General features: G+C 69.5%; 423 protein-coding genes, 4 tRNA genes, 1 other RNA gene, 12 pseudogenes and 1 riboswitch (2 of these 441 cut by a window edge). Of the genes and pseudogenes, 187 read left to right on the top strand and 253 right to left on the bottom strand.

Features of this window, described 5'->3' with window-relative positions:
- Positions 1-177, top strand: partial view of a hypothetical protein gene (locus MMSR116_RS10110; RefSeq protein ID WP_158168662.1) — the 3' portion only. Its footprint begins 75 nt before the window's first position; the window shows 177 of its 252 coding nt (coding positions 76-252); its start codon lies off the left edge, out of view; the stop codon is at positions 175-177.
- Positions 178-280: 103 nt separating this feature from the next.
- Here MMSR116_RS10110 and MMSR116_RS10105 read toward each other — a convergent pair whose 3' ends face one another.
- The gene (locus MMSR116_RS10105; protein WP_158169397.1) at positions 281-1,435 is read right to left on the bottom strand and encodes a hypothetical protein; all 1,155 of its coding nucleotides are present in this window, start codon (positions 1,433-1,435) and stop codon (positions 281-283) included.
- A gap of 395 nt (positions 1,436-1,830) precedes the next feature.
- Here MMSR116_RS10105 and MMSR116_RS10100 point away from each other — a divergent pair, with 395 nt between their 5' ends.
- From MMSR116_RS10100 to der, 3 genes are all read left to right on the top strand, one after another.
- Positions 1,831-2,442, top strand: a complete 612-nt coding sequence (locus MMSR116_RS10100) for an NnrU family protein (protein ID WP_010685017.1) — start codon at positions 1,831-1,833, stop codon at positions 2,440-2,442.
- A gap of 107 nt (positions 2,443-2,549) precedes the next feature.
- Positions 2,550-3,260: a tetratricopeptide repeat protein gene (locus MMSR116_RS10095; RefSeq protein ID WP_010685016.1), complete on the top strand. Its 711-nt coding sequence runs from the start codon at positions 2,550-2,552 to the stop codon at positions 3,258-3,260.
- A 28-nt stretch (positions 3,261-3,288) separates the two neighbouring features.
- Complete coding sequence (gene der / locus MMSR116_RS10090) at positions 3,289-4,638, top strand: ribosome biogenesis GTPase Der (protein WP_010685015.1); 1,350 nt, start codon at positions 3,289-3,291, stop codon at positions 4,636-4,638.
- Positions 4,639-4,784: 146 nt separating this feature from the next.
- Here the strand turns inward: der and MMSR116_RS10085 are convergent, their stop codons facing one another.
- From MMSR116_RS10085 to MMSR116_RS10065, 5 genes are all read right to left on the bottom strand, one after another.
- Positions 4,785-5,903, bottom strand: a complete 1,119-nt coding sequence (locus MMSR116_RS10085; RefSeq protein WP_010685014.1) for a carboxylate-amine ligase — start codon at positions 5,901-5,903, stop codon at positions 4,785-4,787.
- A 60-nt stretch (positions 5,904-5,963) separates the two neighbouring features.
- The gene (locus MMSR116_RS10080; RefSeq protein WP_010685013.1) at positions 5,964-6,374 is read right to left on the bottom strand and encodes a dihydrofolate reductase; all 411 of its coding nucleotides are present in this window, start codon (positions 6,372-6,374) and stop codon (positions 5,964-5,966) included.
- 100 nt (positions 6,375-6,474) lie between these two features.
- Positions 6,475-7,224, bottom strand: coding sequence for an SDR family NAD(P)-dependent oxidoreductase (locus MMSR116_RS10075; RefSeq protein WP_010685012.1), 750 nt, complete (start codon positions 7,222-7,224; stop codon positions 6,475-6,477).
- A gap of 326 nt (positions 7,225-7,550) precedes the next feature.
- Positions 7,551-9,020 carry an amidophosphoribosyltransferase gene (gene purF, locus MMSR116_RS10070; protein ID WP_010685011.1) on the bottom strand — a complete coding sequence of 490 codons (1,470 nt, stop codon included), beginning with the start codon at positions 9,018-9,020 and terminating at the stop codon, positions 7,551-7,553.
- Between the two features lie 131 nt (positions 9,021-9,151).
- Entirely contained in the window at positions 9,152-9,760 is a 609-nt protein-coding gene (locus MMSR116_RS10065; protein ID WP_010685010.1) for a CvpA family protein, read from the bottom strand.
- 132 nt (positions 9,761-9,892) lie between these two features.
- Between MMSR116_RS10065 and MMSR116_RS10060 the strand changes: the two genes are divergently transcribed.
- From MMSR116_RS10060 to radA, 3 genes are all read left to right on the top strand, one after another.
- The gene (locus tag MMSR116_RS10060) at positions 9,893-10,603 is read left to right on the top strand and encodes a queuosine precursor transporter (protein ID WP_244625632.1); all 711 of its coding nucleotides are present in this window, start codon (positions 9,893-9,895) and stop codon (positions 10,601-10,603) included.
- Between the two features lie 110 nt (positions 10,604-10,713).
- Complete coding sequence (gene alr, locus MMSR116_RS10055; RefSeq protein WP_010685008.1) at positions 10,714-11,814, top strand: alanine racemase; 1,101 nt, start codon at positions 10,714-10,716, stop codon at positions 11,812-11,814.
- Positions 11,815-12,000: 186 nt separating this feature from the next.
- Positions 12,001-13,437, top strand: coding sequence for a DNA repair protein RadA (radA, locus tag MMSR116_RS10050; protein WP_039893734.1), 1,437 nt, complete (start codon positions 12,001-12,003; stop codon positions 13,435-13,437).
- 3 nt (positions 13,438-13,440) lie between these two features.
- Here radA and moaA read toward each other — a convergent pair whose 3' ends face one another.
- Positions 13,441-14,463, bottom strand: coding sequence for a GTP 3',8-cyclase MoaA (gene moaA / locus MMSR116_RS10045; protein WP_010685006.1), 1,023 nt, complete (start codon positions 14,461-14,463; stop codon positions 13,441-13,443).
- Between the two features lie 111 nt (positions 14,464-14,574).
- Here moaA and MMSR116_RS10040 point away from each other — a divergent pair, with 111 nt between their 5' ends.
- Positions 14,575-14,997 (top strand): gamma-butyrobetaine hydroxylase-like domain-containing protein, encoded by a 423-nt coding sequence (locus tag MMSR116_RS10040; RefSeq protein ID WP_010685005.1) that lies wholly within the window; start codon positions 14,575-14,577, stop codon positions 14,995-14,997.
- Positions 14,998-15,191: 194 nt separating this feature from the next.
- Positions 15,192-15,518 carry a cupin domain-containing protein gene (locus MMSR116_RS10035; RefSeq protein WP_039893809.1) on the top strand — a complete coding sequence of 109 codons (327 nt, stop codon included), beginning with the start codon at positions 15,192-15,194 and terminating at the stop codon, positions 15,516-15,518.
- Positions 15,519-15,570: 52 nt separating this feature from the next.
- Here MMSR116_RS10035 and MMSR116_RS10030 read toward each other — a convergent pair whose 3' ends face one another.
- Positions 15,571-16,236, bottom strand: coding sequence for a L,D-transpeptidase (locus tag MMSR116_RS10030; protein WP_010685003.1), 666 nt, complete (start codon positions 16,234-16,236; stop codon positions 15,571-15,573).
- Between the two features lie 247 nt (positions 16,237-16,483).
- On the bottom strand, positions 16,484-18,415 hold the full coding sequence (gene mdoH, locus MMSR116_RS10025; RefSeq protein WP_010685002.1) for a glucans biosynthesis glucosyltransferase MdoH: 1,932 nt from the start codon (positions 18,413-18,415) through the stop codon (positions 16,484-16,486).
- Positions 18,416-18,716: 301 nt separating this feature from the next.
- On the opposite strand from mdoH, the gene MMSR116_RS10020 reads away from it, so the two are divergent.
- Positions 18,717-20,243: a glucan biosynthesis protein gene (locus tag MMSR116_RS10020; protein ID WP_039893732.1), complete on the top strand. Its 1,527-nt coding sequence runs from the start codon at positions 18,717-18,719 to the stop codon at positions 20,241-20,243.
- Positions 20,244-20,342: 99 nt separating this feature from the next.
- Here the strand turns inward: MMSR116_RS10020 and MMSR116_RS10015 are convergent, their stop codons facing one another.
- Positions 20,343-20,543 (bottom strand): hypothetical protein, encoded by a 201-nt coding sequence (locus MMSR116_RS10015; protein WP_010685000.1) that lies wholly within the window; start codon positions 20,541-20,543, stop codon positions 20,343-20,345.
- Between the two features lie 122 nt (positions 20,544-20,665).
- Positions 20,666-22,138: a glucose-6-phosphate dehydrogenase gene (gene zwf, locus MMSR116_RS10010; RefSeq protein ID WP_010684999.1), complete on the bottom strand. Its 1,473-nt coding sequence runs from the start codon at positions 22,136-22,138 to the stop codon at positions 20,666-20,668.
- Positions 22,139-22,329: 191 nt separating this feature from the next.
- Here zwf and MMSR116_RS10005 point away from each other — a divergent pair, with 191 nt between their 5' ends.
- Positions 22,330-22,617 carry a GIY-YIG nuclease family protein gene (locus MMSR116_RS10005; RefSeq protein ID WP_010684998.1) on the top strand — a complete coding sequence of 96 codons (288 nt, stop codon included), beginning with the start codon at positions 22,330-22,332 and terminating at the stop codon, positions 22,615-22,617.
- Between the two features lie 68 nt (positions 22,618-22,685).
- Here MMSR116_RS10005 and MMSR116_RS10000 read toward each other — a convergent pair whose 3' ends face one another.
- Positions 22,686-23,528 (bottom strand): SDR family NAD(P)-dependent oxidoreductase, encoded by an 843-nt coding sequence (locus MMSR116_RS10000; RefSeq protein WP_010684997.1) that lies wholly within the window; start codon positions 23,526-23,528, stop codon positions 22,686-22,688.
- 181 nt (positions 23,529-23,709) lie between these two features.
- Between MMSR116_RS10000 and MMSR116_RS09995 the strand changes: the two genes are divergently transcribed.
- The gene (locus tag MMSR116_RS09995) at positions 23,710-24,888 is read left to right on the top strand and encodes an endo-1,4-beta-xylanase (RefSeq protein WP_010684996.1); all 1,179 of its coding nucleotides are present in this window, start codon (positions 23,710-23,712) and stop codon (positions 24,886-24,888) included.
- Here the strand turns inward: MMSR116_RS09995 and MMSR116_RS09990 are convergent.
- Positions 24,875-25,993 (bottom strand): acyltransferase family protein, encoded by a 1,119-nt coding sequence (locus tag MMSR116_RS09990; RefSeq protein WP_010684995.1) that lies wholly within the window; start codon positions 25,991-25,993, stop codon positions 24,875-24,877. The genes MMSR116_RS09995 and MMSR116_RS09990 overlap by 14 nt on opposite strands.
- Before the next feature lie 368 nt (positions 25,994-26,361).
- Between MMSR116_RS09990 and MMSR116_RS09985 the strand changes: the two genes are divergently transcribed.
- Positions 26,362-28,107: a L,D-transpeptidase family protein gene (locus tag MMSR116_RS09985; RefSeq protein ID WP_010684994.1), complete on the top strand. Its 1,746-nt coding sequence runs from the start codon at positions 26,362-26,364 to the stop codon at positions 28,105-28,107.
- A gap of 145 nt (positions 28,108-28,252) precedes the next feature.
- Entirely contained in the window at positions 28,253-28,786 is a 534-nt protein-coding gene (locus MMSR116_RS09980; protein WP_010684993.1) for a Dps family protein, read from the top strand.
- 208 nt (positions 28,787-28,994) lie between these two features.
- On the opposite strand, the gene MMSR116_RS09975 is transcribed toward MMSR116_RS09980, so the two are convergent.
- Positions 28,995-31,670 carry a bifunctional acetate--CoA ligase family protein/GNAT family N-acetyltransferase gene (locus tag MMSR116_RS09975; RefSeq protein ID WP_010684992.1) on the bottom strand — a complete coding sequence of 892 codons (2,676 nt, stop codon included), beginning with the start codon at positions 31,668-31,670 and terminating at the stop codon, positions 28,995-28,997.
- 423 nt (positions 31,671-32,093) lie between these two features.
- On the opposite strand from MMSR116_RS09975, the gene MMSR116_RS09970 reads away from it, so the two are divergent.
- On the top strand, positions 32,094-32,507 hold the full coding sequence (locus tag MMSR116_RS09970) for a MucR family transcriptional regulator (RefSeq protein ID WP_010684991.1): 414 nt from the start codon (positions 32,094-32,096) through the stop codon (positions 32,505-32,507).
- Between the two features lie 96 nt (positions 32,508-32,603).
- A complete protein-coding gene (locus tag MMSR116_RS09965) occupies positions 32,604-33,353 on the top strand; it encodes a restriction endonuclease (RefSeq protein ID WP_010684990.1) in 750 nt (249 codons plus the stop codon).
- Between the two features lie 6 nt (positions 33,354-33,359).
- Here the strand turns inward: MMSR116_RS09965 and MMSR116_RS09960 are convergent, their stop codons facing one another.
- Together MMSR116_RS09960 and MMSR116_RS09955 are read right to left on the bottom strand one after the other, a co-directional pair.
- Positions 33,360-34,001, bottom strand: coding sequence for a DedA family protein (locus tag MMSR116_RS09960; RefSeq protein ID WP_010684989.1), 642 nt, complete (start codon positions 33,999-34,001; stop codon positions 33,360-33,362).
- Between the two features lie 91 nt (positions 34,002-34,092).
- On the bottom strand, positions 34,093-34,572 hold the full coding sequence (locus MMSR116_RS09955; RefSeq protein WP_010684988.1) for a peroxiredoxin: 480 nt from the start codon (positions 34,570-34,572) through the stop codon (positions 34,093-34,095).
- A gap of 676 nt (positions 34,573-35,248) precedes the next feature.
- Between MMSR116_RS09955 and MMSR116_RS09950 the strand changes: the two genes are divergently transcribed.
- Positions 35,249-35,794 (top strand): YqgE/AlgH family protein, encoded by a 546-nt coding sequence (locus MMSR116_RS09950; protein ID WP_238287148.1) that lies wholly within the window; start codon positions 35,249-35,251, stop codon positions 35,792-35,794.
- Between the two features lie 100 nt (positions 35,795-35,894).
- On the opposite strand, the gene MMSR116_RS09945 is transcribed toward MMSR116_RS09950, so the two are convergent.
- The gene (locus MMSR116_RS09945) at positions 35,895-36,887 is read right to left on the bottom strand and encodes a hypothetical protein (RefSeq protein ID WP_010684986.1); all 993 of its coding nucleotides are present in this window, start codon (positions 36,885-36,887) and stop codon (positions 35,895-35,897) included.
- Between the two features lie 388 nt (positions 36,888-37,275).
- Here MMSR116_RS09945 and dnaK point away from each other — a divergent pair, with 388 nt between their 5' ends.
- The 4 genes from dnaK (at position 37,276) to MMSR116_RS09925 (ending at position 41,724) form a co-directional block, all read left to right on the top strand.
- A complete protein-coding gene (gene dnaK / locus MMSR116_RS09940) occupies positions 37,276-39,192 on the top strand; it encodes a molecular chaperone DnaK (protein ID WP_010684985.1) in 1,917 nt (638 codons plus the stop codon).
- A 181-nt stretch (positions 39,193-39,373) separates the two neighbouring features.
- Positions 39,374-40,522 (top strand): molecular chaperone DnaJ, encoded by a 1,149-nt coding sequence (gene dnaJ, locus MMSR116_RS09935; RefSeq protein WP_010684984.1) that lies wholly within the window; start codon positions 39,374-39,376, stop codon positions 40,520-40,522.
- A 139-nt stretch (positions 40,523-40,661) separates the two neighbouring features.
- Positions 40,662-41,300, top strand: a complete 639-nt coding sequence (locus tag MMSR116_RS09930; protein ID WP_010684983.1) for a class I SAM-dependent methyltransferase — start codon at positions 40,662-40,664, stop codon at positions 41,298-41,300.
- Positions 41,301-41,409: 109 nt separating this feature from the next.
- Complete coding sequence (locus MMSR116_RS09925) at positions 41,410-41,724, top strand: hypothetical protein (protein WP_010684982.1); 315 nt, start codon at positions 41,410-41,412, stop codon at positions 41,722-41,724.
- A 100-nt stretch (positions 41,725-41,824) separates the two neighbouring features.
- Here the strand turns inward: MMSR116_RS09925 and deoA are convergent, their stop codons facing one another.
- The 9 genes from deoA to MMSR116_RS09880 form a co-directional block, all read right to left on the bottom strand.
- Positions 41,825-43,123: a thymidine phosphorylase gene (deoA, locus tag MMSR116_RS09920; protein ID WP_010684981.1), complete on the bottom strand. Its 1,299-nt coding sequence runs from the start codon at positions 43,121-43,123 to the stop codon at positions 41,825-41,827.
- A gap of 2 nt (positions 43,124-43,125) precedes the next feature.
- On the bottom strand, positions 43,126-43,857 hold the full coding sequence (deoC, locus tag MMSR116_RS09915) for a deoxyribose-phosphate aldolase (protein WP_010684980.1): 732 nt from the start codon (positions 43,855-43,857) through the stop codon (positions 43,126-43,128).
- The gene (locus MMSR116_RS09910) at positions 43,850-44,674 is read right to left on the bottom strand and encodes a purine-nucleoside phosphorylase (protein ID WP_010684979.1); all 825 of its coding nucleotides are present in this window, start codon (positions 44,672-44,674) and stop codon (positions 43,850-43,852) included. Before MMSR116_RS09910 ends, deoC begins: the two co-directional genes overlap by 8 nt.
- Positions 44,667-45,095: a cytidine deaminase gene (locus MMSR116_RS09905; protein ID WP_010684978.1), complete on the bottom strand. Its 429-nt coding sequence runs from the start codon at positions 45,093-45,095 to the stop codon at positions 44,667-44,669. Before MMSR116_RS09905 ends, MMSR116_RS09910 begins: the two co-directional genes overlap by 8 nt.
- A gap of 64 nt (positions 45,096-45,159) precedes the next feature.
- A complete protein-coding gene (locus tag MMSR116_RS09900; RefSeq protein WP_010684977.1) occupies positions 45,160-45,924 on the bottom strand; it encodes an anti-sigma factor in 765 nt (254 codons plus the stop codon).
- A 92-nt stretch (positions 45,925-46,016) separates the two neighbouring features.
- Complete coding sequence (locus tag MMSR116_RS09895; protein ID WP_010684976.1) at positions 46,017-46,655, bottom strand: sigma-70 family RNA polymerase sigma factor; 639 nt, start codon at positions 46,653-46,655, stop codon at positions 46,017-46,019.
- Positions 46,656-46,711: 56 nt separating this feature from the next.
- The gene (locus tag MMSR116_RS09890; RefSeq protein ID WP_010684975.1) at positions 46,712-47,266 is read right to left on the bottom strand and encodes a glutathione peroxidase; all 555 of its coding nucleotides are present in this window, start codon (positions 47,264-47,266) and stop codon (positions 46,712-46,714) included.
- Positions 47,267-47,423: 157 nt separating this feature from the next.
- The gene (locus tag MMSR116_RS09885) at positions 47,424-49,115 is read right to left on the bottom strand and encodes a methyl-accepting chemotaxis protein (protein WP_010684974.1); all 1,692 of its coding nucleotides are present in this window, start codon (positions 49,113-49,115) and stop codon (positions 47,424-47,426) included.
- 404 nt (positions 49,116-49,519) lie between these two features.
- On the bottom strand, positions 49,520-50,647 hold the full coding sequence (locus MMSR116_RS09880) for a patatin-like phospholipase family protein (protein WP_010684973.1): 1,128 nt from the start codon (positions 50,645-50,647) through the stop codon (positions 49,520-49,522).
- Between the two features lie 375 nt (positions 50,648-51,022).
- Between MMSR116_RS09880 and ispG the strand changes: the two genes are divergently transcribed.
- From ispG to MMSR116_RS09840, 8 genes are all read left to right on the top strand, one after another.
- A complete protein-coding gene (gene ispG / locus MMSR116_RS09875; RefSeq protein ID WP_010684972.1) occupies positions 51,023-52,351 on the top strand; it encodes a flavodoxin-dependent (E)-4-hydroxy-3-methylbut-2-enyl-diphosphate synthase in 1,329 nt (442 codons plus the stop codon).
- 246 nt (positions 52,352-52,597) lie between these two features.
- The gene (locus tag MMSR116_RS09870) at positions 52,598-54,601 is read left to right on the top strand and encodes a potassium transporter Kup (RefSeq protein ID WP_010684971.1); all 2,004 of its coding nucleotides are present in this window, start codon (positions 52,598-52,600) and stop codon (positions 54,599-54,601) included.
- 13 nt (positions 54,602-54,614) lie between these two features.
- Positions 54,615-54,950, top strand: coding sequence for a DUF6968 family protein (locus MMSR116_RS09865; protein ID WP_010684970.1), 336 nt, complete (start codon positions 54,615-54,617; stop codon positions 54,948-54,950).
- A gap of 81 nt (positions 54,951-55,031) precedes the next feature.
- A complete protein-coding gene (locus MMSR116_RS09860) occupies positions 55,032-55,277 on the top strand; it encodes a type II toxin-antitoxin system VapB family antitoxin (protein WP_010684969.1) in 246 nt (81 codons plus the stop codon).
- Positions 55,277-55,681 (top strand): type II toxin-antitoxin system VapC family toxin, encoded by a 405-nt coding sequence (locus MMSR116_RS09855; protein ID WP_010684968.1) that lies wholly within the window; start codon positions 55,277-55,279, stop codon positions 55,679-55,681. The genes MMSR116_RS09860 and MMSR116_RS09855 overlap by 1 nt, the downstream gene beginning before the upstream one ends.
- Positions 55,682-56,016: 335 nt before the next feature.
- A complete protein-coding gene (locus MMSR116_RS09850) occupies positions 56,017-56,496 on the top strand; it encodes a (2Fe-2S)-binding protein (RefSeq protein WP_010684967.1) in 480 nt (159 codons plus the stop codon).
- Positions 56,493-58,820 carry a xanthine dehydrogenase family protein molybdopterin-binding subunit gene (locus MMSR116_RS09845; protein WP_010684966.1) on the top strand — a complete coding sequence of 776 codons (2,328 nt, stop codon included), beginning with the start codon at positions 56,493-56,495 and terminating at the stop codon, positions 58,818-58,820. The genes MMSR116_RS09850 and MMSR116_RS09845 overlap by 4 nt, the downstream gene beginning before the upstream one ends.
- Before the next feature lie 74 nt (positions 58,821-58,894).
- Positions 58,895-59,275, top strand: a complete 381-nt coding sequence (locus MMSR116_RS09840) for a hypothetical protein (RefSeq protein ID WP_010684965.1) — start codon at positions 58,895-58,897, stop codon at positions 59,273-59,275.
- Positions 59,276-59,593: 318 nt separating this feature from the next.
- On the opposite strand, the gene MMSR116_RS09835 is transcribed toward MMSR116_RS09840, so the two are convergent.
- The 3 genes from MMSR116_RS09835 to MMSR116_RS09825 all read right to left on the bottom strand — a co-directional run bounded on the left by MMSR116_RS09835 (position 59,594) and on the right by MMSR116_RS09825 (position 61,785).
- Entirely contained in the window at positions 59,594-60,373 is a 780-nt protein-coding gene (locus MMSR116_RS09835; RefSeq protein ID WP_010684964.1) for a DUF1194 domain-containing protein, read from the bottom strand.
- A gap of 255 nt (positions 60,374-60,628) precedes the next feature.
- Complete coding sequence (locus MMSR116_RS09830) at positions 60,629-60,853, bottom strand: hypothetical protein (protein WP_010684963.1); 225 nt, start codon at positions 60,851-60,853, stop codon at positions 60,629-60,631.
- A 218-nt stretch (positions 60,854-61,071) separates the two neighbouring features.
- Complete coding sequence (locus tag MMSR116_RS09825) at positions 61,072-61,785, bottom strand: SIR2 family NAD-dependent protein deacylase (RefSeq protein WP_010684962.1); 714 nt, start codon at positions 61,783-61,785, stop codon at positions 61,072-61,074.
- Positions 61,786-61,905: 120 nt separating this feature from the next.
- Here MMSR116_RS09825 and MMSR116_RS09820 point away from each other — a divergent pair, with 120 nt between their 5' ends.
- From MMSR116_RS09820 to MMSR116_RS09795, 6 genes are all read left to right on the top strand, one after another.
- Positions 61,906-62,466, top strand: a complete 561-nt coding sequence (locus MMSR116_RS09820; RefSeq protein ID WP_010684961.1) for an isochorismatase family protein — start codon at positions 61,906-61,908, stop codon at positions 62,464-62,466.
- Positions 62,463-63,605 carry a GlxA family transcriptional regulator gene (locus tag MMSR116_RS09815; RefSeq protein WP_010684960.1) on the top strand — a complete coding sequence of 381 codons (1,143 nt, stop codon included), beginning with the start codon at positions 62,463-62,465 and terminating at the stop codon, positions 63,603-63,605. Before MMSR116_RS09820 ends, MMSR116_RS09815 begins: the two co-directional genes overlap by 4 nt.
- A 90-nt stretch (positions 63,606-63,695) precedes the next feature.
- Complete coding sequence (locus MMSR116_RS09810; RefSeq protein ID WP_010684959.1) at positions 63,696-64,883, top strand: FAD-binding protein; 1,188 nt, start codon at positions 63,696-63,698, stop codon at positions 64,881-64,883.
- 129 nt (positions 64,884-65,012) lie between these two features.
- A complete protein-coding gene (gene glcF / locus MMSR116_RS09805) occupies positions 65,013-66,341 on the top strand; it encodes a glycolate oxidase subunit GlcF (protein ID WP_010684958.1) in 1,329 nt (442 codons plus the stop codon).
- Between the two features lie 889 nt (positions 66,342-67,230).
- Positions 67,231-70,332, top strand: coding sequence for an Rne/Rng family ribonuclease (locus MMSR116_RS09800; protein WP_010684957.1), 3,102 nt, complete (start codon positions 67,231-67,233; stop codon positions 70,330-70,332).
- A 170-nt stretch (positions 70,333-70,502) separates the two neighbouring features.
- Entirely contained in the window at positions 70,503-71,756 is a 1,254-nt protein-coding gene (locus MMSR116_RS09795) for a methyl-accepting chemotaxis protein (RefSeq protein WP_010684956.1), read from the top strand.
- 403 nt (positions 71,757-72,159) lie between these two features.
- Here the strand turns inward: MMSR116_RS09795 and MMSR116_RS09790 are convergent, their stop codons facing one another.
- The 3 genes from MMSR116_RS09790 to MMSR116_RS09780 all read right to left on the bottom strand — a co-directional run bounded on the left by MMSR116_RS09790 (position 72,160) and on the right by MMSR116_RS09780 (position 73,736).
- Complete coding sequence (locus tag MMSR116_RS09790; RefSeq protein WP_010684955.1) at positions 72,160-72,417, bottom strand: DUF2934 domain-containing protein; 258 nt, start codon at positions 72,415-72,417, stop codon at positions 72,160-72,162.
- 17 nt (positions 72,418-72,434) lie between these two features.
- The gene (locus tag MMSR116_RS09785) at positions 72,435-72,605 is read right to left on the bottom strand and encodes a DUF3606 domain-containing protein (protein ID WP_010684954.1); all 171 of its coding nucleotides are present in this window, start codon (positions 72,603-72,605) and stop codon (positions 72,435-72,437) included.
- Between the two features lie 120 nt (positions 72,606-72,725).
- Entirely contained in the window at positions 72,726-73,736 is a 1,011-nt protein-coding gene (locus MMSR116_RS09780) for a 2-keto-3-deoxygluconate permease (protein ID WP_010684953.1), read from the bottom strand.
- A gap of 275 nt (positions 73,737-74,011) precedes the next feature.
- Between MMSR116_RS09780 and MMSR116_RS09775 the strand changes: the two genes are divergently transcribed.
- Positions 74,012-75,115, top strand: a complete 1,104-nt coding sequence (locus MMSR116_RS09775) for a four-carbon acid sugar kinase family protein (protein WP_010684952.1) — start codon at positions 74,012-74,014, stop codon at positions 75,113-75,115.
- Positions 75,112-76,137 (top strand): 4-hydroxythreonine-4-phosphate dehydrogenase PdxA, encoded by a 1,026-nt coding sequence (pdxA, locus tag MMSR116_RS09770; RefSeq protein WP_010684951.1) that lies wholly within the window; start codon positions 75,112-75,114, stop codon positions 76,135-76,137. Before MMSR116_RS09775 ends, pdxA begins: the two co-directional genes overlap by 4 nt.
- 300 nt (positions 76,138-76,437) lie before the next feature.
- Here the strand turns inward: pdxA and yidD are convergent, their stop codons facing one another.
- A complete protein-coding gene (gene yidD / locus MMSR116_RS09765) occupies positions 76,438-76,770 on the bottom strand; it encodes a membrane protein insertion efficiency factor YidD (RefSeq protein WP_010684950.1) in 333 nt (110 codons plus the stop codon).
- 4 nt (positions 76,771-76,774) lie between these two features.
- Positions 76,775-77,218: an iron-sulfur cluster assembly scaffold protein gene (locus tag MMSR116_RS09760; protein WP_010684949.1), complete on the bottom strand. Its 444-nt coding sequence runs from the start codon at positions 77,216-77,218 to the stop codon at positions 76,775-76,777.
- A 260-nt stretch (positions 77,219-77,478) separates the two neighbouring features.
- Here MMSR116_RS09760 and folE point away from each other — a divergent pair, with 260 nt between their 5' ends.
- The 4 genes from folE to MMSR116_RS09740 all read left to right on the top strand — a co-directional run bounded on the left by folE (position 77,479) and on the right by MMSR116_RS09740 (position 81,373).
- On the top strand, positions 77,479-78,297 hold the full coding sequence (folE, locus tag MMSR116_RS09755; protein ID WP_039893719.1) for a GTP cyclohydrolase I FolE: 819 nt from the start codon (positions 77,479-77,481) through the stop codon (positions 78,295-78,297).
- A gap of 40 nt (positions 78,298-78,337) precedes the next feature.
- The gene (hisI, locus tag MMSR116_RS09750) at positions 78,338-78,760 is read left to right on the top strand and encodes a phosphoribosyl-AMP cyclohydrolase (protein ID WP_010684947.1); all 423 of its coding nucleotides are present in this window, start codon (positions 78,338-78,340) and stop codon (positions 78,758-78,760) included.
- A complete protein-coding gene (locus tag MMSR116_RS09745; protein WP_010684946.1) occupies positions 78,757-79,740 on the top strand; it encodes a patatin-like phospholipase family protein in 984 nt (327 codons plus the stop codon). Before hisI ends, MMSR116_RS09745 begins: the two co-directional genes overlap by 4 nt.
- A 61-nt stretch (positions 79,741-79,801) precedes the next feature.
- A complete protein-coding gene (locus MMSR116_RS09740) occupies positions 79,802-81,373 on the top strand; it encodes an alkaline phosphatase D family protein (protein ID WP_010684945.1) in 1,572 nt (523 codons plus the stop codon).
- A gap of 281 nt (positions 81,374-81,654) precedes the next feature.
- On the opposite strand, the gene MMSR116_RS09735 is transcribed toward MMSR116_RS09740, so the two are convergent.
- The gene (locus MMSR116_RS09735; RefSeq protein WP_010684944.1) at positions 81,655-82,086 is read right to left on the bottom strand and encodes a CBS domain-containing protein; all 432 of its coding nucleotides are present in this window, start codon (positions 82,084-82,086) and stop codon (positions 81,655-81,657) included.
- Between the two features lie 130 nt (positions 82,087-82,216).
- A complete protein-coding gene (locus tag MMSR116_RS09730) occupies positions 82,217-83,038 on the bottom strand; it encodes a rhomboid family intramembrane serine protease (protein WP_010684943.1) in 822 nt (273 codons plus the stop codon).
- Positions 83,039-83,403: 365 nt separating this feature from the next.
- Here MMSR116_RS09730 and MMSR116_RS09725 point away from each other — a divergent pair, with 365 nt between their 5' ends.
- Both MMSR116_RS09725 and MMSR116_RS09720 read left to right on the top strand, forming a co-directional pair.
- The gene (locus MMSR116_RS09725) at positions 83,404-84,003 is read left to right on the top strand and encodes a PAS domain-containing protein (RefSeq protein ID WP_010684942.1); all 600 of its coding nucleotides are present in this window, start codon (positions 83,404-83,406) and stop codon (positions 84,001-84,003) included.
- 218 nt (positions 84,004-84,221) lie between these two features.
- A complete protein-coding gene (locus MMSR116_RS09720) occupies positions 84,222-84,860 on the top strand; it encodes a PilZ domain-containing protein (RefSeq protein ID WP_010684941.1) in 639 nt (212 codons plus the stop codon).
- A gap of 36 nt (positions 84,861-84,896) precedes the next feature.
- Here MMSR116_RS09720 and MMSR116_RS09715 read toward each other — a convergent pair whose 3' ends face one another.
- Together MMSR116_RS09715 and MMSR116_RS09710 are read right to left on the bottom strand one after the other, a co-directional pair.
- A complete protein-coding gene (locus tag MMSR116_RS09715) occupies positions 84,897-85,478 on the bottom strand; it encodes an SCO family protein (protein WP_010684940.1) in 582 nt (193 codons plus the stop codon).
- A gap of 96 nt (positions 85,479-85,574) precedes the next feature.
- Positions 85,575-86,078, bottom strand: coding sequence for a PRC-barrel domain-containing protein (locus MMSR116_RS09710; protein ID WP_010684939.1), 504 nt, complete (start codon positions 86,076-86,078; stop codon positions 85,575-85,577).
- Positions 86,079-86,267: 189 nt separating this feature from the next.
- On the opposite strand from MMSR116_RS09710, the gene MMSR116_RS09705 reads away from it, so the two are divergent.
- Positions 86,268-86,738 (top strand): tRNA (cytidine(34)-2'-O)-methyltransferase, encoded by a 471-nt coding sequence (locus MMSR116_RS09705; RefSeq protein ID WP_010684938.1) that lies wholly within the window; start codon positions 86,268-86,270, stop codon positions 86,736-86,738.
- A 201-nt stretch (positions 86,739-86,939) separates the two neighbouring features.
- Here the strand turns inward: MMSR116_RS09705 and MMSR116_RS09700 are convergent, their stop codons facing one another.
- The 3 genes from MMSR116_RS09700 to MMSR116_RS32235 all read right to left on the bottom strand — a co-directional run bounded on the left by MMSR116_RS09700 (position 86,940) and on the right by MMSR116_RS32235 (position 91,478).
- Positions 86,940-88,136: a FecR family protein gene (locus MMSR116_RS09700; protein WP_158168660.1), complete on the bottom strand. Its 1,197-nt coding sequence runs from the start codon at positions 88,134-88,136 to the stop codon at positions 86,940-86,942.
- Positions 88,137-88,665: 529 nt separating this feature from the next.
- Positions 88,666-90,210 (bottom strand): aspartate ammonia-lyase, encoded by a 1,545-nt coding sequence (locus MMSR116_RS09695; protein ID WP_010684936.1) that lies wholly within the window; start codon positions 90,208-90,210, stop codon positions 88,666-88,668.
- Between the two features lie 590 nt (positions 90,211-90,800).
- Positions 90,801-91,478: a collagen-like protein gene (locus MMSR116_RS32235; protein WP_010684934.1), complete on the bottom strand. Its 678-nt coding sequence runs from the start codon at positions 91,476-91,478 to the stop codon at positions 90,801-90,803.
- Positions 91,479-91,782: 304 nt separating this feature from the next.
- Between MMSR116_RS32235 and MMSR116_RS09685 the strand changes: the two genes are divergently transcribed.
- Together MMSR116_RS09685 and MMSR116_RS09680 are read left to right on the top strand one after the other, a co-directional pair.
- Positions 91,783-93,210 (top strand): protein adenylyltransferase SelO, encoded by a 1,428-nt coding sequence (locus tag MMSR116_RS09685; protein ID WP_010684933.1) that lies wholly within the window; start codon positions 91,783-91,785, stop codon positions 93,208-93,210.
- Positions 93,211-93,693: 483 nt separating this feature from the next.
- Entirely contained in the window at positions 93,694-93,921 is a 228-nt protein-coding gene (locus MMSR116_RS09680; protein ID WP_010684932.1) for a hypothetical protein, read from the top strand.
- Positions 93,922-94,229: 308 nt separating this feature from the next.
- On the opposite strand, the gene MMSR116_RS09675 is transcribed toward MMSR116_RS09680, so the two are convergent.
- The 3 genes from MMSR116_RS09675 to gpmI form a co-directional block, all read right to left on the bottom strand.
- A complete protein-coding gene (locus MMSR116_RS09675) occupies positions 94,230-95,447 on the bottom strand; it encodes a GNAT family N-acetyltransferase (RefSeq protein WP_010684931.1) in 1,218 nt (405 codons plus the stop codon).
- 9 nt (positions 95,448-95,456) lie between these two features.
- Entirely contained in the window at positions 95,457-96,872 is a 1,416-nt protein-coding gene (locus MMSR116_RS09670; RefSeq protein ID WP_010684930.1) for a lipopolysaccharide biosynthesis protein, read from the bottom strand.
- 326 nt (positions 96,873-97,198) lie between these two features.
- The gene (gene gpmI, locus MMSR116_RS09665; protein WP_039893791.1) at positions 97,199-98,710 is read right to left on the bottom strand and encodes a 2,3-bisphosphoglycerate-independent phosphoglycerate mutase; all 1,512 of its coding nucleotides are present in this window, start codon (positions 98,708-98,710) and stop codon (positions 97,199-97,201) included.
- Between the two features lie 381 nt (positions 98,711-99,091).
- On the opposite strand from gpmI, the gene MMSR116_RS09660 reads away from it, so the two are divergent.
- Both MMSR116_RS09660 and MMSR116_RS09655 read left to right on the top strand, forming a co-directional pair.
- Positions 99,092-99,379, top strand: a complete 288-nt coding sequence (locus MMSR116_RS09660) for a hypothetical protein (RefSeq protein ID WP_039893788.1) — start codon at positions 99,092-99,094, stop codon at positions 99,377-99,379.
- Between the two features lie 160 nt (positions 99,380-99,539).
- Complete coding sequence (locus MMSR116_RS09655; protein WP_010684927.1) at positions 99,540-99,845, top strand: hypothetical protein; 306 nt, start codon at positions 99,540-99,542, stop codon at positions 99,843-99,845.
- A 27-nt stretch (positions 99,846-99,872) separates the two neighbouring features.
- On the opposite strand, the gene MMSR116_RS31345 is transcribed toward MMSR116_RS09655, so the two are convergent.
- The 4 genes from MMSR116_RS31345 to MMSR116_RS09640 form a co-directional block, all read right to left on the bottom strand.
- A complete protein-coding gene (locus MMSR116_RS31345; protein ID WP_010684926.1) occupies positions 99,873-100,031 on the bottom strand; it encodes a hypothetical protein in 159 nt (52 codons plus the stop codon).
- Positions 100,032-100,298: 267 nt separating this feature from the next.
- Complete coding sequence (locus tag MMSR116_RS09650; protein WP_039893715.1) at positions 100,299-101,057, bottom strand: helix-turn-helix domain-containing protein; 759 nt, start codon at positions 101,055-101,057, stop codon at positions 100,299-100,301.
- A gap of 386 nt (positions 101,058-101,443) precedes the next feature.
- On the bottom strand, positions 101,444-102,034 hold the full coding sequence (locus tag MMSR116_RS09645) for a class GN sortase (protein WP_010684924.1): 591 nt from the start codon (positions 102,032-102,034) through the stop codon (positions 101,444-101,446).
- The gene (locus MMSR116_RS09640) at positions 102,031-104,220 is read right to left on the bottom strand and encodes a marine proteobacterial sortase target protein (RefSeq protein ID WP_010684923.1); all 2,190 of its coding nucleotides are present in this window, start codon (positions 104,218-104,220) and stop codon (positions 102,031-102,033) included. The genes MMSR116_RS09645 and MMSR116_RS09640 overlap by 4 nt, the downstream gene beginning before the upstream one ends.
- Before the next feature lie 251 nt (positions 104,221-104,471).
- On the opposite strand from MMSR116_RS09640, the gene MMSR116_RS09635 reads away from it, so the two are divergent.
- The 4 genes from MMSR116_RS09635 to MMSR116_RS09620 all read left to right on the top strand — a co-directional run bounded on the left by MMSR116_RS09635 (position 104,472) and on the right by MMSR116_RS09620 (position 107,985).
- The gene (locus tag MMSR116_RS09635) at positions 104,472-105,203 is read left to right on the top strand and encodes an NUDIX hydrolase (protein WP_010684922.1); all 732 of its coding nucleotides are present in this window, start codon (positions 104,472-104,474) and stop codon (positions 105,201-105,203) included.
- Between the two features lie 10 nt (positions 105,204-105,213).
- On the top strand, positions 105,214-106,191 hold the full coding sequence (locus MMSR116_RS09630; protein WP_010684921.1) for an SPFH domain-containing protein: 978 nt from the start codon (positions 105,214-105,216) through the stop codon (positions 106,189-106,191).
- Between the two features lie 11 nt (positions 106,192-106,202).
- On the top strand, positions 106,203-107,096 hold the full coding sequence (locus tag MMSR116_RS09625; RefSeq protein ID WP_010684920.1) for an NAD(+)/NADH kinase: 894 nt from the start codon (positions 106,203-106,205) through the stop codon (positions 107,094-107,096).
- A gap of 214 nt (positions 107,097-107,310) precedes the next feature.
- A complete protein-coding gene (locus tag MMSR116_RS09620; protein ID WP_191991948.1) occupies positions 107,311-107,985 on the top strand; it encodes a L,D-transpeptidase family protein in 675 nt (224 codons plus the stop codon).
- A gap of 18 nt (positions 107,986-108,003) precedes the next feature.
- On the opposite strand, the gene MMSR116_RS09615 is transcribed toward MMSR116_RS09620, so the two are convergent.
- Entirely contained in the window at positions 108,004-108,681 is a 678-nt protein-coding gene (locus tag MMSR116_RS09615; protein WP_010684918.1) for an SDR family oxidoreductase, read from the bottom strand.
- A complete protein-coding gene (locus MMSR116_RS09610) occupies positions 108,678-109,745 on the bottom strand; it encodes a DHH family phosphoesterase (protein WP_010684917.1) in 1,068 nt (355 codons plus the stop codon). The genes MMSR116_RS09615 and MMSR116_RS09610 overlap by 4 nt, the downstream gene beginning before the upstream one ends.
- A gap of 311 nt (positions 109,746-110,056) precedes the next feature.
- On the opposite strand from MMSR116_RS09610, the gene MMSR116_RS09605 reads away from it, so the two are divergent.
- Together MMSR116_RS09605 and MMSR116_RS09600 are read left to right on the top strand one after the other, a co-directional pair.
- Complete coding sequence (locus tag MMSR116_RS09605; RefSeq protein ID WP_010684916.1) at positions 110,057-110,569, top strand: DUF892 family protein; 513 nt, start codon at positions 110,057-110,059, stop codon at positions 110,567-110,569.
- A gap of 6 nt (positions 110,570-110,575) precedes the next feature.
- The gene (locus MMSR116_RS09600; protein WP_010684915.1) at positions 110,576-110,815 is read left to right on the top strand and encodes a hypothetical protein; all 240 of its coding nucleotides are present in this window, start codon (positions 110,576-110,578) and stop codon (positions 110,813-110,815) included.
- Between the two features lie 111 nt (positions 110,816-110,926).
- Here MMSR116_RS09600 and MMSR116_RS09595 read toward each other — a convergent pair whose 3' ends face one another.
- The 5 genes from MMSR116_RS09595 to MMSR116_RS09575 form a co-directional block, all read right to left on the bottom strand.
- Positions 110,927-111,811, bottom strand: a complete 885-nt coding sequence (locus MMSR116_RS09595; protein WP_010684914.1) for an NAD(P)H-hydrate dehydratase — start codon at positions 111,809-111,811, stop codon at positions 110,927-110,929.
- Entirely contained in the window at positions 111,808-112,572 is a 765-nt protein-coding gene (locus MMSR116_RS09590; protein ID WP_010684913.1) for a histidine phosphatase family protein, read from the bottom strand. The genes MMSR116_RS09595 and MMSR116_RS09590 overlap by 4 nt, the downstream gene beginning before the upstream one ends.
- A gap of 411 nt (positions 112,573-112,983) precedes the next feature.
- A tRNA-Arg gene (locus tag MMSR116_RS09585) sits at positions 112,984-113,060 on the bottom strand.
- A 104-nt stretch (positions 113,061-113,164) separates the two neighbouring features.
- Entirely contained in the window at positions 113,165-113,917 is a 753-nt protein-coding gene (locus MMSR116_RS09580) for a nucleotidyltransferase family protein (RefSeq protein ID WP_010684912.1), read from the bottom strand.
- 18 nt (positions 113,918-113,935) lie between these two features.
- The gene (locus tag MMSR116_RS09575; RefSeq protein ID WP_010684911.1) at positions 113,936-115,525 is read right to left on the bottom strand and encodes a bifunctional tRNA (adenosine(37)-N6)-threonylcarbamoyltransferase complex ATPase subunit type 1 TsaE/phosphotransferase; all 1,590 of its coding nucleotides are present in this window, start codon (positions 115,523-115,525) and stop codon (positions 113,936-113,938) included.
- Positions 115,526-115,747: 222 nt separating this feature from the next.
- Here MMSR116_RS09575 and cynS point away from each other — a divergent pair, with 222 nt between their 5' ends.
- Positions 115,748-116,236: a cyanase gene (gene cynS, locus MMSR116_RS09570; protein ID WP_010684910.1), complete on the top strand. Its 489-nt coding sequence runs from the start codon at positions 115,748-115,750 to the stop codon at positions 116,234-116,236.
- A 235-nt stretch (positions 116,237-116,471) separates the two neighbouring features.
- Here the strand turns inward: cynS and MMSR116_RS09565 are convergent, their stop codons facing one another.
- The 5 genes from MMSR116_RS09565 to MMSR116_RS09545 all read right to left on the bottom strand — a co-directional run bounded on the left by MMSR116_RS09565 (position 116,472) and on the right by MMSR116_RS09545 (position 123,147).
- Positions 116,472-119,744 (bottom strand): efflux RND transporter permease subunit, encoded by a 3,273-nt coding sequence (locus tag MMSR116_RS09565; protein WP_010684909.1) that lies wholly within the window; start codon positions 119,742-119,744, stop codon positions 116,472-116,474.
- 321 nt (positions 119,745-120,065) lie between these two features.
- Entirely contained in the window at positions 120,066-120,500 is a 435-nt protein-coding gene (locus MMSR116_RS09560; RefSeq protein ID WP_010684908.1) for a tellurite resistance TerB family protein, read from the bottom strand.
- 84 nt (positions 120,501-120,584) lie between these two features.
- A complete protein-coding gene (locus MMSR116_RS09555; RefSeq protein WP_010684907.1) occupies positions 120,585-120,785 on the bottom strand; it encodes a DUF3606 domain-containing protein in 201 nt (66 codons plus the stop codon).
- A 74-nt stretch (positions 120,786-120,859) separates the two neighbouring features.
- Entirely contained in the window at positions 120,860-121,081 is a 222-nt protein-coding gene (locus tag MMSR116_RS09550; RefSeq protein ID WP_010684906.1) for a YbdD/YjiX family protein, read from the bottom strand.
- Between the two features lie 5 nt (positions 121,082-121,086).
- Complete coding sequence (locus tag MMSR116_RS09545) at positions 121,087-123,147, bottom strand: carbon starvation CstA family protein (protein WP_039893784.1); 2,061 nt, start codon at positions 123,145-123,147, stop codon at positions 121,087-121,089.
- A gap of 288 nt (positions 123,148-123,435) precedes the next feature.
- Between MMSR116_RS09545 and MMSR116_RS09540 the strand changes: the two genes are divergently transcribed.
- Positions 123,436-124,305, top strand: a complete 870-nt coding sequence (locus MMSR116_RS09540; protein WP_010684904.1) for an NAD(P)-dependent oxidoreductase — start codon at positions 123,436-123,438, stop codon at positions 124,303-124,305.
- Between the two features lie 262 nt (positions 124,306-124,567).
- On the opposite strand, the gene miaA is transcribed toward MMSR116_RS09540, so the two are convergent.
- Positions 124,568-125,482: a tRNA (adenosine(37)-N6)-dimethylallyltransferase MiaA gene (gene miaA / locus MMSR116_RS09535; RefSeq protein ID WP_010684903.1), complete on the bottom strand. Its 915-nt coding sequence runs from the start codon at positions 125,480-125,482 to the stop codon at positions 124,568-124,570.
- A 14-nt stretch (positions 125,483-125,496) separates the two neighbouring features.
- Here miaA and serB point away from each other — a divergent pair, with 14 nt between their 5' ends.
- Positions 125,497-126,390, top strand: a complete 894-nt coding sequence (gene serB / locus MMSR116_RS09530) for a phosphoserine phosphatase SerB (RefSeq protein ID WP_010684902.1) — start codon at positions 125,497-125,499, stop codon at positions 126,388-126,390.
- 4 nt (positions 126,391-126,394) lie between these two features.
- Here serB and MMSR116_RS09525 read toward each other — a convergent pair whose 3' ends face one another.
- From MMSR116_RS09525 to MMSR116_RS09495, 7 genes are all read right to left on the bottom strand, one after another.
- A complete protein-coding gene (locus tag MMSR116_RS09525) occupies positions 126,395-126,769 on the bottom strand; it encodes a hypothetical protein (RefSeq protein ID WP_010684901.1) in 375 nt (124 codons plus the stop codon).
- 141 nt (positions 126,770-126,910) lie between these two features.
- On the bottom strand, positions 126,911-128,464 hold the full coding sequence (locus MMSR116_RS09520; RefSeq protein WP_010684900.1) for a DegQ family serine endoprotease: 1,554 nt from the start codon (positions 128,462-128,464) through the stop codon (positions 126,911-126,913).
- Positions 128,465-128,579: 115 nt separating this feature from the next.
- A complete protein-coding gene (gene hflC / locus MMSR116_RS09515; RefSeq protein WP_010684899.1) occupies positions 128,580-129,548 on the bottom strand; it encodes a protease modulator HflC in 969 nt (322 codons plus the stop codon).
- Complete coding sequence (gene hflK, locus MMSR116_RS09510) at positions 129,545-130,729, bottom strand: FtsH protease activity modulator HflK (RefSeq protein WP_010684898.1); 1,185 nt, start codon at positions 130,727-130,729, stop codon at positions 129,545-129,547. The genes hflC and hflK overlap by 4 nt, the downstream gene beginning before the upstream one ends.
- Positions 130,730-131,029: 300 nt before the next feature.
- Positions 131,030-131,521: a dihydrofolate reductase gene (locus tag MMSR116_RS09505; protein WP_010684897.1), complete on the bottom strand. Its 492-nt coding sequence runs from the start codon at positions 131,519-131,521 to the stop codon at positions 131,030-131,032.
- The gene (locus MMSR116_RS09500) at positions 131,518-132,312 is read right to left on the bottom strand and encodes a thymidylate synthase (RefSeq protein ID WP_010684896.1); all 795 of its coding nucleotides are present in this window, start codon (positions 132,310-132,312) and stop codon (positions 131,518-131,520) included. Before MMSR116_RS09500 ends, MMSR116_RS09505 begins: the two co-directional genes overlap by 4 nt.
- 76 nt (positions 132,313-132,388) lie before the next feature.
- Positions 132,389-133,246, bottom strand: a complete 858-nt coding sequence (locus tag MMSR116_RS09495; RefSeq protein ID WP_010684895.1) for a CPBP family intramembrane glutamic endopeptidase — start codon at positions 133,244-133,246, stop codon at positions 132,389-132,391.
- Between MMSR116_RS09495 and ssrA the strand changes: the two genes are divergently transcribed.
- Together ssrA and MMSR116_RS09485 are read left to right on the top strand one after the other, a co-directional pair.
- Positions 133,238-133,619: a transfer-messenger RNA gene (ssrA, locus tag MMSR116_RS09490) on the top strand. The genes MMSR116_RS09495 and ssrA overlap by 9 nt on opposite strands.
- 66 nt (positions 133,620-133,685) lie before the next feature.
- Positions 133,686-134,294 (top strand): SspB family protein, encoded by a 609-nt coding sequence (locus MMSR116_RS09485; RefSeq protein WP_010684894.1) that lies wholly within the window; start codon positions 133,686-133,688, stop codon positions 134,292-134,294.
- Between the two features lie 483 nt (positions 134,295-134,777).
- On the opposite strand, the gene MMSR116_RS09480 is transcribed toward MMSR116_RS09485, so the two are convergent.
- Together MMSR116_RS09480 and MMSR116_RS09475 are read right to left on the bottom strand one after the other, a co-directional pair.
- Positions 134,778-135,056, bottom strand: a complete 279-nt coding sequence (locus tag MMSR116_RS09480; protein WP_010684893.1) for a hypothetical protein — start codon at positions 135,054-135,056, stop codon at positions 134,778-134,780.
- Positions 135,057-135,141: 85 nt separating this feature from the next.
- Positions 135,142-136,530, bottom strand: coding sequence for a cytochrome P450 (locus MMSR116_RS09475; protein ID WP_010684892.1), 1,389 nt, complete (start codon positions 136,528-136,530; stop codon positions 135,142-135,144).
- Positions 136,531-136,651: 121 nt separating this feature from the next.
- Between MMSR116_RS09475 and fumC the strand changes: the two genes are divergently transcribed.
- The 4 genes from fumC (at position 136,652) to MMSR116_RS09455 (ending at position 139,325) form a co-directional block, all read left to right on the top strand.
- Positions 136,652-138,061, top strand: a complete 1,410-nt coding sequence (gene fumC, locus MMSR116_RS09470; RefSeq protein ID WP_010684891.1) for a class II fumarate hydratase — start codon at positions 136,652-136,654, stop codon at positions 138,059-138,061.
- Positions 138,062-138,114: 53 nt separating this feature from the next.
- Complete coding sequence (locus MMSR116_RS09465) at positions 138,115-138,318, top strand: DUF4169 family protein (protein WP_010684890.1); 204 nt, start codon at positions 138,115-138,117, stop codon at positions 138,316-138,318.
- Positions 138,319-138,395: 77 nt separating this feature from the next.
- A complete protein-coding gene (locus MMSR116_RS09460) occupies positions 138,396-138,626 on the top strand; it encodes a ribbon-helix-helix domain-containing protein (RefSeq protein ID WP_010684889.1) in 231 nt (76 codons plus the stop codon).
- 81 nt (positions 138,627-138,707) lie between these two features.
- On the top strand, positions 138,708-139,325 hold the full coding sequence (locus MMSR116_RS09455; protein WP_010684888.1) for a ParB-like protein: 618 nt from the start codon (positions 138,708-138,710) through the stop codon (positions 139,323-139,325).
- Between the two features lie 13 nt (positions 139,326-139,338).
- Here MMSR116_RS09455 and MMSR116_RS09450 read toward each other — a convergent pair whose 3' ends face one another.
- Positions 139,339-139,767, bottom strand: a complete 429-nt coding sequence (locus MMSR116_RS09450) for a PRC-barrel domain-containing protein (protein ID WP_010684887.1) — start codon at positions 139,765-139,767, stop codon at positions 139,339-139,341.
- 128 nt (positions 139,768-139,895) lie between these two features.
- On the opposite strand from MMSR116_RS09450, the gene mepA reads away from it, so the two are divergent.
- Both mepA and MMSR116_RS31340 read left to right on the top strand, forming a co-directional pair.
- Positions 139,896-140,816, top strand: a complete 921-nt coding sequence (gene mepA, locus MMSR116_RS09445; protein ID WP_010684886.1) for a penicillin-insensitive murein endopeptidase — start codon at positions 139,896-139,898, stop codon at positions 140,814-140,816.
- A gap of 214 nt (positions 140,817-141,030) precedes the next feature.
- On the top strand, positions 141,031-141,186 hold the full coding sequence (locus MMSR116_RS31340; RefSeq protein WP_010684885.1) for a hypothetical protein: 156 nt from the start codon (positions 141,031-141,033) through the stop codon (positions 141,184-141,186).
- A 3-nt stretch (positions 141,187-141,189) separates the two neighbouring features.
- Here MMSR116_RS31340 and msrA (MMSR116_RS09440) read toward each other — a convergent pair whose 3' ends face one another.
- On the bottom strand, positions 141,190-141,846 hold the full coding sequence (gene msrA, locus MMSR116_RS09440; RefSeq protein ID WP_039893709.1) for a peptide-methionine (S)-S-oxide reductase MsrA: 657 nt from the start codon (positions 141,844-141,846) through the stop codon (positions 141,190-141,192).
- 200 nt (positions 141,847-142,046) lie between these two features.
- Between msrA (MMSR116_RS09440) and MMSR116_RS09435 the strand changes: the two genes are divergently transcribed.
- A complete protein-coding gene (locus MMSR116_RS09435; RefSeq protein WP_010684883.1) occupies positions 142,047-142,541 on the top strand; it encodes a PAS domain-containing protein in 495 nt (164 codons plus the stop codon).
- 21 nt (positions 142,542-142,562) lie between these two features.
- Here MMSR116_RS09435 and MMSR116_RS09430 read toward each other — a convergent pair whose 3' ends face one another.
- Positions 142,563-142,883, bottom strand: a complete 321-nt coding sequence (locus tag MMSR116_RS09430) for a hypothetical protein (protein ID WP_010684882.1) — start codon at positions 142,881-142,883, stop codon at positions 142,563-142,565.
- A gap of 202 nt (positions 142,884-143,085) precedes the next feature.
- On the opposite strand from MMSR116_RS09430, the gene MMSR116_RS09425 reads away from it, so the two are divergent.
- Positions 143,086-143,763 (top strand): HAD family hydrolase, encoded by a 678-nt coding sequence (locus MMSR116_RS09425; RefSeq protein WP_010684881.1) that lies wholly within the window; start codon positions 143,086-143,088, stop codon positions 143,761-143,763.
- A gap of 395 nt (positions 143,764-144,158) precedes the next feature.
- Entirely contained in the window at positions 144,159-144,428 is a 270-nt protein-coding gene (locus MMSR116_RS09420) for a hypothetical protein (protein WP_010684880.1), read from the top strand.
- A 30-nt stretch (positions 144,429-144,458) separates the two neighbouring features.
- Here MMSR116_RS09420 and MMSR116_RS09415 read toward each other — a convergent pair whose 3' ends face one another.
- From MMSR116_RS09415 to argH, 3 genes are all read right to left on the bottom strand, one after another.
- A complete protein-coding gene (locus MMSR116_RS09415; protein ID WP_010684879.1) occupies positions 144,459-145,178 on the bottom strand; it encodes a hypothetical protein in 720 nt (239 codons plus the stop codon).
- Positions 145,179-145,305: 127 nt separating this feature from the next.
- Positions 145,306-145,602 (bottom strand): hypothetical protein, encoded by a 297-nt coding sequence (locus tag MMSR116_RS09410; RefSeq protein ID WP_010684878.1) that lies wholly within the window; start codon positions 145,600-145,602, stop codon positions 145,306-145,308.
- A gap of 603 nt (positions 145,603-146,205) precedes the next feature.
- The gene (gene argH, locus MMSR116_RS09405; protein ID WP_158168658.1) at positions 146,206-147,585 is read right to left on the bottom strand and encodes an argininosuccinate lyase; all 1,380 of its coding nucleotides are present in this window, start codon (positions 147,583-147,585) and stop codon (positions 146,206-146,208) included.
- 42 nt (positions 147,586-147,627) lie between these two features.
- Between argH and tlpA the strand changes: the two genes are divergently transcribed.
- The 3 genes from tlpA (at position 147,628) to MMSR116_RS09390 (ending at position 151,396) form a co-directional block, all read left to right on the top strand.
- Positions 147,628-148,269: a thiol:disulfide interchange protein TlpA gene (gene tlpA, locus MMSR116_RS09400; protein ID WP_010684877.1), complete on the top strand. Its 642-nt coding sequence runs from the start codon at positions 147,628-147,630 to the stop codon at positions 148,267-148,269.
- 54 nt (positions 148,270-148,323) lie between these two features.
- Positions 148,324-149,526 carry a Na+/H+ antiporter NhaA gene (nhaA, locus tag MMSR116_RS09395; protein ID WP_010684876.1) on the top strand — a complete coding sequence of 401 codons (1,203 nt, stop codon included), beginning with the start codon at positions 148,324-148,326 and terminating at the stop codon, positions 149,524-149,526.
- 112 nt (positions 149,527-149,638) lie between these two features.
- Complete coding sequence (locus tag MMSR116_RS09390; protein ID WP_039893705.1) at positions 149,639-151,396, top strand: carbamoyltransferase family protein; 1,758 nt, start codon at positions 149,639-149,641, stop codon at positions 151,394-151,396.
- Between the two features lie 71 nt (positions 151,397-151,467).
- Here MMSR116_RS09390 and MMSR116_RS09385 read toward each other — a convergent pair whose 3' ends face one another.
- The 4 genes from MMSR116_RS09385 to MMSR116_RS09370 all read right to left on the bottom strand — a co-directional run bounded on the left by MMSR116_RS09385 (position 151,468) and on the right by MMSR116_RS09370 (position 155,184).
- Positions 151,468-151,827, bottom strand: coding sequence for a hypothetical protein (locus MMSR116_RS09385; RefSeq protein WP_051072230.1), 360 nt, complete (start codon positions 151,825-151,827; stop codon positions 151,468-151,470).
- A gap of 281 nt (positions 151,828-152,108) precedes the next feature.
- Complete coding sequence (locus MMSR116_RS09380) at positions 152,109-152,786, bottom strand: haloacid dehalogenase type II (RefSeq protein ID WP_010684873.1); 678 nt, start codon at positions 152,784-152,786, stop codon at positions 152,109-152,111.
- Between the two features lie 71 nt (positions 152,787-152,857).
- A complete protein-coding gene (gene murJ, locus MMSR116_RS09375; RefSeq protein WP_010684872.1) occupies positions 152,858-154,384 on the bottom strand; it encodes a murein biosynthesis integral membrane protein MurJ in 1,527 nt (508 codons plus the stop codon).
- Positions 154,385-154,584: 200 nt separating this feature from the next.
- Positions 154,585-155,184 (bottom strand): superoxide dismutase, encoded by a 600-nt coding sequence (locus MMSR116_RS09370; RefSeq protein WP_010684871.1) that lies wholly within the window; start codon positions 155,182-155,184, stop codon positions 154,585-154,587.
- 304 nt (positions 155,185-155,488) lie between these two features.
- Between MMSR116_RS09370 and MMSR116_RS09365 the strand changes: the two genes are divergently transcribed.
- Complete coding sequence (locus MMSR116_RS09365) at positions 155,489-156,337, top strand: hypothetical protein (RefSeq protein WP_010684870.1); 849 nt, start codon at positions 155,489-155,491, stop codon at positions 156,335-156,337.
- Between the two features lie 64 nt (positions 156,338-156,401).
- On the opposite strand, the gene MMSR116_RS09360 is transcribed toward MMSR116_RS09365, so the two are convergent.
- From MMSR116_RS09360 to MMSR116_RS09345, 4 genes are all read right to left on the bottom strand, one after another.
- Positions 156,402-158,117: a sensor histidine kinase gene (locus tag MMSR116_RS09360; protein WP_010684869.1), complete on the bottom strand. Its 1,716-nt coding sequence runs from the start codon at positions 158,115-158,117 to the stop codon at positions 156,402-156,404.
- A gap of 162 nt (positions 158,118-158,279) precedes the next feature.
- Positions 158,280-159,017 carry a tRNA (guanine(46)-N(7))-methyltransferase TrmB gene (gene trmB / locus MMSR116_RS09355; protein WP_010684868.1) on the bottom strand — a complete coding sequence of 246 codons (738 nt, stop codon included), beginning with the start codon at positions 159,015-159,017 and terminating at the stop codon, positions 158,280-158,282.
- 336 nt (positions 159,018-159,353) lie between these two features.
- Positions 159,354-160,532, bottom strand: coding sequence for a methionine adenosyltransferase (metK, locus tag MMSR116_RS09350; RefSeq protein ID WP_010684867.1), 1,179 nt, complete (start codon positions 160,530-160,532; stop codon positions 159,354-159,356).
- Between the two features lie 446 nt (positions 160,533-160,978).
- Complete coding sequence (locus MMSR116_RS09345) at positions 160,979-161,386, bottom strand: helix-turn-helix domain-containing protein (protein ID WP_010684866.1); 408 nt, start codon at positions 161,384-161,386, stop codon at positions 160,979-160,981.
- Positions 161,387-161,947: 561 nt separating this feature from the next.
- Between MMSR116_RS09345 and MMSR116_RS09340 the strand changes: the two genes are divergently transcribed.
- From MMSR116_RS09340 to MMSR116_RS09330, 3 genes are all read left to right on the top strand, one after another.
- The gene (locus tag MMSR116_RS09340; protein ID WP_010684865.1) at positions 161,948-162,787 is read left to right on the top strand and encodes a thermonuclease family protein; all 840 of its coding nucleotides are present in this window, start codon (positions 161,948-161,950) and stop codon (positions 162,785-162,787) included.
- 5 nt (positions 162,788-162,792) lie between these two features.
- Positions 162,793-164,262, top strand: a complete 1,470-nt coding sequence (locus MMSR116_RS09335; protein WP_010684864.1) for a M48 family metalloprotease — start codon at positions 162,793-162,795, stop codon at positions 164,260-164,262.
- 73 nt (positions 164,263-164,335) lie between these two features.
- A complete protein-coding gene (locus MMSR116_RS09330; protein ID WP_039893781.1) occupies positions 164,336-165,016 on the top strand; it encodes a glutathione S-transferase family protein in 681 nt (226 codons plus the stop codon).
- A 28-nt stretch (positions 165,017-165,044) separates the two neighbouring features.
- Here the strand turns inward: MMSR116_RS09330 and MMSR116_RS31335 are convergent, their stop codons facing one another.
- The 5 genes from MMSR116_RS31335 to MMSR116_RS09310 form a co-directional block, all read right to left on the bottom strand.
- Positions 165,045-165,200 (bottom strand): hypothetical protein, encoded by a 156-nt coding sequence (locus MMSR116_RS31335; protein WP_010684862.1) that lies wholly within the window; start codon positions 165,198-165,200, stop codon positions 165,045-165,047.
- Positions 165,201-165,274: 74 nt separating this feature from the next.
- Positions 165,275-165,712, bottom strand: a complete 438-nt coding sequence (locus MMSR116_RS09325; RefSeq protein WP_010684861.1) for an EamA family transporter — start codon at positions 165,710-165,712, stop codon at positions 165,275-165,277.
- 262 nt (positions 165,713-165,974) lie between these two features.
- The gene (locus MMSR116_RS09320; RefSeq protein WP_010684860.1) at positions 165,975-168,227 is read right to left on the bottom strand and encodes a xanthine dehydrogenase family protein molybdopterin-binding subunit; all 2,253 of its coding nucleotides are present in this window, start codon (positions 168,225-168,227) and stop codon (positions 165,975-165,977) included.
- An 8-nt stretch (positions 168,228-168,235) separates the two neighbouring features.
- Positions 168,236-169,243, bottom strand: coding sequence for an FAD binding domain-containing protein (locus tag MMSR116_RS09315; protein WP_010684859.1), 1,008 nt, complete (start codon positions 169,241-169,243; stop codon positions 168,236-168,238).
- Entirely contained in the window at positions 169,240-169,764 is a 525-nt protein-coding gene (locus tag MMSR116_RS09310) for a (2Fe-2S)-binding protein (protein ID WP_010684858.1), read from the bottom strand. The genes MMSR116_RS09315 and MMSR116_RS09310 overlap by 4 nt, the downstream gene beginning before the upstream one ends.
- A 449-nt stretch (positions 169,765-170,213) precedes the next feature.
- Here MMSR116_RS09310 and MMSR116_RS09305 point away from each other — a divergent pair, with 449 nt between their 5' ends.
- Complete coding sequence (locus MMSR116_RS09305) at positions 170,214-171,596, top strand: M20/M25/M40 family metallo-hydrolase (protein WP_010684857.1); 1,383 nt, start codon at positions 170,214-170,216, stop codon at positions 171,594-171,596.
- 2 nt (positions 171,597-171,598) lie between these two features.
- Here the strand turns inward: MMSR116_RS09305 and MMSR116_RS09300 are convergent, their stop codons facing one another.
- Positions 171,599-172,303, bottom strand: a complete 705-nt coding sequence (locus MMSR116_RS09300; protein WP_010684856.1) for an AAA family ATPase — start codon at positions 172,301-172,303, stop codon at positions 171,599-171,601.
- Positions 172,304-173,021: 718 nt separating this feature from the next.
- On the opposite strand from MMSR116_RS09300, the gene MMSR116_RS09295 reads away from it, so the two are divergent.
- The 5 genes from MMSR116_RS09295 to MMSR116_RS09275 all read left to right on the top strand — a co-directional run bounded on the left by MMSR116_RS09295 (position 173,022) and on the right by MMSR116_RS09275 (position 176,937).
- The gene (locus MMSR116_RS09295) at positions 173,022-174,197 is read left to right on the top strand and encodes an L-dopachrome tautomerase-related protein (RefSeq protein WP_010684855.1); all 1,176 of its coding nucleotides are present in this window, start codon (positions 173,022-173,024) and stop codon (positions 174,195-174,197) included.
- 70 nt (positions 174,198-174,267) lie between these two features.
- On the top strand, positions 174,268-174,711 hold the full coding sequence (locus MMSR116_RS09290; protein WP_010684854.1) for an MEKHLA domain-containing protein: 444 nt from the start codon (positions 174,268-174,270) through the stop codon (positions 174,709-174,711).
- Between the two features lie 242 nt (positions 174,712-174,953).
- On the top strand, positions 174,954-175,772 hold the full coding sequence (locus tag MMSR116_RS09285; protein WP_010684853.1) for a YfdX family protein: 819 nt from the start codon (positions 174,954-174,956) through the stop codon (positions 175,770-175,772).
- 130 nt (positions 175,773-175,902) lie between these two features.
- Positions 175,903-176,106, top strand: coding sequence for a hypothetical protein (locus tag MMSR116_RS09280; RefSeq protein WP_010684852.1), 204 nt, complete (start codon positions 175,903-175,905; stop codon positions 176,104-176,106).
- A gap of 417 nt (positions 176,107-176,523) precedes the next feature.
- Complete coding sequence (locus MMSR116_RS09275) at positions 176,524-176,937, top strand: hypothetical protein (protein WP_158168656.1); 414 nt, start codon at positions 176,524-176,526, stop codon at positions 176,935-176,937.
- Positions 176,938-177,070: 133 nt separating this feature from the next.
- Here MMSR116_RS09275 and MMSR116_RS09270 read toward each other — a convergent pair whose 3' ends face one another.
- The 8 genes from MMSR116_RS09270 to MMSR116_RS09235 all read right to left on the bottom strand — a co-directional run bounded on the left by MMSR116_RS09270 (position 177,071) and on the right by MMSR116_RS09235 (position 188,116).
- Positions 177,071-178,051, bottom strand: coding sequence for an ABC transporter ATP-binding protein (locus tag MMSR116_RS09270; RefSeq protein WP_010684850.1), 981 nt, complete (start codon positions 178,049-178,051; stop codon positions 177,071-177,073).
- The gene (locus MMSR116_RS09265) at positions 178,048-179,028 is read right to left on the bottom strand and encodes an ABC transporter ATP-binding protein (RefSeq protein WP_010684849.1); all 981 of its coding nucleotides are present in this window, start codon (positions 179,026-179,028) and stop codon (positions 178,048-178,050) included. The genes MMSR116_RS09270 and MMSR116_RS09265 overlap by 4 nt, the downstream gene beginning before the upstream one ends.
- Positions 179,025-179,996 (bottom strand): ABC transporter permease, encoded by a 972-nt coding sequence (locus tag MMSR116_RS09260; RefSeq protein WP_010684848.1) that lies wholly within the window; start codon positions 179,994-179,996, stop codon positions 179,025-179,027. The genes MMSR116_RS09265 and MMSR116_RS09260 overlap by 4 nt, the downstream gene beginning before the upstream one ends.
- A gap of 10 nt (positions 179,997-180,006) precedes the next feature.
- Complete coding sequence (locus MMSR116_RS09255; RefSeq protein ID WP_010684847.1) at positions 180,007-180,987, bottom strand: ABC transporter permease; 981 nt, start codon at positions 180,985-180,987, stop codon at positions 180,007-180,009.
- Between the two features lie 10 nt (positions 180,988-180,997).
- The gene (locus tag MMSR116_RS09250; protein WP_010684846.1) at positions 180,998-182,614 is read right to left on the bottom strand and encodes an ABC transporter substrate-binding protein; all 1,617 of its coding nucleotides are present in this window, start codon (positions 182,612-182,614) and stop codon (positions 180,998-181,000) included.
- Between the two features lie 424 nt (positions 182,615-183,038).
- Positions 183,039-186,197 (bottom strand): multidrug efflux RND transporter permease subunit, encoded by a 3,159-nt coding sequence (locus MMSR116_RS09245; protein ID WP_010684845.1) that lies wholly within the window; start codon positions 186,195-186,197, stop codon positions 183,039-183,041.
- A gap of 18 nt (positions 186,198-186,215) precedes the next feature.
- Positions 186,216-187,511 (bottom strand): efflux RND transporter periplasmic adaptor subunit, encoded by a 1,296-nt coding sequence (locus MMSR116_RS09240; protein ID WP_010684844.1) that lies wholly within the window; start codon positions 187,509-187,511, stop codon positions 186,216-186,218.
- Positions 187,512-187,663: 152 nt separating this feature from the next.
- The gene (locus MMSR116_RS09235) at positions 187,664-188,116 is read right to left on the bottom strand and encodes a hypothetical protein (protein WP_244625631.1); all 453 of its coding nucleotides are present in this window, start codon (positions 188,114-188,116) and stop codon (positions 187,664-187,666) included.
- A 170-nt stretch (positions 188,117-188,286) separates the two neighbouring features.
- Here MMSR116_RS09235 and MMSR116_RS09230 point away from each other — a divergent pair, with 170 nt between their 5' ends.
- Both MMSR116_RS09230 and MMSR116_RS09225 read left to right on the top strand, forming a co-directional pair.
- On the top strand, positions 188,287-188,847 hold the full coding sequence (locus tag MMSR116_RS09230; protein WP_010684842.1) for a L,D-transpeptidase: 561 nt from the start codon (positions 188,287-188,289) through the stop codon (positions 188,845-188,847).
- 231 nt (positions 188,848-189,078) lie between these two features.
- Positions 189,079-189,711, top strand: coding sequence for an outer membrane protein (locus MMSR116_RS09225; protein WP_010684841.1), 633 nt, complete (start codon positions 189,079-189,081; stop codon positions 189,709-189,711).
- Positions 189,712-189,727: 16 nt separating this feature from the next.
- Here the strand turns inward: MMSR116_RS09225 and MMSR116_RS09220 are convergent, their stop codons facing one another.
- From MMSR116_RS09220 to MMSR116_RS09210, 3 genes are read right to left on the bottom strand one after another with little or no spacing between them, the layout of a single operon-like run.
- Positions 189,728-190,360: a GNAT family N-acetyltransferase gene (locus MMSR116_RS09220; protein ID WP_010684840.1), complete on the bottom strand. Its 633-nt coding sequence runs from the start codon at positions 190,358-190,360 to the stop codon at positions 189,728-189,730.
- 38 nt (positions 190,361-190,398) lie between these two features.
- Positions 190,399-191,442, bottom strand: a complete 1,044-nt coding sequence (locus tag MMSR116_RS09215; RefSeq protein WP_010684839.1) for a MaoC family dehydratase — start codon at positions 191,440-191,442, stop codon at positions 190,399-190,401.
- Positions 191,443-191,454: 12 nt separating this feature from the next.
- Complete coding sequence (locus MMSR116_RS09210; protein WP_010684838.1) at positions 191,455-191,757, bottom strand: YggT family protein; 303 nt, start codon at positions 191,755-191,757, stop codon at positions 191,455-191,457.
- A gap of 122 nt (positions 191,758-191,879) precedes the next feature.
- Here MMSR116_RS09210 and MMSR116_RS09205 point away from each other — a divergent pair.
- A tRNA-Ala gene (locus MMSR116_RS09205) sits at positions 191,880-191,955 on the top strand.
- A gap of 311 nt (positions 191,956-192,266) precedes the next feature.
- On the opposite strand, the gene MMSR116_RS32230 is transcribed toward MMSR116_RS09205, so the two are convergent.
- Together MMSR116_RS32230 and MMSR116_RS09195 are read right to left on the bottom strand one after the other, a co-directional pair.
- Entirely contained in the window at positions 192,267-192,692 is a 426-nt protein-coding gene (locus MMSR116_RS32230) for an alpha/beta hydrolase domain-containing protein (protein ID WP_158168654.1), read from the bottom strand.
- Positions 192,692-193,849 (bottom strand): alpha/beta hydrolase domain-containing protein, encoded by a 1,158-nt coding sequence (locus MMSR116_RS09195; RefSeq protein WP_158168652.1) that lies wholly within the window; start codon positions 193,847-193,849, stop codon positions 192,692-192,694. The genes MMSR116_RS32230 and MMSR116_RS09195 overlap by 1 nt, the downstream gene beginning before the upstream one ends.
- Positions 193,850-194,339: 490 nt before the next feature.
- On the opposite strand from MMSR116_RS09195, the gene MMSR116_RS09190 reads away from it, so the two are divergent.
- Both MMSR116_RS09190 and MMSR116_RS32225 read left to right on the top strand, forming a co-directional pair.
- Positions 194,340-194,546 (top strand): hypothetical protein, encoded by a 207-nt coding sequence (locus MMSR116_RS09190; RefSeq protein ID WP_010684836.1) that lies wholly within the window; start codon positions 194,340-194,342, stop codon positions 194,544-194,546.
- A gap of 453 nt (positions 194,547-194,999) precedes the next feature.
- Positions 195,000-195,128 carry a hypothetical protein gene (locus MMSR116_RS32225; RefSeq protein WP_280178355.1) on the top strand — a complete coding sequence of 43 codons (129 nt, stop codon included), beginning with the start codon at positions 195,000-195,002 and terminating at the stop codon, positions 195,126-195,128.
- 142 nt (positions 195,129-195,270) lie between these two features.
- Here MMSR116_RS32225 and MMSR116_RS09185 read toward each other — a convergent pair whose 3' ends face one another.
- Positions 195,271-195,504 carry a hypothetical protein gene (locus tag MMSR116_RS09185; RefSeq protein ID WP_010684835.1) on the bottom strand — a complete coding sequence of 78 codons (234 nt, stop codon included), beginning with the start codon at positions 195,502-195,504 and terminating at the stop codon, positions 195,271-195,273.
- Between the two features lie 579 nt (positions 195,505-196,083).
- Between MMSR116_RS09185 and MMSR116_RS09175 the strand changes: the two genes are divergently transcribed.
- Both MMSR116_RS09175 and MMSR116_RS09170 read left to right on the top strand, forming a co-directional pair.
- A tRNA-Thr gene (locus MMSR116_RS09175) sits at positions 196,084-196,158 on the top strand.
- A 1,261-nt stretch (positions 196,159-197,419) separates the two neighbouring features.
- Positions 197,420-198,268, top strand: a complete 849-nt coding sequence (locus MMSR116_RS09170) for a Crp/Fnr family transcriptional regulator (RefSeq protein ID WP_432419903.1) — start codon at positions 197,420-197,422, stop codon at positions 198,266-198,268.
- A gap of 671 nt (positions 198,269-198,939) precedes the next feature.
- Here the strand turns inward: MMSR116_RS09170 and MMSR116_RS09165 are convergent.
- From MMSR116_RS09165 to MMSR116_RS31825, 6 genes and pseudogenes are all read right to left on the bottom strand, one after another.
- Positions 198,940-199,758, bottom strand: coding sequence for a universal stress protein (locus MMSR116_RS09165; protein ID WP_010684830.1), 819 nt, complete (start codon positions 199,756-199,758; stop codon positions 198,940-198,942).
- Positions 199,759-199,988: 230 nt separating this feature from the next.
- A pseudogene (locus MMSR116_RS31830) lies at positions 199,989-200,270 on the bottom strand (glucokinase); the annotation flags it as partial.
- Positions 200,271-200,410: 140 nt separating this feature from the next.
- Positions 200,411-200,614 carry a hypothetical protein gene (locus tag MMSR116_RS09155; RefSeq protein WP_010684829.1) on the bottom strand — a complete coding sequence of 68 codons (204 nt, stop codon included), beginning with the start codon at positions 200,612-200,614 and terminating at the stop codon, positions 200,411-200,413.
- Between the two features lie 19 nt (positions 200,615-200,633).
- A complete protein-coding gene (locus MMSR116_RS09150) occupies positions 200,634-200,987 on the bottom strand; it encodes a c-type cytochrome (protein ID WP_010684828.1) in 354 nt (117 codons plus the stop codon).
- The gene (locus tag MMSR116_RS09145; RefSeq protein ID WP_010684827.1) at positions 200,984-201,355 is read right to left on the bottom strand and encodes an SPW repeat protein; all 372 of its coding nucleotides are present in this window, start codon (positions 201,353-201,355) and stop codon (positions 200,984-200,986) included. Before MMSR116_RS09145 ends, MMSR116_RS09150 begins: the two co-directional genes overlap by 4 nt.
- 17 nt (positions 201,356-201,372) lie before the next feature.
- Positions 201,373-201,780, bottom strand: a complete 408-nt coding sequence (locus tag MMSR116_RS31825) for a hypothetical protein (protein ID WP_244625630.1) — start codon at positions 201,778-201,780, stop codon at positions 201,373-201,375.
- Between the two features lie 17 nt (positions 201,781-201,797).
- On the opposite strand from MMSR116_RS31825, the gene MMSR116_RS09135 reads away from it, so the two are divergent.
- The 7 genes from MMSR116_RS09135 (at position 201,798) to MMSR116_RS09105 (ending at position 206,307) form a co-directional block, all read left to right on the top strand.
- Positions 201,798-202,316, top strand: coding sequence for a potassium channel family protein (locus MMSR116_RS09135; protein ID WP_010684825.1), 519 nt, complete (start codon positions 201,798-201,800; stop codon positions 202,314-202,316).
- An 85-nt stretch (positions 202,317-202,401) separates the two neighbouring features.
- On the top strand, positions 202,402-202,617 hold the full coding sequence (locus MMSR116_RS09130) for a hypothetical protein (RefSeq protein WP_010684824.1): 216 nt from the start codon (positions 202,402-202,404) through the stop codon (positions 202,615-202,617).
- 10 nt (positions 202,618-202,627) lie between these two features.
- Complete coding sequence (locus tag MMSR116_RS09125) at positions 202,628-202,879, top strand: hypothetical protein (protein ID WP_010684823.1); 252 nt, start codon at positions 202,628-202,630, stop codon at positions 202,877-202,879.
- A complete protein-coding gene (locus MMSR116_RS09120; RefSeq protein ID WP_010684822.1) occupies positions 202,876-204,210 on the top strand; it encodes an NRAMP family divalent metal transporter in 1,335 nt (444 codons plus the stop codon). The genes MMSR116_RS09125 and MMSR116_RS09120 overlap by 4 nt, the downstream gene beginning before the upstream one ends.
- Before the next feature lie 65 nt (positions 204,211-204,275).
- Complete coding sequence (locus MMSR116_RS09115; protein ID WP_010684821.1) at positions 204,276-204,728, top strand: hypothetical protein; 453 nt, start codon at positions 204,276-204,278, stop codon at positions 204,726-204,728.
- A 49-nt stretch (positions 204,729-204,777) separates the two neighbouring features.
- Complete coding sequence (locus tag MMSR116_RS09110) at positions 204,778-205,425, top strand: BON domain-containing protein (protein WP_010684820.1); 648 nt, start codon at positions 204,778-204,780, stop codon at positions 205,423-205,425.
- 72 nt (positions 205,426-205,497) lie between these two features.
- Positions 205,498-206,307 (top strand): universal stress protein, encoded by an 810-nt coding sequence (locus MMSR116_RS09105; RefSeq protein ID WP_010684819.1) that lies wholly within the window; start codon positions 205,498-205,500, stop codon positions 206,305-206,307.
- 341 nt (positions 206,308-206,648) lie between these two features.
- Here the strand turns inward: MMSR116_RS09105 and MMSR116_RS09100 are convergent, their stop codons facing one another.
- The 7 genes from MMSR116_RS09100 to MMSR116_RS09070 form a co-directional block, all read right to left on the bottom strand.
- Positions 206,649-207,509: a universal stress protein gene (locus MMSR116_RS09100; protein WP_010684818.1), complete on the bottom strand. Its 861-nt coding sequence runs from the start codon at positions 207,507-207,509 to the stop codon at positions 206,649-206,651.
- Positions 207,510-207,521: 12 nt separating this feature from the next.
- Positions 207,522-207,863, bottom strand: coding sequence for a c-type cytochrome (locus MMSR116_RS09095; protein WP_010684817.1), 342 nt, complete (start codon positions 207,861-207,863; stop codon positions 207,522-207,524).
- Complete coding sequence (locus MMSR116_RS09090; protein WP_010684816.1) at positions 207,863-208,678, bottom strand: universal stress protein; 816 nt, start codon at positions 208,676-208,678, stop codon at positions 207,863-207,865. The genes MMSR116_RS09095 and MMSR116_RS09090 overlap by 1 nt, the downstream gene beginning before the upstream one ends.
- 87 nt (positions 208,679-208,765) lie before the next feature.
- Positions 208,766-209,164 carry a hypothetical protein gene (locus tag MMSR116_RS09085; protein ID WP_039893696.1) on the bottom strand — a complete coding sequence of 133 codons (399 nt, stop codon included), beginning with the start codon at positions 209,162-209,164 and terminating at the stop codon, positions 208,766-208,768.
- Positions 209,165-209,412: 248 nt separating this feature from the next.
- Positions 209,413-209,544 carry a cytochrome bd-I oxidase subunit CydX gene (gene cydX / locus MMSR116_RS09080; protein ID WP_010684815.1) on the bottom strand — a complete coding sequence of 44 codons (132 nt, stop codon included), beginning with the start codon at positions 209,542-209,544 and terminating at the stop codon, positions 209,413-209,415.
- 51 nt (positions 209,545-209,595) lie between these two features.
- Positions 209,596-210,750 (bottom strand): cytochrome d ubiquinol oxidase subunit II, encoded by a 1,155-nt coding sequence (gene cydB, locus MMSR116_RS09075; protein ID WP_010684814.1) that lies wholly within the window; start codon positions 210,748-210,750, stop codon positions 209,596-209,598.
- A gap of 61 nt (positions 210,751-210,811) precedes the next feature.
- On the bottom strand, positions 210,812-212,401 hold the full coding sequence (locus MMSR116_RS09070; RefSeq protein ID WP_010684813.1) for a cytochrome ubiquinol oxidase subunit I: 1,590 nt from the start codon (positions 212,399-212,401) through the stop codon (positions 210,812-210,814).
- 98 nt (positions 212,402-212,499) lie between these two features.
- Here MMSR116_RS09070 and MMSR116_RS09065 point away from each other — a divergent pair, with 98 nt between their 5' ends.
- Positions 212,500-214,149 carry an ATP-binding cassette domain-containing protein gene (locus MMSR116_RS09065; protein WP_010684812.1) on the top strand — a complete coding sequence of 550 codons (1,650 nt, stop codon included), beginning with the start codon at positions 212,500-212,502 and terminating at the stop codon, positions 214,147-214,149.
- On the top strand, positions 214,146-215,798 hold the full coding sequence (locus tag MMSR116_RS09060) for an ATP-binding cassette domain-containing protein (RefSeq protein WP_010684811.1): 1,653 nt from the start codon (positions 214,146-214,148) through the stop codon (positions 215,796-215,798). Before MMSR116_RS09065 ends, MMSR116_RS09060 begins: the two co-directional genes overlap by 4 nt.
- 88 nt (positions 215,799-215,886) lie before the next feature.
- On the opposite strand, the pseudogene MMSR116_RS09055 reads toward MMSR116_RS09060, so the two are convergent.
- The 3 genes and pseudogenes from MMSR116_RS09055 to MMSR116_RS09045 all read right to left on the bottom strand — a co-directional run bounded on the left by MMSR116_RS09055 (position 215,887) and on the right by MMSR116_RS09045 (position 217,751).
- Positions 215,887-216,869: pseudogene (locus MMSR116_RS09055) on the bottom strand (alcohol dehydrogenase catalytic domain-containing protein).
- A 10-nt stretch (positions 216,870-216,879) separates the two neighbouring features.
- Positions 216,880-217,524, bottom strand: coding sequence for a BON domain-containing protein (locus MMSR116_RS09050; RefSeq protein ID WP_010684810.1), 645 nt, complete (start codon positions 217,522-217,524; stop codon positions 216,880-216,882).
- A 26-nt stretch (positions 217,525-217,550) separates the two neighbouring features.
- Positions 217,551-217,751: a hypothetical protein gene (locus MMSR116_RS09045; protein ID WP_010684809.1), complete on the bottom strand. Its 201-nt coding sequence runs from the start codon at positions 217,749-217,751 to the stop codon at positions 217,551-217,553.
- 127 nt (positions 217,752-217,878) lie between these two features.
- Between MMSR116_RS09045 and MMSR116_RS09040 the strand changes: the two genes are divergently transcribed.
- Positions 217,879-220,434, top strand: a complete 2,556-nt coding sequence (locus MMSR116_RS09040) for a phosphoketolase family protein (RefSeq protein WP_010684808.1) — start codon at positions 217,879-217,881, stop codon at positions 220,432-220,434.
- Positions 220,435-220,605: 171 nt separating this feature from the next.
- Here the strand turns inward: MMSR116_RS09040 and MMSR116_RS09035 are convergent, their stop codons facing one another.
- From MMSR116_RS09035 to MMSR116_RS09005, 7 genes are all read right to left on the bottom strand, one after another.
- The gene (locus MMSR116_RS09035) at positions 220,606-220,809 is read right to left on the bottom strand and encodes a hypothetical protein (RefSeq protein ID WP_010684807.1); all 204 of its coding nucleotides are present in this window, start codon (positions 220,807-220,809) and stop codon (positions 220,606-220,608) included.
- On the bottom strand, positions 220,806-221,291 hold the full coding sequence (locus MMSR116_RS09030; protein ID WP_010684806.1) for a hypothetical protein: 486 nt from the start codon (positions 221,289-221,291) through the stop codon (positions 220,806-220,808). Before MMSR116_RS09030 ends, MMSR116_RS09035 begins: the two co-directional genes overlap by 4 nt.
- 10 nt (positions 221,292-221,301) lie before the next feature.
- Positions 221,302-221,952, bottom strand: a complete 651-nt coding sequence (locus tag MMSR116_RS09025; RefSeq protein WP_010684805.1) for a BON domain-containing protein — start codon at positions 221,950-221,952, stop codon at positions 221,302-221,304.
- A gap of 63 nt (positions 221,953-222,015) precedes the next feature.
- On the bottom strand, positions 222,016-222,363 hold the full coding sequence (locus MMSR116_RS09020; protein ID WP_010684804.1) for a DUF1476 domain-containing protein: 348 nt from the start codon (positions 222,361-222,363) through the stop codon (positions 222,016-222,018).
- A gap of 89 nt (positions 222,364-222,452) precedes the next feature.
- Positions 222,453-225,056, bottom strand: a complete 2,604-nt coding sequence (gene mgtA / locus MMSR116_RS09015) for a magnesium-translocating P-type ATPase (RefSeq protein WP_010684803.1) — start codon at positions 225,054-225,056, stop codon at positions 222,453-222,455.
- A 39-nt stretch (positions 225,057-225,095) separates the two neighbouring features.
- The gene (locus MMSR116_RS09010; protein ID WP_039893694.1) at positions 225,096-226,379 is read right to left on the bottom strand and encodes a S41 family peptidase; all 1,284 of its coding nucleotides are present in this window, start codon (positions 226,377-226,379) and stop codon (positions 225,096-225,098) included.
- 183 nt (positions 226,380-226,562) lie between these two features.
- The gene (locus MMSR116_RS09005) at positions 226,563-228,146 is read right to left on the bottom strand and encodes an AAA family ATPase (RefSeq protein ID WP_010684801.1); all 1,584 of its coding nucleotides are present in this window, start codon (positions 228,144-228,146) and stop codon (positions 226,563-226,565) included.
- 211 nt (positions 228,147-228,357) lie between these two features.
- On the opposite strand from MMSR116_RS09005, the gene MMSR116_RS09000 reads away from it, so the two are divergent.
- From MMSR116_RS09000 to MMSR116_RS08985, 4 genes are all read left to right on the top strand, one after another.
- Complete coding sequence (locus MMSR116_RS09000) at positions 228,358-228,759, top strand: DUF6455 family protein (protein WP_010684800.1); 402 nt, start codon at positions 228,358-228,360, stop codon at positions 228,757-228,759.
- A complete protein-coding gene (locus MMSR116_RS08995) occupies positions 228,752-231,460 on the top strand; it encodes a cation-translocating P-type ATPase (protein WP_010684799.1) in 2,709 nt (902 codons plus the stop codon). Before MMSR116_RS09000 ends, MMSR116_RS08995 begins: the two co-directional genes overlap by 8 nt.
- Positions 231,461-231,517: 57 nt before the next feature.
- Positions 231,518-231,814, top strand: coding sequence for a hypothetical protein (locus MMSR116_RS08990; RefSeq protein ID WP_010684798.1), 297 nt, complete (start codon positions 231,518-231,520; stop codon positions 231,812-231,814).
- Between the two features lie 112 nt (positions 231,815-231,926).
- Positions 231,927-232,787 carry a universal stress protein gene (locus tag MMSR116_RS08985; RefSeq protein WP_010684797.1) on the top strand — a complete coding sequence of 287 codons (861 nt, stop codon included), beginning with the start codon at positions 231,927-231,929 and terminating at the stop codon, positions 232,785-232,787.
- A 266-nt stretch (positions 232,788-233,053) separates the two neighbouring features.
- Here MMSR116_RS08985 and MMSR116_RS08980 read toward each other — a convergent pair whose 3' ends face one another.
- The 6 genes from MMSR116_RS08980 to MMSR116_RS08955 all read right to left on the bottom strand — a co-directional run bounded on the left by MMSR116_RS08980 (position 233,054) and on the right by MMSR116_RS08955 (position 237,655).
- Positions 233,054-233,740, bottom strand: a complete 687-nt coding sequence (locus MMSR116_RS08980) for a helix-turn-helix domain-containing protein (RefSeq protein WP_010684796.1) — start codon at positions 233,738-233,740, stop codon at positions 233,054-233,056.
- A 127-nt stretch (positions 233,741-233,867) separates the two neighbouring features.
- On the bottom strand, positions 233,868-234,092 hold the full coding sequence (locus MMSR116_RS08975; RefSeq protein ID WP_010684795.1) for a hypothetical protein: 225 nt from the start codon (positions 234,090-234,092) through the stop codon (positions 233,868-233,870).
- A gap of 89 nt (positions 234,093-234,181) precedes the next feature.
- A complete protein-coding gene (locus tag MMSR116_RS08970; protein ID WP_010684794.1) occupies positions 234,182-234,550 on the bottom strand; it encodes an SPW repeat protein in 369 nt (122 codons plus the stop codon).
- Between the two features lie 402 nt (positions 234,551-234,952).
- Complete coding sequence (locus MMSR116_RS08965; protein ID WP_348529354.1) at positions 234,953-235,462, bottom strand: response regulator transcription factor; 510 nt, start codon at positions 235,460-235,462, stop codon at positions 234,953-234,955.
- 44 nt (positions 235,463-235,506) lie between these two features.
- A complete protein-coding gene (gene fixJ / locus MMSR116_RS08960) occupies positions 235,507-236,115 on the bottom strand; it encodes a response regulator FixJ (RefSeq protein WP_010684791.1) in 609 nt (202 codons plus the stop codon).
- Complete coding sequence (locus MMSR116_RS08955; RefSeq protein ID WP_010684790.1) at positions 236,105-237,655, bottom strand: PAS domain S-box protein; 1,551 nt, start codon at positions 237,653-237,655, stop codon at positions 236,105-236,107. The genes fixJ and MMSR116_RS08955 overlap by 11 nt, the downstream gene beginning before the upstream one ends.
- Positions 237,656-237,891: 236 nt before the next feature.
- Here MMSR116_RS08955 and MMSR116_RS08950 point away from each other — a divergent pair, with 236 nt between their 5' ends.
- Complete coding sequence (locus MMSR116_RS08950; RefSeq protein WP_010684789.1) at positions 237,892-238,764, top strand: universal stress protein; 873 nt, start codon at positions 237,892-237,894, stop codon at positions 238,762-238,764.
- A gap of 270 nt (positions 238,765-239,034) precedes the next feature.
- Here the strand turns inward: MMSR116_RS08950 and MMSR116_RS08945 are convergent, their stop codons facing one another.
- The 4 genes from MMSR116_RS08945 to MMSR116_RS08930 all read right to left on the bottom strand — a co-directional run bounded on the left by MMSR116_RS08945 (position 239,035) and on the right by MMSR116_RS08930 (position 242,687).
- Complete coding sequence (locus tag MMSR116_RS08945; protein ID WP_039893692.1) at positions 239,035-239,439, bottom strand: BLUF domain-containing protein; 405 nt, start codon at positions 239,437-239,439, stop codon at positions 239,035-239,037.
- 78 nt (positions 239,440-239,517) lie between these two features.
- The gene (locus MMSR116_RS08940) at positions 239,518-239,844 is read right to left on the bottom strand and encodes a c-type cytochrome (protein WP_039893691.1); all 327 of its coding nucleotides are present in this window, start codon (positions 239,842-239,844) and stop codon (positions 239,518-239,520) included.
- Positions 239,844-240,656, bottom strand: a complete 813-nt coding sequence (locus MMSR116_RS08935; protein WP_010684786.1) for a universal stress protein — start codon at positions 240,654-240,656, stop codon at positions 239,844-239,846. The genes MMSR116_RS08940 and MMSR116_RS08935 overlap by 1 nt, the downstream gene beginning before the upstream one ends.
- Positions 240,657-240,782: 126 nt before the next feature.
- On the bottom strand, positions 240,783-242,687 hold the full coding sequence (locus tag MMSR116_RS08930; RefSeq protein ID WP_010684785.1) for a heavy metal translocating P-type ATPase: 1,905 nt from the start codon (positions 242,685-242,687) through the stop codon (positions 240,783-240,785).
- Between the two features lie 458 nt (positions 242,688-243,145).
- Here MMSR116_RS08930 and MMSR116_RS31330 point away from each other — a divergent pair, with 458 nt between their 5' ends.
- Together MMSR116_RS31330 and MMSR116_RS08925 are read left to right on the top strand one after the other, a co-directional pair.
- The gene (locus tag MMSR116_RS31330) at positions 243,146-243,316 is read left to right on the top strand and encodes a hypothetical protein (protein ID WP_191991884.1); all 171 of its coding nucleotides are present in this window, start codon (positions 243,146-243,148) and stop codon (positions 243,314-243,316) included.
- The gene (locus tag MMSR116_RS08925) at positions 243,313-243,630 is read left to right on the top strand and encodes a hypothetical protein (protein WP_010684783.1); all 318 of its coding nucleotides are present in this window, start codon (positions 243,313-243,315) and stop codon (positions 243,628-243,630) included. Before MMSR116_RS31330 ends, MMSR116_RS08925 begins: the two co-directional genes overlap by 4 nt.
- 39 nt (positions 243,631-243,669) lie before the next feature.
- Here MMSR116_RS08925 and MMSR116_RS08920 read toward each other — a convergent pair whose 3' ends face one another.
- On the bottom strand, positions 243,670-243,957 hold the full coding sequence (locus MMSR116_RS08920) for a hypothetical protein (RefSeq protein ID WP_010684782.1): 288 nt from the start codon (positions 243,955-243,957) through the stop codon (positions 243,670-243,672).
- Positions 243,958-244,355: 398 nt separating this feature from the next.
- Here MMSR116_RS08920 and MMSR116_RS08915 point away from each other — a divergent pair, with 398 nt between their 5' ends.
- The 3 genes from MMSR116_RS08915 (at position 244,356) to MMSR116_RS08905 (ending at position 245,892) form a co-directional block, all read left to right on the top strand.
- Entirely contained in the window at positions 244,356-244,619 is a 264-nt protein-coding gene (locus MMSR116_RS08915; RefSeq protein WP_010684781.1) for a hypothetical protein, read from the top strand.
- Between the two features lie 395 nt (positions 244,620-245,014).
- Positions 245,015-245,275 (top strand): NepR family anti-sigma factor, encoded by a 261-nt coding sequence (locus tag MMSR116_RS08910; RefSeq protein WP_010684780.1) that lies wholly within the window; start codon positions 245,015-245,017, stop codon positions 245,273-245,275.
- Between the two features lie 50 nt (positions 245,276-245,325).
- On the top strand, positions 245,326-245,892 hold the full coding sequence (locus MMSR116_RS08905) for a sigma-70 family RNA polymerase sigma factor (RefSeq protein ID WP_039893688.1): 567 nt from the start codon (positions 245,326-245,328) through the stop codon (positions 245,890-245,892).
- Between the two features lie 18 nt (positions 245,893-245,910).
- Here MMSR116_RS08905 and MMSR116_RS08900 read toward each other — a convergent pair whose 3' ends face one another.
- The 3 genes from MMSR116_RS08900 to MMSR116_RS08890 form a co-directional block, all read right to left on the bottom strand.
- Entirely contained in the window at positions 245,911-246,444 is a 534-nt protein-coding gene (locus tag MMSR116_RS08900; protein WP_010684778.1) for an isochorismatase family protein, read from the bottom strand.
- Positions 246,445-246,449: 5 nt separating this feature from the next.
- A complete protein-coding gene (locus MMSR116_RS08895; RefSeq protein WP_010684777.1) occupies positions 246,450-247,490 on the bottom strand; it encodes an asparaginase in 1,041 nt (346 codons plus the stop codon).
- A gap of 116 nt (positions 247,491-247,606) precedes the next feature.
- Entirely contained in the window at positions 247,607-248,089 is a 483-nt protein-coding gene (locus MMSR116_RS08890; protein ID WP_244625629.1) for a hypothetical protein, read from the bottom strand.
- Here MMSR116_RS08890 and MMSR116_RS32220 point away from each other — a divergent pair.
- Positions 248,079-248,207: a hypothetical protein gene (locus MMSR116_RS32220; protein ID WP_280178354.1), complete on the top strand. Its 129-nt coding sequence runs from the start codon at positions 248,079-248,081 to the stop codon at positions 248,205-248,207. The two genes, MMSR116_RS08890 and MMSR116_RS32220, sit on opposite strands and share 11 nt — an antisense overlap.
- 299 nt (positions 248,208-248,506) lie before the next feature.
- On the opposite strand, the gene MMSR116_RS08885 is transcribed toward MMSR116_RS32220, so the two are convergent.
- The 6 genes from MMSR116_RS08885 to chpT all read right to left on the bottom strand — a co-directional run bounded on the left by MMSR116_RS08885 (position 248,507) and on the right by chpT (position 255,172).
- Positions 248,507-249,373: a CheR family methyltransferase gene (locus MMSR116_RS08885; RefSeq protein ID WP_010684775.1), complete on the bottom strand. Its 867-nt coding sequence runs from the start codon at positions 249,371-249,373 to the stop codon at positions 248,507-248,509.
- A complete protein-coding gene (cheB, locus tag MMSR116_RS08880) occupies positions 249,370-250,593 on the bottom strand; it encodes a chemotaxis-specific protein-glutamate methyltransferase CheB (protein ID WP_010684774.1) in 1,224 nt (407 codons plus the stop codon). Before cheB ends, MMSR116_RS08885 begins: the two co-directional genes overlap by 4 nt.
- Before the next feature lie 52 nt (positions 250,594-250,645).
- Complete coding sequence (locus MMSR116_RS08875; protein ID WP_010684773.1) at positions 250,646-251,038, bottom strand: response regulator; 393 nt, start codon at positions 251,036-251,038, stop codon at positions 250,646-250,648.
- A 10-nt stretch (positions 251,039-251,048) separates the two neighbouring features.
- On the bottom strand, positions 251,049-251,552 hold the full coding sequence (locus MMSR116_RS08870; protein WP_010684772.1) for a chemotaxis protein CheW: 504 nt from the start codon (positions 251,550-251,552) through the stop codon (positions 251,049-251,051).
- 58 nt (positions 251,553-251,610) lie between these two features.
- The gene (locus MMSR116_RS08865) at positions 251,611-254,343 is read right to left on the bottom strand and encodes a hybrid sensor histidine kinase/response regulator (RefSeq protein WP_010684771.1); all 2,733 of its coding nucleotides are present in this window, start codon (positions 254,341-254,343) and stop codon (positions 251,611-251,613) included.
- Between the two features lie 103 nt (positions 254,344-254,446).
- A complete protein-coding gene (gene chpT / locus MMSR116_RS08860) occupies positions 254,447-255,172 on the bottom strand; it encodes a histidine phosphotransferase ChpT (protein WP_010684770.1) in 726 nt (241 codons plus the stop codon).
- A 411-nt stretch (positions 255,173-255,583) separates the two neighbouring features.
- On the opposite strand from chpT, the gene MMSR116_RS08855 reads away from it, so the two are divergent.
- Entirely contained in the window at positions 255,584-258,511 is a 2,928-nt protein-coding gene (locus MMSR116_RS08855) for a bifunctional [glutamine synthetase] adenylyltransferase/[glutamine synthetase]-adenylyl-L-tyrosine phosphorylase (RefSeq protein ID WP_010684769.1), read from the top strand.
- Positions 258,512-258,632: 121 nt separating this feature from the next.
- A complete protein-coding gene (locus MMSR116_RS08850) occupies positions 258,633-259,499 on the top strand; it encodes a 3'(2'),5'-bisphosphate nucleotidase CysQ family protein (RefSeq protein ID WP_010684768.1) in 867 nt (288 codons plus the stop codon).
- Here MMSR116_RS08850 and MMSR116_RS08845 read toward each other — a convergent pair.
- Complete coding sequence (locus MMSR116_RS08845; protein WP_106428279.1) at positions 259,480-259,956, bottom strand: YHS domain-containing (seleno)protein; 477 nt, start codon at positions 259,954-259,956, stop codon at positions 259,480-259,482. The two genes, MMSR116_RS08850 and MMSR116_RS08845, sit on opposite strands and share 20 nt — an antisense overlap.
- 242 nt (positions 259,957-260,198) lie before the next feature.
- On the opposite strand from MMSR116_RS08845, the gene MMSR116_RS08840 reads away from it, so the two are divergent.
- The 9 genes from MMSR116_RS08840 (at position 260,199) to MMSR116_RS08805 (ending at position 266,112) form a co-directional block, all read left to right on the top strand.
- Positions 260,199-260,819, top strand: coding sequence for a DUF1134 domain-containing protein (locus MMSR116_RS08840; protein ID WP_010684766.1), 621 nt, complete (start codon positions 260,199-260,201; stop codon positions 260,817-260,819).
- 109 nt (positions 260,820-260,928) lie between these two features.
- Complete coding sequence (locus MMSR116_RS08835) at positions 260,929-261,663, top strand: hypothetical protein (RefSeq protein WP_039893756.1); 735 nt, start codon at positions 260,929-260,931, stop codon at positions 261,661-261,663.
- 144 nt (positions 261,664-261,807) lie between these two features.
- On the top strand, positions 261,808-262,110 hold the full coding sequence (locus tag MMSR116_RS08830) for a hypothetical protein (protein ID WP_010684764.1): 303 nt from the start codon (positions 261,808-261,810) through the stop codon (positions 262,108-262,110).
- Positions 262,111-262,224: 114 nt separating this feature from the next.
- Positions 262,225-262,575, top strand: coding sequence for an LPS translocon maturation chaperone LptM (lptM, locus tag MMSR116_RS08825; RefSeq protein ID WP_010684763.1), 351 nt, complete (start codon positions 262,225-262,227; stop codon positions 262,573-262,575).
- 133 nt (positions 262,576-262,708) lie between these two features.
- The gene (gene lysA, locus MMSR116_RS08820) at positions 262,709-263,977 is read left to right on the top strand and encodes a diaminopimelate decarboxylase (RefSeq protein WP_010684762.1); all 1,269 of its coding nucleotides are present in this window, start codon (positions 262,709-262,711) and stop codon (positions 263,975-263,977) included.
- Positions 263,978-264,021: 44 nt separating this feature from the next.
- Positions 264,022-264,846, top strand: a complete 825-nt coding sequence (locus tag MMSR116_RS08815) for a glycosyltransferase family 2 protein (RefSeq protein ID WP_039893684.1) — start codon at positions 264,022-264,024, stop codon at positions 264,844-264,846.
- A 12-nt stretch (positions 264,847-264,858) separates the two neighbouring features.
- Positions 264,859-264,950 (top strand) — tRNA-Ser (locus MMSR116_RS08810).
- 86 nt (positions 264,951-265,036) lie between these two features.
- Complete coding sequence (locus tag MMSR116_RS32505) at positions 265,037-265,324, top strand: DUF6538 domain-containing protein (RefSeq protein WP_432419891.1); 288 nt, start codon at positions 265,037-265,039, stop codon at positions 265,322-265,324.
- A gap of 38 nt (positions 265,325-265,362) precedes the next feature.
- The gene (locus MMSR116_RS08805; protein ID WP_010684760.1) at positions 265,363-266,112 is read left to right on the top strand and encodes a hypothetical protein; all 750 of its coding nucleotides are present in this window, start codon (positions 265,363-265,365) and stop codon (positions 266,110-266,112) included.
- A 24-nt stretch (positions 266,113-266,136) separates the two neighbouring features.
- Here the strand turns inward: MMSR116_RS08805 and MMSR116_RS08800 are convergent, their stop codons facing one another.
- The 8 genes from MMSR116_RS08800 to tssD form a co-directional block, all read right to left on the bottom strand.
- On the bottom strand, positions 266,137-266,412 hold the full coding sequence (locus MMSR116_RS08800) for a hypothetical protein (RefSeq protein WP_158168648.1): 276 nt from the start codon (positions 266,410-266,412) through the stop codon (positions 266,137-266,139).
- A 272-nt stretch (positions 266,413-266,684) separates the two neighbouring features.
- On the bottom strand, positions 266,685-267,104 hold the full coding sequence (locus tag MMSR116_RS08795) for a hypothetical protein (protein ID WP_010684758.1): 420 nt from the start codon (positions 267,102-267,104) through the stop codon (positions 266,685-266,687).
- A gap of 18 nt (positions 267,105-267,122) precedes the next feature.
- On the bottom strand, positions 267,123-267,446 hold the full coding sequence (locus MMSR116_RS08790) for a hypothetical protein (RefSeq protein ID WP_010684757.1): 324 nt from the start codon (positions 267,444-267,446) through the stop codon (positions 267,123-267,125).
- 92 nt (positions 267,447-267,538) lie between these two features.
- On the bottom strand, positions 267,539-268,753 hold the full coding sequence (locus tag MMSR116_RS08785) for an RHS repeat protein (protein ID WP_010684756.1): 1,215 nt from the start codon (positions 268,751-268,753) through the stop codon (positions 267,539-267,541).
- A 195-nt stretch (positions 268,754-268,948) separates the two neighbouring features.
- Complete coding sequence (locus MMSR116_RS08780; protein WP_158168644.1) at positions 268,949-269,344, bottom strand: hypothetical protein; 396 nt, start codon at positions 269,342-269,344, stop codon at positions 268,949-268,951.
- Positions 269,345-269,432: 88 nt separating this feature from the next.
- On the bottom strand, positions 269,433-270,869 hold the full coding sequence (locus tag MMSR116_RS08775) for a DUF4150 domain-containing protein (RefSeq protein ID WP_010684754.1): 1,437 nt from the start codon (positions 270,867-270,869) through the stop codon (positions 269,433-269,435).
- Positions 270,866-271,924: a DUF2169 family type VI secretion system accessory protein gene (locus tag MMSR116_RS08770; RefSeq protein WP_051072228.1), complete on the bottom strand. Its 1,059-nt coding sequence runs from the start codon at positions 271,922-271,924 to the stop codon at positions 270,866-270,868. The genes MMSR116_RS08775 and MMSR116_RS08770 overlap by 4 nt, the downstream gene beginning before the upstream one ends.
- Positions 271,925-271,933: 9 nt before the next feature.
- Positions 271,934-272,809: a type VI secretion system tube protein TssD gene (gene tssD, locus MMSR116_RS32215; protein WP_010684752.1), complete on the bottom strand. Its 876-nt coding sequence runs from the start codon at positions 272,807-272,809 to the stop codon at positions 271,934-271,936.
- 1,819 nt (positions 272,810-274,628) lie between these two features.
- On the opposite strand from tssD, the gene MMSR116_RS08760 reads away from it, so the two are divergent.
- Positions 274,629-275,069, top strand: coding sequence for a hypothetical protein (locus tag MMSR116_RS08760; protein WP_158168642.1), 441 nt, complete (start codon positions 274,629-274,631; stop codon positions 275,067-275,069).
- A 19-nt stretch (positions 275,070-275,088) separates the two neighbouring features.
- On the opposite strand, the gene MMSR116_RS08755 is transcribed toward MMSR116_RS08760, so the two are convergent.
- Positions 275,089-275,406, bottom strand: a complete 318-nt coding sequence (locus MMSR116_RS08755) for a HEPN domain-containing protein (RefSeq protein WP_083920257.1) — start codon at positions 275,404-275,406, stop codon at positions 275,089-275,091.
- Positions 275,407-275,735: 329 nt separating this feature from the next.
- Here MMSR116_RS08755 and MMSR116_RS08750 point away from each other — a divergent pair.
- The 3 genes and pseudogenes from MMSR116_RS08750 to MMSR116_RS31815 all read left to right on the top strand — a co-directional run.
- A pseudogene (locus MMSR116_RS08750) lies at positions 275,736-276,935 on the top strand (IS256 family transposase).
- 653 nt (positions 276,936-277,588) lie between these two features.
- The gene (locus MMSR116_RS08745; RefSeq protein ID WP_158168641.1) at positions 277,589-278,473 is read left to right on the top strand and encodes a hypothetical protein; all 885 of its coding nucleotides are present in this window, start codon (positions 277,589-277,591) and stop codon (positions 278,471-278,473) included.
- Positions 278,474-278,834: 361 nt separating this feature from the next.
- Positions 278,835-279,085, top strand: a pseudogene (locus tag MMSR116_RS31815) (integrase); the annotation flags it as partial.
- Here the strand turns inward: MMSR116_RS31815 and MMSR116_RS08735 are convergent.
- The 6 genes and pseudogenes from MMSR116_RS08735 to MMSR116_RS08710 all read right to left on the bottom strand — a co-directional run.
- A pseudogene (locus MMSR116_RS08735) lies at positions 279,076-279,451 on the bottom strand (IS630 family transposase); the annotation flags it as partial. The pseudogenes MMSR116_RS31815 and MMSR116_RS08735 overlap by 10 nt on opposite strands.
- Positions 279,452-279,509: 58 nt before the next feature.
- Entirely contained in the window at positions 279,510-280,562 is a 1,053-nt protein-coding gene (locus tag MMSR116_RS08730; RefSeq protein WP_010684743.1) for an alpha/beta hydrolase, read from the bottom strand.
- Between the two features lie 19 nt (positions 280,563-280,581).
- A complete protein-coding gene (locus MMSR116_RS08725) occupies positions 280,582-281,697 on the bottom strand; it encodes an alpha/beta fold hydrolase (protein ID WP_010684742.1) in 1,116 nt (371 codons plus the stop codon).
- Between the two features lie 104 nt (positions 281,698-281,801).
- Positions 281,802-283,208, bottom strand: coding sequence for an MFS transporter (locus MMSR116_RS08720; RefSeq protein WP_010684741.1), 1,407 nt, complete (start codon positions 283,206-283,208; stop codon positions 281,802-281,804).
- A gap of 86 nt (positions 283,209-283,294) precedes the next feature.
- Positions 283,295-284,818, bottom strand: a complete 1,524-nt coding sequence (locus MMSR116_RS08715) for an aldehyde dehydrogenase (RefSeq protein ID WP_010684740.1) — start codon at positions 284,816-284,818, stop codon at positions 283,295-283,297.
- 61 nt (positions 284,819-284,879) lie between these two features.
- Entirely contained in the window at positions 284,880-285,512 is a 633-nt protein-coding gene (locus tag MMSR116_RS08710) for a GntR family transcriptional regulator (RefSeq protein ID WP_010684739.1), read from the bottom strand.
- A gap of 124 nt (positions 285,513-285,636) precedes the next feature.
- Here MMSR116_RS08710 and MMSR116_RS08705 point away from each other — a divergent pair, with 124 nt between their 5' ends.
- On the top strand, positions 285,637-286,425 hold the full coding sequence (locus MMSR116_RS08705) for an alpha/beta fold hydrolase (RefSeq protein ID WP_010684738.1): 789 nt from the start codon (positions 285,637-285,639) through the stop codon (positions 286,423-286,425).
- A gap of 21 nt (positions 286,426-286,446) precedes the next feature.
- Here MMSR116_RS08705 and MMSR116_RS08700 read toward each other — a convergent pair whose 3' ends face one another.
- The 7 genes from MMSR116_RS08700 to MMSR116_RS08670 form a co-directional block, all read right to left on the bottom strand.
- A complete protein-coding gene (locus tag MMSR116_RS08700; protein ID WP_010684737.1) occupies positions 286,447-287,118 on the bottom strand; it encodes a GDYXXLXY domain-containing protein in 672 nt (223 codons plus the stop codon).
- The gene (locus tag MMSR116_RS08695) at positions 287,115-288,452 is read right to left on the bottom strand and encodes a DUF2157 domain-containing protein (RefSeq protein WP_010684736.1); all 1,338 of its coding nucleotides are present in this window, start codon (positions 288,450-288,452) and stop codon (positions 287,115-287,117) included. Before MMSR116_RS08695 ends, MMSR116_RS08700 begins: the two co-directional genes overlap by 4 nt.
- Before the next feature lie 219 nt (positions 288,453-288,671).
- A complete protein-coding gene (locus MMSR116_RS08690) occupies positions 288,672-290,123 on the bottom strand; it encodes an NAD-dependent succinate-semialdehyde dehydrogenase (protein ID WP_010684735.1) in 1,452 nt (483 codons plus the stop codon).
- Positions 290,120-290,986 (bottom strand): alpha/beta fold hydrolase, encoded by an 867-nt coding sequence (locus tag MMSR116_RS08685; protein WP_010684734.1) that lies wholly within the window; start codon positions 290,984-290,986, stop codon positions 290,120-290,122. The genes MMSR116_RS08690 and MMSR116_RS08685 overlap by 4 nt, the downstream gene beginning before the upstream one ends.
- Entirely contained in the window at positions 290,983-291,342 is a 360-nt protein-coding gene (locus MMSR116_RS08680) for a hypothetical protein (RefSeq protein ID WP_010684733.1), read from the bottom strand. Before MMSR116_RS08680 ends, MMSR116_RS08685 begins: the two co-directional genes overlap by 4 nt.
- Positions 291,339-293,438 carry an acetate--CoA ligase family protein gene (locus MMSR116_RS08675; RefSeq protein WP_010684732.1) on the bottom strand — a complete coding sequence of 700 codons (2,100 nt, stop codon included), beginning with the start codon at positions 293,436-293,438 and terminating at the stop codon, positions 291,339-291,341. The genes MMSR116_RS08680 and MMSR116_RS08675 overlap by 4 nt, the downstream gene beginning before the upstream one ends.
- A gap of 3 nt (positions 293,439-293,441) precedes the next feature.
- Positions 293,442-294,617, bottom strand: coding sequence for an acyl-CoA dehydrogenase family protein (locus tag MMSR116_RS08670; protein ID WP_010684731.1), 1,176 nt, complete (start codon positions 294,615-294,617; stop codon positions 293,442-293,444).
- Between the two features lie 142 nt (positions 294,618-294,759).
- Here MMSR116_RS08670 and MMSR116_RS08665 point away from each other — a divergent pair, with 142 nt between their 5' ends.
- Positions 294,760-295,677 carry a LysR substrate-binding domain-containing protein gene (locus MMSR116_RS08665; RefSeq protein WP_039893674.1) on the top strand — a complete coding sequence of 306 codons (918 nt, stop codon included), beginning with the start codon at positions 294,760-294,762 and terminating at the stop codon, positions 295,675-295,677.
- On the opposite strand, the gene MMSR116_RS08660 is transcribed toward MMSR116_RS08665, so the two are convergent.
- From MMSR116_RS08660 to MMSR116_RS08640, 5 genes are all read right to left on the bottom strand, one after another.
- On the bottom strand, positions 295,667-296,869 hold the full coding sequence (locus MMSR116_RS08660) for an ABC transporter substrate-binding protein (RefSeq protein WP_010684729.1): 1,203 nt from the start codon (positions 296,867-296,869) through the stop codon (positions 295,667-295,669). The genes MMSR116_RS08665 and MMSR116_RS08660 overlap by 11 nt on opposite strands.
- A 330-nt stretch (positions 296,870-297,199) precedes the next feature.
- Entirely contained in the window at positions 297,200-297,643 is a 444-nt protein-coding gene (locus MMSR116_RS08655; RefSeq protein WP_010684728.1) for a DMT family transporter, read from the bottom strand.
- A gap of 88 nt (positions 297,644-297,731) precedes the next feature.
- A complete protein-coding gene (locus tag MMSR116_RS08650; protein WP_010684727.1) occupies positions 297,732-298,100 on the bottom strand; it encodes a response regulator in 369 nt (122 codons plus the stop codon).
- Positions 298,101-298,214: 114 nt separating this feature from the next.
- On the bottom strand, positions 298,215-298,457 hold the full coding sequence (locus tag MMSR116_RS08645) for a hypothetical protein (protein WP_010684726.1): 243 nt from the start codon (positions 298,455-298,457) through the stop codon (positions 298,215-298,217).
- Positions 298,458-298,627: 170 nt separating this feature from the next.
- A complete protein-coding gene (locus MMSR116_RS08640; protein ID WP_010684725.1) occupies positions 298,628-298,828 on the bottom strand; it encodes a hypothetical protein in 201 nt (66 codons plus the stop codon).
- A gap of 1,020 nt (positions 298,829-299,848) precedes the next feature.
- Here MMSR116_RS08640 and MMSR116_RS08635 point away from each other — a divergent pair.
- The gene (locus MMSR116_RS08635; RefSeq protein WP_010684724.1) at positions 299,849-300,481 is read left to right on the top strand and encodes a LysE family translocator; all 633 of its coding nucleotides are present in this window, start codon (positions 299,849-299,851) and stop codon (positions 300,479-300,481) included.
- Between the two features lie 151 nt (positions 300,482-300,632).
- Here the strand turns inward: MMSR116_RS08635 and MMSR116_RS08630 are convergent, their stop codons facing one another.
- Together MMSR116_RS08630 and gstA are read right to left on the bottom strand one after the other, a co-directional pair.
- Positions 300,633-301,649, bottom strand: a complete 1,017-nt coding sequence (locus MMSR116_RS08630; protein ID WP_010684723.1) for an LLM class flavin-dependent oxidoreductase — start codon at positions 301,647-301,649, stop codon at positions 300,633-300,635.
- Positions 301,650-301,732: 83 nt separating this feature from the next.
- Positions 301,733-302,350: a glutathione transferase GstA gene (gene gstA, locus MMSR116_RS08625; protein WP_010684722.1), complete on the bottom strand. Its 618-nt coding sequence runs from the start codon at positions 302,348-302,350 to the stop codon at positions 301,733-301,735.
- Between the two features lie 136 nt (positions 302,351-302,486).
- On the opposite strand from gstA, the gene MMSR116_RS08620 reads away from it, so the two are divergent.
- The gene (locus MMSR116_RS08620) at positions 302,487-302,852 is read left to right on the top strand and encodes a winged helix-turn-helix transcriptional regulator (RefSeq protein ID WP_039893672.1); all 366 of its coding nucleotides are present in this window, start codon (positions 302,487-302,489) and stop codon (positions 302,850-302,852) included.
- 192 nt (positions 302,853-303,044) lie between these two features.
- On the opposite strand, the gene MMSR116_RS08615 is transcribed toward MMSR116_RS08620, so the two are convergent.
- Positions 303,045-304,361 (bottom strand): carotenoid oxygenase family protein, encoded by a 1,317-nt coding sequence (locus tag MMSR116_RS08615; protein WP_010684720.1) that lies wholly within the window; start codon positions 304,359-304,361, stop codon positions 303,045-303,047.
- A gap of 438 nt (positions 304,362-304,799) precedes the next feature.
- Between MMSR116_RS08615 and MMSR116_RS08610 the strand changes: the two genes are divergently transcribed.
- Positions 304,800-305,612, top strand: coding sequence for a CDP-diacylglycerol diphosphatase (locus MMSR116_RS08610; RefSeq protein ID WP_010684719.1), 813 nt, complete (start codon positions 304,800-304,802; stop codon positions 305,610-305,612).
- Positions 305,613-305,739: 127 nt separating this feature from the next.
- On the opposite strand, the gene MMSR116_RS08605 is transcribed toward MMSR116_RS08610, so the two are convergent.
- The 13 genes from MMSR116_RS08605 to paoA all read right to left on the bottom strand — a co-directional run bounded on the left by MMSR116_RS08605 (position 305,740) and on the right by paoA (position 322,913).
- Complete coding sequence (locus MMSR116_RS08605; RefSeq protein ID WP_010684718.1) at positions 305,740-306,507, bottom strand: gamma-glutamylcyclotransferase family protein; 768 nt, start codon at positions 306,505-306,507, stop codon at positions 305,740-305,742.
- 156 nt (positions 306,508-306,663) lie between these two features.
- Positions 306,664-307,701 (bottom strand): hypothetical protein, encoded by a 1,038-nt coding sequence (locus tag MMSR116_RS08600; protein ID WP_051072227.1) that lies wholly within the window; start codon positions 307,699-307,701, stop codon positions 306,664-306,666.
- Positions 307,702-308,156: 455 nt separating this feature from the next.
- Entirely contained in the window at positions 308,157-308,864 is a 708-nt protein-coding gene (locus MMSR116_RS08595; protein WP_010684716.1) for a PIN domain-containing protein, read from the bottom strand.
- Positions 308,854-309,213 carry an STAS-like domain-containing protein gene (locus MMSR116_RS08590; RefSeq protein ID WP_039893743.1) on the bottom strand — a complete coding sequence of 120 codons (360 nt, stop codon included), beginning with the start codon at positions 309,211-309,213 and terminating at the stop codon, positions 308,854-308,856. The genes MMSR116_RS08595 and MMSR116_RS08590 overlap by 11 nt, the downstream gene beginning before the upstream one ends.
- Positions 309,214-309,218: 5 nt before the next feature.
- The gene (locus tag MMSR116_RS08585; protein WP_010684714.1) at positions 309,219-310,115 is read right to left on the bottom strand and encodes a hypothetical protein; all 897 of its coding nucleotides are present in this window, start codon (positions 310,113-310,115) and stop codon (positions 309,219-309,221) included.
- A gap of 557 nt (positions 310,116-310,672) precedes the next feature.
- The gene (locus MMSR116_RS08580) at positions 310,673-312,673 is read right to left on the bottom strand and encodes a hypothetical protein (protein ID WP_158168637.1); all 2,001 of its coding nucleotides are present in this window, start codon (positions 312,671-312,673) and stop codon (positions 310,673-310,675) included.
- A 498-nt stretch (positions 312,674-313,171) separates the two neighbouring features.
- Entirely contained in the window at positions 313,172-314,542 is a 1,371-nt protein-coding gene (locus MMSR116_RS08575) for an HlyD family type I secretion periplasmic adaptor subunit (protein WP_010684711.1), read from the bottom strand.
- Positions 314,543-314,555: 13 nt separating this feature from the next.
- Complete coding sequence (locus MMSR116_RS08570) at positions 314,556-316,208, bottom strand: type I secretion system permease/ATPase (protein WP_083920260.1); 1,653 nt, start codon at positions 316,206-316,208, stop codon at positions 314,556-314,558.
- A gap of 770 nt (positions 316,209-316,978) precedes the next feature.
- Positions 316,979-317,545 (bottom strand): SOUL family heme-binding protein, encoded by a 567-nt coding sequence (locus MMSR116_RS08565; protein ID WP_010684708.1) that lies wholly within the window; start codon positions 317,543-317,545, stop codon positions 316,979-316,981.
- A gap of 67 nt (positions 317,546-317,612) precedes the next feature.
- On the bottom strand, positions 317,613-318,743 hold the full coding sequence (locus tag MMSR116_RS08560; protein WP_010684707.1) for an FAD-binding domain-containing protein: 1,131 nt from the start codon (positions 318,741-318,743) through the stop codon (positions 317,613-317,615).
- A gap of 439 nt (positions 318,744-319,182) precedes the next feature.
- Positions 319,183-321,402 (bottom strand): aldehyde oxidoreductase molybdenum-binding subunit PaoC, encoded by a 2,220-nt coding sequence (gene paoC / locus MMSR116_RS08555; RefSeq protein ID WP_010684706.1) that lies wholly within the window; start codon positions 321,400-321,402, stop codon positions 319,183-319,185.
- A gap of 3 nt (positions 321,403-321,405) precedes the next feature.
- The gene (locus MMSR116_RS08550; RefSeq protein WP_010684705.1) at positions 321,406-322,356 is read right to left on the bottom strand and encodes an FAD binding domain-containing protein; all 951 of its coding nucleotides are present in this window, start codon (positions 322,354-322,356) and stop codon (positions 321,406-321,408) included.
- The gene (paoA, locus tag MMSR116_RS08545; protein WP_010684704.1) at positions 322,353-322,913 is read right to left on the bottom strand and encodes an aldehyde dehydrogenase iron-sulfur subunit PaoA; all 561 of its coding nucleotides are present in this window, start codon (positions 322,911-322,913) and stop codon (positions 322,353-322,355) included. Before paoA ends, MMSR116_RS08550 begins: the two co-directional genes overlap by 4 nt.
- A 292-nt stretch (positions 322,914-323,205) precedes the next feature.
- Between paoA and MMSR116_RS08540 the strand changes: the two genes are divergently transcribed.
- Positions 323,206-323,961 (top strand): CDP-diacylglycerol diphosphatase, encoded by a 756-nt coding sequence (locus MMSR116_RS08540; RefSeq protein WP_010684703.1) that lies wholly within the window; start codon positions 323,206-323,208, stop codon positions 323,959-323,961.
- Here the strand turns inward: MMSR116_RS08540 and MMSR116_RS08535 are convergent.
- On the bottom strand, positions 323,883-324,881 hold the full coding sequence (locus MMSR116_RS08535) for a LysR family transcriptional regulator (RefSeq protein ID WP_010684702.1): 999 nt from the start codon (positions 324,879-324,881) through the stop codon (positions 323,883-323,885). The genes MMSR116_RS08540 and MMSR116_RS08535 overlap by 79 nt on opposite strands.
- A 170-nt stretch (positions 324,882-325,051) precedes the next feature.
- On the opposite strand from MMSR116_RS08535, the gene MMSR116_RS08530 reads away from it, so the two are divergent.
- The 6 genes from MMSR116_RS08530 (at position 325,052) to MMSR116_RS08505 (ending at position 332,254) form a co-directional block, all read left to right on the top strand.
- Entirely contained in the window at positions 325,052-326,572 is a 1,521-nt protein-coding gene (locus tag MMSR116_RS08530) for an ABC transporter substrate-binding protein (protein ID WP_010684701.1), read from the top strand.
- 190 nt (positions 326,573-326,762) lie between these two features.
- Complete coding sequence (locus tag MMSR116_RS08525; protein ID WP_010684700.1) at positions 326,763-327,680, top strand: ABC transporter permease; 918 nt, start codon at positions 326,763-326,765, stop codon at positions 327,678-327,680.
- Positions 327,681-327,690: 10 nt separating this feature from the next.
- The gene (locus MMSR116_RS08520; protein WP_010684699.1) at positions 327,691-328,626 is read left to right on the top strand and encodes an ABC transporter permease; all 936 of its coding nucleotides are present in this window, start codon (positions 327,691-327,693) and stop codon (positions 328,624-328,626) included.
- Between the two features lie 60 nt (positions 328,627-328,686).
- A complete protein-coding gene (locus tag MMSR116_RS08515; protein ID WP_010684698.1) occupies positions 328,687-330,108 on the top strand; it encodes a M20 family metallopeptidase in 1,422 nt (473 codons plus the stop codon).
- Positions 330,109-330,112: 4 nt separating this feature from the next.
- Complete coding sequence (locus MMSR116_RS08510; protein WP_010684697.1) at positions 330,113-331,717, top strand: ABC transporter ATP-binding protein; 1,605 nt, start codon at positions 330,113-330,115, stop codon at positions 331,715-331,717.
- A 186-nt stretch (positions 331,718-331,903) separates the two neighbouring features.
- The gene (locus MMSR116_RS08505) at positions 331,904-332,254 is read left to right on the top strand and encodes a hypothetical protein (protein ID WP_010684696.1); all 351 of its coding nucleotides are present in this window, start codon (positions 331,904-331,906) and stop codon (positions 332,252-332,254) included.
- Here the strand turns inward: MMSR116_RS08505 and MMSR116_RS08500 are convergent.
- The 3 genes and pseudogenes from MMSR116_RS08500 to MMSR116_RS08490 all read right to left on the bottom strand — a co-directional run.
- The gene (locus MMSR116_RS08500; RefSeq protein WP_010684695.1) at positions 332,227-332,676 is read right to left on the bottom strand and encodes a MucR family transcriptional regulator; all 450 of its coding nucleotides are present in this window, start codon (positions 332,674-332,676) and stop codon (positions 332,227-332,229) included. The two genes, MMSR116_RS08505 and MMSR116_RS08500, sit on opposite strands and share 28 nt — an antisense overlap.
- Before the next feature lie 269 nt (positions 332,677-332,945).
- A complete protein-coding gene (locus MMSR116_RS08495; protein ID WP_010684694.1) occupies positions 332,946-334,034 on the bottom strand; it encodes a YeiH family protein in 1,089 nt (362 codons plus the stop codon).
- 300 nt (positions 334,035-334,334) lie between these two features.
- Positions 334,335-334,616, bottom strand: a pseudogene (locus MMSR116_RS08490) (ABC transporter permease); the annotation flags it as partial.
- A 2-nt stretch (positions 334,617-334,618) separates the two neighbouring features.
- On the opposite strand from MMSR116_RS08490, the pseudogene MMSR116_RS08485 reads away from it, so the two are divergent.
- Positions 334,619-334,729, top strand: a pseudogene (locus tag MMSR116_RS08485) (IS630 family transposase); the annotation flags it as partial.
- Positions 334,730-334,977: 248 nt separating this feature from the next.
- On the opposite strand, the gene MMSR116_RS08480 reads toward MMSR116_RS08485, so the two are convergent.
- Positions 334,978-336,465: an amidase gene (locus MMSR116_RS08480; protein ID WP_051072259.1), complete on the bottom strand. Its 1,488-nt coding sequence runs from the start codon at positions 336,463-336,465 to the stop codon at positions 334,978-334,980.
- A 402-nt stretch (positions 336,466-336,867) separates the two neighbouring features.
- Between MMSR116_RS08480 and MMSR116_RS08475 the strand changes: the two genes are divergently transcribed.
- Positions 336,868-338,130 carry an SPFH domain-containing protein gene (locus MMSR116_RS08475; RefSeq protein ID WP_010685605.1) on the top strand — a complete coding sequence of 421 codons (1,263 nt, stop codon included), beginning with the start codon at positions 336,868-336,870 and terminating at the stop codon, positions 338,128-338,130.
- A gap of 161 nt (positions 338,131-338,291) precedes the next feature.
- Here the strand turns inward: MMSR116_RS08475 and MMSR116_RS08470 are convergent, their stop codons facing one another.
- Positions 338,292-338,513 (bottom strand): hypothetical protein, encoded by a 222-nt coding sequence (locus tag MMSR116_RS08470; protein ID WP_010685606.1) that lies wholly within the window; start codon positions 338,511-338,513, stop codon positions 338,292-338,294.
- 124 nt (positions 338,514-338,637) lie between these two features.
- On the opposite strand from MMSR116_RS08470, the gene MMSR116_RS08465 reads away from it, so the two are divergent.
- Genes MMSR116_RS08465 through MMSR116_RS08455 form a run of 3 tightly spaced genes read left to right on the top strand, consistent with a single transcriptional unit; the run spans position 338,638 to position 340,561 of the window.
- Positions 338,638-339,828 carry a hypothetical protein gene (locus MMSR116_RS08465; RefSeq protein WP_010685607.1) on the top strand — a complete coding sequence of 397 codons (1,191 nt, stop codon included), beginning with the start codon at positions 338,638-338,640 and terminating at the stop codon, positions 339,826-339,828.
- 32 nt (positions 339,829-339,860) lie between these two features.
- On the top strand, positions 339,861-340,055 hold the full coding sequence (locus MMSR116_RS08460) for a hypothetical protein (RefSeq protein WP_244625627.1): 195 nt from the start codon (positions 339,861-339,863) through the stop codon (positions 340,053-340,055).
- On the top strand, positions 340,052-340,561 hold the full coding sequence (locus tag MMSR116_RS08455) for a hypothetical protein (protein ID WP_158168635.1): 510 nt from the start codon (positions 340,052-340,054) through the stop codon (positions 340,559-340,561). Before MMSR116_RS08460 ends, MMSR116_RS08455 begins: the two co-directional genes overlap by 4 nt.
- Before the next feature lie 679 nt (positions 340,562-341,240).
- On the opposite strand, the gene MMSR116_RS08450 is transcribed toward MMSR116_RS08455, so the two are convergent.
- From MMSR116_RS08450 to MMSR116_RS08405, 10 genes are all read right to left on the bottom strand, one after another.
- Positions 341,241-342,836, bottom strand: coding sequence for an ABC transporter ATP-binding protein (locus tag MMSR116_RS08450; protein WP_010685610.1), 1,596 nt, complete (start codon positions 342,834-342,836; stop codon positions 341,241-341,243).
- 72 nt (positions 342,837-342,908) lie between these two features.
- On the bottom strand, positions 342,909-344,594 hold the full coding sequence (locus MMSR116_RS08445; protein ID WP_010685611.1) for a rhodanese-like domain-containing protein: 1,686 nt from the start codon (positions 344,592-344,594) through the stop codon (positions 342,909-342,911).
- 52 nt (positions 344,595-344,646) lie between these two features.
- The gene (locus MMSR116_RS08440) at positions 344,647-345,843 is read right to left on the bottom strand and encodes an LLM class flavin-dependent oxidoreductase (protein WP_010685612.1); all 1,197 of its coding nucleotides are present in this window, start codon (positions 345,841-345,843) and stop codon (positions 344,647-344,649) included.
- A gap of 39 nt (positions 345,844-345,882) precedes the next feature.
- Positions 345,883-346,791: an ABC transporter permease gene (locus MMSR116_RS08435; RefSeq protein WP_010685613.1), complete on the bottom strand. Its 909-nt coding sequence runs from the start codon at positions 346,789-346,791 to the stop codon at positions 345,883-345,885.
- Positions 346,788-347,792, bottom strand: coding sequence for an ABC transporter permease (locus MMSR116_RS08430; RefSeq protein WP_010685614.1), 1,005 nt, complete (start codon positions 347,790-347,792; stop codon positions 346,788-346,790). The genes MMSR116_RS08435 and MMSR116_RS08430 overlap by 4 nt, the downstream gene beginning before the upstream one ends.
- 2 nt (positions 347,793-347,794) lie before the next feature.
- A complete protein-coding gene (locus tag MMSR116_RS08425) occupies positions 347,795-349,369 on the bottom strand; it encodes an ABC transporter substrate-binding protein (RefSeq protein ID WP_202882067.1) in 1,575 nt (524 codons plus the stop codon).
- A 52-nt stretch (positions 349,370-349,421) separates the two neighbouring features.
- Positions 349,422-350,657: an acyl-CoA dehydrogenase gene (locus MMSR116_RS08420; RefSeq protein ID WP_106428299.1), complete on the bottom strand. Its 1,236-nt coding sequence runs from the start codon at positions 350,655-350,657 to the stop codon at positions 349,422-349,424.
- A gap of 614 nt (positions 350,658-351,271) precedes the next feature.
- Positions 351,272-352,159: an ABC transporter permease gene (locus MMSR116_RS08415; protein WP_010685617.1), complete on the bottom strand. Its 888-nt coding sequence runs from the start codon at positions 352,157-352,159 to the stop codon at positions 351,272-351,274.
- A complete protein-coding gene (locus MMSR116_RS08410) occupies positions 352,156-353,016 on the bottom strand; it encodes an ABC transporter ATP-binding protein (RefSeq protein WP_083920279.1) in 861 nt (286 codons plus the stop codon). Before MMSR116_RS08410 ends, MMSR116_RS08415 begins: the two co-directional genes overlap by 4 nt.
- 8 nt (positions 353,017-353,024) lie before the next feature.
- Positions 353,025-354,059, bottom strand: coding sequence for an ABC transporter substrate-binding protein (locus MMSR116_RS08405; protein ID WP_039894077.1), 1,035 nt, complete (start codon positions 354,057-354,059; stop codon positions 353,025-353,027).
- Between the two features lie 558 nt (positions 354,060-354,617).
- On the opposite strand from MMSR116_RS08405, the gene MMSR116_RS08400 reads away from it, so the two are divergent.
- Together MMSR116_RS08400 and MMSR116_RS08395 are read left to right on the top strand one after the other, a co-directional pair.
- Positions 354,618-355,391, top strand: a complete 774-nt coding sequence (locus tag MMSR116_RS08400; protein ID WP_010685621.1) for a MetQ/NlpA family ABC transporter substrate-binding protein — start codon at positions 354,618-354,620, stop codon at positions 355,389-355,391.
- 151 nt (positions 355,392-355,542) lie between these two features.
- Positions 355,543-356,503, top strand: a pseudogene (locus MMSR116_RS08395) (sulfonate ABC transporter substrate-binding protein).
- 127 nt (positions 356,504-356,630) lie between these two features.
- On the opposite strand, the gene MMSR116_RS08390 reads toward MMSR116_RS08395, so the two are convergent.
- The 4 genes and pseudogenes from MMSR116_RS08390 to MMSR116_RS08375 all read right to left on the bottom strand — a co-directional run bounded on the left by MMSR116_RS08390 (position 356,631) and on the right by MMSR116_RS08375 (position 361,345).
- Entirely contained in the window at positions 356,631-357,968 is a 1,338-nt protein-coding gene (locus tag MMSR116_RS08390) for an LLM class flavin-dependent oxidoreductase (RefSeq protein WP_010685623.1), read from the bottom strand.
- A gap of 166 nt (positions 357,969-358,134) precedes the next feature.
- A pseudogene (locus MMSR116_RS08385) lies at positions 358,135-359,083 on the bottom strand (ABC transporter substrate-binding protein).
- A complete protein-coding gene (locus MMSR116_RS08380) occupies positions 359,083-360,180 on the bottom strand; it encodes an LLM class flavin-dependent oxidoreductase (RefSeq protein WP_010685625.1) in 1,098 nt (365 codons plus the stop codon). The pseudogene MMSR116_RS08385 and the gene MMSR116_RS08380 overlap by 1 nt, the downstream one beginning before the upstream one ends.
- 22 nt (positions 360,181-360,202) lie before the next feature.
- The gene (locus MMSR116_RS08375; RefSeq protein WP_010685626.1) at positions 360,203-361,345 is read right to left on the bottom strand and encodes an acyl-CoA dehydrogenase family protein; all 1,143 of its coding nucleotides are present in this window, start codon (positions 361,343-361,345) and stop codon (positions 360,203-360,205) included.
- 273 nt (positions 361,346-361,618) lie between these two features.
- On the opposite strand from MMSR116_RS08375, the gene MMSR116_RS08370 reads away from it, so the two are divergent.
- The 5 genes and pseudogenes from MMSR116_RS08370 to MMSR116_RS08350 all read left to right on the top strand — a co-directional run bounded on the left by MMSR116_RS08370 (position 361,619) and on the right by MMSR116_RS08350 (position 366,179).
- Positions 361,619-362,704, top strand: a complete 1,086-nt coding sequence (locus tag MMSR116_RS08370) for an ABC transporter substrate-binding protein (protein ID WP_010685627.1) — start codon at positions 361,619-361,621, stop codon at positions 362,702-362,704.
- Positions 362,705-362,715: 11 nt separating this feature from the next.
- Positions 362,716-363,723 (top strand): ABC transporter permease, encoded by a 1,008-nt coding sequence (locus MMSR116_RS08365; protein ID WP_010685628.1) that lies wholly within the window; start codon positions 362,716-362,718, stop codon positions 363,721-363,723.
- Positions 363,717-364,505: an ABC transporter ATP-binding protein gene (locus MMSR116_RS08360; RefSeq protein ID WP_010685629.1), complete on the top strand. Its 789-nt coding sequence runs from the start codon at positions 363,717-363,719 to the stop codon at positions 364,503-364,505. The genes MMSR116_RS08365 and MMSR116_RS08360 overlap by 7 nt, the downstream gene beginning before the upstream one ends.
- Before the next feature lie 64 nt (positions 364,506-364,569).
- Positions 364,570-365,130: pseudogene (locus MMSR116_RS08355) on the top strand (ABC transporter substrate-binding protein); the annotation flags it as partial.
- Between the two features lie 86 nt (positions 365,131-365,216).
- On the top strand, positions 365,217-366,179 hold the full coding sequence (locus MMSR116_RS08350; protein ID WP_010685631.1) for an aliphatic sulfonate ABC transporter substrate-binding protein: 963 nt from the start codon (positions 365,217-365,219) through the stop codon (positions 366,177-366,179).
- A gap of 535 nt (positions 366,180-366,714) precedes the next feature.
- Here MMSR116_RS08350 and MMSR116_RS08345 read toward each other — a convergent pair.
- Both MMSR116_RS08345 and MMSR116_RS08340 read right to left on the bottom strand, forming a co-directional pair.
- Positions 366,715-367,743: an IS110 family transposase gene (locus MMSR116_RS08345; protein WP_010685632.1), complete on the bottom strand. Its 1,029-nt coding sequence runs from the start codon at positions 367,741-367,743 to the stop codon at positions 366,715-366,717.
- Between the two features lie 229 nt (positions 367,744-367,972).
- Positions 367,973-368,656 (bottom strand): zinc metallopeptidase, encoded by a 684-nt coding sequence (locus tag MMSR116_RS08340; protein WP_039894106.1) that lies wholly within the window; start codon positions 368,654-368,656, stop codon positions 367,973-367,975.
- 161 nt (positions 368,657-368,817) lie between these two features.
- Here MMSR116_RS08340 and MMSR116_RS08335 point away from each other — a divergent pair, with 161 nt between their 5' ends.
- Positions 368,818-369,438, top strand: a complete 621-nt coding sequence (locus tag MMSR116_RS08335) for a tyrosine-type recombinase/integrase (protein ID WP_010685634.1) — start codon at positions 368,818-368,820, stop codon at positions 369,436-369,438.
- Between the two features lie 345 nt (positions 369,439-369,783).
- Entirely contained in the window at positions 369,784-371,076 is a 1,293-nt protein-coding gene (locus MMSR116_RS08330) for a flavin monoamine oxidase family protein (protein WP_010685635.1), read from the top strand.
- Between the two features lie 122 nt (positions 371,077-371,198).
- Here the strand turns inward: MMSR116_RS08330 and MMSR116_RS08325 are convergent, their stop codons facing one another.
- Positions 371,199-371,903: a 2OG-Fe(II) oxygenase gene (locus MMSR116_RS08325; protein ID WP_010685636.1), complete on the bottom strand. Its 705-nt coding sequence runs from the start codon at positions 371,901-371,903 to the stop codon at positions 371,199-371,201.
- Entirely contained in the window at positions 371,900-372,427 is a 528-nt protein-coding gene (locus MMSR116_RS08320) for a methylated-DNA--[protein]-cysteine S-methyltransferase (RefSeq protein ID WP_010685637.1), read from the bottom strand. Before MMSR116_RS08320 ends, MMSR116_RS08325 begins: the two co-directional genes overlap by 4 nt.
- A 324-nt stretch (positions 372,428-372,751) precedes the next feature.
- Here MMSR116_RS08320 and MMSR116_RS08315 point away from each other — a divergent pair, with 324 nt between their 5' ends.
- Positions 372,752-374,167, top strand: a complete 1,416-nt coding sequence (locus MMSR116_RS08315; RefSeq protein ID WP_010685638.1) for an adenylate/guanylate cyclase domain-containing protein — start codon at positions 372,752-372,754, stop codon at positions 374,165-374,167.
- A gap of 10 nt (positions 374,168-374,177) precedes the next feature.
- Here MMSR116_RS08315 and ada read toward each other — a convergent pair whose 3' ends face one another.
- The 4 genes from ada to MMSR116_RS08295 all read right to left on the bottom strand — a co-directional run bounded on the left by ada (position 374,178) and on the right by MMSR116_RS08295 (position 377,872).
- Positions 374,178-375,251: a bifunctional DNA-binding transcriptional regulator/O6-methylguanine-DNA methyltransferase Ada gene (gene ada / locus MMSR116_RS08310; protein ID WP_010685639.1), complete on the bottom strand. Its 1,074-nt coding sequence runs from the start codon at positions 375,249-375,251 to the stop codon at positions 374,178-374,180.
- A 134-nt stretch (positions 375,252-375,385) separates the two neighbouring features.
- On the bottom strand, positions 375,386-375,964 hold the full coding sequence (locus MMSR116_RS08305; RefSeq protein ID WP_158168633.1) for a flavin reductase family protein: 579 nt from the start codon (positions 375,962-375,964) through the stop codon (positions 375,386-375,388).
- Between the two features lie 111 nt (positions 375,965-376,075).
- Positions 376,076-376,768 (bottom strand): flavin reductase family protein, encoded by a 693-nt coding sequence (locus tag MMSR116_RS08300; protein ID WP_010685641.1) that lies wholly within the window; start codon positions 376,766-376,768, stop codon positions 376,076-376,078.
- A 210-nt stretch (positions 376,769-376,978) separates the two neighbouring features.
- Positions 376,979-377,872, bottom strand: coding sequence for a LysR family transcriptional regulator (locus MMSR116_RS08295; protein WP_010685642.1), 894 nt, complete (start codon positions 377,870-377,872; stop codon positions 376,979-376,981).
- A gap of 130 nt (positions 377,873-378,002) precedes the next feature.
- Between MMSR116_RS08295 and MMSR116_RS08290 the strand changes: the two genes are divergently transcribed.
- From MMSR116_RS08290 to MMSR116_RS08265, 6 genes are all read left to right on the top strand, one after another.
- Positions 378,003-378,425 carry a (R)-mandelonitrile lyase gene (locus MMSR116_RS08290; RefSeq protein WP_010685643.1) on the top strand — a complete coding sequence of 141 codons (423 nt, stop codon included), beginning with the start codon at positions 378,003-378,005 and terminating at the stop codon, positions 378,423-378,425.
- Positions 378,426-378,451: 26 nt separating this feature from the next.
- Positions 378,452-379,642: an arabinose transporter gene (locus MMSR116_RS08285; protein ID WP_039894109.1), complete on the top strand. Its 1,191-nt coding sequence runs from the start codon at positions 378,452-378,454 to the stop codon at positions 379,640-379,642.
- A gap of 184 nt (positions 379,643-379,826) precedes the next feature.
- Positions 379,827-381,050, top strand: a complete 1,224-nt coding sequence (locus MMSR116_RS08280; protein WP_010685645.1) for an MFS transporter — start codon at positions 379,827-379,829, stop codon at positions 381,048-381,050.
- Between the two features lie 33 nt (positions 381,051-381,083).
- The gene (locus MMSR116_RS08275) at positions 381,084-381,845 is read left to right on the top strand and encodes a glucose 1-dehydrogenase (RefSeq protein WP_010685646.1); all 762 of its coding nucleotides are present in this window, start codon (positions 381,084-381,086) and stop codon (positions 381,843-381,845) included.
- A gap of 53 nt (positions 381,846-381,898) precedes the next feature.
- The gene (locus MMSR116_RS08270) at positions 381,899-382,888 is read left to right on the top strand and encodes an aldo/keto reductase (protein ID WP_010685647.1); all 990 of its coding nucleotides are present in this window, start codon (positions 381,899-381,901) and stop codon (positions 382,886-382,888) included.
- A gap of 40 nt (positions 382,889-382,928) precedes the next feature.
- Positions 382,929-383,972 carry an SMP-30/gluconolactonase/LRE family protein gene (locus MMSR116_RS08265; RefSeq protein WP_010685648.1) on the top strand — a complete coding sequence of 348 codons (1,044 nt, stop codon included), beginning with the start codon at positions 382,929-382,931 and terminating at the stop codon, positions 383,970-383,972.
- A 181-nt stretch (positions 383,973-384,153) separates the two neighbouring features.
- Here the strand turns inward: MMSR116_RS08265 and MMSR116_RS08260 are convergent, their stop codons facing one another.
- Positions 384,154-385,110 (bottom strand): aldo/keto reductase, encoded by a 957-nt coding sequence (locus MMSR116_RS08260; protein WP_039894111.1) that lies wholly within the window; start codon positions 385,108-385,110, stop codon positions 384,154-384,156.
- A gap of 113 nt (positions 385,111-385,223) precedes the next feature.
- On the opposite strand from MMSR116_RS08260, the gene MMSR116_RS08255 reads away from it, so the two are divergent.
- Positions 385,224-386,111, top strand: a complete 888-nt coding sequence (locus tag MMSR116_RS08255; protein WP_010685650.1) for a LysR family transcriptional regulator — start codon at positions 385,224-385,226, stop codon at positions 386,109-386,111.
- Between the two features lie 208 nt (positions 386,112-386,319).
- Here MMSR116_RS08255 and MMSR116_RS08250 read toward each other — a convergent pair whose 3' ends face one another.
- Complete coding sequence (locus MMSR116_RS08250; RefSeq protein WP_010685651.1) at positions 386,320-387,210, bottom strand: LysR family transcriptional regulator; 891 nt, start codon at positions 387,208-387,210, stop codon at positions 386,320-386,322.
- A gap of 130 nt (positions 387,211-387,340) precedes the next feature.
- Between MMSR116_RS08250 and MMSR116_RS31325 the strand changes: the two genes are divergently transcribed.
- Both MMSR116_RS31325 and MMSR116_RS08245 read left to right on the top strand, forming a co-directional pair.
- Entirely contained in the window at positions 387,341-387,517 is a 177-nt protein-coding gene (locus MMSR116_RS31325; RefSeq protein ID WP_010685652.1) for a hypothetical protein, read from the top strand.
- A gap of 58 nt (positions 387,518-387,575) precedes the next feature.
- On the top strand, positions 387,576-388,286 hold the full coding sequence (locus MMSR116_RS08245; protein ID WP_010685653.1) for a RibD family protein: 711 nt from the start codon (positions 387,576-387,578) through the stop codon (positions 388,284-388,286).
- Positions 388,287-388,383: 97 nt separating this feature from the next.
- Here the strand turns inward: MMSR116_RS08245 and MMSR116_RS08240 are convergent, their stop codons facing one another.
- Positions 388,384-388,593 carry a hypothetical protein gene (locus MMSR116_RS08240; RefSeq protein ID WP_039894081.1) on the bottom strand — a complete coding sequence of 70 codons (210 nt, stop codon included), beginning with the start codon at positions 388,591-388,593 and terminating at the stop codon, positions 388,384-388,386.
- Between the two features lie 90 nt (positions 388,594-388,683).
- Complete coding sequence (locus tag MMSR116_RS08235; protein WP_010685655.1) at positions 388,684-389,577, bottom strand: LysR family transcriptional regulator; 894 nt, start codon at positions 389,575-389,577, stop codon at positions 388,684-388,686.
- 104 nt (positions 389,578-389,681) lie between these two features.
- Here MMSR116_RS08235 and MMSR116_RS08230 point away from each other — a divergent pair, with 104 nt between their 5' ends.
- The 5 genes from MMSR116_RS08230 (at position 389,682) to MMSR116_RS08210 (ending at position 393,411) form a co-directional block, all read left to right on the top strand.
- Entirely contained in the window at positions 389,682-390,359 is a 678-nt protein-coding gene (locus MMSR116_RS08230) for a peroxiredoxin-like family protein (protein WP_039894115.1), read from the top strand.
- A 51-nt stretch (positions 390,360-390,410) separates the two neighbouring features.
- Positions 390,411-391,079, top strand: a complete 669-nt coding sequence (locus MMSR116_RS08225; RefSeq protein WP_010685657.1) for a glutathione S-transferase family protein — start codon at positions 390,411-390,413, stop codon at positions 391,077-391,079.
- Positions 391,080-391,135: 56 nt separating this feature from the next.
- A complete protein-coding gene (locus tag MMSR116_RS08220) occupies positions 391,136-391,948 on the top strand; it encodes an SDR family NAD(P)-dependent oxidoreductase (RefSeq protein ID WP_010685658.1) in 813 nt (270 codons plus the stop codon).
- A gap of 102 nt (positions 391,949-392,050) precedes the next feature.
- Positions 392,051-392,686: an NADPH-dependent F420 reductase gene (locus MMSR116_RS08215; RefSeq protein ID WP_010685659.1), complete on the top strand. Its 636-nt coding sequence runs from the start codon at positions 392,051-392,053 to the stop codon at positions 392,684-392,686.
- A 149-nt stretch (positions 392,687-392,835) separates the two neighbouring features.
- The gene (locus MMSR116_RS08210; RefSeq protein ID WP_010685660.1) at positions 392,836-393,411 is read left to right on the top strand and encodes a YdeI/OmpD-associated family protein; all 576 of its coding nucleotides are present in this window, start codon (positions 392,836-392,838) and stop codon (positions 393,409-393,411) included.
- Positions 393,412-394,972: 1,561 nt separating this feature from the next.
- On the opposite strand, the gene MMSR116_RS08205 is transcribed toward MMSR116_RS08210, so the two are convergent.
- From MMSR116_RS08205 to MMSR116_RS08190, 4 genes are all read right to left on the bottom strand, one after another.
- A complete protein-coding gene (locus tag MMSR116_RS08205) occupies positions 394,973-396,280 on the bottom strand; it encodes an Nramp family divalent metal transporter (RefSeq protein ID WP_010685662.1) in 1,308 nt (435 codons plus the stop codon).
- Between the two features lie 220 nt (positions 396,281-396,500).
- Positions 396,501-396,680, bottom strand: a complete 180-nt coding sequence (locus MMSR116_RS08200; protein ID WP_010685664.1) for a hypothetical protein — start codon at positions 396,678-396,680, stop codon at positions 396,501-396,503.
- Positions 396,681-397,158: 478 nt separating this feature from the next.
- On the bottom strand, positions 397,159-398,139 hold the full coding sequence (locus MMSR116_RS08195) for an ABC transporter substrate-binding protein (protein ID WP_010685665.1): 981 nt from the start codon (positions 398,137-398,139) through the stop codon (positions 397,159-397,161).
- A gap of 401 nt (positions 398,140-398,540) precedes the next feature.
- Entirely contained in the window at positions 398,541-398,942 is a 402-nt protein-coding gene (locus tag MMSR116_RS08190; RefSeq protein WP_158168631.1) for a hypothetical protein, read from the bottom strand.
- A 239-nt stretch (positions 398,943-399,181) separates the two neighbouring features.
- Here MMSR116_RS08190 and MMSR116_RS08185 point away from each other — a divergent pair, with 239 nt between their 5' ends.
- The gene (locus MMSR116_RS08185) at positions 399,182-399,793 is read left to right on the top strand and encodes a hypothetical protein (protein WP_158168629.1); all 612 of its coding nucleotides are present in this window, start codon (positions 399,182-399,184) and stop codon (positions 399,791-399,793) included.
- Between the two features lie 125 nt (positions 399,794-399,918).
- Here the strand turns inward: MMSR116_RS08185 and MMSR116_RS08180 are convergent, their stop codons facing one another.
- The 5 genes from MMSR116_RS08180 to MMSR116_RS08160 all read right to left on the bottom strand — a co-directional run bounded on the left by MMSR116_RS08180 (position 399,919) and on the right by MMSR116_RS08160 (position 405,617).
- Positions 399,919-400,869, bottom strand: coding sequence for an ABC transporter substrate-binding protein (locus MMSR116_RS08180; protein ID WP_158168627.1), 951 nt, complete (start codon positions 400,867-400,869; stop codon positions 399,919-399,921).
- A 425-nt stretch (positions 400,870-401,294) separates the two neighbouring features.
- Positions 401,295-402,281 (bottom strand): ABC transporter substrate-binding protein, encoded by a 987-nt coding sequence (locus tag MMSR116_RS08175; RefSeq protein WP_010685669.1) that lies wholly within the window; start codon positions 402,279-402,281, stop codon positions 401,295-401,297.
- A 328-nt stretch (positions 402,282-402,609) separates the two neighbouring features.
- Positions 402,610-404,286: an SDR family oxidoreductase gene (locus tag MMSR116_RS08170; protein ID WP_039894086.1), complete on the bottom strand. Its 1,677-nt coding sequence runs from the start codon at positions 404,284-404,286 to the stop codon at positions 402,610-402,612.
- A complete protein-coding gene (locus MMSR116_RS08165) occupies positions 404,283-404,942 on the bottom strand; it encodes a DUF4166 domain-containing protein (protein WP_039894118.1) in 660 nt (219 codons plus the stop codon). Before MMSR116_RS08165 ends, MMSR116_RS08170 begins: the two co-directional genes overlap by 4 nt.
- A 117-nt stretch (positions 404,943-405,059) precedes the next feature.
- Positions 405,060-405,617, bottom strand: coding sequence for a GbsR/MarR family transcriptional regulator (locus tag MMSR116_RS08160; protein ID WP_010685672.1), 558 nt, complete (start codon positions 405,615-405,617; stop codon positions 405,060-405,062).
- Between the two features lie 317 nt (positions 405,618-405,934).
- On the opposite strand from MMSR116_RS08160, the gene MMSR116_RS08155 reads away from it, so the two are divergent.
- Positions 405,935-406,945 (top strand): dienelactone hydrolase family protein, encoded by a 1,011-nt coding sequence (locus MMSR116_RS08155; protein ID WP_244625625.1) that lies wholly within the window; start codon positions 405,935-405,937, stop codon positions 406,943-406,945.
- A 447-nt stretch (positions 406,946-407,392) separates the two neighbouring features.
- Here the strand turns inward: MMSR116_RS08155 and MMSR116_RS08150 are convergent, their stop codons facing one another.
- From MMSR116_RS08150 to MMSR116_RS08135, 4 genes are all read right to left on the bottom strand, one after another.
- Positions 407,393-408,184 carry an FTR1 family iron permease gene (locus MMSR116_RS08150; protein WP_010685674.1) on the bottom strand — a complete coding sequence of 264 codons (792 nt, stop codon included), beginning with the start codon at positions 408,182-408,184 and terminating at the stop codon, positions 407,393-407,395.
- A 99-nt stretch (positions 408,185-408,283) separates the two neighbouring features.
- The gene (locus MMSR116_RS08145; RefSeq protein WP_010685675.1) at positions 408,284-409,822 is read right to left on the bottom strand and encodes a PepSY-associated TM helix domain-containing protein; all 1,539 of its coding nucleotides are present in this window, start codon (positions 409,820-409,822) and stop codon (positions 408,284-408,286) included.
- A gap of 28 nt (positions 409,823-409,850) precedes the next feature.
- Positions 409,851-412,037: a TonB-dependent siderophore receptor gene (locus tag MMSR116_RS08140; RefSeq protein WP_158168625.1), complete on the bottom strand. Its 2,187-nt coding sequence runs from the start codon at positions 412,035-412,037 to the stop codon at positions 409,851-409,853.
- Positions 412,038-412,264: 227 nt separating this feature from the next.
- Positions 412,265-413,011: a helix-turn-helix transcriptional regulator gene (locus MMSR116_RS08135; protein WP_158168623.1), complete on the bottom strand. Its 747-nt coding sequence runs from the start codon at positions 413,009-413,011 to the stop codon at positions 412,265-412,267.
- 369 nt (positions 413,012-413,380) lie between these two features.
- Positions 413,381-413,589: riboswitch (cobalamin riboswitch) on the top strand.
- 152 nt (positions 413,590-413,741) lie between these two features.
- Between MMSR116_RS08135 and MMSR116_RS08130 the strand changes: the two genes are divergently transcribed.
- From MMSR116_RS08130 to msrA (MMSR116_RS08100), 7 genes are all read left to right on the top strand, one after another.
- Positions 413,742-415,679, top strand: a complete 1,938-nt coding sequence (locus tag MMSR116_RS08130; protein ID WP_010685678.1) for a TonB-dependent receptor domain-containing protein — start codon at positions 413,742-413,744, stop codon at positions 415,677-415,679.
- Between the two features lie 8 nt (positions 415,680-415,687).
- Positions 415,688-416,521, top strand: coding sequence for an ABC transporter substrate-binding protein (locus MMSR116_RS08125; protein ID WP_010685679.1), 834 nt, complete (start codon positions 415,688-415,690; stop codon positions 416,519-416,521).
- A complete protein-coding gene (locus tag MMSR116_RS08120) occupies positions 416,518-417,564 on the top strand; it encodes a FecCD family ABC transporter permease (RefSeq protein ID WP_010685680.1) in 1,047 nt (348 codons plus the stop codon). Before MMSR116_RS08125 ends, MMSR116_RS08120 begins: the two co-directional genes overlap by 4 nt.
- A complete protein-coding gene (locus MMSR116_RS08115; RefSeq protein WP_010685681.1) occupies positions 417,561-418,376 on the top strand; it encodes an ABC transporter ATP-binding protein in 816 nt (271 codons plus the stop codon). The genes MMSR116_RS08120 and MMSR116_RS08115 overlap by 4 nt, the downstream gene beginning before the upstream one ends.
- On the top strand, positions 418,354-419,319 hold the full coding sequence (locus MMSR116_RS08110) for a DUF6925 family protein (protein WP_010685682.1): 966 nt from the start codon (positions 418,354-418,356) through the stop codon (positions 419,317-419,319). Before MMSR116_RS08115 ends, MMSR116_RS08110 begins: the two co-directional genes overlap by 23 nt.
- Positions 419,320-419,330: 11 nt before the next feature.
- A complete protein-coding gene (locus tag MMSR116_RS08105; protein WP_010685683.1) occupies positions 419,331-419,861 on the top strand; it encodes an AAA family ATPase in 531 nt (176 codons plus the stop codon).
- A 567-nt stretch (positions 419,862-420,428) separates the two neighbouring features.
- Positions 420,429-420,947, top strand: a complete 519-nt coding sequence (gene msrA / locus MMSR116_RS08100; protein ID WP_010685684.1) for a peptide-methionine (S)-S-oxide reductase MsrA — start codon at positions 420,429-420,431, stop codon at positions 420,945-420,947.
- 36 nt (positions 420,948-420,983) lie between these two features.
- On the opposite strand, the gene MMSR116_RS32370 is transcribed toward msrA (MMSR116_RS08100), so the two are convergent.
- From MMSR116_RS32370 to MMSR116_RS08080, 5 genes are all read right to left on the bottom strand, one after another.
- Positions 420,984-421,454, bottom strand: coding sequence for an SDR family NAD(P)-dependent oxidoreductase (locus MMSR116_RS32370; RefSeq protein ID WP_348529365.1), 471 nt, complete (start codon positions 421,452-421,454; stop codon positions 420,984-420,986).
- Positions 421,455-421,477: 23 nt separating this feature from the next.
- Entirely contained in the window at positions 421,478-421,789 is a 312-nt protein-coding gene (locus MMSR116_RS32365) for an SDR family NAD(P)-dependent oxidoreductase (protein WP_348529348.1), read from the bottom strand.
- A 230-nt stretch (positions 421,790-422,019) separates the two neighbouring features.
- Positions 422,020-422,907: an alpha/beta fold hydrolase gene (locus MMSR116_RS08090; protein ID WP_010685685.1), complete on the bottom strand. Its 888-nt coding sequence runs from the start codon at positions 422,905-422,907 to the stop codon at positions 422,020-422,022.
- A gap of 83 nt (positions 422,908-422,990) precedes the next feature.
- On the bottom strand, positions 422,991-423,560 hold the full coding sequence (locus MMSR116_RS08085) for a type 1 glutamine amidotransferase domain-containing protein (RefSeq protein WP_010685686.1): 570 nt from the start codon (positions 423,558-423,560) through the stop codon (positions 422,991-422,993).
- A 39-nt stretch (positions 423,561-423,599) separates the two neighbouring features.
- On the bottom strand, positions 423,600-424,682 hold the full coding sequence (locus tag MMSR116_RS08080) for a catalase family protein (protein WP_010685687.1): 1,083 nt from the start codon (positions 424,680-424,682) through the stop codon (positions 423,600-423,602).
- Between the two features lie 225 nt (positions 424,683-424,907).
- On the opposite strand from MMSR116_RS08080, the gene MMSR116_RS08075 reads away from it, so the two are divergent.
- Positions 424,908-425,981 (top strand): catalase family protein, encoded by a 1,074-nt coding sequence (locus tag MMSR116_RS08075; protein WP_010685688.1) that lies wholly within the window; start codon positions 424,908-424,910, stop codon positions 425,979-425,981.
- A 584-nt stretch (positions 425,982-426,565) separates the two neighbouring features.
- Here the strand turns inward: MMSR116_RS08075 and MMSR116_RS08070 are convergent.
- Both MMSR116_RS08070 and MMSR116_RS08065 read right to left on the bottom strand, forming a co-directional pair.
- On the bottom strand, positions 426,566-427,795 hold the full coding sequence (locus tag MMSR116_RS08070) for a hypothetical protein (protein ID WP_158168621.1): 1,230 nt from the start codon (positions 427,793-427,795) through the stop codon (positions 426,566-426,568).
- Positions 427,796-427,944: 149 nt separating this feature from the next.
- A complete protein-coding gene (locus tag MMSR116_RS08065; protein ID WP_010685691.1) occupies positions 427,945-429,081 on the bottom strand; it encodes a hypothetical protein in 1,137 nt (378 codons plus the stop codon).
- A gap of 614 nt (positions 429,082-429,695) precedes the next feature.
- Here MMSR116_RS08065 and MMSR116_RS08060 point away from each other — a divergent pair.
- The 6 genes from MMSR116_RS08060 (at position 429,696) to MMSR116_RS32500 (ending at position 433,778) form a co-directional block, all read left to right on the top strand.
- Entirely contained in the window at positions 429,696-431,219 is a 1,524-nt protein-coding gene (locus tag MMSR116_RS08060; protein WP_010685692.1) for a hypothetical protein, read from the top strand.
- Between the two features lie 79 nt (positions 431,220-431,298).
- On the top strand, positions 431,299-431,571 hold the full coding sequence (locus MMSR116_RS08055) for a hypothetical protein (protein WP_039894094.1): 273 nt from the start codon (positions 431,299-431,301) through the stop codon (positions 431,569-431,571).
- 86 nt (positions 431,572-431,657) lie between these two features.
- Positions 431,658-431,942 carry a hypothetical protein gene (locus MMSR116_RS08050; protein WP_010685694.1) on the top strand — a complete coding sequence of 95 codons (285 nt, stop codon included), beginning with the start codon at positions 431,658-431,660 and terminating at the stop codon, positions 431,940-431,942.
- Between the two features lie 655 nt (positions 431,943-432,597).
- On the top strand, positions 432,598-432,984 hold the full coding sequence (gene tnpA, locus MMSR116_RS08045; RefSeq protein ID WP_010685695.1) for an IS66-like element accessory protein TnpA: 387 nt from the start codon (positions 432,598-432,600) through the stop codon (positions 432,982-432,984).
- Between the two features lie 25 nt (positions 432,985-433,009).
- Positions 433,010-433,414, top strand: a complete 405-nt coding sequence (gene tnpB / locus MMSR116_RS08040) for an IS66 family insertion sequence element accessory protein TnpB (RefSeq protein WP_348529364.1) — start codon at positions 433,010-433,012, stop codon at positions 433,412-433,414.
- A complete protein-coding gene (locus MMSR116_RS32500) occupies positions 433,383-433,778 on the top strand; it encodes a hypothetical protein (protein ID WP_010685696.1) in 396 nt (131 codons plus the stop codon). The genes tnpB and MMSR116_RS32500 overlap by 32 nt, the downstream gene beginning before the upstream one ends.
- On the opposite strand, the pseudogene MMSR116_RS31805 reads toward MMSR116_RS32500, so the two are convergent.
- A pseudogene (locus MMSR116_RS31805) lies at positions 433,776-433,991 on the bottom strand (DDE-type integrase/transposase/recombinase); the annotation flags it as partial. The gene MMSR116_RS32500 and the pseudogene MMSR116_RS31805 overlap by 3 nt on opposite strands.
- Positions 433,984-434,178 (bottom strand): annotated as a pseudogene (locus MMSR116_RS08025) (IS66 family transposase); the annotation flags it as partial. The pseudogenes MMSR116_RS08025 and MMSR116_RS31805, both read right to left, overlap by 8 nt.
- Before the next feature lie 120 nt (positions 434,179-434,298).
- Between MMSR116_RS08025 and MMSR116_RS08020 the strand changes: the two are divergent.
- Complete coding sequence (locus MMSR116_RS08020) at positions 434,299-434,445, top strand: transposase domain-containing protein (RefSeq protein ID WP_158168619.1); 147 nt, start codon at positions 434,299-434,301, stop codon at positions 434,443-434,445.
- A gap of 591 nt (positions 434,446-435,036) precedes the next feature.
- Here MMSR116_RS08020 and MMSR116_RS08015 read toward each other — a convergent pair.
- The 3 genes from MMSR116_RS08015 to MMSR116_RS32495 form a co-directional block, all read right to left on the bottom strand.
- The gene (locus MMSR116_RS08015) at positions 435,037-435,720 is read right to left on the bottom strand and encodes a hypothetical protein (protein WP_158168617.1); all 684 of its coding nucleotides are present in this window, start codon (positions 435,718-435,720) and stop codon (positions 435,037-435,039) included.
- A gap of 196 nt (positions 435,721-435,916) precedes the next feature.
- A protein-coding gene (locus MMSR116_RS08010) for an IS5 family transposase (RefSeq protein ID WP_085988008.1) occupies positions 435,917-436,722 on the bottom strand; the annotation gives its coding sequence in 2 pieces (ribosomal slippage) (positions 435,917-436,392 and positions 436,392-436,722; 807 coding nt in all).
- Between the two features lie 501 nt (positions 436,723-437,223).
- Positions 437,224-437,454, bottom strand: coding sequence for a helix-turn-helix domain-containing protein (locus MMSR116_RS32495; protein WP_432419890.1), 231 nt, complete (start codon positions 437,452-437,454; stop codon positions 437,224-437,226).
- Positions 437,455-437,671: 217 nt separating this feature from the next.
- On the opposite strand from MMSR116_RS32495, the gene MMSR116_RS32490 reads away from it, so the two are divergent.
- From MMSR116_RS32490 to MMSR116_RS07990, 4 genes are all read left to right on the top strand, one after another.
- On the top strand, positions 437,672-438,496 hold the full coding sequence (locus MMSR116_RS32490) for a helix-turn-helix domain-containing protein (protein ID WP_432419902.1): 825 nt from the start codon (positions 437,672-437,674) through the stop codon (positions 438,494-438,496).
- A gap of 955 nt (positions 438,497-439,451) precedes the next feature.
- Complete coding sequence (locus tag MMSR116_RS08000) at positions 439,452-439,859, top strand: IS630 family transposase (RefSeq protein WP_432419874.1); 408 nt, start codon at positions 439,452-439,454, stop codon at positions 439,857-439,859.
- 3 nt (positions 439,860-439,862) lie between these two features.
- Complete coding sequence (locus MMSR116_RS07995) at positions 439,863-440,144, top strand: hypothetical protein (protein WP_158168611.1); 282 nt, start codon at positions 439,863-439,865, stop codon at positions 440,142-440,144.
- A 153-nt stretch (positions 440,145-440,297) separates the two neighbouring features.
- Positions 440,298-441,548: an NAD(P)/FAD-dependent oxidoreductase gene (locus MMSR116_RS07990; protein ID WP_158168609.1), complete on the top strand. Its 1,251-nt coding sequence runs from the start codon at positions 440,298-440,300 to the stop codon at positions 441,546-441,548.
- A gap of 123 nt (positions 441,549-441,671) precedes the next feature.
- Here MMSR116_RS07990 and MMSR116_RS07985 read toward each other — a convergent pair whose 3' ends face one another.
- The 4 genes from MMSR116_RS07985 to MMSR116_RS07970 form a co-directional block, all read right to left on the bottom strand.
- A complete protein-coding gene (locus MMSR116_RS07985) occupies positions 441,672-442,727 on the bottom strand; it encodes an ABC transporter substrate-binding protein (protein WP_158168607.1) in 1,056 nt (351 codons plus the stop codon).
- A gap of 28 nt (positions 442,728-442,755) precedes the next feature.
- Positions 442,756-443,766, bottom strand: a complete 1,011-nt coding sequence (locus tag MMSR116_RS07980; protein WP_158168605.1) for a dipeptidase — start codon at positions 443,764-443,766, stop codon at positions 442,756-442,758.
- Between the two features lie 239 nt (positions 443,767-444,005).
- Positions 444,006-445,325, bottom strand: a complete 1,320-nt coding sequence (dctA, locus tag MMSR116_RS07975; RefSeq protein ID WP_158168603.1) for a C4-dicarboxylate transporter DctA — start codon at positions 445,323-445,325, stop codon at positions 444,006-444,008.
- Between the two features lie 75 nt (positions 445,326-445,400).
- The gene (locus MMSR116_RS07970) at positions 445,401-446,306 is read right to left on the bottom strand and encodes a TauD/TfdA dioxygenase family protein (protein ID WP_202882066.1); all 906 of its coding nucleotides are present in this window, start codon (positions 446,304-446,306) and stop codon (positions 445,401-445,403) included.
- Between the two features lie 123 nt (positions 446,307-446,429).
- On the opposite strand from MMSR116_RS07970, the gene MMSR116_RS07965 reads away from it, so the two are divergent.
- Positions 446,430-447,170, top strand: a complete 741-nt coding sequence (locus MMSR116_RS07965; protein ID WP_158168599.1) for a GntR family transcriptional regulator — start codon at positions 446,430-446,432, stop codon at positions 447,168-447,170.
- Positions 447,171-447,623: 453 nt separating this feature from the next.
- Here MMSR116_RS07965 and MMSR116_RS07960 read toward each other — a convergent pair whose 3' ends face one another.
- Positions 447,624-448,101, bottom strand: the final stretch of a protein-coding gene (locus MMSR116_RS07960; protein WP_158168597.1) for a PGN_0703 family putative restriction endonuclease. The gene runs 749 nt beyond the window's last position; the window shows 478 of its 1,227 coding nt (coding positions 750-1,227); its start codon lies beyond the right edge, outside the window; it ends in the stop codon at positions 447,624-447,626.

Raw genomic sequence — 448,101 nt, 5'->3', positions numbered from 1 at the left:
CGGGCGACCACGGTGCTGCTCTCGACCACCGCATTGATGCTGAGCCTGACCCTGGGCACCGTGCTCTGCCAGCGGATCGGTCTGCCCACGGGTTCTGCCGAGGCCGGCGCCCTGTTGTACGGGCCGCCGACCGGCCGGGCCGCTGAGCGGGCCGTTCAGGAGAGCCGCGTGCGGTAGGCCTCGGCGATCGTGGCCCCCGCCTCCGGGCGGGCTTCGTGCATGGGGATCCCGTGGCGGTCGCGCCTGACGGGTGCGGCGATCGCGGTCCCGTCAAGCCGGATCAGGGCCAGACGCGGATCGCCACGGGGCGGCGGACCAAGTCCCGGTCGGAGGTGATCGTGCAGCCCTCGACCCGCAGGCTCGCGTAGGTCAGGAGCGCCGTGTCGCCGACATCGTCGAAATTGCGCCCCTTGGCATCCGGATCGAGGAGCGACGGATAGGCGATCAGCGGGGCGGTCGCCGTGCAGGGATCGTCGTAGAGCGTGGCGCCCTCCACGAGCAGGCGCGGCGTGTCCCAGGCGAGGAGATCGCGGGAACTGGTCCAGTAGAACCCGGACCGCGCGAAGCCCTCGCCCGCCTTGGCCATGAACACGGCGATCCAGGCTCCCGAGCCGCGATGGCGGACCACGGCTCCGACCGGCCCCGGGAACGGCCCCACCGGCCGGCAGGTGGCCCGGTTGGGATGCGTGGCCCGATAGGGATCCGGGAAGGCTGCGGTGAAGCCGGTGCCGGTCCAGGCCCGCCAGCGCGTTGGGTCGGCGGGATCGTCGCTGCGGAACAGGCAGACGCCCGCCTCCTGATCGCTGCCGGGTCGGGTCCAGCCCGTGGTCGAGGCCAGGAAATACCGCTCTTTCCCGTCCGCGACGATGTTCGACGGGTTGAAGAAGCCCCGGTGATGCCCCTGGTCGATGTCCTGCCGGAACGGCGCGCCAGCGACCACCACGGGCGGGGTTTTCCGGAGGAAGCTCCGGCCGCCGTCCAGGGAGGCGGCGGCCGTGATCGTGTTGTACCAGCAGGCCATGTAGGTCCCCGCGGGACAGCGGCCGGGATGCTCGTTGGCCTGGTACTCGTGGTGGAGGAGCGCGGCCACGCGGCGGCCGTCTTCGGTCCAGGTGGCGGTGATCCAGGAGCGGTCATCGTAGGCCGCCGGATCGGACTTCTCGCCGGAATCGAGCACGACCGTGCAGTCGAGCCTGAGATGGCCGAGATCCGGGCCGCGGAGCGCCCGGTTGCGGTAATGCATGCCGTAGAGCGCCACGGCGCCGGAGGCGTCGCGGAAGGCGCGGGCCGGCGCGTCCGGGACGTCGGCGCCGTCGCAGGCGTCGCGACCGGCCTTGAAGACGATCGCGGGCGGGCCGACCAGGGTCAGGGCCGAGAGCGGCGGATCGGACGCGGCGGGGGCCGAGACAGGGAGAAGACCGGTCAGGATTAGCAGTGCCGCGCCTGCGACACGCGACGCCCTCCCTCCCCCCTCAGCGGGGGAGGGTGGCCCCCGAAGGGGGTCGGGAGAGGGGAGCGACGGTGCGGGATGTGGCTGTGTCCGTCTTGAAGGTCGCGCCTTCTCCTGAAACCGCGCTCCCCTCTCCCGACCCCCGCTGACGCAGCGGCCACCCTCCCCCGCAGAGGGGGGAGGGAGATCCCGCAGCACTGTTCCGCCAGATCTGATGAACGACGCGACAGCGCCTCTGCAGCTCCACGCAGCAATCCTGATCGTCCAGTTCATCGCCGCCATCCGGCTGCGTCCCGGCCGCGCCTGGACAAACAGGACGAGATTCGCTTGAGAACCATTACAGAGTGCTTGCCGCCCGGCGGCACGTCGGCGGGATCCCCATGCTGCTCCTGATCCTCGGTCTCGTGCTGTTCCTCGGCACGCACGCTTTCTCGATGGCCCGCACCCGGCGCGCCGCGATCGTCGGCCGGATCGGCGAGAACCGGTACAAGCTCGGCTACACCGCCCTGTCGCTGCTGGGCCTGGTCCTCATCGGGATCGGCTTCCACGATTACCGGCTCGCCGGCTACATCCCGGTCTGGGATCCGCCGGTCTGGACGCGCCACCTCGCGCTCCTCCTCGTGTGGCTGGCCTTCATCAGCCTCGCCGCCGCCTACCTGCCGGGCCATATCCGCGCCCGGGCCAAGCACCCGATGCTGCTCGCCGTGAAGATCTGGGCGACGGCCCATCTCCTGGCGAACGGCGACCTGGGCTCGATGCTGCTGTTCGGCGGTTTTCTCGCCTGGGCGGTGGCCGCCCGGATCAGCGCCAAGCGCCGGGCCCTCGCGCCCGGGGCGGTGGCGGCCCAGCACGCGGGCCCGGCGGTCGCGCCGCACGGATGGCGCAACGACATCCTGGCCGTAGCGATCGGCACGGTCGCGTGGTTCGTCTTCGCCCGCTACCTGCATTATCCGGTGATCGGCGTGCCCGTCTGGCCGGGCGCGATGGCCTGAGACGCCGTCTGAGACACGGCCTGTCGCCAACCCGGCGCCCGTGTGTTAGGCGCGGGGCCCCATCGCGGTACTGAGGCGGCCGGCCGACAGAGGCAGGCCTGGAGACAATGGCCGAGAACAACGAGTTCCTTCGCGAGGTCGACGAGGATTACCGCCGCGACCGGATCCTCCAGATCTGGAAGCGCTACAGCGGCGTGATCATCGCGCTCGCCGTGCTCGTGGTCGCGGGCGTCGCGGGTTGGCGATACTGGCAGGCCCAGCAGCGCGCGGCGGCCGAGACCGCCTCGGTGCAGTTCGACGACGCCAACCGCCTCGCCAAGGACGGCAAGGCCGCGGAGGCCGACAAGGCCTTCGACGCCCTCGAGGCGCAGGGCCCGGCGGGCTACCGGCTCCTCGCCCGGTTCCGTGCGGCGGCCGAGACGAGCAAGCGCGATCCCGCGGCGGGAGCAGCGGAGTTCGACAAGCTCGCCGACGACAGCAGCCTCGGCGACGGGATGCGCGACCTCGCGCGCCTGCGCGCCGCCCTGCTGCGCCTCGACGGCCAGAACCCGGACGCGGCGCTGACCAATCTCCAGGGCTTGGCTGCCGGCACGCCGTTCCGCCACACCGCCCGCGAGATGCTGGGACTGGCCGCCCTGAAGAAGGGCGACTACGAGGACGCCGGCCGCTGGTTCGACCAGATCGTCGCCGATCCCGACACCCCGCGGAACCTGCGCGAGCGCATCGAGGTCTACGCGGCGATCGTCGCGGGCGGTCCCGTCACGGTGACCGAGGCCAAGCCCGAGCCGGCCGCGCCGCCCCCGCCGATCACGCGCTGATTTCTAACCGAACTTTTCGAGACCTATCATGGACATGCCGACCGTCGCGATCGTCGGGAGGCCGAACGTCGGCAAGTCGACCCTGTTCAACCGCCTCGTGGGCAAGAAGCTCGCGCTGGTCGACGACCGTCCGGGCGTCACCCGAGACCGGCGCGAGGGCGACGTCGCCTTCGGCGGCCTCCACTTCCGGGTGATCGACACCGCGGGGCTTGAGGAGGCGGACGAGCGGACCCTCACCGGCCGGATGCGGATGCAGACCGAGGCGGCGATCCTCGCCGCCGACGTGGTGCTGTTCGTGATCGACGCCCGCGCCGGCGTGCTGCCGACCGACCAGCCCTTCGCCGAGCTGGTGCGTCGGGCCGGCTGCCCGGTCATCCTGATCGCCAACAAGGCCGAGGGCGGCACCGGCCTCGCCGGCGCCTACGAGGCCTTCACGCTGGGGCTCGGCGACCCGATCCCGTTCTCGGCCGAGCACGGCGAGGGCGTGGGCGAGTTGCACGAGGCGCTGAAGGGCGCCCTGCCCCAGCGCGAGGACGACGAGGACGCGGACGAGGATGCCCCCGGCGGCCGCGCCCTGAAGGTCGCGATTGTCGGGCGCCCGAATGCCGGCAAATCCACGCTGATCAACCGCATGCTCGGCGAGGAACGGCTGCTCGTCGGCCCCGAGGCCGGTATCACGCGCGATTCGATCTCCCTGGACTGGGAATGGCGCGGGCGCCGCATCAAGCTGCACGACACGGCCGGCATGCGCCGCCGTGCCCGGATCGACGACAAGCTCGAAAAGCTCGCGGTCTCGGATGGCTTGCGCGCCGTGCGCTTCGCCGAGGTGGTGGTGGTGCTCCTCGACGCCACGATCCCGTTCGAGAAGCAGGATCTCACCATCGTCGACCTCGTGGAGAGCGAGGGCCGCGCCCTGGTGATCGGCCTCAACAAGTGGGACCTCGTGGCCGACCAGCCCGGCCTCCTGAAGCAGCTCCGCGAGGATTGCACCCGCCTGCTGCCGCAGGTGCGCGGCGTCTCGGTGGTGCCGCTCTCCGGGCTCGCCGGCGACGGCGTCGACAAGCTGATGCAGGCGGTGGTGCAGGCCTCAGAGGTGTGGGACCGGCGCATTTCGACGTCGCGCATCAACGACTGGCTGAATGAGGCGACCTCGCGCAACCCGCCCCCGGCGGTGTCGGGCCGGCGGATCAAGATCCGCTACGCCACGCAGGTGAAAAGCCGGCCGCCGCATTTCGCGCTGTTCGGCAACCAGCTCAACGCCCTGCCGAAATCCTACACGCGCTACCTCGTGAACGGCCTGCGCGAGACCTTCGACCTGCCGGGCACGCCGATCCGGCTCTCGCTCCGGACCTCGCAGAACCCCTTCGACAAGGGCTGAGCCGGAATCCGGATCAGCCGCGCCGTCGTTGCGAGCGGAGCGAAGCAACCCAGGCAGCGCGCCATCAGCGGCCTCGCGCAAACCTGGGTCACGTCGCGGCGCTCGTGATGACGATGCGGGTCTTCCACCCGAGGGACCGCAGGACCTCAGCGGGACGCCTCGGCGATCCAGTCGACCGCCGCCGCGAGGGCCGCGCGCTCGTCCTTCCCTTCCCGGAGCGCCGCCTCGTAGGCCGAGACCTGCCGGTCCGCGCTGGTCCCCTCGCCGACGATCGCCCGGGCACGCATCACCTCGGCGGCGCAGCCGAGCGCATCCGCATCCTCGGCCACGAGGGCGAGCACGTCTTCCAACGCCTCGGCGAACGGCACGGCCTCGCCCCGGGCCTCGTCGATCAGCGTCGCCCGCACGCCGCTGTGCTGGGCGCGCCACAGGTTCTCCGAGGCCAGCGCCCGCGAGACGCCGTCGAGCCCGGCATGGAGATCCGGCCGGCGCACACACAGGCGCACGAGGCAGCGGAACAGGGAGGCGAGGCACAGGGAATCGTCGAGGCGCGTGCAGGCATCGGCGATGCGCAACTCCAGGGTCGGGAACTTGATCGAGGGGCGCAGCGACCACCACAGGAAGCTCGCGTCTGCGATGGCGCCCGAGCGGGTCATGATGTCGACGAACCGCGCGTGGGCGGCGGCATCGGAAAAGATCTCCGGCAGGCCGGTGCGGGGCAGTTCTCCGAAGACGCTGAGCCGGTAAGCCCTGAGACCCGTCGCCTCGCCCTGCCAGAACGGCGAGGAGGCCGAGAGCGCCAGCAGCAGCGGCTGGAACGGCAGCAGCCGGTTCATCAGATCGACGCGGGCCTCCGGGTCCGGCACCTCCACGTGGACGTGCATGCCGCAGATGAGCGCCCGCCGGGCCGCGATCCCGACATCGGAGAGGATGCCCTTGTAGCGCTCGCCGTCGGTGGCGGTCTGTCGGGCCCAGCGCGCGAGGGGATGGGTGCCGCAGGCCAGCAGGCTCAGGCCGTTCTCCGCCGCGATCCCGGCGAGCTGCGCCCGCTGGCCGCCGAGGTTGTTCCGGGCGACCCGCGCGTCGCTGAGCGGCGGCGTGCAGACCTCGACCTGCGCGGCGACGAGTTCGCGCCCGGTCTCGGGCAGCTCCGCCTTCACCCGCGCATGGAAGGCCGCGAGGTCGCCGCGCGGCGTCCCGCGGGTCTCGGCATCGGCGAGGAAATACTCCTCCTCGATGCCGAAGCGGTAGCTATGGGCGCTCATCGTGGTCTCCGGAAACGCGACGCGTGCGCGCCAACGCGCCGGCCCACAGGAAGGTGCCGCTCAGGCCGCGCGCAAGGGGCCGCCCACCAGCCAGGCCGGGTCGAACCACCGGTCCGCCTCGCCGTCATAGGGCAGGCGCGTGATGTCCCAGTTCTGGATGTACTTCGCGTAGACGTTCCACACCGCGATCCCGCCGCCCACGAAGATCCGCCGGCCCGGATAGCGCCTGAGCACCGCTTCCGGATCCTCGTGGCTGCGGATCACGTCGATGGTACGATCCTTGAAGGCGAAGTCCGGCACCGAAGCCACCGTCTTCGGGCCGGCGATCAGCACGTGGCCCATGGTCAGCGCGAAGAAGCGCGTCACATCCTCCACGAAGAGCGGGTCGGTGTTGCCCTCCCAGGGCAGGTGGCCGTTGAGGCCGAGCTGGCCGCGAAGGCCGATCGCACAGATGCAGCGGACGTCGATCATCGTGAACAACTCAGAAGAACAGACCGGTCGGATCTTTCACCCGCCACCTCAGGATGAGGGGGTTGGTTGGCAGAACCCGAACCGATAACGGCCGGTCGGCTCATTCGGGTGCGCGGAAACCCAGCACCCGGTCGGTGGGAAAGTCGTAGAGCTTGCCGGTCTCGGTCCAGTCCGGCGCGGCGAGGCGCACGAAATGGGGGGCCAGCTCTTCGGGCGTCCGAAGCGTCTCCGGATCCTCGCCGGGCATGGCCGAGCGGCGCATGCCGGTGCGGAGGGGGCCCGGGTTGAGCAGCATGGCCCGGATCGCGGTGCTCTCGGTCTCGGCCGCGTAGGTGCGCACCAGGGCCTCCAGCGCCGCCTTCGAGACCGAGTAGGGACCCCAGTAGGGACGGCACTTGGAGGCCGCGCCCGAGGAGACGAAGATCGCGCGTCCCGCATCCGACATCCGCAGCAGCGGGTCGAGGGACCGGATGAGGCGCCAGTTGGCGGTGACGTTCACGTCCATCACCTGCCCCCAGATCTTCGGGGTGATGTGGCCGATCGGCATGAGCGCGCCGAGGATGCCGGCATTGGCGACCAGGATGTCCAGGCGCTTCCAGCGCTCGTTGATCGCTGCGCCGAGCCGGTCGATCGCCTCGTAATCCGACAGGTCGAAGGGTACGAGGGTGGCGCTCGAACCGGCGGCTCGGATCGCGTCGTCCAGTTCCTCCAGGGCGCCGACCGTGCGCGCCACCGCGATCACGTGCGCGCCCGCGCCGGCAAGCGCCAGGGCGGCGGCCCGCCCGATGCCGCGGGATGCGCCGGTGACGACCGCGACGCGGCCTTCCAGGGGTCTCTGAGACTCAGCCATGCGCCGGACCTAGCGCATTTCCGCGCGACGGGTCGAGGAATCGGTTTCAAAAGGTCTGTGACCCAGCCCTTTTAAGGTGTTTAAGCTGGGCCTAGGGACCACCACCCGTTGCTCGACCCGAGTGACAGGAAAAGCACTTCCCCCCTCCCCTTGCGGGGAGGGTCAGGGGGTGGGGTGGTGCAGAAGGCACCGTTGCGCGCGATCCTGCACCACCCCCACCTCCAGCTCCTCCCCGCAAGGGGGAGGAGAGCGCGCTCCGCCAGTGTCCCAGCGCTTCCGCAAACAGCTAAAAGGGCTGGGCTGAAGCCGTTTGGGATCCCGAAACCTCAGTCCGCCTCGGCCAGCATGGCGAAGCGCTTCGGGCCGGCGATGGAGAGATCCGTCAGGCCGGTCGGGTAATCGCCCGTGAAGCAGTGGTCGGTGTATTGCGGGCAGGCGGTGTCCCGCGCCTCCTCGCCCATCGCCCGGTACAGGCCGGGGATCGACAGAAAGGCCAGCGAGTCCGCGCCGATGTACTTGCGCATCCCCTCGAGGTCGTGGGTCGCGGCGAGCAGCTTCTCCCGCTCGGGCGTGTCGATCCCGTAGAAGTCCGGATAGGTGATCGGCGGCGAGGCGATCCGGAAATGGACCTCCGCGGCGCCGGCCTCCCGCATCATCCGGACGATCTTCACCGAGGTCGTGCCGCGCACGAGGCTGTCGTCCACGAGGACGATGCTCTTGCCCTCGATCGCCGCCCGGTTGGCCGAATGCTTCATCCGCACGCCGAGCTCGCGCACCGACTGGGTCGGCTGGATGAAGGTCCGCCCGACGTAGTGGTTGCGAATGATCCCCATCTCGAACGGGATGCCGGTCTCCTGCGCGAAGCCGAGCGCCGCCGGCACGCCGGAATCCGGCACCGGCACGACGACGTCGGCGGCCACCGCGGCCTCGCGGGCCAGCTCCCGGCCGATCGCCTTGCGCACGCCGTAGACGCTCTTGCCGTTTACCACGGAGTCCGGCCGGGCGAAGTAGATGTACTCGAAGATGCAGGGCCGCATCGGCACGGCGTCGGCGAAGCGGATCGACTCGATCCCCTCCTCGGAGATCACCACGATCTCGCCGTTCTCGATGTCCCGCACGAAGCGGGCGCCGATGATGTCGAGGGCGCAGGTCTCGGAGGCCAGCATGTAACGGCCGTCGAGCTCCCCCAGCACCAGCGGGCGGATGCCCAGCGGGTCGCGGGCGCCGATCAGCTTCTTGTTGGTCAGCGCCACGATCGCGTAGGCGCCCTGGATCGCCTGCAGGGCGTCGATGAAGCGCTCGATGATCCGCGGCTTCCGGGACCGGGCCGCGAGGTGCAGGATCACCTCGGTGTCGGAGGTCGACTGGGTGATCGCGCCGTCGCGCACGAGGTCGCGGCGGATCGACAGGGCGTTGGTGAGGTTGCCGTTGTGGGCGACCGCCAGCCCGCCGCTGGCGAGCTCGGCGAAGAGCGGCTGGACGTTGCGCAGGATCGTCCCGCCCGTGGTCGAGTAGCGCACGTGGCCGATGGCGGCGCGGCCCTTGAGGCGGGCGATGGTCTCGCCGTCCGAGAAAGAATCGCCCACGAGGCCGGGGCGGCGCTCGGAGTGGAACACCGCGCCGTCGAAGGAGACGATGCCGGCCGCCTCCTGGCCGCGGTGCTGCAGGGCGTGCAGGCCGAGCGCCACGATGGCGGAGGCTTCCGGGTGCCCGAAGATGCCGAAGACGCCGCACTCCTCGCGGAGCGTGTCGCCGTCGAGATCGAAATCGGCGGTGGGATTGGCGGCGTGTGACATGAGGCGGTCGATCACTCACGGGTCCCGGCGGCGACGGGCCGGCGCGCCGGCTGTCGCGGATGCAATCCGTTCGTTACCGGACCCGCTATCTAGGCGTTCCTGGCGAGGCGACCTACGGCGAATACCGCAGATCAGCGTCGCGTCGGGGTCGGCGCGGTCTCGGTCCGGCGCTGGGGCGCCGGGTCGGTCTCGGCGGGGGCGTCGGCGGCCTCGTTGGGCGGCGCGACGGCCTTCGGCTTCTTGAACTGCTTCAGGAAGCCCTCGGGATTCTCAGGGAGCTGCGCCACCAGGGCGTCGCCGGACTTCTCCAGCATCGGACGCGTGCGCGCCTGCGCGGCCCAGTCAGGCACCTTGCCCTGAACCAGCCAGGACAGGAACACCCACCCGATCACGCAGATCAGGAAGCCGCGCGCCGCCCCGAACAGGAATCCGAGCGACCGGTCGACGGCGCCGATCCGCGAATCGAGGACCACGTCCGAGATCTTCACCGTGATGATCGACACGATGATCAGGGTGCCGAGGAAGATCGCCGCGATGGAGGCGACCAGCGCCACGGTGTCGCTGTTCACGTGCTGCTTCACGGTGGGAAGGAGCATCGGGTAGAGCGTCCAGGCGACCGCGGCGGCGGCCACCCAGGCGACGATCGCCAGCACCTCGCGGGTGACGCCACGCACGGCCGCGAGCAGCGCGGAGACCGCGACGATGCCGAGCACGACGAGATCCAGGACGGTAAACGGCATCGTTGAGCTTTTTGGTACCCGAGGGGATGGCGCGTCGGCCGTGCGGCTCCCCCGGACCGCGGTGGATTTATACCAAGCCGGACCTCGGCCGTCACCCTGGCGTACGCGCCTCGGCCCGGGCCTGTGCCGTCGATGCATCAGCCCCGCCCGGCCATGACGCCGGACCGACCCGCCGGGGGCTCTGTTTACCTCGTTCCGATCGCCGGCCTGTTCGGCGCGGTGCTGATGATCTCGCTGGTGCTGGCGGGCAAGATCGTCGCGGTCGGCGGCCTGACCTTCACGGCGGCGGTGATCGTGTTCCCCGCCTCCTACCTGTTCGGCGACGTGCTGACCGAGGTCTACGGCTATGCCAGCACCCGCGCCGTCGTCTGGACCGGGTTCCTCGCCCAGGCGCTCTGGATCCTGGCCTACTGGACGGCCGCGGCCTTGCCGCCGGCGCCGTTCTGGCCCCACCAGGAGGCGTTCGAGGCGGTGCTCGGCGCGACCCCGCGGCTCGCCCTCGCCGGCCTCACCGCCTATCTCGCCGGCGAGTTCCTGAACGCCTACGCTCTGGCCAAGCTCAAGCTGCGCCTCCGCGGCCGCTGGCTCGCGGTGCGTCTCGTCGCCTCGACGCTGATCGGTCAGGGGGTCGATTCGGTGCTATTCATCGGGCTCGCCTTCGGAGGCCTCTATCCGGCCGCCGACCTGCTGGCCCTGATCCTGTCGGTCTGGATGCTGAAGGTCGCCTGGGAGATCCTCGCCCTCCCGCTGAGTTTGCCATTGATCGGCTTCCTGAAACGGGCCGAGGGACGCGACGCCTTCGATGCGGATACGGACTTCAACCCCTTCCGCCTGCGCGGGTGAGCCGCCCGCGTGAGTCGGGACGGCCGGGCTCCACCCGGGCGCCGTCCCGGTGCTATGGGTCCGGCTTGTGCTTCCGGGAGTCCCGACGTGAGCGGAAGGAGGCGGCCTGCGTGACCGAGGCCGGAACCGTGATGGATATCGGCGCGCACGGCGCCCGGCTGACGATCGACCTCGGGGCGATCGTGGCCAACTGGCGGACCTTGGCGGCGCGGGGCGCGGGCGCCGCCTGCGCCGCCGTGGTGAAGGCCGATGCCTATGGCTGCGGGATCGGCCGGGTCGGGCCGGCCCTGTGGACCGCCGGCTGCCGGACCTTCTTCGTCGCGCACCTGTCCGAGGGCGTCGCCGCCCGGGCCGCCCTGCCGGAGGCCGCCATCTACGTGCTGAACGGTCTGCCTCCGGGCGCCGCCGCCGCCTTCGCGGCGCACGGATTGCGTCCCGTCCTCGGCAGCGTCGAGGAGCTGTCGGACTGGGCGGCGTTCTCGCCCGTCCGCCGGCCGGCGGCGCTCCACGTCGACACCGGCATGAACCGCCTGGGCCTGTCCGTGTCGGAGGCCCTGGACCTCGCGGGCGATCCGCTGATCGCGGCCTCCGGAATCGATCTGCTCCTCAGCCACTTCGTCAGCGCCGAGAAGCCGGACGACCCCGTCAACGGCCGGCAGATCGCCGATTTCGGCCGCGTCCGGGCGGCCTATCCCGACATGCCCGCTTCCCTGGCGAATTCGTCGGGCGTCTTCCTCGCGGGTGCGCAGCACGACCTGCTGCGGCCGGGCTACGCCCTGTTCGGCGGCAACCCCACGCCGGGCGCCGCGAACCCGATGCGGCCGGTGGTCCGGCTGGAGGCGATGATCGCGCAGGTGCGGGACGTCGAGCCCGGCGCCAGCGCGGGCTATAATGGCCGCTGGACCGCCCGCGCCCCGAGCCGGCTGGCGACCCTGTCGCTGGGCTACGCGGACGGCTTTCCCCGGGCGATCAGCGGACGCGGTCAGGCGCTCGTCGGCGGCGTTTCCTGCCCGGTCCTCGGGCTCATCTCGATGGACCTGATCATCCTCGACGTCACGGCAGCGCCCGCGGCGCGACGCGGCGCGACCGCGGTGCTGATCGGCGACGGCCTCGACATCGATACGGTCGGCCGCGCCGCCGGCACGATCGGGTACGAGATCCTGACGGGTCTGGGTTCTCGTTATGTTCGAACTTATGTAGAGTCGCGCTGAGCCTTCCGTCGCGCATGACGGCCGCCCGACGATCCGGGGCGCCGCAGGCGAGCCCGGAATGCAGAACCGCCGCCGGTACCAAGTCCTGGCAGGTCGGCGGCTCTGGATCCCGGGCTCCGCGCTGCGGCCCCGGGAGACGCGATCCTATCGACGGCGCGACGCACGCATCGCGGACCTGACCGAGCCATGGCCAAGATCCACCAGACCTTCGTCTGCCAGTCCTGCGGGGCAGTCTACAACCGCTGGCGCGGGCGCTGCGAGGCCTGCAACGGCTGGAACACGATCGTCGAGGAGGCACCGTCGGCACCCGGCCAGTCCGGGCCCGCCGCCACCCGGCCGTCGCGCAACCGCGGCCGCGTGTTTCCGCTGGAGGGTCTGACCGGCGAGGCCAAGGAGGCGCCGCGCATGCCGTCGGGGATCGGCGAGCTCGACCGGGTCACCGGCGGCGGCTTCGTGCGCGGCTCGGTGATCCTGCTCGGCGGCGATCCCGGCATCGGCAAGTCGACCCTGCTGATGCAGGCCTCCGCGGCCATGGCCGGGACGGGCGAGCGGGTCGCCTACATCTCGGGCGAAGAGGCGGTGGGGCAGGTTCGCCTGCGGGCCGAGCGGCTGGGCCTGAGCGACCGGCCGGTGCAGCTCGCCGCCGAGACCAACGTCGAGGACATCGTCGAGACCCTGAGCCAGGGCCGGCCGCCCGCGCTGGCGATCATCGACTCGATCCAGACCATGTGGACCGAGACGGTGGATTCGGCCCCCGGCACGGTCACGCAGGTGCGCTCCTCCGCGCAGGCGCTGATCCGCTTCGCCAAGACCACCGGCACGGCGGTGATCCTGGTCGGCCACGTCACCAAGGACGGGCAGATCGCCGGCCCCCGGGTGGTGGAGCACATGGTCGACGCGGTCGCCTCCTTCGAGGGCGACCAGGGCCACCATTTCCGCATCCTGCGCGCGGTGAAGAACCGGTTCGGGCCCACCGACGAGATCGGCGTGTTCGAGATGACCGACGCCGGCCTGAGCGAGGTGCCGAACCCCTCGGCGCTGTTCCTGGCGGGCCGCGACCATCAGGCCGCAGGCACCGCGGTCTTCGCCGGCATGGAGGGCACGCGGCCCCTGCTGGTCGAGATCCAGGCGCTCGTAGCCCCCTCCTCCCTCGGCATGCCGCGCCGCGCCGTGGTCGGCTGGGACCCGAACCGTCTGTCGATGGTGCTCGCCGTGCTGGAGGCCCATGGCGGCATCCGCCTCGGAAGCCACGACGTCTACCTCAACGTCGCGGGGGGCCTGCGCATCACCGAGCCGGCGGCGGATCTGGCGGTGGCCGCCGCCCTCGTCTCGTCGCTGTCGGGGGCGGTGCTGCCGCCCGAGACGGTCTATTTCGGCGAGATCGGGCTGTCGGGGGCGATCCGGCCCGTGGCGCAGGCCGGCTCCCGGCTGAAGGAAGCGCAAAAACTCGGCTTCGCCAAGGCGCTGATCCCGCAGGGGCGCGGCGAAGGCGAGAAGGCGCTCGCGGTGGAGACGCTGCGCCACATCGCCGATCTGGTGGCGGGGATCAGTGCCGGGGCGCCGCGAAAGGGATCCGGCCAGCGCGGCCGGCAACAATCGCGCTACGCCGACGAGGAGATGTGAGCGCTACCCCCCGGTCACGCTCATGTGCCGCGGCACGGCCGCCGGGCGCTGGCGCTCGATGACGAAGTCGTGGCCCTTGGGCTTGCGGGTGATCGCCTCGACCACCGCCGCCGCCAGCACGGCATCGTCCTGAGAGGCGCGCAGCACCGCCCGCAGGTCGGCCGAGTCCTCCTGACCCAGGCACATGTAGAGCTGGCCCGTGCAGGTCAGGCGGACCCGGTTGCAGCTCTCGCAGAAATTGTGGGTGAGCGGCGTGATGAAGCCGAGCTTCCCGCCGGTCTCCTCGACGCGGTCGTAGCGCGCCGGGCCGCCGGTGCGGTCGGGTAGCGGCGTGAGGGTGTAGCGGGTCTCCAGGCGCTGCCGGGCGACCGAGAGGGGCAGGAACTGGTCGGTCCGGTCGGCCTCGATCTCGCCCAGCGGCATCACCTCGATCAGCGTCATGTCCATGCCGAGGCCGTGCGCCCAGGCGATCATGTCGGGGATCTCGTCGGCGTTGACGTCGCGCAGTGCCACGGCGTTGATCTTCACCTTCATCCCGGCGGCCCGCGCCGCCGCGATGCCGTCGAGCACCACCTTCAGGTCGCCGCGGCGGGTGATTGCCCGGAACTTGTCCGGGTCGAGCGTGTCGAGCGAGACGTTGATCCGGCGCACGCCGAGGCTCGCCAGCTCGTCGGCGTAGCGGGTGAGCTGGGTACCGTTGGTGGTCAGCGTCAGCTCTTCCAGCGCCCCCGAATCGAGGTGGCGCGAGAGCCGGCGGAACAGGTGCATGATGTCGCGGCGCACCAGCGGCTCTCCGCCGGTGATCCGGAGCTTGCGCACGCCCCGGGCGATGAACACGCCGCAGAGCCGGTCCAGCTCCTCCAGGGTCAGCAGATCGCGCTTGGGCAGGAACTCCATGTGCTCGGACATGCAGTAGGCGCAGCGCAGGTCGCAGCGGTCCGTCACGGAGATGCGCAGGTACGAGATCGCCCGCTGGAACGGGTCGATCAGCGGCGCAGGCCAGGCGGGCGCATCGGCCGCGAACATCCGCGGCGTCGGGGAGCTGTCATCGCGCATCGTCCGGCATATGATGCCCTAAACGGTCGTGGGCAAGCAGGTCCCGGGCCGCAGCCCCAGATTGCGTGAGGAGTGTGACCCGTGACCGAGGATCTGTGGCCGACCGAGATCCGCCTGTCGGCCGACCGGCGCGTGCTCAACGTCGCCTTCGAGGACGGCGCCCGCTACGCCCTTCCGGCCGAGTACCTGCGGGTCTCGAGTCCCTCCGCCGAGGTGCAGGGCCACTCGCCCCTGGAGCGCAAGGTGATCGGCGGCAAGCGGTCCGTAGCGATCCTGGCGGTGGAGCCGGTGGGTAACTACGCGGTGAAGCTCGGCTTCGACGACATGCACGACACCGGCATCTACGGCTGGGGCTACCTGCACGCGCTGGGCCGCGAGTACGAGGATCGCTGGCAGACCTATCTCGGCGAACTCGCCGAGCGCGGCCTCGACCGCGACACGGCGCGGCAGGTGCCGGTCAAGTCCGGCGGGGGCTGCGGGTCCGGCTCGTGCGGGTGCCATTGAGGGCGGCGCGCAATATACCTCGGACCCGGCGCCGTCTTTGCGAGCGAGAGCGAAGCAATCCAGCAGCGCCACGCCTGTCGAGGACGCGCTGCCCTGGGTCGCTTCGCTCGCGATGACTGCGGGCCGAGCAGAGCCGCGGAAAATAGGCCGGCGGCTTGCATCGCACGACCGTCAGCCTGTCGCTCGGAGCCACCATGGCCTTCACCTGCACCATCCCCGCCACGCCGACGATCCAGCAGGATGACGCCACGGTGCGCATCACCCGCTGGGACTTCCCGCCCGGCGCGGTGACCGGCTGGCACGAGCATGGCTGGCCGTATTTCGTGGTGATGCTGGTGGACGGGGTCCTGCGCGTCCACGACGGCGCGGCGGTCAGCGAGACGGCGCTGGCGGCCGGGCAATCCTACACGCGCCCGGCCGGCATCCGGCACGACGTCATGAACGGCTCCGACCACCCGATCGCGTTCATCGAGATCGAGGTGAAGCGTCCGGACGCGCTGGTCACCCTGCCGGAGACCTGAACGCAGAAGGGCCAGCCTCGCGGCCGGCCCTCCCCCGAAAGTCCCGAAACAATCAGCGCTGGACGACGACCTTCGTGCCGACCTTGGCGCGGGTGTAGAGGTCCGTCACGTCGTCGTTGGTCATGCGGATGCAGCCCGACGAGACGGCGGTGCCGATGGTCTCCGGCTCGTTGGAGCCGTGGATCCGGTAGATCGAGCCGCCGAGATACATCGCGCGGGCGCCCAGCGGGTTCTCGAGGCCGCCCTTCATGTAGCGCGGCAGGTCGGGCCGGCGCTTGAGCATGGTCGACGGCGGACGCCAATCCGGCCACTCGCGCTTCATCGTGATGGTCTGCACGCCGCCCCAGGTGAAGCCCGGGCGGCCGACGCCGACGCCGTAGCGCAGGGCCTGGCCGCCGCCCATCACGTAGTAGAGGCGCCGCTCGGCCGTGGAGACGACGATCGTGCCGGCGCCGTAGGGGCCGTTATACGCCACGACTTCCCGCGGGATCGCCGACATCTGCGGCACCGCCGCATCCTGGTCCATCGGGTCGGCGGTGTTGAGCGCGGCGTTGGCCACCGGCACCGCGACGGTCTCGACGGCCTGCGGGCGCACGCGCACGGTCAGCGCGTCGTTCAGCGGCTGGCGGGTCAGCGGATCGATCTCGTAGGCGAGAGCCGGCGCGGCGCAGGCGGCCACGCCGAAAAGCCCGATCAGGGCGGGGAGAATACGACGCATCAAAGCCTCTCGGGGCAGGCGCAGACTATGGTGGGAACGCGGCGAATACCGGGGCACGATGCCGTGCCGATCCTCGCCAAGGGGTAAACGCTCCCATCCCAAAGCCAAGCCTGAAACCGCCCCGATGGGGCGGTTCCGGAAACCCGTGACTCGATGGCAACACTGTGGCAGCTTGGCCGTAAGACGAGGGACGATTTCCGATCGTCTCGGGTATCAATGCCCTCGATTTGCAGGCGAATTCCCGACCTCAGGCCTCGTCGGCGGCGAGCCAGATGGCCGTCTCCCGGGCGACCGGGCGGAGCGCCGTCGGCGCGGCCGGCAGGCCGCGGATCTGGGCGAGCTCGGCGAGTTCCGGCGCCTGGCGGGTGTCGTCGGCGTTGAGGAACAGGCCCCGGGCCCGGGCGAAGCGGCCGAGATCGGCCCGGCTCGTCCAGACGCTCTGGGCGGGGCTGGTGAGGAGCGCCAGGGCCAGCGGCGCCATCCACAGGGTGAGCCACAGGTTGCCGGCCATCGCCAGGGCGAAGCAGATCAGGCTGCCGACCACGACCGCGTCGGCCTGGAGCCGGAAGGCCTCGGACCAGGAGACCTGCCGGTCGTCTCGGTCCTGCGTCTCCCAGCGCACCACCCGGCCCAGGAAGGTCGAGACCACGGCTCCGGCGGTGAACAGGGTCAGGACCGGCCACAGGACCACCCACACGGCCTGCTCCAGGGCGGCGCTCGCGAGCAGCGCCCGGGTGCCGCCGAAATCCGCGCGCCGCTCCGGGGACGCGAGGACGTGGCCGAGGCTCAGAAGCTTCGGCAGCGCCAGCACGGCGACGCTGAGGGCGGCCAACGCGTGGGCGGCGGCACCCTGTCCGGTCAATCCGTAGGCGAGGAGGCCGAGATCCCCGGTCCGCGCGGCCTGCCAGGCGGCGAGGCCGAGGAAGGCGATCCAGAGAGGCAGCACGCCGTAGGAGAGGATGCCGACCAGCAGGTGCCAGCGGCTCGCGCCGTGCAGGCCGGCCCAGGGCAGGACCCGGAGGTGCTGGAGGTTGCCCTGGCACCAGCGGCGCTCCCGGCCGAGGAGGTCGATGAGGTTGGTGGGCATCTCCTCCCAGGTGCCGCCCATCTCGGGCAGCAGCCGCACCTCCCAGCCGGCGCGCACCATCAGCGCGCCCTCGACGATGTCGTGGCACAGGATCTCGCCGCCCAGCGGCTCCCGGCCCGGCAGCCGGGGGAGCTGCGCGTTCTCCGCGAAGGCCTGGATCCGCAGGATCGCGTTGTGGCCCCAGTAGCTGCCCTCCGGCCCCTGCCAGGTCTCCAGGCAGCGCAAAGCCAAGGGCGCGTAGAGGCGCACGGCGAATTGCTGGATGCGGGCGAACAGGGTGTCCCGGCCCGCCGCGTACGAGACGGTCTGGATCAGGCCGGTGCGGGGGCTCGCCTGCATCAGCCCGACCAGCCGGGTCATGGCCGCGCCGGTCATGAGGCTGTCGGCGTCCAGCACGATCATGAAGGCGTATTCGGCACCGTAGCTGCGGCAGAACTCGCCGATGTTGCCGGCCTTGCGGCCGACATTCTCGGTCCGCCGCCGGTAGCGGATCCGCGGCAGCGCCGGGTCGGCCGCCGCCCAGGCCTGGATGCGGGCGAATTCGTGCTCCTCGACGGCGGCGATCGCGCCGTCGCGCGTGTCGGACAGGACGAAGATGTCGATGGCCTCGGCGTTCGCGCGGGCGAGCGACCGCGCCATCACCCGCAGGCGGGCGAAGACCGCCACCGCATCCTCGGCGTGGATCGCCACCACGGCGGCGGTGCGTCCTTCGCCGGCCGCTACGATCTCCGCATCCTCGGAGCGGCGCTCCAGCGCCGACTTCGCCCGGGTTGCCAGCAGGTCGGCCACGAGGCCGTAGGCGTACTGGCAGGCGACGAAGGCCTGCCAGCCCATGACGAGGCTGAACAGGATGAGCACCGCCCATCCCAGAGGGCTGACCCCGGCCGGGTAGGCCAGCGCCGCGAGCCACGCGAGGCTGCCCGCGGTGACGAGGCTCGGCACTGCCAGGGCGAGGCGCCGGACGCGCAGGACCCGTCCCGCCCGCAGGCCGGTCCAGATCTCCCGAAGCGTCACCGGCGCCGACGGATCGGATAGGGACGGACCCGCGTTCCGGTGCGACGGCTCGGCGGAGGAAGTGACGCGTGAGGACATGGGGCGCGAAGAGATGGGACGAGGGGGCATGGCGCGAGGAACTCGACCGTGGAAGGCTGCCGGCCGCCCCGCCGCCTGAGGCCGGGAACCGATGACCGTGGATACCGATGTGCGGGGTGAGGACACGGAGCCGAGCCGGCCGCACGCGCAGCCGGAAGCCGAACGGATCGATCCCCCCTCCCGACGCCGCATTCTTCGAAACGCCCTGACCGCGGCTGCCGGCACGCTCCTACCTAGCGCGGCCGATCTGAATGGGTCCAGAACGTGGGCCGGGTCGGCGCTTCAGCCGCAGGCGGGCGCGATGACCTTCGAAGTCCTGTCGGCCGAGGCGGCGCGCCGCGCCGCCGCGCCCTACGCGGAGCCGGCCGAGGACCTGCCGCCCGCGCTCGCCGCCCTCGACTATGACGGCTACCGGGCGATCACCTTCCGCCCGGACGAGGGCATCCGGCTCGGCGAGACCTTCAGCGCGCAGCTGTTCCACCGCGGCTTCCTGCAGCGCAAGCGGGTGGCCCTCTACCTTCAGCCCCGCAGCGGAGCCGCGCGCCCGATCCCCTACGCGAGTCGGCTGTTCGATCTGGGCGCGGGACTCGCCGGGCAAAGCTTTGCACCGGATCTCGGCTTCGCAGGCTTCCGCCTGCACTACGCCTCCCCGGAGACGCCGTCCTGGCGGCCGAAAGGATTTCAGGAGGAATTCCTGGTTTTCCTCGGCGCCTCCTACTTCCGTCTGCGGGCCGCGAACCAGGAATACGGTCTCTCGGCCCGCGGCCTCGCCATCGGAACCGGCGCGCCGGAGGGGGAGGAATTCCCCGATTTCGTCGCCCACTGGATCTGCGAGCCGGAGCCCGAAGCCCGCAGCCTGACGGTGCTGTCGCTCCTCGACAGTCCCAGCGTCGCCGGTGCCTACCGGTTCGCCATCACCCCCGGCGACCCGGCCCGCATCGCGGTCACGGCGGAGCTGCATCCGCGCCAAACGGTCGCGAAGCTCGGGCTGGCGCCGCTCACCAGCATGTTCCTGTATGGCGAGAACGGGCCCGGTGCCCGGGACGCCAAGCCGGTCGACGATTTCCGGCCGCAGGTGCACGACTCGGACGGGCTGTGCGTCGCTTCCGGTGCCGGTGCCGGTGTCGATCCGGCGCGGATCGACCGGATCTGGCGGCCGCTCGTCAACGGGCGCGCGCAGCCGCAGATCTCGGCCTTCGCGGCTGCGCCGCTCGCGGGCTTCGGCCTGCTCCAGCGGCAGCGGAATTTTGCCGCCTATCTGGATGTCGAGGCGCGCCAGGAAGCGCGGCCCGGCCTGTGGGTGTCGCCGGAGGCCGGCGGCTCTGCCTTCGCGGCGGGCGCCGTGCAACTCTACGAGATCCCCTCGGTCGAGGAGTACATGGACAACATCGTGGCGGCCTTCGTGCCGGCGGCCGCGGCTCAGCCGGGCGCGCCCCTGCGGCTCGCCTACGGCCTGACCACCGTCGGAGCGGAGCCCGTCGCGGCGATTCCCGAGGCGGCCCTCGCGCGGGTCACCTCGACCCGGTTCGGCTCGGCGGAGCGGCTGCGTCCCACGAAGCCGCCAAGTCCGCAGCGGCGGCTCTGCGTGATCGACTTCGAGGGGCCGAGCCTGCCGCACGGCCCTGACGATGCGATCTCGGTGGATGTCTCGGCCAGTGCGGGCACGATGCACGAGCCGGTGGCCAATTTCGTGCCGCAGACCGGCGGATGGCGCATCTACGTCGAGTGGCGGCCGCCGGAGCCGCTCCCGGCGGGCGACGTGGTGCTGCGCGCCCGGCTGATCCGCGGAACTATGCCGCTCAGCGAGACCTGGGACGCCGTGGTCTAGATGCCGTCATCGCGAGCGCAGCGAAGCGACGCAGGGTAGCGTGACCACGGTGAGCGCGGCGCTTCCGGATGGCTTCGCTCAGCGCAGAGACGAGGCGACTCAAGCCGTGCGGCGCTCCTGCTCCAGGCGGCGCGCCAAGCGGGTCTCACCATAGACCTCGCTCAACCGGCGCCGGGCAGCGGAGACGGGGGGGGCCTGCCGCTCGTCGTGAGCAGCGGCGATGACGCGCAGGGCGGCGGCGACCGACCGCTCCATGCGGCGCTCGGCCTGGACGGCCGCGTCCCGGTTTGGGTCGAGCATCTGATGGTCCCTTGTGCTGAGCCGGACCCAGCCCTCTGGCGGGGCGGTGATCGGCGGCGCAGGCAGGGTCCACCTCGGGCTTGACGGTATCAAGGCAGCTTGGCCGTAAGCTGTGGACAGCTTCACCGCAGCTCCTCGTGCCACGTCCGGCCGTCGCGCTCGATCAGCGCGATGGCGGCCGTCGGCCCCCAGCTCCCGGCGGGATAGGGCCGCGGTGCCTCCGGCCGGTCGGCCCAGGCCTTGAGCACGCCGTCCGCCCAGGCCCAGGCGGCCTCGACCTCGTCGCGGCGCATGAACAGGGTGGCGTTGCCCCGCACCACATCCATCAGCAGCCGCTCATAGGCGTCCGGGTAGCGCTGCTTGAAGGTCTCCTCGAACGAGATGTCGAGATCGGTGGGGCGCAGGCGCAGGCCGCCGGGCCCCGGATCCTTGGTCATCACCTCGAGCTTCATGCCCTCCTGCGGCTGCAGGCGGATGACGAGGCGATTCGGCTCGCGGCCGAAAGCCTCCTCGGGGAAGATCGAGAACGGCGAGGCGCGGAACTGCACCACGATCTCCGAGAGCTTCCGCGGCAGGCGCTTGCCGGTGCGGAGATAGAACGGCACGCCGGCCCAGCGCCCCGACTGGATCTCGACCTTCATGGCCACGAAGGTCTCGGTCCGGCTCTCGTGGCCGAGTTCGGCGAGGTAGCCCTCCACGGGTTGCCCGTCGACCGCGCCGGCCACGTACTGGCCGCGGACCGTGGCAGACTGGATGTCGTGGGCGGTGATCGGCTTCAGGGCGCGCAGCACCTTCAGCTTCTCGTCGCGGACGGAGTTCGCCTCGAGATTGAGCGGACTTTCCATGGCGGTGAGGCAGAGCAACTGCAGGATGTGGTTCTGCAGCATGTCGCGCATGGCGCCCGACGTGTCGTAGTAGCCGGCGCGGCCCTCGACGCCGACCGTCTCGGCCACGGTGATCTGGACATGGTCGATCACGTCCGAGGTCCAGAGCCGCTCGAAGATGGTGTTGGCGAAGCGCAAGCTGAGCAGGTTCTGGACCGTCTCCTTGCCGAGATAGTGGTCGATCCGGAAGATCTGCGACTCGGGGAAGACTTCGCCCACGGCGTCGTTGATGGCCTTGGCGGATTTGAGATCCTTGCCGATCGGCTTCTCCAGCACGACGCGGGATTTCGCGCCGACCAGCCCGTGGGCAGCGAGGTTGCGGCAGATCGAGCCGTAGAGGTCGGGCGAGGTGGCGAGATAGTAGGGTCGCACTTGATCGGGCCGCTCGTCGAGCTTGGCCACGAGGTCCCCCCACCCGCTCTCGCCGGCGCCGTCCACCGCCACGTAGTCCACGTGGGCGAGGAACCGGGCGAGGGCGTCCTCGGTCAGGTCGGCGGCGGGCACGAAGCGCTTGAGGGCGTCGCGCGCGTGTTCGCGAAAGGCGTCGACGGACAGCTCGGAGCGCGAGGCGCCGATGATCCGGCTGGTGTCCGGGATCTGACCGTCCCGGAAGCGGTAGAACAGGGCGGGCAGAAGCTTTCGCGCGGTCAGATCGCCGGTCGCGCCGAACACGACGCAGTCGAAGGAGGCGACGGGGATGATCGTGGCCAAGGGCGGCTCCCGGTTGGCGTGCGCTGACTCGTGCGGTTGCTGCGTCGCACTCACGTAACCTGGGTGCAAGGGTCTCGCCAGAGGAGAGGTAAGGCCGGGGGCAATCGAGAGGTCCCAGGTTCGCGGACCGCTCCGTCTTTGCGAGCGCAGCGAAGCAACCCAGTGCTCCGCGCCAGCGACGAGGGAGCACGATGCGTGAGCCGGCGGTCTCCATCATGGCCAGTCGCCGAAATGGTACGCTCTACACGGGCGTGACCGCCAACCTCGCAAGACGAGTCTACGAGCACCGCGAAGCGCTCCTTCCGGGCTTCACCAGCCGGTACGCCTGCAAGCGCCCGGTCTGGTACGAAGGTCACCCGACGATGGCCGAGGCGATCACGCCCGAGAAGCAGATCAAGGCGGGATCCCGGAAGGACAAGCTCGCGCTGATCGAGGCGATGGATCCGGACTGGCGCGACCTGTATCTCGATCTCGCGTGAACACACTGAGCGTCGCGCTACCATGGGTTGCTTCGCTGCGCTCGCAGAGACGGTGGGTTTAGCGGCGCCTATCCCGCCATGAACCGCTTGAACGCCTCGGCATGATCCGGATGCCAGCGCGACAGGGCGGGTCGGTTCTCGATGATGTCGCCGGCCGCCCAGGCGATCCGCTTCTCGTCCTGCCCGCGGGTGGTCTCGTTGTCGGGACAGAGGATGTAGAAGTCGCCCGCCGCCAGACGCTCCAGCATGAAGGTGACCGTCTCCTCCGGCGTCCACGCCCCCGCGGGCTTCTCGGCGACGCCGCGGGCCTTGGTCAGCCCGGTATAGACGAAGCCCGGGATCAGAAGATGCGCGGTGGTCTGGCAGCCCTCCCGGCTGCGCAGCTCGTGGGCGAGCGCCTCGGTGACCGCCTTCACCCCCGCCTTCGAGACGTTGTAGGGCGCGTTGCCCGGGGGCGTGGTGATGCCCTGCTTCGAGCCGGTCACGATGATCGCGCCGGGCTTGCCCCCGTCGATCATGCCGGGCGCGAAGGCGTGGATGCCGTTGACCACGCCGCCGAGGTTGGTGCCCAGGATCCGCGCCCAGGTGTCCGCGTCGGAGAACAGCTTCCCGCCGGCCTCGATCCCGGCGTTCAGCATCACGACGGCGGGCGGGCCGGCCTTCGCGACACCGGCGGCCAGGGCTTCCACGGCCTCCCGGTCCGAGACGTCGGCGGGGACCGCGCGGATTTCCACGGCGGCGAGTTCGGCCACCGCGGCCCGGGCCGCCTCCAGCGCCGGCCCTGGCCGGTCGACGAGCCAGACGTTCATGCCGGCCCGCGCGAAGGCCTGCGCCGCGGCGAGCCCGATGCCGCTCGCCCCCCCGGTGACGACCGCGCTGCGGCCGGGGCTGATGGCGGGGTGCTGACTCATGACACGGTCCTCGGCTGGATGGCGCCCTTCAGATGGGGCAAACCGTGATGAAGGCGAGTTGGGGATGCCGCCGGCTCCGGCAGACGGCGCGGATCGCATCCGGCGCCGGCCCGTGCTCTGGTGGCCGGTGATCGCGCCACGAACGCCCCGCCGAAGGCCAGCCCCAACCGCAGGACCCGGCATGCCGACCTTTCCGAGCCGCCGGTCCCTGCTCGCCGGCGCCGCCTGCGCCGGGCTCGCCTCGGCGGCGCGGGCCGCGAGCCCGACCGGATTCGGGCCGCTCGGCCGTCCGTCCTGGTCGGGCGACAGCCTCCAGGCGGCCGCGACCGCCAAGGGGCTGATGTACGGCTGCGAGGTGCCGTTCCACCGCTTCGAGGCCACGCCGGCCTATCGGCAGGCGGTGGCGCGGGAATGCGGCCTCCTCGTCTGCGGCACCGAGATGAAGATGGAGGAGGTGCTGCCCGCGCCGGGCCAGACCGATTTCGCCCGCGGCGACGCCATCCTGCGCTTCGCCCGCGCCAACGGCCAGCGCATGCGGGGCCACACCCTGGTCTGGCACGCCGCGCTGCCGCCCTGGGTCGCCCCGCTCCTCGGCCGGGCCACCCCGACCCAGGCCGAGGACTTCCTGCGGCGCTGGATCGAGACCGTGGCGGGGCATTACCGCGGCCAGATCGTCGCCTGGGACGTGGTCAACGAGATCCTCGGCAACGAGGCCGATCCGGACCGGGGCGGAGGCCTGCGCGACTCGCCCTGGCTCGCCTCGATCGGGCCCGGCTACGTGGACCTCGCCTTCCGGATCCTGCACGAGACCGACCCGGCCGCCGCCGGGACCTGGAACGAGGACGCGGTGGAGCAGGGCGTGCCCTGGATGGAGGCCAAGCGCACCAAGGTCCTGCGCCGGCTGGAAGCGATGCGGTCGCGCAACGTGCCGATCCGGCGCTTCGGCCTGCAGTCGCACCTCACCAGCACAATCCCGATCGACCAGGGCCAGCTCCGGCGCTTCCTGCGGGAGATCGGCCAGATGGGTCTCGGTATCGCGATCACCGAACTCGACATCGACGACCGCGCCTTCCCGTCCGACGTGGCGACCCGCGACCGGATGGTGGCCGACTTCGCCCGGCGCTTCCTCGACGTGGTGCTGGACGAGCCCGCCACGCTCGACGTCGTCACCTGGGACATCTACGACCCGGACACGTGGCTGAACGACCACCCCTACCGCAAGCGGCCCGACGGCCTGTTGCAGCGGGCGCTGCCGCTCGATGCTGCGTTCCGGCGCAAGCCCCTCTGGCACGCGATGAAGGCGGCCTTCGAGGCCGCGCCGGACCACAGGGCGGCGCGGGACACGCTCAGGCGGGCGTGACGCCGGCCCGGCGGGCGCCGTCCGCCAGCACCGGCTCGGGCGGACGGTCCGCCAGGAGCCGGCGCCGCAGCCGCGCGCAGGGGCGCTCGACGAGGCCGTACATGGCCCAGCACCAGAGCAGCGTGACGGGGAAGGCGGCCAGCATGAGCGGGAGCCCATGCAGCCCGGGGCTCAGGTGCAGCACGAGCGCCACCACGGTCATGTGCGCGAGGTAGAAGCTGTAGGACCAGAGCCCGAGCTGGCGCATCGGCCGGCTGGCGAGCAGTCGCACCGCCGGCCCCTCCCCGTGCAGCAGGTAGGCGAAGGGCATGAACAGGGCCGCGCTCTGGAGCGTGTAGCGCATGCTCTCGCGGAAGGCGGGATCGCGCACCGCGAGCGTGCCGAGGATGACCGCGAGGCTCAGCGCCACGTGCCACGCCCTGGGCCGCCACGCCCGGTCGGCCGGGATCACCGGGTTGTTCCACAGGCCCAGGCAGCAGCCGAACAGGATCGCGTCGATGCGGGTGTGGGTCCAGCTGTAGTTCAAGCTGTAGTCCGGCAGCCGCCAGACGTTGAGGCACCGGATCGCCAGCACCGCCGCGCAGACGCCCAGGCAGGCGAGCGCGGCCCGGCGCGGTCGCAGGCGGCCGAGCCACAGGACATAGGCCAGAGGGAAGACGAGGTAGAAGTGCTCCTCGATGGCGAGGCTCCACAGGGGCACCGGCAGCACCGCCTCGGTGCCGAACAGGCCGGGATAGTTGGTCAGGAACGTCGCCTGCCCCAGCACCGCCGCCGGCGCGACTTCCATCCAGTCGAGGAGACCCGCCGCGTAGAGCAACCCGGAGACCAGCAGGGTCAAGTACATCGGCGGCAGGATGCGCAAGGTCCGCCGCAGGTAGAAGGCGGGGAGCGACACGCCGCCGGCCCGCGCCCGCTCGATCCGCAGCAGCGTGGTGATCAGGTAGCCGCTGAGGAAGAAGAACACCGTGACGCCGAAGCCGCCCGGCACCACGTGGCTGTAGCCGCAATGGGCCGCGAACACGATCAGGATGGCGAGCGCGCGCACCCCGTCGAGCTGCGGCAGGTAGGGCATGGCCGAGGGACGCGGGTCTTCGGGATCCGGCATGGCGGGGGCCGATCTCCTGTTGGGGCCTGTCTGGCCGTGTCGGGTCCGCCCTACGGTTTGCGCGTGGCGGCCTCGGTCGAAGCGGCCCCGGTCATCACGTTCGCAGCGTAGGATCCAGGGCAGCGCGCCGCCTGGACCGCTCCGTTCCGCGCGCAACGACGGCGGTACCGAGGCCAGCACATCACGAAATGTATAAGCGCCCTTTTCGCGCCGGCCGACATCCACACGAAGTCTCAGGCGGATGAACCAATCGCAGGATGGTGAATCCGGGCCGGCAACCACCATTTCGAGCGGAGGAGATTGGTAACCACGGCAGCCCATCATCCCGGCCGACCGCGCCGACCCGGGCGCCGTCGGGAGTGTCGCGTATGGTCCCGGTCCAATCCCGCCGTCATCTTCGCCCGCGCGCCGCGTTCGGCGCGGGCCTGTCGCTGCTGACGCTGCTCGCCGCCGTGGATGCACGGGCCCAGGCGGTGGGCGTAGGCGCGCCGACGGGTGGCCCGAACGCAGCGCCGTCGCCGGCGCCGTCGCTGTCCGCCCCAGCCGCCCCGCCGCCCGTGCTTCCAGCTCCTGCACCGGAGGCCGCGGTCGCCAAGGGGCAGGAGGCCAAGGGGCAAGAGGCGAAGGGGCAGGAGGCGAAGGGGCAGGAGGCGAAGGGGCAGGAGGCGAAGCCGCAGGAGATCGCGAAGCCGCAGGAGGCGAAGCGACCGGAGGCGCCCCCCGCCGAGCCCAGATCCGCGGAGGTGCCTGAGGCGCGGCCTGCCCCCGGCAAGCCGCAGGAAGCAGCCAAGGAAGCCGTCAAGAAGACGCGCGAGCCTGCGCCCCTGGTCTACGCCAAGGTCTCCGCCGATCCGAACCCGACGCTCACCGCGCGCACGTTCCTCGATACCCTCCGGGCTGCCGAGCGCTACGCGGCTTTCGCGGAAGCCGGCGGATGGGAGCGGTTGCCGGAGGATCTCGCGCGCCTGAAGCCGGGCGAGCGCAGCCCGGCCATTCCGGCGCTGCGCCACCACCTGACCCTCACCGGCGACCTGCCCGCGGACGCACCGCCGAGCGATCGCCTCGACCCGCCGCTGGTGGCGGCGATCTCGGCCTTCCAGGCCCGCCACGGCCTGCCCGACAGCGGTATCCTTGGCCGGCTCACCATCAACGCGCTGAACGTGCCGGCCGAGACACGCCAGCGCCAGCTCTCCGCCTCCGCGGCGCGGCTGATGGGCTCGAAGTTCCCGTTCGGCGAGCGCTACGTCGTCGTCAACATCCCGTCGGCCGCCGTCGAGGCCGTGGAGAACGGCGCGGTGGCGCGCCGCTACGTGGCGGTGGTCGGCTCCCCCGACAAGGCGACGCCTGCCGTCGAGACCCGGATCACCGACATCAACTTCAATCCGACCTGGACCGTCCCGGCCTCGGTGGTGAAGAACGAGATCATCCCGCAGATGCGCAAGAACCCGGGCTACCTCGCCCGGAACCACATCCGCATCCTGGGCCCGACCGGCGAGGTGGACCCGACTCATATCGACTGGGCCGGCGACAAGGCCGTCAACTACATGCTGCGCCAGGATTCCGGCTTCGACAATTCGCTCGGCCAGGTACGGATCGACATGCCGAACCGCTTTGCCGTCTACATGCATGACACCCCGGCGAAGTCGCTGTTCGCCGCGAGCGTGCGCTTCCACAGCCACGGCTGCGTCCGGGTCGGCCAGGTCAAGGAGCTGGTCGGCTGGCTCCTGCAGGGCACGGACGGGCCGAACGGTCCCGGCACGACCTGGGGACCGATCGAGATCGAGACCGGCATCGCCGACGGGGAGCGGCGCGACATCAAGCTCGTCAAGCCGGTGCCGGTGACCTTCGTGTACCTCACGGGCTACGCCACGCCCGACGGCAAGGCGCATTTCCGCGACGACATCTACAAGCTCGATGTGCCGGCCGGCGAGCCCGCGGCGACGGGGGCCATCCCGCCGGCGGCCCCCGGCCCCGCCGCCTCGCCCGTCGCGAAGGCGTCCCTGGGCGCTCCGTCGGTGAAGCCAGCCGCTGTTACCAGGCCTGCGCCGAAGCCTCCGAAGCCCCGGTCCTCGGCGGCATCCGGTAGTTTGGAATCAATCGAACCCATCCGCTAAACCCAACCCAGCCATGTGTTTCCTGACCCAGAGGAACAATGGATCCGGCCGTTCATTGGCGGGATGAGAGCGCGGCCGCACGTCCCCGGGACATCTGGAGAGGCTCCCCGGCGCGCAGCTCCGCACCAGCCGATTGGAGACGACCATGGCCAAGGCCAAGCCGAGCAGCCGCTTCGAGAGCGCACGGCTCAACACCCCGACGGATCTCGATCCGAACGACGTCAAGAAGATCGCCGAGGGTCTGACGATCCTCAGCTCCGACCTGTTCGCCCTCTACATCAAGACCAAGAACTTCCACTGGCACATGAGCGGCCCGCATTTCCGCGACTATCACCTGCTGTTGGACGAGCAGTCGGAGCAGATCTTCGGGATCATTGATGCCGTCAACGAGCGGGCCCGGAAGATCGGCGGCACGGTGCTGCGGTCGCTCGGCCAGGCCAAGAGCCTGACGCGCGTGCCCGACAACGATGCCGAGTACGTCTCGCCCCTCGAGATGCTCAAGGAGCTGCGCGACGACAACAAGGCGCTGACCGCCCACATGCGCGAGCTTCACGGGGTTACCGACGAGGCCGACGACGTGGCGACCACCTCGCAGCTCGAGGAGTGGATCGACCAGTCCGAGGAGCGCACGTGGTTCCTCTACGAGATTACCCGCGACGCGACCGACAGCGGCCACTGAGCTGCTTCATGCGGGCAGAGCTTCGGGACGGCAATCTGGGACGCCTCCCTTCCTCGGATGCCACGCTCACCGTCGTTCCGGGCGCCACAGGCGAGCCCGGAACCCGGAAACACCGCCTTGGCGAGAGACTGACGCGTCGGCGGGTCTGGATCCCGGGTTCCGCTCCGCGGCCCCGGGATGACGACGGGGCCTTGGCGACTGGAGCACATCACACCCCCGCCAGATCCAGCCGCACTTTCACCAAGCCCGGATCCTCCGGGTCCCGCCCCTGCGCGAAGCCGAGACGCCGGCAGACGGCCAGCATCGGCCTGTTCTCGGAGAGCACCGTTCCCTCGACCCGGCCGATGCCCTCGGAGCGCGCCCAGTCGATCATCAGGCGCATGAGGGCGAAGGCGAGGCCCGTGCCGCGGACATCGCGGCCGACGGCGATGGCGTACTCGCCGCTCTCGTGATTGGCGTCGGCGTGCAGCCGCACCGCGCCCAGCATCCGTTCGCCTCCCTGCGGCTCCTTCTCGGTGGCCACGAACGCGATGGCGCGGGCGTAGTCGAGCTGTGTCAGCCGCGCCAGGAATGCGTGGCTGAACGCGCGCACCGGCCCGAAGAAGCGCAGCCGCAGATCCTCTGGATCGAGTCCCTGGAAGAAGGTCAGGAACAGCCCCTCGTCCTCCGGCCGCACGGGCCGCACGCAGACGGTGCGGTCCTTGAGGTTGAGGGTCCGCACCCACTCCACCGGATAGGGTCGGATGGCGAAATGCGGGTGCCCACGGCCGTGCCGCCCCCGCTCGGCGCGCGCGATCCGCACCCGGGCGTCGAGCGCGACCACGCCGGTCTCGTCGGCCAGCAGCGGGTTGATGTCGAGTTCGCGCACCTGCGGGAGGTCGGCGGCGAGCTGGGACAGCTTCACCAGCGTCAGCGCGATGGCCGGCAGATCGGCCGCCGGCACGTCGCGGTAGGCTTCGAGCCGCCGCGCCACCCGGGTGCGGCCGATGAGGTCGCGGGCCAGGGTGAGGTCCAGCGGCGGCAGGCCGAGCGCCCGGTCGTCGATCACCTCCACCGCCGTGCCGCCGCGCCCGAACACCACCACGGGACCGAAAACCGGATCCTCGGCGAGCCCCGCGATGAGTTCGCGGCGCTGGCCCCGGCGGACCATGGGCTGCACGGCGAAACCGGTCACCCGGGCATCCGGCCGCTCCCGGCGCGCCCGGGCCAGGATGCGGCGCGCCGCCTCGCGGACGTCGGCCTCGCTGGTCAGGTCGAGATGGACGCCGCCGATATCGGACTTGTGCACGATATCGGGGGAGACGACCTTGAGCGCCACGGTGCCGCCCGCCGCGATGATCGGCCAGGCCGCGGCCGCGGCGGCCTCCTTGTCGGGGGCGAGGGTGATCGGCACTGTGGGGATCCCGTAGGCCTCCAGCAGGCCGTTCACCGCGATCGGGTCGAGCCATGCCGCCCCCTGCCGCAGGGCACCCGCGACGATCGTGCGGGCGCGGGCCGTGTCGGGGGAGAAGTCCCGCGGCAGCGAGTCCGGCGTGCGCATCAGGTCGTCCTGCGCCTCGCGATAGCGCACGAGGTGCAGGAAGCCCTCGATCGCCTCGGAATCGGTGGTGAAATGCGGGATCCCGGCCTCGGCGAAGGCGTCGCGCGCCGCCTCGGCATCGCCCAGGCAGACCGCGAAGACCGGCTTCTTGCGCGTCTGTCCGGCGCGGGCGGCCTTGACCGTCCCGGCAATGGCGCTGGCCACGGCGCCGGCCTCAGAGCGGGCGGTGGGGACGTGGATCGCCAGGACCGCGTCGCTGACCCGGTCGGTCAGCAGGGGCTCCAACGCCGCCGCGAAGGCCGGTCCCGCCGCGTCGATGCCGAGATCGAGGGGATTGCCCGCCGGCCGGCCCTCCGCCGCGGCGATCCCCGCCAGGGTGCCGGACCGCTCGATCAGACGGTCGGCGGCGAGGAGTCCGATGCCACGGCCGTTCGACACGATCGCAAGCCGGTCACCGGGGAACGGGCGCTGCCGCCCCAAGGTCTCCACGGCGGAGAACATCTCGTCGAGGTCCTGCACGGCCAGCAGGCCGGCCCGCCGGAAGGCGGCGGCGTAGACCGCGTCCGGCCGCGCCAGCGCGCCCGTGTGGGTGACGGCCGCGCGCGTGTCGGGCCGGTGGCGGCCGGCGCGCAGGACCACCACGGGCTTGGCGCGGGCGGCGGCGCGGGCGGCCGACATGAAGCGCCGGGCATCCGCGACTCGGTCGAGGCAGAGCAGGATCGCGCGGGTGCGGTGGTCGGCGGCGAAGTGATCGAGGCAATCGGCCACGCCGATGTCGAGGACGCTGCCCAAGGACAGGACGGCGGAGAAGCCCGTGCCGTGGCGCGCGCCCCACTCCACGATGGCGGCCGCCACCGTGCCGGATTGCGACACCAGTGCCAGATCGCCCGCGTTGGGGGCGTGGGCGAATAGGCTGGCGTTGAGCCGGGCGCCGGGCACCGCGAGGCCGGCGCTGTCGGGACCGAGGAGGCGCAAGCCCTGCGCGCGGGCGATCCGGTGGGCGGCCGGCCCGGGATCGTCCGGCCCTGAGCCGAGTCGCGCCGTGAGGATCACCGCGGCACCAGCCCCGGCAGCCGCCGCCTGGGCGACCACCTCGGGCACGTTCGGAGGCGGCACCGCGATCAGGACGAGATCCGGCACGGCAGGCAGGTCGGCGATCTGCGGCACGCAGGCGAGGCCGTCGACGTGCGCGTGGCCGGGCTGGATCGGCAGGATCGCGCCCGGAAAGCCGGCGCCGCGCAGGGAGTCCAGCACGCTGCGGCCCAGGGAGCCCTCGCGCGCCACCGCCCCGACCAGCGCGATGGAGCGCGGCGCGAGCAGCTTGTCGAACCGGTAGGTGCTCACGGCCGGCCACTCATGGGGCCGCCGTCACGGGGTAGAGCCCCGCAAACCGCGCGTGCCGACGTGCATGTGGTGGTCCTTCGCTGTCGGCGAGATCGCACGGGATCACGCGGGATCCCTCGAGCCGCTCACCGGCATACAAGATGGCGCGCGCCGTCGCGTCCGCAATGTCCGAGCGCCTCGCATCTGCGGGCGCCACACAGGCCCGGGTCGGGATCACCGGCGGTACGCATTGTGGGTAATATCCAGCCGCCTTTATCCTCCGCAAAACGGCACTTGTGGGTCGATGTAAATTGGTCTTGCCATTAAATTCGCAGGACCATAGTAACTGCGCGTTAACCCCCCTGTATCGGGCTGACCAGAAACAGATTCCGGCGTTCCGCCCGATCCGCGGCGGAACAGCCGGGGTCGCGAGGAGGATCGAGGATGGATGCCACGGTTGAAGGGCAACCGGACTATCTCACGTTGTCGGTCGATATCGTGTCGGCCTTCGTGAGCAACAATCCGGTGCCCGCGCCGGAGTTGCCGGGACTGATCGCGGCGGTCCACGCGACGCTGCACGGTCTCAGCCAGCCCCAGGCGGCGCCGACGGAGGAGTTGCGGCCCGCCATCTCGGTCCGGCGCTCGGTCCAGCCCGACTACATCGTGTGCCTGGAGGACGGGAAGAAGTTCAAGTCGCTCAAGCGCCATCTGCGCACGCACTACAACCTGACCCCCGACGAGTACCGGCAGAAGTGGGGCCTCGCCCCGGACTACCCGATGGTGGCGCCCAACTACGCCGCCGCCCGGTCGGATCTCGCCAAGAGCATGGGGCTCGGCCACCAGCGACGGAAGGGCTGAGACCGGCACCTGCGTCCACAGATTTCCGGCTGCGGTTAGGCATCGGGCAAGCGGATCCTGCGAGGGTTCAGCGATCGTCCACGCCAACGCTCCCCGATGCCCGGCAAGCCCAATCTCGTCGCCCGCCTGTTCTGGACGGCCGTGATCGGCTGCCCGTTCGCGCTCTGGTACGGCCGGCCCGCTCTGGCGGCGACCGGGTTCGCCCTGGTCTTGGTGGTGCTGCGCCATCTCGGGCGCCCGCGCCGCTTCCGGGCCCGGGTACGCCGGATCGCGCGGGCGCATCGGGAGACGCTGGCGCTGCGGCGTCGGCAGGAGAGCTTCAGCGACGCCTACGGCAACTGGATCGAGGATGGCTGGCTGCGCGAGCGGGACTATTTCATCGACCGCACGGTCCTGCCGCAGATCGGGTCTCGCTACGCCGATCTCGCCGACGCGGAACGCGCGCGGATGCTGGCGATCGTCGAGGCGGAAGCGGCCGCCGTGGCCCTGCCCGAGGAGGAGGACGCGCCGGAGGACGGCCTCGATTACGAGCGGTTCTGCGCGGCGCGCCTCGTGCAGGCCGGATGGCGGGCCCACCGGACGCCGGCGAGCGGCGATCAGGGCGCCGACATCGTCGCGGTGCGCGACGGACTGCGCCTCGTGGTCCAGTGCAAGCGGTTGAGCAAGCCGGTCGGCAACGCCGCCGTGCAGGAAGCGGCCGCCGCGCAGCGCTACTGGTCGGGCGACCGGGCCGCGGTGGTCTCGAATGCCGGCTTCACGCCGGCCGCCCGCCGGCTCGCCGCAGCGACCGGCGTTCTCCTCATCCACCACGACGCGCTGGACGCGATCGACCTCGCGGCCGCGTGAGGCGGTTCAGGCGAGGGGGCCGGGGATCGCGAGTTCCGCCTCGTTGAGCAGGCGCGCCTCGTGCCGGCGCACGAACAGCCACAGGGCCAGTCCGCCGAACACGACGAGCGCCAGCAGCGTCAGCCCGACCGGTCCGACGATGTGCTCGATCTGGCGCCCGCAATAGTAGGAGCCGATGCCCATACCGGCCGCCCAGACGATGCCGCCCAGCGCGTTGAAGGCGAAGAAGCGGCGCGCATCGAGGCGGTTCACGCCGGCCAGCAGCGCCGCGTAGGCGCGCAGCATCGCGGTGAACCGGCCGAAGAACACGATCTTCCCGCCGTGCTGGCGGAACAGGTACTGGCCGAGCTTGAGCCGCCCGTGATCGAGGGCGATGAGGTGACCGTAACGCAGGAGCAGGGGCATGCCCCAGCGCCGCCCGGCCCAGTAGCCGACATTGTCGCCCAGGATCGCGGCCCCCGCGGCGGCGGCGATCACGAGGCCGATGTTCAGGTTGCCGGTGCTGCCGGCATAGACGGCGGCCGAGATCAGCACCGTCTCGCCCGGGCACGGCACCCCCGCGCTCTCCAGGGTGATGATCACGAAGATGGCGATGTAGCCGTAATTCGCGATCAACTCTGCGATAGGAAGGTCGTGCAGGAAGGCCATACGATCCTCGAGGCCGGTCTTCGGGCGAAACGCGGCGACTGAAGCCGGCGGAACGTGGCCTTAAGAGGGCCGAGCTGCGGCGCGGGCCGGCTCAGAGGACCTTCAGCAGCGCCTCGGCCCCGGAAGCCTCGGCCTTCGACGGGGTCTCCTCGACGTTGAGGTTGCGGACCACGCCATCCTCGACCACCATCGAGTAGCGCTTCGAGCGGATGCCGAGGCCGAAGCCCGTGCCGTCCATTTCCAGGCCGAGGGCCTTGGCGAAGTCGGCATTGCCGTCGGCCAGGAACTCCAGGCCCTCCGCGCCGCTGGCCTTGGACCACGCGTCGAGGACGAACACGTCGTTGACGCTCGTCACCGCGATGGCGTCGATGCCGCGGCCGAGGATCTCGTCCTTGTGGGTGACGAAGCCCGGCAGGTGGTTGCGGTGGCAGCTCGGGGTGAAGGCGCCCGGCACGCCGATCAGCACCACGCGCCGGCCCTTGAACACGTCGTCGGTGGTGCGGGCGATGGGGCCATCCGGGCCGATCACCCGGAAGGTGGCCTGGGGCAGATGGTCGCCGACCTGGATCATCGCGAGGTCCCTCGTTGCCGCGCGCTGGGATCGCACGCGTGAGCAGCGCGCCTGACCTAGCGTGGCGGCGTGGGCCTGTCGAGGATCGCGGGCTGACGCAGCTTCACGGCCCGACGAGCTTGATGAAGGCGGCTCCCGTACCGACCAGGGCGCCCCGGCCGTCATGCCGGACAGTGCGCCTTGGCAGGGCGCGAGGCTCCGGTCGCGCCCGAGCTTGGCGGTCTCAACCGCGAGCTTGGTCTTCTCGGCGGCGAGCTTCGACTGCTCCGCGATCAGCTTGTGATGCCCGGCGACGAAGCTCCGCGTCTCCTGATGGACGCGCTCGATGGGCGCGCTCGATCCGCGCGCGCTGCGCCTCAAGATCGAAGGTGGTCGGAGAGGCGGAACGCGCCCCGATCATCGCGCCTCGAAGAGTCACCGGGACGCGCGCGACTCGCGCCGGCCGCCCATCCTTCCGCACGGGATCGGACCGCGCAAAGCTTGCAGCGCGCTTGCCGCGTCCCTTTTGCCCGCTGGACAACCGGAGGACGCGGCGTAGCATAGTGTCATGGCGCCTCCTCTGCACCGCAAACCGGATTCCACACCTCCGGCTCCTGCACGGGCCGGAAAGGGCGCCGGCCCGCAGCAGACATCCCTGTCGGGACCGGACTTTCTGGACGGTCAGTTCCTCGTCGCGATGCCCGGGATGGCCGACGAGCGCTTCGCCCGCTCGCTGATCTATGTCTGCGCCCACTCGGCCGACGGCGCGATGGGCATCATCGTCAACAAGGCGGCCACCGACATCAGCATGCCGGACCTCCTCGTCCAGCTGGACGTGGCGCCCGAGGCGGACGCGATTCGCCTGCGCGAGCGGGTCGGGCACATGCCGGTCTTGATGGGGGGGCCCGTGGAGGGGCGGCGGGGCTTCGTGCTCCACACCGACGATTTCCACATCCAGCAATCGACGCTGATCATCGACGACGGCATCTGCCTCACGGCCACCGTCGAGATCCTCCGGGCCATCGCCAGCGGCGAGGGACCGGCGAGCGCGGTCTTGGCACTGGGCTATGCCGGCTGGCAGGCGGGCCAGCTCGAGAGCGAGATCATGGCCAACGGCTGGCTCAACTGCCCGGCCGACCCGGCACTGATCTTCAACGCCGACTTGGACGCCAAGTACGATCTGGTCCTGCGCGCCAACGGCATCGATCCCGCCATGCTGTCGATGACCGCCGGCCGCGCCTGAGCCCGCCTGAGGTTTGGCGGGGCGGCACCCCGTCCTTGCGAGCGGAGCGAAGCAACCCAGAACCGCCGGGCAGCGGCGAGGCCCCGATCGGCGCGGCCGCCTATTCCGGAGCGACGTCGGCGCCGACGCCCGCATCCGGGTTCATGCCCTCCACGGCGGGCTTCGGCCGCGGCCTGCGCGGGGCGACCGCGGCCGTGGGCACCGCCGTGTTGGCGCCGAGGCGCGTCGCCAGCGCCAGCGCCCGGTTCTCGGTGACCCGCAGGTGGCAGAACCCGTGCGCCCCTTCTCGCGCGTAGGTCCGGCAGAGCTGCTCGCGATCCGACGAGAAGGCCGCCTGCTCACTCACGATCGGCCGCACGTCCTCGCGCCGGGCGCGCTGGGTCATGAGCTTGTAGTTGTCGCGCACCGCCTTGTCGGCGACGCCCCGCGCCGTGTCGAACTCGCCCGCCCGCGGGATCAGGGTCGCGGCGGGCGGGCCCCACAGGCCCGTGGGCGTCGTGGCGCAATCCGCGGCCGAGAAGGTGCAGACCGGACCGGAGGCGAGCGTCGAGACCAGCACTCCGCCCTCTGTCACGTCGAAGCGCAGCGGGCACTCCGCCCCGGCCGCCTCGAAGCGCGGCACGCCCTCGGGCTTGCCCTCGGTGCTCAACGCGATGGGGTTGCCGCCGCCGAGCGGCACCGTGCAGGACTCCGCCGGCTGGGAGATCTTGGTGCCCGGCAGCTTGATCCGCGCCGTCACGGCGGTCCCGGACCGCTCCAGCTTCAGGTTGCCCGACAGGCCGTTCAACTGAAGGTCCTGCCCGAGCACGCCGTCTTCCGACGGAGTCTTGAGCACCACGGGCCGGGCGGGCTGGGGCGCAGGCCGCGGCGCCTCGGCGGCCGGAGGCTGACCCGGCTCGCCGGGTGCCGCCGGGGCGGGCGCGGGGGTCGGGGCTTCGGGCACGCCGCGGGGCGGCACCGGCGGCCGCTCCGGCTTGATGCCGAACAGACGCTCGAAGAAATTCTGCGCCTGAGCCGGCGGCGCGACGAGCATCGCCGGCGCCGCGACCGCGGCAGCCAGGAACGGGAGCAAGAGGCTGCGGTTCAGACGCATCGTTCTCTACAGGGACACGAAGTGGCGGGGCCACATGCAACCCCTTGTCGAAACGTTAACATGCTCTCGATGGCGCGGACGTGGCAACGAAGCAACAAAATGCGATCACGCCATCCGGCGCGGCCGTGGCCTCCAGCGGCATTACTGTTTAACCACAACGGGATAGCGCCGGCACCTACCTCCGGTCGCAATGCGCAGGCTTCGCCTTGCGAGCCCGGAAGGCGCTTCTTATATCGCCCTCGACGCGGGATTGCGCGCTGGGTTTCAGCCGTTCACGGCCCTTGATCCGGCCCGGGTCCCATACTCACATCACCCCTGACACCGCCATGGGCCGAGCTGCTTCGGGGCTCGGCGGTCTGCTTGAACGCGACAGAAGAGGGATCCCACCATGGGTAAAGTTATCGGCATCGACCTGGGCACCACCAATTCCTGCGTGGCCGTGATGGAAGGCACGCAGCCCAAGGTTATCGAGAATTCGGAAGGCGCGCGCACCACCCCGTCGATCGTCGCCTTCACGGACGACGGCGAGCGGCTCGTCGGCCAGCCGGCCAAGCGCCAGGCGGTCACGAACCCCGAGCGCACGTTCTTCGCCATCAAGCGGCTCATCGGCCGGACCTACGACGATCCGATGACCCAGAAGGACAAGGGCCTCGTGCCCTACAAGATCGCCCGCGGCGACAACGGTGACGCCTGGGTCGAGGCGGACGGCAAGAAGTACTCGCCCTCGCAGATCTCCGCCTTCACGCTGCAGAAGATGAAGGAGACCGCAGAGTCGCATCTCGGCCAGCCGGTCACGCAGGCGGTCATCACGGTCCCGGCCTACTTCAACGACGCCCAGCGTCAGGCCACCAAGGACGCCGGCAAGATCGCGGGCCTCGAGGTGCTGCGCATCATCAACGAGCCGACCGCGGCGGCGCTCGCCTACGGCCTCGACAAGAAGAAGTCCGGCACGATCGCGGTCTACGACCTCGGCGGCGGTACCTTCGACGTCTCGATCCTGGAGATCGGTGACGGCGTGTTCGAGGTGAAGTCGACGAACGGCGACACCTTCCTGGGCGGCGAGGACTTCGACAACCGGATCGTCGAGTACCTGACGGCCGAGTTCAAGAAGGAGCAGGGCATCGACCTGACCAAGGACAAGCTCGCGCTCCAGCGCCTCAAGGAGGCCGCCGAGAAGGCGAAGATCGAGCTGTCCTCGGCCACCCAGACCGAGATCAACCTGCCCTACATCACCGCCGACAACACCGGCCCGAAGCACCTCGCGCTGAAGCTCAGCCGCGCGAAGTTCGAGTCGCTCGTCGACGACTTGGTGCAGCGGACGATCGAGCCCTGCCGCAAGGCGCTCAAGGATGCCGGCGTCTCGGCCTCCGAGATCGACGAAGTGGTGCTGGTCGGCGGCATGATCCGCATGCCGAAGATCCAGGAGGTGGTGAAGGCCTTCTTCGGGAAGGAGCCCCATAAGGGCGTCAACCCGGACGAGGTCGTTGCCATCGGCGCCGCCGTCCAGGCGGGCGTGCTCCAGGGCGACGTCAAGGACGTGCTGCTCCTCGACGTGACCCCGCTGTCGCTGGGCATCGAGACGCTGGGCGGCGTGTTCACCCGGCTCATCGACCGCAACACCACGATCCCGACCAAGAAGTCCCAGACCTTCTCGACGGCCGAGGACAACCAGAACGCCGTCACGATCCGGGTCTTCCAGGGCGAGCGCGAGATGGCGGCCGACAACAAGCTGCTCGGCCAGTTCGACCTCGTCGGCATCCCGCCGGCGCCCCGCGGCATGCCGCAGATCGAGGTGACCTTCGACATCGACGCCAACGGCATCGTCAACGTGACGGCCAAGGACAAGGCGACCAACAAGGAGCACCAGATCCGCATCCAGGCCTCGGGCGGCCTCTCGGACGCCGATATCGAGCGCATGGTCAAGGACGCCGAGGCGAACGCCGAAGCCGACAAGAAGCGGCGCGAGCTGGTCGAGGTGAAGAACCAGGGCGAGAGCCTGATCCACGCCACCGAGAAGTCGGTGACCGAGTACGGCGACAAGGTCCCGGCCGCCGACAAGGGTGCGATCGAGACCGCGATCACCGCGCTCAAGACCGCGCTCGAGGGTGAGGACGTCGAGGCGATCAAGGCCCGCACCACGGACCTGATGCAGGCCTCGATGAAGCTCGGCGAGGCGATGTACGCCGCCAACCAGGCGGCCGGCCCGGATGCCGGTGCCGAGGCGGCGGCCGCCGAGAAGAAGGACGACGTCATCGACGCCGACTTCCAGGAGGTCGACGAGAAGGACCAGAAGAAGCGCGCCTGAGGCGCGCGAGTCTGATACGACCGCGCGGGGCCGGAGCGATCCGGCCCCGCGTTTGCGTGCGCTGCTCATCTGAAGGCTCCGCTGTTCCGGGTACGCGAAGCGGAGTCCGGGATGACGGTGCGATGGTAGATACGTCGCGATCCGGAGGCCGGACCGGGACGGGAAGGCACCTGAGGGCGGGATGTCGAAGCGGGACTATTACGAGATCCTGGGGGTCACCAAGACCGCCACGGACGGCGAGATGAAGGTCGCCTTCCGCAAGCTCGCGATGACCTATCATCCGGACCGCAATCCCGGCGACAAGGACGCCGAGATCAAGTTCAAGGAGATCAACGAGGCCTATCAGTGCCTCTCCGACGGCCAGAAGCGCGCCGCCTACGACCGGTTCGGCCACGCGGCCTTCAGCCAGGGCGGGGGCGGCGGACCCGGATTCGGCAACGAGTTCGGCGACTTCATGTCGGACATCTTCGACAACTTCTTCGGCGACGGCCGCGGCGGGGGCGGCGGTGCGCGCGGGCGCGGCGGCGCGCCGGGGCGCGAGCGCGGGGCCGACCTGCGCTACAACCTCGAGATCACCCTGGAGGAGGCCTTCGCCGGCAAGGCCGAGACGATCAAGATCCCGACGTCGGTGACCTGCGAAGCCTGCGACGGCTCCGGCGCCAAGCCGGGCTCGAAGCCGCGGACCTGCCCGACCTGCGCGGGCTACGGACGGGTGCGGGCGGCGCAGGGCTTCTTCGCCATCGAGCGCACCTGCCCGAACTGCCACGGCCGTGGCGAGATCGTGGACGATCCCTGCACCGCCTGTCAGGGCGCCGGCCGGGTCAACCGCGAGCGCACTCTCTCGATCAACGTGCCGGCGGGCGTCGATGACGGGCTGCGCATCCGGCTCGCCGGCGAGGGCGAGAGCGGCTTGCGCGGCGGGCCGGCGGGGGACCTCTACGTCTTCCTGTCGATCAAGCAGCACGAGTTCTTCCAGCGCGACGGCGCGGACCTCTTCTGCCGGGTGCCGATCTCGATGGTGACCGCGGCGCTCTCCGGCGAGATCACCGTGCCGGTGATCGACGGCTCGCAGACGCAGGTCCGGATCCCGGCGGGGACGCAGACCGCCAAGCAGTTCCGCATCAAGGGCAAGGGCATGCCGGTGCTCCGCTCGCGGGAGGTCGGCGACCTCTACATCCAGGTCTTCGTCGAGACCCCGCAGAACCTGACCAAGCGCCAGCGCGAGCTGCTCCAGGAGTTCGACCAGTCGGCTTCCCCGGAGAACCATCCCGAATCCGCGGGCTTCTTCTCGAAGGTGCGGGACTTCTTCGGGGGCGCGGTCCGGCCATGAGGCCGGATCCGAAACGGGGGCAGACCTGTTATGCATCCGGCCGGCGTGGCCGGCGCACCCTAGGCGCCGTCCCGGCTTGACTGTAAGACAACGCCGTCCCTAGCCTTTCATTCTCATCCGGCATCAAGGAATCCAGGACTTGCCGCCGCTCCGCCGTCCCAACGCGAATGCTCCTGCCGCCAGGAGCGCGATTTTCGGGCCGCGGCGCGACCCCCTGGAGGACGAGGCCCGGTTCCTCCGCTCCTGGCTGGAGCGCCCCCTCGTCACCGGCGCGGTGACGCCCTCGGGCAAGATGCTCGCCCGGACCATGGCGTCCTACGTGGATCCGCGGCTTGAGGGGCCCGTGGTCGAGCTCGGCCCCGGCACGGGCCCGGTGACCGAGGCGCTGATCCGGCGCGGCATCGCCCCGGAGCGTCTGATCCTGGTCGAGTTCAACCCCGATTTCTGCCGGTTGCTGACCCATCGCTTCCCGGGCGTGACCGTCATCCGCGGTGACGCCTACGACATGCGCAGCACTCTTCGAAGCGTGCTCGACCAACCCGCCGCAGCGACGATCTCCAGCCTGCCACTGTTCACCAAGCCACTGGAGCAGCGGCTAGACCTGCTCAACGCGGCCCATGACCTGATGCGGCCGGGCGCGCCCTTCGTGCAGTTCACCTACGCGGTGGTGCCGCCGATCCCGGCCCGATGCGAGGCGGGCAGCTACACCGCCGACCGCTCGAACCGGGTCTGGCTCAACCTGCCGCCCGCCCGGGTCTGGGTCTACCGCCGGCCCTGACCTGAACACGGCCTGAGCGAATGGATCACGTTTGCGTCAACTTAAGGCGCGCAAACCTGTGACACGGCCGGACGCGGCATCGCGCCCGGCGTGGAGCAGGAGGACGCCGATGTTCACCAAGACCGCACGTATCCGCTGGGCTACCGCACTGGCTTTCGGAGGGCTCGCCGTCGCGGGGCCGGCCGTGGCGGCGCCACTCAGCCGGGATGCCGGACTGCAGCAGGGCTCCGACATCACCACTGTCCAGTATGGCTACGGCCACCGCCACGGCGGATGGGGTCACCATCACGGCTTCGGCCCGCGCCATCATCATCACGGCTGGGGACGCGGGCACCATCACGGCTGGCGCCACCACGGCTTCGGCCCGCGTCACCACCATCACCACGGCGGCTGGGGCCATCGTCACGGCCACGGCCGCTGGTAAGCCCGACAGTGCCGTCTCTGATCCGACGCGGGGACGTGCGCTGAGACGAGAACGCCGCGCCCGGTCATGCCCGGGTGCGGCCCGCCCCCGGTGCGGTGGGCTATCGGGCGCCGACAGCCTCGATCACGGCCGGTCGCGGGGCGGCCGCCTCGCCCATCCTGTAGGCCTTGCGCAGAGCCGCCTCGCCCCGCTCCGCCGACGCCGCGTCGGCCGCGTGGACGATCCCGAGCAGACCGTCCGCCGAGCCGTGTCCGGCTAGGTCCGTGAAGCCGACACGCGGGTCGATGCGATCCTCCGGCCGGGTCCGGCCCCCGCCGAGTTCGATGACAGCCAGACCGAGCGCGCGGGTCGCGATGCCCGCCACGGTCCCGTCCTGATGGACCGGCCGCCGCACCGGCGCCGCGGGCAGATGCTGACCCGGCTTGTCCAATAGATCGGCAGGCCCGCCGAGGGCTGCGACCATGCGGGCGAAGCGTTCGGCCGCTTGCCCCGACGCGAGGCTCCGCTCCAGCCGCTCCGCGGCGGCGGCGCGGTCCGCCGCGAGCCCCCCGGCGACCAGCATCTCGGCCCCGAGCGCCAGCGTGACCGCGTGGAAGCGCGGCTCGCGGCGCGCGCCGGTCAGGTAGTCGATGGCGTAGGCGACCTCGACGGCGTTGCCGGCGGCGCTGGCCAGCGGCGCGTCCATGTCGGTGATCAGCGCGGCGGTGCGAAGCCCGGCCCCCTCCGCCACCGTAACGATGCTCCCGGCCAGCGCCCGCGCATCGGGGAGGGTCGCCATGAAGGCGCCGGACCCCTGCTTGACGTCCATCACCAGCCCGTCGAGGCCGGCGGCGAGCTTCTTCGACAGGATCGAGGCGGTGATCAGATCGAGGGATTCCACCGTGCCGGTCACGTCGCGGATCGCGTAGAGGCGGCGGTCCGCGGGGGCGAGGTCGGCCGTCTGGCCGATGATCGCGCAGCCGACGTCGCCGACGACCCGGCGGAAGGCGTCGAGCCCGGGCGTCGCGTCGTAGCCCGGGATGCTGCCGAGCTTGTCCAGCGTGCCGCCGGTATGGCCGAGGCCCCGGCCTGAGATCATCGGCACGTAGCCGCCGCAGGCCGCCACCATGGCGGCGAGCGGCAGGCTCACCGTGTCGCCGATCCCGCCGGTGGAGTGCTTGTCGAGGACCGGCCCCGGCAGATCCCAGGCGAGGACGCGGCCGGATTCGGCCATTGCCCGGGTCAGCGCCACCCGCTCCGGCAGTGTCAGCCCGCGGAAGAACACCGCCATGGCGAAGGCCGCCGCCTGCCCCTCCCCCACCGCGCCGTCGGTGAGCCCGCGCACGAAGGCTTCGATTTCCTCGGGAGCGAGGGGCAGGCCGTCGCGCTTGGCGCGGATCGTCTCCTGGGGCAGCCGCACGCTCACAGGTCCCGGGCCTGGATCAGCGTCTCGAACAGGCTGCTCGCGCCGAGCCGGAAGGTTTTGGGACCCACCCAGCCCGGCCCCATGATCCGGTCGGCCAAGTCCAGATAGATTCCGGCATCGGCGACGCTGCGCAGGCCCCCGGAGACCTTGAGGCCTGCGGGCCGACCGCTCGCCCGGATCTCGGCCAGCATCGCCTCGGCGGCCTCCGGCGTTGCCGAGACCGGGCTCTTGCCCGTGGAGGTCTTCAGGAAGTCGGCGCCCGCCTCCAGGGCGAGCCGGCTGGCCTCCCGGATCCGCCCGGGATCGCCGAGTTCGCCGGTCTCCAGGATCACCTTCAGGGTCGCCACGCCGCAGGTGTCGCGCACGGCCTCCACCATGTCGCGGGCGAGGGCCCCGTCACCCCGCAGGAGGGCGCGATAAGGCAGGACGAGGTCGATCTCGTTGGCCCCGTCGCGCAGGGCTTCGGCGGTGTCGTCGGTGGCGCGGGCGCAATCCTCGCCGCCGGCGGGGAAGTTGATCACCGTGGCGACCCGGATGCCGGTGCCGGCGAGCGCCCGGGCGCCCTGCTCGACGAAGCGCGGCCAGACGCAGATCGCCGCGACGGCACCGCGCTTCGCGTCCCGGCAGAGGGCATCGATCTTGGTCTCCGTGCAGGTCTCGCCGAGATCGGTGAGATCGAGGAGCGGCAGCGCCCGGCGCGCGACGGCACCGGCTTCGGCATCAGTCATCGGCCGTCTCTCCCTCGGGCAGGCCGGCCACGAAGGCCCGGACGAGGCGTCCGAGATCCTCCGCGGCGCGGGCCGCCATCGCCTTCGTCTCCGCGTGGTGCGGTGCGCCCCCGGCGATCCCGGCCGCGAGGTTGGTCACGACCGAGATCGCCGCCACCGGCAGACCCAGGAAGCGCGCCAGGATGACCTCGGGCACGGTCGACATGCCCACGAGGTCGGCCCCCAGGATGCCGGCCATCCGGACCTCCGCGGGCGTCTCGAAGCTCGGACCGGAGAACCACGCGTAGATCCCCTCCCCCAGCGGCAGGTCGCAGGCTGCGGCCGCCGCGTGCAGCCGCAGCCGCAGATCCGGATCGTAGGCCTCGGTCATCGGCACGAAGCGCGCGTCGCTCGCCTCGCCGATCAGCGGATTCAGCCCGGAGAGGTTGATGTGATCGGCGAGCAGCACGAGGCGACCGGGGCCGGCCTCCGGCCGCAGCGAGCCGGAGGCGTTGGTGAGCAGCAGGCGCCGGGCACCGAGACCGTGTGCGCAGGCGAGCGGCACCCGCATCGCCGCCGGATCGCCGCGCTCGTAGGCGTGCGCGCGCCCCTCGAAGACCAGGACGAGCCGCCCCGCGAGGCGCCCGCGGTGCAGCCGGCCGCCATGGCCGCTGACGCCCGGCCCCGGGAATTCGGGGATCGCCGCGTAGTCGAGGGCAGTCGCGTCATGGAGGGCCGCCGCGACGCCGCCGAGCCCGGTGCCGGTCACGAGCGCGCAGGCATAGGGTCCGGCAAAGCCCGCGGCGCGCAGGGCCGCGAGGGCGGCCGCCTCACTCACCCAGCGTCTCCGGACCGAAGGATTCCGGGAGCAGTTCCGCCAGCGTGAAGGTGCGGGCGACACCGTCAGGCCCGGCGGCATGGATCGGCGTGTCCGGCCCGGCAAATTCGCGGATGCGCTGGCGGCAGGCCCCGCAGGGCGTTACGAGGCCGACGCCGTCCCCGCAGACGAGGATCGCCGCGATGCGCCGCCCGCCGGAGGCCACCATGGCGGCGATCGCCCCGGCCTCCGCGCAGGTCCCCACCGGATAAGCCGCGTTCTCGACGTTGCAGCCGGCGTGGACCCCGCCCCGGTCATCGCGCAACGCCGCACCGACGCGGAAGCGGGAATACGGCGCGTGCGCCTGCGCGCGGACCGCGCGGGCGGCCTCGAACAGGGCCGTCAGCCCGTCACCTGCCCGTTCCGAATCCGCGGCCTGCATGGGCCGATCATTGGCACCAGCCGGGGTGCGCTGTCGAGGGTCCCCGATCAGCCTCAGCGTGCGCTCAGCGCACCGCCGTGCCCGCGCCGAGCAGGCTGGCGGCCTGCCGCAGATCCGCGTCGTCCCGTGGGCCGCTCAGCGCGTAGGCGGTGTCGCCCGCGTTCCAGGACAGCACATCGCCGTCGTCCGAGCCGGTGAGCGTCGCCGGGCCGCCGCGGATGCCGCGGGTCGCGAACAGCGATGCCTCGCCGAGGTCGCCGGCATCGAGGGCGATCTCGATGCCGGTCCCGTGCCGGGCCGGGAAGATCTGGATGTCGCGCACCCGCCAGCCGTCCGGAAGTGCCGGAAGGTCAATTCCCGTGACGGTCCGCAGCCGCGCCCGGTCGTAGACGGGGCTGTTGCCCTGGTTGGCGATGCTCTTGCGCAGCTGCGCGACGGCGCGGGCCTGTTTGGCATCCGCGATCAGGGCCGGGTCGGGCGTCGCCGCGAGCGTGTCGGGGATACCGAAGCGGCCGATCTCGTCATGAGCGAGCCAGCCCGCGCCCACCAGCACCGCGATGGCCGCGGCCCGCTTCAGGCGCGACGCGACCCGGCGCCAGCGCAGGTTCCGGTCGAAGCGGCGCGCCAGCACGACGTTGCGATCGGGCCCGGGCCCCAGGACCGGCGTGAAGCAGGCCCGCAGGGCGTCGCGGTCGTGCATCTCGGCCATGACCCGGGCCGCGCTCGCGGGATCGTTCGCCAGATGAGCCTCCACCTCGAGGCGGCGCATCGGGTCGATCTGCCCGTCGACGAAGGCGATGAGATCGTCGTCTGTGATCGGATCCATCATCGTGAAGTCCTCGAATCCAGCGTGCCCTGGAGGCGATCCGCCGGCTCCAGTCGTTCGATCGTACCGGCACCGTCGGCGCCGGGCTGTTGCTCTCAGTTCTCTCCGGCCGCGCGGCGGAGAGGCCATCCGGACCGGCCCTTCGGCTCGTCCGACACGACGAGCCTGAGGGCGGAGGGCGGCCCGCGCCGCGCGCCCGGGGCGCTCGCGCCGGGCTCGGCCTCGTCGGTCGGCCGGTCAGCACGCCCGCCCTCCTCGAAGGCCCGCAGCGCCGCCCGGCCTCGGCCGAGGCGGGACATCAGCGTGCCGATCGGGATGCCGAGCACGGCGGCGGCATCCGCGTAGGCCATGCCTTCCAGGGTGACCAAGTGAAGCGCCGCGCGCTGTTCTTCGGGCAGGGTGAGGAACGCCTGCCGGATCTGGGCGAGGCGCACCCGCCCCTCCTGGGCGGGGGGCGCCATATCCTCGGCCATCCGCACCAGGGTGTCGGCGTGACGTGCCTCGACCTGTCGGCGGCGCTGCTCGTCGATGAAGGCGTTGTGCAGCACCGTCATCATCCAGGTGCGCAGGTTGGTGTTCGGGCGCAGGGAATGCTGCATTTCCAGCGCGCGCACCAATGTATCGTGCACGAGGTCGTCCGCCCGCAGCGCGTCGCGGGTCAGGGACCGCGCATAGCGCCGCAGAGGCACCAGCAGGTCGATAATGTCCGGGCGCTTCTGCTTGTCCAATGTCATAGGGTGTGAACGCGGGGGCGCCGGCCTTTAATCCCGCCTCCCGGACTCGCGGCGTCTCAGGCCTGTTCGAGGGCGCCCGCGATGCCCGCGATCATCCGCGGATCCGTGGGCTCGACCTGCGTGGCGAAGGCCGCCGCGAGGCTGCCGTCGCGGGCGATCAGGTACTTGTGGAAGTTCCAGCGCGGCGTCTCGCCCGGGCGCTCCGCGGCGGCCCAGCGGTAGAAGGGATGAGCGCCCGGCATCTTCACCCGGGTCTTGGCGGTGAGCGGGAAGGTGACGCCGTGGTTCTTCCGGGCGGCCTCCGCGATGGCCGGCCCGTCCAGCGGCTCCTGATTGCCGAAATCAGGGGACGGCACGCCGATCACCGTGAGCCCTCTGTCGCCGAAGCGGGTCCACAGGGTCTGGAGCCCGGCGAGCTGGCCGGCATAGCCGCAGGCGGTGGCGGTGTTCACCACCAGAACCGGCTTGCCCGCATAGGCGGCGAGCGGCATCGGCGCGCCCTCGGCCGTCTCGAAGGCGAAGTCAGTGGCCCGCGCGGCCTCGGCGGCGCGGGCACCCCCTGCGAGGCCGGCACCGATCAGGATCAGGGCTTCGCGGCGCAGCATCGTCATGGCGTCGACCTCCTTGCCGGACCGGGCCGGACCAAGCCGGGCCGGACGCTTCCGCTCGCGCGCCAACGCGCCAAGCCCACCATCGTTTCACGGGCCGGGGCGGCTGAATGGACGCAGAGCCGCCGGCCGGCGGAAGCGAAGGTCTGCGGGGCCAGCCTCAGGCCGCCCGGACGGTGTCGAGGAAGCGGCGCATCTCGGCGTCGAGCTGCCGGGCCTGCCCCGACAGGCCGGAAGCCGAGTCGAGCACCTGCGCGGCGGCAGTCCCCGCCCCTCCGGCGGCATGTGCCACGGCCGCGATGTTCGACGTGACGGCTCCGGTCCCGAGCGCCGCCTGCCCGACGTTCCGGACGATCTCCTGGGTCGCCGAGCCCTGTTCCTCGATCGCCGCGGCGATCCCGCCGGAGACCGCGCTGATCTCGTTGATGCGGCTGACGACCGCGGCGATCGCCTGCGAGGCGTCTCCGGTCCAGGACTGGATCTCACCGATCTGCCGGGCCACCTCCTCGGTGGCCTTGGCGGTCTGGCCCGCCAGTTCCTTGACCTCGCTGGCGACAACCGCGAAGCCCCGTCCCGCCTCACCGGCCCGGGCCGCCTCGATGGTGGCGTTCAGCGCCAGCAGGTTCGTCTGCGCGGCGATGCCCGAGATTAGCCCGACCACGTCGCCGATCCGCATCGCGCTCTCGCGCAGGCTGCGCATCAGGTCCGAGGACTTCCCGGCCTCGGAGACGGCCGTGTCGGCGAAGCCGGCCGCCGTCTGCACCTGACGGCCGATCTCGTTGACGGTCGCACCCAGCTCCTCGGCGGCGGCCGCCACCGTGTTGACGTTCGAGGCCGCCTGCTCGGCCGCCGCCGCGACCGCGGTGGATTGGTCGGCCGTCTCGGTCGCGGCGGCGCTCATGCGCGCGGCGGCGGATTCCAGCTCGGTCGCCGCCGCCGAGACGGCGCGGACCACGCCGCCGACCGCCGTCTCGAAGCCGTCGGCCATCTCCGACATCGCGGCCCTGCGCTGCGCCTCCAGGGCGACGCGCGCCTGCGCCGCCTCCGCCTCCAGGGCCGCGGCCCGCACGAGGCCGTCCCGGAAGACCTGAACCGAATCGGCCATGGCGCCGATCTCGTCGCCGCGTCCGACGCCGGGGACCTCGGTCTTGAGGTCGTTGCCGGCCATCCGGGTCATCGCGGCCGTGATGGCGCGGACCGGCTTAGCGATGCCGAGTTGCAGGAGCGTCAGCCCGACGAGGCCGATGCCCGCCATCAGCCCGAGCCCGGTCAGGATGGCGGAGCGCGTCGTGGCGATGGCCGCCGCAGCGGCATTCGCCCGCTCCTGCATCAGCGCGCGCTCGGTCTGGGCGATCTCGGCCGTCTTCGCGCGCATCTTGTCCATGACCGCCTTGCCGACGCCCGTGAGCATGATCCGGCGGGCCTCCTCCCGGGTCGCCGCGTCGCCCATCAGGGCGATCTCGCGATCCGCGAACTCGCTGCCCCAGCGGTCGGCCAGGGCCTTCAGGTCAGCCAAGCGGATCTGCTGCGCGGAATTGTCCGCCGTCAGCCGCCGCACCTCCGCCCAGGCGGCCGCGAAAGCCTCGCGCCCGGCCGTCTCGGGTTCGAGGAAGCGCTGCTCCGCGGAGAGCAGGTAGCCGCGCAGGCCCGTCTCACGGTTGACGATCGCGAGGTTCAACCGGTCGACGTGTGTCAAGAGGGTCTGCGTGTGCCCGATCCAATCCTGCGTGTCCCGGATCTCATCGGTGTTCCGCAGGGTTATGGCGGCGACGATCAGCGTAACGACGAGCATCGCACCCATGACCAGCGCAATCTTGATGCTGATCCTGTAATCAGACATACGAAGCGACATGTTTCAGCACCTCCCCAAAGTGACGGACGCGCTATTCTGCGATGTGCGCCCCATCCCGGTGCGCGTAACGGAGGTTCGTGAAGAATATATGTAGTTGTGTTTCTGGAAATTTAGGCGGAAAAATATAGCCAATTGCCTTTTTTAGATATGCGTTCGCGAGGTCTGGGCCTTTTCTCGCCTAAAAATCTTCGCGAACGCGATCAAGATATCAATCATGCCGCTTCCGGCCGATCGTCTCGGCGGCGCCATTTGTACGAGCGCGGCGAAGCGGTCCGGCCGGCGCCACGCTCGTGGTTATCGCACCGTCCTCACGCCTTTTCGCTGCGCGCGATGATGGAGCGGTCTTCACCGACAGGAAGCTTCGACTGGAGACCGCTTCGCACGTTCGCGATCAGCGGCCCGTGTCACTGATAGGCTTGCTGCAGATCGACCGTGCAATCCCGGCCGATCCGCTCGTAGTTCTCGGCGAGCCAGGTCTGCGCGGCGCCGCGGCCCTTGTCGCGCAGGCGCTTGAACACGGTCCAGCGGGCATCGAGCTTGGAGGCGGCGTTGTAGTCCTCCAGCGCGTCGGTCCCGTCGATCCGGTGCACCAGGACCCGGCGGTACTCGCCCTGACCGAGGACGCCCTCCTCGATCAGCCCGTCGAGGAAGTCGATCGCCCGCAATTCCCGCATCAGGTTGGCGTTGAAGGTGATCTCGTTGAGACGGTCGCGGATCTCGTTCTCCGTGCGGGGCGTCTCGCGCCGCTCCACGGGGTTGATCTGCACCAGCACGATGTCGCGGGTCTGGGCGCCGCGGTGAAGCGGGTAGAGGGGCGGGTTGCCGAGATAGCCGCCGTCCCAATAGGGCACGCCGTCGATCTCGACCGCCTGGAAGACGGTGGGCAGGCAGGCCGAGGCCATCAGGTGGTCGACGGTCAGTCGCTCGCGCTCGAACACCGCGAGCTTGCCGGTCCAGACATTGGTGGCCGAGACGAACAGGCCCGCCGTGTCGGCCTCGCGCAGGCGGTCGAAATCGACCTGCTCGGCCAGCGCCTTGCGCAGCGGGTTGATGTTGAGCGGGTTCGACACGTAGGGGCTCGGCGCCAGCATCTTGGCCCAGAACTCGGCCACCGGGTTGCCCTTCCACAGGCTGAACAGGCCGCTGACGAGGTTGCGCTGGGCCGGCCCGAGATCGCCGTCGAGGCTGACCTCGCGCCAAAAGCGCTCCAGCCCCTCGCGGGCCCCGTCCGGTCCGCCCTTCAGCCAGCCGTCCACGAGGACGACGGCGTTCATCGCGCCGGCGCTCGCCCCCGTCACCGCCTCGAAACCGAGCCGCCCGTCCTCGATCAGAGCGTCGAGGACGCCCCAGGTGAAGGCGCCGTGCGCGCCGCCGCCCTGTAGCGCCAGGGCGACCGGCTTCTCGGCGCCGGGACCAGCCAGCATGTGACCCGGCGCGTGGGCGGGGGGCGCCTCGATTGCGTCCGAAACGGGCGCCTCCGGTACCGCGGTGGCGGGATTGTGCGGCTCGGCGCCGCCGGACTGCTCGCTCATATGGGCCTCCTGATCAGCCCGCTAAGATGGGATGCTGCAATGCAGCATCAACCGGACGCCAGGGATGCACCCGGCGGATCGCGCTCCACCCTGCTCGAGCGAATCAGCAACAGAGGGGGATGAAAACTCTGTCTCGCGGTCGGCAGACGCCTGCGGGACGTGCAGCGAACTCGACATCCGCGCGCGGATACGACATGACAGCCGCGATGCTGTCATGCGCGATGCTGCCCCGCGCGGCGCCGCCTTGACGCGGCGCCGGGTCATCCGCAGCTAACCCGCGGCAGCCCCGAAGTTCCGGCGAGGCGTGTCCCCGGGACCGGCCCGGCAGCCGTCCCGGCTCCGGCACCCCGCGAGGCGCGCACGCGAAGGTCCACGATGGAAGTCATGGAAGCCACCAACCCCTCCGAAATCCCCGCCGAGAACCCGCTGGCCGGCGGCGGCCCGGAGATCGCCGGCCCCGCCCCGCGGCACCGCACGGTCGGCGTCACGGTCGGCGAGGGTGAGGGCGCGGTCACGGTGGGCGGCGGTGCCCCGATCGTCGTCCAGTCGATGACCAACACCGACACGGCCGACATCGACGCCACGGTGGCGCAGGTCGCCCAGCTCGCCCGGGTCGGCTCGGAGCTGGTGCGCATCACGGTCGACCGGGACGAGGCGGCGGCCGCGGTGCCGAAGATCCGCGAGCGCCTCGACCGGATCGGCGTCCACGTGCCGCTGGTGGGCGACTTCCACTACATCGGCCACAAGCTGCTCGCCGACCATCCGGCCTGCGCCGAGGCGCTGGCCAAGTACCGGATCAATCCCGGCAACGTCGGCTTCAAGGCCAAGAAGGACACGCAGTTCTCGGCGATCATCGAGCAGGCGATCAAGCACAACAAGACCGTGCGGATCGGCGCCAACTGGGGCTCGCTCGACGGCGAGCTGCTCACCCACCTGATGGACGAGAACGCCAAGTCGCCGCGGCCGATCGATGCCCGTGCGGTGATGCGCGAGGCGATGGTCCGCTCGGCGATCAGCTCGGCCGACCGCGCCGTGGCGCTGGGCCTGCCGCAGAACAAGATCATCCTCTCGGCCAAGGTCTCGGCGGTGCAGGATCTCATCGCGGTCTACCGCGAGGTGGCGCGCCGCTCGGACTACGCGATCCATCTCGGCCTCACCGAGGCCGGCATGGGCTCGAAGGGCCTGGTCGCCGCCTCGGCCGCCATCGGCGTGCTGCTCCAGGAGGGGATCGGCGACACGATCCGCTACTCGCTGACCCCCGAGCCCGGCGGCGACCGGACCGTCGAGGTCAAGGCCAGCCAGGAACTCCTGCAGACCATGGGGTTCCGCACCTTCGTGCCGATGGTGGCGGCCTGCCCGGGCTGCGGCCGCACGACCTCGACCACGTTCCAGGAGCTGGCCCGCGACATCCAGAACTGGATCGTCACCTCGATGCCGGAGTGGAAGAAGACCTATCCGGGCGTCGAGGGGCTGAACGTCGCCGTGATGGGCTGCATCGTGAACGGCCCGGGCGAATCGAAGCATGCCGATATCGGCATCTCCCTGCCCGGCACCGGCGAGACGCCGACCGCGCCGGTCTTCATCGACGGCAAGAAGGCGATGACGCTCCGCGGCCCGACGCTGGCCAAGGACTTCGAGACGATCGTCATCGACTACATCGAGCGCCGATTCGGCCAGGGCGGGACGCGCACCGCGGCGGAGTGACGACGGGCGCATCGCGCCCGCGTCCCTCAGCCTCGCCGCGCCGAGACCCAGCTCCGCGCCCTTCGCAATGCAACACGGTTTCCGGCCGCACGCGGCCGTGGTAGCAACGCGCCACGATCCCGTGAGCGGTCGGCCCGGTGGCCGGCCCGCGCGGTTCGGCGGAGTCTTCGCGTTTTCTGCCCGGCCCCGACTGGCCCCTGAGCCGAACCGCGAAGCGCCGGCCACGCCCGAGCTTCCGACATTCCCATGAGCCAAATCTTCGCACCCGGCGTCGCAGCCCAGCCCGCGTCCGACGCCCGCGACTCGGCCCCAACCAGTGACGCGGACGGTCAGGGCCCGTTGCAGGGGCCGGCCACCTCCGGCACCCTCGACGCCCCCGAGAAGGCCGAGACCCAGCACGGCCATGCCGGGTTCTGGACGCTGCTGGTCGGCTCGGTCGGCGTCGTCTACGGCGACATCGGCACGAGCCCGCTCTACGCATTCCGCGAGGCCCTGGGCCCGGCCCGGACGGACGGGATCCTGCTGCCCGAGGAGGTGATCGGCACCGTCTCGCTGATCCTCTGGGCGCTGTTCATGATCGTGACGGTGAAGTACGTCGCGATCCTGCTGCGCATGGACAACAACGGCGAGGGCGGCATCCTCTCGCTGATGGCGCTCGCCCGGAAGGCGCTCGGCGGCTCGCGCATCGTGTTCATGCTGGGGCTGCTCGGCGCCTCGCTGTTCTACGGCGACGCGGTGATCACCCCGGCGATCTCGGTGCTCTCGGCGGTGGAGGGCCTGAAGCTCGTCACGCCCGCCCTCGACGATTACGTCCTGCCGATCACCGTCGTGATCATCGTCGCCCTGTTTCTCGTGCAGAACCGCGGAACCGGCAAGGTCGCGGCCTTCTTCGGGCCGATGACGATCGTGTGGTTCCTCGCCATGGCGCTGGCGGCGCTGCCGCACATCGCCCTGCACCCGGAGGTGTTCCGGGCGATCAATCCCGTGCACGCGGTGGTCTACCTGCTCGGCCACGGCACCGGCGCGCTGGTGGCGCTGGGTGCCGTGTTCCTGGCTGTGACCGGGGCCGAGGCGCTGTTCGCCGATCTCGGCCATTTCGGCCGCAAGCCGATCCAGGTGGCCTGGATCGGCCTCGTCTTCCCGGCGCTCGCCCTCAACTACCTCGGCCAGGCCGCCCTGGTGCTGGAGAAGCCCGACACCGCCGATCCGTTCTTCCAGCTCGTGCCGGCCTGGGGCCTGCTGCCGATGGTGCTGCTCGCCACGCTGGCCACTGTGGTGGCGAGCCAGGCGGTGATCACCGGCGCCTTCTCGCTGTCCCGGCAGGCGATCCAGCTCGGCCTGCTGCCGCGGCTGGAGATCCGTCACACCTCCGAGTCGCATGCCGGCCAGATCTACCTGCCGCAGATCAACTCGCTGCTGATGATCGGTGTCGTCCTGCTGGCCGTGCTGTTCAAGACCTCGTCGTCGCTCGCCTCCGCCTACGGCATCGCGGTGACCGGCACGATGCTGCTCACCGCCTCGCTGACCTTCCTGGTGATGTGGCGCATGTGGAAATGGTCGCCGGTGGCGGCCGCGGCCGTGATGCTGCCCTTCATCGTGCTGGAGTTCCTGTTCCTGCTCTCCAACCTGATCAAGGTGGTGGAAGGTGGCTACGTGCCGCTGCTGCTCGCGGGGGGCCTGATCATCCTGATGTGGACCTGGGTGCGCGGGGTCACGATCCTGTTCAACAAGACCCGCAAGACCGACGTGCCGCTGGTCGAACTGGTCGGCATGCTGGAGAAGAGCCCGCCCCACCACGTGCGCGGCACCGCGGTGTTCCTGACGAGCGACCCCGAGATCGCCCCGGCGGCGCTGCTGCACAACCTCAAGCACAACAAGGTGCTGCACGAGAAGAACGTGATCCTCACCGTCGAGACGGTGGACACGCCGCGCTCCAACGAGGCCGACAAGGTGCGGATCGAGCCGGTGGGCCCGCACTTCTACAAGGTCGTGATGAAGTTCGGCTACATGGAGACGCCGAATATCCCGAAGACCCTGGTGCTGCTGCGCCGCCAGGGCTTCAAGTTCGACATCATGGCGACGTCGTTCTTCCTGTCGCGCCGCTCGATCCGGCCGGCGGCGCATTCGGGCATGCCGCTCTGGCAGGACCGGATCTTCATCACGCTGGCCAAGAACGCCAACGACGCGACGGACTTCTTCCAGATCCCGACCGGGCGGGTGGTGGAGGTCGGGACGCAGGTGACGGTGTGAGGATCGCGCCGCCATGGTCATCGGCACGCGCATCTTGACCATCCGGAGTCCGGACGCGGATATTTCCGTTCCGGTCCGGCTCTGCGCGCCGGAATATGACGACGGCCACTGGATCTGCCGCTACACGATCGGTTGGCCCGGAGAGCCGCGGGACAGCTTCGGAGCCGGCGTCGATGCACTGCAGGCGCTCCATCTGACGATGCAGAAAATCGGCATCGACCTCTACGTCTGCGACGCCCACAAGGCCGGCACTCAGATGTGGGACAAGCCAGGCGATGGATACGGCTTTCCGATCCCGAAGAACGGCCGCGATCTACTGATCGGCATGGACAAGATCTTCGAGGGGTGAGGCAGGTGACGGCAACGTGCCAGCCGCTGGTGTAGATCGACGCGCGGGACTATCTACATCGGGCAACGAAGGCGAATCCCCATGGCGATCAACGTCAACAATCCCGAAGCCGACGCGCTGACGCGCCGGTTCGCCGCCATGGCGGGCGTCGGCATCAGCGAGGCGATCGTCATCGCCATGCGGGAGGCGATCGAGCGCAGGCACCGGGCGGAGACGCCGCGGGAGACCGCGGCCCGGTTGCGCGCACAGCATGGGATCACGCTGGGCGACACCGCCCGGGAGCCTCTGCCGCGGGAGATCTACGACGCAATGTGGGAAAGCCGCTGATGTTCGTGGATGCCTCCGCGATCGTCGCCCTGCTGGCGGACGAGCCGGAGGCCGACCGGATCTCCGCAGCGCTCGCTTCGGCCAGTCAGTGTCGAACCTCACCTGTTGCGGTTCTCGAAACTGTGCTGGCGCTCGCGCGGCCCGACAAGTTCGACATGACAGTCGAAGCAGTCGAACCAATCGTCCTCGAATTTCTCGATGCCAGGGGCATCGAGATCTGCGATCTCCCGCCGGCCAGCGAGACGACGGCGCTCGCCCTTTCGGCCGCGCATCGATACCGGGCCGGCCGCCACGGACTCAATCTCGGCGATTGCCTCCACTACGCGGCCGCGCGGTTCTTCTGCATGCCGATCCTCGCCACGGCCGACGAATTTCGCAGGACGGATCTGGAGACCGTCCCGTAAAGACATCAGTTCTCAAGAGCGGTCTTCGGCACAGCGGGCGGACAACGATAGTGCTCCGCCCGCCCTCAGTTTGGCGACCGCCGTCCCATGATCCGACTGTGTGCGCCACCGCACGCGCCATACCCGGAACGCAACCATGGCAGGATGACTATCCGGATCCCTGCGTTGCACTCGGCCCAAGGCCTGCTTTAGAATATTTATTATTCTGAGCTTGAGCGTTTGCCCGGCGATCTCCTCCGCATCGGCACGCGTGAGCCGGCAATGCCGGCCTTGGCCTCAGGCCTGGCTCGAACCCGACTGAACGCCGCTCCGGCGCTGCCAGACAGGACGCATCGATGATCAAACTCACCGTGAACGGGGCTGCGCGCAGCTTCGACGGCGACCCCGACATGCCGCTGCTGTGGTACCTGCGGGACGAGCTCGGGCTCACCGGCACCAAGTTCGGCTGCGGCGTCTCACTCTGCGGGGCCTGCACCATCCACCTCGGCGGCGCGGCGACCCGCGCCTGCATCACGCCGGTCTCGGCGGCCGCCGGCCAGGAGGTCGTGACCATCGAGGGGCTGTCGCCGGACGGCAACCACCCCGTGCAGGTGGCGTGGCGCGACCAGAACGTCGCCCAGTGCGGCTTCTGCCAGTGCGGCCAGATCATGCAGGCCGCCGCGCTCCTGAAGGACACGCCCAAGCCCACCGATCAGGACATCGACGACACGATGAGCGGCAACATCTGCCGCTGCGGCACCTATCCGCGCATCCGCACCGCGATCCATCAGGCCGCCGGACAGGCGGCACCCGCCAGCAAGGGAGAGCGCCTGTGATCCACGACGCGAAGATGATGGCGGACATGGCCACGGCCAAGCCGGCCCTCGAGAACGTCAGCCGCCGCGGCATCCTCGGGGGCGCCGGCGCCCTGGTGCTGGCTCTCTCCCTGCGTCCGGCCCGGGCCGACGAGACCCAGACCGAGGAGCAGAAGCAGCAGAAGTTCGGTGCCGACGGCATGCCGCATGGCTGGCGCGACGATCCGAAGGTCTTCGTCGCCATCGCGCCGGACGGCACCGTCACGGTGACGAACCACCGCTCCGACATGGGCCAGGGCATCCGCACCTCGGTGGCTTTCACGGTCGCCGACGAGCTGGAGGCCGACTGGTCGAAGGTGAAGGTGGTCCAGGCCTGGGGCGACGAGAACCGCTTCGGCAACCAGGACACGGACGGCTCGCGCTCGACCCGCCACTTCTTCCAGCATTTCCGCCACGCCGGCGCGGCCGCGCGTCTGATGCTGATCCAGGCGGCGGCCAAGCAGTGGGGCGTGCCGGCCTCCGAGGTGACGGCCGTCAACCACACGCTGACCCACGCCAAGTCGGGCCGCACCCTCGGCTACGGCGCGGTTGCCAAGGCCGCCGCCGAGCTGCCGGTCCCGACCGACGTCAAGCTGAAGGACCCGAAGGACTTCCGCTACATCGGCACCGGCAAGGTCGGGCTGATCGACAATGTCGACATCACCACCGGCAAGGCGATCTACGGCCTCGACACCAAGCTCGACGGGATGCTGTACGCTGTCGTCGCGCGCCCGGCCGTCTACGGCGGCACGGTGAAGTCCTACGACGACAGCGAGGCCAAGAAGGTCCCGGGCGTCGTCAAGATCTTCAAGATCGACGGCGGCGAGATCCCGTCCGAGTTCATGCCGCTCGGCGGCGTGGCGGTGGTCGCCAAGAACACGTGGTCGGCCATGAAGGCGCGGGACGCCCTCAAGATCACCTGGGATGACGGCCCGAACGCCGGCTACGACACCGACGCGTTCCGCAAGGAGCTGGAGGCCGCCGCCCGCAAGCCCGGCAAGGTCGTGCGCACGCAGGGCGACGTCGACGGCGCCATGGCCAAGGCCAAGACCAAGGTGCAGGCTGAGTACTTCGTGCCCCACCTCGCCCAGGCGCCGATGGAGCCCCCGGCGGCGGTGGCCCGCGTGAAGGACGGGTTCTGCGAGGCCTGGGCCTGCGTCCAGGGTCCGCAGGCGGCCAACGACCGCCTGATGAAGGCGCTCAAGCTGCCCGACGACAAGGTCAAGGTGAACGTCACGCTGCTCGGCGGCGGGTTCGGCCGTAAGTCGAAGCCCGACTACGTGGTCGAGGCGGCGCTCTGCTCGCAGGCCGTCGGCGGCGCGCCGGTGAAGCTCGCCTGGACCCGCGAGGACGACATCCACCACGGCTTCTACCACACGATCTCGGTGGAGCACCTGGAGGCCGGCCTCGACGACAAGGGCATGCCGATGGCGTGGCTGCATCGCTCGGTGGCGCCGACGATCGGCTCGATCTTCGCGCCCGATCCGAAGCACGAGCTGCCGTTCGAGCTCGGGATGGGGCTGGTCAACACGCCGCTCGACATCCCCAACATGCGGCTGGAGAACCCCGAGGCCGCCGCCCATGCCCGCATCGGCTGGTTCCGCTCGGTGTCGAACATCCCGCACGCCTTCGCGATCCAGTCCTTCGTGTCGGAGCTGGCGCACGCCGCCGGCCGCGAGCCGAAGGAGTACCTGCTCGCGCTCATCGGACCGGATCGCAAGATCAGCCCGACCGAGATCGGCGACGTCTGGAACTACGGCGAGGATCCGAACCGCTACCCGATCGAGACGGGCCGCCTGCGCGGCGTGATCGAGGCGGCCGCCAAGGGCGCGGGCTGGGGGCGGCAGATGCCGAAGGGCACCGGCCTCGGCATCGCAGGCCACTACAGCTTCGTCACCTACACGGCGGTGGCGGCCGAGGTGGAGGTCGACAACAAGGGCCAGGTCCAGGTGAAGGCGATCGACATCGCGGTCGATTGTGGTCCGCAGGTGAACCCGGAGCGCATCCGCTCGCAGATGGAGGGCGCCGTGGTCATGGGGATGGGGCTCGCCCTCACCTCCGAGATCACCTTCAAGCAGGGCCGGACGGTGCAGAACAACTTCGACGGCTACGAGGTGCTCCGGATCGACGCCGCCCCGAAGGCGGTCCGCGTGCACCTCGTGCCGAGCGGCAGTTGGGACGGACCGCTCGGCGGCGTCGGCGAGCCCGGCGTGCCGCCGGTGGCGCCGGCCATCGCCAACGCGATCTTCGCGGCCACCGGCCGGCGAGTGCGGCAATTGCCGATCCGCGATCAGCTGAGCGCCTGAACCGTCACCAGCCGCAAGGCGTTGGGGCCGTGGGGGAACCCGCGGCCCCATTCTTTTGGAAAGTACCCGACCCGATGATGCGTCCCGCCCTGACGGCCTGCCTGACCCTGATGCTGACGGTCCCCGCCCTCGCCTCGCCGTGCGGCGATCGGATCGACGGCGTGTCGAAGCGGGTCCAGTCCGAGCTGACCCAGTCGATCTCCGCCTCGACCAGCGGCCAGGGCAACGCCGCCAAGCGCGGTGGCGAGGGGGTCACGGGCACGGAAGGCCAGCGGGCGAACGAGTCGCCGCAGGCACCCCCGGAGAAGTCGGCCCAGGCCGGCCAGGGCGCGGACGCCGCCCAGCAGGCCAAGGTCGCCCTGGAGGAGGCCCGCACGGCGGATTCGAAGGGCGACGCGAAGGGCTGCGAGGCGGCGCTCACCCGCGCCGAGCAGCAGCTGAAGAAGGCGCCGTAAGAGGCTGATCCGGCTTTCTGCTCTGCTCGCGCCGTCTTTGCGAGCAGAGCGAAGCAAACCAGGGCAACGCTAGCTCTTCGAGGTCGCGCTGCCCTGGGTCACGTCGCTTCGCTCGTGAGGACGGAAGGAGCGACACCCGCCGAAGACACCATCTGGTCTGAGCGGCTCTCGAGGATCGCGCCAGGTCCCGGACGTCAGGAAGGCGGCGGAGGGCTGGGTCAGCGGCGCATCGCCACCTCACAGAAGCATCTCAAATCTTGTTGTGCCGAATCCCGGGCCGAGCTCCACCGAAGCTCCATGCACCTCGGAAAAGGCAGCCTACCGCCCCAGCGCGCTGATCTCGATCACGAATTTCCGCCGCAACGCCTGGGAGAAGTCACCGTAGCCTGCCGCCGCGAGCAGGAACGCCCCAGGCCCCCCGATCACGTGCGCGCGATACCATTGCTCCAGGCTCGTGCGCTCCTGCGGCAGCGGGGTCGGGAGCAGGCCGTAGCCCGGCGCCCGGTAGGCGCCGGCCCCGACCACGTCGTTCTCGCCGGACACCAGGATCGGCAGGCCGTTGACGGTCGCGCCGGTGGCCAGCAGCGCCGTATGCGCCTCCGCGAGGCTGTCGGCGTCGGTGCAGTTGTCGATCCCGTCACCCGAGACGTCGACCACGACGCGGTCCGCCGGCATCGGCAGCGCCGGCAGCACGGCGGCGGTGACCGTCCGGAACATCTGGCCGAGGCAGGTGAACTCGCCGGCCTGGCGGGGCGTGGCCCGCACCAGGGCGGCGGTGGCGGCGGCGTCGGCACGGCTGGCGATCCGCCGCCATCCGACCGCGAGGTTCGCCCGGTCCGCCCAGGTGACCATGGCGAACAGGATCCCGCCCGGATTGCCGGTGATCGCGCCGACCACGGAGGGATCTTCCAGGGCCTCGGCGATGCCCTCCATCTGCAGGCGGAAGCGCGTGTCGTCGACGGATTGCGACACGTCCACCGAGACGACGAGGGCTGTGGCGACGCTCTCGGGCGCGGCAGCGGCGGGGGCGAGGCCAAAGAGCAGGATGCCGACGACACGCATCACGCCGCGCCGGAATCCCCCCGAGCCCGTCCGCATCGTCGGCATCCGTGTTCCCGGACCTCGCGCGGCCGGAGGACCGTCGCGGGCCCGTTAGGGCACGTTTCTCGGCCGGATCAAACCGGCCTTTCGGGGGGAGTCCCGGCCGCGGCGACCGCGGCGGGGATGATGAAGACCCGGGGGTCGCGCCCGGGTCCGGCGAGGGATCCGCCTCCGGCGGCACTGATGCTCATCTCGGAACGGATTGCCTCGGTTTCGTCCCGCGCCTCCGGCGGGACGCGCGGAGCGGCGCGCTCAGGCGGCGGTGGCCGCCAGCGCGTGGCGATGGCCGTTCAGGCCTGCGCAGAGATCGTCGATCTCGGTGAGGTCCAGGGCATCGCCGGTCTGGCCGGCGATCGTATCGATCAGATGGTCCTGGCGCGGGTCGAAGGGGTGACCCTGCATCCGGTAGAACTGGTAATAGCGCAGCGCCGCCAGGACGGTGTCGCGCTCGCGGTCGGTTACGGTGAAGTGCTGCATGGGTCGTGGCTTCCCCTTGTGGCTTCAACGAACGCCCGGGCGGGCCGCGACGCCGAACCCGAGCTTGACTGTTGTAACCGGTGGGCAACGGCCCGGCCAGTTCTTGACAGGTCGCGCGGATGTGATTCGCAGCAATTGAGACTTTGGTCCTGGCAGGGGATTCCCGGCGACGAGTCAGAAAAGCCAGGCCGGCTGGTGCGTTACGGCCGATCCGATCCTCACAGCCCCAGATCCGCCAAGTAGCGCGGCAAGGCTTCGCTCGCGGGACCGTAATGCGCCGCGTCGAAAGCATCGGCGTTGTCGGACGGTTCGAGGTTGATCTCGCAAGTCGGTATGCCGAGGCTGCGGGCCTGCCGCACGTAGCCGGCGGCCGGGTAGACCGCCCCCGAGGTGCCCACCGCCACGAACAGGTCGGCCTCCGCCAGCGCCGCCTCGATCGCGTCGAGGTGCATCGGCATCTCGCCGAACCACACCACGTCCGGCCGCATCCGGGCGGGGGTGCCGCAGGCGGGGCACGCATCCGCCCGTCCGAGGTCGGCGCGCCACGGTATGACGGCCCCGCAGGCGCAGCAGCGGGCCTTGAGCAGCTCACCGTGCATGTGGGTGACCGACCGGGAGCCGGCCCGCTCGTGCAGGTCGTCGACGTTCTGCGTGCACAGGAACAGCCGGCCGCCCCTGTCGGCGAGCCGCGCCTCGGCCCGCGCCAGCGCGCCGTGCGCGGCGTTGGGAACGGCCGCGATCAAGCCCCGGCGGCGATGATCGTAGAAGTCGAGCACCGTGTCGGGGTCGGCCGCGTAGGCCTCGGGGGTGGCGAGCTTCATCGGGTCGAACCGCGCCCAGATCCCGCCGCGGTCCCGGAACGTGCCGAGCCCGCTCTCGGCCGAGACGCCGGCTCCGGTGAGCACGAAGATCGTCCTGGGTGAATCCGCCACGCGCCGCTCCTGCTCGGTCAAGGTTGGCCGGATATGTCCGGTGGTTGGCGGAGCGGTTTCTTTCGCGCTCGACCGGTCCGGTCGATTGTGCGGCTGCCTTCACCGAGCGGGAAGCACGAAATGTCCGATGTTGCGCTGCTGGTCATCGATGTCCAGGAATCCTTCCGGCACAGGCCCTTCTGGGACGACGCCGATGTCCCGCGCTTCACCGAGCGGCTGCAGGGGCTCATCGACGGCGCCGCCGCGCGCCGGATCCCGGTCCTGCAGGTGTTCCACGTGACCGACACCGGACCGTTCGCCCACGCCTCCGGCCATGTCCGCACCCTGGAGCCGGTCGCGATCGCGCCGACCGCCACCTTCCACAAGCACCGCCACAGCGCCCTGGTCGATACCGGACTGGCGAGCTGGCTGACGCAGCACGGCATCCGCCGGCTGATCGTCTCCGGGATCCGGACCGAGCAGTGCTGCGAGACGACGGCGCGCCACGCCTCCGACAGCGGCTGGCAGGTGGATTATGTCACGGAGGCGACCCTGACCTTCGCCATGACCCATCCCGACGGCCGCCGCTTCGGCGCCGACGACATCAAGGCCCGGACCGAGCTGGTGCTCGCCGACCGCTTCGCCCGCATCGCCACGGTGGCGCAGGCGCTGGCCGGCCGGGACCTTCCAGCCGCCGCATGAGCGGACCCGAGCGCCGCATCCCGGTTCTGGTGGTGCTGCCGCCCCGCGCGCTGCTGCTCGACCTGGCCGGTCCGGTGGAGGTGCTGCGGATCGCCGGGGCGGTGCAGGACCGGGTCGCCTTCGACCTGCGCTACGCGGCGCCACAGGGATCGACGCGCAGCTCGGTCGGGCTGGATCTCGGCGGCGCCGGTCCGCTGCCGCCGGAGATCGCTCCCGGGACGGTTGTGCTCCTGCCGGGTTCGACCGAGCAGCCGCTCGGCCCGGATCGGGACCGGGAGGCCGAGGCCGCCGCGGAGGCGCAAATCGTGGCGTGGCTGCGCGCGGCGATCCGTCCGGGCCACATCGTCGTGACCGTCTGCGAGGGCGCGCTGCTGGCCGCGCGGGCCGGGCTGCTCGACGGCTACGCCTGCACCACGCATCACGGAAGCTGCGCGCGCCTCGCCGCAACGGCACCGCGGGCCGCGGTCCTGGAGAACCGGCTGTTCGTGCAGGACCGGGACCGGTTCAGCAGCGCCGGGGTCACCGCCGGTATCGACCTGATGCTGCATCTCGTGGGGGACTGGGCCGGCCCGGGGGCGGCCGTCGCGGTGGCCCGCACCCTGGTCGTGTACATGCGCCGGGGTCCGGACGACCCCCAGCTCTCGCCCTGGCTGGAAGGCCGCAGCCACCTGCACCCGGCGGTGCACCGGGCGCAGGATGCCATCGCGGCCGATCCGGCCCGGGACTGGTCGCCCGCAACGCTCGGCCGGATCGTGGGGGCGAGCCCGCGCAACCTCGCGCGCCTGTTCAGGCTGCACGCGGGCATGACGCTGACCGATGCCGTCAACCGGTCCCGGATCGCGCTGGCCCGGGACCTGATCGCCCAGTCGGACCTCGGCCTGGAGCAGGTCGCCGCGCGTGCCGGCTTCGGTTCGGCCCGGCACATGCGCCGCGTGTGGGGCCGCATCCACGCGGCGGCGCCGTCCAGCCTCAGGGCCAGGGGCGCGGACGGACAGGGCCTGGACAAGGCTGGACAAGGGCTGGACAAGGGCTGGACAAGGGCTGGACAAGGGCTGGACAAGGGCTGGACAAGGGCGGGCTCCGCGTTCCCGCGCCCGGGCGCCGCGCAAGCCGCGCCCCGTAGGAAATCCTGCCGCTGAAACCCCGCGACTCCACCTCCGCTTGAAACCAGCCCCGGATCCGGCGACACCCATCCTGGAAAAGATCCAAGTTAGACCGGGGCGGAAGCGATGGGCGTCTACGAGCCCGGCACCGAGGCGGAAGCCGGAGAGATCGTGCGGGCGGCCGCCGGGCGCGGCGAGGGCCTGCGCCTCGCCGGTGGCGGCACAGCCGCGGGGCTCGGCCGGCCCGCGCAGGACAGCGCGACGCTCTCGGCCAAGGCGCTCACCGGCGTCACGCTCTACGAGCCCGCCGAGATGGTGGTGGCGGCGCGCGCCGGCACGCCGCTCGCGGAGATCGAGGCGCTGCTGGCCTCCCGGGGCCAGATGCTGCCCTTCGAGCCGATGGACCTGCGCGGCCTCTACGGCAGCACCGGCGAACCGACGCTGGGGGCCGTGGCGGCGATCAACAATGCCGGTCCCCGACGGATCAACGCCGGCGCGGCCCGGGACAGCCTGATCGGCGTGCGCTTCGTCAATGGCCGCGGCGAGGCGATCAAGTCGGGCGGACGCGTGATGAAGAACGTCACCGGCCTCGACCTCGTGAAGCTGATGGCCGGCGCCCACGGCACCCTGGGCTTCCTCACGGAGGTCACGTTCAAGGTCCTGCCGGCCAGCGAGCGGGTCGCCACCCTGGTCTTCCCCGGCCTGGATGACTCCCGGGCCGTCACGGCCCTGGCGGAAGCCCTCGGCTCGCCCTTCGAACTCACCGGCGCGGCCCATCTCCCGGACGGGATCGGCGCGGCCGGGGCGCGGACCCTGATGCGCCTCGAGGGGTTCTCGGAGTCCATCGACTACCGCACGGGCGAGTTGCGCCGTCTGCTGAAGCGTTACGGCCAGCCCGAGATTCTCGACGGCGAGGCCGGCGCCGCCCTCTGGCGCGGGGTGCGCGACGCCGCGCCCCTGGCCGAGCCCCGGGACGCCGCGCTCTGGCGGATCTCCACCGCCCCGACCCGCGGGCCGGCCCTGGCGGCGGCGGTCGCGGCGGAGCGCGCCGCGCGCTGGTTCTTCGACTGGGGCGGCGGCCTGATCTGGCTGGCCACCGGCTCGGAGGGCGATGCGGGCGCCGAAACGGTGCGGAAGGCGGTCCGGGCCCAGGGCGGCCACGCCACGCTGGTCCGCGCGCCCGATGCTGTTCGCGCCGCCGTGCCGGTCTTCGAACCGCTGGCCGAGCCGCTGATGCGGCTCACCGCCGGCATCAAGGCGGCGCACGACCCGAAGGGCGTGCTCAACCCGGGCCGGATGTACGCCGGACTGTAGTTTCCCCTCCCCCTGTGGGGAGGGGCCAGGGGCGGGGGTGGTGCAGGAGGCAACGCATCGCTCGATCCTGAGCCACCCCCACCTCCGCCTCCTCCCCGCAAGGGGGAGGAGAGAAGGCAGGAAGAGACCGTGCAGACCAACTTCGCTCCCGCCCAGCTCGCCGACCCCGCGATGGCGGCCTCGGAAAAGATCCTGCGGACCTGCGTGCATTGCGGCTTCTGCACGGCGACCTGCCCGACCTACCTGCTGCTGGGCGACGAGCTCGACTCCCCGCGCGGCCGGATCTACCTGATCAAGGACATGCTGGAGGGCGGCAAGCCGGCCTCGCCGGAGGTGGTCAAGCACGTCGACCGCTGTCTCTCCTGCCTGTCCTGCATGACCACCTGCCCGTCCGGGGTGCACTACATGCACCTCGTCGACCACGCCCGAACCCACATCGAGAAGACCTACGCGCGACCCGCCGGCGACCGGTTCCTGCGCGCGCTGCTCGCCCAGGTCCTGCCCTACCCGAACCGCTTCCGCCTCGCGCTGGGCGCCGCCAAGCTCGGGGCGCCGTTCCGGGGGCTGGTCGCCCGGCTGCCCCGGGTCGGCAACCGCCTCGCCGCCATGCTCGACCTCGCCCCCGCCGGGATGCCGCCCAGCGAGCCGACGAACCGGCCGGGCCGCTTCCCGCCGGGGACCGGACAGGCGACCAAGCGCGTCGCCCTGCTGCGGGGCTGCGCCCAGAGCGTCCTGCGGCCGGACTTCAACGGCGCGGCGATCCGGCTGCTCAACCGGCACGGGGTCGAGGTGGTGCACGCCAACGAGGGCTGCTGCGGGGCGCTGACCCACCACATGGGCAAGGAGCACTCGGCTCACGCCCACGCCAAGCAGGCGATCGACGCCTGGGACGCGGAGATCGCCAAGGGTCTCGACGCGATCCTGGTGACGGCGTCGGGCTGCGGCACGACCATCAAGGATTACGGCTTCATGTTCCGCGACGATCCCGCCTACGCCGAGAAGGCCCGGCGGGTCTCGGGCCTCGCCAAGGACGTCACCGAGTACCTCGCGCTGCTCGATCTGGCGCCGGTGGCGGAGAACGACCTCGTGGTGGCCTACCACTCGGCCTGCTCGATGCAGCACGGCCAGGGGATCCGCACCGAGCCGAAGACGCTGCTTAAGCGGGCCGGCTTCACCGTGAAGGACGTGCCCGAGGGCCATATCTGCTGCGGCTCGGCGGGGACCTACAACATCCTGCAGCCGGAGCTGGCGGCGAAGCTGCGCGCCCGGAAGGTCGCCAACATCGAGCGCGTGCGCCCCGACGTGATCGCCACCGGCAACATCGGCTGCGCCACGCAGATCGGGAAGGGCACCGGCATCCCCATCGTCCACACGGTGGAGCTGCTCGACTGGGCGACCGGCGGCCCGAAGCCGGCGGCGCTGGCCGGCTTGGCGCCGCGCCTCGAAGCGGCGGAGTAGAGGGCGGTTCGGCTCTGGCATCGGGGGATCCGCTGCGGACGCACCTAGGCGCTTGGCACCCTGAACGCGTGATCCCACCCACCTCCTCATCCTGAGGCGCCCGCGCCAGTGGGCCTCGAAGGAGTCCTCCAGAAGCCTCTGCGATCCCTGGAGGCCTCCTTCGAGACCCGCGCTGCGCTCCGGCACCTCAGGACGACGAGGTGGGTTGGACGATCGATCCGGGCCGGTTCAGCACAATCGGCGTGCGCCTCGCCGTCCGCCGCAGGATGGACTCCGGGCCGCCCGGGACACCCGCGCCGGTCATAGACAGATCACCGGGCAAGGCGTCGGGTGACACCTCCGTGACATCTATTCCCACTTGACCCTTGCCAAATCCGCGCAGCGGTCTGTAATGATGACGACCCCTTTCCGGTCCCGTCGGCCGCCGCAACGGCCCGCGGACGCGGCCGAATTCCTCGCGAAAACGGGCGCGGTGTCGCGGCGGGCCCTGTCGGTCCGCCTGGCGGCGACGGGTGTCTTCCCCGATCGGGCAGGTGTCGCACGTCGCGGCGGAGATCCTCCGTCGCACCCCAGGAATTCACGGCCGGTCCCATCCGGCCGAGAGTGTTTCGCGAGGTCGGGACAACGATGGACGGACGCACGGCCCAGCAGAGCGCTGCGCGTGCCCCGGAGGCGCAATCGGTGCGTCGTCCCGGTCCGTCCCTCTACCCGGCCTGTTTCAACCCCAGGCGCCAAAGGCGCCGAACGGCGGTTGACGGCAATTTCCCCTCGAATCCATCCGCCTCGGCGACGAGGCCGGCACCGCGCCCGACAGGTTTGACGTCGGGCGAGGCGCCGCCGGGACCACGGGCACGGAGAACGACGTCGGCCGCCATGCCGAGAGTCCGACATGGCCAACAAAATGCTGATCGACGCGATGCACCCGGAAGAGACCCGGGTCGTCACGGTCCACGGGTCTAGGGTCGAGGAGTTCGACTTCGAAGCCGCCAACCGGCGCCAGCTGCGCGGCAACATCTACCTCGCCAAGGTCACCCGCGTGGAGCCGTCGCTCCAGGCGGCCTTCGTCGAGTACGGCGGCAACCGCCACGGCTTCCTGGCCTTCAACGAGATCCACCCCGACTATTACCAGATCCCGCTCGCCGACCGGCAGGCGCTCCTCGAGGAGGAGGCCCGGGACGCCGAGGAGCACCGCGAGCGCGAGGAGCGCCGCCGCCGCTCGCCCCGCCGCTCCCGCGGCCGCCGCGCCGAAGCCCGCGCCCGCAGCACGGACGAGACGGTGAGCGCCGAGGACACGTTCGAGGATACGACCGACGCGCTGCAGGTCGACGTGCAGGCGGCGGATCAGGCCCCCGAGGAAGCCGCGGTCGCCCCCACCGGCATGCCCGACACCCTCGCCGAGAATCCCGAGGCGGTGCAGGAGGCCCTCGCCTCCGAGACCGCGGCCGCCGACATCGCCGAGCCGCAGGCCGAGTCGGCCCCGGCCGGCGAAGCGGTCCACGAAGCGGCCCCCGAGGCCGGCAACCCCGCGCCGACCGAGGCGCAGCCCGCCCACGCCGCCACCGACCAGGACAGCCCGGCCGAGCCCGAGGCCCGCATCGCCGTGGCGGAGGCCCTGACCGTGGCGGAGGAGCCCGCCGAGGCCGTTGCGGAGGATACCGCGGACGCGTCCGGACTGACCGCGGCGCCCGTGGGCGAGGCCGACGACCTGTCCGACGAGGAGGACGAGGAATCCGACGAGGAGGATGAGGACGAGGACGAGTCTGAGGACGACGAGGACGAATCCGACGAGGACTCGGACGAGGAATCCGACGATCCCGACGCCGAGCCCAAGATCGCCCAGGTCGGCGGCAACGGCGACGCGCTGGCCGAGATCCCCGAGCGCCCCCGCCACTACCGCCGCCAGTACAAGATCCAGGAGGTGATCAAGCGCCGCCAGATCATCCTGGTGCAGGTGGTCAAGGAGGAGCGCGGCACGAAGGGCGCGGCGCTCACCACCTACCTGTCGCTCGCCGGCCGCTACTCGGTGCTGATGCCCAACACCGGCCGGGGCGGCGGCATCTCCCGCAAGATCACCTCGGCGGCCGACCGCAAGCGCCTCAAGGAGGTCGTGCAGGATCTGGAGGTGCCGGAGGGGATGGGCGTCATCCTGCGCACCGCCGGCGCCTCGCGCTCCAAGCCCGAGATCGCCCGGGACTTCGAGTACCTGATGCGCCTGTGGGAGTCGGTCCGCGAGTTGACGCTGACCTCGATGGCCCCAGCGCTGGTCTACGAGGAGGGCTCGCTGATCAAGCGGGCCATCCGAGACCTCTACAACAAGGATCTGGACGAGGTTCTGGTCGCGGGCGAGGACGCCTACCGCGAGGCCAAGGACTTCATGCGGATGCTGATGCCCGGCCAGTCCAAGGTCGTGAAGCCCTACCGCGACCCGACGCCGATCTTCGCCCGCTTCGGCGTCGAGCAGCAGCTCGACGCGATGTTCTCCACGCACGTCTCGCTGAAGTCCGGCGGCTACCTCGTGATCAACCCGACCGAGGCTTTGGTCTCGATCGACGTGAATTCGGGCCGCGCGACCCGCGAGCACGACATCGAGGACACCGCCCTCAAGACGAACCTGGAGGCCGCCGAGGAGGTCTCCCGCCAGCTCAGGCTGCGCGACCTCGCGGGCCTGATCGTCATCGATTTCATCGACATGGAGGAGAAGCGCAACAACCGCGCCGTCGAGAAGAAGCTTAACGAGTGCCTGAAGAACGACCGCGCCCGCATCCAGGTGGGCCGGATCTCGCCCTTCGGCCTCCTGGAGATGAGCCGCCAGCGCATCCGCACGGGCGTCCTTGAGTCCTCCTCGATCCCCTGCGCGCATTGCGGCGGGTCCGGCTTCGTGCGCGCCACCGCGTCGGTGGCGCTCCACATCCTGCGCTCGATCGAGGAGGCGCTGCTCAAGTCGGCCTCCCACAACCTCGTCCTGCGGACCCGCACCGAGGTGGCCCTCTACATCCTCAACCAGAAGCGCGGACACCTGCGCGAGCTGGAGGTGCGCTTCGGCGTGACGATCACGATCGCGGCCGACGAGCGGCTCGCCGCCACCGCCGCCTTCCAGCTCGACCGCGGCGAGCCGGCCCAGCGGGCCGAGGGCCCGGTGACGGGCGTACGCGCCCAGGCGATCTCGCCCACCACCGAGTTCGACGACGAGGACGAGGAGGTCGATGAGGCCGAGGCCGAGGCGGACGTCGAGGGCGAGGCCGAAGAGGGCGGTGCCGAGGCCCGCGAGGACGGATCCCGCGACGAGGGCGACGGCCGTCGTCGGCGCCGTCGCCGCCGCCGCCGCGGCGGCCGGCAAGAGGGCCGTTCCGAGGACGAGCGCCAGGGCGGCGAGCGTCCGGAGGAGGACGACCGCGAGGACGGCCGGGACGAGGATTGGGAGGGCGAGGACGCGGCCGAGGCCGGGGAGCCGTCCGAGCCTGCGCCGGTCGCCGCGGCCGAAGCCCGGGAGCCCGACGCGGCGGTGGCCGGGCCGGACGAGTCCGCCCGCGCCGAGGACGAGGGCGGGCGACGCCGTCGCCGCGGACGCCGGGGCGGACGCGGGCGCGGCGAGGGCCGCACCCGGGATGCGGCCGAGGCGGAGGATGCCCCCGAGGCGACGGGCGATACGGTCGCCCTGTCGGCGGAGGAACCGGTGAGCGCGCAGGCCGTGGCGGAAGCCGTTGAGGCTGTACCGTCGGAAGGCCGGGGCGAGACCGCGGTCGATCGACCCGTCGCTGCCGCGCCGGAGACATCCGCGACCGGGGGTGCCGACGCGGCACCGGACCGCGCGGCCGCTCGCGGGGCTGAGCCCGAGCCTGCCCAGGAAGCGGCCGGTGAGGCGGCCCGTGAACTTGACCTTGAGCCGGCGCCGGAGCCCGTGGCGGTTGTGCTGACGCCGCCCGCCGATCCGGACCGGCCGAAGCGCGCCGGATGGTGGTCCCGGACGAAGGCCGCGCTCACGGGCGAGTGAATACGGGCGTCCGGAAAAATTCGCTCCGGGAGCACCATCAAACCTCGGTCCGTTCGGCGATAAGCTGCAGCACAGCCGCTTATCGCCGGCGATGTCGCGGGATCATCTTTCACCATTGATTGAAGATTCCGTGCGACTTTCGCTCTGATTGAAAGGGCGGAGGTTACAGCATGTTCAGCTTGCGCCGGCGGCGTCAGAACCAGGGCGCGGCCGATCCCATCGGGCTGGCGCGCGTCCCGGCCGAGGCGATTGTCGCGCCGGCCGTCACGGCGCCGGTCTCGGCGGCCCCGAAGCCCCCGGCCGCCCCGGCGGCGAGCCGCGCTTGGCTGCCGCTTCTGGCGCGGCTCTCCGCGTCGGCCTCGGATGCCGGCGTCTCGATCGGCTGGATGACCCACGACGCCTCCGGCACCGCCGAGCAGGCCCGCCTGATCGCCGCCGCCAGCGAGGAGCTCGCCGCCACCACCGGTGAGATCGCCGCGCGCTCCTCCTCGGCGGCGGAGACCGCCGAGACGGCGCGCGCCGGCATCGCCACCTGCGTCGGCGATCTCCAGCGCGCCTCGGACGGCATGCGCGGGATCGAGGAGGGCACCGAGGAGATCGGCAGCCGCCTCGACAGCTTCTCGGCCGCGGCCCTGCGCATCGAGGAGATGGCCGGGACCATCGCGGCGATCTCGGCGCAGACCAACCTGCTGGCGCTCAACGCCACCATCGAGGCGGCGCGGGCCGGCGAGGCGGGTCGCGGCTTCGCCGTGGTGGCCGCCGAGGTGAAGACCCTGTCGGCCCAGACCGCCAAGGCGACCGACGAGATCCGCGCCCGGGTGAACGGCCTGCGCGAGGAGATGGCCGCGATGCAGGCGGCCGTGACGCGCAGCCGCAGCGCCGTCGAGACCGGCGCCGCCGCCATGGTGCGGGCCAATGCCCGGGTCGAGGCCGAGAGCGGCGCCGTGGCGACGGTCGCGGCGCAGATGCGCGATGCCTCCGAGATCATGACCCAGCAGATCCAGGCGACGGGCGACATCGCGCGCAACGTCGGCCAGATCGCGCAGGGCACCGACAAGGCCCGCCGGGAGATCGGCGATGCCCTCGCACAGCTCGAGCAGATCGAGGATCTGAGCCGGACCCTGCTCGACCAGCAGGAGCGCGAGGGCGCGGACCTGCTGGTCGCCCGCATCCCGGCCGATTGCGCGGCCTGGCGCCGGGCAATGGCGGCAACCCTGGTCGGGATGCGCTCGGCGGATGCGCCGCCGCCCGGAATCCCCGCCGATCCGGCGCGGCCAGCGGCCGTGGAGGCGCCCCTGGCACAGGCGCGCGAGCAGGCGGCGGCGCTTGCCCGTCACGTCCGCAGCCAGGCCTGGGACGACGCCACCAAGGCGTTCATGGCCTTCGAGGCCGCGGTGGCTGAGGCCCGGGCGGCGGCCGGCTGACTGGCCGGCCCGGCGATCGCGGGCCAGCACGACCGTCTGCCGCCTCATACGATGTCGGGTTGAACGCTCCGGTTGACGCCGCCCTCACCGTCATCACGAGCGAAGCGACGTGACCCAGGGGAGCGCGACCTGCAGGTGGCGCCGACTGGGTCGCTGCGTTCCGCTCGCGTGGACGGCGACGCGGACGGCATCGACCGGACACGCATCCCGGGCGTCGCAGGAAGCCCGGATCCGCGAGAGCATGCTGAACGCGGGCGGTCCGGAACGGCGCCCCGCCCTGCCCGCAGAGCCGCTCCGGAGTTCAGGCCCCATTGTGCCGGCTCGGGACGGCGGGTTCACCCTCCCGATGCGCGGGCCGATCCCGGTACCCCGCCCGGGATGATCCGGCCAGCCTGATCGGCCGCTAGCGCGGCGGCTTGGACCCGGAAGGCGCCGGCTCGTCGTCCGTCCGGCGCTCCCGCTCCTTGCGCAGTTCCCGCTCGGCGAGGAGCCAGAACTCGATCTCGAACCCCTCCGGGCGGTGATTGCGCTCCCACAACTCGTAGGCGCGTTCACGGATCTGCTCGAAGGTGATGCCGCCCGGAGCCGGCACCGGAGCGTGTGTGTCGTCGGGCACGGGCGGATAGCCCGGCTCAGGAGGCAGGCGTGGATCGGACTTCACGGGGGCTACCCGCCGGATCAGGAGGCCGGCTTGTCGAGATAGGCGGCCACACTGGTGATCCGGCTGCCCACCATCGTCACGGCCTTGCGCAGGCGTTCCTCGCTCACGCCGAAGCGCTGCGCCCACGCCTCGCGCGTGGTGCGGTCATAGATATCGATGTGCGTCTTGCCTCGGGATTCGGTGGACATGCTGTGCCCGCTCTGATGATCGATGAGCCGCGGCCGCGCCGGGCTGTCTGTCGAGACAACAGGACGTCCTCGATTTCGGTTGCCGCGCCCGATGCGCGGCCGGCAACGCGGGTGGACGGGTCAGTGCGGCCGTGTCGCGGGCCGTGGGGCCGGATCCAGAAGCGGCTCCGGCTGGGCGGTCTCCTGCCGGACCCGCGCGGCCACGAAGGCCGTCAGCAGCGGCACGAGCAGCGCCGTGACCACTACGCTCGCCGCCACCAGCACGGTCGCGGGGCCGGCGGCCTCCGCGTAGGCCGGGTTCGCGGCCGCGATGATCGCCGGCACGGCGGCGGCGTTGCCGGCCGTTGACGCGGCGGCCACGCCGGCGACGCCGTTGCCGCCCGTGAGCCGGTCGGCCACGAACAGGGCCGCTCCGGTCACCGCCACCACCGCCACGCCGAGCCCGATGCCCAGGAGGCCCGCCTGCCAGATCTTAGCGAGGTCGAGCCCGAAGCCGAGCGCGAAGGCGAAGAACGGGATCATCACCGGCGCCGCCCCCGACAGGAAGGCGCGCATGTCGCGGTCGAGGTTGCCCAGCACCATCCCGATGAGCAGCGGCAGGATGCTGCCCACGAGGGTCGGCCACGGGAAGGCGGAGAGGCCGGCGAGGCCCAGGGTCACCATGGTCAGGAACGGGCCGGATTCCAGGCTCATGATGGCGTAGGCGCCCGCATCCTTCGGACGGCCGAACTGACCCATGAGGGCGAGGTAGAGCCCGCCGTTGGTGTCGTTCATGGCGGCGACGATCGCGAGCGTCGAGATCCCCGCGAAGGCGCCGCCGACCACCGGTGCCTCGCCGAGGACGTGCCCGAACACCACGCCCATGATCGCCGCCATGCCGACCTTGGCGGCCAGCAGGACGCCGCCCTTGCGGGCGATCGCCGGAGTGGCACGGAAGTCGATGCCCGCCCCCATGCAGACGAAGAAGACCGCCAGGATCGGGAGGGCGCCGTTGAACAGGGCGCCGGTGAAGGACCCGAAGAACGTCGCGGTGTTCGGGAACAGCGTGTGGAGGATCGCGCCCAGGAACAGCGGGACCACCATCAGGCCGCCGGGGATACGCTCCAGGGAGCGCTTGATCGGAATCTGCATGGGCCGTCCTCCGGTGTCGCCCGCATCCCAGGTCTGACACCCGCCGTCCCCCCCGGCGCGCCTGCTACAACCTTTCGCCGAGCACGCGCAACACGCACACAACACTTGGCAGGTGCCGGGATTTCATTGACAAGCCGGCGGGTTCATCGCTTGTAAGCGCGATAACAAGCTGACAATACGCGCCGCTGTGCAAGCCGTCCGGCAGGGCCGGCCCGAACGCGCGGATCGGAGATCGGGGATCCGCCTCCCGATGATCGTCCTGCCTTAGCCCCGTCATGACCCGCCTGCGCCTCATCGCCGACGATCTCACCGGTACCCTGGACACCGCGGCCGGGTTCACCGGCCTGTGCGGGCCGATCCCGGTGGCGTGGCCGGAACTCCTGTCGGCGGAGGCTCCCGGATGCCTGGCGATCGATTCCGGCACCCGAGAGCTGTCGGCGGACGTCGCCGCCCGGGTCGTCGGTGATCTGGCCCCTCGGCTCCACGGCGCCGACGTCGCATTCAAGAAGGTCGACAGCCTGCTGCGCGGCCCCTGGGCGGCGGAACTCGCCGCGGTGATGCGCCTGGGTCCCTGGAGCCGCTGCGTCGTGGCGCCCGCCTTCCCCTATCAGGGCCGCCGCACGGTGGACGGCCGACAGCTAGCCCGGCGCGACGGCGTTTGGGACGCGGTCTCCGGCGACATCGCCGAGGCCCTGCGCGCAGCGGGTCTGCCGGCGCGCAGCGCCGCCGCGGCCGACGGCCCCGTGGCCGGCGTGGCCATCTACGATGCGGCGAGCGACGACGATCTCGCCCGGATCGCGGAACTCGGCGACGACGGTCCGGTCCTGTGGTGCGGGAGCGGCGGCCTCGCGGCGGCCCTGGCGCGGGGCGCGGCGCCGCCGAGCGACCACCGCCTCGCCGGTCCCGTGCTCGGCCTCTTCGGCTCCGACCGGCCCGAGACCGCGGCGCAGCTCGCGGCCTGCGGCCCGCACCACCGGATCCTCGCGCCCGACGATCCCGACCATGCCGGATCGCTCGCGGCGTCCCTCGACCGGAACGGGGTCGTGCTGGCGAGTCTCGCGCTGCCCCGGGGCACGGCCCGCGAGGCCGCGGCGGCGCGGATCGCCGAGACCTACGCGGGCGCGGTCGGCCGGATCGCGAGGCCGGGCACGCTGCTGGTGGCCGGCGGGGAGACGCTGAAGGCCCTCTGCCTCGCCCTCGGGGTCGAGCGCCTCGACGTCACCGGCCAGATCATCCCGGGCCTGCCGCGCTCGACCCTGCGGGGCGGCCGCTGGGACGGGCTCGCGGTGGTGTCGAAATCCGGCGCCTTCGGAACGGAGGGCGTCTGGCGCGATCTACTTCACAGCAACGGATTCCCGCCCGACAGGAGCGACGCGTGACCTCACATCTGGCCATCACCATGGGCGATCCGGCCGGCATCGGCCCGGAGATCATCGTCAAGGCCGCCGCCCGGCTCAAGGATCGGATCGATGCGGGCGACCTGAAGCTCATGGTCATCGGCAGCGCCCCGGCCCTGCGCCGGGCGGAGGAGGCTCTGGGGCTCCTCCCCGGGCGCATCCCCGAGGTGTCGGAGGATGGCGACTGGCCGTCTCTGTGTTGCCTCCAAGCCGACGCGGAGGGCGCGCCGATCGAGCCGGGCCGGCTCTCGGCCGATGGCGGGCGCTTCGCCTACAAGGCGATCGAGGCCGGGGTCCGCCTCGCCATGGCTGGCCGGATCGGCGGCATCGTCACGGCGCCGCTCAACAAGGAGGCGCTCAACCAGGCCGGCTACCACTACGCCGGCCACACCGAGATGCTGGCGGAGCTGACCGGCGTGCGCGGCTCGGTGATGATGCTGGCTCACGGCAACATGCGGGTCTCCCACGTCACCACCCACGTCGCCCTGGAGGACGTGCCCAAGCGCCTGACGCCGGAGCGCCTGCGCCTCGTGATCGACCTCACCGACAAGGCGCTGAAGGGCCTGGGCCTCGCCCGGCCCAAGATCGCCGTGGCGGCGCTCAACCCGCATGCCGGCGAGGGCGGCCTGTTCGGGCGCCAGGACATCGACGTGAGTACCCCAGTGATCGCGCAGGCCAATGCCGACGGTCTCGACATCCACGGGCCGGTGCCGGGCGACACGGTGTTCGTGAAGCTGCGCGCCGGCCAGTACGACGCGGTAGTGGCCATGTACCACGACCAGGGGCATATCCCGGTCAAGCTCCTGGGCTTCGAGATCGACCCGGCCACGGGGAAATGGATGGACCTGTCGGGGGTGAACATCACCCTGGGCCTGCCGATCATCCGGACCTCGGTCGATCACGGCACCGCCTTCGACATCGCCGGCAAGGGGCTCGCCAACGAGCGCAGCCTGATCGAGGCGATCGAGTTCGCGGAGCGGCTGGCGGCCAACCGCGCGGCGTGAGGATCTGGGGATACGGGGGCGGGCCGTCGGATAGGAACGACCGCGCGTCTCCGAGCCGCGCCCTCATCCTGAGGTGCCGGAGCGCAGCGAAGACCTCGAAGGAGCCCTCCAGCCGGCTGCCCAATCCCTGGAGCCCTCCTTCGAGGCCTGCTGATGCGGGCACCTCAGAATGAGGGCGCGGATGCGAACGGCGGTCTGCTGGGAGTCTGCACGCGATTGGGACTCTTCCGGCACGTCCATGCAGCGCGATGCTCGCTCGGCGAGACGTGTTTCACGTGAAACAAAACCGGAACACAAGCGTCAACGCGCGTCGGCCTCCTCCCCGACCCCCTCACAGACGAAGGGCGAGGGCGGCGCCTCGACGCCGCGCCAGCGCGCGTAGGCCCAGGGCCGGTACCAGGCCGCGTCGTCGGGCAGGCGCTCCGGCACGAGGTCGATGCCGTGGGTGCCGAACGGCCCGCACCGGCAGATTCGCGCGAAGCCCATCCAGCCGCCGGGCCACAGCCCGTGCCGGGCGATGGCCATGTCGGTGTATTCGGAGCAGCTCGGCCAGTGGCGGCAGTGGCGGCCGATCAGGCCCGACAGGGTGAGCTGATAGGCCCGGATCGCCCAATGCGCCGCGCGCCGGACCATGCCCTCACGCGGCCTGCCGCTTGGCGGCGATCTGGTCGAGGGCGTCCACCACCGCGTCGAAGGTCAGGAGCGTCGAGGCGTGGCGCGCCTTGAACTCCCGCACCGGCTCCAGCACTGCAAGGTCTGCCCAGGCGCCCTCGGGCGCCGGGCCGTTCTCCTTGAGCATCGCCCGCATGGTCTCGCGGACGCCGCGGAGCTCCTCTGCACTGGCGCCGACCACGTGCCGGCCCATCAGCGACGAGGAGGCCTGACCCAGGGCGCAGGCCCGGACCTCGTGGGCGAAGTCGGCGACCCGGCCGTCCGCGCCGAGCACGAGGTCGACCGTCACGGTCGAGCCGCACAGGCGGGAATGCGCGGTCGCGCTCGCGTCCGGGTTCTCCAGGCGGCCGAGCCGCGGGATGTCGGCGGCGAGTTCGAGGATGCGGCGGTTGTAGATGTCGTCGAGCATCGGATCCTCGGCCGGGGGGCGCAGAGCCCTCAAGTTCTTCGGGACTCTGCCACGCCGGACGCGCATCGTGTGCGCATTGCGCGTTGCCCCGCGAACGATGATATAGGCCCCCTGCGGCCACTTCGCGAGGAGGCGGGCCGTTGACCAGGGTCGCGCCCACGGCCACGGTGGATTCTACGGCTTTTCGTCCATCCCGGGGCGCCGGCTTGAAACCTTTTCGAGCCCGGGACCTTCCCTCGAACGCCCGACGCGATCCGACGATGTACGCCAAGCCCGACAGCACCCCGATGAAGTCCCGCATCGCGCGGGCCGGAGATGCCATGGATGCCGCGCTCAAATCCCTGTCGTATCAGGGCGACGGCCAGGGTTTCGACCGGAACGGGATCGACGGGCAAGGTCTGAACGGCATGCGCAATGACAATCGGCCGGCGGATGACGGCCGCGCCGTCGATATCGCCCCGGAGCCGGCCTCCGCCACCCGGGTCCCGGACGGGATCGAGACCGGCCGCCCGAGCCGCGCCGAGGCCGAGGCTGCGGTTCGCACGCTCCTGCGCTGGGCCGGCGACGATCCGGCGCGCGAGGGCCTACTCGACACCCCGGCCCGCGTCGCCAAAGCCTACGAGCAATTGTTCGGCGGCTACGCGGTCGACGCCGAGAAGCTGCTGGAGCGCGTCTTCGAGGAGGTCGAGGGCTATTCGGACATCGTTCTGGTGCGCGACATCCCGTTCCATTCCCACTGCGAGCACCACATGGTGCCGTTCATGGGGCTCGCGCACATCGCCTATTACCCGACCCGGGGCGTGGTCGGCCTGTCGAAGCTCGCCCGGGTGGTCGACACCTTCGCCCGTCGCCTGCAGACGCAGGAGACCATGACGGCCCAGATCGCCGACGTGATCGAGAGCATCCTCAAGCCCCGCGGCGTCGCCGTGATGGTGGAGGCCGAGCATCTCTGCATGGCGATGCGGGGCGTGCAGAAGGCCGGCGTCTCGACCATCACCAGCCAGTTCCGCGGCGTGTTCAAGGACAATGCCAACGAACAGGTCCGCTTCCTGACCCTGGTGCGCGGCGGCGCCAAGTAGTCTACAGCACGCCCAGATTCGGGGATTGCCGCTTCACGCCATGACCGCGCGCGACACCGCTTTCGACGCCCCCGGCACCCGGGCCGCGGTCGAGGAAGGCGCGGCCTTGACGCCCCGCTTCGACCGGGACGGCCTCGTCGCCTGCATCGCGGTGGACGCGGTGGACGGCCGGGTGCTGATGCTCGCGCACATGAACGCCGAATCGCTGGCGCGCACGATCGAGACCGGCGAGGCGTGGTACTGGTCGCGCTCGCGGGGCGAGCTCTGGCACAAGGGCGCCACCAGCGGCCAGATCCAGCGCGTCGTCGAGATGCGGGTCGATTGCGACCAGGACGCCCTGCTGATCCGCGTGGAAGTCGGCGGCGATGGCGGCTGCTGCCACACCGGGCGGCGGGACTGCTTCTACCGCCGCGTCGTCCGCGGGCATGACGGGCGTGCCCGGCTGGAGCCCGTCGGGGCATGAACCCGTCCCTTGCCACCCGGTGGCAAGAGTGTCCGGCCGTCGTCCATTTCCAGCCCGGCACCGTCGAGCCGGTCCGGCCTCCGCCCAGGGCCGGTCCGCGGATCGGGCTGGCACTGGGCGGCGGCTCGGCCCGGGGCTGGGCGCATATCGGGGTGATCCGCGCCCTGGAGGAGGCCGGCATCCACCCGACCGTGGTGGCGGGCTGCTCGATCGGCGCGGTGGTGGGCGCCTGCTACGCGGCCGGGCGGCTCGACCGGCTCGAAGCCTTCGCCCGGGCGCTGACCCGGCGCCGGGTGGTCGGGCTCATCGACCCGCGGCTGCCGGGGTCCGGACTGATCGCCGGCAACCGCCTGCGCCAGCGGCTTGCCGCCGATCTCGGCGAGCGCCGCATCGAGACCCTGCCGATCCGCTTCGGCTGCGTCGCCACCGAGTACGGCACCGGCCACGAGGTCAGCCTGACCGAGGGGCCGGCGGTGGATGCGGTGCGCGCCTCCTACGCGATCCCCGGCCTGTTCCCTCCGGTGGCCCATGACGGCCGGGTGCTGATGGACGGGACGCTGGTCAACCCGGTGCCGGTGGCGCTCGCCCGGGCGCTCGGCGCCGATCTGGTGATCTGCGTGAACCTCAACGGCGACACCGGCGGTCCGGTGGTGCGCGAGGCGCCGCATCCGCCGCCGCGCCGCAGCGTCCTGCAGCTGATCCGCGGGCGCCTCTCGGGCGCTGAGCGGCCGGAGCCCGAGATCCCCGTGCCGGGCATCGCCCGGGTGGTGCTCGACGCCTTCAACACCACGCAGGACCGGATCTCCCGGTCGCGGCTGGAGCGCGACCCGCCGGACGTGGCCATCGGCCCGGATCTGGCGGCCTTCGGGCTGTTCGACTTCCACCGGGCCGCGGAGGGGATCGCCCTGGGGTACCGGGCGGCGCGGGCCGCCGTACCGCGGATCCGGGCGGTGGTGGAGGGAGCAGCGGCGCGGGCATGAGGCCGTCATCCCCCTGTCGCGCCCGCCTGCCAAGGCCACCTTACACACTGGAGGCCTTCCAATGTCCGCAAGCCGCCGTCAGATCCTGCTCTCCGGAGGCGCCGGCCTCGTCGGGCTGGTCTCCGGCCTCGCCCGCCCGGGCCTCAGCCGCGCCGCCGACCGGCCGGTCCTGACCCACGGCCTGCAATCGGGCGATGTCGGCACCGACTCGGCAATGGTCTGGGCCCGCGCCGACCGGCCGTCCCGCGCGATCATCGAGTGGGCCACCACCGAGAGCTTTGCCGAGATCCGCGGCGGCGTCTTCGCCGACGCCCTTCCGGAGACCGACGGGACCGTGAAGGTGGCGCTGACCGGCCTGCCCGCCGGCCAGGACGTGTTCTACCGGGTCCGCCTCCAGGATATCGCCGCGCCGACCATCGTCGGCCAGGGGCAGGTCGGGCGGTTCCGCACCGCGCCGGCCGACCGGCGCTCGGTCTCGTTCTGCTGGTCGGGCGATACGGCCGGCCAGGGCTGGGGCATCGACGAGGCCCGCGGCGGCATGACGATCTATTCCGCCATCCTGAAGAACCGGCCGGACTTCTTCATCCATTCCGGCGACACGATCTACGCCGACGGGCCGATCCAGGCCGAGGTGAAGCTCCCCGACGGCAGCCTCTGGCGCAACCGCGTCACCGAGGACGTCGCCAAGCCGGCCGAGACCCTCGCGGAGTTCCGGGGCCGCCACAAGTACAACCTCACCGACCGGAACGTGCTGGCGATGAACGCCGCCGTGCCGATCCTGGCGCAGTGGGATGACCACGAGGTCACCAACAACTGGTGGCCGGGCGAGCCCCTCACCCGCGCCGAGCACCTCAAGAAGAAATACACCGACCCGAACGCGCTGGCCCTGCAGCTGCGGGCGTCACGCGCCTTCCACGAATACATGCCGATGCGCTTCGAGCCGGCCGAGCCCGGCCGGGTCTACCGGAAGATCGGCTACGGGCCGCTGGTCGACGTGTTCATGCTCGACATGCGCTCCTACCGGGGCCCGAACGGCGACAACACGCAGACGGCGTACGGGCCCGAGTCCTACTTCCTCGGGCCGCAGCAGCTCGCGTGGCTGAAGCGGGCGCTGCTCGACTCGCGCGCCACCTGGAAGGTGATCGCCGCCGACATGCCGCTCGGCCTCGTGGTCACCTACGACACCGACCGCAATTTCGGCTCGGAGGCGGTGGCGCAGGGCGACGGGCCGCCGCTGGGCCGCGAGCTGGAGATCGCCGACCTGCTGCGCTTCATCAAGAGCGCGGGCATCCGCAACACGGTCTGGCTCACCGCCGACGTGCACTACACGGCCGCCCACTACTACGACCCCGGCAAGGCGCAGTTCCAGGATTTCGATCCGTTCTGGGAGTTCGTCTCCGGGCCGCTGCACGCCGGCACCTTCGGGCCGAACGCGCTCGACAACACGTTCGGGCCGCAGCTGCGCTACGTGAAGGCGCCCGACAAGGGACAGGTGAACCTGTCGCCGGCCGCCGGCTACCAGTTCTTCGGCCACGTGGCGGTGGACGGCGCCACCGAGCAGATGACCGTGACGCTGAAGGACGCCGCCGACACCGACCTCTGGCACGTCACGCTCGATCCCGCGAAGGCGTGAGGCGGGCACCCCTGCAAGCGTGCGAATTCACAGGACGCCTTGCAGCTCGAACGAAGGCTTGGAGGCGGGAATCCCCGCGCCCCGCTCGCGGGGAGAGGGCCGCGTCTCCCCCTTGCTGGGGAGCGCGGCGAGGCGGCAGCCGAGGGTGAGGGGGCGGTTCAGGACGAGCCTCTTCCTGAGGCGCCCCCTCACCGCCGCTCCGGCTGCGCCTCCGCTTCCCGCGCGGACGACGAGGTCCGCGCGGGCCTCTCCCCGCAAGCGGGGAGAGGGGGAACGTCCCCCTACGCCATCGTGATGTAGTCCCGCAGCGCCTGATGCTCGGCCTCGACGGTGGCGATCTTGCGGGCCACCACGTCGCCGATCGACACGAGGCCGATCAGCCGGCCGTCCTCGCAGACCGGCACGTGGCGGAAGCGGCCCTCGGTCATCAGCGTCATGACCTCCTCGATCGTCGTGCTCTTGCCGCAGGTGGTGACGTCCGCGGTCATGTGGGTCGAGGCCGGCGCGTCGAAGGCCGAGCCCCCGTGCCGGGCCAGCGCCCGCATGATGTCGCGCTCGGAGATGATGCCGGCCACCGCCCCGTCCGGATGCGCCACCACGAGGGCGCCGATCCGCTTGTCGGCCAGGATCTGGATCACCTCGTCGAGGGTCTTGTCGGGGCTCACGGTGACGACGGAGCTGCCCTTCTCGGCGAGGATGCGTGCGACGGTCATGGATCTCTCCCTTGTGACGCGGCCGGTGCGCCGTCAGCCCGCGGCGCCTTGGTTACGCTGGTGTCCGGGTGAGCCCGGCTTCTTCACATTGTGGCGAGTGTGTGTCCGATCCGCCGCGTTGGCAAGGTGCTCAGTGCGGCCGCGCCTCCCGCGGGTCGAGCAGCGGGAACAGCAGGAAGCCCACGATGAAACCGCCCAGATGCGCGTCCCACGCGATGGCGGCGTTCTCGCCGACGAGGGGCACGCTGACGAGGCCGAACAGCAGGTTGGTCAGCAGCCAGATCGCCAGGAATGACACGGCGGTCCGGTTGCGCAGGAGCTCCGGGATCGTCTCGGCGGCCCGGTGCGGCGGCAGCTGCCAGGACGGGCCCCGGTAGCCCGAGGCCGGCGGCTGGAACACGAACCGGGCGGCGGCGGCCATCAGGGCCGAGATGCCTGCCGAGGCGCCGACCAGCGGCCCCGCGCTCAGGGGATCGACCAGCACGTGCAGCACGCCGCCGGCCGCCGTGCCGGCCAGGGCCAGGGCGCCGAAGCGCAGGGCCCCGCAGCGCCGGGCCACCGGCGATCCGAAGGCGGCGAGCCAGACGCTGTTGAAGATCACGTGCATCCACGAGCCGTGCAGCAACGCGTAGGTGACCAGCGTCCACGGCTGGAGCGCGTGCTCGCCCACGATGTAGCGGGCGAAGGCTTCGCGCGCAGCGTCCAGGCTGGCATCGCCGCCATCGGCCGCCGCGCGGATCACCTCGGAGGCCCGGCCGGGATCGAACCACACCGTCCAGCGGGCGGGGACGAGGGCGAGATCGAGGACGACGCGGATGTCGAGCGTATCCGGCAGCAGGAACTCGCGCACCGCCTGGATCAGCAGGAGCAGCCCGATCGAGAGCGTCACCACCCCCGGCATGTTGAAGACGGGCACGCGGCTCTGCCGCGGAAATTCGGGGGAGGCATCCATCGCGGCACCATGTCGGGGCTCGGGGCGGATGGGCAAGCCCCGGCGATCTATTGACGCTCGCGGATGAAGACGGCGCGTCTCAAATTCTCAGTCGATATAGGGTTAACAGCCAAGCTGTCTTGGAACTCAGCAGCTTCGCGGCCTCCGCCGGCTCGGATGCGCGATGCCGGCGACGCCGGCGCCCAGAACCTTGTGGCGCCCGGAATCCGATTCAGCCACAAGCCGCCCCCGGACAGCGTCCGCGAATCGAACGGCACGGGGCGTGCGCGGCGACGCCGTGAGAGCCCGGTTCGGCCGGCCACAGCCTCGCGGATGTGCCAGATCGACCCAGGGATGAACAACAGGCGTTTAGAGTCGGGACACCGATGAAGAATCCCACCAGCCGCATGCTTCACGCCTACTGGGAGCGTCTGCGCGGCGAGCGTTCCGCGCCGGAGCGGGCCGAGATCGAGCCGGGCGAGATCCGCCACCTCCTCGCCGACAGCCTGATCCTCGAGCTCGACATGGCCGCGCGCGCCGCCACCGTCCGGCTCGCCGGGACGCGGGTCTGCGCCCTCTACGGCCAGGAACTGAAGGGCGCGCCCTTCGCCCGGCTCTGGGGCTCGCAGGCGCCCGACCCCTGGCGCATCGTGGAGATCGTCGCAACCGATACGCTCGGCGTCGTGGCGGGCCTGCGCGCCACCAACACGGCCGGCGAAGCCGCGGACCTCGAACTCCTGCTCCTGCCGCTGCGGCACCGCGGCCGCACCCAGGTCCGGGCGCTCGGCACCCTCAGCCTCGACGGCGCGCCGCCCTGGATCGGCCTGCGCCCGCTGGTTCAGGCGGAGACCACGTCCCTGCGCATCCTGCCGAGCCGGAGGCCGGAGGCCGGACCGCCTGCGCGGCCGGCGGTCCGATCCGGGGCCGGCTATCCGGGACCGGTGCGCCGCGGCCACCTCTTCGTCCACGCGGGCGGCCGGATTTGAGGAGTATTCCTGACCTAGATCAATTCGAACCCCCGATTATGACTATTTTACACGAACAACAGAGATCACAGCATCGCAGTCACTCGGCCGGTCTGCGGTGGTGCTTGATCGCCGAAATATCCGCGCGAAAGGCGCGGAACTGAAGGAGGAAAAGGGTTTCGTAACCGTCGGATTCTAGTCTGCAGCTTCGATTATCGCGGCGCAGGGCCAATTTCTGGATGATCGCGGTCGACGCCACCGCCAGACGAGAGTTTCGCGCGGCCCCCGAGCCGGCGCGCGGTGCCGCCGATGCGCGCCGTCACCAGCGGGTGCGGGTCGCCGTCCTCGGCCGCTACATGCTGGCCGACCGCCGGGAATATCCGTGCCAGACGGTGGACATGTCACCGGGCGGCGTGCGCCTGACCTGCGCCGTGCTGGGCGAGGTCGGCGAGCGGGTGGTGCTGTACCTGGAGCATATCGGCCGGATCGAGGGCACGATCGCCCGCCACTGCGCGGACGGGTTCGCGGTCCAGCTCAACGCCACGCCGCGCAAGCGCGACAAGCTCGCCTCGCAGCTGACGTGGCTCGCCAACCGGGAGATCCTGGGCCTGCCGGAGGGGCGCTCCCACGAGCGCCTCGTGCCGACCCACACGGCGGTGCTCCTGCGGCTCGACGGCGGGCGCGAGATCCCGGCCCGGCTCATCGACATCTCGATGTCGGGCGTCGCGATCGCCTGCCCGGCCACGCTGCCGCTCGGCGCCGCCGTGACTGTGGGCAGCACCCCGGGGCGGCTGGTCCGCTACTTCGAGGGCGGCTTCGGCGTCCAGTTCCTGCTGCCGCTCTCCCCCGACCGCTTCCACGCCGGGATGACGCTGTAGGGCGTCCCCGGCCGGTCGTCGCCCGGGTGCCCGACCTCAGATCTTCTTGGCGAGCTGCGCCGCGGTGTCCTCCGCCGGGCGCGACAGGTCCAGGGCGCCGAGGAAGCGGTTCCGGGCGTCCATCACGTAGACCAGGGCGGTGTGCTCCATCGTGTAGTCGCCCTCCTTGCCGGGGACCTTGCGGGCATAGGCGCGGTAGGCCTTCTCGGCGGCGGCGACCTGCTCGGGGCTGCCGGTGAGGCCGGTGATGCGCGGGTCGAAGCTCGACAGGTAGGTCTTCAGGCTCGCCGGATCGTCGCGCTCGGGGTCAACCGTGATGAAGGCGACCCGCATCCCCTTGCCCTTCGGCCCCAGGGCGGCCAGCACGTCGGAGATCTGCTGCAGGGTTGTCGGGCACACGTCCGGACAATGGGTGAAGCCGAAGAACAGGAGATGCGTCGCCCCGGCGAAGTCGCGCTCGGTGACCGTGCGGCCGTCCTGATCCACCAGGGTGAACGGGCCGCCGACACCGGGCACGCCCACCGGCGCCTTCTCGGGCAGGAAGGCGAACACCGCCGCGCCGGTCAGGCCGACGAGGCCGAGGCAGAAGGCGAGAAGCGGGACGAGGGCGCGGCGCATGGAACAGGTTCCGACCTCCGGACGGGGGCCGGCACAGCACAGAACAGCGCGTCGAGGCAAGCCGGCACGGTGCCGCCTTGCCTTGGCGTGCTGCCGTCAGGGCTTCCGCGCCGTCTCCCCGGCGGGGCTGGCGGGGGCGGCGCCCTTCGGCGGCTCCTTGCCGAGATAGACGTATTCCGGCGCGGCGCGGAGCTGGTCCTTGGTCGTGTCGATCCGGGCCTGGAGGGTCTTGTCGTCGGTCCGGTCGAGCTTGAGCACGGAGGGATCGACCGCGACGTATTTCGAGCCGATCCCCAGGAAGCCGCCGACCCCGATGATCCAGGCCTTCACGGCGCCCTTCTGGTCCAGGACGAAATCGGCGATCTGCCCGATCGTCTCGTTGGCGCCGTTCACGACGCTCGAACCGATCAGCTTGCTGGCCACCATGTCGTCGGGGGTCTGGGCCACGAAGGTCGGGCGCAGGCTGTCGGCCATGGTGGCGGGCTGGCCGGGCACCGGGGTCGCGGCGCTGCCGCCGTCCGCGTTGGGGCCGGCATTCTGCGCCGCGGCGGTGGCGAGGCCGGCCAGCAGGAGGGCCGAGGCGAGGAGCGGGATGCGCATCGGAGCAGGTCTTTCGGACGGGAGCCGCGGACGAGGGTCGCGCCGCCTCAAGGTTCCGGCGGGGTTTAAGTTCCGCGCATTCTCGCGGGACTTCGGCGGGTCTCGGGGCCGGCGCGGCGGTTTGCCGGCTGCGCATCGGCGATGCCGGACTTTGACGGTCGGGCGTCCGGCCGCCACAAGGCCGGTGCCATGCTCCGCCTCGCGATCTACCAGCCCGACATCCCGCAGAACACCGGCACGATGCTGCGCATGGCCGCCTGCCTGGGCCTGGCGGTGGAGATCGTGGAGCCGGCGGGCTTCGACGTCTCGGACCGGCACCTGCGCCGCTCCGGCCTCGACTACCTCGACCACGTGGCGATCACCCGGCACCGCTCCTTCGCGGCCTTCGCGGCGTGGCGGGCCGAGGCCGGGATCCGGCTCGTCCTCGCCACCACGTCGGGTGCCCTGCCCTACACGGATTTCGCCTTCCGCCCGGACGATTGCCTGATGGTCGGGCGCGAATCCGCCGGCGTGCCGGAGGCGGTCCACGCGGCGGCCGATGCCCGGGTGGTGGTGCCGATCCGGCCGGGCCTGCGCTCCCTCAACGTCGCGGTGGCGGCCGCGATGATCGCCGGCGAGGCCCTGCGGCAGACGGCGGGGCCAGCGCGGCCTGACGTCTAGGATCCGCCTTCAGGATCCGCCGGCCGTGCGCGCAGCGGCGCGCGACCCTGCCCGGTCGTGTGGTGCAGATCGTGGGGTCTGCGCGGGCCGTGACGAACCGGCCGCGGCCCTTCGTCGGCGCACGGCGTATGCGCGATCGTCCGCATGCCGGCGGCCATGCCTGGAACCGGAAGCCCCGCGACGCCGGCTGATGATGCGCCGTCAGGCCGCGACGCGCGCGTGCCGGCCACGGCCCTTGCGCCGGAGAAAAGCGAAGGTCGCCCCAGCCAGCAGCAGACCGACGCCCGTGTTCACCGCGGGCGACGGCGCACCACCGGATCCGCCACCGGATCCGCTGCTGACACCACCGCCACCGCCACTCGGGATTGCGGCGAGCAGAGCCTCCAGGAGATTGGCGTTCGCCTCCAGCGTGGGCGCGCTGCCGGACCCACTGCCGGCTCCACTGCCGGCTCCTGGCGCCGAGGAGAACAGAGCCTCCAAGGACCCCGTACCCTGCGCGAGACCAAATTCGCCCGCGCCATTCCCGAAAGCCTGTCCACCAATCCCGTTAGGACTGGCGGTCGAATTACTGACACTGTAATATAAAGCATTCCCTCCATTGCCGATCGGCGAATAACCGGGATTTGCGCGGGTGAAGCCGCCGACGGATATATTATTTCCGCCCGAGACATAACCGCCGATATTCAAGCTGTAAGATTGCCCGATCAGATCATAAGGATCCGAGCCGGTCGATATCACCGTCGTGGCGGATCCACCCGCCGCCGAAAGGGTGCTGCTTCCATGGGCCGAACGTACCCCGAGATCCCGGCGTGCACGGGCCTTTTCGAGTCGGCCGTCGCTCCAGAGTTGAAGGGCGTTCATGTCGTCCGTCGCCAGCACGGTTCGACACGCCGAACTCGTCGTCGCGCAGGCGTTGAAGGTCCCGTGCAGCGCCTCGACGACGGTCCTGTCCTTTTCAGAAACGATGTGGACAACGGTGCCTCGGATGCCGATCGTCGCCAGGGGGGTCCGCAGCTGATATTTGTCGGCCGTGTGCGGGCCGCCGGACGCGATCCGCATCGCTCCGGAGAGAAGGCTCAGCCCGATCTGCAACACGGTCTTGTCCGCGTCGTAGACGTAATTATCGAGCTTGACTGTCGAGTTCGGAAAAATCTTCAGCGTCGTCTTATCGGTGAACTGAAGTATGACAGCACCGATGCCGCCGGTCTGCACGACGTCGTCTTTGAACACATCAATCCCGACCTGCAGACGTCGCTCCTCCTGTTCGACCGACGTGCTCTTGACATCGGGCACCACGAGTTCCGCCTTGCCGATATTCATCGTCCTCCCGAAGGCGGTGCCGTCGAGCAGAAGACCAGCCATGGCGGTGGCGCAACAGACTCGAACAGCGGGCTTCACGGGGCCTCCGGTCGAAGGGCGTCGAGATTCTTGTCGCCGATCTCTGCTCAGCAGATACAATCTTCCCGTTCAGTATAGCAGCGCGTACTCAGTGTCCATCGCGACACAGCGATTGCATTTCTGCTTTCAGCCGGATGGGCTTTCTCTCAAATCAATCAGCCAAGCTTCCCACGGGCTGCGCGACAGACACCGTCCCACGCGATGGGCGGAGGATCCGACATGGAGACCTCCGTCCATTCTCCGCAGGGGCGGTGCAGGCCATCAATGCGCACGCCTGTCGCAAGTTGCATTGCCGCGAGAGGGCCGACCGTCGCGAAACCGGTCGCCTCGGTCCTTCATGCACGCCGGCGCGACGGCCGGACCCGGCCGATCGCAGCGGACCTGATCTGCGGCCCTCCGGCTCGGTGGGCGCGTTTTCGGTGCGGCTCCGACGAACACCGCGGAGGGACCTCGACCGCGCCCTCAGTCCGGCCGGTCCAGACCCTGGTGGCGCGAAGGGGAGGCCGACCCGCCAGGGGCGGTCAGGGCGTCAGAGGGTTGTGGCCGCCCGCTGCCGTCGCGTCGGCTGGATCATCGCCTCCAGCTCCAGCAGCTTGTTGAGTTCCGCCTCGGTCAGCAGACCCTCCTCCAGAACGAGGTCGGCGACCGGCCGGTTCTCCTTCAGTGCGCGCTGCGCCACGCGCGAACTCGCCTCGTAGCCCAGCGTCGGGGCGAGCGCCGTCACCAGCCCGATCGAGCCCTGGACGAGGGCGCGGCAACGCTCCCGGTCGGCCTCGATGCCGTCCACGCAGCGCTTCGTGAGCGTATCCACCGCCGCCGTGAGCATGCGCAGCGAGGAGAGCACGCAGTAGCCGATCGTCGGCTCGAAGGCGTTGAGCTGCAATTGCCCGCCCTCGGCGCACAGCGTCACGGTCAGATCCTGGCCGATGACCATGTAGGCGACTTGGTTCACCACCTCGGGGATCACCGGGTTGACCTTGCCCGGCATGATCGAGGAGCCGGCCTGCACGGCCGGAAGCCGGATCTCGCCAAAACCCGTCCGCGGGCCGGACGACAGCAGCCGCAGGTCGTTGCAGATCTTCGACAGCTTGACCGCCACCCGCTTGAGCGTCCCCGAAAACAGCACGAAGGCGCCGAGATCCGACGTCGCTTCGATCAGGTTCGAGGCCAGCACCATCGGCTGGCCAGAGACGCGCGAGAGTTCCTCGACGGCGAGCGCGGCGTAGCGCGGATCCGCGTTGATCCCGGTGCCGATCGCCGTGGCCCCGAGGTTCACCTCGCGGAACAGCCCGACGATCTCGCCCAGGCGCGCCACATCCTCCTTGAGGGTGGCGTGGAAGCCGTCGAATTCCTGGCCGAGCGTCATCGGCACGGCGTCCTGAAGCTGGGTGCGCCCCATCTTGAGCACGTCGGCGAACTCCACCGCCTTGCCCTTGAAGGCGTAGGCGAGGTCATCGAGCGCCTTGATGAGCGGCTGCGTCCCGAAAATCACCGCCAGCCGGAGAGCGGTCGGGTAGGCGTCGTTGGTGCTCTGCGCCATGTTCACGTCGTCATTGGGATGGAGCGCGGCGTAGTCGCCCGGCTTCCGTCCCATCAGGCCGAGCGCCACGTTGGCGATGACCTCGTTGGTATTCATGTTGGTCGAGGTGCCGGCGCCGCCCTGGATGGCATCGACCACGAAGGCGGCGTCGTAGCTGCGGTCCTCGGCGACCACGGTGCAGGCCCGGTCGATCAGGTCGGCCTTGCCCGGCTCGAGGTAGCCGAGGCGTCGGTTCGCGCGGGCGGCGGCCTGTTTCACCAGGGCGAGCGCCCGGACGAATTCCGGGAAATGGCCGACCGGCACGCCCGTGATCGGGAAGTTGGTCACCGCGCGCTTGGTGTGGATGCCCCAGAGCGCGTCCGCCGGGACCTCACCATCGCCGAGCAGATCGTGCTCGGAGCGGGTCCTGGCGGGCTCCAGTTCCACGGTTCGCACGGTGGCGACCGCGATCTCGGCGGATGGGGCTGCCTGGGTCGGCGCGGCCGGCGCCGCCGCTCCCGTTCTCCGGCCCGCACTGGGATGCTTCCGCGCCATGTGACTGCCCCCGTTTCAGGTGTTCGCCTTGCGGTCTTCAGAGATCGCCCGCTCGATTATTGTCGTTCCGGCCGTCCTCCGCATCCGGACGCGCGTGCCGTCAGCGACAGAACCGGCATGTGCGTCGCGCCTTGGCGCCGCTCCCTCGGCGCCTCGGGCCACGACCGGGGCGCCCCAGACCTGCCGGATGTCGGCGCTCGCGCGGCGCCGAGCCTGCGGTCGGCGTTCCGGAGCTGCTCCTGCGTGGCCGGATCCTGTGCGGTCAGGGCGCTCTCTGCCGAAAGGGACGCCGCATCGGCGCCGGAGAGCGCGTCACGACAGAGGCGTGGAGTTGTGCCCGATGGCAACGCGCACGGTACGCGACAGGACCCAGTCGGACGGTGTTCCCGCGGATCCCACCCATCCCCGTCATCCTGAGGTGCGGCGCAGCCGCCTCGAGGGAACACTCCAGGGATCGCGCGGCTGGCTGGAGGGCTCCTTCGAGGACTCGCTGCGCCCCGGCACCTCAGGATGAGGAGGCGAACTGGACAGCCGAACCGAGGCGTCCTGGCTTGGGTCGTGTCCCGTGCGCAACGTGATCGGGCACGGCTTTAATAGCGGTCCTCCGCCGAAATTCCCGCGCCAGGGTTGAGCTCGAGCGGTGCTTCGACTGTGGCGTCCGGCTCGCGCGGCGGCGCGGGCCGGCGCGGCTTGTTCATGGGAGCCGCCGGCGCGGGGGCCGGCTTCGCTTTCGGGGTGGCTCCGGGCGGTCCTTGCGGTCCGCGCGGACCAGGGGGGCCGGCCAGACCATCGCTGCCCGGGGCACCGCGGGCACCCTGCTTCCCTTCCGGACCGGGCGGACCTTGGATCCCGGGCGCGCCCACCGGCCCGGTTTGGCCGATCGGTCCAGCTTCACCTTTCGGACCGGGCGGCCCGGGCGGCCCGGGCGGCCCGGCCGGACCCGCGAGGCTGGGTCCCTGCGGGCCGCGCTGGCCGCACTCGCCGACCACCACATCACGCGCCTCGCTCGCCGTGCGGAGCGCCACGATGCAGGTCGGGGGGTGATAGACGACGTGGAATTCGAAATAGCCGCGCCGGTCGGATTTCTGGGAAAAGCGTCCGTCGAGGAGAACTTCAGCGTCGAGCTCGTCGGAATGGCCCAAAATCCAAAGCTCACCGCCGGTGATCTTGGCCGCCTCGATCTTTATTTCTGCCGTCGCGCGCGAAATCTGCGCGAAGAACACCAGGATGCCGAGCGCAGCCGAACCATATTTGACGTGTCGCAGCATCGGCCGATCCAAAGCATATCGAACCCAAGATGCATAAAAATTGTGGCACAACAATAATCCAAGGCGTCGACCGAGGACTTCACCGGGGATTACGGACCCTCCACGCCGCGCTGCAGCGCACCCTGTGCCGGACCACGCCGCTGGAGGCGCGCGAGCCGCCAGGTCGGGTCGCCGGCAGTCTCGACGCGCGGAGCGCAGCGTAGCGGCGACGCGCGATGGTCCGCGCACGGGAGTCGGAACGCGGCAACGGATCCCGCCTCGCCCACTTGGTACGATAGACTCCGCCCACCGTGAGACGCACCCCGTGGAAGACCCCGCCTTCAGGCCCTCCCGGCGCCACGCCGATCTCGGGGCCGCCTTCTTCGATGCCGTGACGCCGGCCCGGTTCCCGCAGACGATCCTGCGCTACCGCAACCAGGCCTGGGCGGAGCGGGTCGGCCTCGGCGGCCTCTCCGAGGCGGACTGGATCGCCCATTTCGGCCGGTTCGAGCCCCTGCCCGGCAGCTTCGAGAGCCCGCTGGCGCTGCGCTACCACGGCCACCAGTTCCGCTCCTACAATCCGGAGCTCGGGGACGGCCGCGGCTTCCTGTTCGCTCAGCTCCACGACCGGGCGGACGGGCGCCTCCTCGACCTCGGCACCAAGGGCAGCGGCACCACGCCCTGGTCGCGCGGTGCCGACGGGCGCCTCACCCTGAAGGGCGGCGTGCGCGAGGTGCTGGCGACAGCGCTCCTGGAGGCGCAGGGCGTCTACACCTCGAAGAGCTTCAGCCTGATCGAGACCGGGGAGGATCTCGTGCGCGGCGACGAGCCCTCGCCGGCCCGCTCCTCCGTGCTGGTGCGCCTGTCCCACGGGCACATCCGCATCGGGACCTTCCAGCGCTTCCTGGCGCTCGGCGAGACCGACAACATCGCCCGGCTCCTCGACCACACCATCGAGACCCACCGGCCGGAGCTCTGGCGGGAGCGCCTGGAGGACAGAGGCGTCGCCTTCCTGGAGGACGTCGTCGCCCGCGTGGGCCGCCTCGGGGCGCAGTGGGCGGCCGCGGGTTTCGTCCACGGAGTCCTCAACAGCGACAACATCAACGTCACCGGCGAGAGCTTCGATTACGGCCCCTGGCGCTTCCTGCCCCATTTCGACCCGGACTTCACCGCGGCTTATTTCGACGAGACAGGGCTCTACAGCTTCGGCCGCCAGCCGGAGGCCTTGTACTGGAACCTCTGCCGGCTCGCCGACTGCCTGCTGACCCTGGCACCCCAGGCGCGTCTGGAATCCGCGCTCTCGCGCTTCGGGCCGGCCCTGCAGGAGGCCTTCGCGCAGGCTCTGTTCCGCCGGCTCGGCCTCGCCGCGGCGCCGCAGCCGGAGACCGACCGGTTGGTGTCCGCGGTCTGGCGGTTCCTGGCCGAGACGCAGGCCCCCTTCGAGCGGTTCTTCTTCGACTGGTACGGAGGCCTCGCGAGCGCTGATCGCGCGCAGGCCGGGCCGTCCGCGACCCATTACCGCGCCGAGGCCTTCGCGCCGGTGCGGACCGCGCTGGGGCCGCTCGCGCCCGCGCCGGGGGCGCGGCTCGACCACCCCTACTTCGCGGAGGCGCCCTGCACGCTCCTGATCGACGAGGTGGAGGCGTTGTGGGCGCCGATCGCCGCGGCGGACGACTGGTCCCAGTTCGCCGCCAAGCTCGACGCGGTGGCCCGGATGGCCGAGGCCTGCGGCACGGCGCCCGCATCGGCCTGAGCCGCCTCCTCCGCCAGGCGGCGGCGCTCCTCCGCGTAGCCCCCCGCGATGGCGAGGTCGACCAGCCGCCGGGTCAGCCGGAAGGCCAGCCAGAACAGGGCGAGGCAGACGAACGTCGCGGCGGCAGCCTTGAGCGGGTCCACGGGGTTCCTCCGGTGATCTCCCTCCGATGACGGGGTCCTCATAGAGCCGACGTGGCGCGGGACGCAATTCGACTTCGTGCCGAGATCAATTTCGAAGCCGTCATCCGGCAGGGCCGAGCACCCGTGCGAGCGGAGCGATCCGACCCCGCGCCCTCGTGAGTTCGGGGCGCTTCCGCGTTGCCTCGCGCTGCCTGCAAAGTCGGTCTGCAAGGCCGTGTGCAAGCCCGTGTGCAAGCCCGGGCGGGCAACCGGGGGCCGACACGACACCGGATCATGCTATGCCGCGCCACGGCCGGACCACCCGATCCGGCCGTTGAGGCCCACCGATCAGGCGATCCCCTTGCGCGAGACCTTCCACATCGAAGTCCTCGGACCGGATCCGGACGAGATCCAGACCCGGATCTCCGTGCGCGTCGGCAGCCTGGAGAGCGCGCAGGAGCGGGCGCTGCGCCTGTTCGCGCGGGCCCGGGTACCCCAGCGCGCGGGCGAGCCGGCCGAGGCCGTCCGGGTGATCGACGGCGCCGGCCGAGAGGTCTTCTATCGCACGCGGTTCGACGAGGGCGACTGAGGCCCGGGAGGTCGCGGATGCGCTGGAGCCTGATCCCCCTCGGCCTCGTCCTCCCGGCCGGCGCGCTGTTCCTGCGCGGCTAGACCCTGCCACCGGGCGCCCGACCGGAGGGGCGGCACCACGCTCCTGCTGACCTGGCCCAACCGCCCGGCCTCCGGCAGCCCCCGCGCCGACTGCCTCGCCGGGTCGGCGGATCAGCCGGTCCTGCCCTGCCTGATCGCCTCCGTCGTCCGGGGGCGCGACGACGGGTACGTGCTGATGCCATGCCCCTTCCGCGACCTGCTACGGCCTGTCCGGCCGGATCGCCGTCATGGGGCAGGATGCAGCGGCGGCGCGGGCGCGGCTGGAGCCGATCGCCCGGTTGAGCTGGTGAGCTGGGCCTCGCGCGCCCGGGCCGCCCGCGCCTTCGCAACGCGTTCCCTGGCCCGCTCCAGCGCCCGGGCCAGCGGGAACAGCGGATCGCGCCCCGCCTCCACCAGAAGATGGGCGATGTCGCGCCGCTCCATCCAGAAAGCGGAGCCGAGGGCGAAGTCCGGCGGCGCGCAGGAATCGATCCGGTCGATCGGCCAATCGCCCGCGGCCACCGCCTCGGTCAGGCGGTGGACGAGCTGGACGCCGGGCGCGGCCTCCGGCCGCGTCTCGTCGTGCGCGATCTTCAGGACCCAGGCCTCGGCGCCGGTGACCGGCAGGATCATGGCGGCGAGCGTCCGCTCGCCGCGGCGCAGGCGGGCGACGCGCACCCCGCCCTCGGCGCCGAGATCGGCCAGCGCCGCGCGCAGGAACGCCACCTCCTCCGGCCGGTGCCCCAGCCCCGTGCCCGCCCGGTCCTTCCAGCCGGCCGCCTCGAGGGCGACGTAGGCGTCCAGGGCGGCGTCGATGGCGGCGGGCGCGTCGAGGATCTCGAACGCCACCGGACCGTCCGCCTCCAGGAGCGCGCGGGCGCGGCGCAGCTTGCGCCGACGTTGGCCGGACAGGTGATCGAGATAGGCGGGCCGGTCCTCCGGCGCGCGCGCGGTCAGGTCGAGCATCCCGCGCGCGTGGGGCCAGTAGCCGGCATGGCGCAGGCCCAGATCCGTCAGAAGGTCGGCCAGCGGCCCGTCGGCGGGCGCGTTGGGCAGGAGGAGACGCGGCGGCAGGCCGAGCGCCCGCGGGGCGGCGAGCAGGGCCGCCAGGGCGGCCGCCGGATCGGCGCGATCGAGGAGCGGCGCGCCGAACGGGCAGTAGCCGTGGGTCCAGCCCATCAGGAGCGGCAGCGGCACGCCCCAGCGCCGCCACGACACCCGGAACGGCCAGGCGGCGCGGAGCCGGACTCCGGCTGCCTCGGGGGACCGGTCGGCCACGATCAGGAGCCGCACGCCGGCCCCGAACGCGTCGCGGGCGGCCAGCGCGTAGCCGGCCTCGTAGAACGGGTTTCGCACCATCGCGGCCGCGCCGAGGGCCCGCCAGGCCGGGATCCAGGGCTGCCCCGGGTCGAGGGACCGGACCGCCGCCACGAGGCCTCCGGCAAGCGTGGCGGTGGTGCGCATGGGCGATCCTCAGGCGGCCAGCCGGTGGCGGATCGCGCCGGCGAAGCCGAGCACGTCGTAGCGCCACGCGGCCGCGCCCGCCGCCACGGCGAGGAGGACGAGGCGCAGCACCTGCCCCGGCACCATGAGTCCGCCCGGCACGAGGCCGATCCCGGCATTCACCGCGGCGCACGCGAGGGCGATGCCGGCGATGCCGGCCATGTCGGCCAGGGGCAGCGGCATCGTCGTGCCGGCCCGCCGGGCGCCGAGCACCAGCACGAGGCAGGCCGCCGTCTGCCCGCCCGCGAAGGCGAGCGCCGCGCCGGCGGCGCCGAGCCGCGGGATCAGCAGCAGCGACAGGGCCGCCACCGCGACGAGCGTCGCGAAGGCGGCGGCCGCCTCGAGCCGGCTGGAGCGGGTGAAGTAGATCACCTGCCCGAAATAGTAGGCGCGGAACATCATCAGGATGCTCGCCAGGATCAGCACCGGGGCGAGCTGGCGCGCCTCCGCCCGGTAGTCCGGCCCGAGCAGGATCGTGACGACGACGTCGTCGAAGGCGAGGAAGAACACCGCCCCGAAGGCCGCGATCAGCGTCATGGCGCGGGCGGCGTCGCTCAGGACGCCCAGGGCGCCGGCCATGTCGCCCGCCCGGGCCTCGCGCTTGGCGATCGAGATCAGCGACAGGGCGATCGCCTCCCCGAACACGATGAAGCTCTGCCGGAGGAAGTCGGCGAGCGCCCCATAGGCACCGAGCCCGGCCGGCCCCACCGTCTTGGCGATGATCAGCCGGTCGAGGCTCTGGGCCAGCGCCGCCGTCCCGAAGGAGAGCACCAGCGGCCAGCCGTAGGCGAACAGGCGCAGGGCCTCGGCCCGGCTGCCGCGCCCGGGCATCATCGGCGCCGTGGTGGCGGCGGCCGGCAGGGCCGCCAGGGCATTGGCGGCGGCCACCGCGTAGGCGAGGTGCAGCGGATCCTCCGAGAGTTTCAGTGCGAGGCTGCCGAGGCCGAGGATCAGCACGGCGCGGCTCATCACCGAGGCCGCCACCGCGCCGGCCTGCAGGCGCGTGCGGGCGATCTCGGTGGAGCCCTCGAACAGGGTCGTGCCGAAGGCGAGCGCCAGGATCGCCGCGGCGGTCCCGGCCGACACGAGGCCGAGCGCGACCGCGAGGGCGCTGCCGAAGCCCGCGAGCAGCAGCGTGCCGGCGAGGATCCGCACCACGGTGCCAACCTGCGCGGGCGCGCGGGCCTCGTCGTAGAGGGCGAAGAACGCGAATTTCGGCCACTGGCAGGTCGCCCCGTAGAGCACCAGCGCCCAGGACACGACGTACAGGTAGCTGCCGTAGCTCTCCACCGGCGCGAGCCGCGTGAACACCGCCACCGAGGCCATGTTCAGGCCGGCGGCGAAGCCGCGGGAGCCGACATAGATCAGGCTGTGCCGGGCGATCATCGGTCGGGCATCAGCACCGGACTTGGCCCCCGGCGGGAGAGGATGGGGGCGACGGACGGGACATTTCCGGACAGGTCACATCCCTCACCCGGCTCTCCGCGCACGCAGCACTGTCCCAGCGGTCCGCGGGCCTTGCCGAGACCCGCGCCCCACGCGTCCGATCTTCCTCCACGTCCCTTAAGAAGACGGCCACCCTGCCGGCGATTGCGGACAGATTCCACTCCGTCCCGGGACGGATCGGTCCCGCGGCGGGACAGAGCGCGAGGGTTTCGGGCATGACGGCCTGCCCGGTGCAGCCGTTATGCCGGACACCATGCCGGGGCGCCTCAGCGCCCTCCGCCTCGCCGGATCAGCGAGGTGCCGGTCATCTCCGGCGGCCGGTCGAGGCCCATCAGGTCGAGGAGGGTCGGCGCCACGTCGGCCAGACGACCGTCGGCGAGCGACACGCCCCCGACGCCCACCAACGTCACCGGCACCGGGTTGAGCGTGTGCGCGGTGTGGGGATCGCCGGTCTTCGCATCGCGCATCACCTCGCAATTGCCGTGGTCGGCGGTGACCAGAAGCGCCCCGCCCTGCGCCGTCACCGCTTCGACGACGCGGCCCAGGCAGGCATCGACCGTCTCCACCGCCGTCACGGCGGCGGCGAGGCTGCCGGTATGGCCTACCATGTCGGGATTGGCGAAGTTCAGGATGATCAGGTCGTAGCGACCCGCGCCGATCGCCTCCACGGCGCGATCGGTGAGCTCCGGCGCCGACATCTCCGGCTGCAGGTCGTAGGTCGCCACCTTCGGCGAGGGCACCAGGATCGCGTCCTGCCCCTCGAAGGGTTCCTCGCGGCCGCCGTTCATGAAGTAGGTGACGTGCGGGTACTTCTCGGTCTCGGCCATCCGCAGCTGCCGGAGCCCGGCCCGCGCCACCGTCTCGCCGAGGCCGTTCGGCAGGTCGAGGGGCCCGAACAGGGTGTCGGCCAAGGCGTCGATCTCGACGCTGTACTGGACGATGCCCAGCGCGGCCGCGAACCGGACGGTCTGCGCGCGGGGGAAGCCCGCGAAGGCCGGATCGAGCAGCGCCTCCAGGATCTGCCGGGTGCGGTCCGCGCGGAAGTTGAAGCTCAGGATGCCGTCGCCGTCCCGCATGCCGGCGTAATCGCCGATGATCGCGGGCCGCATGAACTCGTCGGAGACATCCTCGGCGTAGGAGGCGGCCACCGCCTGCCCGGCCCGGGCGAAGCGGGTGCCGCGCGCCGCCGTCAGGGCGTCGTAGGCGAGCTGGACGCGCTCCCAGCGCGTATCGCGGTCCATCGCGTAGTAGCGCCCGCACAGGGTGGCGATCCGCGCCCCGCTCGGGAGCGCCGCCGCCACCGTGGCGACGCAGGCGGCGGCGGAGCGGGGCGGCATGTCCCGCCCGTCCGTGAAGCCGTGGAGCCGGACCGGCACACCGGCCGCCACCACCGTGCGCGCCAGCGCAACCGCGTGGTCCTGGTGCGCGTGGACGCCGCCCGGGGACAGGAGGCCGACGAGGTGGCAGGTGCCGCCGGAGGCGCGCAAAGCCTCGATGAACCGCACGAGGGCCGGGTTCTTCGCGAGCGAGCCGTCCGCGATGGCGGTATCGATGCGGGGCAGATCCTGCAGGACCACCCGGCCCGCGCCGATGTTGAGATGCCCAACCTCGGAATTGCCCATCTGCCCCTCGGGCAGGCCGACATCGGCGCCGAAGGTCCGCAGCTGCGCCCGGGGGCGATCCCGCATCAGTCCGTCGAAGACCGGGGTCCGGGCCTGCTGGACGGCGTTGTCGGCGACCTCGTCCCGGAGTCCCCAGCCGTCGAGGATCACGAGCATCACGGGGCGCGGGGTGCTGTCGGGCACGGTCACAATTCTCCTGCACGTCCGCACGACGTGTGCGGGCGGACCTTCCGGGCGCCACGTGGCCGGCCCCGTGCGCGTGTCGATAATCGGCTTGGCCACGCGAGACTACCGCGGCGGGCGGGTAAAAGGCGACCGCCGTGAGAGAGCCTCCGCATTCTGACATGCCACGCCCTCCGATCGGGTTCGGGCAACCTGAGGGAAGCGGGAGCCGGACGCAGCGCAAAATTCAACGAATGAACTGAATAAAAAGCAACCTGATTGAGTGACGGCCGACAAATACCGTGCTAATTCAGTAAAACTGTACGTGACGGGAAACCAGTCGCCGTGTTGCCGCCCGAAGCTCCGCAGACCGACATGAGCGCGACCCTGGCGCTCGACATGATCGGCCGCGCCTATCTGGCGCTGGCGCTTCTGTACGAAACGGCACATCCCGGCGAGTTCGGCGACGTCCAGCAGAAGATCCGCGCCTACGTGGAGGACAATTTCCGCATCATCCAGGAGACAAGCCGGGCCGGAACGCTCGGTCTCGGGACGGTCGATGGCGCCTCCCATCTTGTGAACAGCGTCCTCACCGAGGTCGAACACAAGATCGCTACGATGATCAGGCCTTCACGATATCTGCGCGGAGAAACGACTGCTTGAAACAACGTTCCCCCGTCGGCGAGTGTGGCCGTCAAGCCATAAGACCCCGAGAATTGGTCGAACTCTGGAGCGTTCTATAATCGTCCCCCCCGATTTCATCGACAGTCTTAACCGGGCATGTTACCCGGCGGGCGGGTAGCAATAAAATATAAGCGGGACGATGGGCAGCGACGATTGTCACCAGGTCACGCGCAGCGCGGATGTCGCGCTGGAGGTCCTGGTCCGGGCCTATCATGCCCTCGCGGTGGTCTACGAGCTCGCGAGCCCGGGCGCCTACACGGCGCTCCACGACAAGATGATGCCCTACCTGCTCGACAGCTTCCGGCAGGGAACGTCGCACGGGATCGCCGATCCGCAGACGGCCGAGTTGATCTCCCGGGCGCTGGAGCGCGTCCGGACGGTGCTGGACGATGTCGGGACCGACGTGGCGGCCGTCCGGCTCAGCGGGGACGAGCGCAACCGGTAAACCTCGCCCGCGCGCACGCCGGGACGGTCAATGGAAAAGGGGCAGGCCCGCCCCGATGATGACGAGGCCGAGCACGACCAAGCCGCCGCCCGCGCTTTCGAGGGCCGCCTGCTGGACCGAGCGCCGCGGCGCCATGCCGGCGAGCGCGGTGCCCGAAGCCAGGCAGATCAGACTCAGCAGGGTCATCACGGTGTTCCTACGCCCCGGGCCGGGCTCGTCTCGCCCGACACGCCCGGGCGAGACGCCCGAGGTTGAGGCAGAGCCCTTAACGAATGCCCCACCCGCACGGATCCGCCGCGCGCGACAATCCTGAGCGGCGCGTCTCACAGGCCGCACCGCACGCCGGCCGGAGATGCGCAACGACCGCCGCGGAGAACGAGACCTGTCCAACGATCATCCGCTTCGGGCATTGGACCGAGAACGGCCGCGTCGGTGTCCTCGGGGACCTTTCGCCTAGCGTGCGCCCATGAAGAACGTGGCGTAGCCGTCCTCGTGGACCCGGTCGAGATGCGCTCGATACGGACCGTAAGGCGGCTCGTGCGGAGCGACGCGTCCGTAGCGCGTCTCCGCCGCCGTATCCTCGGGCAGCAGCGCGAGCGGGGCCGCGGCCGGCGTGAGCTGCGTGCCGCGGCCGGCATGCAGCGTGGTGAGGATCCCGTACATCGCACCCTGGATGTTGGGACGGCACAGCACGGCGAGACGATGCTGCCCGTGCCAGTTGGTCACCAGGTAGATCATGCCCGATTGACTCGGTACGGCGACGCTGCCGGACTGGGCGAAGGGCGCGTCGATCCGCTCGGCCTCGCGGAACACCAAGCGCGCGCTGGCCGCGTCCCAGGCGATCTCGGTGCGGTAGGCGAAGATCGCCCCCGCGGCCTCGAAGGACGGGCGCAGGGTGAGATAGCGGCCCTCGAGCCAGGACACGCCTTCCCGCGCGTAGGCCCCGAGTTCGTCGGGCGCGTGCCGCGGCAGATCCGGAAGCGGGGCCTGCCCCGCCGGCTGCCGGAGGGACTGCCCCAGCGCCTCCTCCAGCCGGATCGTGGTCGCCAGGGTGAAGGGCCGGCGGCCGGCCAGCGCCTTCTCCAGGGTCGAGATGCTGATCCGGGCCTCCTCGGCCAGCGTCTGCCGGGAGATGCGCCGGCGGGCCAGCGCCTCGCGCACGGTCTGGGCAATGGCGCGGCTCTGCGCCTCCGACAGTTCGATCTCGCTCACAGGCACGGCTCGCACGGGCTCGACCCGTACAGATCCGCACGAAACCGCACATTTGCGCAAGCACGGCCAAGCCGACCGTCATGGCAATCGCTTCAGCGACGGTATTGCCGAACACAGCCGCGAAATCTCAGGCTTATGCTGCCACCAGTTCCGGTCTGCAGGCCAAGCGACCACCCCCGTCATTCCGGGACGCCGCAGGCGAGCCCGGAATCCAGATCCACCGACAGCGCAAGGTTCTGATCCCGCTGCGTTGATGGATCCCGGGCTCCGCCAGGCGGTCCCGGGATGACGGGGCGAACGCTTCCGCGTCGAGGCCACACCCGAACCCGAGGACGCACGAGATTCTCTGAACCGATTGCCCTGCTCCGGCCCTCCACGCCGACCCGTCAGGGGGGCACTGCCTCCGAGGCCAAGTCGGTCTCGACGATCAGCCGCAGCGGACCCGCCTCAAGCGCCTCCAGCGGCCAGCAGGTGACGAGGTCGAGATGCCGTCCGGGGGCTTGCGGATCGATGCCCGCGGCGTCCCAGTGCGCCACCCGCGTGCCGGTGACGCGGAAGCGCAGGGTCCGGCCGTCGCGGCCGGTCACCGTGACGAGATCGCCGGGAGCGAGTTGCCCCAGCACCGCGAACTGCGTGTCGCGGTGGGCAGCGATGACCGCGGTGCCGGGCGCGCCGGCCTCCGGGGTGCCGTCGAGGTGGCCGGGGCCGAAGGCCAGGGCCTGGCCGCTCCCGCCCCGCAGCACCACGAAGCTGCGGCCCGCGACGGTGAGCCGGGCGACCGGCTCGGTGTCGGCCCAGGGCCAGGGCCGGGCGGGCCGTCCTCCGGCCAGGGTACGGGCGAAAGCGCGCTCGAGCAGCACCTGGGCCAGGGCGGCCTTGGCGGGAATCCAGGCGGCCTGCGCCGCCAGCCCGAGCCCCGCGAGGGCGAGGAGGGCGGCCAGCGCCCTCCCCGTTTGGATGGCCGGACGGCGGCTCATCGCGCGGCCCCGGTCCGCCGGCCGCCGATCGTCAGGCCGGTGCCCAGCAGGAGGCCCAGTAGGGCGAGGAGCAGGCCCAGGCCGAGCTGCGCCAGGATCCCGGCCCCGGTCTGCGGCAGGTCGATTGCCGCGCCGTCGGCGCGGATCGGCACGATCCGGGCCGCCCCGTCATCGGCGGGCGCGGCGCCGGGCCGGTCCGTGCCGAACACCTGGGCGAAATCCCAGCCCGCCGGCAGGTTCAGCGGCAGGTCGGCGGCGACGAGGGGCGTGCCGGGCGCGCGGCGCGGCGTGGCGTCGATGGCCACGAGGCTGGTCAGCCGCGTCGTCAGGCCGTGCTCCAGAGCCAGAGCCAGGATGGCGGCGTCGGCCGCGTCCGCGCCGAGGCGCCCGGTGATGCGCGCCGTCTCGGTCTCGCCGATCCGGGAGCGCGCCCAGACCTTGGAGATGCCGGAGCCCGCGCCCGCCTCGGCGAGGGAAAGCGTCCGTGTCCAGGTCCGGCCGCCCACCCGTCCCGAGACGGTCACGGTGCCGTGGGACGTGCCCGCGGCCGCCTGCGGCAGTAGCGCGGCGAAGACCAGCGGCTCGCCGCGATACAGATCGGGCAGCGCGCCCGGCGTGACCGCGACGCCCGGGACCGAGAAGGTCGCGGTCAGATCGGTGACGGCGGGGGATTCCAGCTTCTCGTAGAGCGCGCGGGTCCGCTCGCCGACCTGCGCGAGGTCGTGGATCTCGGTGAAGCTGCCGCGGCCGATCTCGGCGGCGTGGCGCATCAGGTGGCCGTTGGGCGCCGAGCCGATGCCGACCATGAACAGGCGCGTGCGCCCGAGACCGGCGTGGATCGCCGCGAAGATCCGCTCCTCGTCGCCGACGGCGCCGTCGGTGAGGAACACGACCTGGCGGACGCGCCCGTCCTCCGGATGCGGATCGGCGAGCGCCGCCTTGAGCGGCGCCAGCATCTCGGTGCCGCCGCGGGCCTCCAGGGCGGCGACGAAGGCTTCGGCCCCCGCCAAGGCGTCCGGCGTTGCCGGGACGGGCTCCGGATGGAGCGCGTCCCAGGTGTCGTCGAAGCGGATGACGTTGACGCGGTCCTGCGGGGTCAGGCGGGCGAGGCCGGCCAGCAGCCCGGCCTTGGCCTGCCGCATCGAGGCGCCCGACATCGAGCCGGAATTGTCGATGACGAAGGTGACGTCGCGCGCCGGCCGGGCGGCCGCATCGATCGAGAGCGCCGGCGGGTTCACGGCGGCCAGCAGGTAGGTCCGGCCCGCCACGGTCTCGCGGAACAGGCCGAGGCCGGGCACCCGGCTCGGGACCGGCGCCCAGGTCAGCTCGAGGTCGCGGTCGGCCGGCACGACGCCGTCGGCGAGCGTGACGGTCCGCGCCTCCGGGCCGGTCTCGGTCACGCGGATCGCGTGGGTCGCGCTGCGGACGTCACCGACGGGGAAGCCCGCCTGCAGCCGCACGGTGACGGCGACCGGGTTGGTCGGCGACGACAGGGCCGGGTCGAGCACCGGCGGGCTGATCCGGGCGCGATCCGGAACCGGGTCGCGGGCCGCCCCGGCCGCGCCGTCGAGGGAGACCGCGTCCACCGGGGCGGGGGCGGGATTGTAGCGGGGCGCGACCACCAGCGGCAGGTGCAGCGTCCGCGTCTCGCCGGAGACGGGGATCGTCTGCTGATAGGTGATCTGGACCAGCACCGTCTCGCCGGGGCCGATATTGGCGACCGCGTTGGTGAAGACGTTGGGGCGCTCCTGCGCGGTCAGTGCCGCCGACTGCCCGGCCGCCTTCGCGGCCTCGTAGGCGCGCTTGGCCGCCGCTCGCTCGCGGATGTCGGCGACGATCACGCGGGCGCCGACGACGAGCTTCATTCCGTCGACGGCCGCGTCCTCCGGCAGGGGATACATGTAGGTGCCCTCGACCCAGTCCGCCGTGACGTTGCGGAAGGCCTGGGTGACGGTGGCCCGGGCGGTCGGGCCGCTGACGTCGACGCTGATGTCGGTCGCGAGCTGGACGGCCTCGACCGGCGCGGTGCCGGCCGGCCCGCGCAGCGTGAGGCCGGCTCGCGCCGGCCCAGGCGCCGCGTGGGCCGAGGCGAGCGTGACGACGAGCGCCAGCAGCGCGAGGAAGAGCGGCGGCAGCGCGGCGTTGCGGGGTGGCTCGACCGCGGATCGTGGGGCGAAGAACGGCATCGGGGAAACCTCCTGCGCCGGCGGATCGAGGCCGGCTCGCCGCTGAAGCTCCCGCGCCCACCGCCGCGCCGCCACGAGAAGCTTCGCCCTTTTCCGGGCGCGGACCGCACGTGCCGGCCGCGCCCGGGCGGATCTGTGCGGAGCCGGTGCGGCGCTGTGCGCCCGGCGGCGGCCCGTGACGGCACGCGCCGCCGCCTTGACATATGCGCAATCTGCGTCTTAGTTATGCTCAACTTGAGTAGAAATGATCGATGACCGAATCCGAGTTCCTGGCAGGCTACGATCCTGCGGCCTACGAGCGGCCCGCCCTGGCGGTGGACCTCGTCCTGCTGGGAATCCATGCGGGCCGGCTCGCCGCCCTGCTGCTGCGGCGGAGCCAGCAGCCGCAGGCCGGCCTCTGGGCGTTGCCGGGCGGATTCGCGGGCATCGCCGAGACCCTCGACGCCGCCGCGGAGCGCGTCCTGCGCGACAAGGCCGGGATCGGGCGGGCGCGGCTCGAGCAGCTCTACACCTTCGGCGCCGTGGACCGGGATCCGCGGATGCGGATCGTCTCGGTCGTCTACCTGGCGCTGCTGCCGGAGGCGGCCTTCGCCGAGGCCCTGGCGGGCGCCGCCGGGCTCGCGGCGGCGACGCTGGTCGTGCCGTGGGCGGGTGAGGCCGGCGGCCCGGTCTCCGCGGTCACGGAGGACGGCGCCCCCCTCGCCCTCGCCTTCGACCACGCCGACATCCTGGCGCTCGCTGTGAAGCGGCTGCGCGGCAAGCTCGACTACACGGATGTCGGCTTCGCGCTGCTCCCGGAGCACTTCACCCTCCGGCAACTCCAGGACGTGCACGCGGCGATCCGCGGCGCGCCCCTCAACAAATCCGCCTTCCGCCGCCGCATGCGCGACCGGGGCTGGATCGCGCCGACGGGCGCCCGCGAGGCCGGGACGGCGTTCCGCCCCGCCGAACTCTTCCGCTTCGACAGGTCGGGTTCATTCTGAGGAGACCACCATGGCCACGGTCCGCAACATCGGCGTGCTCGCCCAGCTCCGGAGCGAGGCGAGCAGCCACATCATCCGCTTCCGCAACGGCCGCGTCCGGCAGAGCGGGCGCGGGCTGGTCTTCTGGTTCCGGCCCGAGACCGCCAGCGTCAGCGAGGTCCCGGTGGACGACCGCGAGATGACCCTGTTCGTCCGCGGCCGCAGCCGGGACTTCCAGACCGTCGTGGTGCAGGGGACGATCGGCTGGCACGTCGTCGATCCGGAGCTGCTGGCGAGCCGGGTCGACTTCTCGATCAATCTCCGGACCGGACGCCTTCAGGGCGAGCCGATCGAGCGGATCGAGGCGCGCCTCGGCGGCATCGCCAGCCAGGCGGCCCTCCAGTATCTCGGGGCGAGCCCGATCGGCGCCCTCCTCGACGCGGGGCCGGAGGCGCTGCGCGCCGTGCTGGAACAGGTGCTCTTCGCAGCCCCGGCGCTGGCCGAGATCGGCATCGCGGCGGTGTCGGTGCGGCTCACCAACCTCGCGCCGACCAGCGAGCTGGAGCGCGCCCTGCAGACGCCGACCTTCGAGGCCCTGCAGCAGAAGGCCGACGAGGCGACCTTCGCGCGGCGCGCCCTGGCGGTCGAGAAGGAGCGCGCCATCGCGGAGAACGAGCTGGCCACGAAGACCGAGCTGGCCCGGCGCGAGACCGTGCTGATCGCGCAGGAAGCCGAGAACGCCCGCGACCGCGCCGCCGGCGTCGCGGAGGCGCGGGGCCTGGAGGCGGCCGCGGAGGCCGAGCGGATCCGGCTGGTCGAGGGGGCGCGCGCCGAGGCGGAGCAGCGCCGCGCCGCCGTCTACCGGGACATGCCGCCCGCCGTCCTGCTCGGGCTGGCGGCCCGGGAACTCGCCGGTAAGCTGGAGACGATCGAGCACGTCAACGTCACGCCGGACCTGCTCGCGGCTTTCCTGGGTCAGGTCCGCGGCGCGCTGCCGGCGCCGCGCTGAGGAGGCACCCGATGCCCGCCGTGACGCCCCGCGCGGTCTTCGTGGTCCGCGACACCGACTACGAGCTGCTTCTCGCCCGCCACGCCACCCGCGGACAGGTCCGGTTCTTCCTGGAGAGCCGCGGGCAGGCGATCGACGCGGTCGAGGCGCGCCACGCCCAGTTCCACGCTGCGTTGGCCCAGGCGCGGACGGCCGTGCCCCCGGAGTGGCGTCAGGCGCTGGTGCGGCGCCCCGATCTCGACCGCTTCCTCTTCGCCCCCGAGGACGTCGTGGTGGCGGTGGGGCAGGACGGGCTGGTGGCCAACGTCGCCAAGTACCTGGACGGGCAGCCGGTGGTCGGCGTCAATCCGGCGCCCGACCTCTACGACGGCATCCTGGCCCGGGCCCGGGTGGAGCATCTGCCCGCCCTTCTCCCGGCCAGCGCCGCCGGCGCCGTCCCGCTCCAGCGGCGCACCATGGTGCAGGCCGTGCTCGATGGCGGCGCGCGGCTGCTCGCCCTCAACGAGATCTTCGTCGGCCACCGCAGCCATCAATCCGCGCGCTACCGGATCGACGACGGCGCGCGGGCGGAGGATCAATCGTCGAGCGGGCTGATCGTGGCCACGGGGACCGGCCTGACCGGGTGGGCGCGCTCGATCAGCGACGCGACGCACCTGACGCTGGCGGTGGGCGTCGAGGAGGCGGCCTTCGGCTACTGGGTGCGCGAGCCGTTCCCGAGCGTCGCCACGGGCACGGACCTGCGCGCGGGCAAGTTCGCCGGCGCGCCCCTCACCGTGGTCTCGCGGATGAACGAGGGCGGCGTGGTGTTCGCCGACGGGATCGAGCAGGACTTCATCGCCTTCGACTGGGGACGGCGCGTGGAGCTCTCACCCGCGGCGCGAACCCTGAACCTCGTGGACGCCTGAGGCGGTGTTGGTGGGCTCGCCAGATCCGGATGTCGTGAAGGTCCGGCCACACTCTCGACGCAAAAGCCGAGCTTGCCAGGGGAGCCGAGGCTTGTCAGTCTCAGCTTAGCCGTACGGGCGACCGGTACAGGCCGCAGCGTATTCTCATTTGGCTGCACGATGTGGGAAGGCCGGGCTCATGAACAGGGACGATGAGAGGGCCGCTGGCGGCGCGATGGACGGGACCGCCGCGTTCCGGCGCCGGGCGGCGTTCCTCAACCGCCGGTCGTTCCTGGCCGGTTCGGCCGCCGGCGTCGGCGTGCTCGGCCTGGCCGGCTGCGGCACCTCCGACAGCCTGCTCCTCGCCGAGGCGTCGAAGACCTACGGGCCCATGCCGAACGAGAAGTTCCCGATTCCGGCGGTCGACATCAGCAAGGTCGATCCGAAGTATTACCGGCGTACGGTGAGCTACGAGACCAAGGAAGCCCCGGGCACGATCATCGTCGATCCCGGCAAGTTCTACGTCTACCGCGTCGAGGGCGACGGGACGGCCACGCGCTACGGCGCCAATGTCGGCCGCGACGGGTTCCTGTGGAGCGGCGACGCCTATGTGGGCCGCAAGTCCGAATGGGCGACCTGGACCCCGCCCAAGGAGATGATCCGGCGCCAGCCCGAGGCCGCGAAATACGCCCGCGGCATGCCGGGCGGCCTCGACAACCCCCTGGGCGCCCGCACCCTCCACCTCTACAAGAACGGCGCCTATACGCTGTACACGATCTACGCCAGCAGCGAGCCCGACACGATCGGGTCGGGCATCACCAGCGGCTGCGTCGGCCTGCTGACCCAGGACATGATCCACCTCTACGCCCGGACGCCGGTGAAGACGAAGGTGGTCGTCCTGCCCGCCTAGGGAGGCGCCGTCGGCCCGCTACCAGGGTACCGTCGCGCCCGTGTAGTCGAGGAACGCGCAGCCGCGCTGGCCCAGCCGCGCCTCGATCACCGCCACCATGCCGCGCGCGCTGGTCTCGACATCGAGCGTCGCCCGTCGGCCGCCGAGATCCGTTCGCACCCAGCCGGGATGCATGAGGAGGACACCCCAGGGCGCTCCGACATGCTGGCCCGCGAAGGACCGCGCCAGGGTGTTGAGCGCCGCCTTGCTGGCCCGGTAACTTCCCCAGCCGCCGCCGCGGTTCAGGGAGACCGAGCCCAGCTTCGACGTCATCAGCACGATCAGGCCATCCCGGGCGACGCGCGCGTGGAACGCCTGCGCGAAGCGGATCGGGCTCAGGGCGTTCGTCTGAAACACCGCCCCGGCGACGTCACGGGGCATGAGGCCGGCCGGGGTGCCGGCCTGCGTCGCGACGCCGGCGACGACGAAGATGAGGTCGAAGTCCGGCGCATCGGACAGGGCGGTTCCGAGACGGGCCACGGCCTCGTCGTCGTCGATATCGAGGCCGGCCTCGATCCGCAGGGGACCGGCCTGGGCGAGATCGGCCAGCGCCGCCGAGGGGTGACGCACGGTGGCGGTCACATCCCAGCCCTGCGCGAGGAACCGGGCAACGAGGCCGCGCGAGGCCCCGACGATCAGGGCACGGCGCCGGCTCACGGGACCCGGGCCTCCGCGCCAAAGCCGAGGCCGGACGCGAAGCGGTTCCAGGTCTCGACCCGCACCTGGCCGCCGGTGGCGCGCCTGTGCCCCTGCGCGAAGTGATCGTCCGGGCCCAGCGGCGGCGCACGGTCCTGAAGGAACGCGATCAGGTCCGGCACCGAGGCGCTGCGGACCGCGAAATGCACGAAGCCCGGCCGGAAGCCCGCGTTGGCGCCGATCACGACCTGCCGGCGCAGGCGGCCGGTCCAGGACTGCGCGACGAGCGGGTGGATCTGGCAGGGTGAGTCGCAGCGGACCAGCGCCACGGGCCCGGCGAAATGGGGCGGCAGCTTGCGGGCGGCATCCAGCGCCGCCTTCACCTCGGCGCGCGCCGCGTGCAGCGCCTCGGCCTCCGGATCCGCGGCGGCGAGGATGTCGGCCGGCCCGGATGCCCGGAGCAGCAGGCGCAGCGCCGGCCCCGCGTCGCCCGAGGCCGAGCGCCGCGGCGCGTTGACGAGGCTCACGGCCTCGCGCAGCGCCTTGGCGGTATGGGATTTTCGCAGCGCGGCCATGACCTCGGGGAAGTCGCGGCCCGCGCCGCGCTCGCCGAGATCGCCGACGAGTCCGATCCCCGCGAGCCACGCGAGGTCGTCCGCCGGTCCTAGGGCTTCCGCGCCGGCAAGCGCCAGCAGGCTGGAAGTGGGGATCGGCGTGTCGGCATGGCCGCTGATCACGGTGGCCTCGGACGCGTCGGGCCAGGAGCGCGGCACGTGGTGATCCACCAGCACCGTCGGCACGCCGGGAAGGATGGCACCGGCCTGCACGCCCAGGTCGGTGACCACGAGGCCTCCAGGCCCCTGGCTCGCGAGTTCGCGACGGAGGGCATCCGACCAGGGCGACTCGCCGCGGCCGATCACCCGGACCCGGCCGGGCGACCGTCCGGCGCGCGCCAGGGCGCGGCCCAGGAGGGCGCCCGCCGAAAGACCGTCCGCGTCGTCGTGGCAGAGCACCACCGGAGCGCCGGGTCCGAAGCCCGCAACCGCCCGGGCGAAGGCGGCCCCGTGCGCGGCGAGGGCGGTCACGACGGCCGGCCCCGTGCGATCCGGCTCAAACCCCGTCGGCCTGCTGCATCCGCGCGGACCGGCAGTAACTGCTCTCGGGCCTGCATCCATCGCCTCGGATGTCGGGGTCGGTTCCGGGCGGCAACCGCCCTACGCGCGGCCGGGTTGCCGCGCCCCTTGTCGCAGGCGGGCTGCGACGCGAACGCGACCCAAAGATCTTGAGCGCGCAACGCCCGCATGGTGCGGCGGTTACGTCGCAGTCCGAGGCAGGAACAGCAGTATCACGGTGGCGTTTGCCGGCAGAACCCAATACAACTTGGAGCTACGACTGCATGGCCAGCACAGATATCGCTTCGATCTACGCGAGCGCCCTCCGCAATACCCGTGCCCTGGAGAAGCAGGGCTTGGAGCAGATGGAGCGTCAGCTGTCTGGCCTCGGGCGTTATCCGGATTATGCCGCCGTCCTGCGCCGGCATGTCGAGACCACGCGATCGCAGCTCGACCGCCTCGACAAGGCGCTGGCGGCGGTCGGCGAGAGCCCGTCGACGCTGAAGGAGACGGTCACGAGCGTCGCCGGCTCGATCGGTGCCGCCGTCCACGCGACCGCCCAGGACGAGACGCTCAAGAACCTCTACGCGGGCTACGCCTACCAGTACGACCAGATCGCCGCCTACCGCTCCCTGGCGGTCATCGCCGAGCGGGCCGGCAAGTCCGACCACGCGTCCGACTTCCGGGCCGCGGTCGAAGAGGAGACCAGGGGTGCCGAGGAGATCGCGGCGCTGATCGAGCCGGTGACCCGGACCTACCTCGATCTGACGCTGAGCGGCGCCAAGGCCGACAGCTGAGACGGGGTGGTCCGCCCCGACGACCTGATCCACCTGCGCCCCGGAGCCGATGAGATGGACGATCCCACGCCCATAGCCGTCACGGTCGAGGCCTGCGGCGAGGACCGGGCCCGATTCCGCTGGCACCTGACGGACGCCGACGGCGTCTCGATCCGGGTGTCGCCGGAAACCTATGCCTCGTCCCAGGACGCGGACGCGGCCGGCCGCGCCGCGCTGGATGCGTTCGGGGCGGCGTTCCCGGCCTGATACCGTGTCGGGTCGGCGCCCCGCCGATGGGCCGTGCGCCGACCGGTATCGACCTCTGGACTCGCGGGAGTCCGGAGGCGTCAGGGCAGGAGGCCGTCCGGAAACACAGGCTCAGTCCGCCGCCTCGCGCAGCAGGCCCGGCACCGCGCCCGGCAACTCCCGGGCGAGGAAGCCGACCGGACCGACCGTGGCGGTCAGGCGCCTGCCGGCCTCGCCGTGCAGGAACACGCCCCAGAGGGCGGCCTGCAGCGGGCCCACGCCGCGCGCCAGCAGGCCGACGACGATCCCAGCCAGGACGTCGCCGGAGCCCGACGTCGCGAGGCCGACGCCGCCGCCCTCGTAGAGCCAGCGTTCGCCCTGGGGGTCCACGATCCAGGTCCGCGCGCCCTTCATCACGACCACGGCCCGCAGCAGCTCGGCCGCCGCGAGCGCGGCGTCGAGGGGATCCGCCTCCACGGCCTGGCGGCTCCGATCCAGCAGCTGCGCCATCTCGCCCGCATGGGGCGTGATCACCGCGCGTCCCTGATGCCGCGCGACCTCGGCGGCGTGCGGGGCCAGCCCGCAGATCGCGGACGCGTCGAGGATGAAGGTGGCGGACGGCAGGGCATCCAGGAGTTCGAGCGCCAGCGCCGCCGTCGGCCCGTCCTCCACCATGCCGGGCCCGACCAGGAGCGCATCGCAGCCTGTCGCGATCTTGCGCAGACCCTCCGCCGCGCGCGCAGCGTCGACGCCGCCCTCCGGGGTCTCGGGAAGGCCGACGACCATGGCTTCGGGCACCGCCAGCGCCAAGCCGGTCGCCGCGCACCCGACGGTGGCGATCTTCAGCTTCCCGGCACCCGCCCGCAGGGCCGCGACCCCGGCCAGTAGGGCCGCCCCCGGGACCGAGGCCGAGCCTCCGATCACCAGGGCGCTGCCGCGCTCGTCCTTGCTGCCCTCGTGGGGAACCGGGAGCGGATGCGCCTTGAGCGCGGCGGCGGTGAGGCTCGAGTGGGTCATCGGGCTGCCACGTTTGCGTCGGGCTCGGACGTGACGGGCGCGCCCGCCTCGGCGATGGGGGCGACGAAGTTGTAGCGCTCCAGCGCCAGGACGCCGTCCTTCCCCGCCTGGCTGCGGAAGGCGTACTCGGTCACCGAGCAGTTGGCGACGTCGCCCGCGGCATCGATGGCCAGGATCTCCGCCTCGGTCATGTCCTCGATGAGGTAGCGCAGGCACAGCACCACGACCTGATGGGCGACGATGAGGACCCGCCGCTCGCCGTGATGCAGCGAGACCGTGTCCAGGGCGCTCCTGAGGCGCAGGATGACGTCGCACCAGCTCTCGCCGGACGGCGGCCGGTGGTAGAACTTGCCGAGGCGGCGGCGCATCTCGGCCTGCTCGGGGTGCAGTTGCTCGACGCCGGTCCGTGTCAGCCGGTCGAGGAGGCCGAGCTCCTTCTCGCGCAGGCGCTCGTCGGCGAGCGGGTCCCTGGCGTCCTGCATCAGGCCGCCCGCGGCGCGGATGCGGTCCGACGTCTGCCGGGCTCGGAGGTAGGGCGACGTCAGCACGATCTCGGGCCGGCCGTCCGCCGGCAGGCCCGCGAACCAGCGTCCGACCGCGTCGGCCTGGCGCTCGCCCCGCGTACTGAGGGGAACGTCCACGTCGCGCTCGGCGATGTCGATGTGGGTGCGGCTCGCCCCGGAGGCGGCCTCCGCCGCGACGTTGCCGGCGCTCTCGCCGTGCCGCACGATCCACAACCGGCTCGGCCAGCGCTGCTGCATGTGGCGTCATCCCCCCGTCGTGTCGGGCAACGCCTGCCGGGCCCGCCGGTTCGCACCGGGACTGAAGGCCTCGGCCTGCCGGGTCATCCGCCGCACCCACTGGCGGCAGTTGGAGCCATCAACCGGACCCGGAGCCGCCGCGCGGCTCGCGCCGTCACCGGCGCGTCGGGCGGGCGACAGGATGCGCGCGGGATCAAGGCTTGATCCGAGCGGGGGCAGGGGCGGATCAGGAACTTTCGCCCAGGACACGTGCACCGACCCCAGCTCGCAATGCCGACGGCACCGCCTTGGGGGCTGAAGCGCCCTGCGGTCACGCCGTCGCGGTCGGCGATTGAATCGGTCGTGCCGCTCGCCAGCCACCATCACGGGATGCAGCGGCGTCGACGATCTGACCGTGATTGTGGAAGCCTGTGGCGCGCCCGAAAGGATTCGAACCTCTGACCCCCAGATTCGTAGTCTGGTGCTCTATCCAGCTGAGCTACGGGCGCCTGACACGGCGGCGGGCTCTCGGCTCGCCGGTGTGAGGGGGCTTCTAGAGGCTCGGATCGGGCTTGGCAAGACACCTTGCGCGACGCCGGCCCATCACGCGGGACTACAGGATCCGCGCGCTCGCCTTCACCCGCTCCTCCGCGGCCCGGATCGCCTCCGGGGTGCCGACATGCAGCCACTGGCCGTCGAGGCGCATGCCGAACAGCCGGCCCTTCGTGATCGCCCGGTCGAACAGCAGGTTGAGCGAGAAGGCGCCCTCCGGCGTGTCGGCAAACAGCGCCGGGTTCAGGATCGCCACGCCCGCGTAGATGAAGGGCGCCACCTCGCGCTCGCCGCGCCGCTCCAGGCGGCCGTCCGGATCCATCACGAAATCCCCGGCGCCCTCGTAGCCGAGGCTCGTGGCGGTGGGCGCCACCAGCAGGAGACCGTCCATGCGCGCGCCGTCCCAGGTCTCGATCAGCCGCCGCAGGTTCGAGGCCGGCCCTTCGAGCCAGAACGAGTCCGAGTTCAGCACCACGAAGGGCGCGTCCCCCAGCATCGGCAGCGCCTTGCGGATGCCGCCGCCGGTCTCCAGGAGCGCCGCCCGCTCGTCGGACACGCGCGTGGCCGGTCCTGCGGCGCCCCCTTCAGCCCGGCGGGCGAGATGGCCCTCGATGAGGTCGGCGAGATAGTGGACGTTGACGATCGCGGTCCCGATCCCGGCCTCGTCTATCCGGTCCAGGGCGTGGTCGAGGAGCGCCTTGCCGGCCACCTCCACCAGGGGTTTCGGCACCGTGGCGGTCACCGGCCGCATGCGCTTGCCCAGGCCCGCGGCCAGGACGAAGGCGCGGCTGACGGCGGGAACGGGCTCGCTCATGCGGTCAGGGTCCGGTGGTCAGGGTTCGGGGGCGGGGGCGACGAGGCCCGGCAGATGGTCCCCGTGCCAGGCCCGCAGCCCAGCCAGCGCCGGATGGGCGAGGTTGCGCGCGAGGTAACCCTCGATCCGCGGCAGGTGGGCGAGGTAGCCGGGCTTGCCGTCGCGCCGATCGAGCCGGGCGAAGATGCCGAGGATCTTGGTGGCGCGCTGCGCGGCCAGCAGCGCGTAGGCGGTGGCGAAGGCGCCGACATCGAAAGCCGGATCCTTCCCCCGGCGCTCGCGGGCGTAGAGGCCGAGCAGCCGCAGCTCGAACTCCGCGCTGGTATCGACCCGGGCATCCTGCAGCAGCGATGCGACGTCGTAGGCCGGGTGGCCCATCACGGCGTCCTGGAAGTCGATCAGGCCGACCCGCTCCAGCCCGTCCCGTTCCGGCAGCCAGATCAGGTTCGGCGAGTGGTAGTCACGCAGGGTCCAGGTCGGCCGGTCCGGGACCGCGCCCTGCAGGGCCTCGCGCCACAGGTCCACGAAGGCGCCCCGCGCCGCCGCCGACAGCGTGACGTCGCGGATCGCCGGCGCGTACCAGTCGGGCATCAACTCCGCCTCGAACAGCAGGGCCTCGACGTCGTAGGGCGGCAGCACGTGCTCGATCCCGTCCGCCACCGGCAGGACCGAGGGCAGCGGCGTGGCGTGGAGCTTGGCGAGCAGCCGCACGGCCTCGGAATAGCGCTCGGGCCGGGGGGCGCCGGCCTCCACCACGGGCTCGGTGCCGAGATCCTCCAGGATCAGCAGCCCCTCGGCAAGGTCCTCGCCGTAGATCCTGGGCGCCGAGAAGCCGAGCGCCCGAAGGCCGCGGTCGAGGGCCACGAAGGCGTGGACGCTCTCGGCCAGATGGACGATCGCGCTGTAGGTCTTGCCGTCGCGCACGGGCGGCCCGTCCGGCCGGGGCGGCGCGATCATCAGCACGGCGCTGGTACCATCGGGCTTGGTCAGGCGCTCGTAGGCGCGGGAGGAGGCGTCCCCCTGCATCAGCGTGCGCTCGGCGATGTCCCAGCCGCTCCGGTCGAGGAGCCGGCGTACCGCCCGGGCCCGGTCCAGGCGCGCGCGCATGCCGCCGGTGCCGTCGACCCGGGCGAGCCGGGCCTCGGGTCCGAACTCCGCCCGCAGGGACAGGTCGACGGTGAGCACCGGGCCGTCGCGGGGCGGCATCCGGTCCGGCCACTCGATCAGGGTGATCGCGCCTTCGGCCATCTCGTCGAAGCCGAGCTCCACCAGCTCGTCGGGGTCGCGCAGCCGGTAGAGGTCGGCGTGGATGATCGCGCGGCCGTCGCGGGCCGTGTAGGGCTGGATCAGCGTGAAGGTCGGGCTCGGCACCTCAAGCCGCGGCGCGCCGGCCAGCTCGCGGATCACCGCGCGGGCGAGCGTCGTCTTGCCACCGCCGAGGCCGCCCGAGAGCGCCACGACGTCGCCCGGCAGCAGGAACTCGGACAGGAACAGTCCGAGATCCTCGGTGGCCGTCTCCTCCGGCAACACGAATTCCCACGGGGCCGGCGGCGCGGATGCGCCCGGTGCCCCGTCGGCCGTGTGCCCGTCTTGTTCGTCTCCGCCCAACGCCCGCCTCCGAGACCCGAGGGCGCATGGTCCGGAAACACGCCACGGATGCAAGCGTTTCCGGCCACGGTTGTGCGCTTCCCGCCCGCCCGGTGCACCGAAAGCACGCTCGTGCGGGCCCGTCACCGATCGCCGTCGGAGTGCCGCGCTTGGCACACGCCTTGCCGAGGGGCGCGGGCGGGGCGCCTTGATGCCCGTCCGTGATCAGGCAGGGAGAGAACGATGAAGCGCGAGGACCTCACCGAGAAGCTGCTCGACATCAAGCGCGAGAAGGGCTGGAGCTGGAAGCACATCCACGAGGCGATCGGCGGCCTCTCGCCGTTCCTGATCACGGCGGCCTGCATGGGCCAGATGAAGCTGCCGAAGGCACAGGCGAAGCGCGCGGCCGAGCTGTTCGGGCTGACCGAGGCGGAGGAGCGGATGCTCAACGAGCCGCCCTACCGCGGCTCGATCCCCACGATGCCGCCGACCGACCCGCTGATCTACCGGTTCTACGAGCTGGTGATGGTCTACGGCACGACCTTCAAGGAGCTGATCCAGGAGGAGTTCGGCGACGGCATCATGTCGGCGATCGACTTCAACATGGACATGGCCCGGGAGGCCAACAACAAGGGCGACCGGGTGAAGCTCACCATGTCGGGCAAGTTCCTGCCGTACAAGTATTACGGCAACGACGATGAGACGCCGGAATACGGGTTCAAGGAGGGCTGAGCGGTCCGGAGGGCTTCTCCATTCGGCACCAACGCCATTGAAGCAGGGCGCTTTTCCCCTCCCCTTGCGGGGAGGGGTCAGGGGTGGGGGTGGTTCAGGATCGAGCGGTCCGGTGCCTTCTGCACCACCCCCACCTCCAACTCCTCCCCGCAAGGGGGAGGAGAGAGCGCCTCGGCCTACGAAGTGTGAATATCAGCTCTGCGGGGAAGGGAGATGCGGTGGAGGCCGTATCGCCCTACCCCGCCGCCGGCTGCCCCTCCGGCTCCAGGTAATCCTGCACCGGCTGCGCCGTCCCGCCGCGCATCAGCACGTAGAGGAACGGCACCAGCAGCAGCGTCGCCGGCGTCGCGAAGGCGATGCCGCCCATCACGGCGCGGGCGAGGGCGGCGTTCTGCTCGCCCCCCTCGCCGGTGCCCAAGGCCATCGGGATCAACCCCAGAAACATCGCCGAGGCGGTCATCAGCACCGGCCGCAGCCGGGTCTCGCCCGCCGTGATCGCCGCCTCCAGGGCGCCGCAGCCCGTCTCCTCCCGGTGCTCCTTGGCGAAGGTCACGAGCAGGATCGAGTTCGCCGAGGCGATGCCCACCGACATGATCGCCCCGAAGATCGACGGGATCGAGAAGGTCGTGCCGGTCACGAACAGCGCGAAGGTGATGCCGCAGAACGCCATCGGCAGGGCGGCGATGACCACGAACGGGTCGCCCCAGCTCTGGTAGTTCACCGCCATCAGCAGATAGACGGCGATCAGCGCGATGCCGAGGCCGATCTCCAGCCGGAAGAAGGCCGAGCGCATGTTCTCGATCTGACCGCGCACCGCGATCTTGTCGGGCGCCTCCAGGTTCTTCTGCTCGTCCTGCACGATGGCGTCGATGTCCCGCGCCACGGATCCGAGATCCCGGTCCTGCACCGCGGCGTAGATGTCGAAGGTCGGCTGGATGTTGACGTGGCTGATCATGGTCTGCGTCGGCGTCCGGCGCAGGTCGGCGAGGCTGGAGAGAAGCGTCAGCACCCCGGGGCCGGAGCCGGAGGTCGCGGCCGCGCGCACGAACATCGGCGTGTTGCGCAGGTCGTTCAGCGAGCTGTTGCGGTACTCGGGCGTCTGCACCCAGAGCTGATAGGGGATGCCGGTCTTCGGATCGGGCCAGAAGTTGGGCGTCACCTGGTAGCTGCCCGAGAGCGAGATGTTCATGTTCTGCGCCACCTGCTGCTCGGTCAGGCCGAGTTCGGAGGCGAGGCGCCGGTCGACATCGACGTAGAATTGCGGCTCGTTGACGATCTGCTGCAGGTGGACGTCCACCAGTCCCTTGGTGTGCTTCAGCCGCTGGACGATGCGCTGGGCGACCTCCAGGTCCTTCTCCTTGTGCCGCCCGGAGACCTGCACGTCGATCGGCGTGATGACGCCGAAGTTCAGGATCTGGGTGATCATGTCGGCGGGCTGGAAGTAGACGACCATGTCGGGGAAGCGCTTCATCAGCACCGCGCGCAGCCGCTTGGTGTAGCCCGCCGCCGAGCCGTGGCCCTCCTTGAGGCTGATGAGCATCTGCCCGTCGTTGTAGGAGACGAACGAGCCGTCCGAGAACGCGAAATTGTAGTTGTTCGACGGCAGGCCGAGGTTCTGGAGGATCTGGTCGACCTCGCCGGGCGGGATGACCTCGCGGACCGTGTCCTCGACCTCGGCGAAGACCTGCCGGGCGGTCTCGATACGCATGCCGGTGCGGGTGCGCAGATGCATGGTCATCTGGCTCGCCTCGATCTGCGGGAAGTAATCCTGCCCGACGAAGGTGAACAGCACGCCGGTCATCCCGAGCACGAAGCCGGCGACCCCCAGGGTGACGATCCGGTGGCGCAGTACCGCGTGCAGCAGGCCGACATAGCTCCTGTGAAACCGCGCGAACCCGCGCTCGAAGGCGCCGTGGATCCGGCCGGCGAGCCGCATCACCGGGGCGCCGATCAGGCCGACGGCGCGCGCGATCCGGCCCCGCCGCGGCGGCTCATGCTCACTCCGATCCTTGGCGTGCTTCTGCCGGTATTCCGGCGCCACGATCACGTCGATGAGCAGCGGAACCAGGGTCCGGGACAGCAGGTAGGAGGTCAGCATCGCGAACACGACCGCGAGTGCCTGCGGGGTGAACAGATACTTCGGCGTGTCGGTCAGGGCGAACACCGCCGTGAAGGCCGCGCAGATCGCCAGCGTCGAGATCAGCGCGGGCTTGGCGATGCCGGCGGCGCCGTGCACCACGCTCTCGCGGAACTCCTCGCCCTCCTCGAACAGCCGGTAGGTGTTCTCGATCGCCACCGTGGCGTCGTCCACCAGGATGCCGACCGCGAGCGCCAGCCCGCCGAGCGTCATCACGTTGATGGTCTCGCCGAGCGCCGCCAGCACAGCGAGCGAGGTCATCACGCAGAGCGGGATCGAGATCAGCACGATGATCGTCGAGCGCCAGGAGCCGAGGAACAGCAGGATGGCGAGGCCCGTCAGGGCCGCCGCGGTCAGCGCCTCGTGCAGCACGCCCTCGATGGCGTTCGAGACGAAGACCGACTGGTCGAACAGCTGCTTGATCGACAACCCGTCGGGCGCCGCCGCGCGGATCGTCGGCATCGCCGCCTTGACGTTGTTGACGACGTTCAGCGTCGAGGCGGTGCCGTTCTTGATGATCTGCATCAGCACGGCCTGCTGGCCGTCGGCGCTGACCACGTTGACCTGCGGCGGGCCACCGTCGCGGACATAGGCCACGTCGCGCACCAGCACGGGCTGGCCGGCCACCACCTTGATGGGCGCGGTGTTGAGGGTCTCGATCGAGGGCGGCGTGGCGTTGAGCTGGACCGGGTATTGCTGCTCGCCGATCTTGGCGAGGCCGGACGGCACCGTCAGGTTCTGGGCCGTCATGGCGTTGGTGACGTCGAGCGGCGTCAGGCCGAGCGCCTGCAGGGCGTTGAGGTCGAGATCGACCATGATCTGCCGGGGCGCGCCGCCGAAGGGCGACGGCAGGGTCGAGCCCGGCACCTGCGCGAGCGTCTGGCGGATCCGGTACTGGGCGTAGTCGTAGACCTCGTTGAGGCTCTGCTTGGCGGAGGTCAGGGCGAGCTGGATCACCGGCACCGAGGAGGCCGAGTAGCGCACGATCACCGGCGGCTGCGTCCCGGGGGGCATCACGGCGCGGATCGAGTTGGTGGAGGAGACCACCTGGGCGATGGCGAGATCGAGGCTGACCGAGGGGTCGAAGTAGATCCGCTGGACCGCCGTGCCCTGGAGCGTCGTCGACTCCATGCGGCGGATGTTGTTGACGTTGTTGGAGATGCCGTACTCGGCATAGGTCGTGACGCGCTGTTCCATCTCCGGCGCGGACAGGCCGGTATAGGTCCAGACCACCACGACGACCGGGATGTCGACGACCGGCAGCACGTCCTTCGGCGTGACGATGATGGCGCCGACGCCGCCGAGCATCATCAGCACGGCGAGCACGTAGGTCGTGATCCGGAACTTGAGCGCGTAGAGGACGAGGCCCATGCGGTCTCCGCCGGCCGGCGGCGAGCCGGCAACTCCGCGTTGTGTACCGGCGAGCCGCTACACCCGGACTGTTTCGCTATCACGTCCGGGCAGGCAAGAGGCGGGCCGCGTCGCCGCAGGGCGGCGTGTCTCCCACCGAACGGATCGATCCCAACCTCGCCCTCAGCGTGAGGTGCCGGAGCGCAGCGCAGGCCTCGCAGGAGACCTGCAGGGATCGCGCAACCGGCTGTGGAGGGTTCCTTCGAGGCCCGCTGATGCGAGCACCTCAGGACGAGGCGCGGCTGGAACGCGTCTCGGCCCTGGGACGCCGCGCCTCCCGGATCAGCGCAGCAACGCCGTCTTATCGACCTGCAGCGCGCCCGCGATCTCGTCGAGCGCCTTGTGCTCGACCTCGCTGATGCCGTCGATGTCGGCCACGTCGGCGCCGATCAGGAACACGTCCTGGCGCTGCTCGATCGGCCGCTCCGCGATGGCACCGACCTGGCGCAGGTTCTCCAGCCGCCCGGCGCGGGTCTTGGCCCGGGCGATGGCTTCGTAGAGTTCCTGCTCGACGCGCAGCGTGTCGTAGGACTTCTCGAGGATCGGGTTGGCGCGGATGCCGCTGATCGCCGACTCGATCTCCTCCTCGCCCACATCCCCGTCCGCGACGATGACGTTGGCGGCCGACGAGACCGCGGCCTGCAGGAAGACCGCGTCGCCCGCATACGACATGATCGTGCGGCCGAAGCGAAGGATGGCGTCCTGGAAAATGCTCATGCCCACCTCCTGTCAGGTCGGAGATGGCGGATATTGTGGCGGCCGAGTCAAGATGCGGCCGAGCTTAAGCCTGGGATGTCGGCTTCACGTGGCCGGCTCGTGGCCGGGCCAGTCCCGCCCGAGATGGGCCGCCACGCGGGCCGGTTCGTCCCCCACCGCCACCACCGCGGCCTCCACCTGTTCCACCGGCACCATGAAGCGGCGCGCCCAATAGGCGCGCTCCCAGGCATGGGCGATGTTGACGGCCCTGGGTTCAGGGGGATCCTGCACGCTGTCTTCGGCCATCGGCCCTCCGCGTCTGGCGAGGGCCGGGCGGCCCTCCGGCGGGGAGAACGCCGTTCGGGGCAGATCGGGTCCCCTCAGCAGCAGCGGAAGCCCGAGGTGTTCCCCACCCCGAAGCGGGCGTTCTCGCGATTGCGAAAAAACTCCACCTCGGTCATCGGCGCCCGGTCGGGATGGGTGCGGCGGATGTGCTCGGCATAGGCCGCGTAGTCCCCCTGGCCCACCATCAGCCGGGCGCCGTCGCAGACGCATTTGGACAGCGTCCGGAGGCGGTCCCGCAGGTTCGGCTGCTGCTGCATGCGCCCTACTCCGCCGCGACCATGCGGGGCTCGGTCTCCAGCGCGGTCCAGCGATCGGCGCGCCACGCCTTCAGGCAGGCGGCGATGCCGAAGCCCGCGATGGCGACGACGAGGCCGATGAACAGCGCCGCCAGCACCGCGTCGATCCGGTCGTTGAGGATGATCTGGCTTATCTGGTCGGCGTTCTTGGCCGGGGCCAGGATCTTGCCCTCCGCGGCGGCGGCCGCGTAGCGCTCGGCATGGGCCAGGAACCCGATCTTCGGATCGGCGGAGAAGATCTTCTGCCAGCCGGCCGTGAGGGTACACAGGCACAGCCACGCGGTCGGGATGATGGTCACGAACGCGTAGCGCTCGCGCTTCATCTTGAAGATCACCACCGTGCACAGCGTCAGCGCCACCGCGGCCAGCATCTGGTTCGAGATGCCGAAGAGCGGCCACAGGGTGTTGATGCCGCCCAGCGGGTCGGTCACGCCCTGGTACAGGAAGTAGCCCCAGGCCCCCACCGAGATGGCGGTCGCCGCGATGCTCGGCCCCCACGACGTAGTGTTCTTGAACGACGGGATCGCCAAGGCGACGAGATCCTGCACCATGAACCGGCAGGCACGGGTGCCCGCATCCACCGCCGTGAGGATGAACAACGCCTCGAACAGGATCGCGAAGTGGTACCAGAAGGCCATCATCGCCTTGCCGCCGATGGCCGACGAGATGATGTGGGCCATGCCCACCGCGAGCGTCGGCGCGCCGCCGGCGCGGGAGATGATCGTGTGTTCGCCGACGTCGGCGGCGGTCTGGCTGATCACCTCCGGCGTCGTAGCGAAGCCGAGCTTGGTCACGGCCGCGGCCGCGGTCTCGGGCGTGGTGCCGATGAGGGCCGCGGGCGAGTTCATGGTGAAGTAAACGCCGGGGTCGATCACGCAGGCCGAGACCAGCGCCATGATCGCCACGAAGGATTCCATCAGCATGCCGCCGTAGCCGATGAAGCGCGCGTCGGACTCGCTGGCGATCAGCTTCGGGGTGGTGCCCGACGAGATCAGGGCGTGGAAACCCGAGACCGAGCCGCACGCGATGGTGATGAACAGGAACGGGAACAGGCTGCCGGCCCAGACCGGGCCGGTGCCGTCCACGAACTTGGTGATCGCCGGCATCTGCATGTGCGGGGCGACGAAGGCGATGCCGAGCGCCAGCCCGACGATGGTGCCGATCTTGAGGAAGGTCGACAGGTAGTCGCGCGGGGCCAGCAGCAGCCAGACCGGCAGGATCGAGGCGACGAAGCCGTAGCCGATCAGCATCCAGCAGAGCTGCGGGCCCGTGAAGGTGAAGGCCGGGCCCCAGACCGGGCTCGCCGCCACCGAGCCGCCGGCCATGATCGCCAGCATCAGCAGGACGAAGCCGAGGATCGAGACCTCGCCGATCTTGCCGGGGCGGATGTAGCGGGAATAGACGCCCATCAGCATGGCGATCGGGATCGTCGACATCACCGTGAAGGTGCCCCAGGGGCTCTCGGCGAGCGCCTTGACGACGATCAGCGCCAGCACGGCGAGTAGGATCACCATGATCAGGAAGGTGCCGAACAGGGCGATGATGCCCGGCACGGTGCCGAGCTCGGCCCGGATCAGCTCGCCGAGCGAGCGCCCGTCCCGGCGCATGGACACGAACAGGACCATGAAGTCCTGCACGGCGCCGGCGAGGACCACGCCGGCCAGGATCCAGAGCATGCCGGGCAGATAACCCATCTGGGCGGCCAGCACCGGGCCGACCAGCGGGCCCGCGCCCGCGATCGCCGCGAAGTGGTGGCCGAACAGGACGCCCCGGTTGGTGGGCACGTAGTCGAGCCCGTCATTGTGGCGCACCGCAGGCGTCGCGCGCTTCGGGTCGAGCTGCATCACCTTGTCGGCGATGAACTTGGAATAGTAGCGGTAGGCGATCAGGTAGACGCAGACCGCGGCGACCACGATCCAGAGGGCGTTGATGGTCTCGCCGCGCTGGGTCGCCACGACCGCCAGCGCCGCGGCGCCGAGCGCGCCAACGAGGGCCCAGGGCCCATGCCTGCCGAGCGCCGTACCCATCATTCCGCCTCCCTGACCGAACGCCTCGCGCGCGAGGGCCACGGGGGCCTCCGGCTGGGACTCGCGGGTCCCGGGCTACACGGGCGGTTTATCCTCTTCGTCCGACGTTGACGCAAGCGATCCGAGCTGTGATGCAGCTCTGGCGGCGGCACGACGCCCAATCTGTCACATCGGGTCTCCGGCACGGCCCCGCCCAGCGTCGCGGGCCTGCGGCCGAGTCCCGTCCCCGCCTGCCGTGAGCGAAGGAAGAGCGCCGGCGCGATCCGGCCCTGCGAGGAGCGGACAACCATGGCGAAGGTCGCATTCCTGGGTCTCGGCGTGATGGGCGGCCCGATGGCCGGCCACCTCGCCAAGAAGGGTGGCCACGACGTCACCGTCTACAACCGCACGACCCCCAAGGCGGAAGCCTGGGTGAAGACCTATGGCGGCGCCTTCGCGCCCACGCCCCGGCAGGCCGTCGAGGGCGCCGAGATCGTGTTCGCCTGCGTGGGCAACGACGACGACCTGCGCAGCGTCGTGCTGGGCGACGACGGGGCGCTCGCCGGCATGAAGCCCGGCGCGGTGTTCGTCGACCACACCACGGCCTCGGCCGAGGTCGCCCGGGAGCTCGCCGCGGCGGCCGAGGCCAAGGGGCTCGGCTTCATCGACGCCCCGGTCTCCGGCGGTCAGGCCGGCGCCGAGAACGGCGTGCTCACCGTCATGTGCGGCGGCGACGCGGCGACCTACGCCAAGGTCGAGGCGGCGATCGGGTCCTTCGCGCGGGCCTGCCGGCTGATGGGTCCGGCGGGGGCCGGCCAGCTCACCAAGATGGTCAACCAGATCTGCATCGCGGGCCTCGTCCAGGGCCTGTCGGAGGGCGTCCACTTCGCCAAGCGGGCCGGCCTCGACGTCGAGGCGGTGCTCGACGTGATCTCCAAGGGCGCGGCCGGTTCCTGGCAGATGGAGAACCGCGGCAAGACCATGAACCAGGGCCAGTTCGACTTCGGCTTCGCGGTCGACTGGATGCGCAAGGATCTCGGCATCCTGCTGGACGAGGCCCGCCGCAACGGCGCCAAGCTGCCGGTCTCGGCGCTGGTCGATCAGTTCTACGCCGAGGTGCAGGCCATGGGCGGCAACCGCTGGGACACGTCGAGCCTGGTCGCGCGGCTGGAGCGCTGAAGGCTCTTTTCGCGGTCAGGAAGAGACGGAGGCAGCTCCGCGCGCTCCCTCTCCCCTCTGGGGGAGAGGGTGGCCCCCGAAGGAGGTCGGGACGAAGTCCCGCGGGGGGAGCGACGGTGCAGAACGTAGCGTCGCGCCGCGTGAAGGCCTGCCCTTTCCCGACCCCGGGTTCCCCCCCTTGCGGGACTGCGTCCCGGCCCGACCTCTGCTTACGCAGGGGCCACCCTCCCCCGCAGAGGGGGGGAGGGCTCCCGCGGAAGCCTCACAGCTCGACCTCCGCCCCCTCGGGATCCATCCACCACCACCCCTCCCCCATCTGGTGGCGGAACCACGTGAACTGGCGCTTGGCGTAGGCGCGCGTATCCGCCTGCCCCCGCATGATCGCCTCTTCGAGGCTGATCGCCCCGTCGAGATGGGCGATCAGGCCCGGCACGCCGTGGGCCCGCATCACCGGCAGCATCGGATCGAGTTTTCGCGACCGCAGGCGGGCGACCTCGTCCAGCGCGCCCTCCGCGATCATCGCCCGAAAACGGGCGTCGATCCGGGCGCGCAGCACCGCGCGGTCGGGCGCGAGGAAGATTTTTTGGAGCTTCCATCCGGCGAGCGGACCCGGCACCGGGTCGCCGAAGAAGCTCGCGATCGGGCGGCCGGTGGCGGAGAAAACCTCCAGGGCGCGCATCACCCGCATCCGGTCGCTCGGACGGAGCCGCGCCGCGCCTTCGGGATCGTGCCGGGCGAGCGCGGCGTGCAGCGCCTCGGTCGGGCGCCCCTCGGCCTCCGCCCGCACCTGCGCCCGCACGGCGTCCGGCACCGGCGGCAGCTCAGAAAAACCCTGCTCCAGGGCCCGGAAATACAAGCCTGTCCCGCCCACGAAGACCGGCAGGTGACCGTCGAGCGTCGCGAGCAGCGCCGCCGCGTCCCGCGAGAAGTGCCCCACGGAGTAGTTCACGCCACCGTCGACATGGCCGTAGAGCCGGTGGGGCACCCGCGCCTCCTCGTCCGGCTCGGGCCGGGCGGTGAGTCGGCGCAGATCGGCATAGACCTGCATGGAATCGGTGTTGACCACCACGCCGCCGTGGCGCTCCGCCAGCCGGGCGGCGAGCGCCGACTTGCCCGACGCGGTGGGCCCTGCGATGAGGATCGCCGCCGGGCGCCCCCCGGCCTCTCGGTCTGGCAAGGCGAACCTCCACGATGCTGGTCGCGGTCCTGATAGCAAACTCGGATCGGCCGTCCATCACCGACGCGGTGCTGGCCGAGACCCGCGCCGTGCTGCGGACGGAGCACCAGCCGCGGATCCTGCACGGGGAGATCGCCGCCGAGGTTCTCGTCCCGGGCGAGGCTGCCGCGGCGGCCTCCCTCACGGAGCGGCTGCGGACCGCGCTGGCCGGCGAGCCGATCGACCTTGCCGTCCTCCCCGCCGACGCGCACCGGCGCAAGCGCCTGTTCCTGGCCGACATGGATTCCACCATGATCGAGCAGGAATGCATCGACGAGCTCGCCGGGACGCTCGGCCTCAAGGACCACGTGGCGGCGATCACCGAGCGGGCGATGCGCGGCGAGATCGCCTTCGAGCCGGCGCTCCGCGAGCGCGTCGCGCTCCTGAAGGACATTCCCGTGGAGGCGGTCGACGGGCTGATCGCCGAGCGCCTCACGCTGACGCCGGGCGGCCGCACGCTCGTCCAGACGATGCGGGCGCACGGCGCCCGAACCTGCCTGGTCTCGGGCGGCTTCACCCTGTTCACCGGCCCGATCGCCGCGACGATCGGCTTCCAGGAGCACCGGTCCAACGTGCTGGGCGTGGCGGACGGGCGGCTCACCGGCGTCGTGGAGGACCCGATCGTCGGCAAGGCGGAGAAGCGCGCGGCCCTGATCGAGCTGCGCGGAACGCTGGGGCTCGGACCCCCGGACACGCTGGCGGTGGGCGACGGCGCCAACGACCTCGACATGCTGCAGGAGGCGGGCCTCGGCGTGGCGTTCCGGGCGAAGCCCGCGGTCGCGGCCGCGGCGCAGGTCCGCGTCGAGCACGGGGACCTCACCGCGCTCCTGTACCTCCAGGGCTATGCGGCGGCGGAGTTCGTGGGGTGAGCGCTCAGTGGATGGTCCGGGTCAGGGCCACCACGGCGCCGAGCACGGCGAGCGTCTGAAAGCCGATCGCGCCGACGAGCCAGCGCACCGTCTCGACCTTCGCGGCGGCGATCGCGCCCTTCACGGTCTCGATGTCAGCCTTGGTCGTGAGCCGCAGCGCCTCGATGTCGGCATGAGTCTGGACCTTCAAGGTCTCCAGTTCGCCGCGGACAAGCCGAATATCCGCTTGCACCTCACGAATGTCGGCCTTCGTGGCGAGGTTTCCGTCGAAGACATCGACCAGCGCGTCGGCCAAGCCCTCGGCCTGCTCCGGCGACAGCTTGGCCTTCTCCCGCAGCGCGCGGGCGAACTTCAGGGTGTCGAACGCAACGGCCGTCATGGGTCCAGGATCGTCCGAGCCGCACCGACTCGCAGCACCAGTGTGCCGCCCCACGGCGCCCCGTCAATGCGAGCTCTCCGAATGCACGAGGGCCGCCGCTCCGCGAGGAGCGGCGGCCTTCGACGTTGCGGATGATGCCGCTCAGTCGAGCCCGATGGCCACGAAGCGCACGTCGCCCGTCGCGCTGGCCACCAGCAGCAGAACCGACTTGCGTCCGTCCTTCTTCAGGGCGTCGACGCGCTTGGTCACGTCGGCCGGGCTGCTCACCGCCTCCTGGCCGACCTCGACGATCACCTCGCCGGGCTGGATCCGCTTGTCGGCCGCCGTCGAGTTCGGATCGACCCGGGTGACGACCACCCCCTTCACGGTGTCCTTGATGGAGTACTTCTTGCGCAGCTCGTCGGTGATGCCGGAGAGGTTGAGGCCGAGCGCCTGACGGGTCGCGCTCTCGGGTTCCGGCTGGCGCAGATTGGCGAGCTGCGGCTTGTCGCCGTCCTCCAGGCGGCCGAGGGTGACGGGCTTCGTCACCTCCTCGCCCTTGCGCATGACCACCACGTCGACCTTCTGGCCCACCGGCGTCGAGGCCACGATCCGCGGCAGGTCGCCTGAGGCCTTCACCGGTGCGCCGTTGAACTTCAGGATCACGTCGCCGACCTCGATCCCGGCGGTCTTGGCCGGCCCCTTCTCGTCGACGCCGGCCACCAGCGCGCCCCGCGGCCCGCCCTTGAGGTTGAGGGCCTCCGCGGTGGCGTCGTCGACGTTCTGGATGCGCACGCCGAGCCAGCCGCGGCGGACCTCGCCGAAGTCGCGGAGCTGGTCGATCACGGGCTTGGCCGTACCCGACGGCACCGCGAAGCCGATGCCCACCGAGCCGCCGGTCGGCGACAGGATGGCGGTGTTGATGCCGATCACCTCGCCGTCCATGTTGAACAGCGGACCGCCCGAATTGCCCTTGTTGATGGCCGCGTCGGTCTGGATGTAGTTGTCGTAGGGTCCGGACTCGATGTTCCGGCCCCGGGCCGAGACGATGCCGGCCGAGACCGAGCCGCCGAGGCCGAACGGGTTGCCGATGGCGATGACCCAGTCGCCCGGCCGCATCTTGTCGGAATCGCCGAACGGCACGGCCTTGAGGGGCCGCTCGGCCGTGGGCTTCACCCGCAGCACCGCGAGGTCGATCTTCGAATCCTTGCCGACGATCTCGGCCTTCAGCTTCGTGCCGTCGTGCAGGATCACCTGGATGTCGTTGGCGTCGCCGATGACGTGGTTGTTGGTCACCACGATCCCGGACGCGTCGATGATGAAGCCGGAGCCCAGGGAGTTGGACTTGCGCTGCTGACGCGGCGTGTCGTTGTCGCCCCGCTCCCCGCCACCGCCACCGCCACCGCGGCCGCCGCGCCGGTTGAAGAATTCCTCGAACAGGTCCTCGAACGGCGTGCCGGGCGGCACCTGCGGTCCGGCGCGGTTGCTGCGCGCCTCGACCGTGGTGGAGGCCGAGATGTTCACCACCGCGTCGGTGACCTGCTCGGCGAGGTCGGCGAGCGAGGCCGGTCCCTTGGCGAAAGCCGGGACCGGGAGGGCCGCCGTCGCCACCGAGGCGCCGATCAGGATCGACGCCATCAGGGTGCGGGCGCGGGAGCGGGGCTGCGCCTTGGCGCGGCCGAAGGGCGCCCCGTGGGCGCTCGCGACGGGGTGCATGGTCGACCTCTTCAAGAACGCGTTTCCAGGTTTGCGGGCCCGCGACCCGAGATCGGGGCCCGCTTCTTGTCGCGCAAGGTAGTCCTCGAGCGCCGCTCCGCCAACACGCGGCCGGTCAGCGCGCCGCCCCGGTCGTCGACCCCGTGGTCGCGCTCGGATCGGCGGGCCCGCGCGGGGCGCGGGGGGCGGCAGACGCCGCCGCCCGGCCCTGCGGGTCGCTGAAGTACCGGAAGAAGTCCGAACTCGGGCTGATCACCAGACGCGTGTCGGATCCCTTCAGCCCCACCTCGTAGGCCTGCATCGACCGGTAGAAGCTGAAGAAGTCCGCATCCTTGCCGAACGCCTCCGCGAGGATGCGGTTCTTGTCGGCGTCGCCCTGACCGCGCAGCTGCTCGGATTTCTGCGTCGCCTCGGCGAGGATGACCGTGACCTCGCGATCCGCCTTGGCGCGGATCGTGGCGGCGATCTGGTCGCCGTTGGCGCGGATGTCGGCGGCCTCGCGCTCGCGCTCGGTCTTCATCCGCTTGTAGACCGCGGCCGAGTTCTGCGCGGGCAGATCGACGCGGGTCATGCGCAGGTCGACGATCTCGATGCCGAGCGCCTTGGCCTGCCGGTTCACGTCCTCCTGGATCTGGTGCATCAGCTGGCCGCGATCGGTCTTCACGATGGCGTCGCGGGTCGAGCGGGCCAGCACGTTGCGCAGGCTCGAATTGGTGAAGCTCGCGAGCCGCTGGTTGGCCAGCCCGATATTGCCCACCGCCTGATAGAACCGCAGCGGATCGAGGATCCGGTAGCGGGCGAAGGCGTCCACCTCCAGGTTCTGCCGGTCGGCGGTGAGCACCGTCTGCACCGGCAGGTCGAGGTCGAGGACCCGCTTGTCGAAGATCACGACGTTCTCGACGAACGGGACCTTGAAGTAGAGGCCGGGCTTGTCCTCGCCGGTGGCGTTGAGCACGGCGCGGACGCGGCCGAACTGCAGGACCAGCGCCTGCTGCATCTGGCCGACGGTGAAGATCGAGGCGTAGAGGCCGATCGCCACGATCGCCGCGATGGCGATCAGGCCTGTGCGGAGCGCCTGTTTCATCGGGCGGCTCCCGTCTGGCTCTGGGCGCGGGCGCCGAATTCGGAGAGCGGCAGAACCGGCAGCACGCCGGCCGCGCTCGCCGTCCCGGGCTGCGCCCCGTTCTGGTCGATGATCACCTTGTTCACGGAGCCCAGAACCTTCTCCATCGTCTCCAGGAAGATCCGCTCGCGGCTGACGGCCGGGGCGGCCTTGTAGGAGGCGTAGACCTCGCTGAATCGGGCCGCCTGGCCGGTGGCGTCGGCGGTCGCCTTGGTCCGGTAGGCCTCGGCCTGCTGGACGATCTGTGACGCCTTACCGCGGGCCTGCGGCACCTCGCGGCTCGCGTAGGTCTTGGCCTCGTTCTGCGCCGTGTCGGCGTCCTGCTGGGCGGCGTTCACGTCGATGAAGGCGGGGCGCACCTCCGGCGGCGGGTTCACCGAGACGAGCTGGACCACCTCGATGCGCACGCCGGCGCCGTACTCGTCCAGCGCCTTCTGGACCATCTCCTTGACCTCCTGGGCGATGCTCGACTGCTCGTTGGTGAGGATCGCCTGGATGTTGCGGCGGCCGATCACCTCGCGCATCGCGCTCTCGGAGATCGCCTTGATGGTGCCCTCCGGGTTCTGGAGGTTGAACACGAAGTCGGAGGCCTTGAGCGGGTTGACCCGCCACTGCACCTCGAAGTCCAAGTCGACGATGTTCTCGTCGCCGGTGAGCATCAGGCTCTCGTCCGGGACGTCGCGGTTGCGGCCCTGCCCGCCGGGACCGGCGCGGAAGCCGATCTGGATCGAGTTCTGGGAGCCGACATCCGGCTTGACCACGCCGCCGATCGGATAGGGGAAGTTGTAGCGCAGGCCCTCGCCCTTCGTGCCGACGTAGCGGCCGAAGATCGTCTCGATTCCGACCTGGCGCGGGTAGACGGTGTAGAAGCCGGTGGCGAGCCAGATCGCCACGGCGAGCGCCGCGATCACCGCCGCGCTGCGGCCGCCGCCGACACCCGTCGAGCCGCCGCCGCCGTAGCCGCCATTCCCGCCGCCGCCGCCCGGAATCAGGTTGCGCAGACGGTCCTGTCCGCGCCGGAGCAGGTCCTCGAGGTTCGGCGGCGTCTTGCCGCCGCCGCCGCCACCGCCCCAGGGACCGCCGCCGTTGCCGCCGGGCCGCCCCCACGGGCCCCCGCCGCCGCTCTGATTGCTCCAAGGCATCCTAGCCGTCGTCTCCCGCCTGTCCGCGCCCGGCCTGTATCCCGGACGGCGCCCCGATGCGCGCGCCGATGCGCGCCCCTTGCCTGAACGGCCACGCTCGCCCGCCTAGTCCCGTCCGCCGGCAGACCGCGACGCGGTCCGGCCCGATCGACGGCCTAAGAGCCTGCGCGCGCGCATCTTCCTGCCCGACCGGCACCCGGCCCGAGCGCGCCCTCACTGGCACCTGCGGGCGCATGCCCCGTGCTGTCAAGGCTGGCAGGTGGGCACGCGGGACGCGGAACGCAAATGCGGCGGCGCGCCTCAGCGGACGCGCTCCCAGTCGACGAACGCGAAGGCGTGCTCGTCGCGGGGACCGGCCGGGTGCGCCTCGCGGAAGGTCTCGCGGAACCGGGCGCGGTCGAAATCCGGGAATCGCACGTCGCCCTCCGGGTCGGCCGCGACCTCGGTGAGATGGAGGCGGTCGGCCTCGGGGAGCGCGAGGGCGTAGATCTCGGCGCCGCCCACCACCATCAGTTCCTCTCCGGACGCGGCCGCCAGCGCGTCGTCCCAGCCGTGGACGACCTCCGCCCCCTCGGCCCGGAAGCCGCGGTCGCGGGTGAGCACCAGCGACCGCCGTCCCGGCAGCGGCCGGCCGATCGAGTCCCAGGTGCGCCGGCCCATCAGCATCGGCTTGCCCATGGTGAGCGCCTTGAACCGCTTCAGGTCGCTGGAGAGGTGCCAGGCGAGGCCGTTGTCGCGGCCGATGACGCCGTTGCGGGCGACGGCCACGACCAGGGAGACGCGCGGCCTCATACCGCGACCGGGGCCGCGATGGCCGGGTGCGGGTCGTAGCCCTCGACGGCGAAGTCCTCGTACCGGAAGGCGAACAGGTCCCGCACCGCCGGGTTGAGCCGCAGTCGCGGCAGGGGGCGCGGCTCCCGGGTCAGGAGGGTGCGGGTCTGCTCCAGGTGGTTCCGGTAGAGATGCGCGTCGCCGAAGGTGTGGACGAAGTCCCCCACCCCGAGGCCGGCCACCTGCGCGATCATGTGGGTCAGGAGCGCGTAGCTCGCGATATTGAACGGCACCCCGAGGAAGACGTCCGCCGAGCGCTGGTAGAGCTGGCAGGAGAGCCGCCCCTCGCTCACGTAGAACTGGAACAGGCAGTGGCAGGGGGCGAGCGCCATCCGGTCGAGGTCGGCCGGGTTCCAGGCGGAGACGATCAGCCGGCGGGAATCGGGGTTGCGCCGGATCTCGTCCAGCACACCGGCGATCTGGTCGACGGTGCCGCCGCCGGGCTTCTCCCAGGAGCGCCATTGCTTGCCGTAGACCGGGCCGAGATCGCCGTTCGCGTCGGCCCACTCGTCCCAGATCGTCACGCCGTTCGCCCGCAGCGCGGCCACGTTGGTGTCGCCGGCCAGGAACCAGAGGAGCTCGTGGATGATCGAGCGCAGGTGCAGCCGCTTCGTGGTGACGAGGGGGAAGCCCGCCGACAGGTCGAAGCGCATCTGGTGGCCGAAGACCGAGAGCGTCCCGGTGCCGGTGCGGTCGTCCTTGGCCACGCCCTCGTCGAGGATGCGCCGGAGCAGGTCCTGATAAGCGTCCATCGGCCATTCCTGCGCGTCGGCGCGCCGGCCGGCAAGCGCGCCGCCGACATCTGTCCACCGCCGTCACCCCATGCCTTCAAGCCGGCCACAGAAGGTAGCTCACGAGGGCGAGGTTCGACCAGCCATGCAGGGCGATGCAGGGCCAGAGGCGGCCGGTGCGCCATCGCAGCCAGCCGAGCGCGAGGGCGAGCGGCAGAAGCGAGACCGGCCGGGCCAATCCCCAGGACGAGATGTGGGCGGCCGCGAAGACGATCGCCGTGACCAGGATCGCCCCCACGGGACCGACCGCGGCCTGGGCACGGGCGAAGGACTCGCCGCGCAGCAGCAACTCCTCGGCCACCGGTGCCAGGATCGCCAGATAGGCGAGCCACGCGGCCACCGCGGCCTGGCTCATGAACGGCGACAGCCGCACGTGCTGTCCGAAGCTGGCCCCGAACAGCTCGGCCGTGCCGGTCACCCAGGCGATGTGCAGCACCGGCCAGACGAGGAGCAGGACGAGCAGCGCGACGGGCCGCATCCCGTTGGGGCGCTCCCGGTCCAGGGCGAGGCGGCGGCGCCAGCCCGCCCGATCGCGCCACCACGCGCCGCCGAGCACCAGCAGGGCGAGGAAGACCTGCCGCAGGGCGTCGACCGCGAAGGCGCGGTGGGCGAGCTCCACCGCGCCGAGGAAGGGCCGCCGCTCCGGGGGCAGGAACGGGTCGATCCCGTTCCACAGGTCGAACCCGACGCGCACACTGGCGAGCGAGAGCAGGCTCGCCGCACCGAGATAGAGGATGACGAGGGCGACCAGGGCGCCGAGACGCCAGGTCGCCGACCAGATGCGGTCGAGCCGCCCCGGATCCGGCGGCGCGTCGAGGCGCGGCTGCGCGCTTCCGGCAACAGCCTCGCCCGGAGGCTCCAAATGAGACAGCGGCGCGACACGATCGGGCTTCAAAACCGGACCGATCCCCTCTATATCTCGGGAGCCGGTCGCGAGGCCGGCTATGGCGATAAACGTTCTTCGCAATAAACCTATCGGACCCGGGGGCGGTACCCGGCGCCTCCACCTGAGCCCAGGACATGCTGCCGCAAGGCGCGTGACACCGGCCTGGGCTTCGGCGGGGGCGAAATAGGATCGACGAGGGCGTAAAGGTTGAGCTTTCGCTCGGCATGGTTCCGCCGTTATCGGGCCTTTGCAATAGTTGCCAACGACAACTTTGCTCCGGTAGCGGTGGCCGCGTAAGCGGTCCCCAATACCGACCTGAAGTCCTAGCGGGTAGCACCGCATAGGCGGGGTTCGGAGGCACCTGGCAACAGAAGCCTCTACGTGAATCTCTCGGTCCGGCCATCCGCGGCGGGGCGCCGGGCAGTCCGGGGCAAGAGCGCGACCGCAGATGGCAGACGACCTGATCCGCTACGATCTCTTGGTGCAAGACGCCCTGCGCGGCGTGGTGCGCAAGGTGCTGACCGACGCGGCCCGCGAGGGGTTGCTGGGCGAGCACCACTTCTACGTCTCGTTCCGCACCGAGGCGCCCGGCGTGCGGATGTCGCAGGCCCTGCGCGAGAAGTACCCGCAGGATATGACCATCGTCCTGCAGCACCAGTTCTGGGACCTCAACGTCACCGAGCACGCCTTCGAGGTCGGCCTGTCCTTCTCGGGCGTGCCGGAGCGGCTGCTGGTGCCGTTCGAGGCCCTGTCGGGCTTCTTCGACCCGTCGGTGCAGTTCGGCCTGAAGTTCGACCTCAGCGAGGCGGGCGAGACCCCAGAAGAGGCGAACGCCGCCCCGGCCAAGGCCGGTCCGCGCGGCGCGGGCTCCGAGCCCGGCGAGGTCCGCCCGAAGGGCGGCGGGCTCGCCACGATCGGCGCGGGCGCCCCGAAGGGTCTGCCAGCGCCTGCGGCCGACAAGCCCGACGAGAAGGCACCCCGCCCCGCCGCCAAGAAGGAGGGCGAGGAGGGCAGCGCCGAGGTCGTGAGCCTGGACGCGTTCCGCAAGAAGAGCTGAACGCGCCGGGCTGAATCGACGGCCCGAGGGTTCAGGAAGGGACGAGAGTCCTGCGCAGCCGGGCCTGTCGGCGAGCGCGCGCGAAGCGCTTCGACGAAGGCGTGAAACTGACCGCGTCATTTTATAGCCACGGCGATCCTGCGCTGGGACGGCGTTCATCACGCCGCCCGTCCAGCATCCCCCAGATATGCTGACCAACAGGGGTTGGACTTCCCGACGAGCGGCCCTGCTCCCGCATCCGATCGGACGGACCGCGATTCGGTTGTTCCTTCGGACTGAGGATTCGCCGGATGCGCCCTTCGTCATCACGAGCGAAGCGAAGTGACCCAGGGCGGCGCAACCTCGAACAACGAGGCGCCGACTGGATTGCTTCGCTTCGCTCGCAAGGAAGGGCGCCGGTGCAACGAGCCGCGTAGAGATTTCCGAATCGTGTCGATGCCGGTCGTCCAGCAGTACTCTCACAAACCGGCAGGACTCAGATGATCACGGGCTCAGTAGTTTGACGAAGGCCGCCCCCGCGCCGAAGAAGGCGGCCGCCGCCGCCATGCCGGCGAACGCGATCGAGAGCGGGGCCAGGACGCGGTCCCGACCGAGCTTCAGCGTCTCGGCGTGCAGCTTCGCCGCCTCCGCCTGAAGCTTGGTTTGCTCGTCAATCAGCTTGCGCTGCTCGGCGACGAACTTTTCTGTCTCGGCGTTGGAGCGCAGGACGCGGGCGACCTGCTCGGCGTAATCCAGCGTCGCGGGGGCAGCGGTATCGGCCATCGCGGGTCGTGCCTAATTCCAAGCCACGGCGACTCTCTCGTTCCTCGTCGCAATGTGCGAACCCACAGGGGTCCCGTCAACGCGCTCAAACCCGCCCCTCGGCCTCCATCCGCAAGCCGTGCTCCGGCCGCAGCGTCACGCGGTGGAGCGGCGTAACCGGCGGGTGATCCTCGGGCAGACGGAAGCGCACCGCCCGGACGATATGCGCCAGCAGAATCACCGCCTCCTGAACCGAGAAACTCTGGCCGATGCAGACCCGCGGTCCCGCCCCGAACGGCAGGTAGGCGAAGCGCGGGATGCTTTCGCGCGCGCCCGGCAGGAAGCGCTCCGGCACGAAGGCTTCCGGATCCTCCCAGAGCAGGTGGTGGCGGTGGAGCACCCAGGGCGCCACCAGCACCATCGAGCCCCGCGGTACCTTGATCCGGCCGAACCGATCGTCGCGGACCGCCTGGCGGCTGAGGAACGGCACCGGTGGGAACAGCCGCATCGCCTCCTCGATCGCCGCCCGGGTGAACGGCAGCCGCTCCGCGGCGAAATCACCGGGCCCGGCGGCGTCGACCTCGGCCTCGATCCGCGCCTGGGCGGCCGGATCCTGCGAGAGGCAGTAGAGCGTCCAGGTCAGGGAATTGGCCGTCGTCTCGTGGCCGGCGGCGATGAAGGTGACGATATTGGCCTTCACGGCGAGATCCGAGAGGCCGTTACCGGTCTCCGGATCCTGCGCGGCGAGCAGCAGCGTCAGCAGATCCCGGGGGGCCTCGCCCCGGTCCATCAGCGCCTTGCGCCGGGCGATCAGTTCGTCGACCACCTCGGCGAAGAAGCGTCCCGCCGGGCGGGCACGCAGGCGGCCGATTCGCGGCACGAATTCAGGCACGCCGAACACGTCGAGGGGGTCGATCGGCCCCACCGCCTCCAGGAAGCGGGTGATGGCGCGCCCGAGGGCGTCCGGGTCGCTGGGCAGGCCGTGGGTGAAGATCGTCCGCTCCAGCACATCGAGGGTGACGCGGGTCATCTCCAGGGCAACGTCGACCTGCTTGCCCGCGCGGCGGGCAAGGCGGCGCCCCAGGCGCGCGCCGGCGGCATTCATCGCCTCGGAGAAGCCCTGCACCGTGCGGGCGTTGAAGATCGGCGCCAGCGTCCGGCGCTGGAGCCGCCACTCGTCGCCCTCGGCGCTGAGCAGGCCGTTGCCGAGGCCCGGGGCGAGCACGCGCCGCTGGAGATCGTCCTTGCGGTAGTTCTCGGGGTTCTCGATCAGCAGGTAGCGGATCAGCGCCGGATCGCTCACCACGGTGATCCGGCCCATCGCGCCCTCGGCCGCCACGACCGGCAGCTTGAAATGCGCGTCCATCCAGGTGGTGATCGGATTCTTCCGCGCAGCCTTCAGGAACGCGAACAGGCCGAGCGGCTCGCGCAGGGGCGGCGGCACGGCGGGGCGGAACCGGGTGGCGGGCTCGGGCAGGTCGATCGTCGCGCTCATCGGCTCCTTATCCGGCGGGAACAGAGCCCCGCCCTTGTCGGCGCGCCGGGAAAACCGGCATCGCGATTCCCCCGCGCCTCATTTAAGTAGGCACCGCACTGCACCAGACGTAGAGGCCACGATGTCGCCCACCGAGACCGCCACCCGCACCGAGTCCGACACCTTCGGGCCGATCGAGGTTCCGGCGCATCGCTACTGGGGCGCGCAGACGCAGCGCTCGATCCAGAACTTCAAGATCGGTACCGACCGGATGCCCGCGCCGCTGGTCCACGCCCTCGGGGTGGTGAAGCAGGCCGCCGCCCTGGTGAACAAGGATCTCGGCGCCCTCGACGCGAAGCTCGCCGACGCCATCGCAGCCTCGGCCGCCGAGGTGGTCGAGGGCCGCTACGACGACGAGTTCCCGCTGGTCATCTACCAGACCGGCTCGGGCACCCAGTCGAACATGAACGCCAACGAGGTGATCGCGAGCCTCGCCAACGAGCGGCTCGGCGGCCAGCGCGGCGGCAAGTCGCCGGTCCACCCGAACGACCATTGCAACCGCGGCCAATCCTCCAACGACACCTTCCCGACCGCGATGCACATCGCGGTGGCGCGGGAGATCCAGGGTCGCCTGCTGCCGGCGCTCTCCCACCTGCACGGGGCGCTCGACGCCAAGGCCAAGGCGTTCGACGCGATCGTCAAGATCGGCCGGACGCACCTGCAGGACGCCACCCCCGTCTCGCTGGGGCAGGAATTCTCCGGCTATGTGGCGCAGGTGGCGCTCGGCGGCTCGCGCATCGCCGCGACCCTGCCGGGCGTCCTGGCGCTCGCCCAGGGCGGCACCGCGGTCGGCACCGGCCTCAACGCCCATCCGGAATTCGCCGAGCGCTTCGCCGCCAAGGTCGCGGAGCTGACCGGCCTGCCGTTCACGTCCGCCGAGAACAAGTTCGAGGCGCTCGCCACCCATGACGCCCTGGTGTTCACGCAGGGGGCGCTGTCGGCGCTCGCCGCCGGCCTGTTCAAGATCGCCCAGGACATCCGCTTCCTCGGCTCGGGCCCCCGCTCCGGCCTCGGCGAGCTGTCGCTCCCCGAGAACGAGCCCGGCTCCTCGATCATGCCCGGCAAGGTCAACCCGACCCAGTGCGAGGCCCTGACCATGGTCTGCGCCCAGGTGATCGGCAACGGCACCACGGTGAGCTTCGCCGGCAGCCAGGGCAATTTCGAGCTCAACGTGTTCAAGCCTGTGATCGCCAACGCGGTGCTGCAGTCGATCCGGCTGCTCGCCGACGCGGCGGTGAGCTTCACCGACAATTGCGTGGTCGGCATCAAGGCCAACGAGGACAAGATCGCCGACCTGATGAGCCGCTCGCTCATGCTGGTGACGGCGCTGGCTCCCTCGATCGGCTACGACAAGGCCGCCGAGATCGCCAAGACGGCGCACAAGAACGGCACCACCCTCAAGGAGGAGGCCCTGCGCCTCGGCTACGTCACCGAGGCGGAGTTCGAGCGCGTGGTCCGGCCGGAGACCATGCTGGCGCCGAGCGCCGATTGAGGTTTGGGATTCGCCGGCGCGGGGTTTCCTGCGCCGGTCACGGGAGGCGATCCATGGCCGAGATCATCAACCTGCGTCAGGTCCGCAAGGCGAAGGCCCGCGCCGAGGCCGACACGAAGGCCGACTCCAACCGGATCGCCTTCGGCCAGCCGAAGAAGGCCAAGACCCTCCAGCAGCGCCGCAAGGCCCTGGAGACCGAGCGCCACGAGGGCCACCGCCTGGAGCGGCGCGAGCCGGACCCTGACCCGGCGGGCTGAGAGCGGATCCGGATGCAGCAGCCCCACCGTCTGTGCGCGCGGCGCGAAGCAAGGACGGAACGCGTCGCCGCCTCGCCATGAGCGCCGGCATCACCAAGCGCTCCGTGATGATCGCGGGTCACCGCACCAGCGTGTCGCTGGAGGATCCGTTCTGGGCCGCGCTGCGGGAAATCGCGGCGGCCCAGGGCCAGTCGGTCCAGGCGCTCGTCGGCAGCATCGACGCCGGGCGCGGCGCGCAGAACCTGTCCTCGGCGATCCGCGTGTTCGTGCTCGATGCGGTGCGCGGGGGCGCGATCCCGGAAACGTGAGCGCTTCCTGCGCGCTTCGCGCTTCTGATCCCGGATGCCTTGTGACATCTGCGTGACAAAACCACGCAGGAAGGACATCCCATGGCCAACCGAGAGCCGCTGCTCAGACCCATCCCGATCGCGGAGCTGCGCCCGACGCAGATGACCGTGGGCTGCCGGGAGGTAGCGGAGAAGCGGAAGCGCTGGCGGGAGTACGACGGGGAGAAGAAGAAGGAATTCCTCGGCGCCCACATGATTCCGACCCTGCTCGGGCCGAAGAAAAACCACTACCTCATCGATCACCACCACCTCGCCCGCGCCCTGCTCGAAGAAGGCGTGGAGCACGTGCTGGTGACGGTGGTGGCCGACCTGCACGACCTCGAGAAGGAGGCGTTCTGGACGGTCTGCGATCACAAGTCCTGGGTGCATCCCTACGACGCCGAGGGCGTGCGCCAGCACTTCAAGGACATCCCGAAGTCGATCGACGCCCTGGCGGACGATCCCTACCGCAGCCTCGCGGGCGAGCTGCGCCGGGCCGGCGGCTTCGCCAAGGACACGACCCCGTTCAGCGAGTTCCTGTGGGCCGATTTCCTGCGGCGCAACATCAAGGAGAAGCGCATCGAGAACGACTTCTCCGACGCGCTGGAGAAGGCCCTGTCGCTGGCCAAGTCCAAGCACGCCGGCTACCTCCCGGGCTGGTGCGGGCCCTCGGGCGGGTGAGCGGCCGTCGCGCTCAGATCCCCCAATACGGCGCGGCGTCGTAGTAGCGGTGGATGCGCTCCTCCCAGGCGCCGTCCTCGGAGGGTTCGGTGCCCTCTGGGGTGCGGGCGGGGGCGGCGCGCAGCTGCGCCTCCGTGATGTCGACCACATAGGCGTCCTGCCGCGGCTCGAAGCGCAGCACCGACCAGGGCAGCGTGTAGAACTCCTCGCCCAGGCCCAGGAACCCGCCGAAGCTCATCACCGCGTAGGCCACGCGTCCGGAAGCCTTGTCGAGCATCAGGCGCTCGATCCGGCCGACCCGGGTCCCGTCCGGACGGCGGACATCCGTCCCGATGACGCGGTCGCTGGCGATCAGGCTCCGGGGCTGCCGGGCCGTGGATGGGCCGGGTGCCGGATCCCCGGTCGCGGCGCGTCCCGTGGCGGATTGACCGGTCGCCGTCATCGTCGCCTCCCTGCGGTGATCGCCGCGCCCGAGAGCCCGGCCCGTCTGCCCGAAAAACGCCCCGGCGCCGGGCGACGTTCCGGTGCGCGCCCGCGCCCGCCACCTCCAGCTGGACGAACAGCCCCCGCATGCCGATGCCGCGTCTCGCCCACAGCCTCGCGCTCGCCGCCCTGCTCCTGCCCGCCGCCGCAGGCGCCCAGGACCGCGGCAGCGTCAACCCGAAGCCGCTGCCGCCGCTGGAACATCCGGACGCGCCCTCGACCCCCGCCAAGGCCCTGTTCGGCCGGGTCAGCCGGGCCTCCTCCGGCCCGGCGCATATCTACGGCTTCTACGCCAAGGGCTGTTTCTCCGGGGGCGAGGCCCTGCCGCTCGACGGGCCGAACTGGCAGGTCATGCGCCCGTCCCGCAACCGGATGTGGGGCACGCCCTACCTCGTCGATTTCATCGAGCGGCTGTCGCAGAAGGCCGCCCGGGTCGGCTGGCCCGGCCTGCTCGTGGGCGACATGGCCCAGCCCCGGGGTGGCCCGATGATCACCGGCCACGCCTCGCACCAGATCGGCATCGACGCCGACGTCTGGCTGACGCCGATGCCCGACCACCGCATGAGCCGGGCGGAGCGCGAGGAGACCTCGGCCACCGACATGGTCCGCCGCGACCGCCTCGACATCGATCCGGAGGTCTGGACGCCGACGCATCTGCAGTTGATCAAGCTCACCGCCGAGCAGCCGGAGGTGGAGCGCATCTTCGTCAACGCGGCGATCAAGAAGGCGCTCTGCCGGGACGCGTCGGGCAGCCGGTGGATGTCCAAGGTGCGCCCGATGTACGGGCACAACTACCACTACCATATCCGCCTCTCCTGCCCGGCCGGACAGGAGGATTGCCAGCCGCAGGGCGCGCCACCCTCGGGCGACGGCTGCGACGACCTCGGCTACTGGTTCTCGGACGCGGTGCTGCACCCGAAGCCCCCGAAGGTGCCGCCGAAGCCGAAGCCCGCCATGACCATGGCGGCGCTCCCCGCCGCCTGCCGGGTGGTGCTGAAGGCGCCGTAGGCGCGGGCCGAGAAGTCGGGTCGACGAGACTGGGCCACCTTTGATCGGCAACCCCGTCATTCCGGGACTGCGCAGCAGGGCCCGGAATGCCGGTGGGGTCGTCAAACGGACATTGACACACCGAAGCGTTGCGATGCGTGAGCCCGACTTAGTAGCCCTGGCCGTCGGTGCGCGACCGGTTCGGCTCTCTGCCCCGATGTGCTAACGCCCCGGGATGCCCCGCTGGCTCTTCATCCTCCTCGCCGTCGCCGTCGCCCTCTCGGTGCTGGGCAGCGTGCTGATCGTGCTGCGCAGCCCGAACAGCACGCCGCCGCTGGGGACGCACGCGCCGAGCCCCGCCGCGCAGCCGCGGCCCGGCGGGAACCCGTGACGGTCAGGCGGCGACGCCGGTCCCCACCGGGCAGCTGACGCCGGTGCCACCCAGGCCGCAATAGCCGCCCGGGTTCTTGGCGAGGTACTGCTGGTGGTAGCCCTCCGCGAAGTAGAAGTGCTCCAGCGGCTTGATCTCGGTGGTCACGTCCGGGAAGCCGCGTTCGCGCAACGCCTCGGCATAGGCCTCGCGCACCGCCCGCGCGGTCGCCTCCTGCGCGGGGCCGTTCGTGTAGATGCCCGAGCGATACTGCGTGCCGACATCGTTGCCCTGGCGCATGCCCTGGGTCGGGTCGTGGCTCTCGAAGAAGGTCCGCAGCACCGAATCCAGCGGCAGCACCGCCGGGTCGAAGGCCACCAGCACCACCTCGTTGTGGCCGGTCTGGCCGGTGCAGACCTCCTCGTAGGTCGGGTTCGGCGTGTAGCCGCCGGCATAGCCCACCGCGGTCACGAACACGCCCGCGGGCAGTTGCCAGAATCGGCGCTCGGCACCCCAGAAGCAGCCGAGGCCGAGCACGATCGTCTCGGTGCCGGGCGGATAGGGACCTTTGAGCGGGTTGCCGTTCACGTAATGGGTCTCGGCGGTGGGGAGCGGCGTCGGGCGCCCCGGCAGGGCCTCCGCGGGGCTGGGCATCTCGGGGCGCTTGCGGAACAGGAACATCGGCTTGCCTTCCGGTCTCTCGATGTCCCAGATATGGGGAGTCCGACGCCCGCGAGAAAGCGGCGCGGGACCGATCAGGCGCCCCGGTCCATCGCAACCGCCTTGAAACCTGTGGTGAGGGGCTGGACCTCGCACGCAATTTCCGGCTTGTAACGGCAGCGGGTTACGGCCAACGTGCCGCCGCGAGGGGCTGAAACCGCATGGAACTGGGCTGGACCACCACGAGTCACGTGCTGGACAACCTCAAGGCGGATTCGCATCCGGGGGACCCGTTCGCCGCCGCCGTGCGGGCGACGCGGATGCCGATGATCGTCACGGATCCGCGCCAGTTCGACAACCCGATCGTGTTCGCCAACGACTCCTTCCTGAAGCTCACCGGCTACACGCGGATGGAGGTGACGGGCCGCAATTGCCGGTTCCTCCAGGGGCCGGAGACCGACCTCGAGGCGGTCGACCGCCTCCGGGAGGCGATCCGGCAGGAAGTCGACATCAGGGTCGATCTGCTCAACTACCGCAAGGACGGCTCGACCTTCCACAACGCCCTGTATGTCGGACCGGTCAGGGACGCGGAGGGCAAGCTCGTCTACTTCTTCGCCTCGCAGGTCGACGTCAGCGAGCACTACGCGCTCACGGCCGAGATCGCGCGGCTCAGGGACGAGCTCGCCGAGGCCCGGGCGGGGCGCGGCGACCGGTAGGGCCGGACGCGGGCCATCCCGTCAGGGCTTGGTCAGGAAGCCGATCGGCTCCCGGCCGGGCTGGCCGAGCCAGAGCAGCACCGCGCCGAGCCCCAGCCCGATCAGCGAGGCCGGCGCCAGGGTGAGCGGCAGGCCCAGGATGTGCCAGAGCCACGGCGCCGCCCCCTCCACGCTGCCCTGCAGGGCGCCCGCCCTGTCCTTGAACAGGATCGCGATCACGTCGGAGAGGGACGTCACCCGCAGGCCGTTGTTGGCGATCGAGCGGGCGCCGTCATAGACCAGCGCGACGAAGCCGCCGGCCATCAGCAGGAAACCCAGGACACGGGCCAGGAAGCGGAACATCGCGGGATCTTCTGAGCCTTGCCGTGCGAGCCTTGCCGTGCGTGCCGTGCGGTCCGGCTGCCGCTGCGTCCGTCAGGGAGTATGGGCCCGCGCCGCCCGGCGCAAGCGCTGCCATCATGCCTCGGCCGCCTGCGGTTGCCGGTGCGCCGGGCCCGTGCCACAGCAGCGCCGGCGGCGGCGGGCCGTGCGGGAATGGTCGGCCTTGGACGCGCGTGCGACGAAACTCGGCCTCGTGATCTTCGATTGCGACGGCGTTCTGGTCGACAGCGAGCCCCTGAGCCTCGCCTGCCTCACCGCCGGCCTGAACCGCATCGGCGTGCCGATCGACCTCGCCACCGTGCGGGCGCGCTTCACCGGCACCTCCATGGTGTCCATCATGGGGCACATCGCCCGCGATTACGGGATCACGGCGCCGGCGGACTTCGTGGAGGGTGTGAAGGCCGAGACCCTGGCGCTGTTCGATGCCGAGCTGCGGGCGATGCGGGGCGTCGCCCAGGCGGTGGCGTCGCTGCACCTGCCGGTCTGCGTGGCCTCGAGCAGCGATCCGGTGCGGCTGCGCCATTCCCTGACCCTGACCGGATTGCTGCCGCTGTTCGGCGACCACGTCTTCTCCTCGGCGCAGGTCGCGCGGGGCAAGCCCTTTCCCGACCTGTTCCTGTTCGCCGCCAGCCGCATGGAAGTCGCGCCCGCCGGGTGCCTGGTGATCGAGGACAGCGTGCCGGGTGTCACGGCGGCGCGGAGCGCCGGCATGCGGGTCGCCGGCTTCACCGGCGGCGGCCACTGGGGCCACGATCCCGCGGGCGCCGACCTCCTGCGGGCGGGCGCGGACCGGATCTTCTCGGATTTCTCCGACCTCCCCGCCGTGCTCGCCGCCGCCTGAACGGTCCAGCCTCCCCGAGCCCCGGACGGGACCAGCTTCCTGCCAAGCGCGGCCGCAAAATCGGAAGTCCGTTCCGTTGACGGTCCGCGGCGGCGCCTCCATCTTCAGGGATGCCCGGCGCCGATGAATGCAACCCTGCGTCGTCCACCCGGGCCGCGGTGATTTGAGAAGCGTAGCTTGCGCCGCGTCATCAAACGCTAAAGCACTGCGACGGCCCCGCCCCGCGCGGTCCTTCAGTCTGGAGGACATTCGATGGTGATCCGACTCCGTTCGTTCGCACGCTCCCTCGCGACCTGCTCCCAGGCCTGGCGCTGTCGACGCTGACGCGCCGACCATCACGCAGCCTTCATCGCGATCCGGCATGGCTTCACGCCGGCCCAGGGAGTTCCAAGCTCATGTCCAGTCTCTCAGCAGAGTTGGCGCCCGAAGACCGCTTCGACGCCGCCGAACCCGCGCGGGTCATCGAGATCGGCGAGATCACCGCCGGGATCGCCGTGCCGGAGGGCCGCGGCGTGCGGTTCTTCTCATCGGCGCGCGATTTCGACGGCCTTGATGGCGCGGTGTTCCGCACGACCGCGCAGGCGGCCCGCGCCGCCCGCGAGCGCGTGAGCGCGCGCGCGCCGTCGACCGCCCGGCCGGATCGGGCCCGCCTCCGCCGCGCCTGATCGGCGCGCCACTCGGGCCTGACCGGCGCGCTACTTGGCGCACTCGTCGCGCGTGCGCTTCATCGCCTCCGCGAACCCGCCGAGGGCGTACTCGTCGCTCGTCGGGTTCCCGCGCATCGAGGTGGTCTTGATCACGAGCTTCGGGTTGCGGGCGCTCATCTCCGAGACGACCCGCGCCTCCTCGGCCGGGTTCTGCAGCCACGCATTCCCGTCCTTCACCACGAGGCCGTAGCGGCTGGCGCCGAGATTGAGGCTCGGATCGGTCGGCGCGGCGGCGGAGCCGGGTCTCGTTTGGGAGGCCGCGGGCTTCGACGGGAAGCCCAGCATCACCGCCACCTCGTTCTGCACGTTCTCGCCCTTGCGGACGCTCACGAACAGGTAGGCGGTGTCGCGCTTCAGGGTCTTGGGCGAGCGCGTCTGCGGCTGGGCGATGGCGTAGCAGAGCTTGTTCCGGCCGTCGCCGTTCACGAACACGTTCCAGTCGCCGAAGATCGCCACGGGGGTGGCCTGCTGCATGCCCGGCGGCGTGCTCGCCTTCCTCTCCGCCGGCCGAGCCCGCTCGCGTCCGCGCCGCCGCCCACGGCGGGCGGGCGCCGCATCCTCGGCCCCCGACGCGGGCGCGGCTTCCTGGGCCGAGGCGGCTGTCACGGACAGGGGCACGCCGCCGAGCCCTCCGACGAGCGCAGGTGCGAGCCCCGATGCGAGCAGGGCGAGGGCTCCGACCGGGTTCAGGCGGGTGACGCGGACCATCTTCACTTCCTAACGACGGGCGGCACCGCGAGGCGCCGGACCGGGGTTCGGGATTAGTGAAGCTTGCGTAAAGCGTCGGCAAGATGGCGGTGGGCGTTACGCCCCCGGGACAGCGCGGACCGGCGCCTCAAAGCGCGCGGGCCTCCGTGGCCAGGGCGGCGATGACCGCGGCCGGCACCGCGATGGGCTCGACCACCGGTCCGGCGGGCGTCGCGATCGCGTTCGGCTGGGGTGGCGCGGCGCGCAGGGGGATCGGTTCCCTGCGAGGCGGATCGTTGTAGGGGGTGTTGTAGCCCTTGCGCACGGCCGCCCAGTAGGAGTCCCGCGTCAGGCCCGAACCGGTCAAAGCGGCATCGATCATGGCCGTGGCGTGTGCCGCGTAATCCGGCACGTCCTCCGGGTTCAGCCAACTCTCGACAGGCATCCTGCGAACTCCGATCCAAACGGCGAAGCTTGTAGCTGAGTGGACTTAGCCAGAGCCTGAACGCGCGGGCCGGGAGATGGTTGCAATGCACAATTCCGGTGGAGAGCTGTGGGAAAGTCGGCGTTACCGATCACCGGACGATCGCCGCGCCGTCACGGCCCGCATCCTCCAGAATGCGCAGCGCAGGCTGTTGCGGCTCAAGGAGTCACAGGCGGCCGCAGCTTCCGGCAACCGCGGGGCGGCCCCGCCCAGGGCCCGGGAGCTGGCCGTGATCGCCCGCCGGTTCGCCCATAGCGCGGGGGGATGGCACGGGGGATGACGCAGTCGCGGAGACGCAGCCGGACTTGGTGTCGCCCGCCGTGGTCGAGGCCGCCGCGCGGATGAAGGCCGAGGCCTCGGCCGATGCCGGGAACGCGGTCGACGCGGCGGCAGGCAGGCCGCGGTGGCGTTCACATGCGGGATTGCCCGGCCTGACGGGTCAGACCGGGTGCCGGATGCAGCCGCGAACCGCGGCCCCTGCGCTGTGAGCCCACACGGTCATGGTTCCGCCCTGCCGCCCGCCGGGGCGGTGTCGCCAGACCGTCTCGCACGCCGGCGGCGCGGTCAGGCCAGCCGCTCGATCCAGCCCTGCGCCTGGGCCCGCACGTTGTCGGGCGCGGTGCCGCCATGGCTGGTGCGGCTCGCCACGGAGTTCTCGACGCCCAGCACCGCGTAGACCGCCTCGGTGATCCGCGGCTCGGCCTCCTGCATCTCGGACAGCGACAGCGCCTCCAGGCCCACGCCTCTGGCGGAGGCGGCGCCCACGAGGCGGCCGGTGACATGGTGCGCCTGCCGGAACGGCAGGCCGAGTTCGCGCACCAGCCAGTCGGCGAGGTCGGTGGCCGTAGCGTAGCCCGAGCCGGCGGCTCGGCTGAGCACCGCGGCGTTGGGCTCCAGATCCTTCACCATGCCGGTCATGGCGGCGAGGCACAGGGACAGCGCCTGGAGCGCGTCGAACGTGCCCTCCTTGTCCTCCTGCATGTCCTTCGAATAGGCGAGCGGCAGGCCCTTCATGACGATGAGCAGGCCGGTCAGCGCGCCGATGATCCGGCCGGACTTCGCCCGCACCAGCTCGGCGGCGTCGGGGTTGCGCTTCTGCGGCATGATCGACGAGCCGGTGGTGAACCCGTCCGACAGGCGGACGAAGTTGAACTGGGCCGAGGTCCAGACCACCAGCTCCTCGGCGAAGCGCGACAGGTGCACGGCGCAGATCGAGGCCGCCGCCAGGGCCTCCAGGGCGAAGTCGCGGTCGGCCACAGAATCCAGGGAGTTGGCGGTCGGCCGGTCGAAGCCCAAAGCCGCCGCGGTGGCGTGCCGGTCGATCGGGAAGGAGGTGCCGGCGAGCGCCGCGGCGCCGAGCGGGCACTCGTTGAGCCGCGCCCGGGCATCGCGGAACCGGCCGCGGTCGCGGGCCAGCATCTCCACATAGGCGAGGCAATGGTGGCCGAAGGTCACCGGCTGGGCCGACTGGAGATGGGTGAAGCCCGGCATCACGGTACCGGCGTGCTGGAGCGCCTTGTCGGCCAGGGCGCGCTGCAGGTCGGCGGCCTGCTGGTCGAGGGAATCGAGGGTGTCGCGCACCCAGAGCTTCATGTCGGTGGCGACCTGGTCGTTGCGGGAGCGCGCCGTGTGCAGGCGGCCGGCCGCCGGGCCGACGATCTCGGTCAGCCGGCTCTCCACCGACATATGGATGTCCTCGAGCTCGCGCTTGAACACGAAGCTTCCGGCCTCGATCTCGTCGCGCACGGACTTGAGCCCGGCCTCGATCGCGGCCACATCCTCCGGCGGCAGGATGCCGGCTTGGCCGAGCATCGCCACATGCGCCAGCGAGCCGCGGATATCCTGGGGCGCGAGGCGCTTGTCGAATCCGATGGAGGCGTTGATCTCCTCCATGATCTCCGCCGGGCCGCTCGCGAAGCGGCCGCCCCACATCCGGTTGCTCATGTCGATCCTTCCGCGCCCTGACCGTCCCGAGGCCCGAGCCTGATGCCCGGCCGCACGCCCATCCTGGCCGGCGCGGGCGTCGCCGCGCTCGCCGTCCTCGGCCTCGCCCTATACGGGAGCGGTCTCCTGCCCGGCAACACGGGCGGCGCCCTCCAGCCCTGCGCCGCCGCCAAGCCGGCGCTCGCCCGGGTCGACGCGGCCGCGAAGGGCGAGGTCGCCGCCATGCAGGCCCCGCCGCAGGCGCGGCCCGCGCCGGACATCCGGTTCAAGGGGCCGGACGGCGCCGAGACCGGCCTCGCCGACCTCAGGGGCCGGCTGCTCCTCGTCAATCTCTGGGCGACGTGGTGCGCGCCCTGCAAGGCCGAGATGCCGGCCCTCGACCGGCTCCAGGCGCAGCTCGGCGGGCCCGATTTCCAGGTCGTCGCCATCAACGTCGACACGCGCAACCTCGAGAAGCCGCCGGAATGGCTGAAGCAGGCGGGTATCCACGACCTCGCCTTCTACGCCGATCCCGGCGGCCGCGTGCTGCCGATCCTCCAGCGCGACACGCAATCGCCCGGCCTGCCGACCACGATGCTGGTCGACGCCCAGGGCTGCACGATCGGGGTGATGAAGGGGCCGGCCGCGTGGTCGAGCGCGGACGGGCTGGCGCTGATCCGCGCGGCCCTGGGGCGGACGTCGTAGGATCTTCCTCCGGGCGCTTGCGCGCCCCCGCGATGCGCGGCAAGGCCTGCCGCGATGACGTCGCCCACCCCCGAAAGCACCCCGCCGAGGCGCGGCCCGCGTCCCCTCTCGATCATCCGCACGCTGCTCGCCGGCGAGGCGGCGGGCGGGCTGATCCTGATGGCGGCGGCGGCCTTGGCGCTCGTCGTGGCCAACGGGCCTCTGGCCGAAACCTACGCCCACGCCCTCCACACCGCCCTCGGGCCGATGAGCGTCCAGCACTGGATCAACGACGGCCTGATGGCCGGGTTCTTCCTGCTGGTCGGGCTGGAGATCAAGCGCGAGGCGCTCGACGGGCGGCTGCGGACCTGGCCCGACCGGGTCCTGCCCGGTATCGCGGCGCTCGGCGGCATGGCGGTGCCGGCCGGATTCTACGCGCTGGCCAATCTCGGCGCCGGCACCCTGCGGGGCTGGGCGATCCCGGCCGCCACCGACATCGCCTTCGCGCTGGGCGTCCTGGCGCTGCTCGGGTCGCGGGTGCCGGTCTCCCTCAAGATCTTCCTCAGCGCGGTCGCCATCGTCGACGACCTCGGCGCCGTGGTGGTGATCGCGCTGTTCTACAGTTCCGGCCTCGACCTCACCATGCTGGGCCTCGCCGCCCTCGTGCTGGCCGCCCTCTACGGCCTCAACCGGGCGGGGAACGGGTGGCTTCCGGCCTACGGGCTGCTCGGCCTCGTGCTGTGGGTCCTCGTGCTCCGCTCCGGGATCCACGCGACGATCGCGGGGGTGCTGCTCGCGCTCACGATCCCGATCCGGGTCAGCCCGGGCCGGCCGGAGGATGCGCACTCGCCCCTGCACCGGCTGGAGCACGCCCTCGCGCCCTGGATCACCTACGGGGTGGTGCCGGTCTTCGGCTTCGCCAATGCCGGCGTGGACCTCTCCGGCCTCACCCCCGAGGCCCTGCTCCAGCCGGTGACGCTCGGCATCGCGGCCGGGCTGTTCCTCGGCAAGCAGGCCGGCGTGTTCGCGAGCCTGCGGCTGGCGGTGGCGCTGGGATGGGCCAAGCGCCCGGCCGGGGCCGGCTGGGGGCAGGTCTACGGGGTCGCGGTCCTGTGCGGCATCGGCTTCACCATGAGCCTGTTCATCGGCGGCCTCGCCTTCCCGGACCCGGAGCACGAGACCGCCGTGAAGCTCGGCGTGCTCGCGGGCTCGGCCCTGTCGGGACTCGCCGGCGCGGCGATCCTCCTCGTCGCGAAGCGCCGCGTCACCCCGCACTAGCGGGCGGCCGTCGGCTTCTCCGTCCTTGCGAGCGGAGCGAAGCAAGGACGAGGGGCACCTCGCGCACGTGCCGGGCTCCGTCCGGCGCGAAAATGCGCTACCCCCCGTGGACATGCGCTTCTATCTCGGCCTCGCCACCACCTTCCACGACCCGGCCCTCGCCCTGGTCGGGCCCGACGGCACCCTGCTCTTCGCCGAGGCGGCGGAGCGCGCCCTGCAGTACAAGCGCGCGCCGAACTGCGAGCCGGACGCCCCGTCCGCGATGGCGGCGCTGCTGAAGGCGCACGTCCCGCCGGGATCCGAACTCGTCGTCGCCTCCACCTGGGGCCCGCAATTCACCGACTTCCTGCGCGGCCAGGCCGGCGCCGGCGCCTTCGACCTCATGGCGCTGTCCGCCCACACCACGGCGCTCAACCGCTCCTATGTGCCCGAGCAGGCCGAGCGGGTCTTCATCGCCGACCTCCACGGCGCGCAGGAGCGGGCCGGGCACGGCACCCTGCTGGCCCTGAACCAGGAGGCGCGGATCACCGGCGCGGCGCCCCGGGCGATGATCGCCGGGCAGCGGCGCTACCCGCACCACCTCTGCCACGCCGCCTACGGCCTGTGGGGCAGCCCCTTCGAGACGGCCACCGCCCTGGTGGTCGACGGCATGGGCGAGACCGGCGCGGCGGCGATCTACCGCCTGGAGGACGGCCGGATCACGGAGCTGCGCCGCCACCGCGGGCGCGGCTCGCTGGGCTTCCTGTACGGGCTGATCACCGACCTCGCGGGCTTCGACCAGGTGAAGGGCGAGGAGTGGAAGATCATGGGGCTCGCCCCCTACGGCCGCCCCGACCCGGATCTCGCCGCGCTGCTCGGCCGGCTCTGCACGGTCGAGGGCCACCGCCTGCGCTACGCCGACGCGGAGACGATCCGGGCGGTGGCCGCGGAGATCCGCGCCCGCCGCCCCTCCGATGCCCTGGAGAACGGCTGGGCGGACCTCGCCCGCTGCGGCCAGGACCTGTTCGCGACGCTGATGGACGCGCTGGTGGCCGAGGCCCACGCGCTGGCGCCCTCCGAGAACCTCGTGATCGCCGGCGGCTGTGGGCTGAATTCCTCCTATAACGGCCGGGTGCTGGGCCGGTCCGGCTTCACGCGGCTGCACGTCCCCTCGGCGCCGGCCGACGACGGCAACGCGGTCGGCGCCGCGTGGCTCGCCTACGCGGAGGATCATGCGGACTGGGCCGGACCGCCGCCCGATCAGCGCCCGCTCACGCCCTATCTGGGTTCGGGGGTCTCCACCGCGCCGATGGAGCGGCTCGCCGAGCAGGAGCCGCGGGCCCGGCGCGTCGGCCACGCGGCGGCGACGCGCGCGGCGGCGCAGATCCTGGCCGAGGGCGGCCTCGTCGGCTGGGTGCAGGGCCGGGCGGAGTTCGGGCCCCGGGCGCTGGGCAACCGCTCGATCCTGGCCGATCCGCGCCCGGAGGGCGCCAAGGACGCCCTCAACGCCAAGGTGAAGTACCGGGAGGCGTTCCGGCCGTTCGCGCCGTCGATCCTGGCGGAGGCCGGGCCGGACTGGTTCGAGGATTACGCCGACAGCCCCTACATGGAGCGCACCCTGGTCTGGCGCGAGGCGGTCCGCGCCCGCGTGCCGGCGGTGGTCCACGCGGACGGCACGGGCCGGCTCCAGAGCGTCACGGCAGGGCGGAACCCGGCCTACGCGGCCCTGATCGGCGCCTTCGCGGAGATCACCGGCGTGCCGATCCTGCTCAACACGAGCTTCAACGTGATGGGCAAGCCGATCCTCCACGGCGCGGAGGACGCGATCCTGATGTTCTACACCACCGGCCTCGACGCCCTGGTGGTCGAGGATTGGCTGGTGGTGAAATGAGATGCGCCGCGCCCCGGAGGGACGCGGCGTGGACGTTCAGGCCCTGCGGCCGGTGAAAATGGACGCGGACGTTACTCGCAGACTTCGACGCGGCGGTAGGTGAACTCGCCGTCGCCGAGCCACTCCTTGCGGCGCTCGTAGTGGCAGATCGGGCCGCGGCGCTCGCGCACCACGACGGTCTCGGGCTCCTCGACCACGACGCGGCGCGGGCGGTACTCCGGCGGCGGAGGCGGCGGCGGGTTGTTGGCGCCGTTGACGAGGGCGCTGCCCACCACGCCGCCGACCACGCCCGCCGCGAGGCCGCCGACGATGGCGCCGGTCTGGTCGCGGGCGGCGGCCGGGGCGACGGCCCCGAGCACCAGGGTCGCGGCGAGGGCGGCGGCCCCGGCGCGGATCATCGTGAAGGAACCGGTGACAGACACGCGAAACATCTCCCGTTCGTGTTGAGGATGATCCAACACCGGGAGGATTAAAAATCCCCGAAGTCGCCCATTGAATTGTGTGCCGGATATGGCGAGCCCGCGAGCGGTCCGGCAACGGCGAGACGCGGTCGTCCTTGCGAGCGGAGCGAAGCAACGGAGGGCAGCGCGACATCGGAAATCGTGGCGCGGCCGGATTGCTTCGCTCCGCGCGAAGACGGCGCGGCCATAGCCCTGTCGACGTATCGACGCCGGCCGTTTCTCGGATCGGGCCGGCCTCAGCGGACCGCCCGTCAGAGCAGCCCGTCGAGGGATCCCACCACCGACGTGGGCGCGAGGTCGGCGTACTCGTCCGGCAGACCCCTCCGGTTCACCCAGGCGGTCCGGAAGCCGAAGGCCCCCGCCCCCGCCACGTCCCAGCGGTTCGACGAGCAGAACAGCACGTCGCCCTGCCCCACCGCCAGCCGGGTCAGGGCGATCCGGTAGGCGTCGGGATGTGTCTTGAACACCTGCGCGTCGTCCACCGAGAGAACGGCGTCGAGGTGGTCGGCCAGCCCCGCCGAGGCCACGGCCCGGTCGACCATGGCGGCGTTGCCGTTGGTGAGCACCGCCGTACGGATCCCGCGCTTGCGCAGGGCCGCCAGCACGCCCGGAACCTCGGGATAGGCGTCGAGGTCGCGGTAGGCGTCGAGGAGTTGCTCCCGAAGGCCGGGGTCCACGTTCGGGTGGGTCGCGAGGGCGTAGTCGAGGGCCCGCACGGTGAGGTCCCAGAAGGCCGCGTAGTGGCCCATCAGCGACAGGGTCCAGCTGTATTCGAGCTGCTTGTTGCGCCAGACCTCGGAGAGGTGGGCCGCGTCCGGCCCCACCGCGTCGGCGTAGCGCTGGACCGCGGCGTTCACGTCGAACAGCGTGCCGTAGGCGTCGAACACCGCGGCCTTCACGCCCGCGAGGGGTCCTGATGCGTCGGTCATGGCGTTCCTCACTGGGTGCTCTCGCCCGATCTGGGGCCGGACCCGCGCGGCGGCGAGCCCGGCCGGGTCACTCAGGCCCGGCGCAGGCGCAAGCCGAACAGGTGCAGCAGGCCCGCCAGCAGGCCGCCGTAGACCAGCGCCCCGGCGAGGCCGAGCACCGCCAGGACGACGAGATCGCGCCCGTGCGGCAGGGCCGGCACCAGCGCCTGGACGAGTCCCTGGCCGTAGACCGCGACCGCCGCCAGCCCCAGGCAGGCGAGCGCGACCCCCGCGACCGTGAGCCCGAGGGTGCGTCCCGGCGCCGTCCAGTTCCGGCGTTTGGCCAGGACCAGCAGCAGCAGCAGGTTGACCCACTGGGCGACGGCGGTGGCGAGCGCCAGACCGGTGACGCCGTAGGGGCCGGTGAGCCAGAGCTTCAGGACGACGTTGACGGCGATCGCCGTCAGGGAGGCCCAGAGCGGCGTCCTGGTATCCTGGCGGGCGTAGAAGCTCGCCACGGCGCTGCGCACCAGCACCACGGCCGGCAGCGCGAACCCGTAGGCCGCCAGCACCGAGGCCGCCCGCGCCGCGTCCTCGGCGCTGAAGGCGCCGCGCTGGAACAGCGCCGCCATGATCAGGCCCGGGATCGTCAGGAACGCCACGGTGAATGGCGCCGACAGCGCCAGGGAGAAGCCCGCAGCCCGATTCTGCGCCGCGTGCGCGCCCGCCACGTCGCCCGCGGCAATCCGCCGGCTCATCTCGGGGAGCAGCACGGTGCCGGCCGCGATGGCGATGACGCCGAAGGGAAGCTGGTAGAGCCGGTCGGCGTAGTAGAGGGCCGAGACCGCCCCGGTGGGGAGCCAGCTCGCGATGATCGTGTCGGCGAAGGTGGCGATCTGGAAGCCAGCCGCGCCGATCACCGCGGGCCCGAGCACTGTGAAGAAGCGCTTCAGCGCCGGATCGAGGCGCGGCACCGCGAGGTCGGGCATCACCCGGGCCCGGCGGCAGCCCCACCACAGCAGGCCGAACTGGAGCACGCCCGAGACGGCGACGCCCCAGGCGGCCGCGTAGGCGGCGTTGGGGAACAGGAAGCTCAACGCCAACGCCGCCAGCATGGCGAGGTTGAGCAGGACCGGCGCGCCCGCCGCCACAGCGAAGTGCCGGTGGGCGTTGAGGATGCCCGACAGCAGCGTCACCAGGGTCATGAACAGCAGATACGGGAAGGTGATGCGGGTCAGCGCAACGGCGAGCTGGAAGCGCTCGCCGTCCTCGGCGAATCCCGGCGCCAGGGCGTGGACCACCCAGGGCATCGCCGGCAGCGCGAGGTTGAGCAGCACCAGCTGCACGATCAGCATCAGGGTGAAGACGCGGTCGGCGAATTGGTGCGCCGCCCCGGGCGCGCCGGCCTCCGCGAGCCCGGCATAGGCCGGCACGAAGGCGGTGTTGAACGCCCCCTCGCCGAAGATCGCGCGGAAATGGTTGGGCAGCCGGAAGGCGACCACGAAGGCGTCGGCCATGGGTCCGGCGCCCATGACCGCGGCCATCACCACGTCGCGGGCGAAGCCGGTGACGCGGGAGACCAGCGTCCAGCCGCCGACCGAGAGGATGGAGCGGATCATCGGGCGGGGCGCTCGCCCACCCCCTCCCCCGCAGCGGGGGCGGGCGGGAGCACGGTCGAAGCGTCGGGCGTGTCGATCGAGGGGGAATGGCCGGACCCTTCCGCACCGGGTCATCCGGCGTCGGGCGCATCAAGAGCCGCTTTCGTCGGCCACCTCAAGGGTGCCGCGGACACAGGGCCCGCGGCACCGGCGGAGATGCCTCAGCGGGTCGCCTCGGCGTACATCTTCTCCACATGCTCCCAGTTCACGAGGTTCTCGATGAACGCCTTGAGGTAGTCGGGCCGGCGGTTGCGGTAGTCGATGTAGTAGGAGTGCTCCCACACGTCGACGCCGAGGATCGGCTTGGCGCCGTGGACCAGCGGGTTCTCGCCGTTGGGGGTCTTCATGATCGCGAGCTTGCCGTCCTTGACGGCGAGCCACGCCCAGCCCGAGCCGAACTGGCCGACACCCGCCTGGATGAAGTCGGCCTTGAACTTCTCGGCGCCGCCGAGATCCTCGTCGATCTTCCTGGCGAGCGCGCCGGGGATGGCGCCGCCGCCGTTCGGCTTCATCCACTGCCAGAAGTGGATGTGGTTGTAGTGCTGGCCGGCATTGTTGAAGAGCGGCTGATTGGTGTTGTAGGCGGCCTTGACGATCTCCTCGACGCTCTTGCCCTGGAGATCCGTGCCTTCGAGCAGCTTGTTGCCCGTGTCGACATAGGCCTTGTGGTGCTTGTCGTGGTGAAACTCGAGGGTCTCCTTCGACATGTACGGCCCGAGCGCGTCGTATGCGTAGGGCAGTTCCGGCAGGGTGAAGGTCATCGCATCTGTCTCCGCTAAGCAGGGGGCGGCCTCGTCCCCGGCGGGGGGCTCCCGAGTCGAGAGCCCGCTAGGTAAGTCGGTCGCCGCGGGACGGCAACGCCGTGGCGGCCCGGCTCCACGCGAAGTTCCGGATCGATCCGGAACTTCGCGCTGCGGAACGGACCGCCGGGGTCCGCCGCCGGACGATCGCCGCGCCGGGTATCCCGGGCAATCCAGCGGCGTGGTTTTGCAATATGACGGCCAGGGCTTACTGTGCGCCACGCTTTGAGCGCCGGCAGTTAGCCGGCCTGTGCTAGAGAGTATCATGATCGCTGCGCTGTTCGCGCTCGCCGCTGCCATGGTCATCGGGGGCAGCGCCGCCGTGATCCAGGGCTTTCCGTATGTGCGCCTGGAGAGCGGGCTCGCGATGGTCATCGCGGGCTCGGTGGCGGCCTCCTCGGGGGCGGTCCTGTTCGGGCTCGGCGTGCTCGCCCTCGCCTTCCGCCGGGTCGAGCGGGCGGTCGGGCAGGTCCCCGCGTCCCGGGCCCGGGAGGCTGCCCCGGTCTCCGCTCCGGTTGCCGCCGACGAGGGCCGCTCCCGGCTGCCGCCGGTCTTGCCCGCCGCGCCCGCCTTCCTCGTCCCGCCCGTCGTGGAGCCGCCCTTCGACCCCGACCGGTCACGGATCGATCCGAAGTCGGAGCCCCGGCCCGAGGGTCTGCCGGAGCTGGCCCTGCTCGCGGCGGAGGCGGACAAGCCCGACGCGGCCCTGCCGGAGCCGCCGAAGCCGTCGAAGCCGCCCCGGGCGGAGCCGGACCTGCGGGTCCCGCCGCCGCTCGCCGCCCAGGATCCGGCTCCCCAGACCAAGCCGGACGCCAAGGGCCCCGGCGTGATCGCCCCCGAGGACGACCTGTTCGCCGCCCCCGAGGCGTCCCCGGGCGCGGAGGAGCCCCCCGCTTTGCGTTCGAGCCTCGACCCGGCGCCCGTGCCGGCCCCGAAGCCGGCGACGCGCACCGTCGTCGGGCGCTACGCCTCGGGGGGCAACACCTACGTGATGTTCGAGGACGGCTCGATCGAGGCGGAGACGCCGCAGGGCCGCTTCACCTTCGCGTCGCTGGACGAGCTGAAGGCCTTCGTGGACGGCGGCGGCGAATCCGGGACCCGCGGCGCGGCCTGACGCCGCCGGCGGGCAGGCGGCCTTCCCATCCGCGCCCTCCTCCTGAGGTGCCTGTGCAACCGGCTCACACCAGCGGTTTGAGGCTGTCGTTGCGCGGCGGGATCGGCGCGCGCATGGTCAGGGCGAAGCCGCCGGGGGCGTAGTCGGTCGTCACCTCGGCCTGGACCTGCGTGATCAGGACCCGCTGAAGCAGCCGCGATCCGAAGCCCTGACGGGTCGGCGGCTCGACCGGGGGGCCGCCGGTCTCGCGCCAGGAGAAGCGCAGGATCCCCGCCGGGCCGCCCGGCTCGAGCGACCATTCCACCGCGACCCGCCCGGTGCGGTTCGACAGCGCCCCGTACTTGGCGGCGTTGGTGGTGAGTTCGTGGATCGCCATCCCGATCGGCACCGCGATCTCGGAGGGCAGGTCGATCGCCGGCCCGTCGAGGCTGATGCGCCCTTCCGCGGCGCCGTCCGGCGCCACCTCGGCATAGGGCCTCAGCTCGTTGAGCAGGAGGTTGCCGAGCGAGGCCGTCTGCCACGTGTCCTCGGTCAGCACCGAATGGGTGTGGGCCAGCGATTTGATGCGCCCGACGAAGGCCTCGTAGAAGCTCTCGATGCTCGACGCCGTGCGCGCCGTGGAGCCCACGATCGCCTGCACGGTGGCCAGGGTATTCTTCACCCGGTGGTGCAGTTCGCGGATCAGCAGGCTCTGGCGCTCCTCGGCGAGGCGCCGGTCGGTCACGTCCGCCACAACGCCGATCAGGCGGCGCGGCAGCCGGTCGGGGGCGTCGCGCTCGAAGCGGCCGGCCATGTCGATCGTCCGCCACGCCCCGTCGGACTTGCGCCGGATGCGCCCGCCGATGTGCAGGATCCCGTCCTCCCGCAGCGCCTTGGAGATCGCCCGTCGGACGGCGGCGCGATCGTCCGGGTGCAGGATGTCGTTGAGGAACTCGTTCTTGCCGATGGTGCCGTCCTCGGGCGCGTGCCCGAAGATCTCGTACATGTGCTCGTTCTCCCAGATCGCCTGGTCCTCGAGCATGTGCCACTCGAAGATGCCGAGCTTGGCGATCGTGGTCGCGACCCGGAGCCGCTGGTCGCGGGACAGGATCTCGTCCCGGGCCTCGACCCGCGTGGTGATGTCCTGGAGGACGCCGACCATGCTGGCGGGCGTCCCGTCCGGGCCCGGCACGGCCTGACCGCGCACCCGCAGGATCACCGTGCGCCCGGCCACCGTGGTGGGCGTGTCGAACTGGTAGGGCTCGCCGGTACCGGTCGCCCCGGCGATGATCGCGCTCAGGCGGTCGAGTTCCGTCTGGGACAGGCCGGTCTTCAGTTCGTCCCACGAGACGGAGCGGCCCGGCGGCCGGCCCAGGATCCGGGCGGCGCGCCGCGACAGGGTGAGCAGACCCGTGGCCCGGTCCCAGCGCCATTCCCCGAGGCCGGCGGCCGCCAGCGCTTCGCTGTTCGCCTCGGAATGGGCCGCCGCGTCCACGTCGACGGACTCGACCACGAGGGTCGCCCCGGAGCGCCGCACCCGCACGTCGACGGCGCTGCCATCGGCCCGACGCCAGAACTGAAGGCCGTCACCGAGGCCCCCGGAGGCCTCGTTCAGCAGCGCGCCGGTCGGCCGGCCGGCCAGGGTGCCCGGCGCCCAGCCGAGCAGATCGTGCAGGGCCCGGTTGGCGGCGACGATGACGGTCGCGTCGGCCGACAGCACGACGAGGCCGATTGCGGCATCGTCGAAGCCGGCGCGATACGGATCGTGCGCCGCCGGTTCCTGACCCACCCGCTCATTCACTCGGAAGAACCCTCGAACGCGCGGTGGCGCGCCCCCGCAGGAGTAAGCCCCCTCCCCCGGCGCGATCCGGGACCGCGACGGCATATCAGGATGGCCTCCGAGCGTGACCGTTGCAAGGCGTTCCGGCGGGTTGCGGCGCGCCGCCCGCGGGCGCCGCGGCTGTCACCGTGGCAGCCGCGCGAACTCCAGGTAGGTCGGGCGCCGTCCCGCCGCCAGCGCCTTCGCCTCGTAGCGCGTGCCGGGCCAGCCCGGGAAGGGCTGCGTCCAGTCCCGCGCGCTCCGCGCCGTCCAGCGCAGGGTCGGGCAGCGGGCGGCCCGCGCCAGCGTCCAGCCGGCGTAGTCGTCGATGTCGCTGGCGAAACGGAACAGGCCGCCCTCCTTCAGGACCCGCCCGATCTCGGCCAGGGACGCCTCCGAGACGAAGCGGCGCTTGCGCTGGCGCCGCTTGGGCCAGGGATCGGGATAGAGCAGGTAGACCCGCTCCAGGCTGGCATCCGGCAGCCGCGCCAGCAGGGCGGTCACGTCCTCGTCGCGGATGCGGACGTTGCGCAGGCCCCGCGCCTCGACCGCGGCGAGCAGCTTGACCACGCCGTTGACGAACGGCTCGGCGCCGATGATGCCGATCCCGGGCTGGGCCTCCGCCTGGGCCGCGAGGTGCTCGCCGCCGCCGAAGCCGATTTCCAGCCAGACCGCCTCCGGCGGCGCCGGCATGGCCGGGAACAGGGCGCGCGGGTCGAGGGGCGCGCCGTCCGGCGGCAGGGTGACCCGGAGGGCCGGCAGCAGCTCGGTCAGCCGGCGCTCCTGCTCGCCGCGCAGGCGCTTGCCCTTGCGCCGCCCGAAGAAGGCGCGCTCCGGCTCGTCGTTCGCGTCGGGGGAAGGTCCTGGGGTGTCAGTGTCCAACGGCTCAGCACATCCCGGAGTGTGGACCGACCCTCTTCCCGGACGCCCGAGCGTCGACGGACGGTGATCCGGATTCAACGTCCGATTGGCCGCGAAGCGGCACGAGGCGGTAATTCGGCATCCGCGCGCAACGGCGCCCCGGCCGGGCGCTTCGCATCGTCCCGAACCGGGCGCCGGATCGCAATCCGCTGACGCTTCCTGCATCCGGGAGAGGGGCGATGCCGAACGCACCGCCCGCCCCTGCTCGCCCGGCCTCTGTTCGCCCAGCTTCCGTCCGCTCGCTGCGCGACGCGGCAGGCGGCCGGCCGGTGCTCGGGGGTCGGCCGCCTGCTACCCTCAGGCGAGCGCCGACTTCAGCTTGTCGGCGAGGTCCGTGCGCTCCCAGGAGAAGCCGCCATCGGCCTCCGGGGCGCGGCCGAAATGGCCGTAGGCCGAAGTGCGGGCATAGATCGGCTTGTTGAGGCCGAGCGCCGTGCGGATGCCGCGGGGCGACAGGTCCAGGGCGTCCATCAGCACCGCTTCGAGCTTGGCCTCGTCCACGTTGCCGGTTCCGTGCAGGTCCACGTAGATCGAGAGCGGCTTCGACACGCCGATCGCGTAGGCGAGCTGGATCGTGGCGCGGCGGGCGAGGCCCGCGGCCACGACGTTCTTGGCCAGGTAGCGCGCCGCGTAGGCCGCCGAGCGGTCGACCTTGGTCGGGTCCTTGCCCGAGAAGGCGCCGCCGCCGTGCGGGGCTGCGCCGCCGTAGGTGTCGACGATGATCTTGCGGCCGGTGAGGCCGGCATCGCCGTCCGGACCGCCGATCACGAACTTGCCGGTCGGGTTCACGTGCCAGACCGTGCCCTCGTTGACCCAGCCCTCCGGCAGGGCCTTGCGGATATAGGGCTCGACGATGGCGCGCACGTCCGCCGAGTCCAGGGACTCGTCGAGGTGCTGGGTCGACAGGACGATCTGCGTGACCTCGACCGGGCGGCCGTTCTCGTAGCGGACCGTGACCTGGCTCTTGGCGTCGGGGCCGAGCTTGGCGGCGTCGCCCTGCTTGGCCCGGCGGGCGTCGGCGAGATCCTTGAGGATCCGGTGGGCGTAGAAGATCGGGGCCGGCATCAGCTCGGGCGTCTCGTCGGCCGCGTAGCCGAACATGATGCCCTGGTCGCCCGCGCCCTCGTCCTTGTTGCCGGCGGCGTCCACGCCCTGCGCGATGTCGGCCGACTGGGCGTGCAGGTGGATGGCGACGTCGTTGTTCTTCCAATGGAAGCCCGACTGCTCGTAGCCGATGTCCTTTACCGCCTCGCGAGTCAGGGCCTCAAGGTCCTTGAAGGTCACCGAGTCGGGCCCGCGCACCTCGCCGGCGATGACGATCCGGTTTGTCGTGGCGAGCGTCTCGACGCCGAGGCGCGCCTCCGGCATCGCCGTCAGGTACGCGTCGACCACCGTGTCGGAGATCCGGTCGCAGACCTTGTCGGGGTGCCCTTCGGACACGGATTCGCTGGTGAAGAGGTAGTTGGAACGCGGCATCGGACGGACGGCCCCGGCTTCACAGGCACGCCGGTGCGATCACGGCGTTTGACCCTTCATGGGGCGGGGGTTCTCGCACCGGGCCCATGAAGGGTCAAGGCGGATCACCGGACGAATCCGGTAAAACGAACGAAGTGGCTGGACAATCGCCCGCCCCTTCGAGCGATCGGTGACGGGGACCGCAACTTCGGGCCGACGCGCCCGGCACCCCTGGTCAGGCCGGCCGCGAACCATCGGGCACCTGCATCGACGCGCAGTCTCGGCCCGTCAGGCGCGGCGGGACCGCGCGCTCCCGCACGCGACCTTCATACATGGGAAGCACTTATCGCGTCCGGCCCTCTCTCAACGCAGCGGAGCGGTACGACGCTCAACGCAGCAGATGTTCGGGCCCGGTGAAGCCGGCACGTTCGACGGGACCGCTTGTCAGCGGGGCCGGCGCGGCACTCTCAGCCGCCGAGCTTGCTCTCCAGCGCCCGAATGGCCGCGGCCACGTCCCGGCGCGCCTCCTCGGAGAAGTTCTCGGTGATGTGCCGGCCCACGATCTCGGCCAGGCCCTTGAGGCCGCCTTCGCTGAGGCTCGCCTGGTCCGGCTCGCTGAAGCCCGGGGCGGTGAAATCGTCGTTGCGCGGCATGCCCTTGAAGAAGTAGTCCATCGGCACACCGGTCATCCGGGAGAAGATGTCGAGATGAACGGCACTGATCCTGTTGGTGCCCTTCTCGTACTTCTGTAGCTGAGCTGCAGACATACCGAAGCTCTGCGCGACGCGGCGCTGCGTGAGGGACGCCTTGCGTCGCTGCTCGGCGATGCGCTGCCCGACATAGACGTCGCGCTGATCGGTTTTCTGACCCGCCATGAAGAGCTCGTCCACCCCCGTGCCGTGATTCCCTCTGGCAAAGCTTAGCGCCGCCCCGGGAACTTGTCACCGGCGCAGGCGTGACGCGGTGAACGATTTCCCGCGCTGCCGGAGCGGGGAGTGATCGCGTGGAAGATGGTGGTGTCCCCGGCAGGGCTCGAACCTGCGACCCCAGGTTTCATACCACTTCGACTTTCGCCGCCGCGTCCCCGAGGGGCCGCGTTCGTGGCCTGGACTATCCCTTCACCCTGGGCGGGGCTCGCGCCCGGCCTGTAGGTGCCGCCCGTCTAGTCTCTACACCTTCCCGCAGGCCGCGAGCGCGACGTGCGGGCTTGGCTCGGGATCGGCAGGGCCCGGACGAGCCGGCGCCTGGAGCTTTCCCCGACTTTGAGCGGATCCGCCGCGCGGTTTCCCGGCGCGACGCCCAATTCGACCTGATCTAGGAAACCTGTGCTCTGTCCAGCTGAGCTACGGAGACGACCGCCGGCTGCATAGCATCCTCCCTGCCGCAGGCCAACCGCACCCATTGGCGGATGCGCGCGCCCGGCGCATGATCTGCCCGTGCAGGCGATCCTCGCAACGGCGACCCGGCAAGTCGTGACGGTGCTGGCGGCGCTCGCGGCCGTGGGTCCGGCGCCGGCCCGCGCGGCCTCGCGCGCCGGCCCGCCGGCTTGTCTGGCGGGGCCGGTCCGCTTCGAGATCCTGGAGGCGGTCGGGCCACGCGGCGAGATCCGCCTGGGGTCGGGCGCCCGCGCGGTCCTGGACTCCCTCCGCTGGCCCGACGCGCCGGAGGCGGCCGCCGCCGCGGCGGCCTGGCTCGACGGGCGGCGGGGCGCCCGGGTCGCGGTGGTGCCGCGCGGGCAGCCCGACCGCTGGGACCGGCAGCGGGCCGACATCCAGCTCGCGGAGGGCGACGAGGATCTCGCGGGCGGCCTGATCGCGTCGGGCCTCGCCTTCGCGGAGTCCGGCGAGGCTGATTCGCTCTGCCGCCCGGCGCTGCGCGTCGTCGAGGCCTCTGCGCGGGCGCGGCGCGTCGGCCTGTGGCGGGAGCCGATTCCGGTCGCCACGGACGGGCCGGCGCTCCGGGCGCTGGCCGGACGCTTCGCGATCGTGGAGGGCGACGTGCGCCGCGTCGGCGAGCGCAGCGCCCGCACCTACATCGATTTCGGCGCCCGCGGATCGGACGCACTCACGGTCACGGTATCGAAACGCACTTGGCGAATGGTGCGCGCGCGTGGTTTGAGTGCGGCCTTGCTCGAAGGCCGGCGCGTGCGCGTGCGCGGCATCCTGGAGGTCTGGCGCGGCCCGACCCTGGAAGCCGACGCGGACGGGATCGAGCTCGTGGGCGAGACGGAACGGCCGGAGGCCGGACCGGAGAAGGAACGGGGGCTGCGGCGCTGATCGCGATGGGCGGGATCACGGGGCAATTTCGGTCGGCGGGGCGTCTCCTGGGCGGCGTGACGGCACTCTGTGCCCTGGCCACCCTGCTCGGCGCCTGCGTCGCGGACCAGACCGGGGCGGTCGTGCAGCCGGCGGTTGTCCGGGTGCCGGCCGAGGCGCCGCGCACCACCGGCCGGGAGCGCGTCGCGGATTCCGATCACCTCAAGCTCGTGGCGTCCTTCGGCGGCGAGGCGCGCGCCCCCAACGTGACGCGGATGCTCACGGAGGTGACCGACCGCCTCGTGAAGGCCAGCGACCGGCCGGACCAGGCCTACGCGGTGACGCTCCTCGACTCCCCCGTGGTCAACGCCTTCGCGCTGCCGAATGGCCGGCTCTATGTGACCCGCGGGCTGGTGGCGCTCGCCAACGACACCTCGGAGGTGGCCGCCGTGCTGGCGCACGAGATGGCCCACGTGACCCTCAATCACGCCACGGCGCGGAGCGAGCTGGAACTGCGCTCGGCCCTCGTCAGCCGCGTCGTGGCCGACGTCCTGAACGACCCCGATACCGGGGCGCAGCTCCAGCACCAGTCGCGCTTCGCGCTGGCGCGCTTCTCCCGGGAGCAGGAGCTGGAGGCGGATGCCACCGGCGTGCGCACCCTGGCGAAGGCCGGCTACGACCCGTTCGCCGCCGGCCGGTTCCTCACCGCCCTCAACCGCTCGACGGGCCTGAAAGCCGGCAGCGCCGCCGCGCCCGACATGCTGGCGACCCATCCGGGCACGGCCGAGCGCATCGTTCAGGTCACGCGCGCGGCCCGCCGCATCGGCGCCCCCGGGATCGGCACCGACGACCGGGCAACCTTCCTGGCGGCGGTGGACGGCCTCGCCTACGGCGACAACCCGCGCGACGGCGCGGTGCGGGGCCATCGCTTCATCCATCCGGGCCTCGGCATCGCCTTCGAGGTGCCCGAGGGCTTCGCCCTGGAGAATACCCGCTCGGCCGTGCTCGGCACGACCCAGGACGGCAGCCGGCGCCTGCTGTTCGACCAGATCGACGCGAAGGAGGGCCAATCCCTGGAGGCGGTGCTGAAGGCGAGCTGGAACGACGCCTTCGATCCGGCCGGCTTCGAGACCCGGGAGGTCGCCGGCCACCCGGCCGCCTTCGCGCTCTCGCGGGGCAAGGAGTGGACGTTCCGCCTCGCGGCGATCCGGATCGGCGACTCGACTTACCGGATGATCATGGCCGCCAAGGGCGCCGCCGATCCAGACCCTGCCTTCCGCCGCTGGACGGCGACGCTCGCGGCGGTGCCGTCGGACGAAGTGGTCCTGCGGCCCCTGCGGCTGCAGGTCGTGCAGGCGACCTCGACCGGCGCCGAGGATCTCGCCCGCCGCATGGCGGTGCCGGATCGCGCGCTCGACCGGTTCCTCGTCCTCAACGGCCTGGAGCGGGGCGCGCCGCTGGTGGCGGGCCGCAGCTACAAGATCGTGACGGAATAGCCGCCCTGCGCGGTTGCGGCTTGTGCCAGGCGAGAGCCCGGCGATCCTTCCGGCACCGTTCAAGGAGAGCGACGTGATCCGATTCTTCTACAATCTCAGCCCCAACCCCATGAAGGTTGCACTCTGCCTGGAGGAGATGGAGCTGCCCTACGAGGCGGTCCCGGTCGATACCCGCAGGGGCGAGCAGTTCGATCCCGCCTACGTGGCGGTCAACCCGAACGGGAAGGTCCCGGCGATCCGCGACGGCGACGTGACGGTGTTCGATTCGAATGCCATCCTGCTCTACCTCGCTGGCAAGACCGGCCGGTTCCTGCCCGAGGGCGAGCCGGTGCGGGGCGAGATGCTGTCCTGGCTGATGTTCGTGGCCACCGGCATCGGGCCGTTCTCCGGCCAGTGCGTGCATTTCCGCCACTTCGCGCAGGACGGCGGCGCCTACGCCACGGAGCGCTACACCTTCGAGGCGCGCCGCCACTGGGGCATCCTCGACCAGCGCCTCTCCGACCGGCCCTACATCCTGGGCGACACCTACACGATCGTCGACATGGCGGCCTGGGGCTGGGCCCGGATGGTGCCGTTCGTGCTCGGCGAGAACGCCTTCGCGGACCTGCCCAACGTCAAGCGTCTCCTCGACGCGATCAACGCGCGGCCGGCCGCGCAGGCCGCCGAGGCGCTGAAGGGCCGCCACAGCTTCAAGGCCGAGATGGACGCGGAAGCCCGGAGCATCATGTTCCCCGCAACGCGGAGCGCCGCCTGAGGGCGCCTGCGCGGCGACGGCCGCCCCTTCAGGGTGCGGGGGCGGTCACCGTGAGCATCGGCAGGGCGATAGAGAGGGTGTCGCCTGACGGCCGCACGGTGCCGAACGTCAGGCAGGCGGCGAGGCCGAGACACAGGGCGAGGCCGAGCAGAGAGGTCTCGAAGCCGCGGTAGACCCAATCCATGGCGGTCCCCTTTCACGAGGGACCGTCAGGATGCGCCGGCCGGGTTAACGGATCGGTGCGCCCGCGCGCGTTCCTCACCAGCCGGAGGCCACGAGGGCGGCCCCGGCGGCGATCAGCGCGACGCCGGTCCAGGCGGCGAGGCTCAAGGTCTCGCCGAGCAGGCTGGCGCCGAGGATGGCCACCAGCACGACGCTGAGCTTGTCGAGAGGTGCGACCCGGGCGGCGTCCCCCAGCGACAGCGCCCGGAAGTAGCAGAGCCAGGACGCACCCGTCGCGAGTCCCGACAGGATCAGAAAGACGAGGCTGCGGCCGGAGATCTGCGCCAGCCCGCCCGACTGCCCTGAGGCCACGACGATTGCGCCGGCGAAGATCAGGATCACCGCGGTGCGCACGAGGGTTGCGACATCCGACTGGACGCCCGAGACCCCGACCTTGGCGAGGATCGCGGTGAGCGCCGCGAAACCGGCGGCTGCGAGGGCCCAGAACCGCCAGGATTGCAGGAGGTGGCTCACGGGTGTCTCGCGCCGTTCCTGTTTGCTGAGCCCGGACGCATCATCGTCGGCGCGAGCGGGGCGCTGCAATCCAGCGGCACCGCATCTGTCATAGCCTACTATCTTGGATCGCATGGCTATGCGCGCGATGACAGGCCATCCGCATCGATACGGCGAGCCGCGCCGGTCCAGGGCGCGACGGAGCCGCCGAGTCCCGGGCTCGGCGCCCTCATCGGTCGATTCCTTGCAAGAGCGTCAATGTTTCCCGTGAAACATTCGCCACTCACAACAATTTGTCGGGGGTGATGGGGAGGCGGCGCACCCGCTTGCCGGTGGCGTGAAACACCGCGTTGGTGATCGCCGCCGCGACGCCGACGATGCCGATCTCGCCGAGCCCCTTCACGCCCAACGGGTTCGCCTTGTCCTCCTCGTCCACGAAGATGACGTCGATGTCGTAGATGTCGGCGTTCACCGGCACGTGGTACTCGCCGAGATTGTGGTTCATGAACCGGCCGATGCGGTGGTCGAGCATCGACTCCTCCTCCAGCGCCGAGCCGATCCCCATCACCACGCCGCCGAGGATCTGGCTGCGGGCCGTCTTCGGGTTCAGCACCTTGCCGGCCGCGATCGCCGAGACGACCCGGGTCACCCGGACCTGCCCCAACTCCTCGTCGACTTTCACCTCCACGAAAATCGCCGAATGGGTGTAGGCCTCATATTTCTGATTGAAGTCCTTGTCGGGACCCGCCTCCTCGACCGCCTCAACCTTGTCGACGCCGGCCGCCTGCAGCACCTCGACCAGGGAGACGCTGCGGCCGGGATCGCCCGCGACCGAGATGCGCCCGTCCGAGAATACGGCGCGGTCGAAATCGACGTTGGCCAGCGGGGAGTTCTCCATCGCGCGGGCCAGCTTGAACACCTGTTCGCCGACGTTGCGGCAAGCCTTCATCACGGCGGTGCCAGAGGAGGCGGCGGTCCAGGAGCCACCCGCGACCGGGGCCTCCGGCAGCCGGGTGTCGCCCAGCTTGGTGGTGACCGCGTCCATCGGCAGGCCGATTGTGTCGGCGGCGATCTGGGTGAGGATCGTGTAGGTGCCGGTGCCGATGTCGCCAGTGGAATTGCCCACCGTCAGCCGGCCGTCCGGCGTCAGGGTCGCGATGGCGCTCGACTGCATCATCATCGATTCCCAGATGCCGGTGGCCACGCCCCAGCCGACCAGCTCCCGCCCCTCGCGGGTGGAGCGCGGCTCGGGATTGCGCTTGGCCCAGCCGAAGCGCTCGGCACCGAGCTCGAAGCAGCGCCGCAGTTCCTTCGAGCCGAAGGGCTTGCCCTCGGCGGTGGCGTCCGATTCCGCGTAGTTCTTGAGCCGCAGGGCGATCGGGTCGAGCTTGGCCGCGTAAGCGAGTTCGTCCATGGCGGTCTCGATGGCGAACACGCCGGTGACCGCGCCGGGCGCGCGCATGTCACCCGGCGTCGGCGTGTCGAGCTTCACCAGACGGTAGCCGAGCGCGACGTTGTCGCATTTGTACAAGACGCCCGACCAGTTGACGACGACCTCCTGGTAGTCCTCGAACTGCGAGGTGCCCTGGACGGCGTCGTGCCGCAGGGCCGTCAGCGTTCCGTCCGGCTCGGCGCCGAGCGCGATCGTCTGCAGGGCCTCGGACCGGTAGGTGAAGCTCCACATCTGGTCGCGGGTTAGGGTCACCCGCACGGAGCGCTGCAGCTCCTGCGCGGCCAGCATCGCCAGGAACAGCTGGTATTGCGGGCGCAGGCCCGAGCCGAAGCCGCCGCCGAGATAGGGATTGAGCACCCGTACCTGATCGGGCTTCAGGCCGAACACGTTGGCGAGATACTGGTGGCTGTTCGAGACGCCCTGGATCTTGTCGTAGACCGTGTAGGTGCCGTCCTGCTCCACCACCACCGTCGAGGCGTGCGGTTCCATCGGGTTGTGGTGCTCGTCGGCGAGGCTGTAGGCGCCCTGGACGCGCACCGGCGCGCTGCCGAACGCCTGATCGGCGTCGCCCCAGGGCTCCGGCGGCGGCTTGATGCCCATGCGCTTGTAGGGCGGCTCGTAGGCGGTGCCGCGCAGGGCCTCCAGGTCGGTCCCGGGCTCCTCCATGGCGTAGGTCACGTCGACGAGGGACGCGGCGTAGCGCGCGGTCTCGAAGTCCTCCGCCACCACCAGGGCGACCGGCTGGCCGCTGAACACGATCAGGTCGTCGTAGAGGGCGCGGAACGGCGAGCCGGGGGGCGCCACCTGATCCTGGAAGTTCTTGTCACGCCACGCGGTGCGCGGCCGGTTCTCGTGGGTGATCACCTTGAGGACGCCGGGCACCGCCTCGGCCTCGGCGGAGTCGATGGCGGTGATCCGGCCCTTGGCGATAGCGCTCGACACGACATAGCCGTAGGCGAGGTCGGGGGCGGCGAACTCGCCCGCGTATTTGGCGAGGCCCGTGACCTTGGCGGGCCCGTCGATGCGGCTGCGCGGGCTGCCCACGAAGGTGTCGCGGCCGGTGGAGCTGAAGGTCTGGGTCATGGCGGGCCCTACTGGATGCGCTTGTCGCTGAGCGACTGGGGCGTGCCGGCGGCGGCCTGTTCGAGGCCGCGCACGATGGCGCGCCGGGCGAGATCGATCTTGAAGCCGTTCTCCGATTGGGGCTTGGCCTCCGCGACGATCAGGTCGGCCGCCGCCTGGAAGCTCTCGCGGGTCGCGGGCTTGCCCGCGAGCAGCGCCTCCGCCTCCCGGTTGCGCCAGGGCTTGTGGGCGACGCCGCCGAGCGCGAGGCGGGCGGTCTTCACCGTGTCGCCGTCGAGCTCCAGGGCGGCCGCCACCGAGACCAGCGCGAAGGCGTAGGACAGGCGATCGCGCAGCTTCAGGTAGGTGTAGTGCTGCGGGAAGCGGCTCTCCGGCAGGTCCACCGACACGATGATCTCGCCGGGGGCGAGGTTGGTGTCGGTCTCGGGGGTGTCGCCCGGCAGGCGGTGGAACTCGGAGAACGGGATCGACCGGTCGCCCTGCGGCCCGCTCACCTGCACGGTGGCCTCCAGGGCGGCCAGCGCGATACACATGTCGGAGGGATGGGTGGCGATACAGTGCTCGCTCGTCCCGAAGATCGCGTGGATGCGGTTCGTCCCGCCGATCGCCGGGCAGCCGGAGCCGGGCGCGCGCTTGTTGCAGGGCGTCGCGACGTCGTAGAAATAGTAGCAGCGGGTCCGCTGGAGCAGGTTGCCACCCGTGGAGGCGGCGTTGCGCAGCTGTGCCGAGGCGCCGGCCAGGATGGCGTTGCGCAGGAGCGGATAGCGCGCCGCGACCTGATCGTCGTACGCCACCTTGGCGTTGGTGGCGAGCGCGCCGATCCGCAGGCCGCCGCCCTGGTCCTCGATTTGGTCCAGCGGCAGCCGGGTGATGTCGATCAGCCGGCCGGGCTTCTCGACCTCGTACTTCATCAGGTCGATCAGGTTGGTGCCGCCGGCGATGAAGCGCGCCCCGGCCCCGAAGGCCTGCACCGCCTCCGCCACCGTGCCGGCGCGGACGTAATCGAAGCGGTTCATCGGGCGCCTCCCTGCATGACGTCCTCGATGGCGTCGACGATGTTGGTGTAGGCGCCGCAGCGGCAGATGTTGCCGCTCATCGCCTCGCGGATCTCGTCCCTTGTGTGGGCGTGGCCCTCGTTCATCAGGCCGACCGAGGAGCAGAGCTGGCCCGGGGTGCAGTAGCCGCACTGGAAGGCGTCGTGCTCGATGAAGGCTTCCTGGATCGGGTGGAGGGCGTTGCTGCCCGCCCGGTCGCCGAGGCCGGCGAGGCCTTCCACCGTGGTGATCTCGGCGCCGTCCTTCATCACGGCGAGCGTCAGGCAGGAATTTACCCGGGTGCCGTTCACCAGCACCGTGCAGGCGCCGCACTGGCCGTGGTCGCAGCCCTTCTTGGTGCCGGTGAGGTCGAGTCTTTCGCGCAGCAGATCGAGCAGGGTGGTCCACGGGGCGACCTGGAGCTCGCGCCGCTGCCCGTTGATCGTGAGCGTGATGCCGATGGGCGTGTCCGCCGACACGGGCGGCTGGGTCTCGAGGCGCATGGCGTGTCCACGGTCTGGGCCGGCCAGGGCCGGACGGGAACGGATCGGCACCCAGGCGGAACGTGCTGGCGCCGGCCTGACGATCTCGGTCGATAACCATTCCAATCTGCGCCTGTTCCGGGATGGTTGATCTCACGCCGGGATCGGAGGGTCAGGCTGCGGTTCCGCACCCATGCTGCTGGGTGGTGTGGATCCGCTTCGCGGCGAGTCTCATGCTAGGCCCCGGGTCGCATTCCGCTGGCGCTCCATGCGCCCGGGAGAAGGCGTCGCGTCTCACTTCGTAGCGCCACCCTTTCCCGGACAGGTGGAGCGACAGCGGAACCCGATCCGGGACCCAGCGCAGGAATACGCCGCGGAGCGGCTCAACATCCGATCTCTGCTCCCCGACGTTGCTCCCTCCGCCCCGCCTCGGCTAACCCTCGTTCCGCGAGAAAACCCCGGAGCCCCCGATGGCCGCGCTCGACGCGATCCTCAACGATATCGACACGAACCTGGAGAACGCCCTGGAGCGGCTGTTCGCCTTCCTGCGGATCCCGTCGATCTCCACCGATCCGGCCTATGCCGGCCATTGCCGCGAGGCCGCCGCTTGGCTCGCCCAGGACCTGACGGCGCTCGGGTTCGAGACCTCCGTGGAGGAGACCTCGCTCCACCCGGTGGTGCTGGCCCACAGGCCGAAGCCCGGGGCGCCGCACGTCCTGTTCTACGGCCATTACGACGTGCAGCCGGTCGACCCGCTCGACCTGTGGAAGACGTCGCCCTTCGAGCCGCACATCACCGATGGCGCGGGCGGCAAGACGATCGTGGGGCGCGGCTCTTCCGACGACAAAGGCCAGGTGATGACCTTCGTGGAGGCGTGCCGGGCCCACATCGCCATGAGCGGGGCGCTGCCCTGCGGCGTGACGATCCTGATCGAGGGCGCCGAGGAGAGCGGCTCGCAGGGCCTGCCCGAATGGGTCGCGGCCAACCGGGAGAAGCTCGGCTGCGACGTGGTCCTGGTCTGCGACACCACCATGTGGGACAAGACCACGCCGGCTATCACGTCGTCGCTGCGCGGCCTCGCCTATTTCGAGGTGAAGGTCACCTGCGCGGACCGCGACCTGCATTCCGGCTTCTTCGGCGGCGCGGCGCGCAACCCGATCCACGTCCTCTCCAAAATCATCGCCGACCTGCACGATGCCGACGGGCGGGTGACGATCCCGGGCTTCTACGAGGGCGTGCACGAGCGGCCGCCCGAGGTTCTGGAGCAGTGGCGCGGCCTCGGCCTGACGGCGGAGACGCTGCTCGGCCCGATCGGCCTGAAGGAGCCTGCGGGCGAGCGCGGGCGGATGCCGATCGAGCTGGTGCAGTCGCGCCCCTCCTGCGACGCCAACGGCATCATCGGCGGCTATACCGGCGAGGGCACCAAGACGGTGATCGCCTCCACCGCCTCGGCCAAGGTCTCCTTCCGCCTCGTGGACGACCAGGATCCGAAGCGGCTCGCCGAGAGCTTCGAGGCCTTCGTGCGCGCGCGGGTGCCGGCGGACTGCCAAGTCGAGGTCATCACCTACAAGGGCTCGCGGGCGATCAGCCTGCCCTTCGACATGCCGCAGCTCGGGGCCGCCAAGACGGCGCTGCAGGATGAGTGGGGCGTGCCGGCGGTGACCGTGGGCGCGGGCGGCTCGATCCCGATCGTCGGCGACTTCAAGCGGATCCTCGGGCGCGACACCCTGCTGATCGGCTTCGGCCTCGACGACGACCGCATCCACTCGCCCAACGAGAAGTACAATCTGACGAGCTTCCACAAGGGCACGCGCTCCTGGGCGCGGATCCTGGCGGCGCTCGGTCAGCGCTGACCTCAGCGGGCGGTCGCCGCCCGCATCTTCGCGTCGATCCAGGTCCACAGCGCCCGGACCTCCTCGGCGGCCGGGCTGCCGGGGGCGTATTCGGTGACGCCGAGGCCCGTGGCCAGGGCATCCTGGTGGTCGACCCGGTGGATGATGCCGGGCTCGGCCAGCACGCCCAGCGCCCGCAGCTGTGCCGCGTAGGCGCTGGTGCGCGGCGAGGGTGGCGGCGGGCACTGGTTCAGCGCGAGGGCGAAGCGCTGCCGCAGCCCGAGATTGACCAACGCTTGGAGCGTCGGGCGCGCGGCCACGATGTCGAGCCGGGACGGCCGCACCGGCATCAGCACGAAATCGGCGTCCTTCAGGGCCGGCGCGAGGCCGGCCGAACTGCCGGCGGTGTCGAGGACGGCGAGCGTCGTGCCCTGCGCGGCGAGGACACCGAGGATCTCCGAGAGCTGGCCCATCTCCCAGGGCTGCACCCGATCGACCGCGACGGACTCCTCCTGCCGCAGGGCGCCCCAGCTGGCGAGCGACCCCTGCGGGTCGAGGTCGAGCGCGGTCACCCGCTCGCCCGCCTCCGCGGCGGCGACGGCCAGGGACGCCGCCAGGGTGGTCTTGCCGGTGCCGCCCTTCTGCACCGCCATCGCCACGACCCGCAGCGGCCCGTCGGCGCCCCGCGGCGCGAAGTCCGGCCTCCCTCCGGATCCTTCAGGATCCATGCGCGTCCCACCTCTCCGATGTCATGCCCAGGCCCCGAGGCCAACGCCGGGACGCGGCCGGTCCTGGCACCGCCCCCGCCTCTCCCCGCGTCGCATGTAGGCCGGGCACATGACGTCGAGATCATGCGCACCGGAGGCCGGCACACGGGTGATCCAACATCGACACGGACTATCCTGGCGATGCGCCGAGATCTCGCGGGTCAGGACCCAATACCGGCGCGACCTGGACCCGCCCACATCACCACAGGGCTGATGCACAGGCAAATTCTGACGAGAAGATCGATTATTTATACTTCGGTCCTGTTAGCGCGCATGCAGCACTCGCGTCAAGTCGACGCTATTCGCGATCAATGATAGGTCTTTCATCGCATATTGATCATTATCTGTAAATTATTTCGCCAGCATCGGCCGGATCCGATCGGCCTATATTGATCTAATTTCCATCGTCAGCTTTGTCCGCGAGCGACCACTTCGGTCAAAAATTTCTGCCGGCTCTATCGTGGTCGGCGCGGACGGCCACATCCGCGCCCGCATGCCCGACAGCGCCCCGTGATCGGCCGCCGATGCGCGCCGCCGGGCCGGCGCGGGATCACCTGCCTTCGCGGCGCGTTGGCACGTCGCCCTGAGAGTCACCATGGGTGTCGCCCTGGGAGCGGCGCCTCGCGACCGCGAAAGCCGACGGGCCCGCCACGCCAGCCGTTGCCACGACAGGATACGCATGTCCCTCGACCGCCGCCGCCTGATCGGATCCGGCCTCGCCGTCCTCGCGGCAGGACCGGACCGGGCCGGAGCCGGAACGCCTCCCCGCCGCGAGCCGCCCGTGAGCCGGCCCGTCGGCACGCTGGACTTGGCGATCGCAGCGGACGCCCCCTCCACGCCCACCGGGCTGGCGATCGCCCGGGGCGGGCGAATCTTCGTGATGATGCCGCGCTTCACCGGAGCCGAGCCGGTGACCCTGGGCGAGGTTATGCCCGACGGCGCGGTGAAGCCCTACCCGGACGCGCCGACGAACCGGCCCGATCCGAAGGCGGCGCAATCCACGCTGTTCCATGTCCCCAACGGCGTCTTCGACCGCAACGACACGCTCTGGGTGCTGGATGCCGGCCTGCCCGAGGGCAAGGGCACGCCGGTGCCGGGCGGTGCGAAGCTCGCGGCGATCGACATCGCGCAGAACCGGATCCTCCGGACAATTCCCCTCGATGCCGGGGTCGTACCGACGTCGTCTCTGAACGATCTGCGGGTCGACGTGCGCGACGGCCGGGCCCGCGCCTACATCACCGATCAGGGTCAGGCCGGCACGGGCGCGATCCTGGCGGTCGATCTCGACAGCGGCCAGGTGGTGCGGCGGCTCGACGGGCATCCGAGCACCAAGTCCGAGGAGGGCCTCGTCAAGTTCGTGGAGCGCCGGCCGGTGATGGAGCGGAAGGGAGACGCGCCGCCGAAGAGTCCGAAGGGCGGCGCCAACGGCATCGCGCTCAGTCCCGACGGCACCCGCCTGTACTACGCCCCGCTCATGAGCCGGCGCCTCTACGCGGTCGAGACCGCTGCGCTGCGCGACCCGAACGCCTCCGGGGACGCGGTGGCGGCCGCGGTCCGGGATCTCGGCGAGAAGGGCATGACCGGCGGCCTGACCACGGATTCCCAGGACCGGATCTATCTGAGCCTTCAGGAGCACAACGCGGTCGGCCGCCGCCTTCCGGACGGCACCATCGAGGTGCTCGCCGCCGACGACAGGCTGGTCTGGGCCGACACGTTCTGGATCACACCCGATCGCTGGCTCTACATCTCCGCCGCGCAGGTCAACCGACGGCCGGAATTCAACCGCGGCACGGACCTGCAACAGCCCCCCTACGCGATCCTGAGGATGCGAATCGACGCCGATCCGGTCATCTAAAGCGTTCTCCGCCGCTATGGACCCCGGCTCGGCGCCGGGGCGCGCGCGCCAAGAGAGGCACCCGCCGGCCATGGCCGACCTGTCGCGCGACCCGGACTTCTTCGCCGTCCTCGCCGGCAGCTACGCGCGCCGCCTCGGCACGCCCCTGGTGCCGCCGGGCAGGGATGCCGGCTGGCTCTACGACGCGGCGCCCTTCGCGGTCCTCGCCCATGACGGCGGTGCGGATCCGCGCTTCGTCTACGCCAACCGGGCCGCGCAGGCCTGCTTCGGCTACGGGCGCGAGGAACTCATTGGCCTGCCGTCGCGGCTCTCGGCGGAGGCGCCCGAGCGCGCCGAGCGGCAGCGGCTGCTCGACGCGGTCACCCGGGACGGGTTCACCCGCGGCTACCGCGGCCTGCGCATCGCCAAGGACGGGCGCCGCTTCTGGATCGAGCGGGCGGTGGTCTGGCAGCTCGACCGCGACGGCGTGACGGTGGGTCAGGCGGCGACGTTTTCCGAGTGGCGCGACGCGTGAACGCCGGGGCGCCCGCCCGCTCGTAACGCCACGCTTCGCAAGGCCTGTCCGCGTCGCCGGAGAGGCATGCCCGACCTGGGTCGGCGTCGCGGCTTGCGGTGCCACGCCCCCGGCCCTGCATTGCGGTTTTTTAATCGTCCGGACATGCGACCAAGACGACCCAAGTCTATTATCTGAACACGGAATGAATAAGGCGAATTCAAAGCAAAGCCTTAGATCCGGCGCTCAGATGGAGACGAATGATGACTTACCACAAGTCTATGGCTGCGGCGCTCGTGCTCACCACCATCCTCGGCGGGACCGCCTTCGCGGCCGAGCAGGCGGCTCAGCAGAACAGCATGCCGATCAGCGCGAGCCAGAAGGCGGTCGACGCGGATGTCGGCGAGCTCTCGAAGGACGGCGCGCAGGGCTTCAGGGATCTCCAGCTCACGCGCATCGCCATCTTCGAGGCCGATCCCGCGCAGGCCAAGGACATGATCGGCAAGGCGCAGGCGGCCTTCGCCAAGGCGAAGACGGACGACGCGGTGTTCAACAGGGCGGAGGCCGACCTCAAGACGCCCGCCGACATGACCGGCAAGGCGACAGCGACGGCGACGGCGACGGCCGCGAAGGCCGACGCGAAGCCGGCGTCCAAGGATCCGGTCGCCTGGGTGCCGGTGGATGCGCAGCTCACCCTGGGCGACGACTTCGTGGCCACGCCCGCCAAGGCCTCGGCCGTGACCGAGGCGAACAAGAACCTCGCGCAGGGGGACCAGAAGGGCGCGCTGGAGAAGCTCAAGCTCGCCCACGTGGACGTCAACTTCACGATGGCGGTCCTGCCGCTCAACAAGACCATGGCGGACGTCGATCAGGCGGCGACGCTGATCGGACAGGGCAAGTACTATGAGGCGAACGCGATCCTGAAGACCGCGCAGGACGCGATGCGCTTCGACGTGATCGACGCCGTCGCCGTGCCTCAGACGGCCAAGGCCGCCACGACGTCCGCCACGACGTCCGCCACGACCGGCACGACGGCGCCGCAGGCCTCCGGCACGACGGCGAGCACCAAGGCCGGCAAGTGAACGGGTCCCGCTGACCCGAGCCCGTCCCGGCCGGCGCGGCGCGCCGGCCGACACCGGTCACCGGCACCCGCTGATCCGCAGAGGGTTTCGCGCAAACATCCTGCCCCACCGACCGAATGGAGGATCGATCATGCTCAAGAAGACGACGCGCGCTGCCCTGTGTTTGGCAACCCTCTGGGCGGTCACGCCGGCCCTGGCGGCGCCGAACGGGATGCCGCAAGGCAAGCGCGATCGGATGTCGATGAAGGACACCCGGCACGCGATTGCCATGCAGCGGAAGGAGAACAGGGAGGCCAACAGGAACGTCGACAGCCTCATCAAGAACCGCCGCTGAGCGGCTTCCGCTCGAGCCCCTTGGCATCGCCGTCCTCGCGAGGGACGCGACGCAATCCAGGGGTGGTGCGCCCGCGTCAGGTTGCGCCACCCCGGGTTGTTTTCCCGCGCCACTTCGCTTCGCTTGTGATGACGGGAGGGACGCAGCAACCCGAAGCGTTCAAACAGGACCTGTATCGGGTACTCCCGACCACGCCAGTCCGCCGTTGCAACGCTCGGCGACGGTGCGCAGGCACACCGGGCAGCCTCCGCGTCGATCAGGACCGGGTATAAAGTCGAGCACAACGGGCGACGGCCGCTTGCCTTTCGGACCGCGCACGACATTTGCTTGATTGAAGCCGAATCTCTTGGCTGAAATCTGGTCCCGACGATGCTTTTAGGAAGAACAATTCTCGCAGCAGTCCTATGGACTGTTCCGGTGTATGGCTGGGCTCAGGCCCTACCTTCGAAGATCAACGATTGTACCTTCCTGACAGATCCGACCGATCTGCGGTACTGCCTCTTCATCGAGCAAGGTGGCAGGCCGGCATTTCCCGTGACAATCTTATCGAATGGTGAAGATCCGTCATCGCTCGGGCCGTATTACAGGCGCGGAGGCTATCATCTGGCCGCTCCGGTCAACGCCGCCCCGGTCGCAAGATCCAAGGTGAGGGTGCGCCTGGGGCTTGCTGAGAGCGCCACGGTACCGCAGCAATTCGACTGGCGCGCATCGGCCGGGCCGGATCGCTACCGCGTTCACATCGAACAGGTTTCCACCTTCGGGACGACGAGGACTTGGCGTTCATCCGATCGCCGCGGCGACGTCTTCATCAGTCAGATCAACGCCCGGTAGTGCACCGGCAACCGACGACCTTGGCTCAGCATCGGATTCTCGATCCCCGGACAAGAGCGCAGACGGCCTGAATGCCATCACCGTCCGCGAGTGCCGCCGCGGGCGACATGGATCCGACATCGCGCGCTCCCGGTCAGGCACGCCCCTCCTGCACGGCATGGCAGGCGACGCCGTCGAGGAGCGCCGGCACCTCGGCGCGGCAGCGCTCGTTCGCCAGCGGGCAGCGCGGGTGGAAGGTGCAGCCCGGAGGCGGGTCGATCGGGTTCGGGATCTCGCCGGAGACCGGCACCCGGGCGCGGCCGACATGGGCGAGGTCGGGCACCGCGTCGAGGAGCATCCGCGTGTACGGATGGCGCGGCCGCGCGAACAGGTCCCTGGCGGAGGCGACTTCCACGAGACGGCCGAGATACATCACGCCCACCCGGGTCGCCATGTGGCGCACCACGGCGAGGTTGTGGGAGATGAACAGGTAGGTCAGCCCCAGCCGGTCCTGCAGATCGCGCATCAGGTTGAGGATCTGCGCCTGCACCGAGACGTCGAGCGCCGAGGTCGGCTCGTCGCCCACCAGGAACTCGGCCTCGCTCGCCAGCGCCCGAGCGATCGCCACCCGCTGGCGCTGGCCGCCGGAGAACTCGTGCGGGTATTTTCTGGCGTCATCCGCGTGGAGACCGACGAGGCCGAGCAGCTCGCTGACCCGGGCGCGGATTGCCCCCTCCCCCTGGATCAGGTCGAAGGCCCGGATCGGCTCGGCGATGATCTTTCCGACCCGCCAGCGCGGGTTCATGGACGCGTAGGGATCCTGGAAAATCATCTGGATGCGGGCGCGCAGGCGCCGCCGGGCGGCAGCCTGGCGCGGGTCGGTCATCGAGACGCCGGTGATCGTGACCTCGCCGGCGGAGGGCGGCAGCAGGCCGACCACCATGCGGGCCACCGTCGACTTGCCGGAGCCGGATTCGCCCACGATCGCGAAGGTCTCGCCCTTCTCGATCGCGAAGCCGACCCGGTCAACCGCGGTGAGGAATTTGCGGGGCTCGCGCTCGATCACCCGGTTGAGCCAGGGTTTGGAGACGTCGAACCGGCGGCGCAGGTCGGTGACCTCGACGTAGGCGCTCACGCCGCGCGCTCCGCTGCATCGTACAGGTGACAGGCGACCCGGCTGGCATCGACCGGGATCGGCTCGGGCCGCTCGACGCGGCACCGCGCGAAGACCTTCGGGCAGCGCGGGTTGAAGGCGCAACCCTTCGGGATGGCGGTGAGCCGCGGCATCGAGCCGGGAATCTGGCTGAGGCGGTCGGCCTCCTGCGACAGGGTCGGGATCGCCCCCATCAGGCCGACCGCGTAGGGGTGGTGGGGCTTGGCGATCACCGAGGCGACCGGGCCGATCTCGGCCACCCGCCCGGCATACATCACCGCCACCCGGTCGGCGGCCTCGGCGATCACCCCCATGTCGTGGGTCACCAGCATCACCGCAGTGCCGTGCTCGCGGCACAGGCGCTTCAGCAGCGTGATGATCTGGGCCTGGACCGAGACGTCCAGCGCCGTGGTCGGCTCGTCGGCGATGATCAGCTCCGGCTCGGCGGCGAGCGCCAGGGCGATCACCACCCGCTGGCGCATGCCGCCGGAGAATTCGTGCGGGTAGCCGTCGATCCGCCGCTCCGGCGCCGGGATGCCGACCTCGGCCAGAAGGTCGATGGCGCGGGTGCGGGCAGCCTTCGCGGAGAGGTCGGTATGGGTGCGCAGGGTCTCGACGATCTGGTCGCCGACGCGGAACAGCGGGTCGAGGGAGGTCAGCGGATCCTGGAAGATCATGCCGATGCGCTTGCCGCGCACCCGCCGCATCGCCTCCGGGGAGAGGTTGTCGATCCGCTCGCCGCGTAAGGAGATCTCGCCGCCGGCGATGCGTCCGGGCCGGTCGATCAGCCCGATCACCGCCGAGCCGGTCACCGACTTGCCGGCCCCGGACTCGCCGACGACGCCTAAAATCTCGCCGCGGCCGATGTCGAACGAGACCCGGTCGATGGCGGTGAGCGGCCCGCGGCGGGTGTCGAAGGCGACCGTCAGGTCGCGCACGGAGAGGATGGTCTCGGTCATTGCAGCTTCGGATTGAGCGCGTCGCGCAGCCAATCCCCCAGGAGGTTGATGGCGATGACGAGCCCGGCGAGCGCCAGCCCCGGGAAGGCGACGATCCACCACTCGCCGGAGAACAGGAACCGGTTGCCGGTGCGGATCAGCGTGCCGAGCGACGGCATGGTCTCGGGCAGGCCGGTGCCGAGGAACGACAGCGTCGCCTCGGTGATGATCGCGAGCGCGAGGTTGATCGTCGCGATCACGAAGACCGGGCCGGTGACGTTCGGCAGGACGTGGCGGACCATGATCACCGGCGGCGACAGGCCGATCAGCCGCGCCGCCTGGACGTAGTCCTTGCCCTTCTCGACCATCACGGAGGAGCGCACGGTCCGGGCGTACTGCACCCAGAAAGACAGGCCGATCGAGACCACGATCAGCCCGATCAGCGGCCCGACATCGAGGGCACTGCCGAAGCTCGCCTTGGCGACGCCGTCCACCACCAGGGCGATCAGGATCGCCGGGAAGGTGAGCTGCACGTCGGCGACCCGCATGATCAGCGTGTCGAGGAAGCCGCCCGCGTAGCCGGCGATCAAGCCGAGCGCGATGCCGAGGATGCCGGAGGTCACCACCCCGAGCACGCCGACGATCAGCGACAGGCGCAGGCCGTACAGCACGGCCGAGAGCACGTCCCGGCCCTGGTCGTCGGTGCCGAGATAGTAGGGCGCCTGCCCGTCCGCCTGCCAGATCGGCGGCAGGTTGGAGTTGATCAGGTCGAGCTGGGCTGGGTCGTAGGGGTTCTGCGGCGCGATCCACGGCGACGCGAAGGCGAGGCCGACCATCAGCACCGTGGCGATCAGCGCCGCCACGGCGGTTTTCGAGCGCAGGAAGTTCGCCAGCAGGTCGGACTCGCGCCAGCGCGCGAGCCGCGAGGGCTTCGCCTCCGGCAGCGGGACCGGCGGGGCGTCGCCCGCGTCGAGGTCGTATCCGCTCATCGCCCGCCCCTCACGCCGCCCGCCCGGCGGGCAGCCGCAGGCGCGGGTCCACCACCGTGTAGAGGATGTCGACCACGAGGTTGATGGTCACGAAGATCAGCGCGACGAGCAGCAGGTACGCCGACATGATCGGGATATCGACGTTCTGCACGGCCTGGACGAAGAGCAGGCCCATGCCGGGCCACTGGAACACCGTCTCGGTGATGATCGAGAAGGCGATCACCGAACCGAGCTGCAGCCCCGCGATGGTGATCACCGGCACCAGCGTGTTCTTCAAGGCGTGGCGCAGGTGGACGGCGCGGGTGGTGAGCCCCCGCGCCCTGGCGAAGCGGACGTAGTCGGTGCGCAGCACCTCCAGCATCTCGGCGCGCACCAGCCGCATGATCAGCGTCATCTGGAACAGGCCGAGCGTCACCGAGGGCAGGTTCAGCGCCTTGAGTCCCGAGGCGGTCAGGAAGCCGGTGGTCCACCAGCCGAGCCGCACCGTGTCGCCGCGCCCGTAGGAGGGCAGCCAGCCGAGCGTCACCGAGAACAGGTAGATCAGCAGGATGCCGATCAGGAAGGTCGGCAGGCTGATCCCGATCAGCGAGACCGCCTGGAACAGCCCGGCGAGCCAGGAGTCGCGGAAGAGCGCGCAGTACACGCCCATCAGGATCCCCACCACCAGGGCGAAGACCGTGGCACAGAAGGCGAGCTCCAGCGTCGCCGGCATGCGCTCGGCGAGCAACTGGGAGACCGGCTGCCGGAACTGGTACGAGATACCGAACTGGCCCCGCACCACGCTGCCGGCGTAGCGGACGAACTGGACCAGCACCGGATCGTCGAGGCCGAGATCCGTCCGGATCTGAGCCCGCTCGGCCACGGTGGTGTCGGGCCCGACGATCTGGTTCACGGGATCGCCCGCGAACCGGAACATCGCGAAGGCGATGAGCCCGACGACCGCGAGGACCGCGGCCGCCTGGATCACCCGGCGCAGGAGGAAGGCGAGCACGCCTCCGACCCTACTGCGGGTCTTTCGACACCCAGTAGAGCAGCAGCAGGTTGTCGGCGCGCTGCGTCAGGTGGACCTTCTTGGAGACGCCCCAGGCCAGAGCCTGCTGGTGCAGCGGGATGTAGCCCCAGTCGGTGTTGAGGACGTCGAACCCCTCCTTGATCAGCGCGTCGCGCTTGGTCTTGTCGGTCTCGGATTCGACCTTGTCGGCGATCTCGTCGATCTTCGGGTCGCAGTAGCCCGCGAGGTTCCAGCTGCCCCGGCCCGACTTGTCGCCGGGCTTCCGGCAGCCGACGATCTCGTAGAGGATGTTGTGGCTGTCCAGCGAGGACGGGGTCCAGCCCAGCAGGTAGAACGAGGTGTCGTAGGCCGGCGCCAGCACCTTGGCGAAGTACTTGGCCTTCGGCTGGGCGTTCAGGTTCACCTTGACGTTGATGCGGGCCAGCATCGAGACCACCGCCTGGCAGATCGCCTCGTCGTTGACGTAGCGGTCGTTCGGGCAATCCATGGTCAGCGAGAACCCGTCCGGGTAGCCCGCCTGGGCCATCAGCTCCTTGGCCTTCTTGAGGTCGGTGGCCGGGCGCTTGAACTCGGCGCCGCGGTCGTAGAGGGCCGGGGCGATCATCAGCGCGGAGGGCACCGCCTGCCCGCGCATGACGCGCTTGGCGATCGTGTCCTCGTCGATGGCGAGGTAGAAGGCCTCGCGCACCTTGATGTCCTTGAACGGGTTCTTGCCCTTGACGCTCGAATCCTTCAGCTCGTCCCGATCCTGGTCCATGCCGAGGAAGATCGTGCGCAGCTCAGGCCCCGCCATCACGGTGGCGGTGCCGCTGGCATTGACCCGCTGCTGGTCCTGCAGCGGCACGGGGTCGATCCAGTCGACCTCGCCGGAGAGCAGCGCGGCGACGCGGGTCGCCGGGTTGGCGATGGTGGTCAGGATCGCCTCGTCGAGGTTCGACTCCACCTTGCCCCAATAGCCGTCGAATTTCTTGAAGACGGTCTTCACGCCGGGCTGGTGCTCGGTGATCACGAACGGGCCGGTCCCGTTCTCGTGCAGCGTGGCGTAGCTCGGGCTGGTGGCGCTGGGGGGCGTCGGCTGGACGACGCCGTTCTTCTCGGACCACGCCTTCGACATGATCACCCAGGTGGGGAACTGGGCGATGGCGATGGGGTTCGGCTTCTTCAGCACCATGTCGACGGTGTAGTCGTCGACCTTCACGAACTCGGCGTCGGCCGGGACGTTGGTGGTGAAGTTCGAGCCCGGGGCCCGGACGCGCTGGGCGGAAAAGAGCACGTCGTCGGCGGTGAACGGCGTGCCGTCGTGGAACTTGACGTTCTTGCGCAGGTGGAAGCGCCAGCGGGTCGGCTCGGGCGTCTCCCAGGATTCCGCGAGGGCCGGCGCGAATTTCAGGTTCTTGTCGAGGGTGACGAGCGACTCGTAGGCCGCCTGCTGCATCCCCTCGGTGAAGCTCTCCTTGAGGGAGTACGGGTCGAGGGATTTGAGGTCACCCTGGAAGGCGAAGCGGAAGACGTTGGCGGCCTGCGCGGGCAGCGCGGCGAACCCGAACGTCGCGACCGCGACCGCGGACACGCCGCGGGCGAGGGTCTTCAGGGCTGAACGGGACAAGCGGATCTCCGAGACCGTGAATGCGCCACCGGCCAGCTACCCCGGCGGTGTCCACCGCGGCGTCAGCAAGCATCGGACCATCTGTATACAAGACGAGGACCGTGCCTGTCGCGGGCGAGTGACATTGGTCGACTTTCAAAGTGCGTTTTCCCCGCCCGATCATGGTTGACGCATCGCGGGATTGACGCGGCGCGACACGCGCACCCCGCCCCCTCTGCGGGCTACGACATTCCGACACCGCTAGCGGGGACGCGCTCTCCTCCCCCTTGTGCGGAGGAGTTGGAGGTGGGGGTGGTTCAGGAGGCACCGTCACGCGCGATCCGGCACCACTTCCACCCCTGACCCCTCCCCACAAGGGGGAGGGGAAAGTGCTATACTTCTTAACGTTTTAGTCTGGGCACACCGCGTACCGGCGATCGCCGCCTCACTCCGCCGCGACCCGCGCCGGCTCGTGCCGCGTCTGTGCCTCCGCCCGCTCGCCCTCGGTCACCGCCTTGCGCCGGAACAGGCGCATGACCACGACGAAGAAGACCGGCACGAAGAACACCGCCAGCACGGTCGCGGTGATCATGCCGCCCATCACGCCGGTGCCGATCGCCTGCTGGCTCTTCGAGGCGGCGCCGGTGGCGATGGCCAGCGGCACCACGCCGAAGATGAATGCGAGCGACGTCATCACGATCGGCCGGAACCGAAGGGTGGCCGCCTCGACCGCGGCCCGCACCACGGAGGTGCCGGGCTTCCAGAGATCCTTGGCGAACTCCACGATCAGGATCGCGTTCTTGGCCGAGAGGCCGATGATCGTGATCAGCCCGATCTTGAAGTACACGTCGTTGGGCATGCCGCGCAGGTACACGGCCGCCACCGCGCCGATGACACCCAGCGGGATCACCAGCATCACCGAGACCGGGATCGCCCAGCTCTCGTAGAGCGCGGCGAGGCACAGGAACACGATCAGCACCGAGAGGGCCAGCAGCAGGCTCGCCTGGCTGCCCGCCTGCTTCTCCTGGTAGGACTGACCCGTCCAGGCGTAGCCGAAGCCCTTCGGCAGCTGCAGCATCAGCCGCTCCATCTCGGCGATGGCGTCGCCCGACGTGTAGCCGGGGTTCGGCTCGCCGGTGAAGCGCACCGACTGGTAGCCGTTGAAGCCGACGATCTGGCTCGGCCCCATGCTCCATTTCAGCTCCGCGAAGGACGACATCGGCACCATCGTGTTGGTGGCGTTCTTCACCGCGTAGTTGAGGATGTCCGAGGCGTTCATGCGCTGGAGCTGCTCGGCCTGCACGTAGACGCGCTGCATCTTGCCCCGGTTGGGGAAGTCGTTCGGGTAAACCGAGCCCAGGTTGAGCTGGATCGTGGCGTTGATGTCCTCGAACTTCACGCCGAGCGCCGCCGCCTTCTCGCGGTCGATGACCAGCTCCGCCTGCGGCGTCGGCGGCAGGCCCTCGATCTTCACCTTCTGGAGGATCGGGCTCTGCGAGGCCAGCTTCAGGAGCTGCTCCTGGGCCGACAGCAGCGCCGCGTAGCCGCGGTTGGCCCGGTCCTGCAGGCGGAACGAGAAGCCCGCCGCATTGCCGAGGTTGTCCACCGGCGGCGGCTCCTGGGCATCGACGGTGGCGTCGCGGTAGCTGGCCAGCGCCGCGTTGGTGCCGGCGACGAGGGCGGCGGCCGAGTTCTTGGCGTCGCGCTCCGACCAGGGCTTAAGCGTGACGAAGGCCTGGCTGGTGCTCGGGGCCTGCCCCGAGAACGAGAAGCCGTTGAGCATCGTCACGGTGGCGACGCCGGGCTGCGCCAGCAGGTGCTCCTCGACCTTGCGCACCGCCTCCTGGGTGCGGTTGTAGGAGGCACCCGGGGGCGTCTGGATGTCGACCGTGAAGAAGCCCTGGTCCTCGACCGGCAGGAAGCCCTCCGGCAGGTTGACGAAGGCGTAGGCCGTGCCCGCCACCAGCGCGACGTAGACCAGCATCACCCGGCCGGACTTCCGGATGAACGCTGCGGTGCCGCGGCCGTAGCGGGCGGTCTCGCGATCGACGATACGGTTGAACATCCCGAACACGCCGCCCTTGGCGTGGCCGTGGCCCTTCTCGATCGGCTTCAGGAAGGTCGCGCACAGCGCCGGCGTCAGCGACAGGGCGAGCAGCGCCGAGAAGGCGATGGAGGTGACCATCGCGATCGAGAACTGCCGGTAGATGATGCCCACCGAGCCGGGGAAGAACGCCATCGGGATGAACACGGCGATCAGCACCAGGGTGATGCCGATGATCGCGCCGGTGATCTGCCCCATGGCCTTCTTGGTGGCCTCCTTCGGCGGCAGCCCCTCCTCGTTCATGATCCGCTCGACGTTCTCCACCACCACGATGGCGTCGTCGACCAGGATGCCGATGGCCAGCACCATGCCGAACATGGTGAGCACGTTCACCGAGAAGCCCGAGATCCACATCACCGTGACCGTGCCCATGAGGGCGATCGGCACCACGATGGTGGGGATCAGGGTGTAGCGGATGTTCTGCAGGAACAGGAACATCACGAGGAAGACCAGCACCACCGCCTCGACCAGCGTGTGCAGCACCTTCTCGATGGAGGCCTCCACCGCCGGGGTGATGTCGTACGGGATGTCCCACTTCAGGTCCGGCGGGAAGAACTGGGACAGCTCCACCATCTTGGCGCGGATCGCCTTGGCAGTCTCGAGCGCGTTGCCGTCGGGGGCGAGCGTCACCGAGATGCCGGCGGCGGGGCCGCCGTTGAGGCGCGTGGAGAACTGGTAGGCGTCGCCGCCGAGCTCGATCCGGGCGACGTCGCGCAGGCGCACGTTCGAGCCATCCGGATTCGCCCGCAGCACGACGGCGCCGAAATCCTCGATCGTACCGAGCTGCCCCTTCACGATGATCGGCACGGTGAGCGACTGCCGGGTCGGGCTCGGCTGCGCGCCGACCGAGCCGGACGCGACCTGGACGTTCTGGTTGCGGATCGCGTCGGTGACGTCCGAGGCGCTGAGCGAGAGGCCGCGCAGCTTGTCGGGATCGACCCAGACGCGCAGCGACCGCTCCGTCGAGTAGAGCGTCGCGCGGCCGACGCCGGGGATGCGGCGGATCTCGTTGATGACGTTGCGGATCAGGAAGTCGCCGAGGCCGACCTCGTCCATCGACCCGTCCTTGGAGACGAGCGTGATGATGTTCAGGGTCGCGGCCGAGGCCTCCTCCACCAGGATGCCCTGCTGGCGCACCTCAGCCGGCAGGCGCGCTTCCACGCGCTTCAGCCGGTTCTGCACCTCGACCGAGGCGAGCGACGGGTCGGTGCCCGGCTGGAAGGTGGCGGTGATGTTGACCGAGCCGAACGAGTCGGTGGTCGACTCGAAGCTCATGATGTTGGCCGCGCCGTTGAGCTCATCCTCGATGAGCCGGGTGGTGCCGATGTAGAGGCTCTCCACCGAGGCGCCGGGATAGGCTGTCGACAGTGCGATGGAGGGGGGCGCGATCACCGGGTACTGCGCCACCGGCAGGTTCGGGATGGCGAGGGCGCCGCCTAGGCAGATGAACAGGGCCACCACCCAGGCGAAGACCGGGCGGTCGATGAAGAAGCGTGCCATGATCGGGCTCTCCCGGGCTCAGCGGCGCGGCTGGACGGCGGCGGCCCGCGGGGCGGCCTCCGCCTTGTCGCCGGGATTCTGCTCGCTCGCAGCGTCGGGGGCCTCGTCCGCATCGTGCTTCGGGCCGGTCTCGCCGTGGACCGGGGTCTGGTCGAGGGGCTTCACCTTGGCGCCCACGGTGATCTTCTGGAAGCCGTCGATCACGACGCGCTCGCCGGCCTTCAGCCCCGAGCGGATCAGCCAGTTCTGTCCGACGACCGGTCCGACCTCGACGGGCTGGCGCATCACGGTCTCGTCGGCGCGCACGATCCAGACCTCGGCGCGGCCGTCGTCGGTGCGCTGGATCGCCTGCTGCGGCACCGCGATGGCGTCGGAGTCGATGCCCTGCTTGATCCGCGCCCGGACGTACATGCCGGGGAAGAGCTCGTCGTGCGGGTTGGGGAACTGCACCCGCAGGGTCACCTGCCCGGTGCTCGGGTCGGCGGTGACGTCCGAGAACAGCAGCCGGCCCGCCAGTGGGTAGAGGGAACCGTCGTCCATGATCAGGTGGACGTTGGCGGTGTTGTCTTCGAGCCGCGCCAGCTCGCCGCTGGCAAGGTCCCGACGCAGGCGGTTCAGCTCGCCCACCGACTGGGTGATGTCGACGTAGATCGGGTCGAGCTGCTGGATCGTGGCGAGCGCCCCCGTGGAGCCGGGCTCGATCAGGGTGCCCTCGGTGAGCAGCGCCCGGCCGATGCGGCCGGTGATCGGCGCGCGCACGTCGGTCCAGCCGAGGTTGAGCTGCGCCCGGTCGCGGGTCGCCTTGGCGCCGGCCACCTCGGCCTCCGCCTGCTTCTTGGCCGCGAAGGCGGCGTCGTACTGGGCCTGGCTGGCGGTGGCGCGGGTGAGCAGCTGCTCCAGCCGGTCGGCCTGCTGGCGGGCGAGCACGAGGGCCGCTTCCTGGCGGGCGAGGGCCGCCTCCGCGCTGGCGAGCTCGACCTCGTAGGGCGCCGGGTCGATCTTGTAGAGGATGTCCCCCTCCTTGACCATGCTGCCCTGCTCGAACAGCCGCTTCACCACGAGCCCGGAGACCCGGGAGCGGACCTCGGCGATGCGCATCGGGGCGACGCGGCCCGGGAGGTCGCGCAGGTACGGGATCGCCTGGGGCTCCACCTTCACGAAGCCCACCTCCGGGACGGGCGGGGTCGGCGCGGCGGCCTGCTTCGGGTTGCAGGCTGCGAGCCCGAGCAGGAGCAGGGCAGCGGGCAGGAGAACGGTCGCGCAGGTCGTCGCGCGGAACGAGGACAGGGTTTGGGCGGACAGAGTGCGGGTCACGGTTACCGACGCTCCTGGGAACATGCGTCTGAAGGCTGGCGCGGAGCAGGGGCCCGCGCATCGTCGAGTCGGATCTCGGGGCCGGTCAAGGGGCCGGCCGCGCGGAGATCGGGACAGGTGCGCCCCCGCCGGCCGTCAGGCCCGGACGCGCGTCAGGCCAGCCGTGGAGGCCGGTGCAACGTCCCGTCCGGCGCGGAGGCCGGCACGGTGTCGGACCTGTGATCGAACGATGCGGCGGCGGTGTGACGGGGCCGCGGCGCGTCGACAGGCGGGCGCGGCAGGCCCAGTTCGGTGAGGATCTCGCAATCGGCGGCGCAGAGATCGGTGCGGCCGAAGGCGGAGCGCTCGGCCTCGGGCTGCGCATTCGGCGCACCCGAAAGCATCGCCAGGCGCGGGCCCGCGATGGCGCAGGCCGGTCCTTCGGCCCGCGCGGATTCGGCGCACGCAGGGGCGGTGACCATCGCGGCCGTCGCGAGGACGAGCAGCGCCAGCACGGCGAGGCCCCGGACGAGGCGGTCCGGCGGGCCCGCGACGCGGCGGACCAGGAGGGCGGCGGATCGGATCACGATCCCGAGATAAGCATGGCCGTCGCCGGGCGCAATCACCCACAGCGTCGCGCCACCCGGCGAGTGTTGCGTACAGCACACAGCTACCCGCGGAAGTGCCCTCCCCCGCGGGCCGGCCTCAACCTCGCCGCGAAGTCCGGGCCGGGTCGCCCGGACGAGCGCGCAGCCTCAGCGAAGGTCTGCGCCACGACCGATGGAGGACGAAGACCATGTCGAGACGGATCGCGATGCTCGGGCTCGCGGGGCTGCTGCTCGGGAGCGCCCCCGCGGCGGCCAACCCGCTGGACAGGGGCCCGATCGCCGACTTCCTCAACATCTTCCGCAGTCAGGCGATCCCGCGGGAGACGGTGGCCTGGACCGGCAAGGAGAGGCCCGGCACCATCGTGGTCTCCACCCGCCAGCGACGGCTCTACTACGTGCTCGGCGGGGGTGCGGCGGTCCGCTACGGCGTCGGAGTCGGCCGGCAGGGCTTCTCGTGGTCCGGCACCAAGACCGTCACCATGAAGAAGGAATGGCCGGATTGGCGCCCGCCGCAGCAGATGCTGGCCCGCCGCCCGGACCTGCCGCGCTACATGGCCGGCGGCCAGGACAATCCGCTGGGCGCGCGCGCCCTCTATCTCGGCTCCTCGCTCTACCGCATCCACGGCTCGAACGAGCCCGAGACGATGGGCGCGGCGGTGTCCTCCGGCTGCATCCGCATGACCAACAAGGACGTGGTCGACCTCTACGACCGCGCCCGGGTCGGCACCAAGGTGGTCGTGCGCGACTGATCGTCGGCGATAGCGCGACCGGCGGGGTTCGCGAGGTCCCCGCCGTCGTGACGAAGGCCCGCGCTCCGGCACCCGCCGGGACGAGGGCGCCGCACCTCCGGCCGTCCGCGGCGGCCCACGCCGATTGCGAACCGGCCGCGGTCCCTGTGCTCTGGCGCGTCCCGGCCGGGATGCGGCGGGCTCGCCCCCCCTGCCCTGTTTCGGCCCGATGCCTTCGGCTAGCATGGCCGCATGAGTCGCCGTGCCGCTTCGCGTCCGTTCCGCCGCCGTGCCGCCGGTCTCGGCCTCGGCGTCGGCCTGCTTCAGGCCTGCCCGGCCGCGGCCCAGGGCCTGCTATGGCCGGGGATCGGGTTCGCGCCGCTGCCCGCCTTCGCGTGGCCCGAGCCGGCCGGGGACGCGTATGGCCGCTGGACCGGCTCCTACGCGCGGCTGTCGACCGGGTATGCCGTGACCACCTCCCGCCGTTTCGGCAGCTACGCGGGCCCCACGCTCGGCTTCGAGGGCGGCCGGATGTGGCAGGAGGGCCCGATCCTCTACGGCATCAGCGGCGGGTTCGACTATCTGGCCGGCCTCGACGGCAACCTGACGCCGGGCTTCGGGCGCCTGGCCTATGCCCGCGACTTCGCCGGCGCCCTGGAGGTGAAGGTCGGGACGCTGCTGACGCCGGACGTGCTGGTCTACGCCAAGGGCGGCGGCGTGGCCCTCCACGAGACCCTGCGCGTCGGGCCGACGCCGTCGACGCTGCCGTTCACCCGCCAGGACATCGCGGTGCGGCCGGTGGCGGGGGTCGGCGTCGAGTGGGCCGTCACGGACCGTCTCTCGCTGGGGGTGGAGGCCGGCGTGGTGGGGGGCGGTATCCGCTGAGGCACCGGGCTGTCGGTCAATCGCCTGCGCGCGCCCGCCGGGTGCCGCGCGCCGGAGGCCGGGAACCTGGATCCGGCGCGAGGGCCGCCAGCGTCGCGAGATCGCGCCAGCCATAGGCGACCTCCGTGAACCGGCCCTGGACGCGCAGTCCCACTTCCCCGTCGAGCGAGAGGCCACCGCAGCGCTCGTAGAAGCGCCGGGCGACCTCGCTCTCGCGCAGCACCCAGAGGCCGGCGGCGCGGTACTCAGCCCTCTGCAGACGCGTCGCCATCCGCGCCAGCAGGGCCTGGCCGACCCCGCGCCCCTGGAAGGCGCGCAGCACGTAGAGGCTGCTGATCTCGCCGTCGAAGCCCGCCGCCGCCAGCACCTCGGAGCGCTGGGCGTTGCACGTGCCGAAACCGACGGACTTCCCGCCGAATTCGGCCACGTAGGCCGCGCCGCCGCGCGTCGCCGGCGGATTGCTCAGAAGCTGCGCCCACCACGCCTGCCGCACCTCGACGGTGAGCGTGGAGATCATCTCGTCGGGAAGGAGGCCGGTATAGGTCTCGTGCCAGGCGGCAACGTGGATCGCGGCGATCGCGGCCGCATCCTCCGGCCCGGCCCGCCGCACCGCTAGGGCGGCCGCCCTAGCGCTCCTGGTCGCCGCCATGGGCTTCGGATCCGGGCGCCGCGCCGTGCGGGTCCGCGCTACTTCGGCACGAAGGCCCAGTAGTCGAGGTCGAGGATCACCGCCGGATCGTAGCCGTCGCCCGCGCGGTCCGGGAAGGCGCCGCAGGGCTGATTCTTGGTGGCGACCGTGCGCAGGCGCAGGAGCCCCACATCGTCGCGGCCGACATCGGCGGTGGCGAGCACCTCGCTCCAGGCATAGACCGTGTCGCCGGCAAAGAGCGGCGCCACGTGGCGGCCGGCATTGATGCCGGCGATCGCGAACACGTTGGCGAGCCCGTTGAAGCTCAGCGCCCGGGCGAGCGAGATGACGTGGCCGCCGTAGATCAGCCGCCGGCCGAACCGGGTGTCCTTGGCGGCCAGCCCGTCGAAATGCACCTTGGCGGTGTTCTGGAACAGGCGCGTGGCGATCTGGTGCTCGGCCTCCTCGACGGTCATGCCGTCGACGTGGTCGATCTTCTCACCCGCCGCGTAGTCGGCGAAGCGGTGCGGGCTGCCGGCCAGATCCGTGTCGTAGGCGGCCGCCGAGAGCTTCGGCAGGGCGCCCGCGAGATCCAGCGGGTCGACCACCTTGGCGAGGCCCGGCACGTGCTCCTCGGCGATCACGGCCTCGGGGTCGCGCTTTCGCACCAGCACCCAGCGGCAGTAGCTCAGCACGGTCTCGCCGCGCTCGTCGGAGCCGACCGAGCGGACGTAGACGATTCCGGTCTGGCGGTTCGAGCTCTCCTTGAGACCGATCACCTCCGAGACGGTCGAGAGGGTCTCGCCCGGATAGACCGGCCGCCGGAACCCGCCCTCGGCGTAGCCGAGATTGGCGAGCGCGTTGAGGGAGACGTCCGGCACGGTCTTGCCGAACACCATGTGGAAGGTGAGCAGGTCGTCCAGCGGGCTCTTCGGGTAGCCGAAGGCGCGCGCGAAGGCGTCCGAGGACTGCACGGCGAAGCGCGGCCCGTAGAGCCCCGTGTAGAGCGCCACGTCGCCGACCGTCACGGTGCGCGGTGTGGCGTGGCGGATGGTCTCGCCGAGGCGGAAATCCTCGAAGAAGCGGCCGGGATTCGTCTTCACGGGCGGGCGATCCTACTGCGCGTAAACGTAGGTGGCGGGCACGGCGTACTCGTGCAGCAGGCGGCTGATGAACAGCAGCAGCAGGATCAGGATGATCGGCGAGATGTCGACGCCGCCGAGATTCGGCAGCAGGTTGCGGATCGGCCGCAGCACCGGCTCGGTGAGCCGGTAGAGCACCTCGCCGATCTGCGCGACGATCGGATTGCGCACGTTCACCACGTTGAAGGCCACGAGCCAGCTGAGGACCGCGCTGGCGATGAGGACGTAGATGAAGAGCTGGACGACCGTGTCGAAGAGCCAGATCAGGGCGTTCATGCGGGTTCGCGCGCTATCCTCGGGGCGCTCGCGCCCCAGCGCCGGAGCGGCGCGCGGCGGGCGACGGTGAAACAGGAATTGACAGGCTGAGCCGCCCGCGCCTACAAGGCCGGCGCCTCGACGGGGCTGTAGCTCAGATGGGAGAGCGCCGCAATCGCACTGCGGAGGTCAGGGGTTCGAATCCCCTCAGCTCCACCAGGCTTTCCTGGTGACAAGTCGACGTTCTGCGCTTTCGGCGAAAGTTCTGCCGCGGTCGGGATTTAGCGGCCGTCAACGGCGGCTCCCGCGATCGTCGCTGGCCGTGGGTCCTCGGAATCTGCGGCTGTGCCGGGCCGTGCCCAAGGTCGGGCTCTTCGGCGTCCGGGACGTCCGCTCGCGCCCGTCCGCCCGTGCCCGCCCACCATGGGCGACCGAGGCCGCTTCACCACCGGTCCTGAGCGGGGCCGCCCGCAGGCCGGTCCGGCCTCGCCGGGGCTCGGATCACCCGTCCACCGTCCGGAGCGCGTGGCTCAGCGAGGCGGGTCGGCCTGCGCCTTTTGTTCGACAACGGAGCTTTCGGCCGCCGCGTTGACGATGACGGCAGCGTCCTCCGGCAGCAGAAAGCCGTCCGCCTCCGCCGCGCGCGCCGCGACGCGGACCTTGTTCACGTAGTCCTGCTGATCCGTGTACCGCTCGGCCAGGGACGCAGGCCCGCCCTCCCCCGGTGCCCGAACCCGCGCGAACGGCTGATAGGCGCCGACCAGCGAGCACGTGAAGGTCGTCAGGGGCGCGTTCTGACCGCCATGCGCGCCCAGCGGCACCGCGATGTCCGGCAGGCGCACGCCGCCCAGGGGATTCCCGTCCGCGTCGCGCTGCGGCACCTGCACGACGGCCTCCGGCAGGGTCCGCGGCGCCTGGAGCACGGCCGGGTCGTCCTTCGCAGGCTGGAGCGGCATCAGCCGCGTGGCGGGGGCGCCTCGTTGTGCGCCACCCATCCGTCGAGCCGCTGCAGCGTGGCGCGGGCGACCGGCGCCCAGTCGAGTCGCCCCGGCGGCCGCTCGCAGGCGGGGGCCTTCACGACGGTGACGTGCGATGCACCGGCGACATCGTACATCCGCACGCTCGGCGGCAGCGGCAGGTCGGCGGTGCCGTGCGCGCCGGTCCGGCCCAGGGAGGCGCGCAGCGACGCGTAATCGACCGTGGAATTGAGCAGCATCATCTTCGGCGGAACCTCGCCGCGGGACTCCACGGCGGCGGCGATCTCACCGATCGTGAGCGGCCCGTCATTGACGCCCGGGAAGTCCGGATCGGCGAAGTTCGGCGTCCTGTCGGCGCTCGAGTCCGGCCCGGTGCCCGATTGCAGAATCGGCAGCAGGCCGGCGCCGGAGACGAAGACGTGCATGCCGTCGAAGACGCGCCGCCCCTCCGCCAGGTTGAAGCCGTGGAGCAGGAACGTCTTGAGGAACCGGCCATCCTGCGATTTGCCGGTGGCCAGCGTCCGGCTGATCGTCCCGGCCAGCGGGTTCGGCGTCCCGGCCGTGTCGGACGCGGCGTGCGCCAGGAAGTCGGCCGCGTCACGCACGATGGCGAAGCCGACGCCCTCGACGAAGCGCCGCTTTCCGTCGGCGTCGGCGAAGGCGGGCAGGTCCGCTCCGCGGCCGAGTTCCCAGTACACCTCGGCAACGGCGTAGCCGCGATCCTCCAGGAAGCCGGTGCCGGCATCGAGATTGCCGGACTGCGCGGGACGGGTGCGCGGGCTGTTGTAGAGGGCGTTCGCGTAGGCCTTGCCGCGGTTGGGCACGTCGACCAGCAGCGCGCCGTTGCCCGCGGCGGGGTTGATGGGGATGAACAGGATGATGCGCGCACTGTAGGCGACCCGGCCAGCCGCGTTGCGCGTCGCCTTGTCGAGATCGGGGATGCCGGCTTCGTCGGGCGGAAGTTCCCCGGCGATACGCCCGTCGAGGCGCAGGTAATCCCCGGCCTTGAACGAGCCGTAGGCCTGCCGGGACGCGATCTCGAGACGCGTGACCTTGGCCTGGGCGCTCCCGCCCAGCACGGCGACGAGCAGCACGGCTGCACGCACCGCGCTTCGCTTCCGGGATGCCATGTCCATGAAAGCTGTCCTCAGGCGCTCAAGGCTGCCGGATCGATACACCTCCGAAGCGCGAAGTCGATACCGATCCTGCCGCAGCCTGCCACACACGATGACGCCAGCCCCGGTTTCAGCGGCGGATCTTCGCGCGCCGCTCGAAGGGCACAATCGAAGGGCACGGCCGCGATCCGCTCGCCGCGCACGGCCCGCGGAGCGCCGGACGGGCCGCGGATCCGGCGCGGAACCCCGGCTGGGGCGGCCAGTGAACTGGCCGTCGCGAGAGCCACCTCGGCGTCCGCGGCATGCCCATCCGTTCCGCTCGTCCGGAGACGCGGCGCCCTATTCCGGCACAACCGCCGGCGCGCGCGTGTCACGGCTGGCTAAGCCTCTCCCGGCATGATGCGCGCGGGCCGCGGCGCGATCGGCCCGACCGCCCGTGGGATCCGGCGCTCCCCGATGCGTGAGCGGCGCGGACCACAGCGGACGGCCCTGCACTTCGAGGAGGCGTCTCATGCCGGACCCGGAAAACCAGTCCCTGTCGGACGAGGAGATCGATCGGCTGGCGCGCAAGTTGTTCGCCGAGGTTCGGGCCGAGCATCCCGAGGCGAAGGCCGGGCGCGCCCTCGAGAGCGCCGGCGAGGTGGCCGGCGAGGTGATCCCCGGCTTGCCCGATTGGCTGCAGGAGGCGGGCGACGAGGCCGGCGACGGCGACGGTTGAAGATCCCCGCGGGCTGAGCCGGTCTCGCGACGGCGGCCCTCGGTTCCGCGACGACAACCTGCGGCCAACCGCATTTTCACGGACGAAGCGTCGGCCTGCCGAGGCAGATCTGCTCAGGCTCGACCGAAGTGCCGCATCATCAGCTGCTCTTGCCTGGGAAGCTTGGGCCCGGTCGGGTGCGATCTGGGTGCGCGCCCGACCAAGAGCGTGATGCCGACCAAGGCGGCAGATCCGACAAGGGCCACGATCGCGCACCACCAGAACACGACGTCAAGCATGGCGGGTCACTGCGCTCCGGTTGCAGGCCGATGCTTGTGAGCCCGTGGTAAATGGATCGTTAAGGCCGCGTCGCGGGGGGCTGGCCAAGAGTGGGCTGACGACCAGGTCGGCCGGTCGTCAGCCCACTCTTGGCCAGCCCCTTCCACGCGGACCCACCTGCAACCCAGCGTAGCCGTGGACGGTCTGTCGGAGCGGCGCCGTTCGGCGCCCGAGGCATCCAACCTGCTTCTGATCGCGTCGCTCATCGCGGGCACATTCGTGCGCGCCGGCTCATTCTCGCTGATCGCCACCGCAACGGACTGACGCGTCGTCCATCAAGCCGGTCCCCGAGGGCCGCCCACGGCGACGCTGCCGCCCCGTTCGACGTGGCGCGGATGCGTATCCGGCCAGCGCGACGTCGAGAGCCGATCGGGCGGCCGAGGGCGGATCGCCCTCGACCCGCGTGTCACCCGGCCTCGGCCGGCTGATCGGCATTGGACGCGACCGTGAATCCCTCACGGTCGAACACGGTGTACAGGACTTTGCTGGGATCGAGCCCGAGGTCCGCAATGTGGGCGATCGCCGCCTCCTGGGCCTCGGACAGCGTGCTGAACGGGTCGGGCAGCTGGTACATCCGCGCAGCCTGCTCCGCACCGTTCACTTCAACTGACGGCGTCGTGATCTCGACCGTGTAAGGCATGGTGCCGGCCCGCGCGCGCTCAGTGGAAGACGCCGAAGAACCACAGCAACAGGATGATCGGGAGCGGGATTCCCAACAACCATAGCAAACCACCGCGGAGCATTGACGCCTCCATTCTGTCGACTATCACACCGAAATATCGGTCCTTCGATGGTTCAAACGCGCGAAGCCGGAAAATCGATGCAAGATCGCAGCACGAATGAGGCAGATACATCCTGTGAGTATTGGAACGGATCGGCGCTCAGCCTGTCGAAGATCGCGCTCAGCCGCGCCGGCCTGGCCGGGCGACCCGATGCAAGGCCGGCGGCTGGATGCGCCGGGTCCTCCTTCGCGGGGGGCAGCCGCGGTTGAGGTCCGATTCAGCGGCGCGCGGTCAACGAGCCTCGTCCGGCCATGGACCGATCCGCCGTGGCTCCCGACGAGCCGGATTCGATCGGCCACGCCCGCTCCACGTCCTGCACCGGCCCGCCGTGGACGGGGATGCCGCACCTTGTGCCTTGACGAAGCGCCCCCAAACGTAGTCAAAAGCGCTTCTGACGCGCCGAAACCCTGAGCGTCTCCAATGGTTTCAGAGCGCCCGCCGGTGTAGCACAGCGGTAGTGCAGCGGTTTTGTAAACCGAAGGTCGGGAGTTCGATCCTCTCCACCGGCACCAGTCAGAACAAAGACTTAGCTTCATCTCACGCCGATCAGACGTTCCGCGACATCCGCTGGATAACAGACGCGGTAACGGGGGCCCGATTTCGTGTCGGCGAGACCGCACGCGCCGGATGCGGAACGGTGCCCGTAAGGCTGGGTCGGCCAAGCACGACCCTTGATCTACACCCTCGATGACGGGAAACCGCCCGTGAAATCCTGCGGCCTGACCATCGCCCTCGCGAATGGACTTATCGTTGCTGTGATGCACGCTGCCTTCGCCCAGGGCGCCGGCTCGGGCTCGGCTCCTAGCAGGGGGCTGTTTGCGGCGTGGCCCCGGTTGGGAGCCGGCACGTCGCCGTCGAGCAGTAGCGGGCTGGCGGAAACTCAGGCGGTGCGAACGGCCGGGGTAGCATAGGCGGCGGCGCAGCGCCGTCCGGGGGCGTTGGTGCCCGCGACGAACCTGCGGACCGGTCAGTCATCCTCGGCCTCGTCGCCGACCCCTTCCTTGCCGAGCCATCCCGGCCCCCTGGCCAGGCGTCGCGCCGCGATGCGCGCGTCTCAGGTTGCTGGCCAGAGGCACGTTCCGGTCCTGCGCCTCGGCCTGGCCCCTCAGGATGATGGCGTGCTGCACGGCGTCCGCTTCCCTGTTCCGGCTCGTCGGCACCACCTCCGAGGCCGGCGATGCCATTGGCATCCGCTACGGCGAGCAGCACGACGTCAGGCTGATGCTCGCCGACGGCGGGTTATGCCGAGATGGGCGAGCGGATCGTCTCCCCTTCCGTCGCACCTCGGGCCGTCACCGGTCCTCGAATACGGTGGCCCATTACAGCCGCTCCAACGACGCTGACGCCTGCTCCGGAGCAGACATCCAGCGGCGGTCCGGATCCATTGGACGGGTGCTGGGCCACGCGCGTCATGCGAAGGATCTCTGGATTGAGAAGCGGTGATCGCCTGGGCCGGATCCCGGGCAGGCCCGGGGCTTCGCGCTCACGGGTCGTGCGGCTAGAGCTGCCTCCCGCCTCGGGGCGCGCGTTCGAGCCGTGGTGGCACGCTGGGCTGCGGCATCCGGAACGAACGGTGCTGTGCGCGCGCAGCAAGCCTCCGGCCGCGCCTCGTGGAGGTCCCGATCCTGATCGGTTCCATCGGGATGGCATGCGGGAGTCTTTTGCGAATGAAGGATTGATGCATCTCAATGTTGCGGGACGTTGCCAAGATCAGATTGGGCCACCCCAACGCAGATCGAGCATGGGTCCTGCCGAATGCGCGCGCCGACTCCCCTGCCCGGAAAATCGCACCGCGCGACAAGGCCCTCGAATCTCAAGGCCGTACTGCCGAACTTCCTCATCGCGAAGCTGCAATGGTTCACGCCGCTGTCGGACGCCGACCGCCTAGCCCTCCACGGGGCGACCGCCAAGCGGCGGCAGGTCGGGGCGCGGGAGGATATCGCTCACGAGGGCCAAGCGCACGGGCCCGTCCGGATGATCCTGGATGGCTGGGCCTGCCGATACAGGCAACTGGATGACGGCCGCCGCCAGATCACCGCCATCCTGTTGCCCGGCGACCTGTGCGATACCCACGTGAACGTGCTTTGCGAGATGGACCATTCCATCGGAACGATCACCCCGGTCACCCTGGCAGAGATCGCCCGCGACCGGCTGGACGCCCTCGTCGGCAGCCGCCCGATCGTCGGCCGGGCGCTGTGGTGGGAGATGCTCGCCGCAGTCTCCGTGCAGCGCGAGTGGACGGTCAACATCGCCCGACGCGAAGGGATCGCGCGACTCGGCCACTTGTTCTGCGAATTGTTCCACCGGCTTCGGGCCGTCGGGCTGACGCGGGACTTCGGTTACGGGTTGCCGCTGCGCCAGTCGGAACTTGCCGACGCGTTGGGCCTGACCGAGGTGCATGTCAATCGCTGCCTCAGGGCGCTGCGCGACCGGGACCTGATCACGCTGCGCGGCCGCTGGCTGACCATCCTCGACTTGCCCGCGCTGGAGCGCGCCTCACTGTTCCGCCCGAACTATCTCCACCTCGGTCGTCGGAATGCGGCGAACGCCGTTGGCCCGGTCCCAGCCCGACCGCCGGAGACCTACCGCTATGGATCGAGCCATTACCAATCTGCCCGATAGCGTCGTCCTCTGCACCGATGCCACGGGTCAGCAGCCTCCGTACGCTCGGCCTCCATCCTCACCGTCCCCGAACCGAGCCCAACCAGGCCTCGAGAACATTTTGCTCCGGATGTTGGCGTGATCTCGGCGTGTCGCACCAGGATCTGGTTGGCAGCAGGGGGGAGGACTGGGCGTTGGTCGCATACAGTTGCGTCACGTCTCGGATGATCTGACCGTCGGGCGTTGCTGTACAGGGACATACCGGTCGAGTTCGTGATGGACTCAGACCGCGGCCTCGCTCGCATGCGAGAGGCGGCCCGGCGAACGGACGCAACGGAGGTCCCAGACCGCCTTCGCGGAGCTGACGGCAGCCTGCAATGCCTGCCACACGGCCGGCGGCGTGTAAGTCATACGCATCCAAACGCCGACCACCATGCCGTTCACGGACCAGAGGATTCAGCCGAGCGTCCCGTGAGCGCGGGCGTTCAGGGTACGATCTCCGGCGGCATCCCGCCCGGGATGCCGAGCGGCTCGTTCGCCGGCGGCACGTCTTCCGGCTCCGAGGGCGGCACGCCCAATGGCTCTGGCAGCGGGTTCTGACCCGGCTCCGGGGGGCGGACGGGAGACGGGGGCGGGAAGTCCGGCGCAGGATTGCCAGGGTTGCCCGGATCGGCCATCGCCACACCCTCCGGTCAGTGGGACAGCAGGCAGCAGACAGGCGCCTGCGTCAGCAGGTCACGCGTGACCCCTCCGAAGAACCACTCGCGCAACCGGCTGTAGCCGTACGCGCCGGTCACGATCAGGTCGGCGTCGAAATCACGCGTCGCCTTCCGGACGTCGTCCGCGACGGTCCAGCCCGAGGGCTTGGCCAGTTGCGCCGTCGCATTGACGTCGTGCAACGCCAGGTATCGGGCCACGTCCTCGACCTCGGCCCGGTCCTCGCCGTCCGACACGCGGAATACCTGCACCGCCTCGGCGCGTCTGAGCAGCGGCAGGGCGTCCGACACCGCCCGCCGCGTCTGGGGAGTGTTCTTCCAGCCGACGAGCACGCGCCTGGCCTCCAGGTGCTCGACGCCAGCCGGTACGACCAGAACGGGCTTCCCTATCCCCATCAGGACGTCGCCGGCGTCGACGGCTAAGCCGACCGTCACGCCCTCATCGTCTGCGTAGCGGCCGACCACGACGAGGTCGGCCGCCCGCGACTGCTGCTCGAGGAAATGCACGGGATGATCGAGGTCCGAGCGCCACTCGACGCGGTCGTTCAGGCAGGAGCCCTGGCTGAAGACCTGTTCGACACCCGCGATCCGGTCCAGTGCCGCTTGGCGGATCTCCTCGATGACCATACCCATGGGCACGGCGGTCTCGCCGTAGCCCCGGGGATAATCCGGGACGCAGGCGGCGGCCCCGACGAGGCGCGCGCTGAGGCGATGTGCCAACTCCGCGGCAAGGCGCACCCGTGCCGGCGCGTGACGCCCGTCGTCGACCGCGACCAAGATGCTCGCATAGGACATGGTGGTCTCCTGGGATCGAATCTCCGGCCGTCACTGTGCGGGCGGCCGGGTCGAGCGACCTTGACCTGCCTCAAGCCCGCCAGTCCTGGCCGGGGAATAGGAAGCGGTCCTCGTCGGCCGGGAGCGCCGCGAGGTCGCCGATAGCCGGCTCCGGGCGGGTGACCACGATGCGCGGGATCGCCCGCGAACCGGCCCAGCAGGCGCGCGAACTGGTGGTCCGCCTCTCTGGCGAGTGGGTTGGCCTTCGTCTCGTCGAGGACCGCGGCGGGTAGATCCCAGCGGGAAGTCGCGCCGCGCACCGCCGCGATGGCCCGGGCAAGCCTGACGAGCCCCGGTCCGGACAGCAGCCTCTGGGCCGTGATCCCGCCGTCGACGCGCCCCGCCACCGCGAGGAAGGCCGAGCGCGGCCGATCCACGTCATGCCAGGCGAGATAAGCCTTGATGGCATCGACCGGGCCGGTAAAGGCGGTCGTCGACACCGTCCAGATCGCGCCCGGACGCCCGTGCGGCACGGGCAGGACGAAGAAGCGGGCGCCGGTGCCACCGATGTCGGCCAGGCGCACGGGATAGGGCAACACGGCCGCGCCTCCGACCTGGATCTCGGGAGCCTCGGGATCGGGTTCGTCAAAGGCTCGCGGCTGCCGGCGAACGGTCAGCCGGTCGCGCCCCAGAGCACGATGCCCTGGTGGCCACGCGCGCAGTTGGCGACCCGACCGACGAGGGCATCGTTGACGCCGAAGAGGCGATCGCACTCCGCGTTCGTCAGGCGCGGTGACTGTCCGTCCACGAGGCCGTCGAGGGCGACCTGGAGAGCGGGGCATGCTTCGGTTGGTTGAGCCTTCGCCTCATTCGTCACCGCCCCTCCGAAACAGGCCTCACCGTTGTACGGCCTCTGCCTCCTTGAGGCTGAGGATGTAGTCGATGACCGCGTCCAGCTCGTCCCGGTCGAGCCGCAGGCTCGGCATCCGCCGATGGTGGCTCTGCAGGAAGACGTTGAGCGCCGGTCCGGTCGTCGAGGGCATGCCGGCGACCCGGAGGAACGCCGGCCCTACGAACTCGCCGGGCTGCGAAGCGCGGCCGATGACGTGACACGGACTGCAGAGCTGCGTGGCGATGGTCCATCCCCGGATGCGGTGGTCCTCGGCGGCACCGGCAGCCGAGGTGGCGGTACAGGCCGCCAGAAGGGTGACCAGGGCGGCCGCACGGGCGACGCGCGCCGGGAGCGTCATGGCCGCCTCGCGATCCGCAGCAGGGCCACGGCGGTCGCGATGGCCACGCTACCGAGCGCAACATGCGCCCACGTCGCTCCGTCATTGGCCGCGAACCCGAGCGCCCAGGGCGCGACGAGCGTCCAGGCCCCGACGAGAAGGACCGCCCGTTCGAGCACGGCCCGGAAGCGGATCTGGTTGACACCGTAGAGCGTGATGATGAGCAAACCCGGCACGAGCGCGGACCCGGCCGCGCGAGCATGGTCGGTGAAGACCAGCACCCACGCCGCCAGGAGCAGCGCGACGCCGGCCGCGTGCTGCAGGATGCCAACCAGGATCTCTTCCGTCCGCCAAGTCGGCGACGGCGTGGCCGTGTTCGTGTGGGACATGGGCTGCCTCCAAGGTTTCAGGCGTTGACCTCGGCGATGATGCGGCCGGGGTCGACCAATCCGTCGACGGGCGCCAGGACCGTCAGGCGGCCCCCGGCCGGCGAGGCGATGTCGTGCAGGGCTGCGCCGATGCGCACGGCGGCTACGGTCTCGCCGGCCCGCACCCGCGCCCCGTCCGCCACGAACCACCGCTCCAGGACGCCCTCGGGCAGCAGGCCCGTGGTCCAGAGTTCCTCCGCTCCCTGTACGTCGGCCATGGCCGCCTCCCGGGTCGGGACGCCGTCGCGGGCACATCCGCGGGCACCTCCGGAAGGGAAGGTCATCCGGCGGCAAGCCGCCTTGATCTGGATCACGGCGCGGCCTTCGGAGGCCTTGAGCCAGGTCAATGAGGCTCTCGGCTCCTGGTGCAGGCTCACCGACAGCATCCACCCGGTCCAGCGCCATGCTCCTCGCCCTCGCGGTCAGCGTCGTCCTCGTCGTGTCCACGATCCTGGTGCTCTACGAGACGCTGCGGCTAACCTCGGAGCACCTGTCCGAGCTGCCGGTGCCGCCGCGCGCCCGGATCCTCGCCGTGGTGCTGATGACCTTCGTCGGGCACACCGTTGCGGTCTGGATCTACGCTGGCGCCTACTGGCTGCTCGTGCTCCGACTGGGCGTCGGCGCCTTCGCGGGCGCTCCGGTGACGTCCTTCGAGGACTGCCTGTACTTCTCGGTTGTGGCCTACACCTCGCTCGGCTTCGGCGACCATTTCCCGACCTCGCACACCCGGCTGCTCGCCGGAGTCGAGGCGCTCAACGGTCTGCTCCTGATCGGGTGGTCGGCCTCGTTCACTTATTTGGCGATGGAGCGGTACTGGCCCTTGCACGGCAAGGCACACGCGCATCGAACCGCGCGGACCGGCCACGTCGTCAGGGCTGAACCAAGTCGGGAACGCTTCTTCCCGCCGGCACCAAGGGCCTGACTGCGCGCCGAGCGTTGCGCTGGATCAAGGCCGCCGGTCCGGTCGTCGCCCAGGGTCTCCGCACCATCGCGATCGGAGGCGCGCCATGCACAAGTACCTCGTCACCTTCCGCAAAGTCGTACCGGACGATAGCGGCCACGAACACCGTGCCCTGCAGCGGCAGGCCGTCGTCTCCGCGCACTCGGCGGCTGCCGCCGCCTGCGCGGCCCAGGCGCTGTTCTGTCAGACAGCGGGAATCGTCGACTGGCGCATGCGGGCCGACACCTGCGAGGTCGCCGAACTCGACGAGCAGGCAGCCTGAGGAGGTAGGGATGAGCCAGGGACTCACCGAACCCGTGCACTGGCAGGGACGGCAATGGGCCGTCACCGGCTACGGCATCGAGGCGCTCGATGGCATGTACCACGTGCCGTTCTCCGAGATCCCGGACGCCGAGGCTGGACGGCCGGAATGGTTGGATGGCCTCTGGCGGCGCTACGGGACGGACCGCAACGACCTGGATGCGGCCCTGAGGGTTGCGCGCTCCGTCCAGGGCGAGGGAGCCGGCCCGAACGCGGCGGCATGAGCGCGTCGGTCCGCCCCATCGACGAGGACGTCGACGACCCCGAGGTGGCGGGTCCGGCCGTCGGTCCCTCGACGTCGTGCCTGCTGCGGGTGCTCGGACCGGGCCTGATCACCGGCGCCTCCGACGACGATCCCAGCGGCATCGCCACCTACGGTCAGGCCGGAGCGCAACTCGGCTACGGCCTGTGCTGGACCATGCTTTACACCCTGCCGCTGATGGCGGCGGTGCAGATGGTCTCCGCCCGGATCGGGCGCACGACCGGCCATGGCATCGCCGGCGTGCTGCGCGAGCATTACCCGAACGGCCTGCTGCAGACCGTGGTGCTCCTGCTGCTCACCGCCAACGTCCTGAACCTCGGTGCCGACCTCGGGGCCATGGCGGACGCGCTCGACCTGCTCCTGCCGGGACCGCGCTGGCTCTACGTCGCGCTCTTCGCCGGCATCTGCGCCTACATGCAGCTCGTCCTGCGGTACGCACGCTACGTCGCCGTCCTGAAGTGGCTGACACTCAGCCTGTTCGCCTATCTCGGCGTGGTGATCCTCGCCCGGGTGTCCTGGTGGGACCTGGGTCTCGCCCTGGTGCAGCCACACGTCGACATCAGCGGCCCAGGGCTGACCACGTTGGTGGCGCTGTTCGGCACGACCATCAGCCCATACCTGTTCTTCTGGCAGGCGGCCGCGGAGGCCCAGGACCTGAACGCCTTTCCGCGCCGGCGCGACCTCTTGCACGCGCCCGAGCAGGGAGGCGCCGCTCTCCGCCGCATCGGGGTCGACACGGTCGTGGGCATGACCTTCTCCAACGTCGTGGCGCTCGCCATCATGGTCACCACCGCCGCCGTGCTTCACCCGCGCGGCATCACCGACATCCAGACCTCAGCTCAGGCCGCGGAGGCGCTTCGCCCCCTGGCCGGCCCGTTCTCCGCGACGGTCTTCGCGCTCGGCATCATCGGCACCGGGCTTCTGGCGGTGCCGGTGCTCGCGGGCTCCGCGGCTTACGCGGTGGGCGAGGCGCGGCGCTGGCCGGTGGGTTTCGGACGGCGCATCCTTGAGGCACGCGCCTTCTACGCGACGGTGGCGCTCGCCACGCTGATCGGCACGGTCATCAGCCTGGGCGCGGTCGACCCGATCCGGGCGCTCTACTGGAGCGCGGTGGTCAACGGAATCATCGCGGTGCCGGTCATGGCCGTGATGATGCTGGCCGCTTCCCGCTCCGACATCATGGGCGCCTTCGCGGTGCGCGGGCCGCTCCGGCTGATCGGATGGATCGCCACGACCTGCATGCTGCTCGCCGTTGCGGCCATGTTCGCCAAGGTTGCGCTGCCCTTGACCTAGCGCAAGGCGGACCGGTCCGCCCGGTCCATCCTCGCACCATCGCGACCGGGGATGAGTGTCGGGCGATGGACAACGGAACGGAGGTGCGGCCGGTCGTGCTGGTCGCTGAGCCGCAGGCGCTGCCGGGGATGTGGCTGGAGGATGTCCTGAAGGATGCCGGCTGCGCGGTAAGTGGTCCTTACGGCACCAGCAGCGACGCCACCGGAAGCCTCGACGGGACGCCTCCGGATTTCGCCATCGTCAGCGTCGACCTGATTGAGGGCCCGTGCTTCCCGCTCGCCTGCGCGCTGCGCCGACGGGGCATCCCCTTCGCCCTGATCGCGGGGAACGCCCGGGTTCCGAAAGCCTTCGCGGACGTGCCGCTGTTCGCCCGGCTGTTCGACGCCCGGGACATGGTCTCCGCCGTAACCGCCGGGTGCGCCGTCCCGGGCTGTCCCCGGGCCTGCCCGATGCTGCACCGGATCGCCGCCGGGGCAGAGGTTGCGCTGGATCAATGTCCGGTCGCCTGCCGGGCCTAGCGTCGGCCCCGGCCGGGCGTCGCCTGGACATCATCGAGGAGATCCGACGATGGGTGACAAGCTGATCCGCCAGAACGTCATCGACGAGCTCGACTTCGACCCCAGCATCGACGCCGCCCACATCGGCGTGGCCGTGAACAAGGGCATCGTCACGCTCACGGGCCACGTCGCCAGCTTCACGGAACGCGTCGCCGCCGAGAAGGCGGCCCAGAAGGTGCGCGGCGTCCGCGGCGTCGTCGAGGAGATCAAGGTGCGCTTCGGCGGGGAAACGCCGCCGCGCGACGAGGACTTGGCGCAACGCGCGGTGCAGATGCTCGACTGGTCCGCGACAGTGCCCAAGGCTGCCGTACAGGTGAAGGTGCAGAACGGCTGGGTGACGCTCACCGGTCGAGTCGACTGGCAGTACCAGAAGGAGGAGGCCTACCGGTCGATCAAGCGCCTCGCGGGCGTCGCCGGCATCATCAACACCATCGAAGTGGCGCCGAAAGCGAGCGCGCCCGACGTTCGCGCGAAGATCCTGGCGGCGCTCAAGCGCAACGCCGAGCTTGAGGCCGACGCCATCAAGGTGACGGTCAAGGATGCGCGGGTCGTCCTAGAGGGCAAGGTCAACGCCTGGCACGAGCGCCGCCTCGCCGAGTCCGCCGCGTGGTCGGCCCCAGGCGTGTGCGCCGTCGAGGATCACCTCACGCTCGGCTGAGACCATCAAGAGGGGCGAGGCCGCATGGCCTGCCCGCGGCCGTTCCATCGCCCTTCGACCCGGAGCCGTCCCATGACCTACGCGAGCATCATGGTCGCCGTCGACCTGACGGAGGGCGCGCGAAGCCGCGTGCGGCTGGCGGGACACCTCGCCGACGACTTTCGCGCCGGCCTGACCGGCGTCGCGGCGGAGATGCCGGATTATAGCTGGACTCCGGCCGGTCCGACGCCAGGAGGGGCGTTCGGCCTTTCCTCGATTCAAGAGGCGGTTCTGAACGACCTCCGGGTGGCCCACGAGGCCTTCGAGGAGGCCGTCGGCGGGCGCAGCCGCGTCGAGTGGCGCTCCAACCTCGACTTCCCGCTGGCATTCCTGGTCGCGCAGGCCGCGGCCGCCGACCTCGTGATTGTCGGACGTGAGACGGACCCTGGGCCCGCACTGATCGCGGTCGACCCGGCCGACGCGACCATGCAGCTCGGGCGGCCGGTGCTGGTGGTGCCGCCGGGCGTCGACCATCTCGACGCAAAGCGCGTCGTGGTCGGATGGAAGAACACACGCGAGGCGCGCCGTGCGATCCGGGACGCCCTGCCGTTCCTGAAGCGGGCGTCCGAGGTGCTCGTCGTCTCCGTCGACGACGGGGCCGGCTCCGAGGGACAGGACACCCTCCGTCTCCTCCAAGCCCATGACGTCTCCGCCATCCGCGTGCGCCGCGATGCGGAGGGCGTGTCCGCTGCGCAAGCGCTGGTCGAAGCGGCCGCCGAGCACGGGGCCGACCTGATCGTCACGGGCGCCTACGGCCACGGCCGCCTCCGCGAGTGGGCGTTCGGCGGCGTCACTCGCGACCTACTGTCCTACGCCCCCGTCTGCTGCCTCATGAGCCACTGATGCCCGGCCTTCTGCGGACCAGCGAGGCACGCGCAGCCCTCCTGTTTCTTGACGTGATCCTGGCGAGCGCGTCGCCCGCCCAGGCGCAGCCGACGGCCGGCTCGCCAGATGCGAAAGGGATGTTCGTCGAGCCGGCAAATGCGCCCCACCGCCATTGCGCGGGCGCCTGCCTGAGAAGCGGGACCCTGCAGTGGTTCTGCAAGCCCCACCAGACTTGCAGCCTGGATTGCGGCACGGCGCCGCCACGCATGCACTGCCACAATTCACGACGTTGAGGACGGGGCCGCCGGTGTCCTGGGATGGGGCAACCCATTTCAAGGCCACCCTGCAGGCTCGTTGCATCAGTGAGCCATGAGCACGGGAATGCGGGCGTTCTCGATCACGTGACGGGTGACGCCGCCGAGCAGGAACTCGCGCACGCGGCTGTGGGTGTAGGCGCCCAACGCCAGCATGGACGCGTTCCGCCGCTCCGCCTCGGCAAGGATGGCCGCGCCGACCGGTGTCTCATCCTCCACCGGCAGATTGACGGCCTCGGCCACGATGCCGTGCCAGCGCAGGTAGGCGCACAGGTCCGCCGCCCGCGCCTCCTCGAAGCGTTCGGTCCGGGCATGCACGACCGTGACCCTGGCGGCCTCGTGCAGCAGCGTGATGGACTGGCTGATCAGCCGCGTCGCCTCCAGGCTGCCGTTCCAGGCGACGACGACGTGGTCCAGCAGATCGTACGGAATGGTGTCGCCGACCATCAGCGTTGGACGGCCGACCGAGAACAGGGCCGTGTCGAGTGCCCGCCCGGTGAAGGATCGCGCCGGATCGGGCCGGTCGACGATGACGAGGTCGTTCACCCGCCCGGCCAGCGTCAGCAGTGGCTCGACCTCGCCCGCGTGTTCGGTCCAGGTCACGAAGGTGGCGTCCAGCCGTTCGGCCTTGGTGACCAATGGCACGCCCTCGCGTCTGCACCACGCTTCCAGGACCGCCTTGCCCTCGGTCGCCGCCTCGCGCGCACCCCGCGCGATGGCCTCGATGGTCGCGCAGTCCATGGGCACGAGGCTCGCCATGCCGGCGAGCACGTGCTCCGGGCCCGGCGCTATGAAGGCGACCCCGATGTGCGCCTGCAGCCGCCGCCCGAGGCGCAGGGCTGCGTCCAGCCGGTGGGTGGCATCGATGCCTGGGGCCGTGGGGACGAGGAGGCAGCGCAGGTACATCGAGGCTCTCCCTCAGCGCTCGAGCGACTTCAGGTAGGCGATCAGGTTTTCCGCTTGGTCCGGGTCGAACCGGAACTCGGGCATGCTCGGATGGCCGGTGCGGATGCCCTCGGTCAGCGCCTCGCCGAGATCCTCGACGGGGTAGCGCGTATGCAGTTCGCGAAAGGGTGGCGCGGCACGCAGCGGGCTTTCCCCGATGCGCCCGACCGCGTGGCACCGGGCGCAGTTGGTCCGGGCGAGGGTCTCGCCCTGGCGCACCTGCCGGTTCCAGGCCGTCGCGGGTGCGGCGGGCAGGCCCGACATGACCGCGAGGATGACGGCGAGGTTGGCGGCGAGGCGGGTGACCGGTCTCATCAGTGGCTCATCAGGCAGCTGAGGGAGGTGCCCTGCAGCATGTCCCGGGTCGCGCCCCCGAAGACCCACTCGCGCAGCCTGGAGTGGCCGTAGGCGCCCATCACGATGAGGTCAGCGTCCTCCCGCCGTGCGAACCGGAGGATCTCGTCCGCGGCGCCGATCTCGGGCTGGTGCAGCAGGTGGGTGGCGACGCTGACGCCGTGGCCCGACAGGTAGGCGGCGACATCGGCCACACCCTCTCGACGCGCGTCCGGACCCGCCACCGCGACGTGGACTTGGTCGGCCCGCACCAGGAACGGCAGGGCGTCGTGGACGGCACGGCGTGCCTCGCGGGTGTCCTTCCAGGCCACGACCATTCGCTTTGCCGCGAGGCGCTCGACGCCGGGTGGTGCGACGAGAACGGGACGCCCCACCTCCATCAGCAGAGCTCCCGCGGCGACACCCATCAGTCCGGGATCGCCGTCGGCCGGTCCCTGGCGGCCCACGACCACGAGGTCGGCGGCGCGGGCCTGTTCCACCAGATAGGCCAGAGGCTCCGCCAGCGCCCCCCGCCACGCGGTCCCGGCCCGTTCGCCGGCCTCGCGCACGAACAGCGCGCGCGCCTCGGCCAGCTCCTCCTTCGCCCGCGTTTCCTCGATCTCGAAGATGCGCTCCGACGCATCGGGGCTCTCGACCGGGATCATAGTGACGAGCTGCCGCGCGGCGACGCCGGTCAGGGTAGCCTCGAAGCGCCCGGCGATATCGGCGGCCAGCCGGACACGGTCCGTGGCCGCCGCCCCAAGGTCGACCGAGACCAGGATGTTGGAGATCCGCATGTCCGCCTCCGTCGCCGTGGTTCCGGCGCTACGGCGACCCTGATCCCCGCTCGCGGCATCCACCTTGATCCAGCTCAAGGGGATCGTTCACGCCGCGCCCGGCGCGAACGGGACCGAGTGCCTCCCAGCGCCGCCCGGGTCCCCGCCCTGGCTGCCCCGGAACCTCACCTGGCCGCGGGGCCCGAAGCGCAGGCGGAAGCGAAGACCGCTGAAGCCGCCCCGGAACCGATGCTCGCCCCGGGTCGGCCAGCGCGAGCGCCATCTCGGCCGCCTCGCGACGGCACCGCTCAGCGGTACGGACGGATCGAGAGCCTCCAGCTTCCTGCGGAGCCCGCCGGTCAGGCTCCTCAACCCAGCCGCGACCCGCGCGATGTGCTCCGCGCGGGAGCCGGGATCCGCGCCGGCCTCACGGCAGCGGCGGTCGAGCAGCGCCGGGCGGACTGCCGCGGCGTCCGGAGCGATGCCGGGCGGCACGGCGTCGATCATGTCGTTGCTTCGAGCCGCACGCAGAGTGGCGAGGTACCTCGCCGTCTCGCCCGAAGTTTCCGGCGAAGGCTTGGGCGTAGAGTACGACGTCAGCGCCCGACACAGCGCCCCAGAACGTGCCCCTGGACGCGCTCCTGCAATCCCAAGGTCGGCTCCACGCCCCCCGCCGCCACGGCATCAGTCTTCCGGGTCGACAAAGCCGACGGCGACCCCAGCGAGATGCCACACCGTAGGAATCCCCTCCGGCCTCAGGGTGTTGGGAGCTGCGCCGCGATGTCCTGCGGTGCATCCCGAACCGTGCGCAACTCGTACCAGAGGGCATTCAGGATGCCGGCGGCCGCGGCCAGTCCGAGGCCGAGAACCCAGGCGAAATACCACATCGTCGCTTCCTTCTCGGTTCGTAAGGGGACTTGTCGGGGCGGGGATACGCCTCAATAGGCCGGCGAGCCGGGAGCGGTGATGTCGCGCTCCGAGACCTTGCCCCGGAGCACCCGGTAGACCCAGGCCGTGTAGGCGAGGATCAGCGGCAGGAAGACCACCGTCGCGATGAGCATGTTGCGCAGCGTCGCTCGGCTGGAGGAGGCATCGAACACGGTCAGTGCGTGGCCCGGATGCGTGCTCGACGGCAGGATGACGGGGAACATCGCGAGGCCGACGGTCGCGATGATGCAGGCGATGCCGAGCGTCGAGGCCAGCAGCGTCAGGCCCGCCCGGCCGGCGCGGAAGCCCGCCGCTGCCAGAAGCGGGGCCATGACGCCGATGAGCGGCACGAGGGCCAGCACCGGCTGTGCTCGGAAGTTCGCGAGCCACGCGCCGGCCTCCGCGACGACCTCCTTGGTCAGCGGATTGGAGGCGCCGTCGCCGGGAAGAGGGGTCACGACGCGGTAGCCGCCGAAGGCGCCCGCCCAGATCAACACACCACCGAGCGCGAAGAGCGCCGCGGTGGCGAGCGCCGCCCTCGACCCGGCCGCGCGCGCGCGCACCGCGACCGGACCTTCCGCCTTGCGGGTGAGCCATGCGGCCCCGTGAGCGACCAGCATCGCGACCGAGAGGAGACCGCAGAGGAGGGCGAGGGGGTTGAGCAGGCCGAAGAGGGTGCCGCCATAGATCGGACGCAGGTCGTCCGTGAAGTGGAAGGGGACCCCCTGGAGCACGTTGCCGACGGCGACGCCGAAGATCAGGGCCGGCACCGCCCCACCGACGAAGAGGGCCCAGTCCCACGCCGAGCGCCAAGCCGCGCTCTCGTTCTTCGAGCGGTACTTGAAGGCCACGGGGCGCAGGATCAGCGCGACCAGCGCCAGGAACATGGCGAGGTAGAAGCCGGAGAAGCTCAGCGCGTAGAGCGCCGGCCACGCGGCGAAGATCGCGCCGCCGGCCAGCACCAGCCAGACCTGGTTGCCTTCCCACGTCGCGGAGACGGTGTGGATCGCCACCCGCCGTTCGACATCGGTACGGGCGACGAAGGGGAGGAGCGCGCCCACGCCGAGGTCGAAGCCGTCAGTGACGGCGAACCCGATCAACAGCACGCCGAGGAGCAGCCACCACGTCAGGCGGAGTGTCTCGTAATCCGAGAGGAAGGCGAACATCGGAGAAGATTCCTGTGCGAGGGCTATGGAGGGCCAGAGGAGGGAAGACGGACGCAGGCGGTCACTCGGCCGCGACCAGGCGCGCGCCGTCTCGGTTCGCGCCGACGCCCGGGAACAGCGCCGCCGGATCCTCGGCCAGCGTCTCGGGCCCCTTGGCGATGGCCCGCAGCATCAGGCGGACTTCCACCACCGCCAGCGCGCCGTAGACCAGGGTGAATCCGGCGATGGTGATCAGCAGGGAGGGAATTCCGAGTTCCGAGGTGGCGAGCGCGGTCGGCAGGACGCCCTCGATGATCCAGGGCTGGCGGCCGAACTCGGCGACGAACCAGCCGAACTCGATGGCGATCCAGGGCAGCGGCAGGGCGAGCAGTGCGGCCCGGAACAGCCAGCGCGGCGCCGCGGCCTCGCGCGCCGTGTACCAGAGCGCGGCGCCGAACAACGCGATCAGAAGGAACCCGCAGGCCACCATGGCCCGGAAGGTGAGGAAGATCGAGGGCACGTGCGGCACGGTCGACCATGCCGCCCGCTCGATATCCGCGTCGGTCGCCTTGCGCGGGTCGCCGATGAGCGGCTTCAGGAGCTGGGCGTAGCCGAGATCCTGTTGCGTCCGGGCGAAGATCGCCCGGGCGTCGGCGTCCGCGCGGTCGGCTTTGATGCGCTCCAGCGCATCGTAGGCCACGAGCCCGTTGCGGATCCGACCCCGGGCGTGCTCGACCAGTTCGGTGATGCCGGGGATCTCGGTGGACAGCGACCGCGTGCCGATCAGGCCCATGGCCCACGGGATATGGACCGCGTAGCGGGTCGTGCGGCTTTCCACGTCCGGGACGCCGACCACGGTGAAGGCCGCCGGTGCCGGCTCGGTGTGCCACATCGCCTCCATGGCGGCGAGCTTCATCTTCTGGTGGTCGGTGACGGCGTAGCCGCTCTCGTCGCCGAGCACGACGACGCTGAGCGCGGAGGCGAGGCCGAAGGCCGCCGCGATGGCGAACGAGCGCTTGGCAAGCTCCAGGTGCCGGCCCCGCAGGATGTAGAAGGCTGAGACGCCGAGCACGAACACCGCGCCGCAGACGTAGCCGGCCGAGACCGTGTGGACGAACTTCGCCTGGGCGACGGGATTGAGGATCACGGCGGCGAAGTCGGTCACCTCCATACGCATCGTGTCGGGGTTGAACAGGGCGCCGACCGGGTTCTGCATCCAGCCGTTGGCGATCAGGATCCAAAGTGCGGAGAAATTCGTGCCGAGCGCCATCAGCCAAGTGACGGCGCAGTGGGTGAGCGGCTTCAGCTTGTCCCATCCGAAGAAGAACAGCCCGACGAAGGTCGCCTCCAGGAAGAAGGCCATCAGGCCCTCGATGGCGAGCGGGGCCCCGAACACGTCGCCGACGTAGTGGGAGTAGTAGGCCCAGTTCATCCCGAACTGGAATTCCATGGTCAGGCCGGTGGCGACGCCGAGCGCGAAGTTGATGCCGAATAGCAGGCCCCAGAACTTCGTCATGTCGCGCCAGATCTTGCGGCGCGTCATGACGTAGACGGTCTCCATCATGGCGACCAGGATCGAGAGCCCGAGCGTCAGAGGCACGAACAGGAAGTGGTACATCGCCGTCAGCGCGAATTGCAGGCGCGACAGGTCGACGAGCAGCGGATCGGTCATGGAGGTCTCCTGGTCCGGCCGCCTCCCTCGCCCGGCGATGGGCCCGGAGCCTTGAGGCAGATCAAAGCCGGCCCGGGCGGTGCCCCGCACAAGGCGGGATGCACCGCCAGAGAACATCGCGCGCCGGTTCCAACCGCGCGCCGCTCGAACCCGCCGCGCTCGGCCTCGCCCGGAGGGCGGCGCGAGGGGGACTGCATCGCATCCACGGCCTCCATGCCTTGCGTACCGCCACGACGCTCGCCGGCGCCGTGGCGCTGGCGCGGCTCGCCGGCTCGCTGATCGAGACGGGACAGATCGATGGACCGGCGGTCGGCCTCGCCGCGGTTTGCGCCGTCGGTGGGGCTTGGCTGGGCGCCGTGACCGAAGCGCGTGGAGCCTGCCTCGAGGCGGAGGTCGGCGCGAGGCTCATCGACGCCGCGGAGGCGCACCTCGCGACCATGCCGGCGCGCGCCGCGTCGGCCCTGCCGCGCGGCGCGGTGGTCGCCGGGATGCTGCGCCATCCGAGCGCGCTCGCCCGTCTCGTCGTCGGGCATGCCGCGGCGCGCCGGATGACGGCGCTCGGCCCCATGCTGACGGCGGCGGCCGTCGCCCTGGTGTCGTGGCAGGCCGCGCTGGCCCTCCTGCTCGCGACGCCGGCGATGGTCGTCTTCTTCGCGCTCGTCGGGGGCATGATCCGAGACCGGGCCGCGGCGCAGGAGGCGGCGCTGGGCCGGCTCGCCACCCAGTTCGCCGACCGGGTGCGCACGCTGCCGACGATCCTCGCCGCGCACGGGCTCGCGCGCGAGACGACCAAGCTCGACCGGCGGCTCCGGGCCTATTCCGACGGCACCATGGGCGTGCTCGCGGTCGCCTTCCTCAACGCGGGCGTGCTCGACTTCTTCTCCTCGCTCGCCATCGCGATCCTCGCGGTCTTCCTCGGGCTCGGTCATCTCGGCCTCGCCGAGGTGCCGGGCTTTGCCCACCTGGCCCTGTGGCAGAGCCTGCTGATCCTGCTGCTCGCGCCCGAGTATTTCTCGCACTTCCGTCGCTACGCCGAGCTTTACCACGCCAAAGCCGAGGGCGAGGCCGCTGCCGCGGCCCTTGCGTGGGCGTTCGCGCAGGAGGAAGCGGCCGGTATTCCGGACCCGGGGCCGTGCCTGGGGTCACCGGGCCTCCGCGGCCTCGTCCTGCCACATGTCGGACCGGTCCCGGATCTCGACCTGCCGCCGACGGGGCTTGTCGCGCTGACGGGATCGAGCGGGGCCGGCAAGTCCACCCTGCTGCGGGTGCTCGCCGGGGTCGAGGCACCGCTCGCCGGCACGGTTCAGCTTCCGGCGGACGGGCCGAGGACGTGGGTTTCCCCCGAGACGCCCGTTCCGGCCGGAACGCTCCGTCACACGCTCACCGAGAGCTCGCCCGCCTCGCCCGAGGCGGTTGCGGAGGCTGCCGCGGCGGTCGGCCTCGCGGCCGATCCGCACTGGCCCGGCGGCCTCGACGCCCGGGTCTGGGCGGGCGCAGAGAACCTCTCCGGCGGCCAGCGCGTCCGCGTCGGAGTGGCGCGGCTCCTCCTGCGACCGGGAATCGCCTTCTGCGATGAGCCGACCGCCAAGCTCGACCCGATCAACGCGGCGCGGGTCCGGCGCGCCCTTCTGACCGCCGCCCGGAGCCGCCTCGTCGTCGTGGCGACCCACGATCCCGCGCTCATGGCCCTCGCCGACGCGCGCGTGACCCTCGGAACCGCTGCTCTCCCGGAAAGGCAGGCCGCATGATCCGCCTCGGCACCGACCCCGCCCCGGCCGGGCACGGCCGCGCATGGCACCGCGCAGGGAGCCGCGCATGGCGCCTCGCCCTCGCGCTCGCGGCGGTCGCGCTCGCTGCGAACGTGGCACTCGCCGGCACCGCCGTGACCTTCCTGGCCGCGGTGGCGCTGGTCGGCGTCGGGCCGGCGGCGTTCGGGTTCAACTTCCACCATCCGGCCGCCCTGGTTCGTCTCCTCGCGCTCCTGCGCACGGTCGCGCGCTACGGCGAGCGCATGGCCGGGCACAGGGCGGCGCTCTCCGATCAGGTCCGGAGCCGGGCGAGCCTGTTCGCAGCAATGGCGCGGGCGCCCGCGAGCCGAGCGGCGGGCTGGCAGCTAGGTCGTCCGGAGCGGTTGGCCGATTACATCGACGACGTCGCGGACGTCGATTACGCCCGGCTGCGGGTCGGGTTTCCCCTCGCGCTCACCGGAGCAGCCCTCTTCGCACTCCTGGCCGCGACCGCCTTCGTCGCGCCCCTCGCCCTCCTGCCAATCGCCGTGCTCGCGACGACGAACGTCCTCCTCGCGCGCCGCACGGCCGACGAACTCGTGGCCTCCGAAGCGCGGACGCGGTCGGCGCGCCGGGCGGCAGCCTCGGATCTCGGTGCGGCGCTCGCCGGCGCCGTGCCCCTCGACGCGGAGGGTCGACGCGCGATCGCACTGCGGAACGCACTCGACCCGGTCCGCGACGCCGAACGGACGATGGCCTATCAGCGGCGAGCGCTTGCCAGGTTGGAGGCATCGCTGGCGCTCGCCGGCCCGGCCGCCGCTCTCGCCGTGCTGCTGGTCGCCTGGAGCGCCGGGGCACGCGGCATGGGCCTTCTGCCCGCGGCCTTCCTGGCCTTCGCCTGGGTCGGGCTCGCGGAGCCGCTGCTCGCGCTTCCCCGCGCGCTCCTCGGCGCCGTCCGATCCCGCCTCGCGCAGGCAAGCCTTGCTCTCGAGGCGCGCGCAGGCGCGGAGACGACCCCCGCGCTTGGCAGGACGGCGGGGGCGCTGACCCTGCACGGCCTTCGGCTGCGAGCGCCGGACGGACGGGACCTGGGCCCGGCACCGGCCCTGTCGGTGGAGCCTGGCGTCGCCCTGAACGTCGCGGGCGCAAGCGGCTGCGGCAAGACCACCTTGCTGAAGTCGCTCGCGGGCTGGAGCGTGGATCGGCCCGGCGAGGAGATCCGGCTCGGCGGCACGGCCATCTCCGCCGCCCAGCGGCGCACGCTGACCTATCTCGGCCTGCACGACGCGGCGGTCCTCGCCGACACCGTGCGGGAGAACCTGTTCGCACCCGCGGCATCCGACGCCGACGCATGGGCGGCGCTCGCAGCGGTCGAGCTCGACATGCGCATCCGGTCGGCGGGGGGCCTCGACGCCTGGATAGGGGAAGGCAGCCTGTCGCTCGGCGAGGCCCAGCGCCTGAACCTCGCCCGCGCAGCCCTCTGCAACGCTCCCGTGATCCTGCTCGATGAGCCTGCCGAGCATCTCGGCGATGACCAGGCCGAACGCATCCTGCGACGTCTCCTGACGCGTTGGCGCGACCGTGTCGTCGTGTTCACGAGCCACCGTCCGGACCTGGACCTCCCGGCGCGCACCGTGGCGCTGGAGCCGCCGTCATCCGGGCTTAGCTGAGCATGCAAGCCTCGGGTTTCGGCGGTAAGCACCCGATGCCCCGGGGCCCGGCGACCGCTGCGGTCAGCGTCAGCCAGCAAAACGATGATCAGGGCACGAGAACGGCCACGCCTCTCAGGGTCGTGGACCGCTGCGCCGCGATCGCCTCGTTCACCCGAGCCAGCGGATACGTGTCCGTGCGGGTTACGATGCCGACCCGCGGGACCAGCTCGAAAAGGGGCCGTGCGTCGTCGCGGGTCGGGTTGGCTACCGAGAGCACCGTCCGCTCGCCCCAGAGCAGGGCATAGGGGAAGGCCGGGATGTCACTCATGTGGATGCCGCCGCAGACCACCCGGCCCCCCTTGCGAACGGGCTGCCGGGCCGCGGGCCCCAGGCTCCCGTCGGGCGCGAAGATCAAGGCCGCGGCCAGTGGCGCGGGCGGAGCCTCGTCCGACCCACCGGCCCATTCCGCACCGAGGGAGCGGGCGAAGGCCTGGGCTCTCCCATCGCCAGGGCGGGTGAGCGCCAACACGCGCCGGCCCTGCCAGCGGCAGACCTGGGCGACGATGTGGGCAGCCGCCCCGCACCCGTACAGCCCGACCGTGCAGGCATCGCCGGCCATCCCAACGTGCGCCAGCCGATGAGCCCCGCGCACAGGAGCGGCGCGGTCGCGGCCGCGTCGAGGTTCGCGTCGAGCGGGATCGTGAAGGCGGCGGCGGCCAAGAGAGGGGTCGCGAACCCGCCGTCGCGGGTGCAGCCGGTGAAGCCGGGCGCGTCGCACAGGTTCTCGCGCTGCGTCTCGCAGTAGTGGCAGTGGCCGCAGGCGTACCCGAGCCAAGGTACGCCGACCCGCGCGCCGGGCGACGGGCTCGTCACGGCCGCCCCGACGGCCTCGACGGTGCCGACGACCTCGTGGCCGGGAACGATGGGCTAGACGGCCTGAGGCCACGCGCCGTCGATGACGTGCAGGTCGGTGCGGCACACCGCGCAGGCCTCGACCCGGATGCGGACCTCGCCCGGGCCGGGAACCGGGTCCGTCCGCACCTCCGGTACGAGCGTGGCGCCGACCGCGCGCAGGACCATGGCCAGCATCGGACCGACCTCACGCGAGCGTCAGGTGGTCCTCGACGGCCCGCACGCCGGGGGCCGACCACGCGGCCCGCTCGGCGAGCTTGCGCTCGCTCCAGACGTCGACGCACCCGTCCAGGATCACTTTGTCCCCATCCACGTGGACGCGGATGGTATCGGGATCCCGGGCGCTGCGCCTCAGGGCGGCGCGGATCCTGTCCTTGACCTCGGTGGGTTGGACCGGCGGCTTAACCGCGATGACGTTGACGATGTCGGTGACGCCGGCCAGGCGCCGCAACGCCTTATCGACCGCCGCCTTCTGGTGGTAGTACGGCACGCATCCCTGGAGCGTGACGCAGCCCTTCTCGACCTTGAGCGAGACCGAGTGCTCCGGGATCTGCACGTCCCACTCCAGAACCCGGGCGCACCGCTCGGCCAGGGCCTCGTCGCCGACCCGCGGGTTCTCCGGGTAGCGGACCTCGATCCGCTCGATCACGGCCCGCACGCCGCGCACCCGGAACGCGATGCGCTCGGCGATAGTCCTTTCGGCGTAGCTCCGGACGCGGCCGGTGAGCGTCACGACGCCGTCGTCGACCGCGACACCGATCTGCGCCGCGTCGACCATGGGGGCGTATTCCAGCTCCTCGAGCACGTGCCGGCGCACGGTGATGTCGTCCATCGCGTGTCTCCTCGATTCGATGGGTTTCAGAGGGCGAGCCAGAGCAGCGCCGGCGTCACCACCGAGGCCGCGACAGCGAGCGCCAGCGCCTGAAGACTGCCGATGGACAGATACCGCGCCGCGTCCGTGACGACCCGGGGTTCGGCATCGTTCGTCGGCGCCAGCATAACCGGCACCCGCGCGCTGCGCACCGTCGTGATGAGGGTGGTTCGAAGAACCAAGGCCATCGCTCGCTCCCGTCTTGCTGACGGGAGGCATCCTGCCGCCCAACCCGGGAGCCGCCTTGATCCACCTCAACGCCACGGGCCCCGGCCGCCTGCACGGTCGCTCGGGATCCGCAACCGGGAGGCCGACATGGACGCGAGCCGCGAGCCGCGGAAAGCCCGCGAGGAACGCCGCGACCCCGAGCCTGCGTACGGCAGCCACGACCTGGCCTTCGTGCCTGGGCCGCTCGGGCCGGACGGGCTCAGGCGGATCGACGCCTACTGGCGGGCCGCGAACTACCTGTCGGTCGGCCAGATCTACCTGATGGCCAACCCGCTTCTGCGCGAGCCTTTGAGGCCCGAGCACGTGAAGCCGAGGCTCCTCGGGCACTGGGGCACGACGCCGGGCCTCAACTTCATCTACGTGCACCTGAACCGGGTCATCCGGCAGCGCGACCTCGACATGATCGCCGTCTGGGGGCCGGGCCACGGCGCGCCAGGGCTCGTCGCCAACGCCTACCTGGAGGGCACCTACAGCGAGATCTATCCGGACGTGGCGCGGGACGCGGAGGGGATGGGCCGGCTGTTCCGGCAGTTCTCGTTCCCGGGCGGCATTCCGAGCCACGCCTCGCCGGAGCTGCCCGGCTCGATCCACGAGGGCGGCGAGCTCGGCTACTCCCTGGCGCACGCCTTCGGCGCGGCCCTGGATAACCCGGGCCTGACCGTCGCCTGCGTCATCGGCGACGGCGAGGCCGAGACGGGGCCGCTCGCCGCGTCATGGCACGCCAGCAAGTTCCTCCACCCCGGGGCGGATGGCACCGTGCTGCCGATCCTGCACCTCAACGGCTGGAAGATCGCCAACCCGACCATCCTCGCCCGCATGCCCGAGACCGAGCTGCGCAGCCTCCTCGTCGGCTACGGTTACGCGCCGACCTTCGTGGATGGGAACGAGCCGGCCCGGATGCACCAGGCCATGGCCGCGGCCCTCGACGCGGCCCTCGACGCCATCGCGGAGATCCGAAGGCACGCCGGCCGCGGCGACGGTGGGCGCCCGCACTGGCCGATGATCGTCCTGCGCAGCCCCAAGGGCTGGACCGGACCGAAGACCGTCGAGGGCAATCCGGTCGAGGGGACGTGGCGCTCGCATCAGGTGCCCGTCGCGGCTACGCGGGAAAACCCGGCGCATCTCGCGATCCTGCAAGCCTGGATGCGATCTTACCGGCCGGAGGACCTGTTCGCGGAGGACGGCTCGCTGCTGCCGGCCCTGGCCGAGCTGCCGCCGCAGGGACCTCGGCGCCTCTCGGCCAACCCGCATGCGAACGCGCACACGAGTGCGCCGCTGCGCCTCCCGGACTTGAGGGACTTCGCCGTGTCGGTCCAGGGCCGGGGTCGGACCCGCGCAGAGGCGACGCGGGCGCTGGGCACCTACCTGCGGGACGTCCTGACCCTGAACGCGAAGGCCCGCAACTTCCGCATCATGGGGCCGGATGAGACCGCGTCGAATCGGCTGGATGCGGTGTTCGAGGTGACGGGCCGCGCCTGGCAGGAGGCGATCTTCCCTAGCGACGACCATCTCGCCCGGGACGGGCGCGTCATGGAGGTGCTGAGCGAGCACCTCTGTGAGGGCTGGCTCGAGGGGTATGTCCTCACCGGCCGGCACGGCCTGTTCGCGACCTATGAGGCCTTCGCCCACGTCGTCGATTCGATGGTGAACCAGCACGCCAAGTGGCTGAAGTCGTCCCGCGACCTGCCCTGGCGCCGGCCCGTGCCGTCCCTCAACATCCTGCTCTCGTCCCACGTCTGGCGGCAGGACCACAACGGCTTCAGCCACCAGGACCCGGGCTTCATCGATTTCGTGGCGAACAAGCGCGGTGACACGGCCCGCATTTACCTGCCGCCGGACGCGAACTGCCTGCTCTGCGTCACCGACCACTGCCTGCACACCTACGACCGCATCAACGTCGTCGTCGCCGGCAAGCAGCCCGCTCTCCAGTGGCTGAGCCTGGACGAGGCGGTGACGCATTGCGCGGCCGGCATCGACATCTGGGACTGGGCCTCGAACGAGGGCGAGGCGGAACCCGACGTGGTGATGGCCTGCGCGGGCGACGTGCCGACCCAGGAGATGCTGGCCGCCGTGGACTGGCTGCGCCGGCACGTGCCGGAGCTGAGGGTCCGCGTCGTGAACGTCGTCGACCTGATGACGCTGCCCGCGCCCGAGACGCACCCGCACGGCCTCGACGACCCAACCTTCGACAGCCTGTTCACGCGCGGCCGACCGGTGGTGTTCGCCTACCACGGCTATCCGTGGCTCATCCATCGGCTGACCTACAAGCGGACAAATCACGGCAATTTCCACGTGCATGGCTTCATCGAGGAGGGCACGACCACGACGCCCTTCGACATGTGCGTGCTGAACCGGCTCGACCGCTATCACCTCGCGCAGGCCGCACTACGGGCCGTGCCGGGTCTCGGGGCGCGCGCAGAGCACGCCGAGCAAGCGCTGCGGGACGCTCTGGCGGCCCACCGCGAGCACGTCCGCCGCACCGGCGAGGATCTGCCGGAGGTGAGGGACTGGGCTTGGCCGGAACGGCGCGCGCCCGAGGACCACGATCGTCGGATCGAGGGCGACATCATGCAGTGCGGCCCGACCGAGGCGGATGCGTCCGGGCGGGCTGAGGCCGTTGACGGGTGGACGATGGTCTCCTGAGGCCGGGCGATGATCCTCGTCCTCAACGCCGGTTCCACCAGCCTGCGTTGCGCTATGTTCGAGCCGGGCGCGGACCAGCCGGCTCGGCGAGCGCCGAAGTGTCCGGATGCCTGCCAACGCGGCTTGCCGGACAGGCGATAAGGCGGCGCTGCGCTGCCAGCTGGTCGTGGATCAATCTGGCGCGTCGGAACGGCCGCCCGCTGGCCCGTCGTCGACCGCCGGCATCCAGCGGAACAGGAAGCGGTCCATCTCGCTCGCCCAGGCGAGTGGAAGGTCGAGCCAGAACGTCCGCCACAGCGCAAGCCACGCCGCCTCGACCATGGCTAGGTCCGGCGGGAGCCCCCCAATCGGCGGCGCGAGTGGTCGGGCAGTCACGCGGGGCTCCCCACGCGGCTTACCGCGCCCGGCGCGCTCACGCGGGCGACCTTGAACGTGTGGTAGGCCTCGTCGTCGGCCTCACGGATCGAGACGTACTCGCCTTCGACGAAGGTGTGGGTGCCGAGGCGGTAGCCGGGTTCGTCGTCGTCGTCGGTGCGGTCGTCGTAATCGATCAGCCAGGTCGCGCCGCCCGCGCCGCCGGCCCGGTGCACGAGCCGGCCGTGGCGGTCGGGCTCGCCCGTCCAGAAGCGGCGGACGCGGCAACGGTCGCGGGTCCCGTTCCAGAGCACCGCATCGAGATGTCCATCCGTCCCAAGAGGCGCAACCACCTCGTAGCCGCGCCCGACGCTGCCGTCCGGATGCTCGGGGCAGCGCGCCAGCGTCAGGATCACCCGGCGCAGCGCGGCGGGGGCGCCGGTCCTTTCTGGAGGCGCCGGCTCGCCGTGAGCGACCGTCGGCCCGTGCGTTGCGTGAGACATGGCCGCCTCCTCAGCTCAGCGCGACGATGCGGTCCTCGACGGACCGGACGCCCGGAACCGACCAGGCCGCGCGCTCGGCGGCGTCCCGTTCCGCCCAGGCCGTCACCGCGCCCTCCAGCGTGACCTTGTCGCCCGCGACGGTGACCTTGATCCCATCGGCCTCGAAGAGGGCGCCCCGCTTGAACGCCTCCAGGATCTTGTCCTTCACGGCCGTCGGCGGAACCCGCGGCCTGACCTCGATGAGGTTGGTGACGCCGTGAACGCCGGACAGCTTCCGGACCGCGGCCTCGGCGCCGGCCATCTGGTACTGCCAGTCCACCATGCCGGTCAGCGTGACCCAGCCGCCGGCGACCTTCACCTGGATGGCACGCTTCGGAAGGTGCACGGACCAGTCGATGATGGCCAGGGCGCGCGCCGCGATCTGGTCGTCCGCGACCTTCTTCTCGTCGGCGTAGCGGACCTCGATCTCCTGGGCGATGGCGCGCACGCCCCGGACGCGCCGCACCGCGCGCTCCGCCTCGACCTTCTCGGCGTAGCTTCCGACGTGGCCGGTCAGCGTCACGACGCCTTCCGAGACGGCGACGCCGATGGCGCCGGCGTCGAGGCTGGGGTCGAAGTCGAGCTCGTCGAGAACGTCGCGGCGCAGGTCCTTGTCGGTCATGGCGTCCTTCCTCATGGCAAGTGTCCGATCCGTGCGGGGCGGCTGCCGGCGATCCTGCGCGGCCTAGACGGAGGAGCCTTGATCCAGCGCAACGCCGACGCGCCGCTCGGCCTGCGCCAGCGCGGTGCACCGCCCCATTTCCGTGCGCAGGCGAGCGGCCGTCGTCTCGATGCCGGCGGCTTTCAGGTCTGACCGAAGCCTCGCGATCAGCGTCTCGTCGTCGGTCACGACCGCCCACTCCGTGAAGGCGGTGACGTAACCCTCAGCCGTGGTACCGGTCAGGCGCATCCGCTCGCAGGCCCAGGTCGCGAGGAGCCGATTGCGCCGGTTGCGGGCGTGGAAGCGCGCTTCCTCCTCCTGGACGAAGCAGCGCTCGGCGGCCCGCTCGCGCTCGTCGAACATCGTGGTCATTGAAGCCTCCGTCTCAGTGCGGCGCCGGACCGTACCGGCGGCGGATCAGCCATCCTTCGACCGGCCCTGGCGGCCAGCCTTGAGGCAGATCAAGCTCCCGGACGTCGGCCCTGGGCGCGGTGTCGCGGGCGGACCACCCATGGCTTCACGGCCTCGACCGCCGCGAGGTAGGTGACGGTGATCAGCCCGATGGCGACCAGGATCGGCAGGGCGGGGGTCTGGAAGCCGAACCAGCTTCCCGCCGGGGAGAATGGAAGGGCCAGCGCGGCTGCCAGCGCGGCGAGCGAGGATCCGGCCACCGCCGCGCTCGGACGATCCTCCCAGGGGCGGCCGTTCGTCCGGATGACGAAGATCACCAGGATCTGCGTCGCCATCGATTCCAGGAACCAAGCGGTGCGGAACGCCTCGGCCGACGCGTCGAAGACGAGGAGCAGCGTGCCGAAGGTCAGGAGGTCGAACAGCGACGAGAGCGGACCCATCACCCCCGCGAACCGGAGGACCGCCGCCATGTCCCAGACCTGGGGCCGGGCGGTCGCGGACGGGGCCACCCGGTCGAAGGGGATGCCGACCTCGGAGAGGTCGTAGAGCAGGTTGTTGAGGAGGATTTGCGTCGGCAGCATCGGCAGGAACGGCAGCGCCACCGAGGCGACCGCCATCGAGAGCATGTTGCCGAAGTTCGAACTCGCCCCCATGCGGACGTACTTCAGGATGTTGGCGAAGGTTCGCCGTCCCTCCTCGACGCCGTCGGCGACGACCTCCAGGTCGGAGGCGAGCAGGATCATGTCGGCGGCCGCCTGCGCTACACCGGTCGCGCCGTCGACCGACAGGCCGATGTCGGCTTGCGCGAGGGCCGGCGCGTCGTTGATGCCGTCGCCCAGGAAGCCGACGACGGCGCCCTTGGCCTGCAAAGCCCGGACGACGCGCGCCTTCTGGTCGGGCGCCAGCCGCCCGAACGCATCCACCTTCCGGACCCGGACCGTGAGGGCCGCGTCGCTCAGTCCCGCGATTTCAGGGCCCGATAGGACCGTGCCGGCCCGCAGCCCGACGAGGCCCGCGAGCCGGCGCACGACCACAGGGTCGTCGCCGGACAGGATCTTCACGTGCACGCCGGCCCGCGCGAGCCGCGCGATGGCGGCATCAGCCGTCGGCTTGGGCGGGTCGGCAAAGGCGCAGAAGCCCTCGAAGACGAGGTCGATCTCGTCCGCGACACCGAGCGGGTGCGGGGAACCGACCCACGGGCGCGAGGCCACCGCGATGCTGCGTAGCCCATCTTCGGCCAGGGTCCGGACCTGCCCGAGAGCCTCGTCGCGACCTCTCGGGCCCATCGGTTCGATCCGCCCTCCGGCACGTCGCGCTTGGCAGAGGGCCAGCACGGCCTCGGGGGCGCCCTTCAGTATCAGCAGCGGCCCCTCGGGTCCCCGCGCGAGGACCGAACCGGAGCGGCGTCCGTAGTCGAACGCCCGCTGGCCGGCGAGTTCCCAAACCCTCCCGGCGTCCGGATGGGCATGCGCCAAGGCGGCGTCGAGCGAACCGCGGTCTCCGCCGAGGGCGGCCGCGACCGCCGCAAGCCTCGCCGGCCGCTCGTCCGGCCGGCCCGCCGGGTCGAGGCTGCGCGCCAGCGCGATCTCGGCTGAGGTCAGCGTGCCGGTTTTGTCGGTGCACAGCACGGTCATCGCGCCGAGGTCGTGAATGGCGGCCAAGCGCTTCACGATGACCTTGCGCGCGGCCATGCGCATCGCCCCCCGCGAGAGCGTCACGGTGGTGACCATCGGCAGCAACTCCGGCGTCAGGCCGACGGCGAGGGCGACGGCGAACAGGAGGGAGTCGACGACCGGCCGGCCCAGGACGACGCGGACCGCCAGAACGGCGAGCACCAGACCGAGGGTCAGCCGCGCGACGATCAAGCCGAATGCGTGCAGGTCGCGCTGGAAGGGCGAGGATGCCTGCACCTCGGCCAGAGCCGAGGCCGCGGCGCCGAACATCGTTGCCGGGCCGGTCGCGACGACGAGGGCTGTCGCCTCACCCGTCTGAGCGACAGCGCCGCGGAAGAGGGCGTTCGCGGCCTCTGCCGGCTCGGTGGCCGTCACGGGGCCCGGTCGCTTCCCGACCGGATAGGGCTCACCCGTGAGCGCGGCCTCGGTGGCGGTGAACGCGTCGCTCTCAATGACGAGGGCGTCGGCCGGGACGATGTCGCCGGCACGCACGCGCAAGATGTCGCCTGGCACAACCTGCTCCACCGGAACAGTGAGGAAGCCGCCGTCGCGCCGGACCTCGGCCTTCAGCGCAACCGCGTGGCGCAAGGCCTCGGCCGCCCTCTTGGCGTGGCCCTCCTGCACGGTGTCGAGCCCGATGGACAGGCCGAGGATGACGACGATAATCGCACCCCCGACGACCTCGCCGGTCAAGACCGAGACGAGCCCGGCCGCGAGCAGGATCAGGGCGAGCGGTTCGAGCAGGCGTCGCAGCACCGCCTGCCAAACGCCCGAAGCTCTCTTCCTGGCGTCGCTATTGGGCCCGAAGCGTTCGAGCCGCCGTCCGGCGTCAACCGAGCCGAGCCCGTCGAGCCCGCATCCGAGTTCGGCGCAGAGCGCCTCGGGCTCGCGCGTCCAGAAGGGCGCGGTGGCCGCGGCTGGCGGCAGGTCCGGCGGCGAGGAAGCACTCTGGGCGAGGGCCGGACCCGCGGTCTTTCTCATAGGGGTGGGTCCGACGCCTTCCGCTCGTGGCGGACGACATCATCGGCCGGCGGCGGGGTCGTTGCGCTGGATCAAGCCGTCGTCGCCGGCCTGATCGACTGCCTGAAGGCGCCTCAGGCCAGCGGTCAACTGTCGGTCCCGCGAAGGATCTATCAGGCCGTCCTCGACGATGCCGTCCTGCAGGGACCCGCCGCTCCCGAACCGCCTCCCCGATGGTCCACCGTCAACGCCGGCCACTGTGCCGTTCTTGGGCACCACGCAATCGGGCTCGATGCCGTTGCCTTCCACCCGGTGGCCCGCGGGCGTGACGACCCACGCCGTCGTCAGCCGCAGACCGCGCCCGCCCCGATGGGCATAGGTGGTCTGGACGGCACCCTTGCCGTAGGTGCGCGTGCCTATGACGGTCGCACGTCGGTGGTCCTGGAGCGCACCCGCGACGATCTCCGCCGCGGAGGCCGTGCCCCTGTCTACGAGCACGACGAGCGGCAGGCCGTCGATCCGGTCCTCGCCGGTCCTGTCCAGCGCGAACCGCTCGACGTTCCCGGAGCCGCGACCGACCAAGCGAACGATCTCGCCGCGCCCCAGGAAGGCCCCGGCCACCGCCACAGCCTGCACGACGAGGCCGCCCGGATTGCCGCGAAGATCCAGGACGAAGCCCGAGAGCCGGTCACGACCGATACCGGCCTTCAGGGTCGCGACTGCCTTGAGCAGCCGGCCGGAGGTGAACGCGTCGAAGTGGTCGAGCCCGACATAGGCGACGGTGTCCAGAGCCCGCATGCGGACCGGGTGCAGCGGCAGCCACTCCCGTGTCAGCACCACCTCGGACGGGGCACGTTCGCCCGGACGGACGACCCGCAGGTGCACGGTGGAGCCCGGCTCCCCCCTCAGGAGGTCGGCGACCTTGTCGGGTCCGAGGTTCTCGGCCGCGGCGCCGGCGATGCTCTCGATCACGGTCCCAGGCGCGAGGCCGGCCCGCGCCGCCGGGGCGTCCGGAAGCGTGCTCCCGACCGTCCCGCCTGCCTCGACCTCCAGTCCGACGCCGGAGTAGCTCCCGGTGTCCTGCTGGTCGAGCCGGCGGAACTCGGCTGCGGTGAGGTAGCGTGAATGCCGGTCCAGCGTGGCGACCAGCCCGGCTATCGCCGCATCGATCAACTGGCCCTCGCCACGCACGTCGACCGCCCGTGTCCGGATGGCGTGGAACGCGGCCCCGAAGGCGAGCAGATCGCGATATGGAAGCTCGTTGAAGCGGTTCGACCCCACGCCGGCGTCGGGTGACGCCGGCGTCGCGAGGACCGCGACGACAGCCCCGGCGACCCCGGCCAAGCCGACGATCAAACACCTGAATGCGCGACCGTGGGTACGCCGGTCGTGTGCCGGCTCGCCTGTGGTCGCTGTAAGAGGCATCGCCCGGCCCCGATTGCCCATACGAGGTCAGGGTGGCTGCCTGCATCCGGCATCGCCTTGACCTGCATCAACGGACGCACCGTGCGTGCGCCGTTCGACTTCCTACGGTCGGGATTTTTGGACCCGCTTCGGGCGGCCGGGCCGGCGGCCGCCCCACCTCGCCCCGACGCTCCTGTCGAGAGACAGGACGGTCGAGCCCAGGACGTCCAGCGGCAGGTCCGCCTGCAGACGAGGCCACGTGAGGGCGCCGCAGCCGCGCGCGACCTGGGCCGCCAGAACCGCCGCGGTCGCGTCCGAAGGGTTACCGACGCGCGACGCGATGCGGCTCGCGAGCGTCGCGGTCGGCGCCTCCAGCCAAACGCCGACGAACCCCGCGTCATTGTCCCGGGCGACCGCCTCGATGCCATCCCGTTCCGTACGGCGGTCGAAGACCGCATCGGCGACGGCGCAATGGCCCACGGCCAGGACCCGTGCGGCCTCCAGCCGGAGTGCCGCGTAGACGCGAAGCGACACGGCAGAGGCGTAGGCCGAGGCCGGCAGCCGGGTCAGAGCGCCGACCCCGTGCAGCCGCTTCCGGATGCGGTCGCTCGACAGGACCCGGGCGCCCGGGGGGGCGCCCATCCGGGGAGCGGCCGCCGCAGCGACGCTCGACTTTCCGGAGCCGCTGAAGCCACCGACGGCGAGGAGGAAGACGGGCCTGTCGGTCAGCAGGTTTTCCGCGAGCGCCAGATAGGCTTGCGCCTCCGAGGTCGTCGCGGCAGCGACATCGCCGGTCCCACCGGCGGCTTGCGCCGCCGTGACATGGGCGCGGATGACCGCGCGCAGAGCCATCAGGAACGGCAGCAAGCCGATCCCGTCAGTCTCGTCCGCCACGTCGAGGTAGCGGTTGAGCAGGCGGTTGGCGAGGTCGAAGCGCTCCCGGTGCCAGAGGTCCATGAGGACGAAGGCGAGGTCGTAGAGGACGTCGGTCGTCGCGATGGTCTCGCTGAACTCGATGCAGTCGAACGGCGTCGGTCTTCCCTCGAACAGGCAGATGTTGCGCAAGGTGAGATCGCCGTGGCAGCGACGGACCTTGCCGGCGGCGCGGCGGGCGTCGAGCAGGGGCGCGTGTCGCGCCAGGACCGCACGGAATCGGGCCGTCATCGACTCCGCCACGTCGGCCGAGGCGAGTCCTGTCGTTCGGAGCGCGACCCCGTTCATGTCGACGAGCGCCTCCATGGCGGCGGCGCCTCCGCAGTCGCGGTGGATCTCCGCGCCGGCATGAAAGGTCGCGATGACGTGCGCGAGGTCGGCGATGTGGTGCGCTCCCAGGCGACCATCCCGTGCCATGGCGTCGAACAGGTCCGCCTCCGGAAAGCGGCGCATCTCCACCACGGCGTCGACGAGGGGACCGTCTCCATCGAAAGCCAGGGTCCCGCCCGGTTCGCGCGTGATCCGCCGGGCCCCGAGGTAGAGCGCGGGCGCTGTACGGCGGTTGAGCGCCACCTCGGCCTCGCAGGCGGCCAACCTGCGTTCGGGCGTCGAGAAATCGAGATAGGGGAAGCGGACGACGCGCTTGAGCTTGAACACGCGATCCTCTGCCAGGAAGAGCCGGGAGATATGCGTGGTCGCGGTGTCCACTGTTCCCGCATCCGAAAGGGCGCGCGTCACGAATCGGACGACGGCGTCTTGGTCCACGGGCGACATGCACGCTGATCCTCGGACGGCTGACCTCGGAGACCACTCGGGTCGAGGGTGACGCGTCCCGGCGTTCAGATCGCGTGGCGGTCTGCAGGACGTGCCGGCCTGAGGATGGCGCGCCGACCGATATGTGCGCCAGGGCCGCCTCGCTGGCGTTGAGATGGGTCAAGGAAGCCGCAGCCGCGGTGGGGCACGCAGAGGCTTTGAGGAGGCCTCGATGACTGCATCCACCGACAAACCCGACCCGTTCGACCCGTTCGGTATCGCCGCCTCGATGGGCGAGTGGTGCTGCCTGTTGAAGGCCGCCCGGGAGCTCAGGGACATCGATGCGGAGATGATGGCGACGATGCTGGAGGCTGACGCCCCGGCTTCCGCTCCCCTGTCCTCGGAAGCCGCCGCGAAGGTCCGCAGCGTCGCGAGGCTGATGCGTAGCCTCGACCTCGACCCCGAGGCCATCCGGCGGCGGCAGCCCGAGGCCATGCGGGCGCTCGAAGCGGCCTGCCTGGGCTGCACGGAGCGCAGCCGGTGCACGCGCGAGCTATGGTCAGGGACGGCCGCCGACACCTACCCGGAGTTCTGCCCGAACGGCGTGTCCCTCGACCGGCTGCGCCATGCATGAGCCGGGTCTCGCCAAGGAACCTGGGCTGGCCGAGCCGGAGGACACGGCGGGCTGGCCGGCGGCAGGGACGAAGCCCATCCATGCCCTCCCGCTCGCGGAGGTCTCGAAGGCATTCGGAACCTCCCTGCACGCGGGCCTGACGGACGCGGAGGCCCGGCAACGGCGCGCGAAGGCTGGCGCGAACGTCATCGCCCCGAAGAAGAGAGCCGGCAAGCTCAGCCTGCTCCTGCACCAGTTCGCGAGCCCCGTCGTCTACCTGCTCGCGGCGGCCGGTGGGCTCTCGCTCTCCTTCGGCGATTGGCGGGAGGCGGTCGCCGTCATAGCCGTCCTCGCCGTCAACACAGGCCTGGGCTTCTTCACCGAGCTGCGGGCAGTCCGGTCCGTCGAGGGCTTGCGGGCGCTCGGGACCCGCTCAACCCGCGTTCGCCGCGACGGTCACACCCGGGTTCTGCCCGCCGAAGACCTCGTGCCGGGCGATATCGTGCTGGTCGAGGGCGGCGACGCGGTCCCGGCCGACATCCGGTTGGTCGAGGCGTCCAACCTGGGCGCGGACGAGTCGACGCTGACGGGAGAATCCGTGCCGGTCGACAAGTCGGTCGATCCGGTCGCCGCGCAGGCACGCCTTGCCGAGCGTTCCTCGATGCTGTTCCGGGGCACGCTGGTCGTTCGTGGGAGCGGTATGGGTGTCGTGGTCGCGACCGGCCCGGCGACCGAGCTCGGCGGCATCTCGCGGCTCGTGGAACAGGCCGCGCCCGACGGCTCGCCCCTGGAACGACGGCTGCAGCGCCTGTCCGGCCAGATGGTCTGCGTTGTTCTGACGGTGGCGGTCATCCTCGCCGGCCTCGGCATCGCGACCGGAAAGGATCTCCGCCTCATGACCGAGGCCAGCATCGCGCTGGCGGTGGCGGCCATCCCGGAAGGCCTGCCCATCGTCGCGACCCTGGCGCTCGCGCGCGGGATGTGGCGGATGGCGCGGAAGAACGCGCTGATCGAGCACCTGTCGGCCGTCGAGACCCTCGGCGCCACGACACTCATTCTGACCGACAAGACGGGCACGCTCACCGAGAACCGGATGACGGTGCGGCAGTTGTCGCTACCCTCTGGACAGGACGATCAGGCGGCGCGAGGCCTCCACGCCGCATCCGAGGCGGAACGGCTGCTCCGCGCCGCGGTGCTCTGCAACGACGCCTCGCTCGGGTCCGGCGCAGGAGAGGGCAGCGGCGACCCCATGGAACAGGCGCTGCTGCAGGCGGGCCGGTCCGCCGGCCTGGACCGCGCCACGGTCCTGCGAGACCGGCCTATGATCCGCAAGCGGGCCTTCGACGCCGCCACGCGCTTGATGGCCACCGGCCACGCGTTGGGATCCCACTACTTGGTGGTGGTCAAGGGCGCCCCGGAAGCCGTGCTCGCCGCCTCGCGACGCATCGGTGACGGCGAGCGCGACCGACCGCTCGACGACGGCGGCCGCGACCTCTGGCGACGCCGTGTCGAGGAACTGGGTGCGGGCGGCCTCCGGGTCATCGCCTGCGCCGAGCGGACGGTGGACGCGATGGATGTCCACCCGTTCGAGGAGCTCACCTTCCTCGGCCTGGTTGGGCTGGAAGACCCCGCCCGGGAGGACGTGCCGGAGGCGATGGCAGCCTGCCGAGACGCCGGAATCCGGGCGGTCATGGTCACCGGCGACCACGCCGTCACCGCCCGCAGCATCGCCCTTGCCGTCGGGCTTGCCGGTCCGCGTGACCGCGTCGTCGAGGGCGTCCCCGGCGCCGGTCCGCCGGGCGGCCTGGAGGATGTCGCCGTGTTCGCGCGGGTGAGCCCGGCCGAGAAGTTGGCGCTGGTCCGCGCCTTCCAGGAGAGGGGCGAGGTCGTCGCCATGACCGGCGACGGCGTCAACGATGCCCCGGCCCTCAGGCAGGCGGATATCGGCGTCGCGATGGGCCGGCGGGGGACGGACGTGGCGCGCGAGGCGGCCGCCATGATCCTCCTCGACGACGCCTTCCCGACCATCGTCGGCGCCATACGGGAGGGGCGGATCATCTTCGACAACATCCGCCGGTTCGTCGCCTACCTCCTGGCCTGCAACCTGAGTGAGGTGATGGTCGTCGGGCTCGCGGTCGTGTCGACGCTACCGCTGCCGATCCTGCCGCTGCAGATCCTCTACCTGAACGTCGTGACCGACGTGTTCCCAGCCTTCGCGCTGGCATTGGGGGAGGGCCGGGCGGACGTCCTCCGGCGTCCGCCGCGGGACCCGAAGGAGCCCATCCTCGGGCGGACGCAATGGACTCGGATCGGCCTGCATGCCGTTGCCATCACGGCGGCGACCTTCGCGGCCGGTGCCATCGCCAGGTTTCAGCTCGCCCTCGACCCAGCATCCGTCGTGACGGTCACGTTCCTGACGCTCGCTTTCGCGCAGCTCTGGCAGGTCTTCAACATGCGGGCCTCGGGCTCGCAGCTCCTCCGCAACGAGATCACGCGCAATCCCTGGGTCTGGGCGGCCCTGCTCCTGTGCACGGCGCTGCTCGTCGGCCCGGCCTACCTTCCCCCCGTCGGCAGCGTGCTCGGTCTCGACCCGCTCGATTGGACCGGCTGGTTGCTCGTTCTCTCGGCGAGCCTCGCACCGGTCGTGGTCGTCCAACTCGGGACCGCGGTCGCAGGCGCCACCGACGCGTCCCTGAGGAGCCCCCTGCTTGAGGTACGATGACCCTTCGCATGGGCGACGTCAGCGTCCCCGCGCGCTTACACCTGGCAGCGCGTGACCATGGAGCCGACCGCGGCGGATTGGGATGCACGGGTCGAACGCTTGACCGGCCGCCTCCCGGTGCGCGTGCGCGATGCGGTCACGTGGCTGAGACGACCGTCGCGACGCCCGGTGCGGTTGGTGGCGGCGCTCGCTCTGATCGGGGGCGGCGTGCTGTCGTTCCTCCCCGTCCTCGGCCTCTGGATGCTGCCCCTTGGCCTTGCTCTCTTGAGCGAGGACATCCCGGCGCTGAAGCCACGGCTTGAGGCGCTCGCCAGGGCGGTCGAGCGCGCCGTGTCCCGCCTCCGGAAGCCGTGACCGGGTCGGGTCGGGGTCTCGGGCGTCTACCGGGAGGCCCGACGTTGCGCTGGATCAAGGCAGGCCGGCCGCGCCGGTCGAGACTTGGGCGGCTAGGCAAGCCGGAGCCCCCATGTCTCTCCCAGCCTCATCGTCCCTCACCGGGTTGCGCGACATTCTGGTCGCCGTCACCGAGGAGGGCCGCGGCGACGAGCCAGGGACGGGGATCGGCTACGGCCTCACGCTCGCCGCCGCCTCGGGCGCCCATCTCACCGTCCAGTCCGCCGCTCGCCGCGTCACCATGGTCGGCGGGGCGGGATTGAGGTTCGTCGACGACCTCGTCGCGGGCGAGAACCGGCGGTTGCGGATCCTCGCGCAGGCCGTCGCCGAACGCGTCGGCGGCGACGCAGCCAGCGCGGGCGTGACCTGTACGACAGAGGCGCCCGCGCTCGCCTACCCGGATCTGATCGCGCGGCTCACCGCCCGCGCCCGGCTCGCCGACCTGACCATCCTGCACGCGGAGACGCGGGAGGTGGATCTCGACCGCGACCTGATCGACGGGGTCCTGTTCGGAAGCGGTCGCCCGCTCATCGTGGTGCCGCCGGGTTGCGCAGCGTTCTCCGCCCGGCGGATCGTCGTCGCTTGGGACGGCAGCGCCCAAGCCGCCCGGGCCGCCAACGACGCGCTGCCGCTCCTGCGCGCGGCTGAGGCGGTCGAGATCGTGTCGGCCATCGGCGAGAAGGACCTGCCGGCCTCGATGGCCGGCGCCGAGTTCGCGCCACACCTCGCGCGTCATGGCGTGACTGTAACGGTGAACGTTGTGCCGATCGTCGACAACGTCGCGGAAACGCTCAGGGCAGAGGTCGGCCTGTTCCGCGCGGACATGCTGGTGATGGGCGCCTACCGCCGCTCGCGCGTGCATGAATGGTTCCTCGGCGGCGTCACCCAGTCGCTCCTGACCCGAAGCTCGGTACCGCTGTTTCTGGCCCATTGACTGTTCTGGCGGCAAAGCCGCCACGGGCCCTCCTGCCTCAGCGACTTCGGCAGGAGCCTTCGAGGTCTTTCTCGCCTCCCGGTTCGAACCTTGTCCGGCCTGCCGGGGCAGGCCGACGCGCCTGCACGGCCGGCGCCCGCACCCACCCCTTCGAACTCGTGTGGATTGGGCCGGCGATGCGCCGGGGTCGACCCGGTTGGGGACGCATATCTCGGAAGCCTTCGGCAGGACGAAGCTCCGGCAACGACCGGTCGGGAGCGCCAGGCTCAATCTTCGACAATGCGGCGAAGTCGGGCGCGGCGAAGGCTGACCTGGCGCCCGCCCGTGCGCAGCAGCGCCCCGTCCTCCTCCAATTGCGAGAAGGTCCGCGACACGGTCTCGATGGTGAGGCCGAGGTGATCCGCGATGTCGCGCCGGGTCATCGGCAGGGCGAAGGTTCCGGTACCGCCAAGACGTTCGTCCACCTCCATGAGGAAGGTCGCGACGCGCTCGACCGCGGAGCGACGACCGAGCAGCAGCATATGGTCCTGGGCGTGGCGAAGGCCGCTGGCCGCCATGGCCCAGAGTTGGCAGGCTACCTCGGCGCTGCGGGTCGCGGCGCGCTCGACCCCGCGCCGGCGGAAGATCAGCACCTGTGTCTCCGACAAGGCCTCGGCCGTGTGCCGGTGCATCTCGCCCTGCTCCAGGCCGAACAGGTCGCCGGGCAGGTGGAAGCCGGTGATCTGGCGTCTGCCGTCGTTCAGAACCTTGTGGGCGCGCACCGCGCCGCTGACGACCTTGTAGACGAACTCGGCCTCCTCGCCCTCGCCATAGATCTCCTCCTCGCGGGCATAGGCGAAGGGGGTGCCGATGAGTTCGGGACAGCCGGCGAAGAGCGCGATCCCGAGCTTGCCGCCGCCAGTAGCGTTCGCGGTCACGCGCGAAGACGGGTGCAGGGTGATCTCGGCGGCCATCGCGTCTCTCCTCGTCCGCATTGGGATGGAGGGAAGATTGGCGGGGCCGGAACTCCGGGGAAATTCCGGTCGGTCTCTTACGCAGGTTTGCTTAAGGGCAATTACGTAGGCGCCCTCTCCCCCGCGTTCAGTGGCTTGCGGTCATCGCGAGGCCCCATGCACGCACGGGGTCGTGCATCACGAAGTGACCGTCGCGACCCGCGGCCAGCGAGCACAGAGCGGTGGCGAGCCCGTACGCCACGACCCCCAGCACCAGCGTCACGGCGTCTGCATTTCGCCGCAGAGCGTGGATGGCGACGCAGCCCGCGGTGAATGACGAAGCGACGAGGAATGCAGACGGGTCGAGAGGCATCGCGCCGCTCCGGATGGTGATCGGTCCACGGTTCTGGATGGGCCGCGCCCGGACGGCGAACCGCCGCCCCTCCGGCGATGATTGACGCCTCAGACCGAACGGGCCTGGGGCGACACGAAGAGCCGCCAGAGTTCGAACGCTGCCAGCGCGGCGACCGCGAGCCCGATGCCCACGTGCAGCCACATCGGGTATCGCGTGTCCGCGAACCCCAGCGCCCACGGGGCGATGGACACCCAGAGGCCGGCGGCGAAATGGATGTATTCCTCCCAGTCGTAGGACTTGGCGAGGGCGAGCACGGCGACGACGGTGATAGCCCCCCCGCAGACAAAAGCATTGCGCGCTGCGGCGGTCTCGCTGCCGAGCCTGAGGCACCAAGGTGCCATCAGCAGCGCGACGCCCAGGAGAGCGTTGAGCGCGTTCGGGATCATGTCCTCCGTCCGGTTTTCGATGGTCCGCATCGTCGCCTCCTGGCAGGAGTGGGAGCACCGGGGCCTGAGACACCGAACGCCGGGCCTGCGGCGGCGGATGGCCGGCCGCCTCCTGAGGCCGAGCATCCCGCCCTCTCGCATCGAAGCATTGATGTGGCTCAAGGGGAGCGAAGGGGAGCTGAAACCCTATCCCCGCGGTACGCAACCCGCGTGGGGCCGGCGTCCCGGCCCGGACCTGCTCATGCCGGAGATCGACGGTCGCGACGTGTGAAGCCCGCCGCGGGACTTCGCGGGCGCGGCGGCTTACGCGGAACGCCCCATGGCCCACGTTGAGGGGACAGCGTGTGCTTTCCTCGTTCCGGCTGGCTTCGGAGCTAGGGGAGAAGTCATCGCGCGGCCTTGATCTGCCGCAATCCGACTCCGGTGCGCGGATCAGGCCGGCTGCGCGGGGATCTCGCCAGGCGGGCGGCGGGCGGCGGACGCGCCCGGATCCGCCATGGCCTTCCCGCTCAAGCCTGAGGGCATGGGATCGCGCGCTTCTCTGGCAAGCAGGTCGAGTAACGCGTCGAACACCAGTGGTTTCTCGACCAAGGGCAAGCCCGCATCCCTGGCCCGCGCTCGGATGCCCGGGTCGGGATGGCCGGTGACCAGCACCACCGGGACTTTGGCGTCGAGCTTGCGAAGTCGGTCGAACACCTCAAGGCCGTCCATGCCCTTCATGACGTGATCGAGCAGGATCAACGCCGGGCGCGGCCCCGGGAAGGCCGCCAACAGGCCTGAGCCGTCGGTGAACGTCTCGACAGCATGGCCCTCGCCTTCGATCAGGAAGCGCGTGGAATGGAGAACGGCCGGGTCGTCGTCCACGACGTAGACGAGGCGGGGTGAAGCTGTGGTCATGGCTGCTGCCGGTCGGTGCGGTCCTCGATTGAAGATCGCCACCATGCGAGAACAGGCCGGCGGCCGCCTTGACCTGCCTCAAGCCGGTGTCAGGCCAAGCCGGTCAGCACCGACCAGCGCACCAGTTCCTGAAGGTTCTCCGCCTGCGTCTTGGCCATGAGCTTGGCCCGGTAGATCTCGACGGTGCGCGGGCTGATGTCGAGCGTTCGGCCGATCTCCTTGCTGGTGCGGCCGGCGACGAGGTGGTCCAGGACCTGCCGCTCGCGCTCGCTCAGGGTTCCCACGCGACGCACGAACTCGCGCAGCGTCGGATCGACCGCTCCGGTGACCTCGCCCCGCTCCAAGGCCGACCTGAGCGCTTGGATGAGCGCGTCGTCGTCGAACGGCTTCTCGATGAAGTCGCAGGCGCCGAGCTTCATCGCCTCGACCGCGAGCGGCACGTCCCCGTGCCCCGTCATCATCACCACCGGCAAGGCGTGCCCCGCCGCCCGCAGACGGCGCAGCAGTTCGAGCCCGTCGATGCCCGGCATGCGGATGTCGGTCAGGACGCAGCCCGCGGACGGTTTCGCCAGCCCATCGAGCAGGTCCGCCCCGGCCTCGTAGAGCCGGATCTCGAACCCCTCGGTTCCGAGCAGGAAGCCGACAGAGTCCCGCATCGCCGGGTCGTCGTCCACGACATGCACGAGATCACTTGCCATCGCGCGGGTTCCCCTCGTGGGCGGCCGGGAGCGTCAGCCGGAAGGTCGCCCCGCCGACGTCGTTGCGTTCGACGTCGAGGCGTCCGCCATGCGCCTCCACGATGGTGCGGCAGATCGAGAGCCCCACGCCCATGCCGCTTTGCTTCGTGGTGACGAATGGGTGGAACAACCTGTCCGCGATCTCTTCGGCAATGCCGGGACCGGTGTCCGACACGGCAATCTCGACCGCCCTCCGGCCGAGGGGTCTCGCCTCGACGGTCAGTTCGCGCCTGTCGCTCCGTTGCATGGCCTCGCGGGCGTTGCGCAGCAGATTCACCAGGACTTGCTGCACTTGGACCCTGTCGGCGAGAACGGAGCCGGCCCGCGGGTCGACAGCGACGCGCGTGACGATGCCCTGCTCGCGGGCCCCGACCAGCGCCAGCGCGCTGGCTTCCTCGATCAACCGCGCGACCGGCTCGACCCGCTTCTCGGTCTCGCCTCGGGCTACGAACTCGCGCAAGCGCCGTATGATCTGGCCGGCTCGCAACGCCTGCTCGGCGGTCTTGTCGAGGATCTCCATCGTCTTGGCGATGGCTTCGGGGCCGGTGCGCGCCAGCAGACGGCGGCAGCCCTTGGTGTAGTTCGCGATGGCGCCGAGCGGCTGGTTCAATTCGTGCGCGAGCGCGGAGGCCATCTCGCCCATCGCGCTGAGCCGGGAGACATGGGCGAGTTCGGACTGGAGTTCCTGGAGGCGCGCCTGGGTCCGCTGGTGCTCGGTGAGGTCGTTGATGAAGCCGGTGAAGTACACCTGCTCGCCCGAGCGCATCTCCCCGATGGCGAGCTCCATCGGGAAGGTCGAGCCGTTGCGTCTCTGGCCGGTTACGACCCGGTTGGTGCCGATGATGCGGCGCTCGCCGGTCCGGTGGTAGCGCTCGAGGTAGCCGTCATGCTCGCGCCGCATCGGCTCCGGCATCAGGATGCGGACGTTCTGCCCGACCGCCTCGCCGGCCGCGTAACCGAACAGGCGCTCGGCCGCGGCGCTGAAGGAATGGATGAGGCCCGCCTCGTCGATGACGACCATCGCTTCGGGCACGGTGTCGAGGATCGAGCGCAGGTGCGCCGCGCGTGCCCGGATGTCTTCCTCGGCCCGCTTCTGCTCGTCGATGCTCAGGACCACCCCGCGATGCCGTGCCGGCCGGCCGGCCGCATCAAGGCTCACCCGCCCGCGCGAGCGCAGCCAGCAGACGTGTCCGTCGGGCCGCACGACGCGGTAGTCGACCTCGTAGCTCCCGCCATCCCGCAAGGTCCTCTGGATGGCGTCTGCCCGGCCCTGTCGGTCGTCGGGGTGCACCAGAGCCTGTGAGTCGGCGAAGGTGGTCAGCCGCTCGGGCGGCACTCCGAACAGGCGCGCGCAGGTCGGTGAGATGGTGGCCCGCCCGGTCGGGATATCCAGCGACCAGACGCAGATGCCGACCTCGTCCAGGGTCTGCCGAAGCTCGTCACTCGCCGGCGTGACGTCTCGCTCAAGGCCGGCGCTGGGCATGTCGACGGGGTCCGTCATGAACCGCACCCGGAAAAATCCTGCGCGCGGCGGTCGTGAAACTGGCCTCTCTCCGCCTTCAGACCAGTTGCATCGCGCGTCCGGTCATTACTGCGATTCCGGTACAAGGAACAGCCGCCGACAGGTTTTCAAAGTCGGCGTCGGATAGTTCTTTGGGCCGAGCCGCTTGAGGTGGATCAAGGCCTCCCGGCGACGACGGGATGAACCATGGGGTCGATCCAGACCGGAGAACCCCCATGTCCAGACCCAGCCCTTCGACCAGCCCTTCGGCCCTCGCGGGCATCCGCGACGTCCTCGTCGGCACCGCCGTGGAGGGCGAGCGCGAAGGGGCCTCGTCGGCCATCGGCTATGGCCTGACCTTGGCCAAGGCCGCCGGCGCCCACCTCACCGTCCAATCGGCCTCGTGGCGCCTCTCGGGTGACGACGCTTGGCTCGGCGACTTCGATGACGAGGGCGTCGCGGTCATCGACCGCCGGCTCGACGCGCTGGCCCGCTCCATCGCGCAGCGCTCGGCCGGTGACGCGGCGCAGGCCGGCGTGATCTGCATGACGGAGACGCCGAGCCTGCCCTATCCGGAGATCGTGAGCCGGCTTACCGAGCGCGCGCGCCTGCACGACCTGACCGTCTTGGACATCGGCGCTCGGGCCTTCGACCTCGACCGCGAGATGATCGAGAAGGCGTTGTTCCACAGCGGGCGCCCGGTCATCGCGGTGCCGCCGGGACACGATGCCTTCACGGTGCGGCGGATCATGGTCGCCTGGGACGGCAGCGCCCAGGCCGCGCGGGCGGCGAACGACGCGTTGCCGTTCCTGCGCGCGGCCGAGGCGGTCGAGATCGTGTCCGTCGGCACCGAGGCGGAGATCCACGCCGAGGTGCCGGGGGCCGAGTTCGCGCCCCATCTCGCCCGCCACGGGGTGAACGCCACCGTCAACGACCTGCCAAGGGGCGAGAGCGTCGCCGCGACCCTGCGCGCCCAGGCCGGGCTGTTCCGGGCCGACATGATCGTGATGGGCGCCTACCGGCACTCACCCACACGCGAATACTTCCTCGGTGGTGTGACGCGCTCCTTCCTGAGGGGCAGCCCGGCCCCGCTGTTCCTCGCCCACTGAGCACGGGAGTTCGATGATGCCGAACCGGAGACCATCACGGGGCGGCTCGGTCCGCCGGGCAACGCGGATGCCGGGTTCCGCGCGTCCGCCGGACCAGCCTGGGCCGGCACCGTTGAAGCACGGCGAGCCGCCTGCCCAAGTGCGGGCACCGAACCGGCCAGAGTGGCCCGACCCGCTGAACGACGAGGAACTGCGCGCCCTGGAGGCCGGCTGGGGCTTCGTCGAGTGATGGGGCCGCGCGCACCGCTGCGCTTCAGGCTTGCGGGGCCGTCACAGCTGTGCCCGCGCGAGTTCCTCGATGGCCTGGATCAGACGGTGAAGGTCGGCCCGGTGCGGTTCAGGCGTGGCGCGCTCGGTCAGGGCCCCGATCAGCCCGTCGACGTAAACGGAAGCGCCGGAATAGGCCAGGGTCCAGTCCGCGAAGCGCCGCCCGTCGATGTCGTCGTAGACCAGCACCTCCACGCCGGTGTGGCGCGGGTCGCGGCGGATGCTGTCCATCAGCGCGTCCACCCCGGAGCGTGGACCCTCGAGGATCTGCGCGAACCTGCTCCGGGATGCGACAAGCGCACCCGTGATCCGGAGCCCGGCGTTCCTGGCCCTGGACGTCGCGACGATGTCCCGGACGTCAGCATCGGATGAGACCCGCCGGCTGACGTAGAGAAGCGATCCGTCCATGGTACCCGTTCCCTGGGCATCGGTGTCCCGGCGAACGTTCGTCCGCAGCACCCGTTCGCCGGCACCTCTACGTACGTCTCACCGCCTGAGCGTCCTGATGTAGGCCGTCAGGTCGGCGGCGTCGCGCGGACTGAGCCGGAAGTCCGGCATGGCCGGATGGCGGCGCTCGACGCCTTCGTCCAGGACGTCGGCGAGGTCACCGATGGGGAATGTGCCGGCGAGCGCGCGGAACGGCGGCGCCTCGCGCATCCGGCTCGCGTCCGTCGCGCGGACCGCGTGGCAGCGCGCGCAGACGACGCCCGCGAGGTCTCGGCCGCGCGCTGCCGAGACCTTCTCCGCCGCGGCGGGCTTGGCGAGCAGGCAGAGCGCCACGGTCGTGCCGAGGACCATGCCCCTGCCGGACATCAGTGGCACATCAGGCAGCAGAGGGGCGAACGGTCCAGAAGGTCACGCGTGACCCCGCCGAACATCCATTCCCGCAGACGGGAATGGCCGTAGGCGCCCATCACGATGAGGTCCGCGTCCCGTCGCAGGGCGAAGCCGACGATCTCGTCGCCGTCGCGTCCGGTCGGATCCAGGAGGTGGACGGTGACGTGGGCGCCGTGACGGGCGAGGTGGGCGGCGACGTCGCCGGCGCCCTCGCGCTCCCCGTTCGCGCCGACGGTCGCGACGAAGACGTGATCTGCATCGCGAATGAAAGGCAGCGCCGCTGTCACCGACCGCCGGGCCTCAGGCCCGTCCTTCCAGGCCACGACGATGCGGGCCGCGTTCAGGTTCATGAGCCGCGGCGGCACGACCAGGACGGGCCGGCCAGCTTCCATCAGCACCGGTCCGGGCGGCACGGCGAGGGGCCCGGGGTCCTCGTCATCCGGCCCGAGCCGGCTGATCACGACGAGGTCGGCCTCGCGGGCCCGCTCCACGAAGTGTGTGACGGGATCGGCGAGAGCCTCGCGCCAGTCCGTGCGGATCTCCGTCCCGGCGCTCCGCTCGAACAGGGCACGCGCCGCGTCGAGGATACGGCGGACGTCCGCGATGTTTCGTTCCTCCTGCGCGACGGCGTCGTAAGCGTCCCGTACCAAGAGCGGCACCGGCACCTTGTGGCCGGCCGCTCCCGTGAGGGTCGCCTCAAACCGTCGGGCCAAGTGGCCGGCGAGACGGATCCGGTCGGGCGCCGCGTCGCCGTGATCGATGGAGACGAGGATGTTCGCGTAGTCCATGGTCTCCTCCGTCGTGCCTCGATGCCGACGACGGGAAGCTTGCCTCGCCTGGGATGGGCCACCTTGATCCATCGCAAGCTCGCAGGGGCACCGTCGGGACCGGCCTCACGGACGGCGGGCGACACCTTATGCCCACCGCTGGCGGCCGCCCCGGGGACCGCCCAGCGCGCGCATGGCGTTGAGGATCACGGCGACGTCGATAGCCTCCTGCAGAAGCGCCCCTTGCAGGGGCGTGAGGTGGCCCAGCGCAGCCGCCATCATGCCGGCGACCGAAAGCCCCAGGCCTGCCCACACGCTCTGAAGCGCGATGGCACGGGTCCGCTTCGCGATGCGGATGGCATCCGACAACGGGGCTAGGCTGTCGACCAGCAGGACGACGTCTGCCGCCTCGGCAGCGGCTGCCGCGCCCCGAGCGCCGAGGGCCACGCCGAGGTCGGCGGCTGCCAAGGCGGGCGCGTCGTTGACGCCATCGCCCACCATCATCACGGGACCGAGCCGGCGCTCTGCGGTCACGGCGTCCGTCTTGTCTGTCGGGTTCAGGTCGGCGGCGACGGCGTCAACCGGCAGGCCGGCGACGAGCGCCTCCGCGACGGCGCGTCGGTCTCCGGTCGCGAGCACGACCCGCTCGATGCCGCACGCGCGCAGTTCGAGGAGCGCGTTGCCGCCGTCCGCCCGCAGCGGATCGGCGAACACCAGCGCGGCGGCGGCCGCGCCGTCGATGGCGACCAGCACGGTTGCCGCGATTGCCGCCATGCCTCCGCCCTCGTCCTGCGACGGGAAGTGGACTCCGTGCATCCGCATCAGGTGCGGTCCCCCGACAACGACGAGCCGCCCCTCCACCAGCCCGGCCATGCCTTCCCCGGGCGTTTCCTCGACGTCTTCGGGCTGCGAGAGCGTCAGGCCTCGTCGAGCCGACTCCTCGATCAGGGCGCGTGCCAGCGGATGACCGGAGGCCTGTTCGAGTGACGCCACGAGCCTCAGGACCTCGCTTTCGCCAAGGTCGCCCAGAATCCGTGCAGCGGTCAGCCGGGCGGCCCCGTCGGTCAGGGTGCCCGTCTTGTCGACCACCAGCACACGGACCTTGGCCAGCATCTCAAGTGCGCCGCCGCCCTTGATGAGAACGCCGATGCCGGCTGCGCGGGAGAGGCCGGAGACGAGGGCGACGGGCACCGCCAGGATCAGCGGGCATGGCGTGGCGACGACCAGCACAGCCAGCGTCCGAAGGGGGTCGTCGGTAGCGAGCCAGGTGCCCCCGGCCAGCAGCAGCGTGAGGAAGAGGAAAGCGAGCCCGTATCGGTCCGCCAACCGTGCCATCGGCGCCTTTTGGGCTCGCGCCGCCTCCACGAGCTGGACGATCCCGGCATACGTGCTCTCGGCCGCGCGCCGCCCCGTCATCAGGGTGAACGGCGTGCCCATGTTCACCGTGCCGCTCAGCACAGGTTCGTTCGCGCGGAAGGTGACGGGCAGCGCTTCGCCAGTGAGGCTCGACTGGTCGAGCACGGCGCGACCCGCGGCAACCCGGCCGTCCACCGGCAGGACGTCACCGACGCGCACCAGAATGCGGTCTCCCGGTTTTAGCGCGGCGATGGGGACCTCTCTCAACGCGCCTTCTTCCTCGCGCAGGGCGGTGCGCGGCTGGCGGGTGAGCAGCGCCGTCATCGCCCGCCCGGCTCGGCCAGCCGCGTAAGCTTCCAGCGCCTCGCCGCCCGCGTACATGAGGGCGATGACGGCGCCAGTCAGCGGCTGGGATAGGGCGAGTGCGCCGCCCATCGAGATCAGGGCGACGAGGTCGAGCCCAACGTCACCCTTCGTCAGACTCGCCGCGATCTGGATCAGGAGGGCGCCGAAGATCGTCAGGGTCGCAAGCGTCCACGCCCAGGCGGCGAATTCGGGATGACCCAGCGCGCGCAGCAGAAGGCCCACGCAGAGGGCAGTGAGCGGGAGGAGGGCCAGCCATTCCCGCAGCCGTGACGCCCACCCGGCGACCTTCGAGCATCCTGCTTCGGTTGAGCCTACGGCCGCAGTCGACATCCTCGGGGCGTCCTCGGCTTTGCGAGCCTCCTGACTGCGGCCGGGCTGTGCGAAGGGTTATGCGCTGGATCAATGCGTCCCTGCATTTCCGTCGCGGTCATGACCAAAGCCACACCGGCGTCCGCTTACCCATGTCCCGAGTTCGGAAGCAGACGGGCCGCGAACAGTCACAAGCCTTCATTGGCCACCGCTCGGACGTGGCGGCTATCGCGCCCTCATCGCGCGTGTCGGCTCGACAGCCACGATTGCCTCTCCGACATCGTCGGTCATGGTAAAATCCTCCGTGCAGATCGCGATTGGCGCAGCCCCGCCTCCGTGCTTCGGTCGGCTCGCCCGGCACCACGCATTCTCCACCGTGGCAGCGGCACGAGCCCGGACCGAGCGGTGACGCTTTCACTCGCGCAGCCGCTGTGATTAAGTGTCGTCAGATCGACCGTTGGCTCGATGTACTGGACGCCATGGGCCGCCCGCCTGTCGACGCCCCGAAGACCCTGCCGGTGTCGTTCCGGTTGCCGCTCGCCGTGCCGGCGGCGGTCCGGAGGGCTGCGAAGGATGAGACCCGGTCGGTATCCAGCCTCATGGAGAGGCTCCTCACCGAGCATCTGAAGGCGAAGGGCTATCTGACATGACACGTGTCGGCGATCAGCCCGACAAGATGACCGAGGTCGCCGGACTGGCGGCGGCGATCGCCGACCGCATCCTCGAACAGCACGAGGCGGCGATGGAGATCCCGCCCGAGCAGTTCCGGATGCTGGTTCGCGCAGCGCGGATGCTTCTGGACAACGACGTGCCTTGGCCGTCCTCCGTCGAGCAGGTCATCATGGAAGTCGCCCAGCGGGTCGAAGACGCCAAGGCGTCCGCGTCGGAGCTCTCGGCCGGTCCCGGCGGCGACGACGTCGTGATGCGCCTGACGCAGTCGCTCACCGGGCGCCCCCAATCCTGATGCTGTCGGCGCGACGACCGCCTTCCGGATCGCGCCGGCTCAGCAACCGATGCACACGTGCGGGTCCCATTTCGGCAGCGGTTTCAGCGGCGGCAGCGGCTTCGGCACCGGCTCGATCGTGGTAACGCTCAGCTTGGGCAGGGCGACCGGAGCAGAGTCCTCGCTCGCGGGCTTCGTCGCGGGAGCCGGAAGGGTCGGCGCCTCGAGCATGCGTTCCATGTCAGCGGGTTGATCGATGGTGCCAGCCTGCTCCAGTTCAGACGCCCGCGCAGCAAGGATGCTGAGCGAAACGGCAAGGGCTGCCGTGAGGAGGCGGGCGACGGTCATCAGGATGCTCCGCCCGCACAACGTCTTGCCCCTGGCGAAGTTCGATTGTGGCCCGCCTCCCGTCGGCGTGATCCCTTCGACGTCCTGACATCAGTGCCATCGGCCGGCGTCGGGGCGCCGAGCCGGACCGTGCGCTGCCCCTGCTGACGGCGCCCTGGCCCCAGCGCATGACAGGCGGCCAGAGTCGGTGCGGGAGAAGACCAGCGGGCCCTGGCTGTCCTGACGGACGCGGTGCGGGCAGCGCACGCCGTTCACCGCCACCCCGAGCCAGGCGTCACCGCACACCGATCGCGTTCGGCGCTTCACCGGCCGGTCGCCCGGTCGCGCCCCGAAGGCCGTCGAGGCCGCCGAGGCTGATGTGCTATACTTCTGTGGTCGACGAACCCGTGGAGGTTCCGATGGACAGAAAGCAGGCGTTCGAACTCGTCCTCTTCATCGTTACGGTCGTCCCGCTGGGCCGCAGCCTGATGCCGGCCTCGCTGCGCTCACGGGGATCCGACAGGCGCTCTTCGGAAAGTCGCGGCAGCGTCGGCGTCTCCGGTTCGGACGGCGGCTCTTGGTTCGGTTCCGATCACGGCGGCTGCCACGGGGGTGCCCACGGCGGCGACGGCGGGAGTTGCGGCGGCGGTGGCGGCGGTGACGGCGGTGGCGGCGGCGACTGAAACCGATGGGTAGGTCACGCTACGCCCGAGGTCAGATCCTCGCCCCCCGACGGCTTCGGCGAAGCGCGCGATCCACCATCATCGGCGCCCGTCTATCCCGCCCGATCCCCGCTCAGCCGCCGTTCAGCTGAGCCGTACGAAAGTCCCCACGGTCAAGGTAAGTACAAGTATTTCTGAATTGTATCTGCGATCAAGATTGCCAATTTATGGTCAAGCTCGCATTCTGCTAAATTAAAATTGGATGAATGCGCAATTCAGAACTGATTAAATCCGCCAGGCATACCAGCGCCGCCAGAAGGCGATGAGACGCGTTCTCGCCGCAATCGGCCGCAGGGCCGGCGCGGTGGGCCGCCATGCCCCTCGGGGCCGCATCGCGCACGGGACGGGGCGCGACCATGACCGGACACGAGGACGAGCAGGCGCCCCTGGCCACCGCCGGGATGGCGGAGGCGGCCGGGCCAGCCTCTGCGCGCCCGCGTCACCCGGCGGAGCCGCACCCCGCACCGCGCCGCGCCATCGACGGCGTAGCACGGGACCGGATCGGGCGCGGCCTGCGCCTGCACTATGCCGAAGTCCTGGCCCTGCCGATCCCGGACCGGCTCCGGACGCTGCTCGACGACCTCGCCGCCTGCTCGGACACGGAGGTCCAGCCATGACTCTGATGCTGCACGCCGCTCCCGCGGGGAGCGGAACCGGATCGGCACCCATGACCACCGCAACGGGCACACCGACCGGCACCGACACCGAGATGCGCGACCTCCTGCTCGCGGCGATCCCGGCCCTGCGGGCGTTCGCGTTCTCGCTGACCTACGATCTCGACCGCTCGGACGACCTTGTGCAGGACACGCTGGTCCGCGCCTGGATCAACGCCGCCAGCTTCCGCCGGGGGACCAACCTCACCGCGTGGCTGTTCACGATCCTGCGCAACCTGTTCTACTCGGAGCAGCGCAAGCGCAAGCGCGAGGTGGAGGATGCCGACGGCGTCCTCGCGGGCAAGCTGACCTCCCTGCCGGAGCAGGAGGTCCGGATGGAGATGGCGCAGTTCCAGAACGCCCTGAACCGCTTGCCCCCCGCGCAGCGCGAAGCGCTGGTCCTGGTCGGCGCCCAGAGCTTCACCTACGAGGAGGCCGCAGCCATCTGCGGCGTCGCGGTCGGCACCATCAAGAGCCGGGTGAGCCGGGCGCGCCTGCGCCTCATCGAGGTCCTGGGCATGGACGGGAGCGACGATATCGGTCCCGACGCGCAGACGCGGGCCGCCCTGGACAGCCCCTGAGGGCGGGTCCCGGACCGCTCACTTGATGAGCCGGACGATCTCGCGGAAGCGCGGGTTCCGGGCGCTGCCGAGCCACTCGAACACCACCATCTCGGTGGTGACGATCTCGGCGCCGTGGGCCGCCATCCGAGCCAGCGCCGCGTCACGGTTCGCGGTCCGGCGCGAGCCCACCGCGTCGCGGACGACATAGGCCCGCCGCCCGGCCTCCAGAAGCCCCAGGACCGTCTGCAGTACGCAGACATGCGCCTCGCACCCGGCCACCACGCAGTCGCGGTCGGCGGGCAACTGGTCGAGGAAGCCCGGCGCCCGCGCAGCCCCGAAGCTCATCTTCGGAAACGCGACGCCGCGCACCGGGGCGAGTTCCGGCACAGTCGGCCCAAGCCCGCCGGCATTCTGCTCGGTGAACAGGATCGGGACGTCGAGGCACTGCGCCGCCGCGGCGAGGCGGCCCGTCTGGGCGATCACCTCCGCCCCATCGGCGATCGTCGGCATGAGCCTGACCTGGAGATCGATGGCGAGGAGGAGCGAGCGGGTCGGGTCGATCAGCGGCATCGCGGTCAATAGGTCGCGAACAGCCGCGCCACCACCTCCGGCTCGCCCGTGACGGTCAGCGCCAGGGCGAGGAGGATCCGGGCCTTCTGCGGGGTCAGGTTGTCGGCGCTGAGGATGCCGCGACTGCGCAGGCGGGTCGTGAGGGGCACCACGCCGCTGCCGGCGCGGGTGGACATCACCACCACGAGCCCGGCGGCGGCCGCCGCCTCAAGGGCCTCGGCCTCGGCCGGCGGCGTCATGCCTGGGGCGAGGCCGGCGGCGACGAGACCGCGGGCCCCCGCGGCCCGGAACGCCCGCACGGCCGTGCCGTCGGCATCGGCATAGCCGTAGGCGATGTCGACCCGCGGCAGCGCCGCCAGCGGGCGGATGTCGAAGGGCGTGCCTGGCGCGGTCGCGCGCTCCGAGCGGCGATAGTAGCGCACGCTGTCGCCGTCGACGTGGCCGAGCACGCCAAAGTCCGGGGTCCGGAAGGTCTGGAGCCGGGCCACCGAGGTCTTGGTCACCTCGCGGGCCGCCTGGATCTCGTCGTTGAGCACCACGAGGACGCCGCGCCCTCGGGAGGCGGGCGCGGCCGCCACGCGCACGGCCGCCACGAGATTGAGCTTGGCATCGGTGGAGAGCGCGCTCATCGGCCTCTGCGAGCCGACCAGCACCACCGGCAGATCCACCGTCAGGGTGAGACTCAGCGCGTAGGCGGTCTCCTCCAGAGTGGCGGTGCCGTGCCCGATCACGATCCCGGCGAGGTCGGGGTGCTCGGCCGCGAGCTGCTCGCACAGGCGCACAAGGTCGCGCCACTCGGCGAAGCCGATCGCCGGGCTGGGGACCGCGCGGAACGGGACCGGCACCACGCGCGCCACGCCCGTCAGCTCCGGGACCGCCTCCAGGATGCCGCCGGCTTCGAGGCGCCGGTCGGTGGCGGTGTAGTCGAGGATGTCGAGGGCGTCGCGCCCGAGGGACGAGATCGTGCCGCCCGTGCCGATGAACGCGACCTTGGGCAGCCCGGTCCCATGGGCTGCCGCCTGTTCCGTCGCCGATCCTGCCGCCATGCCGTGCCTCCCGGCCGTCTCCGGCCGCGCGAATGCGATGGCGGTGTGATGCCGCGTCGGGCGGCCAGGGTCGACCCCGCCCGACGCAGGCGGCCGATGCGCCGGACGCGTCGGTCTCAGCTCTGGAAGTCGAACAGCAGCGCCGAGAAGGTGGTGCCGGTGCTGGTGCCGCTGGCCCCGTAGCGCGCAGCGCCGGACTGGCTGCTCTGAAGCTGCTGAATGAAGGTGGCGAGCAGATCGTTCGTCGATGAAGCACCGGGCCCGCTCGACGTGTCGGACGACGTCCCGTCCGTGGTGCTGCCGGAGGCTGAGATGCTCGGCGGCAGGCCGGGCGGGGGTCCCGGGGGCGGACCACCCACGCCCGCGATGCCGTCGTCGCCCGAGGCGATGTCGGAGGCCTGTGTGCTCCGGCCCTGGCCGGCGAACAGGGTCTTCAACGCGGTCGCTTGGTCGCTGGTCAGGGCGCCGCTGCTGACCTGATCGGAGATCAGGCTGTCGATCCGGTCCTTCAAGGAGGAGGGATCGAGCGTCGCCGGGCTCGTGCTGCTGCTGCCAGCCCCCGGCCGGTTGGCCGAGAGGCTCGCGTCGATGGACGACAAGGCGCTCGTCAGCGCGGTGGCGTCGGTGCTGCTCAGCGTGCCGGCCGACAGCGCGCTGCTGATCGTGGCGGACATCCGCGTCGTCGGGCTGTCCTGGGCGGACCATCGCGGCGCGTAGGGGTGCGATGTCGTGGGAGATGCAATGGTGCTCATGAAGGCGCTCGGGGCACGGATCTGCCGGAAACGCCCAGCGGCGGGTCCGTGTGCAAATTACCCACGCGCACCTTAAGGCCGCGTTTCACCGTCATTGTGCGTCATTGTGCAGGAGCCGTCGGGGCGAGCGAGAGCCGCGCCGCCATCTCCGCGAGCGGAACGAAGCCATCCGGCTCCGTCACCGATTTCGCGCGCTCCGGGGTCGCTCCGGCGCGCGCGATGACGGAACCGGTCGCAACCGCGAGACGGGGACCGGAAGCTCGGTCAGACGCTCGCGGCCACGCGCAGCGGCGGCAACACCTCGGCGGAACGCGCCGCGGGGACGGCGTGCCCGTAGAGGCCGCGATGCTTCGGATGCGGGCAGAGCCGGTCGGTCAGGCCGATCACCGTCTCGGCCGCTCCGAGCAGGAGCGCACCCTCCGGCGCCAGCTGAGCGGAGAGCCGCGCCAGGATGTCCGACTTGGTCGGTGCATCGAAGTAGATCAGCACGTTGCGGCAGTAGATCACGTCGAACTGGCCCAGCGACGTGAAGGTGTGCAGCAGGTTGAGCTGGCGGTAATCCACCATGCTGCGCAGGCTCTGGGCGATCTGCCACTGCTCGCCGACCTGGGTAAAAAACTTGATCAGCCATTGCACCGGCAGGCCGCGCTGGACCTCGAAATGACTGTAGAGCCCGAGCTTGGCCTTCTCGATAACCTCGGTGGACAGGTCGGTCGCCACGATCTCGATCTGCCAGCCTGCGAGCCGGGGCGCCGCCTCCTGGAGCAGCATGGCCAGCGAGTAGGGCTCCTGCCCGGTCGAGGCCGCCGCGCACCAGATCCGCAGCCGGCGCCGGCTGGCGTTGCGCACCATCAGCTCCGGCAGCAGCGTGTCGCGGAACAGGTCGAAGGGGATCCGATCGCGGAAGAAGAAGGTCTCGTTCGTGGTCATCGCCTCGACCACGGCGCGCTCGATCGCCCCGTTCTGGCCGAGCTTGAGGACGCCGATGAGCTCGCCGAGGCTGGCGAGGCTGAAGCGGCGGCAGACCGGTGTCAGCCGGCTCTCCACGAGATAGCGCTTCTCGGCGGTGAGCGCGAGGCCGGAGCGCTGCTTCAGGAAGCTGCGCAGGAAGTCGAATTCGAGCTCGGTCATGCCGGCTGCCCCGTGATCATGGCGCGCAGTGCCGTCGCCAGTTCGGGGAGCGGCAGGACGGCCTCGGCGAGGCCGGCCCGGGCGACGCTGCCCGGCATGCCCCAGACCGTGCTGGTGGCCTCGTCCTGGGCCAGCACCGGCCCGCCGGCCTCCGTGAGCGCCCGGGCTCCGTTGGTGCCGTCGGAGCCCATGCCGGTGAGGATCACGGTGGCGGTGGCGGCCCCGAACACGACCGCCGCATCCTTGAACAGCACGTCGACCGCGGGGCGGCAGAAGTTCACCGGCGGGCCGTCGGTGAGCTTGATGACGGGGCCGTTCGGCCCGGCGGCGAGGCCCATGTGGCGGCCGCCTGGCGCCACGTAGATCCGGCCCGGCTCGACCCGCTCCTCGGCCTTGCCCTCTGCGGCCGGGAGGCGGGTGCGGGTGGCGAGGTGCTCCGCGAACACCGCCGTGAAGATCGGCGGCATGTGCTGGACGATCAGGACCGGCACGCGGCGCAGGGCGGCCGCGCCGATCCCCTCCAGCATCTCGCCCACCGCCCGGGGTCCGCCCGTGGACGAGCCGATCAGCAGGGCACGCGGCTGGGTCCGGCTGCGCACCTTGGGGCGGAGGGTGAAGGGCGTCGCGGGGCGAGGCGCGGCGGCGGCCGCCTGCGGGGCCGGCGCGGCGACGGGCGTGGCGGGGAAACCCGTGGGAGCCGGGGCATGGGCCGGGGCGTGGGCCGGGACCGGGCGCCGAGCCCGGGCGCGGGCGGAGCCGAAGACCCGGACCCGCTCGATCAGGTCGGCCCGGAACGTGTCCGAGGTGGTGACGCCGCGGCTGCTCTCGGGCTTGGCGATGTAGTCCACCGCGCCGAGGGCGAGGCAGCGCAGGGAGATGTCGGCGTTGCGCGTCGTCAGCGTCGACATCATCACGACCTGGACGCTCGGGCTCATGGCAAGCATGCGCGGGAGTGCGGTCGTGCCGTCGAGTTCCGGCATCTCGATGTCGAGCAGGACCACGTCCGGGTCGTGCTTGGCGATCAGCTCAAGGGCGATCCGGCCGTTCGAGGCCGTACCGACGAGCTCGAACCCGGCCTCGCCGATCCAGCGGGCCACGAGGCCGCGCACCACGGCGGAGTCATCGGCCACCAGCACCCGGATCGCGGAGGCGGCGGACGTCGTCGTGCTCTGGGCGGCGGGCTGGGCGCGCAACGGGGCGACCGCGGGACTGAGGGCCATGATGCTTGCCTCGGGGACAGGTCGCGGGTGTCGGGGTGTCGGAGCGAAGGTGTCAGGCCGCGTCGGCGACGAGGCCGACCTGCTCGAGCTTGGCCGTCAGGATGTCGCGGTCGAAGGGCTTCATGATGTACTCGTCCGCCCCCGCCCGGAGCGCCCGGGCGATCGCGCCGATATCGTTCTCGGTGGTGCAGAACAGGACCTTCGGCGCGTCGCCTCCCTCGCTGCGGCGCAGGGCCTGGAGGAACGCGTAGCCATCCATGTTCGGCATGTTCCAGTCGAGCAGGATCGCGTCCGGCATGCTGGCCGCGCAGGCTTCGAGGGCGGCGCTGCCGTCCTCGGCCTCGCTGACGTTCATGCCGAGATCCTCGATGATCCGCCGGGCGACCTTCCGGATCACCGCGGAATCGTCCACCACGAGGCAGGTTGTCTGGTGCGGCGCCTTCATTGCCCTCTCCTCAAGCCGCCTTGGCGCCGGCGGTCGTGAAGCCGAGGAGCGCGTCCACGTCGAGGATCACCAAGAGCCGACCGTCGAGGCGGTGGACACAGGTGGCGAGGTCGCGGAAGCGCGAGTCCAGGTTGATCGGCACAGCCTCGCGGCTGTCGGCGCCGAGCTTGAGCACCTCGCCGACGCCGTCGACCACCAGCGCGAAGGTCTCGCCGGCCTGTTCCAGGCCGATCGCCATCTGGGGGTTGGCCTTGGTCCCGTCCGCCGCGGCCTCGGCGTCGGGCATGCCCAGGCGTCGGCGCAGACTCATGGCCGTCACCACGCGGCCGCGCAGGTTCAGGAGGCCGACGATCTCGGACGGCGCCAGCGGGACCGGCGTCACGCCCGAGGGGACGAACACGTCGTGGACCCGCTCGATCGCCAGCCCGAACAGGGTCTCGCCGACATAGACCGTCACGAAGTCGTCGGTGGCGCCCGTCTCGGCGGCGGTGGCGTTGGCGTTGGCAGCCTGCATCGGAACTCTCCGGATTCGATCGTCGGTCTCGACCGACTTGGTGCGTGCGGCGCGGCGATCAGGCGGCTTCCGACACCGCCGCGGCGCCGATCTCGGCGAGCGCCGCGATCAGGCCCGCCCGGTCGAACTTCGCCACGAGGTCGGTGATCGCGAGCGCCCGGGCGCGCTCCACCGCGTCGGCGCCGATCGCCCCGGTGAGGCCGACCACCGGAAGTCCCGCGAGCCGCGGCTCGGCCCGGCGCATGGCGGCAACGAGGTCGAAGCCGCTGCGGCCCGGCATCTCCAGGTCGGTGACCACCGCCTCGATCTTGGGATCGGCCTGGAGGGTCGCCAGCGCCGCGTCCGCGCTCGCCGCCGTGACCACTTGGTAGCCCGCCGCCTTCAGCACCGGGCTCAGCATGTCGCGGAAGAAGGCCGAGTCGTCGACCAGCAGGATCGTGGAGACCTGCTCGGGCCGCTTCAGGCCGCGCGCCCAGTCGTCGTAGGCCAGCGGCAGGAAGTGGGCGATGTTGATGATGTCGGTCGCCCGGCCCCGCAGCACCGCCGAGCCGATCAGGTCCGAACGGTCGGCCGCGATCTCGATGTCGAGCCGCTCCTCCACGATGTCGACGATCTCGTCCACCACGAGGCCCATGGCCCGCTCGCCGTCCGAGAACACCACGAGGGCCTGGGTCCCTTCCGACTTGATGGTGATCGCGGCATCCGCCGGGACCAGGGGCATCAGGCGCCCGCGATACTGGATCAGCGCGCGGCCGCCGAGCCACTCGACCTTGGCGCACTCGATCTCCTCGAGGCGGGTCACCAGCGACAGCGGCACCGCCTTGAAACTGCCCTGACCGCCCTTGAACACGAGCAGCGTGGTCTTGGTGTCGGCGACCTCCAGGGCTGCCTCGGCGTCGGCATCCCCGTGGCTGTTGCTGCCCTGGACGCCCTGCGCCACCTGGCGGGCCACGCCGTTCGGATCGACGATCAGCACCACGGCGCCGTCGCCCAGAATCGTGTTGCCGGCAAACATCGGGATGTGCCGCAGCTTCACCGACATCGGCTTCACGACGATCTCCTCCGTGTGGAAGACCTCGTCGACGAGGATCCCGAAGCGCTCGCGCCCGACCTGCGCCACCACCACGAACCCAGCCTGCTCCGTCTCGGCGCCGGCCGCGGCCTGTCCGAGCAGGCCGGTCAGCGAGACGATCGGCAGCAGCCGCTCGCGCAGCCGCAGCACCGGCGCGCCGTTGATGCGCTCGACTCTCTGCGCCCCGGCATCGACCCGCACCAGTTCCAGCACCGCCACCTGCGGCAGGGCGAAACGGTGCTCGCCGGCCCGCACGATCAGGGCGGCCACGATGGCCAGCGTCAGGGGGATCTTGATGGTGAAAGTGGTGCCGCGGCCCGCCGTGGTGGCGATGTCGATCAGGCCGCCGATGGTCTCGATGTTGGTCTTGACCACGTCCATGCCGACGCCGCGGCCCGAGACCGAGGTCACCGCCGCCGCCGTCGAGAACCCGGCGTGGAAGATGAACTTGGCGACCTGGGCGTCGGTCATCCGGTCGATGTCGGCCTGGGCGGCGAGCCCGCGCTCCACCGCCTTCTTGCGGATCGCCGCGAGGTTCAGGCCCTTGCCGTCGTCGGCGATCTCGATCGTGATCGTGCCGCCCTCGTGGTAGGCGGCGAGCCGGATCGTGCCGCGGGCGGGCTTGCCCGCTGCAACGCGCTCCGCAGTCGATTCGAGGCCGTGATCCGCCGAGTTGCGGACCATGTGGGTTAGCGGGTCCTTGATGACCTCGAGGACCTGACGGTCGAGTTCGGTCTCGGCGCCGACCATCACGAGGTCGATCTGCTTGCCGAGTTCGGCAGAGAGGTCGCGCACCACCCGCGGCAGCTTCTGCCACGCGTTGCCGATCGGCTGCATGCGCGTCTTCATCACGCCTTCCTGCAGCTCGGCCGTCACGTGCGACAGGCGCTGCAGCGGGACCTTGTAGCTCGAATCCTCGTGCCGCCGGGCGATCTCCAGGAGCTGGTTGCGGGTCAGCACTAGCTCCGAGACCATGGTCATCAGGTGCTCGAGCGTGTCGACATTCACCCGGATCGTCTGGTTCTTGGCGGCAGCGGTCGTCTCGCCCTCGGCGGCCTCGGCCCGGGCCGGCTCGGTCCGCTCGGCCTCGGCCGGCTCGGCCCGTGCCGGCACAGCTGCCGGGGCCGCGCTGACGGCCGGGGAAGCGGCCGCGGCGACCGAAGCGGGCACGGGCGGCGGCGCGGGCGGCGGCGCGGCGAAATCCGATTCGTCCGGTCCCGGAGCCGCCAGGAATGCGGCCTCCAAGTCCTCTAGGGACACCTCGCCGGGCTTCAGCTCGCGGGCCACGGGCTCGGGCAGAACCGGCTCCGGCGGCGGTGGCGGGGCGGCCTGCTCGGGCTCGCCGGTGCCCGCGGCCATGCGCTCCAGGGCCGAGATCAGGTCGTCGTCCGACCCGGCTGGCTCCGTGCCGGTGGCTTCCAGGTCGGCCAGGATGGCCTTGAGCCGGTCCAGCGTCAGGAGAATCAGCGTGACCGAAGCCGACGTGGCGGGCAGACCGTCACGGAACCGGCCCATCAAGGTCTCGGCGGCGTGCGCCAAGGCCTCGAGGCGCGGAAGGCCGAGAAATCCGCAGGTTCCTTTGATCGTGTGGACGAGACGAAAGATGTTCCGAAGAATTGTCTCGTTATTCGGATCCTGCTCGAACCGAACTAGTTCTGCGTCGACCGTATCGAGATGCTCCCCGCTCTCGGTCAGAAACTCGCGAAGCAGGTCGTCCATAAGCGCTACTCGTTACGCGGAGAAGGTCTCGCGCAACCTACTTACTCGCGCGGGGTTAGGGAAGCGTTTCCGTTCCGACCCCGCGCCGCTGTTTTGAAGAATCTTACGCGAGCGCCGTGTCCGAAGCTTCTCCATCACCCGCATCAAGTGTCGCGATCACTGTGGGCGTCGCGCTGATCGTCACTTCATCATCCTGGATGGCGAAACGAACATCCATGGCAGCGGCCCGGGCCACGAGGCCGGCGTAGAACGGCAGGATGCCGTGGGCGTCGACGGTGCCGCTCTCGGGCCTGCCGGCCATCAGCTCCTCCACGTGCGGGGGGATGCGGGCATGCGAGCCCTTCGCCTTGAGTACGAGGCTGGGCGCCTCGCCGTCGCCCGACACCACGACGTCGATCACCCCGCCGCGCGGGATCGCCGAGGTCGCGATCATCACGAGGTTCAGGAGCAGCTTGACCTTGTTCTTGGGAAACAGGGCCTGCGGCGCGCTCCAGGTCAGCTTGGTCTTGTCGTCGGCGAACATGCCCTTGGCGACGCCCTCGGCGTCGGCGAGGTCGATCGAGGCGCCGGCCGAGCCCGCCGCCCCGAAAGCGATCCGGGCGAATTTCAGCCGCGCCGAGGCCTGCCGAGCGCTCTTGCCGATGAGTTCCAGCGCGAAGGTGCGCATCGATTCGTCCTGGTCGTCCTCCAGGACTTCGAGCCCGTTCACGATCGCGCCGACGGGGCTGATCACGTCGTGGCAGACCCGGGAGCAGAGCAGGGCGGCGAGGTCGAGGCCGTCGAGGTCCAGGATGGGCGAGGTCGGGGAGGACGAGTTCGGGGAGGACATGGTGCGCTCCGGGCGGGCGGATCTGGAAGTCGGACGTCTGCGGGCCGGGATCCCGAACGGGCATGCCGGTTCTGGGCCGCCCGATGCGGCGGATCGAATCGCCCGAAGGGATCCCGCACGGCCTGCAGGTCGGACCGGGGGCGACGACCGGTCCGCACGGATAGACGCCACGTTCGGCTTTGAAAAGCGTTACCGGGCGGCACCGAGGGCCGGCGGCACCGTCGATTCGGGCCTGCGCCGCCAACCGTGATCGCGGCGCCGGACCGGCGGCCTACGCCCGCGGCGGCGTGAGCCAGGCCTGGCCGCCCCAGCCCGCCGCGCCCTGGGGAGGCGGCGCACCGGGGGGTTGGACCGGCGGCGCGATCGTGCCCATGTGCGTGCGCCCTGCCCTCTGACGCGGAGGTTCGCCCGATGCAGCCCGCCCCGACCCTGCGCGAGAGCCTGAGCCCCCGCCTGAGGCTCGCCGACCCGGACGCCGCGCGGGCCCGGCTCGCCGAGATCGAGGGCGCCTTCCCGCCGGGTTTCCTGACCCCCGCCTGCCGCGACCTGCTGCTCGGCCTCGCCGACCATTCGCCGTTCCTCTGGCAGGCCGCCACGCGCGCGCCGGACCATCTCGTCGCCCTGCTGAACCAGCCGCCGGACGCCGCCAGCCGGGACATCATCGCCCGGCAACGGGCGGTCGGGGGGGCCTGCGGGGCGAATCCCGATCTCGCCGAGGTCGGCCGGCGGCTGCGGCGCAACCGGCAGGCGCACGCGCTGCTGGTCGCGCTCGCCGATCTCGGCGGTTGCTGGGATCTCGACGCGGTGGTCCAGGCCCTGTCGGCCTTCGCCGACGCCTCGGTGAGCGCCGCCACCGAGGCGCTGCTCCGGCAGGGGATGGCGGCCGGGCGCTTCACGGCGGCGGACCCGGACAGGCCGCAGGACGGGTCCGGCCTGATCGTCCTCGGGCTCGGCAAGCTCGGCGGCTGCGAGCTGAACTATTCGAGCGACATCGACCTCGTCGTCTTCTACGAGGCCGAGCCCGCCGCGGCGGCGACGGGCGGGGATCCGAAGGCGTTCTACGTCAAGCTCGCGCAGGGGCTGGTGAAGCTCCTGGCCGACCGGACTGCGGACGGCTACGTCCACCGCATCGATTACCGGCTGCGGCCGGACCCGGGCTCCACCGCGGTGGCGCTCTCCACCGGCTTCGCCTTCGACTACTACCAGACGCTGGGCCAGAACTGGGAGCGCGCCGCCTTCATCAAGGCCCGGCCCATCGCCGGCGACATCCCGGCCGGCGAGGCGTTCCTCGCCGAACTCGCGCCGTTCATCTGGCGGCGGCACTTCGACTTCCCGGCCATCGCCGAGATCCACGCCCTGAAGCGGCAGATCCACATGGTCCGCGGCCACGAGACCATCGCGGTCGCCGGCCACGACATCAAGATCGGCCGTGGCGGCATCCGGGAGATCGAGTTCTTCGTCCAGACGCAGCAGCTCGTCTTCGGCGGCCGCAAGCCAGCCCTGCGGGGCCGGCGCACCGTCGCGATGCTGGGCTGCCTCGTCGCCGAGGGCTGGATCGACGGGCAGGCCCGGGACGAGCTGCGCGCGGCCTACGACTTCCTGCGCACCCTGGAGCACCGGGTCCAGATGGTCCGGGACGAGCAGACCCAGCGCCTGCCCACCGGCACCGAGGCGCTGACCGGGCTGGCGCTGTTCTCGGGGTTTCCCGATCTGGAGGCCTTCGAGACGGCCCTGCTGCACCATTGCGGCCGGGTGCAGGCGCATTACGCCCTGCTGTTCGAATCCGCGGAGCCCGAGGACGACACCCTCGTCTTCGGCGAGACCGAGCCCGACCCCGCAACCCTGGCAAGGCTCGGCGCCTTCGGGTTCCGCGACCCGGCGCTCGCCTGGGAGACCGTGCAGGGCTGGCATCTCGGGCGCCGCCCGGCCCTGCGGGCCGGCCGCGCGCGCGAGATCCTGGCCGAGACGCTCCCGGGCCTCCTGCGGGCGCTCGGCGGCACGGCCGACCCGGACGCGGCGCTGCTGGCCCTCGACCGGGCCTTCGCGCGGATGCCCGCGGTGACCGAACTCCTCGCCATCCTGCGCTCGCACGAGCGCCTGCGGCTCCTGTTCGCCGACATCCTCGGGACTGCGCCGCGCCTCGCCGACACGGTGGGCCTGAGCCCGCACGTCCTCGACACCGTCCTCGACGCGGACTTCGTGACGCCGACCACCGATCCCGACACGGTGCGCGCCCAGTACCGCGCCCTGGTGGGAGAGCCGGCGAGCCACGAGGAGTTCCTCGACCGCTGCCGGGACGCCACGCGGCAGATGACCTTCGTGACGGGCGCGCGGCTTCTCTCGGGCATCCTCACGCCGCGCCGGGCCGGTGAGGCCTACACGGCGGTCGCCGAGGCGACGGTGGCGCTGAGCCTGGAGGCGGAGGAGCGCCGCTTCCGGCTGGACCACGGCGCCGTGCCGAAGGGGCGATGCTGCGTCCTCGCCCTCGGCCGGCTCGGATCGCGGCAGCTCAGCGCCGAATCCGACCTCGACCTCGTGTTCCTGTACGATTTCGACCCCGAGGACCGCACCAGCGACGGACGGCGGCCCCTCGACGCCGTGGTGGCCTACAACCGGCTGGCGCAGCGCCTGTTCGCGGCGCTGACCACCGCGACGCGGCGCGGGCGGCTCTATGCGGTCGACCTGCGGCTGCGGCCCTATGGAAGCCACAGCCCGCCCGCCGTCCAGCTCAGCGGCTTCGCGGCCTATCACGGGGGTGAAGCGGAACTCTGGGAGCACATGGCGCTCGCCCGGGCGCGCGTCGTGGCCGGCGACGCGACCCTGGGCGAAGCGGTCACGGCCGAGATCGCCGGGATCCTCGGGCGTCCGCGCGACCCGGCCGCGGTCTGCGCCGAGGCGGGGGCGATGCGCGCGCTCGTCGCCCGCGAGCGCGGCCATGGCGGCTCCTACGACCTGAAGCTCGCGCCGGGGGCGCTGTTCGACCTCGACTTCCTGGCCCAGGCCATCGTGCTGAGCCATGCCGGTGAATGGCCGGGCTGCATCGGCCTCGGCGCCGAGGTCGTCTTCCGCGAGGCCGGGGCACGCGGTCTCCTGCCGGACGGCGCCGCGGCGCCCCTCGCCGAGACCTACGGGTTCCTCGACGCGGTCTATCAGTGGCAGCGGCTGGTGATGGCCGATCCCACCGCGGAACCGTCCGAAACCGCGGCCCGGCAGATCGCCAAGGCCGTGAGCCTGCCGGACGCACGCAGCCTCGCGGCGGAACTGCGCCGCCACCGGCGCCGGAGCCAGGCCCTGCTGGCGCGGATCCGCAGGACGGTGCGATCGCATTCTGAATCCTAGAAGTGCGGGTCCAGAACCCGCCGGGCTCGGTGCGTCGACCGAGCAGCCCGTCCCGACCGGTATCGAAACCCGTCGACATCGCCTCCGCGCTCGGGCATTCAGAGCGGTCTTGGGAGGAACCATGACGGGCGCGACGACGATCTCGGGGCCTGAGCGCGAGCGGATCGCCGCGGTGCTCGCCGAGATCGCCTGCGCGGCGGGCGAGATCCTGCGCCGCTATCACCGGGGCCCCTGCCCGCACGCCCTGAAGCCGGACGGCTCTCCGTCGAGCGCCGCCGACGTCGAGGCCGAGGACCTGATCGTCGCCGCCCTGACGGAGCGGTTTCCCGGCATCGCCGTGGTCGCCGAGGAGCGCGCCCAGGACGCGACGGCGCGCCCCGGGGACACCTTCTTCCTGGTCGATCCCCTGGACGGCACCCGCGACTTCCTGGCCGGAACGCCGGATTACTCGGTCAACATCGCCCTGGTGGCCGGCGCGCGCCCCGTGGCGGCGGCGCTGGCCGCCCCCGGCCTCGGCCGGGTCTGGTGGGCGGGTTCGGCGACGGTCGAGGCCGCGGTGATCGCGGGCCGGCCGGGCATCGGCCGGCCGGTGCACGCGCGCGCCGTTCCGGAAACCGGTCTCGTCGCCCTGGGCAGCCGGCGGCACGGCGATGCCGAGACCGCCACCTGCCTCGCCGCCCTCCCCGTCCTGGAGACGCGCCAGGTCGGTTCCGCCCTCAAGTTCGGCCTGATCGCGGCCGGCGAGGCGGACATCTACGTGCGCTGCGGCCCCACCATGGAGTGGGACACGGCGGCGGGCGACCACATCGTGGCGGCGGCCGGGGGCTGCGTGGTGGTGCCGGGCGGTGGCCCGATCCGCTACGGCGAGAACGGGCCCGACCACCGCAACGGCCCCTTCGCGGCGCTGGGGGATCCGGCACTGGCGTCCCGGCTCGCCCTCCCGTCGTGCGGAAGCCGGTCGGCGCAGCTCAGCGCGGCGCATCCGTGACCGGGACATCCTGCAGGCCCCGCAGGCCGGGCCAGGCCGCCTCCGCCTGCTCGGCCAGGCCCGGATCCGCCAGGAACCGCGCCCGGCGCCCCGCATCCCGGAACAGGTAGAGGCGCGCGCCGATCACCGCGAAGACCAGGGGATCCGCGTCCACGAGCCGCCCGTCCAGGATGCCGGCGGCGTCGTAGCCGCCGAGGCGCGGCGCGTAGGCCCGCGGATCGTCCCGGAAGGCCTCGCGGTTGGCGCCGTTGGCGAAGCGCCAGACCTGCCCGCCCCAGGACAGTTCGAACCGCGCCGAGCCCGCCGCAGGTCCGCCCTCCAGAAAGTAGCTGACGGGGTCGAAGCCGTTGAGCGTCAGGAGCGCGATCCGCGTCCCGGTCGGCTCGGCCCGGATCGGCAAGGCCGTTCCGAGTCCGGCGGCAAGGGCACCAGCGCAGGCAAGCGTGCCAGCAAGCATGCAGGCTCGCCGCGGCCCGCTTGGCCGGCCGGGTGCGGGGTCGGGACGCGTTAACCACATCTTGCGAATTCCCTCAGAAGCTGGTCCGACTCATTCGCCCGGGCCTCGTTGGACGCAGGCCCGAATGGATGACGGCGCCCAGGCCGCTCCGGGCCGCGGGTGCGGCCGCTGCCGACCGACGGGGCGGGAGCGGCACAGGTCCATCGCACGAACCGTTAATCGAACCGGGCGAGGAGACAACGATGACGGCACGAGACGATCGCGGCACCCACCGCCGCCACCTGCTGCGCGCGGGCCTCGCCCTGGCGCTCGGCTCTCCCCTCGCCGGCCTCGGCGCCGCGGGCGCGGCGCTGGCACGCGGCGAGGATCTCGACACGCCCGAGACCTTCCGCCCCGGTGAGATCGTGGAATCGGGCCACCGCTTCTTCGGCTCGGTGTCCCGCGGCCTCGCGCTCACCGTCGAGGAGGCGGGCCGGCGCTGGGGCGAGCCGAACGGCTACATCCTCGGCCAGGAGGGCGGCGGCGCGGTGGTGGCCGGCGTCCGCTACGGCGAGGGCACGCTCTACACGCGCAATGCCGGCCAGCGGCGTATCTACTGGCAGGGCCCCTCCCTCGGCTTCGACGTCGGCGGCGACGGGGCGCGCACCATGATGCTGGTCTACAACCTGCCGAACGTCCGGGAGCTGTACCGTCGCTTCGCCGGCGTCGACGGTTCGGCCTATCTGGTGGGCGGCTTCGGCATGACCGCGGTGGTGAACGACCGGATCATCGTAGTGCCGATCCGCAGCGGCGTCGGCGCGCGGCTGGGCATCAATGTCGGGTATCTCAAGTTCACCCGGGAGCCGACTTGGAACCCGTTCTGATTGTCCGGCGGGTTTCGATTTCACCCTCGCGGCCGACCTGGGCTAGAGTGGTGGCGGGCCGGGCCTTCCGGCCGGATGCGCGGGCTGTTCCCTCGTGATCGAAACGGTGATGATCTTCGCGCTGGGCTTCCTGGCGGCGAGCCTGTGCGGCTTGCTGCTGCTGCCGGCCCTCAACGCGCGCGCCACACGCCTGGAGCGGCGGCGGGCCGAGGCGCGCCTGCCCCTGTCGCCGGCTGAGATCGCCGCCGAGCGCGACTTCCTGCGGGCGCAGTTCGCCGTCCAGCAGCGCCGACTGGAGCGTCGTGTCGAGACCGCAGAGGCCAAGCGGCAAGCCGACATGGCGGCGATCGGTGCCGGGACGATGCGCGTCGCCGCCCTCACCCGCGACGTCGCGGCCCGCGACTCCAACATCGCCCTGGCCCAGGCCAAGTCCCGGGAACTCGAGACCGAACTCGCCGTCGCCCGTGAGGACGGGACGGCGAGCCTCGCCACCCTCCAGGCCCTCGAAGAGGCGCACGCGGACCTGCTCGACAGCCTCCTGGCGATGCGTCGGGGGGTGCATGCCCCGGCCGCCGGTGCGGAGGCCGGTGCGGACGCCTTGGCCCTGGCGGCCGAGCGCGACGACCTGCGCGCCAGCCTGAAGGCAGCGGAGGAAGCCCTGGCCCTGACCTTGGCGGACCGGCAGGCGGATCGGACTGAGGAGCGGTCCGCGGGCCATCACGCCGGCATCGAGCGGGAGAACGCGGATCTGCGGCGGCGAATCGCGGAAGTCGCCGACGCGCTCACGAGCCCCGGCCGGATGCCGCGGGCCGCCTACCCGGTTCCGCAACCCGAGCGCGTCTGACCGCTTCCGCATCCGGGATCGAGCCCATTCGGGACGGTCCGGTACGGTGGCGCGCGACGACGGCCTTGTTTCGACCACGCAAAGGCATCATCGCAGCCCGGACTTGCCCCCATGTTTCACCTTCGACAAACGGTACGGATACCCATGCGCCTGAAGCCGATCGTCCTCGCCATCGCGGCGGCCTTCGCCCTGACGCTGCCGGCGGCGGCACAGCAGTCGAAGCGGGGGAACGAGACCCTCAAGAAGTACTGCACCGGCGATTACCTGACCTACTGCGGCAACCTGGCTCCCGACGATCCGGCCACCGATGCGTGCTTCCAGAAGAACTGGAAGAAGCTCAGCGAGAATTGCCGCCGCGCCATCGACGCCTACGAGGCCGAGCAGGAGCAGAGCGCGCCGCCCAAGGGTCGGCAGGGGTCGCAGGGCGGCAAGGAACGCCGGGGCTGAGGGTCGTGGCCGCCCTGTGGCGGCTGCGCGCTCGCGCCGGGGCGTGGCAACGGCTAAGGTAGCGCTTCCGCCGGCCCTCGCGGGCCGGCGCCGAGCCCGCCGGACCCTCGCGCGATGTTGTCGACCCCTGCCCTGAAACGTCTGGCCGTGTCCGGCCTCGTCGCCCTCGCGGTCTCCGCCTGCGGGCGGCGCGGAGCCCTCGAACCGCCCCAGACATCCGCTCCCGCCAAAGCCGCCGCGCAGGCGGGCACGGACACGGTGAGCGGCCGCAGGACGCTGCCGGTCTCGGTGGGTCTCGGCGGCGGCGCGCCCGAGCCGGACCCGGCCGCGGTCCGCGCGGGCGACGAGCTGTCCGTGGCGGCCGTGCCGCCGGGCGGCACCGACGCGCCGGTGGAGACCAGCCGCGGGGCACGCCGCCGCTACCGCGTCCCGAAGGAGCCTTTCATTCTGGACCCGCTGCTGTAGAGGGCGGGGGCCGGAGCGCCGCTCCGCGCCGTCGTGCCGTGCCGCCGGGAACCCGGAACGCGCGTCGGCCCGCGGCCGGATGTTTCACGGGAAACAGCCCAGCGCCCCGGCGCCAGACGAGAACACGGCCGAGATGCACCACTTCCAGTACCGCGACGGGCACCTGCACGCCGAGGATGTCGCCCTGACGAACCTCGCCGCGGAGGTCGGCACCCCGTTCTACTGCTACAGCACCGCCACCCTGGAGCGGCACTACCGCGTCTTCGCGGAGGCCTTCGCGGGCGACGATGCGCTGGTCTGCTTCGCCATGAAGGCGAACTCGAACCAGGCTGTCCTGCGTACCCTCGCGGGCCAGGGCGCCGGCATGGACATCGTCTCGGGAGGCGAACTGCACCGGGCCCTGGCGGCCGGGGTCGATCCCGGCAAGATCGTCTTCTCGGGCGTCGGCAAGACCCGCGCCGAGATGGAGGCGGCGCTCGCTGCCGGCATCTTCTGCTTCAATGTCGAGAGCGAGCCGGAGCTGGCACAACTCTCCGAGGTCGCCGTGGGCCTCGGCCTCAAGGCACCGGTCTCGATCCGGGTGAATCCGGATGTGGATGCCGGCACGCACGCCAAGATCTCCACCGGCAAGTACGAGAACAAGTTCGGCATCCCGATCACCCGGGCCCCGGCGGTCTACGCCGCGGCCGCGTCGCTGCCGGGCCTCGCGGTGCACGGCGTCGACATGCATATCGGCAGCCAGATCACCGACCTCGCTCCCTTCGCCGACGCGGCGCACTTGCTCGCCGACCTCGCCCGGCAGCTGATGGCCGCTGGCCATCCCCTGCGCCACATCGATTTCGGCGGCGGCCTCGGGATCCCCTACCGCGACGACAACGCCCCGCCGCCGGACCCGGCCGCCCTGGCGGCGACCCTGCGGCCCCACTTCGCGCCGCTGGGTTTGCGGCCGGTCTTCGAGATCGGCCGGATGATCGCCGGCAACGCCGGGATCCTGGTGACCCAGGTGCTGTACGTGAAGCACAGCGAGGGGCGCACGTTCGTGATCGTCGACGCGGCGATGAACGACCTGATTCGCCCGACCCTGTACGAGGCCTATCACGGCCTGCGCCCGATCATCGAACCCGGCCCGGAAACCGCGCATCACGTGGTCGACGTGGTCGGCCCGGTCTGCGAGAGCGGCGACTATCTCGCGCTGAACCGCGAGATGCCCGCCGTGAAGGCCGGTGACCTGATCGCCGTGATGACCGCTGGCGCCTACGGGGCGGTCCAGTCCGGCACCTACAACACCCGGCCGCTCGTGCCGGAGGTCCTGGTCCGGGGAGACCGTGCCGCGATCGTGCGGCCGCGCGTCGACGTCGAGGCCCTCGTCGCCCTCGACCGCCTGCCGGACTGGCTGGAGTGAGGGGGGCTCGGACGGGCGGCGGCCTCGCCGGACCCGCCTCCGCGATGTCGGCGGGTCCGGCCAGTCCCCTACCCGTGTCGGTGTTCATCATCGCCCACAACGAGGTGGATCGGCTCGGGGCGACGATCCAGGCGGTGCGCGACCTGACCGACGACCTCGTGGTGATCGACTCCGGTTCCACGGACGGGACGCAGGCGCTCGCGGCCTCGCTCGGCGCGCGGGTGATCCACAATCCCTGGCCGGGCTACGGCCCGCAGAAGCGGTTTGCCGAGGATCAGTGCCGGCATACCTGGCTCCTGAACCTCGACGCCGACGAGGTGGTGCCGGAGACGCTCGCCCGGGAAATCCGTACCCTGTTCGCCTCGGGCGAGCCGCGGCGGCCGGCTTGGCGGGTCGGGATCGCCGAGATCTTCCCGGGTGAGCGCCGCCCGCACCCGCTCGCCTACACGCTGACCCCGGTGCGGCTCTATCGGAAGGATCGGGGCCGCTACTCCGCCTCTCCAGTCCACGACCGCGTCGCCCTGGAGCCCGGCGTGACCCCGGGGCGGCTCAAGGGCGTGATCCACCATTTCTCGGTGCGCTCGCTGGGCGACCAGCTGGACAAGCTCAACCGCTACTCGGACCAGCAGGCGGACGATCTCGAGGCGCGGGGCGTCGTGATCCCGGACTGGCGCGTCTTCGTCGAGTTACCGGGCAACTTCCTCAAGGCCTATCTCGGCCGCCGCCATTTCGTGCGCGGCACTTACGGCTTCCTGACGGCGATGAACTACGCGATCTCGCGTCACCTGCGCGTCGCCAAGCACGTGGAACGCCGCCGCCTCGCCGCAGCCCGCCGGGATCGGGTTGACCCGCCCGATCCGACCTTCTAGAGCCAGAGCGCCGGAGACGTGGCCGAGCGGCTGAAGGCACTCGTTTGCTAAATGAGCATACCCAGAAATGGGTATCGAGGGTTCGAATCCCTCCGTCTCCGCCACTCGCCCCGCAAGTGGCTTAAACCCAAAAAGCTTATTTTTCTGAGATAGTTGCGGAGCGCCGGGTGGTACACATGGGTGCTACACCATGGTTCTCCCGCTGTCCCGCCCATGGCGGCCCCCGAAGTCGGGCGTCTACTGGTATAGGTGTCGCGTTCCGAAGGACCTGAAGCCGCTCCTTCGAAGGAGCGAAGTGAAGGAGTCTCTCGGAACCAAGGACCCGCTGCTGGCGCGCGTTCGATTCCTTCGGAAGGTCTGTGAGGTCGAAGATTCCTGGTCCAACCTGAGGGGCGGCCATTCCTTCGAGCAGGCCCCCCGCCAAGCGTTCCTCGCAATCGCGAACGGCGGATCGGAGGTATCGCCACCTCATGCTTGAGGCGGCCGGAACCCGGCGCCTCGTCGCCGGACGCATCAATGTCGGTCGCACGCGACACCGGCACTGGCCCGCCCGTACCTTGGCGCCGTTTGCTTGCGGCCTGTGCCGCCGAAGCGAATCTTGCGCCCGCTACGGTGAAACGATGGTCGGGCGTAATGGCCGAATTGGAAGCCGCTCTCGGCCGCGACGATCTCGCCTCGGTCTCCCGCCGTGATCTCATCGACTGGAAGGAGAAGCTGCTCGGTTCCGGTCGATCGGCGAATACGGTCCGCACGCCGTACCTCAGTGCGGTGAAAGCCATCATGAATTACGGCGTCGCGGGCGGTCGCCTGGAAGCCAACGTGGCCACGGGCGTGGTCGTGAAGACGCCGAGGCCGGTGCTATCGCGGGACCGGGACTTTACCGACGACGAAGCCCTGACGATCCTGCGCGGCTCCCTACAAGAGCCGCCCGCCAAGCTCTCGATCGAGCATGCCGCTGCCCGAAGATGGGTCCCGTGGCTCTGCGCCTATGACGGCGCCCGCTTGAACGAGATGACCCAGCTGCGTGGGAGCGACGTCCGACAAGTACACGGGATCTGGATCGTTCGGATCACGCCCGAGGCCGGGTCGGCCAAAACGGGCCTTTGGAGGGACGTTCCCTTGCATCCGCATCTCGTCGCTCAAGGCTTTCTCTCGTTCGCGGGTTCGAGAGGTTCGCGACCGCTTTTCCAGGATCCGGCCCGAACCCGCGGCTGTTCCAAAGCCCACCCGATCTACAAGAAAGTCGGCGAGCGGCTGGCCGCATGAGTGCGCTCGCTCGGCGTGACGGATCTAGGGGTTGATTCGGACCTTGGCTGGCGACATCGCTTCAAGACCGTTGGCCAGCGAGCAGGCATCGATCCGGCTGTGCTCGACGCCATACAAGGCCACGCACCTAGAACCGAGGGGGAGCGATACGGCCGATACCCCATCGAGATCATGTTCGACGCGATCCGTCGGATCCCGGAGTATCAGGTCGATTTCACCTGTGATTGAGCGATTCCGGTCATCGGCAGCCGCCGCGCTGTGGCCGGTCCGCTCGACAATCGCCGCAGCGGCAGCGCCCAAGCGAGCAGTGCGTTCATTAGGGGGAAGATCGCGATAGACAGAAAGGCAAGGGAAACGCCGCGGGCGAGTGGGAGCCGGAACGTCCCGGGCTCGTAGTGCCAGATCGTCGCCCGAGCCCAGTCCGCCGAGCCATCGGCCCCGAGCGGCGCCTCCGCGCTCAGCAGATCCCCGTCCCAGCCATACGCCGTCCCCACGGGACCATCGCTCGCCGCAGCGTCCGACCTCGTATCCGTGCGCCGCATCCACAGCCGCCGCCCGAACGGATCGTAGCCTTACGCCCACATCTCGCCCACGGGCGTCGTACAGCCGACCAGGCGGTCCTCGCCGTCCCACCGGTAGAGCCACTTACGCGGCCGGAACCCGTCCCGCTCCAGCACCCGCTCGACCACGCGCCCGCAGACATCGTGCCGGTACGTCACCCGCTCGCCCGAAGGACCATGCGCCGTCTCTATCCGGCCTCCAGGCGTGCCACGCCACGCTCGAAGCCCACCTGTCGGATCCCGCCCGTACGACACTGCCTGGACCAGACCACTCGCAGGTCCCGCCCCCGCCTCCGCGAACTCCGCCACGTTCAGGGCCGCGTCGTAGCCGTACCGCTCCGCAGACCCGTCCCCGTGCCGGCCCTCGACCACTTGGCCGTTGCGGTCGTACCGATATCCGCCCCGGCCCCAGCGCAGGTCGGACACCGACACCGGCGCGTACGCCCGGTCTCAGCCATACACCCGCTCCAGCACCTTCCCGGCACCCGAGCCGGAACTCCGCCCCCGGCCGCCGACCTGCCGCACCAGCTGGCCCGCCGCGTCCCAGGTGCTCTCCAGCACGAACCCCGCCGCGCTCGCCCGGCGCAGCTCCCGCCCCGCCGCGTCGTGATCTAGGGTGAGCGGGCCGTGCCCGGCGATCTCCAGCGCCGTCAGCGCACCCAGCGGGTCGTATCGGCTCTCCACCCGGCCGCCGAGCCCCGCCCGTTCCACCCGTTTGCCGCAGCAATCGTACCGGCTCTCGACACGCCGCCCGTCCACCGTCTCGGCCACCACCCGGCCGAGCCCGTCCCACTCCAGCAGAACCTCCGACCCGCCCCCCGCGCCGCGACCAGCTGACCGGCCCCGTCATAGGCGAAGGTCGTGACCTACGGCTCGGCCGCCCCCGGCACCGTCACGGTCTCACCCGTCAGCAGCCCCGCGGCGTCGTGCTCGTAGGTCGTGCGCGTGCCATCCGCCGCCAGCTTCTCGGTCAGCCGCCCGGCCCGGTCGTACCCGTAGGTCGTGCGCAGCCCGTCGAAGTCGGTCTCGGCCACCACGCGGCCGGCCGCGTCCCGCTCGAACGTCCAGGCTCGCCCGAGCTGGTTCTCCACCCGCTCCAGCCGGCCCAGCCCGTCATGGCCGAAGCGCAGGCGCCCGCCCTTCGGGTCCTCGATCTCGGCTAGGAGCCCATAGGCGCCGTAGCGCTCCACCGTCCGCCGCCCCTCGCCGTCGACCCGCTCCACCCGCGTGCCGGACCGATCCCGGGTCAGGCGGCTGACCACCCCGTCCGGCCGCGTCACGCTGCTCGGCTGCCAGAACCCCGCCGTGCCCGACTCGTAGGCGAACCGCGTCACCCCACCCAGCGGGTCCTCCACCGCCACCACGCCCCCGAACCCGTCCCGGGCGAAACGGGTCACACCGCCCCTGTAGTCGCGGATCCCCGACAGCCGCCCGTGCGCGTCGTAGGCCTGGCGCTCGATCAGTCCGTCGTGGCGCATCAGCGCCACCGGCCCACCGGCCGCGTCCAGGGTGATGTCGGTGCGGTGCCCGAGCGGGTCGGTCACCGAGATGAGGATGCCGCGTTCGTCGGTGCCGTAGACCCACGACCGCCCGAGCGGGTCGAGCACGTGCTGCAGGCTGCCGTCCGCATCATGGTCGGTGCGGGTCTCGCGCCCTTCCGGGTCGGTCACCGCCGCCACCCGGCCGTAATCGTCGTAGCGGTACGCGGTGCGGCCGCCCTCGGCCTCGACCTCGGCGAGCATCTCGCCGGCCGCGCTCCAGACGTGCTCGGTCCGGTGGCCCAGCCCGTCCTCCTCGGCGATGACCAGCCCGCCGGGCCCGTAATGGTACCAGCGCCGCTCCTCCGGTCGACAGCCGGGCGTGTACAGGGTGCGGTTGTTGTCGGGATCGTACGTGAAGCTGTCGCCGTCGTAGAGGGCGGGCGCGCCGTCGGCGCCGCGGGTCTCGCTGCGCACGACCCGGCCCTGGGCGTCGTAGACGCGTCGCGACCAGGTGGTGAGCCCGTCGGTCCAGGCGACGCGGCGGTCGGCGGCGTCGTGCTCGTAGAAGTGCGACGGCCCGCAGGTCGACTCGGCCGCCACGAGGTTGGCACGGACATCGAAGCGGTAGCGCAGCAGCGGGCAGCGCGTGCCGTCGGTGCCGACAAGGGTGACGTCGGTGCGCCGGCCGGCCGCGTCGTTGTCGAAGGCGAGGCTCAGCCCATCCGCGTGATCAGCCCGCGCGGGTCGCGCTCGAGCGCGATGCGGTTGCCGTTGCGGTCATCGATCGCGGCTACATCACTCAGACTTATAGACGGTCATTTCATCTCGCATTTCGTCCCAAACTCCCTTCTTGAATACAGAAACTGACTTTTGACCCTCGTCTTGATCATGAAAGCCAGTAAGCGCAATCCCGAGAGAAAAGAAAACCAAAAACCCAACTGTCTCGTATGTCTCAACTTTATTATAATATAATAGTTTTTTCACAACTTCAATTTCATTGTCTTTGAAAAAATCTATATCCATGTAAACTAAGTCATCTTCAAAATATTTAGAAAATCCAACTTCCTCGAGTGCGTTATTCCTGAATATTGCACGAGGCTTTGCTGGTCCTAACGAATAGTTACACTCGGAATATTTTATTTTCTTTCTCCCGCCGATTCCGATAATAGCAGATACCTCTTCGAAAGACATCCCGAATTTAATCGGGCCGACACCATTGTACAGATCGATTGTCCATGTCATAATTATTTGCCTTTTACCGGTAACAGTCCGTGTTTTTCTAAGCAACGCCGGTACGATGAGGCCTTGCGCATCGCTTCATTGTACTTGTTTTGATTGCCAGACACTCGGGCAACATTTCTAGCGTCTCGATAATTATTTGCAACAGCGTCGCGATAACTTCCATTAACCAATAAAATTCTTTGTGACTCTCGGTAATTTGCCGCACTTTTACCATTCTGGCCGTGGCTACTTGTCTCGAAGTGATCGTTTCTATCCATCTGGATCGATGGCATCGCATTGATACCACCAACTCGATCTGAAAGGGCTGTAGGATACGCCGATCTCGGCGGGATATGATGTGACTCAAGACCAAGGACTTTCGACCCAGGAACTCCGCCATAAGCCCCCCACGAAAAGGACCTTTGCCGTTCGGATTACCTTTCGCAAGATGATGGCAGGGATTCCGCTTGCGCTTTTTCTTCTCCGTTATCCTGACCCCACCGTCACCCGATTTGGCATGCTCCAGTGCATGCTCCGCGCCGTGAGCGGCGCGTTCCAGGGCCCCGGCTTCCTTGAGGACCTTGGTACCTAATTCCAGCATCTTCAGTTTTTCGACCGGGTTGAAGACCTCCACTCCCAGCGCCAGACCGGCCGCCGCCAAGCCGCCGACCCCGTCCTTCCGGTAGACGTCCTTCCCGTGAGCCCAACCCTTCTGCGCTTGGTCCTTGCCCCAGCCCCAGACCTGACCGGGTGCCTCCTTGACGTGGTCCCACGTCGCCCACTGCCAAGCCTGCTCCCCGGCCCGCTTCAGATCGCCTGGGACAGACTTGGCCCACTCGGCCGCCGCCTGCGCGTCTCGGCCGATCGCCGACGGATCGTGCCACCATTCAGACACCTTCTCCTTGGCCGCATTCAGGTCCTGCAGCGTCGGCGAATGGTCGTAGAACTGCCCGCCCATGCCACGCGGCTCATCAGCCGCCCCCGTAGCCGGCGGCGATGGAGCCGCCTTTGAACCATAGGAAGCCTGATCCCGACTGAGCACGATTTCACCCGGCGTGTTGCCGCCGTTGAGCGTGACCCGGTCGCGATGGCGCACCGCCGGGCTATTCTGGATATTCACCGTCGGCGAGTGCGAGGTCGGCTCGACCTTCCCGCTCCGGTCCCCGGACTTCACCCCGCCCTTGTCCTGCGCCGGCTCGTCTCCGTAAGTCTTGCTGAACACAGAGTTGAAGCGCATCGCCGGCGTGCCGCGGAAGTACACGCTCGTGGAGAAATTCTGTGCGTCCTCGGCCTTGCCCCAGACCTGGTAAGGCACCGGCACCAGCGTCAAGCCGACCTTCGTCTTGCACACGTCTGGGGCCAGGCACACCGCCCGCGGCTCCGCGTCCCAGTGCACTCCCTCCGGCGGTGCGGAACCACCTGAGCCAGCCTCAGGCTTCGGCTCGGGCTTGGGTAGGTTGTTGGGCCGGACCCGGATGAACAGCGGCTCGCTCATGTCGTAGCCTCCGAGGTCTTCGGTGCGCGCACGAGAGCGAGTTCGGGCATCCCGCGCCCGTCGGCCCAGGCGAAGCCCGCCCGCCAGGTCAGGAACACCTTCGCCACCTGCGGCCGCAGGTCGAATTCCACCCCGTCCAGCACGAGGTCGCGGATCACGTCGCCGTCCGTCTGCTCCAGCCGCATCCGCAGCCGCAGCGCCGGCAGACGCCCGTGCAGGCGCACCGGCCCGGGTACGAGGTTGACCAGCTGGAACGCCTCGTCGCCGGAAAGCCATGGCTCCGCCACGAGGCCCGGCGGCGCGCATTGGTAGAACCGATAGTCGAAGTCCGCCGGCAGCAGCGGGTGGCGCACATCCCGCCACGCCTCGTCGAAGGTCCCGGCCAGCAACAGCCGCTGCGCCCACCAGGGCGGCACCGGGCCGAAGCCCTGCGGCTCGGGCGTCTCATCCCAGGCGCCGATCGGCGCCCCCGGCGCCTCGATCTGCGGCGCCAGCCGGCTCTCGCCGGGGCCGATCGCGGTCTTCTCCAGATCGACGATGCCGCAGCCCAGCGGGTTGCGGGGGCAGACCGTCTCCGCCTCGTCCGGACCGCGCGGCAGCGGGCCGCCATAGGCGCGGCCCCACTCCAGCGGCACCTCCGCCACCGGCTCGGGCTGCGACAGCCGCCAGCCCGCCAGCCGGGACCCGTCGAACGCCGGCTCCCACCGGCGCGGCCCGTGGACCCGCAGGGCCTTGGCGACCGGCCCGAGCTTCAGCCCGCATAGCCACGAGGCAGCCGTGCCGGCCTCGACCGCGTAGGCGCTGCCCAGCAGGGTGATGTCGGTGCCCGGCTTGAACGGCACCAGCACGCCCTGGGCCACCAGCGGGATGCGATGGGGATCACCCGCGTAGACGTCACTCAGCGGCAGCGGGTCCTGCGTCTCCATGATCCGCAGTGCATCGTTCTGCACCAGCCGGAACGTGCCGCGCGCGACCACGACGCCGTTGATCGCGCCGCGCAGGTTGTACTGCCGGAACGCCATCGCGGGGAACGGCGTGTGGTTGAGGACCGTCATCGGTCGCGATCAGTTCAGGTCGATGACCTTGCCGTTCATCTTGATCGGCGTGCTCGCCGTGTGGGTGTGGGTGTCGCCCTGCGGCGTGATGCTGCCGTCGCTCTTCATCACCAGACGGGCCTTGCCGACGACGATCTCCAGCTCATCGCCGACCTCGAGCCGGTACTTCGTCCCGATGCTCGTCCCCATCGTGGCGGTTTGGCTCACCCCGACGACGGTATTCTTCATCATCCCGACCTCCTCCGAAGAGGTCAGGCCGACTGTGCGGCTCATGTTCATGCTGACCGCGAGTTGCTTGTTCTGCGCGATCGTCTCGACGTGGTTGCCACCGCCATCGATCGCCTTGTCGTTCTCGATGCTCTCCGACTGGCCGTGGTCGACCCGCTTGCGCCGGTCGTGGCGCACCTTCACCCGCATGTCCTTCTGCGCGTGAACGAACACCTCCTCCCGGGCCTGCTCGTCCTCAAACCGCAGCTCGTTGAACCCCTCGCCCTTGTGCGTCTTCGGCTGGGCGTCGATATCGATGATGGTCGCGTCGATCAGCCGTGTGGTGAAGAAGTGCTCCTGCTTGCCGGCCGAGCTGGTGCGGAACCACTTGACCTCGACCTTGGTCAGCATCTCGCCCGAGGTCAGGGCGTTGTAGAGCAGCGGGGTCGCCTTGTTCAGCGGCGCGGTGAACTTGAACGGCAGGTGGACGCGCTGGCCGGAGGGCTGTCCGGACTGGGGGTCGCGCGGGATGGTGACGCGGTGGTCGATGGCCTGGACGAGGATCTCGTTCTCGTGGCCCTCCTGCCAGATGTTGCCGACGGAGGCTTCGGTGAAGGCGCCCTGGGTGATGTTGCCCTGGGTGGCGCCTTCGATCGAGATATAGGCGGGTGTCGGCATGGTCTCTCCCGGTGCGGTTGCGGCCGGCCCGGGTCGATCGACGGATCTTCCGGGTCGAGGGCGGGATGATCCCGCCGGCTGCGGCGCTGCGCGGGAGCCCATGGCAGTGTTCGTGCCACGATCATCCCCGGCGAACCGGTTTTATGCTCGATTACCCAAGCATCTGATCTTATGGGATGATCGTGTCTAGTTGGCGAATCCTCGTACCGGCGATCGACTGCAGGTGTAAAAGTTTGGCCAAAAATGGCCGAGGGCTTGGCCAAAGATGGCCGACCTTTTCAAGTGGGATAAGCTGCTGCGGCGACATAGTAATTCGATGCGGTTCGAACTGGTCTAGGTCCAGGGAGCGCCTAAGCTATTGAGAACACACGCACCGGGCGTTTGGCCAAAAATGGCCGCACCGTCCGGATGGTTGGTACGGGCGGCGGCCCTGCAGACGGGCAGGAATGCACCGCACAGGTTATCTGTCGGGTGGAGGGCTTACAGGGTCGGTCGCCTGCCCGGCGAGGGCTCACATGGTTCAGGACAGTCGACGCGCCGCGCTCCGTAGGCCGACGTTACGCGAATGTATGCTGAGGACGATGATCATACCTCAGCCTTTCGCCCGGTAGCAGATGGTCTGGCTTCGACTCATAGCTCATGACTGCCTGCCGCATTTGCTGGGCTTATGGGCGCTTTCTGCCTCAGGCAGGCTACTTCTTTGGCTGCGGCAATAACATTCCCGACGTCAAAACTTGTATGCTGCACTATTTTTGCGCGAATATTGATATGTTGCGCCATTTAAATTTAAATTATACGGATAAAATCCTGCCTTGACTAAAGCTTTTGGCCGCCCATGTCTTCTCGCGCAGAACTTGGCAACTGGATTGTTCCCTAAGTCTGAGATTAGTTCATTGTGTTATGCGATAAATTAACACCTCAGGCGCGCCAGATTTTGCAAAATTCGAGAAGTTTCTCCAAGAACGCTCGCAATCATTGGGTCATTCAATAAGGAGCTACATGATGATGTTTCTATCTCTGCGGCGCCCATTTCAAAGTCATCCGTTAATGTCTTTTACGAAGGAAGAAAAAAGATATCGAATTGGAAGTTCCGACATCATCGCGAATTCGCCGATCTCCAGACCCAAGATCAAGGCACAACCTTACACCGCAGCAGAGCGCTGCAGTTTTAAATATTAAAAGTCCCAATAATTCCGGAGAGCCACATACAAGCGCCCAAAACCAAGATATAGCTGCAGCAAATAGGCTATATTTGGTTTCGGCGCATGATGTAACCGACGAAGGAGGTATAAATCCAGGTCGATCTATAACTTTGCCGCCCATTTCAGTCGGTCCGGGCTCGGAGAACCCTGGCGATCCATCGAATGGCGGCGGATCCCCCCTGGAGGCAATGGGGGTGAATCCACACCTGGTGTTGGCGGAGGTGGTCAAGGGCCAACTCAAGTCGGAACCGGCGGAGATAGCTCACCCCAGTTCAGCGCATCACCGGTATCAGACTCTGATTATGCAAACGCGTTTACAAGCAATCCAAAGCAACTAGAATTTGGAGATCTCAATTTTGGTGCCGTAATCTTGAGTGGAAACGGCTACGGTCGAAACGCAGATAGGTCAATATATACGGACGGCATCATCGATTTTAAGACAGCGAAAGGCACCTTTCAGGCATCTCCCTCGACCCCTGGTACATATATCACAGCCAAACCTGTCACAAATCCAGATGGAACTGCCGGGATGGAATAACGGTTAATCGCGGCGCTTAGCCAAAGAAGCGCCCAGTCTTTTGAACAGGCTGAGCGCGTCCGCACAAGAGCATGACTTAGTGCGTCAAATCAGCGAGAAATTTGAAATGAAACTTGCCCCCGTATTTTTAAGCGCCGCGCTCATAACAACCGTTGCACTTGGCGACACAGTAGAAGTATACATTCCAAATACGAAAATTTCGGATGAAGATCTTGAATTAAGCACAAAATGGACAAAAGAGATATACAAAGATCGCCTTGTGATTACTTCGGGTGCAGGATTTGAAAATGAAAAAGAAGTCAAATGCTTCGCAAAGGAAGGGATTTACCGCACCTCTGATAGTGGCATTACTTTGAAACATGCAGGTCGAAGCTCTGACATATACGAGCATTATAATGTTGATCACCACAACAAATCGATAAACATAGTTTTCGGAGATGAAAATTGCAGATATAAAGTTACGGTGCAAAGAGAAGTGAAAATTGGAGACCACTGGCAAAATTCAAATCCTGCCAAATAAAACTGCCTTTTTGATAAGGTCATTTTGGCGATGCACTGAAGTTAGTAGGGCAAATAGATTCGATGACGCAGCTTAAACTATCGACCCGATCCGTCAGCCAAGCTAGCTCCTCGCTCGTAATCTCGTAGTGTGGTGCGTAGCGAGCTTCGACATAAGTGCGGTTGAGCCGGGCGAAACAGCGCCGCGCGAACTTCGTGTCGCGTGGCCATGCCGCGGTCGAACGGGCATTCAGGCTTTCGGCCTGCGAGCGCAAGCGGTCCAGGCGGTGCAGCTTTGGGCTGTAGAGCGTCAGCACCAGCAGGACACAGCGGTAGTGCCGCTCCGTCGCCTGATGCAGCTGGAAGGCGGCAAGGTGAGCTTGCCCCGCTCGCGGTAGAAGTCAGCTTCTGCATGAAGCTCGACGGTGTCGGGGAACCGGTGCTCGAAGTGCCGCCGCGCTTCCGCTTGGCGGTCTTATGTCAGAAAGTCGACGGGCAGAAGACCACCTAACCCAGTCGTAGGTCTTGGTCGTGTCCCGGGCGGTGGTGTATCTCGCCGGTAGCGAGAGAGCCCGCCAGCGCGCCGTTCACAGCGCTGTAGCAGGCGGGATCTCTCGCGGGGTGGTCATCGGCGGTTGCCGGGTAGGGTCGGGTTGCGAGCACCAACCTCGAACCCGAGAGACCCCCGATGACCGACGAGATGATGACCCTGCGCGGGCTGATGGAGAAGAGCGCCGACGCCGATCTGCTGCGCGAAATGATCGGCTTCAAGGCCGAGCGGCTGATGGAGTTGGAGGTCGGCGGCCTGACCGGCGCGGCCCACGGCGAGAAGAGCGCCGAGCAGCTGGTCCAGCGCAACGGCTATCGCGACCGTGACTGGCAGACGCGCGCCGGCACGGTCGAGCCGCGCATTCCGAAGCTGCGCAAGGGCAGCTACTTTCCGGGCTTCCTGGAACCGCGACGCATGGCCGAGAAGGCGCTCACGGCTTGTGATCCAGGAGGCCGACATTCAGGGCATCTCGACCCGGTCCGTGGACGACTTGGTCCAAGCCATGGGCGGCACCGGCGTGTCGAAGAGCCAAGTCAGCCGGCTCTGCCAGGAGATCGACGAGCGCGTGGGCGCGTTCCTCGACTGGCCCATCGAGGGCGGGTGGCCCTACCTCTGGATCGATGCGACCTACGGGAGGGTGCGCCAAGACGGCCGCATCGTCTCTGTCGCCGTGATCGTGGCAGTGGGTGTCAACGGCGACGGCCGTCGCGAGGTGCTCGGCATGGATGTCGGCCCCTCCGAAGCCGAGACATTCTGGACGGACTTTCTCCGCAAGCTCGCTCACCGGGGGCTGCGCGGCGTGAAGCTGGTCATCTCGGACGCGCACGAGGGCATCAAGGGTCAGTGGCCAAGGTCATGAACGCGACCTAGCAGCGCTGCCGTGTCCACTTCATGCGCAACGTGCTCGCCCATGCCGGGCGCAGCGGGCGGCGTGTCGTCTCCGCCTTCATCGCCACGGCGTTCGCCCAGGATGACGCCGAGGCGGCCCGGCTCCAGTGGCGGCGCGTCGCCGATCAACTCCGGCCCAAGGTCCCCAAGCTCGAAGCGCTGATGGACGAAGCCGAGCCGGACGTGCTGGCCTACATGGGCTTCCCGGCCGCACACCGGGTCAAGCTCCACAGCACGAACCCGCTGGAGCGCCTGAACAACGAGATTAAGCGCCGGACCAAGGTCGTCGGCATCTTCCCCAATGAGGCGGCCATCACCCGCCTTGTGGGCGCGATCCTGCTGGAACAGGACGGCGAATGGGCCGTTCAGCGAGCCCGTTACATCACTCTGGAAAGCATCGCCCTAATCGGCGATGATCCTCTCGTCAGCCTGCCCACCCTGGCAGCCTGATCCTCCCGGCCCAAGCCGGTGATCGTGGTGCCTCTCAGCGAGCTACACCACGCCAGGGGACACGACCGGCGACCCATCGCAAGGCCAAGGTAGTTCCGCGAATGGCTCGAAGCAGGCATCCGGTCTCCGCGGCCAGTCTCGACCCGAAGCAGGATCGAGCGAATTCGGTCTGGCCAGCGTGCAATCCGCCGATGTCGCCAGCCTCAAGGGCGTGGCGGACGGACAGCGCGAAGGTTATGGGATTGCGCAGATCGGCTCCCAGGGGGCACGCGCTATCGACGCATCAGCGCTTACCCAATCGATTTTCCACCACGCCAAGCGACAAAAGGACCTCTTGGAGATTCATTCCCAGTGAAGACAAATTCATCCGGTCATTATTCTCCACACAGCAACGCAAGCGATGCGGTTCGGTCCATTCAAGACGATGTCGACGACATATGCTGCAAATTTACATGAATCGATAGCATCAGTATCAAAATATTAAAAAAAATATCTAATAATCGCCTTAGCAGCATTAGTTATGATCATTGGCAATGAGGTTGCTTTAGTCTACCCTAAGCGGTGTGTGGCGCAGTAGCAAATACGCAACACGATTGACAATGGACCTCATCTCGGCGACTCATATCACGAATCCGTGAGCGACGGCGTGAAGAATGATGACGGTTGAGTTTTGTGAGAAATGGCTCTCCGATTTTTGGGAAAGCGCCAATAAATCCAATCTAAAAATTCCATTCTACCTTGCAGCGCATCTAAGGCTGACCCTGCAGGCCGTAAGATGCATGTATAGACTTCCGCCCCTACAAGCCTCCTTGAGTGACGGCCCTGAAGGGATCGCCATCAGAGAATCATTAGAGCGGATTTGCTTGGCAAAATTATTTCGCTTGGGCAAAACAGGAGCCTGCGTCCTGTCGATACCCCCGATCTCATCTGAATATAGCTTGGGCTCAAGCAAGCAAACGCTTCGCAGAAAAGTGCGTTCTGCATTGAAATCAGGCGTCACATGTCGAGAAGTTACTGATTTAAAGCAGCAGAAATATCTGTCTGAGTTAGTCAATCGGGCAGAAAGAAATAATTGCAGTCAACTTCACCGGAATGATCGCGCGGATTGCGTCGCACTGGTAGGATTTGGTTTGTGGACCGCAGCATTCGACGAGAATGGTGAGCCACTAACGGTTGCCATTACACCGACCGACGGGGAATTTGCTCTTCTCCAGAAATTCATTTCCCTTGGAAAGGCCCAACAGCATTCAGATGCTCGATATATACTTCATCAAGCCGTAGTTGAGCGACTGTCCAATCATAAGGTGCGGTATTTGGTTGACACGCGCAGCCCGGCAGAATTGCCAAATGGGCTGAGACATTTCCAGCGGATGCTTGGGTTTCGTATTTCACGAATACACCTATCGCGTGCATCAAGCGTCTATAGTCGCTCTCGCGCGACACGAGCCGTGCGCCTAGCGACGCTTGCGTCGCACTCCGCTAAATTCACCACGTCATGCGGGCTCCTCTATGCGAATACGATGACTGCTGTTTTGTGACGATGACAGGCCTGGAACGCGCAGCAGCGCTTTTGGCCGCGCCACGGCATTTAATGCTTTCCCACTCGGAAGGTTCTGATCCCCCTCGTGAGCCCTGGACTAAAGTTCGCCTCGGGTAACTCCTCAGGCCATCCGCATCTCGGCAGCCGACACCCCAGAGCGAACGTAGCCGCGAAGCGCGTTTGATCACGAGCCGAAGTTGCCGGACACCTGACGAGCGGCTGCTTTGAAGGAGCACTCTCGTCGCGCTAGGCGGCTGGCATAAGTCGCCTGCGGAACGTCTGCTTATGCCACCCATCTCCGGAGCATCGGTTCGGGTGTCTCCTCGCCTTGTCGGCATGAGCCGGCGAGGAGACAGACAATGGGACACGCTGCAGATGATCCGCCACGAAAGGACGGCTGGCCTGGAACGCGGGCCGCAAGCTCGGCGCTAAGCGCCCCCTCAAGCCTCAGCAGGTCTGGGCCATCCGGTTCTGGCTCGACCGCGAACAGGGCATGCGCGATCGGGCGATGCTCGACCTTGCCATTGATAGTAAGCTGCGAGGTTGCGATCTCGTCACGCTCAGGATCGGCGACCTCGGCAGCAGCGGTTGTGTCCGTAGTCGGGCCATGGCGGCGTTGGCTGCGGTCTCGTTGATGAACACGAGGCGATCCGGGTCGAGGGCGGGTTCGCCCTCGACCCGGATCGCGCGCAGCTCTCATGTCCTCCCGGTCCTGCTCGGCCGCGTGGCCCGTACTTTGTTTCGCGAAATGCCGTGGCGCCTGCAGGAGCGCGAGAGGCTACTCTGGGCCACGCAGATGCCATGCTCGGCCAGAGCCGCACGGAGTTCGTGGCAGGTCGATGCCGGGCTGCGCCTCGTAGAGGGAGACGATCGGAGCGGCCTGCACCTTGATCCGGTGCGAGCGCTGATCGCCGCCCATCGGGTTGGACGCGACGTGGCCCTCACGGGCGAAGCGCTCACACCACCGACTGGCGCTCTCCTTCGCCGACCAACCCTTCACCTCGCCAGCCGTTTCATCACGCTCGGATGGTGCCCTAGCGGTCCAGATGCTTGTCGAAGAAGCGCGCGATCTCTTCGAACACCGCCCGCGTCTCCGGCGCGGTGTCGTCCCGGATATACTGGGCGTGGGACTGCCCTTCCCCGACCTGAAGGAAGGCCTCCACGCCGGCCTCGCGCAGCTTGCGATGCACGCGCACGGTGTTCGAGAGCAGCAGATCGCGGGTACCGGTGGTCAGGATGGCGGGTGGAAAGCCCTTGAAGTCGCCGTAGACGGGCGAGAGCATCGGGTCCTTGAGGTCGTGACCGTCCGCATAGACCTTGGCGCCGTCGTCGCAGAAGCCGTCCGGCGAGACGAGCACGTTGTCGAGCATGGCGTTCGTCACGAAGCTGTCGCCGACCTTGGTGGTGTCCGACATCGGCGTGCCGGGTGCGATGGCGGCGGGGAGCGGCAGCCCCTCACGCTTCGCCCGCAGCACCAGGGCGAGGGTCAGTGCGCCGCCGGCCGAGGTGCCGAAGATCGCGGTCTTGCGCGGGTCCGTCGTCCGCGTCACGGCCTTCCAGACCGTCATGGCGTCGTCGTGGGCGGCCGGATAGACGGCCTCCGGCGGCATGCGGTAGTCGACCGAGACCACCTTGAAATGGCCGAACCCGGCCATGAACAGCGCCTCCGGCAGGCCGGCCTCGCCGGGGTTGAGCACGTAGCAGCCGCTGTGGACGTGGACGAGGACCCGGTCGCGGTTCTCCGGCGGGACGACCTCGGGGGTCACGATGAAGGCCCGCACCCCGTCGATCGTCGCGCGCTCGACCTTGACGTGCAGGCGCTCGATCATGCCGGGGACGAGCTTCCGGAGCGCCTCGGCACCGGCCTCGGCGACGGGCTTCCAGGCCGCGCCGTCCTTCGGGTGGATGTCCCAGTTCGTCCGCAGCGGCATGCCGATGATCTTGCCCATCTGCGGGCTGACATCGGCGGGCACCGGCACGGACTTGGCCGGAACCTGCAGCGGCGCGGCCTGCTGCTGCGCCGCGGCGGGCCCGGCGGCGAGCGCCGTCAGAGCCGCGCCGAGCGCGATCGCCGTCTGTCCGATCATCGCCTGATCCCTCGCTGTCTCAGCGGGCGCACGGCGCGCCCGCGTCCAGGAAATCCCGGACCGTCCGGTTCATAAACTCCACGTCCGCGGCCTTGGTCGCCGTGGCCGTGGTGTGGCCCTGCACGGACGGCACGGCGACGACGCTCGCCTGCGGGATGAAGGCGCCGGCCTCGCGCGCCTCCTCGACCGGATTGTACAGGTCGAGGTTGCCGCCGGTGAGGATCAGCGTGCGGGCCCGGATCGCGGCGAGCGCCTTCCGGACATCGCCGCCGAAGCCGGGGGTCTGGCCGATATCGTGGCGGTCGTAGGCCCAGGTCTGGGCAATCCAGTCGTTGGCGTCGAAGCCGGCCTTCAGCACCGCCTCCTCCTGGGCGCGCATCCAGGGCAGGATCTCGAGAGGCTGCGGAGCGATGCGGCGCAGGGCCTCCGGCGTCCGGGCGGCCAGCACCTGCAGGATGTCGGCGCGGAGCCGCCAGCCCTGCTCGGGCTGCCGGTCGTAGGCGCCGTCCTTGAAGGCGGGGTCGAGCATCAGCGCCTTGCGGGTCGCCTCGTTGACGGCGATCGACCACGGGGCGGTGCGCGCCATCGGGGTGAGCGCCACCAGGGCGTCCATGAAGCCCGGGTGGCTCACGCCCCATTGCAAAGCCTGCATGCCGCCCATCGAGGCGCCCGCCACCGCCACCAGATGGGTGATCCCGAGGCGGTCGAGGAGCCGCTTCTGGCTCTCCACCATGTCGCGGATGGTGAAGTGTGGGAAGGCGGTGCCGTGCTGGCTCGCGCTGTTGCTCGGGCTCGTGGACAGGCCGTTGCCGATCGCGTCGGTGGCGATGACGAAGTACTTGTCGGTGTCGAGGCCCTTGCCGGGACCGATGAGGAAGTCGATCCGGTGATGGTTGCCGCCAATCGCCGTCGTCATCAGGATCGCGTTGGACTTGTCGGCGTTCAGCGTCCCGTGGGTGACGTAGGAGATCGCGAAGTCCCGGATGGTCTCGCCGCTCTCCAGGGGCAGGTCGCCGAGCGGCTCCAGCCGATGCGGCGGGTCGTTCGGTCCGTGCGCCGCGGAGGGCGACAGGCCGGCGACCAACAGGGCGGCGGCCAGGACCCAGCCCAGAGGCCTGCGGTGTGGTGTGCGCATCGGAAGTCTCGCCTTCGAACGTGTTGATGCGTCCCGCGGGCCGAACCCCGCCACCGTTCCGGAGCGCCGCGCGGCGCCGGGACGGCAAAAGCCCGTGGCGGCGCTCAGGCGATCGGGCGCGGCACCGCGCTGCGTGCCCCGGAACCCGCGCCGTCCTCGGCCGGCGCGAGGCCGGGCTCCAGGCTCTCCAGGCTCTGGCGGCGCGGCTCGACGCCGAACACGGCGACCGCCACGATCTGAATGGCCAGGAGCCCGATCATCAGGCCGGTCACGCCCGCGATGCCGTAGGCCTCGAACAAGCTCACGACCAGGAAGGGCGTCACGATCGTCGCCCCGCGCCCGACCGTGTTGCACAGGCCCGACGCCCGCAGCCGCACCTCAGTGGGGAACAACTCGGGGATGTAGATCCCGAAGAGCAGCGCCACCAGCACGTAGATCGGCACCGTCAGGCCGAAGCCGACGAGCGGCAGCAGGACCGGATCCGACGTCATCGGGTAGAGGATGCCGAACAGGATGGCGGCCGCCGAGGCGCCGATGATCGTCGGCTTCCGGCCCCAGCGGTCGGCGGTCAGCGCGCCGATGGCGCTCCCCACCGGCGCTCCGAGGCCCATCAGCAGCGCGTAGCCGAAGGAGGTCGCCACCGAGAGGCCCTGCCGGATGAAGAAGGTCGGCAGCCACGTCACGAAGCCGTAGAGCAGCGTGTTGATCACCACGAGGCACAGGCAGCCCAGCAGAAGCCGCGACAGCAGCGGCGGCCGGAACAGGGCGGCGAGACCGAGCTGCGGCACCGGCGCCAGCGCGGCGGCCGGTGGCAGGGGCGCACCGCGGGCGGCCTCCGCCTCGATGGTGCGCATCAGCGCCTCGGCCTCGGCGTGGCGGCCCACGGCCTCGAGCCAGCGCGGCGACTCAGGCAGGCTCTTGCGGGCGTACCAGACGGCCAAGGCCCCGAGGCCGCCCAGCGCGAACATCGCCCGCCAGCCGAAGACCGGGATCACGAGGTATCCGACGAGCGAGGCCGCCGGCAGGCCCGTCACCACGAACACCGCCATCAGGCCGAGGAAGCGCCCCCGCGCCCGGGCCGGGACGAACTCGGCCATGGTCGAGTAGCCGACCACGTTCTCCGCCCCGAGGCCGACGCCCATGATGAAGCGCAGGATGATCAGGACCGTCATGTTCGGCGCGAAGGCGGCGCCGATGGCGGCGAGGCCGAAGACCAGGAGGTTGGCCTGATAGGTGAAGCGCCGGCCGTAGCGGTCGCCGAAGAAGCCCGTGAGGAACGAGCCGGCCATCATGCCCACGAAGGTCGCCGAGACGAACCACGCGTTCTGCGGCAGGGTCGAGAAGCCGCTCTTCAGCGTCGAGCCCAGCACGGTGGCGGCGATGTAGATGTCGAAGCCGTCGAAGAACATGCCGATCCCGATCAGCCACATGATGCGGCGGTGGAACGGGCCGATCGGCAGGCGGTCGAGGCGGCCTCCGGCGTTGACCGCCGGGCTCACGGTTTCGGACATAGGGCGTTTCCCTCCGGAATGCGGAACCGGCGCGGAAGAGGTGTCCGTCTGGCGCGGACGTGTCCTCCCCCCACGCCGTCGGATCGTCAGTTCAGGCGGCGCTGGCCGGCCGTGTCGCGGTACCAGTCGAAGGGCCCGTCGCCGGTGGCGACCATGATGCTCTTCACGTCGAAATGGTCGTTGAAGCTCTCGATGCCGCACTCGCGGCCGAGCCCGCTGTCGCCCACGCCGCCCCAGGGCGAGGCCGGGTCGAGGCGGTGATGGTCGTTGATCCAGACGATGCCGGCCTTGACCGCGTGGGCCACCCGGTGGGCGCGGGCGACGTCGCGGGTGCGGACCGCCGCCGCGAGGCCGAAGGGCGAGTCGTTGGCGAGCCGGAGCGCGTCGGCCTCGTCCTCGAAGCGGGTGACGCTGGTGAAGGGCCCGAACACCTCCTCCTGGAAGATGCGCATGTCGGCGGTGACGTCGGCGAACACCGTGGGCTCCACGAAGTAGCCGCCCTCGAAGCCCGGCACCCGGGCCGCCTGCCCGCCCGCGACCGCGCGGGCGCCTTGGTCGCGGCCGTATCCGGCGTAGGCCAGCACACGGTCGCGCTGGCGCTCGGAGATCACCGGCCCGAGCTGGGTCGCCGGGTCGAAGGGGTCGCCGAGGCGGATCGCGGCGGTCTTGGCGGCGAGCCGCTCCACGAACTCGTCGTAGATCGAGGCCTGGACGAGGTGGCGGCTGCCGCACACGCAGGTCTGGCCGGCGCCGATGAAGGCGCCGAAGGCGGCGTAGTTCACCGCCCGCTCGACATCGAAATCGTCGAACACCATCACGGGGGTCTTGCCACCGAGCTCCATGGTCTGGTGGGCGAAGACCTTCGCGGCGGCCGAGCCGGCGATCCGGCCGGCCTCGGTGCCGCCGGTAAGCACGAGCTTGTTGATGTCAGGGTGCTCGGCGAGCGCCTTGCCGGTGGAGGCGCCGAGCCCCAGCACGATGTTGAACACACCCGGCGGCAGGCCGGCCTCGGTGAAGATCTGCGCGAGCTTCAGGGTGGTCAGCGGGGTGTACTCGGACGGCTTGACGACCGTCGTGCAGCCGGTGGCGAGCACCACCGCCAGGGACTTGCACAGGATCATCAGCGGGTGGTTGAACGGGGTGCAGTTCGCCACCACGCCGATCGGCGTGCGGCGGGTGTAATTGAGGTAGTTGCCCTCGACCGGGATCACGTCGTCCCGCCGCGCCAGCGCCACGCCCGCGAAGTAGCGGAAGAAGTCCGGCAGCCGCGACAGCTGCGCCCGGGTCTCGTTGACCGGCCGGCCGTTGTTGGTGGTCTCCAGCCGGTAGAGCGTGTCGAGGTTGGCCTCGAAGGCGTCCGCGAGCCGGTTCACCAGGCGCGCGCGGGCCCGGATGTCCATGCCGCCCCAGTCCTTGCCCTCGAAGGCGGCGCGGGCCGAGCGCATCGCCCGGTCGACATCGGGCGGCCCCGAGTTCGGGATGCGGGCGATGACCGCGCCCGTGGCCGGGTTGCGCACGTCGATCAGCGTGCCGTCCCCGGCCTCGACCTCGCGCCCGTCGATGAAGTTGCCCCGGGTCTCGATCGCCGGTGCCGGCTCGCGCATGTTCATGGCGTCTCTCCCGTCTCGCGTCGCGCCGCGCGGCCGGCCCGCGGGCCCCGCCGGCGCTGGTTCAGAGGATGACCGCGCTGCGCTCCAGCGCGGTCAGGATGCGGCGCTCGGCCTGGGCGACGTGCGCGCGCACGAGGCCCCGCGCCCCGCGCCCGTCGCGACGCTGCACGGCGTCGATGATGGCGGCGTGCTCGTCCACGAGCTGCGCCGGATCGCGCCCGCGGATGCCGTCGAGGCTGACCCGGACGAGCCGGTCGGCCTGCTCGACGAGGTCGCGCACGGTGGCGGCCATGCGCCGGTTCCCAGAGGCCTCGGCCAGGGCGATGTGGAAGGCGCGGTTCTCGGCGATGAAGTCGGCCCCCTCGGCGACCGTGCGGAAGGCGTCGAGGGCGTCGAGGACGGCCTGAGGCGCGTCGGCCGCCGCCTCGGCCGCGCAGGCCGGCTCCAGCGCGAGGCGCATGCGGAGCAGATCGCGCGCGTCGGAGACGGAAATCGCGTTGATCTGATATCCCTGGCGTGCGTGAACCGTCACGAGTCGCTCGCGCTCCAGGCGCAGCAACGCCTCGCGGACCGGCTGGCGGCTCACGGCATAGCGCTGGGCCAGTTCCTGCTCGCGGATCTCCGCGCCCGGCCGCAGCGTGCAGGCCAGGATGTCGGCGCGGATCGCCGCGTAGATGTTGTCTCGGAGCAGCACAGATCGCCTTTCAGTTGATCCATGCTGCCATCCGTGAAATATCACGTCAACCGAGTTTATGCCGCTTGATCGAATGCGCCGGCGGTTTGAAGCCGCCGATCGAACCGGCAAGAAGGGGGTCTGGATGCAGTCGATGGTCGCGAACGGACAGGTGGCGGTGACGGCGTCCGGCGAGGGGCCGCCCCTGGTGCTGCTGCATTCGCTGCTCGCCGACGCGACGAGCTTCGACCGCGTCGCGCCCGCGCTCGGCCGGGATTTCCGGATCCTCATTCCCGACCTGCCCGGCTTCGGCGGCTCCGCGCCGGCGCCGGGCGGGCTCGAGGCCGTCGCCGACCGCGTGGCGCAGGCCGTGCGCGAAGCGGCGGACGGGCAGCCGACGGTCGGCCTCGGCAACGGGTACGGCGGCTTCGTGCTGCTGCTCTGCGCCCTGCGCCACCCGGGCCTATTCGACCGCCTCGTCCTCGCGGATTGCGGCGCCTGCTTCCCCGAGCCGGGGCGTGAGGCCTTCCGCGGCATGGCGCGGGCCGCCGGCGAGAAGGGTCTGGCGGCCATCGCCGACACGGCGATGCGACGCCTGTTCGCGCCCGCCTTCCAGGCCGCGCATCCGGACCTGATGGCGGAGCGGCGCGCCGCCTTCCTGCGCACCGATCTCGCAGTGTTCCAGGACGCCTGCGCGGCGCTCGCCGGCCTCGACCTGCGCGGACGGCTGTCCGAGGTGCGCGTCCCCGTCCTGGTGCTGGTCGGCGAGCATGACGAGGCAACCCCGCCTGCCATGGCGCGCGAACTCGCCGCCGGGCTGCCGGATGCCAGGTTCGTGATGTTGCCGGACTGCGCCCACGTTCCTCAGCTTCAGATCCCTGAAGCCTTCACGGAGGAGGTCGGCGCGTTCCTCGGCTTGCAAGTTGCGCGCTGAAGCGAGAGGACCGGCGGATCCTCACCAGAGGCGTGCGGTCCTGGCGAGCGTGTCGCCCGCCACCGTGATGCCGTCGATCGCCGCCTGTCCGTCCGCGGCCACGCGCACCTCGACGAGAACGTCCTTGCGCGCCGTCCGGTCGAGCTTGGCCGGGACGCCCTGCGGCCCGTACCACTGCTCAATGCCGTAGCTCACGGTGCCCGTCAGGCAGGCCGGGCGCTGGCAGGAGGCGGGCTCCGACGGCTGGCCATCGATGCGGCCCGTGCGCGTCCGGCTGGCGAGCGGAGCGCCCTGGCGGACGACCGTGGCCGAGCCCAGGCGGCCCCGGATGAACAGGGCGCCGTCGTCCGGAGGCTCGAACAGCACCTCTTCCGCCCGGTGTATGCCTTGGGCATCGGCGGAGAGGCGGAGATAGACGACGCGGCCCGGCTCGAGACGGCAGCTCTCGCGGGTCTCGAGATCGCAGCCGCTTGGCTTTGTCCCTGCGCCCAAACCCGGGAGGCGTCCGATCTCGTAGGCGAGGACGCTGTACTCGCCCCGCAGCAAGTCGCGGGGATCCCGCGTCTCGACGGCGAGGCGGACAGGGCGCCCGCCGTTCAGCCGCTGCGTTTGCTGCCACGCCACGTGCAGCGACGGCGCCACCTGGATCGCCAGCAGGCTCGCGAAGGCTACGGCCAGACCGAGACGTCTCATGCGGCTCCCCCGGCGATGTGGCGGGCAGCCCTGCGGCAGGCCGCCAGTGCGAGCGTCACGAGGAGCGCGCAGAGCAGCAGGTTGCCCGAGAAGGCGATGAGATTGCTGGAGGCGGCGAGCATGCCGAGCGTGAGGCCGGCCGTCAGCGCCAAGCCCCAGCCGTACAGTTCGCGCCTGTCCTCGAGGTCGCCGGCCACGACGAGGGTCAGGGCCGGCACGATGCCGCCCCACACGGTCCAGAAGGTCGAGGACTCCCGGCTCGAGCCGGCGATCAGCCACACCAGGAGAGCCAGGGCGGCTGCGGCAAGAACGAGGAGATCGCTCGTGAGGGCCGTCGTCTGCGGAGGGGATCGGAAGCGGGCCAGGACGAAGGCGGCGAGCGCGATCGCCGTGAAGGCCAGGGCCACCGTGACGGTCGGGCGCGCGCCGCCGAAGCCGAGCGTCCGCACCGACACCATGACGATACCGATCAGGCTGAGGCCGACCGCCGCGCGGCCGAGGGCCTGGGCGCCGTCATGAAGGTGCGACCGCCATCCGCCCTGAAGCGAGAAGCGGGACAGCACGTGGCCTAGGGCGAGCGCGAGCGCAGCGACGGTCAGGATGCGATCCGGCGGCAGCAGGAACGTCAGGCCCGCCGGCGCGCCTCCGAGATGGTTGGTGAGCACGATCAGGAGCAGGAGCAGCGTGAACTCCCGGGCCGGCAGCCGGCCGGACAGGCTCGCGAGGAACAATGCCGGGCCGACCGCCCAGAACCACATCGCCGATCCGGAGCCAGCCTCGCCCCGCACGAGGGCGGAACCGAGACCGCCGAAGCCGACATCCGCCGCGATGAGGGCGATGCAGGCGATGACGGTCGCTCCGCCCGAGCGCGTCACGAGCGCCGTCGCCAATCCGAGGACGGCGACGGTGCCGGCGAAGCCCCGGGGATCTGCGGCCACGTGGAAGGTCTGGCCGACCAGCGCGAGGGTGGCCGTCGCGATGGCGAGGGACAGGGTCGCCAACCCGTCCACGAGCCTGCGCGATGCGCTGGCTCGGTCGCGGCTGTGGCGGCGGGCCGCGAGGTAGCAGCCGGCCACCGCCAGGGCATCGGCGAGGACGAGCACGACGATCCGCGCAAGGGGTGGCATGGCGGACCAGTTCGCGGCGACGAACGCGATGATGGAGGGCGCTATCAGCAGCAGGATGCAGAGCGCCAGGGCGGTCTGAAGGCGCAGAAGGCCGCGGGGCGCGAGGGCGTGGGCGACGATGCGCTCGGCCTGCTCCGGTTGGATCAGGCCGCGTTCCTTCCAGTCACGGAGATCGCGCCGCAGGCGTGCGGAATAGGATAGCGGCATGGACAGCCTTCATGCGATACAGCGCACTGTATCGAACCAAAGCTTAAAGCTCGGCCGCCGATATTGGATGTGACATCGGTCACATCGCATGATGCTTAGCATCGCCTGAATAGCCTGGAGCGAAATCCGGGTGTTCGGTTCCTCGGCTCCAACGTCCGGGATCCTCGGATGCGGACGGGCAGGACGGCGCCCTCGCGGGTGATGGTCAGCGCCGCCCCGTCACGCCGCGACGGAGACGAAGCGTTGCTGGGTGAAGGCCAGCAGGCCCTCTGTGCCGCCTTCGGCGCCGAACCCGGAATCCTTGAGGCCGCCGAACGGCGTCTCGGGGAAGGAGGCCGCCCAGTGGTTGATGGCCAGGGTGCCGGATTGGACCGCGCGGCTCAGGCGCTCGGCCGTGTGCAGGCTGCCGGTGAAGGCGTAGGCCGCCAGCCCGAAGCTCAGCCGGTTCGCCTCGGTGATGGCGGCTTCCAGATCCGCGACGGGCTCGATCAGCGCCACGGGGCCGAACGGCTCCTCATGGCGGGCGCGGGCGGCGGGGGCGAGTCCGGTGAGCACGGCCGGCGCCTGCCAGAAGCCCGGGCCGGCCGGGGCGGCGCCCTCCGTAACCGTACCGTGGGCGCGGGCATCCTCCACGAGCGCGCGGATCGCGGTGCGGCGGCGGGCGTTCTGGAGCGGGCCCATCTGCGTGCCTGCGTCGAAGGGGTCGCCGACGACGATGGTTTCGGTGGCCGCCTGGAACGCGCCGGCGAACCGGTCGTAAGCCGAGGTCTCCACGAGGAAGCGGGTGGGCGCGATGCAGACCTGTCCAGCGTTCCGGAACTTCGCGGTGACGGCGCTGGCGGCCACCGCCTCGACATCCGTGTCGGCCATGACGAGGACGGGGGCGTGGCCGCCGAGTTCCATCACCATGCGCTTCATCGTGCCCGCGCAGAGCGCCATCAGCTCCTTGCCGACCGCCGTCCCCCCGGTGAAGCTGAGAAGCCTCAGGCGGGGATCGGTCGCGAGGCGGCGGCCGATGGCGGGCGGATCGCCGAACACGAGGTTGAGGATGCCCGGCGGCAACCCGGCCTCGATCAGGATCTCGGCGATGGCGAGCGCCGTGGCGGGCGTCGCCTCCGACGCTTTGAGGACCAGGGTGCAACCGGCGCCGAGCGCCCCCGAGATCTTGCGGGCAGGGGTAACGGCAGGGGCGTTCCAGCCGGCCACCGCTCCGACCGGGCCCACGGGCTCGGCGAAGGCGACCATGCGCAGGCTGCGGGACCGCGCCGGGATGTCCCGGCCGTAGAGGCGCCGGCCCTCCTCCGCCGCCCACTCGAACATCTCGCAGGCCACCTCGACCTCCGCCTCGGCCTGCGCCAGGGGCTTCCCGAGTTCCAGGGCGATCAGCGCCGCGACGGCGGCTCTGCGCCCGCGCAGCCGCTCGGCCGCCCCGCGCAGGATGCGCCCACGGGCCAGGGCTGGCGTGTCGCGCCAACCGGGGAAGGCGTCCGCCGCGGCCTGGATCGCCCGGTCGAGATCGTCCTCCCGGGCCACGGGCAGCCGGCCGAGGACGGCCTCGTCGCTCGGATCGACGACGGGGACGGTGCCGCGCTCGCCCGCGGCGATCCATTCGCCGCCGATCAGCAGCCGCAGGGTGGGGTAGGCGGAGACGGCGGCGGCTCGGCTGGTCATCGGGTGGCTTCCTCGGCCGCAAGGATCTGGGACAGGACCGGCCGCAGGTGGACGAGGAAGCCCTCCGGGTCCTCGCTCATCGGGAAGTGCCCCATGCCCGACATGATCGTCGCCTGGGCGCCGGGGATGCGGGCGGCGGCTTCCAGCGTGTCCTGCGGGGTGCAGCTGTAATCGTACTCGCCGGTCAGCAGGTGGACCGGGCATCGGCCGGTATCGATGCCGCCCAGGCGGTCGCGGATATCGCCGTCGATCTTGTAGAAATGCAGGTCGCCTTTGAAGATGCCCGGCCCGCCCTGCATGTAGTGCCAGAGGGTCTCCCAGCGGTTCGCCTCCGAGGCCGAGGGACCGATCAGCCCGGAGACGACCGCCGCGGCGACCTCGCCGTGCACATCCGGCCGGTGGAGCCACTGCGTGTCGTAGTAGGGATCGACGTGGGCGCCCGCCTGGAGGCCGATCACGGCGCGGAAGGCGTCGGGATGCTCCAGGGCGAGGTGCAGGACGATCCGGCCGCCGATCGAGCAGCCCATCGCCACCGGGCGGTCGAGGCCGAGGGCCTGCCCGACGCCGAGCACGATGTCCGTGTAGTCGCGGGAGGTGAGTCGGTATTCCAGCGCCTCGTGCCAGCCGGCGGGCGGGGAGGACTTGCCGTGCCAGGGCAGGTCGAAGGCGATGACGCGGAAGCGCGCGGCGATCTCGGGGTCGTTGAGGATCGCCCGGAACTGGCGGCCGTCGCTGCCGGCGGTGTGGAGGCACAGGAGCGGGATGCCCGCGCCGGCCTCCTCGACGTAGAGCCGGTGCGGCTTCCCGAGCAGGTCGAGGTGGAGGTAGCGGCCGGTGACCGGCTCGAATCGAGGGGCGCTCACGCGGTCCTCCTCAGGCTTGCCAGCACGAACTTGAAGTAGAACAGGTTGGCCATGAACGGGTGCATGTCGCCCTCGATGGCGAGGCGCCGGGTCTTCACCAGGGCGAGGAGGTCGTGGGAGCCCGGCGGCGGTTCGGGCGACCAGAACGCCTCCCAGGCCTCGCGGGGCGCCCGCAGGGCGAAGGTCCAGCGCGGCATGACGAAGGGCCCCTTGCGCACCTCCGCGACGTGGCCCTCGGCGATGCGCACGAGCCACGCCTCGGGCCCAACCCCGAGGAGGAAGGTGGTGTTGACGAAGCGACCCCGGTGGGTGAGCCACGCGTTGCCGTTGACGCGCTCGGCCAGCGTTTCGATCATGCTCCGGCTCCTCCCTGTGCGGATGCGCAGCGGACGACCGCGTCGACCGCCACGACGCCGTGCCCCGCGCGCCGCACGATCAACGGGTTGATCTCGGCCTCGACGATCTCCGGCCCGGCCCGGGAGATCGCCACGACGGCATCCGCGAGGGCATCGAGATCACCCCTCGGCCGGCCCCGGTAGCCCGCGAGCGCCCCGATGGCCCGCACCTCGCCGATCATCGCCAGCGCCTCCGCCCGATCGACCGGGGCGAGCCGCAGGCTGCGATCGCGGTGGATCTCGGCCAGGATGCCGCCGGCCGCGAGCATCACCACGGGGCCCGCCTCCGGGTCCCGGCGCAGGCTGAGCAGCACCTCGCCGACACCCTGTGCCATCTCCTGGACCAGCAGCCGCTCCACAGCGACCTCCGGCGCCGCCCGCGGCACGTCCCGCGCGATGCGAACCAGGGCTTCCCGCAGGCCGTCATCGTCCCGCACGCCGAGGACGACGCCGCCGAGTTCCGTCTTGTGCAGCACGTCCGCCGAGAGCAGCTTGACCGCCGCCGGGTAGCCGATGGGGGATGTCGTGGCGTCCGGTGCCACCACCGCGTGCGGGGCGACGGGGATGCCGAGCCGGTCCAGCACCGCGTAGCCCTCCGCCTCATCGAGCTGGCGCGGGCGCGCCGGGGACGTTCTGGCCTCGGTCATCGGCTTGGCCGGCCGGCGCCCGAGCACGGCGGCCACGACGTCGCCGCAGGCTTCCGGCGTTCGGAAACAGGGGATCCCCGCCCCGGCGAGGCGGGCCAGAGCCTCGGGCGCCTCCGGCGCGACGAAGGCGACGAGCGGCTTCCGCGCCCCCGCGGCGGCCTCGACGATCCCCGGCACCAGGAGTTCCGGCTGAAACCGGGCCGAGGAGCCGGCGACCGCGACGACCACGTCGAATTCGGGGGCGGCGAGGAGCGTCTCCAGGGCGGCCCTCATCACGGCCGGGCGCGTGCCGGCGAGCGTCAGATCCACGATCCGTCCGGGCGCCGCCGCGACGCCCCGGGCGGCGAGGGCCGCCATCGTCTCCGCGCTTGGGGACATGACCGCGACGTCCCGCAAGCCGAACTGGTCGACGACCATCGCCGCGCCGCCCCCGGTCGTCGTCACGACCGCGACCTGCGGCCTACGGGTGGCCCCGGCACCGGACGGCGCGGCCGGGCCGGCCCGCCGCAGCATCGCCGGGCCCTCGATCAGGCCTTCCAGCGTCTCGACGCGGCAGATGCCGCAATCCTTCAGGAAGGCATCGGCGATCCCGTCCTCGCCGGCGATGGCCCCGGTATGCGATTGCGACAGCTCCGCTCCTTGTGCGGAGCGCCCGAGCTTATAGGCGATGACGGCCTTGCCCCGTGCGGCGGCCGCGAGCGCGAAGGACCGGATCGCCCTTCCGTGCGCGATGCTCTCCAGAAACAGCGCGTAGGTGTCGATCAGCGGATCGTCGAGGGTGGCCGCGCAGATCTCGCCGAGCGACAGATCGAGCTCGGCCCCCGTCGAGACGAAGCCCGCAAAGCCGATCCCCTTGGCGAGTCCCCGCGAGAGGATCGCCCCGATCATGCTGCCCGAGTGGGAGGCGACGAATAATCCCCCCCGCGGCAGCGTCGGCTCCGCGAAGGCGGCGTTGGCGGTCAGCACGAGGCCGGTGTTGACGTTGACGATGCCGATGCTGTTCGGGCCGAGGAGCCGGGTCCGGCTTCCGGCCAGGATGGCGGTCAGTTCGGCCTCCCGCGCACGCCCGGCTTCGCCTACCTCGCCGAAGCCGCCGGCCAGCACGCTGACGAGGGGAACGCCCCGGGCAACGCAGGCGGCGACGGCCTCCGGGACTCCCTCGGTCGGCGCCAGCACGAAGGCGTGGTCCGGCGTCTCCGGCAGGCTCTCGATGGACGGCCACGCCCGCTCGCCGAGGACGGTCTCCCGGCGCGGGTTGACGGGATAGACGGCCCCCGCGAACCCGGAGCGGCGCAGGAAGCGCAGGGGCCGGGCGGTCGTCTTGCTCACGTCGTCGGACGCTCCGACGACCGCGACCCGTTCGGGCCGGAAGAGGCTCGGCCCGAGATCGTGGGACAATTCGCGGGCCATGGCCTACTCGGCGGCCCGGCGCGGCTCGGCCTTCGGGGCCCGTTGGTCGAAGCGCCGCCCGAAGACATCCTCCGCGATGCGGTTCTTGAGCATCTCGATCGAACCGCCCGCGATCATCCAGCCCCGGGTGCGGCGCATGCAGTACTCGGCCAGCGCCTCCGTCGAGTAACCGGTGCCGCCCATGATCTGGACCGCCTCGTTCGCCGCCTCGAAGCCCGCCGTGTTGCAGGCGAGCTTGGCCATGGCCGTGTCCGCCGCCGTGGGAAGCTCCCCCTCCCGCACCGAGGCGGCGCGGTAGAGCAGGAGTTGCGCCGCGGCGAGTTTCGTCGCGCACTCCGCGAATTTCCACTGCAGGCCCTGGAACTCGCAGAGGGGCCGGCCGAACTGGCTGCGGGTCATCGCGTGCTCGCGGGCGCGGTCGAAGGCGTAACGGCCGAGCGCCAGCGCCCGGGAGGCGTTGCCGAGCCGCTCGACGTTGAAGCCCGCGATCTGGCGCTTGAACCCGCCCGGCCCGAGGAGGACGTTCTCGGCCGGGATGCGGCAATCCTCGAAGTAGAACGGTGCCCATTCCTCGCCGCTCATGTAGGCGGACGGCTTGCCGATGGTGAAGCCCGGCGTGCCGCGCTCCACGAGGACGGAGCCGATTCCGCCGACCCCGGGCCCGAACCGGACGTAGATCAGGAACAGCGCGGCGTCCGGCCCGTGGGTCGAGAAGATCTTGGAGCCGTTGAGGAGATAGCCGTCGCCGTCGGGCCGCGCCGTCGTCTGGAGGTCGGTCGCGGCCGAGCCCGCGTTCGGCTCGGACATGCCGAGGCAGATGACCGTGCGCCCCGCGAGGAGATCGGGCAGGAACCGTTCCTTCTGGGCCGGGGTGGCGTACTCGACGAAGGTGCGGATCGGCCCGAAATTGCCCGCCTGGACCACGTCGGCGCTGCGGGGGCAGGCCGCCGCGACCTGCTCGATGGCGATCACCGCGTCCATGAGCGTGCCGCCCTGGCCCCCGTCCTCGACCGGGAACGTGATGCCGAGCAGGCCCTGGGCCGCCATCTGCCGTGCGACGTCGAAGGGGAAGCCGGGTCGGTGCGCCCGCTCCAGGGCCCCCGGCGCGAGCGCGTCGCCGGCGAAGCGGCGGACGGTGTCGGCGAAGAGGGTCAGCTCCTCGGTGTAGGCGAAGTCCATACGACGTACTCCCGGCCTCCGGGGGCGAGCGATGCCCGCAGGCACGGCCGCTGTCTGGTCCTCCAGCCTTAGGGGCCGCCGCGTTTGCCTGACAATTGAGCAGGGGTTATCGAGGTATGAGTTTTTGTATCCCGGTGGAGCGATGACGCGCCGCATCCCGCCCCTCAACCCGCTGCACGTGTTCGAGGTCGCCGCGCGGGTGAACGGTTTCAGCCGCGCGGCCAGCGAGTTGAACGTCACGCAGTCGGCGGTCAGCCGCCAGATCGCGGTCCTGGAGAGCTACCTCGGGGTCCGCCTGTTCCACAGGGAGCGGCACGGCGCGAGCCTCACGGAAGCCGGCGCCGCCTACGCGGCGGAGATCCGCGAGCCCTTCGCCCGGATCGCGGCGGCGACTGCGCGCTTCCTCGACCAGAAGGCGACCGAGACCCTGCACGTGCGGGCCTACGCGACCTTCGCGGCCAAGTGGCTGATCCCCCGCCTCGCGGATTTCCACGCCCGCTACCCCCGCGTGCGGATACAGCTCAGCAACACGGTCCGGCCGATCGACTTCACCCGCGAGACGATCGACGTGGGCATCCAGCTCGGCCAGGGCGACTGGCCGGGAACGCACTCCCGGCTCCTCCTGCCGGATGTCATCCAGCCGGTGTGCAGCCCGGACCTCGCCCGGGCGATCGGCGACGACCTGTCGGCGCTGCGGACGCGGCCGTTCCTGCACTCGCACTACCGCCGCCGCGACTGGGGCGACTGGCTCGCGGCCCGCGGCCTGCCCGAGGCGTGGGGCCCCGCCGGGATGATGTTCGAGAGTTCGGTCCTGACCTATCAGGCGGCGGCCGAGGGCCTGGGCATCGCGATGGGACAGGTGGCGCTGCTGCGGGGGGACATCGCGGCCGGGCGTCTGGTGCCCCTGTTCGGGCCTCCCCTGGCGCGGGATCTCGGCCACCACGCCGTCTGGCCCGCGGGCCGCCCGATGAACCGGAAGCTGGAGATCTTCCTCGCCTGGCTTCAGGCGCAGGCGAGCGATCCCGAAGCCGCGGGGACGGGCGCCCCCGTCAGGGCGTGACGAGGGGGCAGCCGCCCTCGGCCTCGGGGCGGAACGCCCTGTCGCCCGGCACCGTCTCGACCACCCGGTTGTAGTCCCAGGGATAGCGCGATTCGGCGGGGCTCTTGACCTGCAGGAGGTACATGTCGCGCACCACCCGGCCGTCCCGGCGCAGGTGCGCGTCCCGCGTGTAGAAGTCGTTGATGGGCATCTGGCGCATCTGCGCCATCACCGCCTCGGCCTCGTCGGTCCCTGCCGCCCGGACCGCCTTCAGGTAGTGGGTCACGGCCCCATACACGGCCGCCTGGAGACTGCCCGGCGCGCGCCCGTCGAAGCGCGCCATGAACCGTTTGGACCACGCCCGTGTCGCGTCGTCCCTGTCCCAGTAGAAGCTGTCGGCGAGCAGCAGGCCCTGCGCCTTGTCGAGCCCGAGGGCGTGGATGTCCGGCAGGTTCACCAGGAGGGCCGCGAGCTTCTGGCCGCCGGCCTTGATCCCGAACTCGTCTGCCTGCTTCTCGGCGTTGATGAAGTCGGTCCCCGCATTGGCAAGCCCGATCACCTCGGCGCCGGATCCCTGCGCCTGCAGCAGGTAGGACGAGAAATCCGCCGTCCCGAGCGGGTGGCGCACGGAGCCCTTCACGGTTCCGCCGTTCGCCTTGACGACCCGGGCCGCCTGCTCCTCAAGGGCGTGGCCGAAGCTGTAATCGGCGGTGAGGAAGAACCAGTTCTTCAGTCCCCGCCGGACGGCGGCCCCCGCGACCACGTTGCCGAGGGCGTAGTTGTCGTAGGCCCAATGGACGCCGACCGGGGAGCAGTTCTTGCCGGTGAGGTCGGGGGTGCCGGGCCCGGTCGCGAGGAAGACCCGCCGCTTCTCCCGCGAGATCGCCTGGACGGCCAGGGCAACACCGGACGAGACCACCTCGGTGATCGTGTCGACGCCGTCCTGATCGTACCATCGCCGCGCCAGCGCGGCGCCGACATCCGCCTTGTTCTGATGGTCGGCCGAGACGATCTCGATCCGCGCGCCGTTGACCGTCCCGCCGAAATCCTCCGCCGCCATCTGCGCGGCGAGGATCGACCCGGCGCCGACATTGTCGGCATACGGTCCGCTCATGTCGGTGAGGACACCGACCTTGACGACGCCGCCGGAGATCTCGCCGGACTCAGCGCCGCCGGTCGCGACGACGCTGAGCACGAGCGCGAGCGCGAGCATAGGGTTTCGCAACGTCACCTCCCGCAGTAGCGCGCGGCGGCTCTTCGGACGGCGCACCTTCGCTGACGGCAGTTTCTGAGCGCGCCGGCGGCGGCTCATCAAGTTCCGAGACGGAACGATCGGGTGAGAATTTGTCACGGCGCCTGCCGGTGAGGCACTGGTCGGGAGCCCGCGGGGGCCTCAGGGGCCTCGCGGAGACCCGCCCGCCTGTCCGGCGGTTTCGGCCCGAAGGCGACCGGCCGCCCGCGACCAGACCGCGTCAGGCCCGACGGTCCCCGGAGCAGGATCCGCACGTTCGGCTCGGCGCCCTGACAGACGCACCGGACACGATCAGAACAGCGCCACCAGCGCCACGCCCGCGATCATCAGGAGGGCGCCGAGGATCCGCCAGAGGCTGGCCGGATGCACCGGAAAGCCGACCCATCCGTAGTTGTCGAGCAGGATCGAGACGGCGACGCCCACCGTCACGATGATGCCGAGGAACGAGGCCGCGCCGATCGCGGGCGAGGCGTAGAGCTGTGCGAGAATCAGCAGGACGCTGAAGAACCCGCCGAGCCACGCCCACCAGGGCACTGCGGCGAGGTGCTGGCCGGTCGGCAATTCGAGCTTGCCGAGGGCGAGACCACCGAGCAGCAGCGCCGTCGTGCTGACGAGCAGGGTGATCAGGCCGGCCGTGATCGGCAGACCGAGCGACTTGGACAGCATCGCGTTCTGCCCAGGTTGGATCGCGTTGGCGATGCCAGCGAGAATGGTGAGACCGTAGAGGAACAGCATCCCTGGCCAGCGCGCTGACGAGCGGCCAAGATCCCCCGCAGGCCTGGATACCTTTGACGCGCCCCGCCGTCGGCGCCGCTGCCGGCCGTCAGTGCAGCCGCAGCACCTGCAACGCCTTGCGCACCAGCTTGTCCGCGCAGGGCTTGTTGAGGAAGTAAGCGCAGTCGGGCAGTCGTGCCGCCACCCGGGGATCGCACCCCGAACAGACGATGATCTTCGTCTCCGGCCAACGTGCGGTAGTGGTGTGGGCCAGATCGCAACCGTCCATCCCGCCCGGCATGTCGATATCCGTGTAGAGGAGGGCGGCGCCGCTGTTCGCCTCCAGGAGGCGCAGCGCCTCGGCCGCATGGTCGGCTTCCAGGACCTCGAACCCGAGCGCGTCGAGCATGGCTGCGGCCGCCATGCGGATCACGGCTTCGTCTTCGGCAAGGATGGCGAGCGGGCGAGAACCTGACATGCATCAGAAAATGCGTCCGACCGTCCCGCGTTTCAGCGTGGCTTTTGATTATTGGCGTTCGGTCAAAGGTCCGCTCGCGGATCATCGGCGCCGGCTGCCGATCGACAGATCCCGTCACTCGGAGATCCGGCACCACTCGCGTGCTCCCAGGCTCCAGGCCTGCGCGTCGCAGTAGGCGACCGGTGCGCCGTCGTGGCTGATCATGCGTGCCAGCATCACCCTCGTGCCGAGCGCCGTGATGCAGATCACCGTGGGCCCGAGCCCGGCGTCGCCGATCAGGCGGGTTCCCACGCCCCATCCGTTCTCCCGACAGATGTCGGCCGCAGGGCGGTGGTCGTGCCGTGTGCCGCCCGTCATGGACCGGCACCCCGGTTGCCGCGATGGGATGGGGATCCCGCGCGAAGCGGGATGTCGGGATGGGACGAACACCTCATGCTCGACCAGCGCCGATGCGTGCGGCCCGGCTCCCCGGAAACGGCCTCCCGCGAGCTTCTGTCAAATCGGCTTCGGCGCATATCGGCTTCGGATCACATGACCGTCCCAGGGCCGACGGGATCGCCCGGGACCAAGTCCGGCCCGGCAGGGTCTCCCGGCACCGGATCGGGCGGCGGTGCGGGCATCGGCGGGTCGCCGGGCATGGGCTCGGTCGGCGGCGGCTCGCCGGGTGTCGGCAGATCGGGGCCGCCGGGATCGGGGGTGCCGGGATCGGGCATGCCGGGGTTCGTCATGGGCCATCCTCTCCGCTGTGCCCTCACGCGGGCGCTTCACGTCGCCGAGCTTCCGCAGACCACCGCCTGCTTCCGACTGCTTCCGGCACGTGCCGGACAACCGACCGGACAGCCGAGCGGCTGCCTCAGTGGCGAACGCGTGGGACGCTCTGGCGATGCATCGCCGTCCCGCGCGGATGATCCAGTCGTGGCCGCCGGCGGAGGCGACGCGCGGCATGACGCGGACGCGACGGCCCCGATCCGGCCACCGAAGCACGTGCTCAGGTCCGCGCCGGCACGGCGGATGGCCTCCGGCCGTGCTGCCCGCCCGCCCGCCAGTCCGATGCCCGCGGCATCGGGCAGGCCTGCGCCGTCGTGTCTGCCGACGTGGACGCGCGGCGCGTGGCGCGCCTCACCGACATGCGACACGTCGCGCGGCAGCCCGGCCTGCCGGCCCAGGTGACCGTCACCGCGCGTCAGCGCATCATATTCGACGGCTCGGCCGCCCCGTTGAGCACTCGGGTGAGCGGGGTTCCGCGCGGCGTGAGCCAGTCTTCGTGCGGTTCGCGCGCGCGACGGTGGCCGGATGCGACGCCGGGCCTTGGTGATGCCTGTTCCAACGCCACTCAAGGTTTCGTCAGCGTCGCGCACGTCGCGGTGGCCCCTAGACCCGCTGGGTCGGTCGCAGGCAGGCGGCTCGCCTGCGAGCGGCGGAGCAGCTTATGCATCCCGCCCCGATCCGAAATGGCCGAGTGACCGACGCGTCGTCGCTCAGAGGAAGCGCCGCCGGCGACCGACTTGGCCGACCTCAGCGACCACGCAGAGACCGTGTGAGCGTCTGAGATGGGCGGATTTCTGACCATCTGCTCACCCGTGACGAAACGCCAAAAGCGGACGTGATACGGCCGAGGCTTCCCACGCAGGACAGACGAGGTTAGGGATAGTTCACCTCGCGTGACCGACGCTTGAGATGATACACCATCGGGGACCGCTGGTGCAGAGCGCCACGCGTCTGGGCATCCTCCTGATGACGGGACGACGATGCCTGAATTGAGCAACCTCCTCGCCTTCGCGGCCGTCGCGCTGGGCATGGTCCTGACGCCAGGGCCGAACATGGTCTACCTAATCTCGCGTTCGATCTGCCAAGGCAGGACGGCCGGTTTGATCTCGCTCGGCGGCGTGGCGCTCGGCTTCGTCGTCTACATGCTCTGCGCCGCCTTCGGCATCACGGCGCTCGTGCTGGCGGTACCCTACGCGTACGATGCGATCCGCATCACGGGCGCAGCATATCTGCTGTGGCTTGCGTGGCAGGCCGTCCGGCCCGGCGGTCGTTCGCCGTTCCAGGTGAAGGAGCTGTCAAAAGACGGTCCAGCCAAGCTTTTTCTGATGGGATTTCTGACCAACCTGCTGAATCCGAAGATCGCGGTCATGTATCTGTCGCTGCTGCCGCAGTTCATCGATCCGGCTCGGGGCAGCGTGCTCGGCCAAGCCCTCCTGCTCGGCACGACCCAGATTGTCATCAGCGTTCTGGTCAACGCGGCTATCGCTCTCTCGGCCGGCTCAATTGCCATGTTCCTCAGTCGACGCCCGTCGTTTGCCGTTGTGCAGCGTTGGGTGATGGGGACAGTGCTGGCCGCACTGGCCGTCAGGATGGCGACCGAAGCTCGCCGGTAAGGCCGAGTCGCCTGCCCAGGAGCGGCGCACCTCGTGCCGTCCCCTTCCGATCTAGATCAACATCAGACGGTCGGCCTTCCGGGAAGTGCCGTCCGCCACCGGGCCCGGCGCTGTCGTCGGCGCAGGGCGCCGGACTGGCCCGGCGCTCCGTTCAGCGCCAGCCGAGTTGCGGAGCGACATACTTGAGAATGCTCTCGATGACGTGGGCGTTGTAGGCCACGCCCAGCTGGTTCGGCACCGTCAGCAGGAGGGTGTCGGCCTCTGCGATCGCCGTGTCGGCTCTGAGCGCCTCGACCAGGCGCTCCGGCTCCGCGGCGTAGGAGCGGCCGAACACCGCCCGCATGTTGTCGATGATGCCGACTTGGTCGCTGCTCTCGCCGCGTCCGAAATAGGCGCGGTCGAGGTCGTTCACCAGCGCGAAGATCGACCGGGAAACGGAGACCCGCGGCACGCGCGCGTGCCCCGCCTCGGTCCAGGCCTGGCGATAGCGGCGGATCTGCCTGGCCTGCTGGACGTGGAACGGCTCGCCGGTCTCGTCGGCCTTGAGGGTCGAGCTCTGCAGGTTCATGCCCTGCTGCGCGGCCCAGATTGCGGTGGCGTCAGAGGCAGAGCCCCACCAGATCCGCTCGCGCAAGCCGTCGGAATGCGGCTCCAGGCGCAGCAGGCCCGGCGGGTTGGCAAACATCGGCCTCGGATTGGGCTCGGCAAAGCCTTTCCCATCCAGGAGGTCGAGGAAGACCTCGGCGTGCCGGCGGCCCATGTCGGCATCGCTCTCGCCATCGCGCGGCGCGTAGCCGAAGTGCCGCCAGCCGTCGATGACCTGCTCGGGCGAGCCGCGGCTGATGCCGAGCTGGAGCCGGCCGCCCGAGATCAGGTCCGCCGATCCGGCGTCCTCGACCATGGCGAGCGGGTTCTCGTAGCGCATGTCGATGACGCCGGTGCCGATCTCGATGCGCTTGGTCCGGGCGCCGACGGCCGCAAGCAGCGGAAACGGCGAGGCGAGCTGGCGCGCGAAGTGATGGACCCGGAAATAGGCGCCGTCGGCACCGAGCTCTTCCGCCGCGACCGCGAGGTCGATGGACTGCAGCAGGGTATCGCCGGCCGAGCGTGTTCCGGACCGCGCCGTCGGCGCCCAATGCCCGAACGAGAGGAATCCGATCTTCTTCATGGTCACACTCACGTTAGGTCGTGCCGCGTCGCAGGCGGTCGGACAGGACAGGGCGGCGGACCGGGGCCGCCGCCCGGCTTCCGTCACGCCGCCTTCTGCAATCCCTCCGCCGCCATCGCGGCCTGGACGGCGGCGCGCGCCGCGACGCGCTGGCTGAAGCGGGCGAGATGCGGCCACCGGGCGAGGTCGACGCCGAGCTTCGGCGCCCAGCTCAGGACCACGAAGAGATAGGCGTCGGCCACGGTGAAATCCGGGCCGGTGAGGTGGGGGCGGCCGTCGGCGAGCGCGGCCTCGACGATGTCGAGCTTGCGACCGAGATTGGCCGACGCCGCTGCCCGCGCCTCGGACGCGAGCGCCGGGTTGAAGAGCGGGCTGAACGCCTTGTGGAGCTCGGCGGAGATGAAGTTGAGATGGCCGTTGAGCCGCGCGCGCTCCACCGTGCCGGCCAGCGGCGCGAGGGTGCCGGGCGCGTGCTTGTCGGCCAGGTACTGCACGATGGCCGCGCCCTCGGTCAGGACCACGCCGTCTTCGAGCTCCAAGGCCGGGACGTAGCCCTTCGGATTGACCGCCCTGAAATCCGCTCCCGAGGCGGTCCTCTTCTGGTGGAGGTCGACCGCCTCGATCGTGAACGCCAGGCCGAGCTCGCGCAGCACGATGTGGGGCGAGAGCGAGCAGGCGCCGGGGGCATAGAAGAGCTTCATGGGACGTCTCCGATGGCGGGGTGTCCGGAGAGGTATACGGGAGCGTTACTCGTGGGAACCGGGTAACTTCCGGTGACCGACGCTTTCGAGTATCGTCGGAGAAACCAAGTTGCCGTCCGGATGCCGGGAGCGTGTCGTGGCCCTGAAGCTGAGGAAAAAGGTCCCGCCGCCGCCGGGCTGCCCGATGTCGGCGTGCATGAGCCTGCTCGGCGGCGTCTGGACGCCGGATATCATCTGGAACCTGAGCGAGGGCGCGCGTCGCTTCTCCGAGCTGCGGCGCGCCATGCCGAACATCTCGGCCAAGGTGCTGAGCGCGCGGCTGAAGGATCTCGAGGGACGGGGCGTCCTTGCCCGCTCCGTGCTGGCGACGACCCCGCCGAGCGTGGACTACGCGCTGACCGACCTCGGCGAGGAGTTGATCCCGGCCATCCGGGCTATCGTCGAGGTCGGCTCGAAGCTGCATCTCCGGATGACGCCTCAGGCGGCAGACCGCGCCGCCTAGGATCCCCCGCACGTCGATGCGGGTTCCCGACCCTGCGCGAACGCCGATTCCCCTGGCGCCGCGGGCGTTCTCGAAGCGCGCCGAGCGGGCGGCGCGCCAATATCGGCGCACGGCGCGACGCGGCCGCTCAGGGAGGGCGTTCGCCTGCACGCGGGGCGGGAGGACCGGTTGAACCTGCCTCCGGCCCGGCTCTCACGCGTCCGGGATCCAGGTCCCGTGGAAGCCCTGCGGCACCCGCCGCGGCAGGCGGACGCGCGCGACCGGTTCGGCCGCCATCTCGGACGCCTCCAGGATCACGAGGTCGCTCGCCCCGCGAACCCGGTCGTAGACGAAGCCCATCAGCCAGCCCTCGCCAGGGCCGCCGGGCACGTGCGCGAACTCGCTCGGGATGCCGCCGGCGAAGACGTGCGTCGCGTCCCGGCCGCGCGCCAGATCGTAGCGCACCAGCGCACCGTCGCCGGTCTCGTCCCCGCTCGGCCCGGCCCCGGTCTGCACCGCGTAGAGCACCCCGTGCGCCAGGCCCGTGCGCCGCTCGTCGATGCGCGGGAACTCGACCGGGCGGTCGTCCAGGTCCGTCTCCTGCGCGCGGTCCGCCCCCGGGGCGACCCGCCAGCGCCGCAGCCGCGCGGGCTCGAAGCGCGACGCGGACGGGCCGCCGCGCCACAGCTCGGGGTACCACGCCACGTCGAGCACCAGCGTCCCGTCCGCCTCCTCGTAGGCGTTGCCGACGTGGAAGACGTAGCCCGGCTCGACCGCGACCCAGCGCAGCGCCTCGGCCCCGGCCCCGCGCGGCAGGACGCCGAGACGCGGCGCGTGCGCATCGCTCCAGGCGAACGGCATCGTGCCGCGCAGCGCCAGAGTCATGTCGAACACCACCGGCAGATCCATGAACACGACGTGTCCGCGGGTGAGGGCGAAGTCGTGCATCATCACGGGCGCGGGCAGCGGCAGGGCGGCACTGTGCACCAGCGTGCCCCCGGCATCGGCGACGTGGTAGGTCAGGTAGGGCGGCAGCGGGCTGTAGCCGAAGAAGTGGAGCTCGCCCGTCTCCGGGCAGATCTTCGGATGGGCGGTGAACGGCGTCGCCAGGCGGCCGCCGAAATCCTCGTAGCCGAGCGTCTCGAGCTCGGGCCCGATCCGCATCGGCAGGGCGTTCTCGACGAGCGCGAAGGTGCGCCCGGCATGGGTCACCACGCTGGTGTTGGCGACGCTGCCGCGCAGGTCGAGCGGATTGCCCGAGGCGCGCCCCTCGAACCGCGGCGTACGCACCCAACGGTTGCGGTACCACTCGGCCCGGCCGTCGCGCAGCGCGACGCCGTGGATCATGCCGTCGCCGAGGAACCAGTGGCCGGAATGGCCGTCGCGCGGGTTGGCACCGTTGCGGGCGTAGAGGCCCGAGAGATCGGGCGGGATCGCACCCTCGACCTCCAGCGCGAAGCTCGTGATCTCCTCCTGGACCGGGGCGAAGTTGCCGTCGAGCCAGTAGGGTGTCGCCTCGACCTCGGGCATCGATGCCTCCGTGCCATCGGGCCGCCCGCCGCGTGCCGGCTGCGCGTGGTGCATGCCGTGGCGCGGATGCGGACTTGCGTGTTTCGCGACCGTGTTTCGCGACCGCACGAACCGGTCTGCAGCCCCCGCCGACCGGCCGCCCGGGGCAGAGCCCTCAACGCTCAGTGATATGGGCCGAGACGTCGGCCCGTCGAGGGCCGGAGCGGGCGGTCGCCGAGCACCGGGCGGCGGCGCAGCGGACGAAGTCCGGGCGATCCCCAGGCAGCCCTTCTGCGCGCGGCACGATCTCGTCCCGACCGCCGACGGATTGCTTTTTTCCCGAGCAGACACTCCACTGTCTCGGTGCGGGCCATCGGTCGGGAGCGTCGTGGCGCTCGCGACCGGGTCGGAACGGGGACGGCGTCGCCCCGCTGTTCGACGTGTCGAGTGCGGATCGGAATGTCGACGCGATCGCTGAGCAGTCTCGCTGTCCTCGCGGCGGTCGCAATCTGGCTGGCTGCCGAAATCGTACCCAAGCTCCTCGGAAACGGCGGAGCCTTGTGGGAGATCGTCCACGGCGAGTGCGTTCCCCATCAGCTGCGCGGAGAGGGGCCTGCACCCTGCAGCTTGGTCGACCTGCAGGGTGGCGTCGAGAAGGGGTACGCCATTCTCAAGGACCTCCGGGGACGCGCGCAGTTTCTCCTGATCCCGACCGCACGGATCACGGGGATCGAGAGCCCCTTGCTCCTCGAACCCGGCGTGACGAACTACGTCGCCCAAGCCTGGCGCGCTCGGACCTTCGTCGAGGAACGTCTCGGGCATCCGCTCGACCGGCGCGACGTGAGCCTTGCGGTGAATTCCCGGCTTCGACGGACCCAGGGTCAGCTGCACATCCACATCGACTGCGTGCGCCGGGACGTCCGGGACACCTTGAACCGCCTCGCCTCCGCCATCGGTGACAGCTGGGCTCCCCTGAGCGAGCCGTTGAACGGTCGCCGGTTCAGGGCGAGGCGGGTGCTGGGGGACGATCTCGGCACGACGGACCCGTTCATGCTACTGGCGCGCGACGGCGACGCGCGATCCGCCATGGGCGAGCATTCGCTCGCCGTCGTGGGGGCCGACTTTCCGGACGGCGGGGCCGGCTTCGTGATCTTGGACGGCCATGTGACCAGCCGTTTCGGCGAGGCGGCCAACGCCGAGGCCCTGCAGGACCACGCCTGCGGCGTCGCCGCCAAGCGCGCGCCGACCGAGATGAACCGTCTGGAATTCTGACGCGGGCCGGCCGGATCGCCGTTCCAGGCGCGGTTGATCCGACGCGCAGCACCGCGCTCAAGACGGCCTCCTGAACAAGGCGGCTCGAACCGGCCGGTCATCGCCGTGGATCAGCGGGCTGCCGTCGTCAGGCGGGCACCGCACCCTCCGCCCCATCGCTCAGCAGCGGCTGCACCGCATCCCGGCGCCGCGTCCGGCGTTCCTTCCCCAGATGCGCGAGACGCCCCGTGGGTGTCCGGTAATGCCAGCGGATCGAGAACGGTCCCGGGAACATCCGGTCGGAGAAGTATGAGGCCGCCGGCTCGATCGTCGAGAGCAGGGCGTCCGCCTCGGCGTAACGGCGATCGTAGATCCACGGCCGCCGCGCCATCTCGCGGTCGTTCAACCAGTAGGGGCTCCAATCCGCGGTCGTCTCGATCACCTCCCGCGCGTAGTCGACGCCGTAATCCAGCGCCCCCTCGACCGTGGCGTCGATGTAGGATTGCAGCAGCGGGAAATCGTCGCTCGCGGCGGCAAGATGCGTGGCGGCGTCGTCGGCGGGCACGTAGGTCCAGATGGTCCCGCACGCCGGCAGAGACTGCCACGACACGGCCTCGATCTGCTCGATCGGCACGGGAACGCGCCGGTAGCCCGCCTCTCGCAGATCGAAGGCCGCGAGATCGGCCGGATCCACCGGATACATCACGCCGTTGACCGTCATGGTCGCCTCACCGCGGCGCGGGCGCCGCAGACCGAGGGCGGTGAAGCCGCTGGGACAGCGGAACACCCAGGCTCTGAGATAGCCGAACTCCGCCGAGAGCCGTGCAGGGATACCGGCGATCGGCGTCGCCGAGGTGTGGTCGCGCAGGTGCGTGTTGATCAGCGAGCCGTACCCGAAGATGAAATCGTTCGGCATGTTGGACATCCGGCGGCCCCAGTAGGCCGACCGCGGCGGCGCACTCTCCGTACCGGACCGGTGCCTGCTCATGCCTGACTCCCCGCGGTCGCGTGCCGGCCACCCGCGGCGCGGCGGCAGGAGGCATCCGTTTCGATCTGCTCGGCGGATGCATGCTCAAGTTTCCTGGCGGGACTGTGTCGGACTTGTCGAGAATTGGCCAGTGTGCGCCGGTGGAGACTTGTCGATGAGGACGGTGAGATCTGAATTCGTAGCGCGACGATACCGGAGAGCGACCCAGCCGCGCACCGTCGCGCCGATCCGCACGGCGAAGGGGAGAGCGAGGACCGGGACCACCGTGGTGGCCAGATAGAGTTCGGTGGCGTGCGAGAGGGCGGTGCCGGCGGCGGCCCAGGTCAGGCTCACGTTGCGGTTGCCGGCCACGAGGGCGATCGTGAGGGCGCGCGTCCGCCCGAGCGGCGAGAAGAGGACGCCGCTCACGAGCCCGAGCCCGAGATTGAGGCCGGTCGCGATCGCCAGGCAGGTGAGGACGTATCCGCGCTGCGTGCCCCAGGCGCCTCTCAGCGAGTCCGCCATCGTGAAGCCGACGAGGACGAGGCCGAGCACGGCGATGCCGGATGCGGCCTGCATGTCCGGGATCAGTCCCTGCAGGCGGCCCTTGGCGCTCGACAGGGCCAGGGAGACAAGGCCGGCCGGACCGACGATCAGGGCGAGGTGCACGGCGAGGGCTGCGGGGTCCATCCGGACGCCAGCGCAGAGGGCGACCGCCAGGAGCGGAACCGTGAGCGGGGTGAGCAGCGTCAGCCCGATCGTGTTGACGAGGGCGAGCCGCGGGTGGAGCCCGAGTATGGCCGCGATGGCGGCCGCACCGCTGATCGGCGGCGCCAGAACGGACATGAGGATGCCCTTCCGGAGATCCTCGCCGATCCCGGCCAGCAGAAGCAGGGCGGCCATGGCGGCGGGAACACCCAGCCCGTTCCAGGCCAGCGCGAGGGCGATCGCGGCGCGTCCTGATCCGCCCTCGCGCGGCGCGAAGTTGGCCGTCTGGAACGAGCCGAGGGCGAGCAGGAAGGCCGCGATCGGAAGCAGTCCGACGGCCTGGCTCGAGAGGAGCGGGACGAGGCTGCCGAGGATGAGGGAGGTGACGAGCAGCGTCGGCCCGTGCCGCCCGAGCGCCGTCAGCAGGACTCCCACGCGATGCACGGCAGCGGCCCCCGTCCCAAGGCTGATCCCCATGATGCGCCGAGTCCCGATAGAGAGGCAACGCGATGCGTGCACGGCGCGTGTTCGGGCCGCCGACGTTGGACTGGCCGGGCCTTCGGGGGATGAAGACCGTGGCCCGGCGCCGCTCCCGCGGCATCGCGTTCAAGCGTCAGGTCGGGTGGAGGAGTTGTCCGACGGGACCCTGCTCAGTCTCGAGATTCAGAGCCGCTTGTCTCAGGGGTCCAACTTGCACCTTCATCCTGAGGTGACCGCGTCAGCGGGCCTCGCAGGAGAGCTCCAAGGATCGCGAGACATCTGGAGGGCTCCTTCGAGGCCTCCGTCGCGCTCCGGCACCTCAGGATGAGGTCAAGATCCGGATCCCCGTTGCCGTGCACGCGGTTGGAAGGTCGAACGGGCTTGCAGGCACGGCGCCGCGGCCGGGACGGTCATTCCCCCGGCGGCCGGCTCGCGATCTCGCGTTGCCATGGGCTCAGTTCGTCGCGCACCGCGCACGCCCCCGACCCGTCCGGGGTGACGACGCGCGCGATGTCGCCGCTCAGCGCTCCCTCGCCGCCCGGACCGGCGCTGCCGGCCCGCGCAGCGCGCGCGATCTGCAGCCGCTTGTTGGCGGATATGAGCATCATGTCGGCCTCGGCGAAATCCGCATCGTCCGTCATCAGGAGGATGCCCTCGGCCCGGCAGAATCGTTCGATGACGACGTCGGTGAAGTCACGCCGGGCGCGGCAGGCCGCGTCGACGATGTCCATCACGCCGAGATGCTCCGGACCGATCGGGATGTAGCGGCCGGCGTCGACGATGTTGAGGCAGGCCTCACGGATCGCCGCCGCCACGCCCTCGTAGGCGGCCGACCGCCGGAAATCCTTGAACGCGATCTGCTTCGGGCCGGAGGCGAGATGCGCGTTGTAGGCGATGCGCGCGCAGGTGTTGCAGAACTCGTTGATGATGTAGTCGTTGTAGACGATCTCGTTGCCGTTGCGCAGCAGCGCATCGTAGGCCGCGCTGTAAGCTTCCACCTTCGATCGCGGCGCGGCTTGGTTGAAGCCCTCGATCATGATCCAGACGTTGGTGTCGAACAGGATGCGCGAGCGGACCACCGTCGCGGCTTGATCGGTGGAGATGACCCTATTCGGCATCGACTTCGGCGATCTCGGCGAAAGCGGATCTCTGGCCCTCAGGGTCGCGGAAGAACAGCTTGGCGCGATCGACGACCAGCTTGAGCTGAATGCGCTGGCGCGGATCCGCATCCAGCGGGGGCGCCAGATGGCGGCGCACCGTCTCCTCGGAGAACGTCCCGTAGAGCTGGCCCACCGCGGTGTTGAGGAACGCCGTGGTCAGACGTGTCACGGACGTGAACGAGAGCACGACCTTGCGCTCGTCGACGATGTGGTCGTGGATGACCTCGAAGACCTTGTGTCCGTCCAGAGCCGCGACGCAGATCCCGCTGCCGACGACCTGCGCGATGCACACGTGAGCTTCCCTCATGCCGGTCACCAGATGCTGTACGGATCCGGCGCTTCGTCCAGATCGTAGGGTTGTCGGTCGGACGTGTCGATCTCGAGGACGACGACGGTCCCGGGATACGGGGCGCCGAGGGCGCGCTTGCACGCCTGCGCGCCGGTCTGGCGCCAGAACCCGCCCCCCGAGACGATGGTCATCTGGCCGCCGTTCAGGGCGATGAAGTCCCGCAGGACCTTCGAGCCGAGGCCGCCCGGAATGTCGCCGAGGCGCGTCGTGTTGTAGGGCTCCATGGCCCAGGCGATCGCGTCCTCGGCGCTCTGCGCGTCGCCGAGCTTGGCGCGCACGGCGCTCGGGATGCCCTGCCCCCCGTCGGCCATGCAGAAGGCCAGCCTGTGCGCGCGGGGATAGTATTGGCCGCCGACGATGATCGGCTGCGTCGCGTGCGCGTGGAGCACCGCGTTGGCGAAGAGTTCGTCCAGCCCCTCGAAGAATCGGCGGCGGAGGGCGGTGGTCATCCGCGGCATCTCGGGCCGGTCGAGGTGCCGCTTGGCGTACCAGCTGAAGGCCGGCCCGTCATCCTCCTCGAAGGCGGTGATCGGCATCACCGTGTTGAAGCGGTCGGGCTTGCGGGCAAGGATCAGGTGGTTCTTGCAGAAGGTGTCGCGCAGCCGCGGGGCCATCCCCGTCAGCGAGACCGCGTTCCCGCGGCTGCCCGCCTTGCGGAAGACCGTGTCGAGCGCCGCGGTAAGATGGCCGTCGACCCAGCCGACCCTGGAGAGATCCACGATGATGTCGGTATCGCTGTGGGCCGAGAGCGCGCGGTGAAGGCCGGCCATCGTGCCGAAGCCGGCGGCATTGCCGATCAGACTTCCCCGCGCCGCTGCGCCGGGCTCGGGTCCGAGATGGATGTTGGCGACCGCTCTCACACCGTTCGTCTCCGCGGGCCACGGGCCGTCATACGGCGAGGGCCGGGGCGGCGTGCCGCCCGGCCCCCTCATTCAAGCGCCTGATGCGCGATCAGTAATGGGTGCAGTGCGGATCCATCGGTTGCGGAGCGCATCCCACAGGCTCGCAGGGCTGCGGGGTGGGATGACACTCCGGCGCCGGCGCGCACGGCGGGGGCTCGCAGGGCGAGGGTTCGCAGTGCGGGGCCGGGTCGCAGCCTCCGCCAAGCGACAACGACACGCTGGCGACGATATCGGGGATGAGGCCCATTGTCTGACTCCCAATTCAGTTGGTTCTCTGGTTGCGTTGCACGCTCCCCGGAAAAGATCCCGAGAGCGTTTCAGTAATTGCGAGCATCGCCCGCACCAAAATAGTATTCGATGGAAGATTACTTGCAAGCATAAAATGCGACTTATTGAAAAATTATTTTTTCTGAGCGCTCAAGCATCGGACATCAACTGCAACGAAGACCTCGATGCATTCACATCTATCGGACTGGTGCCGGACAGCCGTCCGGCTCGTCGATCGTGCGCGTTGCCTAGACGAGCCCGTGGAGCATGCCGTTCGCCGAGGCGAGGCCGTGCTCGTGCGAATCCACGTTCTCGGTGTAGGACAAGCCCGCGAAGCCCACATGGACCGGCGGCGCCACCACCGCTTCCGGCGCGGCATGCGCAACTTCAACGGCGTGGCTGCCGGCCTCCGCGTGGCCGGCCTCCGCGGGCGCGGACCCGGCCGCGCTCGAGGCCGGCGTCGCGGACGCGTCGTGTGTTTGCGACGGCTCGGCATGGGATGATCCAAGATTGATCGTCCCGCCGACGGCCGATCCGACGGCCGCGCCGACGCTTTCGACGACCGGCGCATTTCCGGTGTGGCCGACGGCTTCGGCCGTCGTGCTCTGCGTCGCGCCGGCCCCCGTCAACGCGGAGGCGTGCTCGACAGCCGGCTCGGCGGTCGTCGCGGCATGTCCCTCACCGGCCGATGCGGTTCTGGCCGGCGCGGCCTCCTCGACCGTGGTCGTCCCGTGCGGCCCCGCAGTGCCGGAGACGAGGGAGGTGACGGCGGACGAGACTTCGTGGAGCGCACCGGAGGTGGCCGCGGCCGCGTGTTCGGCGGGGCCGGCCGCATTCGCCACCGGGTCGATCGACCCCGAGCCCGCGTGGCTCTCCGTGTGGGCGGGCGCCTCCAGGACCTGCGTGACGGTACTGACGGGATCCGCGGCGTGGGTCGGGGCCGCCTCGACCGCGTGTTCCGTGATCGCGGAGGCGAGCGCCGTCACGCCGGAATGGCCGGCCTGTCCGTTCGTGCTGGACGCAGCCTCCTCGGCGACGGCCGTCGCCGCGTGCGGCCCCGAACCGGCGGGTGCGAGGCTCCCCAGGACGGACGATACGTCGTGAAGCGCCCCGGCGGTTGCCGCCGTCGCGGGATGCTCGGACAGGCCGGTCGCCTCCGCCAGGGTCCCGACCGGCCCCAGGTCGAGGGGGCTTTCCGTGTGCGAGGGCGCGTCCTGAACCTGCGCGACGGTGCTGACCGGATCCAGGTTGCCGATGGACACGGCCTCGACCACGTGCTCCGTGAGCGCCGAGGCGAGCGCCGGCACGTCGTGGGATGCCGCCCCGCCGACGTCACCGGACAGCAGGCTCTCCGTCGCGGCGAGCGCGGTGTGGGCACCGTCATCGACGTGGGAGACGGTCCGGTCGATGGCCTCGACGAGCCTGCTCGGGACCTCCTGCGCCGTCGAGACCGCGGTGCCGACGAGGGGGAGGTCGGGCCCGATGCCGTCCGGAGCGAGCGCGACGGGGGACGAGACCATCCCCGACAGGCCGTGCTCGAGCGTGCCGCTGAGCGTTTCCGTCAGCGTCCCGACGACGGGAGCGACGGCCGCGACCGCGTCGGGCAAAGCGGCTGCCGTTCCCGTGACGGAGGCGAAGCCGGGCAGGCCGTGTTCGAGCGTGCCGCTGAGCGTTTCCGTGAGCGTCCCGACGACGGGAGCGACGGCCGCGACCGCCTCAGGCAACGCGGCTGCCGTTCCCAGGAACGACCGCGTCAGTGGGGCCGTGAGGTCCAGCGCATCGACGGTCTGGGCCAAGCTTCCGTCGAGAGCGGTATGGACGAGCGCGTCCGCAGTACCGAGGACCGTGGGAACAGCGGCTGCCACCCCTTCCCCGATCCGCGACGTCACGGCCGCCTCGGCGTCGACGACCGGGGCGGTCAGCGCGTCGAGATGCGTCGAGCCGGCCCCGACGGCGGCCGGCATCGACCCGCCGTCGTGGCCTCCGGGCTCGAAGGTGTTTCCCAGGACGTTCGGCAAGCCCACGGCCGGCGGAAGCCGGCCGGCCACCGCGAATGCGGCGGATTGCGCCATCAGGCTCTGCACGATCGCGGCGGCGTCGGTCGTCGGACCAACGCTCTGGTCGACCGCGTCCAGCGGGGCGGATGATCCAGGCGCGCTCGTGGGCGCTTGGCCCAGGACGTGGCTCTCCTGGCTGCTCTGGGCGCCGGGCACGACCTCGTGGGAGGTTCCGGCGATCGCCACAGGCATCCCGCCGCCCTGCGGCGGCTCCACGGGTTGCTGTGCGACGTGCGCCGCCGCATCGGCGGGCGCATCCGGTGAACCCTGGGCGACCAAGTGGGTCCCGCCAGCCGAAGACGCGTGCGCGGCCCCGTCGAACGGCGCGTCGGTCGCGCCCCCGCCGGATGGTCGTCCGCCGCCTGCGCGGCAGCGCGCGTATCCCGCGCCTCATTTCCGTGCGGGTCCGGATGATCCTTCGCGGTCTCCGCCCGGAGGTCCTTGGGATAGAGCGCGCCGAGCACCATGCTGCTGGCGACCGCGCTGAGGACGGCGGCCTCGGCGGCACCTCGTCCATCCGCCGCGTCGCGCTCCCGCGCCGCCCGCACCGCGTCGTCGCCGGATTCCCGGGTCGGGCCGGTCCGTTTGCCGGATGCCGTCCCCTGGTCCTTCGCGCGCGGCAATGCGGCGCCGACGGCAGGAGATTGACGGTCCGCCTCGTCCGCCGGGGCGGAGTCCGTCCGGAGCGTGTCATCTCTCATGGAACGCTCCTGTGATCTGATCGAGCAGCGGGGCGACGAGGTAGTCGAAGAAGGTGCGCGGCCGCGTGGTGACGACGATCTCCGCGGGCATGCCGGCCTGGAGTTCGACCTTCGATCGCGCGACGTCGTCCGGGTTCATCCGCACCAGGATCGAGTAGTAGCCTTCCCCGGAGCGATCGTCGGTCAGGCGGTCTGCCGAGACGGTGGCGATCTCGCCGCTGATGATCGGACGCTCGTTGCGGGTGAATCCGGTCAGACGGACGTCCGCCCGGCGGCCAGGAACGACCTCGTTGATGTCGTTGAGCTTCAGGCGGGCCTCGACCATGAGCGGGTTCGATTTCGGGACGATGTCGAGCAGGCGGGCGCCCTGCTGGACCACGCCGCCGCGGGTGAAGACCGACAGGCCGACGACCGCCCCCGTCGCCGGCGCGGTGATCCGCGTGCGGTGGACGACGTCCCGCGCCGCCTCGATCTTGGGGGCGATCTCGGCCAGGCTGGACTGGGTCGTGCGCAGGTCGTTGGTGATCTCCGTCATGCGATCGCGGTCGAGCTTGGCGATGTCGAGCTTGGCCGAGGCGATGGCCTGATCCGTCGCGGCGATCTCGGACCGCTTGGTGCCCTGGTCGGCCAGGAGCTTGGCGGCCTCGCGCTCCAGGGCCAGCACCCGGGTCTTCGGGGTCAGGCCGCTGGTCAGGAGGTAGCGCGCGCCCTTGGCCTCCTCCTCGATCAGGTCGGCCTGCCGCACGAGACCGTTCAGGGCGGCCTCGGATCCGCGCCGCTGGTCGCCGAGCTGCCCGATGCGCTGGTTGAGCAGCCCGGACTGGATATCGTACTGGCGCTTGCGGGCGATCATGACCGCGCGCTCGTTCGCCATGGCCTGCGCCACGGCGGCCTCGGCCCCTTCCGCGGTGCCCTGCGCCGGGCGCATCAATCCGAAGTCGGGTTCCGGCCGCCCGTCGCGCTCGGCCATCAGCCGCGCCTCCTCGGCGAGCAGCGCGTTGCGCTGGGCGACGAGCACGTCCAGGTTCGAGCGCGGCTCGGTGTCGGAGAGCGTCATCAGGATCTGACCCGTCCGGACGGTCTCGCCCTCCTTGACGAACAGATCCCGGACGACCCCGCCGTAGGGATGCTGCACCGTCTGGCGCTTGCCCTCGACCTGGAGGGATCCCTCGGCGACGGCCGCTCCGGAGACCGGCGCCAGAAGGCCCCAGGTCACCACGACCGCGATGAAGACCGCCAGGACGCAGAGGCCGACGAGGGCCGGAACCGCCGGATTGGCCCTGAGGACCCGGTCGAGCAGCCCGGAATGCGCCGGGTCGTTATCCTGCGTGAGGGGGAGTGGGGCGACCGTGCCGGACATGTCCGTCGCTCCTTCAGGCGGCCGCCGGCGCCGGAGGCGCCGCGGCGGATCCCTGGCCGAGATTCAGGTGAGCCCCGACCTCGTCCGGCGTGCCGAAGCATTCGAGGCGCCCGCCGCGCACCAGCATCAGCGCGTCCACCACTTCGAGGATGGTCGTGCGGTGCGTGATGACGATGATCGTCGTCCCCTGGGTCTTGAGGGCGAGGAGCACGTCCTTCAGGGCGCCCTCGCCCGTGGCGTCGAGGTTGGCGTTCGGCTCGTCGAGCACGAGGAGCGAGGGCCGGCCGAGCAGGGCACGGGCCAGGCCGAGGCGCTGGCGCTGGCCGCCCGAGAGGCCGACGCCGCCCGCGCCGAGCGGCGTGTCGTACTGGCGGGGCAGGTCGAGGATCATCCCGTGGATGCCGGCGAGCTTGGCGGCCTCGACGATCTCCTCGATGTCGGCCTGACCGAAGCGCGCGATGTTCTCGCGGACGGTCCCCGCGAAGAGGCCGACATCCTGCGGCAGGTAGCCGACCTCGTGCCCGAAGATCAGCGGGTCCCAGTGCTCGTAATTGATGCCGCCGAAGCTGAGGCGGCCCGAGACCGGTGCGATCGCGCCGATCAGCAGGCGCGCCAGGGTGCTCTTGCCGGCCCCGCTCGGCCCGATGATGCCGACGGCCTGCCCGCTGGTAATCTCGAAGGTCACGTCGCGCAGGACCGGCGTGCGCTTGTCCGGCAACGTGAAGGACAGCTCCTCGGCGGCCAGCGCGTTCTGGCTCTTCGGCACGATCGTGCAGCGCGCCGACACGGGCACCTCGGCGAGCAGCTGCGAGACCTGGGCGTAGCCGGCGCTGGCGCTCTTGAGCTGCTTCCACGTCGCCACCGCCTGCTCCACCGGCACCAGCGCGCGGCCCATGACGATGCTGGCGGCGAAGATCGTGGCCGGCATGATGGCGTGATCGATCGCCAGCCACGCACCGGTTCCGAGCATGAGGGACTGCAGGAGCAGCCGGGCGAAGCGGATGCTCGACGTCATCGCGGCGTTGCGGTCGCTGGCCGACGCCTGCAGTGCCAGCATCGCGCGGCGATTGACCTGCCAGTGGCGCTCGACGGCCGGCTGCATGCCCATCGCGGTGACGACGTCGGCGTGCCGCAGGATGTTCTCGGTGAAGGTGTAGGATTGCTGCCCGGCCTCCTCGGCGGTGCTCAAGGCGGAGCGCGTCATCAACTCGTTGAAGATCGCGAGGCCGAACAGGGTCGCGGCGCCGAGCGTCGCGACGGTTCCGAGGACCGGGTGGATGAGGAACAGGAGGGCGAGGTAGAGCGGGATCCAGGGCAGGTCGAAGGCGAAGTGGATGCCCGGGCCCGTGACGAAGGTTCGGAACTCGTCGAACTGCCGGAGTTGCTGCGCGCTCTTCGAGAAACCCTGGCGGGCCGAGCGCACCACCAGCGCCTCGAACACGCGGCCGGCGAGCTTGGCGTCGAGCCGGATGCCGCAGCGGATCAGGATCTGGGCCCGGACCGCGTCCAGGGCCGACATCGTGAGCAGCGCGACGGCCAGGATGATCGTCAGCATGACGAGGGTCGGCACGTTCTCGCTCACGAGAACCCGGTTGTAGACCTGCATCAAGTAGAGGGGGGAGCTGAGATACAGGATGTTGATCACGCTGCTGAAGACAGCCGCCATTCCGAAGTGCGGCCACAGCGAACGCAAGGCACGACGAATTTCTTAATTCTGTCTTCCGTCTGCGGCTTGCACGAACTCATCCTCCGTCGCACGAAGGCGGATGGACCCGGCAGCATCAGTATTTGCCAATCAATTCAGTATATCAGCATTGATGTGCCGGACGTTAGGCGTCAGGGGAACATGATAAGCCGGTATAATCAATCATTGCGCTTCATTTTCCGAATTTCGGAGGTGATTAGTGAACTCAATACGGGGCGCAGCGCTCGCGATATCAATCGCTGCACCGCAGTGGCGCACCACCCGAAAAATCCGGCAAAGCCACTCCAAGACCTTCATTTTTCGGAGACGCGCATCTGCGAGACCCGATTTTTGAGGCTAAAAGCTCGACAATTCAGTCAATCACATGGGGTGCATAGCAGATATGAACCATATGCATAAGAACGGGGGCACTCTTTCCGGGCGTCGCGGCCGCTAAAGGGCTTCGACTTCAGCCCAACCCTGGTGCGGGATGGCCGCGATAGCTCTGGAAGAACCTGTTGCAACTCGGCCCGCGCGCGGCTGCGACAGGGTTTCGCCCGCCGACCGGCTTGTGCCTGACGAGGTCTATCGACGCTGTCCGCGGTCCATCGCCGAGGCGGGCCGGCCGCTTCCGGCGAGGATGGGAAGCGGACCTCCCCGTCACGCCGGCCCTCGGCGGATGACGCTGCCGGCACGGACGTGGCGTCACCCGACGCCGGACATGCGTCGGCTGTGTCTCGGAGACCCATCCGTCACGGGGATTCCAGTCGGGCAGCAACTTCGTTCCTGCGCAGGAACGGCAGGGCGAAGGGCGGGTCGTAGCCCATGAACATCGGGGCCTCGCGCGTCCGGAGGCCGGCCGCGGCCAGCGCCCGAGCGAGGCTGGCCTCCTGCTCCGCCCGGACCTCGGGCGTGACCCGGCCGGAGAAGCGCAGCGCCGCGACGCGCTCGGCCGGAACCTGGACGAGACGGACGCCGGCCTCGGTCGGCTCGGGCGGCCCGGCCTCGGCCACCGCGCGCGGCAGGAAGAACCGCATCGTGCCGGCCGCCCCCTGCTCGACCGGGACCGTCATGGCGATGCGGCTCCCGGCTTGGTTGGCGCCCGTGATGTAGCGGAAGAGCCGGCCGAACGCCGCGCCGTCGCCCTGGCCGCGTGCGTCGGTCTCGACTGCGAGCCGCGGCGCGTAGGCGCGGATCTCGACGCCGCGGTCGAGGCGCTGGATGACCGTGTAGGCGGGCTGCTCGTACAGGCCCCGGATGCCGAAGATCCCGAGAACCGATTCGAGCAGCGTCACGAGGATGTAGGTGATCTTGTCCATGGTGCTGCGTCCGGCTGGTCAGGAATCGCGACGGGTCGTCCCGGGGCGCGGGGGCCGGCGGGAGCCGTCAGGCCGCGATCAGGTCGGGGATGGCGCGCTTCAGGCGGAAGAAGCCCCGGGTCGCGAGCGGCCAAGCCGTCTCGTCCCAGGCCCGGCGCAGCCGCAGGCAGCCGCCCGGCAACGCCGCCGCGGAAGGGCCGAGCGGAGCCCAGGCCGTCACCACCGGCAGGTCACCGGACCAGCCCGCGCGGACCGGATCGGCCGGGCAGCCGAAATGCGCCGCGGCGCGCGCCAGCGCGTCCACCATCGCCGCCGCGTCGGCGGACCGGACCCGGTCCGTCGCGCCCTCGACATGCGCGAGCAGACCGCCGACGCGGGCGATCCGGGCGGGCCCGAGGGGGAGGCTCTCGGGATGCAGGTCGTCGAGATGCAGGAGCAGGGCGACCGGCCCGTCCGGCATCGCGTCGGCGGCAGCGAGCGGCACCTCCCGGGGCGGCATCGCCTCCTCCAGCGGCGCCGCGTCCTCGTCGAGGCCGGCCGGGTCGTGACGGCCCTCCGTGAACCGCCGGATGTTGTCGCGCCGGGCACGGTAGGCCTTGCCGCGGGTGTGGAGGCCCGCGACCCACCGCCAGGAGAGCGTGTTGCTGGCCGGATCGCCGTCGAGCAGGTGACGCAGGAAGAAATCCGCGCCGAGCGGCCAGGGGAGCCGCAGGGTGAAGATCCAGATCGACGCGAACCACATCCGGGCATGGTTGTGCAGCCAGCCGGTGGCGACGAGGTCTCGGGCCCAGGTGTCGAAGCCGTCGAGGCCGGCGCGCCCGTCGACCGCGGCCTCGTAGGTCCGCCGCAGGCCCGGCTCGGCCGCGAGGCGCGCCCGTGCCTCGGCGAGGTCGGACAGGTAGCGGGTCCAGGCCTCCGGGTGGGTCTCGAGGTGGCCCTTGAAGTAGGTCCGCCAGAACACCTCGGTCACGAACGCCTCCGCACCCGCCGCCCCGAGGGCCGCGACGGCGGCCGTCGCGACCTCGGCCTCGGTCAGGAGCCGGCGGCGCAGGTAGGGCGAGAGCGCCGAGGTGGTCGGCGGCGCGTCGGGCCCCCGGTCGGTGTTGCGCGCCTCCGCGTAGGCGGGCGCGGCCTCGGCGAGGAAGGCGGACAGGCGTTCGAGGCCGGCGGCCCGGGTCATGGGGAAGGTGCGGTCCATGGCGTGGAGGTAGGGCGATGGTGGCACGAGCGGGTGCGGTGCGCGACACGAGACCGCGCAGGATCGACCCTCCCATCATCCCACCTCATCCTGAGGTGCCGGAGCGCAGCGCAGGCCTCGAAGGAGGCCTCCAGGAATCGCACGGCTGGCTGGAACTCTCCTTCGAGGCCCGCTGACGCGGTCACCTCAGGATGAGGTGGATGGTTGGGATCATACCCCCCGGCCGATGGCTTCGGCCCACCGTCCTTGCGAGCGGAGCGAAGCAATCCAGGGGGCGCCACGCTTCGAGATGTCGCGCCAATGCTGGGTCGCTTCGCTGCGCTGGCGATGACGGAGAGGGACGCCGCAACCGAAGGGTTCGACCGCGAACCGCAAGCCGGCTGCGAAGCCCTGCTCCGGTGGCCGCCCGGGGGATCCCCGGACGGATCCCCCGAAGCGCTCAGGCCGCGTCCGGCATGCGGTCGAGGAGCTTGTCGAGGGTGATCGGATAATCCCGCACGCGGATGCCAGTGGCGTTGTAGACCGCGTTCGCCACCGCGGCGGCGATCCCCGAGATGCCGAGCTCGCCCACGCCCTTCGCCTTCATGGGCGAGGACATCGGGTCGACCTCGTCCAAAAAGATCACCTCCTGGTGCGGGATGTCGGCGTGGACCGGCACTTCGTAGCCGGCCAGATCGTGGTTGGCGAAGAAGCCGCGCTTCGCGTCGACCGCGAGCTCCTCCATCAGGGCCGCGCCCGTGCCCATGACCATGCCGCCGATCACCTGGCTGCGGGCCGATTTCGGGTTGAGGATGCGCCCGGCCGCGCAGACCGCCAGCATCCGCCGCACCCGGACCTCGGCGGTGTACAGGTCCACGCCGACCTCGACGAAGTGGGCGCCGAAGGTCGAGACCTGCTGCTCCTTGGAGAGCTTGCCGAACTCGATCGCATCCTCGGCGACCAGCTCGCCCTCGGCCGCGGCCTGGGCCAGCGCGATGGCGCGGTTGCCGGCGCGAACCTCCCCGTCCTCGAACACCGCGTCGGTGGCGTTGAAGCCGAGTTTTTGGGCGATGGCCTCCCGCAGCTTCACGCAGGCCGCGTAGACGCCCGCGGTCGAGGAATTGGCGCCGAACTGGCCACCCGAGCCCGCGGAGACCGGGAAGTCCGAGTCGCCGAGCCGCACCACCACGCGATCGAGGGGCACGCCCATCATCTCGGCGGCCGTCTGCGCGATGATCGTGTAGCTGCCGGTGCCGATATCGGTCATGTCGGTCTCGACCGTGACGGTGCCGCTCGAATCGAGGCGAACCCGGGCGCCCGACTTCATCACCATGTTGTCGCGGAAGGCCGCCGCCATGCCGAGCCCGACGAGCCACTGCCCGTCCCGGACCTGACCGGGCTTCGGGTTGCGCTTGGCCCAGCCGAACCTGTCCGCGCCGAGCTTCAGGCAGCCGACGAGGTCGCGGTGGGAGAAGTGCAGATCCGGCTGGGTCGGGACGACCTGGGTGTCGTTGCGGATGCGGAACTCCACCGGGTCGAGGCCGAGCTTCTCCGCCATCTCGTCCATGGCGACCTCCAGGACCGCCAGTCCCGGAGCCTCGCCGGGCGCCCGCATGGCGTTGCCCTCGGGCAGGTCGAGCCGGGCGAGCTTCATGGCGGTCAGGCGGTTCTTGCCCGCGTAGAGGTACTTGGTCTGGTTCACCGCCGTCTCGGGATCACCGTCCGGCAGGTTGCCGGAGACGCTCTCGTGGGCGATCGCCGTGATGGTGCCGTCCTGCGTCGCGCCGATGCGCACCCGCTGGATCGTGGCCGGCCGGTGGGTGGTGTTGTTGGCGATGAGCGGGCGCGTCAGCGCCACCTTCACGGGCCGCCCCGTGGCTTTCGCGGCGAGCGCCGCCAGTACCGCGTCGGCGCGCACGAACAGCTTGCCGCCGAAGCCGCCGCCGACATAGGGCGCGTCGAGCCGGACCTTGTCCTTCGGCAGGCCCAGCATCTTGGCGAGGCTGCCGTGGCCCCAGCCGATCATCTGGTTGGCGGTCCAGAGCGTGATCTTCTCGCCGTCCCAGGCCGCAATCGTCGCGTGCGGCTCCATCATGGCGTGGCTCTCGTCCGCGGTCGTGTAGGACGCGTCGAGGGTCACAGGCGCCTGCGCGAAGGCGCCCTCGAAGTCGCCGACCCGCTCCTCGCCGTTCCCGCCGCTGCCCTCGCCGCTGTCGGCCGGCACCGGCTCGGCGGTCTTGGCCGCTTCGGCGAGGTCGAACGCACCGTCCTCCGGGGCATAGTCGACCTTCACGAGGAACGCGGCCGCCCGGGCCTGCTCGAAGGTCTCGGCCACCACCACGGCGATCGCCTGGTGGTAGTGCTGGATCACGTCGCCGCCGAACAGGTAGGCGACGTTCATCACGCCGCGCTCGATCCGCGGGGTGTCGAGGGTGGTGACCACGCCGATCACGCCGGGCGCCTGCCGGGCCGAGGCCGTGTCGATGCTGCGCACCCGGCCCTTGGCGATGGCGGAGCCCAGCACGTAGCCGTAGGCGGCGTCGGGGGCCACGTCGTGGCGCTCGTAGGCGTAGGGCGCGGTGCCGGTGGTCTTGTACTTGCCGTCGATCCGGTCGGTGGCATGGCCGACGACCTTGAGGCGGTCGATCGGGTTCGGGCCGGCTTTCGTGTCGAACTTCATGGCTCAGGCCCTCGCTTGGTTGAGCGCCGCGCCGAGGGTCCGCTCGGCGAGCTTCAGCTTGTAGGCGTTCTCGTGGGTCGGCTTGGCGTCGGCGAAGACCTGGGCGGTCACCGCCTTGGCGCCCTTCGGCAGGTCGGCCTCGGCCGCCTCCACCCGCCAGGGCTTGGGGGCGACGCCGCCGAAGGCGACGTGGCCGCTGCCGTCCTTGCCCAGGACCGCCGCCACCGAGACCAGCGCGTAGGCGTAGGAGGCCCGGTCGCGGACCTTGCGGTAGATGTGCGTGCCGGCAACGGGCTTGGGCAGCGTCACCGCGGTGATCAGCTCGCCGGGCTCGAGGGTCGTGTCGCGCGACGGGTCGTCGCCGGGCAGCCTGTGGAACTCGGCGATCGGGATCTTTCGCGTAGCGCCCTCCCCGTCGACCGTCTCCACGGTGGCGTCGAGGACGCGCATGGCCACCGCCATGTCGCCGGGATGCGTGGCGATGCAGGTCGCGCTGGCGCCGATCACCGCGAGCTGGCGGCTCACGCCGTCCAGCGCCGAGCAGCCGGAACCCGGCTGACGCTTGTTGCAGGGCTGGGCCGTGTCATAGAAATACGGGCAGCGGGTCCGCTGGAGCAGGTTGCCGGCGGTCGTCGCCTTGTTGCGCAGCTGGCCCGAGGCGCCCGCGAGCAGCGCCCGGCTGAGAACCCCGTAATCCTTGCGCACCCGCGGATGGGCCGCGAGGTCGGTGTTGCGCACCAGGGCGCCGATGCGCAGGCCGCCCGCCTCGGTCGGCTCCACCGCGTCGAGGCCGAGGCCGTTCACGTCCACGAGGTGGCGCGGGGTCTCGATCTGCAGCTTCATCAGGTCGAGGAGGTTGGTGCCGCCGGCGATGAACTTGGCGTCCGGCACGCGCGCGACGGCGGCGGCGGCCTCGGCGGGCGTGCCCGGGCGCTCGTAGGTGAACGACTTCATGCCCGCACCCCCGCAACCTCGGTCATCGCCTCGACGATGTTGGAATAGGCGCCGCAGCGGCAGATGTTGCCGCTCATGCGCTCGCGGATCTCGGCCTCGGTCACCTGCGGCGCGGCCTCGAGGTCGGCGGTGACGTGGCTCGGGATGCCGGCCTTGATCTCGTCCAGCACGGCCACGCCCGAGCAGATCTGGCCCGGCGTGCAGTAGCCGCACTGGTAGCCGTCGTGACGGACGAAGGCGGCCTGCATCGGGTGGAGATGGTCCGGCTGGCCCAGGCCCTCGATCGTGGTGATCTCCGCGCCCTGGTGCATGATCGCCAGCGTCAGGCAGGCGTTGATGCGCCTTCCGTCGACGATCATCGTGCAGGCGCCGCACTGGCCGTGGTCGCAGCCCTTCTTGGAGCCGGTCAGGTGCAGATGCTCGCGCGCGGCGTCGAGCAGGCTTGTGCGGGTGTCGAGTTCGAGGTCGCGCCGCTGCCCGTTCACCGTGAAGGTGACGGTGGCGATGACCGGCTCGTCGGTTCGTGCAGCGGCCGCTGATGCGGTGGCTCCCACCATCAAGTCTCTCCGGTTCGGGTCAAAGCTGCGGGGACGTTGCATCTCGGCCTCCGGGCCCGCGGCGGGAGCGGCGGCCCGCACGGATCGGCCCATCGAAGGCGGGATGTCCCAGGGCAACCCCGATACCCTGGATCGGCTCCAAGGTAGTGCACGCGGGCGCGCCGAGCAGGGGCCTGCGGCCGTACGTCGGGCAAACGGACGCTTTGCCGGCGCAGGTCGAGATCGGGTATCGCGGAGTCCAGCGGGGCCGGCCGATCCGCCAGCTTGGCCGCCGGCCTCATCGGGAGATTCCATGCGCCGCGCGCTGCTCGCCGCCTTCCTCATCGCGACCGCGATGCCGGCCTCAGCGGCCCCGGACCCGAGCCGGGACGTCCTGTGGGCGGCGCTGAAGACCTGCGTGCTCGCCAAAAGGGTCGCCAACCGGACCTTCCCGTGCCTCTCGGTCGACCTCGGCGACAAGGACCGTCCCGGCACCGCGGTCCTGCGGGCACCCGGCGAGCCGACCCATATCGTGGTCATGCCCACCGACACCGTCGCGGGGCTCGAAGCGCCCATGCTGCAGCGATCGGCCGGGATCGCGTACTGGCGGGCCGCGCTGGCCGCGCGGCCCTTCGTGACGGACGCGCTGAAGGGAAGGCTGACGCCCGGGGAGGTCGGGCTGGCGGTCAATTCGGCCCAGGGCCGCAGCCAGGACCAGCTCCATATCCATCTCGACTGCTTGAAGCCGAGCGTGCTCGCCGCCCTCAAGGCCCATGGCCGCCAGGTCCGCCGGACCTGGACCCGCTTCCCGGTGCCGCTCGCCGGCGACCGCTTCTTCGCCCTGCGGGTGCCGGAGGCGGAGGCCGAGCATCTCAACCCGTTCGCGGCCCTGCACGGCCTGCCGGGCGGCCGGCCGGATCTGCACCGGACGAGCTTCGCCGCGGTGTCGACGCCGCCGGGCGACCCCGAGCCGGGCTACATCCTGCTGGCCTACCGGGCGCCGAGCGCCAGCGCCGAGGACGTGATGGACCACAGCTGCGCCGTCGCGGCGCGGCGCAGCGGCGCCTGAGCGGGATCAGAATGCCGGCCCCCCGTCGTCGGCGGCGGCAACGCGTCTGTGAGCTGGCGCAGGAAGGCCTGTACGGCCCGGGGCAGCCGCCGGTCGCGCATGGCCTGGATCTTCACGCCCCGGGCGAGGCTCGTCCGGGAGCGGATCGGCAGGCTGACCAGCTCGTTGAGACGCAGCGGCGTCTGCACCGACAGCGCCGACATCAGAGCCAGCCCGCGCGAGCGCCGGACGAAGGGCAGCAGCGCCGAGAGGGTGTTGGAGGTCAGCACCGGCTCGACCGCGATGCCCTCGTGCGCGCAGGCGGCGTCGAAGACCTGCCGCAGGGTCGTGTCCCGGGTCGGCAGGGCGACGGGGTAGTCCAGGAGGTCGGCGACGCGCAGGGCCGGGGCCCGCGCGAGGGGATGGTCGGGGGCGGCCAGCGCCAGCATGTCCACCCGCCCGTCGTACAGCACCTCGACCTGCGGTGTCGGCGTCAGCGCGAAGGTGATGCCGAGATCGACATCCCCCACCGCCACCGTCTGGGTCACCTGCGCCGGAGGCAGGACGGTGACCTCGAAGCGGATGCCGGGCTGGGCGGCGTGGAACGCCGCGATGGCGTTCGGCACGATGTCGAGGGAGAACCCCTCGGAACAGGCGACGCGGATCAGGCCCCGGGCCAGACCCTCCAGCTCCCGGATCTCCGTGACCACCTGCTCGGAGCGGATCAGCACCTGATGGGCGTGCTGCGCCAGCAGCTCCCCGGCCGGGCTCGGCACCATGCCGCGCGGGCGCCGCTCGAACAGCACGCAGTCGAGCTCGGCCTCCAGGTTGCCGATCTGCCGGCTGATCGCCGACGCCGCCACGTTGAGCTGGGCCGAGGCGGCGGCAATCGAGCCGGTCCGGGCGACCGCCAGGAAGTAGCGCAGACTGGTTGTCTGCATTATCGTGCCCTTTAGGCTGTATGATGCTGTGCGAATTGCCGATACGGCAAGTCACCGGTCGCCAAATTCTACTTGTTGCGATCCCAGATGCACAACATCATGGCAGGGTGAAAAACGCGGCAGCCGCGGACCGATCCGCCGGGCCTGTCCGCCGCGCCGTCGGAGCCCGCATGCCGTTACGGATTCTCACCCTCGCCGCCTCGTTGGCCACCCTGATCGCCGTGCACCCGGCCCTCGCCGGCAAGGCCGACGACACCCTGGTCTACGCCTCCGACAGCGAGCCCGAGAACGTCAGCCCGTATCACAACAGCGCCCGCGAGGGCGTGATCCTGGCCCGGAACTGCTGGGACACGCTGCTGTACCGGGATCCCAAGGACGGCACCTACAAGCCGTTTCTGGCGACCGCCTGGACCTGGAAGGACGACACGACGCTGGATCTCACGATCCGCGAGGGCGTGGTCTTCCACAACGGCGACCCGCTCGGGCCTGAGGACGTGGCCTTCACCTTCAACTACGTGCTGACGCCCGAGGCGCGCACGGTCACCCGCCAGAACGTCGACTGGATGAAGTCGGTGGAGGTGACCGGCCCGCATACGGTCCGCATCCACCTCAAGGCGCCGTTCCCGGCGGCGCTCGAATACCTCGCCGGCCCGACGCCGATCTTCCCGGCCAATTACTTCAAGAAGGTCGGCCTCGACGGCTTCGCCAAAGCGCCGGTCGGCAGCGGCCCGTACCGGATCACCAAGGTCGACAGCGGCCGCGGCGTCAGCATGGAGCGGTTCGACAAGTACTGGGCGGAGAGCCCCCTCGGGACGCCGAAGATCGGCAAGCTGCAGTTCCGCGTCATCCCGGACGGCGAGAGCCGGATGGCCGAATTGATGACCGGCGGCGTGGACTGGATCTGGCGGGTGCCGAGCGACCAGGCCGAGCAGCTGCGCGCCGCGCCGAACCTCACGGTGCTCAATGCCGAGACGATGCGGGTCGGCTTCCTGCAGTTCGACACGCTGGGCCGCGCCAAGGAGAACTCGCCGCTCAAGGACGTGCGCGTCCGGCAGGCGATCTCCTACGCCATCGACCGCAAGGCGATGGTCGACAACCTCGTGCGCGGCGCCTCGCGGGTGATGAACGCGCTGTGCTTCGTCGACCAGTTCGGCTGCACCGACCAGGGCGTGCCGCGCTACGCCTACGACCCGGCCAAGGCCAAGGCGCTGCTCAAGGAAGCCGGATACCCGAACGGCTTCGAGATCGACCTCGGTGCCTACCGCGAGCGCGACTACGCCGAGGCGGTGATCGGCTATCTCGGCGCGGTCGGCATCAAGGCCCGGCTCAACTACCTGCGCTATGCGGCGTTCCGGGATTCGCTGCGGGCCGGCAAGACCTCGATCGGCTACCAGACCTGGGGGTCGTTCTCGGTGCTCGACGTCTCGGCCTTCGACGGGGTGTATTTCCGGGGCGGCGAGGAGGACCTGACCAAGGACCCGCAGGTGATCGCCGACCTTCAGAAGGGCGACGGTTCCACCGACCCGGAGACGCGCAAGGCCGCCTACGCCAAGGCGCTGCAGCGGATCGCCGGCGAGGCCTATGCCCTGCCGATGTTCTCCTACGCGACCAACTACGCCTTCACGTCGGACCTGAACTTCACCGCCCAGCCCGACGAGGTGCCGCGCTTCTACGCGGCGTCGTGGAAGTGAGGGTGGCCTCGAAGGCGCGACGCTGTTCCCCTCCCCCTAGTGGGGAGAGGTCATGGGTGGGGGTGGTGCAGACGGCACCGCGCCGCTCGATCCTGAACCACCCCACCTCCGCCTCCTCCCCGCGGGGGGGAGGAGAGAACGCTCCGTCCTGATCCAACGTGATCGACGGGAAACAGCAGGAGCCTGATCCATGCTGGCCTTCACGGTCCGACGCGTGCTGGTCGCCCTGGCGGTGGCCTTCACGGTCTCGGTGGCGAGCTTCCTGCTCCTCCACCTCTCGGGCGACCTCGCCACGGCCATCGCCGGGCCGGAGGCCACGGGCCCCCAGATCGCGCAGATCCGCCAGGATTACGGCCTCGACCAGCCGCTGCTGACCCAGTTCCTGACCTGGGGCTGGCGGGCTTTGCACCTCGACTTCGGCAATTCTTTCTACTTTCGCGAGAGCGTGATCGACCTGCTGGCCGCCCGCCTACCGATCACCCTCTATCTCGGCATCATCGCGCTCGGCGTGGCGCTGTTCGTGGCCATTCCCCTCGGCGTCGTCGCCGCGGTGAAGCGGGACACGTGGATCGACCGGACGGCGCTCGCCGTCTCGGTGCTCGGCCAGGCGATGCCGAGCTTCTGGTTCGGCCTGACGCTGATCCTGATCTTCTCGGTCAATCTCCGCTGGCTGCCGGTCTCAGGCAACGCCACGTGGAAGAACTTCGTCCTGCCCGCGGTGGCGCTGGGCTACTACGCGATGCCCGCCGTGATGCGCCTCACCCGCAACGGCATGCTGGAGGTGCTGGCCTCCGACTACGTCCGCACCGCCCGCGCCAAGGGTCTGCCGCCCCGGAAGATCCTGGTGCGGCACGCGCTGCGCAACGCCGTGATCCCGGTGATCGCCCTCTCGGCGGTGCAGTTCGGCTTCATGCTCGGCGGCTCGATCGTGATCGAGGCGGTGTTCTCGCTCCAGGGCCTCGGCCAGCTCGCCTGGGAATCCATCGCCCGCAACGACTTCCCCGTCGTCCAGGCGATCGTGCTGGTGCTGGCCATGATCTACATCGGCCTGACGCTGGCCGCCGACCTGCTGAACGCTTTCCTCGACCCGCGCCTGCGCCAGTCGTGAGGATCCGCCGATGAGCCTCCCCCCCGACACGGCGGCGCTCGCCGCCCCCGCCCTCTCCCCTGAGACGCCGATCGCCCTCGCGCTGGTCCCCTCCCCCACCCGCCTGATCCTGCGCCGGGGCCTGCGCCACACCGGCTTCCTGATCGGCGCCGGGATCCTCGCGCTGATCGTGCTGGCGGCGCTCGCCGCCCCGCTCATCGCGCCGCACGACCCCTACGCGCAGGACGTGTCCCGCCGCCTGATCCCGCCGGTCTGGCAGGCCAAGGGCACCTGGGCGCACGTGCTGGGCACCGACAAGCTCGGGCGCGACTACCTGAGCCGCCTGCTCTACGGCGGCCAGATCTCCCTGCTGATCGGGATCTCGGCGGCGCTGATCTCCGGCCTCATCGGCACCACGCTGGGTCTCTGCGCCGGCTATTTCGGCGGCTGGGTCGATTCGGTGGTGAGCTACATCGTGACCACCCGCCTCGCCATGCCGGTGGTTCTGGTGGCGCTGGCCATGGCGGCGCTGGTCGGCGGCTCCCTGAAGGTGGTCGTGCTGGTGCTGGGCTTCCTGCTCTGGGACCGCTTCGCCGTCGTGACCCGGGCCGCCACCCAGCAGATCCGCAACCAGGATTTCGTCTCGGCCGCCCGCGCCGCCGGGCTCACGGACCTGCGCATCATCCGCCAGGAGATCCTGCCCAACATCATGAACGCGCTGATCGTCGTGGCGACCCTGGAGATGGCCCACGCAATCCTGCTGGAGGCCGCCCTGTCGTTCCTCGGGCTCGGCGTGCAGCCGCCCCTGCCCTCCTGGGGCCTGATGATCGCCGAGGGCAAGCAGTACATGTTCTTCCAGCCCTGGGTGATCACCATCCCGGGCGTGGCGCTGCTCCTCCTCGTGCTGGCGATCAACCTCCTGGGGGACGGCCTGCGCGACATCACCGCCCCCGAGGCGCGCCACTGACGCTTTCGCCAAGCCGGAGCCGGCCGGCAGACTAACGAAATGTTTCACGGGAAACACACCATGACGCGAGACGCCGCCATCGCGCGCGCCACGGAGGCCTTCGATTCGGGCGCGTTCCTCGCCCTCCTGCGGGAGGCGGTGGCGATGCCGACCGAGAGCCAGGCCCCCGGTCAGGAGGCCGCACTCCGCGCCTATCTCGACGCCTTCATCACGCCGCTGGTCGCCCGCCTCGGCTTCGAAACGCCAAAAATCTTCCCCAACCCGGACGGGGTGCACGGCCCGTTCCTGATCGCCGAGCGGCGCGAGGGCGCGGACCTGCCGACCGTGTTGATCTACGGCCACGGCGACACGGTGCGGGGCTATCCCGAGCAGTGGCGCGAGGGGCTTGGCCCCTGGGAGATCGTGGTCGAGGGCGACCGCTGGTACGGGCGCGGCACCGCCGACAACAAGGGTCAGCACGTCCTCAACCTCGCCGCCCTGGAGCAGGTGATCGCCGCCCGCGAGGGCCGTCTCGGCTTCAACGTGAAGCTGCTGATCGAGATGGGTGAGGAATCGGGATCCCCGGGCCTGCGGCCATTCTGCCGGGAGCAGGCCGAGGCCCTGCGCTCCGACGTGCTGATCGCCTCGGACGGCCCCCGCCTCAACGGTGAGCGCCCGACCCTCTTCCTGGGCTCCCGCGGCGCCTACAATTTCGAGCTGAGCCTGAACCTGCGGGAGGGCCCGCACCATTCCGGCAACTGGGGTGGGCTGCTGCGCAACCCCGGCACAGTGCTGGCCTCGGCGATCGCCTCGATGGTCGATGCCAGGGGCAGCATCCTGGTCGAAGCCCTGCGGCCGCCGCCGATCCCCGAGGGGGTGCGCGCGGCGCTCGCCGACATCCGGGTTGGCGAGGACCCGACCGCGCCGAAGATCGACGCCGACTGGGGCGAGCCGGGCCTGACGCCCGCCGAGCGGGTCTTCGCCTGGAACACCCTGGAGGTGCTGGCCTTCAAGACCGGCGATCCGGACGGGCCGCTCAACGCCGTGCCGCCCCACGCCAAGGCGACCCTGCAGCTGCGCTTCGTCGTCGGCACCGACTGGCAGAATCTGATCCGGAACGTGCGCGCCCATCTCGACGCGCACGGCTTCCCGATGATCGAGGTCAAGCCGGCCCGCGCGGCGGAAGTCTTCCAGGCGACGCGGCTGCCCGTGGAGGATCCCTGGGTGGAGTGGGCGCTGCAGTCGATCGAGGCAAGCACGGCCAAGAAGCCGGCGCTGCTGCCCAATCTCGGCGGCTCCCTGCCGAACGACGCCTTCTCGGAGATCCTCGGCCTGCCGACCCTCTGGGTGCCGCATTCCTACCCGGCCTGCCGCCAGCACGGGCCCGACGAGCACATGCTCGCCTCCGGCACCCGCGAGGGCCTGGCGATCATGGCCGGCCTGTTCTGGGATCTGGGCCGAGACGGACCCGACATCCTCCGCCGCCGCACCGCGAGGGCCTGACACGATGAGCGAGCCGGTCGTCCGCATCCGCGATCTGACGATCGCGCTCCCCAAGGGCGCCGACCGCCCGCACGCGGTCGAGGATTTGAACCTCGATCTGGAATCCGGAAAAATCCTGTGCGTGGTCGGGGAATCGGGCTCGGGCAAGTCGATGAGCGCCTACGCGCTGACCGGCCTCCTGCCCCGGGCCCTGAAACCGACGGCCGGCACGATCCTGTTCGAGGGCCGGGATCTCCTGACCCTCGACGAGCCAGCGTGGCGGTCGCTGCGGGGCCGGCGCATCGCCATGGTGTTCCAGGAGCCGATGACGGCCCTGAACCCGGTGATGCGGATCGGCGACCAGATCGCCGAGATGTTCGAGGCGCACGACCTGCTCACCCGCAGCGAGCGCCGGGCCCGGGCGGTGGCGCTGGCCAAGGAGGTCGGTCTGCCGAACCCCGAGGAGGCGGTGCGGGCCTATCCGCACCAGCTCTCCGGCGGCCAGCGGCAGCGGGCGATGATCGCCATGGCGCTGGCGCTGGAGCCCTCCGTGCTGGTCGCTGACGAGCCGACCACGGCGCTGGACGTCACCACCCAGGCCCAGATCCTCCGGCTGATCCGTGACCTGCAGCAGAAGCGCGGGATGAGCGTCCTGTTCATCACCCACGATTTCGGCGTCGTGGCGGAGATCGCCGACCACGTGGCGGTGCTCCAGCGCGGCCGGCTGGTGGAATCCGGCACCGCCGAGGCCGTGCTGCGCACGCCTCAGGCGCCCTACACCAAGGCGCTGCTCGCCGCCGTCCCGAGCCTGACGCCGCCGCCGCGGTCGCCGGTGGACGCGGCCCCGGTCGCCCTGTCGGTGAGCGGGCTGTCCAAGACCTATTCCGGGCGCTCCGGCCTGTTCGGCAAGCCGCGGGTCGTGGCCGCGGTCAAGGAGGTCTCGTTCGACGTCCGCCGCGGCGAGACCCTGGGCATCGTCGGCGAATCCGGCTCGGGCAAGTCGACCACCGCGCGGCTGGCGATCCGGCTGATCGAGCCCGACGGCGGCACGGTGCGCCTGGGCGACCTCGACTACACGGCCCTCGGGAAGGCGGCCTTGCGCGACAAGCGCAGCCGCATCCAGATGATCTTCCAGGACCCGTTCGCGTCCCTCAATCCCCGGCGCACCGTGGAGCAGATCATCACGGCAGGTCCGATCGCCCACGGAGTCCCGGCCGCGGAGGCCCGGGAGCGGGCCCGGAGCCTGCTCGGCCTCGTCGGCCTCGACCCGAAGGCCGCCGCCCGTTACCCCAACGCCTTCTCGGGCGGCCAGCGCCAGCGGATCGGCATCGCCCGGGCGCTCGCCATGGAGCCGGACGTGCTGGTGGCCGACGAGGCGGTCTCGGCGCTGGACGTCTCGGTCCAGCGGCAGGTGCTGGATCTGCTGGAGGATTTGAAGCAGCGCCTGTCGCTGGCGATGCTGTTCATCACCCACGACCTGCGGGTGGCGGCCACGATCTGCGACCGGATCGCCGTGATGCATCGGGGTGCCGTCGTGGAGATGCGGGGCACCGCCGAGCTGTTCGCCGCACCGGAGCACGCCTACACACGCAGCCTGCTCGCCGCGGTACCGGGCGCGCACGCCTCCTGAAGCTCGCCGCGCGCCGTTCTGGGACGCAGAGACAAGTTTTTTGGACGGAGCTACCCTACCGAGTTGCACGCAACTCGGTAGGATGTGGCCACAGTCGAGGGTCGAGCACCCCGGCGGATCCACGGCCGGTCGAACCCGCTATCCGTCTGCCGCTCGCGCCTCGAACGCCGACGGGGTTTTTGCAGCGTGCCGACCACAGACGAGCCCGATGACATCCGGCAGACCCGCAAGGCCTTCGAGCCGGCGGTGCTGCCCGTGCTCCGCCGCGGGCGCGAGCACCGGATCGTCCGCTGGATCGGTGCCGGCAACCGCAAGCTGCCGACTGCGGGCGCCAAGACCGCATCACAGGCGCCGGAGCGGCGCGTGATCAAGCTCGGCTGGTCCGACACGTTCGGCCGACCCGTCCGTTCAGACCAAGCCGGTTTCGTCCGATCCGGTCCGGCACAGGTGCTGCCGTTCCGGGGCCGCGGCGACGCCGCCGGGCAGGCCGCCCCGTCTGGTGCCGCCGGTCAGCCGCCGGTGCCGGTCCTGCGCTGATCGGACCGCCCGCCCGGCACCCCGAGGCCGATCGCCTTGGCGAGCGCGGAGCGTTGCGCGGCGTAGCCGGGAGCGGTCATCGGATAATCGTCCGGCAGGCCGTAACGCTCGCGGTACCGCTCCGGCGTCAGGCCGTGGGCGGTGAGATGGCGCTTGAGCGTCTTGTACGACCGGCCGTCGATGAAGCTGACGATGCCGTCCTGCTGAACCGATTTTCGGATCTGCGCCGCCGTCGGCCTTTCGACGGGCGGAGCCGCCTCGGCCTGCGGCGTGCCGCCGAGACCGGCCAGGGCTGCATGCACGCTGGCCATCAGGTCGGGCAGGGCCGTCGGCGGAACGGAATTGTGCGCGACATAGGCCGAGACGATCTCGCCGACCAGCGCGACGATCTGAGCCGGGCTTTCTGATTTTCTTTCGGGCACTGGGCGAGTCCGCTCAAAGCTTTCTGGAATGACGCCCGAGGTTCCAAAAGCAAAAACCACCACCGAGTCAAGATGGTCTTCGGCGCTGGCAGCGTGCCCAAACCGCATTTTAATGCAGGATGGCCGGTGAGGGACGCAGAACCGCCTCCGCTCACCGCCCTACGCGGACGGGGCGGATGCTTTTTACAGCGACGACCTGCGCGTCGGGCCGGAAATACCGGCCGCCGGCAGGGTCGACCGGCCCGGCGGGCCGAGGAACACTTGATGGATCACGCGATCCCCAGGGCGCGGATCAGCACGAGGCTGAGGGCGACGAGGACCGCCAGCGAGGCGGTGACCGCCAGGGTGACCCGACCGCCGACCCGGGCCAGGACGCGCACGTCCACCCCCAGGCCGAGGGCCGCCATGGACAGGACGGTCAGCACGCCCGCGAGTTGGGTCAGCGGCTTCACCGCGGGATCGGGGACGAGGCCCAGCGAGCGCAGGGTCGCGAGCGCCAGGAAGCCGAGGATGAACCACGGCACCAGCTTGGTCAGGCCCGGACGGGTCGGCGCCGGCGCCGGCCCCTCCGCCTGCGGCAGCCGCGGCGCGATCAGCGAGAAGGCCACCACGACGGGGCCGAGCATCAGCACGCGCACGAGCTTCACCAGGGTGCCGACCTGGGTCGACAGCAGGCTCACCGGCACGGTGGCGGCCAGCACCTGCGGCACGGCGTAGACGGTGAGCCCGGCGAGTACGCCGTACTGGTTGTCGCTCATGCCGGCCAGCGGCACGAACAGCGGCAGGCCGAGCACCATCAGCACGCCGAGCACGGCGGTGAACGCGATGGCGGCGGCAATGTCCTTCGGCTCGGCCCCGATCACCGGGGCGACGGCGGCGATCGCCGAGTTGCCGCAGATGGCGTTGCCGCAGGCCACCAGGATCGCCATCCGGGCCGGAAGGCCGAGCAGCCGGCAGATCGTCACGCTGGCGGCGATGCCGAGGACCACGGTGCCGACGATCCCGGCGAGGAGCGCCGGGCCGGAGGCGAGGATCGCCCCGAGGCTCAACGAGGCGCCGAGCAGGACGACGGCGACTTCGAGGAGCTGCTTGGCCGAGAAGGCGATGCCGGTCCGGAACCGCGGATGCGGCGTCCAGGCGGTGCGCACCGCGATGCCGATCAGGATCGCCAGGACCAGCGCCTCGACGTAGGGGTGGCCGGCGACGCGCTCCTCCAGCCCCTGCGCGGCCATGGCCAGAGCGGTGATCGCCGCACACAGACCGATCCCCGGCAGCAGCGAGGCGCCGGGGCTTGACCGGCTCTCCCCGCCGGAGAGGGCGGCAGGCGGGACCGTGTGGGGTCGGACGTCAGGGCTCACAGGATGGGCTCCGGGATCACTCCGGAGCGTATAGGAAGAAAACGGCTGTCGCACGCGCCGGAAGTAGAATTTTTGTCTCTAATATGCCGTCTGCAAAGACGATAGATCTCCAGAGCGCCTCGGTTGTCCGCAATGCGCGAGACTGTCGATCACTGCTGGAAACAGAGGCGTGCCGGCACCGCGTCCGCCCTCCCCTCGGCAAGGGCCGACGGGCGCGGCAGGTTCGAACCGCGTCCCGGTCACCGGAGCGGAGCCCCGGTCCCCTGGCGCCCGGCGCGGTGGCTTACCGCCCTTCGCCGCTCAGGCCTGCATGCCCCAGCGCTGGACGGTGCGGCGCTCGATGGTCTGGAAGATCAGGTTCTCGACCACGAGGCCGATCAGGATGACGGTGAGCAAGCCGGCGAACACGTTCGGGATGTCGAGCATGTTCTTGTTCTCGAAGATGAACCAGCCCAGCCCCCCCGCCCCGGACGACACGCCGAACACCAGCTCGGCCGCGATCAGGGTGCGCCACGCGAACGCCCAGCCGACCTTCAGGCCGGTCAGGATCGAGGGGAACGCCGCCGGGATCAGGATCTTGCCGAGCCGAGCGCACGCGCGAAGGGCTCTGGACCACAATCGGGCGGCTCGTCGATGCCGTCACGCCCGACGAGGCCGCAAACTTCTTCGTCGCGGCAGGATACGACCCCGATTAAACCGAAACCGCTCTAGAGGCGCGCAAAGCTCGTCTTACTCGGATAACGGCACTCTCACAGCCGACGCATCTCCACGGCAGCGCCCATGCGCGCGCTCATCCGGGAGGAAGGGGAGTCCGAGGCGCGGCGCAGCCGCTGACGGTTCGCTTCCTCTCGAATGCCTGGATCGGGTTTCACTCGGCGGCGAGGCGGACTGGATGCCCACCGGTCGGCACGGCCGCCAATCTCACGGGGCTCGCGGCCCCCGCCTACAGGTTGGGTGCCGTCCATCCGCCGAAGCGGATCTCGAGCTGCCGGACGAGGGCGAGCGCGACGTCCTCCCGCCACGGCCGAGCCGCCACCTGCACACCGAGCGGCAGGCCTTCCGGCGATGTCCCGACGCGCACTGTCGAGGATGGCCAACCGGTCAGATTGTGCATTTGTGCGTAGCCGACGCCCTTCTGCAGTTCATCGTCGAAGCTCGTGCCATGCCGTGGTGCCGCGTACGGCAGGACCGGCGAGAGCAGGGCATCGTAATCCTGCATGAAGGCCAGCATCGCGTTCCGGTAGGCATCCCACCGGTTGAACGCGGCGAGCGCCTCCGTGATGCTCCCCATCGCCGGTGAGGAGCGCGACTGCAGCGACTGCTCGAACAGCGGCGAGATCCGCTCGGTGCCGATCGATTTGAGGAAGGCCCGGACACCGGCCGCGCCGTCGCCGCGCGTCATGTCGTAGTAGATGGTCCCGGCCTTGGCCGCATCCGGCGGGCGGCGCTCCGTCACGGTCACGCCCGCCAGCGCCAGTGCCTCGACCGCGTGGTGAACGGCCGCCGCGATCTCGGCGGTGGGCGACGCGAGCCCGTCGTCGTCGAAGAAGGCCAGCTTCACCTTCGAGAGGTCGACCGCACGGCTGTCGAGCAGCGGCATGTCGACTATGGTGTAGTCGTGAAAATCGGGCCCGGCGATAATCGGCAGGGCCAGCGCCAGATCATCCACGCTCCGGGCGATCAGGCTGACGTGGAAGACGGCGTTGTGCGCGCCCATCGGCCGGGGGAACTGGCCGGTCCGCGGCACGCGGCCCGAAGTCGGCTTGAGCGCGGCGAGGCCGCAGTAATGCGCCGGCACGCGAATGCTGCCGCCCGCATCGGTCCCGAGGCCGAGCGGCGAGCCGGCCGCTGCGACGATTGCGGCTTCGCCGCCGCTGCTTCCACCCGGAGTGCGGGCGAGATCGTAGGGATTGTTGGTCCGCCCGTAGACGAGGTTGTCGGTCTCCAAGGCCCCGGCCAGTTCCGGCACGTTGGTCTTGCCCAGCACGATCGCTCCGGCCGCCCGCAGTCGCGCGACGGCGGTGGCGTCGGCCTTCGGCACGTAGCTCGCCCGTCCAAGGGTACCGCCCGTGCAGATCGTGCCGGCCGTCTCGAGCGTGTCCTTGATGGTGACCGGAACACCGTGGAGCGGCCCCTTGACCTGACCACGCGCCAGCATCGCGTCGGCCTCGTCCGCCTCCCGACGGGCCGCATCGGCAGTGAGCTGAACCACGGCGTTCAAGCGCGGGTTCGCCGCGGCGATGCGATCGAGATGGAGGTCGACGGTCTCGCGCGCCGAGCGGCGGCCGCTCCGGATCGCGGCAGCCAGCTCGCCCGCGGTCGTGCTCGAGCCGGTCGCACCGATGGCTGGTCCAGGACGGATCGCCGGCAGGGCACCGGTGGCGGCTATGCCGATGAGTGCGTCTCGGCGGTTGATCCGGTCGGCCATCATGTCCCTTTCCTCTACGCCGGGTTGCCGGATCGGCCTCGCGAGAGTCGCGCCGGCATCCAGACCGTGGCCCCCATTGTCGCCCAGGTCGTCCAGCAAAACTCAGGCGCTCGGCAGGAGTGCTTCATCGACGCGCGGGCCGCCAGTCCATGGCGAAACGCTCACGGCAAGGTGCTGAAGCCAGACCGGTAAGGCTCCGGTGGCAAGACGCATGCAATGGGGTCGGTGGCGGCCTGAGATTTTGACCACCGAGCGCAGCGCCTGCGATCAGGCATTCCGTGGGAAGTTCCATGCCGCCGCCGCTCGGCTCAAGGCCGAGCTTCGCGGGTCGACCACTGCCCGAGGGTACCGCGACCACTGATATCGCCGGTGCCCATCATGGGCACGGAACCACCGAGACTTCCCATGTCCACGCTCATCCGCGCCGGCCTCTCGCTCGGCGCCATCGCTGTCTTCGCCGGCCTTCCCCGGCTCGCCTCGACCGAGGCCGGATTGGCTGCAGGCCGCGTCGCCGTGGAGCAGCTGTCCGATAGTGCGGCTGGCCCCCTCAAGACGCAGATCGCATCCGACCTCGCCGGCGGCTCGACCCTGCCGCTCCTGGCTCTGCTCGCCGTCCTCGCCGTGATCTGGCTCGTACCCGCCCGGCGCGCGCCGCTCGCCGTCCTCCTCTTCGGGCTCGGCACCGCCGCCGCGCCCGAGCCGGCGGACGCCTACTTCAGCAAGTACGACTACGGCGAGTACATCGAGATCCTGCCCAACCAGTCGGCCTTCATGATCCCGGAGAGCGGAGACACGAAGACCACCCAGGCGCAGTTCGGTTCGGAGAAGTTCCTCTCCGAGAGCAAGGTCGCGGCCAAGCGCGTGCAGATCCCGCACACCAAGCTGCCGAACACCGGCACGCTGTCGGACTACTACGTGCCGGCCGCGCGCTTGATCATCGTCGACCGCACGCCGGTGTCGCGCGAGTGGACGACCTCGGCCAGCCGCGGAACGTCGAGTGCCGACCAAGGCTTCCGGTTCGAGACCGCCGACTCGATCGGGCTGTCGACCTCGGTGGTGATCTCCGCCTTCGTGAAGGAGGAGGACGCGGCCAAGTTCCTGTACTGGTTCGGCACCAAGCCGTCGGCCCAGGACACGGACGAGGCGCGTTTCGCCTCGGTGCTCTACGGCCGCTCGCTCGCGGAGGTGGTCGACGGCAACGTGCATCGCACCGTGCAGGCCGCGCTCGCGCGCGAATTCGGCCGCCGCTCGACCGATGACGCGATCCACCAGAAGGCCGAGATCATGGCCTCCGTCGAGAAGGCGGTGATCGACCAGTTCGCGCCGATGGGCGTCACCGTGACGACGCTGGGCTTTGCCGACGAGCTGAGCTTCGAGAACGCCGCGATCCAGGCGGCGATCGACGACACGTTCATGGCCAACAAGCGGGCGCAGTCGGCCCAGGCGCAGCTCGCCACGCTGCCGATCCAGGAGCGGATCCTCGACATGGAGATCCGCCGCTCGGACGCGCAGGCGCGACAGACGCTGGCCGGGCGCTGGAACGGCAGCGCCTCGGGCTTCCTGCCCTCCTGGGTCGTTATCCCGAGCGACGTCCTCGGCACGGTCCGCGGTTGGTTCGGAGGTGGCGAGACGAAGCCCGCGCTCTCGGCTGCTCCAGCGAAAGGCTAAGATCGGGCGACCACCGCGTCGTCGATGAGCGAGCGGTGATCACCGGTTCCTGCTGGCAGGATGGAGGGCGAGCTGCCGCGCTTCGGGTGAAGCGCGGCGTTCAAGCCGAGAAGCGCCCCCGCGCGGGACCGACTTGCGCAGGTTCAGCGATGGCCAGGGCGTCAGACGCCCAGGACAATATTCCTAAAATGCTCGTTCGCCTTCATGCGCGCGAGCGCGGCCGGCGTCTCCGCCAGCGTGTAGCGGCTGTCGATCGGCAGGCTGAAACCTCCGGTCGCGATCGCCTGCCACAGATCCGCGCGGATGCGCGCGGTGATGGAGCGCTGCTTCTCGATCGACCGGGTCGGTTGTCCGACTCCTTCGGTCCTGGCCGATCCTCTCAATCAGCCCGGTCCGAAGCCAGCCGGTCACGTCACATCGGTGCTTGAACAAACATACAACAGAATTAGGAAAACATTCGCTTGTCAGATCCTCGATCCATGAGATCGTCGTGTTATGACAAAGCCCATGTCCTTCAACGACGCTCGCAGCACCAAGGGTGAGGATGCTCAAGCAGCTCATCATCCCATCGTCGGATGGCCGGTGAAGTTGCTGATGCAGCTCGACCGTGCCGGCGCACGCGGCCTCATCGCGGACCTCATTCATGCCGGCGTGCTCACACGTCAGGCCGCCTATGTCGCCGTCGCCTGTGTGGATCTCGATGCTCCCTGCGCTTTCTTGGACCGTCTGAAGATCAACCGCGACGATGCCGAGGGTATTGGGATCGCTTTGCGCCAGCGTCGTGCCCGCGACGTCATCGCGGCGACGTTCGGTGTCATTCCCTCGGATGTACCTGCCGGTTATCTGCGCGCGCTCGCGCGGATCGAGGAATCCGGCGCGAAAGCCCCCGGCGTCGACGCCTTCGCCCGCGCGGATACCTACCGGATCCTGTTTGAGCTGCTGCGCGACGATCGACATGGACGTCGAGCGAACGCGCTGCGCTACAGCAGCAAAATGCGCTCCGACGTCGTCGATGCCGCCTTGGCGCTGGATCCAGTCCTGGCTTGGCCGGAAATACTCAATTCGACTGGTACGCCACAGCGGGTCGCAGCCGCCAACGCCATGCTTGCGACGATTAGGGCATGCCTATCGACGAGCGACGAGGCTGAACTCGTCGCCACTATGCGCCGGTCGTTAGGGCAATCCGGGGGCGTTCTGTCCAGCTTCGCAGGAAAAGTGCTCGAACGCGCCGATTGTTTGCCAACCCCAATACCAGCGGCCGAAGGGATCAGACCGCTGAGAACCGGCGAGGCGTACGTCGAACTTGGTAAGCGGTTCCGCAATTGTGCCGCTACCAAGATCCCTGAGGTAGCGCTCGGCTTGCTCTGCGTCGTCGAGGTTGTTCACAAAGCTGCGGACGGGACAGAAACGCCGACTGCCGTAAGCTGCACCCCTCTTGTCGACGGACGCTGGATGGTCAGCGAGGTCGGCACCTACAGGAATCGACGGCCGCCGACTGTCGTTATGCGCGATGTGCTCAAGCGCTTACAAGCTTTGGGGGTAATCATCCCGGGCCCGCATCTCAATGGACCTTATCGCGCAGATCTCGGTGAGTTGATGGGGGTGTACAGGTTTCGAGCCCTCGATGACGCGCTTCATCCTCATGGTGACGTCGAAGACGGTATCCTCGCTGGTTTGGAAGATTGGGAGCGGGCCTAATGGAGAGTTCGGCGCATCATCGAGCCGCTCCTGTGAAGATCATCCGCGATCGTCGCGGTGTCATTCTCGGCCGAATCGAGCAGCAAGCTTCGGTCGGAAAACTCGTCGCCAGGAATGCACAAGGACGCTTGGTCGGGACCTTCGATCCACGCGAGCACATGACGCGAGACAGCCGCGGGCTCATCGTCGCTCGCGGCGACATCTTAGCCGCGCTGCTGGTCCGTTGACGACGCTCAACCCTATAGCGGCCTTCGTTCTGGAGACGTCAGGCTGGCAGCCTTGTGTCTGGTTGGCCATTGCGATCGTCGTTGTGCTCGCAGGTCTGCCGCTGCCGATCGCCGGGATCACCCTATGGATCACGGCCATGGCGTGCATGTCCATGATGAAGCCCCTCGCCCGCATGCTCGACGAGCAGCATTCGGCTCGGCAACAGTTGGAGGCTGAACGTCGCAGTTACATCACGCATTTCGCGCGGCAGGAGGCGCAAATCGTTGAGCTTGAGGCTGATCTTGAGCGCGCCCGTACCGTTTCCGGAAGCCGTCGAGAAGCCGAAATTGACGCGATCTACCGGCGCGTCGGGCTACATCCGCAAGCCCCTGAGTTTTTGATCACGGCTGCGCGGAGAGCTTTCCGGTCTGCCCTGCATCCCGATCGACATCCACGGCATCGCGAGGCGGCGCACGATCGCTACCTTGAGGCGGAGAGGACATTCGATCTGATCGGAGAGCTTTGACGTTTCGCCCCAAAACGCTGATCAGCGCGTGCAGACGATCATAGGCCACAGGACATCAGGCGGGCCAATAAGTAATTTTCAGTCAATCCGATAATATCTTACGCGTATCACTCAGTTAATTCACATGCGTTGAGTTGTTGAAGTTACTGAACTTCGCAATGCCACGAGCAGCGCGACGGCGAGCATTGAATCCATGATGTCGAGGCTAAGATGTAAATCATTAGTCCGCTTCGAAGATCTGATCGTTAGTATACGGACGGTCGGCGTGGTCCAGGTAAAAGGCTCAAAATGACCATTCTCAGACCTTCAGAAGGTCCGTTTACTGGAGGTCTTATCGAACTGGAATGACCGAAGGTGGCCGAAAGCGGAACGTCCGCTTCGGAGCTTAGAGTCTGAAAATGCGGATGGGCTTCTGGCGGCCCATGGAAGCAGTAGGTACGGCAGTCAGCGCACTGCGAAAGGCTGAGCATTGCCTTGGGCCGATGAGCGAGCCTTGAATATTCGGATGTAAGTATAATTTTTATTAGACTGAATTTGCGAGGCATCCATTGGATGCCGATATGATATCTCGGGCAGATCATACCTGATGTGATGCGGTTGGGCTGTTATGTCCGCACTTCCGCCCGCGTCAGGCTGCGTTACGTTTTCGGTGACGGTGACACCGAAGGCGGCACGACACCTATCCCCGCCCTCCAGGTACTGCCGAGAGAAGCGCCCGCGTGTAGGCATGCTCGGCCGAGCGGAAGAGATCGCCCGTCGCCTTCAGTTCGACGATCCGACCTCGATGCATGACGGCGATGCGATCGCTGACCTGCGCCGCGACCCGAAGGTCGTGCGTGACGAACAGGATCGCGAGGCCGAGCCTCTCTTGGAGTTCCTGCAGGAGGCCTAAAATCGTCGCCTGGACCGAGACGTCGAGTGCGGAGACCGGTTCGTCCGCGACCAAGATCTCCGGCTTCGAGGCCAAAGCCCGCGCGATGCCGATCCGCTGACGTTGCCCTCCCGAGAATTCGTGGGGATATCGATCCGCGACCTCCCTCCTTAGGCCGACGAGCTCGAGCAGATCACCTGCGTCCGACATAGCTTCGCGCCTTGGCGTACCTTGGGCGATGGGTCCGTCCGCGATGGTCCGTCCGATCGTGCGCCGTGGATCGAGCGAGGCGAACGGATCCTGGAACACCATCTGAATGCGCCGCCGTATCGGTCGGAAGCGCGATTGCGACAGGCCGTCGACAGACGTCCCACCGATCCGGATCGAGCCGCCGTCGGGTTCGGTCAAACGCACGAGACATCTGCCGACAGTGGACTTGCCCGAACCGGACTCCCCGACGAGGCCGAGGGTCTCGCCGGGTTGGATCTCGAAGGAGACCGCCTCCGCAGCCGTAACGGCCTCGCCCGCGCTCAGCAGAGGCCGCGAGCGATAGGTCTTGCGGAGGCCCGCGACGGCGATGGCTGGGATTCCGGGCGCGATTCTCCGCGGAATTGGCGGCTCGAGCGACGGGAGTGCCGCGAGCAGCTTCCGCGTGTAGTCGTGGGCGGGTGCGGAAAGCACGTCTACCGCCCTACCCGCCTCCACGAGCCTGCCGTTCTGCAACACGGCGACCCGGTCGGCCACCTCCGCGACCACGCCGAAATCATGGGTGATGAAGAGAACCGCGGTACCGTGACGCCTCCTCAAGGCGTCTAGCAATTTCAGAATCTGGGCCTGCGTGGTCACGTCCAACGCGGTCGTCGGCTCGTCGGCGACGATCAGCTTCGGCTCGAGCGCCAAGGCCATGGCGATCACCACACGTTGCCGCTGGCCGCCGGACAGCTGGTGCGGGTACCGCGCAGCCATGGCTTGCGGATCCGGCAGTCCGACCTCCCCAAGCAGTTCCAGCGTCCGCCGCCGGCGTCCCAGGGCATCGTGGACGTCGTGGGCCTCGAACACCTCGGCGATCTGGTCCCCGATTCTCAGGACGGGGTTCAAGGACGTCATGGGCTCTTGGAAGATCATGCCGATATCCCGCCCGCGCATTTTGCGCATGTCGCGGTCCGAAAGCCCGACGAGTTCCCGACCGTCCAGGCGTATCGATCCCGATACTGGGCGCACTTTGGACGGCAGCAGCCCGATCGCCGCCAGCGCGGTCATGGATTTGCCGGAGCCGGATTCGCCCACGACGCAGAGCGTCTCCCCCCGCTCTATCGACAGCGACACACCTTCGATCGCGAATGTGCGATCGGCACCCGGAGGCAGAGCGAGGCTGAGCTTCTCGATCTCGAGTATCGGCGGCATCCGGGATCCAGTGGAAATTCGCCCGTTGCGGGCGGTACGGTCGATGCCGGGACGATCGTCCGGCGCGGAGCGTCAGGCGGCTCGACCGACGTCGTCGTCCGGATGCACGATCCTGAACCGGGCATCCCCGTCGCGTTCGATCTGCCCGACGAGACCGACCTCCCAGGACAGGTACTCGCGCATGTGCGCCTCCTGGTCCGTCGTCCAATCGTAGGGCTTGTACCAGACGTCCTCGCCGATCCCGATCACGCGGTCCTCCGACCCATCCTCCAGCGGCAGCTCCGCGGCGATCCAGGCGGCCGTACCGCCAAGCAGGACCCGAACCTCGCGACCTGAGTCGGCGAGGTCCTCCGCCGCTAAGGTTGCGAGCACACCGTCGCGCGACGCGAGGACGATCGCGGCTTCGGCCGGCACCCTCCCGAGAAGTTCAGAGAACCGGCGGCGGGTCGCGAACCATGCGCCGGGGATGTGGCGCTTCCGGAATTGAAGACTGTTGTCGACGTCGATCACCACGGCGGCGTCCCGGCCGAGGAGATCGTGCAGCGTGTGCGGGTCCACCCAGGCCGGGTCCGTACCGCGCCCGGGCTGTACGCGCAGCGGCTCCGGTCCGATCTCGAGTTCTCCTGTTCCCAGGCCGTCGAGAACGTGGACTTCCGGCCAGCCCAGCTGCACCAGCCAGGACGCCGTCATGGGAGCGCGGACGCCCTCCCGGTCGACAAGGACGATGCGGGCGTTCAAGGTACCGACGTACAAATCGGTCGACTGGACGAGCTGCCCGCCGGGTGCCGAGCGCGAGCCAGGCAAATGGCCGGAGGCGTATTCCTCCGGGCTGCGGACGTCGAGCACGAACAGAGAGCGCCGATCGGCTTCGTCCCGGAACCGCGCGAGATCGGCATGGGTGATGGTCGTGACGCCGGCCCGCGTCGCAAAGGCCTGCGCCTGGGTCTGGGACCGGGCGAGCGCTTCGGCCGAGGGCGGAGGCGCGACGCGCGTCTCGCCATGGGCCAGGGGAAGGCCGGCGAGGTGCCAGCCCATGGTGCCGTCTTTGAGCGCCACCACGCGGTTGCGGACGCCCGCATTGATCAGCGACTGCGCGCCTATGATCGAACGGGTGCGGCCCGCGCAGTTGACGACGACCAGAGTCTCGGGAGAACGGACGACCTCGTTCACGCGGTGAACCAGCTCGGCACCCGGGCAGTCCAGGCCGCCCGGGATGGACATGACCCGGAACTCCTCGATCGGGCGGCTGTCCAGGACGACGAGGTCCGTCCCCTGCTCGCGCAGCGCCTTGATGTCCTGGGCCTCCAGACGCGGCGTACCGAGCTCGTGCTCGACGATCTCGCCGAAGGCCTTGCTGGGAACGTGGACGCCCGAGAACAGCTCGTAGCCCGCATCCCGCCACGCCGCGATGCCACCGCGCAGCACCGACACATCCCGATATCCCCAGCCTGCGAGCTTCCCGGCCGCCCGGTGGACGAGATCCTCCCCCTCGTCCGTCAGGATGATCCGGGCCGAGCGTCTCGGGACAAGCCGGTCGACGACCAGTTCAAGGCGCGAGAGCGGTGCTGGAGCGGCGAAGAGGAGGTGCGCACGCGCGAACACGCCTTCGTCGCGCACGTCGAGTAGCGCGAGTTCCCGCCCGTCGCGGATGGCCGCCTTGACCTCCTGCGGGCTGAGGCGGGGCACCGCGGCCGAAGGCGCGGCGCCGTCTCCTCTTGCGGACGGGCGTCCATCGAAGGCGTCGATCCGTTCATCCATGCGAGGCTCCCACGCGTCGGAAGGTGTCTGGTCGGTCGGCGGCGGACCGAAGTCAGAGGCGCAGCCCGGCCTGTTTTAGGAGTGGCAGCACGGCCTCGCCGAAGAATGCGAGGTCAGGAGCGAAGTCGAAGAAGGTGAGCTGCGCGCCGTCGATCCCGGTCGCCTTGAGAGCGACGAGCTTCTCGACGACCTGCTCGGGCGATCCGATGATCTGCACGTTGCCGCCGAGAACGCGGTGGTCGGCCCGATGATTGGTCCAGGCGCGGCTGTCGCCGGCCGCGTGATGGGCGACGAAGTTCCGCACGGCATCGGCGTCGGCGTGCGCGAGGATAGCGGCGTGATAGTCCCGCGCCTCCTTCTCGGTCGGACGGCAGACGATCATCGGGTTGATGATCGTCCGGATCTCGCGGCCGACCGCCCGCGCCTGGGCCTTCAGTGCACCGATATGATCGGGCAATGCTGGAATGGCGGCGTCGATGTCGGCGCCGGCCGGGCTCGTCACGAAGGCGAGGTCGGAATGGGCCGCCGCGTAGGCGAAGCCGGCCGGCGAGCCGGTCGCGTTGACCAGGATCGGTCGTCCGTAGGCCGGCTTCGGCGTCACGTAGGCCTCTTCCAGCCGCCAGTAGCGACCGTCGACCGTCACGTTCTCGGACGCGCCCCAGAGCCGCTCCAGCATGCCGGCGAACTCGGCCGAACGCATGTAGCGCTCGTCGTGCTCGATCTGAGTCATGCCGAACATCCTCGGCTCGCGCGGCGCGTAACCGGTGACGACGTTGAGGCCGAACCGACCCTTCGAGATGTGGTCGAGGCTGGCGGCGAACTTCGCCAGATGCAGCGGGTGCCAGGGGCCGTACAGGATGTGGATCGTCGAGATCAGGAGGATCCTGGAGGTGACCGAACTGAGGGCGGCCACCGTGACGAATGGATCGAGCGTGGTCTCGCGATAGCGCAACTCGCCGCCGTACCCGCCCTTGCCGATCCATTGAGCGAGACCGAAGACGAGGTCGAAGCCGAGTTCCTCGGCCTTGCGCGTCAGCGCGACGTTGTAGTCGAAGCTCCAATCGGTCGTGCGTGGCAGCGTCGAGGGCGACCATCCTCCGTTCTGGATGGGCAGGAAGAGACCCAGCAGGAACGGCTGCCTCAGTACCTGGGCAAGCGGGCTGTCGGGGAAATCCGCCGGCGACCGGGCACGGATGCCGACGTCTTCGAGCCCCTCGCTCGAATCGGAATGGAGGGTGACGGCGCTCATGGACACTCTCCTTCGAGTGACGCGGACCGGGGTCCGCGTTCAGACGTTCCCGGCACGCGGATTGAAGACGTCGTTGAGACCGTCGGCGAGGAGGTTCAGCGAGAGCACGACGGCCGTGATGGCGAGGCCCGGAAGCGCTGTCATGTACCAGGCCGTCCGCATGGCCTCGCGCCCGGCGCCGATCATGCTCCCCCAGGAGATCTCGTTTGGATCCCCAAGCCCGAGAAAGGCCAGCGCCGCCTCGGTCAGGATGGCGGAGGCCACCAGGATGGAGCCGGTCACGACGATCTGGGGCAACGCGTTCGGCAGGATGTGGCCGGCCACGATGCGCAGATGCCCTTCGCCGACCGACACCGCGGCCTGGACGAACTCGCTGTCCCGGAGGCGCAGCGTCTCGGCTCTGACGATCCGGGCGATCTGCGGCCAGGATGCGATCCCGATGCCACAGGCGATCGAGCCGACGCTCGGCGACAGAACCGTCACGACGACCACCGCGAGGATCAGGGGCGGCATGGTCTGGAAGACTTCGGTGAGCCGCGAGATCAGGCCGTCAGTCCAGCCCCCGAAGTAGCCGGCCAGCACGCCCAGCGATACGCCGAGGATCGTGGACAATGCGGCAGCCGCGAACCCGACCGCGAGCGAGACGCGGGCGGCGTAGACCAGCCCGACGAGGATGTCCCGACCGAGCATGTCCGTGCCGAGCGGGTGGAGCCTGTCGGTGAGCGGCCACGTGTAAGGGCGCCCGACCATGTCGAGCGGGTCGGCGTCGAAGATCGCTCCCGCAAAGACCGCTGCCAGCGCCGCGGCGATCAGCACCGCGCCGCCGAACGCGGCCGACCGGTTGCGGAGGAGGCGTCGGAGGACACTGGACGACGGCTGCTGGGCGCGTTTGCGACCGGACAGGAGGGTCGCGATCCGCGTGGCCTTGGTGAGCGGAACCACGGTCATCGGACCTCGATCCTCGGATCGAGCACCGAGTAGAGCAGGTCGGTGCAGAGATTGGAGACGACGACGAGGCAGGACGAGAAGAGCAGCACGCCCAGGAGCAGGTTGAGGTCCCTTTGGAATACGGCGTCGAAGGCGAGCCGCCCCATCCCGGGCCATGCGAACACGGTCTCGATCACCACCGATCCAGACAGCAGTGTGCCGAACTGGAGCCCGGTCATCGTCACGATCGGCAGGAGCGCGTTCCGCAGGACGTGACGCGACATGACCTTGCGGGGAGCGAGCCCCTTCGCGCGCGCGGTCCGGACGAAGTCGAGCTCGCGCACCTCCAGCACCGCCGAGCGGGTCATTCGCGCGTAGATCGCCACGTAGAAGACCGCGAGGCTGAAGACCGGCAGCACCAGATGCCGCGCGACGTCGAGCAGATACGGCAGCCCGGTCCGGCCCGCGTCGACGTCGGTCATGCCGCCGGCCGGAAGCCACCGGAGATGGACCGAGAACAGGACGATCAGCATCAGGCCGATCCAGAACAGCGGTGTCGCGAAGCCGACCGTCGAGATCGCGGAGATCAGGGCGTCGGGCCAGCGCCCGCGCCAGCGTGCACCGATCGTGCCGAGCGCCACGCCCCCGACGAGGGCCACGGCGAGGCTCGAGAGCATCAGCAGCGCCGTGTTCGGAAGGCGCGAGAGTATGAGGTCAAGAACGGTCGTCGAATTCCGGAAAGAGTAGCCCAGATCCAGATGTGCGAGCCGCGACAGATAGTGGAGGAACTGCGTCCAGACCGGCTGATCGAGGCCGTAGAGCTGGCGCAGCATCGCCATGTATTCCGGCGTCGCTGCACCGGCCTCGCCCGCCATCGTGTCCACGAGATCGCCCGGGGCCAAGCGGAGGAAGAAGAAGTTGAGGACGGCGATCGCGATCACCGTCGGTACTGCCTGCAGGCACCGCAGGCCAAGGTAGCGGAGGGCGCGGCTCGTGCCGGCGACGGGAAGCGGCTCCGACATGGTCAGACGCTCGTCGAGACGGTCTTGAACGACTGGTAGCCGCCGAACGGCGCGAAGCTGATGCCGTCGAGGTTCTTCGCGTACACGCGGAAGAACTTGAGTTCGAGCAGGTTGATGGACGGCAGCTTCTCCTGCGCGACGGACTGGAAGCGGCGGATGAGCGCGTTCCGCTCCGACGGATCGCCCGCGACCTGGATCGCCTCGATCACTTGGTCGAGATCAGGATCGGCGACCTGTGAGGCGTTGGACGAGGGCGTGCCCTTCTTGATCGCTTGGCTCCAGTACCGCCGCTGCACGCCGATCTGCGGATCCGGGTAGGCCGAGTACCAAGCGGAGTGCGTGTCGAAGTCGTAGTCGGTGAAGATCACGCGAAGGTAGGTGGGCAGGTCGAAGGTCCTGACTCGCAACTCGACGCCGATCCGTTTGAGCGCCTGCCGGTAGAATTCCGCGGCCCGTATGTAGTCGTCGCCGTAGGCGCACGGCACATGGTCGATGCGCAGACGCACGCCGCCCGGTCCACGTTTGAGGCCGGCCTCGTCGAGAAGAGCCTCGGCCTTCTTCGGGTCGAACGCGTACTGTGGCGTATCGGGGTTGTAGAAGGCCTTCTGGTAGCTCGGGATCGGGCCGGTCGCCGGCTCGGCCAGCCCGTACCAGATCGTCCGGGCGAGCGCCGTGCGGTCGAGGGCGTGCGCGAACGCCTGCCGTACCCGGATGTCGTCGAACGGCTTCCGGCGCATGTTGAAGTCGAAGAAGTACATCGGGGCGGAGCCCTCGAAGCCGCGCGTCTCGACGGTCAGGTCGGCCGAACCGCGCAGCCGCTCGGTGTCGGCGAGGGACACCGGGTTCATGGCCCCGTACTGTGCCTCGCCGGCCTCCAGGGTCGCGGTGCGGGAGCCGGCGTCCCGGATGGTGCGGAAGACGATCCGGTCCAGGAGCGGACGCCCCTTGTCCCAGTAGTTCGGGTTGCGCTCGAGCACGATCCTGTCGCCGCGGATCCATTCCTTGAAGACGAACGCGCCCGTCCCGATCGGCTTCGCTGTCCAGGGATTGGCGATTGGGTTCGTGCCTTCGTAGAGGTGGCGCGGCAGGATCTGGGTCTCGGTTCCCTCAAGCGCCGCCCAGACCACCGGCGACGGGCGCGAGAAGCGGAAGACGGCCGTGTGGGGATCCGGCGTCTCGACCGCCTTGAGGTTCGCGAAGACGGCGTTGCCGCGCGGGTGCGTCTTCTTGGTGACCTCAATCAGCGAGTACTGGACGTCGGCCGACGTGAACGGCTTCCCGTCGTGCCAGGAGACGTCCTTCCGCAGGCGAAAGGTGATCGACAGGCCGTCCCGAGACGTCTCCCAGCTTTCGGCGAGTTGCGGACGAGGGGTGAAGGTCTCGTCGAGAACGACAAGCCCGTCGAAGATGTTGGAGGACACGGCCACTGCCGGTGCCGAGATCGATATGCCGGCGACCAGACCCGCCGGCTCCGGATCGAGCACGACGACGAGCGTGCCGCCTGGCTTCGCGACGTCGCCTGCGCGCGCGCCTCGGGACAGACCGGCCGCGGCCAATCCCGCGGTTCCGGCGGCCAAGAGCGAGCGCCTGGTCGGAAGCCATACGAAAGGACGATGCATCGCGTGCCTCTTAGAAGAAGCCGGAGCGCGGCAATGCGATGCCGTTGACCAGATGGTCTCCGATCACGCGGGCCTTGAGCGCCTTCGGATTGTGGGATGCGAGCGTGCGGACGTTGCGCCAGTGCCGGTCGAGATTCTTCGTCCTCTGGGTCGCAGAGGCGCCCCCGACGTCGAAGAGCCGCGAACCGGCGCGCAGCGCGAGGTCGTCGATCACGACCTTGGCCTGAGCGGCCGCAAGTGAAGCGTGCTCGGCCAGATCGCCTTCGTCGACACCGGCAGCTCTGACGGCATCGACGCGGTCCAGGACATCCGCGGCGGCAAGGACGATCGCCTCCGCGGCGAACGCCGAGCTGGCCAGCTCCCCTATCGCGTTCTGCAGAAGCGCGTCGTCCGGCGGCTTGTCCGGGGAATAGTAGAACGGACGGGTACGGCCGGACACCAACGCAATGGCGTCCCGCAGGATGCTGCGCAAGATGCCGGCTTCGATGGCGGTCAGGTACAGTTGCGGAAGTGTGGCGGAATAGGCGACGCCGAACCCGGAACCGGCACCATCGATGACGACCTCGTCGGCTTCCACCCGCACGTCGGTCAGGATCGTGGTGCCGCTGCCTGTTAGGCGCTGCCCAGTGCCGTCCCAATCGTCGAGCCGTTCGACGCCGGTTCGGTCGGTCGGAATGATGGCGGAGGCGAGGCTGCCGTCGGGCGTCGACGCTCTCACCTGGACAAGATCTGCGTAGAGCGTACCCGTGCTATAGTACTTGCGCCCATTCAACCGGTAGGCAATGCCGTCACGGGTCAATTTCGTGGACATCGGAGCGCCGCCGATGGTGGCACTTTCGAGTTCTGTGTTGGCCAGTCCGACCACCGCGCCGTCGACGACTAAGCGCTGCCATTGGCGCTCCTGATCAGTGCATGGCCGGCGTGCGAAACGCTCGACAAAAGTGAAGTGGTTCCGGAATATGTGGGCCACGTTCGGGTCGGCGTCGCCCAAAGCGATTACTAATCCCAGCAGTTCACGGAAAGTCGCGCTTTGCCCTCCGTCTTCGCGCCCTATTCGCAGTGCTCCGAAGCGCGCCGTCCGCAGCAGATCGAGCTGCTCAAGTGGATGGGTGCGCTCCAGCTCCCGCAGGGATGCATGTTGTCCGACCTCGAGGAATACCTGCTTCAGGCCAGACAGCCGATCATTTTCTGCATATGAGGAGAGCGATCGCTCGGACTGTGATTGCAATGAAGTCATCTGCTGCATGAATCGCGGCGCAGCAAAACACGCAGCGAAAATTCATCGCTGCCTTCAGAGCTGTCGACCGTTTTAATCCGTAGACAAAAGATGATCTTCGATTGCCACATTGTCGAGGGAATTTTATTCCTTAAATATGATCCAGGAGGGGCTCGCTAACTATAGATCGGCGAATTTGGCGTTGATCAATTTCCATTTGCCGATATTAAAAGCGCGAGGCGATATCTCACTGGCGGTCTGAGGTGCGCGCTCCTCAACCAAGTCGGCCTCGGAGGTGGCATCCCAGCAACCTATCCAGTGGTTAGCGCCAGCACGTGGCGATCGCCCGGGCTCTGGCCGCCGAGCTCGCTCTGATCGTCTGCGACGAGCCAGTGTCGGCCCTGGACATCGGCATCCAGAAACAGATCCTTGATCTGCCGGCCGATCTTCAGGGCCGGCTCGGCACCGCCCTGCCGTCCCTCTCTCGCACTGGAGCGTGGTTCAGCACCTCGCCGATCGAGTGCTCGTGTTCCAGGATGGCCGGATCGTCGGGTAGGGCAGCATCGTCGATGTTTTTGGAAGTGGGGGGCCTGAGGGCTAGCCTGCAACATCTGGGTGCGGCTTCACTGCCCGCGGAAGTACCGTCAGCGGACGACGCCCCAACGACGCACCGTCACCCGCTCCAGGGTGGCAAAAACGATGTTTTCGACGAAGAGACCGATCAAGATGACGACGAGCAGGCCGGCGAAGACCCGGTCCGTGTAGAGCTCATTGCGGTTCTGGTAGATGTACCAGCCGAGGCCGCCCTTGCCGGAGGCCGCGCCGAACACCAGCTCGGCGGCGATCAGGGTGCGCCACGCGAAGGCCCAGCCGATCTTGAGGCCCGACAGGATCGCCGGCAGCGCCGCCGGGATCAGGATCTGCCAGACGTAGGCGAGCCCGGTGAGCCCGTAGTTCCGGCCCGCCATGCGCAGGGTCTCGGGCACGCCCTGGAAGCCGGCGAAGGTGTTGAGCGCCAGCGGCCACAGGACCGCGTGGACCAGCACGAAGACAAGGCTGCCGTTGCCGAGCCCGAACCAGAGCAGGGCCAGCGGCAGCAGCGCGATGGCCGGGAGCGGGTTGAACATCGCGGTCAGGGTCGAGAGCAGGTCGCGGCCGAACTGCGTCGAGACGGCCAGCGTCGTCAGCCCGAAGGCGAGGAGGGCGCCGATTGCGTAGCCCTGCGCCAGAACGGCCAGGGAGATCCGCACGCGCTCGATTAGCTCGCCGTCGGCCAGCCCCTCGGCCAGGGCCGACAGGGTAGCGGTGACGCCCGGCAGCAGGAGGTCGTTGTCCTTGAACCGCGCCAGGCCCTCCCAGGCCACGGCCAGGATCGCGAGGATCAGCGCCTTGCGCAGCCAACCCTGCTCCCAGAGGCGCACGCCGATCGGCAGGGCGCGGCTGACGGGAGCCTCCACGAAGGGCGGCAGAATCCGGTCGACCTCCGGTCGGATCGGCGGCACCGTCCGTGCTGTCGTGGCGAAAGCGGTCATGCGGCGCTCCCGTCGGCCTCGAACAGACGCTCGTGCAAGCGCCGGGCAGCAGCCTGGAACTCAGGGCTCCCGAGGCTCGTCAGGTCGAAGGCGTGGCTGTTGATCTCGCTGCGGACCTGCCCCGGATGGGGTGAGAGCAACGCCACCCGGTTCCCGACGACGAGCGCCTCCTCGATGGAGTGGGTCACGAACAGCAGGGTGAAGCGGATCTCGTCCCAGAGGGTCAGCAGCTCCTCCTGCATTCGGCGCCGGGTCAGCGCGTCGAGCGCCGCGAAGGGCTCATCCATCAGAAGCACCCGGGGCTGCATGGCCAGCGCCCGGGCGATGGCCGCGCGCTGCTTCATACCCCCCGAGAGCTGGTGCGGGTAGCTGTTGGCGAAGGACGTCAGGCCGACCTTGTCGATGGCGTGGCGCGCCCGCTCCGCCGCCTCGCGCCGGCCGAGGCGACGGGAGGCGCGCAGCGGGAACGCCACGTTCTGCAGCACGGTCTTCCAGGGCGGCAGCTGGTCGAATTCCTGGAACACGACAATGCGGTCCGGCCCCGGTCCCCGGACGGGCATTCCGTCGAGGGTGATCTCACCCTCCACCGGCGGGATGAACCCCGCTACCGCCTTGAGCAGGGTGGACTTGCCGCAGCCCGAGGGGCCGAGCAGCACGAAGCGGTCGGCCTCGTAGACGTCTAGGTCGATGCGGTGCGCGGCGCGCACGACTCGCGCCGAGGTGCGGTATTCGAGGCTGACGCCCGAGATGCGCAGGAGCGGGTCTGGCCACTGGGCCGAGGCATCGGGCGGCCCGTTCCAGACCGCGGCCTCCGGCTCCGGCGGCACAGTGAAGACGCTCGTTTCCGTGAGGGTCATGCGCCTGCTTAGCTGCCGGCGGCGGTGCGGGGACTGGCGAAAAAGTAATCCGACAGGCTCTTCGGCTCCGCCTTGATCGCGCCGACCCGGTGCATGAACTGGCCGAGGCCGAGGGTGTTCTGCGGCTCGATCTTGAAGCTGACCTGCGGGTTCTTGATGACCTTGAGGAGCAGCTCGCGATCGAGCTTGCTGTTCGTCGCCTTGATGTAGATATCGGCCGCCTTCTCGGGGTTGGCCGTGACGAACTTGGCCGCCTCGTCCAGCGCGTCGACGAAGGCCGCGTAGGTCTTCGGGCTCTCCTTGTAGAAGCGCTCGGTCGCGTACAGCACGGTCGAGGAGGAGGGCCCGCCCTGGACGTCGTAGGAGTTCAGGACGATGTGGGCGTTCGGATTCTCGGCGAGTTCCTGATCCTGGAAGGGCGGGTTGGCGAAGTGGCCGGTGACCTCGGTCCCGCCCTTGACGATCGCGGCGGTCGCCTCGGGATGCGGGACGGCGACGCTGATCTTGTCGAGCTTGGCGAAGTCCTTGTCGCCCCAGAGCTTGGCGGAGGCCCATTGCAGGATGCGCGACTGGACCGACACGCCGACCGCCGGCACGGCGATGCGGTCGACGTCCGTGAAGTCCGCGATGGTCTTCACCTCCGGCCGGTTGCTGACGAGGTAGTAGGGAAAGTTGCCGAGGGAGGCGACGCCCTTCACGCCCTGCCGGCCGCGGGTCCGGTCCCACAGGGTGAAGAGCGGCCCGACGCCGGCCCCGCCGATATCGACCGAGCCGGAGAGCAGCGCGTCGTTGACGGCCGAGCCGCCGGAGAGCTGGACGTACTCCACTGCGATGTCGAGGCCCGCGTCCTTGCCGTGCTTCTCGACAAGCTTCTGGTCCTCGATCACGTTCAGCAGCAGGTAGACGACGCCGAACTGCTTGGCGATGCGCAGCCGGCCTTCCGCCGCCGCAGCCTGACCCAAGGTCATGCCGGCAAGCGCCATACTCCCTGCCAGGACGGCAAAGTGCCTGCGTGAGAGCGCACTGCGTCGCTTGTCGAACATGTCCACCCGTTGCCGTGCGAGAGATGCGGTCAGGCGCGCTGTCGCGCATCCGTAAAAACTGTCGGCAACATAGTCGAAGTTCAACAAGAACGTCCTTTTATATTGAGACTTGGCGAAAGATTTTAATGCTTTCATAGTCGGAAATATTAGAAACATTCCCACCGCCTCCTGCCGGCGAGGGCGCAACAATGCTCCTCTTCGATGGAGGGTCCGCCATCTGAGCAGACTCGCGTGCGACGGGGGGGCATCGCCGTTCCCGTAGCGCCGCGGCCTCGTCCGGCGCGTCCCTGCGCGATCATCTCGGACTGGAGAGGTCCGCGGTTATTGCGCCTCCACGACGGCCGTGGGCTCGGCTTGAGGACTTGCGAAACATCGCACCGGGAAGCTCAAATATCATTCTTCAGATCGATCCGAGAACAAATCTCTAGGAGCAGGCAAAAAATGCGATAATATATACTCTTGATATCTAAATGGATTGCGAAGTAGGTAGAACACAGGGACATCAAGAACTTCATCTGAATAGCGTGCACCGTGCCTCAGATCTCCCGTCGCGTATTCATGTCCGGTGCGTTGGCTTTGAGCATGGGGCCGGCCCGCGCCACGACGGCTCCTCTGCGGGTCGTGGCCTCCTCCGTGCCGCATGCGGAGATCCTCGACTTCGTTGCCGAGAAGCTCGCGTCCGACCTGCCACTCAAAACCACCGAGATCTCGGGCGATCTCCGGCCGAACGCCCTGCTGCGTGACGGTGATGCCGACGCCAACTTCTTTCAGCACGTGCCGTTCCTCCGCACGGAGGAGGCGGCGATGGGCCTGCGCTTCGCCGTCGTGGCGGCGGTGCATATCGAGCCCCTGGGACTGTACAGCCGCCGCACCAAGTCGCTCGCCGACTTGCCGGCCGGTGGAGTCGTCTCCCTGTCGAACAGCGTCTCCAACACAAGCCGAGGCCTATCGCTGCTTCAGGCGAACGGCCTGATCCGCCTGCGGTTGAGAGAGCCGGGCGTGAATGCGAGCTTGGACGACGTCATCGAGAACCCGAAGAACTTCCGCTTCGTCGAGATCGCGCCGCCGCAATTGCCGCGCTCTCTGGATGACGTGACGCTCGCGGTGATCAACGGCAATTACGCGCTGGAGGCGGGACTGGAACCCGCGCGGGATGCGCTGGCCCTCGAGCACGCCGAAGGCAACCCGTACGCGAACGTCCTCGTCACGACCGAGGCTCTGGCGAAGGATCCCCGCGTGCAGCGCCTCGCCACGCTGCTGACCTCGTCCGACGTCGCCGCGTTCATCCGCAGCCGCTATCGCGGCTCGGTGATCCCCGTCCGCAATTCATGACCATCCACGATCCCGGGACGATGGCCGGTCGGTGCGAGCGCCGCTCACGCCGATGCGCCGTCGGCTTGGCCAAGCCGGCGCCGAACCATCGACTCCTCGGCGTCCAAGCCCGGCGCGGCCCGACCCTCGTACCACCGCAGGAGGCCACACCGTGACCACGACAAGACGCCGCGTCGCTGCCCTGCTCGGATCGCTGGCAGCCGGCCTCTGCCTCGGGGCCGGAGCCCTGGCGCAGGATGCCGCGAAGGAATTCCGGGTCGGCTACCAGAAGGTCGGCCTCATCGTCGTGGCCCGGCAGCAGGGTGTGATCGAGAAGCGGCTCGCGCCGCAAGGCGTCGCCGTCCGATGGGTCGAGTTTCAGGCCGGTCCGCCCCTGTTGGAGGCGCTCAACGCGGGCGGGGATCGACTTCGGCTACACCGGCGACGCACCGCCGATCTTCTCGCAGGCGGCCGGGGGCAACCTCGTCTACGTGGGGGCGGCGGCGCCGACCCGCGATGGCGAGGCCATCCTGGTGAAGGCGAATTCGCCGATCCGCTCGGTCGCGGACCTCAAGGGCAAGACCGTCGCCGTGGGGCGCGGGACGAGCAGCCACAACCTCCTCATCGCCGCCCTTGAGAAGGCTGGCCTGAGCTTCTCCGACATCAAGCCGGCCTACCTCCTCCCCTCCGACGCCGGCTCAGCCTTCGCGAACGACAGCGTCGATGCCTGGGTGATCTGGGATCCCTACCTCGCCCTGGCGCAGTCCCGCGGCGAGACGCGCGTGCTCGCGACCACGGGGCAGACACACGACGTCTCGTCCTTCTTCCTCGCCAACCGGACGTTCGCGGAGAAGCACCCTGGTCTCGTAGCCGGCGCGCTTTCGGGCCTGTCCGAGGCGGCGGGCTGGGCACGCGAGCATCGCGACGCGGTCGCGCAGGCGCTCGCCTCCGTGACCGGCGTTCCCTATCCCGTCCAGAAGGTCGCCGCCGACCGGACGGAGTTCGCCGTCCGTCCGCTTTCAGACGAGATCCTGACTGCCCAACAGACCACCGCCGACCGCTTCTCCCGGCTCGGGCTGATCCCCCGCTCCATCAAAGTGCGGGACATCGTGTGGACCCCTCCGCGGACGTGAGGGACGCCAGCGCCACCCCGTCGCGTCGCGGGGCCAGGATCGGCGGTGATCCGGCGGGTGCCGGTGAAGCACACGGTGATGTTCGTGCGCGACCAGACCCTGGAGCAGGCGCAGTCCGTTCGATGCGTCAGGGCGAGGGCTGCGTAAAGAAGCGATTGGCCGGCCGTGGCAGGCCGAGATGGTCGCGGAGCGTGGCGCCGTCGTACGCGTGCCGGAAGAGCCCCCGCCGCTGCAATTCCGGCACGAGACGGTCGACCACGTCGTCGAGCCCTTCCGGTACGAAGGGGAACATGACGTTGAAGCCGTCGCAGGCGCGCGTCTCCAGCCATTCCTCCATCTGATCCGCGACCTGAGCCGGCGTCCCTAAAAGATGCAGGCCGCCGTAGCCGCCGACCTTGCGGGCGAGATCCCGCACCGTGGCGCTGGTCCGGCGTGCGTAGTCGACGATCTGGGCCTGCCCGCTCTTGCTCGCATTGGTCTCGGGGAGTTCGGGCAGCGGTGCGTCGAGGTCGAAGCCGGAGGCGTCGACCCCGAGCCGAACCGACAGGTTGGCGAGCCCGCTATCGGGGTGGACGAGGTCGTCGAGCCGCGCCCGCTTGGCTTTCGCCTCCTCCAGCGTGTCGCCGAGGATCACGACCGCGCCCGGCAGGATCTTGAGGTGGTCGGGGTCCCGTCCCAGGGCAGGCATCCGGCCTTTCAGATCCGCGTAGAACGTCCGCGCGGCCTCGATGGAGGAGCTTGCCGCGAAGACCATCTCGGCGGTCTCGGCCGCGATCTGCTTTCCCGCCTCGGAGGCGCCGGCCTGGACGATGACCGGCCATCCCTGAACCGGCCGCGCGATGTTGAGTGGTCCCTTCACCTTGAGGAAATCGCCCCGGTGATCGAGGACGTGCATCTTCTCGGGATCGAAGAACAGGCCGCTCTCGGGGTCCATCACGAAGGCGTCGTCGGCCCAGGAATCCCACAGGCCCGTCACCACGTCGAAGAAATCGCGGGCGCGGGCGTAGCGCACGGCGTGCTCGACATGGGCCTCGCGGCCGAAATTGTGCGCCTCGTCCGGGTTGCCGGAGGTGACGAGGTTCCAGCCGGCGCGTCCCTGCGAGATGTGGTCGAGCGAGGCGAACTTGCGCGCGACATGATAGGGCTCGTTGTAGGTCGTGGACGCGGTGGCGATGAGGCCGATGCGCTCGGTCAACACCGCCAGCGCGGGCAGCAGGGTCAGCGGATCGAACGAGGTGACGGTCGCCGAGCGGCGCAGGGCCGCCATCGGCATGTTCATCACGGCGAGGTGGTCGGCCATGAAGAACGCGTCGAACTTCGCGGCCTCCAGGCGCTGCGCGAAGTGCGCCAGATGCGCGAAGTTGAAGTTCGCATCCGGATAGCCGCCGGGATAGCGCCACCACGCGGTGTGGATGCCGACGGGGCGCATGAAGGCGCCGAGATGCAATTGGCGAGTGCGGCTCATCAGCTGCGCCTCCAACTCCTCACACGGAGCGGCGTCACCCTTCGGGCCGGCGCCCTTGAGCAGAACCCCGGCAGGTCCCGGCCGATCCCGAGCACGTGACGCACGCCGATCGGCCAGCACGGCGGCGAGGCTGATACCTGCGGATCGTCAGGGCGCCGGCGAACGATCACTGGACGGCTGCGGTGGCCGGCCCGAAGCTCGGGTCGAGGATCGCCTCGGCGCGCGGCGCCCGCGCCTTCGGGATGAGGCCGGCCCGGACGTAAAGGTCGATGTTGCGCTGCTCGTCGGCGATCACCGTGCCGTCGATGGGCACGGCGCGATAGGGCGGCCCGGCCGAACCAGCGGAGCGGCACGGCCTCCGGCAGGCCGATCAGCTTCGACCACACCGCCGCGTAGGGGGCCGGGTCCTTCAGGGCCCAGTCCCGCGCCCGGGTGAGGCGCTGCGCGAAGTCGACCAGCGACCGCCGCTTGCCCGCGATCGCGCTGTCGCTCGCCACGGCGAAGGTGAGGCCCGGCGTGATGCCGTTGCCGTCGCGCACGACCCGCACCAGCCCGGCAAGCTCGGCCGTCGAGGTGTAGGGCTCCCAGGTGGCCCAGGCATCCACCGCGCCCGAGGTCAGAGCCAGCTTGGCATCCGCCGGGGGCAGGAAGCTGAAATTCACGCTGTCGAAGGGCAACCCGGCCTCCTCCAGGGCGGCCAGCACGACCTGATGTCCGATCGAGCCTCGGTTGGTGGCGATGCGCTTGCCCTTGAGATCCGGCACGGAGCGGAGGGCCGAGTCCTTCGTCACCAGGATCGCCAGCCCATCCTGCCTGTTGCGGAAGGCGGCGATCGCCTTGACCGGCACGCCCGCCGCCGCCGCGAAGGTGAAGGGCGCGTCTCCGACCCCTCCCGCGTCGATCGCCCCCGCATTGAGGGCTTCGAGGAGCGGCGCAGCGGCCGGGAACTCGCTCCATTCGAGCCGGTAGGGCAGGCCTTCGAGGACACCGGCCGCTTCCATCAGGGCGCGCGCATTGCCGCGCTGGTCGCCGACGCGAAGTACCTCCTGCGCCTGGGCGAGACCCGATATCGGGGGCGCGAGGAAGGCGAGCAGGGCGAGGACGAAAGCGCGCATCAGGCTGCCTCCACCCTCGGGCCGCGATGCGCAAGGGCGGTCTTGAAGGCCGGCAGCAGGTCGCGGCCGTACTGGATCGCGTCCTCCAGAGGATCGAAGCCGCGGATCAGGAAGGTCCGCACGCCGAGGTCGTGATAGTCGAGCAGCGCGTCGGCCACCTGCTCCGGCGTGCCGACGAGAGCCGTGGAGTTGCCCTGGGCACCCGTCTCGGCGGCGATGGCCGTGAACAGGCGCTTGTCGAGGCGCGAGCCCGTCGCGGCAGCGGCGAGCAGGCGCCGCGAACCCTCGTTCTGCGGGGTGGCGGCCGGCCCGAGCCCCTTCGCAGCCCGCACCGCGCGTGTCCGTGCCAGGATCTCCTCTGCCCGCGCCCAGGCTGCCTCCTCGGTCGCCGCCAGGATCGGCCGGACGGAGAGGCTGAAGCGCGGCCTGCGTCCGTGACGGGCGGCCATCTCTTGCACGCGCCCGATTAGCTCCCGCACCTGGGCCTGCGTCTCGCCCCACAAAGCGTAGGTGTCGGCATGCCGGCCCGCGACCTCCAAGGCCGCCGCCGATGCCCCGCCGAAATAGACCGGGATGCCATCGACGGGCTTCACCTCGGAGAAGCCGCGATCGACCGTGTAGTACGTGCCGGCATAATCGAACGGCGCCGTCGAGGACCAGCTCTGCCGGACGATGTCGAGGAATTCTCTTGTGCGCGCGTAGCGCTCGTCCTTGGTGAGGTGGTCGCCGTCCTGGGCGAGTTCCCGGCCGTCGCCGCCGGTGATGACGTGGATGGCGACGCGCCCGCCGGACAGCTGATCTAGGGTCGCGAATTGGCGCGCGGCCACCGTCGGCGCCGTGAAGCCGGGGCGGTGGGCGATCATCAGCCCGAGCCGTTGGGTGTCAGCGGCGATCTGCGCTGCAAGCAGCACGGAGTCTGGTGTTGTCGAATGGAAGGCGACGAGAACCCGGTCGAACCCGCCCCATTCGTGCGCCTGGGCGAGCAGACGAAGATAGCCGCGGTCGATGGCGGGACCCGTGGCCGGATGGATCTCCGACGCGTGCCGCGGGGCGACGTAGCCGATGAATTCGACGGCCTCTTGGGACAACAGGCTCATGGAGTAAATCCCTTCAAAGAGGTTAGGCGCCCAGCGCGGCCTTGCCGGCGGTGGTGTGGACGGCGTCGGCCTGAGGCCAATGAATGCGGGCGCAGAGCACATCGCGCAGGTGGCGCTCCAGCGGGTTCGCCCGCGAGAGGCCGGCATTGCCGCACAATTCCGCGGCGCGCTGCACGGCAGCGATGGCTCCTTCCGTCACCGACAGCTTTACGAAGCCAGCCTCCCGCGGCACCGGGGGATGCCCTGCATCGACCTCTGCGGCGAGACCGGTGATGAGGCGCGCGTTGACGGCGAGCAGGCGCTCGTTCTCGCCGACCGCTTCCTGGAAGCGCGGCAGGCTCGCGAGCGGCGCCCCGAGGCTGCCCGGCACGCGCTCGCGCAGGTAGCGGACGAACCAATCCTGCGCCGCCCTCGCGACCCCGTCGTAAAGTGCCGACAAGAGAGTGCAGCTCCAGGCCTGCTGCCACGGGTCGGGCCGCCATTCGCCCGGAGCGCGCAGATCCACGGCGTAATCGGCGGGGATCCACACGTCTCTGAGCACCACGTCGTGGCTGCCAGAAGCGCGCAATCCCAGATGGTCCCAGCTTTCCTCGACCCGCACGCCCGGCGCGTCAAAGGGAACGAGAACGTTTCCCGTGCGCGGGTGAGCCTCGTCGGTGCGGACGAAGACGACACCGTAGGCCAAGCCGGGTGCACCCGTCGCATAGATCTTGCGGCCGGCGATGCGCCAGCCCTTGCCGTCCCGGCTCGCAACAGTCGCTGGCAGGCCGCCCCGCGAGGGTGTCCCGAGCTCCGGCTCGACCCGCAGGGCGTTGATCAGAGCCCCCGCGGCGACGGCCTCCTCGCCCACCTTGTCCGCGACCCCGCGGGACCAGGCCGAGTCAGGCCTATGGATCAGGGCGTGCTGGAGAAGCTGCATCGACAGGACAAGTGCCGTCGCTGGATCACTGCGGCCGATGGCGCCCACCACCTCGGCAGCGCGTAAGAGCCCAGATCCACTGCCCCCGAGGCGCCGCGGCACCGTGAGCCCGAGAAGCCCAGCCTCGCGCAGGTCGGCGATGCTGTCGTGCGGGAAGGATCCCGTCCGGTCGTACCCGACGGCCCGTCCCGATAAGGTCTCGGTGAGGGCACGGGCTATGTCGGCTGGCGGGACGGCGACAGTCATGGATCATGATCGTCCACCCCGCGGCGTCGTGGGTCAACGAAAGCTTATTCCGTTTATCTCGAGCTCTAGAAGACAAATTCGTCTATCCGCGGCAAAGATGGAAAAAGCGTTTCGTTGACTTGGCGTTCGCACCATCGAATAGTTTGCGGGCCGGCTCGACAGAGGGTCGGCTCTCTCGAAATACGAGGATGTGGGCGCCGACTGGCCGCAGGGCCGGGTCGATGACGCTCGCCTCGTTGCCCTGCGCCGTGTGCGCAAAGGAGATCTGTCGGCATGAGCGACGAGCCCTCACGTCCGGGCGGCCTACCCTCGCGTCGCCTGCTGCTGCGGGCCGGCGCGGCCGCAGCAGCGATGCCCTTCGGCCTTGGGCTCGGTACCGGGCGCGCGTGGGCGCCGGGTCCATCCGCGCTCTTCGATCCCGGCCCGCTCTGCCAGCCGGCGGCCGCCGAAGGTCCGTCCGGTCCGCTGAGGCCGATCAAGCTTGCCTGGAACGCCTCGGCCATTTGCACCGCGGCCGCGCCGCTCGCCAAGGAGCGGGGCATCTTCGCCAAGCACGGCCTCGACGTCGAGTTCGTGAATTTCGGCGGCTCGACCGAGGCGCTGCTGGAGGCCATCGCCACCGGCAAGGCCGATGCCGGCATTGGCATGGCGCTGCGCTGGCTGAAGCCCCTGGAGCAGGGCTTCGACGTGAAGATCACGGCCGGACTGCACGGGGGCTGTCTCCGCCTCCTGGGCTCGAAGGCTGCCGGGATCACCGAGATCAGCGCCCTCAAGGGCAAGACCATCGCTATCAGCGATCAGGCAAGCCCGGCCAAGAACTTCTTCGGCCTCGTCCTCGCCAAGGCCGGAATCGATCCGGAGAACGGCGTCGAATGGCGGCAGTATCCAGCCGACCTCCTGAACCTCGCGGTCGAGAAGGGCGAAGCGCAGGCGCTGGCCGATTCCGATCCGCGGACCTGGATCTGGCTGAAGGACCCGCGCTTCGCTGAGGTCTCGACCAACCTCGCCGGCGAATACGCCACGCGCACCTGCTGCGTCGTCGCGGTCCGCGGCAGCCTGATCCGCAACGATCGGGCGGTCGCCACCGCCCTCACACGAGCCATCCTGGAGGGTGGCCACGCCGTCCACGGGGATCCGGAAGCCGCCGCGCAGGCCTTCTCGGGCTACGGCGGCAAAGGCTCGATTGCGGATCTTGCCGCGATGCTGCGCAGTCAGCAACACGGCGACAGCCCCGTCGGGGCGAGCCTCAAGCAGCAGCTCGCACTCTACGGCGACGAGTTGAAGCAGGTGAACGTCCTCAAGCGCTCGACCGATTCGGCAAAATTCGCCGAGCGGATCTACGCCGACGTCCTGAGCTGAAGAGAAACGGCATGGCCGGCAGCCTCACCGTCACCGCGGCACCCACCGCCGCCTCAGCAAAGCCCCGCCGTCCGCTGCGGCCGTCCTGGCCGGGTCTGATCGCCGGGCTGGCTTGGCTCGCCCTCGCGGCGGTCGCGTTCGGCCTGCCGGAGGCGGGCGACTTCCCGCGGACCGGTGCATTCTCGCAAGGCGCCGCGGCACTGGGCGCTGCGCTCCTCGTGCTGTCGCCCATCGTCTCCCGGCTCGGGACACCGGGCGCACGACTGCGTCACTGGAGCCCCTGGTTCGCCGTGCTCGCCGGCGTGCTCGTCGCGTGGGAACTCGCCACGGCGAAATTCGAATGGCTGCCGATGCCGTTCTTCCCTCCGCCGCAGGCAATTCTGGAGGTCTTCCTCGACGACTGGCCGAAACTCGGCGGCAGCATCCTCAACTCTCTGATCCTGCTCTCGGGGGGGTACGCCTTCGGGGCGGCGGTCGGGTTCACGCTCGGCGTCGCGATCGGCTCGTCGCGGGCGGTCGGCTACTGGGCGCACCCGGTGCTGCGCTTCGTCGGGCCGCTGCCGGCCACGGCTTGGCTGCCGCTCGCCTTCTTCGTCTTCCCGTCCTCGTGGTCGGCCAGCACCTTCCTGGTGGCGCTCGCCACCGGCTTCCCGGTCACGGTCCTGACCTGGTCGGGGGTGGCGGGCGTCAACAAGGCCTATTTCGACGTGGCGCGCACCCTCGGCGCCTCGCGCAGCTTCCTGGTCCTGCGCGTGGCGGTCCCGGCGGCGCTGCCGCACGTCTTCGTCGGCTTGTTCATGGGGCTCGGCGGCTCGTTCGCGGTGCTCGTGGTGGCCGAGATGCTCGGCGTGAAGTCCGGCCTCGGCTGGTACCTGCAATGGGCACAGGGCTGGGCCGCCTACGCCAATATGTATGCGGCGCTGATCGTGATGGCGCTGATGTGCTCGTCCCTGATCACGCTGCTGTTCCGCCTGCGCGACCGCCTGCTCGCGTGGCAGAAGGGGCTGGTGCAATGGTAGCCGCCGCGATCCGAGAACATGCCGCCCAAGCCGCCGGTAGCCGCCTGACTGTGGATGCCGTCAGCCACGCCTTCGCGATCCGCGGCGCGCCCCTGCCGGTCCTCGACCGGGTGAGCCTCACGGTGGAGCCTGGCGGCTTCGTGGCGCTGCTCGGCCCCTCGGGCTGCGGCAAGTCCACCCTGCTGCGGCTCGTGGCCGGGCTCGAACCGCCCGATGCGGGCACCATCGCGATCGACGGCGATCCGGTCGAGGATCCGGACCCGTCGCGGCTCCTCGTCTTCCAAGACCCGACCCTCTATCCCTGGCGCACCGTGCGCGCCAACGTCGCGCTTGGCCTGGAGGCCCGGGGCGTCGGCCGCGAGCGGGCCACGCTGGCCGACGCGGCGCTGCACCTCGTCGGGCTCGACGGCTTCGCCGAGGTCTATCCGCACCAGCTCTCAGGCGGCATGGCCCAGCGCGTCGCGCTGGCCCGTGCCCTGGTCAACGAGCCGCGGCTCCTGCTGCTCGACGAGCCGCTGGGCAAGCTCGATGCCCTGACCCGACTGGCCATGCAGGCCGAGCTCCTGCGGCTATGGCAGGAGAAGCGCTTCACCGCGCTCCTCGTCACCCACGACGTGGAGGAGGCGCTGGTGCTGGCCGAGCGCGTGATCGTGCTCTCCGACCGCCCGGCCGCGATCCGGGCCGAGTTGCCCGTTCCCGTTGCCTATCCGCGCCATCGCGACGACCCCGAGATTGTGAGATTGCGCCGGGAGATCCTGGGAATTCTCGGCCATCCGACTTGAGCGAGTATCTCGGTCGCAAGTGCCCCAATTGCGCCGTTGGCGCTCGTAGGGCTTTGCTATGTCTATGATCCGCAAAGTTCTCCTGGCCGCCGGTCTCGCCCTGGCGACCCTGACGGGAGCGCACGGGCAAAGGGTTTACACCGAGAATCCGAAGGAGATCCGGCTGGATTGGGCAACCTACAATCCGGTCGGCCTGCTCCTGAAGGAGAAGGGCTTCCTCGAGGAGGCGCTGGCACCGCGCGGCATCAAGATCAAATGGGTCCAGTCGCTCGGCTCTAACAAGGCCCTGGAGTTCCTTAATACCGGCGGCATCGATTTAGGCTCGGTGGCGGGAGCCGCGGCCCTGGTGGCCCGGATCAACGGCAACCCAATCAAGGCGGTCTACGCCTTCTCGCGCCCGGAATGGGCGGCGCTGGTCACCCGCAAAGACACCGGGATCATCAAGCCCGCCGACCTGAAGGGCAGGCGCGTGGCGGTCATCCGCGGCACCGACCCGCACGTCTTCCTGATCCGAGCGCTCCAGGGCGCTGGCACGACCGAGCGCGACGCCAAGCTCGTCCTGCTCCAGCATCCGGACGGGCGCACCGCCCTCGACCGCGGGGACGTCGACGTCTGGGCGGGCCTCGGATGCGGTCCGACGGGTCATAGCGGTCCTAGCGTGCCGGCTGGTGGTAGGTCTTCCCGCTTCAATCTCGAAACCTGGATGACATGATGCAGCCCTCTCGCCGATCCCTGTTGGCCGGACTTGCCACTGGACTTGCCATCTCCATCGGATCGGCGCGCTCTGCCCGTGCCGCGGCGACGCTTCGCATCGGGTACCAGCGCTCCTCAACGCTCGTGGCGCTGCTGCGCCAAGACGGCGGCCTCGAGCAGGCGCTTGCCCCGCTCGGTGTCGTTCTGTCCTGGCACGAATTCACCAGCGGTCTTCCGATCATGGAGGCGCTGAATGCCGGGCAGATCGACGTATCAGCCGACGTCGCCGATACGGTGCCGGTCTTCGCGCAGGCGGCAGGGGCGCGGATCAGCTACCTGGCGCAGGAGGCACCATCGCCGACGGCACAGGCGATCCTCGTGCCGAAAGACTCTGCCGTAAGGACTGTGGCCGACCTGAAGGGCCGCCGGGTCGCGGTCACGAAGGGAGCTGGCAGCCATTTCCTGCTCTTGGCAGCGCTAAAGGAGGCCAACCTCGCCTTCCGCGACATCCAACCGGCCTATCTGACTCCTGCCGATGGGCGCGCGGCCCTGGTGAGCGGCGGCGTCGAGGCGTGGGTCGCCTGGGATCCGTTCCTCAGCGCGGCACAACGTCAGTCGCAGTCTCGCGTGGTGCGGGACGGCCAAGGCCTGTCGCTCTACAAGCGCTACTACCTCGCTTCCGACAGCTACGTGGCCGACAATGGGTCGGTGCTCCTCGTACTGTTCGACAAGCTCTCCGAAACGGGCACCTGGGTGAAAGCTAACCCGGCCGAGGCGGCAAGGCGGCTTGCGCCGCTTTGGAAGATTGAAACCGACATCATAGAACAAGCAAACGCGCGTCGCAGCTACAGGGTCGAGTCGGTCACGCGCGACGCGCTCTCCGAGCAACAGTCGATCGCCGACGCCTTTCGCACCGCGAGTTTGCTGCCACGCGCCATCGACACGTCGGAACTCGGCATCTGGACGGCGCCGACGCGCTGAGTCGGGATCCATGTGTGCAATGTCTTCGGGCAAACTGCCAGACGAGGTCGGGCGCGGGTCTCGGTAATGTCCCGGCGCCCACCGCGTTCGACTCGTCGCAGAGTGCGAAGTGTCATTCGCAAGTCATTGATATCCGGCTAGTTGTTGCGGAAGGCGAGCGATGCCCGGACCTACTGTTCCTATCGGGACCAACGGAGCGTCGGCAGAGTTTGACGTCCGCTTCCGGGATCCTTCGGAGCGACGCTGAATGGCGACAATGGGCGCGAAGCTGAACGTCCTGTGTGGATGGCTCCCGCATTGCAAGTGGCGAATTGAGCGTCTGACGCGTTGGTCGGGTGCAGTCTTGTGTCCGGCCTGTCGATGCAGTCGTTCATGTTGACCGCTGGCCCTGATGGTATCCGCGAGCTGCGTCCCACTCTGCTTTGCGGGCTATCACGCCCTGGACATTCGGCGGGGTGTCCCGGCTCCCGGTCTGACCGGTTCGCCACCAACTCTCATCGTCCTCGCAACCTGGAAACGTCTCCTTGCCGTGCTGTCAGGCGGCCGCGGCCAGGGGTGCGCGGTAGGTGCCGCCGCGGGTCATGATCGCCCAGGCGACCCGCGCCGTGCGATTGGCCGCCGCCACGGTCACCACGCGCACCGGCTTGCGCTGCAGTAGCGTCGACAGCCGCGGATCAACCGAGGTCGGCGTCGTCTTCGCGCGCCGGACCAGAGAGGTCATGCCGACCACGAGCAGGCGACGCAGGTAGCGGTCGCCCATGCGTGAGATCCAGCCCAGGCGCTCCTTGCCGCCGCTGCAGTTCTGAAGCGGCGTCAGCCCTAGCGAGGCCGCGAACTGCCGACCGGAGCGGAAGCGCTCGGGCTCGCTCACCGAGGCGGTCAACGCGGTTGCCGACACGATGCCGACACCCGGGATCGTCGCAAGCCGCTGCGACAGGTCGCTGTCCCGGTGCCAGGCCAGCAACTCCTTCTCCAGCCGGGTGAGTTGGATCTGCACGGCACCGATCTGATCGGCCAACCCGGTCACCACGCGCTGGGCGAGCGGCGGCACCTCGGCCGCGTCTCCGGCCGAGAGCCGGGCCGCCAGTTCGAGCGCGTGCCGCAGGCCCCGCGCCATCTCGATCCCAAACTCAGCGAGCAGGCCGCGGATCATGTTCACCAGCTGCGTGCGTTGCTTGACCAGCAGGTCGCGCGTCCGGTGCAGCGCCAGCACCGCCTGCTGGTCGGTCGACTTCACCGGCACGAAGCGCATGCTCGGACGCGTCACCGCCTCGCAGATGGCAGCGGCGTCGTTCGCATCGGTCTTGCCACGCTTCACGTACGGCTTCACGTAAGCCGGCGGCATCAGCCGCACGTCGTGGCCGAGGCTCATGAGCTCCCGGGCCCAGTGGTGCGCCGTGCCGCACGCCTCCATGCCGACCAGGCAGCGCGGCAGCTTGGCGAAGAACGGCACGACCTGCGCCCGCCTCAAGGCCTTGCGCACGACGACGTGCCCAACTGCATCGACGGCGTGAACCTGAAAGATGCTTTTGGCCAGATCGATGCCGACGGTGGTGATCTCCATGGGGATGGCTCCTGCATGAGCGTGGCTGCTGCTTTGACAGCAACCACATCTTGGCATCGCGATGCCGTCAGTCGGAGCGGGAGCCATCCACCCCATCTGGTTTCGGGCAGCGAGCTGATGTCAGCTCTTGGCGTACAGCAACTGGGAGGAATGGCTAGGTCTGGTTCCGAAAGTGGCGGTCCGCTCGCAGCTTGGCGGGTAGGCGCATCGGCCCCTCGCCTCGGAGGTCTTAGAACGGGAGGAGCCGCCGAAAGCGGGCAAGGTTCACGAGCGCCATGAGGGACGAGGCTACGTAGGTGAGGGCTGCGGCGCGCAGTACGGTGCGGGCGCCGGACATGTCGCCTGCGTCGAGGAAGTGACCCGTCTCCAGGATGGGCAGGGCCCGGCGGAAGCTCGCGTCGAGTTCGACGGGCAGTGTCAGGACGTGGAATACGAGGCGAACGCCGAGAAGTGCGATGCCGACACCGACCTGTAGGGCGAGCAGCACCGGCGAATGGACGAGAGCGAGCACCACGGGCGCAGTCATCATCACCATTGCCGCAGCAAACTCGAAGCCCTGCACGACCGGGGCAAAACTCACTCGCGCCGCGAAAAGCCGGTCCCCTGCCGCGTGCTGGAGCGCATGGGAGACCTCGTGTGCCGCGACCGCGACCGCCGTGATCGAGCGGCCGTCATGGTTCCCCGGCGACAGTCGCACGGCGTTCGCGACTGGGTCGTAGTGGTCGGCTGGCGCTATCTCGACGGAAACGTGCTTCAACCCCGCCAAGTCGAGCAGATGACGGGCGAGTTCACCTCCGGTCCCGGGCAGATCCGGCCGCTCGGTCGCGTGTTGCCGCATCGCCCAGCGCACCCACCAGTGGGGGCCGAACACGAGGCCGAGCAGGAGGGCGCCGAGCGCTAGGATGATGGGCACGTCAGATATGTAGCTGTGCCGCCGTATCCGCGAAAGCACGGTGCATGCCTCCGCCTCCGACACTTCTCGGGCTACCCGCCGACGTCGGAGTCGGGCAACCGGGGCGCGGGCTTATCGCGGGCTGGGTGAGATGCTGATGGCTCCACATACGGAGCTTCATCATGCACTCGACAAACGAAACCACCCACCGCCCCTGGAACCTGGGCCGCCTCATCTGGCCCAAGCCGCCGTTCAAGCCAAAGCACATTTGGGCGATCCGTACCCGCCTACAGCACGAAGGCCGTACCCGCGATCTTGCCCTGTTCAACACGGCCATCGATAGCAAGCTGCGGGGCTGCGACCTCGTCCGCTTGCGTGTGACCGACGTCTACCTCGGCGATGGCATTTGCCTGCGTACCACCATCATCCAGCAAAAGACCGGCCAGCCCGTACCCTTCGAGCTGACCGAGACGACCCGCGAGACGCTGGCGGCTTGGCTGAAGCTGCGGGGACTGCGAGCAAGTGACTGGCTGTTTCCCAGCCGCAGCCGTCCCGGCGAACATCTGACGACGCGACAGTACGGGCGGCTCGTCGACGAGTGGGTGACGCTGATCGGTCTCGACCCAGCGGGCTACGGCACGCACAGCCTGCGCCGGACGAAGGTCGCGCTGATATACCGGCGCACCGGCAACCTGCGCGCCTGCCAGCTGCTGCTCGGTCATACCAAGCTTGAGAGCACGGTGCGCTACCTCGGCATAGAGGCGGACGATGCGCTGGTAATGTCCGAGCAAACCGACATCTGACACTAACCGCGGCGGCTCCTTGGGCCGTCGCACCTACCCCCTTCGTCCGAGAAGGGTGGGGAGCGGAAGTCAGCCACTCGCCTGGAAGCGGACGCTCCGCATTCGACCCAACGCAGTCGTTCACGCGCGACCATGCCGTTCCTGAAAGCAGACGTATCTTGGGCCGTTGCTATGGCGGTGATGCGCCCATCACGGTCGTTCAGCCAACTCCGGCGTGTTCTCCGAAGCGGACACTCCAGCTGCTCAGCCTGTAAGCCCAAGAAGCACCCATCCGCCTCGAACGACGCCGCTCCCCACGAGCCTCAGTGCTTGTTGCACCGAACGCTCGTCCTCACGTACAGCCACATGGCAAGCGAGTTTGACATCATCATCGTAGGAGGCGGCGCCGCCGGCATTGGCGCGGCACGGCGGCTGGCAGCACACGGCACATCGGTCTTGCTTCTGGAGTCGTCGCAGCGTCTCGGAGGCCGCGCGTACACCCAGGACTTCGGAGACCACCCGCTCGACCTCGGCTGCGAGTGGCTGCACTCGGGCGACCGCAATGCGTGGGTCGGCATCGCCGAGGCGTCGGGCTTCCTGGTCGACCGCAGCGACCCGCCGTGGGCGAAGGCGCATCCCTCCATCACCGAGGACGAGGACGGCCAGGAGGCGGCGCGAAGGGCATACGGCGATTGGGAGGAGCGGCTCCGCACGGTCGCCTCGGGCAGCGACCGCGCGAGCGATGCCCTGGAGCCCAGCGGCGCCTGGAACGGCTACGTGCGCGCCATCGCCGGCTTCATGAGCGGCATGGCTCCCGAGAGGATCTCCGCGACCGACTACCTCGCCTACGACGATGCCTCGACGGGCAAGAATTGGAACTTGCCCCTCGGCTACGGCACGCTGGTCGCCGCGAGCCTTCCGTCCTCGACGGCCCTGCAGTTGGCCACCCCGGCCGAGCGGATCGACCTGACGGCGGACGGCGTCGCCGTCACCACCCGTGCCGACACGTTCCGCGCAGGCGCCGCCATCCTCACGGTCTCGACGGCGGTCCTGGCCGGCGACGCGATCCGCCTTCCCGCCGGGGTCGACCCCTGGCGTGAGGCGGCCGCCGCGCTGCCGCTCGGGCGCAACGAGAAGATCTTCCTGGAGATCGCGCGCGACGCCGCGTTCGCGCCGGACAGCCACGCCTACGGCGACCTGCACGACCCGCGGGCCGCCGCCTATTCCATCCGACCCAACGGCTGGCCGGTGATCGAGGCGTTCCTCGGCAGCGAGGGCGCCCGCATCCTTGAGGAGGACGGCCCCGCCGCCGGGTTCGCCCACACCAAGGTCGAGCTGGTCGGCCTGTTCGGCAGCGAGGTGGCCTCGGCCATCCGTCCGCTCGCGGCGACAGCCTGGAGCCGGACGGCGTCCATCGGCGGCGCGTATAGCTGCGCCCTGCCGGGACAAGCCAGTGCGCGGGTACAACTGGCCCAGCCCTTCGAGGACCGGCTGTTCTTCGCGGGCGAGGCAACGCACCCATTCGACTTCACGACCGCCCACGGGGCGCACGACAGCGGGGTCCGGGCCGCCAACGAGGCCCTGGCGGCGCTCGAAGGCAGGCAGCGTCACGGGTCACGCGGCCCGCGGATCGTCGCGGGAAAGCATGCAACCAGGTAGAAAACGAACCCCGGTTACGCCCTCGACGCGTAACATGACGGTCCTCGGGAGCGGACGCCCACCTTCGTACGGACGTGTCGACAAGCGACGGAGCACACCGTGGACCCATGAGGTTCGGCTCCTCAAGCCGCGTCGTGGAAGATGATCCCCAGCGTGTGCCGTCGCCCCGAGCGGACCTCACTGACGCCGTGGCGCATCATCACGCGGTAGTCGCCCTTGGTCCCGCGTTGGGGCCGGCCATGGACGGCGAAGACCACCGCGTCGCCCTTCGTGAGCGGCACGACGACTGCCCGCGACTGCATCCTCGGACGCTGCTCCGTCAGCACGAATTCACCGCCCTCGAACGCCTCGCCTGGTTCGGACAGCAGCGTCGCGACCTGGAGCGGGAAGACGTGCTCGCCGTAAAGGTCCTGGTGCAGGCAGTTGTAGTCGCCGGGCGCGTACTGCAGCAGCAGCGGCGTGGGCCGGCGTTGCCCGGCGGCGTGGCAACGCTCCAGGAACTCCGCGTGGGTCGTGGGGAAGCGAACGTCCAGGCCCATGCGCCCGTGCCATGCGTTCGCGACCGGTGCGAGCCTCGGGTAGAGGCCCGTGCGTAGCTCCTGCACGACCTCGGGCAGCGGGTAGGAGAAGTAGCGGTACTCGCCCCGTCCGAACCCGTGGCGCGCCATGACGACGTGGCTTCGGAACGCAGGCGTATCGCCGTACAGGTCGGCGACCGCGTCGCTCTGGTCGGCCGTCAGGATCTTCGGCAGCACGCTCCAGCCTTGCCGGTCGAGGTCACCCGCAACCGTCTGCCAATCCAACGTCTCGATGCGCGTCATGATCATGCCGCCGTCTCCAAGGAAAGCAGCCGACGCTTCCGATGGACACCCCAGCGGTAGCCCGAGATCGATCCGTCCGCCTTCAGCACGCGGTGGCACGGCACGACGACGGCGAGCCGGTTGGCGGCGCAGGCCGCGCCGACTTGCTGCGCCGTCATGCCCGAGCCGATCTCCCGTGCGAGCGCACCGTAGCTTCGCGTTTCACCGGCCGGGATCGCGCGCAGCACCGCCCACACGGCAAGTTCGTCGGCCTCGCCTCGCAGGTCCAGGTCGAGCGCGAGTGAGCCGGTCGGGGCGTCGATGTGGCGGGCGACAGCGTCCAGCGTCGCGCCGATCCTATCCTCGTCGCCGACGAGGGTGGCGCCTGGCAGCGCTTCCAGGAGCTTCCGTTTCAGTTCGTCACGGCCGGCACCGAGGAGCACGGCGGCCACGCCGCGCCTGCCGACGGCGACCGCGGCCAACCCGGTGAGGGTCGCGCGATAGCCGTAGAGGTAGATTTCCGTCGCGAAGCGACATCCGATCTCGTCCACGAGGTTCCTCCCACGTCGTCATCGACAGGATGGACGAAGGAGCGTCGCTCGGCGCTCCGAACCTTGCTCTCAAATCGAAATGGAGGGGTTTACACGCCGGGCCCGAACCCGCTTTCAAGATCCCCTGCGCGCGGGCCCGATCCGACGTGCACCGTCGTTTCCGTGTCCGGTCGGAAGGGCCACAGCGGGGCAGCTTCACGGCCGTACGGCGGTCGTAGCGCGGCGGCATGGAAGCGGCCGGGTCGGCGCGGACCCGGATACCGCCCAGGCAAGTCCACGGTTGGGCCTGGTCTACTTGGTGGCAGTCTCATCTAGGTTTGACCCATGGACGATACGTTTGCCCTGTTCGAAGCCTTGCGCCGCGCGGTGCCGTCGGATGTCGCCGACGCGGTGGCCGAGTTCGTTCGAACCAGTCCCGACGAGCGCCTCGCCCGGGTGAATGCCCTAGCGCTGTCGGCCGAGACCGGACTGGACGAGGACGTGCTGATCGGCGCGCTGCTGCACACGTCCCGGCTCGGTCTCTTCGAGATGTCCTGGAACATCCTGTGCCCGCATTGCAGAAGCGTGCTCGCCGCCAATGCCACGCTTCGGTCGGTGCGCAGATCGCATCACTTCTGCGCGTTCTGCGATGCCACCGAGGAGTTGCGGCTCGACGACCGGGTGGAGGTGACCTTCACAGTCAGTCCCCGTCTCCGACGCATCGGCGCGCACGACCCGGACGGCCTCGGTTTCTGGGACTACCACAGGCAGGTCTTCTTCGGCTCCGGCGTCGATTTTCCCGAGCGGGCGACGTTCGACGCCCTGGCGTCGTCGTGCGTTCTGGAAACCGTCGAGTTGCAGGGAGGCGAGCGGCTCCTCCTGACGTTGCCGGCTCCCGAAGGTACGCTGATCGCCTTCGATCCGGTCACCCATACGGCCCAATACCTGACCGTGGAAGGACCACCCGCGGGTGGTCGCCAAGACCTCGCAATGGTTTTCGACGGGCGCCCGAGCGTCGCGCGGGCGACCCTGCCTCCCGGGATGCTGCGCCTGTCCCTCGACAACCGGACCCGGGAGCGCGTCCTCCTCGGCATCTACCGCGCCGGCCCCGAGCTCGATGCGCTGATCGGCGGTCAGCGCCCGTTTCTCACCGCCAGGCGTCTCCTCTCCAATCAGACGTTCCGGGACGTCTTCCGCACCGATACGCTGGACATCGATCAGCGGCTCAAGATCACGAGCCTCACCTTCCTGTTCACCGACCTCCAGGGATCGACCGAACTCTACGAGAGGGTCGGCGACTTCACGGCGTACGATCTGGTGCGGACCCACTTCCGGCTCCTGCACGATATCGTGGCGGCGGAGTCCGGTGCCGTGGTCAAGACGATTGGCGACGCGGTGATGGCGACCTTCGATAGGCCGGAACGCGCGCTCGCCGCCGCCCTCCGTATGCAGGCGGCGATGAGGGAACTTAACACCGAACGCGGCGCGGAGGATCTAAAGCTGAAGATCGGCCTGCACGAGGGGCCGTGCCTGGCTGTTTCGCTGAACGACCGCCAGGACTACTTCGGGCAGACCGTGAACATCGCCTCGCGCGTGCAGGACCTGGCGAGCCGGGACGCGATATTCGCGACCGGGTCGATCCTCGGGCACCGCAAAGTCGAGGACCTTCTCCGGGTTTCGGGTCTGGCCGGGCAGGCCTGGACGGGGGGGCTCCGCGGCATAGGGGATCGGATCCCGGTTTACCGCCTGACGCCCGTTTGATCACGTGCGTTCAGGCGGCCACCTGCTCGCGGTCGAGGATCGCGCGCTTGCGCTCGACGCCCCAGGCATAGCCCGACAGGGCGCCGTCGTTGCGGACGACCCGGTGGCAGGGGATCGCGACCGCCAGCTTGTTGGCTGCGCAGGCGCCCGCGACCGCGCGGGTCGCACTCGGGAGCCCGATACGCTCGGCGACCTCCGTGTAGGAGGCGGTCCGGCCGAACGGGATATCGCGCAGCGCCTGCCAGACCCGCTGCTGGAAGGCGGTGCCGCGCACGTCGAGCGGCAGGTCGAGGCCGACCTGCGGCGCCTCCACGAAGCCGACCACCTCCGCCACGACCGCCTCGTACTCGGCGTCGGCGCCGATGAGCCTCGCCTTCGGGAAGCGGTCCTGGAGATCGCGCGCCAGCGCGTCGGGGTCGTCGCCGATGAGGATGGCGGCGACCCCTTTGGCGCTGGAGGCGACCAGGATTGGGCCGAGCGTGGATTCCCCGATGGCGAAGCGGATCTCCTCCTGCGCCCCGCCCTTGCGGAATGTCGAGGGCGTCATGCCGAGCATGGCGTTCGACGCCTCGTAGAAGCGGCCGCTCGAATTGAAGCCGGCGTCGTAGATGGCTTCGGTGACCTTACCGCCGCCGGCAAGCGCCTCGCGCACGCGCTTGGCCCGATGGGCCGCCGCGTAGCCCTTCGGCGTCAGTCCGGTCTGCGCCTTGAACATGCGGTGGAAGTACCCCGGACTGAGCCCGAGCTTCGCGGCGAGCTCGGTCAGCGACGGCGCCGTCTCGCCGTCCTCGATCAGCCGGCATGCCTTGGTGACGAGCTCGGCGTTCACTGCCTCGGGCCCCGGTCCGTCGGGCTTGCACCGCTTGCACGGCCGGAACCCCGTTCGACGTGCGTCCTCAAGCGTGTCGTGGATGGTGACGTTCCCGGGGTTGCAGCCCCGTGACGGGCAGGACGGCCGGCAATAGACGCCGGTCGTGCTGACCGCGTACCAGAACCGGCCGTCGGCCGTCCTGTCGCGGGCCACGATACGCGCCCAGCGCGGGTCGGCGAGAATGGTCTCGGCGTGCTTGTCCCTGACGTTCATGACTCAAGTTCCCTGAAACACGGAACGGAGGTACCGCGGTCCGCGACGTGCGGCGCTCCGGCTCTTGCCCTCGAATTCAACTCGACCGCACCGCGTCCCCCCATGGTACGGCGATGGGCCGGGACGACCCGGCATTACGGCGAGCCCATGATCAGCGGGCGCCATCTGTCGGGGTCGATCCGGTCCGGCCGGCCGTCCGCGAGGACCGACGCGTCCAGGTGAAGGCGGGTGACCCGGACTTCGAAGATCGCCACGTCCCCCGGAAGGGGGCTGCCCGGAGCGGGGGCGTGGACGTCGTCCAGGACGGCTTCCAACTGGATCGGACACTCGGACACGCGCGGCGGCCGTACCGTCTCGGACGGGACCGGGGTCAGGCCCAGGATGCCGATCCTGTCCCTGGCGCACCGGTAGCCTCGTTCCGGACCTCCGTCCGGGACCGCCGCCCTTCCGGCCACACGGATGAGGCGGGCGACCGTCTCGGCCTGGCCGGCGGCCGGCATGTTGACGACGACCTCGCGCGTGCGCCGCAGGTTGGCGGAGGCCCTGGAGACGTCGTGCAGGCCCAATACGCAGCGAGGCCCCATCCACCACGCCGACGTCACCGCCGCGAGGTGGAGGCTTCCATCCTCCTCCATGGTGCAGAGGAGCGCCACGGGCGTCCCGAGATCCAGGACCGGTTGCGGGTTGCCGACATGCATCGAGGGGCTCCTCACGAAGCCCCTCGATATCCGTGCGCCGAGGGCAACGCGCTCCGTTCCTTGCTCCCGAATCCGCGGCGGACGATGCCGGCCTCGCCGCATCGGCGAGGATGCCGGCGGCCGATCTCAGGCAGCCAGGTCGGCCTCGCCGCGCGCCCGGTCGACGTCGGGCATGCGATAGGCCAACTCGTCGATCTCGGCGAGGCGGGACGGGACGATCTCGGCGGGGGAGACGCCGTAGAGCTTCTGGAAGTTCATGATCAGCGGCTGCCATTTGGCAGGATCGATCCGGTTCTCGTGCCCTTCCATGAGCAGGTCGGGATGCACGTGCACGCGGGTGATGCGCACCTCGAAGGCCGAGATCAGGCCGGCGACCTGGGGGTCGTCGTCCATGATCCCGTGCCGGGCCGCGACGACGGCCTCCAACTGGATCGGGCATTCCAGGACCCGCGGCGCGGCGACCGTATGCGACGGGAGGGGCGTCAGGCCGGCCACCTCGAACTTGCGGGGCTCGTAGGCGTAGCCCAGCTTCCGCTTCAGCACGGGGATCTCCTTGGTGCCGGTCAGGCGGGCCAGCCTGTTCACGGCATCGGCCTGCTTGGGCGAGGCCAGGTTGAGCACGCACTGTCCCGTGCGGATCATGTTCTGCGGCGTCTGGGACGCGGTCTGGAGGCCGAGCATGCAGCGCCAGCCGAGCCACCATGCGGACGACATCGGCGCGAGGTTGGCGGTCCCGTCCTCGTTCTGCGTGCTGATCAGGACCACCGGGGTCCCGAGGTAGAGGATCGACGGCTCGATGGTGACGTGGGGATCGGTCACGAGTGTCTCCGTGGCTTGGCAACGAGCCGCTTATGCGAGCCTGCGGGCGACGGGGAACTCCGCTTCTTGCTCTGGAAACGATCTGTTCGCGCCGCCCGGGGACGGTCCGCCTTCCCACCCTCGCGGCCCAGGGCGCACAGGCCGAGCGACACGCGATCCGACCTTTCGACGGAGTTCCACCTACCGCATGGATGCGGGCGGTCGCCTCGGTCATCCCCGGTAACGCAGCGCCTCGACCAGGACGGCCAGCGCCGGCTCCGGCTCGCGGCGGCTCGGGAAGTAGAGGTGGTAGCCGGGGAACGGGTCGCACCAATCCTCCAGCACCCGGACCAGGGTGCCGGCCTCAAGGTGCGTCCGCACCCCGTCCTCGAACAGGTAGGCGATGCCGAAGCCGTCCAGCGCGGCCCGGAGGAGCAGCGCCTCGGTGTTGAACACCAACTGTCCCCCGACCCACACCTTCAGTTCGCGCCCGTCCTTCTCGAACTCCCAGGCGTAGAGGCCGCCGTGGGTCGGCAGGCGCAGGTTGATGCAGGCGTGGGCGGTGAGGTCCTCCGGGCGCCGCGGCCTGGCCCGCCCCGCGAAGTACGAGGGGGCCGCGACGGCGGCCATGCGCATGTCCGGCCCGATCCGGACCGCGGTCATGTCCTTGGCCACGATGCCGCCCCAGCGGACCCCGGCGTCGAAGCGCTCGGCGACGATGTCGGTCAGGACGCTGCTGACGACGACCTCGACCTTGATGTCCGGGTGGTCCGGGAGGACGCGCCGCAGGGCCGGCCAGAGCAACGTGGGTGCCGCGTGCTCGTCGGCGGTGATCCGGAGGTTGCCGGCCGGCTTGCCCCGCATCTCCGCCAGGCTGGCGAGCCCCGCCTCGATCTCCTCGAACCGCGGACCGACGGCCCTGAGGAGCCGCTCTCCGGCCTCGGTCGGCGAGACGCTCCGGGTCGTGCGGGCGAGGAGGCGAACGCCCAGGCGCGCCTCAAGCCCGCGCACGGTCTGGCTCAGAGCCGGCTGCGAGACGCCGAGCTGCGCCGCGGCCCGCGTGAAGCTCCGCTCGCGCGCGACGGCCACGAAGGCGCTGAGGTCGTTCAGGCTCTCGCGCAGCATTCATAAGCCTCGCTCATAGGCCCAAGTGGAACCCAGCATCTAATCCGGGGGCGCCCGACCGGCTAGCTACCGTCGCGAGCATTCCACCGCCGACGCATCCCGCTCGGCGGTGCCGTGAAGGAGCGTCGCCATGGACATCAAGCGCGCAGGGTCGCAGCCCTCGGGCAAGGGACCGGAGGCATGGTTCACGGGCACCGTCCGCATCGACCCGCTGTTCAGCGCCGCCGAGCCGGCCCGCACGGGCGGCGCCCTCGTGACCTTCGAGCCGGGCGCCCGCACGGCCTGGCACACGCATCCCCTCGGACAGACCCTGATCGTCACCGCGGGCTGCGGCCGGGTGCAGCGCGAGGGCGGCCCGGTCGAGGAGATCCGTCCCGGGGACGTCGTCTGGTTTCCCCCGGGGGAGCGGCACTGGCACGGCGCCGGCCCGACCACCGCGATGAGCCACATCGCCATCCAGGAAGCCTTGAACGGCAGTCCGGTGGACTGGCTGGAGAAGGTGACCGACGAGCAGTACGCGTCGCCGGCCTCGCGGGAGGACGGGCGGCCCTGACCTCGTCCGCCGCCCGCGCACCCGCGATCCCGGCGAGCGGCACCACCGTGGCGACGGCCCTGATGCCGCTGCTCGCCGTCGTGTTCGTCGCGTTCCTGGTGATCGGCATCGCCTTGCCGGTCCTGCCGCTGCACGTCCACGACGGGCTCGGCTACGGGCCGGCCATGGTCGGGTTGGTCACCGGCTTCCAGTTCGCCGCCGCCCTCGCGGCACGGCTCTGGTCCGGCCGCATGTCGGACGACAGGGGTCCCAAGCGTGCCGTGGTCACAGGGCTCGCCGCGGCCGGGGCGGCGGGTGCGCTGTACCTCGGCTCCGTCGCCGTCGTCGGCACGCCGTGGGCTTCGGTCGGCCTCCTGCTGGCGGGCCGCGCGATCCTCGGCGGCGCCGAGAGCTTCGTCATCACGGGCGCCGTCGCCTGGGGCTTGGCCCGAGCCGGCACGCAGAACGCCGGCAAGGTCATCGCCTGGGCGGGGACGGCGATGTTCGCGGCGTTCGCCGCCGGCGCCCCGCTCGGCACCGCCCTGTATGCGGGAGGCGGCTTCGCCGCGGTCGCCGCGGCGACGGCCCTGGCGCCGCTGGCCACCTTGGCGTTGATCGCCCCCGTGCGTGGCGCCGACCCGACCCATCGAGGGACGGCGTCCTTCCTGGCGGTCGTCGACGGGATCTGGCTTCCCGGTCTCGCCGCCGCCCTCAGCAGCATCGGCTTCGGGGCCCTGATCACCTTCGGCGCCCTGCTGTTCTCGGCGCACGGGTGGCGGCCGGTCTGGCTGGCCTTCACGGCCTACGCGGTGGCCCTCATCGTCGCCCGGCTGGTGTTCGGACACCTGCCCGACCGGCTCGGCGGCGCCAGGGTGGCCTTGGTCTGCGTGCTGATCGAGGCGGCCGGCCTGGTCCTGATGGGCATCGCGCCGACGGTCACCCTGGCGGCGGCCGGCGCCGCGCTGACGGGCTTCGGCTACGCGCTCGTCTTCCCCGGCTTCGGGGTCGAGGCCGTCCGCCGTGCCCCATCGGAGAGCCGGGGCACGGCCATGGGCGCCTACACCGCCTGCCTCGACCTCGCTCTGGGCGTCTCGGGGCCGGCTCTCGGCCTCGTCGCGGGACATGCCGGATTCGGTGCGGTGTTTCTCGCGAGCGCCGTCCCGGTGGCCTGCGCCGCGGCGGTCGCACTCCGGCTGCTCCAGGCCCCGCGAGGCCGCATCCATAAGCGGGCTTCATAGGCCCATGTCGAATTGAGCGCCTAATCCGGACCGGCCCCGGCCGGTAGCTTCCCTCACGAACGCGGCGGCGGCGGCGCAGTGCCGCCCCGCCGGCCGACAGGGGACCGGCGAGGCCCCAGGCCCGCTCCACGACCGGAAACGGTCGCCACCAGCCACGACGACCAGGAAAGGGGCGCCTTTGCCCATGAACGCGAACCAAGCCTGCGCGACCGAGAACGCGTTCATGGACAAAACGGGCGCGCCTGCGACCCGCGGCTGGGCGGCGGTGTTCGCGATGGCCCTGTGCAGCGCGACCCTGGTCGCCTCCGAGTTCATGCCGGTCAGCCTGCTGACGCCCATCGCCGGCGACCTGCACATGTCCGAGGGCAACGCCGGACAGGCCATCGCCGTCTCGGGCCTGTTCGCGGTGATCACGAGCCTCTCGGTCTCGACCGCCACGCGCGGCATCGACCGGCGCGTCGTCCTGCTGTCCTTGACCGTGCTGATGATGGTGTCGGGCCTGATGGTGGCGCTCGCTCCCAACGCGCTGGTGTTCATGGCCGGGCGCGCATTGGTCGGCGTCGTCATCGGCGGCTTCTGGTCGATGTCGGCGGCCACCGCCATGCGCCTGGTGCCCGAGGCACAGGTTCCGCAGGCGCTCGGCCTGCTGAACGGCGGCAACGCCCTGGCGACGACCGTCGCGGCGCCGCTCGGCAGCTTCCTCGGGCAGTACATCGGATGGCGCGGCGCCTTCTTCTGCGTCGTCCCGCTCGCGGCCGTGACGCTGGCCTGGCTGTTCGCGAGCCTTCCCGCGATGCCGTCCGCGCGCGGGACGGCCCAGGGCGGCACGGTGTTCCGGGTCCTCCGCCGACGCACGGTCCCCCTCGGGATGCTCGGCTCCTCGCTGTTTTTCCTCGGGCAGTTCGCCGTGTTCACCTACCTGCGTCCGTTCCTTGAGACGGTCACGCAGGTCGGCGTCACCACCCTGTCCCTCATCCTGCTCGTCATGGGCGGATCGGGCCTGCTCGGCACCTACCTGATCGGCCTGCTTCTCAAGGCGCGCCTCTACAGCATCCTCATCGCGACGCCGGTCGCGATGGCGGCCATCGGCATCGCGACCATGGCGTTCGGCGCGTCGCCGTTCGCGGTGACGGTCCTGCTCGCGTGCTGGGGTCTCGTCGGCACGGCCGCCCCCGTCGCGTGGTGGACCTGGGTGAGCCGTGTGCTGCCCGACGACGCCGAGGCCGGCGGCGGGCTCTTCGTCGCCGTCGTGCAGATGGCCATCGCGCTCGGCGCCACCCTCGGGGGCGTCGCCTACGACGGCGGCGGGTACCGGAGCACCTTCGAGTTCGGCGCACTCGCCTTCGGCGCGGCGACCGTCGTCACCGTCCTGGCCTGGCGCCAGGGCAACCGGACCGTGGCCGCCTAGGCCGATCACCACCCTGAACGAAAGGGTACCGACATGCAGATCACCTTCGAGAACAAGGTCGCCCTCGTGACCGGCGCAGCCATGGGCGTGGGCTTGGCGACCGCCAGGTTGTTCGCCGAGGCCGGCGCGGCGGTTGTCCTGTCCGACCACAACGAGGAGGCCCTCGGCGAGGCCGTCGCCGGGCTTGAGGCCGCCGGCCATACGGTGCTCGGCGTCCGATGCGACGTGTCCGACAAGGCCGAGGTCGAGGCCATGGTCCGGCGTACCGTCGACACCTTCGGGCGCCTGGACGCGGCCTTCAACAACGCCGGCATCCAGATCCCGCCGAACGACGTCGTCGACGTGCCGGACGAGGACTACGAGCGGGTGATGTCGGTCAACCTGCGCGGCGTCTGGAACTGCATGCAGGCGGAGCTACGCCAGATGCGGCGGCAGGGCAGCGGCGCCATCGTGAACTGTTCGTCCATCGGCGGCCTCATCGGCAACCCGGGCCTCGCCGCCTACCACGGCACGAAGTACGGCGTGATCGGCCTGACCCAGAGCGCGGCCCTGGAGAACGCCGCGCGTGGCATCCGGCTCAACGCGGTCTGCCCGGCCACCATCGACACGCCGATGGTGGCCAGGATGCTCGCCGAGCAGCCCGAGGCCATGGAGGTGATCATGCAGAAGCAGGTCATCGGGCGCCTCGGCCGTCCCGAGGAGGTCGGCGCGGCCGTGCTCTGGCTCTGCAGCGATGCGGCGAGCTTCGTCCTCGGCGTCGCCCTGCCGGTGGACGGCGGCTACACCGCGAACTGAGCGCGGCCGGCCCACGACCCCTTTCGACGACGACGGAATTCGGGAGCGATCCGATGGACACCACGCATCTCGGCCGGACCGGCCTGCGGGTCAGCCGCTTGGCGCTCGGCACCATGAACTTCGGCGAGCTGACCGACGAGGCGACGAGCTTCGCGGTCATGGACGAGGCGCTCGCCGCCGGCATCAACTTCTTCGATACGGCTGACGTCTACGGCGGCCCGCAATCGCCCGACATGGCGAAGGGCTACGGCGTCTCCGAGGAGATCATTGGCCGCTGGCTCGCCCAGGACACCGGCCGCCGTGACCGGATCGTACTGGCGACCAAGGTCTACCAGCCGATGGGGACGGGGCCGAACGACAAGTACCTGTCGGCCTACCACATCCGCCGGGCCTGCGAGGCCAGCCTGCGCCGGCTGAAGACCGACCACATCGACCTCTACCAGATGCACCACGTCGACCGGGCGACGCCATGGGCGGAGATCTGGCAGGCGATGGAGCAGCTCATCCGCGAGGGCAAGATCACCTACGTCGGGTCGAGCAACTTCGCCGGCTGGGACATCGCCACCGCCCAGTGCACGGCCACCGCGCGCAACTTGCTGGGGCTCGCTTCCGAGCAGAGCCTCTACAACCTGACCCAGCGCACGGTGGAGTTGGAGGTGATCCCGGCCCTGCGCCACTTCGGCATCGGCCTCATCCCGTGGAGCCCGGTCGGCATGGGGCTGCTGGGCGGCGTCCTTCGCAAGGCGAACGAGGGTCGGAGGGCGAGCCCGCACCTGCAGCAGCGGATCGACAAGCTCCGTCCGCAGCTCGAAGCCTACGAGGCGCTCTGCGCCGAGATCGGCGAGGCTCCCTCCGACGTGGCGCTCGCCTGGCTCCTGCACAACCCGGTGGTCACCGCGGCCATCACCGGCCCGCGCACGGTCGAGCAGTTGCGCCAGAACCTGAGGGCGCCGTCGCTGGCCCTCTCCGGCGAGACGCTGGCGAGGCTGGACGAGATCTGGCCCGGCCCCGGCGACGAGGCGCCTGTCGCCTACGCCTGGTAGGCCGTCCGGAATCGGCGTGACCATTCACGGAGGCGGGGACATGCTCCGAACCAGGGCACGGTACACCCTCCAGCTCGCGGCGCTGCTTGTCGCGTGGGCTGCCCCGGCGGCGTACGCGCAGCAGGGCGGCGGGGCGGTCCCCGGGCTCGCCTACGACGCGCAGACCCGCGGCCCCGTCCCGATACCGCCCTCCGAACGCGGCTTGCAGGCGGTGGTCGCGGAGCCCTGGCTGAGGGTGTCGTCCGAGGGGTTGGTGCTTGAGGGGCCGGCGTTCGACCGGGACGGCGACCTCCTGTTCTGCGACGTGGCCGGCCGGCGCGTGCTCCGTGCGTCGCCGGACAAGCGGCTATCGACGCTGGTCAGCCTGGAAAGCCTCGGCCCCGGCGGCATCGCGCTCCACCAGGACGGGCGCGTCTTCATCGCCGCCATGGATTTCGCGAAGGGCGTCGGCGCCGTCGTCTCGGTCGCGCCGGACGGCTCGGGCCTGCGTGAGGTCGTACCGACAAAGGCCGGCTACATGCCGAACGACCTCGTGTTCGACGCCCAAGGCGGCTTCTACTTCACCGACTTCCGTGGAACCTCGACCGACCCGAAGGGGGGCGTGTACTACGTCGCCCCCGACCTGAAGACCGTCACGCCCGTGCTGCCGCACCTCGCGATGGCCAACGGCGTCGCCCTGAGCCCGGACGGCAGGACGCTGTGGGTCACGGAGTTCAGCCGCAACCTGCTGCACCGGGTCGAGCTCGCCGACGCCACCACGCCCGCGCCGTTCGGGACAGCGGTCGCCTATCACTTCACCGGCCCCGCGCCCGACTCGATGCGCGCCGACGCCGACGGCAACCTCTACGTCGCCATCTACGGCCAGGGCCGGGTGCTGGCATTCAACCGGAACGGCATCCCCATCGGGCAGGTGCTGCTGCCGGGGCGCGACGGGGGCCACAACCTGCACTCGACCAGCATGGCCCTGCGACCGGGCACCGACGAGATCCTCGTCGTGACGAGCGACGGGAACGGCGGGCAGGGCGCGACCGTCTTCCACGCGAGGGCCTTCGCAAAGGCGGCGCCCCTCTATGGAAATCGTTGACGATCCGGGTCCTTGCGCATCCTGCCGGGTCGAGCAGGCATCGGCTTCCGATCCCGAGCGGCCTTGGGGATGTCCGCTGGCGGGCCGCCTGGTGGAGTGGCGCGGCATGGCCGCCGTGGATGGAAGATCGACCGGCGGAGCGCGAACCGGTTGTCGGCCTGATCTCCGCGCTCGCTCCTGCTCAACCGTGCGCGATCATCTCACGGCTCCCGCTAACCGCGTCTTGCGGAACCGCCTTGTCAATGGCCGACAGGGCTTCAGGCGACAGCCGTAAGGGCGATGCCAACGCTTCAGTCAGACGCTTCGGCGTGCGAGCGCCGACCAGGGGGACGATGTCGTCGCCCTGGCTTGCAGCCCAACCGATGGCCGCCTGCGCGACCGTGATCCCGTAAGTCCGCGCGACTTGGTGCAGCGCGCCCGCAAGCTCTCCGTTGCGAGCCCGGTTCACCCCTTGGAAACGTGGGAAGACGGCCGCCCGGAAGTCGCCCGCGCCGCTTCCCGAACTGCCCGTCAGCAGGCCCCGGCCGAGGACGCCGTAGGCCGTGACGCCGATGCCAAGCTCTCGGCAGGTCGGCAACACCTCGCCTTCGATGTCGCGGGACATTAGCCCATACTCGAATTGCAGCGCCGTGACCGGATGCGCCGCGTGGGCCCGCCGCAAGGTCGCGGCATCGACGTTGGTGATGCCGACGTGCCGGACGTAACCCTGTCGCACGAGGTCTCCTATGGCGCCGACCGTGTCCTCGACCGGGACGGCCGGGTCGAGGCCCGTCTGGTAGAGATCGACGTGGTCGGTCCCGAGACGCCGTAGCGAGTAGGCCAACGCGGTCTTCAGGGCGGAAGGGCGCGCGTCGGTCCCGACGAACGCGCCGTCCGGCCCTCGCTGGGCGCCGAACTTCACCTGGATGAAAGCCCTGCTGCGTTTACCGCGCAGGCCCTCGGCCAAGAGCAATTCGTTGTGACCCATGCCGTAGAAGTCGCCCGTGTCGAACAGGGTGACCCCCGCCTCGATTGCCGCCGAGATCGTGGCAAGGGCGGCGACACGGTCGCTGTGGCCGTAGAACTCCGACATGCCCATGCAGCCGAGGCCGATTGCCGACACCATCGGCCCGTTCGGGCCGAGACGACGCGTCTCCATTGCACCCTCCATTCATGAACCCCATCGGCGGGGCTCCCGAGAATGCAGTAGGCCATCGACCTATTGTCCGATAAGACGCCCACGAACGAACGAGGCGTTCGCGGAGCCGGACAATGGCAGGTGCCGACCTCAATGACCTGGGTTCGTTCATGCGGGTCGCCGATGCCGGGGGATTTCGGGCTGCCGCGCAACGCCATGGCGTTTCGGCGTCCTCGCTCAGTGATGCCGTCCAGCGGCTGGAACAGGCGACGGGCGTCCGCCTCTTCAATCGAACCACCAGGAGCATCGTGCCGACGGAAGCTGGTCAGCGGCTCCTGGAAAGGCTGCGCCCCGCCTTGACGGAAATCGCGGTGGCCTACGACGACCTGACGCCCGGTGGTGAGCCGGGCGGCACGCTGAAGCTCGATGTGCCCGGCGTCGTCGCACGCCACATCCTCCCCCCGATCGCCGCCGCCTTTCTCGCCGCCCATCCTCGCATCCGACTTGAGATCAGCGTGACCGAAGGCTTGGTCGACGTCATGGAGGCGGGATGCGTCGCTGGCATCCGCTACGACGAGCACATCGCAGCCGACATGATGGCAGTGCCAATCGGACCGAGGCGTCAGCGGTATGTTGGCGTGGCGTCCCCGGCGTATCTGGCCGCACACGGCACGCCACGCCATCCGGCGGAACTGGAAGCCCATGCGGGCATCGGGCACCTGTTCCCGAGCGGACGTGTGGCCGTCTGGGAGTTCGAGCGAGATGGCGAACGGATCAGGGTGCGGCCGGAAGGGCGGCTGATAACTGCCTCAAGCGACATCCAGGTCGCCGCAGCCATCGCTGGAAACGGCGTCTTGTTCACCTTCGAGGAGTTCGTCGCCCATCATGTCAAACGCGGTGAGCTCACCACCCTGTTGGACGACTGGCCGCTGGAGTTTGACGGACCCCGCATCTACTTCCCTCGGAGCCATCGCCGCGATCCGGCGCTCGCGGCCTTCGTACGCTTCGTCAGGGCGCTTTAGCGCATTCCCATGCGGCCTCGGTCGAGGGCCGGAGGTCAGCTTCCAGGCACGGCGCCGAAGCCCGCCTGCCACCCTGGGCGGTCCTTCTCCCAGCCGAGCCGGTCAGGTTGGACCGCGAAGCCGTCGGGATTCGGCCATCTCGATCCGGCGCGCCGCGCATGGATGCGGCCATGTTCGCCGGATGACCATCGGCGAACCCTGGCGCGCCTCAGCCCCGGTGACGCAACGCTTCCACCACGACCGCGAAGGCCGGCGAGGCCTGGCGGCGGCTCGGGTAGTACAGGTGGTAGCCCGGGAACGGCGGGCACCAGTCCGCGAGGACGTGGGTGAGCCGGCCCTCGGCGATGTCGACCAGCACGAGGTCCTCGGGGACGTAGGCCAGCCCGAGGCCGGCCAGGGCCGCCTTCCGGTTCAGGTCGATGGCGTTGAAGGCGAGCGGGCCTTCCACCCGCACCTTCACTTCCTGGCCGCCCTTCTCGAACTCCCAGGCATAGTGGCCGCCGTAGCTCGCCAGGTGGATGTTGATGCAGGAGTGGTCCGTCAGGTCCTGGGGGACGCGCGGCTTGCCCCGGCCCTTGAGGTAGGCAGGGGAGCCGACAACGGCCATGCGCATCTCGGGCCCGATGCGGGTCGCGATCATGTCCTTCTCGACCGCCTCGCCCAAGCGGACGCCGGCGTCGAAGCGCCCGGCGACGATGTCGGTGAGGCCGTTGTCGACGATGACCTCCACCTTGATGTCCGGGTACTCCGGCACGAGCCGCTCAAGGGCGGGCAGGAGGATGCCGGCGGCGTGGTCGCCGGACGAGATCCGGACGGTGCCGGCCGGCTTCTCGCGCATCTCGGTCAGGGCTGCGAGGTCGGCCTCGATGCCCTCGAATTGCGGGCCAACGATGCGCAGGAGGCGCTCGCCGGCTTCCGTCGGGGCGACGCTGCGGGTGGAGCGGTTCAGGAGGCGGACGCCGAGCCGCTCCTCAAGCCCGTTCATGGCGTGGCTGAGGGCCGACTGCGTCACGCCGAGCTTGGGCGCCGCGCGGGTGAAGCTGCGCTCCTGCGCGACCGTCACGAAGGCGAGCAGGTCGTTCAGGTTCTCGCGCGCCATTCATAATCACCGCTCATGAGCTCATGTGGATATTAGCGGCTAATCGGTCGTGGCGGCAGGGTGTATCGAACGTCCTGCACTACCGGCGGTCCGTCCGTACCGGCATCGTCGGCGAAAAGAAGGGCGTCGCATGACCAAGACCGTGGTCGTCCGCGGGGAGAAGTTCGAGCTCGCGGTGGAGCAGAAATCCAAGGCTGTCTGGAAGGTGAGCGGAACCTACAAGGGCAAGCTCCTGCAGTGGGAGGGCCGAAGCGCGAACATCGCCGCCGCAAGGTGGCGCGACCACGCCCACATCTCAACGCTCTAGCCAGTCGCTCCGCCGTCCGTCGAGGATATCGACAGGCCACCCGAACGCGAGGAACCCGATGCGCCCGAAGATCATCTGCCACATGGTGACGTCCATCGACGGCAAGCTGCACCCCAGCCGCTTCACCGTCCCGGCATCCGGCGTGGACGGGGCCCGGCTCCGGCAACACTACGACGAGGTCTCCGCCAAGTTCGGCGCCCAGGGCTGGATGTGCGGGCGCGTGACCATGCAGGAGATCTCGAAGGGCAAGGCGCGGCCGGTGACCGGCCCCGGCGTGAGCTCGCGCGAGCCGTTCGTCGGCGACCGCCGCGACCGGAACCTCGCGGTCGCCATCGACCCGCACGGCAAGGTCCACTACGGGCAGGACAACCTCTTGGGTGACCATGCCGTCGCGGTGCTCTCGGAGACGGTGTCCGACGCCTACCTCGCCGAGCTGCGCGAGGACGGCGTGTCCTACCTGTTCGCGGGTCGTGACGGTCGCGACCTCGCCAAGGCCATGGACGCGCTCGGCGAGACCTTCGGCGTAGAAACCCTGCTGCTGGAAGGGGGCGCGGCCGTCAACGGCGCCTTCCTGAAGGCTGGCCTGATCGACGAGATCAGCGTGCTCATCTTTCCGGCCGTCGACGGCTTGGCAGGTGTCCCCACCATCTTCGAGTACGCGGGCGAGCCCGACGAGCGGCCCGGCGCCGGTCAGGCGCTTCGCCACTTCCACACCGAGACCCTGGAGGGCGGCATGGTCTGGCTCCGCTACCGCGTCGAGGGCGCTTGAGTCGGTTGCCACGGGGTGTACCGTCACGTAGGCGCCGAGGCGGCATGAGCGGCATGAGCGGCATGAGCGGCATGCCCGCCCATGCCGCCGGGCATGATCAGGTCACTCCCCAGGATGAGGTACCACCCCGCTCAAGCGAGCCCAGGCCGGCTTGAGCGCTGACGGCCTCGTCGACCCGGAAGCCCGCATCCACAGGGTAGGAGGCCGTGACGGCGTACACCTCGTCGTTGTCGTCGACCGGCACGACCCGGGCGGAGGCGGAGCCGCCCGCAACCATGTCCGCGAGCTTATTGGTCTCCGCCGGCACCGCCTCCTACGCCAGGGGCAGGTGGTGGGTCACGGTAGTGCCCTGGCCGGCCCGGCTCTCCATGTCGGCCATGCGTGACAACGTCGCTGTTCAACCCGGAGCGAGCGACGCTCCGAGATGATCCACGATGGCGCGGACCTTCGCCGACGGCCTCGGACCCGCCGGGAAGACCGCATAGACCTCCGCCGGATCGAGCCGATAGGGTTCGAGCAGATGCGTGAGCTGGCCGGTTCGCAGCTCCTCCCCGACCATGACACGGGTCGCCAGCGCGATGCCCAGCCCCGCGACCGCGGCGGCGAGGATGCCGGACGCCGAGTTGATCCAGAGCTTGGCGGGGACGTCGACGGAGGTGGCGGTCCGATTGTGCGTGAAGCGCCAACTCTCGCGACCGAACAGGCCGTGCTGGACGATGCAGTCGTGGCCGGCGAGCTCGGCCGGGTTGGCCGGCGTGCCGCGGGCCGAGAGATAGGCCGGAGACGCGACGACCAGCCGCTCGACCGCCGCGACCCTGCGGGCTCCGAAGGAGGAGTCCGCCAGCGGCCCGACACCCATGCGGATGGCGACGTCGACCCCGTCCGTGACGAGGTTCTGGCGCGCATCGCTCATGGTGATCTCAACCCTCAGGTCCGGATGTCGTGCCAGGAACGTCGAGAGCGCGGGGATGACCGCCCGTGAGCCGTACAGCACCGGCAGCGCGAGGCGGATGACGCCCTGCAGCGAATCCACCCCCCGTGCCGCCTGCTCGGCCTCCTCGACCTCCGCGAGGAGGGATCTGGCGCGTTCCAGGTAGAGGCTGCCGGCTTCCGTCAGCGAGATGCTGCGGGTGGTGCGCAGGAGCAGCGTCGTGCCCAGCCGCGCCTCCAGCGCACCGACGATGCGCGACACGGAGGGCTGCGAGAGCATCAGCTCGCGTCCCGCGCGCGATAGGCTGCCGGTCTCCGCAACGCGGACGAACACGGACATCTCCTGCCAGCGGTCGCTCATTCGTAATCCGGATAAATGATGTTCGCGGGAAGCGGATACACGGTTTTTGGCAGATGGCCTACCTCCCGGATCACGGCGCCGATGCGGTGCCGGGGAGAACGGCGATGAGGCTTCAGGACAAGCTCGACGCCCTGCGCGAGGCTTTCGAGAACGGACGCTTCCCGTTGGTGCCGAACCGCGACCAGCTCGACACGATGCGGCGCGCGACCCAGGCGCTGGTCGACGGCGGGCAGGTCGACCGCGCCCTCAAGGCCGGCGACGTCGCGCCCGAGTTCACGCTCAGGGACGCGGATGGGAACGACGTGAGCTCGCGGTCGCTGCTCGGGCGGGGGCCAATCGTGGCCACCTTCTACCGCGGGGTCTGGTGCCCTTACTGCAACTACGACCTCCAGGCCCTTGAGGAAGTCCGGCCCGAGATCGAGGCGCGGGGCGCGAGCCTCGTCGCAATCTCTCCGCAGACGCAGGCGAACAGCCGCAAGTCCCAGCGCGACAACAAGCTGGGCTTCCCGATCCTGAGCGACCCCGGCGCCGCCGTCGCCTCCAGGTTCGGCCTGCGCTTCGCGCTGCCGGACGACCTGATGGAGGTCTACCGCCAGTTCGGCAACGACCTCGCCAGGATCAACGACGATCCGGCCTGGGTCCTGCCGATGCCGGCCCGCTACGTGATCGCGACGGACGGCGTGATCGCCTACGCCGAGGTCAACCCCGACTACACGCGGCGACCCGACCCGTCCGAGCTGCTGCCCGTCCTCGACCGGCTGCGCGTCGGCGTCACGGCCTGACCGCCGTCATCCCCCCGAGAGACCATCACCCGAGAGAAGGAGTGCCTTGCCATGGCCATCAAGATCTACGGCGACCCCGGTTCGGGCAGCCGCCGTCGCGTGACCGCAGCCGCGGCTGCGATGGGCGTCGACATCGAGATCGTGGATATCGATCTCTTCAAGGGCGAGAGCCATACGCCCGAGTTCCTGGAGCTGAACCCGCACGGGCTGTCGCCCGTGATGGTGGATGGCGACCTCGTCCTCTACGAGTCCGCGGCCATCAACCTCTACCTCGCCGAGAAGGCGGGAAGCGACTTGGCGGGTCGGACGGCCCGCGAGCGGTTCGAGATCCTCCAGTGGATGTTCTGGTCGGGCGAGCAGTGGCGGGTCTTCGCGACGCTCACCTTCGACGAGGTGCTGGGCAAGCGCTTCATGGGGCAGCCCGCCGACGGGGCCATCGTCAAGCTGGCGGCCGACAAGATCCGGGCGGCCGCCGCGGTGCTGGACGCCCATCTCGCCAAGCACAGCCACATCGTCGGCGACCGGCTGACGCTGGCCGACTTCGACGTCGCCGGCCCGTTCTCGCAGAACGAGCGGACGAGGATCCCGCTCAACGAGTTCCCGAACCTCGTCGCCTGGCAACAACGGTTGCTGGCCACGGTGCCGGCCTGGGCCGCGACGAAGCGCGAGGTCGACGACCGCATCGACGGCGCCCTCGCGGCGGCGGGCATCGAGCTCTGACGACCTGGCGCCGGCGTCCCGTGGGGCGACCGGCGCCGAACCAGAGAGGCGAAACCATGAAGATCGATCTGGGCGGCCGGACGGCCGTCGTCACCGGCTCCACCGCCGGCATCGGCCGGGCGACCGCGGAGGGGCTGGCCCGGGCGGGTGCCTCGGTCATCGTCAACGGCCGCACCCAGGCGCGGGTCGACGAGGCGATGCGAGGGATACGTGCGGCAGTCCCGGGAGCCACGGTCTCCGGCATCGCCGCCGACCTGTCGACCGCGGAGGGCGCCAGTGCCTTCATCGCGGAGGCGCCGGACGCCGCTATCCTCGTGAACAACGTCGGCACGGCGTACCTCCGGGAGTACCGGGGCATCCGGGACATCGCGGCCATCCCCGACGCCGACTGGCTCGGCCTGTTCCACCTCAACGTCATGAGCGGCGTGCGCATGTCGCGCCACTACCTGCCGCGCATGGTCGACAAGGGCTGGGGGCGCGTCGTCTTCGTCAGCAGCGAGTCCGGGGTCAACACGCCCAAGGAGATGCTCGACTACGGGATGACCAAGACCGCCCAGCTCGCCGTCTCGCGCGGCCTGGCCGAGGCGGTGGCGGGCACGGGCGTCACGGTGAACGCCGTGCTGCCGGGGCCGACCCGGTCCGAGATCCTCGGCGAGTTCATGGCGAAGCAGGCCGAGGCGGATGGCATCACGGTGGAGGATGCCGAGCAGCGCTTCCTGAAGGTACTGCGCCCGACGAGCCTGATCCGGCGCTTCGCCACCGCCGAAGAGGTCGCGAACATGATCGTCTACGCCTGCTCGGAGCAGGCGTCGGCGACCAGCGGCGCCGCGCTGCGCGTGGACGGCGGCGTCGTGCGCTTCGTGGCCTGACGCCGAGCGCCCGGCGGGCCCCCGGACCGTGATGCCGGCAAGACGCGTCAGCCGACGCGTGCGCCTCATCTCAACGCACTCTGACCAAAGGCAGGACGAACCATGAGGATCGGCATCGTGGGCAGCGGCCGAATCGGCGGCCTGATCGGAACGCTCTGGTCCAGGGCGGGGCACGAGGTCCTGTTCTCGTCGCGCAATCCGCGGAACTTGGTTGGGCTCGTCGAGCAGGCGGGCGGCAGCGCAAGGGCAGGCACACCGGAACAGGCAATCGCCTTCGGCGACGCCGTGCTGTTGTCGGTCCCTTTCGGCGCGTTGCCGGAATACGGTCGCACGATGAGCGGAGCCTTCGGCGGCAAGGTCGTCCTCGACACCTCGAACCCCTATCCGAACCGTGACGGGCCCATGGCCGAGGAGGTCACGCGGTCGGGCCGAGGGACCGGTCCCTACCTGCGCGAGTGGTTTTCGGGCGTCCGCATCGTGCGCGCCTTCAACACCGTCTGGGACCGCACGCTGGAGCGCGAGGCGCACCGGGCCGCCCCCCGCGTCGGGATCCCGCTCGCGTCGGACGACGCCGAGGCGCTGCGCACCGCGGCCGCGCTGGTGACGGACGCCGGCTTCGATCCGGTGGTCGTCGGTCCGCTCGACCGCTCGCGCGAGTTCGATATGGGCGCGCCGGTCTACGACACCGGAATGTCCGGGCCGGAGGTGCGGGCGGCCCTTGGCCTCCCTGCAGCCTAGCGTCGCGCCGCCCGAGGGAGGCGGGGCGACCGAAGAGGTCGACGGACGAGCGCGCCGGTCAAGAGACCCCGAATGCAGCGGGTGGCGATCAGACTACGTTGGTCTACTGTTGAACGGGACCTCGGGCGGCGCCGTGAGAGAGGGGTGGCGTGGACGAATTTGGGCGCGGGATACTGTCGTTCAGGGATGCCGGCGAACTCGGCGCTTGGCTGGAGGAGCACCACCGGTCGGCCGGCCAGCTCTGGGTGCGCATCTTCAAGGTCGGGTCGGGGCTACCTTCCGTGACATGGGCCGACTGCGTCGTCGAGGCGATCCGCTTCGGTTGGATCGACGGGCAGAAACGGGCGTTCGACGACATCTCGTTCCTGCAGCGGCTCACCCCCAGGAAGCCGGGGTCGACTTGGTCGGCGAAGAACCGGGAGCACGTGTCGAGGCTTGAGACCGAGGGGAGGATGACGGCGGCCGGCATGGCGCACGTGGAGGCCGCCAGGGCGGACGGCCGGTGGGAGGCCGCCTATGCCGGGTCCGCCGCGATGGTCCTCCCGGACGACTTCCTGGTGGCGCTGGAGACGAGGGCCGCCGCCAAGACGTTCTTCGCCACTCTGGACCGTAGGAACCTGTACGCGATCTACCATCGCCTCCAGACCGCCAAGCGCCCGGAGACCCGAGCCAGGAGGAAGGAGGCGATCCTGGACCAGCTGGAGCGCGCCGAGCGTTTCCACTGAGGCATCGAGGTCACGAACGGCCTGTTCCTGCGGCAGTGGCGGCAAGGGGCGTTCCGGGGACGGTCCGGCGCCTGGTCGGCCTGAAGCTCGCCGTCACGCCGCTGATAACGGCGGCCCTTGGCCTCGGCCGTTCCCAGACCCGAGCCAGGAGGAAGGAGGCGATCCTGGACCAGCTGGAGCGCGCCGAGCGTTTCCACTGAGGCATCGAGGTCACGAACGGCCTGTTCCTGCGGCAGTGGCGGCAAGGGGCGTTCCGGGGACGGTCCGGCGCCTGGTCGGCCTGAAGCTCGCCGTCACGCCGCTGATAACGGCGGCCCTTGGCCTCGGCCGTTCCCATGCCTGTACCTCGACGGCGTCGTGCTGCCCGCCTACGAGGGCCAGCCGCCCGATCCGGGCGCCAGGCTCTTCCGCACGCTGATCATGGTGGTCCCGGGCGTCGCCATGACCGTGCTCGCCGTCCTGGGCTGGCGGCGTCCCGTTCCCAAGACCAAGACCATGGGGCACGTCCTGGACGCAGACGCGCTGGAGATGGTCGCCGACATGCTGGACGACGCGCCGGTCACCAGCCGTCCCGCGCGAGCCGGACGAGGAGGTCCGTCTGGTCAGCGCCGTCCGCCCGCTCCGCCCGTACCTTGCCGTCGGGCGCCCGCGTCACGCGGACGGCGCCCTCGCCACACCCCCAGGTCGCTTGCCCAACGTCCAGATAGCTGAACGTGCGTGGGGCCACCTCCAGCCGGAAGCGGCCCCACGATTTGACGACCCTATGTCAATGCGGAACTTTGGTGCCCAAAGCGGAACTTTGGGCCCGAGATCACCCACTAACCACGACTACGGCGAGCAGCAGTGGGGCGATGATGTTGGTGATCTTGATCGCCGGGCCCACGGCGAGGTCGGTGTTGCCATAAGCAAGGTAGCTCGACCGGCCGAAGAAGCGCCGTTTGCGTCTAAGCGAATGCTCAAGGCCGCAGAGTCGAGGCCCGGTTACTTACCTCCCAAAGTCCGAAGCAGCCATTCCGCTTATGGCCATTTCCCGCCAATTGCCGAGCGTCTGCTTTCGTCGGACCCGCTCCCCAAACCGGAACAGCTGCAATCCACCCAACCCAGCCGCCCAGGGAACCATCGGTGCTTCCGGAAAGCGGTTATTGGCCAGGCTTGGTGCAACATCGATTCGGGGTGGTGAGCAGCCTTCAGCACTGCGGCCGAAACCGGACGTACAAGCCAGCAGCGGTCAGTCTGGTTTGGGTGCACCTTTAGCAGACCGCTGTTTGTGCCTGCTTCGAACCGGAGCGTTCCGCAAGGGCAAGCCCTGTTTGGATCGGTGCTGAACCTGCTTGCTACAGCCCTCCTTACCCCGCACTTCGCGTGAACCGCCAAACCGTAGCGAGTTCGAGCAAGGCGCCTGTAAAGGTCACAAGGCCAGCGATGGTCTTTGCCCAGGGCGGCCCTGACCCGCCCATTCCGATGATAATCAGCGGGACCAAGCCGGCCGGCATCACTAGGCTGGAACACACCAAGCCTCTGCGGAGATGCACGACGCGCCCCGGGTGTGACGCAGGCGCTCTCACAGGAACCACGTCACGATGAGGCAAACGGTGGCGGCGAACGTCACGAGGGTCGTGATCCATCCCAGCAGGTTCGTCAGCCAGCCATTGATCCAATCCCCCATCACCGCCTTGTCGTTCGTCATCAGCATCATGAGGAAGAGCAGCGGCGGCACCGAGAAGCCCTGCACGATGCCAGACCACACCAAGGCTCGCATCGGATTGAAGCCGAGGAAGTTCAGCCCCACAGCCAGCGCCGTCACCGCCGCGATGGTGCCGTAGAATAGCTTGGCCTCGCTCGGGCGCGCGTGCAGACTGCCTTTCCGGCCGGCCCCCTGCACGAGGTCATAGGCGGCGCCTGTGGTCATCACCGGCACCGCCAGGAAGCCGACGCCCACCACGCCCAAAGCGAACAGGTACTTGGCTCCGGCACCCGCCAGCGGTTCCAAGGCGGCGGCAGCCTGGGCCGCGCTCTCGATCTCGGTCTGACCGGCGGGGTGCAGGGTCGCGCCAGTGGACAGGATGATGAAGTACAAGATTACGTTCGAGAATAGCATCCCGATCACCACGTCCCGCCGGGTCTTGCGCAGCTCGGCATCGGTCGCCCCCTTGCGCTGCCGCAGCGTGTGGCGGCCCTGCGCAATCTCCTCCTCGACCTCCTGGTTTGACTGCCACGTGTAGATGTAGGCCGAGAGCGAGGTGCCGATGCAGGCTACGATCATCGACAGGAAGTCGGCATCGAAGCGGACGTGCGGGATGAAGGTGCCGCGTAGGATCTCGTAAGGGTCTGGTTTCGCGAGAATAGCGGCTGCCACGTAGGCAAACAGGGCCAGGGCAAGCCAGCGGAAGATGTTGCGCAGAAGCGTGTAGGAGCCGAAGATCTGGAAGGCCAGGATTGCTACGGCAGCCCCGACCACGATGGTACTGATTGGCAGTGGAACCAGCAGGTTGAGGGCCGCGCCGATGCCGCCGAGATTGGCGGCCGCCTCGATGAGGTTGCCGACGAAGGCCCCGAGCACAATCGGGTAGAGGATCCAGCGCGGGTAGCGGTCGCGCACGATGGCGAACAGGCCCTTGCCGTAGACCTGCCCGAGCTTGGCCGAGACGTACACGACCACGTACATCATCGGCAGCACGACAGGGGCGATCCAGAGGAACGTCAGACCAAACTTCGCCCCGGCACTCGCGTAGGTCCCGATGGCAGAGGGGTCGTCGTCGGCCGCACCCGTGATCACGCCTGTGCCGAGGGCGTGGAGAAGGCCGCCATCTTTCTGCTGCTCGGCCTGATCCTCATCCTCGGTCAGCGGCTTGGGTGCGGGCTGGTCCATGGTCCTCATCGCAACAGGAGCGCGTAAAGGGCCAACCGGTGGGAAAAGGGGACTGTTCGGTGCAATTGGTGGGCGCGTCTCATCCGAAGTTCTCGGCTCGTTCGGAAGAGGGCTCACTTCGACGGTGATGCAGTCCGTTGCGGCCGCCTCGCCGAAGGTCGGCTCCTCACCCGTTGCAGACCCCTAACAACCGATCCGCATGGTTCGGTTTGGGTATGCCTTAGCCGGCCTTGCTCAGCTTTGGTCGCCGGTAAACTGGAACACGCAGAAGCTCGCGAGATCGCGCCAGAGCCTCAACAGACTGCGAGCGAGTAATCAGATCGTAGCTTCTCAAAGCTTGCATCCGGTCAGAGAGCAGCCGGCGCTGTTCGGAGAGCGTGAGGTCGTGCTTGTAGTCCATCCGCCTATCCTGCCCATGCCAGAACCGACCGACATTCACCCATGTTTTAGCTGCTGGTCTGTTTCGAGCATGCCGATGGAGACCGGCGCGTTCGATCCGCTATGAGTGCGCCTTCATCAGACCGGTGTTTGCGGCTGCATGCGACTCAACCCGGCCGCATAGTTCGTCATGGGCGCTTCCCATAAGCGGTCATCGGTCGGCCGTCCGGGAGCTTCGGCTCGGGGTGGTGAGCGGCCTTCGGAGCCTTGACCGGAACCGGACGTTCAAGCCAGCAGTGATTGGTCTGTTTTGGGTGCACCCATAGCGAACTGACGGCGCCGGTTCTCAATCACATACCCAAACCGGACCAATCTGATCGGCTACTGTGGGTGGGGTTCGGGCGGTCTGCCTCCGAGCAGCACGTGCGTTTAAGCGGACGTGCCTGTCACTGGTGGAAAAGCGGCAAAGCCCGACCCATTCATTCAACCGCAACGCAGCCCTAGTCGACCTCATCATCAACACGCGAGAGGAATGAGGCCGGAATTTCAATTCCTAGTTTTTTGGCTTTTTGCAAATTAATGGATAAATAGAAACGAGTGTTGAGTTGGACCGGAAGCCTGCCAACCTGAGCACCATCGATAACCTTTCTGACATATCCAGCAGCTTTTTTATACGCGTCTGCTTCCTCAGGACCATAAGCCAAAAGCGCTTCATCTAATGTTGTAGCTTTATTATAGGCAACCACTGGAATGCCATACTTCTCTGAAATTGCGCTTATTGATTGGCGGTGAACATAATTAAAACTGTCGTTCATCAGCACCAAGCCGCATTTTTTCGATGATAAATTTCGAATTACATCTTCAATATCCTGCACCTTAGCCACCGGCGATAGAGTAGATATGATGTTCATTGAATTTGATGTTTCTTCAAAAGTAGAAACGTAGTACTTATAGTATGGCGCCGTGCCAGGATTATACATCATTGAAATGCAAGACATCTCTGGCACCAATTCCTTTAAGTATTGAACCCACTTACCGGCGAGAGCGCCCTCTGAATTTAAAAAGCCGCTTATATTTTTTCCTGGAGATGCCAAACTTTCTACGAAACCGCTTCCAACTGGATCGGCTACAGTTGCAAATACGATAGGTATTACATTGGTCTCCTGCAGAAGAGCGCGCACTACCGGCGTAGTAGCAGCAAAAATTACGTCAGGACCAGTGGATATGATACTTTTCGCGTGGACTTTTGCTGCATCAATGTTGCCACCTGTCCAATAATAACTGTATTTAATACTAGTGTCTTTTGGCTTATCGTTCTCCAAAGCATCCGTAAAATTTTTCACTAGTTTCTGGGCCGCGATGTCATTCTCTGAAAAATTAGTGATAATCGCAACTTTTTTCTCTGTGTAGTTTTGGCCGCTGATAGCTGTATTCGAGCAAACTGCGAGCGCTAAGATTGATCGCATAATCAGTTTGAGCATCGCTCTATGCCCCTATCCAATGCCAAGGCCGAAAGTAAGCGATTTGAGGCTCGTCGACTTATTTGAAGTCAATGGTATGGAAGGGGTAGCTTGTGCTGGCCACTTTATCAAGCGGAGGGTCTGCGGTTTGGATTAGAAGCTTTGTCACGACGCGGTAAACAGCGGAGGCAGCTTTCGACCGAAGGCCCTCGTCGGAAGGCGGGCGTCGGGCGGCGTGAGGACGAAAGTGGCTGCAAACCCCAGTTCGTCAAAGGTGCACTCCTAGCGAACCAGCAACGCCGGTCTTCACCCGCATACCCAAACGGAACCAACTGATCGGCTATTCACGTGCCTTCAGCGCCCGTGCCAAATCACAGCTCAGGACATCCGCTTCAGGCGAAGTGCGCATGGTAACCATTCTACTATGGGAGTTCTGCTGTTTGTATCGCACGGCGTCGCTTGTATTCTTCCTCACCTAATCCGGCATACTGTCCCGATATGTACCAGTAAGCCAGTGCAGACGAAGTTCCAGAAAATATAATTGGAAATATAACTTCTATATATCCAAGATTAAATATATTTTCCCTGGAGAAACTAAATCCGCCTTTGAAGCGCATGAACGACTGAAAAGCAATTACAGTGGAAATCGACGCGTTTACTAAAAAATAGTATGACTTACCCCTGACCAAAAATCTTTCGGATATAATGATTGCTATAAATGACGGCACTAGCACCACAAACCATATTGTTACAAAATAAAATGGCAGCCCTAGAATTATTGAAAAAATATTGTATTCGACTAAATCACGCTTGGTTGGGGTCAAGCAAAAGATCGCAGCAGCCCAAAAAACCATGTAGGTATAGCCTCGAAATATGCGACCCATACCGCTTCTCCGGATGCTGGCGCTAATTTGTGCCAAATGTCAGCTAAGGCTTTTGCGAGGTATTAGAGCATAACCTGATTGTCTGTGCGTTGGCGTGATCACACTGGCACATCCTGGCGTAAATTCCTCCTATGCAAAGCCTAAATCGGGACACGGTAAGGGAGGTCGCAGCGCTATTCTTGAAGGCGCTCGGGGCATCGATTGTCTGCATCCTGTGGGGGTGGATCATCTGGGCGGTCGCGATAGCCCCTGCCGCAACGCACAGCCTTTGGCGGCAGGACTACCCCACGCCGCACGTTCCGAGCCCGCTTGTCGCCGCCTCTGTCGAGTACCGGCTGGAAAATGCCTGGGGTCTCGCGAAGGATACCTGGGGCTTTCTCGGGTCGCCCGGCGATAACGAAACCGGCTTCATCATCTACCGCCTGACCGATGCCAGTGCGCTCTGGGCGAGGAAGCAGGGTAGCCGACTGGGCGAAATGTTGGCCCCGATGAGCGGGGAGTGGCGTCGGACACCTGTCGAGGATCGCGGCGGCGGCAATGCCATTCGGACATGGCATCCCTACGACCACGACCCGCAGATGATGTCGGTGCGGCGGCCCGAGCAACACCCGCCGTCGATAAATGAATTCCTTGAGAAGTACGGCTTTACGATCCCAATCGAGAAGGAGCGTACCGATGAGGTCGATCAGGCGATCCAATCGGAAGGTTCGTTCTATTCCTTTGGACGGGGCGGGAGCGTGACGATCATCGACCCCACCCGAGGTAAAGTTTATTTCGCCTATGCCGGATGATTTACGAAGCAAGTCAAGCTGATCCGCAGCGGTCGGCGGTGCGTTAAAGGTGCACCCGAAACGGACCACGCAGATCGGTTGATTTGGGTGGAAAGCCGCTAATTGAAACTCGATTTCACGGATACCTATTCGATCACCTCGTCCGCCTGGGTTAGGAGGGCGTCAGGGATCGTTAAGCCGAGCGTATTGGCTGTCTTGAAGTTCAAAACAAGCTCAATTCGTGCGGGCTCTTCTATTGGTATCTCGGATGGGCTTTGACCCTTAAGGATCTTGTCTACAAAGGATGCGGCTCGTCGAAACTGCGCTGGAAAATTCGGGCCATAGGACATCAGGCATCCGTCTCGTACCATAAGTCCGTTCGCCACCATCGTCGCGACATGATTGGAGAGGCCGAGCTTGGCGATCTGCTGGCGCTCGTTGAAGAATAGCGGATCCTGCATAAGTATCACAGCCGGTATACCGCGGCGGCGAACGCTTGAAAATGCGCCGTCGAGTTCTTCCGGAGTGTTGATCTGATCGACCTCAAGCTCGACATTTATTTTGGCTGCAATCGACCGGGTCTGCGCTTCTACAGAACGGCTCATCGACGCGTCCTTAGGGATCACAAACAAACTGATGCGCGACAGGCTCGGTATCGCCGCTTTCAACTGCTCAAGACGCTTCGAGCTGAGATCGACGGCCACAGTTGAGAGGCCCGTCAGGTTTCCACCAGGGCGTGATAGACTTTGCGCGAATTTGCGGCCGACCGGATCAGGAACAACTAGAAATACAATCGGCGTGGTCGTAGTGACGCTTTGAGCAGCTGTCGCCGCAGGTCCAGTCACCGCTACGATGACATCGACATTTTGATCGACCAACATTCTCGCGTTAGCAGTGAACCGCTCGTATTTCTCTGCGGCATAAGTTTCGATGAGCTGAAAATCGCGGTTCTCAACGTAACCCAAATCCGAGAAGCCCTTCCTCAGTGGAGCGGCATAGATGGCTTCGTCTTCAGGGGTCGCTGCGTGCCAGAGAACGCCGATCTTCCGAGCGGTCCGCGTCTGGGACGACGCGCTTGGCGCAACAAGCGGCGCCATGCTGAGCAATGTCAGGATGGCCCAGCGCCTGCTCCCGCCGCTCCCGTTTTCCCGCTGTCGGCACATGCGCGTCCGATGCATCCGGTCACCTCGCCAGCACGGGCATAGGCGAGAAGCTATGCCAAGGTTCGATGCAGCGTTGATGCTCGTGGGCAGCCTTGATCTCGTCAAGCCACCCGCAGATGCGGGCAGTCAGACGAAGCTCGCTATCTGCTAACTCCCGACAAGTCGGTTACCTCAGGCCAACGTCTCAAGAGGGTCGAGAGCGGCTGTGAAGGTCGGTTCGCTTAGAGTGCACCTTTCTCAGACTGGTGCTCGTGGCTCCTTCCGCCCCAAGCTGGTCATGCGAGCATACTTCGCTGCCTCCCAATAACAGACACTCATTGGAAATTCGGCAATTATGTAAAATTCCGAACAGAAAGTTATCAATCAATGATTTCGTCGGCTCTTGCGAGCAGGTTCGGGCTGATATTTAAATTTAACACCCCTGCTGTTTTCATATTTATAGTAAGTCTCAGTTTCGTGGGCTGCTCGACTGGAATTTCTCCTGGATTGTGACCCTTTAATATCCTATCTGCATAGTATGCAGCTCTTCGAAATAAGTCTAGTAATTCCGGACCATAGCTGATCAAACCACCGAGCCGAACATATCCCGTCTGCTGGTACAATGTCGGTATTTTGATCCGTTCGGCAGCAGCTAAAATCGCGGGGCGAGTAGGATCTGCTATGACCAGGATTATTTGACATTTCTTTTCAACCGCAAGATCGAAAGCCAAATCTACATCGTCAGGTGTTGCCGCGTGAAGATGTGTAAGCTCGATCTGCAGCTGATTTGATATTTTTACTGCATCGGCCAGGATGTCAGCATGTGAGGGATTGTTCGATGTGACAATACCGACACGAAATACCTCTGGCAAAAGCTGTTGGATTATTTCGAATGATTTAGCTGTTAAATCCGGGTACATATTGGCCAAACCAGTGATGTTACCCCCAGGCTTGGCCAAGCTGCTGATAAAACCCGCTTTAATAGGATCTGTAGCTGGCGTCATTATGATTGGTATGCGTGTCGTTTCCTTCTGCGCCGCGGCTATAGCGGGAGTTGTCATTGCAACAATGACATCGGGATTAGCTCCGACTAAATCCTTTGCAAGAGCTGGCAGCCGCTCATAATAACCATCAGCAGAAATTATAGTCAGCTTAAGATTTCGCCCCTCTTCGTACCCGAAGGCACTCAGTTCTGATTTAAATGCTCTGATCAGCCCTAAGACAATAGTATTTCCTGTGACAGCCGGGGCAGCTAGAATTCCGACATGCCAAATCTTTGTTTGTTGTGCTATGCTATAGGTTGGCAGGATCGATCCCGCGAGACCGATTAGGACATCTCGCCTTTTGATCGCGAAAGCTCTTTGCACTGAGCGGATCCTCCCACTGATGGGCAATCTATCTAAGCGCAGGGGTGAGACAAGGTCCGCCTTGGTGAATTGCGGAGCGAAAGCGGGCAGGCAGAACGCCATCCATAGCCGCCGGCCAGCATGGTTCGGTTTGGGTATGGTCCAGGCGAACCCCGGCCATCGGTCTGCTTTGGATGCCCACTGAGACCATCCAAAGCGAACTTTCTCAACCGAACCAAGCATAGCAGACCGGCAAGCCGGAATGCCACGGAGCAGACATCCCGAGGGTCTTCTTGGGGTCGACACCGGACGGACGGTCACCTGAAACTGAATGTCTGCTACCGGGCGGTCAGCTGATGTCCGCTCCTGGCGCGGAGCGGGATTGTTGGCCCCGGCTACCGTCGATGTCTAACCAGCCCTGATAGTGCACCACCAGCCCAATCAGCGGTAAGGCGATGGAAACGTCGAAGCGAAACAGCCCCGCCTCATCCCACTCGCGGGCTGAGACGCGAGGCGCGAAGGCCAGCGGCAACGACAGCCGCGCAGCAGACCAGCTGTGCATTACCATGCGCAGGCCATCGCCCTCGTTCACGAGCTTGAACCGAAACCGAAGCGGGCCGAACCGCTCCACCACGCAGCCATCCTCCTCAGAGAACTCGCTCGTGAACCGCCGCCCGGAAAACGCGCGCGTCCAGCGTTCCACCCCATGCCGCTCGATAAAGCCGACGTGCAGGACGTGCTCGCCCGCGGCCGGCAGTCCGAGGAGCGCGGCGAAGGCTCGCGCAACCGGATGACGACCACGCCTCACGACGGCGCGGCCTTGGACACCTGCATCGCTTAGCACACCGTGCAGGCCGGCCACGCTTGGGGCGAGCTTAGCAAAACAACTACCCATGATGCGCGCGTAGAGCGCATCGCCTTCGACCGCCTCTCGTACTTCGTGGTGGATCGACAGGCCCGCGAAGCTCGGCTCGAAGTCGATGAGATCGAGCCCAGTCCCGGCGTCGCGGGCGCCGGGTGTGGTTGAACCAGATAGGATCCGCTCGGCCAGAATTGCCGCCGGCAGCACCGGGATTTCCGGGCCGTGACCGTCGGCCGCGACGAGGGTCCAGCATCGTTCGATGCGGCGCCCGTCGGCCAAGCCGAACAGCCGGACGATCATGCCCGATCGATCCGATCCCCAGCGCGCGGTCAGCCGCTGTGCCAGGAGAAGCCAGCGCGCGAGCCCCTGCAGCGAGGACAGCCAGCCCCAGCGCACCGGCCAGCTCGCGCACCAGAGGCCGATCGTCTGCAGAGCCAGCTCGGTGCCGGCCCTGAAGCTGACCGCCGGGCGGCCCGGGAGCCGAGCGGGCAGGAGATCGAGGTCCGGGACGTCTGCCAGGGCCAGCCAGCGGCGGCCGAGCGAGGAACCGTCAGACATGGCAAAGCGCTCATGCCGCAGCTCCTGCCAACCGACACCCTCAGACCAGCGCTGCCCGCGCCATAGCCGGATCGGCTTGCCCACGTAGCTAAGGATGGCGGCGGCGACCGACGTACCGGCCGTCGCACGGTTCGAGGCGCTGATCGCGATCTCGACGGCGGTCACTGCATCAATCCCCTGCGCCAAGCGCCGGACGACGGCACCGGACAGGGCCGGGACGCTCGAGGCACCAGCCAGGATCGTGACCCCGGCCGCGCGCGCGAAAGCGTCGAGCTGGCCGATGCCGGTCACGAACGCTCGGCCATCCGCGAGATCGAGGTAAGGGATGGCCGCGGCGATACAGGCTCGGGGCAGATCATAGCCGCTCCCCTGGAAGGGGCCGGCGGCATCGATCACGAGGTCAGGGCGGACGCGGTCCAGCATCGGCGCGACGGCATCGTTGCGGTCGGCCTGGAGGGGACGGCATCGGGGATGGGCCGCGCAGAATGCCTCTGCGCTGGCGAGGCGACGACCGGCGACGACCACATCGTGACCGGCGGCTGCGAGCCGACGCGACAGGCGGGCACCGAAGCCGCCGTACCCGCCGAGCACCAGGATCGTGCTCACGTCGCCCCGTCCTGCGCGGCCGGTTCGGCATCCTGGAAGACCGCTTCCTGCCGGATCAGCCGCCCAAACCAAGGGTGTTCGATGTCGAGGATGAAGCGAAAGGCGCCCGCCGTCGCGTTCGCGCCAGCATCGGCATGGGTGACGGTGAGCGCACCGGGTGTGAGCCAGTCCGGCAGGTGCAGTCGGCGCCCGAGGCAGTCGACGAAGTAGCGATGGCTGCGAAACACCAGCGCCTGATCCGCAACCGCGACCGTGAGCGTCATGCCGACACCGGCACCGACATGTTCCTCCAACCCGGTGGGACCGGCGAAGCGCTTGGCCGAGTGGATCACCTGCGGAAAGCCGGTGGCGCGGGCGTACAGCCGCGTCCAGATCTGACCGCCGCCGTCCGGGTCCTCGGTGACGGTGACCACGCCGGCACGGCCGGTCTCGCGTTCCAGAGGCAGCGGGCTGCCGACAAGGCGCGTGGCCTGCGCCACGAGCCAGCCGAGGCGGCTGACGTGCATCGCGACGATGTGGCCGACATAGACCGCGCTCGCTCCCTGCGCGAGCCGCTTGCCGAAACGGTGTCGCACCGCCGGCGACAGGCTCGCCCAGTCGTGCTCCGGGATAAGCGCCCGGAAGCGCAGGTCGAGGAGGTCGCCCGCTCCGTCCAGCGGCCGCGCGGGGCGGAGTTCACGCGATGGTTCTGCATCGGCTCGACGGACGCCGTCCCTCGCGGTCACCTGGGCCTCCCCGATCTTCACGGCTCTCTGGTCACGATCTTCAGATCGTCATTCGGTCTTGGCAGGCAGGAACTTCACGATCCGGCCGCCCAGCCGGATCAGCTTGGCCAGGGTGCCCCGGGGCACGTTGAGCATCTGGCCGTACCAGCGCTCCATCGTCTCGGTAAAATCGAGCATCGCGCGCAGGCGCCGCTTGGCGACCGCCCCAAGAGCCGGATCGGCATCTGCCTCGGCGACGCAGGCGCGCAGGGCCGCGATGGCGGGATCAATCTCGCGTTCCTTGCGGCCGGCGGCGATGCGCGTGACCATCTCCCAGAGGTCGGTCTCGGCGACATAGTGGTCGCGGCGCTCACCCATCACCGGGACGCGGCGGATCAGGTTCCAGCCGAGCAGCTCCCGCAGCGAGGTTGAGACGTTCGAGCGCGCGATGCCGAGCGTTCCGGCGATATCCTCGGCGGTGAGCGGTCGCTCGGACAGGTAGAGCAGCGCGTGGATCTGCGCGACCGAGCGGTTGACGCCCCACTGACCGCCCAGATCGCCCCAGTGCAGCACGAAGCGCTCGACCGCGGTGGGAAGAATATTCGATCTATCTGAAATTTCTGTCATGACAGAAATTACAGTCTGCTTTGAAGTCGCTGTCAAGCGAGATTTCTATGCGTTGCCCGGTCGATGAGATCCGAGCTGAGTCGAGACGGTCGGTTATAGCCGCGGTGGCGCTTCGGGCTTCCGACCGGCATCGGCTGGACTCATGGAACGCCGTGCCTCCACGCCGCCCATGGCGATCAACTTCGGTGATGCGGCCGCACTGATACGACGTGAGTCGAGTTCATCATCCGCTCCTCAGCGCCGAGCCGGTCCACGCGCATCGCGTACAATCAAAGGTGCATGGCACGTCTACGCAGCCCCGCCTTGTTGACGCCGACATGGTTCGCGCCAAGCTGGTCAGGAATACGGTTATGGGAGGCTCGATGCGCGTTTCGATCGCCACGCTACTGGCTCTCGTGACCTTGACGCCTGCTGCACAGGCCGGATCGCCACTTCCTGGTCGCATAGAGATCCACGCCGTCAAGAGCCGAACCCTCACCGGCGAGGAGTTCCTACGTGCTGACGCGCCTGGGCGCGAAGTCGTTCTCGGTGGCGAACTCCGGCTTCCGGTCGGCGCCCCGCAGAAGGTGCCCGTCGTGATCCTCGTCCACGGCTCAGGCGGAATCAGCGCCGGTCCGGACGCCTGGGCGCGCACCCTCAACGAAGCTGGGGTGGGCGCGTTCATCCTCGACACGTTCACGGGCCGGGGCATCGTCAGCACCATCGAGAATCAGGAGCAGCTCAACTCTTTGGCCATGATGGTCGATGCCTACCGGGCACTCGACGTACTCGCAGCGCACCCGCGGGTCAGGGCCGATCGCATTGCGATCATGGGCTTCTCAAAAGGTGCAGTCGCGGCCGTGTACTCGGCCACGGAGCGCTTCCGCACGACCTATGGGGGCACGAACCGCTTCGCCGCCCATATCGGCTTCTACACCCCCTGCAACGTGACCTATCGCGACGACACCAAGGTTGGTCCGGCACCGATCCGTCTATTCCACGGCATCAGCGACGACTACGTGAGCGTGGTGCCGTGCCGGGACTTCGTGGCCCGGCTGAAGGCGGCCGGGGCGGATATCACGCTGACGGAGTACCTGGATGCGCAGCACAGCTTCGACACGCCGACCAGCCCGCCGCTGGTCGAGGTGCCGAAGGCGCAGAGCACCCGCAATTGCAGGCTGACGGAGGGCGCCGATGGCACGATCGACAATGCCGTGACAGGCAAACCCTACAAGCTCGATGCGGATGCTTGCGTGGCGACGGGAGCCCATGTCGGGCACAACCCAACCGCGACGGCTGCGGCACGGGATGCGGTCGTCGAGTTCGTGCGTACGGTGCTGCAACCTTGAGCGGCGATTCGGCACCAACGAACTGCCAGTAAGCACATTTAGAGAGGGCCAGGGGAAGGCCGATACGAAGCTATCAGTTCCTCGACGACGAAGGTCCGCTTTCAGGCTATGAGCCGAGGTCTGGTTGTGGCGCAACTGAGACTCACAAGCTGAACTGCCGAAGCGTCCGCTTCGGAGAAGCCGCGAGAGGCGGCTGAGCGGCCGAGATGGGCGCAAGGCGGAACGTCCGGTTCTGCGCGCAATGTCGATTCAGCGGGACGTAAGCTGGCCGAAAGCGGCTGGTCTGCTTGAAAGCTGGCGGAGCGGCAAAGCGGACATTCGGCTCCCGGCCAACGCGGTCATTCTGCCGATACCCAATGCTACCCAGACAAGCTGAGCAAGGGACAAGTAGCGTTGCACCTTTGTATCTCGTCTGAAGATCTTTAAACGTGATACAGCTGAGTTAGCTCAGTTCGCCAACTCAGCTCTACGGCTCTGGAGGAAGAGCAAGCCGGCGATCGCCATCAGAACGAGAGCACCTTGGACACCAAGGGCCTCCCAGCTGCCGTTGAAGCTGAGGTCTGCGACGATGGCCGGCACGCCGTCATCGTGCACGGACATCAGTGTCTGCTCCTGGAACTCCTGGATCGCGGCCCCGACGAGCTTCAGACCCATCAGGAATAGGAACGCCGAGGTCAGCACGAAGATCGGCCGCAGCGGCAACTGCATCGCCAGCCACTGCATCGCTAAGAAGACGACCACCAGGGCGAGCGCCGCAGCGCCGAGGCCGCTGAAGAGCGATCCATCCCAGCCGCTGGCGGTCCTGGCCAGGGCGTGCAGGAACAGCACGGTCTCCGCACCCTCGCGGAATACCGCCAGGAAAGCGATGCCGGCTAGCGACAGCACGGTCCCAGCCCCGAGCGCTTGCTCAGCCAAACGGTTGAGATCGGCCTGCCAGGCCTTCGGATCCTGCCGCAGGAACAACCAGCCGCTCATGTAGAACATCATAGCGGCAGCCAGCAGCATGACACCGGCCTCAATCAGATCGTTGTGGTTGCCGTCGTAGTAGGTCTCGAACATCCATGCCATGCCGAGACTGGCCAGCGCCGCGGCTCCGGCGCCGACATAGATCGGGGCGATCTGGTGAGAGGCATTAGCGCGCCTCATGAAGGCAGCCAAAGCAGCGATCACCAGCAGTGCTTCCAGGCCCTCCCGGAACAGAATCGTGAAGGCCTGAATGAACGTCGATCCGTTGTCCATGAAAAAGACTTTCAGATTCCGTGGGTCATGCGGACAGTTGGCGGCAATTCGAGCGAGATGCCTCACGTTACTTCGGAAAAGGGCACAGAGCCCCGACATTCACGAGGTTGATGGCGCCTGTTGGACGATACGCGACCCCGATAAGGTCAAGTGGCCGGCTGTACGATAGGCCACCAGTGCAAAGATCGCAGCGGTCCCGAGCATCGCGGCGTCGAACCCGAGGAATACCGCATCACCCGTGATCGCGGCCCACCCGCGAGACAGGATGTCGACCGTCGGTATGGCGAAGTAGAGGGCCGCCGCACAGGTGAGCGCTTCGTGCCATCGGCGCGCCCGTGGCCGCAGCAGGGCCGCGAACGCGATCACGATCCACCCCGCAAAGAACAGCCTGACCTCCCAACTCGCCCGCCCCACGATATCGGTCGGCAGGAGGCGGTTGGCGAGGAAATAGCAAGCGATTGCAGCCGGCAGCCCGACGATCGTGCCAACGTTCAGCGCCTCAACTACGCGGATGCCCGGGGAACGCGCGCCATGAGTTTTCGGCGCCCGCGCCACGACCCAGAGGATAAGGCCGGTGGCAACCGTGGCGCAGCCCAGAAGACCCGATAGGAAGAAGAGCGCGCGCAGCAGTGCATCGGCGAAGTGCGCCTCGTGGAGCCCAACCATTACGGCATGGGTCCGCGTCGCGGGTTTTGCCGCGACGGTTCGCGCGCGGACCGTGCCGGTCGCGGCCTCGATGCTGACCTGTGGATGGAGGTGAGCCAGTCCATGGGGCTCCTCGAAGATTGCCAGCACCGTCGCATTCGCATCGCGTGGGTGGGTGACGGTGACCCGATCTAGAGGTTGCGGCGTCTCTGCCACGACCCGCCGGACAATCGGCCCGAGCGGAGGAAGTGCGGCCAGGCGGCCGGCGGCGTCCTGAGGCGGTAGGATCTGCCCCGACTCTGCGAAGTAGCGCTGTGTGTCGCCGCGATACGCTGTGGTCACGCCCCAGGGCATGTACAGGAGGGCCAGCGTCACCAGTCCGCTGTAGGTGATCATGAGGTGGAACGGCAACGCCAGCACGCCCGCAAGGTTGTGCGCGTCCAACCATCCGCGCTGTGTTGCGCAGTTTCGGAATGTGAAGAAATCTTTGAAGATGCGGCGATGGGTGACGATCCCCGAGATCAACGCCGCGAGCATGATCATCGCGCAGGCGCCAACTAGCCAGCGCCCCCACAGGGGCGGCAAGCTCAGCTCGAAGTGGAAGCGGTAGAGGAAGTCGCCCCCGCGCGTCTCGCGCACTGGTGCCGGCGCACCGGTCACGGGATCCAGGAGGGCATGTCCTGTCGGCGGGCCGGGACGGGAGCGCCAGTACAGCTCGATTACGGGGAAGTCCGGTCGCGGCATGCCGATCGACCAGCCGGTCGCATCGCCGGCGTGCTCCGCGAGGTAGCGGGCGCCGAGTTCGGCGGCCTGGGCTAGCGCGTCCGGACTGGGCTCAACGGTGGCCGCGAGTTCAGGCCGCATCCAGCGCGAGATGTTGGTTCGATAGTAGCTCGCCGTCCCGGTGACGAAGACCGCGAACAGCACCCAGCCGACCACCAGGCCCGACCAGGCATGCAGCCAGGCCATCGACTGCCGGAAGCTACCCCTCATCGGCGCGATCCGCCGGAAGCCCCGGCGCCTACCACCGGTAGCTCAGGCTCGCCAGCACCGTACGCGGATTGCCGTAGTAGCAGGACCCAAGGGTGTCGCAGGTGCCGACGTAGACTTTGTCGAAAAGGTTCGTGGCGTTGATCGCCAGGGTCGCCCCCGCCCAGGCCGGGTCCAGACGCGCGAGGTCGTAACGCAGCGTCGCGTCGAATAGGGTATAGGACGGAATGCGGATGGTGTTGGCTAGATCGCCGAGATGATCGCCGAAGAAGCGCACGCCGCCGCCGACGGTCAAGCCCAGCAGCGGGCCGGTCGAAAAGCTGTAGGTCGCGAATAGCGCGGCCTGATTGTACGGCGTCACCGGGATCCGCGAGCCGATCCGCGGCGCGGTCGGGCCGGTGCCGGTCCGCGTGATGCGGGCGTCGAGGTAGCTGTAGGCGGCGGCGATGTCGAAACCCTCGAAGGCGGTCACCCGTGCTTCGGCCTCGAACCCTTCCGCACGGACTCCGCCGACCTGAGCCTGGAAGCCGGAGGTCGTGGGCACCAAGACATTCTGCTGGTCGATTGAGAACCCGGCCAAGGTGAATAGGCTCGTAGTGCCGGGCGGCTGGTACTTCACGCCGCCCTCGATCTGATCGCCGGTGGTCGGCCGGAACGGCGTCGAGCCGGCGCCGAGCGCGGTCGGTGGGACGATGCCGTTGTAGCCGGTGCCGACCGCTGGCTGAAACAGCGTCGAATAGCTAACATAGGGGCTGATTCCGGCCTCGAACTCGTAGAGCAGCCCGGCACGGTAGGTGAAAGCGCGGTCGGTCTGCTCGATGCGCGTGTTGCCGACCTGCTGGAGCGTGGTGCTCCTCACGGTGTCGTGGCGTCCGCTCAGAAGCAGCACCCAGCGGTCGAGCCGGATCTGGTCCTGCGCATAGGCGCCGACCTGCTCCAGGTTCTGCCGGATGCGGGCCGTGATTGGCGGCAGCGGTTGAAAGCCGCGGTAGACCGGCGCGAAGACGTTCAGGCTCGTGGTCAGTGCGTTGCGGGTGGCGAACCCGAGATCGAAGGTGCGCACATCGAGGCCGAACAGGAGCGTATGCGCGAGCGGACCCGTCACCGCGTTCAGGACGAGCTGATTGTCCATCGTGAAGGCGTTGACGTTGTCGTCGAAACGCACGGCCCGGCGGGTGACGTTGCTGAAATCTGTGACTGCGCCGGCCGCGTTCGTCGGGAAGCCGAAGCCGCGCACCACCGGCAGGTCGACGTTGACACCGGAGTAGCGAAGGTTCTGCCGGAAGGTGACCGCTTCGTCGAAATGATGCTCGAACTGGTAGCCGATGCCGAACTGCTCGCGGCGGAAATTATCGTAGCCGGGCTCTCCGAGGAAGGTCGAGCGGCGGATGCGGCCGTTCGGGTTCGGGGTGAGCGTGCCCTGAGAGGGCAGAAACTGCAGGGACTTCGAGTCGTCTTTGATGTAGTAGCCGAGCACCGTGAGCTGCGTCGCCGCATTGGGCCGGAACGTGACGCTCGGTGCGATGAAGGCGCGATCGTCGTTCACGGTATCGACGATCGTGTCTGAGAGGCGGCCGAGACCGACGACGCGATAGAGCACCGTCTTCTCAGGATCGACCGGGCCGGTCACGTCGAAGGCACCCAAGAGCCGCCCGTAGCTGCCGCCCTGTACCAAAACCTCGCGGTAGGGCACGTCGAGGGGCTTCTTGCTGACGAAGTTGACGAGGCCGCCTGGCGGGGACTGCCCGTAGAGCACGGAGGCCGCCCCCTTGAGCACCTCCACGCGCTCGACCCCGTAAGTCTCGTAGCGGGACCACGCGTAGGTGCCTTTCGGCAGTTGCAGACCGTCAAGATACTCCGGTACGTCGAAGCCGCGCACCTTGATCCAGTCGTAGCGCGGATCGCCGCCGAAGCGCTCGACCTGCACACCGGCGGTGTAGCGCAGTGCCTCGCTCGGATTCTGTGCGCCGGTCGCCCGGATCTGGTCGGCTGTGACGACGCTGATCGACTGCGGCGTCTCGATCAGCGCAGTATCGGTCTTGGTGCCAGTGGCGCTACGCTTGGCTGTGAAGCCGCGTACCGGGCCATCCGCTCGCTCGCCGCTGGCACCGCCGACGCCCGGCGGACCAGATGCGGCGGCGCCTTCAGCCCCGACTACCGAAATCTCGCCGAGGGTGACCTGAGCCGGGGCGGGTTGCGCCGCAACGACTGCGACCATCGACGCAAACGCGCTCGCGGACACCATGTACAGCGAGCCCACTCGACAGATGATCCTGTACGTCCACATAAATTTCGAGCCCCGGGCGGCCGGTCGACCGCAGACGTCGCTGCTCCTTCACGGAGTCGTGAAGACCGTCATACGCTCCAGTCTCGCCCACAACAATGATCGATACTTTCGGAATAAGCATGATTCCGTTCGATCGAGTTTAGTGTTGTTCTAAGTTTTCAGATCGATGTGGTTCGTGCGGCGACCAAGGCGCTTGGTGGCATGCCGAAACGCTTCTTGAAGAGGGTCGCGAAGTGCGGGGCGGAATATCCGACGTTCTGGGCGACTTCACCGACGGTCGCCTTGCGGCTGGCGAGCATCCGGTAGGCCGATTGCAGACGCCGCTCCTGGAGGACGGCGTAGGGCGTCATGCCGTAGGTGATCCGGAAGCCACGGGTGAGCTTAGCCGGCGTCATTCCGACGCGCCGGGCTACCGCGTCGAAATCTGGTACGGAGTCGAGGCGTTCCAGGATTATTGCGCTAGCCGCCTCGACGCGGCCGCGATCCACGATCGTAAGCGTGCGAGTGAGCCCTACCGGCTCGGCCAATCCCTCAGCTTCGAACACGAGGGCGAGGAGTTCGAGGGCCTTAGCTGCTTGATACAGGGGCTGTCCCGCCGGGCCCGCTGCGGCAAGGATCTGCGACGCCACCGCCTGTATCGTCGCGTCGGCCGGACGCCCCTCGAAAACGAAACCACGCTCCACGGAGAGCTGCACCATCGCGGATGCGATGGTGCCTAGGCTCGTTTTGGCGTGGTCGGGATCGACTCGGACGTGAACGCTGCTTAGCGGCTGACCCGCCGAGACGGTCTGGTCCCTGACGAGTTCCCGCTCGGTGAAGCCGACGAGTAGCGCGGGAGCCTCGATCGCGATCGCGGGCAAGTCGTCAACCTGGAAGCTGGTTCGTCCGCGCAGGTAGACGACCACGCGTAGGCCCGTACCCACCGGTGCCGTCGTCCGGAATGTCTCCCCAAACGTAGTCTCGTTTGTGAAGACGCTCAGCCACCCACCGAGGTGATGGGCGACCGTGCTGGACGGGCGTTGAAAGACGTTATCCACTGACTCGGCAAAAGACATGTAGCCGAACTATAAATCGTAACTTGTTCGCAGTCGATAATCCGACAAAGATTTTAATTAGAACGATTACAATAAGTCAGGCTCTTTAGGTGCAGATACGCCGTGACACTCGGATAAGGCAATGATGTTTTAGGATTCATTCTTGCTGAAAGCTGTCAGAGTAAATAGATTCGGCTAGCTAAATGAATGGACGTTCGCATTGACTCACGAGCCCGTGAGGCATAGCTTGACAGTGACGGTTCCCCTCGGGGATCAAAAGGGAACGCGGTGAGATCACGCCCGTGAGGGCTCGGTCGATGCCGCGGCTGCCCCCGCAACTGTAAGCGGCGAGTCCTTCATCACGACGTCACTGGGCGCCCTCGCCCGGGAAGACGATGAGAGGGCGACGACCCGCGAGCCAGGAGACCTGCCGTCAGCCGTGGTCACACGCGGAGCTTGCCGGGCGGGGTGTCCTGGGAGGTGTCGCGGCGCCGTGGTTCCTTGGAGGACCCGACCGCCGAGGCCTTGTTCGCGGTGACGTGCCACAGCCGTCCCCCGAGGCCGTCCCGTGTCCTGTTCCGTTCCCTCCGCGCTCCAGCGCATGCTGGCGCTGTCCTGCGCCGCATCCACGCTGCTCGTCGCCGTTCCAGCCCGCGCGCAGCAGGTCGCCGCGCCCTTTGCCGATGCGCCGGGAGGCGCCCAGGCCGCGGTCTCCCTGTCCGAGATTTCGGTATCGGCCACCGGCGTACCGACGCCGATTGCCAACACAGGGTCGAGCGTCACCGTCCTGACTGAGCGCCTGCTTCAGGAACAGCAGCGCCGGACGGTGCCGGATGCTCTACAGCAGGTGCCCGGCCTCAACGTCGTCCAGACCGGCGGCGCCGGCGGCCAGACCTCGGTCTTCATCCGCGGCACCAACTCGAACCACGTGAAGGTCCAGATCGACGGCATCGACGTCAACGACCCTTCGACCCCGAACCGCGCCTTCGACTTCAGCCAGTTGCAGACCTACGACCTCTCCCGGATCGAGGTGCTGCGCGGCCCGCAGAGCGGCCTCTACGGGGCCGACGCTATCGGCGGCGTGATCTCTGTGGTCACCAAGCGCGGCGAGGGACCGGCCCGGGCGACGGCGACCGTCGAGGGCGGCTCGTTCGGCACCTTCAACCAGTTCGGCAACATCTCCGGCTCGGAGGGGATCTTCGACTACTCGGTCTCAGTCGGCCACATCCGGCAATCCGCCGTCCAGGTCACGCCGTTCGAGCTGCTACCCCGCGGCGTGCCGCTGCGGACCGCCTTCACCGACATCAAGACGGTCTCGACCAAGCTCGGGGCGCAACTCACCGACGAGTTCCGCCTGAACTACGTTCTACGCTTCTCCGACAGCGCCTATCTCGACCAAGCCGACGGCGGCTTCCCATACGTGCCGCTGCCGTACCGGAACCTCAACGACCAGCAGCAGCTGATCATGAGGGGCGAGGCCGAATGGACGCCGGTGCCGGGCTTCCACAATGTCTTCGGGGCGAACTACTCGAAGTTCGACCGCCTGTTCGCCGGCCCGCTGGATCCACTCGCGCCGCCGACGCCCACCACCTACCTCGGCGAGCGAACCCGGTTCGATTACCGCGGCGATTGGCAATTCTCGCCCGGCAACCTCGTGCTGTTCGGGGCCCAGCGCGAGGACGAGCGCTTCGAGACGACCGGCATCGACCGGTCCAACGGCAACACCGCCGGCTTCGCCGAGCTTCAGACGACGCCCTTCGCGGGAGCTGCGCTGGTGGCCAACATCCGCCACGACGCGAACGATCAGTTCGGCGGCGCGACCACCTTCCGGGTGGCGCCGAGCTACATCGTGCCCGGCACCGAGACCCGCCTGAAGGGCAGCGTCGGCACCGGCTTCAAGCCGCCGACCCTGAGCCAGCTCTATCAGGACTACCCGGGCTTCCGCTTCTTCGGGAACCCGAACCTACGGCCGGAGGAGAGCTTCGGGTTCGACGGCGGCTTCGAACAGCCGTTGTTCGACGGGTTCATGACCGTCGGCACGACCTACTTCCAGACCGACTTCAAGAACCTGATCCAGACGGCCTACTACCCGACCTTCTCCACCAACGTGAACGTCGGTCGGGCGACTGCCTACGGCACCGAGAGCTTCGTCGCCCTGCGCTTCAACGAGTTCTGGAGCGGGCGGCTGGACTGGACCACCACGGTGACGAAGGACGAGATCGCCCATCAGGAGCTGTTGCGCCGGCCACGCAATAAGGTCAGCGCCACCGCGATCTGGAACCTGATGCCGGGCTTGACCATGACTGGCACGCTCATCGTGCTGGGGTCGTTCGTGGACGGAAACAGGGACTTCTCCGTGCCGCGCCTGAAGGCCCCCGGCTTCACGCTGGTGAACCTCTCGGTCAACTACGCCTGGAGCGAGACACTCACGGTGTTCGGGCGGATCGATAACCTGTTCGACCAGCGCTACCAGAACCCGACCGGCTTCCAGGGGCCGGGGCTCGCCGTCTACGGCGGCGTCCGCGTGTCGTCGTTCTGAGGTCGCGGATGCCGTCGCGCCTCGCGATCGCCCTCGCGGTCATCCTGTCCTCCGGGCCCGTGGGCGCGGCGGGGGCACCCATGCGGGTAGTCTCGATGAACCTGTGCGCCGACGAGCTGGTCCTGCGGCTGGCGGACCGCGATCAGGTGCTAGCCGTCACCTACCTCGCCCGTGACCCGCGCGGGTCGACGGTCGCGAGCGAGGCGGTCGGGCTGCCGGTGACGCGGGGGCTCACCGAGGAGGTCGTCGCGTTGAAGCCCGACCTCGTCATCGCCGGTGCCTTCACGACGCGCACGACGGTGGGCATGCTCAAGCGCGTCGGCGCCCCCGTGCTCGAACTCGGCGTGCCGGCCGACCTCGACGGCGTCCGCGCCCAGATCCGGCAGGTCGCGGCGGTGCTCGGCCATCCCGAGCGGGGCGAGGTGATGGTCGCATCGCTCGATGCACGTCTCGCCGCCATCGTGCCGGCTACGCGGCCCCTTCGCGCGCTCGTAATGCGCCCGAACGCCTTCACGGTCGCGCCCGGCGGGCTCGGAGACGCGCTGATCCGCGCCGCCGGCCTCGTCAATGTCTCGGCCGAGATCGGGCGTGACCGCTTCGGGCAGGTGCCCCTCGAAGCGGCGGCGCTGGCAAACCCGGACCTGATTGTCGTCAACGAGGGTGCGCCGGGCTGGCCATCCTTGGCCGATACCCTCCTGCACCATCCCGTCTTTCAAACCCTCGCGCGAGCGCACCGGACGGTCGACATTCCAAACCGCTTCTGGACCTGTCCGGGGCCGCAGGTCGCTGAGGTTGTGGCACGTCTCGCCGAGGCGGCAAACGCGCGGGTATCCCGGCCATGAACGCGCCCGTCACCGCGCTGCGTCCTCCGGTGTCCCGATACTTCGGAACGCCACGTGCCCGGCGAGCCGTCGTCGGCATCCTCGGTCTCGCCACCGTCGCACTGACGCTCGCCTCCATCGTCATCGGCTACGCGCCCTTCGACGTGCCCGCCGCCTTCTCGGACCTCGTCGCCGGTCGCACGACGCTTCCGGCCCTGGTCCTGTGGGAGCTTCGCATTCCGCGCGCCCTGCTTGGCAGCCTCGTCGGGTTCAGCCTCGGCCTGACCGGCGCCGTGATGCAGGGCTACCTGCGCAACCCGCTTGCGGACCCGGGCATCTTGGGTATCTCATCTGCGGCGGCGCTCGGCGCGGTCATCGTCTTCTACGGCCGGTTCGCTGCCACCATGGGCCTCGCCCTGCCACTCGGCGGCATCGCGGGCGCCGGCGTCGCCGCGCTCCTCCTGAACGCGCTCGCCGCCCGGGGCAGCAGCACCCTTGGGCTGATCCTTGCAGGAGTCGGGCTGTCGAGCCTAGCCGGGGCACTGACTGCGCTGGCGCTGAACCTGTCGCCGAACCCCTACGCGGCCCTGGAGATCGTGTTCTGGCTGATGGGCTCGCTCAGCGACCGCAGCCTGGACCACGTGCTTCTATGCCTGCCGCTGATGGCTATCGGCTGGGCCCTCATGCTGTCGACCGGCTCCGCCCTCGACGCCCTGACGCTCGGCGAGGACACCGCCGCGAGCCTCGGGGTCGGCCTGGTCTCCGTGCGCCTGCGTCTCGTCACCGGTGCGGCCCTGGCCGTCGGCAGCGGGGTCGCGGTGTCCGGCGCCATCGGTTTCGTCGGCCTCGTCGTGCCGCATCTGATGCGGCCCCTCGTCGGTGCCCGTCCCAGCGCGTGCCTGCTGCCGAGCGGCCTCGCGGGGGCGGTCCTGGTCCTCGCGGCGGATATCGGTGTGCGCCTGCTCGCCACTCGGCCGGAACTCAAGCTCGGCGTGGTGACCGCTTTGGTCGGGGCGCCGTTCCTGATCGTGCTGCTCCTGCGCAGTCGCGGGAGGCGGGCATGAGCCTCGGCTTGCACGACGCCCAGGTAACGCTGGAAGGCCGGCCCATCCTTTCGGATATCGGTCTGACCCTGAAGCCCGGCCGCTTCGTCGGGCTGGTTGGCCCGAACGGAGCCGGCAAGACCACGCTCCTTCGCGTCCTGGCGGGGCTGATTACCCCGAACCGGGGGCTGGTCACCCTCGAAGGCCGTCTGCTTTCCGGCATGGGCCGCGAGGAACGGGCCCGCCGCATCGCCGCCCTGTTCCAGGGGGCCGGGGTCGGCTGGCCGATGACGGTTCGCGAGATCGTGGCGCTCGGCCGACTGCCGCACCGCCGGGCCTTCGCATCTCCGACCGAGGCCGACGAAGCCGCGGTTGAACGGGCGATGGTGCGCACCGACATCCTCCACCTCGCTGACCGAGCCGAGCCGACCCTGTCCTCCGGCGAGCGCATGCGCGCGCTGCTCGCTCGTGCGCTTGCGGTCGAAGCGCCGTGGCTTCTCGTCGACGAGCCGGTCACGGCCCTCGACTCGGCGCACCAGCTCGACGCCATGGCGCTGCTCCGGGCCACCGCGCGGGACGGCACCGGTGTCGTCGCCGTGCTGCACGATCTGACGCTCGCGGCCCGGTTCTGCGACCGCATCGTCGTGCTGGCCGGTGGCCGCCTCGTTGCCGACGGTACCCCGGAGGAGGCCCCGACCGACGTCCTGCTCGCCAGGGCGTTCGGGGTCACGGCCGAGCGGGGCTGGGCTTCGGACGGATCCCGATACATCCTGCCCTGGGCGCGGTCCGGGGCTCAGACGGAGGAACGCGATGACGTCACCATCACGAACTGACGCGGTCACGATCCTGCTGCGCGAGGCATTGGCCGACCCCGGTACCGCCTGGAGCCTCGGCAGCTTCGGGGCCATTGCGGAATTCATGCGCGATCCCGACGAGGCCACGTCGCCACTTCCGGACGGGCGCATGGGTCTGGCGACGGAGCGGGGCGCCATCGCGCTCGCTCTCAGTCCCGACCTGCGCCCGGTGGCCTACGAGACCGCCGTCGCGACCGGCTGGAACCACGCCGTCGCCCTTTGCCTGCCCGAGGCGAGTTGCGCGATGAACCGGCGCGGCGTGGTGACGGAGCTCGGCCCAGACCGGGACGCCGCCCGCGAACGGGACTGCGACGCCATCCTGTTCGACCTCGGCCTAGGTCTCCTGGCGGTCGATGCCTGCGTGCGCACGAGCGACCCGGAGGCCATCGCCTGTCTTCGGTCCGGCGTTGGGCTTCCCCTGTTCGACCCTGCGAGCCCCATCGGCCGCCAACTCGTCGCGCTGAGCCCCCACCGGGTGTTCCTCGCCCGGATTGGCCGCATCGAAGTCTATGCCCCGATCCCGGGGCCTGGCGGCACCAGCCCGGAGGGTCCTCATACCCATGTCTTGCCCAAGCTCCTGCGCGGCGGCCGCACGCACGCGGCGACCACCCCGATCCCGGCGGGCTGGGTCCCCTGTGCCGGCATTCATCCAGCGCACCCCTACAAGGACATGAAGGGTCAACGGATCGCCTTCGACGTCGCCCGGCACGACGCCTTCCAGGACATCCTCGACCGTTGGGGAGACCCGGACCTGATCACAGCCAAGCGCGGCAGGGATCTCGGCCCGGACAGCCTCGTGTCGAACCGCCACGCGCAGGCTGCCCGCCGTGTCGCCGAGGTCCAGGCGCGCTACCTGCGCGGTGAGACCGTCGAGGCCGACCCAGAGCTCGACGAGGACGAGGACGCCGCCGACCATGCCTGACCCAGCGCTCCATGGACGTTGAGGCACTCCCGCGCCGGCAGAGGGTGGTGGGGCTGATCGGATGCCCCGGCGCGGGCAAAACGACTTACGCGCGCCGCTACGATCCGCTCCAGGGCTGGGTGCACCTCACCTTGGACGACCTACGCCAGACATTCTGGCCGCCGGACCGTCAGGTCTACTGGCAGGTCCGGCGGACGGGCTGGGACGAGGAAGCTCGCGGGCTCCTCCACGGCGTGAAGGTCGCCGCCCTGGACGCAGCCCTGGCGGCTGGGTTCAGCGTGGTGATGGCCGACACCCACCTTACCCGGGAGGTGTTCGAGGCCGAGCTTGAGGTTATCGAGCGATACGGTCTCTCGGTAGAATGGAAAGTGTTCGACCTATCCTGGGAAATGCTCCTAGCTCGCAACGAGGCCCGCGGCGGGATCGACCTGTCACATCGTCAGCCGGAGACCATCCTGCGGTTAGCCTACGACGCGTTCCGCTCGCCGGACGCTTGGTGGCGCTTCCTCCCATCGCGTCAGGTCGAGTTCATCGACCTTTGAACGGCGCCCACCGTGGTGGACTGCAAATCGGCCACAACGCCATCGCAGAGGTGCTACTCGAACGTCCGCTTATCGGATGCTGTCGCGCTCGGACGAGCGGCGGCAATGGGCGCCGAGCCGAACGTCCGGTCCTGTGCGGGCCGGCGATCCGTTGTGACGTAGTCTGGCTAAAATCGGCTGCCCTGCCTCTAAGAAGGCTTTCCAGAGGAGCCGACGGTTCGTCATAGTCCCGGGCCAGCCGTTCTGACAGCCATTCCCGTTGCCCAGATCCTGCACCTCGTCGAGCCGAAGCCTTTCCGGAACCGCTCAGGCGTTTCTGCAGGAAGTCCGTCAACGGCATCCGCTCGATCACCGGCTGTTAGTTTCGCGCGGCCATTCAGTCGTTCAGTGCCACCCTGACGTCGCTGAACGAACCTCTCCTGGACGCCGCTGGAAGGAAGCCGCTGGAAGGAAGACGTGCTTCCGGCGGCGCCTCGTTTGTGCAGGTACGGCGTTAGGCCACCGGGCGAGGCGTCCTTCGTATCCCCATATCCGTGAGACGCGCAAAACGACTCACGAGGAGCTACAATGAGAACCGAGAGGGCTGTGTTGGCCGGCGGGTGCTTCTGGGGCATGCAGGACTTGATCCGGCGCCAGGAGGGCGTGGTGTCGACCCGCGTCGGCTACACTGGCGGCGACGTGCCGAACGCGACCTATCGCAACCACGGCAGTCACGCCGAGGCCATTGAGATCGTCTACGACCCGACTCGGACGAGCTTCCGGCGCATGCTGGAGTTCTTCTTCCAGATCCACGACCCGACCACACCGAACCGGCAGGGCAACGACCGGGGCATGAGCTACCGCTCTGCCATCTACTACGCCGACGATGACCAGCGCCGTATGGCGGAAGAGACCATCGCCGATGTCGACGCCGCGGGTCTCTGGCCGGGCAAAGTCGTGACCGAGGTGGCGCCGGCCGGGCCGTTCTGGGAGGCCGAGCCGGAGCATCAGGATTACCTGCAGCGTATCCCCAACGGGTACACCTGCCACTTCATCAGACCGGATTGGGTGCTGCCCTCGCGCTCTCGCGCGACGCAGAACGAGTAAGCATGCCCGGGCTGGAACGCTGGAGTAGCCGGCGTCTCAGGTTCCCATGGTCATGACGGAGCCGCCGTCAACCCGCAGGAACTTGCCGGTGATGAAGCTGGCGTGTTCCGAGCAAAGAAACGTGACCGCGGCGGCGACCTCCTCAGCCTTGCCGCGGCGCTTGGCGACGATGCCGGGACGCTCTTCGTCCAGCGTCTGCTGGACGGCCTCGTCGAAGGAGAGGCCCTTCTCCTTCGACTTCTTCTCCATCTGCGCGTCCGTCATCGGCGTAGCGATGAAAGCTGGTCCGACCGCGTTCACGAGCACGCCGTCCGGCCCGTAGGCCTTGGACAGTCCCTTGGCGAGGTTCAGGACACCCGCCTTGGCGGCAGCATACGGCAGTTCTTCCATGTAGGGCTGCACCGCGTCCTCAGACGAGAACAGCACGACGCGGCCCCAGCCCGCCTTGCGCATGTGCGGGATGAAGGCCCTGGTCGCACGCACGCAGGCCATGAGGTCGGTCTGGATCGCCTCCAGCCAGTCGTCGTCTGTCAGTTCCAGGAAGTCCCCGACGCGCCGGTGATGCCGGCGGCGCAGACGAGGATAGTCGGCTTGTCGTCGAAGGCCATGTTGGCGAAGGCGGCGAGCACCTCGATCCCCTTGGCCGTGCTCAGGTCCGCCTCCACGGCACGGACCTGACCCAGGGCCGACAACTCCGCGGCGGTCGCCTGCAACTCGGGGCCCTCCTTGTCGGTCAGGACGACGTGGACGCCCTCGCGCAGCAGATGCTCGGCGATCGAGCGGCCCATACCTGACTTGGCCCCCGTCACGACCGCGACCCGATCGCTGATGCCAAGATCCATGTGTATCTTTCTGCCACCGTTCGAGGGGTCGTCCCAGGTCGCGCCGGTCGCGATCTATGAGAAGCCGGCCATTTTCATGAGAGTTCCGTGGCGGCTCGCCCGTTGCAGTGCATCGAGGCGGTGGCAGCTGGGCGTCTGCGTTCTCACTCATCCGCGCCGAAGCGGAAATGGTGGTGGTCCGCCCCAGCGGCCGGCCAACACCCTCAGGAGGCTATCTCGACGGGCCAGCGTCAGCCCACGCCAAGGAACTCGAGGATCTCCTCTGTGAGCCCTTCCGCGTTCTCCTCAGGTATCCAATGGTTCGACCGCTCGACCGTCCGGAACGTCACATCTTTGGCGACCTCTTGCATCATCGCCTCGGTGAAGGGCGCGAAAGCGCTCGCCACGCCGGCCAGGGCTAAGATCGGCAGCTTGAGCTTGCCGCCTAGCTCAACGTCGGCCCGGTTGCGGGCATCGTCAGCCGGGAAGGCGCGGTAGAGCTCGAAGCCAGCTCGCATGGCACCAGGGCGCGAGAAGGCGCGCACGTAACGCTGGATGGCATCCGGTCCGATGGCGTCGGTATCGTAGGCGAGGTCCTGGTAGAAGCGCTCCAGGTAGAGTTGTTCGCGGCCCGCGGTGAGGAGTTCCGGGATGTCCGGGGCGCGGTGAAACTGGAAATGCCAGAGGCGGTCCGTATCACCCAGCGCCGTCGCGTACGCATCGGTCCCCGGCAGGGGAGCTTCCATCACCACCAGTCGCTCGGTCTGGTCGGCGAAGCGGCGCGCGAAAGCGTAAGCCACCATCATGCCGATGTCGTGCCCAACCATCGTCACGGGACCGGTGACGCCCATGTGTCCGTAGAGCAGGGCATGGAGGTCGCCGGCCATGGTGTGCTTGTCGTAACCGCCCGAAGGTTTTGAAGAGCCGCCGGCACCGCGATAGTCAGGCATCACGACACGTAAGCCTGCCTGGGCGAGGAGCGGGATGACCCGGCGCCACGCGTAGGCGGTCTGCGGGTAGCCGTGGACGAGCACGACGATGCGCCCGCCCACGCCGGCGACGCCATAGCGCAGTCGCATGCCGGGCTCGATCTCGGCGGAGTCCCACTCGACCGAGACCCCGTCCCATATCTCTTGCATCAGCACTTATCCCATTTGTCATCACGCGGCCCGTGAACCGCACCGGAAGGGCCTTGCGCCGTTCCTATGTGCCGATGCGTGGGTCAGGCGCTGCGAGCCTGTTCGGGATGACGGCCTTCCGCGAACGCCTCGACGATCTTGGCGCAGAACGCCGGCAGGTCCTTGGGGTTGCGGCTGGTGACGAGGCCCTTATCGACCACCACATCCACATCGACCCATTCCCCACCCGCGTTGCGGATGTCGGTCTTCACGGTCGGGAACGAGGTGAGTTTGCGGCCCTTCACGACGTCGGCCTCAATCAGCGTCCAAGGTCCGTGGCAGATGACGCCGACCGGCTTGCCCTGCTCGAAGAAGTCCCGGACGAAGCCGATCACGGCCTCGCTGCCCCGAAGCTTGTCGGCGCCGACGCTGCCGCCAGGGATGACGAGCCCGTCGAAGTTGGAGGCGGACACGCCGTCGATGGCCTTGTCGACCGGGTATGTCCCGGCGGCGTCGAGATCATTGTTGACCGTCTCGGCCTCGCCGGTTTGAAGCCCGACCACCGTGACGGTCGCGCCGGCCGCGATCAGCGCCTCACGGGGCTTGGTGAACTCCGGCTCCTCCGTCCCCCGAGGGGCGATCAGGATGGCGATGGTCTTGCCCTGAAGGGTCATGGTTAGCTCCTCTGTGCGCGATGATGCGGATGAATGGGGTCAGGCCGGGATGCTCTCGGGCGAGGCGGTGTTTTCGGCGGTCACGCCGTTCTCGCGGTGGCGGAAATCGCTCAGCGCCCGGTAGACCTGGAGCCGCGCCCGCATCACCGAACCGAGCGGACGGTGCGCCGCGAGGCTGTGCGCGGGGCGGAAAGTCATGACCTCGTCGAAGTAGCGGACCCGGTCCGACCCGTAGGCGTCCTGGCGGGGCAGGCGGAGCGTGGCCACAGTGCGGTACGGGCTGACCGAGACCGGCCAGTCGATTGAGGCGTCCTCGATCGGTTGCCGCTCGGCATCAGCCCAAAGTTGCGCCTTCAAGTCGAATACCACGTCGTTGTCCCGGAAGAACGCGACTGTGGCGTGCCGGAAGCCGTCCTCGTCTAGGTGCGGGTCGAGGCGCCATTCGGAGAGCGAGCGCTGGGCGTCGGTGGCGGGCACGGCGCCGAGCTTGGCCACGTAGTCGCCGAAGCGCACGGGCGCTTGGCTGAAGTAGCTGTCGGCGAGCGGGTGGCTGTATGGGTGGCCGAAGAAGTCGGCCATGGCACTCTCGGTCCCGAAGGCGTGCAGGACCCGGTTGAGGTTGCGCGCGGTGGCGGAGACGGCGCTCTTCAAGGCCTCGGGCATGCCGGTCGACTTGCCGATGATGGTTCCGTCGCGCAGGAAGCCGGCCGCCGTGCCGGACGGGAAGGTCGTGCCGGTGGCGAGCACGAAGTCCTGAGTATCCGCATCGTGGCCAGGCAGCTTTTCGCCCGGCACGTCGAATACCTTGATCGACATGCCGCGGTGGGTTGAAACCCGGTCACCGAGGGTCTCACCCGGACCCTGGGCGAAGCGCACGGCCACCCTGTGCGTACCCGGACGGCCGAATAGCCCCTGTGCGAGTTCCGGCGGCAGGCCCTCCGGAATGGTCAGTTCCCCCGTCACGCAGGCAGAGCTCTTCGCGTGGCTCGCGCGAACTGCGTGATGCTCGCGCTTCTCGACCGTCTGCGACTGCTGGGTCATGCCCTGGATGATGCCGTCGATGGTCGCCTGCTCGTCCGGCGCCGGCCGCTCGATGTCGGGCGCGTAGCGAAGGTAGGTCATGCCGGTCTCTCCGTTGCAGCTCGGTCGACGGAAAAGCCGAACGCGTGCCGTTACCGCCCCGCCTCTAGTTCGCGGGACCGCAAGCCCAGGCGGGCTCGCTTTTGGACAAGCACCCCCGCTACCCGACGTTCCCGAGCTCGTTCGCGAGCGATTGACTTGGACGCAATCCGGAACGTCGGCCACTCCGCCAAGTTCTGTCCGGAGTTGATTGAAGGACGCCTGACCTTGCACGCACCTGTCCGTTACAGCCGCGACATCGAAAGCGTCAGGCCCGACGAGGATAAGACCATTGCCGGGTTGAACGAGACTTTCGACACAATCCTGGAGAGGGTCGCGACGGATTCCGGACACGCAGTGCGCTCGGTCCACGCCAAGGCACACGGCATCTTGGAGGGTATCCTGGAGGTCGAGGCCGACCTTCCGCCTGAGCTCGCGCAGGGATTGTTCGCGACGCCGGGCAAGCACAAGGTCTACATGCGGCTGTCGACCAACGCGGGCGACATCCTGCCCGACGCGGTCACCCTGCCGCGCGGCCTCGCCCTCAAGGTCCTCGACGTGCCGGGCGAGCGCCTGCTCGACGCCGAAGGCACGACCCAGAACTTCATCATGGTCAACGGGCCTGTCTTCCAGGCTCAGAACGCCGAGAAATTCCTGGGCAGCTTGAAGCTGCTCGCCGGCACCACGGATCGGGCCGAGGGGCTGAAGGTCTTCGCCTCGACGGTTCTGAGAGGCGTCAACAAGGCACTGCAGGCAGTCGGCGTCGAGAGCCCGACCATCGGCTCGCTCGGCGGCGCGCCGAACGTCGATCCGCTCGGCGAGACCTACTACAGCGTTACTCCGTTCAGGTACGGCGACTACATCGCCAAGTTCTCTATTGTGCCGGTCTCCCCAGGTTTGACCGACCTGACCGGCAACGAGATCGACGCCTCCGGTCGCCCGAACGCGATCCGCGAGACGGTGCGGTCCGAGATGCGCCACATAGAGGGCGTGTGGGAGTTCCGGGTGCAGCTGTGCCGCGACTTGGCGCGCCAGCCGGTCGAGGATCCCACGGTGGAATGGAAGGAGGACGAGGCGCCCTTCCTAAAGGTCGCGACGATCCGGGTCCGCCGGCAGGACAGTTGGGAGCCCGGGCGTGTCGACACCGTCGACGAGCGCATGCGGTTTAGCGTCTGGACCGGGCTCGAAGCCCACAGGCCGCTTGGCAATATAAACCGCGCGCGCAACGCACCCTACAAGCACTCGGCGGAGTTCCGCCAACGCTTCAACGGCTGCCCGATCCACGAGCCCGCGAGTCGTTGAGCGTTGCTTTGAGGAACACACTCGAAGATCTCGAGGGGTAAGGCACTTCTGATCGCCTTCTCGTACGTCCCCCTTCTGTGCAGCCATCCTGCTCGCCGTAGAGGCACAGAAGGTCATTGAGTTGTGGCTCGTCCGGACCCGCCGGGGGAGACGCCGCAGGCCAGACGGAGATGGTCTCGATGGTCGGGGAGAAGGTCGTGGCCACGATGGAGGCCGCCAACACGCTGATGGCGGGGCACCAACGGCGACGTCATCGCACGCACTGAGAGCGCGTCGCGGACATGTCCGCTTCAGGGGCTGACCGATGACGTGCCGGGTGACTGGAATGGGCGCAAAGCCGAAGGTCCAGTTTCTGACCGGGACCTGAGGTCTGCTTCTGGTCCGATTGAGACTTACAGTCAGGATCATTGCCAGCAGAACCGCACCACCAGTTCTATACGGATCGATCTGTCGACGCAGATGCGAAAACCGTCCCGGAGTTCGACCGGGGCGGCTTAGCCTACTGGCACCCGATGCAGTGGATCAGCGTGAACACCAGGACCATCAAGTCGGGTACAATCCACAACACCAAACCGAAGTTTTACTCAGAGCAGGGGCGCCCGTTTCTTATAGTCTTCGTATCTAAGGCCATGGCCAGGATAGTGACACGTGGAATACCAGTTCCTTATAAGCAATACGACTTCGGGAGACCAGTCCTCCGATCCATGCAGATAAGCCTTGATATGATTGGCAAGTGCCTCGGCGCGCCCGCGCAGATGTTCCCGTAAGAGCACGTCATCTTCACAGTCGAATGGCGCATCAGGGCGGCTGAGGGTCAATTTTGCCCAATCGCACAGCTCATCGTGGCCGAACCAAGACAACGGCAGAATTATTGGCTGGTGATCATGCCCGAAGAACGCGTTTTCGCGCATGCCAGCCACAAGCATCCTGGTCAATTGACGCTCGACCGGCGTTCGAAAGCAATGCTGCTTGCGCAGAAATGCCACACACGATGCGCCGTCAGGCGCCCAAATGGGACGCTCGTACGGATCCGTCTCTTTATCGTACCGTTTCAGATCTTGCCGGCCTGTACTGCCTAATACGTTTTCCAGATGGTCGTGGACGTCGACGACGACGCCTTCGAGAACCAGATATACGGCAAGCTTACGATCTAAAGATTGGCAAAATTCGACAAACGCGTTTCGTATCCATGTGAGATAAGCGGGACCAGCGTCTGCCGCTCTACGCAAATCTTCAAACTGAACGTAGTCCGCCATAGATGCAAGCAGAGCACGAGCAGATTTTGTCGGAGCTGGCTGAGGCCAATCATGAGCCTGAATCAGCAGAAGCGCCAGTGGATGGTACCGGTCTTCACAGGAAACGAAGGCGCCGCTCCGAACAATCCCGACAGTGCAGTACTCACAGCCGAACCCAGTCGCTATGAAAGTACCTTCCAGGCTCGGATGGTGTTGCGCAAAAAAATCAACGATGGAGAAGATTGACGGATCGTCCGTCACAAAGGCGCAGTCATAGGTGGCATCATCGAGCAACGCTTCGCGAAATGCCCAGGTATCCCGTTGCGTCCGCCAGTATGAACTCAGCCAGCCACACCATTCTGCATCGTCGGCGGCCAAGTCAGTGATTGCATGTGTCTGATCGGAAGGGTCCCCATCAGCTACCGTCTTATCGAACAGGTTCCGTACAGGCTCGTCACAATCGAGGCTCACGGGTCGATTGGGCTCATCGTTGAAGACACGGCTGCATTCGTTTTGAAAACGAGCGATCTCGCCAGGAGGACCGGAGAGGGTGAAGCGGCAAGTGTATACGTCGCGCATGTCGAAATACCAATAAGCAATGAAATAGTGATTGTCTGATAGCAGTTGTGCAGGTGCTTTTGCTCACCAGCGATCACTGGCGTGATAACGATGCGATTGTTATCAATGGCATCGTCCTCCGTGGATTTTTATTAATTCAACACAGATATTTAGTAATCAGATACGTGTTCGTCACGCAAGTGATCAATGATATCGTTGTGCAGACGTTCAGTGTGGCTCAAGAAGCTCTCGCGGAGCGTATCGTCGCGTCGGCGGTCGATCGTCACACCCAGACGACACGTTGTCACGGCAGCCCAACCATTTAGATCATCCCGCGTGAACGCGTCGAAAATTTCTTCCTCGATCAACAAGAGGTGGTCTTCGTCTAATTTGTCATCGTGACCATACATGCAGGCCTTTCGTATGATGGTGGACAATATGGTCATCAACTTGATATCGATCGGCGTTTGCGTGTGCTGATGATTGATGAGAAATCTGATATCGGCTGCAAAGTGATGTGAATATTCCGCCACTTCAGCCATCTTCGTCCGATGCCGATCATCGATGTGATTATGAAGGTCAAACACAATCCTCTCGAATTGAAGTCGTCGCTGGAGATTGCCCCCGACGAGGCGACCGAACTCCTCGATGGCCAGTTCGCGTCGCGTCCAAAGGGGATCGAGGGTATCGGTGCTCGCCGTCGACAAGCCAGACGAGCGCGGTGAGCGGAACAGCTCCGGATCATCGGTAATGTAGATCAAAGCCTTCGCCGACAGAACGCCAACGCGATCCAAGTTGTGACCGGCGTAGGCGAAGTACGCGAAGCGCGGATCAAACCCGCCAGTCGCGGTGAGATAGCGCCCATCCCGGAAGACGGCGATCACCGACCAATCGCTACTCTCATCGTGTGCCACCACGGTGCCGCGAAGCCGAGGATATCGCGCTGCGAGGGCGGACAAGGCAGGTTCGGGACAGGCCCAGGCGGTGTCGAACTGACAGTCGTAGATCGTGTCGCTGATCATTCCCCCGTAGAAGGCGCACGTGTTCCACTTCGTGCCCCAATTGAATGAACGCCAGACCAACCAATCCGGAAGGCTCGCCACAGCAGAGCCGGTTTCAGGCATCACGACAGCAGGGGTGTGGCGGCTCTCCAGGATCTCAGAAGGCATTGGCACGATAGCGTTGAGATCGAGGCTTGGTGGGTCGTTCGGCTGATCTTCCCGGATGCGGACGCACTCGCGCACGAAACGAGCGACTTCGTCGGCGGGACCAGTCAGAGTGAGGCGGTTGAAAGCGTAGTTCGGCACGAGCAATGTGTCCTGAGTTGCAATGATGCGACCCTACAGAGCCTTCAGAGGCGATGTCGAAATTGAATTGACGCCCATCGCCGCCAGCGCGGCGGGTTCAGCTCTCGCCCAGGCACTCGGCTTCATCTGCAGGCCCGGCGGGTAGCGGGGATCCTCACGGATAGGTGGCAACAATTCCGTCCGTTGCGTGTTTGGACGCGCTTGCAGCGCGTCGGATTGGGATCACGCTCGGCGACGAGGCAAAGGCAGATGTCGTGTACGACGAGGTCGTGAGAGGTCAGCTCGTCGACATCTCATCGCCCCCTGATGTCACGAGCGCTGACCGATCGGGGCGTCAGCTCCGATCGAGGCGAAGCGACGTGACATGAGATCGTGCTGCGGCGCGGTCGCGCCGTCGCGGGATCGATCTCGACCTTCGGCGAAGATCGAGACAGGGCGGGACGTGCCGTCCCGCCACTGTGCGTGCTCGTCTTTGCAAGCACGGGCTCGCGCCCGCACCCGAAAGAGCGGCACGCATTCAGCAAAGAGCAAGCGACATGTCAATATGTATTTCTATTACAGGTGACAGACTCAGATCGAGTAATTAATTCCGTCCACCCTTAACTCTCTTAGACATGCACCGGACGGAATTAATCCACACCCATATCGGCGAGATACCTGAACGGATCACCTGCGTCGTGCTCGCTGGACCGCCGGGCAGTGGCAAATCGACGAGGCTGACCGGAGAAGCGATCCACATCCCAGGCGTCGTCGTCATAGCGGCACCACGTATAGACCTCGTCGAGGAGCACGCCGCCCGTTTGCGCGCGCTGATCGATGAGCTGGACCCGAGTTCGAGACCGACCATTCAGGTCATCCATTCTGAGCAATCGGCTGGCGGGTCCGTCGATCGTCGATTGCGGGCAGCGCTCCGCAATCCCGTCAACCCACAGCTCATCATCGTCACCACGCACGCCGCCCTCATGGGCTTAGGGGAGGAGGATGTCGATGGCTGTCACGTCGGGATCGATGAGATCCCCGAGACGGCCATCGTCGCCGACGAGATCGGCCTCGGTGCGTCGTGGCCGATGATGGCCGCACGGTACGATCTCACCCCGAGCCGCGAACCGGGATGGTTCCGGTTGTCCCTGCGCCCTGATGCCAAGGCGATCGGCCTGCCTCAGCTCCTCGATGACGTCGGATGTTCGCTCACCGCGTTGCACCGGTTGGCCACCTCTCGAGCTCGGATCGTCGAGGTCGACGTCGCGAGCTGGGACGATGCCGGTGTTATCGGCCGTCGCGTTCGTTGGCGTTCGATCTGGACCTTGGGCGCTCTTCGTCGCTGCGCCAGCCTGACGCTCGCGGCCGCAGGATACCTTAGCAGCCTCGTCGATCATGCGACCCGGCGTGCGGGTGGCGTTCGCATCGAGATGGTTCAGGTCGGGCCTCCGCGTACCGGTCAGCCTCAAATCCGCATCCACTACTATGCGCGACATGCCGGCTCGACGGCGTGGTGGGCGGGAGATGGTTGTGCCTGCGTCGTTGCGATCGCGAAGCACCTCGAGGCGACGCAGTTCAAAGGCTACTGGAGCTCGAACAGCAGCATCCGCCCTTACTTCGCGGGACGCCTCGAAGGTCCCGAGTGCAGCCCTCGGTTGTCGGGCACGAACGCGCTGCGTGACCACGAGAGCTGCGCCTTCATCTACTCCGCCAAGGCGACGCGTGCGGACGCCGCGATCATCGACGCGCTCCAGCTCGATCCGGACGATATTCGAGCGGCGCGGGAGGACGAGGACATCCTACAGTTCGTGACACGTGGCGCGATCCGCCATCCAGCGTATGCGGGCGGCTATGACATCCACGTCTACGACGATGGGCAGGCGAAGCGGCTGCGGGATCGACTGACAGCCGCCGGCTACGATGACGTGACCGTCGCGCCCATCGTCGAGGCCGGGATTGCGGACGTCGTACGTCCGCGTTCTGGCAAATCGGCGAACGCAGACGGTACCGATCCTGCCACCGCTGCCGAACGCGCTCAACGCAAGAAGAAACGGGAGGCCGAACGCGGGCGGCGGCGGCGTACTGCGGCGAGGGATGCGCAGATCGCGGCTGGGACTTATCGACCACCCGGACGTCCTCGCGGTCAGCTCACGATTTAATTTGAGCTCCAGCCCCCGCCACCCTTACACCTGCGTCATCGCCCGGCAAATAGGCTGAACTCGGCGATGTCATTTTAGGATGGACAAGATGTACACGCACAAGCTCCTAGTCGAAATTGATACGCTAGATATCGAAAACGTCGCGTTGTTCGGCTTCAGACTCGCTGGCTTTCACCAGTCACATCCGGATGTAGACTTCGAGTGGGGCGAGGCTTACAACGAGCATGAAGAAGATGATGAATACGGGGGCGATGAGGATGATGACGCACGGGAAACCGCCATTTTCCAGATCGTGTTCAAGACCCAGGAGGGTCGTAAAAGTTACCTCGATTATCGGGTACAGAGCGTTTAGTCTGATCTCTCGCATTTAGCATAAGATTCATTTCATGATTTACGACGCGTTCCATTTTAACAGTTCAGCAATTGGATCACTTTAACATGACAACCCATAGCGTGATGATGATCGTCAACTCGTGTCCCGTCGACGCAGTTGTGAACTTCGGCATCTTGCTGGAGAAATTTGCCCAAGCCCATCCTACGATTTCGTTTTCTTGGCGCTGGGAAGATCCAACAGAAGATGATGGCGTCGATGTTGAGCCGATCGGGCTGATGGATTACGCCGATGATGAAGAAGGTCCAGACAACCTGAACTTCCTCATCTCCTTTGAGTCGGACGCCGACTTGATCAGGTTCACAACGTTCAATCGCTGGATCAACCCATGAGTCAAATCGATCCCGAACTAATATAGGAATATGCGGCAGGCCGATCGCCGTAATTTATCGCAGCGATCGGCCTGTTGTCAGAAAGATTCCTAAACATCTGACCTGCCAGGTATTTTGAGCCGAGCGGATCGAGAGACCACTGATTGGTGGCAGCCGGATGTAGTCGCAAGTTTAGATCCAATCGGATGACATCGGCGGCCGTCCTGTATTCTAAATGGCAGCGCGCTCGCGCGCGGATGCAAGCAATATACAAGATTTATACCTAGATATAGCCTCGTTTATGTGAAATACAATTTGATTTAGGCAATCGTCCTGCAGCTTTTCTCGGAGATCTTTGCTTACCTGTATGCCAGTATCAAGATCCTAATTCATGCCGTTTGAACCAATATCGGGCGCAGCTTCAACACAACCATGAGCGTCGTCTGAGCAGCACATTCTGACCGATTGGCCGAGCGTGGGATATGGAGCACTCGAGGAGCTCCGTTACATGTCAATGCCAAAGCGTATGGCTATGTCGGAGCTGGTCCGGCGCCTGGAGGTATTTACGGAGCCGGGCATTTCGATCAGCGCGGGGTAAGCGCTCGTCGGCAGGCGCCTTGCGGGATAAGATCCTGGACCTGGATACAGTGCTGTTACGAAGGCCTGTATCCGCCCTATGTCTGGACCTACGATCTCGCCCCATATCGTCGCAGCCGGCACGCGTCGCTCGTGGACGCGTGAGGAAAAGCGAGCGATCCTCGCTGAGGCGGAGAGCACCACCGCGTCGATCTCGTCTGTGGCACGCGGCCATGGCCTGACGCGATCGCTCCTCTTTCGCTGGCGACGCGAGGCCTGGGATGAGGAGCGGGCGGCGGCCCTGCCGGTTCAGCCTCCCTTCGTTCCGTTCGCACTGCCGGCGCCGGTGGGGCTGCCGACGCGTGAACAGGGTGCGCCGGGTGGCGCCATCGAGGTGGAACTGGCCGACGGCCATCGGTTGCGTGCCGAGACCGGTGCCGATCCAGCCCTGGTGCGAGACCTTCTCGCGGCGCTGCTGGATCGATGATCCCCGTTCCCTCGGGCTCGCGCTTATGGCTGGCCCCGGCCACACCGACCTGAGGAAGGGCTTCGACAGGCTCGCCGCGCTGGCGCAGGACCACCTGCACCATGATCCGTTCTCCGGTCAGGCCTTAGTCTTCCGCGGCCGTGCTGGGCGGCTGATCAAGGTCCTGTGGTGGGACGGCCAGGGGCTGTGCCTGTTCTCGAAGCGGTTGGCGAAGGGCCGTTTCGTCTGGCGGGGACTGCAGGGGCCGCGGCGGCGCTCACACCAGCCCAACTCGCGATACTGCTGGAGGGGATCGACTGGCGGGCGCCCGAGCGCACGGACCGACCGCGCATCGCGGGCTGAGGGACGCTGCGCCCGGAGGGGCTGCAGAGCCGTCATGGGCAAGCTGAGCTATTGGCATGGCTCTCGATCCTGCCTCGCTGCCAAATGATGTGGATGCACTCAAATGCATGATCGTCGGCATGGCGAGGGATGCCGTTCATGCCAACACCCCGATCGAGAAGCTCCGCGGCGAACTTGCAAGGTTGAAGCGGGCGCAGTTCGGCGTCCCGTCCGAGAAGCTGCAAGCCCGCGTCGAGCAGTTCGAACTCACCATCGAAGCTCTGGAGGTTGACGAGTCCGAGCGCCTCGCGGCGGTTCCGGTCGTCGCCGAGGCGGTCGAGGCGGCGAGCCGAGGGCCGGAGCGCCGCTCCTTGCCCGATCATCTGCTGCGCGAGACCGTCGCTCATCCCAGCTCCTGCGCCTGCCCGGCCTGCGGCGGCGCATTGCCTCATCCTGATTGTCGCGCTGCATAGCAGCCGTAGGACGAGCGCGGCGGCCGTCTGCGCTGTCTCCCTGGCGATGTAGGCGGAGCCGTTGTCGGACAGCCACTCGACCGGGTGCGGGGTCTTCGTCGCGCCGAACCGGCGCTCGCAACAGGCGATCATCAGGTCGCAGACCATCTCGGCAGAGACGCTCGCCATGGTCGCCGACCACGCCATGATCTCGCGGTCGCAGGCCCTCATCGCTGACGACGCGGCTATGGCCCTCGTGACCGGGCTTGCCGCCGCCGGGCTTTGAGTGCTCCCGCTGCTCCTTGCGATCGGTCGCAGACGGCTTGGACGAGGTCCACGAGGTATTCTCTGGCCTCTGCAGCCGCAGCACCAGCTCGATCAGCTCCTCGCGGCTCAGCCGTTCCAGTTCGCTGCGGCCCATCTCACGAGAGAATCGGCGAAATCGGCTCCCGGCAAGAGGCAAGCTCGTCCCGGCAAGCCACCCAGCAGTGGTCGCTCGGCCGCCGACCGATCCACCCCGTGAGTAATTACCCGAGCGGTTATGGCCGAGAACTGCAAGATCATCGGCGTCGGGCCGCAAGCCTGCCTGGTTAACGTCATAACCCGTATTGCCGAAGGCTACCCCCAGCGCCGCTTTGATGATCTGCTGCCGCGGGGTTTACAGGCAACGCCAGCCTTGAAGCCGTGACCTAAAGACACCGCTCAAACCGCACCTGCTTCGCACTCGTCGTCTGACCCTGCTTCAAGACGCACTTTCTTCAATCCCATTTGATACTATCAATCAGCCCGATCCTAAGACGGCCGCGCCGATCAAGACCATAACTACAACCCAACGAAGGGCAAGAATAACACTTGAATGGAGACGATACACATCAAGAAACAAGGAAGTCTCTTCATGTACTTTATGGATCCCGATCGAAAAATTTCTGGAACAGCAAGTCAGGATAGGCTATTCTCGGAACCCTGAACCACACGAGGCTGCGAGGACAACCACATTTCCGCAGAAGCCATAGGTATGAGAAGCCGCCTACCAACCTTGATAGCTGATAGACGACCAGAGGCGATCTCTTCGAGAGCTTTGGTTCGTCCGAGTCTCGACCAATCTAAGAACTCCTTAAGCGACAGAGCCCCACGAACAAAACTTTGCTGTTGGATTGCCATTGCACTGTCAAACCTCTCCTTCGAATATAGATCCCACGCGAATAAAACGAGGACATATCCGCCGACACGTGTGAAAACGTTAGGCCACTGGAACCAAAATTTTTTTCGAACCATCCCCTCAGCAGATATGCACTACTGATTTCGACTTAATCTGGGGCCGTTTTCGCAACTCATGAGCTCGAAACATCTTCCGACGGTAATAAGCTACACTCGACTCTAGAATCACGAAGCCGAGTCTTTCAGTCAAGCATTGCGCGGCCAAAAGATCATTAGCATGCTCTGACAAAACCGTCCTCAGGGCGTCCTGGTTATCGGCGGCCCAGTGCCTATGCGACGTCGGCTGAAAAGCAGCATCGCTCAGAAAATCAACCTCATTCAGCCAACGGGCCGGGCAAAGCTTAGTAGCTTCCCAGGCACTGATTTCTTTAATCGTCACTCCAAGTGCGAACCCAACAATCGGCTTCCAATACTTACGCTTCGTCCGCGCCATCACTGCAGAGCGGAACACAGCAAAATCGAGATAATCCGCCTTTTCTTCCGAACGATACACAAATCGCTTCTTGTGTCGACCCATCCGGCTCAACGCTTCCGAAGAAATGTCGACGTTGACTTGCCCCTTTCTTACACATACGAGCTCACCCTCAAGTTCGGCCGCCCGCCTTCGGAAGTAGGCTTCTTCCTTCCGTATCATCATCACGTCCTTAGACAGTTGTGCATTTTCGCTGCGCATCCGAGATGCCTCTTGCTCTTTTAGTTCAAGTTCAGACTCGAGTTCTGAAATACGACGCTCGAGATGAGCCACGTTTTCATTTAGAGCATTAGACTGTGCCTTTCCTATACTCAAATCGACGAAACTAAACTCACCCTTCGCAAGAAATTCTCCAGCACGAACGGCTGAAAGATGGGCCTCGTGTGGCGGCGTAGTTGGATGCCCAGCGCGGCTTAGCAGCTTCCGAACTATACCAATATCTACGTTCTGACTGTTTCCCTTAGAGCGCCTAACAGAACCGTTTGATCTGCTTGAGGGTGATGAGGCTCGCGGCCAGGGTTGTGAAGGCCTCGTAGATGTCGCCGCGCCGCTCGTAGCGGATGGGCAGGCGGCGGAAGCGGTTGAACCAGGCATGGGTCCGCTCGACGACCCAGCGGTGACGCCCGAGCCTCTCGCTGCTCTCGATGCCTTTGCGCGCGATCCGCGGCACGATCCCGCGCGCCCGGCACTCCCGGCGTCGTGCTTTGGCATCATAGGCCTTGTCCGCGTGCAACTTGTCCGGACGATGCCGCGGGCGTCCGCGCCGCCCGTTGCGCAGGGGCGGGATGGCGTCGAGGGTCTGGGCCATCATCACGCTGTCGTGTCGGTTGGCGCCGCTCAGGCAGAAGCCGAGCGGCGTGCCGCGCGCGTCGGTGACGAGGTGGCGCTTCGTGCCCGGCTTGCCCCGATCCGTCGGGTTCGGGCCCGTGGCAGAGCCCCTTTTTTGGCCGGGACAGACGCACTGTCCAGGCTCGCGCGGCCCCAATCGATCTCGCCCGCCGCGTGCAGGCGCTCCAGCAGGATCTGATGCAGCCGCGCCCAGACGCCTGCCGCCTGCCAGTCGCGCAGGCGGCGCCAGCAACTCATCCCGCAGCCGCAGCCCATCTCGGCGGGTAGCATCTCCCAGGGCAGGCCAGAGCGCAGCACGAACAGGATGCCGGTCAGCGCCGCACGGTTCTCGAGCGGGCGCCGCCCGCCCTTCGGACGCGGCCGGGGCGGCGGAAGAAGCGGGGCGATCTCAGTCCACAGATCGTTGGGAAGAAGGGGGCGAGCCATCCCAGCCAACGCCCGACCACACGATCCGTGCCCGTTCTGTTAGGCGCTCTTAGTATGCATAAACTGAACTCCCCACCTTCCAACGCCTAGGACATGCCAGGCCGGTCACAAAGAGGCAGATTGTCTTCCCAGACAGTCGCAGTCGCCAAAACAAAAACGCGATCGCAGATGTCCCATCAGAACACTGCTAAGCATCAAAATAGATTGGAAGCTCCATACCAAATAGATTTGATTAGATTGGACCGTCAATTTAGGTCAAAGTCATGTTATAGAATTCCCTTTATGAAATTTAACACCAAACAAGCTTAAATGCAGTAGCTTGGCTCAAATCTTCAAACAGGATGATCGGCACATAGACCTTTCTATTTTCAGATACCACGACTCTCTTTAGCATGAGCTGAGCTGCTATTTCATTTGTGTCAATCCAATCGGTTACTTCTGGATTCAGCGTCTGGTGCACCACATCTTGAAAAATTCTGCCTTTTTCGATGTAACATGGTATTACAAAAAGAATCCGGCCAATTTTGGATGCTGCTCCCGAATTAATTGCTCGTAGTTGACCGTTCCCTCTGAGATGGAGATTGCTTCACAAGCAAGAGCGATTGCTTTTGGCACCGGACCAATAGTCTCATAATTTGATATACTTCTCTTACTTACACCAAGCATGTTGCCAGCCTCTTCTTGAGTAAAGTCATGTCGTCTGCGCCAGGCAGTGAGCTCAACAGGTGTCATGCCGCTGCATATAACTCGATTTGCGTCACGTCAACCAAAAATTTTCCCTTGAAGGCAGAAAATCCTGCGTTTAGAGGACGGACGTGGAGGTCGCGTGTTGGCTCAACGCCGCAACGAGGCTGGCGACCTGCCCCCTCTGAAACTCGCCTTGAAAGCTCAGTCGCTGTGGATTTGCACTGAAGCAGGACGCTATTCAGCTCAATCGTGGGGAACGCACATGATCAACGAGCCTTTTAGCCTCATTAGATGGGCCCAAAGTCGGACAGAGATCACAAATGCCGTACATGCTAACACTTTGATCGCGGTTGCTATTGACTGTAATCGCGATGGAAATTGCTTTCCATCGCAGGAACGTCTTGCAAAGGCAACTCGCTACAGTGTCCGTGCCGTGCGTAATTCGCTGGCTTGGCTCGAAGATGCGGGCTTCCTTCGACGGGAAGAGCGGAGACGACAGGATGGCTCGCGTACTTCCGATCGAATTTTTCTGATTCTTGATTGGCATAACAACGGGCATGATGTGCCGGCTGGAGAGTCAACTACCGGCAATTCAAGTCAACACAAGCGGCAGATCACGACAACTTCAGCGGCACCTGAATCCAGGCTCGCTAAACTTGAAGGGCCAGGAGAAGGACCAGTAGAAGAAGTATCCGAACCTGTCGGTTCGGGTGCTGGAGCACCCTCCGCGCGAGGACTCCTGTTCTCGGAGGGGCGACCAGCACTCGCATCGCTCGGCGTCAGTCAACGCGAGACCGGCCCTATAATCGGCCGTTGGCTACGAGATACCGGCAACGATGCTTCTCGCGTCCTCGACGTAATTAGAAGCGCTCGCGACGCCGCTCCCCATGCACCCATTCCATGGATCACGGCGATATTGAACGACAGCGCCAGACTTCGATCAAGGTCGTCGGCAGTTCATCCCCACCGCTCAACTAACGGTGCGCTTGCGTACCTCAGTAGCCGTTTAGGAGAACGTTATGCAAAAAGCCATTTCCGATCGCAAGATGCAGATATCAGCTCCACCATCGAGCACGAAGGAGATTGACAACCTTATCTCTCTGCATATCAATTCTTTGGAGACTCATCCTACAGACTTTCGACGCCGTAAGTCTCCTGCATCGCGGGCACTTTCCGACAAACACCGGGCAATGCTTGAAACGCGTCGAGCTCAGCTAAGACTGAGTCTCACACCCGCAAACGAGGAGGCTCTTGAAGATGCAATTGCAGTCATCTTTGGTCGTCCCACTCAATTTGGCATTTCAGAGGAAGAGGCTTATCTGAAAATGAAGCTATACTCTGAGGTTCTTAGAGGCTTTCCGGCGTGGGCAATGAACGAGGTTCAGTACCGATTTGGTAGTGGGCCGTGGCAATGTCAGTGGAAGGGAATTGGGCTTCCTGAGTCGCATCATATAGCTGCTGAATGCCGCCATATTCTTTTGCCGATCGAGCGCGAGCTCGCTCGGCTGAACACTCTCCTCGACGCCGAAGTGTACGAAGACCGGGCTACCCCTCGACGAGCGCGAAAGAGCAGTAGCCCATGCTAGAACGTAATATCTAACATGAGAAGTCAGTCGTTGGCTAATGACTCAGAAAGCACACGCAACCGCATTGGCAATGCTGATCGCGGCTTTGAATCGAATAATTATGACTCTATTTTACAAGAAAGAATCGACAATGAACACAAATCATCTTGGATTCATGTATCAGCGACTGGTTCGATCAAGACCTCCGAATAAACATGTCATTTATTCGAACCAAAGCGCTCTCTAGTTGTCTGAGTTGAAATAAATTTGACAGTTTAGTTGTGTGGGTGGATCGTTGGGTGCATCCTGATGGAGGTGTGCCATGTCGCGTGGCCCAAAGGCCGTATCTCTCGATCTCAGCCGGCACGAGCAGGGTGAGATACAACGTCTGCTGCGCCGACACGGGACCGGGCAGGCGCTGGTTTCGCGTCTGCGTATCATCCTGGCCGGTGCGGAACCTGGCGCGACCATCCTGGGGTGGCGACGGCGGTGAGAATCAGCCGCCAGACGGTGGCGCTCTGGCAGTCCCGCTTCGCCGCGCATCGACTGGAGGGGCTGGTCGACGCGCCGCGCTCCGGAGCGCCCTGCAGCATCAATGACGAGGCTATCAAGCGCCTGGTCACTCTTACCCTGGAAGAGGCACCGGCCAACGCCACGCACTGGGGTACCCGCTCGATGGCGCGCCGCACCGGCATGAGCCAGAGTGCGGTGTCACGCATCTGGCGCGCCTCCGGTCTGCGGCCGCACCGAGCCGACACCTTCAAGCTCTCCGCGGATCCCGCGTTCGTGGAGAAGTTGCGCGACGTAGTCGGCCTCTACCTTACCCCACCCGATCGCGCGCTGGTGCTGTGCGTCGACGAGAAGCCGCAGATCCAGGCGGTGTAGGGTATGGCTGCAGCCTTTCCCCTCCGGCCGGGCCAAGCCGAGCGTGTGCCGCTCGCCGCACCCGGCGTCGCCTCGGCCGCCCTGTTCGCGTTCCTGACCTCCTTCGACAAGCTCGTCATCTCGCTCTTCCTCACCAACGCGGCCACGCAGACCTTGCCGGTGCGCATCTGGAACAGCCTGCACATGCAGGTCGCGCTGACGGCGGCGGTCAGCGCGTTCCTGATCGGCGTCACGGGCGTAGTCCTAGCCGCCGACGCGCTCCTGCGCCGGCGCCGGACCACATGACCCCGTGCCCGCCTCTCGCCCCGCTCCCACGGTCCCGGCCGCACCGCGAGGGCGCCGCGCGCGGTGCGGGATCGCCGGAGCGGAGTCCGGACGCCATCCGTCCGACCGATCACGGTCGAACCACCGCCTATTCTCGGCCTCCGGAGACGCCGCATGAGCGATAAGAACACTGCGATCGTCCTCGGCGCGGGCGTGGTCGGGCTGTCGACCGCGCTCTACCTCCGGCGCGCCGGCCGGGATATCACCGTGATCGATCCGCTGCCGCCGGGCGGCGGCGCCTCACACGGCAACGCCGGCATGATCAGCGCCGACACGGCCTCGCCGATCGCGATGCCCGGCATGCTGCGCCAGGTGCCTGGCTGGCTCCGGGACAAGAAGGGCCCCCTCGTCGTCCACCCCACCTACCTGCCCACCGCGCTGCCCTGGCTGATGCGCTGGATCAAGGAGGGGCGGATCGAGCGCGTCCTGGCGATCTCGGACGCGCTGCGCGCCCTGCACAAGGACGCGTTCGCCTGTTGGCAGGACCTGATCGGACCGCAGGCGTTCGGCGAGCTCGTCCGGCGCACCGGCCAGATCCAGGTCTGGGACGGCGAGGGGGAGAGCGCGGGCGCGCGCGTCGAGCGGCAGATCCGCGAGCGGCACGGCATCGAGGCGCAAGTGCTCGGGGCCGACGACCTGCAGCAGATGGTGCCCGGCATCTCCCGCGCCGTGCGGCGCGCGCTCCTCGTGCCCGGCAACGGCTACACGCTCAGCCCCGCCCGGCTCGTCGGGGCCCTGGCCGAGCGACTGCGCGGGGAGGGCGGCACGATCGTGGCCGAGCGGGCCCTGAAGCTCATCCCGCGCGAGGGCGGCGGCTTCACGGTCTGGACCAACATCGCGAACCGCGTCGGCGCCGACGTCGTGGTCGCCGGCGGGGCGTGGTCGAAGGCGCTGCTCGATCCGATCGGCGTGCGCGTGCCACTCGAAACCGAGCGCGGCTACCACGCCATGCTGCCTGCGCCCTCGATCGAGCCGCGCTACACGATCAGCTACAAGTCGCGCGGTTTCGGGGTGACGCCGATGGAAGGGGGCCTGCGCGCGGCCGGCACGGTCGAGTTCGCGGGCCTCGACGCCCCGCCGGACGAGACCCGCGCCCGGATCCTGGCCGCGCACGCGCGCGCGCTCTTTCCCGGCCTCACCCACGGGGAGCCGCAGCTGTGGCTCGGGTTCCGGCCCTCGCTCCCGGACACACTGCCCGTGCTCGGTCCGGTCCCGCAGCGGCCGGGCCTGCACCTGGCGTTCGGCCACGGCCACTACGGCATGACCGCCGGTCCGCCGAGCGGGCGCTTGGTCGCCGCGCTCCTGGCAAGGCGCGCCGCCCCGATCGATCCGGCCCCCTACGCCGTCGGCCGCTTCGCGTCCTGAGCTTACGCCAGGCCGCGCGCCCCAAGACGGGTCGAGCGGCGATGCCGCGCGCGGCCCTGAACTGCGAGAGGCTGACCGCGGAACCGTGTGTTGCGGCCTTCGATCTCGGTCTGGATCAGATCCTCAGCCGCCGGGCCGATCGGACACGGCCTCCGGGAAGTAGAGGTCGTGCCACGACGCGGGCGCGCTCGCGATCATGCCGGTGCGCGCCATGAAGTCGGCAAACGTCATCACGTTCTGCGGGGTGAGGCTCCAGTTGGTGCCGGGCTCGTCCAGGACGCGCGCGGCGACCGCGAGCGGCAGCTTCGATCCGGTGGCGGCGATCCAGCCCGCGATCGCACCGCGCGGGTCCGCCGCAATCGTCGCCTCCGCCTCCTTCAGGGCCGCCACGATCGCGCCGAACAGCTTCGGGTTCTCGTCGTGGAAGCGGGTCGTCGCCAAGACGTTGGCGTAGCTGTGCGGCCCGCCCATCACGGCGAACGAGCTGAACAGCCGGCGCATCCCGGGCACGGCGAGCAGCTGATCCTGGAAGGGCGGCGTGCTGACGACGCTCTTCACGGTATCGATGCCCGCCAGCATGGCCGTGGTGGCGTCCGGCTGGCCCATCGAGAACAGCAGGGGGTCGAACCGGGAGACGCTCGCCTGGCCCAGGGTCTGCGCGACCGCCATCTGCAGCAGGACGGCATTGATCGTGCCCTTGCCGCCCGGCGTGGCGATCCGATCGGTGTCCTTGAAGTCCCGCACGGAGGCGATCGCCGGGTCGCGGGTCACGAGATAGAGCGGCACCGCGCCGATCGCCGCGATGCCCTTCACCGCCTGGCGCGAACCGCGCGTGCGCGCCCAGACGATGAGCGCCCCCGGGATGCCGGCCGCCGCCACGTCCGCGCTGCCGGAGAGCAGCGAGGAGATCATCGTGTCCGGCCCGCTGAAGGTGAGCCAGTTGACCTTGACCTCAGGCAGGCCCGCGTCGCGGGCGTGCTTCTCGATCAGGCGGTCGCGCTCCATGACGATGAGCGGTAGGAACGCGATCGAGAACTGCTTGGCGATGGCGATCTCGGCCTTCTCGGCCCGCGCCGCGCCGGGCAGGCCGGCGAGCAGCGCGATCAGCGCCGCGGCGAGCACTCGCCGCCGGGGCCGGCGGTCCGGTGATGCGAGACGGGAGCCGATGATCGCCATCATCCTCAAATCCTTCGATCGCTCCGCGAGGCTACGCGCCCCAGACATCGCCGAGGAAGCGAACCCAGTTCTCGCCCATGACGCGCCGGATGCGAGACTCCGGCCAGCCGCGCGCCTCCATGGCGGCGGTCAGCGCGCCGTAACTCGCGTAATCGACAAAAGCCGCGGGCCGGCGCTGCGGCGCGAAGGTCGTGAGCTGGCGGGCGTAGCCCTTGTCGTGCGTCCAGTAGGGCGGGTCGGCCTCGGTGTAGTCCTCCCAGTAGATCGACCACGCCTCGTAGCGCTGGCGGGCGTCGGTGCCGAAGCCGACACCCTCCTCGCCCACGACGCCGATGATGTGTTCGACGACGTCGAGGAAGTCGTCGAGGGTCGCGTCCATGCCGCGCGCCAGGAACGTGGTGAAGAAGGTCACGCCGACGAACCCGCCCTTCTCGGCGATGGCGCGGAGCTGGTCGTCCGACTTGTTGCGCGGATGATCCTTCAAGGCACGGGCGGCCACGTGGGAGTAGCAGACCGGCAGGCGGGAGGCGGCGATGGCCTCCTCGGAGGTCTTGGGCCCGACATGCGACAGGTCGATCAGCATGCGCACGCGGTTCAGCTCCGCCACGACCTCGTGGCCGAAGCCGGTGAGGCCGGAGTCGCGCGCCTCGTAGCAGCCGCAGCCGATGAGGTTCTGCGTGTTGTAGGTCAGCTGCACGACGCGTACGCCGACGTCGTGGAAGAGCTGGATGAACGGGATTTGGTCCTCGATCGCCGACGCGTTCTGCCAGCCCAGGACCACGCCGATCCGGCCCTCCCGCTTGGCGGCGCGCAGATCGGCGGCGGTGAGCACCGGGCGCACGAGGTCGGCGTTCGCGGCGAGCGAAATCTTCCAGCGCGCGATGCGCTCCATGGTCGGGCGGAACCCCTCCCACACCGAGCAGGTGAAGTTGGCCCCCGTGAGCCCGCCGGCCCGCATGAGTTCGAGCTCCCGGCGGCCGCCGGAGGTGAGGGCGAGGCCGTCGAAGACGAGAAGGTCGGGATGGAGGTGAGATGCAGCCACGAAGCCCCCCGCGCGTCACAGGCGATCCTCGAGCGCCCGTCCGCGGGGCGCCGAGTCGAACCGGGCGCCTCGTGACGGATCGGCCCCGGCAAGTCGGTCGGGCCCCGCGCGCGCCCGGCCCTCGGCCTGTTCCAAGAACCATGCCCGGCCCAACCATGACACACGCCCGGAGTGCCGGGCCGTCCGTGACGGCGCGCGGGCTCGCGCCAGATGGGGATCGGGATGGCCTCGGCGCGCGCTCAAGCCGAGCGCCTGAGCGCGTCCTGCGCCGGCTTGAGGGCCGGCGGGGCGGCCGGCGCGCGATCGTCGCGCGCCAGCACGCGACGCGCCTGCTCCACGTCGAGCGCCTTCTCCCACCACGCGACGAAGACCGTGGCCACCGTGTTGCCGAACAGGTTCCCGATCGCCCGGGCCTCGCTCATGAACCGGTCCACGCCCAGGATGATGACGATCCCCTCCACCGGGATCTTGCCGCTCACGGTCGAGAGCGTGGCCGCGAGCGTGATGAAGCCCGCTCCGGGTGCCGTGGCGGCTCCCTTCGACACGAGGAGGAGCACCGCCAGCATCTGGACGTAGTCGCCGAACGACAGCGGGATGTTGAGCGCCTGCGCGATGAAGGCGATCGCCAGGGTGAAGTACATCGACGTGCCGTCGAGGTTGAACGCGTAGCCGAGCGGCAGCGTCAGGCCGACGACCGACCGCCTGCACCCGAGCCGTTCGAGCTTGACGAGGAGCAGCGGCAGGACGGGCTCGGTCGTGCTCGTCCCGAGCGCGATGAAGATCTCCTCCCGGATGTAGCGCGCGAGCGCCCACAGCCGCAGTCCGGTGAGCCTGACGATCGGCCCGAGCACGAGGCCGATGAAGGCGAGCAGCGTCAGGTAGAAGCACAGCACGAGCTTGCCGAGCTGGGCGAGGCTGCCGATGCCGTAGCGGCCGATCGCGAAGGCCACCGCCCCGAACACGCCGATCGGAGCCAGCCGCATGATCAGCCCGAGGACGCGAAACAGCATCGCGCCGAGGTCGTCGAACAGGACCAGCAATCCGGTACTGCGCGGGCCGAGCTGGACGAGGGCGAGCCCGCAGAGCACGGCCACGAGCAGCACGCTGAGCGTATCGCCGGACGCGAAGGCGCCGACGATCGTGTTCGGGATGATGTTGACGAAGAACCCGACCATGTCCTGCGTCGCGGCCTTCGCGACGTAGTTCCCGACGCTGGCGCGGCTCAAGGTGGCGGGGTCGATGTTCATGCCCTCGCCGGGCGCCACGAAATGGCCGACGGCGAAGCCGATCACCATCGCGAGCGTGGTCAGAACCTCGAAGTACACGATCGCCTTCAGGCTGATGCGCCCGACTTCGGCGCTGTCGCGCAGTTTGGCGATGCCGAGCACGACGGTGACGAAGATGATCGGCGCGACCACCATGCGGATCGCGCGCACGAAGGCGTCGCCCAAGGGCTGAAGCGCCGTGCCGAACTCGGGGTAGACATGCCCCAGCGCGGCACCCGCCACGACGGCGGCGATGATCTGCAGATAGAACGATTTCGCGGAACCCGTCGCCATGAGCGCCTCACCTTCGGTCGCGGTGGGCCACCAGCAGCGCGGCGGTTCAGCCGCTCCCGGTGACGGCGTTTCGGCTCAGGCCATCGCGGCCACGGCGCGCGCCAGCGCGTCCGGATTGTCGTTCTGCGCCACCTCGTACAGGCGCCCGACCTCTTCCCCCTCGAGCGAGCAGCGGACCATGTGCCGATACTGGCTCTGATCGAAATCCGGCAGGGCGATGTGCTGGGTGCACCGGTTGTCCCAGAGGACGAGATCGCCTACCGTCCAGCGGTGGCGGTAGACGAATTCCGGCGCCATCGCGTGCTCGTTGAGGAAGTGCAGGATCGCGTCGCTCTCCTCGTCGCTCATCCCCACGAAGCGCCGGATGCGCTGGCCGATCAGGAGCGATTTCCGGCCCGTCTCGGGGTGCGTGCGCACCACCGGATGCACGACCGGCGGGTTCAGCCGCTTGAGTTCGGCCACCTTCTCGGGATCGCGCTGCTCGATGTTCTTGATGAGCGAGGCGTCGTGCACGGCCTCGAGCCCCTCGACGAAGTCCCGCATGCGCGGGCTCAGCGTCTCGTAGGCGAGATAGAGGTTTGCCCACATCGTGTCGCCGCCGACCGGCGGCTTTTCCCGGCACAGGAGCAGGGCGCCCTTGGCCGGCCGCAGGGTGAACGTCAGGTCGGTGTGCCAGTTGCGCCCGGTATTGCGGGTATCCGACGGCTTTCCGGCGATGGGCTTGTTGGTGATCATAAGCAATTCGGGATGCTCGGGATCGAGGTAGTTGCGCGGCTGCGAGGCGTGCTGGTCGAGCCGCCCGAAGTTCCGCGAGAAGCGCATGTGCTGCTCGGGCGTCAGATTCTGCCCTGGGAAGACGAGGACGAGGTGCTTCAACCAGGCGGCGTGCACCGCGGCCATGTCCGCCGGATCGACGTCCCGCGACAGATCAAGGCCCGTGACGGCTGCGCCGAGCGCGTAGCCCAAGGGTTCGACGTTCACGCCCATCGAGCATCCTCCCAAATCACTTTTAGGCATGCTAGTCGGGTGTCGATTGTCTGACAAGGAGTTTTGGTGCCGGTCCTGTGAGAGCAAAACCGTGTCGACTGCGCTAACATCGCGACCATGAGATCCAACGGCGACGCCGACACCAGCGCCATGGCGGACGCGCCGATCGGCCTGACCGCCCGCTCCCTGCCGGCTCAGCTGGCCGAGCGCCTGCAGGATGCGATCCTGGCCGGCCGCCTCCCACCCGGCGTCCGCCTGAAGGAGCTGAGTCTGGCGCAGGAGCACGCGGTCAGCCGCGCGACCGTGCGCGAGGCGCTGATCCTCTTGGAGAAGAGCCGCTTCGTCGAGCGCATCCCGCGCTTCGGGGCGCGCGTGGCAACACCGATCACCCAGGACGTGCTGCAGCTGTTCGAGGTCCGCGGCGCGCTACTCGGCGTCGCGGCCGCGCAGTGCGCAGGCGCAAACCGTACGGACGTGGTGCGCGATCTCGGCCGCATCGTGAATCAGATGCACAGTCACACGCACAGGGACGCCGATCCGTTTCGGTTCGCGGAGCTCTCGATCGCCGCGCAACATCTCCTGCTGCGCGCCAGCGGCAACCGATACCTGATCGAGATCTACGAGCAGCTCGCCAGTCTGGGCTCGTGGCACATCGTGCGATCGCGCGCGCTGTCCTTCGTCGAGGAGCACCGACGGATCGAATCCCTTCAGGACTGGACAGCGGTGCTGCGGGCGCTCGATGCCGGACAGCAGGACGCTGCGGAGCGGGCCGCCCGGATGGTCCTCACGCATTCGGCGCTCGGCGTGTCGGCACAGCTCGCCGCGGGCGGCGAGGACGTAGCACCCGCGGCCCCCTGATCGGCAGCTCCGCATCGTCATGCGATGCGGGGCATCCGGTCCACCAGCTCCGAGCCATGCAGAGGGTGGAGCAGCGGCGCTTGACCGTCTCGATCGGTTCACATCCATCGATCTGTTCCGGGGCCCTACGATCAAGTAGCTGCGAGCCGACGCAGTGACAGGCAGACCGTCGAGAGACAACTCGATCGAGGGCGGCTGTCGCGCCCGGGGCGAGCTGGAGCTCGCCGGCCCCGGTTTAGCTCGTTTGTTCATAGAATTGCGAGCTCAAGAGTGTTCTGTTTTCAAAGACATGCGCCGGACGCGAACCGGGCAGAACCGCGGGATGATGGGTCGTGGGTGCGGCGGTGTCATGGACGCCTCCAAGATCTTGGAGGAGCACCGGATCGACCAGGGCCGGCGGCATGGGGGCTGCCGCCGGCCCTGGCTCCGTCGTATCAATCGTCGCGAGCTGCGTTAGGCGGCAGAGCGTGCGTGCGCCCTGGGACGGGCACGCTGCGATCGTCTGCTCGAGATCGGGTTTGTGATGAAGGCGGTGCGCGACGTGGACGCCATTGATGCGATGTCCGGCAGAACGTCTGCCTTTGCGGCCAGCATCGCGAGTTCGAGTTCGCCGTCGAGGAGCCACCAGTCGGTGTAGCGGCGATGAAGCGCTCGGGCGTGCTCTGGGAGGCCGGCCGTCGCCAGTGCGGCGAAGGCGTGCTCCAGCGTCGTGGGCACGAACGGGATCTGGCCAGCGGCCGAGTCCGCGAGGTGACCGCGGTAAATCTCGGCCGCTGTGTGTGCGGGTCGATTGTGCGCGGGGGCGATGAAGGCCAGTGTTGCCGTGTCGGCGAGGCCGGTGACGAGCATCGCGCTCGCGAGGCAGTGCTGGCGGTAGAGCTGCTGGCAGGCTGGGCCAGTCAGTGCGGGGTCATCCGGATTCACGAACAGA

Origin of the sequence: Methylobacterium mesophilicum SR1.6/6 (genome assembly GCF_000364445.2) — a bacterium.
Lineage (GTDB): Bacteria > Pseudomonadota > Alphaproteobacteria > Rhizobiales > Beijerinckiaceae > Methylobacterium > Methylobacterium mesophilicum_A.
This window is presented reverse-complemented; position numbering and strand designations above follow the sequence as displayed.

Coding starts and splice junctions, on each gene's coding strand:
- MMSR116_RS09945 (WP_010684986.1), bottom strand. CDS start 36,887: ATGCGTCTGAACCGCAGCCTCTTGCTCCCGTTCCTGGCTGCCGCGGTC.
- tssD (WP_010684752.1), bottom strand. CDS start 272,809: ATGCCGACACCCGCCTATATCTCGATCGAAGGCGCCACCCAGGGCAAC.
- MMSR116_RS10075 (WP_010685012.1), bottom strand. CDS start 7,224: ATGGCTGAGTCTCAGAGACCCCTGGAAGGCCGCGTCGCGGTCGTCACC.
- MMSR116_RS08315 (WP_010685638.1), top strand. CDS start 372,752: ATGGACGATACGTTTGCCCTGTTCGAAGCCTTGCGCCGCGCGGTGCCG.
- MMSR116_RS09860 (WP_010684969.1), top strand. CDS start 55,032: ATGGCGATCAACGTCAACAATCCCGAAGCCGACGCGCTGACGCGCCGG.
- MMSR116_RS31345 (WP_010684926.1), bottom strand. CDS start 100,031: ATGACCCTGCTGAGTCTGATCTGCCTGGCTTCGGGCACCGCGCTCGCC.
- MMSR116_RS09830 (WP_010684963.1), bottom strand. CDS start 60,853: ATGCAGCACTTCACCGTAACCGACCGCGAGCGCGACACCGTCCTGGCG.
- MMSR116_RS08770 (WP_051072228.1), bottom strand. CDS start 271,924: ATGACGGTCCTCAACCACACGCCGTTCCCCGCGATGGCGTTCCGGCAG.
- MMSR116_RS09800 (WP_010684957.1), top strand. CDS start 67,231: ATGGCCAACAAAATGCTGATCGACGCGATGCACCCGGAAGAGACCCGG.
- MMSR116_RS08640 (WP_010684725.1), bottom strand. CDS start 298,828: ATGACGAACCCCGGCATGCCCGATCCCGGCACCCCCGATCCCGGCGGC.
- MMSR116_RS32495 (WP_432419890.1), bottom strand. CDS start 437,454: ATGACACCTGTTGAGCTCACTGCCTGGCGCAGACGACATGACTTTACT.
- MMSR116_RS32235 (WP_010684934.1), bottom strand. CDS start 91,478: ATGCTGCGACACGTCAAATATGGTTCGGCTGCGCTCGGCATCCTGGTG.
- MMSR116_RS08995 (WP_010684799.1), top strand. CDS start 228,752: ATGCATGAGCCGGGTCTCGCCAAGGAACCTGGGCTGGCCGAGCCGGAG.
- MMSR116_RS08845 (WP_106428279.1), bottom strand. CDS start 259,956: ATGCTTGCTGGCACGCTTGCCTGCGCTGGTGCCCTTGCCGCCGGACTC.
- MMSR116_RS09380 (WP_010684873.1), bottom strand. CDS start 152,786: ATGACCGACGCATCAGGACCCCTCGCGGGCGTGAAGGCCGCGGTGTTC.
- mdoH (WP_010685002.1), bottom strand. CDS start 18,415: ATGTCCTCACGCGTCACTTCCTCCGCCGAGCCGTCGCACCGGAACGCG.
- MMSR116_RS08660 (WP_010684729.1), bottom strand. CDS start 296,869: ATGCTCGCGCTCGCGCTCGTGCTCAGCGTCGTCGCGACCGGCGGCGCT.
- tlpA (WP_010684877.1), top strand. CDS start 147,628: ATGCCCGGCCGCACGCCCATCCTGGCCGGCGCGGGCGTCGCCGCGCTC.
- MMSR116_RS10065 (WP_010685010.1), bottom strand. CDS start 9,760: ATGCCGTTTACCGTCCTGGATCTCGTCGTGCTCGGCATCGTCGCGGTC.
- MMSR116_RS08055 (WP_039894094.1), top strand. CDS start 431,299: ATGGACAAGATGTACACGCACAAGCTCCTAGTCGAAATTGATACGCTA.
- MMSR116_RS09465 (WP_010684890.1), top strand. CDS start 138,115: ATGGCCGAGATCATCAACCTGCGTCAGGTCCGCAAGGCGAAGGCCCGC.
- MMSR116_RS10000 (WP_010684997.1), bottom strand. CDS start 23,528: ATGAGTCAGCACCCCGCCATCAGCCCCGGCCGCAGCGCGGTCGTCACC.
- MMSR116_RS08805 (WP_010684760.1), top strand. CDS start 265,363: ATGTCGGTCGCACGCGACACCGGCACTGGCCCGCCCGTACCTTGGCGC.
- tnpB (WP_348529364.1), top strand. CDS start 433,010: ATGGCTGGCCCCGGCCACACCGACCTGAGGAAGGGCTTCGACAGGCTC.
- MMSR116_RS09505 (WP_010684897.1), bottom strand. CDS start 131,521: ATGAGGCCGCGCGTCTCCCTGGTCGTGGCCGTCGCCCGCAACGGCGTC.
- MMSR116_RS08230 (WP_039894115.1), top strand. CDS start 389,682: ATGAGGCTTCAGGACAAGCTCGACGCCCTGCGCGAGGCTTTCGAGAAC.
- MMSR116_RS08815 (WP_039893684.1), top strand. CDS start 264,022: ATGTCGGCGGGTCCGGCCAGTCCCCTACCCGTGTCGGTGTTCATCATC.
- hisI (WP_010684947.1), top strand. CDS start 78,338: ATGACCGCGCGCGACACCGCTTTCGACGCCCCCGGCACCCGGGCCGCG.
- MMSR116_RS09310 (WP_010684858.1), bottom strand. CDS start 169,764: ATGCGCCTCGAGACCCAGCCGCCCGTGTCGGCGGACACGCCCATCGGC.
- radA (WP_039893734.1), top strand. CDS start 12,001: ATGGCCAAGATCCACCAGACCTTCGTCTGCCAGTCCTGCGGGGCAGTC.
- MMSR116_RS09960 (WP_010684989.1), bottom strand. CDS start 34,001: ATGGCCTTCCTGCACGACCTTCCTATCGCAGAGTTGATCGCGAATTAC.
- MMSR116_RS09545 (WP_039893784.1), bottom strand. CDS start 123,147: ATGGGTACGGCGCTCGGCAGGCATGGGCCCTGGGCCCTCGTTGGCGCG.
- MMSR116_RS08840 (WP_010684766.1), top strand. CDS start 260,199: ATGACGGCACGAGACGATCGCGGCACCCACCGCCGCCACCTGCTGCGC.
- MMSR116_RS08690 (WP_010684735.1), bottom strand. CDS start 290,123: ATGACCAGCCGAGCCGCCGCCGTCTCCGCCTACCCCACCCTGCGGCTG.
- MMSR116_RS08865 (WP_010684771.1), bottom strand. CDS start 254,343: ATGGACGACCTGCTTCGCGAGTTTCTGACCGAGAGCGGGGAGCATCTC.
- MMSR116_RS09720 (WP_010684941.1), top strand. CDS start 84,222: ATGATCGCGGTCGACGCCACCGCCAGACGAGAGTTTCGCGCGGCCCCC.
- MMSR116_RS10030 (WP_010685003.1), bottom strand. CDS start 16,236: ATGCGTCGTATTCTCCCCGCCCTGATCGGGCTTTTCGGCGTGGCCGCC.
- MMSR116_RS09030 (WP_010684806.1), bottom strand. CDS start 221,291: ATGTCTCACGCAACGCACGGGCCGACGGTCGCTCACGGCGAGCCGGCG.
- argH (WP_158168658.1), bottom strand. CDS start 147,585: ATGAGCAACCGGATGTGGGGCGGCCGCTTCGCGAGCGGCCCGGCGGAG.
- MMSR116_RS08020 (WP_158168619.1), top strand. CDS start 434,299: ATGGCCGAGAACTGCAAGATCATCGGCGTCGGGCCGCAAGCCTGCCTG.
- MMSR116_RS08780 (WP_158168644.1), bottom strand. CDS start 269,344: ATGTCTTTCGAAGAGGTATCTGCTATTATCGGAATCGGCGGGAGAAAG.
- MMSR116_RS08935 (WP_010684786.1), bottom strand. CDS start 240,656: ATGGACTACGCGAACATCCTCGTCTCCATCGATCACGGCGACGCGGCG.
- MMSR116_RS08380 (WP_010685625.1), bottom strand. CDS start 360,180: ATGAGCCTGTTGTCCCAAGAGGCCGTCGAATTCATCGGCTACGTCGCC.
- MMSR116_RS08450 (WP_010685610.1), bottom strand. CDS start 342,836: ATGCCGCCGATACTCGAGATCGAGAAGCTCAGCCTCGCTCTGCCTCCG.
- MMSR116_RS09195 (WP_158168652.1), bottom strand. CDS start 193,849: ATGGACATGGCATCCCGGAAGCGAAGCGCGGTGCGTGCAGCCGTGCTG.
- MMSR116_RS08645 (WP_010684726.1), bottom strand. CDS start 298,457: ATGACGGGCGGCACACGGCACGACCACCGCCCTGCGGCCGACATCTGT.
- MMSR116_RS08565 (WP_010684708.1), bottom strand. CDS start 317,545: ATGGACAAGATCACCTACATCCTCGTGACGCTGCTCGAATCGGTTCTC.
- MMSR116_RS08130 (WP_010685678.1), top strand. CDS start 413,742: ATGCTGGCGCTGTCCTGCGCCGCATCCACGCTGCTCGTCGCCGTTCCA.
- MMSR116_RS09090 (WP_010684816.1), bottom strand. CDS start 208,678: ATGCGGATCTCCAACATCCTGGTCTCGGTCGACCTTGGGGCGGCGGCC.
- MMSR116_RS08105 (WP_010685683.1), top strand. CDS start 419,331: ATGGACGTTGAGGCACTCCCGCGCCGGCAGAGGGTGGTGGGGCTGATC.
- MMSR116_RS09865 (WP_010684970.1), top strand. CDS start 54,615: ATGGTCATCGGCACGCGCATCTTGACCATCCGGAGTCCGGACGCGGAT.
- MMSR116_RS08360 (WP_010685629.1), top strand. CDS start 363,717: ATGGTAGCCGCCGCGATCCGAGAACATGCCGCCCAAGCCGCCGGTAGC.
- MMSR116_RS08550 (WP_010684705.1), bottom strand. CDS start 322,356: ATGAAGTCGTTCACCTACGAGCGCCCGGGCACGCCCGCCGAGGCCGCC.
- MMSR116_RS08745 (WP_158168641.1), top strand. CDS start 277,589: ATGATGACGGTTGAGTTTTGTGAGAAATGGCTCTCCGATTTTTGGGAA.
- MMSR116_RS08955 (WP_010684790.1), bottom strand. CDS start 237,655: ATGACGGACCCCGTCGACATGCCCAGCGCCGGCCTTGAGCGAGACGTC.
- MMSR116_RS08475 (WP_010685605.1), top strand. CDS start 336,868: ATGTCCACGCTCATCCGCGCCGGCCTCTCGCTCGGCGCCATCGCTGTC.
- paoC (WP_010684706.1), bottom strand. CDS start 321,402: ATGAAGTTCGACACGAAAGCCGGCCCGAACCCGATCGACCGCCTCAAG.
- MMSR116_RS09745 (WP_010684946.1), top strand. CDS start 78,757: ATGAACCCGTCCCTTGCCACCCGGTGGCAAGAGTGTCCGGCCGTCGTC.
- MMSR116_RS08120 (WP_010685680.1), top strand. CDS start 416,518: ATGAACGCGCCCGTCACCGCGCTGCGTCCTCCGGTGTCCCGATACTTC.
- MMSR116_RS09225 (WP_010684841.1), top strand. CDS start 189,079: ATGAGTCGCCGTGCCGCTTCGCGTCCGTTCCGCCGCCGTGCCGCCGGT.
- MMSR116_RS08080 (WP_010685687.1), bottom strand. CDS start 424,682: ATGACCTACCTTCGCTACGCGCCCGACATCGAGCGGCCGGCGCCGGAC.
- MMSR116_RS09370 (WP_010684871.1), bottom strand. CDS start 155,184: ATGACCTTCACCCTGCCGGAACTGCCCTACGCATACGACGCGCTCGGG.
- MMSR116_RS09660 (WP_039893788.1), top strand. CDS start 99,092: ATGAGCGCGACCCTGGCGCTCGACATGATCGGCCGCGCCTATCTGGCG.
- MMSR116_RS08930 (WP_010684785.1), bottom strand. CDS start 242,687: ATGTCGACTGCGGCCGTAGGCTCAACCGAAGCAGGATGCTCGAAGGTC.
- MMSR116_RS08705 (WP_010684738.1), top strand. CDS start 285,637: ATGCAGTCGATGGTCGCGAACGGACAGGTGGCGGTGACGGCGTCCGGC.
- MMSR116_RS08830 (WP_010684764.1), top strand. CDS start 261,808: ATGCGCCTGAAGCCGATCGTCCTCGCCATCGCGGCGGCCTTCGCCCTG.
- MMSR116_RS09130 (WP_010684824.1), top strand. CDS start 202,402: ATGCACAAGTACCTCGTCACCTTCCGCAAAGTCGTACCGGACGATAGC.
- dctA (WP_158168603.1), bottom strand. CDS start 445,325: ATGGCGACGGGTTCCGCGAAATCGTTCTATCTGCAGATCATCGCCGCC.
- MMSR116_RS09895 (WP_010684976.1), bottom strand. CDS start 46,655: ATGACATTGGACAAGCAGAAGCGCCCGGACATTATCGACCTGCTGGTG.
- MMSR116_RS09145 (WP_010684827.1), bottom strand. CDS start 201,355: ATGTCCCACACGAACACGGCCACGCCGTCGCCGACTTGGCGGACGGAA.
- MMSR116_RS09190 (WP_010684836.1), top strand. CDS start 194,340: ATGCCGGACCCGGAAAACCAGTCCCTGTCGGACGAGGAGATCGATCGG.
- MMSR116_RS09420 (WP_010684880.1), top strand. CDS start 144,159: ATGTCCAGTCTCTCAGCAGAGTTGGCGCCCGAAGACCGCTTCGACGCC.
- MMSR116_RS10005 (WP_010684998.1), top strand. CDS start 22,330: ATGCGTGAGCCGGCGGTCTCCATCATGGCCAGTCGCCGAAATGGTACG.
- MMSR116_RS08280 (WP_010685645.1), top strand. CDS start 379,827: ATGAACGCGAACCAAGCCTGCGCGACCGAGAACGCGTTCATGGACAAA.
- MMSR116_RS09980 (WP_010684993.1), top strand. CDS start 28,253: ATGGCCAAGGCCAAGCCGAGCAGCCGCTTCGAGAGCGCACGGCTCAAC.
- MMSR116_RS08725 (WP_010684742.1), bottom strand. CDS start 281,697: ATGCGCACACCACACCGCAGGCCTCTGGGCTGGGTCCTGGCCGCCGCC.
- cynS (WP_010684910.1), top strand. CDS start 115,748: ATGAAGCGCGAGGACCTCACCGAGAAGCTGCTCGACATCAAGCGCGAG.
- MMSR116_RS08715 (WP_010684740.1), bottom strand. CDS start 284,818: ATGAACATGCGCGAGCCGGCACCGGCGATCGAGACCCGGGGCAACTTC.
- MMSR116_RS08525 (WP_010684700.1), top strand. CDS start 326,763: ATGCTGGCCTTCACGGTCCGACGCGTGCTGGTCGCCCTGGCGGTGGCC.
- MMSR116_RS08275 (WP_010685646.1), top strand. CDS start 381,084: ATGCAGATCACCTTCGAGAACAAGGTCGCCCTCGTGACCGGCGCAGCC.
- MMSR116_RS09345 (WP_010684866.1), bottom strand. CDS start 161,386: ATGGCGGGTCAGAAAACCGATCAGCGCGACGTCTATGTCGGGCAGCGC.
- MMSR116_RS08940 (WP_039893691.1), bottom strand. CDS start 239,844: ATGTCCGGCAGGGGCATGGTCCTCGGCACGACCGTGGCGCTCTGCCTG.
- MMSR116_RS09435 (WP_010684883.1), top strand. CDS start 142,047: ATGGAACTGGGCTGGACCACCACGAGTCACGTGCTGGACAACCTCAAG.
- MMSR116_RS31825 (WP_244625630.1), bottom strand. CDS start 201,780: ATGCTGTCGGTGAGCCTGCACCAGGAGCCGAGAGCCTCATTGACCTGG.
- MMSR116_RS32365 (WP_348529348.1), bottom strand. CDS start 421,789: ATGGATCTTGGCATCAGCGATCGGGTCGCGGTCGTGACGGGGGCCAAG.
- MMSR116_RS08905 (WP_039893688.1), top strand. CDS start 245,326: ATGACCACCGCAACGGGCACACCGACCGGCACCGACACCGAGATGCGC.
- MMSR116_RS08615 (WP_010684720.1), bottom strand. CDS start 304,361: ATGCCCGAGGTCGAGGCGACACCCTACTGGCTCGACGGCAACTTCGCC.
- MMSR116_RS09850 (WP_010684967.1), top strand. CDS start 56,017: ATGATCAAACTCACCGTGAACGGGGCTGCGCGCAGCTTCGACGGCGAC.
- MMSR116_RS08700 (WP_010684737.1), bottom strand. CDS start 287,118: ATGAGACGTCTCGGTCTGGCCGTAGCCTTCGCGAGCCTGCTGGCGATC.
- MMSR116_RS08435 (WP_010685613.1), bottom strand. CDS start 346,791: ATGACCGTGGTTCCGCTCACCAAGGCCACGCGGATCGCGACCCTCCTG.
- MMSR116_RS09965 (WP_010684990.1), top strand. CDS start 32,604: ATGCCCGGCAAGCCCAATCTCGTCGCCCGCCTGTTCTGGACGGCCGTG.
- MMSR116_RS10095 (WP_010685016.1), top strand. CDS start 2,550: ATGGCCGAGAACAACGAGTTCCTTCGCGAGGTCGACGAGGATTACCGC.
- MMSR116_RS08895 (WP_010684777.1), bottom strand. CDS start 247,490: ATGGCGGCAGGATCGGCGACGGAACAGGCGGCAGCCCATGGGACCGGG.
- MMSR116_RS31335 (WP_010684862.1), bottom strand. CDS start 165,200: ATGGATTGGGTCTACCGCGGCTTCGAGACCTCTCTGCTCGGCCTCGCC.
- MMSR116_RS08465 (WP_010685607.1), top strand. CDS start 338,638: ATGTCCTTCAACGACGCTCGCAGCACCAAGGGTGAGGATGCTCAAGCA.
- MMSR116_RS08370 (WP_010685627.1), top strand. CDS start 361,619: ATGAGCGACGAGCCCTCACGTCCGGGCGGCCTACCCTCGCGTCGCCTG.
- MMSR116_RS08680 (WP_010684733.1), bottom strand. CDS start 291,342: ATGATCGAAACGCTGGCCGAGCGCGTCAACGGCAACGCGTGGCTCACC.
- MMSR116_RS08350 (WP_010685631.1), top strand. CDS start 365,217: ATGCAGCCCTCTCGCCGATCCCTGTTGGCCGGACTTGCCACTGGACTT.
- MMSR116_RS09065 (WP_010684812.1), top strand. CDS start 212,500: ATGCACCGCCAGAGAACATCGCGCGCCGGTTCCAACCGCGCGCCGCTC.
- MMSR116_RS08540 (WP_010684703.1), top strand. CDS start 323,206: ATGCGCCGCGCGCTGCTCGCCGCCTTCCTCATCGCGACCGCGATGCCG.
- MMSR116_RS08125 (WP_010685679.1), top strand. CDS start 415,688: ATGCCGTCGCGCCTCGCGATCGCCCTCGCGGTCATCCTGTCCTCCGGG.
- mgtA (WP_010684803.1), bottom strand. CDS start 225,056: ATGAGAAAGACCGCGGGTCCGGCCCTCGCCCAGAGTGCTTCCTCGCCG.
- MMSR116_RS09005 (WP_010684801.1), bottom strand. CDS start 228,146: ATGTCGCCCGTGGACCAAGACGCCGTCGTCCGATTCGTGACGCGCGCC.
- msrA (WP_039893709.1), bottom strand. CDS start 141,846: ATGTTCCTGTTCCGCAAGCGCCCCGAGATGCCCAGCCCCGCGGAGGCC.
- MMSR116_RS08990 (WP_010684798.1), top strand. CDS start 231,518: ATGGAGCCGACCGCGGCGGATTGGGATGCACGGGTCGAACGCTTGACC.
- MMSR116_RS09955 (WP_010684988.1), bottom strand. CDS start 34,572: ATGATCCAGGTCGGCGACCATCTGCCCCAGGCCACCTTCCGGGTGATC.
- MMSR116_RS08400 (WP_010685621.1), top strand. CDS start 354,618: ATGTCCGGTGCGTTGGCTTTGAGCATGGGGCCGGCCCGCGCCACGACG.
- MMSR116_RS08885 (WP_010684775.1), bottom strand. CDS start 249,373: ATGACCGAGCTCGAATTCGACTTCCTGCGCAGCTTCCTGAAGCAGCGC.
- MMSR116_RS09070 (WP_010684813.1), bottom strand. CDS start 212,401: ATGACCGATCCGCTGCTCGTCGACCTGTCGCGCCTGCAATTCGCGCTG.
- MMSR116_RS09820 (WP_010684961.1), top strand. CDS start 61,906: ATGTCCGATGTTGCGCTGCTGGTCATCGATGTCCAGGAATCCTTCCGG.
- moaA (WP_010685006.1), bottom strand. CDS start 14,463: ATGTTCGCGGCCGATGCGCCCGCCTGGCCTGCGCCGCTGATCGACCCG.
- MMSR116_RS08635 (WP_010684724.1), top strand. CDS start 299,849: ATGCCTGAATTGAGCAACCTCCTCGCCTTCGCGGCCGTCGCGCTGGGC.
- MMSR116_RS09500 (WP_010684896.1), bottom strand. CDS start 132,312: ATGGACGCTTATCAGGACCTGCTCCGGCGCATCCTCGACGAGGGCGTG.
- MMSR116_RS08920 (WP_010684782.1), bottom strand. CDS start 243,957: ATGACCGTCGCCCGCCTCCTCACGGCAGCCCTTGCCGTTTCGCTCAGC.
- MMSR116_RS09900 (WP_010684977.1), bottom strand. CDS start 45,924: ATGATGGATCCGATCACAGACGACGATCTCATCGCCTTCGTCGACGGG.
- MMSR116_RS07990 (WP_158168609.1), top strand. CDS start 440,298: ATGAGCGATAAGAACACTGCGATCGTCCTCGGCGCGGGCGTGGTCGGG.
- MMSR116_RS08390 (WP_010685623.1), bottom strand. CDS start 357,968: ATGAGCCGCACTCGCCAATTGCATCTCGGCGCCTTCATGCGCCCCGTC.
- MMSR116_RS08530 (WP_010684701.1), top strand. CDS start 325,052: ATGCCGTTACGGATTCTCACCCTCGCCGCCTCGTTGGCCACCCTGATC.
- MMSR116_RS09060 (WP_010684811.1), top strand. CDS start 214,146: ATGATCCGCCTCGGCACCGACCCCGCCCCGGCCGGGCACGGCCGCGCA.
- MMSR116_RS08215 (WP_010685659.1), top strand. CDS start 392,051: ATGAGGATCGGCATCGTGGGCAGCGGCCGAATCGGCGGCCTGATCGGA.
- MMSR116_RS08945 (WP_039893692.1), bottom strand. CDS start 239,439: ATGGACGGATCGCTTCTCTACGTCAGCCGGCGGGTCTCATCCGATGCT.
- MMSR116_RS31325 (WP_010685652.1), top strand. CDS start 387,341: ATGACCAAGACCGTGGTCGTCCGCGGGGAGAAGTTCGAGCTCGCGGTG.
- MMSR116_RS09525 (WP_010684901.1), bottom strand. CDS start 126,769: ATGACGGCCGTTGCGTTCGACACCCTGAAGTTCGCCCGCGCGCTGCGG.
- ada (WP_010685639.1), bottom strand. CDS start 375,251: ATGAACGTCAGGGACAAGCACGCCGAGACCATTCTCGCCGACCCGCGC.
- MMSR116_RS09455 (WP_010684888.1), top strand. CDS start 138,708: ATGGCCAACCGAGAGCCGCTGCTCAGACCCATCCCGATCGCGGAGCTG.
- MMSR116_RS08730 (WP_010684743.1), bottom strand. CDS start 280,562: ATGATCGGACAGACGGCGATCGCGCTCGGCGCGGCTCTGACGGCGCTC.
- MMSR116_RS08900 (WP_010684778.1), bottom strand. CDS start 246,444: ATGCCGCTGATCGACCCGACCCGCTCGCTCCTCCTCGCCATCGATCTC.
- dnaJ (WP_010684984.1), top strand. CDS start 39,374: ATGTCGAAGCGGGACTATTACGAGATCCTGGGGGTCACCAAGACCGCC.
- MMSR116_RS08590 (WP_039893743.1), bottom strand. CDS start 309,213: ATGAGGGAAGCTCACGTGTGCATCGCGCAGGTCGTCGGCAGCGGGATC.
- MMSR116_RS09280 (WP_010684852.1), top strand. CDS start 175,903: ATGCTCAAGAAGACGACGCGCGCTGCCCTGTGTTTGGCAACCCTCTGG.
- hflK (WP_010684898.1), bottom strand. CDS start 130,729: ATGCCTTGGAGCAATCAGAGCGGCGGCGGGGGCCCGTGGGGGCGGCCC.
- MMSR116_RS09025 (WP_010684805.1), bottom strand. CDS start 221,952: ATGACCGACAAGGACCTGCGCCGCGACGTTCTCGACGAGCTCGACTTC.
- MMSR116_RS09220 (WP_010684840.1), bottom strand. CDS start 190,360: ATGGCGGCGACCAGGAGCGCTAGGGCGGCCGCCCTAGCGGTGCGGCGG.
- MMSR116_RS09285 (WP_010684853.1), top strand. CDS start 174,954: ATGACTTACCACAAGTCTATGGCTGCGGCGCTCGTGCTCACCACCATC.
- MMSR116_RS09105 (WP_010684819.1), top strand. CDS start 205,498: ATGACCTACGCGAGCATCATGGTCGCCGTCGACCTGACGGAGGGCGCG.
- MMSR116_RS09120 (WP_010684822.1), top strand. CDS start 202,876: ATGAGCGCGTCGGTCCGCCCCATCGACGAGGACGTCGACGACCCCGAG.
- MMSR116_RS08430 (WP_010685614.1), bottom strand. CDS start 347,792: ATGTCGGAGCCGCTTCCCGTCGCCGGCACGAGCCGCGCCCTCCGCTAC.
- MMSR116_RS09590 (WP_010684913.1), bottom strand. CDS start 112,572: ATGCAGCAGCGCTGGCCGAGCCGGTTGTGGATCGTGCGGCACGGCGAG.
- lysA (WP_010684762.1), top strand. CDS start 262,709: ATGCACCACTTCCAGTACCGCGACGGGCACCTGCACGCCGAGGATGTC.
- MMSR116_RS09100 (WP_010684818.1), bottom strand. CDS start 207,509: ATGTACCTGCGCTGCCTCCTCGTCCCCACGGCCCCAGGCATCGATGCC.
- MMSR116_RS07965 (WP_158168599.1), top strand. CDS start 446,430: ATGAGATCCAACGGCGACGCCGACACCAGCGCCATGGCGGACGCGCCG.
- MMSR116_RS08050 (WP_010685694.1), top strand. CDS start 431,658: ATGACAACCCATAGCGTGATGATGATCGTCAACTCGTGTCCCGTCGAC.
- MMSR116_RS09625 (WP_010684920.1), top strand. CDS start 106,203: ATGCCCGCCGTGACGCCCCGCGCGGTCTTCGTGGTCCGCGACACCGAC.
- MMSR116_RS10020 (WP_039893732.1), top strand. CDS start 18,717: ATGACCTTCGAAGTCCTGTCGGCCGAGGCGGCGCGCCGCGCCGCCGCG.
- MMSR116_RS09620 (WP_191991948.1), top strand. CDS start 107,311: ATGGACGGGACCGCCGCGTTCCGGCGCCGGGCGGCGTTCCTCAACCGC.
- MMSR116_RS09715 (WP_010684940.1), bottom strand. CDS start 85,478: ATGCGCCGCGCCCTCGTCCCGCTTCTCGCCTTCTGCCTCGGCCTCGTC.
- MMSR116_RS08365 (WP_010685628.1), top strand. CDS start 362,716: ATGGCCGGCAGCCTCACCGTCACCGCGGCACCCACCGCCGCCTCAGCA.
- yidD (WP_010684950.1), bottom strand. CDS start 76,770: ATGGTCCGGCGCGCGGCGCATTGGGCGATCCGGGCCTATCAGCTCACC.
- MMSR116_RS09990 (WP_010684995.1), bottom strand. CDS start 25,993: ATGCCGGATCCCGAAGACCCGCGTCCCTCGGCCATGCCCTACCTGCCG.
- cheB (WP_010684774.1), bottom strand. CDS start 250,593: ATGGCCCTCAGTCCCGCGGTCGCCCCGTTGCGCGCCCAGCCCGCCGCC.
- MMSR116_RS09815 (WP_010684960.1), top strand. CDS start 62,463: ATGAGCGGACCCGAGCGCCGCATCCCGGTTCTGGTGGTGCTGCCGCCC.
- MMSR116_RS08910 (WP_010684780.1), top strand. CDS start 245,015: ATGACCGGACACGAGGACGAGCAGGCGCCCCTGGCCACCGCCGGGATG.
- MMSR116_RS09555 (WP_010684907.1), bottom strand. CDS start 120,785: ATGGCCGAAGACAGCGTGCAGGATCCCCCTGAACCCAGGGCCGTCAAC.
- murJ (WP_010684872.1), bottom strand. CDS start 154,384: ATGATCCGCTCCATCCTCTCGGTCGGCGGCTGGACGCTGGTCTCCCGC.
- MMSR116_RS09835 (WP_010684964.1), bottom strand. CDS start 60,373: ATGCGGACGGGCTCGGGGGGATTCCGGCGCGGCGTGATGCGTGTCGTC.
- MMSR116_RS08870 (WP_010684772.1), bottom strand. CDS start 251,552: ATGCAGGCTGCCAACGCCAACGCCACCGCCGCCGAGACGGGCGCCACC.
- MMSR116_RS08835 (WP_039893756.1), top strand. CDS start 260,929: ATGATCTTCGCGCTGGGCTTCCTGGCGGCGAGCCTGTGCGGCTTGCTG.
- MMSR116_RS10035 (WP_039893809.1), top strand. CDS start 15,192: ATGGCCTTCACCTGCACCATCCCCGCCACGCCGACGATCCAGCAGGAT.
- MMSR116_RS09950 (WP_238287148.1), top strand. CDS start 35,249: ATGCCCGGGATGGCCGACGAGCGCTTCGCCCGCTCGCTGATCTATGTC.
- MMSR116_RS08225 (WP_010685657.1), top strand. CDS start 390,411: ATGGCCATCAAGATCTACGGCGACCCCGGTTCGGGCAGCCGCCGTCGC.
- MMSR116_RS08330 (WP_010685635.1), top strand. CDS start 369,784: ATGGCAAGCGAGTTTGACATCATCATCGTAGGAGGCGGCGCCGCCGGC.
- MMSR116_RS09635 (WP_010684922.1), top strand. CDS start 104,472: ATGACCGAATCCGAGTTCCTGGCAGGCTACGATCCTGCGGCCTACGAG.
- MMSR116_RS10080 (WP_010685013.1), bottom strand. CDS start 6,374: ATGATCGACGTCCGCTGCATCTGTGCGATCGGCCTTCGCGGCCAGCTC.
- MMSR116_RS08985 (WP_010684797.1), top strand. CDS start 231,927: ATGTCTCTCCCAGCCTCATCGTCCCTCACCGGGTTGCGCGACATTCTG.
- MMSR116_RS09050 (WP_010684810.1), bottom strand. CDS start 217,524: ATGGACGACATCACCGTGCGCCGGCACGTGCTCGAGGAGCTGGAATAC.
- MMSR116_RS09245 (WP_010684845.1), bottom strand. CDS start 186,197: ATGGCACGCTTCTTCATCGACCGCCCGGTCTTCGCCTGGGTGGTGGCC.
- MMSR116_RS09905 (WP_010684978.1), bottom strand. CDS start 45,095: ATGCAGGCCGCGGATTCGGAACGGGCAGGTGACGGGCTGACGGCCCTG.
- MMSR116_RS08650 (WP_010684727.1), bottom strand. CDS start 298,100: ATGTCAGGTTCTCGCCCGCTCGCCATCCTTGCCGAAGACGAAGCCGTG.
- MMSR116_RS09305 (WP_010684857.1), top strand. CDS start 170,214: ATGGCCGCGCTCGACGCGATCCTCAACGATATCGACACGAACCTGGAG.
- MMSR116_RS09710 (WP_010684939.1), bottom strand. CDS start 86,078: ATGCGCATCCCGCTCCTCGCCTCGGCCCTCCTGCTGGCCGGCCTCGCC.
- MMSR116_RS09520 (WP_010684900.1), bottom strand. CDS start 128,464: ATGCACCCCGTCGCGAGCGCCCACGGGGCGCCCTTCGGCCGCGCCAAG.
- MMSR116_RS08085 (WP_010685686.1), bottom strand. CDS start 423,560: ATGACCCTTCAGGGCAAGACCATCGCCATCCTGATCGCCCCTCGGGGG.
- MMSR116_RS08260 (WP_039894111.1), bottom strand. CDS start 385,110: ATGGAGACGCGTCGTCTCGGCCCGAACGGGCCGATGGTGTCGGCAATC.
- MMSR116_RS08665 (WP_039893674.1), top strand. CDS start 294,760: ATGACGCGCCGCATCCCGCCCCTCAACCCGCTGCACGTGTTCGAGGTC.
- MMSR116_RS09410 (WP_010684878.1), bottom strand. CDS start 145,602: ATGCCTGTCGAGAGTTGGCTGAACCCGGAGGACGTGCCGGATTACGCG.
- MMSR116_RS09640 (WP_010684923.1), bottom strand. CDS start 104,220: ATGCCGTTCTTCGCCCCACGATCCGCGGTCGAGCCACCCCGCAACGCC.
- MMSR116_RS08420 (WP_106428299.1), bottom strand. CDS start 350,657: ATGCAGCAGATGACTTCATTGCAATCACAGTCCGAGCGATCGCTCTCC.
- MMSR116_RS09795 (WP_010684956.1), top strand. CDS start 70,503: ATGTTCAGCTTGCGCCGGCGGCGTCAGAACCAGGGCGCGGCCGATCCC.
- gpmI (WP_039893791.1), bottom strand. CDS start 98,710: ATGCTCGTGATCCTCGACGGCTGGGGACTCCGGGACGAGGTCGCCGAC.
- msrA (WP_010685684.1), top strand. CDS start 420,429: ATGAGAACCGAGAGGGCTGTGTTGGCCGGCGGGTGCTTCTGGGGCATG.
- MMSR116_RS09150 (WP_010684828.1), bottom strand. CDS start 200,987: ATGACGCTCCCGGCGCGCGTCGCCCGTGCGGCCGCCCTGGTCACCCTT.
- MMSR116_RS08070 (WP_158168621.1), bottom strand. CDS start 427,795: ATGCGCGACGTATACACTTGCCGCTTCACCCTCTCCGGTCCTCCTGGC.
- MMSR116_RS08510 (WP_010684697.1), top strand. CDS start 330,113: ATGAGCGAGCCGGTCGTCCGCATCCGCGATCTGACGATCGCGCTCCCC.
- lptM (WP_010684763.1), top strand. CDS start 262,225: ATGTTGTCGACCCCTGCCCTGAAACGTCTGGCCGTGTCCGGCCTCGTC.
- fixJ (WP_010684791.1), bottom strand. CDS start 236,115: ATGGCAAGTGATCTCGTGCATGTCGTGGACGACGACCCGGCGATGCGG.
- MMSR116_RS08610 (WP_010684719.1), top strand. CDS start 304,800: ATGTCGACGCGATCGCTGAGCAGTCTCGCTGTCCTCGCGGCGGTCGCA.
- MMSR116_RS08775 (WP_010684754.1), bottom strand. CDS start 270,869: ATGAGCGAGCCGCTGTTCATCCGGGTCCGGCCCAACAACCTACCCAAG.
- MMSR116_RS08670 (WP_010684731.1), bottom strand. CDS start 294,617: ATGGACTTCGCCTACACCGAGGAGCTGACCCTCTTCGCCGACACCGTC.
- MMSR116_RS09290 (WP_010684854.1), top strand. CDS start 174,268: ATGGCCGACCTGTCGCGCGACCCGGACTTCTTCGCCGTCCTCGCCGGC.
- MMSR116_RS08150 (WP_010685674.1), bottom strand. CDS start 408,184: ATGGACAACGGATCGACGTTCATTCAGGCCTTCACGATTCTGTTCCGG.
- MMSR116_RS09855 (WP_010684968.1), top strand. CDS start 55,277: ATGTTCGTGGATGCCTCCGCGATCGTCGCCCTGCTGGCGGACGAGCCG.
- MMSR116_RS09550 (WP_010684906.1), bottom strand. CDS start 121,081: ATGCAGCAGCAGCCGAACCTGCGGGACCGCCTCCGGACGCTGTCCAAA.
- MMSR116_RS09605 (WP_010684916.1), top strand. CDS start 110,057: ATGGCCAGCACAGATATCGCTTCGATCTACGCGAGCGCCCTCCGCAAT.
- MMSR116_RS09230 (WP_010684842.1), top strand. CDS start 188,287: ATGTCGAGACGGATCGCGATGCTCGGGCTCGCGGGGCTGCTGCTCGGG.
- MMSR116_RS32490 (WP_432419902.1), top strand. CDS start 437,672: ATGATCAACGAGCCTTTTAGCCTCATTAGATGGGCCCAAAGTCGGACA.
- MMSR116_RS31340 (WP_010684885.1), top strand. CDS start 141,031: ATGCCCCGCTGGCTCTTCATCCTCCTCGCCGTCGCCGTCGCCCTCTCG.
- chpT (WP_010684770.1), bottom strand. CDS start 255,172: ATGTCCTCCCCGAACTCGTCCTCCCCGACCTCGCCCATCCTGGACCTC.
- MMSR116_RS32230 (WP_158168654.1), bottom strand. CDS start 192,692: ATGCCGCTCCAGCCTGCGAAGGACGACCCGGCCGTGCTCCAGGCGCCG.
- MMSR116_RS09880 (WP_010684973.1), bottom strand. CDS start 50,647: ATGAGCGAGCAGTCCGGCGGCGCCGAGCCGCACAATCCCGCCACCGCG.
- MMSR116_RS08925 (WP_010684783.1), top strand. CDS start 243,313: ATGACACGTGTCGGCGATCAGCCCGACAAGATGACCGAGGTCGCCGGA.
- paoA (WP_010684704.1), bottom strand. CDS start 322,913: ATGGTGGGAGCCACCGCATCAGCGGCCGCTGCACGAACCGACGAGCCG.
- MMSR116_RS09670 (WP_010684930.1), bottom strand. CDS start 96,872: ATGATCGCCCGGCACAGCCTGATCTATGTCGGCTCCCGCGGCTTCGCC.
- MMSR116_RS08265 (WP_010685648.1), top strand. CDS start 382,929: ATGCTCCGAACCAGGGCACGGTACACCCTCCAGCTCGCGGCGCTGCTT.
- MMSR116_RS09385 (WP_051072230.1), bottom strand. CDS start 151,827: ATGTTTCGCGTGTCTGTCACCGGTTCCTTCACGATGATCCGCGCCGGG.
- MMSR116_RS10085 (WP_010685014.1), bottom strand. CDS start 5,903: ATGAGCGCCCATAGCTACCGCTTCGGCATCGAGGAGGAGTATTTCCTC.
- MMSR116_RS08515 (WP_010684698.1), top strand. CDS start 328,687: ATGACGCGAGACGCCGCCATCGCGCGCGCCACGGAGGCCTTCGATTCG.
- mepA (WP_010684886.1), top strand. CDS start 139,896: ATGCCGATGCCGCGTCTCGCCCACAGCCTCGCGCTCGCCGCCCTGCTC.
- gstA (WP_010684722.1), bottom strand. CDS start 302,350: ATGAAGCTCTTCTATGCCCCCGGCGCCTGCTCGCTCTCGCCCCACATC.
- MMSR116_RS08160 (WP_010685672.1), bottom strand. CDS start 405,617: ATGACAGAAATTTCAGATAGATCGAATATTCTTCCCACCGCGGTCGAG.
- MMSR116_RS08220 (WP_010685658.1), top strand. CDS start 391,136: ATGAAGATCGATCTGGGCGGCCGGACGGCCGTCGTCACCGGCTCCACC.
- MMSR116_RS09810 (WP_010684959.1), top strand. CDS start 63,696: ATGGGCGTCTACGAGCCCGGCACCGAGGCGGAAGCCGGAGAGATCGTG.
- MMSR116_RS09125 (WP_010684823.1), top strand. CDS start 202,628: ATGAGCCAGGGACTCACCGAACCCGTGCACTGGCAGGGACGGCAATGG.
- MMSR116_RS07995 (WP_158168611.1), top strand. CDS start 439,863: ATGGCTGCAGCCTTTCCCCTCCGGCCGGGCCAAGCCGAGCGTGTGCCG.
- MMSR116_RS08205 (WP_010685662.1), bottom strand. CDS start 396,280: ATGGACCAGCCCGCACCCAAGCCGCTGACCGAGGATGAGGATCAGGCC.
- MMSR116_RS10015 (WP_010685000.1), bottom strand. CDS start 20,543: ATGCTCGACCCAAACCGGGACGCGGCCGTCCAGGCCGAGCGCCGCATG.
- MMSR116_RS08580 (WP_158168637.1), bottom strand. CDS start 312,673: ATGCCTGTGGCGATCGCCGGAACCTCCCACGAGGTCGTGCCCGGCGCC.
- MMSR116_RS09565 (WP_010684909.1), bottom strand. CDS start 119,744: ATGGGCCTCGTCCTCTACGCGCTCAAGTTCCGGATCACGACCTACGTG.
- MMSR116_RS08250 (WP_010685651.1), bottom strand. CDS start 387,210: ATGGCGCGCGAGAACCTGAACGACCTGCTCGCCTTCGTGACGGTCGCG.
- hflC (WP_010684899.1), bottom strand. CDS start 129,548: ATGAAACAGGCGCTCCGCACAGGCCTGATCGCCATCGCGGCGATCGTG.
- serB (WP_010684902.1), top strand. CDS start 125,497: ATGCTGGTCGCGGTCCTGATAGCAAACTCGGATCGGCCGTCCATCACC.
- MMSR116_RS09595 (WP_010684914.1), bottom strand. CDS start 111,811: ATGACCCACTCGAGCCTCACCGCCGCCGCGCTCAAGGCGCATCCGCTC.
- MMSR116_RS09630 (WP_010684921.1), top strand. CDS start 105,214: ATGGCCACGGTCCGCAACATCGGCGTGCTCGCCCAGCTCCGGAGCGAG.
- MMSR116_RS08675 (WP_010684732.1), bottom strand. CDS start 293,438: ATGGCCCGCGAATTGTCCCACGATCTCGGGCCGAGCCTCTTCCGGCCC.
- MMSR116_RS08180 (WP_158168627.1), bottom strand. CDS start 400,869: ATGGCGCCGCTTGTTGCGCCAAGCGCGTCGTCCCAGACGCGGACCGCT.
- MMSR116_RS32505 (WP_432419891.1), top strand. CDS start 265,037: ATGGTTCTCCCGCTGTCCCGCCCATGGCGGCCCCCGAAGTCGGGCGTC.
- MMSR116_RS09095 (WP_010684817.1), bottom strand. CDS start 207,863: ATGAGACCGGTCACCCGCCTCGCCGCCAACCTCGCCGTCATCCTCGCG.
- MMSR116_RS08195 (WP_010685665.1), bottom strand. CDS start 398,139: ATGCTCAAACTGATTATGCGATCAATCTTAGCGCTCGCAGTTTGCTCG.
- MMSR116_RS08345 (WP_010685632.1), bottom strand. CDS start 367,743: ATGGAGATCACCACCGTCGGCATCGATCTGGCCAAAAGCATCTTTCAG.
- MMSR116_RS09970 (WP_010684991.1), top strand. CDS start 32,094: ATGGATGCCACGGTTGAAGGGCAACCGGACTATCTCACGTTGTCGGTC.
- MMSR116_RS08405 (WP_039894077.1), bottom strand. CDS start 354,059: ATGTTCGACAAGCGACGCAGTGCGCTCTCACGCAGGCACTTTGCCGTC.
- MMSR116_RS08110 (WP_010685682.1), top strand. CDS start 418,354: ATGACGTCACCATCACGAACTGACGCGGTCACGATCCTGCTGCGCGAG.
- MMSR116_RS08970 (WP_010684794.1), bottom strand. CDS start 234,550: ATGCGGACCATCGAAAACCGGACGGAGGACATGATCCCGAACGCGCTC.
- MMSR116_RS08975 (WP_010684795.1), bottom strand. CDS start 234,092: ATGCCTCTCGACCCGTCTGCATTCCTCGTCGCTTCGTCATTCACCGCG.
- MMSR116_RS08335 (WP_010685634.1), top strand. CDS start 368,818: ATGCACTCGACAAACGAAACCACCCACCGCCCCTGGAACCTGGGCCGC.
- MMSR116_RS08855 (WP_010684769.1), top strand. CDS start 255,584: ATGCAGCCCGCCCCGACCCTGCGCGAGAGCCTGAGCCCCCGCCTGAGG.
- MMSR116_RS09890 (WP_010684975.1), bottom strand. CDS start 47,266: ATGACGATGCTGCGCCGCGAAGCCCTGATCCTGATCGGTGCCGGCCTC.
- MMSR116_RS09780 (WP_010684953.1), bottom strand. CDS start 73,736: ATGCAGATTCCGATCAAGCGCTCCCTGGAGCGTATCCCCGGCGGCCTG.
- MMSR116_RS10100 (WP_010685017.1), top strand. CDS start 1,831: ATGCTGCTCCTGATCCTCGGTCTCGTGCTGTTCCTCGGCACGCACGCT.
- MMSR116_RS32220 (WP_280178354.1), top strand. CDS start 248,079: ATGGACGACAAGGCGCTCGTCAGCGCGGTGGCGTCGGTGCTGCTCAGC.
- MMSR116_RS09335 (WP_010684864.1), top strand. CDS start 162,793: ATGGGCGGGATCACGGGGCAATTTCGGTCGGCGGGGCGTCTCCTGGGC.
- MMSR116_RS07985 (WP_158168607.1), bottom strand. CDS start 442,727: ATGATGGCGATCATCGGCTCCCGTCTCGCATCACCGGACCGCCGGCCC.
- MMSR116_RS09085 (WP_039893696.1), bottom strand. CDS start 209,164: ATGATCGACGCCGTGCCGCCCGGCATCGCTCCGGACGCCGCGGCAGTC.
- MMSR116_RS09540 (WP_010684904.1), top strand. CDS start 123,436: ATGGCGAAGGTCGCATTCCTGGGTCTCGGCGTGATGGGCGGCCCGATG.
- MMSR116_RS09110 (WP_010684820.1), top strand. CDS start 204,778: ATGGGTGACAAGCTGATCCGCCAGAACGTCATCGACGAGCTCGACTTC.
- MMSR116_RS08950 (WP_010684789.1), top strand. CDS start 237,892: ATGTCCAGACCCAGCCCTTCGACCAGCCCTTCGGCCCTCGCGGGCATC.
- MMSR116_RS09020 (WP_010684804.1), bottom strand. CDS start 222,363: ATGACCACGATGTTCGACGAGCGCGAGCGGGCCGCCGAGCGCTGCTTC.
- nhaA (WP_010684876.1), top strand. CDS start 148,324: ATGACGTCGCCCACCCCCGAAAGCACCCCGCCGAGGCGCGGCCCGCGT.
- MMSR116_RS08915 (WP_010684781.1), top strand. CDS start 244,356: ATGGACAGAAAGCAGGCGTTCGAACTCGTCCTCTTCATCGTTACGGTC.
- MMSR116_RS08245 (WP_010685653.1), top strand. CDS start 387,576: ATGCGCCCGAAGATCATCTGCCACATGGTGACGTCCATCGACGGCAAG.
- MMSR116_RS09315 (WP_010684859.1), bottom strand. CDS start 169,243: ATGAACCGCTTCGATTACGTCCGCGCCGGCACGGTGGCGGAGGCGGTG.
- MMSR116_RS08630 (WP_010684723.1), bottom strand. CDS start 301,649: ATGAAGAAGATCGGATTCCTCTCGTTCGGGCATTGGGCGCCGACGGCG.
- MMSR116_RS08720 (WP_010684741.1), bottom strand. CDS start 283,208: ATGTCCGAAACCGTGAGCCCGGCGGTCAACGCCGGAGGCCGCCTCGAC.
- MMSR116_RS08570 (WP_083920260.1), bottom strand. CDS start 316,208: ATGGCGGCTGTCTTCAGCAGCGTGATCAACATCCTGTATCTCAGCTCC.
- MMSR116_RS08875 (WP_010684773.1), bottom strand. CDS start 251,038: ATGAAGGCGCCGCACCAGACAACCTGCCTCGTGGTGGACGATTCCGCG.
- MMSR116_RS08445 (WP_010685611.1), bottom strand. CDS start 344,594: ATGGATGAACGGATCGACGCCTTCGATGGACGCCCGTCCGCAAGAGGA.
- MMSR116_RS08415 (WP_010685617.1), bottom strand. CDS start 352,159: ATGACCGCTTTCGCCACGACAGCACGGACGGTGCCGCCGATCCGACCG.
- MMSR116_RS09840 (WP_010684965.1), top strand. CDS start 58,895: ATGATGCGTCCCGCCCTGACGGCCTGCCTGACCCTGATGCTGACGGTC.
- MMSR116_RS08695 (WP_010684736.1), bottom strand. CDS start 288,452: ATGCCGCTATCCTATTCCGCACGCCTGCGGCGCGATCTCCGTGACTGG.
- MMSR116_RS08410 (WP_083920279.1), bottom strand. CDS start 353,016: ATGACCCTCACGGAAACGAGCGTCTTCACTGTGCCGCCGGAGCCGGAG.
- MMSR116_RS08325 (WP_010685636.1), bottom strand. CDS start 371,903: ATGATCATGACGCGCATCGAGACGTTGGATTGGCAGACGGTTGCGGGT.
- MMSR116_RS09210 (WP_010684838.1), bottom strand. CDS start 191,757: ATGAACGCCCTGATCTGGCTCTTCGACACGGTCGTCCAGCTCTTCATC.
- MMSR116_RS08060 (WP_010685692.1), top strand. CDS start 429,696: ATGCACCGGACGGAATTAATCCACACCCATATCGGCGAGATACCTGAA.
- MMSR116_RS08595 (WP_010684716.1), bottom strand. CDS start 308,864: ATGCCGAATAGGGTCATCTCCACCGATCAAGCCGCGACGGTGGTCCGC.
- MMSR116_RS09045 (WP_010684809.1), bottom strand. CDS start 217,751: ATGGCCTTGGTTCTTCGAACCACCCTCATCACGACGGTGCGCAGCGCG.
- cydB (WP_010684814.1), bottom strand. CDS start 210,750: ATGTTCGCCTTCCTCTCGGATTACGAGACACTCCGCCTGACGTGGTGG.
- MMSR116_RS09260 (WP_010684848.1), bottom strand. CDS start 179,996: ATGAGCGGATACGACCTCGACGCGGGCGACGCCCCGCCGGTCCCGCTG.
- deoC (WP_010684980.1), bottom strand. CDS start 43,857: ATGACTGATGCCGAAGCCGGTGCCGTCGCGCGCCGGGCGCTGCCGCTC.
- MMSR116_RS08605 (WP_010684718.1), bottom strand. CDS start 306,507: ATGCCGAACGATTTCATCTTCGGGTACGGCTCGCTGATCAACACGCAC.
- MMSR116_RS09870 (WP_010684971.1), top strand. CDS start 52,598: ATGAGCCAAATCTTCGCACCCGGCGTCGCAGCCCAGCCCGCGTCCGAC.
- folE (WP_039893719.1), top strand. CDS start 77,479: ATGTACGCCAAGCCCGACAGCACCCCGATGAAGTCCCGCATCGCGCGG.
- MMSR116_RS08140 (WP_158168625.1), bottom strand. CDS start 412,037: ATGGTCGCAGTCGTTGCGGCGCAACCCGCCCCGGCTCAGGTCACCCTC.
- MMSR116_RS08270 (WP_010685647.1), top strand. CDS start 381,899: ATGGACACCACGCATCTCGGCCGGACCGGCCTGCGGGTCAGCCGCTTG.
- MMSR116_RS08850 (WP_010684768.1), top strand. CDS start 258,633: ATGACGGGCGCGACGACGATCTCGGGGCCTGAGCGCGAGCGGATCGCC.
- MMSR116_RS09165 (WP_010684830.1), bottom strand. CDS start 199,758: ATGTCCTATGCGAGCATCTTGGTCGCGGTCGACGACGGGCGTCACGCG.
- MMSR116_RS09705 (WP_010684938.1), top strand. CDS start 86,268: ATGCTCCGCCTCGCGATCTACCAGCCCGACATCCCGCAGAACACCGGC.
- MMSR116_RS09775 (WP_010684952.1), top strand. CDS start 74,012: ATGACCCGCCTGCGCCTCATCGCCGACGATCTCACCGGTACCCTGGAC.
- MMSR116_RS10060 (WP_244625632.1), top strand. CDS start 9,893: ATGCATCAGCCCCGCCCGGCCATGACGCCGGACCGACCCGCCGGGGGC.
- MMSR116_RS09450 (WP_010684887.1), bottom strand. CDS start 139,767: ATGACGGCGACCGGTCAATCCGCCACGGGACGCGCCGCGACCGGGGAT.
- MMSR116_RS09460 (WP_010684889.1), top strand. CDS start 138,396: ATGAGCGCCGGCATCACCAAGCGCTCCGTGATGATCGCGGGTCACCGC.
- MMSR116_RS08235 (WP_010685655.1), bottom strand. CDS start 389,577: ATGAGCGACCGCTGGCAGGAGATGTCCGTGTTCGTCCGCGTTGCGGAG.
- MMSR116_RS08965 (WP_348529354.1), bottom strand. CDS start 235,462: ATGGTGGCGATCTTCAATCGAGGACCGCACCGACCGGCAGCAGCCATG.
- MMSR116_RS09115 (WP_010684821.1), top strand. CDS start 204,276: ATGGACAACGGAACGGAGGTGCGGCCGGTCGTGCTGGTCGCTGAGCCG.
- MMSR116_RS09475 (WP_010684892.1), bottom strand. CDS start 136,530: ATGAGCGCGACGATCGACCTGCCCGAGCCCGCCACCCGGTTCCGCCCC.
- MMSR116_RS08480 (WP_051072259.1), bottom strand. CDS start 336,465: ATGATGGCCGACCGGATCAACCGCCGAGACGCACTCATCGGCATAGCC.
- MMSR116_RS08560 (WP_010684707.1), bottom strand. CDS start 318,743: ATGGACCGCACCTTCCCCATGACCCGGGCCGCCGGCCTCGAACGCCTG.
- MMSR116_RS32500 (WP_010685696.1), top strand. CDS start 433,383: ATGGCTCTCGATCCTGCCTCGCTGCCAAATGATGTGGATGCACTCAAA.
- MMSR116_RS09995 (WP_010684996.1), top strand. CDS start 23,710: ATGCCGACCTTTCCGAGCCGCCGGTCCCTGCTCGCCGGCGCCGCCTGC.
- MMSR116_RS08115 (WP_010685681.1), top strand. CDS start 417,561: ATGAGCCTCGGCTTGCACGACGCCCAGGTAACGCTGGAAGGCCGGCCC.
- MMSR116_RS09760 (WP_010684949.1), bottom strand. CDS start 77,218: ATGCTCGACGACATCTACAACCGCCGCATCCTCGAACTCGCCGCCGAC.
- fumC (WP_010684891.1), top strand. CDS start 136,652: ATGTCGCCCACCGAGACCGCCACCCGCACCGAGTCCGACACCTTCGGG.
- MMSR116_RS09675 (WP_010684931.1), bottom strand. CDS start 95,447: ATGCGCACCACCGCCACGCTTGCCGGAGGCCTCGTGGCGGCGGTCCGG.
- tnpA (WP_010685695.1), top strand. CDS start 432,598: ATGTCTGGACCTACGATCTCGCCCCATATCGTCGCAGCCGGCACGCGT.
- MMSR116_RS09320 (WP_010684860.1), bottom strand. CDS start 168,227: ATGACCCAGACCTTCAGCTCCACCGGCCGCGACACCTTCGTGGGCAGC.
- MMSR116_RS08375 (WP_010685626.1), bottom strand. CDS start 361,345: ATGACTGTCGCCGTCCCGCCAGCCGACATAGCCCGTGCCCTCACCGAG.
- MMSR116_RS09135 (WP_010684825.1), top strand. CDS start 201,798: ATGCTCCTCGCCCTCGCGGTCAGCGTCGTCCTCGTCGTGTCCACGATC.
- MMSR116_RS31330 (WP_191991884.1), top strand. CDS start 243,146: ATGGGCCGCCCGCCTGTCGACGCCCCGAAGACCCTGCCGGTGTCGTTC.
- MMSR116_RS09740 (WP_010684945.1), top strand. CDS start 79,802: ATGTCCGCAAGCCGCCGTCAGATCCTGCTCTCCGGAGGCGCCGGCCTC.
- MMSR116_RS09655 (WP_010684927.1), top strand. CDS start 99,540: ATGGGCAGCGACGATTGTCACCAGGTCACGCGCAGCGCGGATGTCGCG.
- MMSR116_RS08290 (WP_010685643.1), top strand. CDS start 378,003: ATGGACATCAAGCGCGCAGGGTCGCAGCCCTCGGGCAAGGGACCGGAG.
- MMSR116_RS09300 (WP_010684856.1), bottom strand. CDS start 172,303: ATGGATCCTGAAGGATCCGGAGGGAGGCCGGACTTCGCGCCGCGGGGC.
- MMSR116_RS08980 (WP_010684796.1), bottom strand. CDS start 233,740: ATGGCCGCCGAGATCACCCTGCACCCGTCTTCGCGCGTGACCGCGAAC.
- MMSR116_RS08255 (WP_010685650.1), top strand. CDS start 385,224: ATGGCAGGTGCCGACCTCAATGACCTGGGTTCGTTCATGCGGGTCGCC.
- MMSR116_RS08090 (WP_010685685.1), bottom strand. CDS start 422,907: ATGCAAGAGATATGGGACGGGGTCTCGGTCGAGTGGGACTCCGCCGAG.
- cydX (WP_010684815.1), bottom strand. CDS start 209,544: ATGTGGTATTTCGCCTGGGTTCTCGGCCTCGGACTGGCCGCGGCCGCC.
- MMSR116_RS09785 (WP_010684954.1), bottom strand. CDS start 72,605: ATGTCCACCGAATCCCGAGGCAAGACGCACATCGATATCTATGACCGC.
- MMSR116_RS09725 (WP_010684942.1), top strand. CDS start 83,404: ATGAAGAATCCCACCAGCCGCATGCTTCACGCCTACTGGGAGCGTCTG.
- MMSR116_RS09390 (WP_039893705.1), top strand. CDS start 149,639: ATGCGCTTCTATCTCGGCCTCGCCACCACCTTCCACGACCCGGCCCTC.
- MMSR116_RS08575 (WP_010684711.1), bottom strand. CDS start 314,542: ATGTCCGGCACGGTCGCCCCACTCCCCCTCACGCAGGATAACGACCCG.
- MMSR116_RS09185 (WP_010684835.1), bottom strand. CDS start 195,504: ATGCCTTACACGGTCGAGATCACGACGCCGTCAGTTGAAGTGAACGGT.
- MMSR116_RS09000 (WP_010684800.1), top strand. CDS start 228,358: ATGACTGCATCCACCGACAAACCCGACCCGTTCGACCCGTTCGGTATC.
- MMSR116_RS09925 (WP_010684982.1), top strand. CDS start 41,410: ATGTTCACCAAGACCGCACGTATCCGCTGGGCTACCGCACTGGCTTTC.
- MMSR116_RS09560 (WP_010684908.1), bottom strand. CDS start 120,500: ATGAGCATTTTCCAGGACGCCATCCTTCGCTTCGGCCGCACGATCATG.
- MMSR116_RS09415 (WP_010684879.1), bottom strand. CDS start 145,178: ATGGTCCGCGTCACCCGCCTGAACCCGGTCGGAGCCCTCGCCCTGCTC.
- MMSR116_RS08155 (WP_244625625.1), top strand. CDS start 405,935: ATGGTTCGCGCCAAGCTGGTCAGGAATACGGTTATGGGAGGCTCGATG.
- MMSR116_RS09730 (WP_010684943.1), bottom strand. CDS start 83,038: ATGGATGCCTCCCCCGAATTTCCGCGGCAGAGCCGCGTGCCCGTCTTC.
- MMSR116_RS09580 (WP_010684912.1), bottom strand. CDS start 113,917: ATGAGCGAGCCCGTTCCCGCCGTCAGCCGCGCCTTCGTCCTGGCCGCG.
- MMSR116_RS09295 (WP_010684855.1), top strand. CDS start 173,022: ATGTCCCTCGACCGCCGCCGCCTGATCGGATCCGGCCTCGCCGTCCTC.
- MMSR116_RS09365 (WP_010684870.1), top strand. CDS start 155,489: ATGATCGCTGCGCTGTTCGCGCTCGCCGCTGCCATGGTCATCGGGGGC.
- MMSR116_RS09885 (WP_010684974.1), bottom strand. CDS start 49,115: ATGTCGCTTCGTATGTCTGATTACAGGATCAGCATCAAGATTGCGCTG.
- MMSR116_RS09985 (WP_010684994.1), top strand. CDS start 26,362: ATGGTCCCGGTCCAATCCCGCCGTCATCTTCGCCCGCGCGCCGCGTTC.
- MMSR116_RS09040 (WP_010684808.1), top strand. CDS start 217,879: ATGGACGCGAGCCGCGAGCCGCGGAAAGCCCGCGAGGAACGCCGCGAC.
- der (WP_010685015.1), top strand. CDS start 3,289: ATGGACATGCCGACCGTCGCGATCGTCGGGAGGCCGAACGTCGGCAAG.
- MMSR116_RS09485 (WP_010684894.1), top strand. CDS start 133,686: ATGGCAGACGACCTGATCCGCTACGATCTCTTGGTGCAAGACGCCCTG.
- MMSR116_RS09430 (WP_010684882.1), bottom strand. CDS start 142,883: ATGTTCCGCTTCCTGGCCCGTGTCCTGGGTTTCCTGCTGATGGCCGGC.
- metK (WP_010684867.1), bottom strand. CDS start 160,532: ATGCCGCGTTCCAACTACCTCTTCACCAGCGAATCCGTGTCCGAAGGG.
- MMSR116_RS08535 (WP_010684702.1), bottom strand. CDS start 324,881: ATGCAGACAACCAGTCTGCGCTACTTCCTGGCGGTCGCCCGGACCGGC.
- MMSR116_RS09645 (WP_010684924.1), bottom strand. CDS start 102,034: ATGAGCCGCCGTCCGGCCATCCAAACGGGGAGGGCGCTGGCCGCCCTC.
- MMSR116_RS08145 (WP_010685675.1), bottom strand. CDS start 409,822: ATGAGGGGTAGCTTCCGGCAGTCGATGGCCTGGCTGCATGCCTGGTCG.
- MMSR116_RS08520 (WP_010684699.1), top strand. CDS start 327,691: ATGAGCCTCCCCCCCGACACGGCGGCGCTCGCCGCCCCCGCCCTCTCC.
- purF (WP_010685011.1), bottom strand. CDS start 9,020: ATGTCACACGCCGCCAATCCCACCGCCGATTTCGATCTCGACGGCGAC.
- MMSR116_RS09480 (WP_010684893.1), bottom strand. CDS start 135,056: ATGGCCGATACCGCTGCCCCCGCGACGCTGGATTACGCCGAGCAGGTC.
- MMSR116_RS09265 (WP_010684849.1), bottom strand. CDS start 179,028: ATGACCGAGACCATCCTCTCCGTGCGCGACCTGACGGTCGCCTTCGAC.
- MMSR116_RS08440 (WP_010685612.1), bottom strand. CDS start 345,843: ATGAGCGCCGTCACCCTCCATTCCGATTCGAGCGAGGGGCTCGAAGAC.
- MMSR116_RS08295 (WP_010685642.1), bottom strand. CDS start 377,872: ATGCTGCGCGAGAGCCTGAACGACCTCAGCGCCTTCGTGGCCGTCGCG.
- MMSR116_RS09695 (WP_010684936.1), bottom strand. CDS start 90,210: ATGGCGCGGAAGCATCCCAGTGCGGGCCGGAGAACGGGAGCGGCGGCG.
- MMSR116_RS08655 (WP_010684728.1), bottom strand. CDS start 297,643: ATGCTGTTCCTCTACGGTCTCACCATTCTCGCTGGCATCGCCAACGCG.
- MMSR116_RS08200 (WP_010685664.1), bottom strand. CDS start 396,680: ATGGACTACAAGCACGACCTCACGCTCTCCGAACAGCGCCGGCTGCTC.
- dnaK (WP_010684985.1), top strand. CDS start 37,276: ATGGGTAAAGTTATCGGCATCGACCTGGGCACCACCAATTCCTGCGTG.
- ispG (WP_010684972.1), top strand. CDS start 51,023: ATGGAAGTCATGGAAGCCACCAACCCCTCCGAAATCCCCGCCGAGAAC.
- MMSR116_RS09735 (WP_010684944.1), bottom strand. CDS start 82,086: ATGACCGTCGCACGCATCCTCGCCGAGAAGGGCAGCTCCGTCGTCACC.